Origin of the sequence: Peribacillus sp. B-H-3, from assembly GCF_048572925.1 — a bacterium.
Classification (GTDB): domain Bacteria; phylum Bacillota; class Bacilli; order Bacillales; family DSM-1321; genus Peribacillus.
Genome location: NZ_CP183879.1, coordinates 4,044,419 through 4,392,500 on the forward strand (window position 1 = coordinate 4,044,419; position 348,082 = coordinate 4,392,500).

The following is a 348,082-nucleotide window of genomic DNA, read 5'->3' on the forward strand; positions in this document are numbered from 1 at the left end:
GCCCATTCGAGGTCATCAGTGTCCCGTTTCGTGCAATCCTTGTAGGAAGCACACAGTCGAACATATCAATCCCTCTGATCGCACCATCAATCAGCGAATCCGGAGAGCCTACTCCCATCAGGTAGCGCGGCTTGTTCTCAGGAAGAAGCGGTGTCGTGAATTCAAGCACACGGTTCATCACATCTTTCGGTTCACCGACAGATAAACCGCCGACAGCATATCCAGGGAAATCAAGAGAAGTCAGATCCTTCGCACTTTGCCTTCTCAGGTTTTCGAATTCTCCACCCTGCACGATTCCAAACAGCCCCTGGTCAGAAGGACGCGCATGTGCCTCAAGGCAGCGCTCTGCCCAGCGTGATGTACGCTCAACTGATTTTTTCATATATTCCTCAGTTGCCGGGAACGGAGGGCACTCATCAAACGCCATCATAATATCCGAGCCAAGCGCATTCTGGATCTCCATTGCCTTCTCAGGTGACAAAAAGAGCTTGTCTCCATTCAGATGGTTTCTGAAATGTACGCCTTCTTCTTCAATTTTGCGGAATTCACTCAGGGAAAAGACCTGGAATCCTCCGGAATCAGTAAGGATGGCACGGTCCCAGTTCATGAACTTGTGCAGTCCGCCCGCTTCCTTAATGATTTCATGGCCGGGTCTTAGCCACAGGTGATACGTATTGCTGAGGATGATGCCTGCGCCCATCTGCTTTAAATCCTCAGGTGCCATCGTTTTAACAGTGGCCAGTGTTCCTACAGGCATAAAAGCCGGTGTATCAAAAGAGCCATGGGGAGTATGGACCCTCCCAAGCCTGGCACCTGTTTGTTTATCTTTTTTTATAAATTCATAACGTATTGCAGTCAACGCAATAACTCCTTTCGTGAAAAACAGCCAAACCGTAAAGGAAGGCATACTCGGATTTAAAGACAGGCAATTACTTAATCAGCATAGCATCGCCAAAGCTGAAAAAGCGGTATTCTTCGCGCACGGCCGTCTCATAAGCATTCAATACATGCTCACGTCCTGCCAGTGCGCTGACAAGCATGATCAGCGTTGATTTTGGCAAATGGAAATTCGTGATCATTCCGTCAATGCCCTTGAATTCATATCCAGGGAAAATAAAGATACTTGTCCAGCCGCTGTCTTCTTTAAAAACACCATCATTTTTCGAAGCAATGGTTTCAAGCGTTCTTGTTGATGTTGTTCCGACGGTAATGATCCGGCCGCCCTGTGCCTTCACTTCATTCAAAAGCCTTGATGTGCCTTCGGTCATTTGGTAAAATTCCGAATGCATTTCGTGTGCATCAATATCATCCACACTTACAGGCCTGAACGTGCCAAGGCCGACGTGAAGCGTTATAAACGCGATATGTACACCCATTTCCTTAATCTCTTCAAGCAAATGCTCTGTGAAATGCAGCCCCGCAGTCGGTGCCGCCGCTGAGCCGCGCTCTCTTGCATACACAGTCTGATAGCGGTCCTGGTCATCCAGCTGTTCCTTGATATAAGGAGGAAGCGGCATTTGGCCAAGGTCCTCAAGTATTTCATAAAAAATCCCGTCATATTGAAAATCAAGAATCCGTCCGCCATGATCGAGTACGCCTGTGCAGACAGCCGTCAGCTTTCCGTCTCCGAAAATGATCTTTGAGCCTTCTTTAATTCTTTTTGCCGGTTTAACAAGAGTTTCCCAGGAATCGCCGTTTTCCTGCTTCAGCAAGAGCACCTCGATTTTGGCCCCTGTATCATCCTTTGTGCCAAAAAGCCTGGCCGGAAGCACTTTTGTATCGTTCAAAACAAGGCAGTCACCCGGTTTAAGATAGCTTGTAATATTTTTAAATACTTCATGATTGATGCTGCCTGTTTGTTTATCGAGAACCATCAATCGGCTTTCTTCCCGATTTTCCAGGGGTACCTGTGCAATTAAGTTCTCAGGCAAATGAAAATCAAACATATCTACTTTCATGCTGTTCCTCTTCTTCCTGTTTGCAGTTTTTGAAATTCTGAGGCATTTGCTAAAATGCCTGTTTCCCTTTTACGGAGAAGGAAGCTCCATATTAAAATGGCGGCAGGCAAGGTCTGTAATCAGCCTTCCCCTTGGAGTGCGCTGGATGAATCCGATCTGCAGCAGATACGGCTCATACACATCCTCAATGGTATGCGACTCCTCGCCGATCGTTGCCGCAATGGTTTCAAGACCGACTGGGCCGCCGCGGAATTTTTCGATAATCCCTTTAAGTAATTTATGGTCAATATGATCAAGTCCTAAACGGTCAACCTGCATCAATTCCAGAGCATAATCCGCAAGCTCCTCTGTAATCGTACCATTTCCCCTGACCTGGGCAAAATCCCTAACCCGCCGGAGGAGACGGTTTGCAATCCTCGGCGTGCCCCTTGACCGCCTGGCAATTTCACCGGCAGCGCGGACGTCAATATCCGTACCCATGATTTCTGCTGTACGGACAACGATTTCCTTCAGCTGCGGCTCTGTATAATACTCAAGCCGGCTCATGACGCCGAAACGGTCCCTTAGCGGTGCGGAAAGAGAACCAGCCCTTGTTGTCGCCCCAACAAGCGTAAAGGGCGGCAGGTCAATGCGGACAGAACGCGCAGCCGGTCCTTTGCCAATGACGATATCCAGGCAGAAATCCTCCATCGCTGGATACAGCACCTCTTCTACAGCCCTTGGAAGCCTGTGGATTTCATCGATAAACAGCACATCCCCCGGTTCAAGTGCGCTTAGGATGGCGGCGAGATCTCCTGGCCTTTCAATAGCAGGCCCTGAGGTGGTGCGGACATTCACGCCCATTTCATTGGCAATGATGACGGCAAGAGTCGTTTTTCCAAGTCCCGGCGGTCCATATAAAAGCACATGGTCAAGCGTTTCTTCCCTCATTTTCGCGGCCTCGATAAAGACGCTGAGGTTAGCCTTCACTTTTTCCTGGCCAATATATTGTCTGAGTGTTTGCGGTCTAAGGCTTTGTTCAAAGGATTGTTCGCTTAGGTCGGCTTCCTGGCTGAAAACTCTCTCCTCCATATCTCCACCCCTTATTTTAACATCAATTGCAGCGCTTTTTTAATATATTGTTCAGTCGTTAATTCTTCCTTACCGAGTACCTTTGCCACCTTCTGGACTTCTTTTTCAGAATAGCCGAGCGCCTTCAGGGCGAGTACCGCCTCCTCCAGGTCTTCAAGATATCCGGCAGCCCGTGCCCCTTCTGCAAGCTTATCATTGAAAAGACTAGGGAAGTAATCCGGCACGATGTTTTCAAGCTTTCCTTTTAAATCAAGAATCATCTGGCGTGCTGTTTTCTTGCCTACGCCAGGGAACTTCACAAGGAAGGTTTCATCTTCATTTTCAATCGCCTGGACCACCTGATCAACCTGCCCTGATGCGAGGATCGCAAGTGCTCCCTTAGGCCCGATTCCCGTTACATTCAGAAGCTTTGTGAACAAAGCCTTTTCTTCTCTTGCTTCAAACCCATACAGCGCAAAAATATCCTCGCGCACATGGTGGTATATGAAAATCTGGACCTGATCATGCAGCTTCGACGAAAAAATAAAAGGATTCGGCGTCATCACCTGATATCCGATTCCCCCGTTTTCCACCACAATGTATTCAGGCCCGATATAATCTATTGTTCCTTTAATATAATCATACAAATCGCTTCGCTCCCTGATTTTGCTGTACCTCTCATTGTACCATACCACACCTTGAAAGTTGAGAAAAGATTGGGAAGCAAACACGAAAAAGCGGAACACCTTAATGTCCGCTTTGCTTTCTCTTCTTCTTATGAAGGATTTATACGACTTTGCGGCAATTCGCCCGAATCAGCGGGGATTCCGCTCGAATACTAGGTGATTTGGCTCGAATCACCTCTGAATTTGGATTTACTATCCAGTAAAATGGAAATTATCCGCACCTTCACTGCCCTAGTTTTTAGATTTCAGGACGGAATAAGGCTTATAAGCCTCAATCACTTCTTCATAATGATCTTTATTCAAAATAGGAATGCCCTTTAGCAGTTCTTTTTGTTTATAAGAATCAAGACGGCCTAAATCAATCTGGAAGAAAGAATGGATGATCATCGGGTGATTATCGGGCCTGCCATTGAATATGGAAAGTGTTCCATCCTCTGATATGCCAAAAAATCCATTAACCTTCATCAAGGGTGAAATGTCATTTTCCTGCTTTTTGAATACCATTTCAACTGAATTTTGATCCACGAGCTGCCAGTCTTCGTACTTGGCCCAAAAATCCTCCATGGACAAAATGGTTTCATTTACGGTTTCTTCGCTCACTTCTCCGTCTAAATAATGCCTCTTGAGAATAACCTTCCTTTCAAGCGGCTCCTTTATAACAGGAGTTGCTTCCTTTTCAGAATGAGATGGCTTTTCCGCGCCAGCTGCCAGCGCACCGGAGGCCGAAAGTCCAATAATCATCACTAACAGTAACAGTAAACGGCTCTTCATCTCCAATCACCTCTTCTTTAGAAAATGGAATACCTTTTAGCCCTAGTTTGGCCAAAACAAGAAATTTTATCCGGCTTAAAAAAGTATTTTATAACCAACAAAGCAAAAGCCCGGCATCTCATCAGGATGCCGGGCTCGGTCTTATTGAGCATGATTTTTATGAAGATCCAGGTTGTCGAACAAATCCTGCGCATCCAAAAGGACCATATCTCTCGGGCCGCCGTCGCGAAGGTCATTATCAAGTGAAATCACTCTGTAGTAAAGGCCCTGATCACTTACAACTGTCAGCTTCCTTTTTCCTGAAAGCTTATTTACCCTGTTTCTCACTTCTTTTTTTACATCAGAAGGAGACTGATTATTTTTAACGAGCAGGGTGACCAGTATCCGGTCACGTGTAATAATTGCCCGTGAATCTTTTACACCATGAACGGAGTTGGCTTTTTTTACGATGCTGTCAACAAGCGCACCTTCATAGGCTGTATAATACGAGCTCCTTGTTCTTTGCGGAATTCCTTCATGACTATGATAGTTTCTGTCTCTTGTGCTGAAATCATTTTCCTGGTCTAAGTTCCCGCTGTTATAGCCAAGCGGCACAGCAGGGTTTCCCAGATTCCCCAATCCGTTTCCCTTATTGCCTGAAGACCCAAACAAGGGTGCACGGTCACTGATGTTCCTCGCCAGGTTATCTTTTGCTGTCATGTTCTTTTGGGATCTGACGGCATCCGTATTTTTTTGGCCGTTCTCAGCTACATTTCCCGCTGAACAGCCGGCTAAACCCGCGGCAAGCATCATACAAAGCGGCATCGTCCATCGTTTCCTCAACGGCAAAACCCCCCTTCGCAAAGTGAGATAAAACACGTATCTCCCTAATAGGATTCATGACAGGGGCATGCTTTATACTGACACTTCACACCAGATTTAAGCTCTGCTGCTTTCCAGGATTTTTTGCGATATACCGGCATTCATTTTCATCCTTTTTGGATATTCCTCTACGGTCAGCTTCCAAATATGATGCAGCTGTGCCCCGTTTCCGAGCTGATTTTCACGAATCAGCCTGTTCCATTCTCTGAAAACATCTGCAGGAAAGGTAAGTGCATATAAAAAGGCCGTATTGTTTCTGTACCTGTTTATTTCAGGATACGTCCATAATTCTTCTGCCGGATTTTCCAGATAGCTTAAAATGCGATTGCAATACTGCAGATCATCCATCATGGCTGGAGCTGATGAAATTAAGTCAAAATCAATTAAAAACAGCTCTCCTTCCTTACTGCGCAAAAAATTATGGTGTGCACAGTCTCCGTGGATGATGACATTTTCATCAGCCTCAAGATCATATTGATGATCTCTCATCCCCTGAAGGGCCCATTCACCCCAGCTTAGCCAGCTCTTCAAGATACTGTCAGATACATACCGCGAAACGTTCTGGAAGTTTTGCCTGAAAGCCTGCAAACGTTCCTGCCATTTATCGATTTGCCGAAAACGGTGGATGCGCGCTGAAAATTCCCTTGGAAGCTGCGAGGAAATAGCATGGAATTCGTCCAGCAGCCTGAGTCCCTCACTTCGGTCTCTGCTGTCAGAAAAGTGAAACGGCCTGCTTGCGGGCTCTAAGTACTGAATACACCCAAATACCCCGTATTCATAGTAAAACGGGGGAATGTCGTATATATCATATGTTTTGTAAAAACCTCTTTCTTTCAGTAATGAGGTGAGCAGCTTTTGGTTTTCCCAATTCCCCGCAGAATCAAAACGTTTTAAAATTATCGGCTCTGTATTATCGCATTTCAGGATGAACACGTGGCTTCTTATATGCTTCAGTGATTTAAGGAGAATGCCATTTTCTTTTAAATAAGACAGGAGACGAGTGTAAAATACACTGTCTCCCCCAAAATTAAAACTCATCGCTTTCATCTGCATAAACCGGCATGCCATATGCTGGCATTGGGCTGTTTCCATCAAAGAAAGGCCCAGCGTATGGATGATCCTGACCTAAAGGCTGAAAAGGGATTCCTTCTCCTCCAAATTGCGGCTGGCTGAATGGAGCCTGCATCCCGTCAAATGCAGGATTGCCAAACGGCCTTCCGTCACCCATTTGGGAACCTCCGTACATTCCCGGCTGACCTCCCATTTGCGGGCCTCTATACATGCCTGGCTGACCTCCCATTTGCGGGCCTCCTTGCATTCCCGGCTGACCTCCCATTTGCGGGCCTCCATACATGCCCGGCTGACCTCCCATTTGCGGGCCTCCGTACATTCCCGGCTGACCTCCCATTTGCGGGCCTCCATACATGCCAGGCTGGCCACCCATTTGCGGGCCTCCATACATGCCCGGCTGACCTCCCATTTGCGGGCCTCCTTGCATTCCCGGCTGACCTCCCATTTGCGGGCCTCCATGCATTCCCGGCTGACCTCCTATTTGCGGGCCTCCTTGCATTCCCGGCTGACCTCCCATTTGCGGGCCTCCTTGCATTCCCGGCTGACCTCCCATTTGCGGGCCTCCATGCATTCCCGGCTGACCTCCCATTTGCGGACCTCCATGCATTCCCGGCTGACCTCCCATTTGCGGACCTCCATGCATGCCTTGCTGCCCATATGGTTCCATCCCGTGTCCTGGCATGCCGGAATGTTCCTGTCCGCCTCCATGCTGCATATATTCTCCCATTTGCGGATATCCCCCAGGACCCGGGTTTCCGTCATGTCCCGGATTAGCATATTGCGGATAATGCCCCATAGACATGCCGTATCCATCAGAAGATTCTCCCGGTCCGCAGCCGCAGCCGCTCTGAGGCTTATATTTCGGCTCTTGATAATATTGCGGGATCGGCGGTACGAAGTGCTGATTGCTGCCGTGATGGTGGTGCATCATATCACTTGAAGACTCGGATGAAGACTCAAAATGATGATGCATGCCATGTGGAGCAAATTGGGCGTTCACTCCCTGGACCATCGGACTGCCGTAGCCAGGCTGTGTTCCTCCGTAAAAAGGCTGCTGGTAGTTAGGCATGATGTCAGAGGAGGACTCGTATCCATGATGATGATGGTGATGCCCATGCTCCTGCTGATAGTGCTGATATGGCTGGTACAGACCTCCTTGAGGATATGGCGGCATATTCATTGCATGATGATGTTCGTGCATATGTGAGGACGAGCTTTCTTCATAATATGGATTCATTGTCGCTCCCTGTACCTGAGGCATGGGCTGTATCGGCAGACCATATGACCATGGCTGAAAACCCATTGGCGGGCAAAAGCCGCTTCCAGGCATGATCGGCGTCACAGGTACACATTCCGGCTGCTCCATCACTGGCATTTCCACAGGCTTTGGCGGCACTATTTCCGGACTTTCTATTTTAACCGGCTTGATTTTTTTGGGTGCAGGCGGCTTTTGCACACTCATGTTGGCCATATTGACCATATAATAATTATTGATGTCGATTTCCGGCATGACCGGCTGCGGAACAGGAACCTCTTTTATAATCGGTTTTTCCTTAATGATAGGTTTTTCTTTCACGATCGGCATTTCTTTTGGTGCTGGCGCCATCGGCTTCGGGGGAACCGGCATTTCCTTAGGCTTTGCTATCGGCGCTTCCTTTACCGGCGGTTTATACTGCTGAACCGGCTGCTGATGGGGCTTTGGAACCTCCTTCACCGTACCGTGCCCTGAATGTGCCGGTGCTTCTTTTTTCACTCCGGCAGATCCCGGTATTTTAATTTTCATGCCTGGCATCATCATATCCGGGTTGCTGAGCTGGGAATTTACTTGCTTGAGCTCTTCAAAACTGACTCCGTACTTCTTTGAGAGCTTCCAAAGTGTATCTCCCTTTTGGACTATATGAATTTTCACGCTGACAATCCCTCCTGTGCATATGTCCATATATACTATGAAGCATTAGGTAAATTGCTATCATTTTCCTCAAAACTTATGCGAAAGGAACCCTTTTTATGATGCTGTCAGGGAGTTTCGCCGGCAAAAAATATTTCTGCCTGACTCCGCTTTTATAGGCATCACAGCACAATCCATAAAAAAAAGCCCGCAGCATCCATTTCAGAGTGCTCCAGGCCCTTATGTTAAAAATCCGATTTGCTTTGATAAAAATAATTCGGTGTTTTGATTTCATTTTTATATGACTGATGAAAAATGTGGGTGGCTGCTGGAGAAATGGGCGGAATGAGCCAAGTCCAGTCTCCCGTCACTTCCCTTTCTTTTGCCTTTTCTTTTTCTTCAAAAAGCTTGAACTGATTGGCCGCTGTATGGTGGTTGACAATTGAGACTCCTGCCTTTTTATAGGAATGCAAAACTGCTTCATTCAGTTCAATCAGTGCACGGTCCTTCCAAAGGGAGCTATTCCGGTTTGTATCAAGCCCCATTAAAGCCGCCACTCGAGGCAGCATATTATACCGGTCCTCATCAGCCAGATTCCTTGCCCCTATTTCCGTACCCATGTACCAGCCATTAAAAGGCGCGGCAGAGTACGAAATGCCTCCTATTTCCAGGCGCATATCGGAAATAATCGGAACTCCATACCATTTTAGCCCCAGATCTTCAAACCAGGGATATTCCGGATGAGTTACATCCACCTCTTTTACAAGGCTTCGGGGTATTTCAAATAACTCAGGAGAACTGCCCCCAGCACTAATGACGATTGGAAGCACATCAAAGTGCGTATTTGCACCCTTCCATCCAAGCTCAAGGCACTGTTTTGTAAACGGTATGGAAGCAGGATCTCCAAGAATGCCCTGCTCTGTTTCATACCCGGCATACCGGATCAGCTGGTGATTGTGTATCCGGATCCCGTTTTCCCCGTCTTTTGCAGGCTTAAAGATAGAAATTGAAGGCCGGATTGCACCGCCGTTCGTCGCAAATTCTATATGCTTTTGCAGGGCTCCGTTTATGTCACTGGCTGCAGAAAGCTCCCTTTGATCAAATACGTTCAGGCTTTCCCAAAACAGCCTTCCAATACAGCGGTTGCTGTTTCTCCACGCAAGCCGCGCTCCGTATTCAAGCTCCTCATAGGTATGTCCATAAAAACCGTCTTTTTCAATGGCCGCTCTAACTTCTGTAATGCGGCCTTGTATTTCTTCTTCTGATTTATTCAGCTCTTCATAACTGGTTTTAATGAAGGTCTCTGCTTCTTGTAATAGTGCTGTATCCAAATTATGCTGCCTCCTAATTGCTGTTATGTTGAGAGTAACATAACAGAATGAAAAAGGTAAGCAAGGTCCATGGATCCTCGAACATTGATATTTTATATGAAAATTTCTATACCCGGGAGATTTTATGCTCTTTCAAGCATTCTATTTAGTGCAAGTACTGCATCATCTGCAATCTGCCTATCCACGCTTATCACATTGACCGGATTTTTATCCAAAATCGACTCGAGTGACCACAGCAAGTGTGGCAGATCAATTCTGTTCATGGTAAGGCATGGGCACATATTAGGGTTCAGCGAAATAATCTCTTTATCAGGATGATGATTCATCAGCCTTTTGACCAGATTCATTTCTGTGCCGATTGCCCATTTACTGCCGGACGGCGCATTTTCAATCATCTTGATGATATAGGAGGTAGATCCATTATAATCAGCGGCTTCGACCACTTCCCTCCTGCATTCAGGATGCACGATGATATTCATACCAGGCTGTGAAGCACGCAGCGATTCAATATTTTGGACGGTGAAATTTTCATGGACAGAGCAATGTCCTTTCCAGAGCAGCACCTTGATATCGGACTTTCCTTCATCCTCAAGCACATCTTTTATCGGATCCCAAACGGCCATGGCATCAAGCGGAATACCCAGATCAAACGCTGTATTCCTGCCAAGATGCTGATCAGGCAAAAATAATATCCGCTCTTTCTTAGTTAACGCCCAGGACACCATTTCTTTTGCATTGGAGGAAGTGACGGTCGCTCCTCCATGTCTGCCGACAAACGCCTTAATGCTCGCTGTTGAGTTGACATATGTCAGCGGAATGATGGTATCTCCGTATATAGCCTGAAGTTTTGCCCAGGCACGTTCTGTCTGGCTGATATCTGCCATATCCGCCATAGAACAGCCTGCCCTCATATCAGGTAGCAGCACCACCTGATTTTCATTTGTCAGGATATCTGCCGTCTCAGCCATGAAATGGACGCCGCAGAACACGATATAATCCGCTTCTCTGTTCAGTGCCGAAAGCTGGGCCAGCTGAAGGGAATCACCCGTATCATCCGAGAACATGATCACTTCTTCCCTCTGGTAATGGTGGCCGGGGATATAAAGTGAGGTCCCGAGCAGCTCTTTAATCTCCCTGACCCGAGCTTCCATGGCTTCTGTGTTCATTGTCTTATACTTATCAGGCATCATTGTGCTTTGTTTTTGGGCAAGTTCTAATATGTTCATAGTAGCCTCCTATTGTACCTGCAATGAGGAAATCTTCACTTTGGCACTAATATCAAGCGCCCGTACACTATGTGTCAGGCATCCGAGGGAAATATAGCCGACTCCCGTATCTCTGTAATGTACTAGTGTGTCAAGCGTGATGCCGCCTGAAGCTTCCGTGATGATATGGTCTGGCACAAGCTGGACCAGTTCCCGGATTTCTTCAGGTGAGCGGTTGTCGAACATGATGATGTCTGCTCCCGCCTGTACTGCTTCTTGCACCTGCTCCGCTGATTCAGTTTCAACCTCAATTTTAACCGTGTGGCCGATTTCTGCCCTTGCCAGCTCCACTGCTCTTGCAATCGATCCAGCAAACGAGATGTGATTATCCTTGATCATGACCGTATCGTATAGGCCATATCTATGATTTGAAGCGCCTCCGCAGCGCACTGCATATTTTTCAAGCATCCTGAGTCCCGGGGTGGTTTTTCTTGTATCACAGACTTTGGTGGCGGTTCCTGCCACAATATCCACCGCTTTTCTTGATTCTGAAGCAATGCTGCACATCCTTTGGACAAGGTTCAGCACCACGCGCTCCGCCTTCAGCAGGGCCGCAGCATTTCCTTTAATATGCACAAGCTCTGTGCCCTTTTCAAAACGATCCCCGTCTTTTATAAACAGCTCAGCCTCTGCTGAATCATCAAGCAGGGAAAATCCAGTCCTGATCACTTCTTCGCCTGCAAAAACGCCCGCTTCTTTGGCAATGAAGGTCAATGTGCCAATCTCGCTTTTAAATAACGAATCACTCGTCACATCCCGGTCGCCAATGTCTTCAATGAAAAACTGTTCCAGAATTTTTTTAAGCTTTAATTTGTTCATACGAACACGTCCCTTTCAAAGAATCTAGCAGTTCATTTTTCGTAAATGAAATAAAGTTCGTAAGCCAGACGCCGTCATTTTCAAGAGGATAGTCACTCCTGAAATGTCCTCCCCTGCTTTCTGTTCTCAAAAGTGCCGACTCACAAATGAGCCATGACACAATCAGCCCATTCACACTGGCAAGCTCCTCTTGATTCAGCATTTCCCTGCTGCAATCAAGCACCCCGGCTACATCATAGGATTCAATCCAATTTTTCAGTTCCAAAAGCCCGTGTTCATTGCGGACAATCCCGGCATGCTGCATCAGTTTTTTCTTCAGAAGAGAAAGCTTCGGCAGGTTTCCTGCTTTATAGAACTTCTCAGATTTTTCCCTGCTGTCATATCTTTCTGCTGTGATATCACCAAGATGCCTTCCAAGCTCCGTGCCAAAAATAATCCCTTCAAGCAGGGAATTGCTGGCAAGCCTGTTTGCACCGTGAACGCCATTACAGGCCGCTTCTCCTGCCGCATATAAATTTTTAACAGATGTCCTGCCAAGATGGTCTGTTTCAATGCCGCCCATTAAAAAATGATTTCCCGGAGCAACTGGAATTTTGCCTTTTTCAATGGAAATTCCATACTTCATGCAAAGTGCAGCCACCGTTGGAAACCGATCGCGGAACTGGCTGATCATGGATATATCCAGATACACCTTTTTTCCGTGGGTAAGATAGGAATAAATCGTCTGCGCAACAATATGGCGCGGTGCGAGATCCTTTAGAGGGTGGATATCCTCCATGATCCTTTTTCCCGTCTCATCCACAAGAACGGCACCTTCGCCCCTCACCGCTTCTGATACAAGCCCTTTTGTGACTCCATCAATAGAGAGGAGCGTCGGATGAAATTGGATGAACTCCATATCCCGTATCCGGGCTCCTGCCAAAAAAGCAAGCGCCAGCCCGTCACCCGCCACTCCAGGTGAATTGGAGGTAAACCGGAACAGTGAACCGCAGCCGCCTGATGCGATGACAATATGCGAACCATAATGCTTTATCATGTTCCCCTCATGATCCCTCGTTTTGACGCCCATGCATGCTCCGTCTTCCCCAAGAATCAATTGAATAGCACATGTATCCTCCAATATTTTAATGGAGGTTTCTTTTACTTTTTTCAGATAATGCTCAATCAAATGTTTGCCTGTTTCATCTCCATGGCTATGGAGAATTCTTCGTTCGCTGTGGGCACCTTCCATGCCAAGAATCAATTGACCTCCAGAGTTCCTATCAAATTCCATTCCGGCAGTAATTAACGCCTGCATGGCTTCAGGCGCATGTTCCGCCAGTTTTTTTACCGCTTTAAGGGAATTTGTATTTCTCCCGGCCATTATTGTATCTTCTATATGTTTTGAAGTTGAATCGTCCTCAGACATGACAGCAGCAATCCCGCCCTGTGCCAGATAGCTGTTGCTGTCGCGAAGCTTTGACTTTGTGATAATTCTCACATTCTTTGACCTGCTTGCTTCTAATGCAACAGCGAGCGCTGCAATGCCGCTCCCGATTACAATTACATCACTGAATTCCATATTTGCGCCTCCTGTTTTAACAGGTGTCTTGACAACTATATTTACACATTATTAAACTATTATCAAGAGTTTTTTAGCTGAAGCTCTCCCAAACCAACAATTAGGATGTGAAGGGCTTTGATTTATTTCGATTATGCCGCAGCTGCGCCAATCGCTGAAGAAGCGCTGGAGGTTTTTATAGAAGCTTCACGAAGGTTTTACGCAAATTCAAGCAGTCTTCATGATGAAGGCTCTTCTGCTAAAGAGCTGCTTGAGCTGTCACGGAAACAGCTTGCAGAAACAGCAGGGATTACAAAAGAAGGCGTCATTTTTACAAGCGGTGGCACTGAAAGCAATATGCTCGCATTGCAAATCTATACATCCCTGACAAAAAAGAATCATATTATCGCAAGCAGCACCGAGCATTCCTCCCTATCGAACTACTTAAAAAAGCTTAAGGGAGAAGGCTATGAAATAACCTATTTAAAGCACAGCCCTGACGGAAGGATCTCTCTTGCACATCTTCAGGAAAGCATAAAGGATACGACCTTCCTCGTCATTTGCGGTCACGTGAATTCTGAAATAGGATGTGTACAGGACTTAGCGGCCATTAAAGAAGCCATCGGCACCCGGGACATCTTCCTGCACGGTGATTGTGTCCAGTCCTTCGGCAAGCTGAATTTGGAGGAAGCCGTCCTCGCCTGTGACAGCCTGTCCATTTCCGCACATAAAATATATGGCCCAAAGGGAACCGGAGCCCTTCTCTTTCCTGCCGTTCATAAACTTAAGCCGCCTATCCCGGATGTAAGCCATGAAATGGGCTTCAGAACAGGAACGGTCAATGTGCCGGCTATCGCTTCATTCGCAACTGCCGCTGCATTGATCGAAACAACGCGGGAGGATGAATTCGTCCGGATCTCTGCGCTCAGGAAACAATTCAAGCAGGAACTTTTGCAAATGGGAGTTCCCCATGATGTCATTGAATCGCCGAATCACCAGCTTCCGCACATCATTGGAGTGACATTCCCCGGGCATCAGGGACAATATGTCATGCTTGAGCTCAACAGCAGGGGCTATGCCGTTTCAACCGGCAGCGCCTGCCAGATCGGCAAGCAGGAGCCTTCAAAGACAATGATGGCAATCGGAAAAAGCAATGAAGAAGCAAAAAGTTTAATTCGTATCTCAATGGGAAAAAATACAACAGAAAACCATATTTCAGGAATCTGCCGGCACCTCTGCGCTATTATCAATAACCGATAAGCTTATAGGAAGGCTTCTTAATCCATGTATGGTAAAATAACACCATATATAAGGAGAGGTTACATATTGGAAAAAAAGAAATTACTGGGTGAAGAGAGGCGCAGCCATCTTCTCGAAATCTTGAGATCAAGCAAAAAGCCCATCACCGGAACAGAGCTTTCCCGAATCAGCAATGTGAGCAGGCAAGTCATCGTTGGAGACATTACATTGCTTAAAGCTAAAAACGAACCTATCATTGCAACAAGCCAGGGCTATCTGTATTTTCAGGCAGGCGAAACACAGCAATGTGAAAGAACTATCGCATGCCAGCATGGCCCCGAGCGTACAGAGGAAGAACTCAACATGCTTGTGGACCTTGGCATTATCGTAAAAGACGTCAAAATTGAGCACCCGGTATACGGCGACCTCACAGCTTCCATCATGGTCAGCACCCGTAAGGAAGTCCGGCAATTCATGCAGCAGATCACAGATACCGGCGCCGCCTTTTTATCACAGCTCACAGAAGGAATCCACCTTCACACCCTCGCCGCATCCTCAGAAGAACTGCTGGACGAAGCCGAGGAAACACTAAGAAAAGAAGGCATATTGATAACCTAAAAAGCGCAAGCGCCTTGAAAGCCCCGACAAGCATAAGGCGCATAAGAATAGAAGGCGCCCTTTGCCTTCAATTCTTATGTGACTTATGACCTCGAGGGGCTAGGCGCTGAAGCTGGATTGACTATAAAGCGCAAGCGCCTTGTTCAGCTCGCGAAGCAAATAGGGTTTTGGACTTAGAAGGTGCTCTTTGCCTTCTGAGACCAAAACATCTTTTGCACAGCGAGCTAGGCGCTGGAGCTGGATTGCCTGACTCCCTTAGCAATCTAAAGGGGGTCAGGCACTAGTTTTTAAAAGATTCTTAAAAAATTGCCTCCTATTATTTTTTGCAGCTCTTCTTCCTTATAGCCCCTATTTATCAAGCCCTCTATTAATTTCGGCAAGCTTTGATGGCCGTCTATTACATCAAAGGGTTTTCGCGGCATTCTGGCTAAATCGTCTGCGTCCATATATTTGAAGAAATCATCGCACAAATCGAGCCCGATCCCAACATGATCAATCCCAATTAACTGCACTATATGGTCAATGTGCTTAATAAATTGTTCCAACGTACTATTTTCGTCTTCCACAGCAACAATGATGCTTACCGCATTGACTCCAATCACCCCGCCTTTTGATGCAATAGCTTTCATCTGCTCATCGGTTAAATTACGCATCGTATTCGAAAGAACCCGTGAGTTCGAGTGTGATGCAATGATCGGCTTTTTTGACATTTCGATCACATCCCAAAATCCTTCATCATTCAAATGGGAAACATCAATCATCATTCCAAGCTTTTCGGCCTCTTCAATTACCTTCACTCCAAAGTGGGTTATTCCACCCTTTGTCCCTTCGTCTATCGGACTGAAATGGCTGCCATCTCCCACCGCGTTTCTTCTGCTCCAAACCAAGCCAAGGTTTCGGACACCCAATTCATAGAACACTCTTAATAAGCTTAAATCAGTTCCAATTGGTTCCGCTCCTTCAAGGGATAATAAGAAACCAATTTTCCCTGATTGCTGTGCCAGAATCATATCGTCTCTATTTTTGCAAATCATCAATTTATCCGGGGACTCCTGTACTTCTTCGTACAATGCACTAACCTGATTGAGCGCTTTTCGCAGACCCATCTCGGGTAAAAATCCGCTGTCGATAAAAATGGCCGTGATAATGATATTGACCCCGCCTTCATTAAAACGCGGCCAGTAATCTGTTTCAATCACCTTCCTTCTGCCTTTTTCCCTTTGGATAGCCACATCCATTAAAAGATCAAAGTGGGCATCAATGATCAATGTTTTATTTTTGATTTCCTCTATGTATGTTTCTATACTCATATTCTTTTCCTCCAATATTTGATAATAATCAGTATTAGAAAAAGCTCTAGATTGGACTAGAGCTTATTTATATTATCGATAACTGTCTAGCTCCAGCGCCCAGCCCCTCGAGATCAAATAACCTCCTCCCTAAAAAGTCAAAGAGCGACTTTCCGGGTAGAGATGATTTGTCGGGGCTTAACAGGGCGCTTGCGCTTTTCTTATCCAGTTTGTACTACACCAGTTCATTCATTTCAACTTGTGCTAAATCACCTGCTGCTTTAACACGGATACGGGTCGCGTTTCCTGGCATGTAGGCAAGCGGAACATCCTCTATATCGACAATAACCAGGCTATCGGGATCTGCACCAGCATTAATCGCTTCTGACATCGCTTTTTCCTTGGCATGCTCCAGCGCCTTTTCCCGGCTGATTTCTGCTAGGGCATACACCTTTTCAATTTGTCCGCTAACCTGGGCAATCGCCGCCCCGATGGCATTTGCCACTCCTGAATGTTGAGGGCGAATGACCTCTGAAGCTCCTTTTAATTCTTCTGGCAGCAAAATGCTGCCGCCGCCAACGAGAATGACCGGTACAGGTGTTGAGCTGGTTTTCATTTTATCAATCGCTTCTTCGACGAGTTCTACCATTTTATCATAGACTCGATTTAATAATTCCTTATCAAGATGGGCCACTTTTAAAGGATCACCAAGATCGACTTTTCCAAGGGCTACTGCAACATCCGTTGTAGTTAAAGTGTCTCCTCCAAAAATCAGGCTTTTTTCCGGCAGGCGGTACCCGACACTGTCTGGTCCAACCGTGAATTCGCCATTGTCCTGGATGCGAATGATTGTTCCTCCCCCAAGGCCGATGGAAATAAGGTCGGGCATCCGGAAGTTGGTCCGCGCTCCGCCTATCTCTACTGCCAATGAGGATTCCCTTGGGAACGATTGAACGAGTACGCCAATATCAGAAGTTGTTCCACCAACGTCCACCACAATCGCATCGGAGAAATCAGTTAAATAAGATGCTCCTCGCAAAGAATTCGTTGGTCCGCAGGCAATCGTAAAAATGGGGTATTTAACCGCATATTCTACCGACATTAATGTTCCATCGTTTTGTCCGAAGAAGACTCTCGCCTCAATCCCTTCGTTCTTCAGTGCATTTATGAATCCGTCCGCTGCAGTTTTAGCGACCTTGACAACAGCAGCATTGAGGATGGTCGCATTTTCTCTTTCCAGCAATCCTACCGAGCCGATCTCTGATGATAAAGAAACAGATACGTCGTCCCCAAGTACTTCTTTCAGTATTTCACTTGCTCTCTGTTCATGTTTTTGTGATACAGGAGAAAAGACTGAAGTGATGGCGATAGAATCCACTTCCCCTTTGATTTCTTCGGCGATTTGATATAAATGCTCTTCATCTAAAGAGACAATTTCCCGCCCATCGAATTCATGCCCTCCCCGAATAAGATATACATACTTTCCAAGTGCCACGCGGAGGTCATCCGGTACACCAATCAGTGGTTTGACGGCCAATGTAGCCGGGGCACCAATGCGAATCGCTGCAATTTTATTCAATCTTTTCCTCTCAACGATGGCGTTTGTGCAATGTGTGGTCCCTAGCATTGCATATTTGATTTGTTCACGAGGAACATTCGCATCGTTGATTATTTTTTTCATGGCTGTATAAATGCCTGTTGCTACATCCTCAGTGGTCGGTGATTTTGTTTCCGATATCACCTTATTGTTCTGATCCAATAGGACCGCGTCTGTATGGGTTCCACCTACGTCAATTCCAATACGATATACGCCCATTATTTTGTCACTCCTTTTTTCGCAAGTTCTTCTACAGGAATATAATCAACATCGTAGCCAAAATATTTAGGACCAACTACTTCAATGCCCTTTTCCGTTCTCCACTTTGGATGGCAAGGCATTCCAATTACGACGCATCTAGCGCCATATCTGATGCCTTCTGTCGTGATTGGAAGGCCAGTTTCCGCGTCAAGCACAGCAATTAAATCCGGTGTGACGCAAAGGAGCCGCTGCTCGGTCTGAGCAAGCAAATGCTCATTCTGGAAACGGACCTCGAGTGTTTCACCCTTATATTCATTGATTCCCTCGAATGTCGCGACTCCTCTTGCAAAACCGGTTTCAGTTTTCCGGTTAATATCACTGACTTTGCCCCGGAACAATTCAAACCCTTCTCCCTTTTTGAGAACTTCTTTGACCGGGTCTGCATTGTTTTGCTTTGCAAGCCTGATGGCTTTGCCGATTTCTTCTTCCAGCTTTAAGATATTGCTAATTCCGCTTTCCTTTACAATCTTGCCTGTCATTGGATAGATGGCAATCATGGCTGAACCGCCCATTTCAATTGTAGCTGCGCGGGCAATCCTCTCTGTCCAAACATTATTGATTGTTGACAGCAACGAAGTGTTCCCTTTTTCATCAGCAAGGACCATAGGTGAAGCCGCGACACCATCCAAATAGAAAGTGACCATTTGCAATTCAGGGAACGCTCGGCCCATTCCATCTACATCGACAACAGGTAAACCTAATTTTGCGGCAAGGGCCAACGGAAGCATTGAATTGAGTCCACCTGCCTCAATTGGCATCGTTGCGAAGATCTTTTTTCCTAAATAGGCTTCAAGGTTTTTGAAAGCAGCAGCTGCTTCCTCACCGCTTGGGGCTTTTTCAAGCATGACAGTCGGTGCTCCCATCATAGCAGAAGGCACAACTAAAGCGTCATCTGGCACTTCATCCACATCCAGCAAGGTGATTTCCCCGTATTCTTCAATCGCCTGCAATGCCATTAACTTGCCAATGTATGGGTCTCCACCGCCGCCAGTACCAAGTAAGGCCGCGCCAACCGCGATATCTTCGATTTCCTGTTTGCCTAATTTTCTCATTATTTAAAGACCTCCAATAATACGTAAGTTTATTATGCAACTTTTCCCTTTAGCTCTTTTTTACCCTGAAATGCTTTCACCGCTAACACACCAACGTAATAGACGATACCGCTTATTAAAAGTGAATTGATGGACGGGATGCCAACTGAAATAAAATAACCGCCTCCAAAACCTGCCGCCCAAGCCACTAATGTAATTGGATTTATTTTTTCAGGCTCTGCTGGCAAGGTTCCTTTCTCCCTGCTTTCATCAAGTGCTTTCCGATACGTTTTTAACACGAAGTAATCAACCACCATGATCCCTGCAATTGGTGGAATCATAATTCCCAGTAAAACAAGGAAGCCGACAAACCGATCAAGAATCCCCATGATGGATAGAACTGTTCCGATTACCCCGATCACAAGTGTCACAATTGCACGATTCACTTTGACCTTGAATAACGAATCTATGATATTCGTAAAACCTAAAGAAGAAGAGTATAAATTCAAGTTATTGATTTTAATTGTTGAAAAAACAACTACAGCGGCTCCAAGCCAACCGGATGTTTTCAGCATGATATTGACAACATCACTCGTTTTTGCAGCATGGGCCATCAACACAGCAACCATGCCGACACCCATCTCACCGACTATGGTACCAATCGTGGTCATCCAAAAAACATCTTTCCCGTTTCTTGCAAATCGACTGAAATCAGGAGTGATGACTGCACCAATCATAAACCCTCCGGCCACCATTGTTGCACCTACTCCAAGTGAAAGCGCCTCTCCTGGAGGTGGAGTTCCTATTAAATTCATAACCGAATAATCACTTAGAACTTGATAGATTCCGAATCCTACTACCAATAGAAAGGCAGGAACGGCAATTTTCGCTGTCATGCTTAACAGCTTGAATCCAAAGATAACCAATACCGTTACGCCCATGCCAGTTATCGCAGCGGCAACGGGAAGAATCAATTTACCATCGGTTGCCTGGACTAATCCATTGGCAAAGACTGAATTTTGCACCCCAAACCAGCCTATCGTACAAATGGCAATAACTATGCCGATAATAGTGGAGCCATATCGGCCGAATCCAGTCCACCGCGATAATAAACTCGTAGAAAGACCTTCACGTGCTCCCGCATAACCGATAAGAAAACTGATACCCTGTAAAATAACACTTCCAAAGAACATGGCCCAAAACGCCTGCCAGAAAGTCATACCGTATCCTAATGCAGCACCCAGCATAAATTGAGACAAGGTGGCAAGAGCTCCTACCCGGACAAGCATGATGTCCCACATTGGCAATCGCGCTGATTTCGGAACCCTGGACAGCGAGTAATCGTCTCCTATTTTCTTTGTATCTTCCATAAATCCAACCCCTTTAATTTATTATTTACTCCCCTGACTGTGGTTTTAATAAAAAAGGATTTTGCCCTATTCATGGAAAGCCATAATCCCCGATCAGTATTCGGAACGTTCTGTTAATTATTTTTACAGGAGTGTACTTGTTGTGTATTTTCAATCCCAATTATGCTTTTATTCTCTGTTTTGAGGGTGGCGTCATGTATGTCAGACGGCTTTGTTTTACTCCCATTGTGATCAAGCTTTCCAACAGTCGAGTTGCCGCGAATACTGGGTCAATGACCGGAACATCAAACCCGTTTTGTTTTAGGCGTTTCTGAAGTTCTGCTGCAACACCCATGAATCCTGTACAGCCTAATACTAAGGCGTGGGCGCCATCTTGCTCGATTGCTTTGATCATTTCCTCGTACAATTCTCTTTTTAACCGATCCTTATCGTGAACTTCCAATACAGGAATATTTACATATCGGACGGAAGCTAAATTACCGTTGACCCCTAATGTTTTGCTAATGTTTTCTATCATAGGGACTACATTCGGCAGCACTGTCACGACAGAAAATGACTTAGCCAATGAGCTTGCGAACAGCATCGAGGATTCACAAGCACCAACAACCGGAATGTCCAGAATTTCTCTTGCCGGCTTTACTCCAGGGTCACCGAAGCAGTCACTGATGATACCGTCGTATCCGTCTTCCTCAGCCTCCTTAGCTTTTTCCAGAAAATTAGGTACACACAGTGCTTCATCATATTCGCTTTCAACAGATGCAGGCCCATAATCAAGGCTGGTCACTCCAACTTCAGTTGTTTTAGATGCATAATATTTAACTTCTTCCAGAATTTCCTCATTAAAAATATCTGATGTGATTGGCATGATTACTTTGATTTTCATTTACTTTCACTCCTTTTAATTTGTGTAATTTTCCGAATGTTTATCTCGTGAAAAAATTAAACGACCCCATCACCTCCATCAGAAATAAACTCCAATTCTCCTAAAGCCTTCAAACGGATTCTCAAAACCTCTCCTTTCATATAATCAAAGGGGAACTCTTCTATAGATACCATCTCAATGCTCTCTCTTTTTGCTCCTTTCAGAAAAAGTTGTTGAACCAGTTGTTCCCTTTCCTCATCGATTATTTCCTGTTTCGTCTTGTCTCCCAGCCAGAACACTTTATCCACCTGGGCACTAAGAGGTGCGAAACAGGCGCCAACTGCATTGCAAATATGAAAGCCAGCGGGATGGAAAACTTTTTGGTATTTTCCAAATAACCTATTCACAAGTAATGAACTTCCTCCGCCAACTAAAACAACCGGAAGGGCTTCATTACTCAGCTGGAGTCTGGATATCTTTTTCTTGATTTCACCCGTTACTGTTTTAATCACTTTTTGACAGTCATCCTCTGACACTTTATCTAATCCCTTTAGTGTTATTTTTTCATCTGAAAAGGAATCTGGATAAACTTTAAGGAAAGAATCGGTTAATGTCCAAGTGTCACCGCCCCATGATATCCCCTGCTGTTCAATATCGCTGGCAATCGTTTCTTTTATTTGGACTGATTCTTCTTCGATAGAAATGAGACTGCCTCCTCCATAAGGAAGGGAATATATTTTCGGTACCCGCATATTTACATCTATATCCAAAATTGATGTCGAACCTATAGAAACTTCCGGCCGGCCGTTCTGAATCTTTCCAATATCAATCGTACTTCCACCGACATCGACGACGATACAGCGGTCCAATCCGCTCAAGATACTGGCTCCTCTGATACTGTTGGTGACCCCGGACCCAATTGTTAAAATGGGGTAATCAATCGCTTCCTGGATTTCCATAAGTGAGCCATCATTTTGAGTTAACCAACATGGACATTCTAATGATAGTTTCTTAAATAATGTCGATAAATCAATCATTGCTTGGCGGATCACCTTGGATATTATTGCATTTAAAAGTGTGGCATTTTCTCTTTCTATGAATCCGGTACTTCCGATTTCATGAGACATTGTGATAGGTATCTCAGGAAAAGTATCTTTAATGCGGTCGCGAATTTCCCGTTCTTCACTTTCATATAACGGGGAATAAGCTCCCACAAGACAGATTGACTCAATACCGTATTTTTTTATATCATGGTATAACTGCTCGATTTCATTTGGATTTGGTGTTAATTGTCCTTTTATTTTGCCTGTGTAATCATAAGAACTTTTAAAGTGATAAACCTTTGAAATATATTTCTTTAAATTTTCGGGCCATTGTAAAGCTGGTTCAATTAACGAAGGCTTTTTCGTGATACGGATAAGCGCCGTTTTAGAAAGATTTACAGGGTGATATAGTGCGTTAAGCACATGAGTTGTACCTAAGAAAATACCTTTTATTTGGTCTGGCGGGATGTTTGCTTCTTTTAACACTTCTTTCGCAGCCAACTCAATTCCCGAAATAATATCATTCGTTGTTAAGTGCTTCGACCAGGAAAGAAGCTTGCCATCATTCCTGACAATCACTGCATCTGTATTTGTTCCTCCCACATCAATTCCCAGTTTCATGATCTAATTCTCCTGGCAGAGGTTTATAGGATATGGTTAAATCAAAGTTTTCTGGACCCACGAGCGCAAGCATTTCTTTTGTTCGTAGAATGGTTGGAGCTGGTAGCGCGAAAATAATGACGGAATGACCCGCCTGGATCTCGGAAACATTGTATGGGAATAAATTTTCCTCATTCAAAACAAGGATGAGATCAGGCGTTGTACAAATATACTGATCCTCTTTTATAGAAATAAACTCATTCTTGAATTCTATTTCAATTCTTTTATTTGAAAAAACGGACCGCCCATCTATTACGAGCTTTCCAATTAATGATCCTTTTTCAAACCACCGATTAACCTCAGAAACCACACCACTGATGATTTCTAGAGGTTTACCATAAATTGAGTTTTCGAACACCCTGTGCATCTCTTCAATTTTTCGGCTTATTTGTGTATCTTTTTTGACGGCAGTTCCTAACCGATGAATTAAATTTAATGATCCTGGAACCATAGATGTTTTCATTTTTCTTCCATTAGCAGCGTAACAAAGGAAATGGGCATACCCTCCATTTCTCACAATAAAATCTTTTGCCAATTCTGCTATGTTATCAATATCCTCCAAACCATCAATTATAGTGTTTTCATCATGTGTTTGCAGGACGAATGGTGATAAAGGAATATCCGAGAGATGAAAGGTTGTCATAGATATCTCCGGAAAAGCCCTTCCCATTCCATCTCCGTCTACAACAGGCAACTTTTTCATGACCGCAGTTACTAAAGGAGTCAGGGCATTCACGCCGCCAATTTCTACAGGGATAAGTGCATCGACTTTTGTTTGACTGGCCGATTCATAAACATCAAGGACTCTGACTCCCTCTTGGCCGCTGGGGATGTTTTCATCATATAAAATGGTAGAACCCATAATGCCGACTCCAACAATCCAATCGTCCTCAATATCAGTAATGGACTTTACGGTTATTGAGTCCTCATTCGTCATGATTGACATTAATAAACTCTGTATCGTCTTAGTATCACCGCCTCCGCCACAAGATAAGATTTTTGCTCCCATTGCCAATAGTGGTATATCCTGCTTTTTAATTTGCCAAGACATAGGTTGTTGCTCCTTTCTTTTTATAATGCAAGAAGTGTGCCAAAAAAAAAATTCCCTCAAGTCTGTGGTAGATGGATTGTCAAAATTTAATTTACATGAATTTTGAGAATTTTTAATTAATGATAAAGCCAAAAATGACCGGTAAGCACTGGAAAACATACCTTTTCTCATATTTTCTCAATTTTCCTCATATTTTCTCAGTTTTTATCAACTACTGTTTATTATTTAATATTGTATTTGCTAATTCTTCTATATAAGGTAGGCAAGCTGATATTCATGTGTTTCGCAACCTTCTTTTTACTGGGAGTATCCCTGCCATACTGATTCAATAATTCAATGATCAAATCTTTTTCTTCCACATGGGTATTCCTTTTCCCTGAAACAGCTAGGCTATCAACCTGGTTAATTTTTGTGCCATTAACATATAAATCCCTTAAATATTTGGGCAGGCTTTCCATGGTTACCAGGTCACCAATCTCTAATTGGACAAAATGATGGACTACATTCTGCAGTTCTCTGATATTCCCTGGCCATTGATAACTAAGGAGGATTTCATATACATCGTTAGAAAGTCTCTTCAGTGAGCGAAATAGCTCCCTGGAGAATTTTTTCAAAAAGTGTTCAACGAGGAGCGGAATATCCTCTCTCCTTTCTCTTAATGGTGGAATCGTAATGGGAATGACATTTAGCCGGTAGTATAAATCCTCTCTGAATTCGCCCTTTGCTACAAGCTCTTCAAGATTGCGATGAGTGGCAGTTATAATTCGGACATCAACGGGGGTGCTTTTCGTATCTCCAACCCGCTCAATCTTCCTCTCCTGGACAACCCTCAGCAGTTTTGCCTGTAAATGGAGGGACAGGTCTCCAATTTCATCAAGAAAGATCGTCCCGCCATTGGCCATTTCGAATCTGCCTGGTTTGTCTCCACTTGAACCAGTAAAAGCTCCTTTAACATGTCCAAAAAGCTCGCTTTCCAACAAAGATTCAGGAATGGCAGCACAATTCAATGCAATGAACGAACCATCTCTTCGATTGCTTGCCTGATGGATCGCTTGTGCGAAAACTTCCTTCCCAGTCCCGCTCTCGCCTCTTAGTAAAATGGAGGTATCGCTGGGTGCCACACGTCTAGCCATGTCAACAACCGTTTGAATGGAGTCGCTCGTTCCTTTCACATCTTTAAACGTGTAGAGGACTCTTTGTTCAGTCATTTTCTTTTTTGAATCCTGGATAGAGGCAAACTTGATAAGAAATGAAATGATTTCTCCATTTGCTAGAAGAGGTTTAACTTTCGCTATATATTCTGCTTGTTTGCTTTTTAAAGAAGGAATAGATATTTTAAAATCCTGTTGGTTTTTGACATTCTTTATTTTCAGCCAATCGGAAGCAGACATTATTTCGTTGATGTTTTCGCCCAGTAAGACCGTCTTGCTTTTGTTAAACTCCTTGCTGACATTATTGCTCAAGCTATGAATCGTTCCATCAAGGCCAACGATTAAAATGGGTTCTTGAATAAAAGAAAACAGTCCAATCATTTCTTCCAAAACCAAGGCGTTTTCCTTTTTCAAATCATCATTTTCAATTTTATTGCTGATCCATTCACAGCAAAAGTCAAGCTGGATTTCAATATTATCGAAGTTCTTATTCAGCCTGCCTGCCTGTCCATCGAGGGGAGTAACCAGCAAAACCCCTATTACTTTTTTGTTCTTGGTTATGGGCTTAATAATGGTGGTTTCAGCCACGCAGTCATTTTTCAGAGAACATAATTCACACGTACTGTGCTCTGCTTTATTACGAATGAATACATCTATACCGGTTTTTTTGATTTTACTAATGATCGGACACTTTAGCGGCAGTGACTTTTGGTCATCATCCTGCAACACTACTTCAACCCTAACCGGAAAGGATTGAAACAACTTGGTGACAGTCGAACTTATTTCTTGAATATTTACTTCAGCAAACATTAGCACCGCCACCTAATTTTAAAAAATTTATTTTTTATTATATCAGACTTTTTTAGCAGGCTATATTATTACTGAATAATCTTCCACTTCTTCTGATGCATATAAAAAGCAGCTTGCTAGAAAGAGGGATTAGTGGAACCACCGCACATGTCCTATTAAGACATACGGCTGACCAATATGTTTTGATTAATCAAGTCCTGGCTAATCTTTGGGCTCAAACCTCCTACGGATTAGCTATCAATTGCTAATAATTCTTTCTTGAATACATTAAAGCAACATCTACTTTTCAAGACATACTCATCATAAAATTTCTCACTAAAAATACTCATCATAAAAAAGCCTTCAAAAAAAAACGAACTCCTTTTAAAAAGAAGTTCGTCTTAGTTTAAGAAATTTTCCGGATCTTTTTCTCTATGTTTATTTAGTTTTCACATTCTCAAGCTCAGCCTGCGCTTCCGCTTTAAAGCTTGGATAGCTGCCTAGCAGTTCGACATGGCACCCTAGGGCTGACAATTCTGACATCGCTCCGGGAATAAGGACATCATCCATCTTCTCTTCAATATCGATGATAAAAAAGTAATTGCCCAATCCTGTTTTCATCGGGCGCGATTCGATTTTGGACAGGTTCAGCTTCCTCCAGGCAAAAGCAGACAAAACCTGATGCAGCGCTCCGGAGTGGTCCTCAGGCAGTGTAATGATTAAGGTCGTTTTATCGCCAGTAAAGGCTGCCAAACGGCCTTTATAATCAATATCCTTTTTTGAAACCACGACAAACTTTGTATGGTTATGTTTATAATCATGAATGTTTTTCTCTGCAATCGCCAGTCCATATTCTTGTGCAGCCATTTCATTGGCAATCGCCGCTATTTTCATTTCGGGATTTTCTTTGACCATCTGTGCTGCCTGTGCGGTTGAAGTTGTGGCACCCTGCTGGACGCCCTTTAATTCTTGATGAAGAAACTTATGGCACTGGGCGAGGGCATGCGGATGAGAGTAAACGGCATCTGGAACAAACCCCTCGTAATCATGAACGGGATGCACCATATAGTGCTGTTCAATCGGGATAATCATCTCGCCCTTCACCGGCAAGTTCACCTCATGCACTAAGTAATCAATGGTAATGTTAACCGAGCCCTCGAGGGCATTTTCAATCGGAACTACCGCTAAATCGGCTGTTCCGTCCTGCACAGCATCCAGGCAATCCGGGATCGTGCTCATCGGCATTTTTGTATCTTCAGGAAATAAGCTTGATACGGCAATATCCGTGAACGTAGCTTTAGGTCCCAGAAAAGCAATCTTGTACAACATGGCTGACTCCTCACTTCACGGAAAAATTTACTGTTTATACTATGCTATTTTCATGCTGAATTCAAGAGTTTTAAAGAAAGCTCCGTGAAATTCAGTCAATAACAAGATAAAAAGCCCCGCAGACCATAAAGATCTGCGGGGCCAGTATTCATGCACCAGTTCCCAATATATCCACTTTTTCAACAAAGTCCAGCTTGCGGAGCTTTGACAGGAGCTCCTCAATTTCAATCTTAATGCCGTTTGTATTAAGGGAAAGCGTAACATTAGCCCGCCCCTGCAGAGGAATGGTCTGGTGAATGGTCATAATGTTGCAGCCTGACTGTGCGACTGCGCCGAGCAGCTGGGAAAGCGTGCCAGAACGGTCTTCGAGGTAAAAGAAAAGCGTAATCAGCTTTTCCTTTACAACTGTGTGGAAGGGAAATACAGTATCGCGGTATTTGTAATACGCGCTTCTGCTCAAATCCACCCGCTGTACGGCTTCCCAGACGGATTCTGCCTTGCCGCGTTCAATCATTTCTTTGGCATCCAGTGTTTTTTTCATTGCTTCCGGAAGTACATCCTCACGAACCAGGAAAAATTTCTTATCCGTACCTTTCAATCCGCGCACCCCGCTTATCCTCATATCCGGGCAAGACCCCGGACACAAAAATCATTAATCCACGAATTCAAATTCGTATTCAAGGATTCTGACGATATCGCCGTCTTTTGCACCTTTTTTGCGCAATGCCTCATCTACGCCAAATGAACGGATTTGGCGGGCAAAACGCCTAATCGACTCATCTCTTGTGAAATCTGTCATCTTGAATAAACGCTCGATTTTGAAGCCTGAGACAACAAAGCTGCCATCAGGATCACGGGTGATATCGAATTCATCCTGTGAATTTACATGTTTATAAATAACACGGTGAATGCCTGTTTCTTCTTCTTCATGATCCAAAGGAAACTCTGGCGTTTCTTCGATTTTATCTGCCACGGCAAATACTAATTCACGGATGCCGGACCGGGTCACTGAAGAAATTTCGAATATAGGGAAATCCTCCTGCAGCTTTTCCTTGAAGATTTTCAGGTTTTCTTTGGAATCAGGCATATCCATCTTGCTTGCAGCGATTATCTGCGGACGCTCTGTCAAGCGAAGGTTATATTCACTGAGCTCTTTATTAATGGTTAAATAATCTTCATAAGGATCTCGTCCTTCAAGTCCGCTCATATCAATGACATGAATGATGACACGCGTTCTTTCAATATGGCGGAGGAACTGATGGCCAAGGCCCACTCCCTCTGATGCCCCTTCGATAAGTCCGGGAAGATCAGCCATTACATAACTGCGTCCGTCTTCTGTTTCCACCATTCCAAGGTTAGGAACGATCGTTGTAAAGTGGTACTCGGCAATTTTCGGCCTTGCAGCAGAAACAACAGAAAGCAATGTGGATTTTCCTACGCTAGGAAATCCGACAAGCCCGGCATCTGCCAGAAGCTTCAATTCCAGGACAATATTTTTTTCCTGTCCCGGCTCACCGTTTTCCGCAATTTCAGGTGCAGGATTGTTCGCAGTGGCAAAGCGCGAGTTGCCTCGTCCTCCGCGGCCTCCTTTAGCTATGACAGCCTGCTGTCCGTGCTCAACTAAGTCTGCGATGACTTCCTTCGTTTCTTCATCGATGACAACTGTGCCCGGAGGAACTTTTACTATCATGTCAGAGGCATTTTTTCCGTGCTGGTTCTTGGACATCCCGTGCTCGCCTCTTGGTGCCTTAAAGTGGCGCTGATAGCGGAAATCCATGAGCGTTCTCAAGCCTTCCTCCACTTCAAAAATAACATCGGCGCCGTTACCACCGTCTCCGCCTGCAGGACCGCCCAGCGGAACATATTTTTCGCGGCGGTAAGAAACGATTCCGTTTCCGCCGTCTCCACCTTTTACAAATATCTTGACCTGATCGACAAACATGTAATCACTTCCTTGTTTTCTTTATGTACATCAATGCTGTACGTTCATCTATTTTTCACATTTAAGTTCAACAGAAAAAACCCATTCGCTGTCTGTGATTTCTCCAATCTCCACACTAGTATGGTCATCTATTGGCTTGTTTAAAAATTCCTGTAGCTGCGATTCATTTTTTAGCATACCCTGCAGTTCAAAGGAAAATCGGATATGTCCTGCCATATTTTCAAAAATGGAAACAGACAAAACATTTTCTCCAAACATATCCATTGCAGCATCCAGGACAGAAAATAATTGGCTTGTCCAGTGGTATATCGTGCCATCGAGCGGCGCGCAGCCTTTTACCAGCTCAATGACTTCGAATTCCAGGCGAAACGGCCTGCTGCCCCAGTTGGCAGTCATTAGAAGTTCGCCAAACCTGGACATTTTCAAATTGGAAAGCCTCGCCTCATGCTGTGCATCTATAATGATTTCGTCTATAATTGCTTTCACGCGTTCGGTTTTATTTAATTCGAGATTTCCTTTTATCAGCTGGATCTTATTTAGCCAATCATGCCTTGAATGGCCCAAAATCTCCACTGTCGTCCAATTTTTTTCCATTCTATAGCTCCTGTAATTATAATAAAAAACAAATCCTCACTGCTCTGACTTGTGGTGAATAGTAACGGGATCCTGGATCACTTCGATTTCCTTAAGTATACCAAAAAAGCCAGCTGCAGGAATAGGAGAAAATCCCTGCTCTATTGTCCATAAGCTCCACCGTCCAAAAAACAGATCCCGAGGATTCATTCTTTGGACGATGGCAGAGCATTGTGCTGTTTTATCATAACAGAAATATATAAAGGGCCTGACTCCTTCCCCATAATACTGCAGCCATTACGAATGGTGCCGTACCATGTCCAATAGAAGGAGTCAGACCCTTATGAGCCAGCCTCTATTAAAAGATGCCGAATTATGCTTCTTGTGCTGCCGGGTATACACTTACTTTTTTGCGGTCACGGCCGTAACGTTCGAAACGTACAACACCGTCAACTTTTGCAAAAAGAGTGTCATCTCCACCGCGTCCAACGTTCTCGCCTGCGTAGATTTTAGTACCGCGCTGACGATAAAGGATAGAACCGCCAGTTACGAACTGACCGTCTGCACGCTTAGCGCCAAGACGCTTAGAGATTGAATCACGGCCGTTCTTTGTAGAACCTACTCCCTTTTTGGAAGCGAAGAACTGAAGATCTAATCTTAACATATGTTCCACCTCCTACTTGTTAAGGATGATTTTAATGTATTTGCCATAATCACGTTCGATCGTCTGGAGCGATATCAGCATGGCGTTCAGGAGAAGCTGAACTTTTTCCTGCGAGTCTTCTGAGATATTCTCAGGAATCCCGCATCGAAGGTAGCCCCCTTTTCCGCCCTGCTCAATCTCAGGCTTTACATCCGTAAGGGACATAATGGCATTCACGGCTCCAAAGGAAACCGCAGATGCGCCTGCACAAACAATATCAGAACCTTTTTTCGCGTAATCAGCATGTCCGCTTAAAGTGAACGAAACAATCCGTTCTTGCGGAGCATCGATTGTAACTTTAATCATATCAGTCTAGCCTTATGCATTGATTGCATCAATAACAACCTTTGTGTATGGCTGACGATGACCTTGTTTTTTACGGTTGTTTTTCTTCGCTTTGTATTTGAAAACGATGATTTTCTTTTGGCGACCGTGTTTTTCAACTTTGCCAGTTACAGTAGCTCCTGCCACTAATGGAGAACCTACCTTCACGTCTTCACCGCCTACGAATAAAACCTTGTCAAATGTAACAGTTTCGCCTGCTTCAACGTCTAATTTTTCAATGTAAACTGTTTCGCCAGCTGCTACTTTAATTTGTTTACCGCCAGTTTCGATAATTGCGTACATACCTGCACCTCCTTATATAACTCAGACTCGCCAATCACAGGCGTTCTGCATTGCTGCAAAAACTTATCAACCTGATCTGCGCGGTTGTAGCACGGGTGCTACAAACATAACATTAAAATTCTATCATATATTCAAGGTTTATGTCAATAGCTTTTGTGCATTGCTTCTTGTAATTCTTTCATGCTCCCGAATCGCTTTATATGATAATGATTTTGTCCGCCTTCAGCAATGGAAAACAGCAGCTTTTTGCCGATGGCCCCTTCCAAAACGTCCCTGTGCGCTTCCCGTTCCCCAAGCAACGCCTCTGAAACTGCGCTGTTCGCTTCAATCCAGACTGCTTCTTCATCCCGCTTACGATGCTCAAACAGCTCCCGCTCAAGGCGGAAAGCTGCCGTTTCAGCACTGTCGATCCTGCCAGTGCCGGCGCACACGGGGCATGGTGACTGCGTTTTCTCTATCAATGAAGGAGATGTCCTCTTTCGGGTAAGCTGAAGAATGCCAAGCTCAGTAAAGCCGATGACCTGAACACGCCTTTCATCTCTTGATGCTGCTTCTTTTACAGCACCAGCAACCAGCGCCCGATTTTTATGCTCCTTCATATTAATGAAGTCAATGAGAATAATCCCGCCTATATTCCGGAGCCTCAGCTGGCGGGCAATTTCCTTAGCCGCACTCATATTTGTTTCGAAAATCGTCTGTTCCTTTTCGCCTTTTCCGGTGTTTTTCCCGCTATTCACATCAATGACAGTAAACGCCTCTGTTTCTTCAAAGATAAGTGAGCCTCCGTTATCGAGCCATACCATTTTTTTCAGTGCCTTTTCTGCCTGCGCTTCAATGCCATGCTGTGAAAAGATATTCTTTGTCCCTGTTTCATAGAATAGTTTCCACTGGCTTCCCTGCGTCTTCACCCAGCTTTCAATCGCTTTATATCCTTCAAAATCATCGATAGCCATTTCACCGGGTACAACGGAGGAAAGCTCACCGGCAACATTTTCAAGAAATGTATCATGACGGTGTATCAGCCCAGGGGATTTCGCCGAGTCTGCACGCTTTGTGAGCTCCTGGAATTTTCCGCGGAGAGAGCCCAGCAAATTCCTGAACGCTTCCTCGCTTTGATTTTCCATCGAGGTCCTGATGATCAGGCCTTCATGTTCTTCCTTCCATGCTGATGCCGTTTCCCGCCAATGAAGCTGCTTTTGATGATCGGTGAATTTTTTTGAAACTCCCACATAATCAATGCCATGCATATAAACAAGAGAGTCTGCTGAAAGCTCAATCAATGCTGTTAATTTCGCGCCCTTTAACCCGGTTTCATCACGGGTCACCTGCACCATAAGCCTTTCTCCCTGTGTGATGTAGCGGCTGATTGACCCATCCGCTTCTCCCGCTCTTTTAGCAGCCTGGTAGGAGGGAAGGTCATCACGATGGAGAAAACCATTTCTCTCTCCGCCAAAATCAATGAAAGCCGCTTCCATTCCGGGAAGGATTTTCACAGCTTTTCCTGCATACACATTGCCGACGAGGCTTGCCTGGTGCGGCGGGAATATTTCAAGCTTAACCAGCTTTCCATCCTCCACAACACCATATCTTTTTTCCCTTGATAACATATTCACAATTACTTTTTTCATAAAAAAAATCCCTTCTCCAAAACCGCTGCATCCAGCTCATTTGAAGAAAGAATATCATAATTAATAGGAATATAACAGTTCACCAATTTTTACATTTGTCATTTTATCGGTAAAATACGCATGCAGGATTTCATTTTCATCAAGAGAACCGCTTTCCCTGCCATTTTTAGTGATGATGATCGGGTGCTTGCAGCCTCTTCGGAATTTTTCCAGCACCTTATAAATGGCCTCATTTTCGTCCACAATAATCGGCTTCAGCATATCAGGCTTGCCTCCTCTTCCGTAATACCGCTCAAGGAGAAACCTGATGAATGCATAATAGCGCTGCTTCCACTCCATCACAAGCGAAAAAACGAGAAACGCAGCAATGATCCATACATTTAAGCTGAATGGCTGAATCAGGGTAACCAGCAGCACGGAAATAGCTGAAAAAGCCGCTGAAAAAATCAAGGTAAAGCGATGGGCCTCAAGAAAGGATCTGTAGAGAGATACACCCATGAACAGCAACTTCCCGCCATCGAGCGGCCAGACTGGCAGCAGATTAAACACCATAAGCGATAGATTCATATAAAAAAACTGCTGATACGTTTCGTATGATAAAAAAGATGCCTGATACAGCAAAAACGAAGCGCCCGCAAGCCACAGATGCTGAACAGGCCCTGAAAGCGTCACAATCAGGTCCTCCTTCAGTGTCTTGTTTCCGTGCTCCTCCGTTTCCAGTGCCCCGCCAAAAGGAAGGAGCTTGATGGACTTGATCCGCCAATTAAAATGAGCAGCAGCGATCCCATGTCCCAGTTCATGAATGAAAACAATCATAAACAGCATGATGACTGACGTAAAATGAGCAGTCAGGACACTAATGCCCATGACAATCCATAGGGTAGGATGGACGTTGATTTTAAAAAGCAGCTTCAAGTATTCATTCAAAGGTTATCACCTTTTTAGGATCGATGAAGGCATCGTTTTTTCGTATAGCTAAATAATAGGTTCCCTTTGAACCATCTTCTGTAGGGGAAACCTGTCCAATTTCTTTTCCTTTTTTAACCGCATCATAGACTTTCACCTGTATACTCTCAAGCCCGCCATACCAGGATTCACTTTTATCGCTATGCTGGATGATCACGGTTTTGCCCAAATTCGCTTTCTCCCCGGCAAATGTGACAGTCCCTTCTTTTATTGCATCAACTGCTGAATCCTTTCCGGTTTCAAGCATGATGCCTTCACCATTCGTCTGGAAGCTTTCTGTGATTCTCCCCGTAACTGGAAGCGCCTCTTCCCTGCTTACAATCGTCTTTTTATCACCGGCAGCATCCTCCTTAGGCAAAAAGGCGATCGGTTTTCCGAATTTATCTTCATACCAGGAGGAAATCGCCGCAAACTGCAAATCGTGGTTCATTGTTTCCTTCACATAGCTGCGGGCCGTATCAAGCTTGGAAGATGGATGCTTGTACATTACAGCAATCAGCAGAAACAGCACGGCAGCCCCAAGTATTTTAAAAAAGAAAATCTCTTTCTTAAATAATGGATGATCTTTTTCCGGACCTGCGCCATCATAGGCAGCCACTCGTTCAAATCCATGCATTTCCTCTTGGTGATCAAAAGACTGCCAAACCCCATCCGCTTTTGCTTCACTCATTTTCCTTCGTTTCGCAATCCGTTCCTGAATTTCCCTTCTTCGGTCCTTCATCCCGCAGCTCCCCCCTGCTTAGTTCAAGCTCTTTATCTCCATGTTATGAGTTCCTTGTCCAAACTATGACGGAGGTTTTCGTAAACTTTGCTGCTTTCGAACAAGGTGGTGGTCTCCGCTCCAGGATGCTCGCTTTAACAATGGGATCACCACACCGAACTCATTTAAAGACAATTATTTTAAAGAAAAGAACCCAATGGTTATAGTGCATTTCGCTCTAATGGCCCTGCATTTCGCTCTAATCGGGGTGGATTTGGCTCGAATGGAGGGTGATTAGGCTATAATCAGCGGCTAATTAAAACCGATTTTCCATTTATGTGGAAAAATACATTTCACTACACCTTTGCATGTACACAAATTCAGCAAAAAAAGAGCGCGGAATGTAATTCCCGCACTCTTTACTATCTTCCGACAAATATTTTCTTGATTTTTGCCATGAATCCTTTTGGTTCGGATTCAAGCGGGTTCAATGGTACAGATTCACCCAGGATTCTTCTTGCAATATTGCGGTAGGCGATTGATGCACGGTTATTCGGGTCAAGTGCAATCGGCTCTCCCTCATTTGATGCTTTGATCACCTGGTCATCATCCACCACGATTCCGATTAAGTCGATGGATAGGTGTGTCGTGATTTCATCTATATCAAGCATTTCACCGTTTTTCAGCATATGGCTGCGGATCCGGTTAATCACAAGCTTTGGCGCCTCGATGGTTTCTTCCTTTTCCAAAAGGCCGATGATTCTGTCTGCATCGCGCACTGCAGAGGTTTCCGGCGTTGTAACCACAATGGCCCGGTCAGCACCGGCAATGGCATTCTTAAAGCCCTGTTCAATTCCAGCAGGGCAGTCGATGATAATGTAATCATAATCCTGCTTTAGCTCTGTTACGAGCGTTTTCATTTGCTCAGGGTTGACGGCGGACTTATCGCTCGTTTGGGCAGCCGGCAAAAGATACAGCAAATCGTCAAAGCGTTTATCCTTTACAAGCGCCTGATGAATTTTGCAGCGGCCTTCTACTACATCAACCAAATCATAAATGATCCGGTTTTCAAGGCCCATCACGACATCCAAATTGCGCAGGCCGATATCAGTGTCAATCAGGCACACCTTTTTGCCAAGCAGAGCCAGCGAGGTTCCTAAATTGGCGGATGTTGTCGTTTTTCCTACTCCGCCCTTGCCGGATGTAATAACTATAGCCTCTCCCACAATTAGAGTCCCCCTTCAAAACTATCTAAATTAGGTCTATGTTTCTTTAAAACTTGCAGTTTATCTACAATAATGTGTCCGTCATCATCTATGTATGCACATTCCATGGCATGCCCGTCCTCTGTATACTGATCAGGGCCGCGGTTCACGGAGCTGCCGATTCTCAGCTGTGCCGGCTTCATGACAGAGGCAGTCACCACTGCCTCATTGTTGCCATTGCACCCGGCATGTGCAATGCCTTTTAATGTGCCCAATACATAGATGTTTCCCCCGGCCGCAACCGTTCCGCCCGGATTTACATCACCGACCAGCAATAAATCTCCAGTGACTTTAAGAACCTGTCCAGACCGGACCATCCTGACGATTGTCTCGATCTGGTTTTCTTCTTTCCACTGTGATGCCTCGGCCTTGGTCATGACATTGGAGACAATTTCGTCCACTACAAGCTTCTTTTTCTTGCGGATCAATTCTTTTATTTCTTCTTGCTGGATTTCAGTTAAATAGCGATTGCCTGTGTGTACCTTCACAGCAATTAACGGGTCATTTTCCTGGAACTGGTAATTAGCGGAAATCTTTGTTTCAAGCTCTTTCAATAACTCAGAAAAGGAGCATGAATCATCGAGATGCAGCGTGAGCCCGTCCTTTGTGCCTTTTATCATAACATTTTGCGGTATTCTTTTATTCATGACGCCTGTTTCACCTCAATGAAGTATAATTCGACATGCCCGGATTAATTTCCTTTTTCTAAGTATATTGAAAATTACAAGGCCCAAGCCCCGCTTAAGCAGCAGGGAGGAAATGGGGCCTACTCTATTTCCTCGTCCAGCTTCAGCTTTTCAACCATCGCTTTAAGCGGCAGTGAGAAGAGGATCAGGAAAATCAGATTGAGCAGCAAAGTCGGCCATAATCTGACAGAAACAAATTCGCTGAAGCCCATTTTTGTAAAATGAATCAAAAAGTTAATTTCATAATCGACAAATTCCAGTACAGCCACTGAAAAAATTGTCACAAAAATAGTAATGAACAAATTCGCCTGAAGCACCTTCATCGCCTTGCTGATCAGGTAGGCGAGAGCAGGGAGCGCATACATGTAGACTCCCAATATCTCAGTATACACCACATCATAGGCAAGTCCCATGAAAAATGCGTAAATCATGCCAGTTCTTCTTGAACCGTAAATTGTCAGGAAAGCGATGAAAATCAAGATAAAACGGGGAACGAAAATTTTTTCGCTCCCAAAAACATGCCCGGCAAACAAATTGGCCAGCAAACTCTCAAATATAAAAAAAACCAGGGCTGCAAGGGGAAGGATAAAACGTTTCACTTATTCAGCCCCCCGCACATCTCTTTTTAAAACCATGACATTATTAATATCATAAAAGTCCGTTGAAGGCTCGATATATGCAGTCTGGTTCAATCCATATTGGTCGATCTTTACATCGACGACTTTCCCGATCAGCTGGCCGCTCGGGAACACACCGCCAAATCCGGATGTGATAACATTCGAATTCTTTTTGATTTTCTTGTCATATGGTATCCGCTTCATGAGAAGCAGATCGCGTTTATTATCATAGCCTTCTATTACGCCATACGCATCTTTGTCACCCTGAACAATGGCAGATATCCTGTTTTCGGGATCAATGGATGTTAAAAGCTGGACCGATGAAGTAAAGTTATTGGCACTTTTCACTTTACCGATGAGCCCTTCAGCTGTAACGACCGCCATATCCTTCTCGACACCCTGCAGCTTTCCTTGGTTGATCGTGATCATTTCATGCCAGCGCGACGGATTGCGGCCAATGACAGTCGCCTGGATAGGCGAAAATTTCCGAAGATCATCTTCTTTGCCGATAATCTTACGAAGGTCCTTATTTTCCTTTTCAAGCGCCTGGACCTCTGTTTTGATTTGCACATATTCGTCCAGACGTGATTTAAGCCTTTTGTTTTCGTCATATGTATGCTGAAGATCGCTGACATTTGAGAATAATCCGGAAACCGCTGATACAGGTTTATCGAAAATATTTTCAAAGAATCCTGATGTATCCTTTAAAAACTGTTCCGGCCAGGTTAATTTGCTTCTTTCTCTTAACGAAAAGCCAATCAATGCCACGAGAATGATGATGCTTACAAGTAATAAAATGAGCCTTTTATTAAAGAAAAATTGTGGCATGGAAAATTTGCACCTCTATCATTTTTCCGACTTTGCCCGTGAGCCAGCCTGCATTTTCAGATAGAAATAAAAAAAACAGACAGCAGGGCAGCGTTCGTTTTTTCACAGGAAAATAAGCAATGCCAGCACAAGTCTGACATCACTGATTCCTTATTTATCAAGATTCAGGCTCAGTATCTGCTTGAATCTTTTGATTTTGTTTTAAATAAATGAATATGATCAAGGGCTTTTCCTGTTCCAATTGCCACACAGTCAAGCGGATTTTCTGCGATAAGTACCGGCATTTTCGTTTCTTCACTAATGACTTTATCCAAATTGCGAAGAAGAGCTCCTCCGCCAGTCAGGACGATGCCGCGGTCCATAATATCAGCTGCAAGCTCAGGCGGTGTTTTCTCCAGTGTGTTTTTCACAGAATCCACGATAGCGTACACTGTATCGCGAAGTGCAGAAGAAATTTCCTTAGCCGTAATTTCAATCGTTTTCGGAAGTCCTGTCAAAAGATCGCGTCCGCGGATTTCCATGTTATCAATTCCGTCTATTTCACCTGCAGAACCGATTTCCATCTTAATGTTTTCTGCTGTGCGGTCTCCGATCATCAGATTATAATTTTTGCGGATATAACTGATAATCGCATCATCCATTTCGTTCCCTGCAATGCGGATGGACTGGCTTGTCACGATGCCGCCAAGTGAAATAATGGCAACCTCTGTCGTTCCGCCGCCGATATCGACTACCATGCTGCCTGTAGGCTCCCAGACGGGAAGGTTTGCACCGATTGCAGCTGCAAACGGCTCTTCAATCGGATAGGCGTCACGTGCGCCTGCCTGTCTTGTTGCATCAATGACTGCACGCTGCTCAACTGCTGTAATACCTGAAGGAACGCAGACCATGACATATGGCTTGCTGCCGAATACGCCTTTTTTCTGTGCTTCATTAATATAGTACTTCATCATAATTGCCGTTGTTTCATAATCAGCAATAACGCCGTCCTTCATCGGGCGAAGGGCAACTACATTTCCGGGAGTACGTCCGATCATATTTTTCGCATCATTTCCGACAGCGACGATTTGCTTTGTATCTGTCTGCAAAGCCACGACGGAAGGTTCTCTTACAACAATGCCTTTACCTTTTACATAAACCAGCGTATTAGCTGTTCCTAAGTCGATTCCAAGATCTCTTGCACCAATTCCAAACATTGAAGTATCTCCCTTTCGTAAAACAATATACTTTTTTATAGTAAGATTATAGTTAACATTATTAATGGAAATAGTCTCTCTAAAACAAGAATTTCCTGCAAAAATCACAAACCATATTATAGCCTATCCTGGAGAATTTTGATAGTGTCATAAATAACCTTTTTCCTTTAAACTCACAAATTTCTGTTCTCCGATAATAATATGGTCCAGGATGTCGATCCCGATGATTTTCCCGCATTCAGACAATCTTTTTGTTACCTCAATATCTTCCCTGCTGGGAGCGGGGTCACCTGAAGGATGGTTATGGAGACAAATGATAGAGGCCGCCGAACGGCGGAAGGCTTCCTTGAATACCTCGCGCGGATGTACGATAGAGGCATTGAGGCTGCCAATGAAAACGGTTTGCTTATGGAGGACCTGATTTTTCGTGTTCAGATACAGGCAAACGAAGTGTTCCTGAGAAAGGAAACGCATTTCATCCATGCAGTAATTCGCACAGTCTTCGGGTGTTCGGATGACATAGCGGTCATGGTAGTTCAGCGAGCTAATCCTTCTGCCAAGCTCTACCGATGCAAGAATCTGAATGGCCTTTGCCGCCCCGATTCCCTTAATAGCCGTGATTTCTTCGATGGATGCATCCTTTAAAAGCCTCAGCCCTTCAAAGGTGCTGATCAGCTTATTGGAAAGCTGCAGGACAGATTGATCCCTCGTCCCTGTTCTCAGCAAAAGAGCCAGCAGCTCCTGATTGGACAGGCTTCTTGGCCCTTCCTGCAAAAAGCGTTCACGTGGTCTTTCATCTTTCGGAAAATCTTTGATCAGCATTTTAGTCATAGCAATCCTGTCCTTCCTTTCTATTATGAGGGAAGATTGTCAGGAAATCGAAAAAAATGTTCTATGTTGTCGATTTTTTTTGAAAGGCTTTTAATTCCCTCGCCAGCCTTGAAACAGGCAATCCTACGACTGTGAAATAATCACCGTGTATTTCTTTGACCAGCAGAGAGCCAAATCCTTGAATCCCATAGCTGCCTGCCTTATCAAAAGGTTCTCCGCTGTCCAGATAATTTTCAATTTCATCATCTGACAGTTCCCAAAAAACGACTTCTGTGCTTTCTGAAAATACTGTGCTGCGTGTTCCATGCATGATGGCGACACCGGTATGCACTGTATGTGTGCAGCCGGACAAGCTTTGAAGCATACGCTTTGCGTCTTCACGCCCAGTTGGTTTCCCGAGGATCTCGCCATTAAGGGAAACAACCGTATCAGAACCGATGATGCAATGATCATGATAACCCCCTGATATCTCGGCAGCCTTGCGATACGCCAGATCTTTCACAGCTTCAGCAGCTGAAGTGCCTGGCTCGATGGTTTCATCAATGTTAGAAGGTACACTTTGAAATGGAATCTGAAGAAAATTAAGAAGTTCTTTTCGACGCGGTGATGAAGAAGCTAAAATTAAATCATTCATGGTGTTCACCTTACCTTACAAAAGCATATTTAGGGAGATACATTCCCTATCGTATCAAATTCTTCATCATCTAACAATCTCTGACAAAAAAAGAATTCTAAACGATAAGAAATCCTTTCCGGCACAGCCTGCTGCCAAACAAGTTTCCAACGTTTAGAATTCACCCGAATTTACTACTTTATGTCTATAATAGCAGAAGTTTTGAACACACATTGTTATATTTCCCGGAAAATAAGCATATCCCGACAATTAGCTTCCAGATATTTTTTGATACCCGGTTAAAAATGACAGCAATTTTCCCTGTGCCTGCAGAAGCTGGGAGGTTTGCCCTGAGGTTTCATATTGCTTCAGCAGCTCTGCAGCTGATAATACATCACTCTTCATTTCGTCTGTTGCCGGATTCTTTGCCAGATTTTTGACGGCTGTGGTTTTCTTTGCCCATGTTTCACTGTTTGCTGCCGACTTATCTCCAATCAGATTTTTGGAAGAAGAGCCAGACAGAAGATGATAGAGAGAAACCATCTCTTTCAGACTGGCTGCTGATGTGCTGTCCATTTTTTTAGACCCCTGCTTGATGTCTACTTCCTTCCAGAATACATCAGCTCCGTAGCTTTTTAAGAATAATGCCAGCTTCTTGCTTTCATCAAGGCTTTCTGCCGTTCCAAGAAAAAGATAATAGCCGTCCTTCCTTTTGAATATTTCTGATGGAATCTGTTTTTGGGCTACCCTTTGCTGAATGCCCTTTGCAGCTGCCTCACTTGAAAAAATCCCGCCCTGCACCAAATACGCCTTCAATTCAGGCAGAGCACCGCTTGCCTTCCCGCTCACAGGAACTACAGTACCTTGAATGGCCGGCTGTATGCTTTTGGCACCCTGATTTGCAGTAATCATTTTCAATACGATAAATCCAAGCAGCGAGCCGCAGAGTACTGCACAAATAATAGAAATCAGCGGGGCTTTAATCATAAAGCTTCTTTTAGTCTTCACCCCGGATTTATTATGATGGGAAAGGATCAGCGCTTTTCTTTCCTTCGTTTTTCCCGTAGTGATTTCATCATGATTTTCATAATCCTCAGGCAGGATCCATTCAAAGCTGTCCTCCGTTTTTTCCGCTGCCGCCGCAATTTCAGGACCGGGAAGATCGGACTCTCTATGGATGAATGATTTTTCTTTTCCGTTTATTTTTATCGTAATGCCTTTTCGCCTTTCATCAGTCTTGTCCATCTCTATCATCCTCCCTTCTCGTTCGTTTTTTCCATCCTATCATAGAGGCAAAAAAAAATAACAAGACTTTTGTCGTCTTGTTATCATTAGCGTTCGTCATATTTTTCATGGATTTTCTGTCACATCATCTGCCGAAAGTCCAAGAAAGGGCAGCGCCTCTTTTGTTGTGCTGCCTTTTTTGCCGCAAAGCTGCCGCTTTTCGCCAAGGAGGCAAACTGCTTTAGCTTTTGAATCTTCTACAGCAATAAAAGAGAGATTGGTGTCAGCATCCCAAAGGCCGCCGGTATCAGGATCACGGATTTCATCCAGATAATCATGCTCTACCAGCTCTTTATAGGTGATTTTCTCAGGAATTGTTTCTTCTTGCATAACTTTGTCCTTCAAATAGAAGGATGCAGCTTCTTTTGCGGAATGTGCGTTTGAAACAAAGGCATTCTTTTTTGAATGTTGTATGATCCCCGTAATGGAAGGAACAGCAATTGCCGCTATGATTCCAAGAATTACGACGACAGCCAGCAGTTCAATCAGTGTAAGCCCCTTTTCATCCAGCATGCTGCCTTTTGCCGGATGTATCATGGCTGATTACCGGCAGAACTGCTAGATGCTTCAGTACCCTCACCTGCAGAGTCAGGGAAATCATTGAAAGGATTGACCTTTTCGCTCGGCTCAGGAGATTCCATCTTCGGAGACTGATCTTGAAGATCCTTCAGGCCCGGAGAATAATAGGCTGAAACAGTCAGTTCATAGACGATCGGCGCAGCTGCCTGGGTAACAGAAGAAATTTCCTCTGAACCTGTAAACTTAAGATTTTCTATCCTTACAATTCTCTCCATGGATTCTAATGAAGCCAAAAATCGTTCCATACCAAAATAATCGGGAGACTGGGCCTTGATTACGACCGTTACTTTCTGAACGCCAGACGGAAGAATCTCGGTATCTGATCCCGTACTGCCCGCTGCTGCTGCACTTCCCTGCTGGACAGTGGCCGTGCCAGCAGAATTGCTGGCGGCTGCATTTTTATTTTCTGATGAACTGGCTGCATCGCTGACAGCCTTTTCCTGCTGCTGGGATTGTGACGGTGGTGCCTGTACTGCAGCTGTGCCCGATGGATCGGCTTCATCCTTAAATTCCATATCCGTAATGAAGCTTTTGGAAACAACCTCTGCTTTTTCAAAATCCAGCATCAGCTGCTGAACAGAGGCTTTTACTGGAAGCCTTTTTTGCAGCTCAGTGGTGGCTGCAAATGTTTCTTTTTTGGTTTGCACAGAATTCGTGCCCATCATTTCGAGTATTTTTTGCTGCGTGTTTAAATCATTTTGTGCAAGCTTTGTTTTTGAATCCAAAGGATAAATCCTCCAGAAGTATAAACCTACAAGCAGGAGAGTGCCGGCTAAAATGGCTGCAAACAGCATAAATCCCTGTTTTTTGTTTAAACGAAGATTCACTTTGCAGCCCCTCCTTCATCAGACACGCTTTCAGTTTCCTGGGATACTTCTTTTTTTGCATATTCTGTATCCAGTTTAACTTCATAAACAACCAAATAACGCGGAAGGAAAGGGACATTCTCCATTGTTTGATCCTTCGCCGTTCCATCAGAATTCGTTTCATTGCTGACAGTGGTTTTTTCATCCTCTGGATTTTCAACTTTTAATGAGTTCATTTTTGCTTCTGACAGCATCTTTAACTTTGTCAGGTCGTTCAGATAATACGCCGCATCACTCGATGTATCGAATTGAACCGTAACCAAAATGGTTCCGTCTTCTGTATAAGCAAACTCTTGGAAAAATCCCCGTTCTGGAAGCTGGGAAATCAGCTTCTTAATCACTGGCACTGTTTTAACAGGGTATGTTTCTGCCCAGTCCACCATGCTTTTCAATTGTGAAGTTGAATTTGCATCCTGGATCGTGATGGCCCTTTGCTGCTCTGCCGCAATCGTTTGTTTTGTTTGCTGCGTTTGGCTTTGGATGCTATTCAAATTCAGCTCCTTCGCCTGGTGCTGAAAGTAAAAAACAGTGCTGCCGATTGCGAGAAGAACAACAAAGACAATGATGATCAGTAAAAAGGCGAGACTTTTTGTTTCTCTTTTAGGAAGCAGGTTAATTTCTGCGAGCATCATCTCACCCCTTTAAGGGCGAGCCCTGCCGCCGCATAGTAGGAAGGAGCCAAAAGCCCGTTTTGTTCCGGATCATTTAACTCTCTTGAAAGCTTGATGACGGATGCTGTCACACGATTTTCAAGCCTTGAAATAATTTCATCAAGATACGGATGGTCACCGCAGATTACGATTTCTGAAATATCTTCCTGTGCTTCATTTAAGGAATATTTATAAAAATCCAGCACTCTTTCAATCTCTGTGAAGGAATCCTCAAAGGCTTGAAAGTACTGTTCTTTTTGCCCGCCATATACAAGCTCGGCATTTCCGAGACGCGACATGCCTTGTTCCCAGTCATCTATATCACCAGAGACCGGAATATGCCGCATGAAAATCGGCTTGTTATCAGCAAAAATGCTGGCATTCACCGTCAGCAAATCGAACTGAAGCAGCATGACTGCCCCTTTTTTCGTGCGGGCACGCTCATCCAGAAAGTAAAGCCGGTACAGTGCAAGTGCAGAGATGTCTGCCGCAATCGGTCTTAATTTACTTTCCTCAAGCAGCCCGCTGTATTCGGAAACAATTTCTTCGGGAGCTGCAAAAAGAAGAATCTCGCGTTTTTCTTCCGATTCTCCCAGCACAACCGCATCAAATACAGGGTCCTCAAACGGCAGGTGGATGCTTGTTCCCAGTTCAAGGTATAAATACCCTTCAATTTCATCATCTTTGATATCCTTTGGAATTGATAGCTTGCGGATTACAACAAAGGGGTCCGGAACTAAAAACCGGACCTCCCGCTTTGATAGCTTCCATTCATCCAGACATTGCTCCAGGATATTCTGCAATGTCCCATAATCCATGATTTTTCCATCTTTGATGATTCCTGAAGGCAAATAATGTTCTCCGCACGCTGAAACGACCGGAGGATTATTTTGTTTAAATTCAACAAAACGGATTGCATGGTCCTTCATAACAAGGTTTACGATCCGATTTTTACCGGTAAAAAAGGATAAAGGCATGCAGAATACTCCTTACTATCAAATTCATGATGAAGTTAAAAATTGCAGATACCAGTCTAAAATGGCATCTCCATAAAAATAAGCTGTAAGTGTTCCAAATACAATGAACGGGCCAAATGGGATCGGATTCTTTCGTTTAACCACGCCGGTCATCAAACCAGCGATGCCAATCACCGCTCCGTAAAAGGTGGAAAAAATAAAGGCGAGAAGTACAAGCTTCAGCCCAAGAATGAAGCCCAACAGGGCAAACAGCTTGATATCGCCGCCTCCCATTCCTCCCCTGCTGATAACCGCGATAAATAAAAGCAAGCCAAATCCACACACTGCACCAAGCAGCGGGTCCCACCACGGATGCAGCGGAATGAATATGCGTATAAACAAAAAAACAACTGCAAAAAACAGCAGTATTTTATCAGGTATCAGCATATAGCGGATGTCACTTACAAAAATAATCATCAATAAAGAAATCAATGTCCAGGCTACAAATACTTCATATGTCCAGCCAAGCAATAACGGAGAAGCCGCAAACAGCAGCCCTGTCAGGAACTCGACAATCGGATAAAGCGGAGAAATGCGCGACTTGCAGCCGCGGCATCTTCCCCCCTGAATCACATATGAAAGCACTGGCACCAATTCTATAGGTGTAAGCGTCCTGCCGCAGATCGGGCAGGCAGAACGCCGATTAGCAAACGGTCTCTTGACCGGCACGCTCAAGCCAACTACGTTGTAGAAGGAACCGAGGATTGCGCCGAGTATGAAACATGCTAGCAGTAATAGAGTCATAGGTTATCCTTTGCTCTCTTAATATTTGTAATGTTACTGTACGTCACTTCTTTTAATAGTGCCGGATTTACTCGTGATTCCTCTAGTACCATTTTTCAAAGTAACAGTATAGGTGTACGAATTGCCGCTTTTCGCAATAACTACTTTGGAAGCATTTTCATCATAGTCCGTTTTGTCTGGATCGTCGATTTTGTCCAATAAACCTTCTGAATACATTTGTGCTAAAGTAAGTGTTTTACCTGTAGCTAAAGCTGGATCATTTCCGTTTCCTGAAACCCATAATTTAGCAGAATTAACCATCTGCTGCGCATTAGCAACATGTGCATCCTTCTTAGAGTTATCAATCAGCCCGCCGATGCTCGGAATGGCGATAGCTGCGATGATTCCCAGGATTACAACAACGGCCAAAAGCTCAATCAGCGTTAATCCCTTTTCGTTTTTAAGATGCTTTTTAATAAAATTCATACATAATTCCTCCTAATTTCCTATTATCCTACTTATTTACTACTTATTTTACAATATACTATATTTTTCTAGAAAGAGATATTCATTTTTTGTCGGATAATGTGCTTTTATTTACCGACCTGATTATAGATTTCAAACATTGGAACCATGATGGAAATGACGATGGTTCCGACTATTCCGGCGAGCACGACAATCATGATTGGTTCAATCAATGACTTTAATTGGTCCGTGCTGTTTTCTACTTCTTTTTCATAAAAGTCGGCTACCTTTGATAGCATGGCATCAAGCGCACCGGTTTGTTCCCCGATGGCAATCATCTGCGTCACGAGAGGCGGAAAGGCCCAGTGATTCCTCATCGGATCTGTAAGGGATTGTCCCCTTTCAAGTGAATCACGTGATTTTCGGATTACTCCGCCAATCACTTCGTTTTCCACCACCTGATCCACGATTGTCATGGCCTGAAGAATCGGCACAGAGCTTGTGAACAGCGAGCTTAGTGTCCTTGTCATCCTGGCCAGCACGGCTTTTTGCATCATCTTGCCGAAGATTGGGACCCTTAAAAAGAAATAGTCATAATAATACTTGGTTGTTTTATTCTTCTTAATATAAATGATTAAAATTGCCATCAGCACGAAGAATAAAATAATCAGGTACCAGGCCTTCTGCATGAACGCACTGCTATTCAGCACAAACTGGGTAATCGCAGGCAGCTGCCCGCCAAAGTCCTTGAACATATCCGCAAATGTCGGTACAACCGATTTCAATAGAAAGATGACAACAAAAATCGCGATAAATGCGACAACGGTCGGATAAGCCATGGCTGACTGGATTTTCTGGCGCGTGCTATGCTGCTTTTCATAATGATCGGCCAGGCGCTCCAGTGTTTCATCCATGTTTCCGCCTGCTTCCCCTGCCCTCACCATATTGATGAACATGGCCGTGAAGATGTTTTTGTGCTTGGAAGCCGCCTGTGACAGCGGATTTCCATCCCTAAGCTCTTGTTCTATGCTTTGCAGGGCCTTTCTTAAATGCTTGCTTTCCGTTTGGGAAGATAAGATATTAGTAGATTCCACTACCGAAACCCCCGCACGCAGCAAAGTGGAGAACTGGCGCAGATATATGACGAAATGCTGCAGCTTCACAGGATTTCCAATCGTAATTTCCCTTGTGAGGAAGGTTTCTGGAACAAGTGTCATCTCAACCACCCTGACTCCGTCATCCTTCAGTTTCTGGATGGCTTCGCGCTTTGACTGGGCTGTGATGATCCCTGATTTCTTGCCGCTTTTGTCGCGGCCTGTATATTTAAAGCGTGCCATTTACTCCACCTTATCCTGCAAAAATGAAAATGCACTTTCCTTTGAAATAACTCCTGCTGTCAAAAGCTCTTTGATATCACTATCCAATGTATGCATGCCCTGGGCCCGTGATGTTTGCATGATATTCACAATCTGATGGATTTTTTCGTTTCGGATCAGGTTGGCTACCGCTGAGTTGTTGACAAGTATTTCCGTTGCCGCTCTCCGTCCCTTTTTATCCACTGTCGGGAACAGCCTCTGCGATACAATCGACACGAGCACTGAGGCAAGCTGAATCCTGACCTGCGCCTGCTGTGCAGGCTCGAAGACATCGATGATTCTGTCAATCGTTGATGGAGCGCTTGAGGTATGGAGTGTGCCGAAAACAAGGTGACCCGTTTCTGCTGCCGTAATGGCAGTATGGATCGTTTCAAGATCCCTCATTTCCCCGACTAAAATAACATCCGGATCCTGTCTCAGTGCCGCCCGCAGCCCATTGGCGAAGTTATTCGTATCAAAGCCGACCTCACGCTGGTCAATGATGCAGTTTTGATGCTTGTGCAAATATTCAATAGGATCTTCAAGGGTAATAATATGCTTCCTCATTGTATGATTCATATATTGAATCATGGAGGCAAGCGTTGTTGACTTCCCGCTTCCAGTAGGCCCAGTCACAAGCACAAGCCCTTGTGGCTTCTCGGTAATCTTTTTTAACGTATCCGGAAGCTTCAGCTCTTCAATGGTCGGAATCCTTGTCGGGACAATCCTGATAGCCATGGCAATGCAGGAGCGCTGAAAATAGGTGTTAATCCTGAACCTGGAGACACCGGGAATTCCATAGGAAAAATCTAGCTCCCCTTTTTCCTTTAACTGTTTCCACATATTCTCGGGAATGATGGACTTGGCCATTCCTTCCGTATCCTCTGGGCGCAGCTCTTCTTTGCCGTACTTCTTCAGCTCGCCATTCAAGCGCATGATGGGCGGCACACCGACGGTTATATGGATATCAGAAGCCTTCAATTCAAAGCCGGCTCTAAGCAAGTGATCAATTTTTGTATTCATCGGGCACCTCTATTCCAATGTGGCAACACGCAAAACTTCTTCTGTTGTCGTAAGGCCCTGTTTAACCTTCAGCAATCCATCATCAATCAGGAAAATCATTTTATTTTTTACGGCAAGCTCCCTGAGCTTTGTGAAGGATTCACCGTTCATGATTACCCTTCTCATTTCGTCATTGATGACCAGAACCTCATGAAGCGCAATCCTGCCTTTATATCCAGTCATGTTGCAGGAAGAACAGCCAGAACCTCTTGTGATATGCTCGATTTTCAGGCCCCGCTTAGCGAAGATTTCCACTTCGCGTTTAGAAGCAGGAACACTTTTCCCGCAATCTCTGCACACCCTTCGCACCAAACGCTGAGAAACGATGCCGCTTAGCGAGGAAGCGACCAGAAAAGGCTCCACTCCCATATCCGCAAGTCTCGTAATCGTGCTGAGTGAATCATTGGTATGGATCGTGCTCAGTACAAGGTGGCCTGTCAATGAAGCCCGTATCGCGACTTCCACCGTGTCTTTATCACGTATTTCCCCTACCATGATGATGTTGGGATCCTGACGGAGAATGGACCGGAGACCTGCAGAAAATGTCATGCCCACATTTGAATTTACCTGTATCTGGTTAATTCCTTCAAGCTGGTACTCTACAGGATCCTCGATGGTAATGATGTTCACTTCTTCGGTGTTCAGCTTGTTCAGAGCTGCATACAAGGTGGAGGACTTACCCGAACCTGTAGGGCCGGTAATTAACACGATCCCATTAGGCTGACTTATCATCCCCTCAAAACGCTGCATGTTCAGTCTATTGAACCCGAGCTTTCCGATATCGTTTAATGAGCTTCCAAGATCCAGGATTCGAAGAACCATTTTTTCGCCATAAACGGTCGGAAGGGATGAAACGCGCAAATCAATAGGATGAAACTCTAAATTGATCTTAATCCGCCCGTCCTGGGGAACACGGTGTTCCGTAATATCCAGATTGGCCATGATTTTAATCCTGGCAATCAGCACATTTTGCATATTCTTCGGCAGTACTCTTTCTGTTCGCAGCACTCCGTCCACACGGTAACGGACAATCATTTTCGTTTCCTGCGGATCGATATGGATATCACTTGCCTTTTGGGTGACAGCATTGGATAAAATCTGGTTAACAAGCCGGACAACAGGCGAATCCTGATCAGTTGTCTGCTCTTCCTCGCCGCTGTCTGAAGCAGTCAAGTCACCCATAAATTCTTCAAGGCCTTCATCGCGGTCATAATATTTGGCTATCGTGCGCTGTATTTCGTCTTTTGTCGCAATGGCCGTTTCGATTTGAAAGCCTGTGGACAGCCTGATGTCATCAATCGCATAAAAATCCATGGGATCTGCCATTGCCACAAACAGCTTATCCGCTTCACGCTTTAAGGGAATCAGCAAATTCCTTTTTGCGGTCTCCTTTGTAATCAGCGTGAACAGCTTGGTATCAAATGGATAGCGGTATAAACTGACATGCGGAATGCCAAGTTGGAATTCAAGGACCTCAATCAGCTGCTGCTCTGTTATAAACCCTTTTTGAAGAAGAACATCTCCAAGACGCTGGCCTTTTGCTTTATCTTTTAAAGCCGTTTGAAGCTGTTCATCTGTGATGAGTCCTGCTTCAGCCAATAGGTCTCCAAGGCGCTTTCGGGTTTGTGTCATTTTTCATCCCCGCTTTTTTCAGAATCACTATTCAATGTATCTTCTTTTTTTCTCTCAGAATCCAAACTGTTGTCTGCAGGCGTTTTAGAGCCCGCTCCAGATCCTTCCGGCAAACCGCTGTTCCAGTTGTTTTTGCTTATGCCCGCAGGGGGAATCCCGGGATTCCAGGGATTCTGATTAGAAGAATCTGCTGGCGGAACACCATCCGTCCCCGTTTGAGGCACTGTATTTGGATCAGATGGAACCGTATTCTGATCTGCTGATGGAACGGTATTTGGATCTGCCGCAGGGATTGTTCCATCCCCCGCTGCAGGTACTGTAGTCCCATCATCCCCAGGAATCACTGCCGGCTCTGCAAGGCTTGATACCTCCACCCTTTGTACAGGAGGATAAAAATCATCCGAGATTTGTTCGGTTTTTACAAGCTTTCCGGACTCATTGAATATTTTCCTGACAATTTTCACTTCCTGGCCGTCCTTACCCTGTTCTTTCACTGTTCTCTCACCTGTGGAGAGAAGGGCGCTGAATTGCTGTACTGTGCTTGGAGGGTATTTCTTTTTATCCATTTCCAGGATGGAGTACTTGTTCAAAAATGCCTGCCCTTTTAATGTAACTATTAATGTATGATTTCGAACCGAAAAATAGAGTGAGTAAGCTGTGTCATTCATGTTGGCCACTACTAAATCCATGTCATTTCCGGTATCTGCTCTTGCTTCATATCCGAGTCTTGCATATGAAGGCAGCTCTCTGCTGATATTGCGTTCAACAACCGCGAAATTCGTCGGAAGAATAGCACGGTAAATTCCAGAAGCCACTCTGCTAAGTGCATCGCTGCTGAACTTCTCAGCTTTAGCATTCTTCAATGTGTTCAAAAGGGAAAATTGCGTCTGGCCATGTATTTCTGTTTTGCCAAGCCTTTTGACGATTTCTTTCAGCTCTTTTTCATCTTTTCCAGCCTTAATCTCCGCTTTTGTGATAACATCATGCTCCTTTGAAGACCCTGAAACATAGTTTTCAAGATGAAAGGTATATTGCCCGCCCTCAACCATTGCAGCACTGACTAAAAGATCCTGTGAAAGCTTGTCAAAGTCCAGCTTCTGGGAAGACAAACTGATTGATGTGTCATATACGGCATCCTCAAGCTTGTTTTGATCCAGTTTCACAGCTGCAAGATTTTTCTGGCCGGACTTTAAACGGCCGATCGTTTCCTCATTTTGAAACTGAAACATCGAATTATCGATCTTCATATTTTTTTCTTTATAGGTAAAAGTAACGCGGTTTTCACTTGTCCATTTCTTTACTGCCTGCTCAAGCTGAAGTGCGACTTGCTGTGATGTTTTTCCAGAAACATTTATACTGCCGATCTTTGTCCCCTGCCCCCATACATCTCCCTGATGCACAAGACGGTCATACGCAAATGCGGCTAAATGGGAGAAACTGAAAATGTAGGCTGTTGATAAAATCAGCGTAAGAAATATTTTCATCATGGGCTGGTTTTTCACCTCAAGCCCCTCCTTTACCTCACGCTCCAACATTCATCGAGAGTCCCACAAGGACACCCGGCCCTTCCTGCTGTGCTCTTTTAATATCTTCTTCTGTCAGGACTGAACCCTCTGTGAATAACACATTTCCTGCTTTATCAAGGATATCCTTCTGCAATACCTTTCCCTGCAAAAGTTCGATTTGCTTTTCTCTAAGCTCCTGGCTAATGGCTCCGTTGTCGTCACTTTCCTCTTCCGGATGAATCAAGTGCAATGGATTTGTCAGAAAATGTGAAGCTGCATCTTCTGTCACTACCAAAATGTCCTTTCCGAACGTCAGGACTGTTTCTGATGGCAAAACAAATTCATTTTCTTTCTGTTTCATCAGCATTCCGATGACCATTCCATTTTCTTCGTCTGTAAAGAATTCATGAACCGCTCCCAATAGCTCGCCCTTTCGTGTCATCACCTTTGCATCAGTGATTTTAATCTTTTTATTCACAAGCTGATTCGCAATCGGTATTTCATTCAAATCAATAACAGAGCGCTCGCTTTCCACTGTTACTGCATATTCCCCAATGCCTATAACCTTCTTGAACGGAATTGCTTTAACGCTTACCTGCCATTCCTCATGTTCAATTGTCAGGAAATCCACGGAACCCTTCTCCGGATTAATAACCAGAGATTTAACTGTTCCAATTTCCTGTCCTTCTTTAATGCTGATGATAGGAAGTCCTAATATTTGTGCACTGGTTCTCATAGCCTTCACCTTACCTAATCTTCTAGTTTGATATTATGCCTTGCAGTATCTGTCCATTAAAAATTGCAGTTCTTCTTTGATGATGGAATGCTTTTCAAACTTACTCTGTAATTCTATAATTTCATGTCTCAGCCTAACCCAATCGCCTTTTTGGATATAGTGATTAACCAAAATGCTTGCGAACGTGTAATATTCAAGATCAGGAGATCCGGGTTCAGGTGGCTTTTCACTAACTCTTCAAACTGGCTGCTGCTGTATGTGCTTCTCGCCAGTTCAATCTGATCAATAAGCGTCTGGAACATTTGCTGCTGAAGCTGCGTTACATTGCTCTCTATCATATCTTTTTTTGTATCTTCTATTTCCTCATCAACATGCATGTAAAATAACTCATTATCATTATCCGGCTCTTCGGCCACTTCCGCCTTTTCCTGAATGTCAGCGATTTCTTCAGTATCTTGTTCATCTCTGTCTGTTTCTATTAAATCTCCCCAATGTGAAGATTCCATAACTTCTACAGACTCAGATATTGCTCCAGTTATATCCATTGTTTCAATAGAATCAGCTGAATCTTTATCCACATTCTTAACATAAGCGCTTTCGATTATGAGCTGAGAAGATTCCAATTCGTTTTCTTGCTCTTTAAGTTCCTCTGATTCTAGAAGAGGATTTTCTTCAAGTGAAGCCTCAGGGAGATGAACCTCTTCCATTTCCTCAATAGACGTTTCATCATTCGTCTCTTCAAGCGGCACTTCGATCTCTAACGTTTCAGAGTTCAATTCACTGCCGCTGTTAATATCGGCATCTTGTATCTCTTCATCCATAGGAACAATGACATATTCTTCACTTTCCAAAAGCTCAAGCCAATCATTTGCTGCTGTCTCGGCTTCTTCTTCTTTATCACGGTCATCCTTTGAAGTATCACTCCATCCGTCCATCTCTAACTCTTCTATACTTTCTCCCGGATTTTCGAGCAAGAATTCATATTCCTCTTGAGATAATCCTTTTGCATTTTCTGCTTTTTCCAGAGTAAGAGTTTCCATTGAATCTCCGTCTTGAAGCATCATTTCTATTTCGTTCAAATTCAAGGCTGTTTCGGGTTCCAGCACTTCTTCTGGTTCTGCTTTTTCCAGAGAAATAGTTCCCTCTGAGTCTCCGTGTTCGAGCATCATTTCTATTTCGCTCAAATTCACGTCTGTTTCATGTTCCTGCACTTCTTCTGATACCTCTAAGTCATCCCATAAAAGCTCTCTTTGCTCAAGAAACGAAGAATCCTCTTTGATCTCTGTTCCTTCTTTTTCTTCTATGCCTTCAGCCAAATCTATATCTTTGGCAGCTGCATATTGAAGTTCCGTAAGAAGCTCTTCTGGTAATTCTGCACGATCCTGCTCCTGGCCTTTTTCCTGAGTGTCCATATCAATTTCCGGGCCTTTATCCCTAAATGCAGGTTTTTCACTTTCAATCACAAAAACATCATTCACTTTGGTGATAGCACTTTTGGGCTCGACTTCAGTATGTGCGGCATAGTAATAATCGTCATCTGCATCGTCTGCTGCAGTCAAAAAACGGTCAGACCTCTTACCGATCATATAAATCACACACATGAACAAAAGCAAGGAAATCAGCAAGCTCTCCCATAGCGGGAAGACCGACGTTGCAGCAAGCCCGACAAGCGAAATAAAAAGTGCTGAAACTGTTACGGCTGCTTTTCCCTTCCAGTTAATTCCGATAGGCAGGAAAATGATTACTGGAATCAGCAGAATAAGAGACAAAAGAGCAAACACTATATTCTCCAATTCTTCACCCCTTTTCGATAGATTTCTCTATATTTTTCATTTTTAAGTAATTATATCTATTTTTTCTAAAAACAACTATAAAGTATTGTATAATAATTATAGGTAATTTGAAAGATTTCTCATGTCGAAAAAATGTCAATTTATCTAATACTTTTGAAATAGGTGTCGATATGAAAACGAAGCGAACTTTAGCGAATGATGGATTCACACTCATTGAACTCCTTGTTTCCCTAGTAATAATCAGCATTTTTTTATTTACCATGGGCTCTGTTTTATCCAACAGCTTCAATTTCTCCAGCTCATCCGACAAAAAATTCGATTCTATTTATATAGGTAAAAATACCCTTCAGTATTACCAGGACCAAAACTTCCCGGATATTAAAAACAAGGTTGGCACAAAGGAAACGGTTAATTTTACAAACATCATTCCTTCTTTAACGGAATCAGAGAAGGCTGATTTAAGAAACTATAATATATATGCAGAATTCTCAAAATACATAGACAATCCGGCAGACAGTACTGATAATGGCCTGCCAAATAAGCTCATTCTTATTAAAGTCACTGTCGTTTCTCTGGAAAAAACGCAAAAAACACAAACCTTCGAGGGGTATATTAAAGATGAAACAACACAATGAGGAAGGCCTTACTTTAATAGAAGTTTTGGTATCAACCGTCATTTTCCTGATCATCTCATCCATGCTGTACACCGTTTTTTTAACCACCATCTCTCAATCTAAAAAAGTTGCAGCCTCACATACATTGAGAAATGAGCTCTCGGTTGTAACACAGAAGGTTGATTTGGCTATGGAGAATATTGATTCAGTCACATTAGTCAGCCAAAACACAACCGGGGACTTTACACTTCAATTGAATGATAAAGATCTAGGCATTAATGATCCTAAAGTCCTTCTTGAAAAAAAGAGTGATGATTTATTTATTAATGGAATGAAAATTAATAGCGATGACACCACCTTAAAGGACACTTCATTTGAACTAACTAATAATCTGAGACTTCATTTCATTCTTTCTAACAAAGTCCTGTCACAAGGCGAAAAAAGCATCGATATTGAAACCATTTACCGACTGGCAGGTGATAAGTAATGAAGAACTATTTTCAAAACCAAAAAGGATATGCACTGGTTATCGTATTGCTTTTTATAGCAGTTGTTGCTATCGGTACAGTCACCATGTACAGCTATTCCGTCAATTCGCAGAAATTCATCAATACATCCACAGCCTCCGTTCAGGATAAATTGAGGGCTGAGAGAATTATGGACGAAGCCATCATGAAAGTCCAAACTGGTCTGGATGCTATCAATCCGAGTCTTACAAATACTTCTCCGATCATTGATAAAATAACTGCATTAATAAATAATGTAAATGCTTCTAGCGGCGGTAAATATAACATTATCCAGACTGTTACAGAAGATGGGCAAAGAGAAGGCGTTTATAACGTAAACGCGACATTTACCGTAGACGTTAATAAAAGTGGAAAAAAACTGGTGAAAACCGTTGCATTATCCACTGTGAAAGATATTTTTCAATATAGTGCCGTAAGTAATGGGGATTTCACATTAAATGGTTCTGCCTATTTACAAGGTGATGTATTTACAAATGGCAATTTGTATTCCCTGAATTACGGAAAATTCATGACTGATAACAAATATTATTATGCGCCAACCTCATTTCCAGCCATTGATGGAAAACTTACTGTTAAAGGATCTATATACGGCGGCAATATGAATGGTTCATCTTTTTCCTGGACTCAAGTGCCCAAGAACACCCCAAATTTACAAAACATATTTTCATTGGCACCGGTCATTAAAGATAGAAATACAAGCTTTACTCCAATCGCTGTCAGCAGCATAATCGCTCAAAAATCTGCCTATCCAGCTAAAGGAAATAGCTTTCCATATTACGGAAATGATGACTTCTGGAATTTCCTTCTGCCGGTGACCTATAACACAGCCGCAACGATAACAGGAAATGCCCGTTATAATTCATTAGTGATAGGTGATAAAGGAAACTTAACCATTAACGGCGACCTGATAGTTAATGGTTATCTACAAATAATAGGAAACGGCAAGCTTACAGTTAATGGAAATATTTACGTAGCAGATTACGCGACTTTAAGCGGCACTATAAATCTTGCTGCTCAAAATAAATATATTTATATAAATAAAAAAGCAACCATAGAGAGTTTCACGCTAAACGGACAAATGTATGTAGGTCAAAATGCAGATATACAAGAAGACTTCAATACAAATGGAACTCTTTATGCTAAAACTCGAATTGAAGTAACCAATCTATCTAATAATAGTGGAGGAACTTTAGTATTAATTTGTGATGGTATGATAAAAGTGTCTAATAATAACCAGTATAAGGATAATCCTAAGGAAATGAATGCCTATTTCTATTCTAATAGTACACTTGAAATTTATGGGGTAGGTTCCAATTTAAAAATAAATGGCGGTGTCTATGGAAACCCTGTTGAATTAAATGCAATGAAAGGGGTAACAAGTACCATTCCATTTAAAAATTCATTTAATACTGGTGGTTTATGGTTTGAAAATAACCAGCTTGGCTTAGAACCTTCTAAATCCAGATTATCTATTATTTTTAAAAATGAATTGATTTATAACCCTCCAAACGGAATTCCTACTGTAGAGAAAATCTCCATGAAGGAAATCGAAAAACATTATACGAAATAAACGAAAGGACCTAGGAATATATTCCTGAGGTCCTTTTTCTTTCCTTTTAACAAGCTCTTACCCAACATACTGTGCAACCTTATTCCGGCCAGCCTGCTTGGCGCCTGTGTACATGGCGCGGTCTGCGTGGCGGATAAGGGCCTGGGCATCTTCTGCATCTGTTGGGGCAGCTGCTACACCGATGCTTGCCGTGATGGGCACAAGCAGCTTGCTGCGGTGCTCGTCCAGGTCAGAATGGACGACGAATGGCTTGTTGGCAATCGAGAGGCGGATGAATTCAGCAAAATCATATGCCTCCGCCTTTTCCATATTAGGCAGCAGCATGACGAATTCTTCCCCGCCGTATCTGGCAAGCACACCACGTTTGCCGATGATGTGGTCCAGCCTTTCAGCCAGCTGTGTGAGAATTTCATTGCCGCTTTGATGGCCATATGTGTCATTCACCGATTTAAAGCGGTCAATATCCAGCAGAATGACCGATAGGCTTTTTAAGATATTCATGTCCAATTTATTGAATTCTTCCTGCAGCTTTGCATCGAAGTAACGGAAGTTGTATAAGTTTGTCAGCGCACATCGCTCGCTCTGCTGTCTGGCCTTTTCATGATGGCGGGCATTTTCGATGGCTACCCCAAGATAAGAGCATAAAATATCCATGATCATCATTTGGTATTGTTCGTATGCCCGTTTTTTTGCTGAAGTCATGACTACAACACCCACAACAAGGCTGTTGCGGACAATCGGGACAGCAAGTATGCTTTCAACATGCTCCGGAAACACTCCGGTGTCGAGATGGCTCCATTCTTTTCTTGAATGATAGAATTGTGCTTTTCTTGTTTTCCACACAGTTCCGCAGACTCCTGAATCCAGCCTCATAGCCTTCATTCGTTTATCCATTTCTTTTCCATTCTCCGCATATCTCAAAAGCTGTATTTCTATTTCTTTATTGAAAACATCAAAAATATAAGCTCCCTCTGCAGAAATGATGGCCGAGATGCGGTCTATGAATAAACTGAGCACCTCTTCCTTCTGAAGGCTTTGTGTGAGCTGCTGCCCGAATTCGCTTGCCTCTTTCAAATGGGCATTCATTTCTTTTGAATTATAATAGAGCCTCAAAATCAAAGACATGCTGATAATCGGGATTCCGATCAACAGGATGGATACCATGCCCATTTGCTGGTAAACCAAAAATAAAATAATCCCGATAGGAAGGATCATCAGGGTCGCCACACCATCCCAAAGCGTATCATTTGTAAACAGTGTGAACTTCTTTTTATGCAAAGCCACCTGCACGAAAGCGATCAAGAAGCTGTTTAATATAAAATAAGCAAGCTGATAAGCTATGACATACCATAAATGTGAAGCATCAAGCATTCCATTGAATTCAGCGCTGCCGCCAATGGCATAATAACTCATGCCGCTCAAAAGGCAGACAAAGAAAAAAATCAGCGAATTCAGCGGAAAGCGATATATTTCGTTTTTCCCAAGGCGCAGCGTCAATAGCAAAAATACGAACGCAAGCTGGGTAACAATAATTTCTGCAGATAGTCCAAACACGAGAAAAACAGCCAGAGAAACTCCCTGATATGCTGAAATTGGAATGTTATTAATGATGATTGGAATATATGAAAGGATTCCCATCAAAATTAAAAAGAAAGCCATATCCAATAGGCCTCTGTCCAGATTTAGAGGGTAGAAATGTAATGTCATCATTAGCCCCGCCGGAATAATCAGGAGCCATAAAATCCACACTGTGAGCTGTTTGCCTTTTGACACATCCATGTTCCACCGCTCCTTTCTCTTTATATCGGACATGTTAATTTCCATGTAATAGTTTGTCTGGTAAAATAGTCTCGATTTTAAGAATATTTTAACAAATATATACAATATTGTCACACTAATTTATTTTTGTTCATTTATTATTATTTCAGTCTCTCAGAAAGCCAGGCTCTGACTAGTGTTAAAAAATAAAGAGAACCCGTAAATATAACCAGCTCATCTTCACCGATTTCCTGCAAAGCCTGCTGGGATGCCCTTCGCCAATCTCTTATTTCAATGGTATTGTCTGAACGGCTGGCCCCAAGCAAGACTTCAGCACTTGCAGCACGCTCATGAGGAAATTCTGTCACAATAACTTCAAAAGCGGCGTTCTCAATGGCAGCAAGCATTTTTTTGTAGTTTTTGTCTTTTAATGCAGAAAAAACAAAACGATATTTAAAGTTCGGATAATTTTCACGCAATGTCTGCAGCAAAACATTCATTCCCGCCGGATTGTGGGCTCCGTCCAAGATAACCAGGGGATTTTTCGCTAAAAGTTCAAAACGCCCATTCCACTTGGACCTCCATATCCCCTCTTTCATGCTGCTTTCTTTTATGGAAAAACCGTATTTTTCCTTCAAAAGGAGCACAGCAGCAAGCGCAAGTGCTGCATTGTCACCCTGATGCCTGCCAAGCATGCGGGACTTTACATCGGTCAGCCTGAAAGAATTCAAGCTAAATGAAAAGTACTGCTGTCCGGCATGTGAAGAATAATCTGATAGAATAAAGTCCTCACAAAGCGTATATCGTTCAGAATGATTTTTTTCAGCTGTCTCAGCAATAACCCTGGCAGGCCCTGTTTCAATGGCACCGGTAACTACAGGAACCCCAGGCTTGATGATTCCCGCTTTTTCTCCGGCAATTTCTTCAAGCGTATTGCCAAGAATATTGGTATGCTCAAGAGAGATCGATGTGATGACAGATAACAGTGGAACCACAACATTTGTCGAGTCCAGCCGGCCGCCAAGCCCGGTTTCAAGCAAAACAATATCCGGCTTTTTTTTGCTGAAAAATAAGAGTGCCATGACTGTGAGTATTTCAAAAGCGGTCGGACCGCAATTTTCTTCATCCATTTCTTGTATCACAGGATATATTTCCTGATAAATCGAGATGAAATCCTCGTCGCTGATTGATTCCCGGTTCAGGCTGATCTGCTCATTCACCTTCACCAGATATGGAGACGTGAACGCTCCCACAGATATTCCTTCAGTTATCAGGATTTCTTTCATATAATTTAGAGTGGAACCTTTTCCATTGGATCCGGCAAAATGCACATATTTCAGCTGACGGTGCGGATTACCAATCCTTGCGAGCAGCATTTCCATTCGCGATAGACCAAAATCCATGCCAAGCTTGAGCTGTCTTTTTTCTATAGCACTGTTTATTTCATCCATTTTCGAGTATTTCATTAGATAAGCCCCCTATACACAAAGAACCATGCAATATCATTCTCATCCTATCATAATTCAGGGCAGATGAGATAATCTAATATCAAAAAGGAAGTGCACCACTATGAATACGAAAGCAATACGCTGCTGGATCATTGTAAATGGATATTTGCAGCAGAAAAAATTTTCTGATTTAGCTCTTTTTATAAAACATTCAGCAGAACGTTACTCTATCGCTGCAGAGATTGTGCGCAATACTGAACTCATCTCAATGATTGAGGATGGCAAGCCGATTCTTGCCGGCTTTAATGGAGATCTGCCCGATTTTGTTCTATTTATGGACAAGGATATCCATCTTGCCCGGCACCTGGAAACAATGGGACTGCATGTATATAACAGCAGTGAAGCAATCGATATTTGTGACAGCAAAGCAAAAACCCATCAAGCGCTCATAAACAGCGGAATTTCTATGCCTAAAACAATCTTCCCTCCTTTCACCTATGAAGGAATCCTGCGGAATGATTATGAAGCTTTTGCAAAAATGGGGGAAATGCTGGGCTATCCTCTTGTGATCAAAGAATCGTATGGGTCATTCGGCCAGCAGGTTTATTTAATACATAATGAAGCAGAGCTTTTGGAAAAAATCGCTGTGCTTAAGCATAAGCCGTTCATTCTTCAGGAATTCATTTCACACAGCAAAGGCCGGGATATCCGGCTGAATGTAGTAGGAGATACTGTGGCCGCTTCCATGTACCGGGAGTCCGAAACCGATTTCCGGGCTAATGTCACAGCCGGCGGCAAAACATATCCCTATACGCCGACAAAGGAAGAATGTGAGCTGGCCATAAAATGCGCGAAGATCCTGAAAACGGATTTCGCGGGAGTGGATCTGCTTTTTGGAAAAAACGGCCCGCTGCTTTGTGAAGTAAATTCCAACGCCCACTTATTGAACATTTATGATTGTACAGGGGTTAATGTTGCAGACAGCATGATTTCTTATATTTTAAAAAAACAGTTTGGAATCGGGGCTGACAATGAATAACGGTTGGCTTATCTACAGCAAAAGTGATGCAGAAAAAAATCATGCCTATATCAACTGGATGCTTGAGGAGGCGGGTTTGTTCGGAATTTCCCTTGACCTTCATTTCAGGGAAGATTTCCAAATCGGATATCAAAACCAGGAGCTGTTCTTATCTCTTCACGGCAATAGTATTGATCTTCCCGGCTTCGCTATTGTCCGGACAATTGATCCTTTTTTCACAAAACAGCTGGAGCTCATGGGAGTTAAGTGTTATAACTCCTCTTTTGTTTCGGAAATCTGCAATGATAAAGCAAAAACACATCAATATCTGAGCACTTATGGAATTCCAATGGCAGATACCCTTTTTTACGAAACTTCATTGGATCGAGTATTTTCTTTTCCTTACATTGTCAAAGAGGTACATGGACGCGGCGGAAATGCTGTCTTTTTAGCGGGAAATGAAAATGATAAGAAAAATATCAGGCTGGACCCTCACGGAAAATGGATTGTCCAAAAACCCGCACAGCTTGGAAAGGATGTCCGTGTTTTTGTTATCGGCAAAAAAGTAATCGCAGCTGTTTTGCGGCAATCTGACCGTGACTTTAAGGCCAATTTCACGCTTGGCGGCAGCGCCTCCCTATATGAGCTGTCAGAGGATGAACGCCTTCTTGCAGAAAAAATTGCCTCTTTATTTGATTTTGGACTTGCCGGCATTGACTTTATTTTCAATGAAGATGGCAGCCTGCTTCTGAATGAAATTGAAGATGTAGTCGGAAGCCGGACCTTGAGCATGCTTTCAGACATTAATCTTGTCCGCGAGTATTTAACTTTTATTTTAGATGATTTGAATGCGCGATCTGAATAACGGATCGCACTGTGAACAAGCTTATTATAGAAACCAAAAGCCGCCCGGAAGTGATCTTCCGGGCGGCTTTTTTAATTAAGGTGCTTGCGCTTTTTATTTAATCTAGCTCCAGCGCATAGCCCCTCGAGGTCATAAGCCCCCAGGATGGGGGTCACGAATACGTTGCCGCAGGACGCGGCGTACCTAGTCTTTGTTCCTGTGAACAGGGCGCTTGCGCTTTTTATAGTTGCTTCATTTCTTCGATGCGGCGGATTACGGCGTCGCGTTTTTCGCTGTAGTCTTTTTCTTTTGCGCGTTCTTCTTCAATTACGCTTTCAGGCGCTTTTTTAACAAAGCCTTCGTTGCCTAATTTCTTTTGAACCCGCTCTACCTCTTTATTCAGCTTATCCAGCTCTTTTTCTAGGCGTTTGATTTCTTCTTCAACATTAATCAGTCCCTGAAGAGGAAGAATCAGTTCGGCACCAGTTACCACGGCTGTCATGGCCTGGCCTGGTTCCTCAACGTCAATACCTATTGTCAATTCCTCAGGATTGCAGAAGCGCTCGATATAGGCGCTGTTTTTCTTAAGTGTACTTAGCGCCTTTTCGTCTTTGGCTTTCAGTATCAGCTTGATTTTTTTGCTGAGAGGAGTGTTAACCTCAGCACGGATGTTGCGGACAGAACGGATGATTTCAACAAGCAGCTTCATTTCCTCGGCAGCTTCTTCATCATGCAGCTCCCCGTTCACTTCCGGCCATGCTGCTGTTGTGATTGATTCCCCGTTATGAGGCAGGTTCTGCCAGATTTCTTCTGTGATGAATGGCATGAAAGGATGAAGCAATCTCATCGTATTGTCTAAAACATAGGCCAAGATGGATCTTGTCGTTTTCTTAGCAGCTTCGTCTTCCCCGTAAAGCGGGAGCTTCGCCATTTCGATATACCAGTCACAGAAATCATCCCAGATGAAGTTATAAAGCACGCGGCCCACTTCACCGAATTCATACTTGTCGGCAAGTCTTGTCACCGTTTCAATCGTTTCGTTCAAACGGGTCAGGATCCACTTATCAGCAACAGATTTGTCGCCGGTCAAATCAATGTCTTCATACTGCAGGCCTTCCATATTCATCAGTGCAAAACGGGAGGCGTTCCAGATTTTGTTGGCAAAGTTCCATACAGCTTCCACCTTTTCATTGCTGTAGCGAAGATCCTGTCCAGGAGAGCTTCCTGTTGATAAGAAATAGCGAAGAGAATCTGCCCCGTATTTCTCGATAACATCCATAGGGTCAACACCATTGCCAAGAGACTTGCTCATTTTCCGGCCCTGTTCATCGCGTACAAGCCCGTGAATCAGCACATCCTTGAATGGCCGCTGTCCTGTGAATTCAATTCCCTGGAAAATCATCCTTGATACCCAGAAGAAGATGATATCATAGCCTGTAACAAGCGCTGCTGTCGGATAGAAGCGTTTATATTCTTCACCTTCCGTATCAGGCCAGCCCATTGTTGAAAAAGGCCAAAGCGCTGAACTGAACCATGTATCAAGCACATCGTTGTCCTGGTTCCAGTTTTCAATGTCAGCAGGCTCTTCCTGGCCAACATAGATTTCGCCTGTTTCCTTATGGTACCAGGCAGGAATGCGGTGTCCCCACCAAAGCTGGCGCGAGATGCACCAGTCGCGGATATTTTCCATCCAGCGCAGGTAGGTATTCTCGAAGCGTCCAGGCACGAAGTTCACCTTATCATCTTCTGACTGCTGCAGGGCTATTGCTGCTTCAGCCAATGGCTGCATCTTAACGAACCATTGAGTGGACAAATAAGGCTCAACCACTGCGCCGCTGCGTTCTGAATGTCCAACTGAGTGAGGATGGTCTTCAATTTTGAAAAGAACGCCCTGCTCCTGAAGGTCTTTTGTGATTTGCTTGCGGCATTCAAAGCGGTCCATGCCTTCATATTTACCTGCTTTGTCATTCATTGTTCCGTCTTCGTTCATAACAAGAATACGCTGAAGGTTATGGCGGTTGCCGATTTCGAAGTCGTTCGGGTCATGTGCAGGCGTAATCTTAACTGCACCAGAGCCGAATTCCATATCAACATAATCATCTGCAACAATCGGAATTTCCCTTCCTGTTATCGGAAGCGTCACATTTTTGCCGATTAAATGCTTGTATCGGTCATCTTCAGGATGAACCGCAACTGCTGTATCTCCAAGCATGGTTTCCGGACGGGTTGTTGCAATTTCAATAAATCCTGTTCCATCTGACAATGGATATTTCATATGATAAAATGCACCCTGAATATCCTTGTAGATAACTTCAATGTCAGAAAGAGCAGTCTTTGTTGAAGGATCCCAGTTAATGATATATTCCCCGCGGTAGATCAGCCCCTTATTATAGAGGGAAACAAATACCTCGCGTACGGCCTTGGAAAGACCTTCATCAAGCGTAAAGCGTTCACGGGAGTAATCGAGACCAAGACCAAGCTTTGACCACTGCTCGCGGATATGGCCTGCATACTCGTCCTTCCACTTCCATGTTTCTTCAACAAACTTTTCGCGTCCAAGATCATAGCGGCTTACACCGTCAGCGCGGAGCTTTTGTTCAACCTTTGCCTGTGTAGCAATACCTGCATGGTCCATGCCAGGCAGCCATAATACATCATAGCCCTGCATTCTCTTCATGCGTGTAAGGATATCCTGAAGTGCAGTATCCCAGGCATGCCCTAAGTGAAGCTTTCCTGTTACATTTGGCGGCGGGATAACGATGGTGTAAGGCTGTTTTTTTGATTCTTTTTCCGCTTCAAAAAACTTCCCCTTCAGCCACCATTCATAGCGGCCTTTTTCAATCGACTGCGGATCATATTTCGTTGGCATGGATATCTGGTTTTCTTCCATTGTCCGTTTCCTCCTTGCGTGCTGATCATTTTTTTAAACACAAAAAAACTTCCTCATCACAAAAGGACGAAGGAAGTTGTTCGCGGTGCCACCTTTTTTCCGAAAAACGATACAGCAAATATGTACCCGTTCTACGGCTCTCAAATAAGATAACGGCTCTTGCCGGTTTCCGCTACTATCTGCTTACGTTCACGGAAACAGCTCCTGGGCGACTTCCGATGCTGCTGGCTTGGGACCTTTCACCAAATGGTTCCCTCTCTTTAAAGCAGCCTGTCATCGTACTATTCCCGATCAAAGCTTTCAATGTATTTTTTTATCAAAAGTAATATACCTAATATACTACAAAAAAAATAGCTATTCAGTCAATCATTCTTTCCGATTTTTTATATATTATACATTCACAAGGAATAACGTGATTGCTTATTCACCTTTTTGCGCAGATACCCATAATATAATATGACTCTATGAAGGAAGTGCTGAAGAATGAAGCGAAGATTTTCCCCTTACTCCATGCCGCCATGGCTGAGAACCTGCCGAAACGCCTGCCAGCAGTGCATCATTCCCATTTGCATTTTCCAGGGAATCCGGACCTTTTTCTTTCCAACCACATTCGACGTCCTGCTGCTGGCCCTGCTAATACTAATAGCCGTCGCATTCCATCTTGAATGGTTTTAACAAAAGCGGAAGCGCCTCGAAAGCCCCGACAAGCATAAGACGCATAAGAATTGTAGGCGCACTTTGCCTTCAACTCTTATGTGGCTTATGACCTCGAGGGGCTAGGCGCTGTAGCTAGACGAACCTATTGCGGAAGCGCCTCATTAAAAGGAACAAAGACTAAGAACGCCGCGTCCTGCGGCAACGTCTTCGTGACCCCCATCCTGGGGGCCCTCGACTAGCATAAGACGCGCAAGAATAGAAGGTGCTCTTTGCCTTCATTCTTACGTGGCTTATGACCTTGAGAGGCTAGGCGCTGCAGCTCGACGAACACAAATGCGGAAGCGCCTAATTAAAGGAACAAAGACTAAGAACGCCGCGTCCTGCGGCAACGTCTTTGTGACCCCCATCCTTGGGGACAATGCGAAAGCACCTGCTGATACGCGCTGGACGCAGGTAAATATGTTTTTAATCTAAAAAGACCGGTTAATTCCCTGCCGGCTGATTCCCTGAACTGATTTGTGGAATTTGCCATAAGGGGCGGCCGGTCTTAGCTTTGTTCCTGGGCCTGTTGTGCGGCAGTGGCCTTTTTCTGTGCCTCGATTTCTTCCATTTTCATGACAACATATTCGGTATTTTTCAGCTGCCAGTATTGCCGCTGCAGCTGCTTCAGGTAATCCATTTCTTTAAGGCTGCCTTTTTTCTCAAAATAATTTTTGACAATGTCCATACAGGAGCCAGGATAGGCAAGGTAACTTTGAAACAGGAGCAATTCATCTTCTTTTAGAGGGAAATACTTAAAGTAATTATAAACCCAATCCACGCAATCATCATTTTTAACAGGATATGTTTTGGACGATTTGACCACAAACGGAAGGAGATCAAAGTGGGCAGGCGCTTTCCTTGAGTTCTCAAGGTTGATAAAGTAGCCATATCCCCGGTCATCATAGATAAAATGCTTCAGTGATATCTTTCCGTGTGTCATCACAGTCCGCACCTTTTCCTTGTCCTTTGTCTTTTCATACCATTCTTCAAACTTCTTTGTGCTATAGCTAAGGGCCTGGGATATATCAGCATATGCTGAGGCAAAGATCATCTCAAACGGGGACATATACCATTTTCTTTCACAGCTTCCCACATACTCTTCCAGGAATTCCGCCTGCTTTTTCCACTCCTCGAGTGTTGTCTGATAATGCTCTTCCCTGTGTTCTTCATCCACTGACATTTCCCTCGAAGATAGGGTATGCATCCTGGCCAGCTCTCTGAACATCTGTTTATGCCGCTCATTTCTTTCCCCATTTTCATCATTTGAGAGCCATGGCATCAGATAATACAGGCTGCCATTATGGAGAACCGCATATCTTCCGTCATTGGTCGGATATATAGGGACAATCCTGTTATATCCCCGCTGATACAGAAATTGGACATTCCGGATAAAATCAATGCCATGTTTAGGAGGAATCAGCTTCAGGGCAAAAACGCCTTTGTCGGTGTATACCTTTCTGATTTTTCCATGCTGCTCAACAAAAAGAACAGAAAGCGCATAATTCTGGACAATCCTTTCTGTATCCTGTTTCAGATTCTCGTTTTCATTCACGAGATTTCCCCGCTTTCTTCTAAACGACCATTTTAAAAAGGCGCATGCGCCTGTTCTGCCGTGACAAGCATTTGGAACTTAAAAAGGCCCCTCTCGCTAAAAAAAGCAGAGCAGGGTTTCCGCTCTGCTTTACCTATAATTTCTCATATTCACCTTTTAAAGCTTGGCGTTTTGGGGATATATAAAACCTGCCCCTCAAAAATATCCTGGTTAGGTTCGAGTTCATTGCTGTTTAAAAGGGACTGCACCGAGACATCATAGCGGTCTGCCAGTGTATCCAATGTTTCTCCGTATTGAACAATGCAGACCTTAACCTTGGTCAGTTCCTCTTCCTGCTTCCTTCCGAGAAAATCTGTTAAAGAAACGCGCTTTTCCGTTTCCGCCTGTTCCTGCTTTTCCGCTTTGCCGGCATTTTTCTTAGGAGGCGCTTCTCTTCTTCTGGCCAATTCCAATAATGGTGTAGGCAGTTTTTCGGCTCGTGCCGGTTTTTCATCCTGCTTGTTTTCATTTATGCGCAAGATTTCTTCAGGAATGCTGTCAGGTGCATCACTTTCATATGGAAGAACAGGTATCTCAAAAACCGGTGCCTGCTGCTCTTCCTTTATAAAGATAGGCTGTGACTCTTCTTCAGCTTCAGCAGGCTTGGTAACCTCCACACTGAATGGCCTGTAAAGCTCTTCTTCTTCCTCGTATTCACTGTGAGAAAGGTTTTGCCCGGGTTCTTCCTCGTACTCACTGTAAGATAGATTTTGCACAGCTTCTTCCTCGTACTCACTGTAAGATAGATTTTGCACAGCTTCTTCCTCGTATTCACTGTGAGAAAGGTTTTGCCTGGGTTCTTCCTCGTACTCACTGTAAGATAGATTTTGCACAGCTTCTTCCTCGTATTCACTGTGAGAAAGGTTTTGCCTGGGTTCTTCCTCGTACTCACTGTAAGAAAGGTTTTGCCCGGGTTCTTCCTCGTACTCACTGTAAGAAAGGTTTTGCACGGGTTCTTCCTCGTACTCACTGTAAGAAAGGCTTTGCCCGGGTTCTGCATCCGCCCCGCTATCAGGATAGTGCCCGGGTTCTTCATCGGCACGGTATAGCGAGTTTTGGAACACATCATTTCCATAGGTCTCATTCGGAGGCTGTTCATAATCCGTTTCCGGGTCATTGATTTCAGGATCGCTTGATGGCTCTTCTTCATATTGAAAATAAATCTCGGTCTCTTCTTCAGCTTCGGTATAAGGATCATAAGCTGGATCATTTCTGTAACCGGCAAAAGCATCGGCTTCTTCTCCATCAACTGGTGCCGGCATAGTTTCTTCCTGAGTGTACCAGCTGTACTGTCCGCTTTCTTCCGTATCAACAGGGAGGGCAAAGTGTGGATCATCTTCTATTTCCTCATCGTTGCTATGATGTTCCGTTTCAGTATAGTACGGATAGTAATCGGTGTTTACATTATGTGCTGCATTTTCCTCCGCCCGGGGAGCGTCACTGTACATTTCTGTTTCTTCCATTTCTTCTGTTTCCTCTGCTCCGGCGTAGCTGTAGTAGTCTTCATCCTCTTCAGCTGTGCTGTCTTCCTCAAACCTGTCTGCGGTACTGACCTGTGCTTCATTATAAATGCCTGAAATCAGCAAATCCGCCTGAAGCTTAAGACAGTTTTTATCAGGCAGGGAATAGTCGAATGACAGGATACTCACATCAATTTCAGAAAGCGATGCAATCCGGTTTGCCGGTATGGTGATATCCACCGGAAACCTGTGGGAAAATTCACTGTTCCCATTTTCTCTTTTCTCCACATTGTGGATCGTTTTGGGATAATTTTTTTGTGTATAATCCCTGATTTCAGATTCTCCGCTGCGAACTTCATTTCTATATTCACCGCTTAAGTCAAGGGTCCCTTTAATGACCACATATTGATCGTTTTCCTGGATGGATACATTCGGGTCAAGGGAAATGGAATATAGCTCAGCTACTTCCTGTCCCTTCTGAAACCAAATGGATTCCTCTAATGAAAATCGTAAAGACGATTGATTTTCTCTGGTCAACACAACTCCTCCTTCCATATTTCAGAAAAAAAACAATTAACGATGCCATTAACAATCTATGAAGCAGGAAAATGGAATATTACTGGAGGACCAAAACAAAATGTGCATGCGCGGCTTCAGGAGTGCATGGAGGATTTCTTCACTTTGCTGATTGGATTGTATTCTGATTAGAGGCGGGAACCCGCAGGAGCCAGCTGAAGAAGCTCGGCAAATGCCCCGGGAGTCTTGTAATGGAATGGAATGGAAATCAGCAGGCAGGTTAACAGAGACACAAATAAAAAAAGCCAGATCTCTTAGAAGATAAGGGATCTGGCCTCCTGATGTTAGGTTACTATTATTTAGATAGCACTAAGCTGATTTAGCAGTTGACTTTATTTCTTCAACTTCGCAAATGCTTTTTCAGCAGCAGCAATGGTTTTCATGATATCTTCGTCCGTATGCGCGGTTGAAAGGAATAATCCTTCAAACTGGGACGGCGGCAGATAAATGCCCTGCTCAGCCATTTCACGGTAATAGGTACCGAAGAAGTTCAAATCAGAAGATCTTGCTGCTTCATAGTTGATGACATTTTCATTTGTGAAAAATAAGCCGATCATGGAGCCTGCACGGTTAAAGGTATGCGGAATGCCGTACTTTTCTGCAGCCTCGCTTATGCCCTTTTCCAGCATATCGCCTTTGCGTTTAAACTCCTCATACACATCAGGAGTCAGCTGGCTCAATGTTTCATAGCCTGCCGTCATCGCCAGCGGATTTCCTGAAAGAGTGCCGGCCTGGTAAATCGTTCCGCTAGGAGCCACTTTTTCAATAATTTCTCTTTTTCCGCCAAAGGCGCCGACTGGAAGGCCTCCGCCAATTACCTTGCCGAGACAGGTAATGTCAGGCATCACATCGTAATAGCCCTGTGCACAGTTATAGCCCACACGGAATCCTGTCATAACTTCATCAAAAATCAGCAGGGCGCCGTACTGGGAGGTTACATCTCTTAAGCCCTGCAAAAAGCCTGGCTGCGGCGGTACAAGGCCCATATTGCCGGCAACAGGCTCTACAATGATGCAGGCAATATCTTCGCCAAACTGTTCAAATGCATATGAAACAGCGGCTAAGTCGTTATAAGGGACAGTAATCGTATTTTTCGCTGTTCCCTCTGGCACACCCGGGCTGTCAGGAAGTCCAAGTGTCGCAACGCCTGAACCTGCTTTGATCAATAATGAATCTCCATGCCCATGGTAGCAGCCTTCAAATTTAAGGATTTTATTGCGGCCTGTATATCCTCTTGCCAGACGAAGGGCACTCATCGTCGCTTCTGTACCGGATGATACCATACGGACCATCTCAATGGACGGCACCCTTTCGATAACTAGCTCGGCGAGTTTATTTTCAATTAATGTGGATGCCCCGAAGCTTGTGCCTGTTTCGGCAACCTTCTTGATTGCCTCGACCACCCGGTTATTCGAGTGCCCAAGAATCAGAGGGCCCCAGGATAGCACATAATCAATGTACTCATTTCCATCAATATCATAAATTTTGGAGCCTTTGCCGCGTTCCATGAAAATCGGATCCATATCGACCGATTTAAAGGCGCGGACCGGGCTGTTTACCCCGCCTGGCATAACATTTTTCGCTTTTTCAAATGCTATTTTTGACTTTTCATATGACCGCATTCCCATATCCCCTTTTCTTATAAAGGTAACTTGCCCTTTTGCTTATTTTTCTTCATCCAGCCAGCGTGCAGCATCTTTTGAAAAATATGTGATGATTAAGTCTGCGCCTGCACGCTTCATGCCAGTCAGCATTTCCATGACAATGGCTTTTTCATCAATCCATCCGTTCAATGCCGCTCCTTTGATCATGGAATATTCACCGCTGACATTATAGGCTACAATTGGCAGGGTAAAGCTGTTTTTCATGTCCCGGACCATATCCAAATAAGAAAGAGCAGGTTTTACGATCAGGAAGTCAGCTCCCTCTTCCACATCAGATTCTGCCTCGCGGAAGGCTTCCAGGCGGTTAGCCGGGTCCATTTGATAGGTTTTTCGGTCGCCGAATTGTGGTGCACCATTTGCAGCATCACGGAAAGGACCGTAAAACGCGGATGAATATTTGACTGCATAAGACATGATTGGAATATCTTCGTATCCTGCTTCATCCAGCCCTGCGCGGATTGCTGTTACAAATCCGTCCATCATATTGGAAGGCGCAATAATATCAGCGCCTGCCTCCGCCTGGGAAATTGCTGTTCTTGCAAGGAGATCGAGTGATTCATCGTTCAGGATCTTGCCGCCTTCCACAACGCCGCAATGGCCATGGCTTGTGTATTCGCATAAACAAGTATCGGCAATTACGATGATTTCAGGAAATTCCTTTTTAATAAGCCTTGTGGCCACCTGCACTAAACCATTATGAGAAAATGCGCCTGTACCTGTTTCATCTTTATCATGCTCATGAGGAACACCGAACAAGATGACGGATTGAATGCCAAGTGCAGCCACTTCCTCCATTTCAGCATGAAGGTTGTCCATCGACAGCTGATAAACGCCAGGCATGGACGAAATTTCATTTTTAATATTTTCACCATCAATGATAAAGATCGGATAAATCAAATCTTCTTTCCTCAAAAACGTTTCACGCACCAATGCTCTCATGCCTGCACTTGAACGCAAGCGGCGGTGGCGGTTGAATTGTAGGTCTTTCATTTGAATTCCTCCTATGAGTTCCGTACTGATTGCAGATGGGCTGATAATTGGTCTATCATCGCATCTGCTGTATAAATATCCGGGCAGACATGGACGGTCAGTCCATACTGCTCGGCTGTATGTTTTGCTATCGGGCCTATACATACTATCATAATGTTTCTTACATCATTTTGCAGGGAATTCACCTTAACTATTTTCATAAAATGGTGTACGGTCGAAGAGCTTGTGAATGTAACCGCATCGATTTGTTGCTGCTTCAGAAGTCCGGCCAGCAATTCCCCGCTTTTGTCAGGCAGCTTCGTTTGGTACACCGTCAATTCCTCGCAAGCTGTTCCAGAAGCCCTGATTGCCTCTGCAATTACAGGGCGCGCCAGATTTCCTTTTGCAATCAAAACCTGATCGGAAGCTTTAAGGTGCGGGACAAATTGCCGGGCGAATTCTTCTGCAACGAATTTATCCGGCATAAAGTCAGGCTGCAGTCCCCGGCTAAGGAGAGCCTTTTTTGTCTGGTTCCCGATCACGGCAATCTTCGGCAGTTTGCTCTCTCTAGCTCCTGCTTCATACTGGCTGAAGAAAAAATCGACTCCGTTTTGGCTCGTGAATATAAGCCAATTAAATTCATCTAGCCTCATAAGCGTTTCTTGGATGACCTCAAGGGAGTCAGGCGGAACAAATTCAAGAAGAGGGACCGCAAGCGGAACCCCTCCATTTGCTTCGATTTTCCGTACTAAACCAGAAGCTTGCTTTTTTTCCCTTGTAACCAGGATCCTGTATCCTTTTGGAAGCTTATTTTCAGGCATTATTGCTCGAGCTCCGCTTTGACGCGGTCAATCAGTTCCTTGGCACCCTTTTCACTCAAGATACGGGCGGCCTCTTCTCCAACCGCAGCCGGATCGCGCCCTTCAACTACTTCTTTGTAAATCACTTTTCCGTCCGGAGAAGCGACAAGTGCTGTCAGTGAGATATTTCCATTTTCCTTGGCAACGGCATACCCGGCAATCGGCACCTGGCAGCCGCCTTCCATTTTATCCAAGTAGGCCCGCTCCGCTTCCACTGTAATCTTTGTTTCTTCAGAAGTAAGCTTTTGCAGCTCTGCCAGCAGATCCTGGTCATCACTGCGGCATTCAATGGACAGTGCGCCCTGGCCTACTGCAGGCAGGCAAAGCTCAGGCTCCAGATATTCTGTCACCGTTTCAGCCTTCCAGCCCATTCTGGCAAGTCCTGCGGCAGCAAGAATGATGGCATCATAGTCTTCATTTTTCAGCTTTTCAAGACGCGTATCAATATTTCCGCGGATCCATTTGATTTCAAGATCCGGCCGGCTGGCAAGAAGCTGTGAGCTTCGGCGAAGGCTGCTCGTTCCGATGATTGCCCCGCTCTTCAGTTCATCGAGCGGTATATTGCCTTTTGAAATCAAAGCATCCCTGTGGTCTTCTCTTGGAGGTATACAGCCGATTGTCAGACCATTTGGAAGCACAGCAGGCATATCCTTCATGCTATGAACAGCCATATCGATTTCTTTGTTAAGCATAGCTTGTTCAATTTCTTTCACAAACAAACCCTTGCCGCCTACTTTGGATAATGTTACATCCTGGATCTGGTCACCTTTAGTCACAATTTCTTTGACTTCAAATTCGTAAGGTACACCAAGTTCTTTTAGCTGGCGAATCACCCAGGTTGTTTGTGTGATGGCCAGTTTGCTTCTTCTGGAACCGACAATAATTTTTCTCATGTTATCCTCCTATGTAACCCAAAAGTGGAATGTAGAAAGGCTTCCGAAAAGAAAAAAGTTAATGAGCAGGATAATGAACGAAAAGATATTCAATAACGCTAACTTCTTTCCATAGAGCTGTTTCCGGACCTTCATATATAAATACACGCTGTAAACAGCAAGAACAATGAATGAGCCGACAATTTTCAAATCAAACCAATGGACTCCCGGAACCTTAATATACGCCCATTGCAGACCCAGTATCAGAGAAAAGATCAGGATGGGCACCCCAATCCCATTAAGAATGAAAGACATTCTTTCAAGCTGTGAAAGATCTCCAAGGCGCTGCAGGCGCTTTCCCCATTTTTTTCTTTTCAATAAGTCATATTGAATCATATATAGCAGGGAAAAGACAAATGACAGCGAAAAAGCTCCGTAGGATAAAATCGCCATCGTAATATGAATCAACAGCAATTCAGACACGAGGCGCTGGGCAAGCACGTCCGATTCGACCTGTACAGGGGCAAAGGTATGGATAGCCATCACCATGAAACCGAGCACATTTGTAAAGAAAACAATAAAATCGGCCCTGAGAAAACGATTGATCACCAGTGAAAGAGTAATCAGCACCCACGCATAAAAATATAAACCTTCAAATATCGTTAAAACCGGGAACCTGCCTGTCCTTGCCATATAAAGAAATAAAAAAATTGTTTGCAGCAGCCAAACAATAGCAAGCAACCAGAAGGCCACTTTGTTTGCCTTCTGGTTATTATTAAGAAAATCCATAAAATATAAGAGCACGCTTAAGGCATACAGCAGAACAGTAGCTTCGTGCAATCTTGTCATCGTGAGCTCCAGCATAGATGCTTATTACGCTTGAGCAGGAATCATCTGGACTCCTGCACCCTTTATAACAGTTTCTTTGTCTGCTGGAGATTTGCTACTTGATTCTTCTAAATGAAAGATTTTCACAAAACGGTCCAATGCTTCCCTGGCATTTGGCTCATTCGCCATTTCCTTCGCATACAGGATCGGATCCTTCAGCATCTGGTTAATGATGCTTTTAGTATGTTTATTTAAAAGCTTGATATCCCGTTCGCTAAGGTGCGGCAGCTTTCTCTCGATGCTTTCCATTGTTTCTGACTGAATGCCGAGGGCTTTCTCGCGCAGTGCCGAAATCACAGGCACGACACCCAGCATATTGATCCACTGATTGAATTCGACAATTTCCTGTTCAATCATCAAATGGATATTTTCTGCAGCTTTCTTCCGTTCAGCAAGATTGGACTGCACAATTCCTTCAAGATCATCAATGTCATAAAGAAAGACATTTTCAGATTGGGAAATCGCTGGATCCAGATCACGCGGAACAGCAATGTCGACCATGAAAATCGGGCGGCCCTTTCTCACTTTGTCCACATTGTCCATCATATCTTTCGTAATGACAAAATCCTTTGCACCTGTTGAACTGATCAGGATATCCGCTTCTGCCAAGGCAGGCTGCAATTCGGAAAGTTCTTTTGCCTGTCCGGAAAAACGTTCAGCAAGAGCAGCGGCTTTTTCATGTGTACGGTTGATAACGGTCAAATTGCCGGCACCGTTTCCGTGCAGGTTCTGTACCGCAAGCTCGCCCATTTTGCCGGCGCCAAGAATCAATACATTCTTGCCGTCAAGGCTTCCGAAAATTTTCTTGGCCAGTTCAACAGCTGCATAGCTGACTGATACGGCATTGGTGTTAATCTCTGTTTCAGAGTGTGCTTTTTTGGCTAATGTCAGCGCCTCTTTGAATAGATGATTGAACACAGAACCAATCGTCTTTTCCTGCTGGGCCAGCATGTAGCTTTGGCGGACCTGTCCGAGTATCTGTGTTTCGCCAAGAACCATAGAATTCAATCCGCAGGCAACCTGAAACAGGTGCTCTGCCGCTCCGTCTCCTTCGTACACAAATAGATAAGGAGAAAACTCCTCCTGCTCAATCTGGAACCATTCTGAAAGAAATTCTTTTATATAATATCGGCTAGTATGAACCTGGTCGCCTACCACATAAATTTCTGTGCGGTTACAGGTGGATACTATGACGTTTTCTAATATGCTTTTTTTATTTTTAAGAGCTTTCATTGCCTCAGCCAGTTCAGCTTCATCAAATGACAGCTTTTCGCGTATTTCGACAGGGGCAGTCTTATAATTTAATCCAACCGCTAGTATATGCATCCCTTGTTTGCACCCCCAAGATTTAATCAATTAAGAACCTTAATTATTATAACATGTACAATTTCGTGAAACGAAAAAAATTATGAACAGTTTATGAATCATGTGCTAACATGAAAAAGACTAAACAATCTCAGCCGTGCAGGATACAAGTTTTTTTCTTTGAATACGAAAGGAAAAAACTTTAGACTGTCCTTTTCGAAGCGTTTATTATTGAAAGGAAGAAACATTTTATTTACATAGATGCCACCTTTGGCATACGTACAAAAGTACCATATCAAAAATAAATAAGCACTTCAAGTAATTGGCATTTCCAGGAGGTAATCATGAAATCACAGCGTATTTTTCCCAGTTTGATCTTAATAGGATTCGGTCTTTACTTTTTTCTGAAACAGGCAAACATTGAATTGTTTCAGGGCTTTTTCAATTGGCCTACGATTCTGTGCATTGTCGGCATCGCCTTTTTGATACAGGCATACAGCGGAAAAGATAATGAAGCCATATTGCCGGGTGTCATCCTTTTCGGGTTCGGTCTGCATTTCCATGTTGTCCACCGTCTTGAGATATGGCCGGATAATATCGGAGTGTTCATATTAATCATAGCCCTGGGCTTCATTCTGCGGGCAAGGGCTGCCAATTCTGGAATGTTTCACGGTGTGGTATTATTAGTCATTTCCCTTCTTTCCTTATTTTATGACAAAATTACCGGCTGGATTGGATTAATTACAATAGGCACAGCAGACCCTGCTAAATTTTGGCCATTCATCGTGATGCTGATTGGAATCATTCTGCTTGTGAAAAAGAAATAGGATATGGGCAGCAGGCCTTTTATCCCTTTAAACGCAGCAAAAAGAGCCTTGCACATCATTACAGGATGTGCAAGGCTCTTTTTTTGGACGGGACTATAGTTATTGCAATCAAGCGAAAGCGCCTAGCCTCTCGAGGTCATAAGGCACCCAGGATGGGGGTCACAAAGACGTTGCCGCAGGACGCGGCGTTCTTAGTCTTTGTTCCGCTAATAGGCGCTTACGCTTTTTACATAATCCAGCTTCATCGCCTAGCTCGCTGTGCAAAAGATGTTTTGTCCACAGAAGGCAAAGTACGCCTTCCATGGCCAAAACCCTATTTGCTTCGCAAGCTGAACAAGGCGATTGCACTTTTTTACATATACTTGCTTAGGATGCCCCATGCTTTTTCTTTTCCTTCTCCTGTTTCACCTGAAAACAGAATCAGTTCGTCTTCTTTATCAAGGCCCAATGTTTCACGGGTGACTTTTAAGTGCTTTTGCCATTTGCCTTTTGGAATTTTATCCGCCTTTGTAGCCACGACGATGCGCGGCAGGTCATAGTGCTTCAAAAATTCGTACATTGCGATATCATCCTTTGTTGGAGGATGGCGAAGATCTACAATCAGCAGGGCTGCACGAAGCTGTTCACGATTAGTGAAATACGTTTCGATCATTTTACCCCAGGCTGCACGTTCGGACTTAGATACCTTAGCATAGCCATATCCCGGTACATCCACAAAGTGAAGGCTGTCATTAATAATATAAAAATTCAGCGTTTGTGTTTTTCCCGGCTTTGACGAGGTGCGCGCAAGATTCCTGCGGTTGATCATTTTGTTGATAAAGCTGGATTTGCCTACATTCGACCTTCCGGCTAAAGCAAATTCAGGAATCTGCTCGCTTGGGTACTGTTCGGGCTTTACAGCGCTGATCACAATATCAGAGCTTGTTACTTTCATTCAATTTCACCTGCCAATGCGTGTTCAAGTACTTCATCTATATGTGAAACGAGAACATATTCTAAATCTTTCCGGACACTTTCAGGAATATCATCAATGTCCTTTTCATTATCCTTTGGAACAATGAGCTTCGTTAATCCTGCACGATGGGCCCCGAGGGATTTCTCCTTCAAGCCGCCAATCGGCAGTACGCGCCCTCTAAGCGTAATTTCTCCGGTCATCCCGACTTCCTTCCGGACAGGCACACCCGTTAATGCGGAGATCAATGCGGTTGCCATTGTAATTCCAGCTGACGGGCCATCCTTTGGAACTGCCCCTTCAGGCACATGGATATGAATATCATACTTTTCATAAAAGTCCGGGTCAATATGAAGCTTTTCAGCTTTGGAGCGGACGAAGCTGAATGCAGCCTGTGCCGATTCCTTCATTACATCACCAAGCTTACCTGTCAGGACCAGTTTTCCTTTCCCTGGTGAAAGGGACACTTCGATTTGAAGCGTATCTCCGCCAACTGAAGTATAAGCAAGCCCAGTGGCAACGCCTACCTGGTCTTCCGCTTCGGCCTGGCCGTAATGGAACATGGTTTTCCCGAGGAAATCAGCCACATTAGCCTCACTCACCACCACACGCTTTTTCTCGCCAGACACGATGATTTTCGCTGTTTTGCGGCAGATGCTAGAAAGCTGGCGCTCAAGGCCCCGTACTCCAGCTTCGCGTGTATAATAACGGATGATCTGAAGCAGGCCGTCATCGCGGATTTGCAGCTGGGACTTTTGCAGCCCGTGACTTTTCAGCTGTCTTACCAAAAGATGCTCTCTCGCAATATGAAGCTTTTCAATTTCCGTATAACCGGAAATATTAATGATTTCCATCCTGTCGCGAAGCGGTCCCGGTATCGTTGAAAGATCATTGGCTGTTGCGATGAACATTACCTGTGAAAGATCATATGTTTCTTCTATATAATGGTCGCTAAAGTTATGATTTTGCTCCGGATCCAATACTTCAAGCATGGCTGAAGATGGGTCACCGCGGAAGTCGCTGGACATCTTATCAATTTCGTCGAGAAGGAAAACTGGATTGATGGTCTCCGCCTTTTTCATTCCCTGTATAATCCGGCCGGGCATGGCCCCTACATATGTGCGCCTGTGTCCGCGGATTTCAGATTCATCCCTTACCCCGCCTAAAGAAACACGCACAAAGTTCCGGTTCATGCTTGCAGCAATTGATTTGGCAAGACTTGTTTTACCGACCCCAGGAGGTCCTGCAAGACAAAGAATCGGGCCTTTCAGGGAGTTTGTCAGCTGCTGTACAGCCAAAAATTCGAGCACACGTTCTTTGACTTTTTCAAGGCCATGATGATCGCGGTTCAATATTTTTTCTGCCTTGATGATATTCAAGTCATCCTTTGTGGTTTTCGACCAGGGAAGAGAAACTAGCCAGTCAATGTAGTTCCGGATTACCGCACTTTCAGCAGAACTGGATGGAACCTTTTCATAGCGGTCCAGTTCTTTGTAGGCGGTTTTCTCTACATGCTCAGGCATGCCGGCAGCTTGTATTTTCCCGGTAAGATCGGCAATCTCGCCGGTCTTTCCTTCTTTGTCTCCAAGCTCCTTCTGGATGGCCTTCATCTGTTCGCGCAGATAGTACTCTTTTTGTGTGCGTTCCATTGAGCGTTTGACGCGCTGCCCGATTTTTTTCTCGAGATTCAGCACTTCTTTTTCATTATTGATGATCTCAATTACACGCACGAGCCGCTGCCTGACATCTAAGGTTTCCAGGATTTCCTGCTTTTCCTTTGGCTTCAGCGGCAGATGGGAAGAAACAATATCTGCAAGCCTTCCGGGCTCTTCGATATCAGCGGTTGATGAAAATGTCTCTGCGGTAATTTTCTTTGACATTTTTATGTATTGCTCGAAGTATTCAAGCAGGGTCCTCATTAATGCCTGATGTTCGGTTTCTTTGTCTTCACTGTCTTCGAATACTTCAAGCTTGGCGGAAAAATGCGTCTCATTATCGTAAAAAGAGACGATTTCTGCCCGGTTTAAACCTTCTACTAAAACACGGATTGTCCCATTGGGAAGCTTTAGCATTTGTTTAACTTTTGTAAGTGTCCCCATGGTATATATATCTTCTTCTCCGGGATCATCCAGAGATACATCTTTTTGCGTAGTTAAAAAGATGAGATGGTCTTCTACCATTGCTTTTTCAAGGGCTTGTACAGACTTATCTCGTCCTACATCCAAATGCAGAACCATTGTAGGATACACAAGCAGTCCTCGTAGCGGCAGGAGGGGGACGATGATTTCTTTATCAGCCATAGCCTGACACCTCCATAAATGATCTATCTATTTGCATCATGTGCATTCACATATAAATTACCCTGTTTGACAACCTTTTAACAATTCTATCTTATTTGTATGAAAGTGTCTATTTGTTTGGTCAGCCAACGAGCTATGATGAAGGTAATGCGGTTGAACCTGCTTTAATAATAGGCTGTCTTCGAAAACTTTGCTGCTATGGAACAAAATGGCTGATTTTACAACGGGATCGCCTCATAGAATTCGTTAAAAACAACGATCTTTAAGAAAATAGCCTAAAAAAATGATCTTCAGCCAAATAGAGACGCCCCGGTATGGGTAAACCGGGGCCACTTTTGTTATACACTTTCTTTTTTTGAAATGCTGATGGACGGGATAATATTCTCCGGGATGACATCCTTTAATAAGGCCTTGTCAAACACATCCTTCAGTTTTGTTACTGGTATGATTGTTATGCCTTCTATTTCCTGCAGGATGCTTTGCATATTTTCCTCTGGGATGATTACAGTATCAGCTCCTGCAAGCTTGGCTGCTTTGATCTTCGGAATGACTCCGCCAATCGGCTTCACCTGTCCATGGATGCTGATTTCACCTGTCATAGCCACCTTATGATTCACCGGAATTTTATAAATGGCGGAATATATCCCTGTCGCCATCGCGATACCAGCCGAAGGGCCATCAACAGGACTGCCGCCTGGGAAGTTAACATGAATGTCGAACTGATCAGCCGGCACACCCATGGAGCGGAGTACGGTTATGACATTTTCAATCGATCCTTTTGCCATACTTTTTCTGCGGATGGACTTCCCGTTTCCGCCTATGCTTTCTTCTTCAACGATTCCGGTAATATTGATGCTTCCTTTATCAAGCGCAGGAATGACGGTTACTTCTATCTCAAGAAGGGCTCCTGAATTCGGCCCGTAAACAGCAAGTCCGTTCACAAGGCCAACTTTTGGCTTTTCCTTGATTTTCTGGTCCATCCGGGGAGTAAGCTGGCTGCTGTGGGCAATCCATTCGATATCTTCGTCTTTAATAAAGTTACGGTCCTCAGTGATAGAAATCCCTGCTAATGTCTGGACCATATTTACAGCTTCCCTGCCGTTCCTGGCATACCCGGAGATGGTTTCGAGCCCTTTCTCGCTGATGGCAATCCTGACCTTTTCAGCTGCCCGTTTGCTGACTTTGATAACTTCCCCGCGCTCTAGATCTCTAAAAAACACCTCAAGGCACCGGGACCGGATAGCCGGCGGAATTTCACTCGGGGTCCTTGTCGTTGCTCCAATCAGCCTGAAATCAGCCGGAAGGCCATTTTTAAAAATATCGTGGATATGTGTAGGGATATTCACATTTTCTTCCTGATAATAAGCACTTTCCAGGAACACTTTCCGGTCTTCCAGTACCTTCAATAGCTTATTCATCTGTATCGGATGCAGCTCGCCTATTTCATCAATGAACAACACGCCTCCATGCGCATTCGTTACAGCTCCTTGCTTCGGCTGCGGAATGCCTGCCTGTCCCATCGCTCCTGCTCCCTGGTAAATCGGGTCATGGACAGAACCAATTAAAGGATCGGCAATTCCCCTTTCGTCAAAGCGGGCTGTGGTTGCATCCAGCTCTACAAATACGGCTCCCTGCCTGAATGGGGACTTATTATTTTTTTTGGCTTCCTCAAGAACCAGCCTGGCTGCCGCCGTTTTCCCTACTCCGGGAGGCCCGTAAATGATGACATGCTGAGGGTTGGGGCCGCATAACGCTGCCTTCAGAGACTTAATTCCGTCTTCCTGTCCCACAATATCTTCAAATGACGTTGGCCTTACTTTCTCGGATAACGGTTCTGTCAGCGAAATGGAACGCATCTTTCTCAGCTGATCCATTTCCTTTTTCGAGTCACGGTCTATGGAAACTTTTTGCGTTCTTTGTCCTTTCAGCAAATTCAAAAAATAAACGCCAATGATAATCCCAAAAAACAATTGGATAAACAAAGCAATACCTGTCCAGCTCATCGCATTCCCTCCTGCAACACCTTTAATCTTATTGATAGTATCTCCTTTGTTGAACTGAAATAATCCAAGTTTTTGAGAAGGTATATGATGAAAGGTGCAACAGATTTCAATTGGACCGAATGAAGCTCGATTTCGCTCGAATAGTTGATGAATTGGCTCTAACCAACACTGATTTGGCTCGAATCCTCTCTAATTCGGTCCAATTATCCATTTAACTGGAAATTCAAAAAAAACTAAAAGACAACCTTTTAATGAAGACTTTTCTCTTAAAAATTGTTGTTTTTTTAATGAGTTCTGTGAGGCAATCATATTGGTAAATCAGGTTGATTGGAGCGTAAGGTGCGAGACTCCTGCGGGATTAGCGGGAAGGCGAGACCCCGCAAGCGCAGCTGAGGAGGCTCAGCCCGCCCCGCGGAAAGCGAGCATCCTGGAGCGGAAATCAACCACTTGTTGAATACCAGCAAAGTTTAGAAAACAGCTTTAATGAAAGAAACAGCCACTTTATCGTCCTCACATGTTTGCAATTACAAAAGAAAGCCAAAAAAAGAGCTGCCGGCATGCCAGCAGCTCTTTCTTACTATTCATTAAGCAGAAGTTTTCTTTTCTTGGCCTTTAATCGTTGTGCCATCTTTGAGAACAAGCTTCGGAGGCTCATTATCTGTGATGGTGTCAGCCGTGATGATGCATTTATCGATATCATCGCGTGAAGGGAGGTCAAACATCATATCAAGCATGATTCCTTCAATAATTGAACGAAGTCCGCGCGCGCCGGTTTTCCGCTCAATGGCTTTTTTGGAGATTTCAACAAGAGCTTCTTTTTCGAACTCAAGTTCCACATTATCAAGTTCCAGCATTTTTTGGTATTGTTTAACAAGTGCATTTTTAGGCTTAGTAAGAATCTCCATTAATGCTGCTTCATCTAACTGCTCAAGTGTAGCGATTACTGGAATACGGCCGATGAATTCAGGAATCAGTCCAAAGCGAAGCAAGTCTTCAGGAAGCACTTTTGACAGCAATTCCTTCTCAAGTACATCGTCTTTCTTGACATCAGAGCCGAAGCCGATAACCTTTTGGCCTAAACGGCGTTTAATGATTGGTTCGATACCATCGAATGCGCCGCCGCAGATGAACAGGATATTCGTTGTGTCGATCTGGATGAATTCCTGATGAGGATGCTTTCGCCCGCCTTGTGGCGGAACACTTGCAACCGTGCCTTCAAGAATTTTCAGCAATGCCTGCTGTACACCTTCACCTGATACGTCACGTGTAATGGAAGGGTTCTCAGACTTACGGGCCACTTTATCGATTTCATCGATATAAATGATTCCCTTTTCTGCTTTTTCCACATCATAATCAGCAGCCTGGATTAACTTAAGCAGGATGTTTTCTACATCTTCGCCCACATATCCGGCTTCTGTCAGTGAAGTGGCATCCGCAATTGCAAATGGAACGTTAAGCAGACGTGCCAATGTTTGCGCAAGCAATGTTTTACCGCTTCCTGTCGGCCCGATAAGAGCAATGTTACTCTTTGCAAGCTCAACGTCATCTACCTTGCTGTTGGAATTGATGCGCTTATAATGATTATAAACGGCAACAGCCAGTGACTTTTTCGCCTGCTCCTGGCCGATGACATACTCGTCCAGAATTTCGCGGATTTCCTGCGGTTTAGGGACATCCTTAAATTCCACTTCTTCTTCTGTGCCAAGCTCTTCTTCCACGATCTCCGTGCAAAGCTCGATGCACTCGTCACAAATATATACACCTGGACCTGCTACCAGTTTACGGACCTGTTCTTGGGTTTTACCGCAAAAAGAACACTTAAGCTGTCCTTTTTCATCATTAAATTTGAACATGAACTCAACCCCTTTATATACTCTTCCAATCTATACTCAGTGAAGAATCCGATATTGAACCGTTCTCCATCAGCAATAAGCATTTCGATCTGGCATACAAGAAATAATAACAAAAGCATATGTAATTCCTGCGGCTTCAGAAACTTCATAAAAACTATGCGCACGCCTCGGGACTTTGCGGCTTGCCTGCAGAATGCTTTCCATTTCTTATATGAATTGCATTTTACCATGTTCCGTGAAGTTTTGTAATTAAAATGCTTAGCCATGCAAGTTGTCCAATAAACAACATTTAAAACTCATAATATGTATTTTGCCCGATACCAGCATTCCCAAACCTTTTGAATGCAAAAAGTCGGGGTCTGTATATATATGTATATGCGGTATTAGAATTAATCTACACTGAAATCAAAAAAAAATCAATCAGTTACAGCAGATATCACCCTAATTATTATTCCCCATTATTCGCGTTTAACAAGGGAAAATGTCCAATATGTATAAAACAAGGCACGATTGCTCGCGCCCTGTCGAATCATCAGCACTCTACAAGCAAAAATTGCTTCCGGAATGCCTCTGAAATTATGTTATTGAATTAAGCTTCAACTGTTTTGCTGTTTTCAACAAGTAAGTCGACTGCTTTTTTGATTTTAAGATCAGACTTAACACCGTCTAAGCTACCAAGAGCTTTTTTGATGTCTTCAGCGTTCATGTTATACATTTCAGCCATTTTGCTGATTTCTGCATCCACATCTTCGTCTGTAGCTTCAAGGTTTTCAGCTTCAGCAATCGCTTCAAGAGTAAGGCTTACACGCACTTGATTTGATGCTTCGTCTTTCATTTGAGCTTTAAGAGCTTCTTCGTCCTGTCCAGAGAACTGGAAGTAAAGCTCCATGTTCATTCCTTGAGATTGAAGGCGCTGTTCGAAGTCTCCAAGCATACGCTGAACTTCGTTTTCTACCATTACTTCAGGAATGTCGATTTCTGCAGCAGCTGCAGCTTTTTCGACAACTGTGTCACGGACAAAGTTTTCTTTTTCATGCATTTTGTCATGCTCAAGGTTTTTCTTTGTTTTTTCTTGAAGTTCAGTTAAAGTTTCAACTTCTTCGTCAACATCTTTAGCAAACTCGTCATCTAATTCAGGAAGCTGTTTTGTTTTGATTTCGTGAATTTTCACTTTGAATACTGCAGGCTTTCCAGCAAGCTCAGTTGCATGGTATTCTTCAGGGAAAGATACTTCGATATCTTTTTCAGCGCCTGTTTCAAGTCCGACAATCTGTTCTTCGAAGCCAGGGATGAAAGAGTTAAATCCAAGCTCTAGTGAATGGTTATCAGATGCTCCGCCTTCGAATGCTTCTCCATCAACGAAACCTTCGAAATCAAGAACGACAGTATCGCCGTTTTCAGCAGGCTGTCCTGCTTCTTTAACAACAAGCTCAGCTTGGCGCTCTTGAAGTGACTTGATTGCTTCCTCTACGTCAGCGTCTGTTACTTCAGAATTGAATGCATCTACTTCGATGCCTTTGTATTCTCCAAGCTTCACTTCTGGTCTTACAGTAACTGTAGCTTTGAAAATAAGGTCTTGTCCTTTTGCCATTTGTTCAACGTCAATTTGAGGACGGTCTACAGGGTAGATTCCTGCTTCTTCAACTGCACTTGCATAAGCATCAGGAAGAATGAAATCAAGTGCATCATCAAATAATGATTCCACACCGAATCTTCTTTCGAACATCTGGCGAGGCATTTTACCTTTACGGAAACCAGGAACGTTAATTTGCTTTACAACTTTTTTGAAAGCAGCGTCCAAACCTTCAGTAACTTTTGCTGCTTCTACTTCAACCGTTAAAACTCCTTGGTTGCCTTCTTGCTTTTCCCATTTTACAGACATGTGTTTCCCTCCAAAAAATCTATATAATTCATGAATAAGCAATGGATGAATCTGCTTTGTATTCCCACAAGTCATCCTGCGGCCATTCCCCAAGATATCGGGAATTTGCCGTGTTTGGTGAATGCATATTACAACCACTACATTATAACACAGGTTCCTTTTGTTTCAACAGCAATAGCTTAAATAATAGGATAAGAAATTTCTTCAAACTCCTTTAAATCCTGAACTGTTTTCATGACAGAATCAGCGTCAGCTCCGTATTTCCCGGCCGCCTCTTCTGCCGTACACTCACCGCTCTGGTACTCATCCCCGAGCACATGATAGGCCGCTGCCCATGCCGGATAGTCTTTTTTTTCAGGCTCAAAAGGGTAAATCAGGAAATGATGCCTTTCAAAAAGGCTCAGAATCATTTCAGCCTGTGTCGGATTTTCCTGCCCCAGCACATCTTCAATCATGCCGGAAACCGCTGTGAAAAACTCTCCCGTTTTCAATGGGGGCAGCTCTGCCGGCACAAGTTTTCTTTTTTTGGAAAACTTCTCAATCTCAATTTCCCTGTCGTACTCCTGGTCCTGAAGAATGTTTAGCAGCAGTGTTTTCAAGAAAGGGTGGCCTTCATCCGAGGCCAGATAATCCTTGATTTGCGTGATAAATGGCCTCGCATTCATATCAGCAAGCTTTGAGATGCCAAGAAGGATTTCGCTTTCCGTTTTATCCTTGAATAGCTCTGTCTCCTTCATTTCCTCTTCAAAACGCTCCTGCTTTAAATCAGCCTGTTCTAGCTTTTCTTCAAGCACTCTTTTTGAAAATCCAAGCATTTTCTCGAAATGATCGATTTTATCAAACGGCACCTGATCGTCATCGAGCAATGCTTCAATTGTTGTGATCATTTCACGATGCTCGTTCAGCTGCAGCAGAACCATTAGATAAATGTTAACCACTTGAAAGTAATCCCCGATGCCTTTGTGAAGCAATTCATTGCACAGGTCCCTTGCTTCACTGTAATATCCAAGCTCCACAAATGATACAACAAGGCCTACGGCTGATTCAGGATTTTCGGCATTCATTTCCCTCGCCTGACTAAATAGATTTGCCGCTTCCTTAAAATCCCTGGACGAAAGCAAATCAAGCCCCTTTTGGACAAGACGTTCCTCCAGATTAGGAAATGGGATGACCTTTTTTTCTGATGCTGTTTTTTTATCTCCGCTCATTTGTAACTCCGCCCTGTCATTTAGCTTAATGAAAATCAGTGTAGCATGAAATGTCTGGAAATACAAAGACAGACGCAAAACAAAAGCACTGGCCCGAATAGCAGGCCACTGAAAAAGTCTGTGTATTGTCTTTGTTAAATCAGCCAAATAGCCGTGTGCCATTAATAAAAAAGAATGTGAATACGAAAAAAGCCGTGCTTATTCCAAAAACACGGAATATGCACGGTTTTTTTCAGTTGAGTGTACCAGAGTTTTAAATAATCGATTGACAGCAGCCTCACCGAAACAGGGAGGATTTTGGTTCTGCATGTGCAGACACTATATTATATAGAAGAAACCGCACTTTTTTTGTTTTCAAAATCACTGATTTTACCTTCATATTGAAGAGTGATGGATATTTCATCCCAACCGTTTACCAGCATTTCCTTCCAGTATGGATGAATATCAAATGAAGCATGAAATCCCGAGCCGGCACTTACCTCTTGTTTAGGAAGATCGACAGTAATGTCAAACCCTCCCTGATTTCCTTTCCTCATTAATTCCTCCACATCCTGTTTACCAAGCTGAATGGGGAGCAAGCCATTTTTCAGGCAGTTTCCGTAAAAGATGTCAGCAAAGGACGGGGCAATCACGATATCGAATCCATAATCCTTAAGGGACCATGGAGCATGTTCCCTGGAGGAGCCGCAGCCAAAATTATCTCCTGCAAGCAGGATGCTGGCTCCTTTGAAGGCAGGATGATTTAACTCAAAGTCATCCTTCACTCTGCCTTTTTCATCAAAGCGCCAGTTATAAAAAAGGTACTCCCCGAAACCTGTCCGTTCAATTCTTTTTAAAAATTGCTTTGGAATGATTTGATCTGTATCCACGTTTTCCCTGTCCAGCACGGCAGCTTTTCCTTTATAAGTTGTAATCGGGTTCATCCTCTGCACCTCCAGCCTTGTTTTTAAAAAATATTTTCACTTTCCGCTAATGAACGGTCCTGATTCCGTATATCCACAAACCTTCCATGAAGAGCGGCATTGGCCGCCATTACAGGGCTGACAAGATGGGTTCTTGCGCCTGCTCCCTGCCTGCCTTCAAAGTTGCGGTTGGAGGTTGAAGCACAATGCTCTCCAGGCGGGACCACATCAGGATTCATGCTCAAGCACATGCTGCACCCGGATTCTCTCCATTCAAAGCCCGCCTCCTTAAAGATGAGATCCAGGCCTTCTTCTTCCGCTTGTTTTTTCACAGCTTGAGAACCGGGAACCACCATTGCCCGCACTCCTTCATGCACCTTTTTACCGACTGCTGCTTCAGCTGCGCTTCTTAGGTCCTCGATTCTCGAGTTTGTGCATGATCCGATAAAAACATGCTGCACAGGAATGTCGGTAATTTTCATACCTTCTTTAAGATCCATATATGCCAAGGCGCCCTGTAGGGCTTTGGCACTGATGCCCCGAGCTTCGCCTGCGGGAATCCTTCCGTCCACAGGGCTCGCCATTCCCGGGTTCGTTCCCCAGCTCACCATCGGCGCAATCTGTGAACCATCAATGATCAGCTCGCTATCATACTTTGCATCCTCATCACTGCCAAGCTTTCTCCATTCTTCTTCACATTTTTGAAAATCAGCGCCAGAAGGCACATATTTCCTTCCCCGCAAATAAGAAAAGGTGGTCTCATCCGGACTGACAAGCCCTGCCCTTGCTCCTCCTTCAATTGTCATATTGCATACCGTCATTCTTTCTTCCATAGACATACTCCGGATCACTTCTCCGCAATATTCGATAATATAGCCTGTTCCAAAATGGACTCCATTTGATGAGATAATGTGCAAAATAACATCCTTCGCCGTTACACCTTTTCCTAGTTTTCCATTTACCTCGATTTTCATTGTTTTAGGCTTTGTCTGCCATAGGGTCTGCGTGGCAAGGACATGCTCCACCTCACTTGTACCGATTCCAAAGGCAATGGCACCAAAAGCTCCATGTGTAGAGGTGTGGCTGTCGCCGCAAACGATGGTCATTCCTGGCTGTGTCAAGCCAAGCTCAGGCCCAATGACATGGACAATGCCCTGATCCGGGGAATCTAAATCCTCAAGCCTAATGGAAAACTCCCTGCAATTGCTGTCGAGCGCTGCCAGCTGCTTTCCGGCTATTTCATCTGTTATGGAGTGCCTGGCGACTGTCGGCACATTATGGTCCATCGTCGCAAAGGTTTTATCCGGCCTCCTCACGCTTCTGCCCTTCATCCTTAACCCTTCAAAAGCCTGGGGCGAGGTAACTTCATGTATATAATGCAAATCTATATACAATAGATCGGGTTTGCCCTCTTCTTCATGAACCACATGGCGCTCCCAGACTTTTTCAATGACCGACTTTCCCATCTTCATTCCTCCATTCTTTTATGCAGCCTGTAACATGCGGCTATGTAGAAAAACACGGCCTTCACATATTTGGCCGTGTTCCGTTTTTGGTGCTGCCGGGAACTTGCAATTGCTTAGCCCTGCAGTTAGGCGTACGCGCCCATAATATTCGCAATGGCCTCCTGGTCAAGCAGGGATGTTTTAATTTCAGCAATCATTTCCCGTGTTCCAAGGGTTTCCTTTCCGCTATGCGCGAGATCCGCTGTCCTGCTTCCATTTTCGAGCACATCGCTGACGGCCTTTTCAATCGCCTGTGCTTCTTCCTCAAGCCCAAATGACAAGCGGAGCATGGAGGCTGCAGACAGGATCATGCCAAGCGGATTTGCAGTGTTTTTCCCTGCTATATCCGGTGCAGATCCATGGATAGGTTCATATAGATGCGGACCGCTGGCGGAAATGGATGCAGATGGAAGCATGCCGAGCGAACCAGTCAAAACAGAGGCTTCATCGCTTAAAATATCCCCAAACATATTTTCCGTGACCACCACATCGAATTGCCTCGGATTCTTGATCAGCTGCATGGCTGCATTATCGACAAGCATATGTGTAAGCTCAATATCAGGATATTTTTTTGCAACCTCCTCTGCCGTCTCCCTCCATACTCTGCTCGACTCAAGCACATTGGCTTTATCCACTGAGGTGACCTTTTTATTTCTTTTTCCGGCAATCTCGAAGGAAAGCTCAATGATTCTCTCAATCTCTTCTTTTTGGTAAAATAATGTATCTACGACCGCTTCTTTACCTTCATATGTCGTCCGCTCACTCGGTTTGCCAAAATAAAGCCCGCCGGTCAGCTCCCTGACAATCAATAAATCTGTTCCTTCTATGACCTCTTTTTTTAATGGTGAAGATTCCGATAAACTGGAATGGAGACTGACTGGCCTTAAGTTTGCATAAAGCTGCAAATCATTGCGGATTTTCAAAAGGCCCCGTTCCGGGCGGAGATGCGGAGGCTGCTTATCCCACTTCGGCCCCCCGACCGCTCCCAAAAGAACAGCATCACTGTTCTTGCAAAGCTCTACTGTTTCCTCCGGGAGAGGATTTCCAGTATTGTCGATGGCAGTTCCGCCAATCTCGCCGTATTGAAAGTGAAAATGATGTCCAAACCTATGTGCCGCAGCCTGCAGGATTTCCACTGCACCTTGTGCTACTTCCGCTCCAATTCCATCTCCAGGCAAAACTGCAATCTTCCTTATCATCGAAATCTCCCCTTTCAGTCCTGCATCATTGCGCGATTTTTTCTTTCTCACCGAGGTAAATTACCCGGTTGACAGCATTCAGATATGCTTTTGCCGATGCTTCCAGAACATCCTGATGCAGGCCGCGCCCGCTCGTTTCATGGTCTTGATAGCGAATTTTCACATACACCTGTGCAAGGGCATCCCTTCCTGCGCCAACAGATTGAATCCGGTAGTCCAGTAAACTTATTTCGGTATCCATGCATCTTTCCAGTGTGTTATATAGCGCTTCAACGCTTCCTGCACCTGTAGCGGCTTCCTGGATCACTTCATGATTTCCATTTTTCAAAGCTACAGTGGCCGTCGGAACCTGATTGGTTCCATACGTGATTTGAAGGGAATTCAGCTGATAAAATGAATTCTCCTTTGATAGTTTTTCATCAAGCACAAGAGCTGCCAAATCTTCATCTGCAATCTCTTTTTTCTTATCAGCCAGCTCTTTAAATTGGACGAATAAACGATTCAGCTCTTCACCTTCCACGGACAGCCCCAGTTCATCCAGTCTGCTTTTGAAGGCATGCCTTCCTGAGTGCTTTCCAAGTACGAGGGAATTGTCAGAAATGCCGACAAGCTCCGGAGATATAATTTCATAGGTTGTTTTTTCTTTTAAAACGCCGTCCTGATGGATGCCTGATTCATGGGCAAACGCATTGCGGCCAACCACTGCTTTATTGGGAGGGATTGGCATCCCGGTTAATTTGCTTACCAAATCACTTGTTCTCTTAATCTCTCCAAGTGCAAGGCCTGTATATGCCTCATAATGATCAGCCCTCGTATGCAGCGCCACGCTAAGCTCTTCAAGCGCCGCATTTCCGGCTCTTTCCCCGATTCCATTAATCGTCCCCTCAATCTGAGATGCTCCTGCTTCAATAGCCGCAAGCGAATTGGCAATGGCCATGCCAAGGTCATCATGGCAATGAGCTGACAAATGGACTTTATCAATAGAAGGAACATGCTCTTTCAGATAGCGGAAAATTTCAGCATACTCTAATGGAGTGGTGTAGCCCACCGTGTCTGGAATATTAATTACCTTCGCCCCTGCCCGGATGACCTTTTCAACAATCTCAGCCAGATAATCAAGCTCGGTCCGGCTCGCATCCTCTGCAGACCACTGTACAACAGGGAACCGTTCTGCCCCGTACTTCACCGTTTTTACGGCATTTTCAATAATTTCTTCTTTTGTCATTTTTAATTTATATTGCCTGTGGATCGGCGATGTGGCGATAAAGACATGCAGCCTTGGCTCAGCTCCAGCCTTCAGCGCTTCCCATGCCGCATCGATGTCACCCTGGACTGAGCGCGCAAGTCCTGTCACAGAGCTGTCTTTAATGAGAGAGGCAATTTCTTTTACAGACCGGAAATCTCCTTGTGAGGCCGCCGGGAATCCTGCTTCGATAATATCTGCACCAAGCTTTTCAAGCTGGCGTGCGATTTCAATCTTTTCAGAAAAATTCAAGTTCACGCCTGCCGATTGCTCACCGTCTCTAAGGGTCGTGTCGAATATATTAATTTTTCGCAAAGGCAGCCACTTCTTTCTTTTGTTGCTGTTTGACAAAAGGCATCATTTTTCTTAATTCCCGCCCGACTGTTTCAATTTGATGCTCATTTTCCCTTCTGTTAACGGCATTGAAGACCGGCCTGTTTGCCTGGTTCTCAAGAATCCAGCCTTTGGCAAATTCCCCTTCCTGAATATCCTTTAGAACCTTTTTCATTTCCCCTTTGACCCTTTCATCCACAATTCTGGGACCGGAAACAAAATCACCCCACTGTGCAGTGTCGGAAATGGAATAGCGCATGTTTTCAAGGCCGCCTTCATACATTAAATCCACAATTAATTTCAGCTCATGCAAACATTCGAAATAGGCGACTTCCGGCTGATATCCAGCTTCTGTCAGGGTTTCAAAGCCTGCTTTTACAAGAGACGTCAATCCTCCGCACAATACTGCCTGCTCACCGAATAAATCGGTTTCTGTTTCCTCTTGAAAGGTTGTTTCAAGCACTCCTGCCCTTAGAGCACCGATTCCTTTGGCGTACGCAAGAGCCAGCTCCTTCGCTTCGCCGCTCACATCCTGGTGGATGGCAAATAATGCAGGTACGCCTGCTTCTTGTTCAAATGTGCGGCGGACGAGATGCCCCGGTCCCTTTGGCGCAACCAATAAGACATCCGCATCTGCAGGAGGCACGATTTGATTGAAATGAATGTTAAAGCCATGTGCGAACATCAGCGCCTGGCCAGCTCTTAATACAGGCTGGATTTCTTCACTGTACACTTTAGGCTGCTGCTCATCAGGCAGCAAAATCATGATTACATCTGCCCTGCTGCTGGCTTCACCAACTGAATAAACCGGAAAACCGTCACTTTCTGCCTTATCCCAGGACTTCCCTCTTCTTAGGCCGATTACAACCTCTGCCCCGCTGTCTCTGAGGTTCTGTGCATGTGCATGGCCCTGAGATCCATATCCGATTACTGCAACCCTTTTATTTGCTAAATATGACTCATTTCCATCTCCATTGTAATAAACCTTTGCCATTTCTAAGCATCTCCCTTTTTATATAATTATTTGCCCTGTTAACTTTGCACGCTGTTTTTTGTCTTCATGACGTCAAAATTAACAATGAGCATTGTTAAGACCATTTTTTAAAACAGCATGTTAAACAATATTCAGGCTCTTTCCTTCACTGCTTTTTTGCATGCCCCTTGGAAAGGCTGTGGTGCCTGTTCGGGCTAGCTCTTTTATTCCAAAAGGCTTGAGCAGCTCGATAAATGCCTCAACTTTGGAGGATTCACCTGTAATCTGGATCGTGAGGCTGTCCCTGCTCACATCAATCACTGAACCCCTGAAAGGATCAATGACTGAAAAAATTTCAGAACGCGTTGCAGGATTCACGCCTACTTTAATCAATGCCAGCTCCCTTGCGACAATGGCCTGTGAGCTGATGTCTATCACCTTCAAGATATCGATTTGCTTATTCAGCTGTTTGGTCATTTGCTCAATCACCGTTTCATCCTCTACATGCACGACTACGGTAATCCTTGAAACTCCTTCCTGCTCGGATGCACCGACTGTAATGCTTTCGATGTTATAATTTCGTTTGGAAAATAAATTCGTGATCCTATTCAGTACTCCAGGCCTATTATTGACAGTCAGTATTAGAATTCCCTTCATCCCTCTACACCCTCCATTTGATCAAGCCCTTTGCCTGGCGCAACCATTGGATATACATTTTCATCCTGCTCCACCTGCATGTCGATCAGCACCGGTCCATTTGCGGCAAGCGCCTTGCTGAGGCAATCGGCTGCTTCTTCCTCCGTACATGCCCTATATCCCTGAATGCCGTATGCATCTGCCAGCTTCACGAAATCAGGCTGTGTCGGGAATTTGCTGTGCGAATACCTTCCTTCATAAAAGATTTCCTGCCATTGGCGAACCATGCCTAGGGAACGGTTATTCAGCACAATGATTTTGACCGGCAAATTCAGCTCCGCAATCAGTGATAGTTCTTGAGATGTCATTTGAAAACCGCCATCACCTGAAATGGAAACGACAATGCTTTCCGGTTCAGCAATTTGGGCCCCAATCGCTGCCGGGAGTCCAAATCCCATCGTCCCAAGCCCTCCGGAAGTGACCCAGGCATGAGGCTTGTTGAAAGGATAATACTGAGCGGCCCACATCTGATGCTGACCTACATCCGTCACTACAATGGCTTCGCCTTCGGTTTTTTCATGAATGAGCTGGATCGCTTTTTGAGGCTTTAAATTGCCCGTATCATTTTTATATGTGAATGGAAATTCCTTTTTCCAGCTATGCAGCTGCTGCAGCCATTGGGCTGCTTCCGGTTTCCTGCCATTTTGCTGGATCAGTTCTGTCAGAGCGTTTTTTGCATCTGCCACTACAGGGATCTTAGTAGGGACATTTTTTCCGATTTCCGCTGGATCGATATCAATATGGGCCACCTCGGCATGCGGGGCAAAAGCTGCCAGGTTACCGGTCAGCCGGTCATCGAATCTTGCTCCTATATTAATAAGCAGATCGCATGAGGATAACGCCATATTCGCGGCATATATTCCGTGCATACCGCCCATCCCGATAAAGAGCTCATGATTGGCCGGAAATCCTCCCAGGCCAAGCAGTGTGTGGACCACCGGAATTCCCTGCTGCTCCGCATACTCCTTCAGCTCGCATGTTGCCTTACTGTGAAGAATGCCCGCCCCTGCTAGGATCAATGGCTTTTTCGCGCTGCTTACTGCTTCAACAAGCTTTCTAATCTGAAGGAAATTCGGTTTCACTGAGGGCTGATAGCCGGGCAAATCCATTTCCTGATTTTCGGGTGCTTCCACGGAAAAGGCCGCGACATCCTTAGGGATATCAATCAGAACCGGTCCAGGCCGTCCTGTTTGAGCAATGTAAAAAGCCTCTTTGATGATTCTTGGAAGGTCCGCAGGATTTCGCACCTGGTAGTTATGCTTGGTGATCGGTGTAGTAATGCCAAGCACATCCGCCTCCTGAAAAGCATCAGAGCCAATAACCGTCGTTGCAACCTGGCCCGTAAATGCAACAATCGGCAGCGAGTCAATCATGGCATCAGCAAGCCCTGTAACAATATTAGTGGCTCCAGGCCCAGAGGTTGCAATGACCACCCCGGGTTTCCCTGTGATCCGTGCATAACCCTCAGCTGCATGAATGGAGCCCTGCTCATGACGGGTTAAAATGTGGAAAAGCCCTGAATCATAGAGTTTGTCATAGATTGGCAGAACAGCTCCGCCCGGATAGCCGAAAATAACTTCCACATTCTCCTTCTTCAATGCGTCAATCAATAGTTCGGCCCCGCTTTTTTTCACCGGTACATCTTTCTTTTCAGCCACTACTGCTTTTTCCATCATCTTCTATGATTCCCTCCACTTCTTTAATCTCTAAAATTATATTACAGAAAATTCAGTAAATATTTCCGCGCACAGAAAAGCCTCATCACCACAATAGACTTGCTCTGCAAGAATAAAGGGGTGAAAAGGCTATATGTCCATTCCACGGTACCACCCTTTTTCGCACTACAATCATGCGCACTTTGAGCAGGTTTCACTGCTCTGTTTTGGTAACGGGTACTGGTATGCACCCGTCCAGCTCTACTGGTCGCCGTTCAAGCTGAAGCTCAAAGGTGAGTTCATGCATTGGAGCATTGCCGGCTTCCAGCTACCCGGCTCTCTGTAAAATGCTTTGCCAATGACTACTTTTCCTTTTCATCGCTATAGGTTATGAAATTTGTAGACAAAAACTTTAAAAACAGATTTTGCTTAACGGCAAAAAGCTTTAAACCATTAAAGCAATTAAAAAATACCATGCCGCCATTAAGAGAAATGCCAGGCATTTGCATCTTTTTGCTTTTATCTGCTGTGTTTTTGTCCTTGTTATTTGTGGATTATAATACGCCCATTTTTTTCGCCAGTCAATACATTTTCACGAATTTTTTGACTATTCAAATTCATCCGATAATTTGTATCCGCTTACAATGGCAGTCCATTAAGATTTCTTGCCATTAAAAAAATTTTATAAAATTTTTTTAATGAAAAGTGACTTCAAAACTCCCCTGCCGAGCAGACAGATTCTGCAATTAAGCTGGCATAATATGCACGAAGAGCAAAAACTTCCCGATTCATGTGTCTTCCGCTCTTAACCAGTCTTAATTTTATAAACAGCATAGCTGATTAACACTGTAAGAAAAGAAAATAGAATAGCCGCGCTTGAGAAGGAAAGCAGATAGGCATTATATTTTGCAATACTCATTACAGCCGGAAGGGTATTATAGTGAAAAATTGCGGCTGCAGCATTAAACATAACAAGAAGCCCGGACAATACCACAAGCCCCTTCCATGCTCCCTTCATATCTTCAGCGCTCAATGCGATATGTGAGGATATGCACATCGATAGATACAAAAACAGCCAGAATGACGGCCTCAGCAAATTGTTCCCGGTAAAAATCAGCTTGAGCAGCATCATCATTGACCCAAAAGCATGTTTAACCATGTCTCCAGCATCAGAATAGTCCCTCGCCCCTGTCTCGGCACCTGATATAAATGCATGATATGAATGCGGTAGCAGCACATGCATGCCGAGGATCAGGGATGTGATTCCCATAAGTACTGGAGCTATCCCAATAAAAAAATTGCCTGCACTTTGATACACGCTGCCACGATTATATTCATGGCTCACATACCCTAAAACTCCATCAGGACTGTTCCATTGAAAAAACTTAATCTCCCTGATTTTATGCATAAAAAGAACACACATCAAAGCATGACCAAGCTCGTGAATCGGTGTTCCGAGCCATGCTGTAAAAAGAATGCCCCTGGTGCCGAAAGCCCGATATAAAAACGTATTGGACAGTCTCTCGAGGAAAGCAAGCAAAAATCCGACAGCCAATAATCCCCCTAACAAATACAGCATTTCCCGCACACTAATCATCAAGATTTCCCATAAAAAATGAATCTCAGCCCTCCTCCTTTCCCCTGTTTTCCCAGGCTGTTTGCTTAGTCCTAATATTGACAAATACGCTCATTTTAAAGCGGAATAAAATAAATCCTTTCTGTGATTTCTGAAATGATATTCACACCAGCAGAACCACCTTCATCGTATACGAAAGTTAGATTCCCGGCCAAGGATTGATGCTTTCTAATTTTCTGTGTGAATGGCTGTATCAGCTAAATATTGACCGGGACTAATGAGCTTGTGAAATTTCGTTTAAACAACAACACGTTTGCCATTTTTTGTATAAACTAAATACTCTCCATGGTAAAATAGTCAAATAATATCGAAATATTAGAACTAGTCCAAGGAGGAATCTTTGATGAAAAATATAAATAGTAAAATAGCGTTCTTTTTTTCAATTTTACTGGTCTTTTCTTTAGTTTTAGTCGGAATCTTAACTTATCAAAAGATAGTGGTTACAGGCAGCTTAGAAAAAAGAGAAGAACTATTGACAGCTACTGTTTTTGAACTATCCAAAAAGGGTTACACCAAGGATGATATTGTTAAAGTTAATATTGTATATGACTATTTTACGGGTGGAGATACACCTTACGAAGCTGTCGTAAGATTTAAAAAAGATCCACAAAATACTTACTATTACGGATGGGAAGATGTTAAGAAAAAAGCTGTTGTTTTCGACGGCAAGAATTCTTTTTAAAGGGAAGGCTATGTTAAGCATTTCTGTTAATTCCCGCTGAACAAAAGAGTGATAGAATAAATCACAAGCAAGAGAAACTACGAGAGGCAGCTAATCTTATGCAGAGAAAAAATGCTCCGAAAAAAATACATATTATAGGCTCTGTCGGAAGCGGTAAAACAACGTTAGCAAAAGAGTTATCCTTGCTGTTAAACATTCCATATTATGAATTAGATAATGTTGTCTGGAAAAGGCATAAAACTGGCGATATTAGGAGGACAGAGGAAGAAAGAGATAAATATTTAACCTCTATTATCAATTCTGATTCATGGATTATTGAGGGGGTGCATAATGAAGATTGGGTGTCTCCTAGTTTTCATCATGCCCAATTGATTATTTTCCTGGATACAAAAAATTCAACAAGAATCTACAGGATTATCAAAAGATTTATGTTTCAAATACTAAGAATAGAGAAATCAAATTATACCCCCACAATTAAAATATTCTTTAAAATGTTTAAATGGAATAGATATTTTGAACAAGTGGGCAAACCTGATTTTTTCACTAAATATGGTAAGTACAGTGATAAGTTTGCAGTCATACATCATAAAAAATCCTTAAAAAACTATTTTACCTTAGAGCCTTAAAGGTTCCCTGCCATCTCCCAGATAATATATTTACTGCTTTCTCGGAGGCTAATGGTCATTCTTCATCCCTTTTGTTGAAATCAACTCAAATGTTAGTTGACGCAGATACTTAATATATCAACCTCTTTGATAGGTAATACTGCTGATTTTCTTTATTAGGAAATTCATCAATTACACCAACAATTTCATAACCATTTTTTTGATAGAAATTCGGGGCTTGGAAGCTGAAAGTATCCAGTTGGATTAGTTTGCAATTATTTTCTCTAGCGATTTTTTCTATACAAGTTAATAATTCTTTCCCATATCCTTTGCCCCTAAGTGATTCATCAACCCATAAAGACTCAATGTGTAAGTTATACCAAAAAATTGTTCCTGTAATTCCCCCTAAAATTTCCTCTTCCTCCCCCCTGAGAATAAAACTAATATTCTTGACTGGGTGTTTTACATCATCTGGAAGTTTAGATAGATTATGTTCTATTACTTTTTTACGAATATAATCACTATCTTCTTGAATCCATTGCTGAGTAATGATCATGTTTTTTCCCCCTTAAAAATCTCCAACTCCACTTTCATATTTTACCAGATTGTTTCACATAAGATTAGTAAAGTTACTGAAAGAAAATTCACATGTAAATGCTGAAGAAAGGCTTTTATAACCCGGACTTACAGCTGCGATATATAGTGAGAGTGACCCTAGAAGGGCTGTTAATACTTCACACACACTTTTTTTGTCACACTACTGTAATATTTGTAACATTACATAGAGCACCCGTTTTCACATACCTTATTAAACACATCTAAAGCAGGTTATTTTCGACTTTACATAACAAATGAAGGTTACCCTTAGACCATATAAAAGAAGGCATTTTGACAGCTTTCTACTCTCTTAGGTATCATCTAATGACAGACTTCAAGAACTGATAAAGGAGTTAAATAATCGTATTTTAATCTTCCTTTAACATTAAAGTTCACAAAATTCGATATAGTTAGATAGCAAACTAACAAACTGAAAGAGGCGATAGATTTGAAAGAAGTAATTAGCAGTTACGAGGATATATTAGTCATGTTAGATCAATTGCTAAAAGAGCAGTCAAAGTTCAACTGGGATACCTTTTATTCCGAAAGAGACAGAGGTGTCCCCTTTTTTGTTAACAGTCCTGATGAAAATTTAGTCAGTTATTTTGAGTCTAAACGTTTAAAATCAGGAAAAGTGCTTGAATTAGGCTGCGGGCCCGGCAGGAATGCCATATATTTGGCTGAAATGCACTGCCATGTTGATGCAGTAGATCTTTCTAAAGAATCACTTCAATGGGCCAAAGAAAGAGCAACCGAAAAAAATGTCAGTGTCAATTTTATCAATGAAAACATATTTGAATTAGAGATAGCAGAAGGTGAATATGATATTGTTTATGACTCCGGGTGCTTTCATCATATTGCTCCTCATCGAAGGATGAGTTACATAAATCTAGTAACTAAAGCATTGAAGCCAGGGGGGTTCTTTGCACTTACTTGCTTTATTACGGGCGGGGAACATGGCGGAGCAGAAATCTCGGATTGGGACGTGTACAGATCGATGAGTTTAAAAGGCGGTCTGGGATATACGGAGGAAAAGTTAAGGGCAATCTTTAGGGATTTTAAAGAAATTGATATAAGAAACATGCTTGAGTTAGAGCAGACAAATAATTTATTTGGAGTTAAAGGGTTATTAACTGCTTTATTTCAAAAACCATAACTTAAGTGCTGTACATCACTGAATAAAAAAATTTCTTAAATCAGTTCGCATTGTCCAAACTGCGCATCCTTTACTTTGATACCGTGTCTCCTTTTACTGCGGTATGATCAGCGGCAGCTAGACAAAAAGGGGGGTTCTTGTGTCTAAATATTATACGTTCAACGAGAATATAGAAGTATTAATTTTCTGGTATGTAGGAGTCATAACTTGGTTACTATTATTAAGTTCTATTATATTTTTCTTCATAGCCATAAAGAAAAAATCTTGGAGAATAATGCTGACAAGTGCATTCATAATGCTGCCAAACATACTATGGATTACCTTTGGTGAAGTCGAGAAAGTGATGTATTTGTACTTTCTATGGTTTGGTTTACAACTTTTCTTTTTAATTAAATTTAGAAGGGCTGCACATCGTTAAACCTGACTAAAAAGCTTTCTAGCTTTTTTTGTTAAGGAAAATTTTGATTTGTCCCTAAAAGTATATAAAAACTCTCTGCTTGTAACGGATACATCCATATATGTGAGAATTTGCTATAATTCAAGCAAATTTCTCCTTAGTTTAAACGAATACTCTGAGGCATTAAGCTACTGTAATAAAGGCATAGAACATTGCAAACAACATCATTCCACCTTTATTTGGAGAACTTTTGTATCAAAAGGGCAGCATACTTATCAAATTAAATGATAAAGAAAACGGTATTAACTTTCTCGAATATGCTTGTGTGCTCTTTCAAGTACTGAATAGAACCGATTATCTGAAAATAGTTCAAGAGGAACTAGAAGAAATAAAGTGTTTAAAGTAACTTATTGAAGAAGTTGTTCCTGATTAAGGGGAACAGGATTGAGCCATGCGATTTAAAGCTTAGATATTAAGCGGCAGCTGCTAAATCAGAATGTCTAAGAGCTTTTGATATTAATTCTGAAATCTGGAAATATTTCACGATGAGAAATTAGAAGAAAAAGAAAGCAGCGTTACTTTAAGAAGGAAGGAAATTCAAGATGAAGGGGTGGCATTATGTTTTTTAAACATAGCAGCAAAATAGATCTTAAAGCCGTTAATATCGCTTACGCCGTTACATTTGCATTCTGGGGTTTTACACTTCTTTTAAACTCTGTCTTTGAATGGTACTACAAAGGACTTGCGCTTAGTTCATTAACTATACTTGCAATGGGACTGGTCATCTTTTTTCTCACTGAATGGATGGCTGCGAAAATTAAGAAAATTAAAGGCTGAAAGTTCTGCTTAACTCTTTCCTTAAGATCACAACGCTCGTGCAGCAATAGATCATAATCTTTTCTATATACCTCATATGCCTTTTTGAGGGATTGGAGGTCCGTTGGCTTTTGATTAGCCGTTTTTTCGAGCCTGCTGTTTTCCTCTTTCTCTCCATAAATAGACGCTCCAGCCTCGAATAGCAAAGTACGGAAATGTTCCAGTTCTGCATATTATAAAATCTTCAAATCCAAAAAAAAACGCTGATTTTATGCAATAGAAACTGCATGAAATCAGCGTTTTTTTCGTTAGCGTCCCAGGAGAGATTCGAACTCCCGACCGACGCCTTAGAAGGGCGTTGCTCTATCCAGCTGAGCTACTGGGACATTATGATATAGTTACCGAAACACTTATGTAGTATTTCCTTAACGACACTTTTAATTATAGTATGATAATGATTTAAAGTCAACAGCTTTTTTAAAAAAGACAGGAGAAATATTTCCTCCTGTTTATTATACATGAATTTAGCCTAAATGATAAGTTTTAGATAAATCTTTTATGACGCTTCCTTTTGAGTTAAAGAAGGTTACCTTCACTTCTTGTTCTTCCGTTTCAAGGATAGCGTATGTTTTCTCTAATCGGGCTTTTGGAAGAGTGATGCTTCCCGGGTTGATGAATAGGGTTTTGCCGATCATTTCGGATCCTGCGATATGGGAATGCCCGAAGCAGACGATATCTGCTGCTTCTTCAGAGCTTTTATAGGAAAGGCTGAGCAGCGTCATTTTGACATTGTAGTGATGGCCGTGTGTGATGAGAAACCTGAATTTCCCTATCTCTTCAACCAGCAGGTCCTGATAGTTTGCATCACTGTCGCAGTTTCCCCTGACAGCAAGGAATCCCTGCATTAATGGATCACTCTTTTGGAGCTCTGAATCTCCGCAGTGAATCATTGCATCACATTCCTTCTGATGCTGCTCCTTAATTACTTTAAGGCCTTCTGTTGAACCATGGCTATCGCTTAGAATCAGGATTTTCATGCCTTGCCTTCTTCCCGCTGAAGGAATTTGTCCAGCTGCTCCTCCAGTGCCTGTAATGCCTTTGCACGGTGGCTGATGCTGTTTTTCTCATGCTGCTGGAGCTCGGCCATTGTTTTTCCTTTTTCTTTCACATAAAAGACAGGATCGTATCCAAATCCATTTTCACCTTTTGGCTCTTTCGCAATCATTCCTTCTGCAGTGCCGGAAACCGTGATCGTTTTCTGATTAGGCGAAGAAAGTGCAAGAGCACAGTAAAATCGTGCTGTTCTTTCTTCTTCAGGTATACCCTTAAGCTCAAGCAGGACTTTTTCTGTATTCGCTGCATCATTTTTGTCTTCACCGGCATAACGGGCAGAATACACACCAGGGCTGCCGTCTAATGCATCTACAATCAAGCCGGAGTCATCCGCAATTACAAACTTGCCAAACTCCCTGGAAATTGCTTCCGCTTTCAAAATGGCATTTTCTTCAAAGGTAGTTCCTGTTTCCTCCACATCAGGAGAGCCCTCAAAATCAAGCAGGGTTTTGACAGCATAGCCCTTTGAATGGAATAAACTTTCAAATTCCTTCGCTTTGCCTTTATTTTTCGTCGCGATAATTACTGTTTTCATGATCCTTCACTCCTTTATGTATCTGCTGAAGTGCTCAGTGCGTAATGCAAGTCTAGCATAATTTCCCTTCTCAGAGAATCCGCACAGCTTAAGCCCCCCCTGAATCTATCGGGGCCGACGGGATATTCAGTCAATAAGAATAAGGAGCAGCTGATAGCATGCCCCGGGTTTAGCTCATATATAGTATATCAAAAAATCTTGATTAATAACTGCCTGTGTTCACTTTTTCAGGCCTTGTAACGGGCTCTGAAAGTTTTTTGCCGTCTTCATTCAGAAGCTTGGCACTTCCATTGACCTTCACTTCTACACTTTTAATTCCCTGCTGCTCAGTAAGCGATAATACTAGAGCATCCAGCATATCCTTGGAGACTTTATTTTCCTTAAAGCTGCCAAGGATGTTTTTATTGAAATTCAGCGTCACTTTTCCGTCATTCATTTCAGGTGTTTCTGTTAATTTTACATCAGGTGCGAAGACTGTAAGCAGGGACGAGTTTGATGGCCCTTTGACCAATTCATCCACAACTGCCGCCACATCATCGTTTTTCGTTTCGCTGACCCGTTTTGTAACCGGCACATAATAATTATTTCCAGTCTCACCGCCTATATAATAAACTGTGAGCGCTTTCGTGTTGGAAATATCCGTCACATTATTCGTATCCAGATTAATCCCTGACATTCTTGAAACACCGTCTCCAATCGGCGTACCGTTTACAGGCATCGTTTTCAGTTCATGTCCATTCATCGATATTTTGACCTTTTTGACAGTATCAAACTGTGTTAGCGTCCAGGTAATCGACTGCAGGATTTTCAGTTCATCTTCTTTTTTATAGTTCTTAAATTCCTTTGAAAAATCCGCGGTTGCCACACCGTCCTTGATATCCACGCTTACTTCCGTATCAGCGGGAAGCACAGCCCGAAAGCCATTTGGAATGATATTGGAAACAGGACCATTGTCCACTAGATATTCAAGCGCCTGTTTGGCAAATCCTTCTGACTTTTTCGGCAATGTAAGGGTCTGAGGGACAACATACCCACTTTTATCTATTAAGTAAAGCTCTGTCTGCACAGAGTTTTTCCCTGCTGTTTCTTTTGCGATTTCCTTCTTTTTGCTATTTTCCTTTTCAATCTTGGTTGCGTCATCCTCCAATGAAACATTCTTCGGCGGATCGATGCTGGTTTTCTCGTCTCCACCAAATAATCCGCACCCGGACAGCAGCACAGAAGAAGCCAATATGGTGGAAACCACCGTTATTTTTGTTGCTTTAGACATCCTCATCCCTCCCAGGACTGTTTGTACTACTATTTATACGAGCCCTTGGGATATATAGAACAAAAATTTTCACTAAGTTGTTTCGCATAGATCATTTCTTTCTTGAACCTGCTGCATCAAGGCTGGCAAATCACCATTATCAGGCTCACGATGCCCTGATATTGATTTAATGGCAGTAGGCTAAACGTCTTAAAATCCTTATTTAGAATGTGGAGAATGGTCCTAAGCTGGATTGAGGTCTATTTAGACTTGTTTTTTTTATCTTTTCTTATTTTAATAGCTGCCATTATACAAACAAAGGCACCAATAAAACTTGTAAAAATAGCAACAAAGACTTCATTACTCACTTAGCCATACACCTCCATATTGTTTAACATCTCCGAGTTATAGGTTAATTTTACCAAGATGATTAATTTTAACTATTATTTATGTAAAAAAAACAAAGTTTATGAAAAAATCCTTTTATAAAAATCTGGCCAGGTTATGGCCGCGCGGCTGCTGAATTCAAAAAAACTGGCGCAAAGATATGCGCCAGCAAAAAATAGATCAATCAATCTTTATGGTTTTAACATTTTCGATTGGCTTCTCCAGCCATGATGAAGCAATAGCCTGGAAGATGTCCTTCGACCCGGTTGTGAAAAACTGGTGCACAGGAGGCGTTTTAGCGGTATTCATCCTATTGTCATGATGAAGGATGACGCTTGCTTCACGGGCTGTTTCTTCACCGGAAGAAATGACTTTTACACCGCTTCCCATGTACCTGCTGATGGCAGGCCCAAGCAATGGGTAATGGGTGCAGCCGAGAATCAGTGTATCAATAGAGGTGTTTTTTAAAGGCTTCAGCGTTTCTTCTATTACCTTTTCAACGAGAGCACCCCCAAATTCGCCGCTTTCAACAATCGGCACGAATTTCGGGCAGGCCAGGCTATCTACCTTTACCTCTTGGTTGATGGAGTGGAGCGCCTGGTCATATGCATGGCTTTCAACAGTGCCAATGGTTCCGATCACGCCGATATTCAGGTTTTCAGAAACCTTTAAAGCCGCCCTTGCACCAGGGTGGATAACCCCGATTACAGGGATCGGCAATTCTGCCCTGGTTTCCTCCAGCACGGCCGCTGTGGCTGTATTGCAGGCAATTATAAGCATTTTAATATGATGCTGCATTAGATAATTGGTCATCTGCCAGGTGAACTTCTTCACATCTTCCATAGACCTTGGTCCATATGGACACCTGGCAGTATCACCAACATATAAAATGTTTTCATTTGGCAGCTGGCGGATGACCTCTTTAGCAACCGTCAAACCGCCAACTCCTGAATCAATGATTCCAATTGGTTCCTTCAACAATCTCGCCTCATTCTTGTTTCATCTTAATATGTAATTTAGTTAAGTTCTGCTTTAGGGAGGCCACTTCCGAGTCTGAAAAATCGATAAGAAGGTCTCTTAAATAATCCTGGCGTTTTTCAATAACTTCATCAATGATTCTCTTACCTTCATCTAAAAGGTGAATCCTTACAACGCGGCGGTCTTTTTCATCCTTCACCCTTTGGACAAGCTCATTCTTCTCCATACGGTCGACAAGGTCCGTTGTCGTACTGAACGCAAGGAACATTTTATTCGACAGCTCGCCGATTGTCATATCTCCGTCTTCGGAAAGCCATTGAAGCGCCACAAATTGAGGCGGGGTGATTTTATAATTATTTAATATTTCTCTTCCCTTTTGCTTGATGAGGGATGAAACATATCGCAATTCCTTCTCTATTTCAGCAACATGCACGTTTTGCCTTGCATCGCCCATAAAAACAGCTCCCTATACTTTCATAAAAACTTATAATACTCTCATTGTGCTTGAAAGTGAAGGAAATTTCAAGATACATTCATTATTAAGCTGAATGGATCAGGATCATAGGGCCTATGTTTCTCCATAATAAAAGCAGCAATCAGGAGCTAATAACCATGATAAAATAAATCATCGTTAATCGTTTCCTGAATTGCTGCTCAAGATCAAGCACTTTTGCATGAGGGTTCCTGGTCTTCTAGGTATTAGAAAAACAAGCGGTCCGCGTTTCCGCATGGCCTGCACCGGGCGCCAAAGCAAGATTCTGATTCTGTAAAAAACCTTAAAGCTTCAATTCTCCCATGCGAAGGAGTTCTATTACAGCTTGTGAACGTCCTTTGACTCCAAGCTTCTGCATGGCATTCGATATATGGTTTCGAACTGTTTTTTCGCTGATAAATAATTCACCTGCGATTTCTTTCGTTGTTTTGTCTTGAACTAATAACTCAAATACTTCCTTTTCTCTCTTGGTGAGTAGTGGCTTATGAGTGAATTCGTTCTCCTTCAAATATTGTAACCCTCCTTGCCTTCACCAGCATAAAACCCGGAGCGGGTAACTTTTTAGTCTCGATATAGTATGTAGCTGAAGGAAGGTGAGTGACAGCAAACAGCAAAGGAACCGAATTTTTATTTTAGCCTTGTTGAACTTTGCGTTCTTCTCTATTCATAAGATCGATGCTCTCCTGCGGCCAAGGAATGGCTTTTCCTGTCGCTTTTGAGATTTGGACAATCGTTCCTCTTCCCGTTAAACAAATGGTTCCGTCCGCTTTCGTGCCCATATAGTGGATATCCGCAGAGGAGTTTCCGATTCTTTCAGCTTTCACATGCACCATCAGCTCATCATTGAAATAGATTTGAGCCAAAAAGTCACACTGCAGATCTGCCACAACCGGAATGGCCCCACTTCCGTCCTTCACCCACTCCTGCATAAAGCCTAAGCTTTTAAAGTACTCAATCCTCGCTTCTTCAAAATAAGTAAAAGGCACCGTGTTATTTAAATGGCCGAACATGTCTGTCTCAGAAAAACGTACCTTGATACTATGTTTAAAATGAAAAGATGCTGCCCACTCTTTCAAATCATCGATATATCCTATTCTACTCATTATGTCGCTCCTTTTTTTAAAAAAATGAATGGTTATTCATTCATTTTATATAAATTATCTTGAATTGGAAAGTGATTTCCCACATATTCCTTCTTTTTTATTTAGCTCTTTTCTTAAAGATTGCTGTTTTTTAATGAGTTCTGTGAGGCGATTTGATTGTTAAATCAGCCAAACGCAAAAAAAGAATCCGTATCGCAAAGGATACAGATTCTTTCATTCTTATACCTGATCGCTTCCGAAGAAATTACGGAACGATTGAAGGGTTGTGTCGCGGTTAAGCGCTGCGATCGATGTGGTCAATGGAATGCCTTTAGGGCATGATTGTACACAGTTTTGAGAGTTTCCGCAGTTGGCAAGGCCCCCATCTCCCATGATGGTATTCAGGCGTTCACCTTTATTCATGGCGCCAGTCGGATGGGCATTGAACAGGCGTACCTGTGAAAGCGGCTGCGGTCCAATGAAGCTTGAATTGCTGTTTACATTCGGACAGGCTTCAAGGCACACTCCGCATGTCATGCATTTGGATAATTCATATGCCCATTGGCGCTTTTTCTCCGGCATACGCGGGCCAGGCCCTAAATTGTATGTTCCATCGATTGGGATCCATGCTTTTACTTTCTTCAATGAATCGAACATGCGGCTGCGGTCTACCTGCAGATCCCGTACAACAGGGAATGTGCGCATTGGCTCAAGCCGGATTGGCTGCTCCAATTGATCAACCAAAGCTGTGCATGATTGGCGCGGTTTGCCATTGATCACCATAGAACAAGCTCCGCATACCTCTTCCAGGCAATTCATGTCCCATGCGATAGGCGTCGTTTTTTCGCCTTTCACAGTGACAGGATTACGCCGGATTTCCATTAATGCAGAAATAACGTTCATATTCGGGCGATAATCCAGATCAAATTCCTCTGTATAAGGGGCTGTGTCAGGTCTATCTTGTCGAGTGATTACAAAACGTACTGTTTTTGTCTCAGCCATCTTTTATTCCCCCTGTTAATGTTTTGTAGAATAATCGCGTTTACGCGGTTTGATTAGTGAAATATCCACTTCGTCATAATGGAAAGCCGGCGCCGATTTAGGACCCGTGAAGTTAGCCATAGTGGTCTTCAGGAATTCTTCATCATTACGCTCAGGGAAATCAGGCTTATAGTGGGCGCCGCGGCTTTCATTTCGGTTCAATGCGCCGATTGTGATAACCCGGGCCAATTGCATCATATTCTGAAGCTGTCTTGTGAATGATGCACCCTGATTGCTCCATTTGGCTGTATCGTTAATGTTGATTTTTTCAAAGCGTTCCATAAGCTCAAGGATCTTGTCGTCCGTAGCCTGCAATTTATCATTATAGCGCACAACCGTAACATTATTAGTCATCCATTCTCCAAGTTCCTTATGAAGAATGTACGCATTTTCTGTCCCGTTAAGCGACATGATGCCGTTCCATTTTTCTTCCTGTTCCTTAACAGCCCTGTCAAAAACAGAGGATGGAATGGAATCTGCACCTTTTTCAAGGCCTTCGATATATTTAATCGCATTAGGGCCGGCCACGCTTCCGCCGTAAATGGCAGATAGAAGGGAGTTGGCTCCTAAACGGTTTCCTCCGTGCTGTGAGTAATCGCACTCGCCTGCAGCGAAAAGACCCTGGATGTTCGTCATTTGATCATAATCTACCCAAAGCCCGCCCATTGAATAGTGAACGGCAGGGAATATTTTCATAGGCACTTTACGAGGATCCTCGCCCATGAATTTTTCATAAATTTCAATGATTCCCCCAAGTTTAATATCCAATTCCTTAGGGTCCTTATGGGAAAGATCAAGGTACACCATGTTTTCTCCATTGATGCCGAGCTTCATGTTTACGCACACATCAAAGATTTCGCGAGTGGCAATATCACGCGGCACAAGGTTGCCGTATGCAGGATATTTCTCTTCAAGGAAATACCATGGTTTGCCGTCTTTATATGTCCAGACACGTCCGCCTTCTCCGCGTGCTGATTCACTCATCAGGCGAAGCTTGTCATCGCCTGGTAGTGCTGTCGGGTGAATCTGGATGAATTCTCCGTTAGAGTAAGTGGCACCCTGCTGATACACGATGGATGCTGCTGATCCTGTATTGATCATGGAGTTCGTCGATTTACCAAATATGATTCCAGGGCCGCCGCTTGCCATGATGACTGCATCGCCAGGGAACGATTTAATTTCCATGCTTGTTAAGTTTTGAGCAACTATGCCACGGGCGATTCTTTCATCATCAATTACCGCTCCAAGGAATTCCCAGCCTTCGTACTTTGTAACAAGGCCTTCCACTTCATAGCGGCGCACCTGCTCATCAAGCGCATACAAAAGCTGCTGTCCTGTTGTGGCACCCGCAAAAGCAGTACGGTGATGCTGTGTTCCTCCGAATCTTCTGAAATCTAGCAAGCCTTCAGGAGTACGGTTAAACATAACACCCATGCGGTCAAACATATGAATGATGGAAGGCGCCGCTTCACACATTGCCTTTACCGGAGGCTGGTTTGCCAGGAAGTCCCCGCCGTATATTGTATCGTCGAAATGGACTAAAGGAGAATCTCCTTCACCCTTTGTATTTACTGCACCATTGATTCCGCCCTGGGCGCATACAGAGTGGGAACGCTTAACAGGAACCAATGAAAATATGTCAACCTGCTGTCCGTGCTCTGCCGCTTTGATTGTTGCCATTAAGCCGGCCAATCCGCCGCCAACGACTATGATTTTACCTTTACCCAAACTTGCTCACTCCTTCATTTCGAACTGTCAAGCTATATATCTGTCATTTTCTTTATACGAATGCTAGAATGGCTCTTACACCAATATATGAAATTAAAACGAAGATTACTAAAGTAACATAAGTAGAGATTCTCTGCGATTTCGGAGACACCGTAATGCCCCAGCTGACTGCGAAAGACCATAACCCATTAGAGAAATGAAAAGTAGTAGAAATGATGCCGACAATATAGAAAACTACCATAAATGGATTGGATAAAATATCACTCATCATGTTGAAATCTACTTCTGCACCCATTGCTGCCTGAATCCTGGTGGACCAGATATGCCAAACAATGAAAATCAGAGTGATGATTCCTGTTAAACGCTGAAGCATATACATCCAGTTGCGGAAAAAGCTGAATCTGCCAAGATTGTTTTTAGCTGTGAATGCAATATAAATTCCGTACACTGCGTGATAAATCAGCGGCAGGAAGATTAATACTGTTTCAAGAACAACCCTGAACGGCAGGTTTTCCAAAAAAGCCGCTGCTGAATTGAATGAATCCGGCCCCTTTGTTGCCATGTAATTCGTTATCAAGTGCTCCAATAAAAACAAACCAATTGGGATAACTCCAAGCAGTGAATGCAGCCTGCGATTCCCAAACTCCCGATTTTGTGCCACTAAGTGCCCCCCCCTTAATAATAAAGATCATGCAGATATTTTCTTCTACTTTTATCCAAAAATACAGTGAACAAAATTCTACACTATCCACAATGTTCTGACATGTACATTTTACTCCTACGATTTGGAAGCGTCAAGAAAACGGATACAATATTTCTTTTGTGAAATAGAGTTTTTTTTTTGAATATTCACCCATGAAACCTATTATATAACAACTGCCCTCTCTTGCTTTCTCCATGTATAACAATATTTCAAAATAATATAATTTATTTTTTCCATGAATCTATCTTTTTGATAAAATATACTGAATCATAATTAAAATTGTTTATAATGGAGATAGAGAAAAGAGGGGATATATACCATGAAAAAGAATAGTCCTGCTTTATTGGAAACCCTGCAAAACGATGAATTCCAGATCCCCGCATTTGGCTATGAGCTTATCAGGGAAATTTTGCTGCCTGATATCCTCGGCAAAGATTCCAAACAAATCATGTACTGGGCCGGCAAGCAATTAGCCAGAAAATTTCCGCTTAACGGAGTGGACGAAGTTATTGAATTCTTCGTTAGCGCAGGATGGGGCCAGCTTGAAATAGTAAAACAAACTAAAGACGAATTGGAAATGTCCCTCAGCGGCGAAATTATCGACAGGCGCCTTGATATCAGCCATGAATGCCATTTTGGACTTGAAACCGGATTTCTTGCAGAACAAATCAGCATGATCAAGAAATTTCACTCAGAAGCGTACGAAGAAACAAAACGGAGAAATAAAAAAGCGGCCTTTATCGTTAAATGGGATATCAAAGATCCCATTTAACGATAAGGTCATTCATGAAAAGGAGGTTCACCCATCTAAGCGATGCCTGCCGGGCATGGCCGGAAATTATTCCAGATGGGCGATCCTCTTATTTTTTTATCCTGACACATTCATGGAAGTTTTGCTTTATGCTTTTACCTGTGCAGGTTCATCAAGCCGGAATGCTTCATGAAGCGCCTCGACCGCTTTCACCATATCCTTTTGGTCCACAACCGTGGAAACCTTGATCTCCGATGTGCTCACCATTTTTATCACAATGCCATTCTGCGCCATGCACTCAAACATTTCTGCCGCAACGCCCGGGTTGGATACCATGCCAGAGCCCACAATAGAGACCTTTGAAAGGCCGCTTTCCGTTTCGACCCTGTCAAATGGCAGATTGTTTTTATTTTTCTCCAGTACATTCAGCGCCTCTTCCACATCATTGCTTTTAATGGAGAAAGTAAGGTTAATAGAATCCGTATCTGTCATGCTTTGAATAATAATATCCACATTAATGCGGTTTTTGGCCAGTGTTGTGAAAATGGTGGATAGTGTTCCTATATTGCCTGATAAACCAAAAATGGTTACGCGTGTAATACGATCTTCAAAAGCAATTCCTCTTACAATCAGATTTTGTTCCATCGATGCTTCCTCCTCAATGATCGTTCCTTTTTCCTGTTCCATGCTTGAACGTACTTCAAGCTGAATTTGATAATTTTTTGCAAATTCCACTGCTCTCGGATGCAGCACACCTGCACCGAGATTGGCTAGCTCGAGCATTTCATCATATGAAACGGACAGCAGCTTTCTGGCTCCTTTTATGTAACGGGGATCCGTTGTATACACGCCTGTTACATCTGTATAAATATCGCAGCGGTCAGCATGGAGGGCGGAAGCAAGGGCAACAGCCGTTGTATCAGACCCGCCCCTGCCAAGCGTCGTAATTTCCCCATCGGCATCCACACCCTGAAAGCCTGCAACAACAACGATTTTTCCTGCTTCAAGAGCCGCCTTCACCCTTGCTGTTTCTATATCCGAGATCCTTGCATTCGAATGGACGGCTTCTGTACTGATTCCCGCCTGCCATCCTGTATATGAAACAGCATCATAGCCTTTAGCCAATAATGCCATTGTTAAGTAGGAGATGGTAACCTGCTCTCCTGTGGATAAAAGCATATCCATTTCCCGTTTGGATGGAGCAGCTGAAATTTCTTTTGCCATGGAAACCAATTCATCCGTGGTTTTCCCCATAGCGGACACAACCACCACAACCTGATTTCCTCTTTCTGCTTCTTCAATGACCCTGTTTGCAGCATTTTGTATTTTTTCAATGCTTCCTACTGATGTGCCGCCAAATTTCTGAACGATTAATGCCATTATGCTGCACCCTCTCCGAATTTGTTTATCATCCTTAAGTACCTGTATAGCTTCCTGATTTTCAGACGCAAAAAAAGCAATGAGAAATATCTCATTGCTGTGAAAAACGTAGAAACAATACGCCTAGCACAGTGAGATAGCTCTCCAGAATTTTCATCCTGACAATCTGCCATTTATTCAATGTCAGACCAGCAAAACAAGTATTGAGCCTTGTTGTGCTTCGGCGATTTCCCCTTTCGCAGCCTTTCGCAGAAGCTCATCCTTCTCCCGGCTGTTACTCTTGAAACCCGCACCTCTATCAACACTTTAAAACAGTAACGTTTTAATCATGTAAAATTCACTATGATTATAGCACAGGAAATTCACTGCATCAACTTTATTCTTGCAATTTTCTAACGATTTCCTGAGCGATTTGGGCCGGAATTCCCGCTTCCCTGATTTCCTCTGCCGTTGCTTCCCTCATTTTCTTAACAGATCCGAAATGCTTCAGGAGCTGCTTCTTTCTCTTCTCCCCAATCCCGTCAATCTCATCAAGCAAGGACTGAAAGGCATTTTTTCCGCGGATCTGGCGGTGAAAGGTGATGGCAAAACGGTGGACCTCATCCTGTATCCGCTGAAGAAGGTAAAATTCCTGGCTTCTTCTGTCTAAAGGAACAAGCTCAAGGGGATTTCCAATCATCAGCTGTGAGGTTTTGTGCTTATCATCTTTAACAAGCCCGGCTAGAGGAACATCCAAGCCCAGTTCGTTTTCTAATATATCCCGCACACCGTCAACATGGCCTTTTCCTCCATCAATGATAATCAAATCAGGCAGAGGAAGCCCTTCCTTCAGTACCCGGGTATATCTCCGACGGACAACCTCCCTCATGGATTCGTAATCATCCGGTCCCTGGACGGTTTTAATTTTATATTTCCGGTATTCGCGTTTTTCCGGTTTTCCGTCAATAAAGACAACAAGAGCTGAAACAGGATTGGTTCCCTGGATGTTCGAATTATCAAATGCCTCAATCCTGTGCGGCGTATAAATGCCAAGATGCGACCCAAGGTTCTCCACAGCCTTGATGGTCCGGTCTTCATCCCGTTCGATCAAAGAAAATTTCTCCTGGAGGGCAATGCTCGCATTTTTGCTGGCAAGCTTTAAGAGATCCTTCTTTTGGCCCCTTTTCGGATGAAGAATCCTCACATCCAGCAAGCGGCCGGCAAGCTCAGCATCGACAGATTCCGGCAGCAGAATTTCCTTCGGCTTGAAATGGCTTGGCATTGCGTAGAATTGCCCAAGATATGTCAGCAGCTCCTGTTCCGGTTCATCATAAATCGGAAATAGGGAAACATCACGCTCAATCAACTTGCCCTGCCTGACAAAGAACACCTGTACACACATCCATCCTTTATCATAGGAGTAGCCAAACACATCGCGATCCGTGAAATCATGAGTCATCATTTTCTGTTTTTCCATCGTTACTTCAATATGGGCAATTTTATCGCGGTATTCCTTTGCTCTTTCAAAGTCTAGGTCTTCAGCAGCAGCATGCATTTTCTCTGAAAGCTCTTTTTTGATTTCCTGATAGCCCCCATTTAAAAAACGGGCGATATCATCGGTCATTTTTTTATATTCCGTATCCTCCACCTCATACACACATGGTGCCAGGCATTGGCCCAGATGATAGTATAAACAGACCCTGTCCGGGAGGGTATTACATTTCCTGAGCGGATATATCCGGTCCAGCAGTTTTTTTGTTTCATTTGCTGCAATCACATTGGGGTATGGCCCAAAATACTTTCCCTTGTCCTTCTTTACCTTCCTTGTAATAATCAGCCGGGGATGCTTTTCTGCTGTCAGCTTGATGAAAGGATAGGTTTTATCATCCTTCAGCATGACATTATACTTCGGATCATGCTTTTTGATTAAATTCAGCTCAAGGATCAGCGCTTCAATATCTGAAGAGGTTACAATGTATTCAAAATCCTCAATTTCATTAACAAGCCTAAGGGTTTTACCGTCATGGGAGCCTGTAAAATAAGACCTGACCCTGTTTTTTAATACCTTTGCCTTTCCCACATAGATGATGGTCCCTTGCCGGTCCTTCATCAGGTAGCAGCCAGGCTGGTCAGGAAGCAGTGCAAGCTTGTCTTTGATCCTCTGATTCACTTCTTCACCTTCTTTTCTGTTTCAAACTTTGATCTATATAGTGAAACACACGTCAGCGGATCTTCTCTTTCCATGCTGATGATTGGTTATAATCGGGACTTTACCTGCCAGCAGCTCCTATTAAAAAGGGAACTGCTTACCCAGGGAACATTCATTCTATTTTTTCATACTTACTTTCTTAAATATACTACAAATCAGCAAAAAAGGCAGGCTGTGATGCTTTCCATTTCCACCAGTCAATCATCACTTCAGAAACAACCTCTGATAAAGATATTTTAATAAGGAACCTGGCCATGGCTTCTATGGCCTGCACAGCATCTGGCGGAAGGATTAGAAAATGTTGCCGGTTGTTTCTCGCTTTAAAATGTATAACAATTGAAACAGCAAGACAGCATCCGACATACACAGGAGGGAATTATGAAAAATAATAGATTGTTACTTTCATTAGCAGCATGCTTGGCCATTATTTTTTCTGCGGCGACTATTCATCCTTCTGGTTCAAAGGCAAGTGCAAGCAGCCATGATCCAGTTATCTTCATTCACGGGGCCGGCGGCAATAGCTCAAACTTTAACAGCATTAAGAATTACCTGAAAACACAAGGCTGGTCTGATGATGAACTATATACCATTGAAATGGCTGATAAAACTGGGAACAGCTTAAATAATGCAAGACAGCTGGTGCCATTTGTAGATGAAGTGTTAAAGAAGACAGGAAAGAGCAAGGTCGATATTATCGGCCACAGCGCGGGAGGCATCAATACCCTTACCTATATCCTAAATGGAGGCGGAAGCAAGGTAAACGATGTGGTAACGCTTGGTTCCCCAAACAAGTTTATAACTTCGAAAGCTCCGGCAGGTACAGATCCTAAACATAAAATCCGCTATACTTCGATTTATAGTACCAGCGATATTGTTGTGCCTACATGGCTTTCAACACTTCAGGGAGCGAAAAACGTTCAGATTAGCGGTGTAGATCACGTGGGATTGATTTTTAACAGTAAAGTCAATGTGCTGATAAAAGATGGACTGAATGGCGGAGGAAGAAATTCAAATTAACAAAAGTATTTTCTAATGCTTAAACTGGGGCAGGATTATATTAAAAAGATGGCTTCTGTTATCAGGAGCCATTTTTTAAAAGGCTGTTTTCGTAAACCTTGCTGCTTAGGAAAAATTCGGCTGATTTCCGCTCCAGGATTCTCGCTTTCCTCTGGGCGGGCGGTGAGCCTTACAGAACAATCTATAATGAAAGAGCCTTTTAAAATTCCGCTTTTCCCCCATACAAAAAGCACCCTATAAAGCAGTCTTTTTTCAAAGTGTCTGCTCTATAGGGTACTTACATGAAGCACTTTTATCTTAAGAATGTTTGGAGATTAATTCAGATAAAGCTTCTTTTGGCTGGAAGCCGACAACTTTATCTACAACTTCTCCGTCTTTAAGCAAAATTAAAGTCGGGATGCTCATAACGCCGAACTTGCCAGCTGTTTCCTGGTTTTCGTCAACATCAAGCTTAACAATTTTAACTTTTTCTCCCATTTCTGAATCAAGTTCTTCAAGAACTGGAGCTATCATTTTACAAGGTCCGCACCATGGTGCCCAAAAATCAGCAAGAACTAGACCTTCGTTTGTTTCTGTAGAGAATGATTGATCTGTAACATGTGAAATAGCCATATTATTTAGCCTCCTAATTTTACGTTAATTACGCCCGCACCATAAGGATTACATAAAAAAATACATCAAAAAGCATGCTGGAAAGCGTCTGTTTCCCATTTCTTTGGGGACGCATTTATCCATTAACCAGCTTAATCGCACGAATGCATCTTGTTCATCTTTATGGAAGCGGCTCGGTTAAAACTTACAAACAGTATAACACCATAAATATATGAGATGCTATTAATTTGCTTCACTGCTCATTTTACCAAAATCAGCTGAAAATTATACGGAACCCCGCCTTAAAAAACTGCAGGCATTTGCGGTTTGCAAATGCCTTAAAGCAGTCTGTTTTTCTTATATATTATGCATTCACTTTAAGCTTCTTGAATTCTTCAGTCAGCAATGGAACAACTTCGAAAAGATCGCCTACTATGCCGTAATCCGCCACTTTAAAGATGTTTGCTTCAGGATCTTTATTGATCGCCACGATTACTTTAGAGTTGGACATACCAGCTAAATGCTGGATGGCACCGGATATTCCGCATGCGATATAAAGATCTGGAGTAACAACCTTTCCAGTCTGGCCGATTTGAAGAGAGTAATCGCAATAATCTGCATCACATGCTCCGCGGGAAGCCCCAACAGCACCGCCAAGCACATCTGCAAGCTCTTTAAGCGGCTCGAATCCGTCTTCACTTTTTACGCCGCGGCCTCCTGCAATAATTACTTTTGCTTCAGAAAGATCTACACCTTCACTGGCCTTTCTGACAACATCTTTAATGATGGTGCGCAGATCCTTGATTTCTGCCTGAAGGGCTGTAACCTCTCCTGAACGGGACTCATCTTTTTCAAGAGGGCTGATATTGTTCGGACGGATCGTTGCGAAAACTAGACCATCTGTAACGATTTTCTTTTCGAATGCTTTGCCTGAATAAATCGGGCGTGTGAATACCAGGTTTCCACCTGTTTCTTCCATGGATGTAACATCAGAAATCAGGCCTGAGTTCAGCTTTGAAGCAATCCTTGGAGCCAGGTCTTTCCCCAGTGCCGTGTGCCCGAAGAAAATACCTTCCGGGTTTTCAGCATCTATGACTGCAAGCAGGGCCTGAGAGTAGCCGTCAGATGTATATTGCTTCAGCTTTGCATCTTCTACTGCGACAACACGGTCAGCTCCATATTGAATCAATTCAGTTCCAAATGACTGTATTCCTTCACCAATCAAAACTCCTACCACTTCACCGCCGCCTGCAGCAAGCTTTGCTGCACCGACTGCTTCAAATGATACATTTCTTAAAGAACCATCACGTACTTCTCCCAACACGAGAACCTTTCTAGCCATTAATAAAACCTCCTGTGCATGATTATCGTTTTTATATAGGGTGGCGCCATTATTCTATTTAGGTCAGATAACTTTAGCTTCACTGCGGAGCAGCTTTACAAGCTCTGCAGCCTGTTCAGCAGCTTCTCCTTCAAGCACTCTGCCTGCTTCTTTTTTAGGAGGAAGGAAAATTTCAATTGTTTTCGTTTTTGCTTCAACATCATCTTCTTCAAGATCCAGATCATCCAGTTCCAATTCGTCCAAAGGCTTTTTCTTGGCCTTCATGATGCCCGGAAGAGAAGGATAGCGCGGCTCATTTAATCCCTGCTGTGCCGTAACCAAAAGAGGAAGCTTTGTTTCAATCACTTCAGAGTCGCCTTCCACGTCTCTTGTTACAGTGGCCGTTTCTCCGCTGATTTCAAGCTTAGTGATCGTTGTGATATAAGGAATATCCAGAATCTCAGCCACACGCGGACCTACCTGGCCTGTTGCCCCATCGATTGCAACATTTCCTGCAAGAATCAAGTCCGCTTCCTTGTCTTTCAGGAATTCGGCAAGAATTTTAGATGTTGTAAATTGATCGCCATTTTCTACGTCATCTTCTATGTTAATCAGTACAGCTTTATCGGCACCCATCGCCAAAGCTGTGCGAAGCTGCTTTTCTGCCTCTTCTCCGCCCACTGTTACAACAGTCACTTCGCCGCCCTGTGCGTCACGGACCTGAATCGCTTCTTCTACCGCATACTCATCATAAGGATTGATAATGAATTCTGCTCCATCTTCATTGATTTTGCCGCCTGAAAGAGTAATTTTTTCTTCTGTATCAAAAGTTCTTTTTAGTAATACATAAATATTCAAGTTGGTCCCTCCTAAATTTTTCTGTCAGTTTGGAAAATTGAGATATTTTTTTATAAGAATGGCTCCGCTTTCCCTGCTGGTTCTCACAAGCTTACTTCAGGAAGCGCCTGCTTAGTTCTGCAGCTGGCCATAATTCCAATGTTTATCTGCCTTTAAAAACGGCTTCTCTTTTTTCAATAAATGCGCTGATTCCTTCTTTGGCATCCTCTGAAACGAAAACCTCCCCGAAGGCTGCGGCTTCCTTTTCAACTCCCTTATGGAAGCTTTCAGACTTTGAATAATTTAGAAGTTCAATTGTTTTCTTAAGTGCAAGCGGGCTTTTTTTCGCAATTTTTTGAGCAAGCTCTTTTGCTTTCGGAAGCAGCTCTTCCTCCTGGTACGCATGGTTGGCCAGGCCAATCTGCACGGCTTCCCTGCCCGTAATCGGTTCACTTGTAAACAGCATCTCTGCCGCCCTTGCACTTCCTACATATCGGGGAAGCCTTTGCGTTCCGGCAAATCCCGGAATGAGTCCAAGCTGCAGCTCAGGAAGTCCAAGCTTCGCATTTTCCGTCACCAGCCGGATATGGCAGGACATCGCTAGTTCAAGCCCGCCGCCCAAAGCCGCGCCGTGAATGGCTGCAATGACAGGCTTTGAAAACTGCTCAATTCTTTCAAAAAGCTCTTGCCCTTTTGAGGATAGCGCGGAAAATTCCTCGCCGCTTGGAATGGAAGTGAATTCTTTAATATCTGCACCTGCAGAAAAGAATTTCCCTTCTCCGTGAATCAAAATGGCCCTGACTTCTCTAGTTTGTTCCAGTTCATCGAATAATCCGGACAGCTCAGTCAATACAGAAGAAGAAAGAGCATTGGCCGGCTTTTTCTGTATGGTGACATATGCAACAAAATTTTCTATCTGGTGTTTGATGAATTCCATTTTCTATTCCTCCCTAAAAGAATTGGTAAGCGCTTTCTAAAGCTTCCCTTATATGCAGACAGCGTACACTGTCTGCATATGCATATAAGGTTCAAACAATTGCTATGTAATGACACTTTGAGGCTATGGCTGCACTTTGCAGCCGCAGCCCCCGATCAATAGAGAGTGCACAGAATCGGCAAGCTCAGTCAGGGAATAATGCTGCTCATTCATGACCCAGGTTGTCGCTGTTTCATCAATAGTGCCGAAAATCATCTGCCTGGCAAGCTTCACACTCAGCTCCGGAAGGAACTCTCCATTTTCTTTACCTTCCCGGATAATCCTATCAATCACTGTCAAATATCCTCTTAAAACATCATTGATCCGCAAACGCAATTCTTTATTGGACTGTCTTAGCTCCAGCTGGGTTACAGTTGCTAAATGAACATCATCTGAAAGGATTTGAAAGTGTTTTTTTATTAAGACAAGCAGTTTTTCGGCAGAGCTTTTCTTTCCTCTTATCTCTTCTTCTATCTGTTCAACAAAGTATCCCATTTTTTCCTGAAATAAAGAAACGAGAATATCTTCCTTGTTCTTAAAGTAAAGATAAATGGTGCCGTCCGCCACACCTGCCTGCTTGGCAATTTTTGAAACCTGTGCCTGATGATAGCCGTTTTCTGCAATGATCACTACGGCAGCATCAATAATTTGTTTATATTTTGGTTTGTTGCGTTTCACTTGGCGTCCCCTTTCAGAGAGAAAATGAATGAATCATCATTCATATTTCCATCATAGAATGATGCCTCCAAACTGTCAAGAAAAAACATCTTAATAGTTTCATTTTATGGCCGGCATAGAGGTTTGTCCAGTTTTAATGCAAGAAAACGGGAAACTCCCGTATCACGGCAAGCATACTCAGGCATCTTTTTTTTCTTTAGCGATTTTTCTTTTTTCTTCGTCTACAAGCTCCCTGCGAAGGATCTTCCCTACAGCCGTTTTTGGCAGCTCTTTCCGGAATTCATAAATTCTCGGAATCTTGTAGGCCGCCAGATGCTTCCTTGTGAAGGCATCCAGTTCTTCTTCCGTTACCGATGCTCCTTCTTTTAAAACAATGTAAGCTTTCACTGTTTCTCCTCTATAGGGATGGGGCACACCTGCCACTGCAGCTTCCTGGATGCTTTCATGCTCATACAGCACTTCTTCAACTTCCCGCGGATAAATATTAAATCCTCCGGCGATGATCATGTCCTTTTTCCGGTCTGCCACATAAAAGAATCCCTGGTCGTCCATATAACCAAGATCGCCAGTCAAAAGCCAGCCATTCTTAAAAACTGCGGCTGTATCTTCCGGACGGTTCCAATACCCTTTCATTACCTGCGGCCCTTTTACGGCTATTTCCCCTATTTCCATGTTTTCAGCAGGCTCGCCTGTTTCAAGCGATAAAATCACGGCTTCAGTATCAGGCCATGGAACCCCTATGCTGCCTTTGACTCTTGGCTGATCCCACAAAAAGTTAGCGTGTGTAACAGGAGATGTTTCCGACAATCCGTAGCCTTCCACCAATTTCCCCCCGGTTACCTTCTCGAATTTCTCCTGGACTTCAACTGGCAGGGGAGCTGATCCGCTAATGCAAGAATCTATGGATGAAAGATCATACTTTTGAATGGATGGATGGTTCAGAAGGCCGATATAAATGGTCGGTGCCCCGGGAAACATTGTCGGGCGTTCCTTTTGAATCGTTTTCAGCGCCATTTCAGTATTGAATTTCGGAAGGAGAATCATTCTATATCCTTCCATTATGGATAAAATCATTACTGTCGTCATTCCATACACATGGAAAAACGGCAAAATCCCAAGCACGCTTTCTTCTCCGCGCCGGCATTTATACAGCCACGCTGAACACATTTTGGCATTGGCCAGCAGATTCCGGTGGGTCAGCATAACACCCTTTGGAAAACCGGTCGTCCCGCCTGTATACTGGATAAGTGCAAGATCTTCATCAATATCAATCGGAGCAGGCCTTTCACTTGGCACTTCCATCTTCATGATTTCTTTAAACAGATGGTGGCTGCCTGCATGTTCAACCTTAACTACAATTCCATGCTCTTTTTTCTGGATAAAAGGATAAGCGATATTTTTCGGGAAAGGCAAATAGTCCTTGATAGCGGTTACAATAATATGTTTCAAATCTGTCCTGCCAGCTATGGATGCGACTCTAGGAAATAAAAGATCCAGTGTAACGATGATTTTTGCTCCAGAATCCTTCATCTGATATTCCAGTTCTCTTTCCATATACTGAGGATTTGTCTGGACAACCGTGCCTCCCGCGAGCAGGATGCCAAAATAGCTGATTACAGCCTGCGGGGTATTTGGCAGCATAATCGCTACTCTATCCCCTTTTTGCAGTCCAATCTTTTTCAAATAAGATGCAAACTTTTGCGCTGACTGATGCACTTCTTTAAACGTCAGTTTTTTTCCCATAAATGAAATGGAGATCTTATCAGGAAATTCCTCCGCAGACTCATTTAATAAAGAATACAGCGGTTTTTCTTCGTACTCCAATGTATCAGGTATATGTTTCGGGTAGACCTTTGTCCATGGCTTATTGCTCATTTAAACCCTCCCCTTAATGACCGGGCTTATTTTTCTAATGGCCAGCTCGGCGGCAACCTCTTTCTATACGTGTTCCTGAATCATGCTAGCTATCTGCCTATCCCTTGCCGCATTATAAAACAGCCGGCAAACTAAATATTAAAAATTCTAACTTTTCCATTATATTATAATATACTCCGCAAAGAGTGACAATGAAATAAAAAGAGAAAGCGCCTTGTTCAGCTCGCGAAGCAAATAGGGTTATGGCCTTGGAAGGCGGGTTTTTCCTTCTGAGGTCATAACATCTTACAAGGAACGAAGGCTAAAACCTCTGCATCCTGCAGAAACGCCTTCATGACCTGCATCCTGCAGGCCTCAGCGAGCTAGGCGCTGAAGCTGGATTAAATAAAAAACGCAAGCTCCTGTTCAGCCTTGACTAGCATAAGACGCACGTTCGGGTATGGTGCAACTGTTTGCCTAAAACAGAGAAAAAGATTTTTATGGTTCTTCTTTTAGGTCAGAATTTTGATTTGGCTTGAATCAATGGGAATCTGGCTCGAATCGGGGTTGATTTGGCTCTAATGAAAGAGGATTTGGCTCTAATTAATGCGTAAATAGGTCCAATTATCCATTTAACTGGAAAATCAGATGCCCGATCCGTTCAGAAAAAAAAAATTAACAGTCTTTTTTCGAAATGATGATTCTGGAAATCCTTAATCGTGTTCTCTTTTGAAGCTGGATTGTTTGAAAACATGAAAAAAAGCCGTCTCCATTCAAGGAATAAGTTCGGCTTTTTTTACTTGCGCCTAACAAAAAATAGGCATGTTTTCAGCGTCTTCATCAACAGCTGTCTCTTCTTTGTCAGTATGCAATTTCGTGAAGCTATTTAGCAAAGTAAACCATATAAATGATGCCGAGTGCCAGGAACACTGCACAGCATCCGATCAGCACCTTTGCGAGTTTTTCCACCCAGCTTCTCCCCTTTGTCCATCTCTGCTTTTATTTCTATTTTGCTTATAGTTTTTTGCTTCAGGCAGACCCGCACAGCTTTTCGCTGAACTATTTAAACTCTACGACCGTGACGCCTGTCCCGCCTTCGCCTGCTTCTCCAAACCTTGATCTTTTGACAGAGCGGTGATTTTTCAAGTATTCCTGAACTCCCTGCCTTAAAGCGCCCGTTCCTTTTCCATGAATAATGGAAACGCGCGGATAGCCGGCAAGCAGTGCATCATCAATATACTTTTCAACCCTTGAAAGGGCGCTCTCGTATCTTTCGCCGCGCAAATCAAGTTCAAGGCTGACATGGTAATCTTTTCCTCTGACTGTCGCCAGCGGTTTTTTCTCTTTTTCTTTTGTGGCCTTAATGAATTGAAGATCAGATTCCTTTACCTTCATTTTCATGATTCCAATCTGGACCTGCCATTCATTGCCGGATGTTTTATCAATAAGATGGCCTTTTTGGTTAAAGCTGATTACTTTTACTTCATCACCTGGATGAAGCTCCCTCTTATCGCTTGCGGCGGCTGTTTTTGCTTTTGCTGTTTTCTTCACGGCAGGTGCTGCCTCATCAAGACGCTTTCTGGCTTCAATCAATTCATGTTCTTTAACATCCGCCTGCTTTTCAAGACGCATTTTTCTAAGATCGGAAATGATCGCTTCTGAATCTCTTTTTGCTTTTTCCACAAGCTCTGCTGCTTCGGCTGCTGCTTTTTGCATCATCTCATCTTTTTGTTCATAGTACTCCATGATTTCTTTTTGAAGATCTTTATGCAATTTTTCAGCCTGCTTAAGATAATCCGCTGCTTCAGCTTCTTCAGCCTCAGCCTGCCTTCTGCTGTCCTCGAGGGAAGCAATCATATTTTCCACCTGATTAGTGTCTTCCCCGACATGGCTTCTGGCATGGCTGATAACAGATTCATCAAGACCGAGGCGCTTAGAAATTTCAAAGGCATTGCTTCGTCCAGGTACGCCTATCAGCAATTTATATGTCGGACGAAGTGATTCTACATCGAATTCGACGCTTGCATTGATTACACCGTCACGGTCAAATCCATAAGCTTTCAGTTCTGGATAATGCGTAGTCGCAATCACTCTTGCACCCCGCTTGTACACTTCATCCAGAATGGAAATTGCTAGTGCGGCGCCCTCCTGGGGATCTGTACCGGCTCCAAGTTCATCAAACAGCACCAGGCTTTCGTGATCAACATGCTTAAGAATCTCCACGATATTCACCATATGGGATGAAAATGTGCTCAAGCTCTGTTCAATCGATTGCTCGTCCCCGATGTCTGCATAAACTGAGCGGAAAACAGCCGTTTCAGAGCCGTCAGCAGCCGGAATATGAAGGCCGGACTGTGCCATAAGCGTACAAAGCCCTAGCGTTTTAAGCGTGACTGTTTTACCGCCTGTATTGGGTCCGGTGATTACAATGGTGGTAAAATCCTCGCCCAGATAAATATCATTGGCCACTACCACATCCTCATCAATCAGCGGATGCTTGGCTCTGATCAGCTTAACACGTCCTTCATCATTCAGCTTCGGCTTGGAACCCTTTATGGCCTTGCCGAATCTTGCTTTTGCAATTATGAAATCAAGCTCAGCCAGAATCCTCACATTCACAAGCAGGTCATGTGTATGTTCACCTACAGCAAGGGATAATTCAACAAGAATTCGCTCAATTTCCTGCTGCTCCTTGACCCTGGTTTCCTGGATCACATTGTTTAGCTGAACAATAACTTGCGGTTCGATGAAAAGCGTCTGTCCTGATGAAGACTGGTCATGGATGATTCCTCCATATACGCTTCGGTACTCTTGCTTGACAGGAATAACAAACCTGTCGTTTCTGATTGTGACAATGGCATCTGAAAGCATTTTTGAAGCATTGGATGAACGTATCATGCTTTCAAGTTTATCGCGTACCCTGCTTTCGTTTGTGCGAAGCTGATTGCGGAGGGTGCGAAGCTTGTCGCTTGCTGAGTCGATGACTTCTCCGTGCTCACCGATGGCATAATTGATTTCCTGCTGCAGATTGCCTAGTGGCATTATATTTTTTATATATTCTCCCAGATGCGGAAGTTCGTGTTCATCTTCTTCCAGCTCTTCGAAAAAGCGTGTCAAAATGCGGCCGGCACGGATCGTGGATGATATTTCCATCAGCTCCATCGGGCTCAGCATGCCTCCAATTTGTGCGCGCTTTGCGTGTGGCCGGATATCAAAGATTCCGCCGAGAGGCACATTTCCTTTCAGACGGATTACATTGGCCGCTTCATCCGTTTCCTCCTGCCACTTCAAAACCTCTGTAAAATCAGCAGAAGGCATGAGCTGTTCAGCCTTTTCCTTGCCGATTGAGGATGAAGCAAATGTCAGGAGTTGGCTTTTTATTTTATCGAATTCCAGCGTTTTTAAAGCTTTAGCATGCATGAAGCAAGTATCCTCCTCTTGGAACATGTTAGTAGATCTTCGCTTTAATCGTTCCTTTTTAAAAATGAGAGCAAACCATCTGGATCCATAGCATTCAAGACGGATGTCTTTTTAATCCAGCCTTTTATTGCAGAAGAAACGCCAATCGGCATATCCTCCAGCATATCAATACTGTGGGCATCCGTATTGATGACAATCGTTACCCCTGCTTCCTGCGCCTTTTTTAAGTTTGGGGCAGCAAGGTCAAGACGATTTGGGTTGGCATTAAGCTCAAGTGCCGTATTTGTTTTAGCTGCAATCTCGATCAGCATGTCCATATCCACGTCATAGCCATCGCGTTTACCTATCAGTCTGCCCGTAGGATGAGCAATAATATCGACATGCGGATTTTCAAGAGCATTTTTCAGGCGATCCATTATTTTATCCTGGCTTTGTGAAAAGCTTGAATGTATCGACGCAATCACCAGGTCCATCTCAGCAAGCAGTTCATCATCATAATCCAGTGAACCGTCTGGAAGGATATCCATTTCAATTCCAGACAAGATCGTTATGTCATCATATTTTTCATTCAGCTCATGAATGATTTTCTTTTGTTCTCTGAGTCGCTCTGAAGTAAGGCCGTTTGCGACCTTCAGATATTGAGAATGATCCGTGATTGCCATATATTTATAGCCTTTGGCCCTGCACGCCTCAATCATTTCCTCGATTGTATATGCTCCATCACTCCATGTGGTGTGCATATGAAGATCTCCCAAGATGTCTGAGGAGCCAATTAATGGCTCATCCGCATTATTGTGATCCACTTCTGTCCCGTCTTCACGAAGTTCAGGAGGAATGAACGGCAAGCCAAAATGCTGATAGAATTCTTCTTCAGATTGAAAAGACAGCACTTCCCCTGTCTCATCGATTTCCACGCCATACTCGCTGATTTTTTCGCCGCGTTCCTTTGCCAGCTGCCTCATCCGGACGTTATGGTCCTTTGAACCTGTAAAATGGTGCAGAGTGGTAATGAATTCATTGTCTTTTACTATTCTGAAATCCACCGATACATCATATTCATAATCCAATACAACAGAAACCTTGGTATTCCCAGCAGCGATCACCTGCTTAATCCCAGAAAGGGAGAGGAGCTGCTCTTTTATTTCATCAGGTTTATCCGAGCTGATGATAAAATCAAGATCCTTGATGGTTTCCCGCATTCTCCTCAAGCTCCCTGCTTTCGAAAAGCGGATGATATGATCCATATTTTCAAGAGCAGCTTCAATATCCCCTGCAATTGGCATCATAAATGCCAGCGGAAGCCGGTCTGGCCTTTTTCCGGCATCTTCAATAGCAGCAAGGATTTTCTCCTCGGTCTTTTTTCCAAAACCGGCCAGATCACGCACTCTTCCTTCTTCACAGACCCGCTTCAGATCATGTACATCATTAACCTGGAGTTCTTTATGAAGCTTCGCGATTTTCTTTCCTCCGAGCCCCTGCAGCTGCAGAAGGGGAATTAATCCTTTTGGCACTTCCTCCTGAAGCTCCATCAGCACAGAAGATTTTCCTTCTTTAATAAATTCTTCGATAACAGCTGCCGTGCCTTTTCCAATTCCGTTCAGCTTAGTGAAGTCTTCTATATCTGACAAGCTTCTGTCATCCGTCTCCAGGGCTCCGGCCGCTTTTCTGAAGGCAGAAACCTTGAACGGATTTTCTCCTTTTAGCTCCATATATGTTGCAATTCGTTCGAGTAATTTTATGCAGTCTTTTTTATTGATTGTCATCTGAATTCACCTGCCAGATTTAGTATTAATATATATTCATATCCTTAGGCCGGACGTAATAATCTCCGTTCAGCCTAAGGCCCTTTTTGCCTTTAATAGTTATGATGGTTCCCATTCTTAAAGATACATGGCTTCACCCTAAAGCACAACTATTCTGAAATGGCCAGACAGCAAAACTGCAGCGCAGAATTAGCCTCTTACGGGATTTACAGACAGAAAAGGCCTGTTTTCCCGGGCTTCCAGCTCGCCTTATAAAGGATTGCTTTGGAGGCTGCGGGGCCACAGGACCTTACGCTTATACTTTTACATATTGAAACCACAAATCCTTCACTGTCTTTGAGAGGATTGGTGTGTCTTTTACTATAGCCTTTGCCATAAAGGAGTCATTCAGCGGTCCCTGAATGGTATCCACTGGCAGAAGCGCGGCTATATATAATAGGATAAACATGATAAAATATACTTCAGCTAAACCAAAGATTCCCCCGCCCCAGCTATTCAGCTGCCTTAAGATCGGCAAGTGGGAAATGAAGTCAAGCATCGACCCCAAAAGCTGCCATAAAATCTTGACAGCGAAGAAGATGATTGCAAAGGCGATGGCATTATAATAGGCTCCATCAAGTCCGGCGCCATCAAAAAACATTTTCAGACTAGATGTATTTCCTAGAGACGGATATGGAATCCATAGCTTCAGCTTCGGTGCCAGCTCGTCATAATAGGCATACGCAGCTATGAAGGCAACAACAAAGCCTGTAAGATGGATCAGCTGTAAAATAAGGCCTCTCCTTAATCCGATAAAAAATCCGATTACAAGAATGGCTATAATGGCCAAGTCTACCATGCACTCAGTCCTTTTCTTTCTGTAATTCCAGTTTAAGCTGGTCTATTTGATCTTTTAATTTCAGATAATCATGTATCGCGTTCACCGCTGTAAGCACGGCAAGCTTGCTTGTATCCAGTGATGGATTCTTCATGCTTATTTCTCTCATGCTATCATCAACCATGGATGCGACCAGGCGGATATGGCCGGTGCTCTCCGCACCCATGATGGTATATTGCTGTCCGTATATATCAACCGTTGTTCTGTTTTTTCTATCGTCCGGCACAATAATGCCCCCATTCTAAAGAATCCTACCTCATACTATAACATGAAGTTTTTCGTCGTGAAAGAGAGAGGACAGCCAATTCAGCCGTTAAAACGTTTTTTTTGTAAATTTACGGAAAAGAATTTAAAAAAAGGAGTCAATTTAACATGGCAAATGTCGTTTTATTAGTAAATCCTTCTGTGATGAACGAAATGGAAAAACATTATTCCGCGTCGATCATTGAAAAGAAACCTCCAGGCAGCATCTTTTCTGCCAAGCCGTCGCAGTGCACCATTACTGCCTACAAGTCTGGAAAAGTATTATTCCAAGGTTCGAATGCCGAGTTTGAATCAGGAAAATGGAGTGCTAACATCCCATCAGCTGCGGGCAAACCAGCTCCGTCCAGTTCCAATCCTGCCAAGCACAAATATTCCCCGCCGCCCGGCATCGGGCAAATGTCGATAGTAGGATCTGATGAAGTCGGGACTGGCGATTATTTTGGCCCCATCACTGTTGTAGCTGTTTATGCAAAAAAAGAGCAGCTTGGGCTTTTGAAAGAAATGGGTGTGCAGGACTCTAAAAACCTGAAAGATAAGCAGATCATGGAAATCGCATCACAAATCAGGCACGTTGTTCCATTCTCGCTTGTCACATGCGAGAATCCTAAATACAATGCAATGCAGGCACAAGGCATGTCACAGGGTAAAATAAAAGCCCTTCTGCATAACGCTGCAATCAAGCATGTGTTAAATAAAATTCCGGAAAAGCCCGAAGGAATTCTAATCGACCAGTTTGCCCAGCCTGGTGTATTTTTCAATTACTTAAAAGGACAGCAGCTTTTTGAATCGGATTCCATTTATTTAAGCACAAAAGCAGAAGGCATCCATCTCAGTGTGGCAGCAGCCTCTATTCTGGCGCGATTCGCCTTTATCAGGCATATTGAAAAGCTCAGCGAAAAAGCAGGCTTCACAATCCCTAAAGGTGCAGGCCCTGCAGTGGACGAAGCTGCAGCAAGGCTAATCCGCGAAAAAGGCATAGACGCACTCAATGAATTCACCAAAACCCACTTCGCCAACACAGAAAAAGCCAAACGCCTATATCAGAAAAAATATAAATAAAAATGCGCAAAGTGGAACAAAGACTAATAACGCCGCGTCCTGCGGCAACGTCTTTGTGACCCCCATCTGGGGGCCTTCGATTTGCATAAGACGCGCAAGAATAGAAGGCTCTCTTTGCCTTCAATTCTTGCGTGGCTTATGACTCGAGAGGCTAGGCGCTGAAGCTGGATTACATAAAAAGCGCAAGCGCCTTGATCAGCCCCCGAAGCAAATAGGGTTTCGGATATGGAAGGCGCTCTTTGCCTTCTGTGGCCGAAACATCTTTCAATGATCGAAGGCTAAGTGCTCTGCATCCTGCAGAAACGCCTTCATGACCTGCATCCTGCAGGCCTCAGGGGGCTAGGCGCTGGAGCTGGATTACATAAAAAGCGCAAGCGCCTTTATGACCCCTATCCTGGGGGCCTAAGCAGAAGAAAGCAGTCTGGCATTTGGCCAGACTGCTTTTTCTGAAGTTTTTGTTATCCTCTTAATTCTGCTCCGAATTGCTCTTTAACTGCTGAAAGCACTTTTTCATGCGCTTTTGTTACATCTTCGTCAGTCAGTGTGCGTTCAGGATCAAAATATTTCAGAGAATATGCGAGCGATTTTTTCCCTGGCTCCATACGCTCTCCTTCGTATAAGTCAAACACATTTACTTCTTTGAGCAATTTTCCGCCTGCCTTGGCAATGGCTTGCTGAATATCCCCGGCTGCTGTTTCGCTGTCACAGACAAGAGCGATGTCGCGTGTAATGGAAGGGAAACGCGGAATCATGCTGTATGAAACAGGAGTTCCCGAAGCTTCTGCCAGAGCTTTGAAGGAAAGTTCAAATACATAGGTTTCTTTCAAATCGAGCTCTTTTTGAAGAGTCGGATGGACCTGGCCCACAAAGCCGATGACTTCTTCATTTAACAGTACCTGAGCAGTCCTGCCCGGATGCATGTCGGCAATTTCAGCTTGCTTGAAGGAAATTTGCCCTTCCAATCCAAGTGCAGCAAACGCTGTTTCCAGAATACCTTTTGCAACATAGAAATCAGCTGGCTTCTTTTCGCCCTGCCATGGATTTGATTCCCAAAGCCCTGTAATGGCACCGGCTAAATGTTCTCTTTCCTCAGGAAGATCTTCTCCCTCTTTCTTCAGGAAGACAGAGCCAATTTCATATAAAGCCAATGAGTCGTTTTGTCTGGCACTATTATATTTCAATACTTCAAGTAGCTGCGGAACGATGCTTAAGCGAAGCTGGCTGCGCTCCTCGCTCATCGGCATGGCGAGCCTGATGGACTCTCTTTTGGAAAGGGCAAACTGCGCTGATTTCTCTTCGCTGGTCAAGGAATACGTTACAGCCTGGTATAGTCCTGCACCTTCAAGGACACGGCGCATCATGCGGCGTTTAAGCTGATAATCTGTCAGGCCTCCAGGAGCAGAAGCTGAAACCGGCAAGGTAGTCGGAAGATAATCATAGCCATAAAGACGGGCAACTTCCTCTATTAAATCTGCTTCAATTGTGATATCACCGCGGCGGGTCGGGACAGTCACGGTAAAGGTGCCATTGTCTTCAGACACTTGGAATTGTAGTCTTTCAAAAATGGATACTACCTCTGATGCCTGAAGCTCAGTTCCAAGCAGGCTGTTGATTTTTTGCAGGGTAATGCTAACAACAGCCGGTTCAGCTGTTAATGTATCATGCTCTACTGAGCCTGCCAGAACTGTTCCATTTGCATATTGGGCTATTAATCCGGCCGCTCTTTCAGCAGCCTGCCGCACTCTTTCGGGATCGACCCCTTTTTCAAAACGTGCACTTGCTTCACTGCGCAATGAATGGTCCTTGGACGTTTTCCTTACCACTGCACCTGAAAAATAAGCAGATTCAAGAATGACAGTAACCGTATCATTTTTAACCTCTGAATTAGCTCCGCCCATCACACCTGCAATGGCAACTGGTTCTTTTCCGTTGGTAATAACAAGGTGATCAGGTGTCAGCGTTCTTTCAGCATCATCCAATGTCACGATTTTTTCTCCATCATGTGCGCGCCTTACGATAATTTCCTTTGATCCAAGACGGTCATAATCAAATGCGTGCAAAGGCTGGCCGTATTCAAGCAAAATGTAATTCGTGATATCTACCACATTGTTGTGGGGACGGATTCCGCTGGCCATCAAACGGCCTTGAAGCCATAAAGGCGACGGCCCTACTTTTACATTTTTAATAATTTTTGCCACATATAGAGGGTTATCTTCAGGTGCTTCTACCTGAACAGTAAGCAAGCCGCTTGCTTTTTCATCGGTTTCTTCAGCAGAAATCTCCGGCCATTTTACTTCACGGCCAAGAATGGCAGCCACTTCATAGGCGACTCCAATCATACTTAGGCAATCAGACCTGTTCGGTGTAAGTCCAAGTTCTAGTACCGCATCATCCAGTCCAAGGTATTCCAATGCATTTTCGCCGACTTTTACATCATTCGGAAATACATAGATGCCTGTAGCATAATCCTTGCTGATTAACTTGGATTCAATGCCCAGCTCCTGAAGCGAGCAAATCATGCCATTTGATTCTTCTCCGCGCAGCTTGGCTTTTTTTATTTTGAAATTCCCAGGCAAAACCGCTCCGACAGTAGCAACTGCCACCTTTTGCCCTTTATCAACATTGGGGGCGCCGCAGATAATCTGAATCGGATTTTCTCCGCCGACATCCACCTGGCATTTATTTAATTTATCTGCATTGGGATGCTGTTCTTTTTCAAGGACATGGCCGATGACAACACCTGAAATACCTTCACTCTTTTTTTCTACACCTTCAACTTCAATGCCGCTTTTTGTGATTTTTTCAGCAAGCTCATCAGGAGTGATTCCGGATAAATCCACATAATCCTGCAGCCATTTATATGATACAAACATGATTTTCCTCCTCAGAAATGTTTTAGCTCAAATATTAGTATCCATAGCAGCGCTTAGGATTCGAATTGTTCAAATTGCTTTAGGAAACGGATATCATTTGTATAGAAGTGGCGGATATCATCAATACCATATTTCAGCATGGCGATTCGCTCTGGTCCCATACCGAATGCAAAACCAGAATATTTTTCAGGATCAAAGCCGGCCATCTCCAGCACATTCGGATGCACGATACCTGCTCCAAGGATTTCAATCCAGCCTGTTCCCTTGCAGACACTGCAGCCTTTTCCGCCGCAGATTTTGCAGGAAATGTCCATTTCCACTGATGGCTCAGTGAACGGGAAGAAGCTTGGGCGCAGGCGGATTTCCCGGTCCTGGCCGAACATTTTCTTGGCAAAAACTTCAAGTGTTCCCTTAAGGTCGCTCATGCGGATATTTTCATCAATCACAAGGCCTTCAATCTGCATGAACTGGTGAGAGTGTGTGGCATCGTCATTGTCCCTGCGGTATACCTTTCCTGGACAGATGATTTTAACCGGGCCTTTTCCTTTGTGCTTCTCCATCGTTCTTGCCTGTACAGGGGATGTATGGGTACGCATTAAAATTTCTTCTGTAATATAGAAGGAATCCTGCATATCGCGAGCGGGATGGCCTTTAGGCAAATTAAGCGCCTCAAAGTTGTAGTAATCTGTTTCTACTTCAGGTCCTTCCGCAACGGTATAGCCCATTCCGATGAAAAGATCTTCTATTTCTTCAATGACTTTTGTGAGCGGGTGATGGCTTCCTTTTTTGACAGGGCGTCCTGGCAATGTGACATCAATTTTTTCAGCTGCCAGCTTTTCGTTCACAGCTGCTGTTTCAAGTGCCTGCTGCTTTTCCTCGATCTTCTGTGCAATAGCTTCACGTACTACATTGGCAAGTGCGCCAACTTTCGGGCGTTCTTCCGCAGAGAGCTTGCCCATTCCGCGCAATACCTCTGTAATGGGTCCTTTTTTACCTAAATAAGCAACTCGGATATCATTTAATTCCTTTAATTCAGAAGCATTCACAACCTTTTGAAGTGCTTCCTCCTGAAGTTCCTGGAGACGTTCTTGCATGGTTTTTCCTCCTTTTATTTCTTAAATATGGGTATGTAGCACTTGCTTGCAATTTTTATGAAGGATGACAAACTTTTGGAATGCAAAAAAACCCCATCCCAGAAAGGGACGAGGTTTATGTATTCGCGGTACCACCCTTATTAGCGCCAATACTAACGGCGCTCACTTGACAAAGATAACGGCTTTTCACCGATGCATCATTCAACCCTTGGATTATCCCGATGCCGACTCGAGAGCTGAAATTTCACACTGGCAGTCCCATAAAATGCTTTCAGTCAAGGCATTTATCCCTGTAATGGCTTTCCGGTGCTACTTGTCTCCGTCATAGTCTTTCAATTTTTCAATTTGTTATATATTATATTATAATTCCGCTTTGTATTCAAATCGAATTATATTATTGCTTACGAAGGGCATACATTAAAATCGCTGATGCTACGCCCACATTCAGGGATTCGCTTTTTCCGTAAATAGGAATATATAAATTTTGCGTGGTTTTTTTCAGCAGATCCTTATTGACACCCTGCCCCTCGTTGCCGACCAGAATGGCAAAAGAATCCGATTTATCTGCCGTTTCATAAGAAACTGCCCCTTCTAATGCGGTGCCGTAAACCGGGATGCCGCGCTCCTGAAGCCCGGCTATTGCTTCAGAAAGATCTCCCTTCATGATTGGCATATGAAATAAACTTCCCTGTGTCGACCGTATCACTTTAGGATGATAAAGATCTGCACAGCCTTCGCCGAGTATGACCATATCCATTCCTGCAGCATCTGCTGTCCGGATCATAGTTCCAATGTTGCCCGGATCCTGCACGGCATCAATGAGGAGGATTTTTTCAGGATTCATTTCCTCGAGATTCCATGGCTTCTGCTCGCAAACGGCAATGATTCCCTGCGGAGTTTCCATATCAGAAATAGCCTTCATTACGTCTTCGCTTACATATGTAACATCAGTGCCTTCCAATTTAAAGGAAACAGGAAGCTCTTTTTCCTTTGAAAGAATGACTTCCGTTACAACGTCAGTTTCTTTTAATGCCTCTTCCACTAAGTGAAAACCTTCAATTATATACTTTCCCGTCTTATCCCGCTCTTTTTTGCCTAAAAGCTTTTTCCATTGCTTTACCTTCGGATTTTTTGCTGATTCTATAAAATTCAAGGCAAATTGCCTCCTCTTTTTTCAATGATTGTCCTATTATAACGCAATTAGCATACATAATGCATGCACCATTGTGAAAAACTATGTCCGTGAGTAATCATGATTTAAGGGAGGATTGACAATGAATTTAAACCTTCGAAATGCGATTATCCACAACGTAAGCGGCAACTCGCAGGATCAGCTGCAGGATACAATCGTCGATGCCATCCAAAATGGTGAAGAAAAGATGCTTCCTGGTCTTGGCGTACTGTTCGAAGTCATTTGGCAAAATGCCTCAAATGAGGAAAAAAGCGAAATGCTTCAAACGCTGGAAAGCGGATTAAAAAAGCAATAGCCGGGTATCCGGCTATTGCTTTTTTTCCTTTTGTCCCGCGCAATTGGCGGCAGATTAGTCCGCCTTCTTAGGGCTTCCTGCCAGTTCATTTAAACCTCATAAATGATCGGTATTGATCCTATTTTTAAAAAGGTCATCATGAACGATTGGATTATCATCAGAATCCATCTGAACATCTTCTTCTGGATCCAGTTTCTCCTTATAATGCGCTTCCTCAGACTTTTTCTTTTCTATTTCCAATTCTTTATCACGTATGCTTTTTGTTTTTGAACGGCTGCCGCTGTCATCATCGCCATCCTTGCCAATCGCAGTGAAAGCATTTGTATTGAGGCGGCCGCTTCCAGCCACAAGATTCTGCTCCGTTCCAGTTGTGCTATGCACTTCAGGGGAACCAGGCTCTTTGCGGGAACCAGAATGTGCATTGTCCAGTTCTGCCGTAGCTGCCGGGTTAGGGAAAATATTTGGATCCGGATTTTCCGTAACTCCTGTTTCAATGGAACCTTCAGGACTCCGTCCATTCTCTCTTGAAGAATGGACGGAGTTTACGAGAAGGTCATCTTGATTATCCTCCTTATCCACCAGCACGAGCAGTTTGCCTTCATCAACATCACTCACATACGCTGAAATTTCACGATCCGACAGATCACTGTTTCCCAATTGGTCTTTGAGGTCAAATGTGCCTTCATTTGTCAGGAATCTCATGACTTTATCCATAAATGTATCATCATAGGTATCTTCATCAGTTGTAATGGTTTTTACATCTGTCTTTTCGGTTGAGCCGAAAAAATCCAGCCTATCTTCCTTATCGGCTACAATTGTAATATCCCCGCTGTCATAGCCCTTTGCCTTTAAAATATTAATTGCTCCCTGCACCTCTGAACTGCTGTCAAAAATCCCGAAAACACTTTTCACCATAGTAACTCCTCCTCTGCTTCCATTTTTCCGTATAGTATTAACTATCTATACCCGCACTATAATTCTGTAAACAAAAAAAGCGAAAGCGCCTTGGTAGCGGAACAAAGACTAAGGACGCCGCGTCCTGCGGCAGCGTCTTCGTGACCCCCGACCTGGGGGCCCCCGACCTGCAAAAGGCGCATATGAAAAGAAGGTCCTCTTTGCTTTCAGTTCTTATGTGGCTTACGACCTTGAGAGGCTAGGCGGTGAATTCCGAAGATGGGCAGCGCAGCTATAAAAAAACAGGCCCCTTTTAAAAAAGGAACCTGCTGTAACACGGATGTTTCACTTTATTCGTAAATGATTTTGTCTACTGTTTCACGGTCAAGGCGCTTGATTACTTCAACAATCAGCTTGACGGCATTTTCGTAATCATCGCGGTGAAGCATCGCTGCATGGGAATGGATGTAACGTGTTGCGATGGTAATAGCCAGAGCCGGCACACCGTTGGCAGTCAAGTGAATGGAGCCGGCATCTGTTCCCCCGCCTGGAATGGATTCATACTGATATGGGATGTTCAGCTCATCCGCTGTATCTGTCACAAGCTCACGCAAGCCTTTATGAGAGACCATGGATGCATCATAAATTACAATTTGCGGGCCTTTTCCCATTTTGCTTAATGCTTCGCGCTCAGAAATCCCCGGCGTATCGCCCGCAATGCCTACATCAACTGCAAAACCGATATCAGGCTGAATTTTAAATGTGGAGGTTTTCGCGCCCCGAAGACCTATTTCCTCCTGGACGGCTCCCACGCCGTATACTACGTTAGGATGATCGCTTCCGTCGAGCTGCTTAAGCACATCAATGGCAATCGCACAGCCAATGCGATTATCCCAAGCTTTAGCAAGAAGGAGCTTTTCATTATTCATGACTGTGAACTCGAAGTATGGAACAACCATATCTCCAGGTCTTACTCCCCAAGACTGTGCTTCTTCTTTGCTGGATGCTCCGATATCAATGAACATATCTTTAATTTCAACCGGCTTTTTTCTTGCTTCAGCACTTAAAATGTGAGGAGGCTTAGAACCGATAATTCCTGTTACCTCTCCATTGCGGGTAACGATTGTGACCCGCTGTGCAAGCATCACCTGTGACCACCAGCCACCAACAGGCTGAAAGCGAAGAAAGCCCTTATCATCAATCTGGGTAATCATAAAGCCTACTTCATCAAGATGGCCGGTCACCACGATTTTCGGTCCATCTTCTTTACCTGTTTTTCTGGCAATTAAACTGCCTAATCCGTCAGAGGTAACTTCATCTGCAAACGGAGCTATGTATTCTTTCATGACTTTCCTTACTTCACTTTCATTTCCTGGAATGCCTTTAGCGTCAGTAAGATCTTTCAGCATGGTTAGAGTTTCATCTAATTTCACCATCAAAAAGTCCCCCCCTTTTTCTTATGTTCAAGCTATATTATACAAAAATAATCAGGAATTCACAAAATTTTTTCATAATTGGCGCCTATTCGTCAATTCTTGCAGTTTATCCTGCAATAATTGGCCACAACTCCCGCGGATGTATGCGTCACTTTTATTAAAAATCTTCAATACCCCTGTTTTTGCCGATCGTAATTGACTTCATTTTTGCTTAAATACGCTTCTTCGATATCTTGTCCGGAAAAACCAAGCATCACACCTAAAGAAATGAATGACTGAAACATTTCCCGATACGCTTCATTCGAAAGCTGCTTCCTGAAGTCCTGAATTTTAGCATATACCTCCAAAAACTGTGACGTCAGGCTGCTCTCACTCTGTTTTGGTTCCAAATCAAGAACCGTATCCTCCAGATTCAGGGATATCCCAAGCGACAGCAGAAAGTGGATGCCGTCTACATATTCCTCCAGAATTGTTTCACGGTCTGAAGGCCCTTTTACGCTCCAAAATTTAAAGGTTCTTGTTTCATTAGCAAGCTCTCCTGTTTCCACCAGCAGTGCCAGCACTTTTTTCTCCATCACATCTTCTTTTTTGATTCCATGCTGCTCTTCTATATGGGCATCCAATGCAGCCTGCATGCTAAACAGCTTATGTAAATTCATCGTTCTTATCCCTGCCTTTTGATATTTCATTGTATTCACAGCCACAGTTAACGGATTTATAGCAAAATGTTGAAACTTATTAAAAATCATATCGTACATATAGTAAAAGCATTGAATTCTTCAATTATACAGGAGGCAACTATGATCATGGCCATTCGGATGATGCTGCTTGCATTCATCATTTTTATCATTTACTCTTTCTTTCATTATATAGCAAGTCCGCGCCGTAAATTGCATCACGCCCATAAACAGAAAAAGTTCTATTTCCTTGATGACCAGTGTGATATCAGGAGGAATTTTTTCGTTACCTTTAACGGCTTCCTTTATGAAGGGGAAAAATATCTCCATCATGAGGGAAAATCCCACCAGGTGCGTTCCATCTCTATCTGGGAAATAAAAAAAGAATCACTCCCGGAGCCGACAGCAGAGGACATTTTAAAAATTGAAGGTATCATTAAAACACGTTACCCTGATGCCATCATCGATTGGAAAAATTCTCTATATCATCATAAAAATACTTGAAGTGAGGGGAGGCAAAAGCCTTGCAGATTTCTTTCTCCATGGCCGGTCTGCAGCGCCTCCGGCTTATTGTATGTTATTAGCTCGTTTTTCTGACAGCAGCATATCGATATGCGGTATGTAATCATCGATGTAAGGCTCAGAAATCGCCTTAAAACCAAAGGATCCATAAAAATCTTCCAAGTATGCCTGCGCTTGGATTTTTATCACCGTTTCCCTGAGCTCATGCTGAACAAATTCAATGCCTCTCTTTATTAATTCATGAGCCAGCCCATTTCCTCTAAATTCCTTTTTCACCAAAACCCGGCCCAAGGAGGCTTGTTTATATGAAACCCCTGGAGGTACAACCCTTAAATAGGCCTGCATGACTCCCTCCTCCTCCAGAAAGAGGTGATAGCAGGCTGTATCTTTTCCGTCAGCCTCAAGATAAGGGCAATTTTGCTCCACAACAAATACCCGTGTTCTTTCTTCTAAAATCCTATAAATTTCATGATTCGTCAACTCGCTAAATTTCTTCAGTACCCAGCTCATATGAATCCTCCGCTTCTGATTTGACTCATTTGTAATATCATCAAATGCCCGATTCTTCCATTGTAAGCCCGTAAAAGAAATCATACAAACAGAAAAGGGAGAATAGCTTCCTATTCTCCGCTTTTAAAAGCAAGTTATTTTTCATCAGGGACAGCACAGCTGCCATCTGCACAAAAAGCATCTGCTGGATTATTACCTGAAAGATCCTTAAGCTGCGGTAAGGGATTTTCCTCTTGCCATACCTGCTGAAGTGCTCCGGTAAAAGTTTCGGCTGGCTGTGCTCCTGAAATCGCGTATTTTTGATTGATTACAAAATAAGGAACTCCTGTAATCCCGTATTGCTGTGCTTTGCTTTCATCCTGGCGAACATCAGCGGCATACGCATTTTTGTCGCTTAATACCTCTTCCGCTTTCACCCTGTCCAAGCCGGAAGCCTCAGCTATATCTGCCAGAACCTCAGGATCACTGACAATCTTAGACTCTGTAAAATACGCGTAAAGAAGCTTTTCAGTCAGCACTGCTTCTTTTCCATGAAGCTTGGCAAACTTAGCCAGGCGATGTGCATCAAATGTATTCGTGGGTTTCATGTTCTCGAAATTAAACTCCAAGCCTTCACTTAGCGCCTGCTGACCAACTCCCGCGTTAGCCTGCTTAGCTTGTTCAATGCTCATGCCATACTTCTTAGCCAGCATTTCATGAATATTTTCACCCGTATTCAGTGCTGAATTAGGATCCAGCTCGAAGCTCTTAAACTCCACTTCTACTTCATCTTTATGAGGAAATTGAGAAAGCGCTGCTTCTAAACGGCGTTTTCCTATATAACAAAACGGACAAACAAAATCAGACCATACTTCAATTTTCATACTGGCACCTCTTTTATACAAGATAGTTTCTATAGTAGCATATTACTCAGAAAAACGTACACAAGATGCACACCCTCTTATCTCCAGCATGCACAAAGCCCCGAATAATCATGATCCGAGGCTTTGTGCATGTTATTCAGCAGTCTCTTTCCATTTATCTTCCATCAGCATTTTGCCTGGCCAAGTATAGGCCATGATGCCGTAGCTGATCCTGTAATGACCGCCACTTTGTTATCTAATCTGCCCAATTAAATGACCTCCCACTGATTTATGTTTTAAGCTATGTTAAAGGATAATGTGAATTTTATAATAAAAAGAGAACTCAGTAGTAATTGAGTTCTCTTTTAAATATACCGCATTTAAATAGCCTATTGGGAAATTAAGTATTTTTCTTTAAATATTGGACTCAATTCGCTCCAAACATCAAATTTATTTCCATTTAAATCATAGAAAACAAAGTTTCTTCCAGAGTGTCCTCTGTTTTCAATTTCTCCAACTCTAATTTGTTTTTCACTAAAATCTTTATGTATAGTTTCTAAAGCACTTAACCCGTTAACTTCAAAAGTTAATGAAAAACGTTCTTCGCCGTGTATATCATAAAAATTTGAGCTTTGATTTTCATTAGACTTTACAAGAAATATGCTTTGATTAGCAAAGTTAAGTATCGCTTTATCTTCATCTTTATAACTTAATTCAGCCCCCAATTTGTTCACATACCATTCTGAAGAAAGTTCTACATTTGAGACTGGAATATAAGTTGTACCAACTCTTAATAATTTTTCTCTCAATCATTTCTCCTCCTTATAAGTTTCTATTTGGAAAATTATGACAACCTAAGTTTATCATAGGTAACACACGTTGAGAACAGGGAACTTTCAACAATCATCTTGTTAACTGTTATGTCATCATTTCGATGCCTGATTTGGTCGAAGAATTGAAACCAACTCAAATAATGGCCGAGGTATTTTGTTGCCACACCATAAAATCGATTTATCCAGCCCTTCAAACGACTATGATAACTATTCACATTTTGAATATGATATACGCCTCGAACACGTTCCTTACCATCTGATTTTAATCTGTAATGCTCAAGCCCTTTTTCTTTGGCATAAGTCATAAATGCCCGCCAAGCATCTGCCTCTTTAAATACCGGTTCGCTTGCAGAATAAGAAGCTAAAGAGTTCACGAAAAACTCTTTTAGACGGTATTGGTCTGCTGTACTTAGCTTTCTGATTTCTTGGATAATGTCCTTCAATGTCATTCTTAACAGCTCGCCCTCGTACTTTTTTGATACATTATAGAACAATCGTTCGATTTTTTCAAATATCAACAGAGTTATTTAACATAGCTATGTTTTAAAAAACCCCGTATCCCGGGAGGTTTTGATGCAAATAAATAAACGGCTTCTCCTAAGAAGCCGCTGCTTTCGTAAAAAAGGCACTCGTCCATTCAGCTTTAGTTACTGGATCGTTAAATAAACCATAGCCAGAAGCTGCAAGATCATCAGGAGGGGAAAGCCGAATGCAAAGGAAGCATGCTTTGTTTTATGGCGAAAATTCCTCATTCCCGCAAATCCGCCGGTTCCTCCCCCCACCCAGGCAAGGAGCCATAGGGTTGCTTCGCTGATCCGGTACTCATGTTTTCTTGCCTTTCTTTTATCGATGCCCATTATGGTAAAAGAAATGATATTAATGATAACAAAATAAATCCATAGCACTTCCATGCCTGACATGTCCTTCACTCCAATTCTTCCACATATGAAAAAAGCCACTCTCCCGAAAGAGAATGGCTTCTTTAACAGATCAAATTTGATCTTATTTTTCGTATTGCTGTTTTGCAGCTGTTGCTAATTGAGCAAATGCTTGTTCATCAGAGATAGCAAGCTCAGCTAGCATTTTACGGTTAACTTCGATACCTGCAAGCTTCAAGCCATGCATTAAACGGCTATAAGAAAGACCGTTCATGCGTGCTGCTGCATTGATACGAGTGATCCAAAGTTTGCGGAAGTCGCGCTTTTTCTGGCGACGGTCGCGGAAAGCATACAATAATGATTTCATTACTTGCTGATTAGCAACTTTATATAATGTATGTTTGGAACCGTAGTAACCTTTGGCTAATTTAAGAACTTTTTTACGACGTTTGCGAGTAACAGTACCGCCTTTTACACGTGGCATGTTATTTCCCTCCTATTTCAATCGATAACTCGATCTTACTTAATATTGTCTAGCATATGACGAATACGTTTGAAGTCACCTTTGCTTACAAGGCTAGCTTTGCGCAGCTTACGCTTTTGCTTAGTAGATTTGTTAGCAAATAAATGGCTTGTATAAGCGTTTGAACGCTTAAGTTTGCCGGATCCAGTTTTTTTGAAACGTTTTGCAGATCCGCGGTGTGTTTTCATTTTAGGCATAAGGTATTCCTCCTCATTACATTACTTTTCGTTTTTCGGTGCTAAAACCAGGAACATGCTGCGGCCATCCATTTTTGGGTGTGATTCAATGGTCGCCACTTCTTTACATGCAGCTGAGAAACGGTCTAGTACACGCTGGCCGATTTCCTTATGCGTGATTGCACGCCCTTTGAAACGGATAGAAGCTTTCACTTTATCGCCTTTTTCAAGGAACTTGATTGCATTCCGAAGTTTTGTATTGAAGTCATGCTCATCAATAGTTGGGCTCAAGCGAACCTCTTTTAAGCTAATTACTTTTTGATTCTTGCGTGCTTCTTTGTCTTTCTTTTGCTGCTCGAAGCGGAATTTTCCGTAGTCCATTATACGGGCTACCGGAGGCTTTGCATTCGCAGCAACTAATACTAGATCAAGATTTGCACGAGCGGCAATGTCCAATGCCTCGAATTTCGTTTTGATTCCAAGCTGTTCTCCGTTTTGGTCAATAAGACGAAGTTCACGGGCCCGGATGCCCTCGTTTACCATCATGTCTTTACTAATAGTTAGCCACCTCCAAGGATATTTAGCGAATACAAGCGTTCGGGCTGAAGAAACCAACTCACTGCCAACGCTTTCGCTTGCCATTGCCATGATCTGTTTAGTTTGCATCTACTTTTAATCAATAAAAAAGTGTGGATGCATAGAAACACCCACACAGATAGACTAGATAGAATCATTCCAAATAATCAAATCATGAAACCTGTTAACAACACGATTTGCGTCAACCAGGTGAGAAGCGGGTGCTTCTTCTTTTCCTCAAACTCGTATTCAATTTACCTTAGAAAATATATCATAAACACAGATGTTTTGTCAAATACATTACTTTGTTTTTCACAACAAAAATTATCTTATCAAATATCTGGTGTTTTGGCAATAAGTTTTGTGAAAATATATAAAATATCCTTAACCAAGGAGCTTCGACATGCAGAATTCATCTGCAAACTTTCCTCCGAAATACAGCGAGTCCCGTTTAGTGCCTTCGATCTCAAACCCCATTTTTTTATATAATGCGATGGCAGCTTCATTATGAGTGATCACAGTAAGCTCAAGTCTATGCAGGTTCAGCCTTCTTGCGTGTTCTTCACACTCAGCGAATAAACGGGTGCCGGCGCCTTTTCCTCTTGCCTGCTCTGCCACGCCGATTACAATATATGCTTTATGGCGTGCCCTTTCATTCCTGTTTCCAAGGAGCATTAAATAGCCGATTAGTTCTCCATTATTTCCTTCCGCAATAAAAATATTTGTAACACCTTCGTTCCCTGCCCTCAAAAATCTTTCCTCGAGCATTTCGGGCCTTACCTTTCTTTCACCTGGATTAAAAAGCATAAAGCCTGATTCATCTGCATGCTCCATCAATTCTGCCAAAGCTTTCGCATCTTTTTGCACTGCTGTACGGATTTTCATAATTTTCTCCTCCCCTATAAAGCGCAAGCGCCTGTTCAGCCCTGACAAGCATAAGACGCATCCGAATAGAAGGCGCTCTTTGCCTTCAATTCGGATGTGGCTTATGACCTCGAGGGGCTAGGCGCTGAAGCTGGATTGCATATAAAGCGCAAGCGCCTGTTCAGCCCTGACAAGCATAAGACGCATCCGAATAGAAGGCGCTCTTTGCCTTCAATTCGGATGTGGCTTATGACCTCGAGGGGCTAGGTGCTGGAGCTGGATTTACATATAAAGCGCAAGCGCCTGTTCAGCCCTGACAAGCATAAGACGCATCAGAATAGAAGGTGCTCTTTACCTTCAATTCTGATGTGGCTTATGACCTCGAGGGGCTAGGCGCTGAAGCTGGATTGCATATAAAGCGCAAGCGCCTGTTCAGCCTCGACATGCATAAGGCGCGTAAGAATAGAAGGCGCTCTTTGCCTTCAATTCTTACGTGACTTATGACCCCGAGAGGCTAGGCGCTGAAGCTGGATTGCATATAAAGCGCAAGCGCCTGTTCAGCCTCGACATGCATAAGGCGCGTAAGAATAGAAGGCGCTCTTTGCCTTCAATTCTTACGTGACTTATGACCCCGAGAGGCTAGGCGCTGGAGCTGGATTACATAAAAGTGAAAGCGCCTTGTTGCACGGATTAAAAAAAGGCCATGCCCCTTTCAGTGCAAATATTAACTGCACAGCTTATGGAGTCATGGCCCTTTGATGGAATATCGATTCATTCTGCCGCGTACGGCGGCATGCCCAATACTTCTTAGGCTTATAGTTTCGCTTCTTGCTTTATGGCTTTTACAAACTCATCAAAAGCTACTGTTTCAGACTTTTGTTCTCCGTATTTACGGACATTGACGCTGCCTTCATTGCTTTCATTATCCCCTACTACAAGCATATAAGGGATTTTCTGCATTTGGGCTTCACGGATTTTATAGCCGATTTTTTCATCCCGCTGATCCAGGGATACACGAAGTCCTTGGGCCTGCAGCTTTTCCTGTACTTCCTTGGCATAGCTGAGGTGAATTTCAGGTGATACAGGAATAACCTGAACCTGGACAGGTGCCAGCCATGTCGGGAATGCACCTTTATATTCTTCAATCAGGAATGCGACAAAACGCTCCATTGTCGATACGACTCCACGGTGGATAACGACCGGACGATGCGGCTTGCCGTCTTCACCCACATAGCTTAGATCGAAGCGTTCCGGCAATAAGAAATCAAGCTGGACAGTTGACAATGTTTCGTCCTTGCCAAGCGCCGTACGGACCTGGACATCAAGCTTAGGGCCATAGAATGCCGCTTCGCCTTCTGCTTCGAAATACTCAAGCCCAAGCTCATCCATGGCTTCCTTCAGCATGCTTTGCGCTTTTTCCCACATAGCATCATCATTGAAATATTTTTCAGTATCCTCTGGGTCACGGTAAGATAACCGGAAAGAGTAATCATTAATATCGAAGTCCTTGTATACCTCTAATACCAGATTGACTACACGTTTGAATTCTTCTTTAATCTGGTCCGGGCGTACGAATAGATGAGCATCATTCAATGTCATTCCGCGGACACGCTGCAATCCTGAAAGCGCACCTGACATTTCATAACGGTGCATAAGCCCAAGCTCGGCGATACGGATTGGAAGCTCGCGGTAGCTATGGATGTCATTTTTATAAATCATCATATGATGCGGGCAGTTCATCGGACGAAGAACAAGCTGCTCATTCTCCATTTCCATGACAGGAAACATGCCGTCCTGATAATGATCCCAGTGTCCTGAAGTTTTATATAAATCTACGCTTCCCATAACAGGAGTATATACATGGTCATAGCCTAAACGCTCTTCTTTATCCACAATATACCGCTCGATGACACGGCGGATAGTCGCGCCCTTTGGCAGCCACATCGGAAGCCCCTGGCCAACCTTCTGGGAGCTTGTAAACAGGCTCAGTTCTTTTCCAAGCTTGCGGTGGTCGCGCTCTTTTGCTTCTTCTAGCATCTGTATATGCTTATCAAGATCTTCTTTCTTGAAGAAAGCTGTTCCATATATACGCTGAAGCATTTTATTGTCGCTGTTTCCTCTCCAATAAGCACCAGCAATGCTCAAAAGCTTGAATTCCTTGATTTTGCCTGTTGAAGGAACATGGATTCCGCGGCATAGGTCAAAAAATTCTCCCTGCTCATAAAGCGTTACCTGCTGCTCTTCAGGAATGGCTTCGATAAGCTCCAGCTTATATTCGTCCCCAATTTCCTTGAATTTGCTGATTGCTTCATCGCGGCTTACCTCTTTGCGGACGATTTCAAGATTTTCATTCACGATTTTTTTCATTTCTTTTTCAATCTTCGGCAAATCTTCTGGAGTTAACGACTCTTCAAGATCCATATCATAGTAGAATCCGCCTTCAATAACCGGGCCAACGCCAAATTTAGCATTTTTAAACAAACGTTTAACAGCCTGCGCCATTAAATGCGCTGTACTGTGGCGAAGAACCTCAAGAGCTTCCGCGCTATCTTGTGTAACGATTTCTATTGAACCATCTTCAGTAATCGGACGCTTTAAATCATACAGCGCGCTGTTGAATTTTCCGGCTATTGATTTTTTCTTTAGTCCCGGGCTGATTGAAAACGCAATGTCTTCAGTTGTAGTTCCGGCCGGAAACTCTTTTACAGCACCGTCTGGAAATGAAATCTTGATTGATTCTGACATTCAAATCTCTCCTTTTTACTTCTATTTTTTATTCCCGGGCACTGGCCCGAAAGCCAGACAGGGGTTTAAAAAAACACAAAAAAAGCCCGCCCCTGTATAAAATACAGGGACGAGCTTTATCATCTAAGATTAACCCGCGGTTCCACCCTTGTTTCATTCCCAATCTAAGGAAATGACACTCGTGACTTTTAACGGCAGCTTCCCGTCAGCCAATACTTGCATAAGCGTTCCTGGCTGAAGTTTAGAGGCGGTAAGCGTACTAATCGTGCTGGGAAGCTTTCAGCCGTGTCCTCCCTCTCTGACAGCCCGTACTTAGAATGCCCTTGTCCTCATCATAACTTTTTCGAATGTTTTTTTCATAGTATGTAGGAAATTATAAAGTGTTATGTAAAGAAAAGCAAGACCATTTTCACAGACTTTTTTAAAAGTTATTCCGCTTTCAGCCTGCTATGCAAAGCCATTTTGCTCACTGAACGTATGGAGGGGCTTGATGACCGTTCTTTCCTCAAAAATCCTGCTGATGGTCCGGATCAATCCGTCCTCGCTTTCATTCGTATACAAATGCAAAGAAGAAGGTGCAATAGAAATCAAGGGAGCCAAAACAGAAGAATCAATGTAAAAAGGATTTTTTTCGCTCATAAGCTTCCGGTCAATCAGCCGGTATACTTCCTGTTTATCCATCTTCATACACTTATCATTATAAAAGTGAAAGCCATTGTCATGGAGCAAATGTATGATGCCTGCTTTCGGCTGCCGTTCGTTCAGCATATCACGAAGCGAAGCAATGAAGTTCTGATAATCCTGTTCCAGCTTATATTCATCAATGGCGAGACCCGCGTAGTGCAGCAGGGTGCCGTAAAAAGATTTGAGCCGGAAGGTGGCAAATGAATCAAAAGAGAATGTGTCCTTTTCCAGCAGGATGTTCCTCAATCCTTCTTCAAGGATGGCCCTTTCCCCACCAAACAGGCTCTTTTTATTTTTATTTTTTTCTCCTTCTATGATGGAATGCGCAATATCAGTAATCGCCTCCACTTCTTCTCTTTCCTGAAAAAAAAACTTCTTGGTCACGATATCCTCAAGAACATTTGACAGTTTTTCCTTCAGCAAATAGGAATAAAAGACATCACTTAACATCGACAGCATCTTTTCGGCATTATTTTCTTTTATCCTGACGATCAATTTGAGGTCAGAGCTGAAATGAATATGTGAATGGAGTTCTGCCCCGTACGGATGGCCAGAAACCAATTTCTTTAAAATGATTGCTTCTGATTCGCTTTGAAAATGGATATGCACCAAATCTATTCCCCCCTAAGCCTGCCTTTCTGCTTATGTATATGGGATAAGCCTTCTATTTAGAAGCAGGAGGGGAACAGAATATGGAAAAATGAGATTTTGTGCAAAAGTTCTTTAAAGAAAGCTCTTTTCATAAAGATGGTTGTTTTTTTAATTTGTTATGAGAGGCAATCCCATTGTTAAGTCAGGTTGATTGTAGCGTAAGGTGCGAGACTCCTGCTTAGATTAGCGGAACAGGTGAGACCCCGCAGGCGCAGCCGAGGAAAGCCAGCATCCTGGAGCGGAAATCAACCACCTTGTTTCATAGCAACAAAGTTCAGGAAAACAGCCTTAAAGAAATAAAAACAGGCAGCTATCCGCAGCCGCCTGTTTTATGTATATGTTTAAAGTCTTCTATTTTTCCCGTTTAAATGGATGGGCTCTGCCAAATAGCGGATCCTCTCCATGACCCGCGCTGCTTTTACTTCTTCTTTTTCCCCTCGCTGTGAAAAGGTTAAATGATTTTTCAAGCCCTCCATGTCGAAATTGGACGTGAAAAAGGTAGGTAGATTTTCAAGCATTCTAAACTGCAGAATGGGCCCGATGACTTCATCTCTTCCCCAGCTTGTCATCGTTTCCGCACCAAAATCATCAAGCATAAGAATAGGAGCATGCTTGGTCATTTCTATTTTTTCATTAATCGTATTGTCCCCAATGGACCCTTTTAGTTCTCTGAGAAAGTCAGGTACATATACAATCAGGGAAGAAATTTGTTTTTTTGCCAGCTCATTCGCAATCGCCCCAAGCAGATATGTCTTCCCGACACCAAATTTCCCATACAAGAATAAGCCCTTCTGTTTTTTCCCAGGCTCATAATCCATCACAAAGGCCATTGCCTTTTCTCCGGCATCCATTCTGCCTGCAGACGAATCACTCAAATAAAAATCTTCTATGCCGGCAGACAGTATATCCCTCGGAACATACAGGCTCTGAATCAGCTTTTCCCGTTTGGCTTTTTCATCATGAACTATTTTCCGGGGACATGGCTCATAATGAAGATCAATTCCATTGCCTTGAAGGACCAGATGCGGCTGATAGCCTTCCATTACATTTATGCAGCCTTCAAGGCTTGGGCATTTTTCGCAGCCGTTTTTACTTTGTGTACTATATTCATAAAGCTTCATCAGGTTTTTATCCACTGTTTCCTTCGAAATGGCAGAACTGTTTTCATTTAAAAAATAACGGACATTTTCATCATTCAGGATTTCATTTTTAGTCCGTTCATACCTTTTCTGAAAATCCCCGGTATTCGCAAGCTTATTCAGCGATTTATCAATCCGTTCCATGGGCTGCTTCACCTCCAGTTTTTAACTTTCTTAATTTTTCCTCAAACTGCCTCTTCCGTTCTTCAAGACTCTCATTTTCGGTGACCTGCGCAACCGCTGCTGGAGAGCTTTCATCGTCTTCCACTTCATTCAGCCACTCTGGAACGGATTCCGTTCTTATGGCTTTTTTCGACCGGGTGTTTCCTGTTTTCTTATTATCTGCCCATTCCTGATATTGCCTGTGCTCGTTTTTGGCAAGCTCCATAGCCTCTGCAACCGTAACGACACGCTTTCTTGCCCAATGGCTCGCGATTTTTTCCACATAAGCTTTCGTCAGCTTCATATCTGTTTTAATCATCACATATTCAACAAGCACATTCGTTACTCCTGGTGTCAGGTTTTGCTTGAGCATAATATCCTCGAGAATCTGCAAATCAGATTTGGACGGCTCAGCACCGCCTGAAAGCTGGATCAGACGGCTGCGCGGCGATACGGTTTCCAAATGGCGGATATAGAGCTGTTCCTTCGTTTTAGGCTCTTCGGACTGTGAAATATATTTTAGGGGCTGAACCCTTTCAATCAGGCTTGGCATGTCAGCATGATATTCCATCTGGTACCAGTCGCGGGCTGATTTCCTCAGTTCTTCCAGATCAATTTCATTTTCTATATCAAGAGAGCCGAGAACAAGCTTTTGCATCTGTATGGGATCAATTCCATATAAAAAGGAGAGCTTTGCAATCGTGTCCCTGACCTTCAAATTAAAGGCCCTGCGCGGCACGAGGGAGGTTTTGATGCCAGCAAACAGCAAATCAAAATCAAATGTATGCTCGAATCCCTGCAGCTCTTCGCCTTCTTCCCGATTCATTAATCTCTTGGACTGGTCTACGCTTAAATCCTTCAAAGACTCATCTGTAACATACAAAGAATCAAGGTGATCCGAAGCGAAGATTTCCGCAAAAGATTTGGTTACCTGTTCATATTCCCCAACAGGCACACGATCATCACAGAAGAATTTCTTCAGGCGCATAAATTGGGCTTTTCCTACTTTTTTATACAAATAAATGTTCAGCATGCCGTCCGTGAAAAACTGTTCCGGACTTAGCGGCGGATTCACTTCATAAATAAACTGCTTGTTTTCATCAGCCTTCTTTTTATAAACCGCCAAAAGGCCGATTCCTTCAAGCTTGGTTCTCGCATCATATATCTCTCTCAAATTCATGCTCATTGTGTTCATCAAATTATAATGCAGGGAAGACTCTGACCAAAGGCGATTTTCTTCAAGCTCACTCCATAAAGTCATATAAAGGCTGATGCATACCGGCCCGATCAGCGGCTGATACAAAAGTGTCAATACTTTGCGGTCATAATCATGAAGCAGCCCTGCTGATGATACCGAATATCGGTCTACGGGAAGCAATTCCTGCCAGTGGTTGGACATCCATATTCAAACCTTTCCAAAGTGAATCATAGCGGGTGCAGGGAGCCGCAGCTGCCCGGCCGCCTGCATTCACAGTCAACAGTAGTTTGCGCAATCTTTTATGATTTCACGGCTTTTCAGTGAAAAAAAGAGCCAAAGTGGTTGCCTCAGCTCTTTTTCTCTTTATTAATTAAATCCTTCAATTCATCTATAAATACATTAATATCTTTAAACTGCCTGTACACGGATGCAAATCTGACATAAGCAATTTCATCTACCCCTGCCAGCTTGTCCATGACCATTTCGCCAATGCTGTCGCTCTTGACTTCCGATATCCCCTGGCTTCTCAGTTCCTTTTCAACGAAATTTGTAATTTCCTCTAATTCCTTCAAAGGCACAGGACGCTTTTCGCATGCCCTTATCAGGCCGCGGAGAATCTTATCCCTGCTGAATTCCTCTCGGGTTCCCCCTTTTTTCACAACGATTAAAGGTATTTCCTCAACCTTTTCGAATGTTGTGAAGCGGTACCCGCACACCTCGCATTCCCTTCGGCGGCGGATGGAGCGGCTTTCGTCTACAGGCCGGGAGTCCAATACTCGTGTGCCGTTATATTGGCAGGACGGGCATTTCATCATTTATCAGCTCCGTTTATGCAGTTCTCCCTATCCATGGAGAACGAACCATTTTCATACCATTATACTATAAAAAAGAACCTGTCAGTACAAGAAGAAATAAAGAACTGTTTAGAAGCTTCCAGAGCTTTTGGATGCCAGCAATTATGCTTTTTTTCCGGCTGCAGCCGGAAGCTTCTTGTCAAGCTGTTCGTAGGAACCAGCAGCCACCCTGCACAGAAGCGGATACACCCCGGTCAGGGAACGCTTTTCCGTGGAGACTGTAAAATCGACTGCAGTTTCAAACGGTTTTATGGTTACAACGGTTGCAATGATGGATATGCGCGGGGCCTTCCGGGTCACGGCAAAAACTTCACCGTGCTCCTTTGAAACAGATTTAATTTCAAATTGCTGTTTATTTGCAAAAATCTCTTCTGCTGCACGAAGCGCTGTTTCTGCATTCGCTTTATAATAATGCGTCCTTAGCAATTCATCTCTATGATGATCGCTCGTTTCACATTGCTGATGGTACCGTTTAAAAATAGACTGAAACAAAGCCATTACACATCATCCTTGAAATTGTTTTGATGTAACCATTATACATGTCGAACTGTGTAAAAAAAAGCATAAGCATCATATTCCGAGGAACAAAGAGCCGTAATGGCGAGGCAAGTGTGCCTGGAATTTCCTATTTCCCCGCAAATAAAAAGAGACGCCGCGCGGGCATCTCCTGAATCGTCATTAAATTATAGTGCATTAACTTTTGTATTTTTCACTTGTACAGGGCCCATTCCACGCGGAAGTTCGATATTTTCGCGTGTTTGTGCATTCAATGCCTCTGCAATGTAGTCTGCAGCAATGTGCGGATTCAAATCTCCGCATGTATACACATCTATGCTTGCATATCCGTGTTCAGGAAAGCTGTGGATAGTCAGATGCGACTCAGAAATAATTACTACTCCGCTAACTCCCTGTGGTGCAAATTTATGGAAGGCCACTTCACGGACCTCTGCTCCAGATTTTAATGCTGCATCAACAAAAACCTGCTCAATATAATTCATATCGTTTAATTTTTCGAAGTCACAGCCCCAAAGTTCTGATATTACATGTCTGCCCATTGTTTCCATGTTTATGTTTCCCCCTTAACATGATAAAAATATTTTTGTAAGTTTCACGCAAATAACTACCACGGGGGAAAGTTAGTCCAAAGAGGTCCTAACCCTTTAAGTAGCCATTATGAAGGTCTAACCCAAGAAGTTCACGAATCATAGTATACTTTGTTTATTATTACTTTGCAACATATCTTTTTCATATCCCGCTATCGGAAAATCCTGAGATTTTAAACGAAACGGGGAGTAGCCCGCACTATGCATATCATTTCCAAAATAAAAAACCATATTAAAAATGTTTTTTTGGATTCTTTATTGCTGCCCGTCTTTTACAAAGGCTGTTTTCGTAAACGTTGCTGCTATGAAACAAGGTGGTTGATTTCCGCTTCAGGATGGTCGCTCTAGCCAACCTGGTTTAACGATGGTTTCGCCTCGCAGAACTCATTAATAAACAACAACCTTTAAGAAATGAGCCAAAAAAAGAAGCTTCCCTCTTCAGGGGAGCTCCTTCCGTTTATCCTACCTTCATTTCTTTCATACTAAGCATTTCGTCCGCCACCAGGTTCACAAGGTCCACAACACGGCAGGAGTAGCCCCATTCATTATCATACCAGGCTAAAACCTTCACCTTCCTTGTTCCCATTACCATTGTGGACAGTCCATCAATGATGGCTGAATGAGGATTCGTGTTAAAATCTATTGATACAAGCGGCTCATCCGTGAAATCAAGGATTCCTTTTAACGGCCCTTTTGATGCAGCAATAAAGGCTTCATTAATCTCATCAAGAGTAACATCCCTTTTTACATCGACCACAAGATCCACAAGCGAGACATTTGGGGTCGGGACTCTTAAGGCCATTCCATGAAGCTTGCCCTTTAACTGCGGAAGCACTAGCGAAAGTGCCTTTGCTGCACCCGTAGTAGTTGGAATGATGCTTTGCCCGCAAGCCCTGGCACGCCTTAAGTCTTTATGGGGATTATCTATGTTCCTCTGATCATTTGTATAAGAATGAATCGTCGTCATTAAGCCATTTTCAATTCCGAAGCTATCCTCAAGCACCTTTGCGACAGGTGCCAGGCAATTCGTGGTACAGGAGGCATTGCTGATGATGTAGTGCACATCAGCCTGAAGCGCTTCTTCATTGACACCCATCACGATTGTAACATCTTCTTCTTTACCAGGAGCTGTTAATACAACTTTCTTAGCCCCAGCTTCAAGATGCTGTGCAGCTTTATCCCTGCTATTGAACTTTCCTGTTGCTTCAATAACAATATCTATATTCATTTCGCCCCACGGAAGCAGTCTCGGGTCGCGGTTATTAATGAGCAGCACACGGTGCCCATTCACAATAATAGAGTTTTCTTCCGCCCTTACATCCCCGTCGAACCTGCCATGGTTTGTATCATATTTAATTAAATGCACTAAGGTTTCAGCAGGATAGCTGGCATTGATTGCCGCAATGTCCAGGTTATCATTTAGAATTGCTTTACGGAAAACCATTCTTCCGATTCTTCCAAATCCATTAATCGCTACTCTTGCTTTCATGTTTCGGAACCTCCCGAATTAGTGTTATACTCATTATGTTATTTCCACAATTAGTATAGCATAATTCGTAATGAAAGCGGTAAACATTTCTCAAAAAATCATCATATTAATTAATAATGATGCCTCTGATTCACTTCCCTGATTATTTCCGCCCCAGACGCTTCCTTTCCAGGTACCGTTCGCCGAGCCTTTTCACACAGCAGACACCTTTAAATATGAAGAGATAAAAACAAAATCAATAAAGCATCATATTTAAACAAGCCATTTTTAATCTTGGCAGGTTAAAGAAAAAGGGCGATTTAGCAACCGACCATACAATGGAATTCAAATGGATATTTATGTTAAAGTCAGTGTGGGATAGCAAAGATTAATAAAATTGGACAGAGTTAGGATTAAGAAGGAAGGTATTATGAAGGATAAAAAACGAATTAAAAAGACTGCCGGTAAAGTAATACACGGTTTAACACCTGAAGAACGATTTAAAGAAATACACGGAATGTCTATTGAGGAATGGAATGCAAAACTAGAAGAAAAATTTATAGCCAAGACAGGAATGACTTTCGATGAATGGTATGTTAATCAGGTAAAATCATCACCACCTATTGAATTTCTTAAAAAACGCAATGATACTGTTACGGAGGATGATGTTAAGCTTGTTGAGGATTTGCAGATGTTAGGACTAAAAGATGACGTGATAAATGTTTTACTGGATTACGCTGCACTTGTTAGTAGAATTGGACTGGTTCACCCGCTAGTTAGAGAAATGGGGGAACATTGGCACGAAAAAAAAATATTAACTGTTGAAAAGGCTATTGTCTTTGTTAGGGAAGAACAGAAGAAATACAAAAAACCAGAGATAGAATAAGGTTTCTACTGGCGCCATCTTTAACAATGATAGCCTCACAACATTCATTTAATAAAAGGCTCTTTTTCTTAAAGATTGTTGTTTTTTAATGAGTTCTGTGAGGAGATCATATTGTTAAATCTGGTTGATTGGAGTGTAGGGTGCGAGACTCCTGCGGGATTAGCGGGAAGATGAGACCCCGCAGGCGAAGCTGAGGAGGCTCACCACCCGCCCCGCGGAAAGCGAGCATCCTGGAGCGGAAATCAGCCACTTGTTCAATAGCCGCAAAAACAATAATCTTTAGAACTCAAAAAAAGAAAAGCCCGCGGCTTTTCTAAAGTACATTCCATTCTTTAAGTATCTGTTTCACGTTTTCGAGTGTTTCTTGGAGATCTCCGTTATTATCCACAACTGCGTCTGCCAGATTTTTTTTCTCGGCGAGCGGCATTTGTGAAGAAATCCTCGCTATGGCGTCTTGTTCGGATAAAGCATTCCGCTTTATCAGGCGTTCTTTTTGAACGTCTTCGTCTACATAAACAAGCAGTGTTTTATCTGTCATGTAGGTGAGCTTGCTTTCAAACAGCAAAGGGATATCCATGAAAACAGCCTTTTTCCCTTCATGGAATGCCTCTTCTTTTTGTTCAGTCATCCTCTTTCTGACAGCAGGGTGGACGATGCTGTTCAGCAGGAGCCTTTTTTCCTCATTATGAAAAATTATGGCCCCTAGCTTAGCCCGGTCAATGGTCAAATCCTCAAGCAAGAGGTCCTCACCAAATGCCTGAACAATTTTTTCATAGGCTTCCCTTCCAGGCTCAACAACCTCCCGGGAAGCAATATCTGCATCAATGACAGGGAATCCTAATTCTTCTTTTATATACTGGCTTACACTGCTTTTTCCGCTTGCAATGCCTCCGGTGATTCCAATTACCTGCCCCATAAAAAAAGACTCCTTTTTGCCTCAATAAAATTTTAATATGCCAATAATAATCAGCAGCACACCCGGCAAAAATGTCAATTTCTGAACAAGCCTGTTAGCGGACAAAACCTTTCCGCTCTGGAGGCCCATCCAAATAAATAAAGAACTCATGGCAGCAATGGCAATAGCGAGTATGAAAGGGGGAATCCCAATCATCGCAGCCCCGATTCCTGCACCAAATGCATCGAGTGAAAGGGCAAATCCCAATACCAGTGCTTCCACCCCGTTAATGGTTCCTGATTTATCAAAATCTGCCGTTTGAGGTTTTTGCAGAATATTAATAGCAACACCAAGTGATTTGATTTCAAAATTAAATATAATTTTTTCTGTCAGCATTTCTTCGTGATTTTGTTTTACTGGCCTAAAAAACTGAAAAAGAATCCACAAGCCAAGGATAATTAAGATAACGCCGCCTGTTTTGGCAGCGGCCTCGGGAGAAACCAGCGTGCTGATAAAGTCTCCGATCATCATAGCGATTCCAAGGCTCAAAGCTGAGCAGCATGCAATGACCGCTATGGATCTAAAAGGAATCTTCATTTTTCTGATTCCAAATGTCATACCGACCCCAAATCCGTCGATACTTACCGCAAAAGCAAGAAATAGTATTTGTAGCCACATCGGAAAAAGTGCCCCTTCCTATCAGATTGCTACGATAGTATATGGAAATGGCAAATCCGATGTGTTTTTAAATATTCAGGGGTTCAGTCATGAAGTTTTTGGCAGGAAGGGCAGATATGTGTTCCCCTGCCGCCTACCGTAAGCTTTACAACCTCTGTTCCGCAGCGTTTGCATGCTTCCCCTTTTTTGCCGTAAACATACAGCTCCAGCTGAAACATCCCCATTTCCCCCTGAGAGTTCAAATAGGTTCGAATGGTACTCCCGCCTTTTTCTACAGCCTGTGATAGCGTATCGACAATTTCCTGGCGGAGCACTTTTATTTCAGCTTCATTCAATGAAGATGCGATCCGCTCAGGATGGATTCCTGCCCGGAATAATGCTTCATCCACATAAATATTGCCAATGCCGACTACAACTGATTGATCCAGAAGCACCGGCTTGATTTTCCTGCTGGTTTTAAGCAGGCGGCTGCTCAGATACTCTGCTGTAAATTCTTTTGAAAAAGGCTCAGGTCCAAGGTGCATAAGCGGCTGCTGTGATTCTTCCTCGCCTTTGCTGAATAAGTGCATGGTCCCAAATTTGCGGACATCGCGATAGCGAAGCTCGGTTCCGTCGCGAAATGAGAAAATGACATGTGTATGCTTGTCATAAGGAGTATCCTTTTCCTGCAGAGCATACTTTCCCTCCATCCGGAGATGTGAAACCATTGCATAATCATCCAGATAAAAAATCAAAAATTTGCCGCGCCGCCCAATTCCATGAATGGTTTGCCCAATTAGTGCATCACGGAATTGTTCAGGCTGGGCAGGAGACTTAATGATGTTCGGCCAAAAAATTGACACGTCTTTAATTTCTTTGCCAATGACCAGGCTTTCCAAGGTCCGCCTCACTGTTTCTACTTCCGGCAGTTCTGGCATCTTTCCGCCTCCTTTTCAGTAAACCCCAATGGAGGTTTTGCTTTATTTAGCATCAAACCACGTCCGCCCGTACGCGTAATCTACTTTCAGCGGCACATCCAGCTCGATTGCCCGCTCCATCTCTTCAGGAACAATTTTAAGCAGTATGTCCAATTCTTCCCGGGGAGCTTCGAATATCAATTCATCGTGCACCTGGAGCAGCATTCTTGTTTGTAGCTTCTCCTGTTTAAGGCGGCCGCTCATGTTGATCATGGCAAGCTTAATAATATCGGCTGCACTGCCCTGTATCGGTGTATTCATGGCCGTCCGCTCAGCAAAGCTTCTTAAGTTAAAGTTCCGGCTTGTTATTTCTGGGATATAGCGCCGGCGCTGAAGCAGGGTGGTGACGTATCCAGCCTGCTTGGCATCTGCCACGCTTTCCTTCATATATTCTTCCACGCCCGGAAAGCTTCTCAGATATTGCTCGATGAACTGAGCGGCTTCTTTTCTCGTGATGTTCAGGCTTTGCGATAACCCATAATCGCTGATTCCATATACGATGCCAAAGTTGACTGCCTTTGCCTGCCTTCTCATATTGGAAGTCACTTCATCCTTCCCGACATGGAACACATCCATCGCAGTTTTTGTATGGATATCCATATCACTCCGGAAGGCCTCAATAAGACCGGGATCCTTCGCGATATGTGCCAGGACCCTCAGCTCAATCTGCGAATAATCCGCAGCGAAAATGATCCAGTCCTTTTCTGAAGGAATAAAGGCCTGTCTGATTTTCCTGCCTTCTTCAAGGCGGATTGGAATGTTCTGCAGATTCGGATCTGTCGAACTGAGCCGCCCTGTTTGTGTCAGTGCCTGATTAAAGCGTGTGTGCACTTTATCCGTTTTCTCATCCGCCACTTTAAGGAGCCCCTCAATATACGTAGACTGAAGTTTGCCGAGCTGGCGGTAATGAAGAATTTCCCGGACTACTTCATGCTTTGATTCCAGCTTTTCCAGCACATCAGCAGAAGTGGAATACCCTGTTTTCGTTTTTTTGATCGCAGGCAGGCCCAGTTTTTCGAATAAAATGACACCAAGCTGTTTCGGGGAATTAATATTAAACGCCACACCTGCGGCCAGGAAGATTTTTTCTTCAATGGCTTTTAAGCGGCCTGTCAATTCTTTGCCCGTCTCTCTCAGCCTGCCCACATCCACCTTGATTCCCTGAAACTCCATATCAGCTAAAATAAGGGACAATGGCAATTCGAGCTCCGTCAGCAATTCATATTGGCTGTTTTGCTGCAGCGCATGGATCATTTTATCTTTTAGCTCACTTATTGCCTTTGCTTTCCGGGCAATATGGACATGCAGTTCTTTTTCTCCAGGAATGGCCCTTTTTGCACCTTTTCCGTAAAATACTTCATCGGATTGCAGAGGGCTTCCATTTTGCACCTTCACTATGTCTGAGACACCATTTGCAGATTCAGATGGGTTCAGGATATAGGAAGCAAGAAATAAATCAAAATCAATACCTTTTAACTCAATGCCCTTCAGTTTGAGGGAAACAACAGAACGTTTGGCATCATACACGGATTTTTTCTTCGTATCATCTTCAGCCCATTTTTTAAACACATCAGAAGCAGCTGCAGTATCTGCAGAAAAACTGAAATGGCCGGCTTCATTTGACAGGGCCATACCGATAATTTCTCCGTGGAAATAGTTATCTTCAAGTATTTCGATATAAAGGGCACTCTCTTCAGTCAGCATATCTTCTGTTATTTCCGTTACAGTATCTGCATTGATTTCTTCCTGTTCCACTTCTTCACCCGGGACTGCAGCGTCCATCTTATCAAGAAGGGTCTGAAACCCAAGGTCTTTATAAAGGGCTACGACTTTGCCCGTATCCATTCCTTCATAAGCGGTATCCTCTAGTGTAATTTCTATCGGAGCTTCCCTTGTAATTGTAGCAAGTTCCTTGCTCAAGACGGCAAGATCTTTATGCTCCTCGATTTTTTCCTTCAGCTTGGCCCCGCTCACTTCATCAATGGACTGTATCAGGTTTTCCACCGTTTCAAACTGATGAAGCAGTTTAAGCGCTGTTTTTTCGCCTACACCCGGAATGCCCGGGATATTATCTGAAGAGTCTCCCATAAGCCCTTTCATATCAACAATCTGGCTTGGAGTCAGCCCATATTTTTCTTTAATATGCGAGGGAGTATATTCTTCAATTTCAGTGATTCCTTTTTTCGTGATATTTACTGTAGTCGTCTCTGAAGAAAGCTGTGTTAAATCCTTGTCCCCGGATATTACCTTCACCTCATAACCTTCTTGTTCGGCCTGAAGAGAAAGTGTCCCGATGATATCATCCGCCTCGTAGTTCTCCAGCTCATAGCGGGCTATCTTATAAGAATCAAGCAGCTCGCGGATCAGAGGGAACTGTTCGGACAGCTCCGGAGGCGTTTTCTGCCTGCCTCCCTTATACTCCTTATATGATGCATGCCTGAACGTGGTTTTTCCTGCATCAAACGCAACAAGCAAATGTGTCGGCTTTTCTTCTTGCAGTATCCGGTTGAGCATCATCGTAAAACCGTATATTGAATTTGTATGTATGCCTTTATCATTATTTAAAAGCGGCAATGCAAAAAAAGCACGGTATGCTATGCTGTTTCCATCGATTAACACCAGTTTTTTATCCAAATCCGCATCCTCCTAGTTAACAGCCATAACGCGTTTTTAAAAAAAGTCCCAAACAGTAAAAGCCGTTATATTCTTTCCTATATTCTAACACGAGAATAATAGGAAAGAAAAATAACGGCACAGCAGAAGCACTAGGCTTCCCCTTATTTTATTTTCAAAGATGTCCGGCTAGATACCATGACTCACTGTGTTAAAGATTGAATGTTTTATACGTAAACGGTTCGTTAATAGGATTGATAATTGATTGGAAAAAAGCAAGGACGGGGTCTTGTCCCTGCTTTTTCCGGCTCCTTGGATGAAGGGGTTTTCAATAGTAATTGTAGTACTTTTTTATTAAGAAAGATTAGCTGTATTGTAAAGTACTTGTAAATTCCCCTTCATCCGCCAAAGGCCTTTCATATCAATTGTTTTTTTAATGTCACAGTGAAAGCTGTGCCTTTACCCGGTTCGCTTTGCACACTGATTTTTCCTTTATGGACTTCCACGATATGCTTTACAATCGCAAGCCCCAGACCGGTGCCTCCGGAATTTCGGCTCCTTGCCCGGTCGACCCGGTAAAACCGTTCGAAAATTCTTGGAAGCTCATCCTTTTCGATTCCGATTCCATTATCCCTGACTGTCACATGAACCGAATCAGCTGATTCACCGAGATCGACGCTTACCTTTCCTCCGGCCGCTGTATAGTTTAAGCCATTTGTAATCAGATTGATGAAAATTTGCTTCACTCTATGGGAATCCCCTTCAATGGCCGCCGGTTTATCTGGCATGTTCAGTTCAAGGGAGATATTTTTCTCCGCAGCCTTGAAGTGAAGAATATCACATGTCTCTTTTAACATAACAGACAGATCAAAGGATCGAATATCCAGGACAAATTCCTGCTGCTCCATTTTCGATAAATCCAGCAGCTCCTGGATAAGAGCCTGCAGCCGGTCGCTTTCCTTAAGGATAATCATCAGGAAATTCTGCAGCGCTTCTTTATCCTCCAGGGCCCCGTCCAGCAATGTTTCTGAAAACCCCTTTATCGAGGTGATCGGTGTTTTCAGTTCATGAGAAACATTGGCAACAAAGTCCTTGCGCATCTGTTCAAGCTTCTTAAGCTCTGTAATGTCATGAAAAACAACCAAAATTCCTTTCCATTCATCGTTATTGCCAATGATGGGTGCCCCGTACACTTCAAAGTGCTTTCTTTCAAGCATCAATGGAATATGGAGCTGCCGCTTGATGCTCTTCTCCGTAATGAAAATTTCTTCAATGAGCGCAATGATTTCTTTATGCTGGACCACTTCATAGTAAACACGGAAAAGAAAAGACGATGATTCAACCTGGAACAATTCTTTATATTCCCTGTTTATCAGGGTGATGTACCCTTTATTGTCAATCAGAAGGACGCCGCTGCCGATGTTTTCAATCAATGTTTCCAGCCGGTCCTGGTGCATTTCCCTCGCTATCTCCATTTCCTGGAGATTTCGCGCAAGGATATTCAACGATGTGCTCAGCATTCCTGTTTCATCTGAATGCTCCTCATATGTACGCGCCCGGTAATTGCCCTTCGCCAGTTCAATCGCCGTACTTGTGGCCGCTTCTATTGGTTTAGTATACCGGGAAGCGATTTTGGCTCCAAGCATAATAATAATGATAAGGGAAGCACCGAGGCTTGCTGAGAGAATCTGCCACATCGATCGGTTGACCTTCTTAATAGCTTCGATTTCATTGCTTAAAACTGCATAGCCTTCTATCTTATTGTCTCTTTTAATGGCTTTCCAATAGTAATGCAGATCCTTTTCGCCTTCCACCGTTTCAAACCCTTCACCCCTATCACTGCCTTCCTTTTGGGCAATGCTTTTCAGGAGGGCCTCATGCCTTCCTGGATTTGTTTTCCGGTTTGCATTGCTGTCAAAAAGGATGCTTCCAGTTTCAGAAATGATCGTGAAATTAGAATCAAGCAATGATTTAAGGTCATTTGTTTTATGAAAGGCCAGAAACGATGTAATTCCGCCGTTTTGTTCAATATAATTGGAAATGAAAACTGTTTCCTTCTGAATGCGTTCATTAAAGGTATTCACATAATAGCTTTTAAACAGCTGGCCCAAGAGCAGGCCCGCTGCAATCAGGACAATCATGATTAAAGTAATTAATGCAAACAAAAGCCTTGTCCTGAATTTATTCATTCGTCTTTAGGCTCCTCCAGTTTATAGCCCAGTCCGCGAATGGTTTTAATATATAAAGGTTTCTTGGAATTACTTTCAATTTTCTCCCGCAGATGGCTGATATGCACATCAACAATCCGAGTGTCCCCTGCAAAATCATAATTCCAGACCGCGCTAAGCAGCTGATCCCGGGTGAGCACTCTTCCTTTATGCTTAGCCAGGTACATCAGCAATTCAAACTCCTTAGGAGTCAGCTCCAGCAGGTTTTCCTCAAAAAATGCTTCATAGCGTTCAGGATATATTTTCAAACCGCCGAGTTTAATGAGCTCATCATCACTGTTATCTTCTTCGGCTTTTTCAGGCTGAAACTGCGACCGCCTCAAAATGGCTTTTATCCTTGCTACGACTTCCCGCGGGCTGAAAGGCTTTGTCATATAATCATCAGCGCCAAGCTCAAGGCCAAGCACTTTATCAAATTCATCATCTTTTGCTGTAAGCATCAAAATTGGAGTCATGACTTTTTGCTGCCGCAGCTGCTTGCAAACTTCTATTCCATCAAGCTTCGGCAGCATCAAATCAAGTACAATCAGCTCCGGCTTCTCCTCAATGGCAAGCTTCAGGCCTTCTTCTCCGTCAATCGCTGTGACCACTGAATATCCTGCCTGCTCCAGATTGTATTGCAGCAGAGTCAATATTGATTTTTCATCATCTACTACGAGAATTTTCTTTATCATGTCATCCTCCTGAGTATGTATTACCCCTGCCCAAGTTTTGAGCCTATCATCCACCTTCATTATAAAGAAAAACATCGAGAAGGAAAACGCTAATTTAGCATATCCATAATTTCTTTTCCCTATTAATGAAAAACAGTGCCTTCCCGACAATTAAACATGAAAAGTAAAACACGAGTTCAACCAAAGAGAAGATAGGGAGAACTGGAGCTTCCGAGCATATTTGTAATAGATTGCTGTTTTGTAACCGCCCGCTTCGAAAGGATGAAAACAAAAGGCTGTTTTCGTAAATTTCGCTGCTATGGAACAAGGTGGCTGATTTCCGCTCCAGGATGCTGCTTTCCGCGGGGCGGGCGGTGAGCATCCCCGGCTGTGCCTGCGGGGTCTCACCTGTTCCGCTCATCTAAGCAGGAGTCTCGCACCTTGCACTCCAATCAACCTGACTTAACAATGTGATCGCCTTACAGTACACATTAAATGAAAAAACAACAATCTTTAAGAAAAGAGCTAAACAAAAAAACCGGCTTCCTTAAAAATAAGGGAGCCGGCCTCGAGATAGATGCTTTTTCAGAAGCAGCTTTACACTAACAATGTCTCTTTATCCATTAGATGCTATTCATTTAATACTTTCATAACACTTTTAACGGAATCCGCTGATTTAGAAAGAGCTGTTCTTTCTTCTTCTGTTAATTCAAGTTCAATGATTTTTTCAATTCCGCCGGCACCGATGATTGTCGGTACACCAAGATAGATTCCATCAAAGCCATATTCACCTTCAAGGAACGCAATGGTCGGAAGAATGCGGCGCTGATCTTTCAAAATGGCTTCAGCCATTTCCACAAGAGCCGCAGCAGGAGCATAATAAGCGCTGCCGTTTCCTAGAAGGTTAACAATCTCTCCCCCGCCTGTTCGCGTTCTCGCAACAATGGCATCAAGACGCTCTTTAGAAATTAATGTTTCAAGCGGAATTCCCCCGGCATATGAATAGCGCACTAATGGAACCATATCATCGCCATGGCCTCCAAGCACGAATCCCGTAACATCCTTGACTGAAAGATTTAATTCCTGTGAAATGAATGTGCGGAAACGGGCAGTATCCAAAACTCCTGATTGGCCGATAACACGGTTTTTCGGGAAGCCGGATTCTTTGTAAACGGTGTATGACATGGCATCTACCGGGTTAGTTAAGACGATGATTGTTGTGTTTGGAGAATGCTTAACAATATCCCGGGTAACCGATTTCATGATTTTTTGGTTCGTCTGGACCAAATCATCACGGCTCATGCCTGGTTTGCGGGCAATGCCCGCTGTAATGATGACGATATCTGAATCAGCTGTATCTTCATAGCTTGAAGTACCTGTAATATTTGCATCAAAGCCTTGGACTGGACTGGCTTCAAGCATGTCGAGCGCTTTCCCTTTTGTCGGGTTTTCCATCTGCGGAACGTCTACAAGAACTACATTTCCGAGTTCTTTTTGAGCGAGTAAAAATGCAGTTGTCGCACCAGTGAATCCGCCGCCGATAACAGATATTTTTTTTCGGGCATTAGTCATGGCATTTCCTCCTTAAAATATGTAAAAATCCGATACATGCATTTTCAGGGGCTAACGAAAATATAAGCTTCTAGGGGACAGAACCATTGTGACGCATCCTGTCCCCTAGAAGCTAATTGATTATATTATTAAAGATTTTTGATAAGCTCGTCTGCAAACTCAGAGCATTTAACTTCAGTCGCACCGTCCATAAGACGTGCAAAGTCATAGGTTACAACTTTTGATTCAATCGTTTTTTCTACAGAAGCTGTAATTAGATTAGCAGCCTCATTCCATCCAAGGTGCTCAAGAAGCAATACGCCTGAAAGAAGGACAGATGAAGGATTTACCTTGTCTTGTCCGGCATATTTAGGAGCTGTGCCATGAGTAGCTTCGAAAATGGCATGCCCTGTTTCATAGTTGATGTTCGCTCCCGGTGCAATACCGATGCCGCCAACCTGTGCTGCAAGTGCATCTGAAATGTAGTCGCCGTTTAAGTTCATTGTTGCAACAACATCGAATTCTTTAGGGCGTGTAAGGATTTGCTGAAGGAAGATATCTGCAATGGAATCCTTGATGATGATTTGCCTTCCGCTTCAGCAGCAGACTGAGCTTTGTTGGCTGCATCTGTGCCTTCAGCTTCTTTGATCTTGTCATACTGGTTCCAAGTAAATACTTTATCGCCAAATTCCTTTTCCGCTAATTCATAACCCCAGTTTTTAAAGGCACCCTCTGTAAATTTCATGATATTGCCTTTATGTACAAGCGTTACAGATTTGCGGTTTTCTTTAATTGCATAATTGATGGCAGCGCGCACCAGGCGGGAAGTGCCTTCTTCAGAAACCGGCTTAATTCCGATGCCTGATGTTTCAGGGAAGCGGATTTTATTTACGCCAAGTTCGTTTTGAAGGAAAGAGATCAGTTTCTTCACTTCATCAGAGCCTTTCGCATATTCAATTCCAGCATAGATATCTTCAGTGTTTTCGCGGAAGATGACCATATCAGTATCTTCAGGACGCTTAACAGGTGAAGGGACACCCTGGAAGTAGCGGACTGGTCGCAAGCAGACAAATAGGTCAAGCTCTTGGCGCAAAGCTACGTTCAATGAGCGGATACCGCCGCCGATTGGTGTAGTAAGAGGCCCTTTGATTGCGATGAAATACTCGCGGATCACTTCAAGAGTTTCTTCAGGAAGCCATTCCCCTGTCTTGTCGAAGGCTTTTTGTCCAGCAAGCACTTCTTTCCAGACAATGCTTTTTTCACCGTTATATGCTTTATTAACTGCCGCTTCTAAAACCCGGGAAGCCGCCGCCCAGATATCAGGACCGATTCCGTCGCCCTCAATAAAGGGAATTACCGGATTATTAGGGACATTTAACGTACCATTTTCAACTGTGATTTTTTCACCTTGTGTCATGTCAATTCCTCCGTTTCAGATATCAAGGGCTGCAGGCTGTCCGTACAGGAAAGCCTTTGGCCCTTTTTCTTACACCTTTAAATTTACTACATAAGTGGTTAATTAAAAAAGAAAAAGTTTGTGATTTATCTTTTTTCTACAGTCACGTATTTTTGCATGCCAGGCCCTGTATACTCAGCACGCGGGCGGATCAGGCGGTTGTTTGAATATTGCTCAAGGATATGTGCAATCCAGCCGGATGTGCGGCTTACAGCAAAAATCGGCGTGAACAGGTCATGATCGATTCCCAGGCTATGGTAAACAGATGCTGAATAGAAATCGACATTCGGCGGGAGATTTTTCTGAGATGTCACCATATCCTCAATCTTGACGCTCATTTCATAATACTCCGGCTGTCCTGTGATTTCAGTCAGCTTTTGGGACATTTCTTTAAGGTGCTTGGCACGCGGATCTCCTTTGCGGTATACCCTGTGTCCAAAGCCCATGATTTTTTCTTTGTTAGCCAGTTTTTCGTTTATAACGGATTCTACACGGCCGACAGAACCGATTTCTGTAAGCATCTTCATAACTGCTTCATTCGCTCCGCCGTGCAATGGGCCTTTAAGGGCGCCGATAGCAGCAGTGACTCCGGAATAAATATCAGATAAAGTCGCTACACAAACGCGTGCAGTGAATGTAGAGGCATTTAATTCATGATCGGCATGAAGGACCAATGCCTTATTGAAGGCTGTTTCCTCAATATCGGAAGGCTCTTTTCCGCTTAGCATATATAGGAAGTTGGCAGCAAAGCTAAGGTCGGTACGCGGCGCGACAGGCTCCTGGCCCTTGCGGATACGTGCGAAAGCTGTAACCAGTGAAGGAAGTTTAGCCTGTATGCGAATGGCTTTGCGGTAGTTTGCTTCATCACTCATGGTGTCCGCTTCATCGTCATAGAGTGCTAAACTTGAGATTGCCGTGCGAAGTGCTGCCATTGGGTGAACTTTATCGATTGGAAATGTTTTGAATTGGTTTAGAACTTCTTCAGGAAGGCTGGCATTTTCTGCAAGCTGCTTTGTCAGTTCTTCCAATTGGCTCTTAGTAGGCAGGCTGCCATGCCAAAGTAAATAAATGACTTCCTCAAAAGTCGCATTATCTGCCAGATCGTCAATATCATACCCCGAGTATGTTAACGTATCATCAATGATGGAACTGATTGCGGAAGTTGTAGCCACAATCCCTTCTAGACCCTTTGTTGCTGTCATACAAAACCTCTCCTTTTCATGAGTATTCCCCTATGCTCATAACGTTTACATATAAATACAGCGCTTCCAAGAAGGTTTAAAAACTATCGCTATGTACTGTTCTGGGGAATTAAGACCTTCTGGCATGAAAGCGCACAAAGTGAAGGCGCATTCATTTTTTTGTAAAAAGCCAGAATGCAAAACACTTAAACTCTCATTTATTTATTACCCTAGATACATAGCATTAAAACTTTCCATCGAGCGCTTGCTCAATAACTATACATTCCTGAAAAACCAGGTTTTCAGCGCAGTTCGGATACCTGCTTCCATGTAATCGTTATGGGACTGTTACATGAACATTATAAACAATATTAAGAACTTTGGAAATGAAAAGAATATAAAATGTGAAAAAATTATTATTTTATTAGAAAAATACAAACAAAGAATTTCTGCTGATTTTTGAATAAGGATAAAAAATCGTAATAATACAGATAAAACACGCTTGAAACAGAGAAAAAAGGATTTGCCGCTTTCCTTTTTTCTCCGTTTTATTTATTTTCCTTGCATGTTATTTAATAACGCTGAAGATTTGCATGAAAATATAAGCAATGCCGGCACCGATTAGCGGCCCGACAGCCACTCCCCTGAACAGGGCAACCGCGAGAATCGTCCCAAAAGCAAGTGCTACTGTAATCTGCGGATCAGTCGATAAAAGCGTAAGGCCATTTTTAGCGATTAATGCCACCGCTATCCCGGACGCAAGAGCAATCCAGGCATATGGCGACTTGACTGCTTCTGACAATTCCTTAAATCCGATTGCGCCGCTCGCTATCGGGACTAGCACAGCTATCGTGATAATAGTAACACCTAAATTGATTCCCTTCGACGCCAGGTATGGAAAGACTTTCACTGAAAGTCCCGTGAACTTGAGCAGCAGGAGAAAACCAGCAGCAAACATCAGCGACGTGTTCTTGGCAATCAGCCCTATAATCCCAAGCAAAAGCAAGAACAGGATGGGTCCATTCATATTTCATCCTCCTTTAATATTATTTTGAAATAATTAATTGAAACATTTTTAGATCACCAAGGTACCTATATGTAAATGAGCGGCCATTCTTGGCTAAAATCTAATCTTTCTTTTGTCCCCTGCACTGCGTTACAATGATAACTATAGCAAAACTTGGGGGGAAGTGCCTTGAATCCAGTTTTTTTGAACCGGTTTCTCCGCTTCTTGATTGTGGCGGGAATCATCGCATTAGGCGGAATTGTCTTGTTTTACATTTCCAGATATACATACCCATTTATTATTGCCATGATCATCGCTTTTTTTATGAATCCTTTGGTAGACTTCCTGGAAATGAAAGGGCGAATGCCAAGAGGATTGGCCGTCATTATCTCCATTGTATTCATTTTGTCTGTGTTTGCAGGTCTGATTACCATACTAATTGCAGAAATTGTATCAGGAGCAGACTATTTAGGCGGTGTAGTCCCTGCCCATCTTGATACCCTCATCAATTATTTGGAGGACTTTGCAGCAGGCCAGCTCATCCCCTTTTATAACAGAATTGCTGTACTGTTCAACAATCTGGATGTCAAGCAGCAAACGACCATACTTGATAACATTCAAAACGTTGGCCAAAAAATAGGCAGCACTGCCGGGAACTTCATCCAAGGCTTCTTCCAAAACATCCCTGCCATCATCGGCTGGTTTCCTAACGCAGCCTCCGTATTGATCTTTTCGCTCCTTGCAACTTTTTTTATCAGCAAAGACTGGTACCGCATGTCAAATTTCAGCGGCAGGATCTTGCCTCCAAAAATATTTTCCAGCGGAAAACGTATTGTCGAAGACTTAAAAAAGGCCCTATTTGGTTTTATTCGGGCTCAATTCACACTGATTTCCTTAACAACCATCATTGTATTAATAGGCTTGCTCATCCTCCGTGTAAAATATGCCATCACGATTGCATTGATATGCGGCATTGTGGATCTTCTCCCGTACCTTGGAACAGGCACCGTTTTTGTGCCTTGGATCATTTATGAAGTGATATCCGGAAATACAAGTCTGGCAATTGGCCTTTCAGTATTATATGTCATTGTGCTAGTACAGCGTCAGCTCATGGAGCCGAAGGTGCTTTCATCAAGCATCGGACTGGACCCCCTGGCTACATTAGTTTCCCTTTTTGCCGGCTTCAAGTTAATTGGCTTCCTTGGCCTGGCTGCCGGACCTGTTGTTTTGGTTATCATTAATACATTGATAAAAGCACATGTTTTTTCTGATATATGGGAATTCATCATGGGCAGAGACCCTAAAGAAAGATGAAACCCTATTATATAATGAAGGCTGTTTTCGGAAACATTTTTGCTATGGAACAAGATGGTTGATTACCGCTCCAGGACGCTCGCTCCAATCAACCCGATTTTACTATGTGACCGCCTCACAGAACTTATTAAAAAACAACAATCTTTAAGAAAAATGACAAACGCCGCCTGCCTCTGAAAAAGGGAGGCGACGTTTCATGTCTGCCTCACTTACTCCCCGGGCGTACATATTTTTTCTGAGAGAGCTGTCCCTCAAAATACTTCAAGCTCACAGAACTTTAACGGATAAAAAAAGGCTTCTGCCGCCCTCTGCACCTAAAGGCACAAGAACTGCAAAAGCAAATGGTTTATCTGATTATGGTGAGCTTCCCTTTATTCATCCTATTCAAGATCCACTTGACTATCAGCGGTTTGATGATGGCACGTGTGGGCGGAAGCAGCAATAGCAGGCCAAGAATATCTGAAACAAAACCGGGAGTCAGCAGGAATGTGCCGCCAATAAGTATGCAAATTCCATCAATAACTTGATTTCCCGGCATTTGTCCGCGGCTCATTTGTTCCCGGGCCTTCCTGATTGTTTCCAGACCCTGCTGCTTTGCAAGATAAGCCCCGATCAATCCTGTGGCAATGATCAGCAGGAGTGTAAATCCGACTCCAATTGTTTTTCCTGACAATAAAAGAAGGGTGATTTCTAAAGCTGGCATAGCAATTAAAAACAAGATAAAAAGTTTCATCTGTTATACCCCCGAATATTTCCTTTTAATAACCTTGTACTGTTTTCAGTATACAATATGAACCTTCATAGTGCTAAATTCAGTATTTGGAATAATACGGAACTAACCCAAAGTTCATCGCTGATTTCGGTAATAGCGGGACACTGGACGGAAACTCAGGCCACGCGTGCAGCGAAAATCATCAGATTAACAGCGCCATAAAAAAAACGAAGCGAAAGCTTTAGCCTTCGTTTCGTTTTTTTTAAGTTATTTATTACAATACATTTGCATGTCCGTTATACACAATGCCTCTGCTTGCATCTACAGTGATTCTTTGTCCATTTTGAAGCTGGGTCAAGGCGTTTTCAGCACCGACGATTACAGGTATGCCAAGGTTTACGCCGACAACTGCCGCATGGCTTGTCAGGCCGCCTTCTTCAGTAATTAGCGCTGAACATTTTTCAATGGCAGGCATCATTTCTTTATCAGTTGCTATTGTAACCAGTACAGAACCCTCTTTTACTTTTTCATTAGCTTCTTTCGCAGAGCGGGCCAGCACTACATTGCCTTTTGCAGATTTTCTGCCAATTCCCTGTGCTTTAATCAAAACGTCGCCAAGGACATGAATTTTCATCAAGTTGGTTGTTCCGGCTTCGCCTACTGGTACACCGGCAGTAATGACTACAAGATCACCATGTGAAACAAGTTCTGAATTCAAGCTTTCATCAATGGCTGATTGAAGCATTTCATCCGTACTTGCAGCCTGTGATCCGTTCTGAGGGTATACTCCCCATACAAGAGATAAACTTCTGACAACATAATCATTTGCCGTTACAGCAATGATTGGAGATTTTGGACGATATTTAGAAATCATGCGTGCTGTATGGCCGCTTTCAGTTGGTGTAATGATAGCTCCTGCATTCAGGTTAAGAGCTGTATGCGCAACCGATTGCCCGATCGCATCTGTCACATTATGTCCGTTATCCCTGCTTCTTGCTGATAAGATTTCTTTATAATTCAAAGCACTTTCGGCACGAGAAGCGATATTGTGCATAGTTTGAACAGCTTCAACAGGGTATGTGCCGGCAGCCGTTTCGCCAGAAAGCATGATGGCATCCGTTCCGTCAAATATGGCATTGGCTACATCACTTGCTTCAGCACGTGTAGGACGGGGATTTCTTTGCATTGAATCCAGCATTTGTGTCGCAGTGATGACAGGTTTTCCTAAGCTGTTGCATTTTTTGATCAATTGCTTTTGTACAAGAGGAACTTCCTCTGCAGGGATTTCTACACCAAGGTCACCGCGTGCAACCATCAAGCCATCTGAAACTTCAAGAATTTCATCAATCCGGTCCACACCCTCCTGGTTTTCGATCTTAGGGATGATTTGGATATGCGGAGCGTTGTGCTGCTGAAGCAGTTCACGAATCTCAAGCACGTCAGAAGCTCTGCGGACGAAGGAAGCAGCAATGAAGTCAACTCCCTGTTCAACTCCAAAAATGATATCCTGTGCATCTTTTTCCGTGATCCCCGGAAGTTTGACAGAAACACCTGGAACGTTAACGCCTTTTTTATTCTTAAGCACACCGCTGTTTAAAATCTTAGTATGAATTTCTTTTTGGCCATAATTAATTTCCGTAACCTCAAGGCCGATCAATCCGTCATCCAGAAGAATCTTTGAACCAACGTGAACGTCATCGATCAATCCTTCATAAGTAATAGAAAACTTATCAGCAGTTCCCAAAACTTCTGTCATAGACACAATGATGTTTGATCCTGCCGTTAATTCAATTGCTCCGTTTTCCATGTTGTTGGTGCGGATTTCTGGTCCTTTTGTATCCAAAAGAATCGCAACCTGCTTGCCGGTCTGCTTGACAGCTTCACGGATGTTTATGATTCTTTGTCCATGCTCCTCATGATCACCATGGGAAAAATTAAGGCGGGATACATTCATGCCTGCTTCAATAAGCTGACTTAACTTTTCTACACTTTCACTTGCCGGGCCAATCGTACAAACTATTTTAGTTTTGCGCATTTAAAACTACCTCCTGTTTTCTTAAAAAAATATGTAATTGCATTAGATGGACAGTTCGGAAGAAAGATCGTACATTTTCCTGTCGATGGCATGTTTATGGGACAAAACTTCAATGATATCATAGTCAACAAGCTGGTTTTTTTCAAGGCCCACCGCCCGGCCGCCTTTGCCTTCTATGAGAAGCTCTACGGCATGTGCCCCAAGCCTGCTTGCAAGCACACGGTCATTTGCTGATGGCGACCCTCCGCGCTGCACGTGCCCCAGAACGGTCACACGTGTATCAAAGTGCGTCTCTGCTTCAATTTCCCTTGCAATATCCACGGCACTGCCTACGCCCTCTGCCACTATAATGATGCTGTGTTTTTTGCCGCGTTCTTTTCCCCTTATGAGCTTCGCGATGAGCTCCTCCATGTTGTAGTCGCACTCGGGACATAGAATGGTCTCTGCTCCGCCAGCAAGCCCTGCCCACAAAGCCAGGTCGCCTGCGTCCCGTCCCATAACTTCCACGACATATGTCCTTTCGTGGGAAGTTGCTGTGTCCCTGATTCTATCAATAGCATCAATCACCGTATTCAAAGCTGTATCAAACCCTATGGTGAAATCTGTTCCGGGAATATCGTTATCAATAGTTCCGGGTACTCCAATGCATGGGTATCCTCTTTTGGTCAGCGCGCCAGCTCCCCGGTAGGAGCCATCTCCGCCAATCACAACCAATCCTTCTATGCCGTGCTTTTTCAGCTGCTCAATGCCCTTCAGCTGGCCTTCCTCGGTTTTGAAATCAAGGCAGCGCGCTGAATGCAGCATGGTTCCGCCCCTGTGTATAATATCCCCTACAGAGCCGATTTCAAGCTTCCTGATATCTCCTGAAATCAAACCTTGATAGCCATAATAAATTCCATATACTTCAACATTATGGAATATCGCCTTCCGGACTACAGCACGGATTGCTGCATTCATACCCGGAGAATCTCCCCCGCTTGTCAGTACACCTATTTTTCTCAAGCAAAATCACCTCTTCTTAACATGTGTGCAAATATTAAGATCATTATGATTTAGACTGCCGTAACAGTTATTCCCGGAGTTCATACTACAAAGTATTGTTACAATCATTTCTGCAATAGACTCTTTAAGACTACATTATTTCAGGAATAATGAGAAGTAAAAGCAGATATATTTTTTCTGCATTCCCTGTCCAGCACGGGGTGATGATATGCAGACTGCCTTTATTTTTTACTTTTCCTCAATAACTGTTTCTTTACCCATGTTTATAAGAGGAAAAAACGTGCCGCCTCAGGCAACACGTTTTAAAGCATCATGTAAAGTCGGATGATCCCTTTATTTTTCTGCTTTTGTCAGTGATTCCTCAAAGGAATACTTTCCGATTTTCTTATACTTGGCATACCGCTGATTCACAAGCTCCGAACCGCTTAAGGATGATAATTCAGCAAGCGATGAAGCCAGTACTTCCCGAATTGATTCTGCCTGCTCATCCATGTTGCGGTGCGCTCCTCCCTTGACCTCAGGGATGATTTCATCTATGACACCAAGCTCGTGCAAATCAGGGGCAGTAATCTTCATGGTTTCAGCGGCTCTTTTTGCCTGTGCAGCATCTTTCCACAGCAATGCAGCTGCACCCTCCGGTGAAATGACGGAGTACGTGGAGTTTTCAAGCATATGAATGCGGTCTCCAACACCCAGCGCAAGGGCTCCTCCGCTGCCGCCTTCCCCGATTACGATGCAAATGATAGGAACCTCAAGTCCCGCCATCTCGAATAAATTCTTGGCAATGGCTTCACTTTGGCCCCGCTCCTCTGCTGCCTTTCCGGGGAATGCACCTTTTGTATCAATGAAGCAGATAATCGGGCGATTGAACTTTTCTGCCTGCTTCATAAGGCGCAGGGCTTTACGGTAGCCTTCCGGATGGGGCATACCAAAGTTCCTGCGGATGTTTTCCTTTGTATCTTTTCCTCTTTGATGGCCGATGATTGTAATCGGCTTGCCTTCAAATTCGGCAATGCCAGCAACAATTGCTTCATCATCCCCATAATACCGGTCTCCATGGAACTCCAGGAAATTGGTGCACAATCTTTCAATATAATCAAGAGAGGTCGGACGTGCAGGATGCCTCGCCACCTGGACGCGGTCCCACGGCTTCATATTTTCATAAATCTCTGTTTCAAGGCTTTCCAGACGCTTTTCAAGCTTTTCTATCTCAGATGAAAGATCCACCTCGGCATCGTTCGTAATATCTTTGAGCTCGTCGATTTTTTTGCGGAGCTCAGTTACCGGACGTTCAAACTCTAGTTCGCCAATCATCGTTCTTCACCACCTGGTACATGTAACTTAAGTATGGTTGTTAATTTGTCCTTCATTTCCAGACGTGATATAACCGCGTCCAGCTGGCCATGCTTCATCAGAAACTCGGAGGTCTGGAAATCCTCAGGAAGCTCTTCCCGAATGGTCTGTTCAATAATCCGCCTGCCTGCAAATCCAATAAGTGCGCCTGGCTCTGCCAGGTTAATATCACCAAGTGAAGCAAAGCTTGCAGATACACCGCCCGTAGTCGGGTGAGTCATAATTGAAATGAAAAGCCCGCCCTCATCACTGAACATCTTAAGTGCGGCACTTGTTTTGGCCATTTGCATCAGGCTTAAAACGCCTTCTTGCATCCTTGCACCGCCGGAAGCGGTAAAGATGATGAATGGAATCTTCAGTTCACCCGCTTTTTCTATGGCTCTTGTGATTTTTTCGCCCACAACAGAACCCATGCTGCCCATACGGAAGCTTGCATCCATGATTGCCACTGCCGTCTGGTATCCGTTTATCTTCCCGATTCCTGTTACAACGGCTTCATTGATGTTTGTCTTCTTTCGGTCTTTCTCAACTTTCTCCATATAATCGGGAAAATCGAGCGGATTTACTGAAACCATGTCTGCATTAAATTCTGTAAAGCTGTCCTGCTCGAACAGGCTTCCGATTCTTTCGTATGCTGTCATGGTATGATGGTGACCGCAGTGCAGGCACACCTTTTCATTCTTCATTAATTCCTTTGTATACATGATTTTTTTGCACTTCGGGCATTTTGTCATTATGCCTTCCGGAACATCATGCTTATCACGTTCTGAAGGAATGGTTGCATACTTCTTTTTTTTGCTTTTTGTAAATAACTCTTTAAGCAAGCTGAATCCTCCCTTTGCCGCTAATTATCTTCAGTGCAAGGCCTGTCCCTTACTTTAACAGAAACAAAGCAAGAAACTTGTAAAACACTGTCAAACACTCTTCGACATATTCCTGATTTTGTGAAGATAAATATGAATCGCTTCTTCTTCATTTCTTTCTAGAAGGGCTTTCGCCAGGGAACAATATTCATCCCCTTTTGCTCTTGCAGATATTGTCCGGGCTGCCTTAGAATAGGTATTTACTATGCTCCAGATTCTCTCGATCAATCGGTTATGGTTAATTTCTGCAATATGTTTAAAAAACATTTCATCATCAAATTCATTTTGTTCGGTCCAAGCCGCCAAATTTCTAAGTGTTTCATCGGATGAAGTGCTTATGATGATCCTCAAACAATCAATTTCAATCAGCTCTTTGGTTTCTTCCAGATCTTCTTTCACCTTTGAATTCTGCAGGAAGAAGGTCCCGAGAAGCTCTACCAGCTTGTGCTCCTGAAAATCCTTGATAAATGTGCCTTCCCCTCTGCGGGTTTCGATGAGCCCCAGGAGCTCCAGTGACCGCAGGGCTTCCCGGACTGAAGAACGCCCCACGTTCAGGCGCTCCGACAGCTCCCTCTCGGAAGGCAGTTTGTCACCGGGAATTAAATGATCTTCTTCCATCATGCACCGGATCTTTTCAACTACATCCAAGTAAATCTTTGTTGATTGATTTGAAGTGCCCAAATCATTCATTCCCCGCTTTTTCCGATACTTGCCAGCTTCCTGGTTCTTTCTTTCACTTCTTCCGGGTCCACTTTGATTCTTGCAACGCCGGTTTCCATGGCTGCTTGTGCTACTGCTGCAGCCACAGCAGGCGCCACTCTTTCGTCAAAAGGAGCTGGAATGACATAGTCGGAGTGAAGTTCTTCTTTCCGGATGAGCCCGGCAATCGCTTCGACCGCAGCCACTTTCATTTTTTCATTTATATGGGTCGCGCGCACGTCCAGCGCCCCGCGGAAAATTCCTGGGAATGCAAGAACATTATTAACTTGATTCGGGAAATCCGAACGGCCGGTTCCCACTACCTTCGCGCCTGCAGCCTTTGCCTCTTCCGGCATGATTTCAGGATCAGGGTTAGCCATCGCAAATATAATCGGATCTTCATTCATGGAAGCAACCATTTCTTTGGATAATGCCCCTGCTACTGAAACCCCGATGAACACGTCGGCTCCCTTGATCACTTCTTCAAGGCTTCCCTGGAGTTTGCTGCGGTTGGTAACTTTCGCTATCTGATCCTTAATATCATTCATGCCGAATGTGCGCCCTTCAAAAATGGCGCCCTTTGAATCGCACATAATGATATCACGTACCCCGTAATGATACAGAAGCTTTATTATGGCGATTCCTGCGGCACCTGCACCGCTTGCGACAACCTTGATTTCAGACATGGTTTTCCCTGTGATGCGCAAGGCATTCACAAGTCCAGCAACTGTAACGATGGCTGTGCCATGCTGATCATCATGAAAAATCGGGATATTTGTTTCCTTCTTCAGTCTTTCTTCAATTTCAAAACAGTTAGGAGCTGCTATATCCTCTAGGTTGACGCCGCCAAATGTTGGTTCAAGGAGTTTGACAGTTTCTATTATTTTATCCACATCTGTTGTTTTCAGACACAAAGGAAAAGCATCAACACCTGCAAAGCTTTTAAACAGCACGGCTTTGCCTTCCATAACCGGCAAGGCAGCCTCTGGCCCGATATTGCCCAGCCCAAGCACTGCTGTTCCGTCAGAAATAACTGCCACTGTATTGCCTTTCATTGTGTAGTCATATACCGTTTCTGGTTTATCGTAAATCTCCTTGCACGGCTCCGCAACTCCCGGAGAATACGCCAGACTCAAGTCTTCTGCGTTCCTTACGGGCACTTTAGAAACCGTCTCAAGCTTCCCTTTATGGACGCGATGCATATGCAGTGCTTCTTCTCTTAGTGTCAATGTCTTCACTCCTTGAACTAGATAGATATAATCATAAATATGATGAATGAGTTCCATTTAAAAGTGGTCTGACCACATAAATACATAATACATATTAACATAACTATCTTGCTTGTAACAGCTATTCTTGCTGAAGTATGACGTTTCCCTCTCCGGCAATTGTCTCAAGCCTTGCCAGCAATTCCCTCGACGGCGTGACCCAATCCCTCAGGGAAAGCTGCACATATCTTTCTTCGCTTTCATAATAAAGCATCACTTGTGTTGTTCCGGAATGCTGAAGCAGCGCCTGCTTTATTTTCTGCAGAATCGGGTTTGTCTGTTTGTCCTGCTCAATTTTTATAAACAGCCTTGTTTTATCTTCTTCCATCATGCGGTAAAGTTTTTCAAGCATATAAGCATCATGGATGATCAGCTGCTTTTTGCCGTCCCGTTCCTCCATGGTTCCCTGGATCATCAGGATTTCGCCATTGCTTAAGACAGAGGAATGCTTTGAATAAACATTAGGGAATGCAACAGCCTCTAAATCGCCATTTTCATCACTGACAGACAGAAATGCCATCACTTCACCTTTTTTTGTACGAATGGTCTTTACTGAGGTGATATAAACCCCAAGGAAAATTTTCGGTTCTTTTGAAATGATGGCCTCATCTATGGATACGGCTCCAAAGTGGCTGAATACATTTCTGTACCCTGAAACAGGATGGTTCGACAAATAAAAACCAAGTGCGTTTTTTTCATAATAAAGTTTATCTTCAAGTCTGATAGGATCCACTTCAATATACTTTGGCTTCAGTGAAAATTCACTGCTTTCAAAGAAATCAAATTGGCTGTCGTCAGGATTAACCAGCTCCGAATGGCTTAGGGCAACATCCAGGCTGGCCAGCAGTGTGGCCCTGTCTTTTCCGAATTCATCAAACGCTCCCGAATGGACAAGTGCTTCAAGAATCTTTCTGTTCACAGCCTTTCCTGATACCCGGAGACAAAAATCGAAAAGGTCTTCAAATTTCTTTTGCCTTCTGGCAGAAAATATTTCTTTAAGCACCGCTCCGCCTATTCCTTTGATTGGACCAAGGCTGAAGAGAATAGATTCCTTATCAGCCTGGAAAGGGAAGCCGCTGCTATTTATAGAAGGAGGAAGCACCTGGATTCCCATCTTTTTTGATTCCCGGACGTACTGGCTTATTTTATCTTCATTGCCGATCACAGATGTCATAAGCGCCGCCATGAAATAGGATGGATAATGTGCCTTCAGGTATGCCAGCTGGTAAGCAATCATACTGTATGCAACAGCATGGCTCCGGTTAAATCCATAATTAGAGAACTTGACAATCAGGTCATAAATTTCGGATGCTGCATGTTCCTCATATCCCTGCATAAGTGCCCCTTTTATAAAATGCTGCCTTTCCTGGTCAAGAATGTCTTTCTTTTTCTTGGAAACGGCCCTTCTCAGCAAGTCTGCCTGGCCAAGTGTAAAACCTGCCATTGCAGAAGCAATTTGCATAATCTGTTCCTGATAGACAATGACTCCGTATGTGTCTTTCAATATTTCCTTCAATTCAGGAATAGGATAAGCCTCTTCAGCCATCCCGTGCTTGCGCTGGATAAAGAGAGGGATGTTTTCCATCGGTCCCGGCCGGTACAGTGCATTAACGGCCACGATATCTTCAAAGTCCGTAGGGTTCAGCCTTTTCAGCACATTTCGTATTCCATCCGATTCAAACTGAAAAACCCCTGTTGTCTCTCCTTTGCTTAAAAGCCTGAATGTTTTTTCATCCTTAAGCGGGAGACTGGCAATATCAATTTTCTGGCCGGTATTCTTTTGAACGGCGGATATAATCAGATCTATCAGGGTTAAATTGCGCAAGCCCAGGAAATCCATTTTCAAAAGCCCCAGTTCTTCAAGAAGGTCCATTGGGAATTGAGTAAGATGTATGCCTGCATGTCCTTCCTGTATAGCAATCAAGTCAGTAAGAGGCTGTCCGCTGATTACAACCCCTGCTGCATGTGTCGAGGTATGCCTCGGAAGCCCTTCAAGCTTTGAAGCTGTATCAAAAAGCTTTTTGTTCAGCTCGCTCTGATTCACAAATTCCCGGAGAGCCTTTGATTCCCCTAAGGCATCTTTGAGGGAAATGCCGGTCCTGCCAGGAATCATTTTCGAGATGGCTTCCTGTTCTTTAGGGTTAAGCCCAAATGCCCTTCCTGTATCACGCAAAGCTGCTTTTGCAGCAAGTGTCCCGAAGGTTATAATTTGGGCAACATGGAACTCACCGTACCTTGAGGCGACATAGGAGATTACTTCTTCCCTGCGGTTATCAGGAAAATCGATGTCGATATCCGGCATGGAAACACGTTCAGGATTCAGAAACCGCTCAAATAATAAATGGTGCTCAATCGGATCAACTTCTGTGATCGATAATACGTAGGCAACCATCGATCCTGCAGCCGACCCCCGTCCAGGACCAGTCAGGATGCCCTTTTGTCGGGCAAATTTCATAAAATCCCATACAATCAGAAAATAGTCGCTGAAATTCATTTTTTTAATAATATCCAGCTCATAATGAAGTCTTTCAATATATGAATGCGGTGCTTGAGGCCTTCTTTTTTCCAGCCCCTTTTCACAAATTGTCTTCAGCAATTCATCAGAAGATACACCAGGCTCTGCAGGATATTGAGGAAGAAGGGGGCGATTAAAAGCAATATCAACCTGGCATCTTGCAGCAATCTTCAGAGTATTTTCAAGCACTTCAGGACAATCCTGAAACAGCTCGGCCATTTTCCTGGAATCCTTCAGATAAAATTCATGGGAAGGAAGTCTTTCACGGTCATCCTCTGATAGTTTTGCGCCGTTTTTGATGGCAAGCAGAACCTCCTGGGACATGGCATCTTCTTTCATAAGGTAAAAGGTTGGGTTTGTTGCAATAACATCCAGTCCCTGATCTGCGGCCAGCTGGCCGATCTTCGCCTCCATTTCACTCTTTTCGGCAGGTGATTGGCGCTGAATGGACAGAAAGAAGCGCCGGGGGCCAAATATATCAGCAAACAAATCAGCAGCTTCATAGGCTTTTTCCTTCTGATTTTCTGCTAACAGGTTTTCTATTTTCCCTTCAGCACCCGGTGAAATAGCAATCAGGCCCCTGGAGTATGCTTTTAGCCATTTATGCGGGAGGCCTTTTGGGGACTTGGTTTTAATGGCACTGCTTATTTTTAATAGGTTTTGATAACCATCATTATTTTCTGCAAGTAAAATCATCGGGAACGATTCCTCGGCTTCATCCAATATATCAGCCAGCAGGCCAATAATCGGCTTGATCCCGAGCTTTTTGCATTCTTTATAAAAGTACAGAGACCCGTACATCACATTCCGGTCTGTTAATGCTAGCGCTTTGTATCCCTGTTCCTTCGCAAGCGCTGCAAGTTCCTTGATTCTTACAGTGCTTGTCAGCAAGCTGTATGCACTTTGTATATGAAGAGGTACGAACATGTTTACACCTACCTTCTGCGGCTTCCTTTTAGTTTTATTATAGAGGCATTACATAAAAAAAGAAAATACGTTCTCATTTGGGATTATGCCTGCAAGGGCAATCATATTGTTTGTCCTCTATCCATATACATAATTTATATAGAAATTCTTAATGAGGGATGATGAAAATGAAAGAAGCATTTTTTCCTGCTTTTCTGAACAGTTACTTTATATCCTTCGGTGTTCTTCTTGGAGGCTCTTTAATCGGGGGACTTGCGGCATTTTTCACAGGACAAGCTCCTTTGTCATCCATACACCGCCTGTCGGACTCTTTAAGAATCTGGGCGATCATTGCTGCAATCGGCGGAACCTTTGATACGGTTTATGCTTTTGAAAGGGGCATTTTTAACGGCGCCACAAAAGACATTCTAAAGCAATTCCTGCTTATTTTATCTGCGCTTGGAGGTGCACAGACAGGCGCATTGATCATCAACTGGCTTACTCAGGAACATATTTCATCATGAGAATCCCTCCCTTATACAGGCGTCCGGCATGGCAGCGTTTTTTTGCAGGAGCTGTCATTGGAGGGGTAACCAGCTGGCTGATTTTTTTGTATATGTTTGGTGTACAGCAGGAAAAGCAAATCACTACCCTCAAGGCACAGCAGAAAACGATACACGAATTGAAAATAAAAAATGCCGTCTGGGAGCATGACTTAAACAAATTAAATGATGAAACCGAACAGGGGCTCTCCATCCAGGATGTGAAAGTCACAATAACAAACGGCGAAACATACAGACTTGATAAACTTAGCGTAGCGGAAGCAGAAGATGCACTCATTGAAGATCTAAAATCATTAATAGCAAAAAACGTGGACACCGTCTTCAAAGGAAAAATGCTGCTGAAAAAATCAATAGAAAACAAAATACTGGAAATCAACAAAAAAAGATACGCTCTGGAAGTAAGCGAAATACTTTTCTACAGCAACATGTATATAGAAATCAAACTTAAAAGGCTTTAACAAAAAGTGGAAGCACCTTGGTCATAGGATCAAAGACTAAGAACGCCGCGTCCTGCGGCAACGTCTTTGTGACCCCCGTCCTAGGGGCCTCCGACAAGCATAAGACGCATCAGAATAGAAGGTGCTCTTTGCCTTCAATTCTGATGTGGATTATGACCTCGAGGGGCTAGGCGCTGAAGCCGGATTATAGAAAAAACGGAAGCGCCTTGGTCTCCTGCGGCACCACCGTTGGCTCCCCTCCCCGGAGGCCAACGCTTTTTTATGGAAAATTCAGCCCTGAAGGCTCGCAAGCTCCATATCCTTTAAAACCTCTTCTGCCTCTTCCCAGGAGTAAATGGAAGCTCCAGCCGCAAGGGGATGTCCTCCGCCTCTGTATTTTTTGGCTATGGTATTGATGACTGGCCCTTTAGAGCGCAGGCGGACGCGGATCTCTTTTTCCTCTTCGATAAAGAAGACCCATGTTTTGACTCCTTTTACTGCACCAAGCGAGCTGACAAGCAAGGATGCTTCTGAAGGAACAACATTGAATTGATCCATAATTTCTTTTGTAATCACCATTTTGCCTGTACCGTTTTTAAGGATTTCAAAATTCTGCAGCACATACCCATTCAAGCGAACAATATTTTCACTGACATCATACATCTCATTAAATAATTGAGGGCGCGAAAACTGATAATGAATCAATTCGCCTGCGTATGTAAAGGTTTTTTCCGTTGTGCTTGGATACAAAAATCTTCCGGTGTCACCCACGATTCCCGCAAAAAGCAGGCGTGCTGCCGAATCATTGAGCTTCAGGCCCTGATCCTTGCCGGACAAATAGAATTCATAGATCATTTCACTTGCTGAGCTTGCATTTGTATCAACCCATACCAAATCTCCGTAAGGATCTTCATTTGGATGATGATCTATTTTTATTATTTTGTCTCCAAGCGTGCAGCGTTTGTCACAAATCCGGTCAAAGTTGGCTGTATCGCAAATGATAACAAGCGCATCCTTATAGACTTCATCCGGGATATCATCCAGCCTCATCAAATAATTCAGCGATTCCTCTTCTTTTCCCGCAGTATAAATATTCTTCTCAGGAAATGAAGCCTTAAGAATCTCGGCAAGTCCTCCCTGTGAACCGTATGCATCAGGATCCGGCCGGACATGGCGGTGTAGAATGATGGTTTGATAGCGTTTTATTTCACTCAGTATTTTGTCCTTCATTTCAATTCCCCTTTCAAATGTTCTTCATAATAATCAGGTATGGCAGCCCTTGCTGCTGAAGCGGTATGTCTTACATTCTATTTAAGCAAAAAAAGAATACCATGAAAAGAATGATTGTCATTTATTCCTCATCAGCTATCAGTGAAGCCCCCGCTGTCTGAGTTTTCACTTTATTGTAGCTTTCCCTTTTGCTAGCCGTTACAATGGAAACGTATATTATGGTTTGGGGGATTTAAAATATGCCGATTCTCGTAGTCTCTATAGTCATTTCACTTACTTTCTATTTCTTTTACAAATTTAAATCCGCGAGGACCAGGAAGCCTATGGAGAAAAAATGGATTTCCGGAAAATCTTCTATTGCCCTTGGATTATTTGTTGCCCTTTTTGGAGTGTATCTGAGTGTCGTATATCAGGCACCCCTTGCTTATGTCATAGCCGCCATTTTTGTAATCATTGGCGGAATCAGCATATGGGGCGGATATAAAATGTACGCGTTTTATCTGCCGCATGCAATTAGAGAAGCCGAAAGCTCCCAGAAAGCCTAGAAGAAAAGGATGGCCGCAGGGTTTTCCCTTTGACCATCCCTTCTGCTATGACCGATCCAGCAGCTGGCAGGTAAGCATCGCTTTCCCCACTAGCCTGCCCTCGTTAAACACTTCTACGTCCACCTTACCGAACTTGCGCCCCACTTCAAGAACTCTTGGATGAATTTCAAGCATACTTTCAATCTGGACTGGCTTAATAAAGTAAATTGTCATATTTTCTACAACAAGGTCACCCCGCTTATAGCCCCGGAGGACACGATTCGCTGATTCTGTCACAAGGGTGGCAAACACCCCGTTTGATATCGTCCCCAGATAATTTGTCATCTGCGGAGTAACTTCGCAGCGATACGACTCGTCTCCTTTTGCCCGGCTTCCTGCCATAATCAGCTGGCTTGTTATTGTATCATCGATCGTTTCTCCAGCCTGGGGCTGCCTCTGGCTCATCTGCAGGGCTTTCAGTACATCCTGCCTGCTGATAATCCCTTGAAGGAGATGGCTGTCATTCACAACCGGCAGCAATTCAATGCCTTCCCACACCATCATGTGCGCAGATGATGCCACGCTTGTTTTCGGCCCTACCGTCATCGGGCTTTTTGTCATGACCCTGTCCATTTGAAGATGTGTATCCTGGCCAAGTACATCCTTTGAAGTCACCATTCCCTGCACTTTCATAGAATTATCCACAACAGGAAAACGGCTGTGTGTCGTGCTTTTATTCAAGCTCATCCATGTATCGATCGTATCGTTTGTTTTTAAAAACACCGTTTCGGAAATTGGCGTAAGGATATCCTCGACCAGCAGAATTTCCTTTTTGATCAGCTGATCATATATGGCTCGATTAATCATTGTTGCTACTGTAAAAGTATCATAGCTGCTTGATATGACTGGCATTTCAAGCTCGTCCGCAAGCTTTTTTACACTTTCATCTGTATCGAAGCCGCCTGTAATCAGAACAGCTGCCCCTGCTTTTAGGGCATGTTCATGTGCCTGTGTGCGGTTTCCGACAATAAGGAGGTTTCCCGCATCTGTATATCTCATCATGGCCTCGAGCTTCATGGCGCCAATGACAAATTTATTGAGCGTTTTATGGAGGCCAGCCCTTCCGCCCAATACTTGTCCATCCACAATGTTGACAACCTCGGCAAAGGTGAGCTTTTCAATATTTTCTTTCTTTTTCCGTTCGATCCGGATGGTCCCGACCCGTTCGATAGAACTTACATATCCCTGGTTTTCCGCTTCTTTAATTGCTCTGTAAGCCGTCCCTTCACTTACGCTCAGTGCTTTAGCAATCTGGCGGACTGATATTTTTTCGCCGACAGGGAGCCCGTCGATATGTTTCAAGATTTGTTCATGCTTTGTGGCCAAGCTTTTCACCCTTTTTTAGTAATCCTTTTACTATATTATAAGGTGAAATAACTGCCTATACAACGGACCTACTGATAATAATGGACTCTTTTCTTTCCTGGGCGCTTTTCCTTGCTTATCCGTTTTCGTTTTTTAGGTGTATAGAGCATGCCTGTAAGATTCCCTGCAGCCGCACAAAAGGCAAAAGCCAGCCATGTTCCTGCAAATGCACTTTGTGCCCCTCCCTGTTCAAACGAGAGCCTTGGTGCAGCATAATATAAGAGAACCCCGCAAAGCAGCAGGCATAGCAAAAGCCGCTGTTTCATCCTTCATCCCCCTCTTGTTTAAAAATGCTCCCTAATATTCTATGCGGCTCCATCCTGAAAAAGACACCATCTGAAACGCGAAGGAGATATAGAGTTCTATATAAAGGCATGGATTTGCAAGCGCTCCTTCTCCCAGGAACAAAATAAACCAGGCCCTGTTTCAAGGCCTGGCACTTCGTTTTTATAATTCGATGCTTTCTCCCGGCTCAAGCACCTTTGCGATGCCCGGCTTAAGCATGTCAGCATATTTATGGGGATCCTGCTTAATTGGAGGAAACGTATTGTAATGCATCGGAACAACCTGCTTAGCCTGCAGGAACTCTGCTGCGGCGGCTGCATCTTCAGGACCCATGGTGTAATTGTCCCCGATGGGCAGGAATGCAAGGTCGATTGGGTGCCGCTCTCCAATCAGTTTCATATCAGAGTATAAAGCGGTGTCACCGGCATGATAAACAGTTTTCCCTTCTGCAGTAAACAATACTCCCGCCGGCATGCCCAGATAAATGATTTGCTGATCCTCTGTCATTAAGCCTGTGCCATGGAAAGCAGGAGTCAATTTAACCTTGCCGAAATCAAATTGATAAGCGCCGCCGATGCTCATGCCATGAGTTTTTTCAACTCCCTGCCATCCGATATACGCCGCCAGTTCCGCGACAGCGATGACCAGTGAGTTATTCTTTTTGGCCAATTCAACCGTATCCCCAATATGATCTCCATGTCCATGGGTTAAAATAATAACATCGGGTTTGACGTCTTCGAGTTTAAGGTAAGTCAATTCATTGCCCGTGATAAATGGATCAAATAAAATGGTTTTACCGTTTGTTTCAATTTGGACAATAGAGTGTCCATGAAATGATACCTTCATTTAAAATCCTCCCTTTCATGAGTTAAAATAGTCTATAGTAATCATTAAACAAGTTTTCCGGCAACTATTCAAACAGTAGGCTTCAACATTTTAGATATCTGACAGTTTACAATCATTTTTCTTATTGGTATGGTCAATGTAAAAGAATTACGGAGGTATAAACATGAATAATAGAATTAGTGAAATTCAAAACTGGCTAAACAGCACAGGAACCGATGCTGCACTTATTACCTCACCTGAAAATGTTTTTTACTGCAGCGGTTTTTTAAGCGATCCCCATGAAAGATTGCTTGCACTTGCCGTTTTCCCTAATGCAGAACCTTTCCTGGTTTGCCCGAAAATGGAGGTTGAAGAAGCAAAAAAAGCTGGATGGCAGGGTGAAATTATCGGCTATACAGATATTGAAGATCCATGGGATGAAATTCAGCGTTCACTGAAACGCCGCTCTATTACCGTTAAAAGGGCTGCAATTGAAAAAGAGCATATGAATGTGGAACGCTATGAAAAAATACAAAACGTTTTTTCTGCCCCTGAACTCGTATCGGCTGAGGAAAAGCTTCGCCATCTGCGCATGGTCAAAACAGCTGACGAATTGGATATAATAAGAGAAGCATGCAGGTTAGCTGATTTGGCTGTTGAAACAGGCGTAAATGAAATCAGCGAAGGAAAAACAGAAATGGAAATCCTTGCCGCGATTGAATATGAGCTAAAAAAATCCGGCATCAACAAAATGTCCTTCTCAACGCTTGTACTGACCGGTGCAAATGCAGCAGCACCGCACGGAACACCAGGCTTGAATAAGATCAAGCGGGGAGACCTCGTCTTATTTGATTTAGGTGTGGTTTATAAAGGATATTGTTCTGATATCACAAGAACGGTTGCTTATGGAGATATCAGCGACAAGCAGAGAGATATTTATGAAACGGTCCTGAAGGCACAGGAAGCAGCGGTTGCAGCAAGCAAACCAGGCGTATCCTGCTCTGAAGTCGACCTTACAGCAAGGAATATCATAAGCGAAAGCGGGTACGGAGAATATTTCCCTCACCGGCTTGGACACGGTCTCGGCATCAGCGTCCATGAATACCCTTCGCTGACTGAAACGAACCCGCTCATCCTTCAGCCCGGTATGGTTTATACCATTGAACCAGGAATTTACGTACCTGATGTAGCAGGCGTAAGGATTGAGGATGATGTTCTTGTAACAGAGAATGGCTATGAACTTCTTACAAGATATCCCAAAGCACTGCAGGTCATTAAATAAATCGTACAATAAAAAGGTACATTCCAGCCTGCTGGGATGTACCTTTTTCACATGGTTTTATAAAGTGAATCTTACTCAAGCTGTTACTGCTGTCCATTCATGCTTGATAAATCTGATTCTTCTCTTGGCATTTCATGCTTTTTGCGGGAATTGCCCTGAAATGAGATTTTAAATGAAGTCCCTTTATTTAATTCACTGTGAACCGATATCATTCCTTTATGATTCTGAATGATTTTATAGCTCACCATTAGGCCAAGGCCGTTTCCTCCCGTTTTAGTCGTAAAAAACGGTTCACCCAGCTTTTTCACCTCTTGTTCACTGATTCCAACACCATGATCTTTAATGATAATATGCTTTTCAAATTCATTTTCCGTAATGGCGATTCTCACTTTTCCTCCGCCGGGCATAGATTCTATCGCATTTTTAATAATATTTAAAAATACCTGCTTCAGCTGGTTCTTCTCTCCTGATATCATCATGTCATGTTCAGGGAAATCATGGCACAGCACAACATTTTTAAGGTGGGCCTCTGCCTGGAGAAATTTGATGACACTTCTCAGGATTTCTGTGACATTGCACTCCTGAAAATATATTGTGTGAGGCTTGGCAAACACCATAAATTCACTGACAATAAAATTGATCCGGTCAATTTCATCCAGTATGGTATCTTCAAATACAGGGTCTTTGGCAGATTCAGTAAGCAGCTGGACAAACCCTTTTATAGTAGTGAGGGGGTTGCGGATTTCATGTGCAATTCCTGCTGCCAATTCTCCGACCATCGATAATTTTTCTGTTTTCTGAAGAGTTTCTTCGGTTTTCTTTTTCTCAGTAATATCATATTGAAGGGATATATGCTGATAGGTTTCTCCATTATGGTCCACAAAGGGAACAATCGTAGTATCAAGCCAATAAGTAGTCCCATCCTTGGCTTTGTTCAGGATTTCACCCTTCCAGACCTCCCCGCGCTGAATGGTATCCCATATTTCTGTAAAAAAACCGCACGGATGAAATTGGGAGTTCAGCAGATAGTGGTTTTGGCCGATCAGTTCTTCCTTTGTATAGCCTGAGGCCTCGCAAAATTTGTCATTTACATAAGTAATCAGGTCATTCCGGTCCGTTATGGCAAATATCGTGGCTTCATTCAAGGCATTTTTCAGGTCTGCAAGCTCTCTGAGCGTTATTTTTAAATCTTTATTCGATTCATCCAGGGCAAACCTTGTTGAAGAAAGATTCTCATTATAATGATTAATAATAGTATTCGAAATCAGTTCACATATGGGATCGATGATTTTAATGATCTTAAATAATGTATGAATGGAAATATTGCCTTGATTCAATTCGCCTTCAAGGAAATCCATGATGGCAGTTCGGGACAGATGGACAATACTGATGGATTGGTCAAGCGATGCCATCGACCGGACAGACCTCTGGCCAAGTAAATTAGCACAAGTCACCAGATTATTCTTACCCACTTCATCTCTTGTGCATAGATAGCTGCCAAGAAGGCTGAATAAATTGGTCCGCAGGTTATATTGATAATCAGATTTACTGTAATAAAGGCTATAAGCATTTTCGCCCTTAGGCATATTAAGTGTTTTGGCGGCCAGGACATTGCTTTCCTCTTGAATCTTCCTGCCAAGATACTCTATTTGATCGCACACATTAATCCCTCGCCTTGTCAAAACTTCATTCCTAAGGTCCTTCCTATATCGCTCTTCCAGAACTCAGGATGCTTGTATCATGTTAAGTTTGACAAATACAGCAAAAATCCTTCTTTTTTCCTAAATTGTAATATATATATCTCCTGATTTTTGTACCGCAAGCAATAAAAATCCTGCAAAAAAAAAAACCAATCAAAGATGATTGGGCCCGCTGAATTCATGCACAAGTTTTTTTCCTTTTTCAATAGCCAGCTTAACCTGTTCAAATCCTGTTCCGCCTGCGCTGTTTCGGCGTTTCACTGCTGCGTATGGATTTAAAACATCGTAGATATCTTGTTCAAAAAGGACAGAAGCTTCTTTGTACTGCACAAGAGGCAAATCTGCAAGGAAGCAGCCATTTGATACACAGTACAGCACAAGCTTGCCTACAATTTCGTGGGCTTCCCTGAATGGAAGGCCTTTTGAAGCAAGATAGTCTGCAAGCTCTGTTGCATTTGAAAAGTCGCGCTTTACTTCTTTTTCCATCGTTTCGCTGTTAACCTTCATTGAAGATATCATGCCTTCAAAAATCTGCAAAGAACCCTTAACCGTTTTAACAGTATCAAAAATGCCCTCCTTGTCTTCTTGCATATCTTTGTTATAAGCAAGAGGAAGGCCCTTTAATACAGTGAGAAGACCCATCAGATTCCCGTATACACGTCCGGTCTTTCCTCGGATAAGTTCAGCCATATCAGGGTTTTTCTTTTGCGGCATAATGCTGCTGCCTGTTGAAAAAACATCATCCAGTTCAATGAACTGAAATTCCTGGCTGGACCATAGTATGATTTCTTCACTGAACCTTGATAAATGCATCATCAATGTTGAGCTGCCGCTTAAAATTTCCAGTACAAAGTCCCGGTCACTGACAGCATCGAGACTATTTTCGTATATACGTTCAAATCCCAGAAGTCCCGCACTATATTCCCTGTCAATTGGAAAGGTGGTGCCTGCCAGTGCCCCTGCTCCAAGCGGTGACGTATTGATGCGCTTCATGCTTTCAGAAAACCTTTCTTTATCACGCTCCAGCATCCAAAAATAGGCCATTAAATGATGGGCGAAGGAAATAGGCTGGGCGCGCTGCAGGTGAGTATATCCAGGGATCAGTGTTTCAACATGCTGTTCGGCTTGATTGATAATCGCCTTTTGAAGCAGATTAATTAAATGAAGTATGTCAGCTGTCTGCTTTCTTAAATATAAATGCAAATCAGTCGCTACCTGGTCGTTCCGGCTTCTTGCTGTATGAAGCTTGCCTCCCGCAGGGCCGATTTCTTTAATGAGCATGCTTTCCAGGTTAAGATGGATATCCTCCATTTCGACCTTATAAGAAAGCTGCCCATTTTCCGCTTTGCTTTTTAAAGTCTTCAGGCCAGAAATAATTTCATCTGCCTCGTTTTCTGATAAAATGGCGCATTTTTTCAGCATAGAAACATGTGCCAGGCTGCCCTCAATATCTTCGAGCACGAGCTCCTGGTCAAAGGAGATGGAAGCCCCGAATTCATCTACCCATTCTTCAGCTGACTTTGTGAATCTTCCTCCCCAAAGCTTGTTCACACTGTCACCTTCTTATTATTCACCATGCTGTTCACCTTCGTCGGAAGTCCCCATAATGAAGTGAAACCGACAGCTGCTTCGTGGTCAAAAGCATCATCTGATGTATATGTGGCAAGCTTTTCATTATACAGGGAGTTATCCGATTTCCTGCCTTCTGCAATGGCATGGCCCTTAAACAGCTTCATGCGGACTGTGCCTGTCACAGTTTCCTGGGTTTGTGCAAGAAAAGCACTGAGTGCATTTTGAAGCGGAGAAAACCATAGTCCTTCATAAATCAGCTCTGTTAATTTCTTTTCAATCACTGGCTTAAAATGTGCTACTTCTTTAACAAGCGTCAAATCTTCCAGTTCCTTGTGTGCCGTCATTAATGTCATAGCGCCCGGGCATTCATAAATCTCGCGTGATTTTATTCCTACTAATCTATTTTCCACATGGTCGATCCTTCCGATTCCATGCTTGCCGGCGACCCCGTTTAACTCTAGAATCAGTTCATCAATTTTATACTCTTTATTATTCAACGTAACAGGAACGCCCTTTACAAATCCAATTTCAATGATATCCGGCACATTTGGTGCGTCTTCAAGGCTTGAAGTCAGATCATAGGCTTCTTCAGGAGGAGCTGCCCACGGATCTTCCAATACACCGCACTCACAGCTTCGTCCCCATAAGTTCTGATCAATAGAATACGGGCTTCCAAGGTTAATAGGAATAGGAATTTCATTCTCCTGGGCGTACTTAATTTCTTCTTCTCTTGACCATTTCCATTCGCGTACAGGCGCTATCACCTGTAAATCGGGATTCAGAGCAGCAATGGACACCTCAAAACGCACCTGGTCATTCCCTTTTCCTGTACAGCCATGTGCTACCGCTTGAGCATTTTCCATTTCCGCCACTTCAACAAGCTTCTTTGCAATCAGCGGTCTTGATAAAGCCGAGACCAAAGGATATTTGCCTTCATATAAAGTATGAGCCTGAAGAGCTGCAAGTGCATATTCTTTGGCAAACTCCTCTTTAGCATCAATCACATACGATTTTACAGCACCAACCGCAAGTGCTTTTTCTTTTATAAAATTGAGATCCTTGCCTTCCCCTACATCAAGGCAGCAGGCAATCACATCATATCCTTTTTCCTGAAGCCACTTTATTGCTACAGAGGTGTCTAATCCTCCGGAATATGCAAGAACTGCTTTTTGGTTTTCCATGTAAAATCCGCCCTCTCATTTGAATAAAAATTCAAGTTGTTTTATTTTTATTCATTTTATGTATAGTACTTTATCAGCTTTATTATGAGAATGCAAGAGTTTTTTTCATGTGTTTAAAGGCTTGCCAGATTAATACGCTAAATTTAACAAGGAGAACTAAAATTTCAGTTTCTGCATATATAGGACAATTGACGGTATAATTATAGAAATAAGAAACAGGAACCCCGGTAAGCATATGGCATCCCATTGGATTTTCCCCACCGCCTTCGTGCAGGAACACAATCATCTCAAATAATTCTGCACAAAAAAAAGGAGACAGTTCCGCAGAACCTCTCCTTTTGCTCACTAATTAATCTATAAGTCTTTGTTCATTTCCTTCACAACATGTCCTAATTCAGGAAGGATAAGCTTCTTCATTGCCAGGCTTACTGCACCGCTGGATCCTGGAACGGAGAAGATTGCTTTATCCCTTGCAACGGCTGATATGGCTCTGGAGAGGATAGCGGCCGGGCCAATGTCCTCCTGATAGCTGAGCATCCGGAAAAGTTCTCCAAACCCCGGAATTTCTTTATCCATAATTTCCTGAACGGTTTCAATGGTAACATCGCGTTTCGCAATCCCGGTTCCGCCGTTGGTCAGGATGACATCTGTACCAGGATCATCGCACCCCTTTAAGATGGATGCTTTGATTTCTTCCTGCACATCCTTCACAATTTCATAGCCTGAAATGCTATGTCCATCTGCTGCCAGCAAATCCATCATCAGCTTTCCGCTTTTATCGGTGGTTTCATCTCTTGTATCACTGACTGTTATCACCCTGCAGCGGACAGTTTTCCTGGCATCCTGTTTATGCTCTGCGAGACCCATCTACTCCACTCTCTTTCTCTGGAGATAGCGGTATTGATAATATTTTTGGGCAAATTCGCTTACTCTTCTTGTAAGCTGATAATTTGAGCCTGCTCCAATGGACATTGAAATCAGAGGAATGCCCTGAAATAGCTTTTTGCGGAACAAAGTGATCGCCGTTCCTTTTAGCAGCTGATTCAGCGGCAGCTTCATCCATGCAGGATCGGTTAAATCTTCACTGCCCTGATAAAAATACTCTCCATCTTCTTCAGGCGTTTCCTGCAAAAGCTCCGCCCATGCAGCACCCTGAAGCCGCTTTGGCAAAGTTCCGATACGGAATACCTTTAATGCGGTCATCATTTCAAATGGTGTATTCACTTCATATCCGTATGTCATCGCTACCAGCTGCACAATGCGCAAATTAATGGCAAGCATGGCAGGAAAATCTCCGCCAAGCAGCAAAATGCCGCCGGAACCGCTTGCTCCTCCTTGTGCAAAGGAATACAGCCTGTATTTGGCTATCTGCTGATCAGCTATATAATTCAGCTGGTCAATCGTCAGTTTCTGCAAATCAGGGATGGATGATATGTCCTCGCTGAATACACGGGCTGACCCTAAAATCCTGTCCCTTGCATCCATTTGAATCTGCGAGCTCTGAATCATGGCATGCAGATGGAACAGCCATGTATCAAGCTTTGAAAAAAATTGAGTCTGCTTATCCTGGGGCAAAAGTGAAAATCCCTGTTCCACCCATTTATCATATAAAGACGAAAAATCAGTAGATTCATATAAATTCAGTTTCTCTTCCCATTCGCTGATTTCATTCCATATCTCAATTTCACGATTCGTTAATGGCATAGATTAGCCTCCCGTACAGACAAGTGTTATATATATATCTGTAGTATAACATAAGCTGATATCAACCCTAAAAAAACAGACCAGGAAATTTTGCGCTCAATTAAAAGAATCCGAGTATTTTACAATCCGGTCAGCCTTACTGTGTCTCTTGCGATCATGACTTCTTCATCCGTAGGAATGACCATTACCTTGACAGGGGAATGCGGGTAATTGACAAACGTCTCTTTTCCGCGGGTCCTATTCAAAGAAGGGTCCCAGTATACACCCATAAATTCAAGTCCTTTCAAAACCCTTGCCCTGATGGTTTCACTGTTTTCGCCAATACCTGCCGTAAAAATAATGGCATCCACTCCGCTCATTCTTGCAGCATATGATCCCAGATATTTATGAATGCGGCTCGCAAAAACCTCAAGTGCTAACTCGGCACGCTCATTTCCCTTATCCGCTTCTAATTCAATATCCCTCAAATCACTTGAAAATCCTGAAACAGCGAGCATTCCGCTTTTCTTATTCAAAACTTCCAATACTTCATCAGCTGTTTTTCCTGTCTTCTCCATGATATATGGAATCAGTGCCGGATCAATATTGCCTGAGCGTGTTCCCATGGTGACACCCGCCAGAGGAGTAAATCCCATCGACGTATCAATGGATTTTCCTCCTTCAATGGCTGCAATGCTTGCCCCGTTTCCCAGATGGCAGGATATCAGGCGCAGCTGCTCAAGCGGCCTCCCGAGCATAGCTGATGCACGTTCAGAAACATATTTATGGGAGGTTCCATGAAAACCGTATTTCCTGATGCCATAGTCTTTGTAATATTCATACGGCAAGCTATATAAAAATGAATTTTCCGGCATAGTCTGATGAAAGGCTGTATCAAAAACCGCTACAGCAGGCACATCAGGCAAAACCTGTTTAAATGCTCTGATTCCGGTAAGGTTTGCCGGATTATGAAGCGGAGCCAAATCGGATAACGCTTCTATCTGGGAAATAACCTTATCTGTTATGATGGCGGAATCTGTGAATACTTCTCCGCCGTGCACCACCCTGTGGCCAATTCCATCTATTTCGTCATAAGATTTTATGATGTTGTGTTTTATCAATTTTTCTAGCAATATAGCTACGGCTGTTTCATGGTTAGGAATTTCCATGGTTTCCGTCAATTTCTCGCCTTGTGCCGTTATCGTGAAGATCGGTTCCATCAACCCAATTCTCTCTACAATTCCCTTAGTAATTACACCTTCTTTGGGCATATCAAACAACTGAAATTTCAAAGAGGAACTGCCTGCATTTATTGCAATGATTTTAGACATGATTCCCGCTCCTTTTCTATATCCATGTGCATATATAAATCCATGAATACCTTTACAAAAATGGCTTCTTTTGTTTCATTTAAACATTGAATAGACTGCCTATCAATTCAAAATGCATTTTGGCTGCGCTTTCATTCAGAAGTAAATCAATTCAGAATTTTCCCTGCACTGCAGCCATTTATTTCTGGATCAATCCGTTTTATTCTGCTTTACCCCGATATATCCTGCTTGATGCAATTCCCCAGGCATGAAGACAGACAAAAAAGCTGATGCCTTTTTTAATAACGGGTTCTGTTTTCGAATACAAAACATTAAATAACACACTAATCAGCATTCCGATTCGCATACGAATTAGACTGCCTTTCTTTGTTGATATTACGAGGTTTCTAGTCAAATTGAGAGTAAAGGAGCACCGTAATTCGTACCCCTTTTAGTAAGGTGACAGAAGTTTGTGTCACTCTGCGAATTCATATGTTAAAGCGGTTGTCCATTGTTTTACTGGTTTTTATATTTATAATGATGGTTTAGTAGATGTTTTTGTTAAAATTAAGAGGGGTGTTATTCGGCTAAGCAAATGTCAGTTCAACAAAGCTGCAAGAGAGATTAAATCAAAAATAAAATAAAAATATAGAAATGATAATGAAAGGCGGAATACTCGTGTTAGAAATATTTCCTGTATATATAACTCCGTTTGAACAAGAAAGACTGATTAGAGTATATCTACCTAAAAATTACAACAAGGAAAATAAGAGGTACCCCGTATTGTATATGCACGATGGGCAAAATGTTTTTCGTGATAATGATGCAATTGGTGGCAAATCTTTAGAACTCGAAAACTACTTAGATGAGATTGGATTGGAAGTTATTGTTGTCGGTATAGACCATAGTAAAGACCGAAAAAATGAATATTGTCCTTGGGTGAGCGGAGAATACAGCAAGAAAATATTAGGTTATACTAGTTCAGAAGGTGGAAAAGGGACCGAGTACATAGACTTTATCGTAAATGAACTAAAGCCATTCATAGATAATAAATACCTTACATTAAAAGACCATACTGCGATGGCGGGAATTTCACTAGGAGGACTAATTTCCACTTTTGCTGCGTGCCGTTATCCTCACATTTTCACCAAAGTAGCTGCTATTTCTTCTGCCTTTTATCGTAACCAGGAGGAACTAGAGAAGTTATTAAGAAGTTCCAGTTTATCATCGATTGAAGATTTTTACTTGGACTGCGGAACTAAAGAAGCATCAGGTGAAGATTTAATTAGCAAGGAATTTGTAGCTTCAAATAATTCCATTTATGAACATTTAAGAGAGAAAATATCAAATGTAAAGTTTGAAATTATTAACGATGCGGAACATAATTATTTTTTCTTCAGAGAAAGAGTCCCTCAAATATTGTCTTTTTTAGTGTCAGCAAATAGATAATATTCCCTTTAAATCTGTTGAATAGGATAATATACAATGATATTAATTATTGGAATTACCATCTTCCTTAACTAACCTTTAGTTCAATAAGCCCTTATTTTAAAAATGCTCAGAGTTTTTATACTCTGAGCATTTTTTATGCCGATTTATTATGTTAATTCGTTTGTTGATTTATATGCTAATTTTACTGAGAATTTAGCAGCTAATCCGAATTTTGTACTTCAGAACCGAACCCGTTACTTTTTTATGCATCAGCTTTTTGTCTGTTATTTTTCTTCCTTGAACCATTCGTTCATTTTATTCATCATCGCTTGGGTTGCTTCCATATCAGAAAGCTTTGGAAGCTGTACAAGCATGGTATTTTTCGGAGCCTTGATTCCCTCTTTTTTCTTTTGGAGAATAAGGATGCTTTTTGCTGCTGCCTCGTTTTTGAACATGGATAATGGAAGCTGTACAAGGCCTTGGATATATGTATGCTCTTTTAGGTACTGGTTAAGCCTCGGGGCCTCGTCTGAAAGAAACAGGTTGTTTGGCACAATATAAAATAAATATCCCCCGTCCTTAACATGATTGACTCCTTGTTCTATGAACAAGTGATGTGCGTAGGAATGCCCAGTTTCCCTGGCAAGCTCATATTCTGCTGCACGTACATCATTCGGATAATATCCCACAGGCAGATCGCTCACTACAGCATCAGCTGGATCAATGAATAACGGTTCAAGACTGTCCTGGTTGAATAATTCAACTGGATGCTCCTGCAAATTTGCCCCGCAGTATGCAAGCCTGATAAGTGTTTCATCCACATCTGATCCAAAAGAGGATATTTCATGCTGTGTCAGCTGGTTTAAAATCGTAAAAAGAAGATTCCCTGTACCTGCAGCAGGATCCAGAAGGGTAAACTGTTTGCTGTTATTCATAAATTTGCCTATAAGGTAGCTTACAAACATTCCAACAGCGTCTGGAGTCATTTGGTGGTTAGGCTGGACGTTTTCTTTCATGCCCTTCAATATAGCCAGCTGAAAGGCTTTCCTGATTTCTTCTTTTCCGTATTTATCCAAAGAGAACTCTGCATATTGTTTGTTCAGCCTTTTCTCTGATATCTCGCTGATATCTTCCTGCAGAACCTTGCCCTGAAACAGATTTTCTCCAGTTTCACCTAATGCATCAAGGTATGTACAGGAAAGCTCTTCTTGTAAAATTTTAGCTGTTTCATCAAGCTGATGGAACAGTTCTTCAATTGGGGTGAAGTTCAACGTTCATTCCTCCTGTTAATGTTTATCATTTCCTTTTTATATGGCAGGGCATAGCCCGATTTTAAAGGCTTTTTTCGTAAACTCTGCTGTTATGGAACAAGGCGGCTGATTTCCGCTCCAGGATGCCCGCTTTCCGCGGGGCGGGCGGTGAGCATCCTCAGCTGCGTGCCTGGGTTCTCACCTGTCCCGCTAATCCCCCGCAGGAGTCTCGCACCTTACGCTCCAATCAGCCCGTTTTCTAATCGAATCCTAACAGAACTCATTATTAAAAAACAATCTAAAAAAAAGAGCCATTTTAAAAGTAGAAACGGTTTATCCAAACGATTATTATACCACGCCTATGCTGCCATTCGCGCTCAATAAGCCTGCAGGGTCATACCAATAGCAAAACAAAAGCGCAAGCGCCATGTACAGCCCCAGGAAAAATCATAAGAAGGCGTTTTTGCCTTCAGGACTTCAGGGGCCAGGCTGCTTGCGCTGGACGCGAATAAGAACATGCCGACAAGCAAACTGGCAGTCATCCGCAGAACGCTTTGTTATGGAAACGGCTGAAAGGCAATCCTTTACTCAGCTGCTTTTGCAGCTGCCACGGCACTTTCATAGTCAGGGTGATTGGTGCCTTCGCTGACATACTCCGCATAAGTAACTGTATCATTGCTGTCTACAACAAATACGGCACGAGCCAATAAACGGAGCTCTTTCATGACTACGCCATATGCTTCACCAAACGATAAATCGCGGTGGTCGGATAAAACCTGTACATTTTCAAGGCCGCTTGCAGCACACCAGCGTTTTTGGGCAAAAGGAAGATCGGCGCTGATAGTTAACACCTTAACTCCATCTACTTTTGAAGCTTCTTCATTAAAACGTCTTGTCTGTGCATCGCACACACCAGTATCAACAGAAGGAACTACACTGATAATCCGTACTGAACCTTTTGAATCGCTTAGCTTCACTTCTGATAAATCATTGGCAAGAACAGTAAAATCGGGTGCTTTGTCACCAGCTTTCACTTCATTGCCGATAAGTGTGACCGGGTTATTTATAAACGTAACAGATGCCATTCAGAAATCCTCCCTTAATTGCTTAATATGTATTCTTATTCTTCATGATAGGATGTCCAGTGAATTTTTGCAATCATTTGGATCAGCTTTACATGGATTTTTCCCGCCTTATATTTTATAAACAGGAAAAAGGCAGAAATAGCTTCGGCACATTCTTGCTGAAGATTTCTTGCCCTGATGCACATTCAAATTCCGCTTTTTTATTAAGGCTGTTTTCGTAAACTTTGCTGCTATGGAACAAGGGGTTGATCTCCGCTCCAGGATGCTCGCTTTCCGTGGGGCGGGCGGTGAGCCTCCTCAGCTCGCTTGCGGGGTCTCACCTTCCCGCTAATCCCACAGGAGTCTCGCACCTTACACTCCAATCAACCTGGTTTAACAACGGGATCGCTTCACAGAACATATTAAAAACCTACAATCTTTAAGAAAAGAGCCTTTATTAAAAATCAAAATCCTGTCTCTGCGGGCGCCGGTCCGGTTTTTCATCATGGTCCCTGCTTCCTTTTTCCCGCCTGTCATGGTCTCTTCTGTCAGGCTCGCCTGATACGCTTTGGCTGCCATTTATCTGATCTTTATTCATGCCGCTTTTAGAAAGCAAGGACTGAATTTTATCGATGACAGCTGGTGCTGCATCAAGAAGCTTTTCCATTAAATGCGTCCCATCATTCAGGTGAAGCATCTTAATACCCTGTGACCCTACGATTAAAAAGGCAATCGGAGTAATGGAAACGCCCCCGCCGCTGCCGCCGCCAAATGGCTGTGAAGCAGAGCTGTCATGGCTTTGATTGTTCCCTGAGAATTCGCTTCCCCCGGCAGCAAATCCGAAGCCAACCTTGGAAACCGTCAAAATGACACTGCCATCAGGCGTTTCCACCGGATCTCCAATAATAGTATTCACATCAACCATTTCTTTAAGATTTTCCATTGCCGCTGTCATTAAGCCTTGAATTGGATGGTCTGACATTTCATGTTCCTCCTTCTAAAATGTTTGTCCGTTTGAATCAGCCGCAAAATTTTGCATACTATCTTTTTCAGATTCAGCATGTATGCTTTTCCAATAACGAAACAGTTTAATACCTGCCAAAATAGCTTTTCCTAACCTAAATTGAAATATACAAGAAAGAACAATCCCTGCAGCAGGTTTTTGGAAAACAGGAGTCACAGAATAAGAAGGAACTATTTTACATGTTACATACATACAGAGAAGGGCAATTATCCATGATTGAAGCGCCAGAATCCCCCCTGACAGGACAGCCGTTAATGCAGCATCTCCTGCCCCAATAGATGTATGGCATTCAAACTTTGAGAGCCGTACTTTTCTTAAGAAATTCTTCATTATACGATGGACCGCGCCTATATGTCCCAAAATTCCCTTTATATCCTCAGCACTGCTGAAAAAATCGCCTGCCGAATTTATTGCGTCTTCAGCAGCCATTTTCCTTTTATGCATTTTTTCAGAATCATCTTCGTCCCTTTCTGGAACATGAATGGTATAGCGAAGCAGGCCAAACCAGGAACGGAGCTTAATAGTCAATTGATTTTGTCCTTGCTGGCAGTTATAGAAAATAATTACCTTCACCTTTGTAAAAAAAAGCAGGAAAAGTACACCTATAAGAAAAAGAAAAAGATACAAAATCCAGATGATAAGCTCACATCCCTTCAGCTTTCCAGTATTCGCATGAAGGCAAAAAAATAAACCTGAAAGCAGGGCTATACAGGTTTGTAATGGGTGTTATTATTTGAAGCAAGGCAGCTTAATAGAGGGAGTTCAATTCCATCACTTTCTAGTTTTAATATGGATCCTGCATTTTGAAATCTCTTACATGTAAAATGCCATTCTTCATGATAAACTGATTTCACAGTGAAGACTCTGATTTGCTCCAGGATGAATTCTTTTGAGGAGCATCAAAAGCTTGAAAAAATGAACGGGAGGAAAAATGATGTCCAATCGCCGAAATATTTATTTTTTCCATACAAATTCATCTGATATGCTTGAAAAAATCCGCCCGCTGCATGATTTAGCAGAGCGGTATTCCTTTAATATTGTTAAGGATGCCAGACAGGCCAACATAATCTTAAGTGTCGGCGGTGACGGGACCTTCCTTCAGGCTGTCCGGAAAACCGGATTCAGGGAGGATTGTCTATATGCGGGAATTTCAACCGGAGGAAACTTAAATATGTACTGTGACTTCTTATTGGATGATACGAGCAAGATGATTGATTCCATGACACAGGAACAAATAGAGGTGCGGAGGTATCCGACCATTGAAATCACTCTTGATGATCAGCCTTCCTTTTACGCCCTTAACGAATTGAGCATCCGTTCATCTGTTATTAAAACCGTGGTCATGGATTTGTTCATTGATAACATCCATTTTGAAACCTTTCGGGGTGATGGCATAGTGATTGCCACTCCTACAGGAAGTACAGCATATAATAAATCGGTGAACGGCGCTGTTGTCGATCCTTCCCTGCCCTGTTTTCAGGTCAGCGAACTGGCTTCTTTGAATAATAATACATATCGCACGCTCGGCTCTTCATTCATCCTTGGGGAAAATAGATCTTTGACAGTCCACGTTTCTCAAAATGGCAATGAATACCCGACAATCGGCATGGATAACGAAGCCATGAGCATCCGGCATGTGAATCAAATAAAAGTAAATTTAAGCAGCAGGCAAATTAAAACGGTCAAATTAAAAGATAACTCATTTTGGGAAAAAGTCAGAAGGACATTTTTATAGAGATGGCATATTTGCCATCTCTATTTTTTTCATGCGCCGATTTTTCTTTTTCCTTTCATTCTTCCTGCACCGGCTGTCCCCCACTTGGTCTTGGAGAGGGAGTATATGGCCAACGCGCTCCAAATGAAAATGAAGGCCACTAGATGTGTTTTAGTGAATGTTTCATGATAAACAAACACTCCCAGAATCAATGTCAAGGTCGGGGCAATATATTGAAGAAAGCCGAGCATCGATAAAGGAACCAATTGAGCTCCCTTAGCAAAGTACAAAAGCGGAAGGGCTGTTGCAATCCCTCCTCCTATCAGAAAAAGACTGACAGATCCTGATCCGAAAAATGAAGAATTTGATGATAAAGCAAGATACACGCAATAGCCCAGTGCAAGCGGAGTCACCATCATCGTCTCCAATGTCAGGCCTATAGCTGAATCTGCACTGATCATCTTTTTGGCAAGGCCATATAAGCCAAAGGTAATGGCCAGAATGAGTGATACCCATGGTATGGAGCCAAAGTGAATTCCAAGAATAAGCACCCCTGCTGCGGCTAAGCAAAAAGACAGGACCTGTGCTTTGGATAAGCGTTCCTTCAAAACAATGACGCCCAATAAGACACTGACAAGAGGATTAATATAATAGCCAAGGCTCGTCTCAAGTATATGATTTGAATTTACGGCCCAAATAAAAACTCCCCAGTTTGCGCTTACCAGCAGGGACGCAGCGAAAAGAGCAAATAATTTCCTTGGCTCCTTTGATATTTGTTTAAGATAAGCGGTGAACAGCTTCCATTTCTTTGTGAATACTAAAAGGGCAGCCATAAAGACAAATGACCAGATGATTCTGTGAGCCAGGATTTCGTACGGCTGAACCTGCTGTACAAATTTCCAGTAGATAGGGATGATTCCCCAAATCACATATGAAAGGGCGGCATAAAATATGCCTTCTTTTTCGTTTTCGTGTTTCATCTTCTTCCTTCTTTCCTTCGTTTCTTAAAACAAATAATATATCATAAATCGCAATCCCTGGATTTATATACGATCCTGCCATCCACAACCGTCATGACCGCACGAACTGTCAGCAGATCTGACTTTTCCGCAGAAAAAATATTAGTGTCCAGCACGGTAAAATCAGCCGCATACCCTGGCGCAATTTTGCCCCGCTTCTGCTCCTGGCCAATTGCGTAGGCACTTCCTTTTGTATATAAAGACACTGCCTCATATACAGAAAGGCACTGATCTTCTCCAAATACTTCCCCATTCTGGCTGTCCGGCTTTGTTCTGGTTACGGCTGCGTGGATGCCCAAAAACGGGTTAAGTTTTTCAATCGGCGCATCTGAGCCGCCTGCACAATGTATCCCTTCATCCAGATAGGTTTTCCATGCATAACTTTGCTCTATTAAATCACTGCTGACCTTCTCTATAACCCATGGAAAATCGGAAGGTACAAATCCAGGCTGAATATCAAAGATAAGCGGCAATGATTTGGCGCGGTGAATCAGGTCCTTTCTCATGATCTGGGCGTGAATCAGCCGGTCTCTTAAACCTTGTTTGGGCGGAAAGGCTTCAATGGCATCGAGGGCGTACTCAAAGGCCAAATCCCCAATTGCATGAATGGCAACAGGCATGTTCAAGGACCTTGCTTTTTTTACTAATTCCTTCAGTTCCCCCGGCGTAAAAATGGCAACGCCCTGTGTTTCCGGCTGATCTGAATACGGCTTGCTTAAAAGAGCCGTATTTCCGCCTAATGATCCATCCGCGAAAATCTTCATGCTATCAAATTCAATGTACTTTGTTCCGTCTCTGTACGAGTAGCCGAGGTCATGCATATCAGCGGCCGCTTCATGATGGACAAGCAAATTTGCCCTAAAGCTCATTCCTTCTTCTTCAATTACTGTAACAAAAGCTTCATAGGTCGGCAAAAAACCATTGTAATAATGCAGATCTTCCGTATGGCAGCCAGTCAGCCCAAGCCGGTAACAATCAGAGATTGCCATACGGAGAGCTGTTTCTATGTATTCCCTTGTAATGCCCGGGATGCTGTTTTGCACAAGCTCCTGGGCCGGGTCTTCCTTAAACATCCCATTCAGCCGGCCGTCAGGATATCTGCCGATCACCCCTCCCGCCGGCTCTTTCACATCCTGCGCCACAGCTGCTTCCTTCATGGCTCTTGAATTTGCGACTAAGGCATGACGGCAAATCCTCTTTAAGATCACAGGATGAGTCCCAGATATCGCATCCAAATCATCAGATAATATAAGAGTGGAATCCATCCATTCATTTTCGTTCCAGCCTTCTGCTACAACCCAGCGGCCCTCTGGTGTGACCCTGCATTTTTCACTGACGGCATGCAAAACTTCTTCACGGCTTTTCATCTCTGAAAGATCCAGCCTCATCAGCCTCTCTCCATGCCCGACTATATGCATATGGCTGTCAACAAGCCCCGGGATCATTGTGGCATGATTCAGATTGATTCTTTCTGTAATCCTTGAATGATATTTTTTCTCGAGCTCTGAAGCCTCTCCTGCTTCAATAATTGTTCCTTGTTCAGTAAATAAAGCTTCAACCTTGCTGCCTTCTTCAATCATTGTGTATATATTTCCATTGCCCCATAAAATCCCCACAAAGCTGCACTTCCTTTTAGCTGTGTTTTATATTTTCTTAAAGTGTAACATTATGTAAATATTCTAACAATATTTCTGCAAGCTTCTCTTAATCAATGGAAATTCATAGTATAATAGCAGTTATCAAATTTTGCTTGCAGAGCCCTGGCAATTACCATTGCTTTAGAAACAGTGAAGCAATTACAGCAGTCAAAATGATTACTGAAAGCCAAATAAAATTTAAAAATATATGTACGGAAATGCTGCTGGCTGTTTTTGCATCAAAAGGTTTGATGAACTGAAAATGTGCTGTGTCGTTGAAAGCTTCCGAAGTATTTGCCGATTACTGATGCAAAAGACACACTTTTCGGGGCTTAACGGTGATAAAGAATGACAGGGGGATTTTTAATGCAAACTCTTATATCTATTATTTTGTATATTATTGGTTTATTCATCCTATATTTAGTTATTAAAACAGCAGTCAAAGAAGGCATTAATCATTCTATCGTCGGCAAACATCTTGAGAAGAAGTATGAAAATACAGAAGCTAAAAAATATTTTCTTTGATAGTGACTTAGATAATGATAGATAAGTAAAAAAATAGCGGGCTAAATACTTCTGCAAAAACTAATTCTATTTATAAAGTTCTTCTTTGTATAATCAAGGACTAGATAATTTTCAATGAAAAAACGGGGTGTATATAAACAATATGGAATCAGTGAATTTTCTTGAACAAAGTAAAATAAAAGAGTTGGCAAATAAATTATTTTCAAACCAAAAGTCAAGAATCCTGACACTGCTTCCACATGTGGATATTCAACATATCGGGAGTACCGCTATTCCAGATTCAATAACAAAAGGTGATTTAGATATTCAAGTGCGCATACCCAAAGAAGATTTTACAAAGGCTGCTGAATTACTTTCAACTCTATATGATACAAATGAAGGAAGCACAAAAACAGATTTTTTTAGAGCATTCAAAGATGACTCTTTACTATTACCGTTAGGTGTTCAATTAACGGTGATTAATTCGGACTTAGATATTTTTTGGAAAATTCGAGATGTCTTGCTAACGAATGATGAACTTAGAGAAGAGTACGATGAATTGAAAAGAAACTTCGAAGGGAAATCAATGGATGAATATAGATTAGAAAAAAATGATTTTTTTGAAAGAATGATGAACAGCTCGGAATATTGTGCGTACTAAAAGGAAAAGGAGCTCCAATTTGGGCTCCTTGTGCTAATATTATATGCTTTAATATAATTATTCCCAGAAGAGTACCGTTTTGTTACTGCGGTGCTTCCATTTTCATTCTTTTATTTTAAAATCGTCTCTTCTCTTTGCCTCAATTCAATTCTGCGTATTTTTCCTGAAGCCGTTTTAGGGAGCTCCTTAATAAAATCAATCTTTCTTGGATACTTATAAGGGGCAGTCAGGCTTTTCACATGCTCCTGGAGGACGGAAATTAATTCCGGATTACCTGCTTCCGCTTCGTCACGCAGTACAACATAGGCCTTTACAATATGGCCCCGGATTTCATCGGGACTGGCCACTACTGCACATTCCTTTACGAAAGGGTGTTTGACCAGGGCGTCTTCCACTTCAAACGGTCCAATCGTATACCCTGAACTGATAATGATGTCATCTGACCGTCCCTCGAACCAGAAGTATCCATCTTCATCTCTTGAAGCCCTGTCACCGGTCACATAATAATCACCCCGGAATTGCATGGCTGTTCTTTCCGCATCTTTAAAGTATTTTTTAAATAAAGCAGGCGTTTCGGTATGGACAGCAATATCCCCTACTTCTCCCGTCTTGCATGGCTGGCCATCTTCATCAATGATTTCAACCCTATTTCCGGGTGTGGGTTTTCCCATGGATCCCGGTTTCATTTCCATTCCTTTTATGACACCGACCAAAAGGGTGTTTTCCGTTTGGCCATACCCATCCCTCACATCAATATTAAAATGCTTCCGGAAAGTTTCGATAACCTCCCTGTTCAGCGGCTCGCCCGCTGACACGGCACTGTGCAGCCCTTCAAGCTTATAATTCTGCAAGCCATCCACTTTTGCAATCAGGCGGTACTCTGTCGGTGTGCAGCAAAGAACATTCACTTTATAATCCTGCATGAGCTGCAAATACTTTTCCGGTTCGAATTTTCCGTGATAAACAAGCCCGGTTGCCCCGGAGCCAAGCACGGATAAAAACGGGCTCCAAATCCACTTCTGCCAGCCAGGTCCTGCTGTTGCCCAGACAACATCATTTTCCGTTACTGCAAGCCATTTAGGGGCTGCTGTCTTTAAATGAGCAAATGCCCACCCATGGGTATGGACCACTCCTTTAGGATTTCCTGTCGTGCCTGATGTATAAGATAAGAATGCCATATCCGATGCATTGGTTTCTGCCATATCCAGCTGATCTGGCTCATTATTGGCCGTTTCACTAAGAAGCTTCCAGGAATCCGCTTCTTTTCCTACAGAAAACTTAACAAGCGATGCAGCTTCTTCCACTTCATTAATTTGATCGATAAACGGATAATAGCTTACGATTCCCTTTACCTCACCGTGGTGAATTCTATACTGGATATCTTTTGCCCTCAGCATTTCCGAACTCGGGATAACAACCATCCCAAGCTTTAAGGCTGCAATATAAACCTCGTAGGCTTCAATAAGCCTCGGAATAATAATTAATAGGGTGTCCCCCTTTTTAAGGCCAGCGCTCAGGAAAGCGTTCCCAATCTTATTTGCGTTCTTAAGCAAACGTTCATATGTAATTTCTTTTTTTGAACCAGCTTCATCTTCCCATTGCAGGGCAAGCTTTTCAGGATTGCCGGCATACTTCTCTATTTCGCTGACCAGGTTATATTTCGCGGGTGCCAGCAGTTCACTTCGATTCATTGTGTTTCCCCTCTCTGAGTACATTTTAGCTTCTACCTTCATTATACTAAATAATTCAGATACTTTAAAATTTTCATTAAATTCTCCTTTATCACGAAATAATGTATATGACTTACTGGTCAAATGTATAAAACCCAAAAAAAGAAACGGGCCAGAGACCCGCTTCTTTGCAGCCAGTATATAAATTACCTTTGGTAACCGCCTAATTGCTGTTCCGCCATTTGTACTAAACGCTTAGTTATTTCTCCGCCAACGGATCCGTTAGCGCGAGAAGTTGTGTCAGCGCCTAGCTGGACGCCGAATTCATTTGCAATTTCGTATTTCATTTGTTCAAGAGCTTGTGATACACCAGGAACTAACAATTGATTTCTGTTATTTGCCATGTGTTCTTCACCTCCTTGTGGTAATAGATTGTGCAGAAACACATGGCATCATTCATATATTATATCTGGGAATATTATGAAATATTTTTAGAATAAGTCCTCAGAATCTTTCAGGAGACCGATTTCCTGTTCCGGAGTCAAACTCATTATTTCTGTCTTGGCAACAGCTTCTTCAATTAACGATTCAAAATCTACAAAGCTTTCGTAAAAATTAACCTTTTCGCGCTTTGGCTTTGTTTTGGGGCTTGCTGGAGTAAAGACCGTACAGCAGTCCTCATAAGGAAGATTGGAAATTTCAAGTGTATCATGTTCCTTGGCCAGTTCAATGATTTCCGTTTTATCCATCATGATCAGCGGACGGAGAATAGGTGTATTAGAAACCTCATTTATCGCAAACATGCTGTTAAGCGTCTGGCTGGCAACCTGTCCTAGGCTCTCTCCAGTAATAATCGCCAGGCCTTCCTGCTTTTCGCGGATTTTGTCGGCAATCTTCAGCATCGCCCTGCGGGTGGCTGTCATTGTATAATTTTCTGGTATCTGCTTTTGTATCAGCATCTGGACATCTGTAAACGGAACAATATGAAGCTTCATACTTCCATAAACTTGGGCGAGTTTTTTGGAAAGATCGATTACTTTTTGTTTAGATCGCTCGCTTGTAAATGGCGGGCTGTAAAAATGAATGCATTCTATGTCCAGGCCGCGTTTCATTGATAAAAAACCGGCTACCGGGCTGTCTATTCCCCCAGAAAGCATAAGCATCGCTTTCCCGCTTGATCCAAATGGCAGGCCGCCAGCACCCGGGATAATTTCACCCGTCAAATAAATGGCATCTTGCCTGATTTCAACCCTTAAGTTAAGATCAGGGTTTCTTACATCCACCTTTAGCCCGTCCCTATTTCTTAAAAGGTGTCCTCCAAGGGCATGATTCATTTCATCTGTATTGTACGGATAGGTTTTATCCGCTCTTCTTGTTGAAATTTTGAATGTCTCAATGCTTCCTGACAGCTGGCTGAGATAAAATAAAGCAGCATTTTTCACTTCTTCAATATCCAGGCCGGTTTTTAATGCAGGACTCAGCGACTGGATGCCAAATACTTCCTTGAGCAGAGCAATGATCCTCACATGATCGGCACCGTTTAAGATAATAAACATCCTATCCCTGCTGGAGGAAATCTTAATCTCCGCAAAATCCCTGAGTGTCCATTTAATATGGGCGCGGAGTTTATCCACAAACGCTTTCCTATTTCTTTTTTTTGTGGATATTTCTCCGTATCGTATGATGATATGGTCAAATTTCAATTTTATTACCCCATTACCATTTGTAATTTTTCTATCGTTGCCCTGATAGCGTCCAGGACCTCTTTTGCTTCCTTTATATCGTTTTGGTAAGAAAGGCTGATTCTTACCACACTTTCTGCCCTCGCCTTATTGCGGAACATGTTCATAACCGTTTCACTGGCAGACTTATTTTTGGAAGAACAGGCGCTTGTTGTAGAAACAAAGATATCTTTTGCTTCGAGTGCATGAATGAATACCTCTGACTTGATTCCGGGTATAGAGAAATTGATGATATGCGGTGCCCCATTCAACGTGCTGTTCATTAGGACAGCGTCCATTTCTTTAAGACCTGAGTACAGACAGTCCCTGATTTCAAGAAGTTTATCTCCATCTTTTTCCCGATGCTGAAGCGTAAGGCGCAGTGCCTTTGCCAGCGCAACGATTCCCGCTACATTTTCTGTGCCGCTCCTTACCTTCGATTCCTGGCTCCCGCCTGAAAATAGCGGAGAGATATTGACACCATTTCTTTTATATAATACGCCTGTCCCCTTTAAAGCATGAAACTTATGGCCAGAAATGGTGCATAAATCAATATGGCTGGATGTAAGATTCAGCATGGTTTTTCCAATTCCCTGGACATGGTCGACATGAAAAAGGGTCTGTGGATAACCGGATACGATCCTGCCGATTTCTTCAATAGGCTGTATGGATCCAACTTCATTATTCACATGCATAATAGACACAAGAATAGTGTCACTTCTTAAAGCCTCTTTAAGATCCAAGAGTGATATCAGCCCATCTTCGTTAACAGGAAGATATGTCACTTCAAACCCCTTGCCTTCCAAATAACGGCAGGCATCTTTCACAGAAGCATGCTCAATTTCCGTTGTTATAATATGCTTCCCTCTCTTGGCATTCGCCTCAGCTGCTCCCTTGACCGCAAGATTATTTCCTTCCGTTCCTCCTGAGGTGAAATATACTTCTGAAGGAGCAGCACCAAGCAAATCAGCAACCTGCTTACGGGCCTGAGACAGGAGCTTCTCTGATCTGGCACCCATTCCATGAAGCGATGAAGGATTCCCAAAGTATTCAGAGGAAACCTTTGCGAAGGCTTCAATGACTTCTGGATAGGGCTTGGTCGTCGCACTGTTATCAAAATAAATCATGATTTCCGCCTCCATGGTCCGTCTATATCTATAGAATACAGCAAAATAAGCCGCACTATTTTATAAAATCGCTGCTGGCAAGTCCACCATCAAAGCACAATACATAACTGCAAAGCCTGAAAAAGGATGGACAAGACTCAACTATTTATAATAGCATATCTGCCCGCATTTGAAAAAAGAAAGCGCAAGCGCCTTGCAAAGAATCAAAGACTAAGAACACCGCGTCCTGCGGCAACGTCTTTGTGACCCCCATCCTGGGGGCACTCGACCAGCAAAAAGAAGAAGCCGGCTAGCGCAGGCTTCTTCTTTACCTCGTCAATATTTCATCAAGGTTCGCTTCTATTTTTTTCAGGCTGCCCGGCTCCACTTTTTCAATGGAACTCGCAGCTATCTCTAATGCTGCTTCATATTCATAGGTCCTGAATTTTTCTTCAGCTTCCTTCAGGGCATCAGCAACAGAGGAATAGCGGCTGCGGTAGCGGTTGCCGTATTGGATGACCTTTTCCGATAAAAACATTTGCTCGATCAGCTCTTCAGTGTTTTCGTAGAGGCTATCGACAACAGCGACTGCCTTTTCGAGATAAATATGTACCGAAGCCATATCCAGCGGTTTTTCTTCCAGCTTGTTATGAACATCCTCAAAGCTTTCCTTTGCGGCATACATAGCAGCCTTGTATGATTCCGGAAGGCCAGGCATGTTGCTTTTTGTAATCAGGCGGCTTGTGTCGGACATTTTCCCCCTGAGAGTTTTAAGTGCCTCCCTGGCTTCCATTTCGTCCTTACGGAGCGCCTGCAGCTTGCCCGAAAATACATTTTGCTCTTCTTGAATCTCTTTTATCTGCTTTTCGATCTCGATGATCTCTTCGCTAAGTTCAGAACTTGCAACAGTATTTTCTTCAATCTTCATCCTTATGGCCGGATATTTTTTGGCAATCTGCGCAATCTGTTTTTCTAAGATCCTGTAGGCTTCCAATTCACTTTCAGTTAAATGGTAGCTGTGCTGGACAATGGCTGCCTCAGCCTTCAACTTATCATTTTCATACTCCAGTTTATAAATCTCTTCCTGAAGGAGTTCTTCATTAGCCTGGATAAATTGTCTTGCATACACTTCTTTTTCAAGCAGATCATATAATACATTCACATTATCATGCATTTCGGCAATTCCCTGTTCCACTTCTTCTGTTTCTGCATTGTCCAGGTATTCCGCATATAACCCAAGTTCCCGTTCAATGCGGGAGACTTCCTTTTCAAACTGGATGTGATCCAGGGAGTAGCCCTGCTGCATCATTTCTGCATATCCATCCTTCAGTTCAGCAATGGTATTCGGCAATGCAGTTTTGCTTTCAGCTACAAGCTGCGGAAGCAAATCCATTTTGGAGGCGGCATTTGCCAGCTTTCCCTTGATTGTCAGGACAAGCTCCCTCGCATTTAAGTAGTTGCCGTTTTCTGTGGCACTTTCATACTGCTGAAGGATTTCCAGAACTTCATCAAGCATAAACTCAAGCTTGTCTGCAGCTGCTCCATATGTGTGATGATGGGCGAGCAGTTTCTTTTTCAGTGTGCGGTAATTTTCTTTGACGTCCTCAATTTCTTCCCGGTTTTTTTCTTCGCTACCGACAAGATCATTTAGTTCTTCAAGGATATTCTGAATGGTCTCTTCAATTTCCTTCAGCTTCAACTTCAGTTTATGCTGTACTTCCCTTGAACGTTTAAAACGGTACTTATCAATATATTCTTCTGCGTCAAACAGAAGCTCCTCGACATCAGGCATATGGATGGTAATGATAGCGTCCCATTCCTTTCGCCATCTTTCAAACATCTCTTCTGTTTCCCCCGTCATATTCAACTGTTTAACCTTAGATAGCTCATCGAGCACAGGGCGGTTCATGATATCGATTTTCCATGATTCCAGACGGTCAATTTCTTTAAAATATTTCTTTTTAAAAAAATACCCCCAAATAATAAAAGCCAGTATTACTGCAATCGCTCCAAGTATGTATTCCATCATAAGCCCCCTGTTCTTGCCTCACCGTACTTCTACATTATATATAAATGCAATAAATGTTCATTTCAATGCTTTTATGATACCATGTTAGCAATAATTTTTGACTAGAAAATTGAATTTTTTTGTAGAAATATGCTTGAATGGAATGTTTATTGGAGGGGTTTTGTTGAAAAGTGATCAACATGTGCACAGTCCCTACTGTCCGCACGGTTCAAATGACGGATTCGAGGAATATATCGGGAGGGCCATCGAACTTGGAATGGAAGCTATCACCTTTACAGAGCATGCTCCATTGCCTGAAGGATTTGCTGATCCAGCTCCCGAAAAAGACAGCGGAATGGATCCTGTGCTCCTTATGGATTATTTTCGGGAAATCGAATCCTTAAAAAAGGTCTACAAGGACAAAATAACGATTAAGGCCGGATTAGAAGTAGATTATATAGAGGGTTTTGAAAAAGAGACCAGGGAGCTTCTTGACAGGATCGGAAAGTTTCTCGATGACAGCATTTTATCTGTCCATTTCCTCCATGCAAAGGAAAAATGGTACTGCATGGATTTCAGTGCCGATGTATTCGGGGAGCTTTCCCGCATTGCCGGTTCTGTGGACAATGTTTATTTTATGTATTATATTGCCGTTAAAAAATCCATTGAGGCTGATCTGGGGATATATAAGCCCACTCGCATCGGCCATATCACCCTTGCTCATAAATTCCAGCTGAATTACCCATCTGGCCGTAACTTCGGCGATACTTTGCATACTATCCTTCATCAAGTCTACCGAAAAGGCTATCAGCTGGATTATAATGCAGCTGGACTATTCAAACCGTTATGCATGGAGCCCTATCCGCCTGATGATATAGCCATTTATGCAAAGAAGCTCGGCATTCCCCTTATTTATGGATCTGATGCGCATCAGGCTAAAGATGTGGGGCAAGGGTATAAAACACTGCTCCCTATTCTCCAATCTTCCTGACTTACATAGTGGATAATTGAGGCTCGCGATAAACAATTATCTCTGAGTCTGGAGTAAAAAGCACCGATTGCAGGAATTTAATTATTTCATTTCCATATTTGGAGTTATAGTAGTTCTCCTGCGGAAAGACATACAAAACCTCCATCGCATAATGGGAATGCATTACAGGGGCAGAAAGCAGGCCTTTAAGCTGGAGAATGAATACTGGAATGGAGACGTTTTGAAAAGCATGCTCTTTCATTCCTTTTTCCAATATCAATTGAAAGTAAAATCTTTCTTTTGTAAAATAGGTTGAAAGGATTTCACGGTTCAAGCTGGAATCCCAGGAGGATTCTCCATAGATGAAGCTGGATGCGAGGAAATTCTTTTTTTGAAACTCAAGAATATCCAGGACCAGCCCGCTAAGGCAAAGTTTTGGACCTTTTCTCTCCAGTTCAAGAATATTGATATCAAGAATTTTTACATACTCTTCTAAATATGAAGTGAAGCAATATTCAAGCAAGCCCTGTTTATTTTTAAAGTAATAGGCTATATTTGCCGGATTGACTTTCGCCTTCCCGGCAATATCCCGAATGGAAGTGGCATGGTATCCTTTTAAGTGGAATAAATATAGAGCGGCATCGAGAATCAATTGTTTTGTCCGGGTTTGGCGGTTCATTTTTGAGTCCCTCCCTTTTCTGTTGCAGCACATCTCTTTAACAAGTATTCTTGCTGGAAGCAATTTCTCCTTTGACTTCTTCTCGACAACTTTTATGGCATGCAGGGGTTAACAGGAAACTGTCGAATTGTGCAGATGCCTTTTTAATCATGTTCTTTTCTTCCAGGCGGAAAAATGCTGCGGATAAATATGCGAAATCACAGGATTATTGCTTAAAATTAGGGAAACAGATAAGCGGAAAGTTTTTAACTGCCAGTTATAAAGAAATAGTTAATGATCAATAGAATATTAAAAATTACCGGAAGCAAGGTGAATGTTTGTGTTTAATGTTGAATCCTATAAAGGAAATAAAGAAGAAAATTATAAGATGGTTATAAAACAGCTGGTTTCTCTTATTGAAGACGAAAAGAACATGTCGGCTAATCTTAGCAATGCATCAAGCCTTTTAAACCAGTTCCTCGATGAAGTAAACTGGGTAGGCTTTTACCTTACGGAAGGAACAGAGCTTGTTCTTGGACCATTCCAAGGGCTGCCGGCATGTGTCCGCATCCCGTTTGGAAAGGGTGTTTGCGGAACCTCTGCAGCTGAACGCAAAACCATGCGAATTGAAGACGTGCACCAGTTCCCCGGACATATTGCCTGTGATGCTGCATCACGTTCTGAAATCGTGGTTCCACTCCTTAAGGATGGAGAACTGCTTGGAGTTCTTGATATCGACAGCCCAATCATCAAAAGGTTTGATGAAATTGACGAAAAGATGCTTCAGGAATTCGCCAGCACCCTCGCTAAATATCTGTAGGATAATGGAATATTCAGGAGCAAAATCCTGGCTCTGAACTTGAAGACCATGAAAAAATGTCTAAGGTCAGCACTTATTCATTGGGCCGGGCCGGCTGATTTCCCCTGCATAGCTTTGTTTTCCGCAGGGCGTGCGGAGGCTCCTCGGTCCTGAGACAGCCAGCGTACAAAGTAAATTAAATAAACATGAAAGAAGCCGTACCAATTCTATATTTATAGAAAGGTACCGACCCCCGAAAGTTAGAGTGAAAAAATCGAACTTTCGGGGGTGTTTTTATGGCTAAATATAGTGAAGAATTTAAAATAAAGCTTGTCACCGAGTATTTAGATGGAAATCTTGGCTATAAATCATTGGCAAAAAAATATAATATGGGCAGCCAGACACCAATCGTGGAATGGGTAAAAGTCTATAAATCTCAGGGGATGGAAGGATTAAAACGAAGAAAGACGAAGAAGGAGTATTCTGTTCAATTTAAATTAGATACGATACAATTTATGTTACGTACAGGTACTTCTTATTTAGAAACTGCTGTTTAATTCAATTTGAACCACCCTTCCTTGACTAGACGCTGGATGAAAACATTTCAAGAACAGGGAGTAGAAGGCCTGAAACTAAAATCAAAGGGGCGGCCTTCTATGTCTAAGAAACCCAATAATCAGAAGAAAAAAGAAGAAAAAAAGGGAACACGAGAAGAAGAGTTAGAACGTGAGAATGAACTACTAAGACTGGAGAATGCGTATCTAAAAAAGCTAAAAGCTTTTCGCGAGAATCCGAACGCCTTTCACGAAAAGCACAAACTAAGATGGCATTCGAACTTAAAGAAGAAGGATTTCGATTAAAAGATATTCTCTTTGTTGTAGGAATTCCAGAAGCAACTTATCACTATCATGTGAAAAGTTTTGGTAAAGAAGACCCGGATATAAAATTAAAAGAACTCATTGCACACCTATTTAAAAAGTTTTATGAACGCTACGGTTATAAACGTATTTCTACGGAATTAAAGAAACTAGGACACCTTGTCAATCATAAAAAAGTCTATCGTATTATGCGGGAGCTAGGATTAAAATGTGTGAAATTCATGCGAAAATCTCGTACTTATAATTCCTATAAGGGGACGATTGGAAAGGTAGCGAAAAATCGATTATCTCGCCGTTTTAGCACACCTGTCCCTCTTCAAAAATTAGTAACCGATATTACAGAATTCAAATGTCTAGGCGGAGAGAAATTATATGTAAATCCGATTCTTGACCTTTATAACGGAGAAATTGTTGCGTTTGAAATAGGGAAACGTCCAACGTTAGATCTTGTCATGAAACCTTTGAAAGAAACATTAGAGGTACTAAAGAATCATGCGACCTATCGCACCACGATCCATTCCGATCAAGGCTGGCACTATCAACACAACAAATGGGTGAGGACGTTAAAAGAGAATAAAATATTTCAAAGTATGTCACGTAAAGCAACCTGCGCAGACAACGCTTCGATGGAGAATTTCTTTGGCATTTTAAAGCAAGAAATGTATTATGGGGAAAAACTAGTAAGTTATGAAGAATTAAAAAGTGGAATAGAAGAATATATCCACTGGTATAACAATGAACGATCAAAAACAAAATTAGCTGGATTGAGTCCAGTCGAATACCGAACTCAATCTAGCCAATCAGCTGCATAATAAAACTCTAACTTTTGGGGGTAACCACCAAATGGTACGGCTTCTTTCCATTTTGGCCAGGCGACATCCTGGTTTTGCTGTTCATTTCAAGATTAACCCCTTCAAAGTTCCCGGCTTAAAAATGCCCGTCCTCCTGGACCAGCACCTTGTTTTTGCCGGAGCTCTTTGCCATATATAAGGCCTCGTCAGCCCGCTTAAACAAAGCATTGGCATTATCAGACGCGGAGTTGGTCCAATAAGATACCCCGCAAGAGATCGTGATGCGGGGACTGGACAATTCGCCGACTCTTTTCAGGAGCCGCTCGGCAATCCTTACACCGGCCTCCAGGGAAACCTTTGGCAAATAGATTGCAAGCTCTTCCCCGCCCCACCTCGCTCCGATATCAGTTTCGCGGATATTGCAGTTAATCAGTTTTGCGACCTGAATTAAAATATCATCGCCCACCTGATGCCCATACGTATCGTTCACTACCTTAAAATCATCAATATCGATAAGGATAAACGTTCCCTCTTCATCATTTTCCATGGAGTGATAAATTTTTTCATCCAAATAACTTCTGGAGTACAGCTTTGTCAGATGGTCAGTAATGACCATTTTTTCCAGTTCTTCGCGAAGCATGGAATTCACCACAGCAAGACTTGAATGATGGATGAGGGACTGAAGCAATTTAAACATTTCGAAGGAAAAATTATAGGGCTTTTTATGAAGAACAACCGCAAATCCTTTCAAACTATCACTTGCCATCATCGGAACTGCCATCAATGATGGATACATGATATCCCCATCTGTCAGCTGAAGGCTGAGATCACCAATGAACAGGGCTTCTTTATCCGCATTTATTTTTTCCTTCAGGTACGATATGTATAAATCAGATTCTTTTGTATGGAAGAAATCGGTACTGGCATCGAGATAAGTAACCTCGCCATTTGCCTGCAGGAGGATAAATCCTGTTTCATCTGCCTTAAAGGACTTCATGATCTGCTGCTTCATATAGCTCATCGTTTCACTCAGCCTCAAACTGGAGTTTAACCGGTGAGAGGTTTCGTTTATAAGCTGCAAATCCGCTATCACACGCTTTGACTGTTCATAAAGCTGGGCGTTTTCCATAGCTCCCCCTGCTGCATCTGCAAGCATTGTAATAAACTCGATTTCAGCTTTCGGGAAAACCAGGGCATGAGGCGCTATTATCTGCAGGACTCCGTAAACACCCTGCTTTCCATTTAGAGGAGCATAAAGAATAGACTTCTTTTCTGCTAGATAATCCTCCATTTGAATGGTCCCTGTCACATAGCATTGAAGAGCAGCGGCATTCTCACTGTCATACTCCAAATCCTTAATAGGAAGATTTTTGCGGTTTACAATATCATGGGATATCAGCAAATAATACGTTAAGGAAGGATAGACTTCTTGCAATGTATTGATCACTTCACTAAGAACAGCATCCATGCTCATAGAGGAGTGAATTCTTTGAGTGACACTCAATAATTGTTTATTGCGTCTTTCCTTTTTAGCCAATTTGAAAAAGCTTAAAGATGTTTTGATCAGTTTATTGAATTCACGTGCAATTTCTTTAGCCTCTTCACAGCCAATTTCCTTTAAAGATCCCTTTTGTTTTTCCTTTATCGCCAGGACCCCAATGATCCCGCCCCCATCTGAGATCGGCAGGATCGCTTCAAATTCAGCAAGCTCTTTCACAGATTCATTATTATAAGAATAAACAAGGGCCGTCCCCATTTCAGATAACGCCTGTTCATCGCAGGGAAACCCGGCGCTTGCATCCGCAATGGCGCTTGTAGACGCTTCTATGAATAAAAGCTGTTTCCATTCATCATATTTAAAGTAGGAAACCTCTGCTGCATCCAATGCATCATGGATACAGGAAAGCAGTTTTTCAAAGAATTCACCATAAAAAAGAATATGGCCTTCTGTATACTCCATATAGTCAAAAAATAAAGATTTTAAATTATAAAGCAGTTGGTTTGTGTCATATTTCATCACTATCATCCCTATATTGGCGCTTCCTGTACTTCTGCAGCTTAGCGCCTGCACTTTTAAAGAAATCCAAAAGACCTAATTCATAAGACCTATTTACAACACCATAAATGATTGATCCGCAGGAAATTACTATGCGAAATATTCTTACATCCATTATAAACCCTGCTTGCTGAAATTACTTCTATAAATTTGAATACAACTCTTATTTTTGTAAATTTTTTCTTATAATCAAGGTAAAATGGCCTACTTTATTCTCTGCTTCTTTTCTTCAATCCGCTTTATAGCTTTTCCCATTCAGAATTCCCCTTGACTCTCTCAATAATAAATTATATAATACTCTTTGTGTAAAATATTGCAGCCTATGTGAAAGCATTTATGCTCTCATTTTGTTCCTCTTAAGAGGTGCATCTCGTAACCCTCTGCTGCTAGGGCGAAGGTGCATGAAAACAAAATGGTCTTACTTGTGATGTCACAACGGTTTTTATTTTACCAAAATAAAAACATAAGAGGAGGAGTCATTCATGGCTCGTTATACTGGCCCAAGCTGGAAATTATCCCGTCGTTTAGGAATTTCCCTAACAGGTACTGGTAAAGAATTAGAAAAACGCCCTTACGCTCCAGGACAACACGGTCCTAACCAACGTAAGAAAATTTCCGAATACGGAATGCAACTACAAGAAAAGCAAAAGCTTCGTCACATGTACGGTGTTAACGAACGTCAATTCCGTTCATTATTTGATAAAGCTGGAAAATTACAAGGTAAACACGGTGAAAACTTCATGGTTCTTCTTGAATCACGTCTTGATAACGTTGTTTACCGCCTTGGTCTTGCTCGCACTCGCCGTCAGGCTCGCCAGCTTGTAAACCACGGTCACGTAACTGTTAACGGAAGCCGCGTTGATATTCCATCTTTCAAAGTATTAGCTGGACATACAATCGGTGTTCGTGAAAAATCACGTAACCTTGATATCGTTAAAGAAGCTGTTGAGTCTACAAACTTCGTACCAGACTTCTTATCTTTTGACGCTGAGAAATTAGAAGGTACTTTCACTCGTTTACCAGAACGTTCTGAATTGCCTGCTGAAATCAACGAAGCTCTTATCGTTGAATTCTATTCTCGTTAATTAATACGCTTTGTAAATAGCGTAGGGAAAAACCCTAGAAACCTTGATTTATCAATGGTTCTAGGGTTTTTGTTTGTTTTCAGCTTTGTAGATATATGTATTCTTCTCCGATTTTTTGGAGGAACATTAAATAATCATGGACAGACGCTAATCTTATTCGAAAAAATAGAACAGCAATCGTAAATGTTTCTGTTACACTTGCATAAAAAAGAGGGCTTTCAATGTATAAAATTGATGCCCTTTTTTTATGACTTTAGCGGATGGATTATTTCAATGCATACATGGTTTATTAATTTCATCACCATTCTCTCCACTCTTCAGTTATATCATCTTCTGATTCCAAACCCGATATGCGTGCTGCTTCAGTAATAAGCTCAAATAGATCTTCTCTCTCCATTGTTTCAATAAAGTCATCATATTTCTCATTTAGTTCATTTAAACCTATTACAACACTTTTTACACATTCCAATATTTCTTCTTCAGTTGGATTATCTTGCAATGTTTTTGTCCTCCATCTTGACATATTGTATGTATTCTACAGCAATTAATAGGATACCTTCTTAAACAAAAGCACCCGTTTGTTTAAGTGCAATGTTTCACAAACTTAAAATTTAATTTCTATTTAGAGTTCTTGAATGGTTGGACGAACAATCATCTCATTAATCGCTACATCAGATGGTTGTTCAATTGCAAATGCAATGGCACGAGCAATGCTAGCAGGCTCGATTCCAATTTTGCTATCTTCAACGATTGCAGATTTTAATTCTAAATCTGAAATGGATTCTAGTAATTCTGTAGTAATAGTTCCTGGCGAGATAATGGTTGTACGAATATTGTTGCTAGCCTCTTCTATACGGAGACCTTCTGTAATGGCACGTACAGCAAACTTTGTGCCACTATAAACTGCACCAGCAGGAAATACTAAATGACCAGCGATTGAGGAAACATTAATGATATGCCCTTCTTTTCTTTCTCTCATGGACGGAAGAACAGCAGCAATACCATAAAGTACACCCTTGATGTTTACATCAATCATCTTATCCCATTCATTGATTTTTTTCTGATGAACAGGTGATAGTGGCATTACTCCAGCATTATTGACCATTACATCAATTTTCCCAAACTCTTTAAGAGTATAATTAGCTAACTCTTCCACTTGTTCATGTGAGACCACATCCGTCACTTTATAAATAGCTTGTCCGCCCTTGTTTTGAATTTCTTCTTGTAATTTCTTTAATTGTTCTTTTCGACGAGCCGCAAGTACCACCTTTGCACCTTTGGATGCAAGTTTTTTTGCAGTAGCTTCTCCAATTCCACTAGAGGCACCCGTAATAATGACAACCTTATCATGAATATTTGACATATAAATTCCATCCTTTCTTCAAAAATACGATAAAAAAAGTAAACTTCTCTATTGGGATGTTATTCTTCGATATTAAACCAAGGACCTGAAGCACGAATTACATTCCAAAGTTTTTCTGGAAGCTTAAGCTCGCTTACTTTTGAAGTCTTAATTGCGGTCTCAATTTCAGCTTCTTTTCCATTCTGGACCTTTTCTACCCAGTCTGGATTCATGATTAAGGTATGACCAATCGCTGCTAGGGATAGACCCTTATCTAATGCTGTTGCAACATTATCAGCAGTTACCATTGAACCAGCAGCCATTACAGGAACTCTACCGTTTACATGTTCAACAATTAATTCAAGATATGTTTTTTCATCTTGACTATCGACTGGCTTTGAAGAAAGAGCATTAGCCAATGAAGCATGTACATAATCAACATCTGCTTCGATAAGACGATTAATTAATTCGTAGGTATCCTTTATTCTCAAACCGCCTTCTTCATGTTCGTCAGGAGAAATTCTGTAGCCGAAAATAAACGGTTTTGTTGCATGCTTCTTAATCACATTTTTCAATTCCTGTACGACTGCCAAAGGGAAACGCAAGCGATTTTCTAGAGAGCCACCCCATTCATCCCCACGTCTATTGAAGAATGGAGAGAAGAAGTTTTGAAGTAAAAATCCGTGTGCACCATGAACTTCAACACCATCAAACCCAGCTTCAATGGCTCGTCTTGTTGTTTCTCCAAACGCATGAATCACTTCCATTATTTGATCATGTGAAAGTTCACTAGGTAATACTGAAGGAGCAAATGCAGTAGCTTCCGTCTCTACAGCACTGGAACTAACCACCTCACTATCTGGAGTTAAAGATGGTAGTGCTTTGTTACCTGCATGGAAAATCTGAAGTAATGCAGGAGCTCTACCGCTTTTCGCAGCATCAGCTAATTTACGTAGACTTGGAATAAATTTATCGTCATAAGCTGCGAATTCATTCGTAAAACCTATACCGTTTGGTTGCACATGCGTACAGCCAGTTATAACCAGTCCTACTCCGTTGACTCTTCTTTTATAATATTTCACTTCTTCATCTGAAATGGTGTAATCATCATTACTGGACCAAGTTGTCATCGGAGCCATAACGACTCTATTTTTAATGGTGATACCATTTTTAAATGTAAGTGATTCAAATAAGTTGCTATATTTTGTGTTCAATTTTTCAACCTCTTTCTAAATGTTTATTTGAATGGTGCAAGAATAGGTTAATCCCTAGAGTGCACTCTAAAGCAAGTGCTTTTTTTAAATTTTTATTTTTTTCGATAAAACCGAATTCGAAAGCTGTCTGTACGAGGTTTATCAAAAAAGTTGTAAATGGAAAAACAACTTTCTGCTTAATTTCAAGAAAAACAGTCGCCTATTTCATTTTCATAAAAATTAATTTTATTATCCAGATGCTCTAAACTTTGACGAAGCTTCTCCAAATCTTCCACTACTTTTTTTCGATGATTTTTTAGTAGAGCTAACCTTTCTTCCATTGTTCCATCCCCGATATGCCCCCACATGGCAAATTGCTTCATGTCTTTTAGAGGCATCCCCGTATTTTTTAGATGGAGCAGTGATTCAATCCATAATTTATTTTCATCCGAGTAGATTCTGACATTGTTATCGTCTCTGTTTACTTTTATTAACCCTTCCTTTTCATAAAACCTCAATGTATGTTCGCTTAACCCAACGATTTTAGAAAATTCTCCAATAGAATATGTCAATATAACCGCCTCCATTTAAATCTGATATGTCTATTTCTTCTTTCTTTTTTAATGTGACACAAAGTAAGAGTAATACTTAGAGTTTACTCTAAGTCAAGAAATTTTAATTCCTCTGTCCGTTTTGAGGTACTTTTCAGAAGTTATAAACCTATGGCATATAAAAAAGCAAAACTCGCCGCATATTGGCGAGTTTTCTTTACTATAGTTATCCGATTCTTTATTCAAATAAACTGCCCCATTAGTGCAATAACAAAAAATGGCTACCGCAACTGCACTCCTTGAATAATTAACGCACCCCTTTGGTTTAATAAGGTGCAAATACAACGCAGTATCTAAGTTAACTATTTAGACAACATACACGTTACAGTGAGTTTACAAATAGCCGGTTAAAATTTTTCAACCAAAACCTTAAAGAGTTTATTCAGTAAGCGAGAGAGAACATAGAAGAAAAAGAAATTAAAAACAAATCCTAGTACTTGAAAGTTAAAACAAAGGGTTCGAAATGATGGTAAACTTCAGCAGGAAAACCAAATATACGGGGGTACCTACCATTGTTAACACCGATCGCAGGGATAAATGCTGAAATGAGAGTTACAGCAAGACTAATTAGTTGTATTTTCCTTTTATTCAAAACAGATCCTACAAGTGATTGAGTATTACAATATGATTCTATATTGGCTTTTCGAATTCCTTTTAGAACAAATACTGATAAGTAATACAAAAAGGCTGCTAAAGCAGCCGTTCATATTAAACTAACGCACCCGTTAGTTGAAGAATAGTAGTGTATTTTAAAAGTAACTGGGGATATCAAATGTTATGGAGTCGAGACCATTTTCTTTTGAGTAGTACATACAAACACTATTTTCATATTTTTGACTTTCATTTGGTAGGACAATAAAGCCTAATTTTTTGTAAAAATCTGTCCCAATATCACTATACAGGAAAAAGTTATTACAGTTTTCTTCCTTTTCTAATTTATTTATTGTTTCTTTGACTAATACAGAGGCATATCCATTTTTTCTTAAATGTATTGGAGTAGCGATTGAACCAATCCCCTTTACAATTAACTCTTTTGAAGGATTAAGTTCATATACGATGAGAGAGCTTAATAATTCCTCTGTATCTGTTGCTTCAAGAACGTACCACTTCCCCTTTTTGTATTTACTGGAATCCTTACACATTGTTATATATTCTTCGGATGACATATTATCACCCCAAAAATCAAAACCCATCATATAAATCTTTATCATATCTTCTTTTGTCGCTTCCCTAATTCTTTTCAAAGTATCTCTCCTTATGTTGGTATTTGGCTATACAATCTCGTTCATCTTTTAGGTTATTAAGACCTCTATTCTTATCGCACAAACCTGCCCTTTAGTTACACAAGAAAAGCTGCCTAATAACAGCTTTAATCGTCAACTATGCACCTAAATCGATGTGAAATTGTCAAACATTAAAGGATTGTATTTTCAAACAACTCATTAGAGTATCTCCGAAAGACCTAACATCAGATAGATAATCATATCCTTCAGGTGAACCAAAGCTATTAAACATACGGACTGCCACCAAGTTTTCTTGTGGGATTACCAACAAAGTAACACCTGTATTACCTAGTATCTGGTATGAACCTTTTGGAACTCCTGAACCTATCTCTGATTTCTTAGCAGGTAAATCTTTTACAAACCATAAGAAACCATTTTGCGGTAAGTCTTGATCTATAGCTGTTGGGCTGTGTACCGATGTAGCCAATTGTATAATCTCTTTTGGAACAATTTGTTTTCCGCCTATGTATCCTTGGTTGAGATGTAAATAGCCCCAAAAGGCTAATTCACGTGCAGACACATACATATTCTTCTTGTCGCCTGCTGTGCTTTCACTTGTTTTCCACTGTGTATCTCCATATCGAAGGATTACATCCACAAGTTTTTCGTTCCTGTGTGCATACCAATCGGATTCAGAAAAACCTAAAGGCGTAAATACCAGCTCGTGAATAATATCTGATACTGTTTTTTTCGTTGCCCTCTTTATAATTTGAGTCAAAGCATCTATGCCAACCTGCCGGTATGTCCAGTTCTGCCCTGCGGGATATTCGCGAAAGACAGTTTGCTCCTTTTGATGTAAACCGTGCGTATGAGTTAATAAATGCCTGATTGTTGTGTCCTGCCATATGCTAACTTCTAATTCCGGAAGGTATTTCAACACTGGGTCATCTATACTGTCAATGTAACCGTAAAATACAGCATAGGCGACAGCAAAACCAATATAACTCTTTCTTACGGAAGCTACGTGAAATTGAGTATCCTCCTTCACTATTCTTGCTTCGCTTTTGTTAGATTGTTTTCCGATATATTCTTCTAAAACAATGGAGTCATTATGAATAACAAAAACAGAAGCTCCTGAACAAATTACTTGGTTAAAGGTGGCATTAACGTGCTCTAATATAGGAGAAAAATTATGATTTCGGTTATATGTAAGAAACAAATTTACAGTACCTCCAGTCGCTTATTCATACAGCTATATTAATTCTGTTTTTTTGTTAATTATCCTCTATTTAAGGAGTTACAACGAAAACCTTCTTCCACTAACCTCCCTCAATAAACAAACACTTATCTCTTAATTACGCAGTTTTTCACCATATTGCTATCTAACTTGTTTTACTTTACAGATTTGATTAGAGAGAAAAGAACACAATCAAGCAGTTTAGGAAGAAAATGAGCGCAAGAAACTAGCCAACCTTCAGTTAATTTCAAAAAGTTGGATAAATAGTTATGTACGCACCAATGGATATCCACATCTCTTACGGGGGTCTACCCTCCCAAGTCTCACAGAGTCTAAGCTCCTACATTCCTTCGTTCAACCTTTCCATAAGGTGGATGTCGGTCATGCTGCCCCACAGGATCTAAGTCCTTACGTTAGTTTCGTTGCCGACTAATCCCATGCTGATTTTGTCCGTTCATCTTTTCAAACTTATTTGTTAATAGTTAGTTTTATAGTGATTAAGCTGCTATTGGTTCTTGGATAAATGCATGCATATGGGGGATGTCCTTCAACATCTTCTCCTCTTTAAACACAAACTGCTTCTTCCCAATAGAGAAGAGTATACGGATGAGCTTATTACACAAAGCAATTAAAGACTGCATCTTTTTCAACGGATTATCAGGTCTTGTTGTGTAATAATGATGCAGGGCTTTAAAGGCTTTATTCTTAGCTACTAGAATCATAGATGCCCGAAACAGTAGTGCCCTTAATTTCTTTCGACCACGTTTCGTAATCCTGGTTCTCCCTTTATGCTTTCCAGATGTATTTTCTTTTAAGCTGAGTCCTGCCAGTTTGGTTATCTGACGAGGATGATTGTATTCACTCAAATCGCCTACTTCAGCGAAGAAACCCGCCACTGTATCGCGTCCAATTCCTGTTATCTCTAACATTTGATCAACGCCTGGAATATCTTGAAGCAGTGTATCCAGAGTTTGGTCAAGCTCTTCGAACTTGGCTTGAATGAGTTCATACTTTTGAATTAACGTTCTTAATTCCATTTTAGCCATCATGGCGCCCTGACGAATGCCAATCGAGCGATTGGCGGCTTCTTTTAAAGCTTGAATCTTCTTAATCCCTATACTACGTTTCACTGCTTGCCTTAGATAATCCAGTAATTCTTCATCTGTATATTCACCTATTTCGTAAGGTAAAGCATCGAGTTTTAATAAATGAAGAGCTGCCTTCCCTTCCCAACTTTTAAAAACGGTAAAGAACTCTGGAAAATATCGATCAAGCCAGTTGTGTACCTGTCCCTGCACAATTTGTAAGTCCACATTTAATAGATCGCGTAATTTCTTAGCCACACGCAGTTCCGCGAAAACCCCTTGTGGTATGGTTGGTTCAGCGTATCTACCATCTTTGACTAGTTGTGCAATGACTTTTGAGTCTTTTACATCGTTTTTAGTTGGAGAGTTATCGTCTAGCTCCTTACTGTGCTTGACGTGTAAAGGATTGACCGTTACGAACTTAATCTGTTCCTCCTTTAGAATATGAGCTAAATTAAGCCAATAATGGCCTGTAGGCTCCATCCCAGTAATGACAGACTCCATTTCGCATGACTCTTTTATTTGATTAATCCAATCAATAAATGTCTTAAATCCTTCTTGGGTATTATCAAAAAAGCAAGTAGTACCTAGCTCTATTCCACGATAATCCTGCGCTCTAGCTACATGATGATGTTTGGCAATATCAATACCTATTACTAAGGTTTTAGGTGTGATTTGAGCTATTTTATGATTTTGGTTATAATTCATAGTGAGACCTCCGAGTAGATATTTTGTCCCTTTTAGCTGGCCAGCTCAGGACACATTTATCTTATCAAGAGGTCTTTTTTCTTTCAAATCGTATTTTCACTTATTACAGGAATGCTGCCCTTTAGTTGAACAAGCACCTTTCACCTTATCTTTTATTGCGCAAAATCTTCTAAATGTGCAACTAAATCCTGCCAATCATTTCATTTCATGTTTCTCATTAAATATTTTAATAAGGGCATCATAAATCAAGTCGTTAAATGAGGAGTGTGTCCAATGAAAAAAATATTGTTTTTTATCTTTCTTTTATTGATTCCTTTCTTCTCCTTTCAAATAAATGTGTCCGCATCCACAAAAAGTCGTGAGGAATATGAAAAAACTGGACATGTTATTTGGGAAGTTAACACAAAGGAAAAATTAGTTGCCATTACTTTTGATGATGGACCTCATCCGTTTTTTACCCCACAAATACTTGATATATTAGCTAAATATGATGCTAAAGCCACCTTTTTTGTAGCTGGTAATAAAGTAATAAGATTTCCTGAACTATTAAAACGGGAAGTAAAAGAAGGACACGAAATTGCCAATCATACTTATCATCATATTTACGGAAATATTACATCAGCAAAACTATCATCAGAATTAGAAGAAACAGATAAAATTATACAGAAGTCAGTTGGTTTAAAACCGACTCTTTACCGCCCAGTAGGTGGTTTTTATAATGATTTAATTATTAATACTGCTTTAAAAAACGGAAAAGATGTCGTTTTATGGTCATGGGGTCAGGACTCTCGTGATTGGGCAAATCCACCCGCAAGTCAAATTTATAACAATATAACAAAAGGAGTAAAACCAGGTAATATCATTCTATTTCATGATTGGCATGGTAGTGAATATACTCAGACTTCTCAAACCGTTATTGTATTAGATAACATTTTGGGGTTTTTATACGATAGAGGGTATAAATGTGTAACTGTATCTGAATTGCTCTACCAGTCGACACAAATAATTCCAGACTCTTTTGAAATTTATCCTACAAAAAGAGAAAATTTTCGCATAAGGAGTCAAATGCACATAAAAGAGAGATAGATTATCATCTCTCTTTTTCCACTAACCTGCCGCGTTAGCTGAAGAACAAAAAGCTGATGTATCAGCCCTCCTTCTTTAACTAAACCAGCTAATAGGAGTCAAGAACTTCTTAATAAAATATTTGTTCTTCCGTGTTATACTTTTGAAGGCACGCCAAATAACCCTCCAAATACCGTTTGGAAAGTTTTTCATTAGCTGTTTTTTCCTGTTGATTAAGCCCTATCTAGGGAATGCACATTTCTTTTTAGGATTGCATAAATCCAGTTGTAACAGCTTGTTTACACAGGCTATCATTGCTACTTTTGAAGGCTTTCCTTCATTTCGTTTCCGATCATAATACTCTTTTAGCTTCTTGTTCCTGGAGCTTCTTATACCGCATAAAATGGCCATATACAAAGCGTGCCGTAATCGGCTTGAACCTCGTTTAGTAATATGATTTATAGTAGCTGTGAACTTACCTGATGAATGGACACTTGGATCTATTCCTGCGTAAGCCACAAGTTTCTTAGGGTGATTAAACCGGTCAATTTCTCCGATTTCGGAAATGATCGTTGCAGCGATCTTTCCTCCTATACCGGGAATGGATTGGATTATCTTACATTCTTTAATTTCTACTGCCAAGACATCTATCTCTGCCTCTATACTGGATAGGTGTTCTTGGTACTGAAGAAGCATATAGATATACATATCCAAACTGAACAACTGACTTTGTTACACACCTTGTTGGAAAGGATTTCTCTCAGCCGAAGCTATTAATTTAGCTGCCCTCTCCCTGGCCCAACCCTCCGACCGTTTTATACGCATTCCAACAATTCTCTCCAGTATCTTTGCTTCACCAGTCCTCAGAACATCTTCAGATGTAGGAAATTCCTTTAAAACCTGAAGAGAGACTTTTGAAAATAGATCTCCAAAGACTCCCCTATATTCCTGAAATACCTGGTCAAGAATTGTGTGGAATTGAAGTTTTACCTGAATGTAAAGGTTCGTAACGGTTTCGTATTGCCTTGATAAGGTTCTCAGATTTAGAAGTCTTAGACCTCTTTTCTTATAAGGCTCAAATTCTTCCTTGTAATAAAGAACACAAAGATTATATGCATCCACGGCATCGGTCTTTACCTTCCTAAGGCTTGTTTTCTTGGCTTGATATATAGCTACAAGAATGGCTGAGCAAATTTTATCCGAAATTGGGACTGATATAAAAAAACAGTTTCCAAGTGCAGCTCATATGTGTTCTTGGGCAGGCTTGGTTCCTGGACATAACGAAAGTGCTGGAAAAAGAAAATCAGCTAAAACCAAAAAAGGAAACAAATATTTGGAATCAGCATTAACAGAAGCAGCTCATTCTGTAAGAGGATCAAAAAATTACCTTGGAGCACTGTATCGGCGTACAGCATCACGAAAAGGTAAGAAGCGAGCAGGAATTGTCGTCGCTCATGCCATGATGAGAATAGCTTATTATCTCTTAACACGAAAAGAAATGTATGTAGACCTAGGCGAAGACTACTTTGATAAATGAGCTGCGTCTTATTAAGTATTGCCTCGTTTACTAAATTACAGAAGTTTATTTTCATGGTAGTTCATTAAGTAACTAAAGCGTAGGAGTTGTTCTTGTACCTTGGTGAAAGAACATTTTCCATCTTCCATCTCTAAATTTCCAAATTGAACTTCGCAATGAATGTTGATTTTTTACTTCGTTAAAAATTCGGTAGGTAGTTAACACTATTTCTTCAGACAATGGATGTATTTCAAAATCACTCAACTTCATCTTTACCTCACCTATTCCTTTTTCACTAATACCCTCATCTTTGTACAAGACTTTACCAGAACTTCCAAATTCAAAAAAATTGTCTGCAAGTAAATTATTAAGCTCTTTTTGAGATGTACGAATTTCTGGTTTTAACAACATCTCTTCCAGTTGACGTAAATTTTCTTTTAATGAAGATTCACTTTCCATTTTCCACACCTCTCTTTTACTGTTCATTATAAAAATAATACCAGATACTCTCTTTTCCCTCTTCAATCTAACCTGTCCCTTTAGCTCTATAAGAAAAAAGCGACACTTCGTTATTGAAATATCGCACCTATTAGTTCAAGAAGATTTAATATTAGATTGTGTTAAATTTTCAATGATTAAAGGTAATTCCGCCAAATCATCTACTATAAAATCTGCTTTGACATTGTTCCATTGAAAATCTTTTTTCCAAATTCCCTTCATCCCTACATTTTGAGCAGCGTTCACATCATTTTTTGGATGATCGCCAACAAATATACTTTCATTAGGTGAAACATTCAGTTGCTCTAAGGCTCTCTTAAATATTTGAGGATCAGGTTTTTTAATTCCTTCCCATTCAGATACTAATATCTTTTCAAAATATTTTTTAATACCTAAAGCCCTTATATTATCTATCTGAAATTGTCCTTTTCCATTTGTAATCATTCCTAGAACAAGATTGTTACTTCGTAATTTTTCTAACATGCTAATAAGATTTGGAAATGGGACGCAACTATTCTTAAATTGGCTTATATAATCTTGAAGTAAATCTTCCCAAGTTATCCCTGTAATATCAAATTCACCAGCCAATTGTTGATATACTTTATCTTTCCAAACATAACCTCGACAATCTAACTCTATGAACCTTGATGTGTATTTCTCTTTCGGTATATGTCCTATCCATTTATTTAATCTTTCATATTGTCCGTCAATAAATTTTTGTAGTGAAGCATCTCTATTTAATAAAGTTCCATCTAAATCAAAAATCACTGCATTAATCACTTTTCCCCCACTCCCTAACAATTACATAATTATCTATTTCGTTATACTTACTCCATTTTCCTTGTTGAACTATCCTGCCCCTTTAGTGGAATAAAAAAAGGTGCCTAGCAGCCAATCGGTCTTCAAATAACGCACCAGTTATTGAAGATGGTTTTTTAATTTTTAAATAGTGCCTAAAATACATTTAAATAATGTAACATTAACCCGAAATCAAAATGTAAACATTCTGTCACCGTAATACAGTTGATGTTAGGAATTTGAAAGTATAAACTTTACTTACTATATAGGGAGTGATTAGGCTGAAAACAGTAACCGCTGATAAGATAATATTCAAGAAAAAATTTTCGATGATTGAGCAATTTGCAATCAAAGATTTCCTGTTTAAATGGGTTGGAAGACCAACAGAAGGATTAGATGACTTTCTACCACTCGAGTACACAGAAAGTGTCTTTGCGAAGATGGAGGCAAAACAGGTAACAGCTTTACTCATTAATGGGGATGAACATTTCAGATATGCGACAATATCAGAAGATAATCAAATTGTTATAGGTGTTGTAGATTCGAATAAAGAGTTAATGCATAGAATTATTTCTCTGGATGAGATTTTAATAGGTAAGCACTTGTAAAATGCTTACCTCTCTTTTTCGTCCAATTTGTATAATCTCCACAAAATTTTCACTTAATTCTTCAGTTTAATTATAAAAGATTCTCCAATCATCCTCCGCCCATTAAATCAATAAGAAAAAGCCGCCAAGAACAGCAGCTGGATCTTCAACTATTGCAAGCTTTAGTTTAAAAACAATTCTTCACAAACTAAAATTTCAGCAGTTTATAGCATTCTCAACAGGTAATGGCCACAAGCCTGTCTAAATTGCTATATCCCGTTACATGTGTATCCTGCCCCTTTCATTTAAATAGATGTATGTTCAGCAATTTCAAAAACATTTCCGAAGGGATCTTCAAAAGCAGCTTAACGAGCTTCTGTAGGTATTTCGTGTAAAAATTTTACACCCTTCGATTTCATTTCATAAAATGTCTGCTCAACAGAATCCACCTCGAATACTAAAACTGTTCTAGCTTCGTTTGAATAATCCCCCGCGCCTCCATTCTTTTCGCACTTAAACGCAACAAGCTGCGTACCTTCTAACTGGAAAATTAATTTATTTTCCTTCTCAAGTATTATAGGCATCTCTAGCAGATTAGCATAAAACCTTTTTGCTTCATTGAGGTCTGAAACAAATCCATCACATTTCCTAATTTCATCTAGTATTCTCCCCTTTTTTGTTTGAATTTCTGCGGTCAGTTTTTTCACTTTCAATGCTGATTTAAATTGATCGCTAGTTTCTGCTACTTTGGATTCGTGTGAACTTACTATGGACTTCAATCCTGAACCTTATGCAGAGAGATAGTTATCTAAAGGAGCTGTTCTCGTTACATTGCTTGTAACTGTTTGTATAGCAAGCGAGCAAATAAATGGATAATAGCATGGCGCCAGATTACAATAGTATGTCTTTTTTAGTTTTCTTCATTCAATCATTCCTTTTCTTTAATCACGCTTACTGACTCCTCATTCTTCCCCCAGCCTGCAGTACGGTTCATTTTTGGAGAAATAAGAGTTAATAGAAGGCTGTTTTCGTACGTTTTATTGCTATGGAACAAGGGGTTGATTTCCGCTTCAGGATGCTCGCTTTCCGCGGGGCGGGCGGTGAGCCTCCTCTGCTTCGCCTGCGGGGTCTCACCTTCCCGCTAATCCCGCAGGAGCGCTTTCGCTCCAATCAACCACATTTAATAATGAGATCCCCTCACAGAACTCAGAAAAAACAACAATCTTTAAGAAAGAGCCTAATAGAAAGACACCACAACATTTTATAGAAAGAAAATTTAGCCCGACCCCCATTTCATAATCCTTGCTCTTTCCTTTGGCCGAAATAATTTAGACAACCAAATTCGTCAGCAGCTTTGTCTATTACAGGGAGCTTTAAGAAAAGCCGGCCCTTTACAACAAGGCCGGCTTTTTCTATGAATTATTTAAAGTGTTTGCATTCCTAAGCGTACAGACAAGGATAGCTGGTTTCTGCAGCAAGTGCCAGCCGCCGCGGGAGTACTCACCATCTGTACTCTTTAACAATTGGTCAAATCAAATATCAGTATTGAGCATCTACAGTCCTTATTTAATAAGTGTATATTTCTTTTTCCCGCGGCGGATCAATGTAAATTGCCCTTCTATTGCATCACTTTCCGATACCATATATTGAAGGTCTGTTACTTTTTCGCCATTTATGGAAATGGCCCCGTTTTGGATATCTTCGCGTGACTGGCGCTTAGATGGAGAGATTTTCGCGTCAACCAGCAAGTCCACTAGGCTGATTTCGTCTTTACTGTTTCTTTCATAGCTTGGGACATCCTTGAAGCCCAGTTTGATTTCGTCTGCAGTTAAATTCTTAACCTCACCGCTGAATAGGGCAGCAGAGATTTTAATAGCCTGCTGGAGTGCTTCTTCTCCGTGTATCATGCGGGTCATTTCCTCTGCAAGTGTCTTTTGGGCCTTTCTTAAATGCGGTTCAGTTTCAACAGCCTGTTCAAGGGCTTCAATCTCTTCGTGAGAAAGGAAGGTAAAGAATTTCAGGTATTTAACAACATCTGCATCTGCTGTATTAATCCAAAATTGATAGAATTCATATGGAGTCGTTTTTTCAGGATCCAGCCAGATAGATCCGCCCTCACTTTTCCCGAATTTCGTTCCATCCGCTTTTGTTACTAAAGGAATCGTCATTCCGAAAGCTTTTGCGCCTTCATCATGCATTTTCCTTATCAGCTCAAGGCCTGTTGTGATATTGCCCCACTGATCGCTTCCGCCAATTTGCAGCCTGCAGCCATTATGGTCATATAAATGGTTGAAATCCATTCCCTGAATAATGGTATAAGTGAATTCTGTAAAAGAGATCCCGGTTTCAAGGCGTGAAGATATCGTGTCTTTTGCAAGCATGTAGTTAATGCCGATATACTTCCCAAAATCCCGCAAAAATGTCACCATATCTATTTTGCCGATCCAGTCATAGTTATTCACCATAACGGCTCCATTTTCACCTTCGAATTCAAAAATCTTTTCTAATTGCCCTTTAATGCTATCGGCATTATAAAGGACCGTTTCAAGCGTCTGCAGCTTACGTTCCTCGCTTTTCCCGCTCGGGTCGCCAATCAGGCCTGTCGCTCCGCCTACAAGGACAATCGGGCGATGTCCGTGCTGCTGAAACCTGCGCAGTGTCAAGAAAGGAAGCAAGTGGCCAATATGCATGCTGTCTGCGGTTGGATCCACCCCGCAATATAAGCCTATTTTCTCATTATCTAATAAAGTTTTCAGGCCTTCTTCATCCGTCTGCTGGTAAATAATGCCTCTCCATTCCAAATCTTTAAGCAATTCCATGTTATATCCTCCTTTGATTTCAAAAAAGTCCAAATAAAAACGCCCCTTCAAATAAATGAAGGGACGAATAAGTTCGCGGTACCACCCAACTTGAGGACACTCCTGTCCTCCGCTTAATACGGATAACGGCCGCAATCCGCCTGCCGCTAGCCTGTATGGTTCACAGCAGATGCTCAAGGAGGTAATTCATCAAACAATATGTACCGGTTTCCACCACCCACCGGCTCTCTGAATACAGGGATTGTTTCACTACTCATTCCTATCATAGCGTTTCAAAAATAAATATTTAGATAATGAATTTTTATCACATTCACAGGCAGCTTGTCAATTACGAGCGGGTAGTTTTCTGAAAAATATCTAAAGAAAGCCTTTTCCATACCTGTTCTATGCTATAATGTATGTGATTTCAGGGGGTATGATAATGAAAAATAATCAAGATGCATCACCTGCGTTTTGGAGCAAGCTGACAGGTTTCCTTCAAAGCAAAAATACAAAGAGATATTCAAGAATTACCTATCAAGTCATTTGGAATTTAATGCTTTTACTGATTATAATCGGTGTTCTTGGGTTTTGTTTTGCCGGGGGAGCCGGTGCAGGATATTTCGCTGCCCTCGTTAAGGATGAGCCTGTCCGCCCAAAAGCAGAGCTTAAAAAGGACATTTACAACTATGAAGAGACCTCTGAATTATACTTCGCGAACAATACATATTTAGGAAAGCTGAATTCAGACCTCGAACGCGAACAAGTGACCCTCGACCATGTTTCCAAATACTTATCAGATGCTGTGGTAGCCACAGAGGATGAGTATTTTTATGAACATCATGGAGTCGTTCCAAAAGCGCTGATGAGGGCCATTTTCCAGGAAATGACCAACTCCTCTGTACAGTCAGGCGGAAGCACTCTGACACAGCAGCTTGTCAAGAATCAGATTTTAACGAATGAGGTTTCTTTTGACCGTAAAGCAAAGGAAATCCTGCTTGCACTGCGCCTGGAAAAATTCTTCAGCAAAAAAGAAATCCTTCAAACGTATCTTAATGTTTCTACCTTTGGAAGGAATTCCTCAGGACATAATATTGCCGGTGTTCAATCAGCTGCAAAAGGACTATTCGGCAAGAATGCCAGCGATTTGAACATCCCTCAGGCTGCGTTTATTGCTGGTCTACCTAAAAATCCATTCGGCTATACGCCATATACACAGCAAGGCAAGCTGAAGGAGAATCTGGATCCGGGGATTCTTAGGATGAAAACGGTTCTGAAAAGGATGCGCGACGGAAATTATATCACCCAGAAGCAATATGAAGATGCCCTTACATATAATCTCGTAAAAGATTTCATCGGACCGGTGCCGTCCCCGTCCAAAAAGTATCCATGGGTAACCTATGAAATTGAAAAGAGATCCATTGATATCCTTTCAGTGATACTGGCAAAAAAAGATGGCTACACAGAAAGTGATCTAAAGAAAGATAAAGACCTTAATCAGCAATATACCACTTTGGCAAGCCGGAATCTCCGGCAAAACGGGTATAAAATTTACTCGACGATAAACAAAAAAATGTACGACACGATGCAAAAGGTGAAAAACAATTATCCATATTACGGATATGACAAGCAAGAGGAAGTCAAAGATCCTGAAACAAAAAAACTCAAAACAGTTACAGAGCCTGTAGAAACAGGAGCTATGCTGATCGAAAATAAAACAGGTAAAATTCTCAGCTTTGTCGGCGGAAGAAATTATAAAAGAGAACAAACCAATCATGCCACTGCTGCCCTCCGCCCTAATGGATCGACGATGAAGCCGCTGCTTGTATATGGACCTAGCATTGAACTGGGAAAAATTTCTCCTGCATCACCTGTTGCCAATGTGCCGATGTCCTTTGGCGGCTGGTCCCCTGGCAACTATGGGGGAAGCTTCAGCGGTCTGACAACCGCACGGCATGCACTGGCACAGTCCTATAATGTGCCGGCAGCGAAGTTTTATATGGACATCATCAACACCCGCCCAGTCACCTATCTGGAGAAAATGGGCTTCACCTCTTTAACAAAAGATGATTACACATATTCATCCATGGCATTAGGCGCCATGCAAAGAGGTGTGACTGTTGAGGAAAACGTGAATGCTTATTCCACTTTTGCCAATTCAGGTAATTTTGTTGATGCCTATATGATCGACAAGATTGAGACCAAGGACGGAAAAGTCATTTATCAGCATAAAGTAAAACCTGTTAAGGTGTTCACACCGCAGACTGCTTATCTCACACTTGATATGATGCGTGATGTCGTCAATAAAGGCACGGCTGCCTCTGTGAATAACCGTCTTGCCTTTTCATCAGACTGGGCAGGAAAGACAGGAACCGGACAGGATTATCATGATGCCTGGTTCGTAGCTACGAATCCCAATGTTACATTCGGCACATGGATTGGCTATGATACTCCAAAGTCACTGAAAGGGTATTATAAGGGACTCGAATATAATAAGCGAAATCTCTATTTATGGGCTGAGTTAATGAATGCCGCTTATAAAGTCAAGCCAAGCCTGATCGACCCTGAAAAAAGGTTTGAAATGCCAGGCGGTATTGTAAGACGGCCTGTCTGCGGAAAAGGCGGCACGCTTCCTGCAAGTGTCTGTGAAAGCTCGAAGGAAGGTGCAACCGATTTATTTAATGCCAATTTCCTGCCAGACAAATCGGACAGCAACCTTATTGAAACCCGATATGTCCAAATTGGAAATAAACGGTATGCAGCCCTTTCTTCTACGCCAGATGAATTTGTCAGTACAGGTACAATCATTAATCCCGATTATTATGAAAAATTGGGAGGCAAATATGTAAAAGATCCTGGCTCGCTCATGCCAAAAGGAGATGGAGGTACTGCGGCGGATTCATTGCAGGACAACGGATCAACTCCATCTGCCCCTTCTATCGGCACAAGCGGCAGCTCCATTGTTTGGAGCAGCCATCCGGAATCCGATGTGATTGGCTACAGAATTTATAAATACGGCCAAAAAGCCAGCAGCATCAAAGCTGGAAGCTCGCTTTCCTACAGCGGCGGAAGCGGTTCGTACTATATAACCGCGGTGGATATTGCCGGAAATGAATCCGCACCGTCCAACACCGTCAGTATTGGGGATGCGAGCCCGCAAAAAGATACAAAACCTAAAGATGAACCAAAGAAACAAGAAGACAAAGTAAAAGATACATCCCCTAAAGATGATTCGAAGAAAGAAGAAAATAAAGTAAAAGAAACAAAAAAAGATCCTAAACCGGGTGAAACAAAACCTGTGGAACCAAAGAAACCAAAAAGCAGCGATAATAAAGAATAGAAAAAGCATCCCGGCAAATCAGCCGGGATGCTTTTCTGTGTTCAATCTTCCATTGTGGACAGGTCTCCTGCAGGGAGATCAAGCTCCCAGGCTTTAAGAACACGTCTCATGATTTTGCCGCTCCTTGTTTTAGGAAGCTTATCCCGGAATTCTATTTCGCGGGGTGCAGCATGTGCGGCGAGTCCATTTTTAACGAACTGGCGGATTTCCTCTATTAGCTCATCACTTGCCACATATCCGTCTCTCAGTGCAATGAAGGCTTTAATGATCTCTCCGCGTACAGGATCAGGCTTTCCAATTACGCCAGCCTCTGCAATGGCAGGATGCTCCACCAGCTTGCTTTCCACTTCAAATGGACCGACACGTTCACCCGAAGTCATAATCACATCATCCACACGGCCCTGGAACCAGAAATAGCCTTCTTCATCCATATACGCTGAATCCCCCGACACATACCAGTCACCAGGCATAAAATATGATTCATACTTAGCCGGATTGTTCCAGATGGCATGCATCATCGATGGCCAGCCCTTCTTGATGGCCAAATTGCCCATGCGGTGCGGCGGCAGTTCATTGCCCTGGTCATCAACGATGGCAGCCTTGACTCCCGGAATCGGTTTCCCCATGGAACCCGGCTTGATTTTAATGCTTGGGTAATTGCAGATGACCTGTGCGCCTGTTTCAGTCATCCACCATGTATCATGAATCCTTAGATTAAATACCTTCATCCCCCAGCGGACCACTTCCGGATTGAGCGGCTCGCCTACGCTCAGGATATGCCGCAGTGAGCTGAGATCGAACCGCTTGACGATTTCATCGCCTGCGCCCATCAGCATGCGGAAGGCAGTCGGTGCACTATACCAGACTGTAACACCGAAATCCTCGATTGTTTTATACCATGATTCAGGTTTAAACCGGCCTCCGACAATCACGTTGGATGCTCCAGCAAGCCAAGGGCCAAATATTCCATATGATGTTCCTGTTACCCACCCTGGATCTGCTGTGCACCAGTATACATCCCCATCCTGCAGATCAAGCACCCATTTGGCAGTCTGGAAATGCTGGATCATTGCGTTATGAACATGCAAAACTCCTTTTGGCTTTCCAGTGGAGCCGGAGGTGTAATGCAGAATCAGTCCGTCTGTACGATCCACCCACTTTATTTCAAAACGTTTGTCAGCTTCCTTCATCTTTTTATTAAAGTCATACACATTTTCTTCTTCTGCAATATTTTCCCCCACAAGGAAAATATGCTTTAGATCCGGCAACTCACCCACCGGTACACGAGGAAGCAGCTCAGGCGTCGTAATCAGGACCTTTGCTTCGCTGTCCTGCAGCCGGTCCTTGACTGCTCCTTCCATGAAAGCCTCAAACAGCGGGCCGACAATCGCTCCCGCTTTAATGGTCCCTAACAGCGCAAAATACAGCTCAGGAGAACGCGGCATAAAAATGAAGACGCGGTCGCCCTTACTTACACCAGCATATTCTGTCAAAATATTTGCCGCTTTATTTGTGTAATCTTTCAGTTCTTTAAATGTATACTTCTCGTCTCTTTTTTCGTCTTTGTAGTAAAGGGCAATGTTATTTTTCTTAGATGATTCTGCGTGGCGGTCGACGGCTTCATAAGCCAAGTTCACTTTTCCTGTTTCAGACCATGTAAATTCCTTTTCTGTTTCAGCCCAATCAAACTGCTTATACGTTTCATCATAATTTTGCAGATTAAAATGGCCTTCCATTACTGGCAGCGCTTCCACTTTCATACAACATACTCCCCCTCTATTCGACTTTACTTCTTTATTATAGTATAGAAAACTTTTATTCTCAATTTTTTAAATATTCATCTTTTCCTTTTTCAGGAAATGTATTAGCCAATCTATCGACAAGGTTTGATATAATCATAGGATGAAAAGGCTGTCCTCTGAAATGCGGATTCGTTATAGCAGAAGAATGTATGCACGAAACCCAAACAGCGGCCGGCAGGCACTAAGCTTCAAGAATTGAGGAGCCCTAAAAAGGGTATAAAAGCCCGTAAGGCCAGAATCCAGTTTATCATCAGCGTGGATGAGAGAAAAAATCCCCTGACGGAAGTTTCACTTGCCTGTCTGATTTTTTAGTATAATGGAAGAGACTATTTTCAAGAGGCGGTGAAGAAATGGAGCATATTAAAAGATATAATGCCGTGGAGCTCGGGACCAGCCAGGGGACATTGATTATTGAAGGCCCTATTTCATCCGAGAAGCTTGCCAAGTATGAATTTCATGAACATTTGGTTGCGTTTCGGCCTCCCTCGCAGCAGCACAAAGCATTAATTGAGATTGCAGATTTGCCAGAGGGCAGGATTATTATTGCCCGCCATCAAAACACGATTGTGGGATATGTCACATATTTATATCCTGACCCGCTGGAAAGATGGTCGGAAATAGAAATGGAAGATTTGATTGAGCTTGGCGCAGTCGAAGTCATACCGGAATTCCGGGGTGTTTCCGCCGGAAAAAATATGCTGAAGGTTTCTATGATGGATGATGCTATGGAAGACTTTATCATCATTACCACGGAGTATTACTGGCATTGGGATTTAAAAGGGACAGGACTGAATGTCTGGGACTACCGAAAAATCATGGAAAAAATGATGAGTGCAGGCGGCCTGGTCTATTACGCGACAGATGATCCTGAAATCAGTTCGCACCCTGCAAATTGTCTGATGGCCCGGATTGGAAAAAGAGTGGACAGAGAGTCCATTCAGAAGTTTGACCGTTTGAGATTTATGAATCGTTTTATGTATTGACGGGAATCAGAGGAGGAGGAATAAAATATGATTGTTGAAAAAATCATGAAAACAAATCTCACCGTGCTTACCGAAAATGATACGATTCACCGTGCCATAACCTTAATCAAGGAAAAACAAATCCGCCACATACTGATTGTAGATGATGATTTTCATTTAATCGGTCTTGTAAGCGACCGGGATATACGTGATGCTGCCCCTTCCATATTCCGGACAGAGGAGTTTAAAGAAGACCTTCAAAAGCCGCTGAGCCTGATTATGAAGAAAGAATTGATTACAGGGCATCCGCTTGATTTCGTCGAAGAAATTGGAGCCATTTTTTGTGAAAACAGCATAGGCTGCCTCCCTATTGTAAAAGGGAAAAAGCTAGTGGGCATCGTCACTGGCACCGATTTGCTTCACTCTTATGTCGAGCTTACGGGCGCCAATAAGCCTGGCTCGCAAATCGAAGTTCAGATTCCCGACAAGCCAGTGGTGCTTCATTCTATTTCAGGCATTTTCAAGAAAAGAAAAGTCAATATACACAGTTTGCTCGTTTATCCCGCTGATGATGAAACACATAAAATCCTTGTTATCCGTGTACAAACCATGAACCCTTTTGCTATTGCAGAAGAATTGCAAAAAGAAGGCTATTTAGTTCTTTGGCCCATGCGGCAGGAGCTTCCATTATGAAAAAAGAAGCCGTATTCGTTTACTCTGATGAACTTCTTGCATATAAATTCAAAGAAGGCCATCCTTTCGACCAGAAAAGACTGGGGATTACCCTGGATTTATTAAAAAAACAGCATGCGATCAATGAAGAAGATATCGTGAAGCCCAGAATGGCGACAGATGAAGAATTAATGCTCATACATGATCCATCATTTGTAAACGCTGTCAGAATGGCCGGCCAGGGCAAGCTTTCCGGGGACCGTGCAGATAGCTATGGTCTTGGAACCGAGGATACACCCATCTTTTCAGGCATGCACGAAGCATCGGCTCTGCTGGTTGGCGGCACACTGACCGCTGCAGATTATGTGATGTCAGGCAAGTCCCTTCACGCCTTAAATCTTGGCGGAGGACTGCACCATGGCTTCCGCGGCAAGGCCTCAGGATTTTGCGTGTACAATGATAGCTCTGTTGCCATTAAATACATCCAAAAGAAATACAATGCAAGGGTGCTTTACGTAGATACCGATGCCCATCACGGAGATGGTGTGCAATGGTCGTTCTATGATGATCCTTCCGTCTGTACCTTTTCCATTCATGAAACCGGGCGCTATCTGTTCCCTGGGACAGGCAATATCAATGAGCGGGGCCAAGGACAGGGCTATGGCTATACCTTTAATTTGCCTGTAGACGCATTTACTGAAGATGAGTCGTGGCTTGCTTCCTACAAAACTGCTTTCAGGGAAATCATTGAATTCTTTAAACCAGACGTGATCCTTACCCAAAATGGAGCAGATGCTCATTATTATGATCCTTTGACACATCTTTCCGCCACTATGAACATATTCAAGGAAATTCCGCGGCTGGCACATGAGCTGGCACATGAATACTGCGGGGGCCGCTGGATTGCTGTTGGAGGCGGCGGCTATGATATTTGGAGGGTTGTTCCGAGAGCCTGGTCCATGATATGGATGGAAATGGCCGGATACAGGCAGACATCCGGAGCCTTGCCAGCTGACTGGATATCAAAGTGGCAGCCGGAGTCTCCAGTACGGCTGCCTGAGCACTGGGATGACCCAGATGGCATTTACACGCCGATTCCAAGAAAGCCGGAAATCACCGAGAAAAATGCTCAAACTATGGAAAAATGCCTATATCCAATCAGGTCCTACAAACCGGCTCCTGACAACAAAAGTCCCTAGCTTCATGAATATCTAATCCAAAAACAGTGTCTGCCGCTCCAATTCAAAGCAATAAAATAAAAAACGTCCCGCGGGACGTTTTTTATTTTGTAGATTGGCGTTTTTCAATACGATGAGGAAGAGTAACGGAAGCATCGCCTTCTACTTCTTCTTTATTCATCAATTTTGTCAGAAGCCTCATAGCTACTGCGCCAATATCATATAAAGGCTGCACGACCGTTGAAATCTGCGGGCGGACCATTAATGTCAGGCGGGTATTGTCAAAGCTGATTACCTCAAAATCATCCGGAACATTAAAGCCTTTATCCTGTGCTGCATGGACGATGCCAAGGGCCATTTCGTCAGCGCCTGCAATAATTGCCGTAGGCTTCTCCCCTGCTTCAGCAAGCTTTTCAAATGCTTCAATTCCTGAATCGTAGGTGTAATCTCCTTCCACAATAAAATTTTCACTTGCTTCTATATTAGCTTCCTGTAATGCACGCTTATAGCCAGCAAGCTTTTTTTGGTTAACAGGCTGTGAAAGGTTACCTGAAACCAGTGCAATCCTTTTATGGCCATTGCGGATAAATTCCGAGACGGCATCATAAGAAGCTGCTTCATAATCGATGTTGACTGACGGAACCTGCCCGCTGTCCTCCACCGAACCTGCCAGTACAATCGGCACCGGAGATTTCTTGAATTCCTCTATATGTTCTTCAGTAATATTGGAGCCCATAAATACAATGCCGTCCACCTGTTTGCCGAGCATGGTATTCAGCAGGTGAAATTCTTTGTCCCGGTTTTCATCCGAATTGCTCAGGATAATATTGTATTTGTACATGGTTGCAATATCTTCAATTCCTCTGGCAAGCTCTGCAAAGAAAATACTGGAGATATCCGGAATGATCACTCCCACTGTTGTCGTTTTCTTGCTCGCTAGACCTCTTGCTACTGCATTAGGGCGATAGCCCAATCTATCGATGACTTCAGATACTTTCTTTCTTGTTGCAGGCTTTACATTTGGATTGCCGTTAACCACACGGGAAACGGTGGCCATGGAAACATTTGCTTCGCGGGCCACATCATAAATCGTTATATTATTCATCTTCCCACTCCTCCATTTCTTTTACTTTCTCCTTAAAATAGCGGATTATTTCCGATATTCCATAACTTTTTCATATTTTTCCCGCATTAACAGGCAGTAATCTCCTCTGCTTCACAAGATTGGAAACCAAAGCATGGGATAACTGCCCGTAAATGCCAGTTCAACGAACCATCAATGAAAAATAAGAAGACCTCCATTGATGGAAGTGTCACTTTATACATCATCCTTATTTCAGCGCGAGCGACTCATTTCTATCTTTGTTCATTTGTGAGCAATAAAAAGAGCAATCCTGGTGGATATTTGGAGCACTCTTAGGCATATCAATAATCAACGGACTTGTACTTTATTTTATTATCATACGATAGTAGAACCCTTACTGCAATGTATGAGCCCTTATTTAATCAATTTTTTAAAGCAAAACGCCCATTCATCTTGTGAAAGGGCGTTTGCGGGATCAATTATTGGATTCTTGCTTGCAGGTACTTATTATACAGTGACCCAGTTCAGCTTTTGTATTTCAGCAAAGAAATCATCAAACTGATCTAAGTCCATTTGCTGTGCTGAATCAGATAAGGCAACTGCCGGATCCGGATGGACCTCCGCCATGACACCGTCTGCACCAATGGCAAGGGCAGCCTTGGCTGTCGGCAGAAGCAGGTCGCGCCGGCCTGTAGAATGTGTCACATCTACCATGACAGGCAAATGAGTTTCTTGTTTCAGGATCGGAACAGCGGATATGTCCAATGTGTTTCTGGTTGCACGTTCGTAGGTACGGATTCCGCGCTCACATAAAATGATGTTTCCATTGCCTTGAGACATGATGTATTCTGCTGCATGAATAAATTCATCTATCGTAGCAGCAAGCCCCCTCTTGAGCAACACAGGTTTGTTTACAGAACCTGCTGCTTTCAGCAATTCAAAGTTTTGCATGTTGCGTGCGCCAATTTGGATAACATCCAGGTATTCACATGCAAGTTCTATATCATTTGGATTTACGATTTCACTGATGACCGCAAGTCCATATTCATCTCCGACTTTTTTAAGGATTTCAAGGCCTTCTACTCCAAGTCCCTGGAAATCGTAAGGTGAAGTCCGCGGCTTGAAAGCCCCTCCGCGCAAAAGCTTAAGCCCTTTTGCTTTTACTGCTGCTGCAACCGTTGCTACCTGTTCGTAAGATTCAACAGAGCATGGGCCAAAAACAAAGCTTGGAACGCCATTGCCGATTAATTCGCCTTTTAAATTCACAATTGTATCTTCAGGTTTTTTCTTCCTTGAAACCAATAAAGTCTTTTTCTGATCTTCTTCTTGAAGACCAAGCCCAAGCTTGAATATTTCTTTGAAAATGTGTTTAAGAGAGGCAGCCTCAAGAGGGCCTTCATTATTCGCTTCAATTAAATCGAGCATCTTTCTTTCACGGACGGGATCATAACGATTCACACCCTGTTTTTCTTTTACCCGGCCAATTTCCTGCACAAGCTCTGCTCTTTTGTTAATTAGCTGCAGTAAGTCAAGGTTTACTCCATCAAGCTTTTCGCGTAAAGCATCAAGATCTTTATTGCTCATTATAATCCATCCTTCCATAATAAAATGAGTGCTGATTCAGCCGCCAGGCTTCAAACCTGCTTGCCAGCCGGAAAATTCATATAAAATCATGCCACTTATCATTCCATTTCCGGTAACTTTTATGAAATAAAAAAGTATGTTACATTTCTTATATAATTTTTAATTATTATAAATGAAAAGTAATAGAATGTCACTTATTTTTTCTTTATTAAACAAACGCTTTTAAGCGTTAAAGTATAAAAACCAAATTAAAGAAGGTGTTTTCGCAGTGCAAGAAAAACTTTTTGCTCTTGATATAGGTACAAGAACAGTAGTTGGAATTATCCTTGAAAGAAACTCAAACGGTTACAGCGTCCTGGATATTTTATCTAAGGAACATTCTGAGCGTGCTATGCTGGACGGCCAAATCCATGATGTTGTAGCCGTATCCAGGGTGATTGAAGGCATTAAAGCAGAACTGAAAAAAAAACATGGCCCATTAAACCAGGTGAGTGTCGCTGCCGCAGGAAGGGCATTGAAGACAGAACGCGCAAAAGTCGAAATTGATATAAAAGGCAAGCCGATCATGCAGCGGGAAGATATCCTCCACCTGGAGCTTACTGCCGTCCAGAAGGCACAGGGGGCAGCAGCCGGACAAGATGACACTCAATCAGGCTATCATTACTATTGTGTAGGATATTCCGTTTTATACTATCATCTCGATGATCAGGAAATCGGGAACCTTATTGATCAGAGCGGTGAAAAAGCTTCTGTGGAAATCATTGCTACCTTTCTTCCTAAAGTAGTCGTGGAGTCCCTGCTTGCTGCCTTGAAGAGGGCAGACCTGACCATGCAGGCATTAACACTTGAGCCCATTGCAGCCATTAACGTGCTCATTCCTGCTTCCATGCGCAGGCTGAACATAGCGCTTGTGGACATTGGTGCCGGAACCTCTGATATAGCCCTTACAGACGCAGGGACTGTGATTGCTTATGGAATGGTTCCTGTCGCAGGAGACGAGATTACAGAAGCTATCAGCGATGCCCTGCTGCTGGATTTTCCAATGGCTGAAACGGTTAAAAGACAGCTGAACAGCAAAGAAGACTTCATTTCCGTAACAGATATCCTCGGATTTAGTCATGACATGCAAAAAAGTGATGTGATTACAGAAATATCGGGAGCACTTGAGCGGCTTGCAGGCTCCATTTCTGATGAAATTCTTTCTTTAAACAATGGAAATCCCCCAAAGGCAGTCATGCTTGTGGGGGGCGGCAGCTTAACTCCCGATCTCCCAGGTCTGCTTGCCAATAAATTAAGCCTTCCTGCCAACAGGGTGGCAATCAGGGACATAGAGGCCATACAAAATTTGGTTTTCCCGGATACAATGCTTAGTGGTCCAGAATTTGTTACACCAGTCGGCATCGCTATAGCTGCTGATAAAAATCCTGTTAAATATTTGAGTGTGACTGTTAATAATCAAACCATCCGATTATTCGACATGAAAAAGATGACGGTGGGAGATTGCCTGCTCACTGCGGGAATCAAATTGAATAAATTATACGGAAAACCTGGAATGGCCATGATTGTCCAATATAACGGCAAGTCAGTGACCATACCTGGAACTCATGGCTCTAAACCGGAATTATCACTTAATTCCATGGGGGCTTCACTTGCAGATGAGGTATCAGAGGGAGATGTGATAACTGTTATAAAGGGACAGGACGGGATGCAGGCTAACTATTCTATCGCAGAGCTTGCCGACCATATACCTCATAAATCTGTCTCCATTAACGGTGAAAGATATATAGCTTCAGCAGAATTAATCAGAAATGGCCAGCCAGTTACAGGTGCAGAGCCGCTAGGTGATCATGATGTGATTGAATGTAAAATGCCTGAATCCATCTCATCATTGCTTTCCCGATTAAAGCTAAAAGATTTATTGACCAATATTCACCCTTTTACTGTACAGCTTGATGATAAAACAATCAGACTGCCGGCATACTCCCATAAGCTGAAGAAAAATGGAATGGAGGCTGATATGAATGATTCCTTTGAAGACGGAGATGAGCTGATATTTATTGCACCACAGCCTCCAGAAGCACAGGATTTACTTAATGAAATAAACTGCCAGTCCGTTTATTCAATACCCATTTCTTTTAACGGCAAAAAAATGTCCCTATCAAAACAACTCTCTGAACTCCATCGTGACGGAGAACCTTTAGGCGATCATGACGTAATAAAGAACGGAGATATATTAACGCTGATCCAGCATAAGATGGAGCCATTTATCTTCCAGGATTTATTCCGCCATGTTGAAATTGAAATGCCCCAGGATTCAAATGGACGTTTTATTCTAATAAAAAATAATAAAGAAACCAGCTTTCATGAAACCGTCTCACCTGGTGATGAACTTAAAATCCTGTGGCCGACCGCCATGAAAAATTTCTAAGAGCCCATAATAAAAGGATGCATCCTGCCGAAAAGCACGGATGCATCCTTTTACCTCTGAAGTTATTGAACTGCTTTTGTTAAGGATTCATTTGTTATTCTGCTGTGAGAGGCATTCCATACCGGTTCTCCATTTTTAAATAGGATAGCCTGGGGAGATTCATGCCTGATATTGAACTTGTCTGCAATGTAGGCGGAAAGAGGTCTCGCTTCCTGTACAGCCAAATAAGCAGTATTAATGGCTTCATTTTCTTTAACAAACCGTTCATACTCACTAAAAGCCGCGCCGCTTATCGGGCATGTCAGGCTATGCTTAACAAGCAAAAAACTGTCCTGTTTCAGCAATTCTTCAAATTGCTCCTGAGAATCAATTTTACGTGCATTCATTTTTGAACTTCTCCCTTCAGTCATGCAAGATTTACCGCATGCGAAAAAACAAATGGCGGTGAAGCCATATTATCACTTCACCGCCACTATATTCAAACTCACTGCTTACTTGTTAAATTTATTCTCTGTTTCTTCAAATGCCTTCTTCGTTTCATCAAGTTTTAGCTGAGCTGCATTTTTATTGCCGCTTGAAAGATCAGCACTGCTGTCTGATGACGCATTGTCAGTTGAATTGTAGGAAGTCTCTACAGAAGTAATGGGAGAGCTTGATTCACCTTGTGTGCCCGTTGATGTTTTCCTCGTAGCATTCGATTCGCCTGAACCTGTTTCTTTATCACCGGTTTTTAAGCTTTTCACTTTGTTCATAAGGTCAGCAGACTTGTTTGTTACAAGTTCTGAGACAGTGCTCGTTTTGTCTTTTGCTGTGCCTGCAATGGTTGTGCCTTTTTCCATAGCTGCCTGGCTGAGCTTTATCGTTTTGTCTGAAATATTTTTTGCCTGGACATTGAAATCGCTTCGCAGCTCTTTCCCGGCCTTTGGAGCCATGAATAGTGCTGTAGCAGCACCAACCATCCCTCCGACAAGCGCTCCAATGATGAAATCCTTCGAGCTGCTTGATTCGCGGTCTGCCTCATATGTTTTTTGGTAATCCCTCGTATATTCCTTTGGCTGATATTCTTTCTGAGTCATTTTCATTCTCCTTCCAGTTTTCGTATTTTTTTAATATCTGGATCTTAAGAATCTTTTCTTTGGCAATTCATCTGAAAGGCCTTCAACAGGCACTGAAGATGATGGCTTGGATTTTCTTGCTTTCCATTTGTCCTTGATTTCCAAGGCTACATTGCTCCATTGTACGATTTGCGATATTTTTTCCTGGTTGTTGTCAATTTCAAATTGAACCTTTTCAGAAACCTTCTGCATGGAAGTGTTAAAGCTGGAAATGGAGTTTCCAACACCTTTAACCGCATTTACCACTGTATTCAGATTTTCTGATTTATGCTGCAAATCTTCAGCAAGGGCATTTGTTTTATGAAGGAGCTGAGTAGTTTCCAGCGATACTCCCTGCATTTGCCCTTCCAGCCCTGTCAGGGTCTGTGCAACACTGTCAAGCGTTACCTGCAGGGATTTCAATGTTCTGGACAGGAAAATCACAAGGACTAAAAATGCGACTGCTGCCACTGCTGCACTCAAATATAGTATAATCTCCATGGGGCACCTCCAATTTCAAAATTCAGTACATTATGTACTAGTAACTTGTATGTTTAATACCCTTTCCCTTTTATTATAAACGTATTTATTTTTTCAATATACCCTAGAAAAAATCCTTCTTTTTGTATTTATTTTTCTTAGGTTTGTTAAAACAACAGTTTGCTGAATTATGCACGCTGGTTACAGCGGATTGGCCTGGTAGGGTTATCCTCCTTACATTCGAAACCCTGCAGGCTTAAAGACTGCGTGGAAACCCGACCAGCTCTCCCAGGGATCTGCATTCTAAGCGAAAATCAGCAAGCCAGTTTGGCCATGAAATTTTCTTCATTATCCAATAATCAAGACAGCCTGCCTATTTTATTTCTATTTCCGAAATATTTATTGTAGCAGAATCCAAAGAATCGGTTACAATAGAAAGGAATCGTTAATATTGGAGGCTGTGTAATGAAAGATCCCAGAATTGAAAAACTAGCGAAAAACCTTATCAACTATTCTGTTAAGCTGCAAAAAGGAGAAAAGGTTCTTATAGAGAACTTCGGTCTGCAGCGCGAGCTTGTCAATGCTCTTGTAAAGGAAGCCTATGCTGCGGGCGGATATCCATTCGTGCTGCTGAAGGACCATAAAGTAGACCGGTCATTATTAATGGGAGCAAAGGAAGAGCAGTTCAATTTAATGGCCCAGTTCGAAGCGGATGTAATGAGCAAAATGGATGCTTACATCGGCCTTCGCGCAGGGGATAACATTAGCGAGCATGCTGATGTGCCTGCAGAAAAAATGGCCATTCACGGAAACACCATCGGCAAAAAAGTACATAGAGAAATCCGTGTTCCAAAAACAAAATGGGTGGTCCTGCGCTATCCAACCAATTCAATGGCTCAATTGGCCAAAATGAGCACAGACGCTTTTGAGGACTTTTATTTTGAAGTCTGCAACCTTGATTATGGAAAGATGAGCGAAGCAATGGATGCTCTTGCCGGCTTGATGGACAAGACCGACAAAGTGCGTATTGTCGGGCCAGGAACAGACCTTTCATTTTCCATTAAAGACATTAAAGCCATAAAATGCGCAGGCGAATTAAATATTCCGGATGGAGAAGTGTATACGGCTCCGGTCAAGGATTCAGTCAACGGCGTTATCACCTACAATACTCCTTCTCCTTATCAGGGCTTTACTTTTGAAAATGTAAAGCTTACGTTTAAAGACGGAAAAATTGTGGATGCAAAAGCTAATGACACACAAAGGATTAATGAAATTTTCAATACAGACGAGGGTGCCCGTTACGTGGGTGAGTTTGCCATCGGTGTTAATCCATTTATCCAAACGCCGATGCAGGATATCCTGTTTGATGAAAAAATTGACGGAAGCTTCCACTTCACTCCAGGCCAATGCTATGATGATGCTTATAATGGCAATCACTCAAACATACATTGGGATCTTGTGAATATCCAAAGACCTGAATACGGCGGCGGGGAAATCTATTTTGACGATGTCCTGATCCGTAAAGACGGCAGATTTGTCATCCCGGAGCTTGAGAAACTAAACCCGGAAAACTTAAAATAATTTTATCAGCAAAAAAAAGGAAATCCCGCGGGATCTCCTTTTTTTATTGATGTTTCGGCCAAAGAAGGCAAAGAGCGCCTTCTTTGGCCAAAACCCTATTTTGCTTGGGCCCCCAGGACGGGGGTCACAAAGACGTTGCCGCAGGACGCGGCGTTTTTAGTCTTTGATCCGCACCAAGGCGCTTTCGCTTTTTATTAGTCCAGCTCCAGCGCCTAGCTCGCTGTGCAAAAGATGTTTTGACCACAGAAGGCAAAGAGCGCCTTCCATGGCCAAAACCCTATTTTGCTTCACGAGCTTAACAGGCGCTTGCGCTTTTTATACTTCAAGCAGTTTTTCGTATGCGCTTTGGAATTTTTGGATGTCTCCAGCGCCCATGAATAAAATGACGCTGTGTTCGTGTTTCTTCAAGAGGTCTGTATTTTCTTCGGAAAGTAATTCAGCACCAGGAATTTTTCCCTGCAGGTCTTCAATAGACAATTTTCCCTGGTGTTCTCTTGCAGAGCCAAATATTTCACAAAGATACACTTTGTCTGCCAAGTTCAAGCTCTCGGCGAATTCAGCAAGAAATGCTTGTGTTCTAGAGTAAGTATGCGGCTGGAATACGGCAATGATTTCACGGTCCGGATATTTTTGCCGTGCCGAATCAACCGTAGCCTCTATTTCAGTTGGGTGATGTGCATAATCATCAATAATGATCTGTCCGCCTGCTTCTTTTTCTGAAAAACGGCGTTTCACTCCGCCAAAGGTCAATAATTCTGCTTTGACAGTTTCCGTATCCAGATTTTCATACTGGCAAAGGGCGATCACTGCCAGGGCATTTAAAACATTATGTTTTCCGAATGTAGGAATCGTGAATGTGTCATAAAGTGTATTTCTGACATGCACTTCAAAAGTTGTTCCTTTTTCAGAAACCGTGACATTACGTGCCTGAAAATCATTTTCTTCTGCAAAACCGTAAAAAATGACCGGAACTTTTGCCTGTATGCTTTGCAGATGCTCATCATCTCCGCATGCAATGATTCCTTTATTAACCTGAAGGGCCATTTCCTGGAATGCCTGGCATACGTCTTCAACATTTGCAAAGTAATCAGGATGGTCAAAATCAATATTGGTCATAATCGCATAATCCGGATAGTATGAAAGAAAATGACGGCGGTACTCACACGCTTCAAAAACAAAATACTCAGCGTCTTTTATGCCTTTTCCTGTTCCATCCCCAATTAGATATGAGGTCGGCTTTGCGCCGCCCATGACGTGGGCCAGCAGTCCAGTAGTCGATGTTTTGCCATGAGCCCCTGTTACCGCAACACTGACAAAATTCTTCAGAAAATCGCCAAGGAAACGATGATATCGGATTACTGGCAGTCCAAGCTCCATCGCCCGGACAATTTCCGGATGTGTGTCAGGAAAAGCGTTGCCTGCCACAATCGTCATATCCGGCTGTATATTTTCCTCATTAAAAGGAAGAATTTTTATTCCTGCTTTTTCTAAAGCAACTTGTGTAAAAAACTTTTTTTCATAGTCGGAACCTTGAACCTGTAAGTTCATATCATGAAGCACCTGTGCCAGCGCACTCATTCCTGAACCTTTAATACCAACAAAATGGTAAACAGTCATATATAGAACCTCCACCAATCGTCTATCTGTATGACAGTATATGACGTCATCTTTTTATTTGCGTTTTTCTCTGAATACTGTCCAATCCTTCAGAAACACCGCTTTTTTTTGAAAATCTTTACTTAATTAAATGGCTAATGAGTTTGGCTGCAATCAACAAGGATTAATTATACCACCTTTTGATTAAATCAGCCATGTCAGGATGATTCCAGTTACAACCAAAAAGTCAGCACCCTGTACACATTCCCTGCTTATTATTATATACACTAAAACTAAAGTTGTTCAGAGACGGCTTTTTGCTTATGGCTCTGTTAATCTCGGCTATTCATTTCCCCTGCAGGCACCAGCACCCGCATGGGTTTTGAAGCCCATACTGCTTTCGGTCCGCGGGGCCTCCCGTTATCTGCACTTGCGGCAGGAATCTCGCTCCTTCATTGTACAACTGTTTTTTCAGGAATTAGTTTCCAGAAGAAACTCGAGCTCGTCCTCTGAAATCAAGACATCCCTTGGCCTGCTTCCTCTCGATTCGGAAATAACACCTTGCTTTTCCATCATTTCCATCAGCCTTGCCGCACGGTTATAACCTACCCGGAATCTCCTCTGCAGACTCGATGTAGAAGCATTATTCTGATGAACTACAAATTCGCAGGCTTCAAAAAATAATTCATCCGTTTCCTCGGAAATCTGTGCTTTATTCAGCAGCTCATCTTGTTCAAATAAATAATTCGGCTTTTGTTCCCGTTTGACATGGTTAACCACTTGGTCAATTTCTTCATCACTGACAAATGTCCCCTGCAGTCTTACTGACTTGGAAGATCCATTCTCAGCAAAGAGCATGTCTCCCCTCCCCAGCAGCTTTTCAGCTCCGCCGCTGTCAAGAATGGTCCGTGAATCAACCTGTGAAGAAACGGAGAAAGCGATCCGTGTCGGAATATTTGCTTTGATTAGCCCTGTAATGACATCAACGGAAGGACGCTGTGTTGCAACAATCAGATGAATGCCGCATGCCCTGGCCTTTTGTGCAATCCTTGAAATTGCTTCTTCAACATCGGCCGGCGACATCATCATCAAATCGGCAAGCTCATCAATGATTACTACTATATATGGCAGTTTGATGGAATATTGCCCAGCTTTATCTGCATTATCGTTAAAACGGCCTATATCCCGCACCCCTGCATGCACAAACAATTCATATCGCCGCTCCATTTCCTCAACCGCCCATTTTAATGCGGCCGTGGCAGCTTTTACATCCGTGATTACCGGGCTGACAAGATGTGGAATGGAATTATACGGAGCCAGTTCAACCATCTTTGGATCAATTAAAAGCAGTTTAAGCTCCTGCGGGGTGGCTTTATATAATAAGCTGACAAGCATCGTATTAATGCATACGCTCTTTCCTGAGCCTGTTGCTCCGGCAATCAGTCCGTGAGGCATTTTCCTCAAATCCGTAATGATTGGCTGCCCCGATATATCAAGGCCAAGCGCAACGCTTAAAGGAGAATCATCTTGCTGAAAGGCTTGGCTTTCAAGTACTTCCCTTAAAAATACCGGCTTGCTCTTTCTGTTCGGAATTTCAATTCCAATGGTATGTTTTCCAGGTATTGGTGCTTCCATCCGGATATCCTGAGCAGCAAGGCTGAGCTTGATATCATCCATCAGATTAGTGACTTTATTGACTTTAACACCTGGCTCAGGCTGAACCTCAAAACGGGTTACAGCAGGCCCCTGGGTAACATTTACAACAGCTGCCCGGACATTGAAATTCTTAAGGGTCTCATTCAGCAGCAATGCCTGCTCATCGAGCCAATACTCATCACTTTCTGCTTCTGCTGCAGGAGTAAGCAAATCAATATCAGGGAAAACATAATAAGGATTTTCTTCTAAATGACTCTCAAGCTCCTGATCTGAATCTCCCATTATGCTTTTCTCCTGCAATACGCCTGCAGATTCTACTTCATGTTCTTCAGATATTTGCTCAGTATGGGTATCTTCAGATTCAAAGACAATATTTTCAGGCTTCACATCCTGATTAATGGCTTCCGCTGCTGATGGGAGAGCAGAAGGAACGGCTTCAAAAACCTCCGCAAGTTCTTCCCTTTCTGCGACAGCTGCTGCGGCTTCCTCTATGCTTTCCAGCGCTTGCGCATTTGCTGCGATTTTCTGTTCTGACTCCCGTTCTGCAGCTTGTTTTGCTGCGATTGGGCTAGGGCTTTTTTTTTCAGTAAAGCTGCTAAAGAAATCCAGCTTTTTTTTATCCTGCTTCAGCATGACTACATTAAAAGGAAGATGTTTTTTTGGACCCTGAATCACATCTGCTTCCAAACGCCTTGCTTGATCATCCTCTTCTATAGACTGCACCGCTGCCGGTTCTTCTGTTTTTTCCGGTAAACTTTCCGTTTCTGCAGGGATGATTGCAGCCGATATGCTTTCCTGCACAAAATCCGATTCATATGCCATTGTATCTTCAACTGCGGATGGCAATTCCTCTGAAGGCATCATCATTTCTTGATCGTTCACCGGCGCTTCTGGGGCTCGATTTTGTTCTGCATGATTCATAGAAAAGGAAGTCGGCGGAATTTGGGAAACTTCAGCTGCGGTGTTTTCCTGAACAGAAGTTTCATTAACAGGCTGAATAATTAATTCCTCCCCGGCCGATTTTTCAGGATTCTCCTCCATTGCTTCTGATGCATCCTTTTTCTTCTTATCTTCCAGGCTGCGAAGATAAGCGGGTACTTCCATGTCTGTATTGGAAGCAAATTTGCTTTTCAGCTCATGCTCAATGGTTTCCTCTTTTTTGACAGGTGGTTTTTCAGGCCGCTGTTTGTACCCGTAAATAGGAGAAGGAATTTCGGTTGGCCTGAAGGGAACATTAGATGGAATAATTTTGTTTGATAATTTGTTTTCTGCTGCTGCTTTTGCAAAGCCAGGATTTTTGCTTTCTTCCTTTGGGCTTCTTTCAATGTTAAATGGAGTCTTTCTTTGTTCTTTATTAAGTTTTACTTCCTGTTTATTATTCTCTAGGCCCCGTTCAGGCTTACGTCTCCTGGCCGGTTCGCTTTTTCTTCGCACCTGTTTTTTGACAGGATTACTCTGGTCTGGAATTATAGGGAATTTAAACTCCCCTTTGGGATATTGAAACAGGATTTTTGTATTTGGCTCCCTCTGATTTCTTGAAGCTTGATCAAAAAGTTTCTTTTCCTTTTGCTTTTGCTTTTCTTTTTCGAGGTTCTGTTCCTCCTGATAAGCTGAAAAATCCATTGTCTTAAGCTTTTCTTCATCAATAGGCTCGTCTATGATTATTTCTTCTATTTCTATAATTTCTTCTTCATCCTGAAACCAATTTTTAATTTTATTTAGCCATTTCAAATCTATCACTCTTTCCACTAGCTTGTCGTTCAATTATTAATTCTAACAGTATTTTTAAAAATATCGAGTAAAAATAAAATAATAGGAAAATATGTGGAATGCCCCCTGTACAAAGGAGGGGACTTTTATAACTAAGCTCTTTGAGCCCTCCCCTATTAAACCCCTCTTCTATAGTTTATAAACCTCTATTTTATATTCCAATATAATTTTTTAAAAAGAAATAGGCTGCATTTTCATTTGTTTTACATATAAATGCCCCTGCTAAAAGTTATAATTTTAATAGTAATGATCCAATAAAGCATTTTTTTAATTTGAAAATGAATCGTATGGTGCACATTACGCGGGATATCCTGAAAAGTATGGGTCCATCTTTAACAATTTGAACTAGTGGAAGGTCCACTTAGATTGTCGATAAGGCTCGATAAAACAAGACAGCATCCAGCATCCTTATTGGGCCCATACTGAAGCCCATGGTCTCTCAATTAAAAAGGATGATAAAGATTACGATGTCGTGTCATTTTCGATTGACTCTCTTAAAGGTCAAATCACTTACCACGTTGCTTGAATCCGCAGTAAAAGAGCAACCAATAAAAACTGGTTACCCCCATAATCCGAACGCGGGTGCGCAGCGATCTTCATCCGAAAAGTTTTTTGCCCCTTGACCGATGATCCCGCCGCCTTGGCTTCCGGCATGGGAGGTTCGGGTGTCCTTCATGCTGGAAGGTTAGCCGGCTTTTGCTGTTTTACGATTCGGAAGGCAAAAGGGAAAAAATCCAAAATAAAAGCAGCCCTTAGGCTGCATTCCTTTGATTTCATCCATTGAACTTGGTCTTCACCGCTCATTTGTTGAACGGTGCTCAAATTACTTTATTGAAAGATCTTTTGTAAGCGATAGACTTCACGTGTATCAAGTAAAGGAGCTATGTTTTGTCGATATTCCTGATAATGATTCGATTCCATATGGACCTTAAGTGATTCTTCGTCTTTCCATGTTTCATAAAATACGAATACTCCCTTATCTTCCAGCGATTCATGTAACGTATATTCAATACACCCTTTTTCGGCACGCGAAGGTTGGATCACTTTTTCTAATTCTTCCCGAAGAACCTGTTCTTTTCCTGGTTTTGCTTTTAAAATCGCATTAATCGTAATTGAAGCCATGATGACCCTCCATTTATCCAGAATTTTTAACTATCCATGCTTCCAGTTAATAGCCTTTCCATATCATCTATTGTTGTTTCATCTAGATGCGGCCGGGCAGTCTTATTATAATCCTGCGACAGAACATTCTCTTTCGTCTTAAGAATTTCTTACCGCGTTCCGCTTGCTGGCCTCGATAAAAAAGGTTAGAAAGTAGACTTTAACCTTTTTTATCAAGGTAGTTTTATAGTTATACCCTGCTTGATATAATCTGCATTCTAAACTGTCAACTGCTTATTCAGTTCTTCCCCCAACGATAGCATTGCTTAGAATATTTTTCAAATGCTCATAATTTGTTTGCCAAGTACTTCATCTTCAAAGACTGAAGCAACCAGTCCTTTCCTCATGTATACGGCATACTTGAGCAAATAGGCTTTACTCAAGAGCAAATCCCGATATTTTACAAATTCACTTATAAAGGTAATCGTCGTTATTGTATTTCCTTCCCTGAAAGTATGAGCTCTCCATATTTCTGACATGACATGCGCTAGATGATGTGCTCCTTCATTCGCAGAAAAGGAAGCCCAGGAAGTTCATACATCCTAGTTAAGATCCCGATCAAGTGGGATTCTACTATATCATAATCCATGAACTCAAGCCTATTTAGCAGTTCGCACAAACATTCTCTCAATTTCTGCCAGGATCTTATTACGAGTCTCAGGAATCCTCTCGCAAACAATCGTTTTCATGTTTTATCCCCTTTACTTTATAAGTGCCTGTCCGTGATAATCACTTTTCGTTAGTAACTCGGTCCTGTAATCGAAAAGAACCTGTAGAGTTAAAAGTGATGTTTGAGAAAAAGTTCTCTTAAGGTAAAGACCTTAAGAGAACTGGGATCAGCTTAACTAGTCTAGGTTTTTGAGGTACCTCAAGAAGATAGATGTTCTTACTTCTTATTTACCAACCACTACTTCTCTTGTTTTTGAATGTGCCTGAACGATGATCGGTTGCACAAAGCGGATGACCGCAAGGGAAGCAACAACCGCTAATCCGCCTGCCAATAGGAATGCAGCAGTATATGTCCCTGATTTATCTACGATGAAACCTGTTACAGTTGGTCCGATAATGCCTGCTGTGTTTGCCAGGAAGTGCATGAATCCGCCAACAGATCCCACGTTATTCTGATCAACGACATCTTGGATAATAGCCCAATAAATCGCACCTGTTAAATATAGGAAGAACACAGACAATGCGACCAAAACTACTGCACTGGTTGTTGTTGTTACAAGACCAGCTAGACCTATACATACGGCAGATGTAAACAAACAGGAAACCAATACAACCTTACGAGAGAATAGTACGCCTTTTCTTGCAAATTTCTTAAACACATAATCCGAGACAAATCCTCCTGCAGCAAGGCCGATAAACCCAAAGATCCATGGAATGACGGTTATAATACTCATGTTTTTAACACTCATTCCACGTGCATCGACTAAATAACTCGGAAACCAAGTGAGAAAAAAGAATAAGATATAGTTATAGGCAAAGAAGGCAAAAGCTGTAAATAGAACGGTTTTTTGCTTTAAATAGAATGTTAACGGCCGTTTTTCATGGTCAGCCACTTGTTTCTTGACCCTTGTTGAGAATTGAGCATTTGACGGTTTATCTTTGACAAATTTCCACCAAGCTATAGTCCAGATCAGACCAATGATCATAATTAGAATGAAAGAGATCTTCCAGCTGTAAGAAATGGCAATAAACCCAACAATCGGTCCTGAAATGGCACCGCCAAGTGGTGATCCGCTATTTGTTAAGCCGATTGCTGAGGCGCGCTGGTCCGAAGGAAACCAGTTATTGACCATTTTATTTATGGTAGTTGACAAAGGGCCTTCTCCCATTCCGAATAAAACACGGATGATGATTAAACTAGTGAACCCAACAGCAAGTGCTACCGCACCACTGAATAAGGACCAAACGATCATCGCGACAAAGAGCGTGAGTTTTGCCCCATATTTATCCGAAGCCACTCCTCCGATAAAATTAAAAATCGCATACCCTACTGAAAAACTACTGAAGATGATCCCGAGCTGAGTCGCTGAAAGTTTTAAATCATCGGTAATGAAGGGTGCTGCTATGGAAAGAGCAGATCGATCCAGGTAGTTGATGATACCAGCAGCGAATAAGAGAATAATTACGGCAAGTTTACCTTTTGAGAACATTTGATTACCTCCCTCAATATAGTTATGGTTATTCCATAAACGTTTACATTTTTAATTTTCTTACTTTTTAAGTTCTAGGTAGACTCACCATACTTAAACCATGATGTAATGGCTGTCTCCATAGATTAACAAGAATTCCTCTCGATGAGACTAGGACTCATCCTGATAACGCTAGTTGCCTTGCTTCCCTGACCTTTATGTTTCATCTGATCCAGCAATAAGTCTACTGCCTGTTTAGCCATCTCGTTCACGGGCTGAGAGACCGATGTGATTGGTGGTGTAAAGAAACTGGAATACGAAACCTCATCTATCCCGATAACAGCCACGTCTTCTGGAATTCTCAATCCTCGATCGCTGATATATTTAAGAGTTTCATCTAGTACGATATCATTTCCGGCGAGAAGAGCCGCTGGAGGTAAATCAAGACTGAACAATTCCTCAAGGGCAGTGGAAATCATGGCTTGATCTGCAGTCTTGATATACTCATTTCTGAACTTAACTCCATGTGACTCCAGTGCAGCTTTATATCCTTCAATCCTTTCCAGACGAGGAGTGATATTTCGGATGATGGACGATGTCAGGATAGCGATCCTGTCATACCCTTTCTCCATGAAATGATCAACCGCCAATTTGGCAGCCAGATGGTTATCGAGCAGCACCGTTGCGATATCAAGATCCTCAATGGTTCGGTCCATGAAGACAATCGGAAACTCATCCTGAATCATAAGTTGATATAAGTCGAGATTGTCTCCGGTCGGAAAGATGATGATTCCGTCCACCTGCTTTGCCCTCAGCATTTGGATATACTGTTTTTCTTTCTTAGGTTCATCGTCCGCATTACAAACAATGATGTGAAATCCCTGTTCGTTAAAGCAGTTTTCAATAGCACGAATGATATGTGTGGAAAAGGAATGAAGGATATTGGCAACAATTACTCCTACGGTAAAGGTCGCTTTCTGTTTTAAACTGCGGGCGACAATGTTCGGGTGGTAATTTAATTCCTCAATCGTTTCTTCAATTATTTTCCGGGTCTTTTCACTCATGTAATCAAAGCGTTTGTTTAAATATTGCGAAACTGTGCTCTTTGAGACATTCGCGCGTTTTGCAACATCTGTTATCGTCATTTTTTTCATGTTTTTACCCCGACTTTTTTTGTCGTATCACTATATAAAACCCAGATGGACTTATACACCGGAGTAAGCCATAAATCCACCATCAACTGGGACCGTTACCCCCGTTACAAATCCTGAATAACTTTCGTCTGCCAGCCAAAGCATGGTTCCCAGCAGATCTTCAGGTTTCCCAAAACGCTTCATCGGCGTTCCGTTCATGATTTTAGCTGATCTGGCGGTGTAACTTCCGTCTTCCTTCAGCAGCAGGGCCCTGTTCTGAGTGGTCAAAAAGAAACCCGGTGCAATGGCATTCACTCTCAGTCCGGCTTCCGCAAAATGTACGGCCATCCACATAGTAAAGTTATTTATGGATGCCTTTGCCGCACTATATGCGGGAACCTTCGTCATGGGAGCAAAGGAGCTCATGGAAGAAATGTTTAAAATAACCGGAGCCGGAGCTTGCAGTAACGATGGTCCAAACACCTGGCTCGCCAGGAAAGACCCTGTGAAATTCGTGGTAAAAACTTGGGAGAATCCAATTTCATCTAGCTTAAAAAAAGAGGTGCCCGTAGTATTCTCTTCGTATGTTTCCGAATCGGTAATCGCATCCGGATGGTTGCCGCCAGCTCCATTTATCAGGATATCCACTCGGCCAAAATTGTCCAGGATTACCTTTTTGGCGTTTTCCAGCGTGCTCCTATCCAGGACGTCCGCAGCGATAGAAAGGGCCGTACCGCCGAATTTCGATATGGTATCCACTACCTCCTGTCCCTTTTCAGCCGTCCTGTTTAAAACCGCTACCTTTGCCCCGTGGCGAGCAAGCTCACGGGCCATTTGCGAGCATAAAACTCCGCTTCCACCTGTGATGACTACAACTCTTCCGTTTAGGTTCTCATGAATCGGTATCATTTGGCACCAACACCTTTTTCGGCTTCATAGGCATCCCATAATCCAAGCAGATACATAATGCCAAGCGCGCGGTCATAGAGTCCGTATCCTGGCCTGCACTTTTCTCCCCAAATATGACGCCCGTGATCCGGCCGGACGTAGCCTTCATAGTTTTGTTTATTCAATTCCTCTACCACACCCTGGATGTTAATCGATCCTTCCTGAGTATAATGGGAGGTTTCTATGAAATCTCCATTCTCATAGATTTTAACATTTCGTATATGCGAGAAAGGAGAACGAGTGGCGTACTTTTTTGCGATTTCTACCATATTGTTTTCAGGATTTGCCCCCATGGATCCGGTACACAGAGTAAACCCGTTTGAAGGTGAATCAGATATAGAAATAAGCTTTTCATAGCTGTCCGGTCCCGTGATGATCCTTGGCAATCCAAAGATGGACCAAGGTGGATCATCCGGATGAATGGCCATTTTTATTCCAGCAGCTTCGGCTACTGGCAAGATCTCACGAAGGAAAATCTCCAGGTTTTCCCACAGCCGTTTTTCGTCTACTTGTTTATAAGCCTCAAAAAGGGTTGAAATGTTAGCCATTTTTTCTGGTTCCCACCCAGGAAGCGTTAAATCCGAAGCTTCCGTTACCGTACGAATCAATTCTTCTGGTTCTAGGTCGGCTACTTTTCCTTTTTCATAGAACAAAGCGGTAGATCCATCTTCTAATGGGTGAAACATATCGGTCCGTGTCCAGTCGAAAATTGGCATGAAATTATAACAAATAACCTTCACTCCAAACTCTGATAAATTTCGAATGGTCTGATTATAATTCTCGATATATGTCATGCGGTCCTCATCGCCTAGTTTGATAGACTCGTGAACATTGACGCTTTCCACCACATCAGCATGAAAGCCATGAGATGTTATATAATCAATTTCTGCCTTTATCTCTTCTTTTTCCCACACTTCCCCGACTGGCTTATGATGAAGGCCCCATACAATTCCTTTGACTCCGGGAATTTGTTTGATGTTTTCCAAAGTGACCGTGTCATTATCGCGGCCATACCACCTAAATGTAACATTCATCGTATACCTCCGCTGACTTGCATAACTATGTCGGTATATTGTCTGCAAAGTTCGATTACTGCCTGATAACCGCCATTACGATAGGCTTTGTTTAAGTCGCTCCCAATCCCTACTGCTACTGCTCCTGCTTTCAGCCACTCATTTATATTTTCTAAATTAATGCCACCGGTTGGCATGATCCGTGCATTCGGCACCGGCCCGTTGACCGAGCGGATAAATGACGGAGGGAATTCACTGGCTGGAAATAGTTTTAATACCTCACATCCGTGTTCAAGGGCCGTTACCATTTCCCGGACCGTCATGCAGCCTGGGAGATAAGGTATTCCATACCGGTTGCATAATACGGCAACATCCGGATTGAAATACGGGCTCACAATGAATTTCGCTCCTGCTAACATGGCATGTCGAGCAGTTTCCGCATCTAAGACAGAGCCTGCACCCAATAGGGCATCCGTCGTTCTTAATTTCTGAAACACTTCTCCGATATTCGGAGTTGTATAGGTAAGCTCGATTGCGGAGATCCCGCCTTCAACAGCTGCCTTCGAGAGCTGAACCGCTTCCTCCGGATCTTCGCCGCGTATAACAGCCACCACTTTCCTTTCTGTTAGTTGTGAAATAATGGAATGCTTTGGAATCATGCTTGTACCTCCCTTTAGTCAAATACGATAATCGCTTTTCTAACCAGGTCTGGACGTTCTTCAACGTATGTAAATGCTTCTTTTATTTGTTCAAAAGAGAACGAGTGTGTAACGAGGCCATCATGGCGCAGCTTTCCTTCATTCAACAAATCGATTACTTTGGGAAATTGAAACGTTTGCAATCTTGACCCCATTATGGTCACTTCTTTTTTCGTTATGGGAAGCTGCGGGATGGACGATGCTCGTTCATCGAACCCAAGAACCACCACTCTGCCTGCCACAGAAACGACTTCTATCGATAATTCAAAGGTCTGCGGGTGACAAACTGCATCTATGACCACATTGGCCCCTTCGCCCTCTGTCCAATCCCGAACCCTTTTCTGCACATCTTCCTCTGCCGCATGAACGGTCACATCCGCCCCATTTAACCTGGCAAATTCTAGTCGTTCTTCATTCAGATCTGTGATCATGACAAAAGCACCCTGGAGTTTCGCCAATTTTAAGATGCATATGCCAATAGGTCCAGCTCCTTGAATGAGGACGGTGTCTCCTGCTTCTACTTCGCCTCTCGATACCGCCTGGGCACCGATCGTGTAAGGCTCCGCCATCACAATTTCATCCCACTGAATCTCAGGATTCACAGGATGCAGCTGCTTTTCAGGAAGTACAAACCATTCCCTCATTCCGCCTTCTTCATGTACACCGAACACGGAAAGTGAAGCGCATACATTCGGTCTGCCTTTTCGGCAGGCATAACAAGTGCCGCAATAACGGATGGGCTCCACCACCACGTGATCCCCGACTCTTAAGCGGCTCACATCCGTTCCAACGGCCACTACTTCTCCGGCTACTTCATGACCCACGACACGAGGCAGTGTAGCAAGGGGATTCGTCCCATGGTAAATATGCATATCAGAGCCACAAATCCCCACTCGCTTTACTTTCACGAGCACGTCCGATGGATTTTTCAGTTCAGGCTTGTCTACTTCAATGATTTTGATTTGATGCGGTTTTTGTACCTGAATGGCTTTCATCATTCCACCTACTTTGTTAGAAATTCATAGACACTTTCTGCAATCTCTATGCCGCGTTCTTTGTTTCTTTCCTCATGCAGCTGTTCGATCTCTCCTGGTACATAAACCCTGTCGAAACCTGGAGCTGGTGGAACCTCGTGCAGCTCATCCAACATCCTATCCATTTGTTCCAGAAATTCGTCAATGTCAGTGAAAAACGAAGGATTGATCACACAGAAGTAGTGTCCCAGCTTACGCTTTTTATCAAGATCTCCATACATTTTGGAGATGTGGGGACCAAAAGCCGCTCCAGCTAATAGACCGGAAAAGATATCGACTATTACGGAAAGACCGTAACCTTTCGGCCCGCCGAATGTGGATAGGGAGACTACCTTATTTGGGTCCGTTACAGTTGCCCCGTTTTCATCGACACCCCAGCCTGCTGGGATTTCTTTCCCTTCTTCACGCGCCTGCAGGATTTTCCCTAGTGCTACGTTTGAAGTGGCCATATCCAGGATAAAGGGTCTTTTCGTTTTTGCTGGGACGCCGTAAGCAATGGGATTTGTCCCTAGAAAAGAGGTTTTCCCCCCAAAAGGTACGACGATTTTATCGGTATGGGTCATGGCCATGCCGATCAGGTTGGCTTCTGCCGCTTTTTGTACAAAATAACTTAATGCTCCGCAATGGCTGCTGTTAACGGCTGTTACCATTCCAACGCCGTTTTCTCTTGCCATTTCTATTGCGTGGCTGATGGCAACGTCCCCGATTACATGTCCAAATCCGTCATCTCCGTCGACGATCCCGGTTACCGGCCCTGTTGCTTTAAAGGTTATGTGGGCATTGGGATTGATTCCACCCGCATTGAGGCGGCTTACATAATGTTCTGTACGGAGCACACCGTGAGAATTTACATTTCTTAGGTCTGCATGGACAAGTACCTCAGCTACTTTCTCCGCGTGCTCGGAAATGAGGCCCGCCTCCTGTAGTTTCTTGCTTGCTAAATGTTTTGCTTCGTCTGCTTGTATCACTTTCGTTGACATTTTGTTTTCCTCCTGTTCTAAATATGTATGGTTACTTCGCATTTCTTCATTGTATTACCCATCCAAACTATCAATTATGGCTGCATCCAGCAAAAGGGGATGATGCCTGCTCTCTCTGAAACGACTTGGTTTACAGTTCTCCATCCTCCCTTATCTTTCAATGACCTTTTCATTGTTGGTAATATTCAGGACTTCATCCAGATACGGCAGTCCCTCATTATCACCCAATACGGTCGTCACAATGGCACCCACTGCATTGGCAAACCGAAGTCTTTCCCGATAAGCTTCCCCCTTCAGGAAACTATAGATATATCCCGCATCAAAGCCATCCCCTGCCCCTACTGTATCAACAGGATCGACCGGGAAAGCCTTCTCCTGGTACCACGTTCCGCCAGTAAACAGCTTAGAACCATTTGCTCCATCTTTAATTACAAGCTGGTCAATATGGTATTTATCGGCAAATACTGTTAAGGATGATTCAGTATCACTGCCAAGAATTAATTCAATCTCCTCAAGCCCTGTCAACAAGATATCAACCGAAGGCAAAATGTCGAAATACGCTTCCCTCGCTTCTTCAATGGTCCAAAGCTTCAAACGGATATTCGGATCAAAGGAGACAGGAATTTCCTTTTCTTTGGCAATGTCAATGAGTCGTTTTGCAATGCCGAGATTCTTGGGATTGATAGCTAAGAAAACCCCAGTGATATGCAGAATCTGAATGCCATCGAATAGTCTATCGGTGATGTCCTCCGGCTGCAAGGCTAGTATTGGAGACTGGTGGCGGTAATAGAAGGTTTTGCCGGAACCGTCTTCACGAATTTCTTTAAAATTCACTGAAGTTGGATATCCGTCCACAAAGGTTACATCTTCCATATCCACTCCTTCACCCCGGGCGAAATTGTAGATAACACGCCCGAATTCATCATTTCCTAAGCGGCTGATCCACTTAGAGCGTAAACCGAGACGGGCACAGCCAATCGCAAAGTTCAGTTCAGCACCCCCGACTTTTCTATCAAAGTTCGTGACAAAGCGCAAGGGCCCTGTTTCTGAGGGATTAAGCGTTATCATTGCATCCCCAAGAGTCAATACTCCTACATTTGACGCCACATTTGTTCCTCCTTTTTCAGATTTTACAAAACTAGTACTATATGAATATGTTAAATTAATGACTAAACCGGTTTTCTAAAACGGTTTAGTATGAGTATAATTGAAAGCCTTTTCAATTTGCAAGGAAAAATTTTCTCATTTTTAAAAATGTAATAACTTTCAAAAAACTATACACAAAAAATTTTCAACATTAACTAATGCACGCGTTATTCAAACAACCAGCTTTCTTGTTACCTCGTTAGCCGAGCAACAATCTTTTATTAGGACTCCAGATTTTTTATAGCAGTACTCCCAAAATATAGAACAATCCCCTAAAAGATAGTCTTTGTGCTAGGAGATACTTAAACGTCTAAAAAAAGTGTCGTGGTTATAAATAAAAAAACACGCTCTTAGCGTGTTCAGGAATTCTTGTCATTATTTTTGAAGTCCAGAATAGCGAATACAAACAACCCAAAGCTCAGCATCAGAGATATAACCAACTCTCACAATATTCTTAGTTGCTAAGTGACAAAGTAATAGGTAGTTTAGTTTAGCCGACAAAGATGATCGCAAGGGGTGAAGGAAAAAGTTACATTTACGCTAACTTTAACCCAAAGTATGCTCAATATGCTTTGACCATTTTGAGAACTCACTTTAACTTTTGCTTACCTTTTAAAACTGCCGGTGGTAAGAAACTAACGCCTGATCAAAGGCTGAACATTACCGAGAAGGTTTTTGATTTGAATGTATAATTTATTTTAGGTGGTTTGCCTATCAATTTTTTTAGGGAGAGAAAAAATATGAATGAAGCATCGCAAATATATTGGGATGAATTTTGGAAGTCTCAAGGTCAAGAAAAACCAAAAAGAGTAAGTGCTTGGCAATTCGGAGCTAATCCAGACCATTTGGCTCAATTAGTAATAGATGGTGTAAAATCAGCCACTTGTTCAGGACTAATTTTTTATGAAATTGAAAACGAGCCACTACCTTCCGTTGAAGATTACAGCATTATCTTAAATAGTAAAGATGAACCTTTAGCGATTATTAAAACAGTAGATGTGAACATAATACCAATGAATGAGGTTCCAGAGGAATTTGCTATTGCAGAAGGTGAAGGAGATAGAACTTATCAATATTGGAAAGAAGCCCACGAAAAATTCTTCTCTAAAGAATTAAGTGATTTAGGGCTTGGATATTCGGAAGACATGATGTTGGTCTGTGAGCGTTTCGAATTAGTAAATGTAAAAAATAAGTGAAAAAAAGCTAGTGTGCTTAAGTTGTTGCTATTTTGACATCAAGTTAACTGTTACTTAGTATGTGAATTTGGTGTCCATTTATAAATTTCTACTCCGAAACTGAACTACTTAGGTAAGTAATTCCATTACTTTTCTATTGCCAATTTAGTTTCTAGACTCTTGTAGTAACATAAAAAAAGCCTCCAAAACGGAGGACATCAAAATGATCTATATAGATAAATAGCGGTACTCATTATTTTAAACACGATTCTTTACTCACATCAAGAAAATAGTATCAAGTTCTGATTGTTCAGATGTGTTGTCTTCACGAAATTGTGCTGTCTAAAATTTATGCTGCAATGGAGAAAATCGTTATAAATCACTTGATTCATAACGAAGCCCGTAGTTCCCTCTTAATCCGTTGTGGCATTCGAAACCCACAATTCCTTATCCGGACTCTTTCGAAATCAGACACTTTGACCTAAAAAGTCTCTTTTCTCATAAACCGGTTGTCATCACCCTTCTATCTCAAGGAGGCAGTGACATTATTTCCCCTGGACGTCATTGACGGTCATAAACAAGCCATAGTTCTCCATTTTCGTCTGCCCATTCATTCCAAATTCGAATTCTATTTTCTGAAGATATTTATTTGTATCTCCTTTTAAAAGTCAAAGGAGCCCATGTTTTTTTGTAGAAAATAGGAAGTGAATAAAAAAGTAATAATGGCTGCTCCTATTAATTATCTTTTTCTATTACATGACGACAGTATGAACAATATGGATCCTCTAAAGCTGAATACATTTCACACCAAGGAATATCTTCAGCACATCGTTCACATTTTTCCACGTAATTAGAAGGGTATAGACCATGTCTCATAAAGATTTCAAATTGTTCAAGTGATAGACTTTCAACACTAGAAGCAACGATTTTTATAGCTATTCCTAATACTGCATCCCCATCAAGACGCTTCCCTTGGAACAATTCTCTAACATAATCCCGAAAATCAGGTTCTTTAACTCTAACTCTCACTCTATCCAGTTGCATAAATCTCCCCCTTGGAATTAGCATTAATGGGCCCAATTATAGGCCATAGTATCTCTAATGAACAAGAACTATAGGGTTCAAAACAGAGCAAATGGGAGAAAACAGAGTTTGACCTTTACGAAAAAAGTCAAAAAAAAGATTATTTCAGTTGGTCCGGACAGTCCCTCTCATTCTATGTACCATATATCTCATTCCCATTTTTTCAGCTTTTTGACGATGGTAGAGTGATCAACTCCGAGGTATTCCGCTGCTTTTCGTATGGATCCGTGTTTTTGCAAGGCATCAAGGATGATTCTTTTTTCGTATTGTTCCACTCGCAGCTTTAGGTTTGGAGATGTTTCAGGTAATGCAATTTTATGAAAATGCGGTGGCAGGTCTTCAGGTTCTATTTTAAAAGAAGGAACCGACACCACCATACTTTCTGCCAAATTCCTTAATTCTCTTACATTCCCTGGCCAATGATAGCTTTGCAGAATGGATTTCGTCTCATTGGATAATAATTTATGAATATTATAGAGCCGGCAAAAATAAGAAAAGAAGTGGTCTATCAGGATTTCGATATCCTCTGGGCGTTCTTTCAAGGGCGGTATGTTTAACTCAACTACTTGGAGACGATAAAACAAATCTTCACGGAATCGCCCCTGCTCCACCATTTCTTTTAAATTCCGGTTGGTTGCAGAAATAATCCTGATATTTAATTGTTTTACTTTGCTGCTTCCGACCCGCTGGATTTGTTTTTCCTGGAGAATTCTTAGCATCTTTACCTGGAGGGATAACGGCAATTCACCAACCTCATCCAGCAGGACGGTACCTTGGTCGGCCAACTCCAGCAATCCGATTTTCCCTTCATGTCTTGCCCCAGTAAAGGCACCTTTTTCATACCCAAATAACTCTGATTCTAAAAGCTGTTCAGGAATGGCACCGCAGTTTACCTTTATGAATGGCTTGTCCCTCCGGTTGCTTTCATGATGGATTAAATTTGCAATTACCTCTTTCCCGGTACCGGAAGGACCAGTCAGGAGAATACTGGTGGGAAATGATGCCACCTGTCTGACCTTGTTAATTATTTCTTTCATTTGCCCACTTTTAAAAATCACTTTTTCATCCGTTCCATCCATTGAATACGAATAGCGATTATTGCTAATTTCCGAAAAGGTTTTTGCTTTCATTAATTCTTTGTTCATTTCATTCAGCTGGGTAATATCACGAACACTTGTTACTACCATTTGAATATCTCCGACTTCATCAAACACCGGGCTCCCGGTTACAATGACTTCTTTTCTGCCTCCAATATTCTGAAGGATTGAAACCTGCTTTTTTTTCTCTAAAACGAGCAGTGAGACTGATTGGTCAAAATAGCCCTGTTCCATCAAATTGGCCATATGATTCCCAATCAGTTCCTCTCTCTTAAACCCTGTAATGTGTTCATAAGCTGAATTCACTAATAATGTTTCTCCCTCTTTATTCACAACATAGATTCCATCCATGGAGAACTCTATTATTCTCTCCATATTTTTTAGAATTGAATGATAATGTTCCATCTGGGAAATATCCTGTATCACACTCACAACACCAATTAATTGACCATCCTGGTACATAGGTGTTCGATTTACCATGCAAAGCAAACCGTTGATATTCATTTTGACGCCAATCGTGCTCTCTCCACTTTCAAGTACGCTTTGTACCTCTGTATTGGGTACAAATTGGTGAATTTCTTTCCCGGCATATTCTTCTTCCTCGATTTTAAGCAACTTTTGGGCAGCTGAATTCATCAGTAAAACCTTCGTATTCCTGTCGACAACAATGATTCCATTCCTCATAGATGAAAAAATAATATCTGGATCAATCGTCATTTGCTGGCTCATCCGTTTACCACCTTCCACTTAAGTGAAATACATCACCACCCGGTGAATATCATCACCATCATTTCTAAACATCTTGGTCTTTTATTGGTGAAATCTATCACCATTAGCATACTACGGTTACCTGAATCTTGCGAATATAAAGGCATTTACCGACTTGGCACGAATCTTGCAATAAATAGTCATAAAGGAGGTTTAGTATGAAAAAGACAGGTCTTCTCATTAATGGAAAGTCTGAAACCAAAGATCGTACCTACGAACTGCTGTCACCTTACAGCGGAGAAACTCTTGCACAAATCAGCATGGCTGATGAAGAAGATGTAAGACGGGCGATAGATGGCGCCGAAGCTGCCTATAAGGTAATGAAGGATATGCCAGCACATAAACGCTCCGAAATCCTTTTTAATGTTGCAAAGATTCTTGAGGAACGCAAAGAGGAGATGGCTAAAGTCATCGCAATGGAGGCCGGAAAGCCCATTCGGACCGCACGAGGGGAAATAGCCAGAACCATTGTTACGTATCAATTTGCTGCAGAAGAAGCAAAAAGGATTTATGGCGAAACAATACCAATGGATGCAGCCCCAGGCGGTGAAAATCGGATAGGTTTTACATGGAGAGAGCCTTTAGGTGTCGTCGTGGCAATCAGTCCATTTAACTTTCCGTTTAACCTTGTTGCCCATAAGCTTGGACCTGCATTTGCCGCGGGAAACACTGTAGTACTCAAGCCAGCCGAGCAGACTCCGTTGAGCTCCCTTTTAATTGCAGAAGTTTTTCAACAGGCTGGTCTTCCTGCTGGAGCACTTCAAGTCGTAACAGGAAGCGGCCGTGAACTTAGCGACCCCCTGATCAAAGATAGCAGAGTCCAAAAAGTGACCTTTACGGGCAGCGCCAAGGTAGGAAAGCTGATTAAGGAAAAAGCCGGATTGCGTAAAGTGACACTTGAACTCGGATCAAACTCTGGGTTGATTATTGAACCGGACATTCCACTTGAAAAAATCATAAAGAGATGTGTAGAGGGAGCCTTTTCCTTCGCTGGCCAGGTTTGCATATCCTTGCAACGTGTTTACGTACATAAAGATATTTACGATGAATTTTGTAAGCGTTTTATTGAAGAATCAAAGAATCTGAAGATTGGAGATCCACTTGAAGATACGACTGATATCAGTGCCATGATCAGCAGAGGTGAAGTCGACAGGATTGAAGCCTGGGTTAAAGAAGCAGTTGAACAAGGCGCCGAGGTGGGACTGGGAGGAACAAGAGAAGGAGCTATTTTTCCTCCAACTGTCCTTACAAAAGTGACAAATGATATGGCAGTATCCTGCCAGGAAACATTTGCCCCCGTGGTATCGATTGTCCCGTACAATAACCTCGACGAAGCAATTGATATGGTGAATGATTCAGTTTACGGCCTGAATGTCGGCATTTACACACAAAACATTTCCCATGCCTTTCATGCTGCAAGAAACCTGCATTCAGGCGGAGTGATAATTAATGATACCCCGACATTCCGGCTTGATCACATGCCATATGGCGGTGTTAAAGAGAGCGGATATGGACGTGAAGGGATAAAATACGCAGTTGAAGAGATGACCGAACTAAAATTCGTAATGGTTAAAACCGTGCTATAGGAGGATACACATGACAAATATTATTAAACCTAATCCCAAGCTGTTTGTAATGGATAATGGCAGAATGAGAATGGACAAGAATTGGATGATTGCCATGCATAATCCAGCGACAAGTGATGTCCCGAATGTACCGGCCGAATTTGTTGAATTCCCAGTATACACTGTATTAATCGATCATCCCGAAGGGAAAATCCTCTTCGATACAGCATGCAATCCAAACTCTATGGGGCCAGATGGCCGCTGGGGGGATGCTACCCAGAAAATGTTCCCGATTGCCATGAGCGAAGAATGCTACCTTCACCACCGTCTCGAACAATTACATGTTCGGCCTGAAGAAATAAAATATGTAGTCGCGTCACATCTTCATCTTGATCATGCTGGATGCCTGGAAATGTTCACAAATGCAACGATTATCGTACATGAGGACGAGTTGAACGGAACCCTTCAGAGTTACGCCCGAAACCAAAAGGAAGGAGCATATATCTGGGCTGACATTGATGCATGGATTAAAAACAACCTTCAGTGGCGCACGGTCAAGCGCCAGGAGGACAATCTGGAACTTGCATCTGGAATCAAAATCCTGAACTTCGGCAGCGGCCATGCCTGGGGAATGCTCGGACTTCATGTGGATATGCCTGAAACAGGTGGAATCATTTTGGCTTCAGATGCCATCTATACAGCCGAAAGCTTTGGCCCACCCGTCAAGCCGCCTGGAATCATCTATGATTCACTTGGTTATAACAATGCCGTGGAAAAAATCCGTAGAATTGCAAATGAAACAAATTCACAGGTCTGGTTCGGGCATGATGCTAACCAATTTAAAACATTCCGCAAATCCAACGAAGGCTACTATGAGTAAGGAGGATGGCAAATGAGTATTTCTAAATTAGTTTTCCCACCATTAAGTTATACAGGCTGGGGCTCACTGGAGAACCTTGTTCCTGAAGTAGAAAAATACCAAGCCAAGAAGATTCTTGTTGTGACTGATCCGATGCTTGCGAAAATCGGACTGGTGGATAGAGTAACAATTCCTTTAAAGGAAAGCGGCTATGAAGTGACACTCTATACGGAAGTAGTTCCAGAACCTCCACTTGAAGTAGGAGAAAAACTGGTATCTTTTACAAGAGAAGGCGGTTTTGATATTGTCGTGGGCGTTGGCGGCGGAAGCGCACTTGACCTAGCTAAACTGGCTGCAGTGTTGGCCGAGCATGAAGGATTAGCTGCCGACTATTTAAATCTGAGCGGGAGCAAGAAAGTGCAGAAAAAAGGCTTACCTAAGATTCTCATTCCTACAACAGCGGGAACAGGTTCGGAAGTGACCAATATCTCTGTTCTTTCACTGGAAACTACCAAAGATGTTGTCACTCATGACTATTTGCTAGCCGATGTCGCGATTGTCGATCCCGAATTGACCTTGTCTGTCCCTCCACGGGTAACAGCCGCTACTGGCATAGACGCCCTGACACATGCCGTGGAAGCATACGTATCAGTGAATGCTAGCCCTATTTCTGATGGGCTGGCTCTTCAGGCAATTCGATTGATTGCACGGTCTCTTCGCAAAGCATTCGAAGATGGAAGCGACAAACAGGCACGCATTGACATGAGCAACGGAAGCTATATTGCCGGTCTTGCCTTTTTTAATGCAGGCGTTGCCGGTGTGCATGCACTTGCATACCCTCTTGGCGGCCAATTCCATATAGCGCACGGCGAATCAAACGCGGTCCTTTTGCCTTACGTAATGGGCTACATCCGGAACAGCTGCCAAACAAGGATGGCTGACATCCTAAATGCATTAGGAGGCAACTCAAGCTTCCTATCAGATGAAGAAGCCTCCTATAAGTGTGTGGAAGAGCTGGAACGTCTGGTAAAAGACGTAGGCATTCCAGCAGCACTATCAGAGTTTAATATACCTGAATCAGCTCTCGAAAACCTGACACAGGATGGAGTTAAACAAAAAAGATTGCTTGCTAGAAGTCCGCTCCCATTAGAGGAAAAGGATATTAGGGAGATTTATAGAGCGGCTTTTAAAGGCAAGGTGACTGAACCTAAGACAGGAACAGTGCATACAATAAATTAATACTAAAAAGGGATCATTTCATTTTATAAAGTTCTTAGGGTCTATCAAACTAAAAGGTAATTTGAAAAAATCACTCAAAAATATGTTTAGTGGTTAAATGGAGATTTAGTCAAAGGAAAGCAGGGTCTGGATACACAGACTCTGTTTTTTTATATAATGGGTGAGCTAGTTGTTTAAAGAGAGCTTTTTGCTATTCTCATGGTTATTGGCAAACTCTATAAATTAGTTTGAAAAATCCCTTTTCCAAGCGTATGGATGGTTTAACGGGGCAGTTTAATAAGAGTTCTATTTAAAAAGGAACCGCGATTGGCGATTCCTAAGATTATTATTTATTTGCTGCGTTTATGGTACTAATTGAGTTGTTAAGTGCTTTTTTACACTTGGTTACATCATGATTTGATGAACGGACTGCTGCTAATACAACATCAATTGTGCCATCAATTTTGGTCCATGCAGCGCCATCGATTTTTCGAAGCTTAGGTTCTTGTGTATCCCACTGATTTTCCAAATGATCAGCGCCTTTTTTTGCTGAAGAAAAGTCGTTTTTGTTTACAGCGTTTAGTAGATCATTTTCGATTTTCGCAAAATTGTTTAACTGTCCAGATAAAGTAGTTTGTGAAGCACCGGATTTTGATGTGGCTTTATTTGCAGCCTTCAAGGCACTAAGTGAATGAGTAAGTGCTGTTTTGCTTTGATTAACATCAGGTTTTGAAGAACGAACCGCTGCTAGCACAGAGTCAATTGTGCCGTCAATTTTTGTCCATGCAGTGCTATCAATTTTTCGAAGCTTAGGTTCTTGTGTATCCCACTGATTTTCCAAATGATCAGCGCCTTTTTTTGCTGAAGAAAAATCGTTTTTATTTACAGCATTTAGCATATCATTTTCAATTTTAACAAAATCGTTTAATTGACCTGCTAATGTAGTTTGCTCTTTTGCACCCTGTGATGCAATATTATTACTGCGCCAGTTATAACCACCTATACCAACAACTAAGAAAATCACGAGTACAACAATCGTTTGTGTTTGCACATGTTTCTTATTACCATTTTTTTGGTCTGTTTCCGCGATATCACTTTTAGCATTTGTATCAATTTTTGAAACCGCAAGGAAAACGATGATCGCTAAAATAGCGATAAGAAAAATCACACTCGTAACGGTTGTCCCGAGCCCTAATCCGCCATTTACTTTTGATTGAGAAAGGTAATCTCCAATTGACGCTCCAAGCGGACGAGTTAAAATATACGCAATCCAGAAAGCTAATACTCCGTCAAGTTTCAAAAGTTTATAAGCTAAGAACACAAGAGCAATAATAATAACAACGCCTATTCCTGTGTAAAGATAACCAAAACCAAGTTGTTCGGAATATAAATCTCCGACCGCTGTTCCAAGTGCAAAGGTGAAAAGGATCGTAAGCCAGTAGAAAACCTCTCTTTTTCTAGTGAAAATCGAGTGGATCGATAATGTTTTTTCACTAAGATACCATAATAGAAAAGTCAGTCCTAGCAGCACAGAGAAAACGGCTGTGCTAACCTCAAGTGGTACGCCCATATTATCTGTCAAGTTATCCGTTACCAATGTTCCAAACACGCTTATTAAAACAACTGTTATCCAGTAAATCGCTGGAACATATTTGCTTACCTTAAATTGAAAAAACAATGCAATGAAAAATGCAGCTCCCATAATAATTGTAGTAAGAGTTAAACCAAGTCCAATGTTGAAATTGATGAAATCAGCAAATGTTTCACCAACAGTTGTACACAATATTTTGATGATCCAAAAGAAAATCGTCACTTGTGGCACTTTGTTAAGTAAGATTTCCATTTTATTTTGATTTTCTTGCATAATTAAATTCCTTTCTTTAAAGTGGTTTCCCACAACTTAATTTTGGCACTGCTGGTATCCAATGTAATGTTGAAATGATTTATAGTAACCCCCTAATAAACCCGATTACATATTTTCAGGGTAACTGAAATCACACTATCTTTTTTGGACTAATTCAGTACTAACTAATTTTCTATTTTTGTTGTTCGTTTGTTTTGTTTATCCCTAGACATCAAGGCAGTCCATAATAAAAAAATGGACGATTTTTCTTGAAATGGGATTTAATATAGGAATAATGCGGTGCATGTATATGCTAACCACTGCTGCCGCAATAAAGTATATTCAATAGGTAAAGGACCCCCTACATATACACGTGATATACCTGTTAAAACTGCAAATAAGACCATGAAAATTCCCCATTTTTGGATATAAATTAACGATTTCATCTTTTTACTTTTTTATTTCTCCAAATATAGATTAAATAAATTAGAGTTAATAAAATGGCGATAATAATCATTGGTGTAACAAAGGGTTTTGCAGTACTATTAATCCTCTCCCAATTCGAACCTAAGTTCATTCCAAGATAAAGAAATAAAATCGACCAAGGAACAATTGCAAGTAGTGTATAAATGCTGAATTTCAGGAAAGACATTTTAGCTATACCTGCTGGAATGGAGATTGCATGCCTGACTACAGGAATAAATCTTGCGGTGAAAATAACTCCTGGACCATACTTACTAAACCACTTCTGTGCCACTTCTATATGAGAAGGTTGAATGAGAAGGTATTTTCCGTATTTGTTAAGTATTGTTCGTCCACCATATCTTCCAATCCAATATAGAAACCATTGAGCAATAATACCACCAATGGTACCTGCTACAATTGCACCGAAAAATGATATCTTCCCTGTTGAAATCAAATATCCGCCATAGGCTAATACTGCCTCACTTGGTATGATTTCAACCATTAAACCTAACGCAATTCCTAAATATCCTAGGTTAGATAGAATATCAAAAATCAATTGAATGAAATGGGACATAATTGTTAAACCTGCCTTTTCTCTATTAAATCAGCACATATCCTATACCAGCAAAAAGGCCGGATATAAATTATTTTAATTCGGAGTTCTACCTACAATTCATCTATTCTTACACATGACACGCTTCGGTTGGATAGCTCTTTTAAAACGTTTTTTAATGCAATAATCGTATTCAGTGGTGCGTCTTCATCAGCACCCAAGGTTTTACCACAATCATGCAGAAGGACAACATCCCCCTTTTTAATATCCCTTAACAATCTTTTTTCTACTTTTTGACTTCCGCCATTAGTCTTCCAATCCTTCGCCATCACCGACCAATGGATGATCTTGTACTGTTTCCTTAACGTAAAGTCCAATAAATTTAATAATCCCCATGGAGGGCGGTAATAGACAGGACATTCACCAATGGTTTTTTCGATAATAGAGGCACTTTTTCTTAATTGGCTACGAATCGTCCAAGGGCTCATTATCCAGTTGGATTTATGCTTGTAATTGTGTATTCCTATTAAGTGACCCTCGGCATGCATTCTTGCGATAATTTCCGGGTATTTCTCCGCTTTAGAACCAACTACGAAAAATGTTGCTTTAACATCATGTTTTTTTAACAAATCTAATAGCTGTGGAGTATAAATCGCATTTGGACCATCATCAAAAGTAAACGCCACTTTTTCAGAATCTCTTTTTCTCTTTAATACACCAATACCAGCACCAGCAGTAAGCATGAAAGGAATTACCCAATAACATGCTAGGAAGACCAACAGAAGTATCTTAATCATCTCCTGACTCCCCCCCTTTTAATAATTGTGGTTTGTTCATGTGGGACTTCATCCATTTTTCTTTTTAATACCATAGTTAAAATGGAAAGGAATATAAATAGGCCAATACCAATTAGAAAAGGAATCCATTTTCCATGACGCACCCCTGCAAATAGGGTGCTAACCGATATGGTATAAGGCAAAATCCCTAATGCTGTTGTCCAAATAAATGCCTTTTTATCTGCTCTCAATATACCTGCACTATAATTGATAAAATGATAAGGAACCAATGGGATAAAACGGATAATCAACAGTCCAAAATCACCCCGTTTTTGTAACCACTGATCAGTTTTTGCCAAATATGAATTTGCCATGGGCTCAAGCAATGGACGAGCAATCCAGGAGGATAGGTGGTACGCAAGAATGGCTCCTAATATTCCGCCAAGCCACGAGAAGAACCCACCTGCCAAGGGACCATATATTTCAATAAGAAAAAGGGAGACAAATTCGCCCGGAACAGGTATCACATTTACGATTGTTTGTATAATAATACCTAGAATAATTCCAAAAACACCTAAATGATGGATTGATTGAAGCCAAACTTTTGCTGTACCAGTATGAAGAGAGTATAAATATAATCCTGTAAAAACTAAGAAGAAAACCAAACCTCCAGTAGATAAAGACCTTATAGCTAGTGGCTTTTTTTGTATGGAGTAAGTGTATTTTCCATATTTCACCTTCTCTTCGATTTATTAACCGAACGTATACTTTAAATCAACCCAGTTGTTTTTTGCCTCTTTTGTATTCATAATTACTTCAACTGATGCAAACGCCGATTCTTTAGGATGAAACTGTTTTGAATTCTCTCTCATCTGGTGAAGCAGCTTTCCATCTCTCATTAAATTCGGTAATAATTCCATTAAATCTCGACGGGTTTCGGCTTGAACTGCCACTCCTGAACGCACTAAAAATTTCGCATTATCTTGTTCTTGTCCAGGAATCGGCTTATAAAGAAGCATCGGCAATTCCATGGCAATCGCTTCAAAGGTTGTCACTCCTCCTGCCTTTGTAATCATGAGGTCGGAAATGGCCATTAATTCATGAACATAAGTAATATAACCAGTAAGATGGATGCGATGTTTTGAATCCTTAAGGCTATCCTTCAATTCCATACGAAGCTTTTCATTATTTCCGCAGACTATAATCAATTGTATTGGATCCTTTAATGAATCAATTCCCTGAATTGTGGCATTCCCCTCCCCTATCATGCCACAACCGCCTCCCATCATTAATAAGGTGGGTATATGTGGATCTAATCCATATTTTCTAAAAATCCCTTCCCTATTAAGAGAGTGAGAAAATTGCTGCCGAATCGGAATACCAGTTTCGGCAATTCGAGTTTCATCAACGCCTAAACTATTTAATGAATCCCGAACGTTACTCGAACCTACCAGATATTGATCTGTAAAAGGATATATCCAGCAGCTATGGTCGGTATGATCGGTTATGGTTGTTACAGTAGGAATATCGATTAAGCCATATGTCTTTAATTTTGACATTACGGCAGCCGCCAGCGGGAACGTACTCACTACAACCGTCGGCTGTACTTGTTCAATTAATTTAAGCGTCCGGCCGACTCCTGTGGACAAAATAGCTTTCATTGCATTGGATAATTTGCTCGCTCTGCGTGTTTTTTGATATATATATCCATACAGCTGCGGGAATTTTTTCACTCCCTGGAGGTAAATGAAACGGCTAAACTGATTGGAATAGGGATGAATACATTTCATAAAATCAAAAATAACAGGTTCAAGTGATGGATATCTAATTTGAATCGCATCATGCAGGGCTTGGGCTACTTGAATATGCCCATCTCCATAATTCCCGGTTAGAATTAGAACTTTTTCCTTATTCACTACATTCATTTCTATCTCCACTTCCTTATTTATCTATTGGTTCAAATCCTCACATTAGGATGGCAGCTAAAACATCCATAATCACATGTTGTTTTATAAACAACGTGGCAAGAATAATAGAAGTTGAGCAACTTCGGATGATTCATTTAATCCACACTTTCCCCTGCGAACCATTTCTAATTGCTCTTACCAATAAACAGCTGCTCATAATATGTTACTTAGAAAACAGTTAGAGGGTTGATCAATCTTTTATACATACTGCTATATTCTAAAAAGCAAATCATCACCCGTTATCTCAGGGCGGATTGGACCAACTGTTTGATAAAAATAATAAATAACAAAGCAAACCAGTAATCCCAAGTCAAAACAAGGACCGTTTTGAACGCGAATGTAGTATCTTTGAAACAAAATTCAATTAAGGTTATGGTTAAATAAACAATCCATGCAACGTATTGTACAACCAGCTATTTCACAACAGGAATTGCTTTATCTAGATTACTCGTATACCCCCCCACGAGAGGGTGTATTTAAATAGGGATAAACTAACATCATCAATGGCATGCTCAGCAAAAAAATTAGCACACTCGTAATTTTCTAATTAATACGCATCTATAAATCCCTCCACATCCTTCTGTATTTATGGTACAAAAAAATTCTTAAGGAAAAATACCATTCCTTCTGAAGATTTTCTGAATTTAATAGGTAAATCTTAAGAGAAACTTCAGAATTTATAGTGTCATTTCTTAAGGGGAATAGAGTAAACTTTAGACATTAGAAAGGAGAGGTTCCCTATGTCACAGGAAACCATTCTAATAATTGATGATGAAAAAGAAATACGTGATTTAATTGGAATCTATCTTACGAATGAGGGTTATAACGTGCTGAAAGCAGCAGATGGAATAGATGGGTTAGAATATCTTGAGGAACATACGGTCCATTTGGTGGTTTTAGATATCATGATGCCTCGATTAGATGGAATCCGAGCTTGTATGAAAATCAGAGAAAGCAGAAATCTTCCTATAATTATGCTTTCGGCAAAATCACAGGATATGGATAAGATCATGGGCTTAACAACCGGAGCGGATGACTATGTAACCAAACCATTCCAACCTTTGGAATTGGTGGCCAGAGTTAAGTCACAGCTTCGTCGTTATCTCCGGTTAAATCAACTGGATGGAAACCCGCAGATAAATACAGCACAACAGATGGATATCGTTTCTATAGATGATCTTTTAATCAACGTTTCTACACACGAGGTCATTGTAGAAGGAAGAGAAATAAAGCTGACACCAAGGGAATTTGCAATTTTAGAGCTGTTGGCCCGTAACCCCGGTCACGTTTTCAGTACTGAAAAAATTTACGAACGGGTATGGAATGAACCGTTTTATGAATCAGAAAATACCGTTATGGTTCATATCCGAAACTTGCGTGAGAAACTGGAGAATAACCCTCGCCAGCCTCGTTATATTAAAACGGTTTGGGGGGTTGGATATAAAATTGAACCCTAACCAAAAATCTAAATCCGCAAATAGGAGCAGCTATTTGGCTAAACTTGTGTACCTAATAAAAACAAATATTCGGATTCAGGTAATATGTGCCTTTGGACTCTGTATTCTATGTTCCTTACTCGTTTTTTTCTTTTCCAGCCCCTTCTTTGTGAGTCAGGATCGTGGACTTGATTTTACGGAGGGCATTGTAAATATTGATGAACGTGCCCGTGATTTGGTTACACAGCTAAATCGCGTAGACCTAGATGTAAACGGGTTTGTAAAGGAATTAGGTAATAAAGATCCGGATTTCAAGAAAAAGTATCTTAATCGTTCTATCCCCTCCTCTAAAAACAAAGAGGAGTGGTTAGCAGTTTCATACAAGAACCATTTCGTATACAAACTAACAAAAAAAGAGTTAATTCAGTACTTAATTAACCAATCAAGTAATCAAAATAATCTTCTTGTCTATATTACAGATTTGGGTGGAAAGATTCTTTACAAGACTCCAGCAATGAGCGAGTCTCAAGTAAATATCAAACATATTAAGACTGATGCTGAAAAGTCCATAATCCAAAAAAACCACGAAAACCTTACCATTACACGTTTGTATCCCATAACCCTTGCTAATAGACAGAGCTATTTAGTTATACGTGGTGTTCCTAAGTCTACTCCTGTTTACATGAAGGAAACAGGAGTTACCCCTTATATTCTGGGACTTGTTACGTTTATACTGTGTTTTTATCTTATAACCAAACGCAAAATGACCGAAATTGAGGATATTGCTTTTGGTTTAGGGGAAATAGCAAAAGGAAATTTAAACTATAGGATTCGAGAGAAAAGTTATGATGAGGTGGGTTCTCTTGCAACTAATATCAATTACATGGCATCAGAATTAAATAATATGATAGAACGTCAAAGAAAAAATGAAAAATTAAAGGATGAGCTAATAACCAATGTATCGCATGATTTACGAACGCCGCTAACCTCAATTATGGGGTATTTGAGACTTGTAAAGGACCGTCAATACAAGAACCAGTCACAATTAGATGAATATGTGGATATCGCTTACGGAAAATCAGAACAATTAAAAAAGTTAATTGAGGATTTATTTGATTTTACACGTCTGACCAATGAAGGTATACAGCTTAAAAAAGAAAAAGTAAGTCTAAATCAAATGATTAGACAATTGATTGACGAACTCGATCCGATTGCTCATGATACCAATGTAGTGTTTAGCTGTGATCTTCCAAAAGAACCAATTATAATTGAAGTCGATCCGAATCAGTTGGTTCGAGCAATGGAAAACATATTAACCAATGCAATTAAATATAGTACTCCTCCTGGTAACGTACAAGTTAAAATGTTCAAAACAGTTCGATCTGTTCATATTTGTGTATCAAACCCATGTGAATCTCTTTCAATGGATAAGATCAATAGATTATTTGATCGGTTTTATCGAGTGGATACTTCACGATCGTCTCAAAAAGCAGGTGCGGGATTGGGATTAGCTATAACCAAATCTATAATTGAATTACATCATGGTACTGTTCATATCGAGTATGAAAATCAAAGGATTACACTGTCTATTATTCTGCCTTATGAAGAAAGTGAGGATGTAGCCTTTTTTTATTAAACCACTAAGCAAAAACTAGCTTCATGTATAAAGACACTTTAAACTGTGACGATATTTATAGGAACTTTATAAAATACACATTGATCGAAACAACCACACAGGATTTCTAAAGCAGGAAAAAATGTTAAAGGCTGTCTAAATGACAGCCTTTAATAATCCTTCAACATATACTAAGCCAACTAATAGGATGTCAATATCTTTCTCTGAAATTTTCATTTCCCTTCTGATATACTATTTTTACACATGCCAAATAACCCTCCAAGACCCTTTTGGAAGGAATTTTCTCTGATTCATACAGGCAACGATCGCCACTTTAGCTGGCTTTCCTTCTGATTTTTTCTGAAAGCTTTAAGCTTTTTGTTTCTTGAACTCCTTATGCCGCATAACACGGCAAGATACAGGGAATGACGTAGTCTGCTTGAACCTAATACGATTAAAGGTTATCCTAAACTTTCCCGATAGTGAACACTTGGATCTACTTCAGCGAAGGCAACCAGTTTTTTCGGATGATTAAACCGATCGATTTCACCAATTTCAGAGATAATCGTGGCTGCGATTTTTTCTCCTATACCGGGAATTGATTGGATAATCTTATATTCCTCCTTTTCATTCCTCTACCTGTTCTGTATGCTCCTTAAAAGTTGCAAGTGTGAAAAAATTGGAATATTGAAATTTTTTTATTATATAATGTAATTACTAACATTTTTTTGAAATTGTCAATCAAAAAGGAAAGTTAGATTATGGGTCCTAGTATGCCAGCTTGGTTTTGGATTATATTTTATGCTTTTTTGATCATTAGCTGGGGAACAAGTATCTATTTCTTATTTAGAGGAGAAGTACAAAGGCTATTAAGCTTACTAAATGTCCTAGTAGTACCTTTATTTTTAGTTCTGGTATTTGTTACGAGTCTTAACCGGGCTGATGTAACAGAGGCCCAATATTTTATGGAAAGTATTGAGTCTGGAAAACTATGGTCTATCTTTAGTTTGCTCTTGTTAATCTATATCGTTTACTACTGGATTCACTTATTATACAAAGGGCGAAGGAAAAAAGTTTCAAACAGAAATCATCAAAAATATTCCTGAAAAAGGTATAGTATTTGTTCTTCATATATGTGACTTCACCAATGATTAAAACTGGGCGTGTTACATCAAACTGATGAAAGAAAATAGGATAATGCAACAATCAATACAGCTATAGCAAACCAGATATAACGTTCTAAAAACATTCCTATCAAAGGTTACTAAATCCCCTTTTAAAGGACTGATTCCTGAAACGTGCCCTGCGCTTGAAAGATTGGGATCTTTCGTTCTCCTCACTTGATATTTCTATTCTTATTTCCATATTCCCTTTACATTGTACATTTGTGTTTTGCTGACGAATTCTCAACTGAGGTTCCCTTTCTTTAATAAATCCAGTCTTCTCCATGTTCACGAATGAATTGAAGTTCCTTTTGATAATGTTCAAGATGCCCTTCATCCACCATCTTTTGAAAAGCAGCATCACCTGCACTTGCTTTTTTTATCATGTATTTACATAAACCTTCTACTCGGAGCAATACCATTTCTAAAAACCCTTTTTCCATTCCCTCAACACCATAGGATTCAAAAAACAATTTAACCCTCTGCTTAATACGGTCCGCATCCTTTAATAGATCATAATAAACTGCCTCACCTGTTTCAGTATGATAAAGTCTACTTAAAGGAACGCAAGTGTAAAGAGTATAGGCTATATCCCAAAGTCTTGGGCCAGGAGCAGCTACATCAAAATCAATAATACCTACTGGCTTTTCGTGATTAAAAATAATGTTATATATAGCAAAATCATTGTGACAGACAGCTTCTATTTTATTAGGAGTATTATCCATTGGTTTCCACTCATTTAATAACGGAAAATCACTCACGGCATCATGATATAGGCGAAGCATTTTCGCTATTTCTTTTAATACATCATTAGACCACATATATTTTTTTAAAGGATAATTACCGGCTTCTCCTTCAATAAATGATAATATCTCTCTATCTTTTTCATCAATGCCGAAAAACTTCGGTGCATAATCAAAACCTTTACTTTCCAAATGCTGAAGTAACTTATGAATTTTAACACTATCAGGCTTTAATTCTCGTCGAACAGTATCTCCTAAACGATATACGCTTGAGACATTCCCTCCTGTTAGCTTTTCTTCGTTTTCATTCTGACTTTTCATTAAAATTCCCCCAATTTTAGGGATTCTATGATTGTCTCAATAATGATGTATTTCTCCCCACAGGTAATATATAAAAAGGTTTCTCTTTGGAAATGGATGGAAAATTTAATTATCCACATCATGTATCCCTTGAATGATTTTAGGAACAACAAATAAAATATCTTTAGAATAAAGGACTGCAGCACCTCTATCTAAGTAAATAATCATATCAAGGTATTCCACATATGTAGTATTGATTCCCATTTCTTTACATCTCTAACTTAAATATTACCAAATATTAAGTAATTTTCATACAGATTTAATTATTATTACAATGCCGATTGCTCTCACTGAAAAAGGTTGCCATTGGGTAACCTACTTAGTTTTAAATGGTTCCAGCCATTCTAACAACTTTCCCATTCATCTCAATTTTAACCTGCTTCAATCCTTTTTTTCGTATAAAACGAAATAGCTCGTTTATTAGTTGAGAAACACGAAGATGGTATTCGCAAACGTTATTGTTTTCAAAGAATTTAACTGTATAATCGTGTAACAGGGAACCGAAATCCTTCCCTCGGCTTTTCGGGAATAAGGTAATAAAGATTGACATAATCCATTTCCTTCCCTTCATATTCCTTTACAGTTAGTTCAAGTTGACCGATTGGTATCTGGTTTTCTACAACTAAAACTAAACCTTTAGGATTATTTACTGACTGTTGATGTAACCAACATGGCAAATTAAAAAGGCTGCTGTCATGCATCAGATTCTCCGATGCATGACAGCAGCTAATAAAACTTCAATATACTAGAGTTTTCCTGTACTCCCGCGTTACGCTTCAATTTTTTATCACCAAGAGAGGAAATATCCCATATACCTCAAAATAACAAAAAGGAGGCTCACTTAAGATTATTCCTCGCGCTTTTTGTTTCTCCCTAGTATGAATACCGGTTCAAGCCCCTCATCTTCATATAAAAAGGAGAGGGCAGTAATTGGAACATGTCCGCTTGCAAAGAAGCTCATGGCCATTTGGGCAAGAACATCATAACCTGTATCATTTTCAATATCACCGATAATGATTACATCTTGATGGGGAATGGCAACTGTCATTGTCCCCTTCACTTTGCCCTTCATTTCCTTCAGCCACGTTTCATTTAATACCCTGCTTGCATCATACCCATCATTGGTGTTCAAAAAGTAAAAGGTATTGCCTGCCACAGTATCTGATTTTAGGCGAATCGGGAGGGAACGGACATTAAACCTTGCAATCTGGCGAATTTGTTCTTTTTCCCACTTTTCCCGGCTGATCATTTGTTCATCAATCAGCCTGTATGTATTCCCAAGGTCCAAGGCGTAATACACTCTTGTTTCAGCTGTATGCTCATCAAATAAAAAAGGATTTCCCTCTGATGCTTCATCCGGAAACGAAGTGGAGCGTATGACCGGAAAAATGCTTTTTTCTTTTCCTTTCAGAGAATGCATTTCTCCCATAACGTTCAAGGCTTCATTGACGTAATAAACTACTTCATCCGCAGCCTTCTCACCCTCATTCTCCCAATTCGCAATCACCCTTGGAAGATCAATAGTGATACCTTTTTCTGTCAAAGCATTTTCAATCCGAAGAGTATCCTTTTCGCTGTTGTAATCAAAAGTGCGTTCCGGACTATCAAGGCGTTCCTGCAAAAGTTCTGTCATTAATTTGCTGTTCATTTTCATACTTTAACCCCCATGCCAAAGAAAACTTCATGAACCATAAAAACAGGCTGGTCCTTAAATGTGCCAGCCGCCAATGATCCCGAACAGGCAAGTAAGCCCCACAGCCTTCCAGAGGGATCACTCCCTGCCTGCCAGTATGTCAGCTCACAGCAATTTTCGCTGCTGAAAGCTCTGCTTTAAAGCGATTCAATAAAGTCTTCGATTTGCTCCTGTGTTTTTCGGTCTTTGCTTACAAAGCGGCCCAGTTCCTTGCCGTTATCATAAGCTATGAAACTCGGGATGCCAAACACATCATTGGCTGCGCAAACATCAATAAATTTATCACGATCAACATGGACAAAGGTATACTCGGGATATTTAGCCTCTATTTCCGGAAGAATCGGGTCAATAAAACGGCAATCACCGCACCATTCTGCAGAAAAAAGGAAAATATGCTTTCCATCATTTTTTAAAACATCGTACTGTTCAATTGTTTCAAGATTTTTCATTTGTCTTTCCTCCAGCTATTAAGTAGTATGCAGCATTTAATATAGTTTACAGCAATTTGTATAAAATAATCATATCAAATAAACATGAATTCAACCAATCATACGCATATGAACAGAAGCTGCCTCTGCCTTATTTTCGCTTTATTGAACCGCCAGGCTGGTGAAGGGTTACATTATCTCCATGCCAGGAGGCAAGTTAAAGGGCCTGAAATATGTTAAAAATTAAAATATAGTTAATATTTCATAAATTCTATTAGTTTTCTGGAATTCTGTCCGATAAAAAGGGTATATAGTCCCGCCGATCCATTATCCGTGCATCAGGCTTATCAAAAAACGAAAACAGGGAGGACCCGATGAAAACGATTAGAGCCAAGATAATACTTATAATCTGTATGTCAGTTGCTGGCGCAGTATTATTATCCGCATTCAATATGATTGCCTCCAACACACAAAACGATGTACGCAGCCAGGAAAAAATCCTCAACAAAGCAGTTGGACAAAGCAAGGACGTAAAATATGAAATGGCTACCACCCGAAAATTCGAAAGGCAATATTTAAAGAATCCCCAAATTGCAAGCAGTAAAATAGTGTCACAAAGCATTAACAAAGTGCAATATGAAGCTGCTTCACTTAAGGAGGACTACAAAGCAAATCCTCATATCTCTAAGCAATTCAAAGTCATTGAGGATAGCGCCAAAGCCTACTCAAAAAGCTATGCAAAACTGATCTCTACATATGAAATGATCGGGTACAACGACAGTGAAGGCATTTCCGGACAGATCACCCAATTTGGAGATGGAATGGAAAAGGCCCTTTCAAAAACAAAAAATAAAAATCTGGAAGATCAATTCCTTTTTATACGCATGTATGAAAAACAATATCGTAAAACAAATGACCAAGAGGCCTTTAGTGAATACAACACCAGAATTTCAGACTTGCAAAACAGCCTGAAAAGCTCAAGTCTTTCTGCAGCAGTAAAGAAATCCCTTACACAAAGTCTGCAGAACTATACAAATGCTATGAGCTCTCTCGTTGCGGGATATTTAAAATCCAAAGAATCATCTGTTTCCTTTGATTCGACAGGACAGGAAATCGAAAATGCAGCTGCTGAATTAGAAACGATTGTCAGCCAGGAGCAGGCAACACTTGACCAGAAGATGCAGGACAAAACAAAAAGTTTCGCCTTTGCTTCACTTGTTATCAGTATCCTGGTTATTGTCACTCTCATTACAGTAGGAATTGTACTATTAAGAACGATTCAATCATCTATTGCTGCACTCAAGACAGGTGCTGAAAAAATCGGCAGCGGCAATCTTAACCACAGGGTCATTATGAAAAGAAAAGATGAAATGGTCGCACTGGCAGCTACATTTAATAGGATGGCTGAAATGGTAAGGAATTCCCTGACAGGTGTCAGGAGCTCTGCTGATAAGCTGAATGCCTCCTCACAGCACCTTGCCGCTATATCAGAAGAAACATCTGCACAATCCAATCAAGTAAACGTGTCGATTAAACAAGTGGCTGCAGGTGCAACACATCAATCTGCCGAGCTTGAAGAAAGCAATGCAATCATGAAAAGCGTTTCCAGCTCCATTCAGCAAACCGAGCAGGTCAGCCGCGAAATTGCTGCAGAAGCTGAAGAAACGGAAAAAGAAGGCCAGGAAGGACTCAGCACAGTTGAAAGCCTACAGGAAACATCCGAGCAATTTTTAGGGCTCGCCAATCATTTAACCGTTCAAATCCAGAGCGCTTCAGAAAAATCACGCAGCATATCAGGCATTGTCGGGACGATCCAGGAAATTGCAGAAAATACGGACCTGCTTGCCCTGAACGCAGCCATCGAATCAGCCCGAGCAGGTGATGCAGGCCGAGGTTTTGGTGTAGTGGCCAAGGAAGTAAGAAAGCTTGCTGAACGTTCAAAGAAAGAAGCGCAATCCATTCAGGATCTTATTCAGACGATGAATAAGCAAATGGACAAGCTGATGTCAGAGGCTCAAAAATTCAATGAATATAAAACAGTCCAAAGCAATTCTGTCGCTTATACAAAACAGGCATTCGAAAAAATCGTAGAACATGTAACCAGAATAAGTTCAAAGATCTCCAATGTGCAGCAATCCATCAATTTAGTTCAATCTTCCAACCATACGCTTGCTGAGAAGATGGCTGAAATTTATCTTATTTCCGAACAATCCGCTGGAGCCTCACAAGAGGTCAGCGCTTCAAGCGAAAGCCAGCTATTGGCGATCCATCAAGTCAATGAAGCCGCTACTGAGCTGAGCTTCATTGCTTCTGACCTTCAATCCGTTGTATCTCAATTCGATTTGGATGGTACAGGAGAAGCACTTGATAACAAAAAATCCAAAAAACCAAAGAAATTTAAAAATAAGAAGCCGCTTTTTAACAAACCTGCATTTTTCAAAAGAAAAGAAAAGGGAAAAGCTCCAGCAGGCAAAAAAATATCTTAAACAGAAAGAGCCCGGGACATTAAGTACCGGGCTCTTTCTGTTTATGTATACTTACATTCATATTGGCCGATGAGCATGCGGGCAATTTGCTCGAACATTTCGCTTCGTGACAGCCGTTCATTAGTGAAAACTCCAATAGCCCCCTCTTTCTTTCTAATATCAGGCCGTTTTGTATATTCATCCATCAAAGGGCCAAGCTCAGCTCCTTCCTTCAGTCTTTCCGCAATTTTTCCAGGAAGCAAAATCCGTGCGCCACCTGCTAAAAATACCTCCTGCCCCACAGCCATGGCACCCCAATTGCAGACAAACAACCCATATTTCGTCTGAACGACGCCTCCTTCAAGGCCAATTCCAATTCTTGCCCCAGAATGATCCCTGCTCGCCTTAGCCCTGTTTATTGCTCCCTCTATCGTTTCTTCATCTGAAAATGGCTGGGCTGCCACTCCTGATGCTGCATCAAGGGATACAATTTCTATATCGATATTCTCATAAGCTTTCTCGACTGCCTTCACCTTTGCAGGATTTTTGCTGCCGACTGCAACCTTCAACATTATTCATCACTCCAGAAACTTAAAAATCAAAGAAAAAGCGCTAAAGGACAGTAATAAAGGGGACCATCCTCTCAGATGGAATCCTGAACTGCTTCCATTTAACGCCCTAAATCACTGCCCGCTCATTTTAAAGACGTGCTTTTTATCCATTTTGCCTGATGGATTCCACTGTAGACCAGTCACATGCTCTTACAAGCTTGCCAAGCAGCTCTCTTGCTGCTGCATAATCATCAATATGGATCATTGAGGCATGTGTATGGATGTACCTTGAACAAATGCCAATCACGCTGCTTGGAACGCCCTCCTTAGAAAGGTGGACTTTTCCTGCATCCGTTCCGCCCGGAGAAACAAAGTACTGGTAAGGGATTCCATTTGATTCTGCAGTGTCGAGAATAAATTCCCTCATTCCTTTATGTGTAACCATAGATCTGTCTAGTATTCGAAGGAGCGGGCCTTTGCCAAGCTGGCCAAACTCAGTTTTGCTTCCTGACATATCATTTGCAGGACTTGCATCAAGCGCAAAGAAAATATCAGGGCTTATCATATAAGAAGCAGTCTGGGCCCCTCTCAGACCGACTTCTTCCTGTACGGTCGCACCGGAGAATAAAAGATTAGGGAGAGTTTCATCTTTCAGATCCTTTAGCAATTCAATCGCTAAGCCGCAGCCATACCGGTTATCCCAGGCTTTTGCCATGATCTTCTTTTCATTTGCCATAGGTGTAAACGGACAAATCGGTACAATTGCCTGCCCGGGCTTAATGCCAAGCCGTTTGACATCCTCCTGGTCATCTGCACCAATATCAATCATCATATTCTTGATTTCCATAGGCTTTGAGCGCTGATGTTCTTCAAGCAGATGCGGAGGAATCGATCCAATCACCCCGATTACGGGACCGTTGTCTGTGATGATTTCCACTCTCTGAGCAAGCAAGACCTGGCTCCACCATCCGCCGATTGGCTGAAAACGGATCATGCCGTTTTCCGTGAACGAAGTAACCATAAAGCCCACTTCATCCATATGGCCTGCTACCATTACTTTAGGGCCGCTGGCATCTCCTTTTTTCACGCCAAAAATACTGCCCAATTTATCCTGTATGATTTCATCACTGTATTTTTCCAGTTCAGAACGCATAAACTTCCTGACTTGATGCTCATTGCCGGCAATTCCCGGAAGCTCAGTCAAGGTTTTAAACATTGATAAGGTTTCATGATCCATTTCCTCTACCCCTTACTATCAACTTTATTATGTACGTATCTATTTTACAGAAAATTAATGCTACTTTCCATTTAAAATCTTCTGCTTTCCCTTCTATGATGTTTCAATAAGTAGGAATTCATAACATATTTCTGTATACTTAAGAGAGATTCATCTAAAATCGGAGGGGAACAATATGAATTGGAAATCTTTATTTGCAGGTGCAGCCGCAGGGTTTGCAGCAGGATTCGCTGTTAAACAGATATTGAATGAATCAGGACATCCTTCTCCTGAAAAGGTTTTGTCGAATGTGAAGAATTTTGTCAAAAAAGATGGAAAGATTTATGGAGCCTGGATTTTGATGAAGCCGGAAGCTTATGAAAAATTCAATCTTGACTATACGGTTTATAAAGGCGGCATTACAAGGCATAAAGACGGCAGCCAGGAACAGTTTGAATTTGTTGCTGATGCCGAAACCGGAACCGTGCTTGACCTTATCCCAAAAAGCTGAAAGTTATGGCTCTTATGCCCCGGCGGTAATAGCCAGGCATTAAGAGCCTCTTTTGCCAAGCCTTATTATTCCTTGCGGTCCCTCTTTACAGCGTCCTGAATTTCCTTCCCGCTTTTGTCCCACTTAACAGCACGGTAAATAGCATCATGGTAAAAACTGTACCAAACCTCATTCTCAAGTCCATGCCCCATCCACTTTTGCTTTTGGAAGACCGAATCCATTGGATAGTCATCAAAGGCAAGCACCCATAAGACGTTAGCATGGGCGTGGGTCGGCATTAAATCTGCCATATGAATCAGCTGCTCTCCCCCGCTTTCCATCAAAATGACACTGTGTCCGTCACTATGCCCGCCTGTATGAACCATTTTTATTCCTTCTGTAATGACTTTTTCATCCTGAAAAGGCATGACGGAATCGCTGATTGCCATCCAGTTTTCCTGCCAATATGTATTCCGTGAACGGATATTAGGATTTCTCATTTCATCCCATTCGACCTGCGAAGTGATAATTTTCGCCTTCTTAAAAACAGGAACCCATTCATCTCCCTCTCGCTTGGTAAGACCGCATGCATGATCAAAATGCAGATGAGTCATCAGCACATAATCAATATCATCTTCGCTTAAACCCAGACTTCCCAGACTTTCCGCCAAACGGGATTCCTCCGTGACCCCATAATTCCTGCGCTGTTTTTCAGAAATCTTTCCGCTGCCGATTCCCGAATCGATCAGCAAGTTAAGGCCATTCGCCTGCACCAAAATAGGATCAGTCCTTAATTCAATCTGATTATTTTCATTATGAGGATACTTTTTGGACCAGAGCGGTTTTGGGACTACGCCAAACATTGCCCCTCCGTCAAGATTCGTTACCCCGCCATCCAGCCATGTTAAAGTAATATCACCAATCTGAAGCGTTTCCATAACCATCCCCCTTTTACCCCAGTCTACCATTAATAATTAATAATTAAAAATATTAAAAAAGCGTAAGTGCCTGTATAGCGGAACAAAGACTAAGAACGCCGCGTCCTGCGGCAACGTCTTCGAGGCCCCCATCCCTGGGGCCCTCGACTTGCATAAGGAAACCCAATAAAAAGACTATGTTAAAGGTAAAGGCTGGTTTTTCGAAAAAGCCTCACCGATATGGGTATTTATGTTAAAATATGAATAATTTAGTTAAATGTTTGTTAATTCATTGGGGTGGGTATATGAGTGAACGATTCGAACTAAATTTTAAAAACAATGAAGTTAGAATGTGGTTTTATATTACAGTGCCAGCTTTTATTATAGGAATCTTATTTCTGTTTATTGGGGGTCTTACCTACAATTATGTTCGATGCGTATTGTTAGTAATTGCATTGATTACCTTTTATACATGGCGCTTTCTTTACAGGAGGAAACAGAAGAAAAAAAATTAACCCTTTTTAAGCACAAAGGTTGCGTTATTAAAATAGTTAGACGCTTTTTCACTAAACCAGCTAATAGTTTGTCAACATTTTTCAATAAAAAGTTTAATAACCTCATGATATACTAAAAATGTTCATGCCAAATAACCTTCCTTTATGCTCTTATTGGAAGGTTTTGACGTATTTAGTTAGAGATAGGTTTTAAAACATATCTTGGAAAGTGGATCTACTTTTTAATAATGCGTAAATCCAATGTAAGAGCTTATTTGCACAGGCAATGATTGCTACTCTGAAGGGTTTTCCTTCTTCTCGTTTCTTGTCGTAAAACTCTCGTAGTCTTCTATTCCGTGGAATGATTTCATCAGTCGTTTTCTTTTTACGGGCATCCCGAATACCACTTTGAACAGCCATATACAGGGCATGGCGAAGTCTACATGAGCCACGTTTGGTAATTCGATTTACGGATGCAGTAAACTTTCCAGAAGAGTACACACTAGGATCTATTCCAGCGAATGCAACTAACTTCTTGGCATCATTAAACCGATCTATCTCTCCGATTTCAGAAATAATCGTTCCAGCGATTTTTTCTCCAATACCAGGGATAGATTGTAGGATCTCATATTCTTCAATTCCCTTAGCGAGAGCATCTATTTCATCCGCAATCTTGGATAGATGCTCTTGGTATTGAAGAACAATCTTAACTAAGATCTCAAGGTTAAAGATATGACTTTGGTAGAGATTGTCTTGAAAAGGATTACGAAGGGCTGCTTCTCGCAACTTCTGTGCCTTTTCCTTTGCCCAAGACTCCGAACGACTTGTACATAATGAAGCTATTTTATCCGTTAACTCTTTATCACTCACACTTAATACTGCCTTTGAAGTAGGGAATGCTAGTAAAGTAAGCAACGATACCTTTGAATAGAGGCTTCCAAACACCCCTCGATACTCAGGAAATACCTGATCGATCAGAGAATGCAGCTGTAACTTTGTTTTCGCTGATATTTCTGCAATACTCTCTTGTTGTCTTGTTAGATTACGAAGGTTTAAGAGTTGAATTCCACGCTTCTTGTAAGGCTCTAACTCCTCTTTGTAATACAGTTCACAAAGGTGATAAGCATCAATTGCATCTGTTTTCACCTTTCGTAGGCTTGAGCTCTTAGCTCTGTGTGAGATAAGAGGATTAACAATAATAAAAACATATTTTTGTTCCTCTAAAAACTGAATAACGGGAGTATGGTAGTGCCCAGTTGATTCTAAAACAACCGAAGGTTGATAACCGCCAGCTGCTCTCTCCACCTCATGAAGGAATTCTAATAAACTCCCTAAACCTTCAAGATCGTGTTTAATACTAAAGCTCTTACGATATGGTTTACCCTTATCTAAAAATGCCTGTACCTGACTTTCTCCTTTTGATACGTCCAGACCAATGACTGGATTCATACTTTATCTCCTCCTAGAAATACAATATTAGTCGGTATCCCCTAAGGCTTCTTGTAATGTCATAGGTTCGCTTGTTAAACGGGATCGTTGTCCCAACCAGCCTGAAACATGCTTATACAAGTAGGGGGTGAACAGTTTAGCTGACGGGATTAAATCCCACGGGTGCGACGTTCTACCCCGACTACCGTTATATTAAGACCATATGAAAAAAGGTCAACCAGAAAAATCTGGCTAACCTTATATTACGAACGGGTGCATTAGTAAAAAACGGAATAAAATACCATGAGCTGGGAAAAATGAATAATCTTAAACATGCGCTTTTCTTAAAAATTGTTGTTTTTCAATGAATCTTGTGAGGCGATCCCATTCCTTGTTAAGCCAGGTTGATTGGAGCGTAAGTTGGGAGACTCCTGTTTAGATGAGCGGAAAGCGAGCATCCTGGAGCGGAAATCAGCCACCTTGTTCCATAGCAGCAAAATTTACGAAAAAAGCCTTTAAATAACATAGCCAATAAAAAAGCTCCCATACGGGAGCTTTTCTTCACGATCAATTGTTAAATGCTGCTTCAAGCCTGTAGATCCGGCTGCCTTTACTTGAGAACTTTTCTTCATATTCAGTCATGATATTTCCATCATAATAGCTGTTATGGAGATCCAGACTGATGAATGACAGAAGCATTCCATACTGTGAAATACTTAACAGCGAGGATTCGAATAATCCCTGATTATCTGTTTTAAAGTGTATCTCTCCTTTTTCCAGAAGAATATCTTCGTATACGGAAAGAAAGGATGAGTGGGTCAGGCGCCTTTTAGCATGCCGCGTTTTTGGCCAAGGATCCGAAAAGTTGAGATATACCCGCGAAACTTCGCCCTTCTCAAAACATTTCTGCAATTCGGCTGCATTTTCTACCATCAGCTTCAGGTTAGGCAGTTCCTCTTCAATCAGAAGATCCAGAGCTGTCACCAGCACATTCCGGTTTAACTCTATCCCGATAAAATTCACATCAGGATGCGCCTTTGCCATTCCCGTAATAAAGCGTCCTTTACCCGTTCCTACCTCTATATAAAGCGGATTATTATTTCCAAATACTTCGTGCCACTTTCCTTTATGGCTTTCTGCCTGCTGAATCATGTATTGAGGAAAATCGTTCATTCTGCTTTCAGCCCAGGGCTTATTTCTTACACGCATGATGACACCCCTATATATTTATTTCGTTCAAACCATACCATGCCAGCAGGACTTTTCGCAAGCATGTTTTTATAATCGGCAAGAAAAGAACAGCTGCTTGATAATAAAACCTGCATCATTAAAAAAGACCGCCCGGGAATGGACGGCACACAAAATAATTTCCAGTATAATCTTTTAGAGAGATAAGCACCCTACAGATAAACTCATAAAAGGGGGTATCATGCATGCCGCTTTCCCATGAACATCAAGTTTCTCTTTTAAAGGATATATTGAACAATCACCAAAGCGATTGCTGCGGTTCAGTTTCGGAGTGCGAACAGGTCGAACGTCTTGTTAAATCATTGATGGTCAATATGGATGTCCACCAAAATGTTAAAAATGTATTGGAAGAAATATACCGGTACAGCCAGGGCGGTATCAACTCCGGCGATTTAGATGAGCATATCACTTCCCATAAAGGACAATTGACTCAATGGGTCGATGATATAGGGGAATATTCGTGACAGCAGGCTTTACAGAATAGTTTTCAGCTTGCTGATAACACGCTCCATTTCTTCCAGGCGATCTTTCGACTTATGCCATTGTATGGAAGCTATTGCCTGTGAAATCACATGCCATTTCATCCGGATTTCAAGCCCTGCATCAAGAGTCATGCCATAGCGTTCCAGCCAGGATTCCCAGTCATTTCTAGGAACATAAGAATAAAGCAGTGTGCCTAAGTCAATTGCTGGATCAGCTATCATAGCCCCATCCCAGTCAATCAGGTACAGTTCATCTGTTTCCGTATACAGCCAGTTGTTATGGTTAACGTCGCAATGGCAGACGACATTTTCATCGCATTCTATCAGCAGCAGATGACTGCGCAAAAAATCCATTCCCTGAACAACTTCAGGGATTTTTTTTATTTCATTATCCAAGCTGCATTCAATTTGCGAAAAAATGCTTTCAGGTCTTAAAGGAGATTTGCCCAGCCTTTTCAGCATGCTCAATAAAGGCTTGGACTTATGGATTTTCCGAAGCAGCTTTGCAACCTGCTCTTCATTCATTTCCTGATGGGAAAGCTCTCTTCCGTCTAACCAGTGCTGTGCTGTTATGACGTCCCCATTTTCCAGCCGCCGGGTCCATATCAGCTTAGGCACAATTCCTTCAGCGGACAGAACGGCTAAAAACGGTGAGGAATTGCGTTTAAGAAAAAGCTTTTGTTCATTATTAATAGCAATGAAGGCTTCTCCTGTAGCTCCTCCAGCAGGAAATATATCCCACTCCTGACCTAATAAATGTTCCAAATGGTTCACCTTCAATTTCCTCACTTTATAACCCCTGGTCTTAAAGAAACGGCGGAAGCGCCCCGGTTAACCAAAAGGCTGGACGCCTTGCCAAATACAAATATTTATTATAACAAATCAGCTTCTAAAATCGAAACCACACGATCAATCCGAATTATGCTCTGCCAAAACAGCAGTGAGCAAAAACAACTTTGGAAACTATGTATGGCTAAAATGGAATATAAAGTTTTTTAAAATAATGATAAAAATGAAAAAAGACAGCTATTTGGCAATAGGACAATAGCTATCATATAAAGTTTAGTTGAAAAGATGATTATACGTCAAGTAGTATAATTTGAAAATAACGTTTAAAATCAATAGTAAAATATACCTAAACGAGATAATAGCTGGTATTTCACGTTTATAAAAATTAAATTTCTTTATTGCTTCTTAATTCTTTTTCTGCACTTTTTTTACCAATACAGAAATTTGGTCAGAAGCAAGCGACACTGAAAGCTCTTTTGTGCCAATGATTTCTCCGTCTGCCTGAATAAGCGAGTCCTGCCCGGAGCGGATAGTAATCGTTTCCCCGGTAAATGATTCCACGTTTTTCAGCTTTACATGGCCGCCCCAAAATACGGTTATAAAAATAAAAAGCAGCTTTATATGGGAAAGATTATGAACAGCAAGAATGTTCAGCTTCCCGTCATAGGGAGAGGCATGGGGCGAAATTTTAATCCCTCCCCCAAAGTAAGGCTGATTGGCTGCCACTACAAACCACACCCGCCTGAAGGAATGATGTTTTCCATCTATAATTACTTCCATATCCGCTCTTTTATATGTAAATAACTTTTTTATAAAAGTGATAAGATAAATTAATTTCCCGGCATTCAGAGCATTGAACCGCTTCTTCCAGAGAGAATGCTCGGCTACATAAGTGATTTCAGCATCAAACCCAATACCAATGCTATTAACAAAAAAACCATGCTTGCTGCCAGATTCAAATACTCCTGCATCTATTCTGCAGGCCGGAAGCGCTGCACTCTCCAAAAGAAGCTTCATCACTTCTTTTGCACCTGCTGTCCGCTGTATCCCTCTAGAAAAGTCATTCCCGGATCCTGCAGGCACACAGCCAACCATTGCATGATCAAGGCCTGCTGCTGCATGGATAACTTCATGCAGAGTCCCGTCTCCGCCTACTGCAATTACCCATGTCTTTTCTTTGTTTTCCATCCATATCTTACGGGCAAGCTCAAGCGCATGGCCTTTTCTCTCTGTAAAGTAATAATGATAAGGAACTCCTTTTGCCTGCAGGATGCCCTCAACTTCCTCCCACACCTTCCGGCTTCCCTTATTCCGGGCCTCCGGGTTAATAATAAAGAAAACCGGCTTTAATAGATCTGTCCTAAGCTTAAGAGGTTGATTCATCATGTCCGGTCTCCTGCGGTTCCTGATTCCATTCTTGTCTTCTGCTGGAAGTTGTCTGGCAGTATTCAAGCAGGGCCTGGGCCGCCTTCAGCTGCTGATGCTTTAATGGTGTCTGCGAGCTTCTCATGCGCTTGAACCAATCAGGAAAGTGCCGTTTATCCAGCAGCTGTACATCAAAGGGAGACAGAGGATAATCAATGTACCCATTTCTTGAAAGAATAGCTTTTTTAACAGGAAGAGTAACCTCATAAAGTGATAGTATCCCAGATACAATCTGTTCCATCCGCTTTAAAGAAAGCATGGGATTCAGCACCTTTTTATCCGGATGAATATGATGCCTCTTCATCCAGAAGCGTTCATTGGACCCTTCAAAAGCGGCATCCTCTTCACCCTCAAGGAAAGAGAGGCACCAAACTTCAGTAGGGGTAATCAAAATGCATTCAGCCTCTACTGGCGCATTTTTCAATAGAAAGATAGGCTTATATAAAACAAGGCATGTATCCGGAAAACGCTGCAGAAAAAAACGAAGCTTTTCATCAAGGATGAAGCCTTGGTCGATGAAAGACTTTTCATAAAGGGTAGAACTCCCCCACTTCATCTGAAAACGGAGAAGCTGATTGAGAAATGTCTGCTTAAGCTCATCCAGGCTTTCTGGCCGTGCAGGAAGGTGAAGGGAAAACACATTGACGTTTTCTGGGGCAGTCCTTGCCTGTTCCACCACTTGTTCATCCTTCCTATCGTTTCTGGCGAACATGTTTTTCATTTTTGAGAGTATTCCTGACTTCTCAGAAAGGTACAGCTCGTCATCTTCATCAGAGTAGCCGGTTCCTCCATAATGCTTCTCAAGCTCGCCTGCAAGATAGGCAGCCTTCACCTTCTCCCATTGCTGCTGTTTCAGGCGTACGAATTGTATTGGGTATCGGTAAATATCTTGTTCATATCTCGAAATATAATCCTGTAATTTAATGAGCTGGCCCATAAGGTCACCACCCGTTCTTGTTATTCGCTAAATCAATTCTATTCTTACAATCGGCTCATAGGAAGGCATTTGTCCTATATGCGATTGGTAAAGTGTAATACCCGTTGCCCGAAAGCGGTGCTGTCTTTCTAAATTTGCCGTTTTATCAATCTTCTCCAAAGAAAAGGGTGAATCGCCAGCATATTTCCGTGCAATGGTAATGTGCGGCTTAAAGGGCTTTTTATCAAGCTGAAATCCTGCTTTCAGGCATGCCTGGAACACTTTCTGTTGAATAATAAGAAGGCGTTCCTTCCGTTCGACACCAGCCCAAAGAATCCTGGGTGCATGGCTTTGCCCAAATAGGCCGATTTCACTGATTTCCAGCTCAAATCCCTCTTCATTTTCGAGTTCCTCCCCAGCCAGCTGCAGGGCAAGATTTCTCCTTTCTTGCGGAGCATCGCCAAGAAAGGCCAGGGTAATATGATAATCATCTCTATGCAGCCACTTTTTAAATGCAAACTCCTCTTTGATACGGCTTGCCTGCTGGCTGATAAATGCTTTGGTTTCGTCCGGCAAAGATAACGCAAAGAAGAAATGATTTTGATAAGCCATGGTCTTTTCCCTTCCTTTTCCTTTTTTATTTTATCATAAACCAATCATGAACTCTTTATCCTCCCGGACAATACAGCCTTTTTCCTCAGCAAAGAAAAAAGTCCCCCTTCTCCCAGGTATCGAGGTGACAGGACAAAAAAATACCGTTCTTTTTCCATGCTGCAAAAACCCCCCTTAAAGCCGAAGCCCGTCTTCCTGAATCGGGCCTTAACATGCTAAAAGGAGGGTCTTTTTTGGGCTGTTTTCGTAAACGTTGCTGCTATGGAATAAGATGGCTAATTACTGCACCCAGAATTCAAGCCTGTGTAATCAGCGTGCAAGCGAGCCGCACTGCCTTTCAATTTCTTCTTCAAAAAGCTGCTGCAGTTTTGCGGTTATCTTGCCTATTTTTCCGCTGCCGATTGCTTTGCCGTCAATTTCCGCGACAGGGGCAACCTCAATTGTTGTTCCAGTAAGGAATACTTCATCAGCATTCAGCAGTTCGTCTAGTGTAAATGGCTTCTCTTCAAAAGGAATTCCATTTTCCTTGCATAGCTTCAGCATAACCTGGCGTGAAATTCCATTTAATATGAAATTATCGGAAGGGTGCGTCAAGACCGTACCATTGCTTACAATGGAGACATTCGAGGAGCTTCCTTCTGTCACTCTTCCGCTGCGATGCAGGATCGCTTCAAAACAGCCGGATTCGGATGCCTTTTGTTTAGCAAGGATGTTGCCGAGCAGATTTAAGCTTTTAATATCACATCGCAGCCAGCGGATATCATCTTCTGTTAAGGCCTTTACGCCAGCAGCTGCCTTGCCTTTATATTCAACGTTTTTTGTATTAGCGATATAAACCGGGTTTGTTTCAGGACCAGGAAAGGCATGGTTTCTTGGCGAAACTCCTCTGGTGAATTGCATATACAATGTACCAAACTCTATACCATCTTCTTTGATAAGCCGGTTTAGCTGTTCCTCCATCTCAGAAACTGTATAAGGAACAGAAATTCTGATTTTTTTGGCGCTATCAAGAAGGCGTGTTAGATGCTCTTCTGCAGCAAACATAGTTCCATTATAAATCCTGATTACTTCGTAGATTCCATCCCCAAACTGATATCCGCGGTCATCCACATCAAGCCTGATTTCTTTCCGTTCCTTGATTTCCCCGTTTAAAATCATTTTCCCCATCGCAATGCTTCCCCCTTTTACATTACTTTGCTAGTTCATAAATGGCATGAGCATAAATTGCCGCTGCTTTTAACATGTCTTCAATATCAATGTATTCGTCCTTTTGGTGGGCAATATCCTCGCTTCCCGGAAATAAAGGGCCAAATGCCACTCCTTCTTTTAAAGAGCGTGCATAGGTGCCTCCGCCAATGGAAAATAAGTCTGCTTTTTCTCCCGTTTCCTGTTCATACACCTTTTGCAGCGTTTGAACCAGGAAGCTGTCACTCTCCACATGATGCGGAACGGAGTTTGAAAGTGTTTCAGTATACAGATTAAGCCCTTTTAGCAATTCATCCAGCTTTTGCTTTCCTTCTTCCCATTTATAGGTAACAGGATAGCGCATAGTAAAGCCGATTTGGCCGCCTTCAAGTATATTGTAGGACAATTTTCCGGCATTCATTGTCAGGTCCCCGGTAATATCATCAGAAAATGCAATGCCAAGTTTGTTTCCGCGTGAGTCTCCGAAAAGGTATTCCTTCACGAAAGTAAAATATTCCTTCGCATGCTGCGGGATTTCCAAATCTGCTAAAAAGGACGCCAGATGCAGTCCTGCATTTACGCCATTATTGGGCTCCATGCCATGTGCGGAAACTCCTTCAAGCTCCAATACCGCAATATCCTCTTCAAAGGCTGCTTTTCCTTTTAGAGAGTTTTTGCTTAAGTATTGATTAAACTTTTTAGTGATTTCAACGGCATGTTCTCCCCTTAGTCTTGCGAATGCATGGTCAGGCACCATATTCATTCTGCGTCCTGACGAAAATTCAATCAATTCTGCCCCAGCGTGTTTTTCCTCAGCAAGTGCTGGCTTTTGCTTAATATAAAAATCCCAGATTCCTTTTTCGGCATTTATAATCGGAAAATCCGCATCAGGCGCAAAACCGAGAGTCGGCATTTCTTCTGTCTGGAAATACCGGTCCACACATCTCCATTGTGATTCCTCATCCGTCCCGATAATCATCCTGACACGCTTATTTAAAGGAAGGCCCAGTTCTTTAACCACTTTCATGGCATAATAAGCGGCCATTGTCGGCCCTTTGTCATCGATGGCCCCCCGGGCAAATAGTTTGCCGTCCCTTACTTCTCCTCCAAAGGGATCGGAGCTCCATCCGTCACCCTCTGGTACAACATCAACATGGCAAAGAATGCCTACAAGCTCTTCTCCCTGTCCCATTTCGATGTGGCCTGCCACGTTATCCGTGTTTTTTACCGCAAAACCGTCTTTCTCTCCCAATTGAAGCATATAATCGAGGGCTTCTCTAACGCCCTGCCCGAATGGAGCCTCTGGCAAGGGATTTTCCTCATCCAGTACACTTTTGATTTTCAGCAGGTTTTGCGCATCTGCCAATAATTCGATTTTTCTTCTTTCAATTTCACTTCTCCAGTTAATTTCAGCCATATATTAACACTCCCTATTTTTTATTCTTTCATTATTAAATAGAATCTTTTAATCTTTTCTGTTCATTGCTGCAGATGACCGGACATAACGCACCAGGCAGCAATTGGCCAAATACATCCTTCAGCAGAGGAGGGCATTTAAAAAATCAATTTAAATCCGGCTAAAAGAAGGCCTATGATAAATCCGCAGATGGCTCCATTTACACGAATCCATTGCAAATCTTTCCCGACATTGTTTTCTATCATATCAATCAAGGTTTTATCATCAAGCTTATCAAGGTTTTCCTTAACGAGCTTCCCTATCTTATTATGATTGGCTTCTATCGCCGCGACAATTTGTTTTTGAACCCAAAGCTCAATTTTATTCATTGTTTCAGGATTATTCTTCAATGAGTTGATTCCGTTTTGAATAACAGGAAGCACATACGTTTCAATTGTTTCTGTTTTTTCGGCGAATGCAAGGAGTTTATCCTGGATGCCTGCAAGCAAATCTGTAATGGGCCCTTCAGCAGAAATGCCGCTGACTGCCGATTTCTTCCAAATTTCCAGCTTGTCGAGCACGTCTTCATTGGAACTGATTTTAATTAAGTTTGCTCGGATGGCGGCAAGGATTTTCACCCTGTTTGGATGTTCTTTTTGAAGAATATTGTAGATCTCATTAAGAGCAAACTCCTGGACCACCCGTCCAATTTTCTCTTCATCGAGCATGCTAAGAACGGACTTGACAGCTATTTTCATAAATCCTTCCCACTCTTTATTTTGAAGGGCAGTCATAATCACATGACCCATCTGATACTTGGAGGATTCCTTTTCAGTCCATTTCGCGACAGAATGCAGGGTATAATCAAGCACTTTTTCATCTGCCTTATTGCCAATGATTGTGTTCGCCAAAAATTCAACGGCAGGCTTTAAATCGAAATCAGCTGCATAACTCTTCAATTCCTTTTCTATCAGCGGTGCTATTTTCTCAGGGCTTATTTTTTTAACCACAGTAATCAGGAATGATTGAAGAGCCTTTTTCACTGTGCTTGTATAAAGCTGCTTTTCTGTAATGCCGATTGCTTTTTCAGTCAAGCTGATGCCTGAAAGCTTATTGATGATGCTTTCCTTTGTAAGCCAATCATTTTCAATCAGACTGATCAGCTTACTGATAATCGTTTTTCTGTTTTTTGGCAGTAATGCTGTATGAGGGATTGGCAGTCCAAATGGCCTCCTGAATAAAGCTGTTACTGCAAACCAGTCGGCAAGTCCCCCGACGAGGCCAGCTTCAAAACCGCTTTGGGCAATTCGCCCGATCAGCGAGCCTTCTGCGGGGATTGTCCCAATAAAGCCCGCACCCATTACTGCGAGCGAAATTCCTGCTAAATACTTGGATTGTAATGACATGATCTTCTCCATTTCCAGTTATACGCCCTTCTATCAAAAAAGGCGTTTTTTATCCATTTTTCATTATTTATAACATGTGCTCTATATCTTCGCAAATATCCGTTGCAGAGCTGATCGCATCCGCTAGGACCAATCATGCATACAGGCAGTACCCAATCCTTCTGCCCGTTCATACAGGATAATTGTCTTTACCCTGATTTTATCAAAGAAAGCCAGCAATAGCGAAAGAGATGGGAATTTTAACTTGAAGTTTTGAGGAAAAAAGAGGAGATCTGGAAAAAACGGGGATAGAAACCCGGCCGTCACGCACTTAATATGACAAGCTAACGCCAGCCGGGAATTTCCATGATTATAAATTGTGAAACGCTTTCCATGTCAAGGCAAATGGGTGTTAAAATATTTTGCCGCATCAGTCCTTCTGAACAGCCGGGAGATTTCACTGCCAATAAAAGGGGATAAATCAGGCGAAAATTCATATATTTTATAAAAAAGATTGAAAGAGAGGCACTTTACAATGAAAAATATAAGTAAAGATGACTTTGTATCAGGTTTTGTCCCGCACCATAATCACGGTTCGGTGGATTATACTTCAATGAGTGACGGACATGTTCACCAGTGCCTTGATATTACGTCCCCTCCTATACAATCAGAGGAAGGCGGCCACTATCATTTCACTGAAGGATATGTCTTATTTGAAGACGGCCACAATCATTATTATAAAGCATACTCCGGGCCTGCCATTCCTGTTGGAAATGGAATGCACGTTCATTATTACGATTTTTATACAACTGAGGCAAATCATCACCGTCATCATGTCAAGGGAGTGGACCAGCCAGCACCGGGCACTAAATAAATACAAAAATCAAAACAAAAGGCTGTTTTCGTAAACTATGCAGCTATGGAACAAGGGGCTGATTTCCGCTCCAGGAAGCTCGCTCCAATCAACCTCATTTAATAATGAGATCGCCTCACAAACTCACTTTTAAGATAAGAGCCAAACAGAAAGACGCCGGGTTCTCCCCGGCGTCTTCTTAGTTTAGTTTACAGTTTTAATTTCTTTAATTGGCCAATACACAAGGCCCGCCTTGCCGACTATTTTATCCACGGATATCGTGCCGATTTCACGGCTGTCCATGCTGTTTTGGCGGTTATCCCCCATCACAAAAAGCTGGCCTTTCGGAACTGTGGTGCTGCCTGTAACATCTTCAAGGCTAAAATCTGCCGTTAACGGCTCGCCTGACATCTGTTTCTTATATTTATCAAGATATGGCTCTTTGTATTTCTTCCCGTTCACATAAAGGGTGTCATTTCGGTATTCGATATGATCACCAGGCAGTCCGATTACCCTCTTGATAAAGTCCTTTTCCTTGGTTGCATGAAAAACGACTATATCAAACCGGCTGATATCATTGATCTTAGTTCCGAACTTATTAAGTACGATACGCTCATGGTCCTGCAATGTAGGCATCATGGATTCTCCATCCACTACAATAGGAGCAAAAATATAGGTTCTGATGACAAAAGCCAAAATTACTGCAATAGCAAGTGCTTTAACCCATGAAAAAATCTCTTTACTCTTCATTCAAGCCCCTCTTTTTCCTGTTTTTTTTCAAAATTTATTATATCACAGATTATGCCTTGGGCCAGAATATAATATACCGGCGTATTCAAGAGAAACATGTCTGGCTGCAAAAAAAGATAGCCTGCTCCTAAATATCGCTTTGTTTTTTTATATGGCTATTTTTCCTTGATAACAAGCTCTGCAGCTGTTCATTTTCATTATCAACAGCGTAGTCATATGCGGTGAGTCCTTCTGTGTCTTCATAGGAAGGATCCGCACCTGCCTGAATCAGCAAGGCTGCCATTACAGATGAATCATTGAAAACAGCATTAATAAGCGGGGTGTCTTTCCATGAGTCTCTTGTATTCACATTTGCGCCATGTTTTAAAAGAAACTTAGCTGCCTCCGCACTATCATTACTTACAGCCCACTGAAGAGCAGTAGAGCCTTCATTGTCTTTTGCCTCCAAATTTGCACCGCCTGCAAGAAGCACTCCCAATTTTTCTATATCATTAGAAGAGGCAGCCTCCATAAGGGGGGTGCTTCCTTGAACTTGGCCTGCCTCATCTAAAAAGGTATCCAGCACACCCGATTTAACAGTCCATGTTCCAATGCCAACAGCGGCCGCTATAATCAAAATGCCTATAATTGATGCAGCAGCCAGGCCCAGAGCTAATGATTTTTTCTTTTCTTTCACTAACGGCTTTTGTTCCGGATCGAGCCAGTTATCAAGAGAATTTATCCGTTTTGGCAAATCTGGATGAGTGGAAAGCTTTTCACTCATCCAGGCGAAAAATCCGGACTCTTCCCGAATTTGTTCAATATATGCTTCTTTATTAACTTGCGGAGCCAGTTTCTTCCCTATTGCAAGCATGGCCAAAGCTTCCTTAGACGCTTCGGAATTATTCACATAAAAAGCTGCATAGCGGTCACAGGTATATTCACAAGCCCTTAAATAAGCTTCACCTAGCAGCGGCACAAACATAGATGGAAGTAATATCGTATGCACTAAAACATGGCGCCGCTTTAAATGGGCAAATTCATGTGCGAGAACAAAAAGCAGCTGATCCTCCCTCTCATCTGACAAATCAAATATCTCCGAGTAAATGACCACCATATTCTTCCCGAAGAAACGCGATGCGAAGGCATTTAAAATACCTGATGATTCCATCACATAAATAGATGGAATCACGGCCAGCTCCATTTCAGCAGCCAGTATTTCCGCCTTTTCATAGATATGCGGAAATTGATTTTTGCTGACCCTTACACCATTCCGGCGGATGGATGCCATGGACAGCGAGTGGGCAAGAAAAGAAAAAATCATTATTATCAAGCTGATGGCAATGCCAATCACAGAGAAGAATAACAAAATGTAACTAATAATGCCGATGAATGCAGTAATTGCAAAATAGAGGTTTTCTTTATTGTGCACAAGACGGTTCCTGAGCGCTTCTCTTCCTATCAATCTATAAGTCCTCCTGATTTCTTTTGAAAAATAATTCCATAAATTTAACAGAACAAGTAAATTATACACAATTTCACATTTTAAACCTATATGTATATTTTTCCTTTTTGAGGTATTAAAAACCATATATACCTACATATAGTTATAGTCCCAATTAAAAAATTTAATATTTCGTTAATTTAATGCAAACTTGTAGAATTTCCATTTATAAAGAGGTAAAATATAGGCAAATGACATCTTGTCTTTTTATAAAATGTTTCATAGGAGGTCCAAAGTGGTATAGCAAGTACATAGCGGCTGCTGAAATGCTGCCCTGAATATCGGTTGTGTTTTCATTCGTCCCACGAACAATGAAAAAGAATAGGGAGTGATTTTTTGAAACCTTCAACAAATCGCATGTTAACCCGTATTAAATCCGTTTATATGTTTATCAGTAATAACGGTACGGTTTCTACTCAAGAACTTGTAGAAGAATTTGGCATCACTCCTCGAACGGTACAGCGCGATTTAAATGTGTTAGCCTATAACGACTTAGTCAAAAGCCCAAGCCGAGGCTTATGGACCATCACTAACAAGAGGGTAAAGGTGTCATCTTAGCGTTACACAGCCTGCAGCATGCAGGTTCACAGATATAAAAAAAGACAAAACATATAAATAGAACGAGGCCGGCTAAGGAGTCCGCCTCGTTTTTTTGCGATGATCAGAAATTTTTTTTTTAATCTTCAGGATTGTAGCCGGATTTAAGTTCTTCGATTTCTTCGTTGGTCAATTCCCTGTATTCCCCGAGTTCCAGCTCCTCATCAAGCTGCAGGCTGCCCATGGAAATTCTCTTTAGATAAACGACCTTTTTGCCGACTGCCTCAAACATTCTTTTTACCTGATGAAATTTCCCTTCGGTAATTGTTAATTCGATATCAGAAGTCAGTCCTGATTTCAAAATGTTCAATTCACCGGGCTTTGTCACGTATCCCTCATCAAATTCAACACCATCGCGAAAAGCTTTTGTATCTTGTTCAGTAACCTTTCCTTCAATGACTGCAAAATAGGTTTTCGGCACATGCTTCTTTGGAGAAAGCAGCTGATGTGCAAGCGATCCATCATTTGTAAGAAGCAAAAGCCCTTCCGTATCCTTATCCAGCCTTCCAACTGGAAATGGTTCAAATATCTGATCTTCAGGCTGGAGAATATCAATTACTGTCTCCTGGTATTTATCTTCTGTAGCCGATAAAACCCCCTGAGGTTTATTCATCATCAGGTAGATAAATTCCCTGTATTGCACTTCTTCTCCATGAACAGTTACTACATCCGCATCGGGTTCCACCTGCTCCTTTGAACTTTTGATGACTGTTTCATTCACTTTGACTGCACCGGATTTCAGCAGCTTTTTCACATCTTTCCTGCTGCCTAATCCTGCATTGGACAGTAGCTTATCGATTCTCATAGTATCCCCCTTAATAAATGCGGTTCCTCTTTTAAAAGGCCCTGCCACTTAAAAACGGCAAGGCCTTGTCAAACAAAAATATCTTTTCCCGATATTTTCCTATAGTAAACACAAGATGCATTAAAATTTAAGCCGGAGCTTCTGCTGGAGCCTTTCGATTCTCCTGCCAAAAAGCTGAATGGCAAGGCCGCTCTTTACTGAAAGAATAAAGTACACAATGGCACCTAATCCTGCACAAATGACCGTAAAGAGAACAGACTGCATTCTATCTTCAGGATTAAGGACAGGCGCCAGGAGCCATTCCGCCCCCCCGACAACTAAAGCCATTCCTGCAGTGAATGCTGCCATAAGCAAAGTCCTTTGAATGACCATTCTATATTTGTAGCCTGTAAAATAAGTAATGATATACATATTAATCAGACAAGCTGCCAGATATCCGATTGTTGTCGCATAAATGGAGCCTTCTGTATGAAACATTTCTATCATTGGAATGTTTAGGGCTAATTTAATCAGTATTCCTGTCAGCAGGCTGAGCACAGTAAACTTTTGCTGATTGATTCCCTGCAAAACAGCTGCAGTAACTGAGAAAAGGGCGAATAGTATCGCTGCTGGCGCATAAGTCTCGAGCACACTGACTCCTAGCGCATCATAACCGTAAAAAGCCGTATAAACAGGTTTGGCCAAAATGGACATCCCGATGACTGCAGGCAATGTCAAAAACATTAAAATCTGAAAGGCCTGATTCAACTGGTTGCTGAAGGTGTCCATCCTATTTTCAATAAACGCTTTTGTAACGGTCGGAACAATGCTCATCGCAAAGGCCGTTGCAAGGGTCATAGGAATAATGACCAGTTTCTGTGCTGAAAAATTCAGGATTCCTAGTGCATTTCCTGACATTTTCGCCTGGCCGATATTGGCCATAGCCCTATTAAAGGTTAATGTATCCACCCATTGAAACAGCGGCATTGCAATACCGACAAAAACAAAAGGAATAGACGATATAAGTATTTCTTTATAAATCTGCGGCAAGGATATTTGCACAGCACCCTTATCCTTCACCAGAAGATCAGCAATGTCGCCTTTTCTTTTTTTCCAGTACCAGAGAAGAACAGCCAGGCTTCCTACAGCTCCTGCAGTTGCTGCAAAGGTGGCAATGCTGATGGCGGTGACAAGACTTCCATGCATCACCTTAATCACAATAAATACTCCACCGAGAAGCACAATGATCCTGACTGCCTGCTCCACTACTTGTGAGACGGCTGTGGGGCCCATGGACTGATGGCCCTGAAAATATCCCCTGATCAGGCTCATGAACGGTACGAGAATCAAGGCAAAGCTCACCGCCCTCATGACCGTCGTTATATCTTCTACAGTAAAGTTCTGGCTTTTACTGACAGTCACAAAACTGGCGATTGATGGAGAAGATATGTACATAAGAACAAATGCAGCAAATCCAGTGACCATCATGATTTTCAGACCCGATTTAAATAGCCTTTGGCCAACTGCATATTCCTCAAGTGCATTATATTTGGAAACAAATTTTGAAACAGCCAGAGGCAGCCCTCCAGTTGCCAGGCTGATGAATAAAGTGTACGGAATGTATGCATATTGATAAAGTTCAGAACCTTTTGCGCCTACAAGCGCTTCAAAAGGAATTACATAAAACAATCCAATTAATTTGGAGAGCACCATCCCAAAAGTCAAAATAAAAGTTCCTCTTAAAAGCTTTGATGACATTTAATCCCTTCCTGCCTATGTTCAGTTAACGTTTTCACACGCTCTTAATACTACCACACATACTTTTGACGCTTTTTGAATACCACTATGCAGCGGCCATTAAAACTAAAAACAGTTTACTCTTTCCGCTTCCCATTTACAATGAGGAAACCATTTCCTTTTCCTAGATGCAAGGCACCATCAAGAAGTTTAGCAAAAGAAATACACCGCAACAAGAAATAACCATCTGCCATAACATTCCAGACACACCGAGAAACTTTTACTTCCATATAAAGAATGCTTTATAATAAAAAAAGCGCAAGCGCTTGGTCAGAGGATCAAAGACTAAAAACGCCGCGTCCTGCGGCAACGTCTTTGTGACCCCCGTCCAGGGGGCCCAAGCAAATAGGGATATGGCCTTGGAAGGCGCTCTTTGCCTTCAATTCTGATGTGACTTATGGTCTCGAGAGGCTAAGCGCTGGAGCTGGATTCATAAAAAGCGCAAGCGCTTGGTCAGCTTGCGAAGCTGGATTCAGAAAGTAAACCATTACACGAAAAAGACAAGAAGCGGTGATAGAGATGAAATATGATGTAATAGTTATTGGCGGCGGGCCGTCAGGATTAATGGCTGCCATTGCTGCCGGTGAAAAGGGATTAAAAGTCCTTTTGGCAGACAAAGGAGAAAAATTGGGCAGAAAGCTTGCCATATCCGGCGGCGGGCGATGCAATGTTACAAATCGCCTTTCCATTGATGAAATTATAAAGCACATACCAGGAAATGGACGCTTTTTATATAGTGCGTTTTCTGTATTTAATAATGAAGATATTATTGTTTTTTTTGAAAAGCTAGGAATTCAGCTGAAGGAAGAAGATCATGGCCGGATGTTTCCTGTAAACAATAAGGCACAAAGCGTTGTAGATGCCCTGATTTCAAAGCTGAAAGAATTGCATGTCAATATTTTCACTAATTCCCCTGTTGCAGATGTAGAGTATGAAAACGGCAGGACTGCAGGAGTAAGATTCAAGGATGGCCAGTATTTTACTGCAGATGCAATCGTGATAGCAGTCGGCGGCAAATCTGTGCCGCATACCGGCTCGACAGGCGACGGGTATGCCTGGGCGAAAAAGGCGGGCCACAGTATAACTGATTTATTTCCAACAGAAGTCCCCATAACAAGTGATGAGGAATTCATCAAGAATAAAACTCTCCAGGGGCTCTCTTTAAGGGATGCAGACTTAAGTGTCCTAAACCCTAAGGGAAAAAGCCTTATTACACATAAAATGGATATGATATTCACCCATTTTGGCATCTCAGGGCCCGCCGTACTGCGCTGCAGCCAATTTGTTGTAAAAGCCATGAAGAAGTGGAACCTTTCCCGTGTCACCATGATGCTTGATGCTTTGCCTGACAAAAACAAAGAGGAATTATTTCAGGACATCATGAAAGAAGTAAAGGCCGAGCCCAAAAAAGCCATTAAAAACGCACTCAAGGGTTTGCTGCCTGAGCGTTATCTGCATTTCCTACTTGAAAAAAGCGAGATCGGCCTTCAGGAACAGGGAGGAACGATTTCACACGAAAAACTAAGGGCCTTTGCTTCTCTATGCAAGGATTTCCGTTTTACCGTCAACGGGACACAGCCGCTTGAAAAGGCATTTGTAACAGGCGGCGGTGTTTCAGTAAAAGAAATCCACCCAAAGGAAATGGCATCAAAATTCATGGACGGGCTGTATTTTTGCGGTGAAATTCTCGATATTCACGGATACACCGGCGGCTATAATATTACCTCAGCACTTGTGACCGGAAGGCTTGCCGGACAGAATGCCGCATTATACAGCAAGGCCCAAAAAAAGAATTCACACTGATTGCTGCACAGCATAGAAAAAGAGGCATCCAATAATGGTAACGGGTTCTCTTGATGGGGACAAAACAATCAAATAGCACTTAAAATCGCAGACCTATTCGCAAAATCGGATAGGTCATTTTTTATTGATATGAAGCCATTTACACAATTTTAGCAGCAAAAATAACACAAATTTCAGCACAAAAAAATACTTGTACAATAGCTATTGTACAGTGGTATTTCGTGTGATTTTGTTTACGATTTTATAGTCCAAAAGGTATGCTGTTTTTACTTAGTTAGAGAAAGTTTATTTTGCAATAAATACAGCCAAAGGAAGTTGAGGAAAGAAACATTTTCCGAAAATATGGAAGTGTTATGATAAAATTTATGTGTAGGTTGGATAAAAAAGGGGGATGCAAAATGAAACGATTTATAATGCTCTCAGGCTTAATATTGCTTTTTACTCTTTTAACAGCTTGCTCGTCTAAATCATCTTTAGAACTTGTAAAATCAAAAGTTGATATTGCTAATGATAAAAGCAAAGTTGGTGCAATAGGTATAACAGAAGGTGATAAGAAAGGGCAGGAACTTGTACCAACGGCGTTATATTATGAGTTTGAAATCAAAAATAATGGTAATAAAAAAATAGGAGGAATTGGTGATAAGGGGTTACAAGTAAAAATTGAACCAAATGATAAATTAGTAGCTATCTCCAAAGAAACAGTTGGTTTTAATTTTTTTGAACCCTCTTCATATAATGAAACGGGTGTAGGATACGGAGCTTCTTTTGATGGGGAAATCCTTCCTAATAAAAACGGGAAATATATTTTAACTTTCGATTTGGGTGTAAGCGAAGAAAACCCACAAGTTCCTTTAAGAGTTCCATCAAAAGAAAAGCTAAATAAACTTAAGGATAATGCTTTAGATGCTTCTCTAATAGTAACTTTAGATGGTAAAGAAATAACTCGTTTTAACTTAAAAAAGGAATAGTTAAAATTGTGCTATTTAATTTGATGAAAAACAAATAAAAACAGTAAAGCATCGGTGCTAAAACCGATGCTTTTTTAGGTGTTAAATTATTGTTATTTTGTATGTTTTTATAACTTTTGTCCCCCAGAAGAGAACCCGTTACAATAATGGATAGCCTCTTTTCTTACTTACTTTATTTTTTGTAAATAACCATGGCGCTGAAGCAGTAGATCTGTTCCTCTTCTTCCTCGCCAGTGGCAGCGACATTGTATTTGATATCCACAATTTGATCATCACGGATATTCTTTAGAAACACATTCATTTCTGATTCCAGATCTTTTTCATGCTCATAATCAAATAGCTTTACTTGGATCAATGCCTCTCCCCTGCCTTTTTTTAAACAGGGTTCCCATCATTCAGTAAAAATATACCTGAAAAAGGCAATTATTTAACAATGACTTCTCCGTCCCAATTCATCATTCCGCCAGTCATGTTCCGGACTTTAAATCCTTGGTCATGCATATAGTGGCAGACATTTATGCTGCGGCGTCCAGAGCGGCAAATAAAAATATATTCTTTATTTTTATCAAAATAATCCAGATTATCAGGAATAGTATTCATTCTGATATGCTTGGCACCTTCAATCATGCCGAATTGAACTTCATCATCTTCCCGAACATCTACAAGTTCAAGATTTTCCCCGGCTTCTATCTTCTTTTGCAGTTCTTCTGTGGTAATTTCTTTGATTTCTTCCATTTGTGCACCTCTTTAACAATTATTTTATTTGCATCCGGCTGTCAGGCAGTAAAACCCATCTCAAGCCGGGGATTACTGCACGAAAAAGCCCGGCTGACTCTGCTGCTGCCACCAGTGGAGGATTATTTTCCAAACTGATGCGATTTCCTTCATTATAACAGTTTTTTTAGAATCTTTCTAAGTGCTGCGTACCGTACCTTACGGCTGTTGTAGTTACAAGCCGTGATTTTGCAACAAGCAAACACCCCCAAATTATGGAGGTGTCTGATGTTATACTATTAGTTCGCTACTATGTTTACAAGCTTGCCAGGAACGGCAATTACTTTGCGGACCGTTTTCCCATCGATTTGTTCTTTGATTGCATCGTCGCCCATTGCGATTTCTTCCAATTTTTCTTTCGATGTATCAACAGGTACCATTAATTTCGTTTTCACTTTTCCGTTTACCTGAAGAACGATCTCAATTTCATCGTCGGCAAGCTTTGCTTCATCATAAGCAGGCCATGCTTCATATGTGATGGTGCCTGTATGTCCAAGCATTTCCCATAGCTCTTCAGCAATATGAGGAGCGACAGGTGATAGCATCTTCACAAATCCTTCAACATATGCTTTTGGCAGAACATCTGCTTTATAAGCGTCATTAATGAATACCATTAATTGTGAAATAGCTGTATTGAATTTCAATTCCTCATAATTCTCGGTTACTTTTTTAACAGTCTGATGATACACTTTTTCAAGCTTTCCATCATCTTTTCCTGAAATTTTTGTTGATAATGTTCCGTTTTCCTCTACCAATAAACGCCAAACACGGTCAAGGAAGCGGCGTGAACCATCTAACCCATTTGTCGACCATGCAATCGAAGCATCAAGAGGACCCATGAACATTTCGTACATCCGAAGCGTATCTGCACCATGGCTGTTTACGATGTCATCCGGATTCACGACATTCCCTTTTGACTTACTCATTTTTTCGTTGTTGGAGCCTAAAATCATTCCCTGGTTGAATAGCTTCTGGAATGGTTCTTTTGTAGGCACAACACCGATGTCGTATAAGAATTTATGCCAAAAACGTGCATACAGCAAATGAAGAACGGCATGCTCGGCACCGCCGATATACATATCCACGGGAAGCCATTCTTTTAATTTTTCAGGATCAGCGATCGCTTCCGTATTATGAGGATCGATATAACGAAGGAAGTACCAGCTGCTTCCTGCCCATTGAGGCATTGTGTTCGTTTCACGGCGTCCTTTTCTTCCGTTTTCATCCGTAACATTTACCCAGCCCGTAATATTAGCAAGCGGAGATTCCCCCGTGCCGGATGGTTTGATTTCCGCTGTTTCTGGAAGGATGACAGGAAGATCCTTTTCAGCAACCGCCTCAACGGCTCCGTCTTCCCAATGAATAATCGGGATAGGCTCTCCCCAATAACGCTGGCGGCTGAAAAGCCAATCGCGCAGGCGGTAGGTTACCTTCTTTTCACCGATTCCTTTTTCTTGAAGCCAGCTGATCATTTTTTGGATTGCACTTTCTTTATCCATGCCATCCAAAAATCCGGAGTTAACATGCTTTCCGTCTCCGGTATAAGCTTCCTCTTCAACATTTCCTCCAAACACAACCTCTTTGACCGGCAAATCAAACTTCTTCGCGAATTCGTAATCACGCTCATCATGGGCTGGTACAGCCATGATGGCTCCGGTTCCATAGCTCATTAACACATAATCCGCAATCCAGATTGGCATTTTTTCTCCATTGACCGGGTTGATGGCATAAGCGCCTGTAAATGCGCCGGTTTTTTCTTTGGATAGCTCAGTCCGTTCAAGATCGCTTTTATTTTTCACTTCCTGAATGTAAGCCTCAACTGCTGCCTTTTGGCCATCTGCCGTTATTTTTTCAACAAAAGGATGCTCTGGTGAAAGCACTGCATATGTCGCTCCAAACAATGTATCTGGTCGAGTAGTGAAGACTGTAAATGTTTCTGCATGACCTTCAATCGCAAATGTCACTTCTGCTCCCTCTGAACGGCCGATCCAGTTTCTTTGCATATCCTTTATATTTTCAGGCCAAGCCACTTCATCAAGATCATCAATTAAGCGATCGGCATATGCTGTAATGCGAAGCACCCATTGCTTCATTGGGCGGCGTTCTACCGGATGCCCGCCGCGTTCGCTTTTTCCGTCGATAACTTCTTCATTCGCCAGTACTGTCCCTAGTGCAGGACACCAGTTAACAGCTACTTCGTCAATATAGGCAAGGCCCTTTTCATAAAGCTTTGTAAAAATCCATTGGGTCCATTTATAGTAATCAGGTGAAGTTGTGTTAATTTCCCTGTCCCAATCATACGAAAATCCAAGTGACTGGATCTGGCGGCGGAATGTATTGACATTATGCTCCGTAAACCCTGCTGGATGGTTTCCTGTATCAAGTGCATATTGCTCTGCAGGAAGGCCGAATGCATCCCAGCCCATAGGATGCAGCACTTTATATCCCTGCATTCTTTTTAGGCGGGCAAGAATATCGCTTGCCGTATAGCTGACAGGATGCCCTACATGGAGACCTGCTCCGGACGGGTAGGGAAACATATCAAGAGAATAGAATTTCCGTTTTCCCTTTTCTTCATTTGTCAAAAAGGTCTTATGGTCCTGCCAATAATTTTGCCATTTTTTTTCGATTTTGCGATGGTTAAAACTCATAGATTTTTCCTCCTAAAATAAGCATACAGTTCATAAAACATAAAAAATCCCCTCATCCCTCAAAAAGGGACGAGAGGATTATGTATGATCTTCCCGCGGTACCACCCACATTGGCGAAATAAAACTCGCCCAGCTTAAATTCCTTAACGCGGATAAACGCCAAACACTAATAAATGCTTCATGCCTGGAACTCCAAGGCGAGTTCACGATCTCTCCTGATTGGCTTGCACCATCCGCCAACTCTCTATAACAGGTTCTAACCGCTACTGCTCCTTATCATAGTTCTTCATTTTTATTTAATTATATAGGTATTCTAGTAAATTTCTGCAAGAAAAGCAAGAGCAGGTATTTAAGATTATAAACAGTTTTTCTTTATATATTCAGAAATTAAGGAAATGTTTGCCCTTTTTCTTCAAAAATAACTGTCAAAGATCTGAAACTACCTGATTATTTTCTTCTGCCTTCTTTAAGACACGTTCATACATAAATATAGTAATGATGGCAATGACGAATGAAATTGTAAAAATGCTGAACATCATATTCATGCCATGTGTATCGACCAGAAAACCGCCAAGAAGCGGGCCGACCATTCTACCGGCAGTTGCCGTTGAATTGACGATGCCCTGATAAAATCCTTCCCTTCCCTTTACGGCCAAGTCATTGGCCACAGCAGGAACTGCAGGCCAGACAAACATTTCACCAATCGTCAAAATCACCATCGCAGTTAAAAAACCGGAAAAATCATGCGCATTTGCCGCGACTGTAAACGAAATGATAAAAATGAGCATTCCAGCAACAAGCTGTATTTTAAGCGTTTTGGCAAACCATTTAATCAGGACTTTGATGACCGGCTGCGCAAGAACGATAATCGATCCGTTTATTGCCCAGAATAAACTGTATTGCTTTAGTGATAAGCCAATTTGCTGAGTATAGTCAGCAATGGTGGATTGCCACTGCACATATCCGATCCAGCACAAGAAGTACCCGACGCAAAGAACGGATAAAGCAAGAATTTTTTTGCTATGCTTAACAGGTACGCTTTCATTCAAAACAGAAGTCTGTACGGCAGCATCACCTTCAATCCCCCGAAACCCGAACACAGCCAGCAGGAGAAATGCCAGATACATAATCGCATTCGCAGCAAATATGTACTGAAACGAGTACGATGCAATAATTCCGCCCAATGCTGATCCAAGTGCCACACCAAGATTTTGGGCAACATATATGGCATTGAAAGATTTCCTTCCGCCCTCTTTCCAGACAGAGCCAGCCATCGCGAAAATGGCCGGAAAAATAATTCCTGTCCCGAATCCTGACAGTGTTAGAAAGATTGTATATGATACTAATTCGTGATTGGCTACCATGCCGATTGAGGAGGCAAAGGTAATGAACACTCCAGCCAGCACACTTTTATAGCCGCCTGCCTTATCAAAAAGATAACCGCCGCAAAGGTTGCCGAAAACGCTGGCAAGGGAATTTGCCATTAATACAAGCCCTGCTGCAGATAATGATTCCCCTAGATATTTATGAAGATAAATTGTATTTAAAGGCCACAGAAATGATGAAGCAGTTACATTCAAGGCCATTCCGATAATTAAAAGCCATAATGATCGAGGCATCATTAACCTCCTTCTATGTGTAAGTTTCTTTTTGAGCCCACATTATTCTATTGCTTTTTTAGAACGGCTGCAATACTTTTTTATGTCTTTTCCGTGAAGTTAGAGTTTCTGCCTTTTTTTGAAAATATAAAATTTAACGCACAAAAAAGACACTGGAAATGAAAAATTCCTCAGTGCCTTTTTGCAATGCTTTTTTAATGGCTAAGCAGAATCATGTTATTTTGCATCTGCTGAAGCTGAAGCCTCATTCTGTGCAGCTGCTCTCTCTGCTGATGATTGCAGCTTTCCCACATCCGGTCCACATCATTTAATGCTTCCTGTAGCAGGCCTTGTGAATCTGTATATACTAAATCTCCGTAATGCTCCTGTTTAGCGCCTTCCCTGTACTGTTCAAGGCCGCTTCTGAGAGCAGCTTCACATTGCTGCAGGCAATCCTCGATCGATTGTCTTGTCGCCATCCATATCCTCTCCCCAGGTAGCTTGTATGATGAAATCATCATCCCTCCTAGTTTCTGCTAACACCGCCCGTAATATCTCATACAAGAAAAACCAATTTCAAACTGCATCCCCCGTCCGCACAAGCCAGTGGAAAAAAAAACGAAAATTTGAGATGATACATATAGTGCGCAAGCGCCTGTTCAGCCCCGACCTGCATAAGACGCATCAGAATAGAAGGCGCTCTTTGCCTTCAATTCTGATGTGGCTTATGACCTCGAGGGGCTAGGCGCTGGAGCTGGATTAACAAAAAGCGCAAGCGCCTGAATAGCAGATCAAAGACTAAGAACGCCGCGTCCTGCGGCAACGTCTTTGTGACCCCCGTCCAGGGGGCCTCCGACCTGCATAAGACGGCATCAGAATAGAAGGCGTGCAGTAAAAAGAAACAATATAACCAAGGCAAAGCCAAGGTTTGGGAGGTTTTTGATATGTCCGGGAGTAACCCGTTTATATATGCTTCAGATGATAAGAGGTATCATACGTGGAATTACCACCTCAGACAGGAGTTCGGCCACAAGGTTTTCAAGGTGGCGCTTGATGGCGGGTTTGACTGTCCAAACCGTGATGGTACAGTGGCACATGGCGGCTGCACCTTCTGCAGTGCGGCTGGATCTGGTGATTTTGCCGGAAACAGGGCAGAAGATCTTGAAGTCCAATTCAAAAAAATCAGCGAGAAGATGCACGATAAGTGGAAGGATGGCAAGTATATGGCCTACTTCCAGGCATTTACGAACACTCATGCTCCTCTTGAAGAATTAAAGGAAAAATATGAGCTTGTTCTTAAACAGGAAGGTGTGGTTGGCCTATCCATTGCCACAAGGCCGGACTGCCTTCCTGATGATGTTGTTGAGTATCTTGCCGAACTGAATCAGCGCACATATCTATGGGTGGAGCTCGGGCTTCAGACCGTGCATGAAAAAACAGCAGAGCTGATTAACCGCGCCCATGATTTTGAATGCTATAAAACAGGGGTAAGCAAGCTGAGAAAGCATGGAATCCGGGTGTGCACCCATATCATCAACGGCCTTCCGCAAGAGTCGGCAGAAATGATGATGGAAACAGCACGTGAAGCAGCAAAACTAGATGTTCAGGGCATTAAAATTCATCTTCTGCATCTTCTAAAGGGTACGCCAATGATAAAGCAATATGAAAAAGGACTGCTCGAATTTTTATCTTTTGATGATTATATAAGCCTTGTTGCAGATCAGCTTGAAATCATCCCGCCCGAAATGATCATCCACAGAATTACAGGCGACGGTCCCATCGAACTGATGGTTGGCCCAATGTGGAGCCTTAACAAGTGGAAGGTGTTAAACGCAATAGACGCAGAGCTTAAAAGACGGGACAGCTGGCAGGGTAAATTTCACAAACAGGTTCTTGAGGCGCAGCCATGAAACTGAAAAAAAACCTGCCGTTTGCACAATCATTGCTCCAAACGGCCATTGCGCCTGGTGACATCGCAATCGACGGTACTGCCGGCAATGGCCATGACACCGTCTACCTTGCAGGGCTCACAGGAAAAGATGGACATGTTTACGGATTTGATATTCAAAAAGAAGCAATTGAACATACCTCAAAGAAACTTGCCGATGCCAATCTGGATCATCAATGCACACTTTTCCAGACAGGGCATCAGCATATCACCGCCAATATTCCCAAAAAGCACTTCGGCAAAATCACTGGAGCAATTTTTAATTTAGGCTATCTGCCAGGCGGCGATAAAACGATTGTAACCATGGCATCGACAACCATTCCGGCCATTAAACAGCTGCTTGATATCATGGCCCCTGAAGGAATCATTGTTTTGGTCATTTATCACGGCCATCCCGGGGGAGCACGGGAGAAAGAGGAAATCCTGGAGTTTGCAGCCGGCCTGGATCAGCAAAAAGCCCATGTCCTGCAATACAGTTTTATCAACCAGGTGAACAGCCCGCCATTTGTTATAGCCATCGAAAAAAGATAAAAAGGTTTGCCAGCCCGGATCAGGGCAGGCAAACCTTTTTAATTGGATGTACATTACTGCATAATATAACCTAGTGCCCTTAGTCTGTTCTCCACAAACCCAAGGGCATATCGGAACACATCTTCTCTTTCAGGCTCATTAAATATTTCATGATACAGGCCCGGCCATTCTTTAAACTGCTTTTCGCTGCAAAGATTGTAATTGAACCACTCACGCACAAGGCGCTTGTCCACAATTTTATCATCTCCGCCCTGCATGACAAGAAGGGGAAGATCCTCAAATTCAGGAATTTCTTCAAACGCTTCTTTCATTGCGTTAAGCAGTTCCCTATACCAGCGGACAGAAACCTTCGTTACAAAAAGAGAATCATTAAGATCAGATTCTTTGATATCATCATTTCTAGTTGCTAACTCGGGTGTAAGCCCTGCATCTATTCTTAATTTAGGAAATGTAATATTAAGCCCTCGGGAGAGAGCATTCATAAGCTTTGAAGGATGCAATGCCAGACCGAGACATGGAGATGACAGGATTACACCGGCAAGATCCAGCTCTTCCTCCTGCAGCAGGCGGATTGCAACAAGGCCGCCCATACTATGTCCAAGCAAAAATACCGGCAGGGAATAACTATATGCTTCCTCAATCCAGCCTCTTACTTCATATAAATATTGGTCAAAGGATTCAATATGCCCCCGAAAGGCTCTGGTCGTCATGCCCTGGCCCGGAAGATCTCCCATGATTACATGGTATCCTGATGACCTCCACATCTGAGACAGCCATTTATAGCGCCCATGATGCTCCATTGCACCATGGATCATGACAATTACACCTTTGGCGCTGCCTTCAGCCTCCCATTTCCACATACAGAAAATCCTCCTTAAAATATCTATTCTAGTTGTATTATTGCTTCAATTGCAGAATGTAATGATAACATTTGATATTATATAATCATACATAAAAAACACTCGCTTCGGAAAGGATTTGATTCTTCATGACTATTTACCCATACAAAGGAAAGATACCCGAGATTCATGAAAGCGTTTATCTTGCGGATTACTCAATCATAACCGGAGATGTGAAAATCGGAGAGGAAACGTCCATCTGGTTCAACACGGTCATCCGCGGGGATGTGGCTCCGACAGTCATAGGCAAAAAGGTCAGTATCCAGGACAACAGCGTTCTGCATCAAAGTCCAGGAAATCCACTTATCATTGAAGATGAAGTGACAGTCGGACATCAGGTTACTTTGCACAGCTGTATACTCCGCAGAGGCTCGCTCATCGGGATGGGCTCCATCGTGCTGGACGGAGCGGAAGTCGGCGAAGGTGCATTCATTGGGGCAGGCAGCCTGGTGCCTCAAGGAAAAACCATTCCTCCTAACATGCTCGCTTTTGGCAGGCCCGCTAAAGTGATCCGGGAATTAACAGAAGAAGATAAAAAAGATATGGAGCGGATTGTCCGGGAATATGCAGAAAAAGGACAGTATTATAAGCATGCTGAAGCCATCGAATAAACATTTTATTATTATTCTTAATACTGGCATAAAATAATCTGACTTTTAAAAGTTAATCTCCCATGAGTTCTGTGAGGCAATCCCAAGTTTACGGAAACAGCCAAAACAAAAAGCTGCCCTCAAAGGCCAGATTCCGGTCTTTAAGGACAGCTTTTTCCTATTTTACGCTTGAGAAGCTTGTTCTTTTAAAGAATCAGCTTTATCAGTACGTTCCCAAGGAAGATCTACGTCAGTACGGCCAAAGTGTCCGTATGCTGCAGTCTGCTTGTAAATCGGGCGGCGAAGATCCAGCATTTTGATGATTCCTGCTGGGCGCAAATCAAAGTTGCTGCGCACAAGATCAACCAAAACATCTTCGCTGATGGTTCCTGTTCCAAATGTATCTACTGAAATGGAAACTGGCTGAGCTACACCGATAGCGTATGCAAGCTGCACTTCAACCTTATCTGCAAGACCTGCAGCAACCAGGTTCTTTGCAACATAACGGGCTGCATATGCTGCTGAACGGTCAACTTTTGTAGCGTCTTTTCCAGAGAAAGCACCGCCGCCGTGGCGTGCATAACCGCCGTAAGTATCTACGATGATTTTGCGTCCTGTTAGACCTGCATCCCCTTGAGGCCCGCCAATTACAAAACGGCCAGTCGGGTTAATGAAATATTTTGTATCCTCATCAATCAATTCACTAGGAACCACGGGATTAATGACATGTTCTTTTAAGTCGCTTTGGATTTGCTCTAAGCTGACTTCAGGAGCATGCTGGGTAGAGATAACGATTGTGTCGATGCGGACTGGTTTATTGTTCTCATCATACTCAACAGTTACCTGTGTTTTGCCGTCCGGGCGAAGGTAATCAAGAACTTCGTCTTTTCGGACTTGAGTCAATCTGTGTGAAAGCTTGTGTGCCAGTGAAATCGGAAGAGGCATAAGCTCTTTGGTTTCATTGCAGGCAAAACCGAACATTAAGCCTTGGTCTCCTGCTCCGATTGCTTCGATTTCTTCATCAGACATTTGTCCTTCACGTGCTTCCAATGCCTGGTCAACACCTTGTGCAATATCTGCAGACTGTTCATCGATTGAACTTAAAACTGCACAAGTTTGGGCATCAAAGCCGAATTTGGCGCGTGTATAGCCAATTCCTGCAATGGTGTCACGCACAATTTTAGGGATGTCTACATATGTAGACGTAGTAATTTCGCCTGCAACCAGTACTAAACCTGTTGTAACTGAGGTTTCACAAGCAACACGGGCATTTGCATCTTTTTCAAGAATTGCATCTAGTATAGAATCTGAAATTTGGTCACAAATCTTATCCGGATGGCCTTCTGTAACAGATTCAGAAGTAAATAGACGACGTTTCTTTGACATCTTATTTCCTCCTTAGAGTATGGTATGTTTTAGTTTTGAGCCGGCAGGATTTCACTGCCTTTTCATCACTTGTTTTGACGGAGCTCATTCCCTTATTAGTTCCAATAATAAATGCAGAAAAATAACAATATGACACTCACATGCACTCTTTCATTAGAACAAAGGCATGAAAAATGCATAAAAACCTTTCCAGGTTGGTGAGGAAAGGTTTGTTGTCTGACATCTATCCTTTCACTCTTATCGTTCAAGGGTTTCTTAGCCTTGCATCAGGTTAGCACCATCGCTAAAATTCCACTTGTTATAATCATCCAAATCATTCAGATGAGTCAAGTTTAATAATAGCAGGTTGCTGGGTTTCATCGGGCCTGTCCCTCCGCCAACTCGGGATAAGAGAATCCGTACAAGGTAAAATAATAACGTAAGAAGTCGAATCATGTCAACTCTTTTTTCTTGTCATTTCCGCCCTGATTGTTCGATCATCGTACGGTGTGATCGATCCCCTCTTTTTTTATTTCCAGCAAGTCCTGTTTCATTCTGCCCGGCCGCTTATTCTATAATTCAATCTTTGTTTAGGCCTATGTTTATTTTCTCCTCACTTTTTTAGCAAAGTCTGGTGGTATAAGACGCCGCCGGCAGTGGAAAAATCAGGCAAGTTTCACAGTCATAATTTACTCAATTCACCCTTCAAACAACGCAGAATTCCCGGGTCAAACAGGCAAAATCCCCTGTCTTTAAACTTTCCAAAACCATCAAATTTAGTCATTAAAAAAAGGCCATAAAAAGTTAGTGATTAGTATAGATTAATAGTCTTAATGTGTTATACTATTTTATATTGAACATTAAATATGATAAAGGAAGGTACCTCTTACATGAATTCCGTAGACATTTCAAATGAACTGCATCAACTATTATCCGGAAGCAACGTACATGTACAGCTTTCTGTTCCGCAGCTTGTGGAAAAAGTATTAAACCGCAAAGAAGGAGTCCTTACTTCAACCGGTGCCGTGAAAGCGCAAACAGGAAAATATACGGGACGCTCACCAAGAGATAAATATATAGTAAAGGAAGATTCAGTCACTGATAAAGTGGACTGGGGCACTGTCAATCAGCCGATTGCCAAAGAAGTCTTCCTTAAGCTTTATGATAAAGTAATCAGCCATTTAAAAGAAAAAGAAGAAGTTTTTGTTTTCAAAGGCTTTGCAGGTGCTGATGAAAAGACCCGCCTGCCTATTCAAATCATAAACGAATATGCCTGGCACAATTTGTTTGCCCATCAATTATTCATCCGGCCAAATGAAGAAGAGCTGCGCGGACATAATTCTGAATTCACTGTTATCTCAGCCCCGGATTTCAAAGCAGATCCGGAACTTGACGGTACACTTACGGAAACCTTTATTATTATTTCCTTTGAAATGAAAACGGTTTTAATCGGCGGCACCGAATATGCAGGCGAAATGAAGAAATCCATCTTTTCCGTGATGAATTATCTGCTGCCTGAAAATGAGATCCTGCCTATGCATTGCTCCGCAAATGTTGGCCGCGAAGGAGATGTTGCATTGTTTTTTGGGCTATCAGGCACTGGCAAAACGACACTTTCAGCAGATCCTAACCGCCGTTTAATCGGGGATGATGAACATGGATGGTCTTCAGGCGGGGTCTTTAACATCGAAGGCGGCTGCTATGCCAAATGCATCAATTTATCAAGAGAAAAGGAACCGCAGATCTTTGATGCCATCCGTTTTGGAGCCGTGCTGGAAAATGTCGTCCTCAACCCTCTTACACGGGAAGCTGATTATGATGACAGCTCTCTTACGGAAAACACAAGAGCGGCTTATCAGATTCAGTCCATTGATAATATTATTGACCCAAGCATTGCAGGACATCCATCAGCCATCATATTTTTAACGGCAGACGCATCAGGCGTTCTCCCGCCAATCAGCAAATTGACCAAAGAGCAAGCCATGTTCCATTTTCTAAGCGGCTATACCAGTAAATTAGCAGGTACCGAGCGCGGTGTCACTTCACCTGAAGCCACATTCTCTACCTGTTTTGGTTCTCCATTCCTGCCGCTTCCTGCAAGCCGTTATGCTGAAATGCTCGGTGAACGAATCGATCAGCATGGAGCAAAGGTATTCCTTGTAAATACAGGATGGACCGGGGGAGGATACGGATCTGGAAGCAGGATGAAGCTTGCCTATACAAGAGCTATGGTTCAGGCTGCCCTTGAAGGTGAACTATCCAATGTGGAAACAGTTAAGGATGAAATATTCGGATTCGATATCCCGCTGCATGTGCCTGGGGTCCCAGATCAAGTGCTCCAGCCTGGCAAAACATGGCCAGATCAAGCAGCATATGAAAAAACCGCCAAAGAACTGGCTGCAAAATTCCTGACAAATTTCCAAAAGTTCAACAATGTGCCAAGTGATATCAAAGAATTAGGCGGACCACTTATTTAAATCGCCAAAGCCATAATCCTTGCCGGATTATGGCTTTTTTTGGGTGGCATTCAGTTGGTTGAATTCAAGGAAACAAGACGATAGGTAATGGCGGTCTGTTCATTTTCCCATGTTACTTTTTTAATAATCCCTATGCCGCTGGAGTCACTTTGAATTGTCTTCTTTACCTCAATTGGAATATCAATTGGATAAAGTCTGTACCCCTCCTTCACAAGGCTGAACATATTTTCTTCCTTGCGGATTTCGCGTCCCTTCGTTACAATCATGGTGTTCAATTCCATTGGCATCCCCATATATTAATCCTCCTACTAAAACCTTTTTCTATTTACATTTTAACTTAATGCTACTGCACTTTCATCCATTGTGTTAAATCTCCAACTATTTTCCGGTTGACTGCAGGAGGGAAATAATGTGTGTATTCACTGAATATCCAGCTTTCCACCAGCTTTTCTTTTTCTTTTAAGATTTTCTCCAATCGGTGCGCATGTTCCACCGATACATTCCGGTCCCTTTCACCATGAATAATCAGGACTGGAACATTTAGCTCTTCAGCTTGGTACAATGGTGTTCTGTATTCATAGCGCTCTGGATACTTTAACGGAGTGCCGCCTATCACACGCTTCATCATCCTGCGGAGCTCCACTCTCTCTACATAGGTTAGAGCCATATCCGAAACGCCACCCCATGTCACAACTGATGCTGTATTTTTACAGGAGATGCCTGTCCATAAAGCCATCACTCCCCCTCGGGAAAAGCCAAATACATGGATGCGGTCCTTCTGGACACGATGATGATTTTCAAGCAGCTTAAATCCGGCGAATGCATCATTTCTGTCTTCACCAGCGAAATCTTCATCACCTTCGCCGCCTTGATTTCCTCTGTAATAGGGTGCAAAAACAATAAACCCCTTTGATGCAAATTGTATAATCCTGCTTGGCCTTACTTTTCCGACATTCTTAATTCCGCCCCGCAAATATAAGAAACCCTCATACATTTCCCCGCCATCCGGCTCAGCCAGAAGGCCTTTCACATGAAGGCCCTGAGACAGATATGTAACGGTATATAGCTTAATATGCGGATGCGGAGAAGGAAAGCGCACTTTGGATATGATGGTTCCATCCATCATGAAAATCCCCCTCTGCTATTTTATTTTAGCTCTTTTCTTAAGGCTCTTTTCTTAAAGATTGTTGTTTTTTAATAAGTTCTGCAAGGCGATCCCATTGTTAAGTCAGGTTGATTGGAGCGTAAAGTGCGAGACTCCTGCGGGATTAGTGGAACAGGTGAGACCCCGCAGGCGCAGCCCAGGAGGCTCACCGCCCGCCGCGGAAAGCGAACATCCTGGAGCGGAAATCAGCCACCTTGTTCAATAGCAGCAACGTTTACGAAAACAGCCTTTATTTTTCATCTTTGCAATCCACTTAACTATACCCCATTTCCATGGAATCTATTTAGCATAAAACTCAGGAAAAAGGCAATCACACATTTCCCTCTCCATCATACGATAATTCAAAACAGCCCAAAGGCATATGTTTCATTTAATGAAGGAGGCAACATTGTGAAGAAATGGATCAAAGCTGGATGGATTATATTGATTGCATGTATATTAATTGTTCCTCTTGCTGCATGCGGAAAAGAGGATTTAACAAAAGTCCGGATTGCAGAGGTGACACGCTCCCTTTTTTACGCGCCTCAATATGTGGCCATTGAAAAAGGATTTTTTAAGAAAGAAGGTTTGGATATTGATCTGAAAACGACAGCCGGAGGAGATAAAACGATGACTGCCCTGCTATCCAACGGAGCAGACGTGGCATTGGTGGGGTCTGAAACATCTATATATGTTGCTGCCCAGGGATCTAAGGACCCTGTCATCAATTTCGCCCAATTGACCCAGACAGACGGAACCTTTCTTTTTTCGAGAAAAAAAATCGACAATTTTAATTGGAATATGCTGAAAGGATCAACCTTCCTCGGCCAGAGAAAAGGCGGCATGCCGCAGATGGCTGGTGAGTTTGTGCTGAAAAAGCATGGCATCAACCCCCAAAAGGATCTCAAACTCATCCAAAATATTGACTATGCCAATATCTCGACTGCATTTGCATCCGGAACGGGAGATTTTGTTCAACTGTTTGAGCCGACAGCAAGCATTTTTGAGAAGGAAGGAAAAGGGCATATCGTCGCTTCCTTCGGTACAGAGTCCGGACATTTGCCATACACCACTTATATGTCCAAAAAAAGCTTTATAAAAAAGAATAAAAGCACAGTTGAAAAATTCACCAGAGCCATAAAAGAAGCCCAGGATTGGGTGCAAAAGCATAATGCGGGTGAAGTGGCAAAAGTCATCCAGCCATATTTCGAAGATACAGATCTGCAAACCATTGAAACGGTCATAAACCGGTATAAATCACAGGGCTCATATGCAACAGATCCCATCCTTGATAAAAAAGAGTGGAATAATCTGCAGGATATCATGAATGAAGCTGGCGAGCTGCCGTCCAGGGTGGAGCATTCTAAATTGGTGAACACAGAGATTGCAGAAAAGGCTTCAAAGAAATAGCTTATCTGCCGCAGAAAGGAGAATCCTTCATGGGTTTTTTATCGATCCAGAACATTCACCATACGTATTTTTCTAAAACTGCCGCATTTACAGCTCTCGATGGAATCAGCTTAGAAATTGAGGAAGGGGAATTCATTTCCTTCCTCGGCCCCAGCGGCTGCGGCAAGACAACATTGCTGTCTATTATCGCCGGCCTATTTTCTCCTACAGCAGGAAAGGTAATGCTCGGGGAAGGCCAGCTGCATGAAGGAACGGAAAATTCAATCGGGTATATGCTTCAATCAGATTATCTGTTCCCGTGGAAAACCATTGAGGAAAATGTAGTGCTCGGCTTAAAGCTTCGCAATGAAAATGGAGAAGCCGCAAGGAATAAGGGACTTAAGCTTTTGCAGGATGTTGGGCTTGAAGATGTACAGGGGCAATTCCCAAAACAGCTTTCAGGGGGGATGAGGCAGCGGGCAGCACTTGCAAGGACCCTTGCTGTTGATCCTAAAATTTTATTGCTGGATGAACCCTTTTCCGCACTGGATTATCAGACAAAATTAAAGCTGGAGGATTTAGTATTCGAAACACTGAAATCCTTCCAAAAGACAGCCATTCTCGTAACACACGATATCGGAGAATCTATCGCTATGAGCGATCGGATTTTTATGTTTTCGGCAAATCCAGGCAGGCTGCATGCCACATTTGCAGTCCCAGAAGAGATCAGGGGCCTGACCCCTTTTCAGACAAGAAGCCATCCGATATACCAGGAACTATTCCAGACGATTTGGAAGGAGCTTGAGGGTCTTGAAAACATCTCTAAACGTTAAGGATCTGCATGACCGCTATAAATCTTCGTTAACAAGGGAAAAACGTAAGGTGCGCATCTATCAGTTAGTTATATTCCTCGTGTTTTTTTCTGGCTGGGAACTATTTTCGAGAATGGAGTGGGTCGATCCGCTCATTTTCAGTTCACCCGCAAAGATATGGGAACTATTCCTCACAAAGCTTTCTAACGGATCTTTAATCACCCATATCAGCGTTACTGTTTTTGAAACCATTCTTGGCTTCATTCTGGGGACACTGCTTGGAACTATGCTTGCTGCTGCACTATGGTGGTCCCCTTTTCTATCTAAAGTGCTTGACCCTTATCTGGTTATATTAAATGCCATGCCAAAGGTTGCACTCGGGCCGATTCTGATTGTTGTCCTCGGGCCGGGTTTTACATCCATAATTTCCATGGGTGCCATTATTTCAGTCATTATTACGACCATTGTGGTGTATACCTCATTCAGAGAAGTAGATCCCAACTATTTAAAGGTCCTTCAGACTTTCGGGGCCACAAGACTGCAAACATTCAGGGAGGCTGTATTGCCGGCATGCTTTCCTACAATCATATCCACCTTAAAAGTAAATGTGGGGCTGTCCTGGGTGGGGGTCATCGTGGGTGAATTTCTTGTTTCAGCCAAAGGACTCGGCTATTTAATCATCTATGGCTTTCAGGTCTTTAATTTTTCTCTTGTGCTGCTTTCACTCCTGATTATTGCAGTTTTCGCGACAATTATGTATCAGCTCGTAGAATTGCTGGAGAAAAAGCTGATTAAAAACGGGTAAAAAAATGGAGGATCCTGCACTCCATTTTTTTATTTGCGCAAAATTTCCAGGCTGAAACCCTATCTAGTTTTTCCCTGCAGCTTCCTTAGCCTTTCAAGACTAAAGGGCAAGATATCGTCCTTCATGATAAAACTGAAACCCGGCTCCTCTTTTATGTTATCAGGCAGCCTCGATAACAGCACTGGCCCCTCTGTTTCTAAATAGGAGTTCTTGACAGCCATATCGGCAAGCTCAGTAAAATAAATGGATTTTACAAAAGACTTTTGATCATCATGCACTTTGTATTGCCCCAAAAAAAGCAGATTTTCAGCTCTTCCGCCCGTCTCCTCAAATACTTCCCTTACAGCAGCTTCTTCAGCAGTTTCTCCCCGCTCCTTTTTTCCGCCCGGAAATTCCATTCCCCTTATTTTATGGCGCGTCAAGACCCAATCACCCCTAAAGCTGCAAAGAACGAGGACATGATCGGCACTTCCGAAAACTGCCTTCTCAGACAATTCCACTACGTTTCCATGATAATCAGTAAATTTCTTCATATTTTTTATCCCCCGGTTTACAAACAGTAAAAAAGACCCATTTCTTCCTTTTTCAAACATCCGGCTCGTCATTTGTTATATCCTGTATATATATTCCATTTACGAAAGGAGCTCTATTATGAAACTAAAATGGCTGGCTGCCCCTCTTTGCATTTCGATATTAATGCTTGGTGCATGCAGCGAAAAGGCAGAGCCTGTATCGTCTGAAAAAGGTGCTGACAGCACTAAGGAAAGCCAAAAATCCCTTACCCTCGAGCAAGTGTACAAAAAGACAACTGAGGTTGCGGGCAGCATCAAAAGCCTCTCGATCGATATGAACATGAATCAGGTTACGGATGATGGTACAGGTAAATCCGTTTCTGTTAAATCCGTAATGAAAACGGATGTCATCCAAGAGCCGATTTCTTTTTACCAAAAGGCACGTATTACACCACAAGGTGAACAGCCGGAGGAAACAGAAAGCTATTTCACGAAGGATGGCTTTTTCACTTATGATCCAACATCAAAACAGTGGATGAAGCTGCCTGATTCTGTGACTGCCGTACTTAAGAATCTGCCTAAAACCCAAGGCAATCCTGCCGATCAGCTAAGAAAGCTGCAGCAATTTGTTGACGACTTTACCTTTCAAACCGACAACTCTCAATATATTTTAACCCTTGATGCATCGGGCGACAAATTCAATGATTTTATAAAAGAAGAAGCTAAAAAAAACTTAGGCCCGGAGTCACAGAATCTTCCGATTGATGACGCCCTGGACATCAAGAATATGCAATATAAATACTATATCGACAAAAAAACCTTTTATCCAAAAAGACTGATTATCGCAATGGAGATGAACGTAAAGACAGCTGGCGAAGAAATCCATAGCAAACAAACCTCAGACAGCACCTTCTCGAACTTCAACAAAGTCAAAGCGATTACAATACCGCAAAAAATCATACAAACAGCCGAAGACATGCCCGAATAAAAAGCGAAAGCGTCAGTTCAGCCCCGACTTGCATAAGGCGCAGAAGAATAGAAGGCGCTCTTTGCCTTCAATTCTTTGGTGACTTATGACCTCGAGGTGCTTGGCGCTGCAGCTGGATTCAATAAAAAGCGAAAGCGCCAATCCAGACTCCGCTAATCAAATATACAAAAAATGCAGGATGAAATCTCTTATGAGAAGCCATCCTGCGTTTTTGTCTGAAGAATTCCTATTGCCTCTATATGTTTTTTGGCGTCCTGATCGCCAAGCTCGTGTATCATTTCGTAAATTTTTTGAAGTACCGTATCATTCGTATCATTGCCGCGGTCGTAGTGGTATTGCACATATGGCACATGGGCACGATAGAAATTTTCAAGATCTGCGGAATAACTCTGGTCAAAGTAAGATCTAAGCCTGATAATTTCATTATCGGTTGCTTCAATCTTATAATTCCATGTAGAGCATTCCCGATCCTGGAATATTTGTCCGCTGCCCAGTTCAATATAATAGGTCTTTTTGCTTTCAGCCAAAGCATCTGCCCCCTTATTTATTTGTTAGTTATATTTTCCTTCACGAAGCACCTTTTCATACCCAAAACCTGAAGGGGATTTGCACATTGCACTGTGGAAGTTTTCTATCAAAATGTAAAAAAATAGATTAAAGAATCATTCTAAGGGTAAAACATATAGTATATTCAAAAGTTGTTTTTTCGGTTAAAAATAGCTGCACAGACATCAAGATTGTGAGGTGATAGGAATGAAACTGATTGAAGACTTGTATAATCTTTATCGGAACAAGCTTACCGGTGACGAAGAAGATATCGATATGCTGGCATTTGCTGTATTAGAGCAGCTTGACCGCGGGGAAATCCTCGGGTTGCTTCAGGATATGGATGACCAGGAATTGAACAATTTAATGGGGTTATATATCATCGAGTCATTAAAAGGGAAATTCGCTCAAGAAAGCCTTGATGACGTGAAGCCGCTTCCCTTTCACCAGCGCAATATCCATTAAGGTTACTGTCTGCTGATATCACTTTTCATACATATCTGCCCTCACTGCGGAACATACAAAATGACCTGCAGTGATTGAATTCCAAAGAGCTGAGCCGGCATTCTATAGCCGGCTCATTTTTATGCACAGCCAACAAAAAAAGACCCGCTTTAACAGCGGATCTTTCCTTATATTTATTAACGTCCAAGATACGCTCTTAGCATCCATGCATGTTTATTAAGGCTCTTCTTCATGCCAATCAGCATATCACCCGTAACCTGATCATCATCCTTCTCGGCAGATTCAATACCTTCTTCTAGTTCCTTAGACAATTTTTCAAAGTCGGTAATAACACTTTGAACCATATCTTCTGTATTTTCTTTGCCTGTAGCTTCCTCGATGGAAGTCAATTCCATATATTCCTTAATAGTTGCAACCGGCTTTTCCCCAAGTGCCAAAAGCCTTTCTGCAAGTTCATCCATGTTAGCTGTCACTTCATTATATAGTTCTTCAAGCTTTACATGGAGCTCAAAAAAATGCGGTCCATTAACGAACCAATGATAATTGTGCAGCTTTGTATAAAGCACGCTGAAATTGGCGATTTCCTTATTTACCACTTCTACAGTCTTTTTCGACATTACTATCAACCTCCTGTATATATTTTATATATTTCCCTTTTCCTAAAAGTTAAAACATTTATTTAGCAAGCTGCTATGGGCTCTTAAACAGATTTCTAATAGATCATTTACAGTAATTTTCCTAGAAGATAAAATAGGATTAAAAGTAAAAAGGGAGGGGTTCGCTTGGTTACAATCATGATTATTGCAGGAATTTTAATTGTCCTTGCTGTCTTGCTGCTTTCGGTTACTACAGTCAATAAGGGCTATGGCTATAAGCACACCATTGATCCAATTGATAACAAGGAAAACAAGGATGAAAGCCAAGGAACTGATTCCTTTGCAGACAAAGCGGAAACTTTGGAAGGGCAAAGCGAAGATCAGCCGAAGTAATATGACATATTCATCATGGAAATTCATTACAGCCGGGGATGTTTGAAGATATCCCGCTCACTATGCCAGCTCCACATTATTTCGCTGTGAACTAAAAAAGCAGCCTCAGGGCCGAACCCCGGGCTGCTTTGCAATAATTTATGCGAATACTTGATGAAGATCTTCTTTGCTTTGTTTAAGCCAGAAATTCATTAATTTTTTTGCTCCTTCAAGGTCATGAAGTTTAGCCTGGCCGCATTGTGTTTCATTAGCAGCAGGAATTTCAGTGACTTGCACGCCATCCTTCATGGTTTCTTCCAGAACATCGATAATCTCTGAAACCGTAGGTTCTCCGCTTACGACCAGGTAAAAACCTGTCTGGCAGCCCATTGGGGAAATATCAATGATATCAAAATGATCATACTGCTCGGAATGCTTGCGGATATTATAAGCAAGCAAATGTTCAAGTGTATGGATGGAATCCGGCTGCATCGACTGTTTATTCGGCTGGCAAAAACGTATATCAAATTTATTAACAACACCGTCTGTTCCTACTTTGTGAACACCGCAATGTCTGACAAAAGGGGCTTTAACAGCGTTATGATCTAATTCAAAGCTTTCTACTGAAGGCATTTTATCACTCCTTATTGTTATCTGTATCCTATTCTACAGCTAATTCCGACATTTTTCATCTATTTTGTTTGATTTATAATTAATTTCTGGAATAGGCATCCCTGCTGATTCTCAATTGAGATATATGATATAGTTGCACAAGAAGCATTAACACATTCTATGAAAAGGATGACACTCATGATCAACAAACTCCTTATAGGATTAATCCGTTTTTATCAGATTGCCATTTCCCCTCTTAAGCCCCCTTCCTGCCGTTTTTACCCTACATGCTCTCATTATGGAATTGAAGCGATTAAGCGTTTTGGGCCTTTAAAAGGAAGCTGGCTTACTTTCATCAGGATTTTAAAATGCCAGCCGTTTCATCCGGGAGGCCTTGATCCTGTTCCTGAGAAAAAGAGAAAAAAATAAGAAGCAATTTCCATGTCTTTCTTAATAAATTATGTGCCTGGATGAAAATCATTCAGGCTTTTCATTCTTTTTTGATGGCTGTTTTCTTAAAGGTTGTTGTTTTTTGATGAGTTCTGTGAGGCAAACTCATTATTAAAGCGGGTTGATTGGAGCGTAATGTGCGAGACTCCTGTTGGATGAGCGGGACAGGAGAGACGCCGCAGGCGCAGGTGGGGAGACTCACAGCCCGCCCCGCGGAAATCAGCCACCTTGTTCCATGTTTGCAAAGTTTACGAAAACAGCCTTATTGAAACAGTTGAAGGCCAAATATTTTCCCATTTGCCTGTTGATTTCTCCTCGCTGCCTGGCGTCATCCACTCCCGCAAAGTGCAGAAATCAACAATGTACTTAACTAAAATTCCATTTAAAAATAAGAATCTTGAACTTTAATTGGCAAATCCTATATATGTTCGTTACTTTTACTATAGGAGTGGATATCATGGCAAAGGATGTCAAATGTACAGTAAGCAATTGCCGGTTCTGGAAGCATGGAAACCGTTGTTCAGCTGAAAGCATCATGGTAGTAAACTACTCAGAAGAACGTGCACATACAAGCAATGATGCCGGCTGCAGAACCTTTCAGCCTGCATAATGTTAAAAAACAGGAAGGGCAGCCTTCCTGTTTTTTATTTTCATATATACAAATAAGCTCAGCTAAAACAAGAAACCTTATAAAATCCTTTGTATAAACAGGAAACGTCCTGAACGCTTTTTAAGCCGGTATTTCTGCCTGATCCTCTTTATTTCATGTGCATCAAGGGCGGTAATTTCCTTTATCACACTAATCGGCAAACCTCTTAATAGCAGTATTTCAGCAATAAGATATGGTTTATTCTCAGAACTCATATGATCTCCCTGCCTTTTTACGTGATGGGCTCTTTAATCTTGTCTGTTAATTTCCGCTGCAGGTGCCCGCTTTCTGTAAAAACGTCCACCTGATGAGGCCGTAGTGTTTATTATAAAAAGATAAGCAGGAAAAGACTATCGGCAAATGCCTATTTTGCAGCCTATTTATACAAAAGAAAAAGGACCCTGCATATGGTCCCTAGTTTGAGTATATCTCTTTGTGAAGCGTTTTGTCAGCGAGCTTTTTCACATTGACCGAAAAACCGATTCCGGCAGATTTTGGCACTTCAATACATCCATTTTTCACCACAACCTCAGGATCTATAATATCTTCCTCCCAATACTTTGAAGAAGAAGAGATATCACCAGGAATGGTGAAGCCTTTCAAAGAAGCAAGCGCTATATTATGGGCTCTGGAAATGCCAAATTCAATCATCCCTCCGCACCATAGGGGAATATCCTCCCTGATGCACAAGTCATGAATGCGTGCAGCTTCTGTCCATCCTCCGACACGTGACATTTTAACAGAAATGATTTTACAGCTTCCAAGAGCAACAGCACTTTTGGCATCCTCAAAAGAGCTTATGCTTTCATCCAGGCAAATAGGGGTATTCAGTTCTTTTTGGATAATGCTGTGCTCGACAATATCTTCTGCACCTAAAGGCTGCTCAATCATCTGCAAACCAAATTGATCCAGCTGCTTAAGACGATCTAAATCGCTGAGACTATAAGCCGAATTTGCATCTGCCATTATTGTTAGATCCGGATACCTCTTTCTGATTTCAGATAAATAGTGCAGATCATTTTCAGGACTTATCTTAATTTTATATCGCTTATAGCCGGTCTCCAGAAAATCTTCAATCTGTGACAGTGCTCTTTCCAATTCTTTGGCAGCAATCACTGCACCGGCAGCCACCTCTGTTCTTGTCCCTCCAAACAGGCTGCCGATATACACACCCTGCTGTTTGGCATATAAATCCCAAATCGCCTGGCCTAGTCCAGACTTTGCCATCCTGTTTCTCCTGATTCCTTTCCATAATTCAGACAGCTGTGAAGGATGTTTAAGTGCTGATGACAGCACCATTGGGACTAAAAAATCCTTCAGAATGTGCCCGCAGGTGACAATCGTCTCTTCTGTATACCAGGGACTTGAAAAAGGAACGGCTTCCCCGTACCCTGTTCTTCCCTCATGGTCACGGACTTCAATTACGAGTGCCTCACGTTCGGTCACCGTTTCCAGATGCGTTTGAAAGGGTGCCTTTAACGGAGCCGAAATATGGTATATAGAGATAGAATGGATATTCAATCGCTTTCCTCCAGACGTTTTTTCAGCTCTCTTCTTAAAAGCTTATTAGCACCGCTGCGCGGAAGCTCTTCACAAAAGATAATCCTTTTGGGGACCTTATAAGAAGCAAGATATTGCCGGCAGTATGCAAGCAATTCTTCGGCAGATGTCTTTTTCCCTGAATGCCTTACAACAAATGCGGCAGGCACGCTGCCCCATTGAGGATGATTCATGGAGGTTACTCCAGCTTCGAAGACATCATGATGCTTCATCAGTACCGACTCGATTTCGGCAGGATAGATATTTTCCCCGCCTGAAATAATTAAATCAGAACGGCGGTCCAGGACATACAGAAAACCTTCCACATCAAGATACCCAATGTCACCTGTATAAAGCCAGCCATTTTGGATGCTTTTCTCTGTTTCCTTTTCACGATTGTAATATCCCTTTGTTACATTAGGACCCGAAACTACAATTTCACCAGCTTCATTCGGCGCTGCCACCCTTCCTTCAGCTTCTATCCGGAGCTGAGACGGAAAAAGCGATTTACCGGCAGAACCGATTTTTTTCAGGCTGTATTCAGGAGACAGGGTGACAATTTGGGAAGATGTTTCAGTCATTCCATATGTTTGATAAACAGGTATTCCCTTATCCCTGCATTCCTCAAGTATTGAAAGGGGTGCAGGACCTCCGCCAAGCAGCATACACCTAAAGGAAGAAGGATATCCACCGTCCCCAACCTTCTGCAGCATTCTGTTCAGCATGGCCGTTACAACAGAAATTATGGATACTCCCTTATCCTCTATCATTCGATTAGCTTCATCAGGGTCAAATTTATCTGTTATCACGATTTTCATTCCATAAATAACATTTTTCATCAAAATGGAAAGTCCGCTTATATGAAAAAGAGGAACTGCACAGAACCAGCAATCATCTTCCTTTAAACCTAAATTCAATACTGACCCGACAGCGCTCCACCAATGATTGCCGAATGTCTGGATGACTCCCTTCGGATTCCCTGTAGTGCCAGACGTATACATGAGGGTAGCCATGTCATGCAGATTGAATTCTTCAATGATCTTCACATCTTCAGCTTTTTGCAATTGTATGTTTTCTTTTACAGAAAAAACAATATCTTGTACCTTACTTAAAACTTCGCTGTTTTTTTCTGAAAATGCTTCTTCCGATATAAACCATCCTGCCTGGCTGTCTTTAATCTGAAAGCTTATTTCACTGCCTGACAGGCGATTATTGACTATCACGATTTTTACCCCCAGGTAAAACAAGGCATGAATCATGACGGCACTGTCAATGTGGTTTTTAAGCATCAGTGCACATGTATCTGCAGGTTTAAGTCCTATAGCAGAAAGCTTTCCTGCTGTTTTTGCTGCTAGTGTATCAAGATCTTTAAAGGTATATGAAGCTCCTTGAAATTCAATTGCTATTCTGTCTGGAGTCAGTTCAGCTCTTTTTTTCAGCCAATTTGGCAGCTTTTCCTGTGGAAACATATGTATTTCTCTCCTTTAGAGAAAAACAGCCCGGCGAAGAACTCGCGGAGCTGTTTTGCATTTCAATTTATTAAGGTTTTCGTCATTAAGGAAAACGAGGGAACTGGCCAAAGTCAGGGCTGCGTTTTTCCTTGAATGCATCGCGTCCTTCTTTTGCTTCATCTGTAGTGTAATAAAGCAATGTTGCATCACCGGCAAATTGCTGGATTCCAGCGAGGCCGTCTGTGTCGGCATTGAAGCCAGCTTTCAGGAAACGAAGTGCAGTAGGGCTCTTTTCAAGCATTTCCTTACACCATTGAACCGTTTCTTCCTCTAATTGCTCTAAAGGAACAACTGTATTCACCAAGCCCATGTCCAAGGCTTCCTGCGCGCTGTATTGACGGCATAAATACCAAATTTCGCGTGCTTTCTTGTGGCCTACGATGCGTGCCAGATAACCGGAGCCATATCCAGCATCAAAGCTTCCGACTTTAGGACCGGTTTGTCCAAATACAGCATTATCAGCTGCAATCGTTAAATCACATACAATATGAAGAACATGTCCTCCGCCGATTGCATAACCTGCTACCATTGCGACAACAGGCTTTGGAATAACGCGGATCAGGCGCTGAAGATCAAGGACATTCAACCGCGGAATTTCGTCCTCTCCCACATATCCGCCATGGCCGCGGACTTTTTGGTCTCCTCCAGAACAGAATGCCTTTCCTCCCGTTCCTGTCAGGATAATAACGCCAACTTCTGAATTGTCGCGTGCTCTTGAAAAAGCATCAATCAATTCCATTACCGTTTTGGGGCGGAAGGCATTATGTACCTCTGGACGATTAATTGAAATCTTAGCAATGCCATTATACACTTCATAAAAAATATCTTCATACTCACGCTGTGAAACCCAATTGATTGCCAAACTTTTCTCCTCCTTTATAAGTACTCACTTATTATTTTACCAAACTTTTTCTCTTGTTCCACATGAATTGCATGCCCTGCACCGTTTATTATTTTCACTTCGCAATGTTTCATGTGTTTTTTCATGGAATATGCTATTCTGCAGAATTTTTCGTCAAGCTCGCCAGCCAGCAGCAATACCGGAAAATCAAACGTGCCAAGCTTTTCCCACCAAGAGGGCTGTGCACCTGTTCCCATCCCAGTCAAGCTGTTTGCAAGTCCAATGGCTCTATTAGAAAGCCTTTGATTCCTGATTTCCTGCTGTACAGCTTTCGGCAGGCTTTTTTGAGTAGTAAACAAGGGGATGTTTTCCCAATAATCCACAAAATGCTCCAATCCTTCATTCAAAATCATTTGAGACAATTTCTTGTCCGCCATGATTCTTTTTGTTCTTTCCATTTCCTCTTTGAGGCCTGGAGACGCACTTTCAAGTATCAGCTTATCAATTCGTTCCGGATACAGTGCAGCAAAACTTAATGCAAGCCGCCCACCCATAGAATAGCCCAGTACACTTACTTTTTCTGCATTCAGCTGGTCAAGAATCTCCTTTAGGTCATCGGCCGCCTTTTTTGCTTCATAGCGAGCGGAATCTTCAGGCGAATCTGTTTCTCCATGGCCAATAATGTCGACAAGTATCAGCTTGCATTTTGAACTGAGAACGGGAATAAGAAATTTCCAGCTGTCAAGATTGCCTGTAAATCCATGCAGAAGCAAAAGTGGCTCTCCCTCTCCCGCTACCTCAACATGGTATTCGACATCCTGACAGGAAATCCTCAAGAATTCTCCCCTGAATTGGCATTTTTTATTTCCTGGGAAACAAAATTCCACAAATCCCGATGCTTTAAGACATTGGTTTCCCTTAATGTAGGAACTTCGATAATTTTCAAACCCGGTATATCAAAAGATTCTGTAAGAGTTTTTGAGAAATGCTCCCAACTCTCAACCTTTGCATAATTGGCTCCATATAATTGGGCAGCATGCGAGAAATCCAATCCATGCGGAGTGCCGAATAAAACTTCAAAATTTTCTTTTTCACTGGACTGGGGAAGAAACGAAAAGATTCCTCCTCCATCATTATTAATAAGCAGCACTGTTAAATTTTGTTTTTGAAGCTTAGCTGCAAGGAACCCGTTCATATCATGGAAAAAGCTTAAATCACCAATAGCCAGAACTGTGTTTTGCGATACTGTACTAACGCCGATAGCAGTTGATACGACACCGTCAATTCCGTTGGCACCCCGATTTGCAAGCGTCCTTATTCCTTTTGAATTGTTAAAAAAGAATGTGTCCAAGTCCCGGATAGGCATGCTGTTACCGACAAACAAAGTGGAATGCTCTGGAAGGAGATCACTTAAAAGCAAAAACAGCTTTCCTTCATTAAGCTCATGGTCATCTCCTATTGCCAAAAGGGCATTTCTGACCTTTTCATTCAGTGATACCATGGATTCAAGAAAATTCCGGTCTTCTTTTTCATCAATCCTCCGCAGCATATCATGGCAAAAGGAAACTTCATCGCAGTAAATCATATCTGTAGCCATGCCTGCAGGCTCTCTCCAGCCTGCTCCGCCGTCCACAACCATATGCCTTGCGCTTGTTTGTTTTTTTATAAATTGCAAAAGCGGTTTTGAAACAGGCATGGCTCCAAACCGCAAAATCAGATCAGGCTTGCAGGTTTCTGAAATTTCACCAAAACGCAAGAAGGTATCATATGTATCCACAATCAGCTCTTTGCTATGGTCCCCGCTTCTAAGCTGTGACAACGGATCTGCAAATACGGGAAAACCAAGCTTGCCTGCAAGTGAAAGGATAGCATCCTTAGTTGTTTCATACTTTAATTCACCGCAAATGATGATGCCTGATTCTGATTCGTTAAATACCTGTGCAATCCTATCCACCTGTCCTGGCGAGAGTGCAAGCGCCCCGCTGTCTATCATAACGGCTGCCTCGCGTTCTTCCTCGCTCTCCCATTGCTCCTTTGCCATCGAAAGATCAGGAACAAGCGGTTCACGCAGCGGAAAGTTTAAATGAACGGGTCCAGACGGTTCGTTTGCTGCCGCGGCTATGGCACGGGCAGAAACATTCCTAGCGTACTTAACCATTTGATCTGTATTCTCTGGCAAAGCCATTTCTACGAACCATTTCACATGCTTGCCATATAAATTGATTTGGTCGATGGCCTGAGGGGCTCCCACGCTTCGCAGCTCATGGGGACGGTCCGCTGTTAAAACAATCAGCGGAACTCTTGAATAATAGGCTTCTATAATCGCCGGATAATAATTGGCTGTCGCCGTACCTGATGTGCACAGCATTGCAACTGGCTCATTAAGGGCTTTTGCGAGGCCCAGAGCAAAAAAGCCTGCTGATCTTTCATCGACATTAATATGCACGGTAATATCCGGATGTTCTACAAGCAGCATTGCAAGCGGTGTTGATCTGGATCCAGGGCTCACTACAGCGTGTTTCACATGATTTTGTGCTAATTCATCAACAAAAGCAGCAGCATATGCTGTCAGTGCTTCACGGTCATTCATGAAGGTTTCCTCCTAATGCGCTTAACATCGGGTTAAATTTAATGGATGTTTCCTGGTACTCGCTTTCCGGTGAAGAATCCTCTACTACTCCGCATCCTGCAAAAAGAGATGCTTCATTTCCCTGTATTAACCCGGATCGTATTCCCACAGCAAATTCGCCATTCCCATAAGAATCTGCCCATCCAATCGGCCCAGCATACAATCCGCGCTCGAGCAGCTCGATTTCCCTGATTCTGGTGACTGCTTTTTCTTTTGGCAGTCCGCCTAAGGCTGGTGTCGGATGAAGCTTATCAATCACAGAAAAAACCGATACGCCCGGGTCACATTCACCTGTTACTGGTGTATACAAATGCTGGATATGCCTTATTTTCATAAGCTCAGGTTTTTCAGGTATATATACCCTGTCGCATACCGAATTTATTGCTTTAGAAATCATGGATACAACATATTGATGCTCAATTAAATTTTTTTGGTCACAAAGAAGCTCAGCCCCCAGGCGCTCGTCCTCTTCTTCTGTTTTACCTCTAGCAATTGTCCCTGCAAGGCATGCAGAATAAAGCTGGCCCTTTCTTTTCTTGATCAGCCTCTCAGGAGTAGCACCTATGAAGCAGTCACTGCCCGACTCCAAGCTGAATATAAAGCTTGCAGTCTGCTCAGCCATCAGCTTTTCAAGTATGGCTTCAGAAAAAATCGCATCCTGAAAAACCAGGCGCATCTCTCTGGCCAGCACAATTTTATCAAGATCTGTTTTTTTAAGTTCCTCTACGGCTTCGGCCACTGTTTTCTTCCATTCTTCCGGCTGGATCTCTGTTTGTGAAAGAAGCTCATTGCCAGAAAAGCTGCGGCGGCCCAGGCTTTCATAAATATATTTTTCCCGTTCATTTATCAAATCAATAAAATGATCTGCACTATCTTCTGGCGAACAAATAAGATTGGCGGTTAAGTAGGCTTCCCCTTCACAAATGCTTAGCATAAAGGCAGGAATATACAGTAAATGATCCCCGAATTGATCCCAAAGCATAGAGCTGCTTTTTTGGTAATCAAACGAAAAACCTCCAAACAGCAAAGGGCCAGTCGCAGCAGCATCTGCTGTTCCGATCTTAACAGCATTGCCCAGCAGGTCTGACCATCCGGACTCAATTTCCTTAAAGCGTGCAGCATTAGCCGCACCCTGAAGTTTTTCAACTTTACCTAAACCAATAATGGTAGTTTCTTTGGTAGGATCCTGCCAAAAGAAGCGTTCACCTGCATATCGTTCTCTTCCAGCTTGATAAAATGAAAGGGGGTTGATAACATCTATTTTTTTTACTTCGCTGAACAGCACATTTTGATTAGTTTCCTGTGCCTTTTTTAAGGCCTCATTTAATCCAAAAAGAAGTTCAGACTGCTGTGAGATAGCCAAAAAAATCACCCCGAATGTACATTTTAAAAGCTTTTCAAACCTATTTAAAGATACACCTCAATTTATCTCCCTGTCAATTATTCCACCTTGTTCATAGCCTCTTCTGACTGCTTTATTCCTTATTATTATATTCTTCCTCAAATACAGAACTAAAATTCTTTATCAGCAGGAAATTTGTTCGTTTGCATTGACACCTGCATGATGTTTTCCTACACTTAAGCTGTATGCCATTTTTTATAGCGCCTTATATCGGGGGTTATTCATAAATCAAAACTAGGAGAGAAATTATGCAAAATAAAGATCATCAAAATCCCGGGGCTATCCGGCCTGAAAAGCGCAGCTGGAAGATCTGGTGGGAATTAATTCGTCCACATACATTGACGGCTGGATTTGTGCCCGTCTTAATAGGCACAGCACTTGCCTTGCAGACAGAACGTGTTAATGTAGTGCTGTTCGCTGCAATGCTGATTGCCTCATTACTTATCCAAAGTGCGACTAATTTGTTTAATGAGTACTATGATTTTAAAAGAGGACTGGATAATGAGAAATCAGTCGGCATCGGCGGAGGAATAGTCCGCCACGGCATGAGCCCTCAATTCATCCTGAACCTCGCCCTTGCCTTATACGGACTTGCCCTGCTTCTTGGCATCTATATTTGTGCTGTGTCATCCTGGTGGATTGCTGCAGTCGGGCTTGTCTGCATGGCAGTCGGCTATTTATACACCGGCGGGCCGCTTCCAATATCCTCCACTCCTTTCGGGGAGCTGATGTCAGGATTATTCATGGGTTTCTTGATCATATTAATATCCTTTTACATCCAAACTGGAACCGTTTCAAAAATGACTGTACTGGTCGCTATCCCAAGCGGCATATTGGTGGGACTGATTAATTTCGCCAATAACATACGCGATCATGATGGTGATAAAGCAAACGGACGAAAAACACTTGCTATATTAATGGGGCAAAAAAAATCCATCACATTTATGGGCATTATGTTCACATTCGCTTATCTTTGGGTCATCGGACTATGTGCAGCCGGAATCGTTTCACCGTGGCTTTTGCTTGTCATCCTAAGTGTGCCTAAAGCCGTCAAAGCCATTAAAGGGTTCATGGGCAAAACCATTGCCAAAGAAATGGTGCCTGCCATGATAGCAACTGCTCAAACAAACACGATATTCGGCTTATTATTATCTGCCGGTTTATTTATAAGCTATTTTCTATAAAATAAATCCCCGTCCCCATGCACATGCATGGGGATTTTTTCCTTTTAAAATTCGAGGGCCATAGACAGGCTGCCTGGGAATGCCCATTCATCTAAAAAATAGGAAGCACCCAAGAGTTTGCATTTTGATGATAATGATTGATATTAATTGCATAAAACTTTCCTTGTTTTCAATACTCAATATTCGGGTATTTAATCCTTACACTCAAAAAAATATGTTCGACCAACTATTAAGGAGCGGATAATCTATGGCTACAAATGAGCAAATTAATTCATTAAAAAATGAACTGCTTACACTAAAAGAGCAGCTTGAACAAAGAGTTGAAAATGATCATGAAACAGTTTTGGATAAAAGCGAAAAAGAATCTGTAGGTGAACTGTCTTCATATGACAACCACCCTGGTGATCTGGGCACAGAGCTATTTGAAATTGAGCGGGAAAAAGCACTGGACAGCCATGCTGAGACTGAGATTGAAAAGGTTAATGCTGCACTCTCCGCAATCAGTAAAGGAACATACGGCACCTGTAAAACCTGCGGCACAGAAATACCTTATGAGCGCTTAGAGGCAGTGCCTTCCACATTATATTGTGTAGAGCATACACCTGAACAGCATACCGCTTCAGATCGGCCTGTAGAGGAAAATCTGCTGATTCCATCTAAAGGAGACAGCTTTGAAAACAGGCACAGAGGCGATACAAATGAAAAGGAAGACAGCTTTGGCGAAGTAGCACGCTTCGGAACATCTGAAACACCTTCGGATTTTACAGGCGATAACGAAAACTTTGATTCTTTATATAAAGAGGAAGACGAAACAAATGGCTTTACCGAGGAATACGAAGGGTTTCTAGGAAATGATATAGAAGGCAAAAATAAAAAAGTGTATCCCACAAAAAGAGAAGAAAAATATGAACAAAGACTGGACGATGAAAATATGGAATCTCAGCTGGGAGACATTCCATATAAACGGAAGGACAGCTATGTAGATAAAAAATAGACATATATACAGGGGGTGATAACTTACGTTGTCACCCCCTGTATTATGAAATTCAATTCGCGTATATTGATGGGAAACCGATCCATTTTTTGATTCATGCCCGCATTTTATCTTGTTTCTCGTACAGCTTTAAATCTCTAAAAAGCCGCTGGAAAACCCATAGAGAACGATTTTGAATACCTTGATCCCGATTGCTGCAGTGCCTTGGCGGCTTCTCAATTTTTTGTATCCTGAAGTTTCTTATTGTCTGATGGCTTTAATACAAAACTTCTTGGAAGCAAATTGTGCGGGACCCAGCATTTATTATAGAAGCAAAAAATAGGCCAGATTCCATTTATCTTAAATGGAATCTGGCCTCACTATATCCATGGACGTAAGCATTCAGTAAATGAAAAAAAGATGTATACAGTGAATGTATACATCTTTTAATATGACCCATACGGGATTCGAACCCGTGTTACCGCCGTGAAAGGGCGGTGTCTTAACCGCTTGACCAATGGGCCAGTGGCGGAGAAGGAGGGATTTGAACCCTCGCGCCGCTTACGCGACCTACACCCTTAGCAGGGGCGCCTCTTCAGCCTCTTGAGTACTTCCCCATGGCTCCGCAGGTAGGACTCGAACCTACGACCGTTCGGTTAACAGCCGAATGCTCTACCACTGAGCTACTGCGGAATGGTGGGCCTAAATGGACTCGAACCATCGACCTCACGCTTATCAGGCGTGCGCTCTAACCAGCTGAGCTATAGGCCCATATTTGGAGCGGGTAGAGGGAATCGAACCCTCGACATCAGCTTGGAAGGCTGAGGTTTTACCACTAAACTACACCCGCGATATATGGGGCGGATGATGGGAATCGAACCCACGAATGTCGGAACCACAATCCGATGCGTTAACCACTTCGCCACAACCGCCACAGTTATTTAATATATAATGGTGGCTCGGGACGGAATCGAACCGCCGACACAAGGATTTTCAGTCCTTTGCTCTACCGACTGAGCTACCGAGCCAATGGGTAATATGTATAACATATCATTTGAATCTAGTAAAAATGGCGGTCCCGACGGGAATCGAACCCGCGATCTCCTGCGTGACAGGCAGGCATGTTAACCGCTACACCACGGGACCTAATGATTGCGGGGACAGGATTTGAACCTGCGACCTTCGGGTTATGAGCCCGACGAGCTACCAGACTGCTCCACCCCGCGACAATAAGAATGCTTCATATTCTGTCAATAAATAATGGAGGAGGAAGAGGGATTCGAACCCCCGCGGGCTTTGACACCCCTGTCGGTTTTCAAGACCGATCCCTTCAGCCAGACTTGGGTATTCCTCCGTGTTGAAGATGGTGGACCTTGTAGGACTCGAACCTACGACCGGACGGTTATGAGCCGTCTGCTCTAACCAGCTGAGCTAAAGGTCCTTATATTTTGGTAGCGGCAGAGGGGATCGAACCCCCGACCTCACGGGTATGAACCGTACGCTCTAGCCAGCTGAGCTACGCCGCCAAATAAAATATAGGATAATGATATGGTGGAGCCTAGCGGGATCGAACCGCTGACCTCCTGCGTGCAAGGCAGGCGCTCTCCCAGCTGAGCTAAGGCCCCATTTTAAAAAAATCACATGGTCGGGAAGACAGGATTCGAACCTGCGACCCCTTGGTCCCAAACCAAGTGCTCTACCAAGCTGAGCTACTTCCCGTAATATGGCGCGCCCGAAAGGAGTCGAACCCATAACCTTCTGATCCGTAGTCAGACGCTCTATCCAATTGAGCTACGGGCGCATATAAATGGTGCCGAGGACCGGAATCGAACCGGTACGGTAGTCACCTACCGCAGGATTTTAAGTCCTGTGCGTCTGCCAGTTCCGCCACCCCGGCATTACGAAAAGTGGAGCGGAAGACGGGATTCGAACCCGCGACCCCAACCTTGGCAAGGTTGTATTCTACCACTGAACTACTTCCGCATTGTGATGCGGGTGAAGGGACTTGAACCCCCACGCCTTGCGGCGCCAGATCCTAAGTCTGGTGCGTCTGCCAATTCCGCCACACCCGCATATGAATGGTGAGCCATGAAGGATTCGAACCTTCGACCCTCTGATTAAAAGTCAGATGCTCTACCAACTGAGCTAATGGCTCAAACAAATAAGATGGAAATAATGTTCGAACGATAGCTCGTACAAAATTTTATGAAGATGGTGCCGGCAAGAGGACTTGAACCCCCAACCTACTGATTACAAGTCAGTTGCTCTACCAATTGAGCTACACCGGCAGGTGAAATAATATGGTGGAGGATGACGGGATCGAACCGCCGACCCTCTGCTTGTAAGGCAGATGCTCTCCCAGCTGAGCTAATCCTCCATAATTATAAGCTTGGCGGCGTCCTACTCTCACAGGGGGAGAACCCCCAACTACCATCGGCGCTGAAGAGCTTAACTGCCGTGTTCGGAATGGGAACGGGTGTGACCTCTTCGCTATCGCCACCAAACATTTTCTCGAAAGACATATATTATTATATATCTTTTTTTGAGATTTTGCAAGAACTTTTTTTGTTCTTTCAAAACTAGATAATAGAGAAGGTTGAACGCGTCATTTTGGTTAAGTCCTCGATCGATTAGTATCTGTCAGCTGCACGTGTCACCACGCTTCCACCTCAGACCTATCAACCTGATCATCTTTCAGGGATCTTACTAGCTTGCGCTATGGGAAATCTCATCTTGAGGGGGGCTTCATGCTTAGATGCTTTCAGCACTTATCCCGTCCGCACGTAGCTACCCAGCTATGCCTTTGGCAAGACAACTGGTACACCAGCGGTGCGTCCATCCCGGTCCTCTCGTACTAAGGACAGCTCCTCTCAAATTTCCTGCGCCCACGACGGATAGGGACCGAACTGTCTCACGACGTTCTGAACCCAGCTCGCGTACCGCTTTAATGGGCGAACAGCCCAACCCTTGGGACCGACTACAGCCCCAGGATGCGATGAGCCGACATCGAGGTGCCAAACCTCCCCGTCGATGTGGACTCTTGGGGGAGATAAGCCTGTTATCCCCGGGGTAGCTTTTATCCGTTGAGCGATGGCCCTTCCATGCGGAACCACCGGATCACTAAGCCCGACTTTCGTCCCTGCTCGACTTGTAGGTCTCGCAGTCAAGCTCCCTTGTGCCTTTACACTCTGCGAATGATTTCCAACCATTCTGAGGGAACCTTTGGGCGCCTCCGTTACTCTTTAGGAGGCGACCGCCCCAGTCAAACTGCCCACCTGACACTGTCTCCCGCCCCGATCAGGGGCGCGGGTTAGAATTTCAATACAGCCAGGGTAGTATCCCACCGACGCCTCCACCGAAGCTGGCGCTCCGGCTTCTCAGGCTCCTACCTATCCTGTACAAGCTGTACCAAAATTCAATATCAGGCTGCAGTAAAGCTCCACGGGGTCTTTCCGTCCTGTCGCGGGTAACCTGCATCTTCACAGGTACTATAATTTCACCGAGTCTCTCGTTGAGACAGTGCCCAGATCGTTACACCTTTCGTGCGGGTCGGAACTTACCCGACAAGGAATTTCGCTACCTTAGGACCGTTATAGTTACGGCCGCCGTTTACTGGGGCTTCGGTTCAAAGCTTCGCTTGCGCTAACCTCTCCCCTTAACCTTCCAGCACCGGGCAGGTGTCAGCCCCTATACTTCGCCTTGCGGCTTCGCAGAGACCTGTGTTTTTGCTAAACAGTCGCCTGGGCCTATTCACTGCGGCTTTTCCGGGCTATTCACCCTAAAAAGCACCCCTTCTCCCGAAGTTACGGGGTCATTTTGCCGAGTTCCTTAACGAGAGTTCTCTCGAACACCTTAGGATTCTCTCCTCGCCTACCTGTGTCGGTTTGCGGTACAGGCACCTTTCATCTCACTAGAGGCTTTTCTTGGCAGTGTGGAATCAGGAACTTCGGTACTATATTTCCCTCGCCATCACAGCTCCGCCTTCATGGAAACGGGATTTGCCTCGTTTCCGGCCTAACTGCTTGGACGCGCATATCCAACAGCGCGCTTACCCTATCCTCCTGCGTCCCCCCATCGTTCAAACGATGAATAGGTGGTACAGGAATATCAACCTGTTGTCCATCGCCTACGCCTTTCGGCCTCAGCTTAGGTCCTGACTAACCCTGAGCGGACGAGCCTTCCTCAGGAAACCTTAGGCA

306 protein-coding genes, 22 tRNA genes, 2 rRNA genes, 8 pseudogenes, 2 riboswitches and 7 other annotated features (2 of these 347 cut by a window edge) are annotated in these 348,082 nt (G+C 42.5%); of the genes and pseudogenes, 72 read left to right on the top strand and 266 right to left on the bottom strand.

The window, feature by feature from the left end; genetic code table 11:
- The 12 genes from tgt to nadB all read right to left on the bottom strand — a co-directional run.
- A protein-coding gene (gene tgt, locus ACN6MY_RS20245; protein ID WP_090989575.1) for a tRNA guanosine(34) transglycosylase Tgt crosses the window boundary here: on the bottom strand, positions 1-859 show its 5' portion. 281 nt of this gene lie to the left of the window's left edge; the window shows 859 of its 1,140 coding nt (coding positions 1-859); the start codon lies at positions 857-859; its stop codon lies off the left edge, out of view.
- A 70-nt stretch (positions 860-929) separates the two neighbouring features.
- Positions 930-1,958, bottom strand: coding sequence for a tRNA preQ1(34) S-adenosylmethionine ribosyltransferase-isomerase QueA (gene queA, locus ACN6MY_RS20250; RefSeq protein WP_419881777.1), 1,029 nt, complete (start codon positions 1,956-1,958; stop codon positions 930-932).
- A gap of 69 nt (positions 1,959-2,027) precedes the next feature.
- Positions 2,028-3,029 carry a Holliday junction branch migration DNA helicase RuvB gene (gene ruvB, locus ACN6MY_RS20255; RefSeq protein ID WP_419881778.1) on the bottom strand — a complete coding sequence of 334 codons (1,002 nt, stop codon included), beginning with the start codon at positions 3,027-3,029 and terminating at the stop codon, positions 2,028-2,030.
- Between the two features lie 11 nt (positions 3,030-3,040).
- Positions 3,041-3,655 (bottom strand): Holliday junction branch migration protein RuvA, encoded by a 615-nt coding sequence (gene ruvA, locus ACN6MY_RS20260; RefSeq protein ID WP_090989577.1) that lies wholly within the window; start codon positions 3,653-3,655, stop codon positions 3,041-3,043.
- A gap of 270 nt (positions 3,656-3,925) precedes the next feature.
- The gene (locus ACN6MY_RS20265) at positions 3,926-4,465 is read right to left on the bottom strand and encodes a BofC C-terminal domain-containing protein (protein ID WP_419881779.1); all 540 of its coding nucleotides are present in this window, start codon (positions 4,463-4,465) and stop codon (positions 3,926-3,928) included.
- A gap of 141 nt (positions 4,466-4,606) precedes the next feature.
- Positions 4,607-5,287 (bottom strand): YhcN/YlaJ family sporulation lipoprotein, encoded by a 681-nt coding sequence (locus ACN6MY_RS20270; RefSeq protein ID WP_419881780.1) that lies wholly within the window; start codon positions 5,285-5,287, stop codon positions 4,607-4,609.
- A 96-nt stretch (positions 5,288-5,383) separates the two neighbouring features.
- Positions 5,384-6,364: a phosphotransferase gene (locus ACN6MY_RS20275; RefSeq protein WP_419881781.1), complete on the bottom strand. Its 981-nt coding sequence runs from the start codon at positions 6,362-6,364 to the stop codon at positions 5,384-5,386.
- Positions 6,354-8,306 (bottom strand): SafA/ExsA family spore coat assembly protein, encoded by a 1,953-nt coding sequence (safA, locus tag ACN6MY_RS20280; protein WP_419881782.1) that lies wholly within the window; start codon positions 8,304-8,306, stop codon positions 6,354-6,356. The genes ACN6MY_RS20275 and safA overlap by 11 nt, the downstream gene beginning before the upstream one ends.
- 224 nt (positions 8,307-8,530) lie before the next feature.
- Entirely contained in the window at positions 8,531-9,616 is a 1,086-nt protein-coding gene (locus ACN6MY_RS20285) for a nitric oxide synthase oxygenase (RefSeq protein ID WP_419881783.1), read from the bottom strand.
- A gap of 122 nt (positions 9,617-9,738) precedes the next feature.
- Positions 9,739-10,842, bottom strand: coding sequence for a quinolinate synthase NadA (nadA, locus tag ACN6MY_RS20290; protein WP_419881784.1), 1,104 nt, complete (start codon positions 10,840-10,842; stop codon positions 9,739-9,741).
- Between the two features lie 9 nt (positions 10,843-10,851).
- A complete protein-coding gene (nadC, locus tag ACN6MY_RS20295; protein WP_419881785.1) occupies positions 10,852-11,700 on the bottom strand; it encodes a carboxylating nicotinate-nucleotide diphosphorylase in 849 nt (282 codons plus the stop codon).
- Positions 11,681-13,261 (bottom strand): L-aspartate oxidase, encoded by a 1,581-nt coding sequence (gene nadB / locus ACN6MY_RS20300; protein WP_419881786.1) that lies wholly within the window; start codon positions 13,259-13,261, stop codon positions 11,681-11,683. The genes nadC and nadB overlap by 20 nt, the downstream gene beginning before the upstream one ends.
- A gap of 117 nt (positions 13,262-13,378) precedes the next feature.
- Between nadB and ACN6MY_RS20305 the strand changes: the two genes are divergently transcribed.
- On the top strand, positions 13,379-14,500 hold the full coding sequence (locus tag ACN6MY_RS20305; protein WP_419881787.1) for an IscS subfamily cysteine desulfurase: 1,122 nt from the start codon (positions 13,379-13,381) through the stop codon (positions 14,498-14,500).
- A 63-nt stretch (positions 14,501-14,563) separates the two neighbouring features.
- A complete protein-coding gene (locus ACN6MY_RS20310) occupies positions 14,564-15,097 on the top strand; it encodes a transcription repressor NadR (RefSeq protein WP_419884236.1) in 534 nt (177 codons plus the stop codon).
- A gap of 287 nt (positions 15,098-15,384) precedes the next feature.
- On the opposite strand, the gene ACN6MY_RS20315 is transcribed toward ACN6MY_RS20310, so the two are convergent.
- The 38 genes from ACN6MY_RS20315 to ACN6MY_RS20500 form a co-directional block, all read right to left on the bottom strand.
- Complete coding sequence (locus ACN6MY_RS20315) at positions 15,385-16,407, bottom strand: dipeptidase (RefSeq protein WP_419881788.1); 1,023 nt, start codon at positions 16,405-16,407, stop codon at positions 15,385-15,387.
- 214 nt (positions 16,408-16,621) lie between these two features.
- A complete protein-coding gene (locus ACN6MY_RS20320; RefSeq protein ID WP_419881789.1) occupies positions 16,622-18,202 on the bottom strand; it encodes a hydantoinase/oxoprolinase N-terminal domain-containing protein in 1,581 nt (526 codons plus the stop codon).
- Positions 18,202-19,296 carry a DUF917 domain-containing protein gene (locus tag ACN6MY_RS20325; RefSeq protein ID WP_419881790.1) on the bottom strand — a complete coding sequence of 365 codons (1,095 nt, stop codon included), beginning with the start codon at positions 19,294-19,296 and terminating at the stop codon, positions 18,202-18,204. Before ACN6MY_RS20325 ends, ACN6MY_RS20320 begins: the two co-directional genes overlap by 1 nt.
- A 32-nt stretch (positions 19,297-19,328) precedes the next feature.
- On the bottom strand, positions 19,329-20,645 hold the full coding sequence (locus tag ACN6MY_RS20330) for a purine-cytosine permease family protein (RefSeq protein WP_419881791.1): 1,317 nt from the start codon (positions 20,643-20,645) through the stop codon (positions 19,329-19,331).
- Between the two features lie 160 nt (positions 20,646-20,805).
- Complete coding sequence (locus tag ACN6MY_RS20335) at positions 20,806-21,528, bottom strand: aspartate/glutamate racemase family protein (protein WP_419881792.1); 723 nt, start codon at positions 21,526-21,528, stop codon at positions 20,806-20,808.
- Between the two features lie 56 nt (positions 21,529-21,584).
- On the bottom strand, positions 21,585-23,171 hold the full coding sequence (locus ACN6MY_RS20340; RefSeq protein ID WP_419881793.1) for a hydantoinase/oxoprolinase N-terminal domain-containing protein: 1,587 nt from the start codon (positions 23,169-23,171) through the stop codon (positions 21,585-21,587).
- Positions 23,155-24,261 (bottom strand): DUF917 domain-containing protein, encoded by a 1,107-nt coding sequence (locus ACN6MY_RS20345; RefSeq protein ID WP_419881794.1) that lies wholly within the window; start codon positions 24,259-24,261, stop codon positions 23,155-23,157. Before ACN6MY_RS20345 ends, ACN6MY_RS20340 begins: the two co-directional genes overlap by 17 nt.
- Before the next feature lie 221 nt (positions 24,262-24,482).
- On the bottom strand, positions 24,483-26,222 hold the full coding sequence (locus tag ACN6MY_RS20350; RefSeq protein ID WP_419881795.1) for a sigma-54 interaction domain-containing protein: 1,740 nt from the start codon (positions 26,220-26,222) through the stop codon (positions 24,483-24,485).
- 417 nt (positions 26,223-26,639) lie between these two features.
- On the bottom strand, positions 26,640-27,530 hold the full coding sequence (gene pheA / locus ACN6MY_RS20355; protein ID WP_419881796.1) for a prephenate dehydratase: 891 nt from the start codon (positions 27,528-27,530) through the stop codon (positions 26,640-26,642).
- 148 nt (positions 27,531-27,678) lie between these two features.
- Positions 27,679-28,071: an ACT domain-containing protein gene (locus tag ACN6MY_RS20360; protein ID WP_419884237.1), complete on the bottom strand. Its 393-nt coding sequence runs from the start codon at positions 28,069-28,071 to the stop codon at positions 27,679-27,681.
- Positions 28,072-28,182: 111 nt separating this feature from the next.
- Positions 28,183-29,472 carry a GTPase ObgE gene (obgE, locus tag ACN6MY_RS20365; RefSeq protein ID WP_090989597.1) on the bottom strand — a complete coding sequence of 430 codons (1,290 nt, stop codon included), beginning with the start codon at positions 29,470-29,472 and terminating at the stop codon, positions 28,183-28,185.
- Between the two features lie 48 nt (positions 29,473-29,520).
- The gene (locus ACN6MY_RS20370) at positions 29,521-30,066 is read right to left on the bottom strand and encodes a Spo0B C-terminal domain-containing protein (RefSeq protein WP_419881797.1); all 546 of its coding nucleotides are present in this window, start codon (positions 30,064-30,066) and stop codon (positions 29,521-29,523) included.
- 352 nt (positions 30,067-30,418) lie between these two features.
- The gene (gene rpmA, locus ACN6MY_RS20375; RefSeq protein ID WP_071350054.1) at positions 30,419-30,709 is read right to left on the bottom strand and encodes a 50S ribosomal protein L27; all 291 of its coding nucleotides are present in this window, start codon (positions 30,707-30,709) and stop codon (positions 30,419-30,421) included.
- A gap of 12 nt (positions 30,710-30,721) precedes the next feature.
- Positions 30,722-31,054 (bottom strand): ribosomal-processing cysteine protease Prp, encoded by a 333-nt coding sequence (locus tag ACN6MY_RS20380; RefSeq protein ID WP_419881798.1) that lies wholly within the window; start codon positions 31,052-31,054, stop codon positions 30,722-30,724.
- A gap of 12 nt (positions 31,055-31,066) precedes the next feature.
- Entirely contained in the window at positions 31,067-31,375 is a 309-nt protein-coding gene (gene rplU / locus ACN6MY_RS20385; RefSeq protein WP_071350056.1) for a 50S ribosomal protein L21, read from the bottom strand.
- 13 nt (positions 31,376-31,388) lie between these two features.
- Positions 31,389-31,471, bottom strand: a sequence feature (ribosomal protein L21 leader region).
- Positions 31,472-31,518: 47 nt separating this feature from the next.
- On the bottom strand, positions 31,519-33,003 hold the full coding sequence (locus tag ACN6MY_RS20390) for an Rne/Rng family ribonuclease (RefSeq protein ID WP_419881799.1): 1,485 nt from the start codon (positions 33,001-33,003) through the stop codon (positions 31,519-31,521).
- Between the two features lie 60 nt (positions 33,004-33,063).
- Positions 33,064-33,930, bottom strand: coding sequence for a M50 family metallopeptidase (locus tag ACN6MY_RS20395; protein ID WP_419881800.1), 867 nt, complete (start codon positions 33,928-33,930; stop codon positions 33,064-33,066).
- On the bottom strand, positions 33,923-34,690 hold the full coding sequence (locus ACN6MY_RS20400) for a peptidoglycan DD-metalloendopeptidase family protein (protein WP_419881801.1): 768 nt from the start codon (positions 34,688-34,690) through the stop codon (positions 33,923-33,925). The genes ACN6MY_RS20395 and ACN6MY_RS20400 overlap by 8 nt, the downstream gene beginning before the upstream one ends.
- A gap of 401 nt (positions 34,691-35,091) precedes the next feature.
- A complete protein-coding gene (gene minD, locus ACN6MY_RS20405) occupies positions 35,092-35,895 on the bottom strand; it encodes a septum site-determining protein MinD (RefSeq protein WP_419881802.1) in 804 nt (267 codons plus the stop codon).
- Positions 35,896-35,897: 2 nt separating this feature from the next.
- Positions 35,898-36,581 carry a septum site-determining protein MinC gene (gene minC / locus ACN6MY_RS20410; protein WP_419881803.1) on the bottom strand — a complete coding sequence of 228 codons (684 nt, stop codon included), beginning with the start codon at positions 36,579-36,581 and terminating at the stop codon, positions 35,898-35,900.
- A gap of 119 nt (positions 36,582-36,700) precedes the next feature.
- Positions 36,701-37,219 carry a rod shape-determining protein MreD gene (gene mreD, locus ACN6MY_RS20415; protein WP_419881804.1) on the bottom strand — a complete coding sequence of 173 codons (519 nt, stop codon included), beginning with the start codon at positions 37,217-37,219 and terminating at the stop codon, positions 36,701-36,703.
- Positions 37,220-38,065 carry a rod shape-determining protein MreC gene (gene mreC, locus ACN6MY_RS20420; protein ID WP_071350067.1) on the bottom strand — a complete coding sequence of 282 codons (846 nt, stop codon included), beginning with the start codon at positions 38,063-38,065 and terminating at the stop codon, positions 37,220-37,222.
- Between the two features lie 170 nt (positions 38,066-38,235).
- Entirely contained in the window at positions 38,236-39,261 is a 1,026-nt protein-coding gene (locus tag ACN6MY_RS20425; RefSeq protein WP_419881805.1) for a rod shape-determining protein, read from the bottom strand.
- Positions 39,262-39,408: 147 nt separating this feature from the next.
- Positions 39,409-40,092, bottom strand: a complete 684-nt coding sequence (gene radC / locus ACN6MY_RS20430; RefSeq protein ID WP_090989605.1) for a RadC family protein — start codon at positions 40,090-40,092, stop codon at positions 39,409-39,411.
- A 61-nt stretch (positions 40,093-40,153) separates the two neighbouring features.
- Complete coding sequence (locus ACN6MY_RS20435) at positions 40,154-40,726, bottom strand: Maf family protein (RefSeq protein WP_419881806.1); 573 nt, start codon at positions 40,724-40,726, stop codon at positions 40,154-40,156.
- Between the two features lie 249 nt (positions 40,727-40,975).
- Positions 40,976-41,950 carry an SPOR domain-containing protein gene (locus ACN6MY_RS20440; RefSeq protein WP_419881807.1) on the bottom strand — a complete coding sequence of 325 codons (975 nt, stop codon included), beginning with the start codon at positions 41,948-41,950 and terminating at the stop codon, positions 40,976-40,978.
- A gap of 105 nt (positions 41,951-42,055) precedes the next feature.
- A complete protein-coding gene (locus ACN6MY_RS20445; RefSeq protein ID WP_419881808.1) occupies positions 42,056-42,526 on the bottom strand; it encodes a prepilin-type N-terminal cleavage/methylation domain-containing protein in 471 nt (156 codons plus the stop codon).
- Entirely contained in the window at positions 42,523-43,395 is an 873-nt protein-coding gene (locus ACN6MY_RS20450) for a hypothetical protein (RefSeq protein WP_419881809.1), read from the bottom strand. Before ACN6MY_RS20450 ends, ACN6MY_RS20445 begins: the two co-directional genes overlap by 4 nt.
- Positions 43,392-44,066: a hypothetical protein gene (locus ACN6MY_RS20455; protein WP_419881810.1), complete on the bottom strand. Its 675-nt coding sequence runs from the start codon at positions 44,064-44,066 to the stop codon at positions 43,392-43,394. Before ACN6MY_RS20455 ends, ACN6MY_RS20450 begins: the two co-directional genes overlap by 4 nt.
- Positions 44,063-45,061, bottom strand: a complete 999-nt coding sequence (pilM, locus tag ACN6MY_RS20460) for a type IV pilus biogenesis protein PilM (RefSeq protein ID WP_419881811.1) — start codon at positions 45,059-45,061, stop codon at positions 44,063-44,065. Before pilM ends, ACN6MY_RS20455 begins: the two co-directional genes overlap by 4 nt.
- Positions 45,062-45,085: 24 nt before the next feature.
- Complete coding sequence (locus ACN6MY_RS20465) at positions 45,086-45,844, bottom strand: prepilin peptidase (RefSeq protein WP_419881812.1); 759 nt, start codon at positions 45,842-45,844, stop codon at positions 45,086-45,088.
- A 33-nt stretch (positions 45,845-45,877) separates the two neighbouring features.
- Positions 45,878-46,309, bottom strand: coding sequence for a type II secretion system protein (locus tag ACN6MY_RS20470; protein WP_419881813.1), 432 nt, complete (start codon positions 46,307-46,309; stop codon positions 45,878-45,880).
- A 107-nt stretch (positions 46,310-46,416) separates the two neighbouring features.
- The gene (locus ACN6MY_RS20475; RefSeq protein ID WP_419881814.1) at positions 46,417-47,625 is read right to left on the bottom strand and encodes a type II secretion system F family protein; all 1,209 of its coding nucleotides are present in this window, start codon (positions 47,623-47,625) and stop codon (positions 46,417-46,419) included.
- The gene (locus ACN6MY_RS20480; protein WP_090989615.1) at positions 47,626-48,666 is read right to left on the bottom strand and encodes a type IV pilus twitching motility protein PilT; all 1,041 of its coding nucleotides are present in this window, start codon (positions 48,664-48,666) and stop codon (positions 47,626-47,628) included.
- Positions 48,667-48,675: 9 nt separating this feature from the next.
- Positions 48,676-50,337 (bottom strand): GspE/PulE family protein, encoded by a 1,662-nt coding sequence (locus tag ACN6MY_RS20485; RefSeq protein WP_419881815.1) that lies wholly within the window; start codon positions 50,335-50,337, stop codon positions 48,676-48,678.
- Positions 50,334-51,839, bottom strand: coding sequence for a G5 domain-containing protein (locus tag ACN6MY_RS20490; RefSeq protein ID WP_419881816.1), 1,506 nt, complete (start codon positions 51,837-51,839; stop codon positions 50,334-50,336). Before ACN6MY_RS20490 ends, ACN6MY_RS20485 begins: the two co-directional genes overlap by 4 nt.
- Before the next feature lie 19 nt (positions 51,840-51,858).
- A complete protein-coding gene (locus ACN6MY_RS20495; RefSeq protein ID WP_419881817.1) occupies positions 51,859-52,578 on the bottom strand; it encodes a PRC-barrel domain-containing protein in 720 nt (239 codons plus the stop codon).
- Between the two features lie 128 nt (positions 52,579-52,706).
- Positions 52,707-54,371 carry a hypothetical protein gene (locus tag ACN6MY_RS20500; protein WP_419881818.1) on the bottom strand — a complete coding sequence of 555 codons (1,665 nt, stop codon included), beginning with the start codon at positions 54,369-54,371 and terminating at the stop codon, positions 52,707-52,709.
- 170 nt (positions 54,372-54,541) lie between these two features.
- Between ACN6MY_RS20500 and ACN6MY_RS20505 the strand changes: the two genes are divergently transcribed.
- Genes ACN6MY_RS20505 through ACN6MY_RS20515 form a run of 3 tightly spaced genes read left to right on the top strand, consistent with a single transcriptional unit; the run spans position 54,542 to position 57,082 of the window.
- Complete coding sequence (locus ACN6MY_RS20505; protein ID WP_419881819.1) at positions 54,542-55,006, top strand: type II secretion system protein; 465 nt, start codon at positions 54,542-54,544, stop codon at positions 55,004-55,006.
- A complete protein-coding gene (locus ACN6MY_RS20510; RefSeq protein ID WP_419881820.1) occupies positions 54,990-55,472 on the top strand; it encodes a PulJ/GspJ family protein in 483 nt (160 codons plus the stop codon). Before ACN6MY_RS20505 ends, ACN6MY_RS20510 begins: the two co-directional genes overlap by 17 nt.
- On the top strand, positions 55,472-57,082 hold the full coding sequence (locus ACN6MY_RS20515) for a hypothetical protein (protein ID WP_419881821.1): 1,611 nt from the start codon (positions 55,472-55,474) through the stop codon (positions 57,080-57,082). Before ACN6MY_RS20510 ends, ACN6MY_RS20515 begins: the two co-directional genes overlap by 1 nt.
- A 57-nt stretch (positions 57,083-57,139) precedes the next feature.
- Here the strand turns inward: ACN6MY_RS20515 and ACN6MY_RS20520 are convergent, their stop codons facing one another.
- The gene (locus ACN6MY_RS20520) at positions 57,140-58,861 is read right to left on the bottom strand and encodes a diguanylate cyclase (protein ID WP_419881822.1); all 1,722 of its coding nucleotides are present in this window, start codon (positions 58,859-58,861) and stop codon (positions 57,140-57,142) included.
- A 140-nt stretch (positions 58,862-59,001) separates the two neighbouring features.
- Positions 59,002-60,306 carry a bifunctional folylpolyglutamate synthase/dihydrofolate synthase gene (locus ACN6MY_RS20525; RefSeq protein ID WP_419881823.1) on the bottom strand — a complete coding sequence of 435 codons (1,305 nt, stop codon included), beginning with the start codon at positions 60,304-60,306 and terminating at the stop codon, positions 59,002-59,004.
- 103 nt (positions 60,307-60,409) lie between these two features.
- Between ACN6MY_RS20525 and ACN6MY_RS20530 the strand changes: the two genes are divergently transcribed.
- Both ACN6MY_RS20530 and ACN6MY_RS20535 read left to right on the top strand, forming a co-directional pair.
- Positions 60,410-61,327 (top strand): RimK family alpha-L-glutamate ligase, encoded by a 918-nt coding sequence (locus ACN6MY_RS20530; RefSeq protein ID WP_419881824.1) that lies wholly within the window; start codon positions 60,410-60,412, stop codon positions 61,325-61,327.
- On the top strand, positions 61,320-62,171 hold the full coding sequence (locus ACN6MY_RS20535) for an ATP-grasp domain-containing protein (RefSeq protein WP_419881825.1): 852 nt from the start codon (positions 61,320-61,322) through the stop codon (positions 62,169-62,171). Before ACN6MY_RS20530 ends, ACN6MY_RS20535 begins: the two co-directional genes overlap by 8 nt.
- 220 nt (positions 62,172-62,391) lie before the next feature.
- Here ACN6MY_RS20535 and ACN6MY_RS20540 read toward each other — a convergent pair whose 3' ends face one another.
- Positions 62,392-65,040: a valine--tRNA ligase gene (locus tag ACN6MY_RS20540; RefSeq protein WP_419881826.1), complete on the bottom strand. Its 2,649-nt coding sequence runs from the start codon at positions 65,038-65,040 to the stop codon at positions 62,392-62,394.
- Between the two features lie 59 nt (positions 65,041-65,099).
- Positions 65,100-65,344 (bottom strand) — a binding site (T-box leader).
- Positions 65,345-65,523: 179 nt separating this feature from the next.
- Here ACN6MY_RS20540 and ACN6MY_RS20545 point away from each other — a divergent pair.
- Entirely contained in the window at positions 65,524-65,715 is a 192-nt protein-coding gene (locus ACN6MY_RS20545; protein ID WP_419881827.1) for a hypothetical protein, read from the top strand.
- A 529-nt stretch (positions 65,716-66,244) separates the two neighbouring features.
- Here ACN6MY_RS20545 and ysxE read toward each other — a convergent pair.
- The 8 genes from ysxE to hemA all read right to left on the bottom strand — a co-directional run bounded on the left by ysxE (position 66,245) and on the right by hemA (position 75,945).
- Positions 66,245-67,291 (bottom strand): spore coat protein YsxE, encoded by a 1,047-nt coding sequence (gene ysxE, locus ACN6MY_RS20550; protein ID WP_419881828.1) that lies wholly within the window; start codon positions 67,289-67,291, stop codon positions 66,245-66,247.
- 149 nt (positions 67,292-67,440) lie between these two features.
- On the bottom strand, positions 67,441-69,327 hold the full coding sequence (gene spoVID, locus ACN6MY_RS20555; protein ID WP_419881829.1) for a stage VI sporulation protein D: 1,887 nt from the start codon (positions 69,325-69,327) through the stop codon (positions 67,441-67,443).
- Positions 69,328-69,698: 371 nt separating this feature from the next.
- Complete coding sequence (gene hemL / locus ACN6MY_RS20560) at positions 69,699-70,988, bottom strand: glutamate-1-semialdehyde 2,1-aminomutase (RefSeq protein ID WP_419881830.1); 1,290 nt, start codon at positions 70,986-70,988, stop codon at positions 69,699-69,701.
- A 42-nt stretch (positions 70,989-71,030) separates the two neighbouring features.
- Positions 71,031-72,020 (bottom strand): porphobilinogen synthase, encoded by a 990-nt coding sequence (hemB, locus tag ACN6MY_RS20565; RefSeq protein WP_419881831.1) that lies wholly within the window; start codon positions 72,018-72,020, stop codon positions 71,031-71,033.
- Positions 72,021-72,031: 11 nt separating this feature from the next.
- Positions 72,032-72,820: a uroporphyrinogen-III synthase gene (locus tag ACN6MY_RS20570; protein ID WP_419881832.1), complete on the bottom strand. Its 789-nt coding sequence runs from the start codon at positions 72,818-72,820 to the stop codon at positions 72,032-72,034.
- Positions 72,820-73,752, bottom strand: a complete 933-nt coding sequence (gene hemC, locus ACN6MY_RS20575; RefSeq protein WP_419881833.1) for a hydroxymethylbilane synthase — start codon at positions 73,750-73,752, stop codon at positions 72,820-72,822. Before hemC ends, ACN6MY_RS20570 begins: the two co-directional genes overlap by 1 nt.
- 9 nt (positions 73,753-73,761) lie before the next feature.
- Entirely contained in the window at positions 73,762-74,595 is an 834-nt protein-coding gene (locus ACN6MY_RS20580) for a cytochrome C assembly family protein (protein ID WP_419881834.1), read from the bottom strand.
- A 9-nt stretch (positions 74,596-74,604) separates the two neighbouring features.
- A complete protein-coding gene (hemA, locus tag ACN6MY_RS20585) occupies positions 74,605-75,945 on the bottom strand; it encodes a glutamyl-tRNA reductase (RefSeq protein ID WP_419881835.1) in 1,341 nt (446 codons plus the stop codon).
- 323 nt (positions 75,946-76,268) lie between these two features.
- Here hemA and ACN6MY_RS20590 point away from each other — a divergent pair, with 323 nt between their 5' ends.
- Positions 76,269-76,751: a LiaI-LiaF-like domain-containing protein gene (locus ACN6MY_RS20590; protein WP_419881836.1), complete on the top strand. Its 483-nt coding sequence runs from the start codon at positions 76,269-76,271 to the stop codon at positions 76,749-76,751.
- Positions 76,752-77,103: 352 nt separating this feature from the next.
- Here ACN6MY_RS20590 and yihA read toward each other — a convergent pair whose 3' ends face one another.
- The 14 genes from yihA to ACN6MY_RS20660 all read right to left on the bottom strand — a co-directional run bounded on the left by yihA (position 77,104) and on the right by ACN6MY_RS20660 (position 97,010).
- Positions 77,104-77,685 (bottom strand): ribosome biogenesis GTP-binding protein YihA/YsxC, encoded by a 582-nt coding sequence (gene yihA, locus ACN6MY_RS20595; protein WP_419881837.1) that lies wholly within the window; start codon positions 77,683-77,685, stop codon positions 77,104-77,106.
- Positions 77,682-80,003: an endopeptidase La gene (lon, locus tag ACN6MY_RS20600; protein ID WP_419881838.1), complete on the bottom strand. Its 2,322-nt coding sequence runs from the start codon at positions 80,001-80,003 to the stop codon at positions 77,682-77,684. Before lon ends, yihA begins: the two co-directional genes overlap by 4 nt.
- Before the next feature lie 338 nt (positions 80,004-80,341).
- Positions 80,342-82,006 (bottom strand): ATP-dependent protease LonB, encoded by a 1,665-nt coding sequence (gene lonB / locus ACN6MY_RS20605; RefSeq protein ID WP_419881839.1) that lies wholly within the window; start codon positions 82,004-82,006, stop codon positions 80,342-80,344.
- Between the two features lie 584 nt (positions 82,007-82,590).
- Complete coding sequence (gene clpX / locus ACN6MY_RS20610; RefSeq protein ID WP_419881840.1) at positions 82,591-83,859, bottom strand: ATP-dependent protease ATP-binding subunit ClpX; 1,269 nt, start codon at positions 83,857-83,859, stop codon at positions 82,591-82,593.
- Positions 83,860-84,448: 589 nt separating this feature from the next.
- Complete coding sequence (tig, locus tag ACN6MY_RS20615; protein ID WP_419881841.1) at positions 84,449-85,741, bottom strand: trigger factor; 1,293 nt, start codon at positions 85,739-85,741, stop codon at positions 84,449-84,451.
- Positions 85,742-85,920: 179 nt separating this feature from the next.
- On the bottom strand, positions 85,921-86,949 hold the full coding sequence (locus ACN6MY_RS20620) for a tetratricopeptide repeat protein (RefSeq protein WP_419881842.1): 1,029 nt from the start codon (positions 86,947-86,949) through the stop codon (positions 85,921-85,923).
- A gap of 323 nt (positions 86,950-87,272) precedes the next feature.
- Positions 87,273-87,872 carry a 3-isopropylmalate dehydratase small subunit gene (leuD, locus tag ACN6MY_RS20625; protein WP_419881843.1) on the bottom strand — a complete coding sequence of 200 codons (600 nt, stop codon included), beginning with the start codon at positions 87,870-87,872 and terminating at the stop codon, positions 87,273-87,275.
- A gap of 23 nt (positions 87,873-87,895) precedes the next feature.
- Positions 87,896-89,317 carry a 3-isopropylmalate dehydratase large subunit gene (leuC, locus tag ACN6MY_RS20630; RefSeq protein ID WP_419881844.1) on the bottom strand — a complete coding sequence of 474 codons (1,422 nt, stop codon included), beginning with the start codon at positions 89,315-89,317 and terminating at the stop codon, positions 87,896-87,898.
- A 125-nt stretch (positions 89,318-89,442) separates the two neighbouring features.
- Positions 89,443-90,555 carry a 3-isopropylmalate dehydrogenase gene (leuB, locus tag ACN6MY_RS20635; RefSeq protein WP_419881845.1) on the bottom strand — a complete coding sequence of 371 codons (1,113 nt, stop codon included), beginning with the start codon at positions 90,553-90,555 and terminating at the stop codon, positions 89,443-89,445.
- Positions 90,556-90,580: 25 nt separating this feature from the next.
- Positions 90,581-92,113, bottom strand: coding sequence for a 2-isopropylmalate synthase (locus tag ACN6MY_RS20640; protein ID WP_419881846.1), 1,533 nt, complete (start codon positions 92,111-92,113; stop codon positions 90,581-90,583).
- On the bottom strand, positions 92,100-93,125 hold the full coding sequence (gene ilvC / locus ACN6MY_RS20645) for a ketol-acid reductoisomerase (protein WP_419881847.1): 1,026 nt from the start codon (positions 93,123-93,125) through the stop codon (positions 92,100-92,102). The genes ACN6MY_RS20640 and ilvC overlap by 14 nt, the downstream gene beginning before the upstream one ends.
- A 120-nt stretch (positions 93,126-93,245) precedes the next feature.
- Positions 93,246-93,761: an acetolactate synthase small subunit gene (gene ilvN / locus ACN6MY_RS20650; protein ID WP_419881848.1), complete on the bottom strand. Its 516-nt coding sequence runs from the start codon at positions 93,759-93,761 to the stop codon at positions 93,246-93,248.
- Positions 93,758-95,473 carry an acetolactate synthase large subunit gene (gene ilvB, locus ACN6MY_RS20655; protein WP_419884238.1) on the bottom strand — a complete coding sequence of 572 codons (1,716 nt, stop codon included), beginning with the start codon at positions 95,471-95,473 and terminating at the stop codon, positions 93,758-93,760. The genes ilvN and ilvB overlap by 4 nt, the downstream gene beginning before the upstream one ends.
- Positions 95,474-95,589: 116 nt before the next feature.
- Positions 95,590-95,843 (bottom strand) — a binding site (T-box leader).
- Between the two features lie 417 nt (positions 95,844-96,260).
- Complete coding sequence (locus tag ACN6MY_RS20660; RefSeq protein WP_419881849.1) at positions 96,261-97,010, bottom strand: hypothetical protein; 750 nt, start codon at positions 97,008-97,010, stop codon at positions 96,261-96,263.
- Between the two features lie 424 nt (positions 97,011-97,434).
- Here ACN6MY_RS20660 and ACN6MY_RS20665 point away from each other — a divergent pair, with 424 nt between their 5' ends.
- Both ACN6MY_RS20665 and ACN6MY_RS20670 read left to right on the top strand, forming a co-directional pair.
- Positions 97,435-97,773 carry a hypothetical protein gene (locus ACN6MY_RS20665; RefSeq protein ID WP_419881850.1) on the top strand — a complete coding sequence of 113 codons (339 nt, stop codon included), beginning with the start codon at positions 97,435-97,437 and terminating at the stop codon, positions 97,771-97,773.
- Between the two features lie 98 nt (positions 97,774-97,871).
- Positions 97,872-98,399 carry an AAA family ATPase gene (locus ACN6MY_RS20670; protein ID WP_419881851.1) on the top strand — a complete coding sequence of 176 codons (528 nt, stop codon included), beginning with the start codon at positions 97,872-97,874 and terminating at the stop codon, positions 98,397-98,399.
- A gap of 109 nt (positions 98,400-98,508) precedes the next feature.
- On the opposite strand, the gene ACN6MY_RS20675 is transcribed toward ACN6MY_RS20670, so the two are convergent.
- Positions 98,509-98,934 (bottom strand): GNAT family N-acetyltransferase, encoded by a 426-nt coding sequence (locus ACN6MY_RS20675; RefSeq protein WP_419881852.1) that lies wholly within the window; start codon positions 98,932-98,934, stop codon positions 98,509-98,511.
- Between the two features lie 489 nt (positions 98,935-99,423).
- Here ACN6MY_RS20675 and ACN6MY_RS20680 point away from each other — a divergent pair, with 489 nt between their 5' ends.
- From ACN6MY_RS20680 to ACN6MY_RS20690, 3 genes are all read left to right on the top strand, one after another.
- Entirely contained in the window at positions 99,424-100,131 is a 708-nt protein-coding gene (locus tag ACN6MY_RS20680) for a class I SAM-dependent methyltransferase (RefSeq protein WP_419881853.1), read from the top strand.
- 466 nt (positions 100,132-100,597) lie between these two features.
- On the top strand, positions 100,598-100,816 hold the full coding sequence (locus ACN6MY_RS20685; RefSeq protein WP_419881854.1) for a hypothetical protein: 219 nt from the start codon (positions 100,598-100,600) through the stop codon (positions 100,814-100,816).
- Positions 100,817-101,146: 330 nt separating this feature from the next.
- Positions 101,147-101,365, top strand: coding sequence for a hypothetical protein (locus ACN6MY_RS20690; RefSeq protein WP_419881855.1), 219 nt, complete (start codon positions 101,147-101,149; stop codon positions 101,363-101,365).
- Between the two features lie 291 nt (positions 101,366-101,656).
- Here ACN6MY_RS20690 and ACN6MY_RS20695 read toward each other — a convergent pair.
- The 11 genes from ACN6MY_RS20695 to ACN6MY_RS20745 all read right to left on the bottom strand — a co-directional run bounded on the left by ACN6MY_RS20695 (position 101,657) and on the right by ACN6MY_RS20745 (position 110,611).
- Positions 101,657-101,730, bottom strand: a tRNA-Arg gene (locus ACN6MY_RS20695).
- Positions 101,731-101,868: 138 nt separating this feature from the next.
- Complete coding sequence (locus ACN6MY_RS20700; protein WP_419881856.1) at positions 101,869-102,381, bottom strand: metallophosphoesterase; 513 nt, start codon at positions 102,379-102,381, stop codon at positions 101,869-101,871.
- Positions 102,378-102,992: an XTP/dITP diphosphatase gene (locus ACN6MY_RS20705; RefSeq protein ID WP_419881857.1), complete on the bottom strand. Its 615-nt coding sequence runs from the start codon at positions 102,990-102,992 to the stop codon at positions 102,378-102,380. The genes ACN6MY_RS20700 and ACN6MY_RS20705 overlap by 4 nt, the downstream gene beginning before the upstream one ends.
- Before the next feature lie 202 nt (positions 102,993-103,194).
- Positions 103,195-104,262 (bottom strand): GerMN domain-containing protein, encoded by a 1,068-nt coding sequence (locus ACN6MY_RS20710; protein WP_419881858.1) that lies wholly within the window; start codon positions 104,260-104,262, stop codon positions 103,195-103,197.
- A gap of 546 nt (positions 104,263-104,808) precedes the next feature.
- Positions 104,809-105,606 (bottom strand): glutamate racemase, encoded by a 798-nt coding sequence (racE, locus tag ACN6MY_RS20715; protein ID WP_419881859.1) that lies wholly within the window; start codon positions 105,604-105,606, stop codon positions 104,809-104,811.
- Positions 105,607-105,616: 10 nt separating this feature from the next.
- Positions 105,617-106,060, bottom strand: a complete 444-nt coding sequence (locus ACN6MY_RS20720; RefSeq protein WP_419881860.1) for a MarR family winged helix-turn-helix transcriptional regulator — start codon at positions 106,058-106,060, stop codon at positions 105,617-105,619.
- Between the two features lie 322 nt (positions 106,061-106,382).
- Positions 106,383-106,607, bottom strand: coding sequence for a helix-turn-helix domain-containing protein (locus tag ACN6MY_RS20725; RefSeq protein WP_028392149.1), 225 nt, complete (start codon positions 106,605-106,607; stop codon positions 106,383-106,385).
- Between the two features lie 124 nt (positions 106,608-106,731).
- Positions 106,732-107,202: an acyl-CoA thioesterase gene (locus ACN6MY_RS20730; RefSeq protein ID WP_419881861.1), complete on the bottom strand. Its 471-nt coding sequence runs from the start codon at positions 107,200-107,202 to the stop codon at positions 106,732-106,734.
- 219 nt (positions 107,203-107,421) lie between these two features.
- Positions 107,422-108,183, bottom strand: a complete 762-nt coding sequence (sdhB, locus tag ACN6MY_RS20735) for a succinate dehydrogenase iron-sulfur subunit (protein ID WP_071350760.1) — start codon at positions 108,181-108,183, stop codon at positions 107,422-107,424.
- A 15-nt stretch (positions 108,184-108,198) separates the two neighbouring features.
- The gene (sdhA, locus tag ACN6MY_RS20740) at positions 108,199-109,950 is read right to left on the bottom strand and encodes a succinate dehydrogenase flavoprotein subunit (RefSeq protein ID WP_419881862.1); all 1,752 of its coding nucleotides are present in this window, start codon (positions 109,948-109,950) and stop codon (positions 108,199-108,201) included.
- Between the two features lie 52 nt (positions 109,951-110,002).
- A complete protein-coding gene (locus ACN6MY_RS20745; RefSeq protein ID WP_090989691.1) occupies positions 110,003-110,611 on the bottom strand; it encodes a succinate dehydrogenase cytochrome b558 subunit in 609 nt (202 codons plus the stop codon).
- 361 nt (positions 110,612-110,972) lie between these two features.
- Here ACN6MY_RS20745 and ACN6MY_RS20750 point away from each other — a divergent pair, with 361 nt between their 5' ends.
- A complete protein-coding gene (locus ACN6MY_RS20750) occupies positions 110,973-111,425 on the top strand; it encodes a YslB family protein (protein WP_419881863.1) in 453 nt (150 codons plus the stop codon).
- Positions 111,426-111,551: 126 nt separating this feature from the next.
- On the opposite strand, the gene ACN6MY_RS20755 is transcribed toward ACN6MY_RS20750, so the two are convergent.
- Positions 111,552-112,784 carry an aspartate kinase gene (locus tag ACN6MY_RS20755; RefSeq protein WP_419881864.1) on the bottom strand — a complete coding sequence of 411 codons (1,233 nt, stop codon included), beginning with the start codon at positions 112,782-112,784 and terminating at the stop codon, positions 111,552-111,554.
- Between the two features lie 129 nt (positions 112,785-112,913).
- A riboswitch (Lysine riboswitch) is annotated at positions 112,914-113,090 on the bottom strand.
- Positions 113,091-113,160: 70 nt separating this feature from the next.
- Entirely contained in the window at positions 113,161-114,933 is a 1,773-nt protein-coding gene (gene uvrC / locus ACN6MY_RS20760) for an excinuclease ABC subunit UvrC (RefSeq protein ID WP_419881865.1), read from the bottom strand.
- A 417-nt stretch (positions 114,934-115,350) separates the two neighbouring features.
- Between uvrC and ACN6MY_RS20765 the strand changes: the two genes are divergently transcribed.
- On the top strand, positions 115,351-115,989 hold the full coding sequence (locus ACN6MY_RS20765; protein ID WP_419881866.1) for an esterase/lipase family protein: 639 nt from the start codon (positions 115,351-115,353) through the stop codon (positions 115,987-115,989).
- Positions 115,990-116,286: 297 nt separating this feature from the next.
- Here ACN6MY_RS20765 and trxA read toward each other — a convergent pair whose 3' ends face one another.
- The 10 genes from trxA to zapA form a co-directional block, all read right to left on the bottom strand.
- Positions 116,287-116,601, bottom strand: coding sequence for a thioredoxin (gene trxA / locus ACN6MY_RS20770; protein WP_419881867.1), 315 nt, complete (start codon positions 116,599-116,601; stop codon positions 116,287-116,289).
- Positions 116,602-116,944: 343 nt separating this feature from the next.
- Complete coding sequence (locus ACN6MY_RS20775; protein ID WP_419881868.1) at positions 116,945-117,922, bottom strand: electron transfer flavoprotein subunit alpha/FixB family protein; 978 nt, start codon at positions 117,920-117,922, stop codon at positions 116,945-116,947.
- Positions 117,923-117,985: 63 nt separating this feature from the next.
- Entirely contained in the window at positions 117,986-118,759 is a 774-nt protein-coding gene (locus ACN6MY_RS20780; protein WP_419881869.1) for an electron transfer flavoprotein subunit beta/FixA family protein, read from the bottom strand.
- A gap of 142 nt (positions 118,760-118,901) precedes the next feature.
- A complete protein-coding gene (locus tag ACN6MY_RS20785; protein ID WP_419881870.1) occupies positions 118,902-119,675 on the bottom strand; it encodes an enoyl-CoA hydratase in 774 nt (257 codons plus the stop codon).
- A 123-nt stretch (positions 119,676-119,798) separates the two neighbouring features.
- On the bottom strand, positions 119,799-120,392 hold the full coding sequence (locus tag ACN6MY_RS20790) for a TetR/AcrR family transcriptional regulator (protein WP_419881871.1): 594 nt from the start codon (positions 120,390-120,392) through the stop codon (positions 119,799-119,801).
- Between the two features lie 177 nt (positions 120,393-120,569).
- Positions 120,570-122,267: an AMP-binding protein gene (locus ACN6MY_RS20795; protein ID WP_419881872.1), complete on the bottom strand. Its 1,698-nt coding sequence runs from the start codon at positions 122,265-122,267 to the stop codon at positions 120,570-120,572.
- Positions 122,268-123,305: 1,038 nt separating this feature from the next.
- On the bottom strand, positions 123,306-125,666 hold the full coding sequence (locus tag ACN6MY_RS20800; RefSeq protein ID WP_419881873.1) for an endonuclease MutS2: 2,361 nt from the start codon (positions 125,664-125,666) through the stop codon (positions 123,306-123,308).
- 44 nt (positions 125,667-125,710) lie between these two features.
- Complete coding sequence (polX, locus tag ACN6MY_RS20805) at positions 125,711-127,429, bottom strand: DNA polymerase/3'-5' exonuclease PolX (RefSeq protein WP_419881874.1); 1,719 nt, start codon at positions 127,427-127,429, stop codon at positions 125,711-125,713.
- A 295-nt stretch (positions 127,430-127,724) separates the two neighbouring features.
- Entirely contained in the window at positions 127,725-128,267 is a 543-nt protein-coding gene (locus tag ACN6MY_RS20810; protein WP_419881875.1) for a CvpA family protein, read from the bottom strand.
- Positions 128,268-128,271: 4 nt separating this feature from the next.
- A complete protein-coding gene (zapA, locus tag ACN6MY_RS20815; RefSeq protein WP_090989702.1) occupies positions 128,272-128,532 on the bottom strand; it encodes a cell division protein ZapA in 261 nt (86 codons plus the stop codon).
- 146 nt (positions 128,533-128,678) lie between these two features.
- Between zapA and rnhC the strand changes: the two genes are divergently transcribed.
- Positions 128,679-129,629 carry a ribonuclease HIII gene (rnhC, locus tag ACN6MY_RS20820; protein ID WP_419881876.1) on the top strand — a complete coding sequence of 317 codons (951 nt, stop codon included), beginning with the start codon at positions 128,679-128,681 and terminating at the stop codon, positions 129,627-129,629.
- 458 nt (positions 129,630-130,087) lie between these two features.
- On the opposite strand, the gene pheT is transcribed toward rnhC, so the two are convergent.
- The 3 genes from pheT to ACN6MY_RS20835 all read right to left on the bottom strand — a co-directional run bounded on the left by pheT (position 130,088) and on the right by ACN6MY_RS20835 (position 134,749).
- On the bottom strand, positions 130,088-132,502 hold the full coding sequence (gene pheT / locus ACN6MY_RS20825) for a phenylalanine--tRNA ligase subunit beta (protein ID WP_419881877.1): 2,415 nt from the start codon (positions 132,500-132,502) through the stop codon (positions 130,088-130,090).
- A gap of 53 nt (positions 132,503-132,555) precedes the next feature.
- Positions 132,556-133,596: a phenylalanine--tRNA ligase subunit alpha gene (pheS, locus tag ACN6MY_RS20830; RefSeq protein WP_419881878.1), complete on the bottom strand. Its 1,041-nt coding sequence runs from the start codon at positions 133,594-133,596 to the stop codon at positions 132,556-132,558.
- A 101-nt stretch (positions 133,597-133,697) separates the two neighbouring features.
- Positions 133,698-133,931: a binding site (T-box leader), on the bottom strand.
- Between the two features lie 59 nt (positions 133,932-133,990).
- Entirely contained in the window at positions 133,991-134,749 is a 759-nt protein-coding gene (locus tag ACN6MY_RS20835) for a TrmH family RNA methyltransferase (protein ID WP_419881879.1), read from the bottom strand.
- 121 nt (positions 134,750-134,870) lie between these two features.
- Here ACN6MY_RS20835 and sspI point away from each other — a divergent pair, with 121 nt between their 5' ends.
- Positions 134,871-135,083 carry a small acid-soluble spore protein SspI gene (sspI, locus tag ACN6MY_RS20840; protein ID WP_090989707.1) on the top strand — a complete coding sequence of 71 codons (213 nt, stop codon included), beginning with the start codon at positions 134,871-134,873 and terminating at the stop codon, positions 135,081-135,083.
- A gap of 96 nt (positions 135,084-135,179) precedes the next feature.
- On the opposite strand, the gene ACN6MY_RS20845 is transcribed toward sspI, so the two are convergent.
- The 3 genes from ACN6MY_RS20845 to ACN6MY_RS20855 form a co-directional block, all read right to left on the bottom strand.
- Positions 135,180-135,998 (bottom strand): general stress protein, encoded by an 819-nt coding sequence (locus ACN6MY_RS20845; protein WP_419881880.1) that lies wholly within the window; start codon positions 135,996-135,998, stop codon positions 135,180-135,182.
- Positions 135,999-136,327: 329 nt separating this feature from the next.
- Positions 136,328-137,413, bottom strand: a complete 1,086-nt coding sequence (locus ACN6MY_RS20850; RefSeq protein ID WP_419884239.1) for a M42 family metallopeptidase — start codon at positions 137,411-137,413, stop codon at positions 136,328-136,330.
- 167 nt (positions 137,414-137,580) lie between these two features.
- On the bottom strand, positions 137,581-138,102 hold the full coding sequence (locus ACN6MY_RS20855; protein ID WP_419881881.1) for a dUTP diphosphatase: 522 nt from the start codon (positions 138,100-138,102) through the stop codon (positions 137,581-137,583).
- Positions 138,103-138,213: 111 nt separating this feature from the next.
- Between ACN6MY_RS20855 and ACN6MY_RS20860 the strand changes: the two genes are divergently transcribed.
- Entirely contained in the window at positions 138,214-138,594 is a 381-nt protein-coding gene (locus ACN6MY_RS20860) for a sigma-w pathway protein ysdB (protein WP_419881882.1), read from the top strand.
- 63 nt (positions 138,595-138,657) lie between these two features.
- Here ACN6MY_RS20860 and ACN6MY_RS20865 read toward each other — a convergent pair whose 3' ends face one another.
- From ACN6MY_RS20865 to ACN6MY_RS20945, 17 genes and pseudogenes are all read right to left on the bottom strand, one after another.
- The gene (locus tag ACN6MY_RS20865) at positions 138,658-139,122 is read right to left on the bottom strand and encodes a GNAT family N-acetyltransferase (RefSeq protein WP_419881883.1); all 465 of its coding nucleotides are present in this window, start codon (positions 139,120-139,122) and stop codon (positions 138,658-138,660) included.
- A 134-nt stretch (positions 139,123-139,256) separates the two neighbouring features.
- The gene (locus ACN6MY_RS20870) at positions 139,257-139,985 is read right to left on the bottom strand and encodes a DsbA family oxidoreductase (RefSeq protein WP_419881884.1); all 729 of its coding nucleotides are present in this window, start codon (positions 139,983-139,985) and stop codon (positions 139,257-139,259) included.
- A gap of 368 nt (positions 139,986-140,353) precedes the next feature.
- A complete protein-coding gene (locus ACN6MY_RS20875) occupies positions 140,354-140,773 on the bottom strand; it encodes a VOC family protein (RefSeq protein ID WP_419881885.1) in 420 nt (139 codons plus the stop codon).
- Between the two features lie 35 nt (positions 140,774-140,808).
- Positions 140,809-141,120: pseudogene (locus ACN6MY_RS20880) on the bottom strand (IS1595 family transposase); the annotation flags it as partial.
- Positions 141,121-141,444: 324 nt separating this feature from the next.
- Complete coding sequence (locus tag ACN6MY_RS20885) at positions 141,445-141,717, bottom strand: DUF1294 domain-containing protein (protein ID WP_419884240.1); 273 nt, start codon at positions 141,715-141,717, stop codon at positions 141,445-141,447.
- Positions 141,718-141,799: 82 nt separating this feature from the next.
- Positions 141,800-142,159 (bottom strand): 50S ribosomal protein L20, encoded by a 360-nt coding sequence (rplT, locus tag ACN6MY_RS20890; RefSeq protein ID WP_071350790.1) that lies wholly within the window; start codon positions 142,157-142,159, stop codon positions 141,800-141,802.
- Between the two features lie 35 nt (positions 142,160-142,194).
- Positions 142,195-142,395 carry a 50S ribosomal protein L35 gene (rpmI, locus tag ACN6MY_RS20895; protein ID WP_034309070.1) on the bottom strand — a complete coding sequence of 67 codons (201 nt, stop codon included), beginning with the start codon at positions 142,393-142,395 and terminating at the stop codon, positions 142,195-142,197.
- 21 nt (positions 142,396-142,416) lie between these two features.
- Entirely contained in the window at positions 142,417-142,920 is a 504-nt protein-coding gene (gene infC, locus ACN6MY_RS20900) for a translation initiation factor IF-3 (RefSeq protein ID WP_071350791.1), read from the bottom strand.
- A gap of 129 nt (positions 142,921-143,049) precedes the next feature.
- Positions 143,050-143,189, bottom strand: a sequence feature (ribosomal protein L20 leader region).
- Between the two features lie 145 nt (positions 143,190-143,334).
- Positions 143,335-143,835, bottom strand: coding sequence for an N-acetyltransferase family protein (locus tag ACN6MY_RS20905; RefSeq protein WP_419881886.1), 501 nt, complete (start codon positions 143,833-143,835; stop codon positions 143,335-143,337).
- A 792-nt stretch (positions 143,836-144,627) separates the two neighbouring features.
- Entirely contained in the window at positions 144,628-146,559 is a 1,932-nt protein-coding gene (gene thrS / locus ACN6MY_RS20910; protein WP_419881887.1) for a threonine--tRNA ligase, read from the bottom strand.
- 447 nt (positions 146,560-147,006) lie between these two features.
- Complete coding sequence (ytxC, locus tag ACN6MY_RS20915) at positions 147,007-147,852, bottom strand: sporulation protein YtxC (protein WP_419884241.1); 846 nt, start codon at positions 147,850-147,852, stop codon at positions 147,007-147,009.
- A 383-nt stretch (positions 147,853-148,235) separates the two neighbouring features.
- Positions 148,236-149,177: a primosomal protein DnaI gene (gene dnaI, locus ACN6MY_RS20920; RefSeq protein WP_419881888.1), complete on the bottom strand. Its 942-nt coding sequence runs from the start codon at positions 149,175-149,177 to the stop codon at positions 148,236-148,238.
- Positions 149,164-150,594 (bottom strand): replication initiation and membrane attachment family protein, encoded by a 1,431-nt coding sequence (locus ACN6MY_RS20925; protein ID WP_419881889.1) that lies wholly within the window; start codon positions 150,592-150,594, stop codon positions 149,164-149,166. The genes dnaI and ACN6MY_RS20925 overlap by 14 nt, the downstream gene beginning before the upstream one ends.
- A 146-nt stretch (positions 150,595-150,740) precedes the next feature.
- Entirely contained in the window at positions 150,741-151,205 is a 465-nt protein-coding gene (nrdR, locus tag ACN6MY_RS20930) for a transcriptional regulator NrdR (RefSeq protein ID WP_071350801.1), read from the bottom strand.
- 144 nt (positions 151,206-151,349) lie between these two features.
- Positions 151,350-151,745, bottom strand: coding sequence for a cytosolic protein (locus tag ACN6MY_RS20935; RefSeq protein WP_419881890.1), 396 nt, complete (start codon positions 151,743-151,745; stop codon positions 151,350-151,352).
- Positions 151,746-151,930: 185 nt separating this feature from the next.
- Positions 151,931-152,311, bottom strand: coding sequence for an adenosylmethionine decarboxylase (gene speD / locus ACN6MY_RS20940; protein WP_071350798.1), 381 nt, complete (start codon positions 152,309-152,311; stop codon positions 151,931-151,933).
- Between the two features lie 496 nt (positions 152,312-152,807).
- Positions 152,808-153,839: a glyceraldehyde-3-phosphate dehydrogenase gene (locus ACN6MY_RS20945; protein WP_419881891.1), complete on the bottom strand. Its 1,032-nt coding sequence runs from the start codon at positions 153,837-153,839 to the stop codon at positions 152,808-152,810.
- Positions 153,840-154,248: 409 nt separating this feature from the next.
- Here ACN6MY_RS20945 and ACN6MY_RS20950 point away from each other — a divergent pair, with 409 nt between their 5' ends.
- Complete coding sequence (locus tag ACN6MY_RS20950) at positions 154,249-154,704, top strand: hypothetical protein (protein WP_419881892.1); 456 nt, start codon at positions 154,249-154,251, stop codon at positions 154,702-154,704.
- Between the two features lie 313 nt (positions 154,705-155,017).
- Here the strand turns inward: ACN6MY_RS20950 and coaE are convergent, their stop codons facing one another.
- From coaE to ACN6MY_RS21000, 10 genes and pseudogenes are all read right to left on the bottom strand, one after another.
- The gene (coaE, locus tag ACN6MY_RS20955; protein WP_419881893.1) at positions 155,018-155,620 is read right to left on the bottom strand and encodes a dephospho-CoA kinase; all 603 of its coding nucleotides are present in this window, start codon (positions 155,618-155,620) and stop codon (positions 155,018-155,020) included.
- 21 nt (positions 155,621-155,641) lie between these two features.
- Positions 155,642-156,277: a sporulation membrane protein YtaF gene (ytaF, locus tag ACN6MY_RS20960; RefSeq protein ID WP_419881894.1), complete on the bottom strand. Its 636-nt coding sequence runs from the start codon at positions 156,275-156,277 to the stop codon at positions 155,642-155,644.
- Between the two features lie 83 nt (positions 156,278-156,360).
- Positions 156,361-157,194, bottom strand: a complete 834-nt coding sequence (gene mutM / locus ACN6MY_RS20965; RefSeq protein ID WP_419881895.1) for a DNA-formamidopyrimidine glycosylase — start codon at positions 157,192-157,194, stop codon at positions 156,361-156,363.
- A gap of 42 nt (positions 157,195-157,236) precedes the next feature.
- Positions 157,237-159,867 carry a DNA polymerase I gene (polA, locus tag ACN6MY_RS20970; protein ID WP_419881896.1) on the bottom strand — a complete coding sequence of 877 codons (2,631 nt, stop codon included), beginning with the start codon at positions 159,865-159,867 and terminating at the stop codon, positions 157,237-157,239.
- Between the two features lie 395 nt (positions 159,868-160,262).
- A complete protein-coding gene (gene pnpS, locus ACN6MY_RS20975) occupies positions 160,263-162,035 on the bottom strand; it encodes a two-component system histidine kinase PnpS (RefSeq protein ID WP_419881897.1) in 1,773 nt (590 codons plus the stop codon).
- Complete coding sequence (locus tag ACN6MY_RS20980; RefSeq protein WP_419881898.1) at positions 162,032-162,748, bottom strand: response regulator; 717 nt, start codon at positions 162,746-162,748, stop codon at positions 162,032-162,034. Before ACN6MY_RS20980 ends, pnpS begins: the two co-directional genes overlap by 4 nt.
- Before the next feature lie 609 nt (positions 162,749-163,357).
- Complete coding sequence (mdh, locus tag ACN6MY_RS20985; RefSeq protein ID WP_419881899.1) at positions 163,358-164,299, bottom strand: malate dehydrogenase; 942 nt, start codon at positions 164,297-164,299, stop codon at positions 163,358-163,360.
- A 128-nt stretch (positions 164,300-164,427) separates the two neighbouring features.
- A pseudogene (icd, locus tag ACN6MY_RS20990) lies at positions 164,428-165,695 on the bottom strand (NADP-dependent isocitrate dehydrogenase).
- Between the two features lie 125 nt (positions 165,696-165,820).
- Positions 165,821-166,936 (bottom strand): citrate synthase, encoded by a 1,116-nt coding sequence (citZ, locus tag ACN6MY_RS20995; RefSeq protein ID WP_419881900.1) that lies wholly within the window; start codon positions 166,934-166,936, stop codon positions 165,821-165,823.
- 547 nt (positions 166,937-167,483) lie between these two features.
- A complete protein-coding gene (locus tag ACN6MY_RS21000; protein ID WP_419881901.1) occupies positions 167,484-167,942 on the bottom strand; it encodes a DUF441 domain-containing protein in 459 nt (152 codons plus the stop codon).
- A gap of 168 nt (positions 167,943-168,110) precedes the next feature.
- Here ACN6MY_RS21000 and ytvI point away from each other — a divergent pair, with 168 nt between their 5' ends.
- A complete protein-coding gene (gene ytvI / locus ACN6MY_RS21005) occupies positions 168,111-169,235 on the top strand; it encodes a sporulation integral membrane protein YtvI (RefSeq protein WP_419881902.1) in 1,125 nt (374 codons plus the stop codon).
- 346 nt (positions 169,236-169,581) lie between these two features.
- Here ytvI and ACN6MY_RS21010 read toward each other — a convergent pair whose 3' ends face one another.
- From ACN6MY_RS21010 to dnaE, 8 genes are all read right to left on the bottom strand, one after another.
- Positions 169,582-169,968, bottom strand: coding sequence for an FxsA family protein (locus ACN6MY_RS21010; RefSeq protein ID WP_419881903.1), 387 nt, complete (start codon positions 169,966-169,968; stop codon positions 169,582-169,584).
- 253 nt (positions 169,969-170,221) lie between these two features.
- The gene (pyk, locus tag ACN6MY_RS21015) at positions 170,222-171,982 is read right to left on the bottom strand and encodes a pyruvate kinase (RefSeq protein WP_419881904.1); all 1,761 of its coding nucleotides are present in this window, start codon (positions 171,980-171,982) and stop codon (positions 170,222-170,224) included.
- Positions 171,983-172,024: 42 nt separating this feature from the next.
- Positions 172,025-172,984 (bottom strand): 6-phosphofructokinase, encoded by a 960-nt coding sequence (gene pfkA / locus ACN6MY_RS21020; protein WP_419881905.1) that lies wholly within the window; start codon positions 172,982-172,984, stop codon positions 172,025-172,027.
- Between the two features lie 333 nt (positions 172,985-173,317).
- Positions 173,318-174,298: an acetyl-CoA carboxylase carboxyl transferase subunit alpha gene (accA, locus tag ACN6MY_RS21025; protein WP_419881906.1), complete on the bottom strand. Its 981-nt coding sequence runs from the start codon at positions 174,296-174,298 to the stop codon at positions 173,318-173,320.
- A complete protein-coding gene (gene accD, locus ACN6MY_RS21030; protein WP_419881907.1) occupies positions 174,295-175,161 on the bottom strand; it encodes an acetyl-CoA carboxylase, carboxyltransferase subunit beta in 867 nt (288 codons plus the stop codon). Before accD ends, accA begins: the two co-directional genes overlap by 4 nt.
- A gap of 90 nt (positions 175,162-175,251) precedes the next feature.
- Positions 175,252-175,890 carry a FadR/GntR family transcriptional regulator gene (locus tag ACN6MY_RS21035; RefSeq protein WP_419881908.1) on the bottom strand — a complete coding sequence of 213 codons (639 nt, stop codon included), beginning with the start codon at positions 175,888-175,890 and terminating at the stop codon, positions 175,252-175,254.
- Positions 175,887-177,128, bottom strand: a complete 1,242-nt coding sequence (locus tag ACN6MY_RS21040) for an NAD(P)-dependent malic enzyme (RefSeq protein ID WP_419881909.1) — start codon at positions 177,126-177,128, stop codon at positions 175,887-175,889. The genes ACN6MY_RS21035 and ACN6MY_RS21040 overlap by 4 nt, the downstream gene beginning before the upstream one ends.
- Before the next feature lie 121 nt (positions 177,129-177,249).
- Positions 177,250-180,609, bottom strand: a complete 3,360-nt coding sequence (gene dnaE / locus ACN6MY_RS21045) for a DNA polymerase III subunit alpha (RefSeq protein WP_419881910.1) — start codon at positions 180,607-180,609, stop codon at positions 177,250-177,252.
- A 167-nt stretch (positions 180,610-180,776) separates the two neighbouring features.
- Here dnaE and ACN6MY_RS21050 point away from each other — a divergent pair, with 167 nt between their 5' ends.
- A complete protein-coding gene (locus tag ACN6MY_RS21050; RefSeq protein WP_371261438.1) occupies positions 180,777-181,112 on the top strand; it encodes a YtrH family sporulation protein in 336 nt (111 codons plus the stop codon).
- Positions 181,109-181,609, top strand: coding sequence for a sporulation membrane protein YtrI (gene ytrI / locus ACN6MY_RS21055; RefSeq protein WP_419881911.1), 501 nt, complete (start codon positions 181,109-181,111; stop codon positions 181,607-181,609). Before ACN6MY_RS21050 ends, ytrI begins: the two co-directional genes overlap by 4 nt.
- A 270-nt stretch (positions 181,610-181,879) precedes the next feature.
- On the opposite strand, the gene ACN6MY_RS21060 is transcribed toward ytrI, so the two are convergent.
- On the bottom strand, positions 181,880-182,818 hold the full coding sequence (locus ACN6MY_RS21060; RefSeq protein WP_419881912.1) for a DHH family phosphoesterase: 939 nt from the start codon (positions 182,816-182,818) through the stop codon (positions 181,880-181,882).
- Between the two features lie 239 nt (positions 182,819-183,057).
- On the opposite strand from ACN6MY_RS21060, the gene ACN6MY_RS21065 reads away from it, so the two are divergent.
- Positions 183,058-183,363, top strand: coding sequence for a YtpI family protein (locus ACN6MY_RS21065; protein WP_419881913.1), 306 nt, complete (start codon positions 183,058-183,060; stop codon positions 183,361-183,363).
- Between the two features lie 45 nt (positions 183,364-183,408).
- Here ACN6MY_RS21065 and ACN6MY_RS21070 read toward each other — a convergent pair whose 3' ends face one another.
- From ACN6MY_RS21070 to ACN6MY_RS21080, 3 genes are all read right to left on the bottom strand, one after another.
- A complete protein-coding gene (locus ACN6MY_RS21070; protein ID WP_419881914.1) occupies positions 183,409-184,728 on the bottom strand; it encodes a DRTGG domain-containing protein in 1,320 nt (439 codons plus the stop codon).
- 68 nt (positions 184,729-184,796) lie between these two features.
- Entirely contained in the window at positions 184,797-185,033 is a 237-nt protein-coding gene (locus tag ACN6MY_RS21075; RefSeq protein ID WP_419881915.1) for a hypothetical protein, read from the bottom strand.
- Positions 185,034-185,214: 181 nt separating this feature from the next.
- Positions 185,215-185,898, bottom strand: a complete 684-nt coding sequence (locus ACN6MY_RS21080) for a metal-dependent hydrolase (RefSeq protein WP_419881916.1) — start codon at positions 185,896-185,898, stop codon at positions 185,215-185,217.
- Positions 185,899-186,061: 163 nt separating this feature from the next.
- Between ACN6MY_RS21080 and ACN6MY_RS21085 the strand changes: the two genes are divergently transcribed.
- Positions 186,062-187,159, top strand: coding sequence for a M24 family metallopeptidase (locus ACN6MY_RS21085; RefSeq protein WP_419881917.1), 1,098 nt, complete (start codon positions 186,062-186,064; stop codon positions 187,157-187,159).
- An 83-nt stretch (positions 187,160-187,242) separates the two neighbouring features.
- Here the strand turns inward: ACN6MY_RS21085 and ACN6MY_RS21090 are convergent, their stop codons facing one another.
- From ACN6MY_RS21090 to ACN6MY_RS21115, 6 genes are all read right to left on the bottom strand, one after another.
- Entirely contained in the window at positions 187,243-188,820 is a 1,578-nt protein-coding gene (locus ACN6MY_RS21090; protein ID WP_419881918.1) for an ATP-binding protein, read from the bottom strand.
- 192 nt (positions 188,821-189,012) lie between these two features.
- Positions 189,013-190,410: an argininosuccinate lyase gene (gene argH / locus ACN6MY_RS21095; RefSeq protein WP_419881919.1), complete on the bottom strand. Its 1,398-nt coding sequence runs from the start codon at positions 190,408-190,410 to the stop codon at positions 189,013-189,015.
- A complete protein-coding gene (locus ACN6MY_RS21100) occupies positions 190,407-191,612 on the bottom strand; it encodes an argininosuccinate synthase (protein WP_419881920.1) in 1,206 nt (401 codons plus the stop codon). Before ACN6MY_RS21100 ends, argH begins: the two co-directional genes overlap by 4 nt.
- 354 nt (positions 191,613-191,966) lie before the next feature.
- On the bottom strand, positions 191,967-192,479 hold the full coding sequence (locus ACN6MY_RS21105) for a MogA/MoaB family molybdenum cofactor biosynthesis protein (protein WP_419881921.1): 513 nt from the start codon (positions 192,477-192,479) through the stop codon (positions 191,967-191,969).
- Positions 192,480-193,316, bottom strand: a complete 837-nt coding sequence (locus ACN6MY_RS21110; protein ID WP_419881922.1) for an EcsC family protein — start codon at positions 193,314-193,316, stop codon at positions 192,480-192,482.
- A 119-nt stretch (positions 193,317-193,435) separates the two neighbouring features.
- Positions 193,436-194,626 carry an acetate kinase gene (locus ACN6MY_RS21115; protein WP_419881923.1) on the bottom strand — a complete coding sequence of 397 codons (1,191 nt, stop codon included), beginning with the start codon at positions 194,624-194,626 and terminating at the stop codon, positions 193,436-193,438.
- Positions 194,627-195,283: 657 nt separating this feature from the next.
- Between ACN6MY_RS21115 and ACN6MY_RS21120 the strand changes: the two genes are divergently transcribed.
- Positions 195,284-196,054, top strand: a complete 771-nt coding sequence (locus tag ACN6MY_RS21120) for an alpha/beta hydrolase (RefSeq protein WP_419881924.1) — start codon at positions 195,284-195,286, stop codon at positions 196,052-196,054.
- A 266-nt stretch (positions 196,055-196,320) separates the two neighbouring features.
- On the opposite strand, the gene ACN6MY_RS21125 is transcribed toward ACN6MY_RS21120, so the two are convergent.
- From ACN6MY_RS21125 to ACN6MY_RS21140, 4 genes are all read right to left on the bottom strand, one after another.
- On the bottom strand, positions 196,321-197,307 hold the full coding sequence (locus ACN6MY_RS21125; RefSeq protein ID WP_419881925.1) for a class I SAM-dependent methyltransferase: 987 nt from the start codon (positions 197,305-197,307) through the stop codon (positions 196,321-196,323).
- Positions 197,308-197,870: 563 nt separating this feature from the next.
- Positions 197,871-198,371 (bottom strand): thiol peroxidase, encoded by a 501-nt coding sequence (gene tpx / locus ACN6MY_RS21130; protein ID WP_419881926.1) that lies wholly within the window; start codon positions 198,369-198,371, stop codon positions 197,871-197,873.
- Between the two features lie 436 nt (positions 198,372-198,807).
- Positions 198,808-199,332: a GerW family sporulation protein gene (gene ytfJ / locus ACN6MY_RS21135; RefSeq protein WP_419881927.1), complete on the bottom strand. Its 525-nt coding sequence runs from the start codon at positions 199,330-199,332 to the stop codon at positions 198,808-198,810.
- A gap of 15 nt (positions 199,333-199,347) precedes the next feature.
- Positions 199,348-199,902 carry a DUF2953 domain-containing protein gene (locus tag ACN6MY_RS21140; protein ID WP_419881928.1) on the bottom strand — a complete coding sequence of 185 codons (555 nt, stop codon included), beginning with the start codon at positions 199,900-199,902 and terminating at the stop codon, positions 199,348-199,350.
- Between the two features lie 406 nt (positions 199,903-200,308).
- Here ACN6MY_RS21140 and ACN6MY_RS21145 point away from each other — a divergent pair, with 406 nt between their 5' ends.
- The gene (locus ACN6MY_RS21145) at positions 200,309-201,109 is read left to right on the top strand and encodes an NAD kinase (RefSeq protein ID WP_419884242.1); all 801 of its coding nucleotides are present in this window, start codon (positions 200,309-200,311) and stop codon (positions 201,107-201,109) included.
- A gap of 29 nt (positions 201,110-201,138) precedes the next feature.
- Here the strand turns inward: ACN6MY_RS21145 and rarD are convergent, their stop codons facing one another.
- Together rarD and ACN6MY_RS21155 are read right to left on the bottom strand one after the other, a co-directional pair.
- Positions 201,139-202,068 (bottom strand): EamA family transporter RarD, encoded by a 930-nt coding sequence (rarD, locus tag ACN6MY_RS21150; protein ID WP_419881929.1) that lies wholly within the window; start codon positions 202,066-202,068, stop codon positions 201,139-201,141.
- Positions 202,069-202,109: 41 nt separating this feature from the next.
- On the bottom strand, positions 202,110-203,723 hold the full coding sequence (locus ACN6MY_RS21155; RefSeq protein ID WP_419881930.1) for an amidohydrolase: 1,614 nt from the start codon (positions 203,721-203,723) through the stop codon (positions 202,110-202,112).
- Between the two features lie 387 nt (positions 203,724-204,110).
- On the opposite strand from ACN6MY_RS21155, the gene ACN6MY_RS21160 reads away from it, so the two are divergent.
- Positions 204,111-204,269 (top strand): hypothetical protein, encoded by a 159-nt coding sequence (locus ACN6MY_RS21160; RefSeq protein WP_419881931.1) that lies wholly within the window; start codon positions 204,111-204,113, stop codon positions 204,267-204,269.
- A gap of 142 nt (positions 204,270-204,411) precedes the next feature.
- The gene (locus tag ACN6MY_RS21165; RefSeq protein ID WP_419881932.1) at positions 204,412-204,909 is read left to right on the top strand and encodes a GrpB family protein; all 498 of its coding nucleotides are present in this window, start codon (positions 204,412-204,414) and stop codon (positions 204,907-204,909) included.
- A 110-nt stretch (positions 204,910-205,019) separates the two neighbouring features.
- Here ACN6MY_RS21165 and mbcS read toward each other — a convergent pair whose 3' ends face one another.
- The 5 genes from mbcS to ezrA form a co-directional block, all read right to left on the bottom strand.
- The gene (gene mbcS, locus ACN6MY_RS21170; RefSeq protein WP_419881933.1) at positions 205,020-206,600 is read right to left on the bottom strand and encodes an acyl-CoA synthetase MbcS; all 1,581 of its coding nucleotides are present in this window, start codon (positions 206,598-206,600) and stop codon (positions 205,020-205,022) included.
- 185 nt (positions 206,601-206,785) lie between these two features.
- Positions 206,786-206,983, bottom strand: coding sequence for a small, acid-soluble spore protein, alpha/beta type (locus ACN6MY_RS21175; protein ID WP_419881934.1), 198 nt, complete (start codon positions 206,981-206,983; stop codon positions 206,786-206,788).
- An 87-nt stretch (positions 206,984-207,070) separates the two neighbouring features.
- Positions 207,071-208,282 (bottom strand): tRNA uracil 4-sulfurtransferase ThiI, encoded by a 1,212-nt coding sequence (gene thiI, locus ACN6MY_RS21180; RefSeq protein ID WP_419881935.1) that lies wholly within the window; start codon positions 208,280-208,282, stop codon positions 207,071-207,073.
- A 5-nt stretch (positions 208,283-208,287) separates the two neighbouring features.
- Positions 208,288-209,427: a cysteine desulfurase family protein gene (locus ACN6MY_RS21185; protein ID WP_419881936.1), complete on the bottom strand. Its 1,140-nt coding sequence runs from the start codon at positions 209,425-209,427 to the stop codon at positions 208,288-208,290.
- Positions 209,428-209,734: 307 nt separating this feature from the next.
- Positions 209,735-211,435, bottom strand: a complete 1,701-nt coding sequence (gene ezrA / locus ACN6MY_RS21190) for a septation ring formation regulator EzrA (protein ID WP_419881937.1) — start codon at positions 211,433-211,435, stop codon at positions 209,735-209,737.
- 163 nt (positions 211,436-211,598) lie between these two features.
- Between ezrA and hisJ the strand changes: the two genes are divergently transcribed.
- The gene (gene hisJ / locus ACN6MY_RS21195; protein ID WP_419881938.1) at positions 211,599-212,405 is read left to right on the top strand and encodes a histidinol-phosphatase HisJ; all 807 of its coding nucleotides are present in this window, start codon (positions 211,599-211,601) and stop codon (positions 212,403-212,405) included.
- A 1-nt stretch (position 212,406) separates the two neighbouring features.
- Here the strand turns inward: hisJ and refZ are convergent, their stop codons facing one another.
- Entirely contained in the window at positions 212,407-213,063 is a 657-nt protein-coding gene (gene refZ, locus ACN6MY_RS21200; protein ID WP_419881939.1) for a forespore capture DNA-binding protein RefZ, read from the bottom strand.
- Positions 213,064-213,382: 319 nt separating this feature from the next.
- Between refZ and ACN6MY_RS21205 the strand changes: the two genes are divergently transcribed.
- The 4 genes from ACN6MY_RS21205 to ACN6MY_RS21220 all read left to right on the top strand — a co-directional run bounded on the left by ACN6MY_RS21205 (position 213,383) and on the right by ACN6MY_RS21220 (position 215,531).
- A complete protein-coding gene (locus tag ACN6MY_RS21205; RefSeq protein WP_419881940.1) occupies positions 213,383-213,862 on the top strand; it encodes a GAF domain-containing protein in 480 nt (159 codons plus the stop codon).
- A 275-nt stretch (positions 213,863-214,137) separates the two neighbouring features.
- Positions 214,138-214,398, top strand: a complete 261-nt coding sequence (locus tag ACN6MY_RS21210; protein ID WP_419881941.1) for a transposase — start codon at positions 214,138-214,140, stop codon at positions 214,396-214,398.
- Positions 214,399-214,497: 99 nt separating this feature from the next.
- A complete protein-coding gene (locus ACN6MY_RS21215; protein ID WP_419881942.1) occupies positions 214,498-214,701 on the top strand; it encodes a hypothetical protein in 204 nt (67 codons plus the stop codon).
- Positions 214,665-215,531, top strand: a complete 867-nt coding sequence (locus ACN6MY_RS21220; protein ID WP_419881046.1) for an IS3 family transposase — start codon at positions 214,665-214,667, stop codon at positions 215,529-215,531. Before ACN6MY_RS21215 ends, ACN6MY_RS21220 begins: the two co-directional genes overlap by 37 nt.
- Before the next feature lie 115 nt (positions 215,532-215,646).
- Here the strand turns inward: ACN6MY_RS21220 and ACN6MY_RS21225 are convergent, their stop codons facing one another.
- Positions 215,647-217,527 (bottom strand): diguanylate cyclase domain-containing protein, encoded by a 1,881-nt coding sequence (locus ACN6MY_RS21225; RefSeq protein ID WP_419881943.1) that lies wholly within the window; start codon positions 217,525-217,527, stop codon positions 215,647-215,649.
- A complete protein-coding gene (locus ACN6MY_RS21230; RefSeq protein WP_419881944.1) occupies positions 217,517-217,681 on the bottom strand; it encodes a hypothetical protein in 165 nt (54 codons plus the stop codon). Before ACN6MY_RS21230 ends, ACN6MY_RS21225 begins: the two co-directional genes overlap by 11 nt.
- A gap of 367 nt (positions 217,682-218,048) precedes the next feature.
- Here ACN6MY_RS21230 and rpsD point away from each other — a divergent pair, with 367 nt between their 5' ends.
- Positions 218,049-218,651 carry a 30S ribosomal protein S4 gene (gene rpsD, locus ACN6MY_RS21235; protein ID WP_071351454.1) on the top strand — a complete coding sequence of 201 codons (603 nt, stop codon included), beginning with the start codon at positions 218,049-218,051 and terminating at the stop codon, positions 218,649-218,651.
- 298 nt (positions 218,652-218,949) lie between these two features.
- Here the strand turns inward: rpsD and ACN6MY_RS21240 are convergent.
- The 7 genes and pseudogenes from ACN6MY_RS21240 to ACN6MY_RS21270 form a co-directional block, all read right to left on the bottom strand.
- Positions 218,950-219,150 (bottom strand): annotated as a pseudogene (locus ACN6MY_RS21240) (hypothetical protein); the annotation flags it as partial.
- Positions 219,151-219,273: 123 nt separating this feature from the next.
- A complete protein-coding gene (locus ACN6MY_RS21245) occupies positions 219,274-220,014 on the bottom strand; it encodes an SDR family oxidoreductase (protein ID WP_419881945.1) in 741 nt (246 codons plus the stop codon).
- A gap of 59 nt (positions 220,015-220,073) precedes the next feature.
- The gene (locus tag ACN6MY_RS21250) at positions 220,074-221,207 is read right to left on the bottom strand and encodes an NADH-dependent flavin oxidoreductase (RefSeq protein WP_419881946.1); all 1,134 of its coding nucleotides are present in this window, start codon (positions 221,205-221,207) and stop codon (positions 220,074-220,076) included.
- Between the two features lie 182 nt (positions 221,208-221,389).
- Positions 221,390-221,758 carry a MerR family transcriptional regulator gene (locus tag ACN6MY_RS21255; protein WP_419881947.1) on the bottom strand — a complete coding sequence of 123 codons (369 nt, stop codon included), beginning with the start codon at positions 221,756-221,758 and terminating at the stop codon, positions 221,390-221,392.
- Positions 221,759-222,546: 788 nt separating this feature from the next.
- Entirely contained in the window at positions 222,547-223,041 is a 495-nt protein-coding gene (locus tag ACN6MY_RS21260) for a GNAT family N-acetyltransferase (RefSeq protein ID WP_419881948.1), read from the bottom strand.
- A gap of 163 nt (positions 223,042-223,204) precedes the next feature.
- Positions 223,205-224,239, bottom strand: coding sequence for a serine hydrolase domain-containing protein (locus ACN6MY_RS21265; RefSeq protein WP_419881949.1), 1,035 nt, complete (start codon positions 224,237-224,239; stop codon positions 223,205-223,207).
- 515 nt (positions 224,240-224,754) lie between these two features.
- Positions 224,755-226,050 (bottom strand): IS110 family transposase, encoded by a 1,296-nt coding sequence (locus tag ACN6MY_RS21270; RefSeq protein ID WP_419881950.1) that lies wholly within the window; start codon positions 226,048-226,050, stop codon positions 224,755-224,757.
- Positions 226,051-226,323: 273 nt separating this feature from the next.
- On the opposite strand from ACN6MY_RS21270, the gene ACN6MY_RS21275 reads away from it, so the two are divergent.
- Positions 226,324-227,136 (top strand): polysaccharide deacetylase family protein, encoded by an 813-nt coding sequence (locus ACN6MY_RS21275; RefSeq protein WP_419881951.1) that lies wholly within the window; start codon positions 226,324-226,326, stop codon positions 227,134-227,136.
- A 212-nt stretch (positions 227,137-227,348) separates the two neighbouring features.
- Here the strand turns inward: ACN6MY_RS21275 and ACN6MY_RS21280 are convergent.
- Positions 227,349-228,282, bottom strand: a pseudogene (locus ACN6MY_RS21280) (IS110 family transposase); the annotation flags it as partial.
- Positions 228,283-228,295: 13 nt separating this feature from the next.
- On the opposite strand from ACN6MY_RS21280, the gene ACN6MY_RS21285 reads away from it, so the two are divergent.
- On the top strand, positions 228,296-228,652 hold the full coding sequence (locus tag ACN6MY_RS21285) for a transposase (RefSeq protein ID WP_419881952.1): 357 nt from the start codon (positions 228,296-228,298) through the stop codon (positions 228,650-228,652).
- Between the two features lie 72 nt (positions 228,653-228,724).
- Here ACN6MY_RS21285 and ACN6MY_RS21290 read toward each other — a convergent pair whose 3' ends face one another.
- Positions 228,725-229,090, bottom strand: a complete 366-nt coding sequence (locus tag ACN6MY_RS21290) for a DUF4440 domain-containing protein (protein WP_419881953.1) — start codon at positions 229,088-229,090, stop codon at positions 228,725-228,727.
- 135 nt (positions 229,091-229,225) lie between these two features.
- Positions 229,226-229,909 carry an HAD family hydrolase gene (locus ACN6MY_RS21295; RefSeq protein WP_419881954.1) on the bottom strand — a complete coding sequence of 228 codons (684 nt, stop codon included), beginning with the start codon at positions 229,907-229,909 and terminating at the stop codon, positions 229,226-229,228.
- Positions 229,910-230,256: 347 nt separating this feature from the next.
- Between ACN6MY_RS21295 and ACN6MY_RS21300 the strand changes: the two genes are divergently transcribed.
- Positions 230,257-230,535 (top strand): hypothetical protein, encoded by a 279-nt coding sequence (locus ACN6MY_RS21300; protein WP_419881955.1) that lies wholly within the window; start codon positions 230,257-230,259, stop codon positions 230,533-230,535.
- A gap of 344 nt (positions 230,536-230,879) precedes the next feature.
- Here the strand turns inward: ACN6MY_RS21300 and ACN6MY_RS21305 are convergent, their stop codons facing one another.
- A complete protein-coding gene (locus ACN6MY_RS21305; protein ID WP_419881956.1) occupies positions 230,880-231,293 on the bottom strand; it encodes a VOC family protein in 414 nt (137 codons plus the stop codon).
- Between the two features lie 783 nt (positions 231,294-232,076).
- A complete protein-coding gene (gene tyrS, locus ACN6MY_RS21310; RefSeq protein WP_419881957.1) occupies positions 232,077-233,333 on the bottom strand; it encodes a tyrosine--tRNA ligase in 1,257 nt (418 codons plus the stop codon).
- 56 nt (positions 233,334-233,389) lie between these two features.
- Positions 233,390-233,608, bottom strand: a binding site (T-box leader).
- A 146-nt stretch (positions 233,609-233,754) separates the two neighbouring features.
- Between tyrS and ACN6MY_RS21315 the strand changes: the two genes are divergently transcribed.
- Positions 233,755-236,652: a transglycosylase domain-containing protein gene (locus ACN6MY_RS21315; protein WP_419881958.1), complete on the top strand. Its 2,898-nt coding sequence runs from the start codon at positions 233,755-233,757 to the stop codon at positions 236,650-236,652.
- A 41-nt stretch (positions 236,653-236,693) separates the two neighbouring features.
- Here ACN6MY_RS21315 and acsA read toward each other — a convergent pair whose 3' ends face one another.
- Positions 236,694-238,412, bottom strand: a complete 1,719-nt coding sequence (gene acsA / locus ACN6MY_RS21320) for an acetate--CoA ligase (protein ID WP_419881959.1) — start codon at positions 238,410-238,412, stop codon at positions 236,694-236,696.
- 392 nt (positions 238,413-238,804) lie between these two features.
- Between acsA and ACN6MY_RS21325 the strand changes: the two genes are divergently transcribed.
- The 3 genes from ACN6MY_RS21325 to ACN6MY_RS21335 are packed head-to-tail and all read left to right on the top strand — an operon-like array spanning position 238,805 to position 241,287.
- Positions 238,805-239,437: a GNAT family N-acetyltransferase gene (locus ACN6MY_RS21325; RefSeq protein WP_419881960.1), complete on the top strand. Its 633-nt coding sequence runs from the start codon at positions 238,805-238,807 to the stop codon at positions 239,435-239,437.
- A 27-nt stretch (positions 239,438-239,464) separates the two neighbouring features.
- Entirely contained in the window at positions 239,465-240,109 is a 645-nt protein-coding gene (locus ACN6MY_RS21330; protein WP_419881961.1) for an acetoin utilization AcuB family protein, read from the top strand.
- Positions 240,106-241,287: an acetoin utilization protein AcuC gene (locus ACN6MY_RS21335; RefSeq protein ID WP_419881962.1), complete on the top strand. Its 1,182-nt coding sequence runs from the start codon at positions 240,106-240,108 to the stop codon at positions 241,285-241,287. Before ACN6MY_RS21330 ends, ACN6MY_RS21335 begins: the two co-directional genes overlap by 4 nt.
- An 82-nt stretch (positions 241,288-241,369) precedes the next feature.
- On the opposite strand, the gene ccpA is transcribed toward ACN6MY_RS21335, so the two are convergent.
- A complete protein-coding gene (gene ccpA / locus ACN6MY_RS21340) occupies positions 241,370-242,371 on the bottom strand; it encodes a catabolite control protein A (protein WP_419881963.1) in 1,002 nt (333 codons plus the stop codon).
- 486 nt (positions 242,372-242,857) lie between these two features.
- Positions 242,858-243,934: a bifunctional 3-deoxy-7-phosphoheptulonate synthase/chorismate mutase gene (locus tag ACN6MY_RS21345; RefSeq protein ID WP_419881964.1), complete on the bottom strand. Its 1,077-nt coding sequence runs from the start codon at positions 243,932-243,934 to the stop codon at positions 242,858-242,860.
- 268 nt (positions 243,935-244,202) lie between these two features.
- Here ACN6MY_RS21345 and ACN6MY_RS21350 point away from each other — a divergent pair, with 268 nt between their 5' ends.
- Positions 244,203-246,362: a cell division protein FtsA gene (locus ACN6MY_RS21350; protein ID WP_419881965.1), complete on the top strand. Its 2,160-nt coding sequence runs from the start codon at positions 244,203-244,205 to the stop codon at positions 246,360-246,362.
- A gap of 62 nt (positions 246,363-246,424) precedes the next feature.
- Here ACN6MY_RS21350 and ytxJ read toward each other — a convergent pair whose 3' ends face one another.
- From ytxJ to ACN6MY_RS21365, 3 genes are all read right to left on the bottom strand, one after another.
- The gene (gene ytxJ, locus ACN6MY_RS21355; protein WP_419881966.1) at positions 246,425-246,748 is read right to left on the bottom strand and encodes a bacillithiol system redox-active protein YtxJ; all 324 of its coding nucleotides are present in this window, start codon (positions 246,746-246,748) and stop codon (positions 246,425-246,427) included.
- Between the two features lie 105 nt (positions 246,749-246,853).
- Positions 246,854-247,438 carry a YtxH domain-containing protein gene (locus tag ACN6MY_RS21360; RefSeq protein ID WP_419881967.1) on the bottom strand — a complete coding sequence of 195 codons (585 nt, stop codon included), beginning with the start codon at positions 247,436-247,438 and terminating at the stop codon, positions 246,854-246,856.
- 30 nt (positions 247,439-247,468) lie between these two features.
- Positions 247,469-247,957 carry a DUF948 domain-containing protein gene (locus ACN6MY_RS21365; protein WP_419881968.1) on the bottom strand — a complete coding sequence of 163 codons (489 nt, stop codon included), beginning with the start codon at positions 247,955-247,957 and terminating at the stop codon, positions 247,469-247,471.
- 444 nt (positions 247,958-248,401) lie between these two features.
- Between ACN6MY_RS21365 and ACN6MY_RS21370 the strand changes: the two genes are divergently transcribed.
- Positions 248,402-249,517 (top strand): aminopeptidase, encoded by a 1,116-nt coding sequence (locus tag ACN6MY_RS21370; RefSeq protein ID WP_419881969.1) that lies wholly within the window; start codon positions 248,402-248,404, stop codon positions 249,515-249,517.
- A gap of 315 nt (positions 249,518-249,832) precedes the next feature.
- Here ACN6MY_RS21370 and murC read toward each other — a convergent pair whose 3' ends face one another.
- The 12 genes from murC to ACN6MY_RS21430 all read right to left on the bottom strand — a co-directional run bounded on the left by murC (position 249,833) and on the right by ACN6MY_RS21430 (position 265,215).
- Entirely contained in the window at positions 249,833-251,134 is a 1,302-nt protein-coding gene (gene murC, locus ACN6MY_RS21375) for a UDP-N-acetylmuramate--L-alanine ligase (protein WP_419881970.1), read from the bottom strand.
- Positions 251,135-251,584: 450 nt separating this feature from the next.
- Positions 251,585-254,500 (bottom strand): DNA translocase FtsK, encoded by a 2,916-nt coding sequence (locus tag ACN6MY_RS21380; RefSeq protein ID WP_419881971.1) that lies wholly within the window; start codon positions 254,498-254,500, stop codon positions 251,585-251,587.
- Between the two features lie 867 nt (positions 254,501-255,367).
- Entirely contained in the window at positions 255,368-255,661 is a 294-nt protein-coding gene (locus tag ACN6MY_RS21385) for a putative quinol monooxygenase (protein ID WP_419881972.1), read from the bottom strand.
- Positions 255,662-256,593: 932 nt separating this feature from the next.
- Complete coding sequence (locus tag ACN6MY_RS21390; protein ID WP_419881973.1) at positions 256,594-257,859, bottom strand: MFS transporter; 1,266 nt, start codon at positions 257,857-257,859, stop codon at positions 256,594-256,596.
- A 125-nt stretch (positions 257,860-257,984) separates the two neighbouring features.
- Positions 257,985-258,992 (bottom strand): LacI family DNA-binding transcriptional regulator, encoded by a 1,008-nt coding sequence (locus tag ACN6MY_RS21395; protein ID WP_419881974.1) that lies wholly within the window; start codon positions 258,990-258,992, stop codon positions 257,985-257,987.
- Positions 258,993-259,043: 51 nt separating this feature from the next.
- A complete protein-coding gene (locus ACN6MY_RS21400) occupies positions 259,044-259,880 on the bottom strand; it encodes an SDR family oxidoreductase (protein ID WP_419881975.1) in 837 nt (278 codons plus the stop codon).
- On the bottom strand, positions 259,877-260,953 hold the full coding sequence (gene uxuA, locus ACN6MY_RS21405; RefSeq protein WP_419881976.1) for a mannonate dehydratase: 1,077 nt from the start codon (positions 260,951-260,953) through the stop codon (positions 259,877-259,879). The genes ACN6MY_RS21400 and uxuA overlap by 4 nt, the downstream gene beginning before the upstream one ends.
- Complete coding sequence (locus ACN6MY_RS21410) at positions 260,950-261,591, bottom strand: bifunctional 2-keto-4-hydroxyglutarate aldolase/2-keto-3-deoxy-6-phosphogluconate aldolase (protein WP_419881977.1); 642 nt, start codon at positions 261,589-261,591, stop codon at positions 260,950-260,952. Before ACN6MY_RS21410 ends, uxuA begins: the two co-directional genes overlap by 4 nt.
- Positions 261,592-261,605: 14 nt before the next feature.
- Entirely contained in the window at positions 261,606-262,625 is a 1,020-nt protein-coding gene (locus ACN6MY_RS21415) for a zinc-binding alcohol dehydrogenase family protein (protein WP_419884243.1), read from the bottom strand.
- Between the two features lie 8 nt (positions 262,626-262,633).
- Positions 262,634-263,644, bottom strand: a complete 1,011-nt coding sequence (allD, locus tag ACN6MY_RS21420; protein WP_419881978.1) for an ureidoglycolate dehydrogenase — start codon at positions 263,642-263,644, stop codon at positions 262,634-262,636.
- A 150-nt stretch (positions 263,645-263,794) separates the two neighbouring features.
- Complete coding sequence (locus tag ACN6MY_RS21425; RefSeq protein WP_419881979.1) at positions 263,795-264,751, bottom strand: sugar kinase; 957 nt, start codon at positions 264,749-264,751, stop codon at positions 263,795-263,797.
- A 398-nt stretch (positions 264,752-265,149) separates the two neighbouring features.
- Positions 265,150-265,215, bottom strand: a complete 66-nt coding sequence (locus ACN6MY_RS21430) for a hypothetical protein (RefSeq protein ID WP_419884244.1) — start codon at positions 265,213-265,215, stop codon at positions 265,150-265,152.
- An 84-nt stretch (positions 265,216-265,299) separates the two neighbouring features.
- On the opposite strand from ACN6MY_RS21430, the pseudogene ACN6MY_RS21435 reads away from it, so the two are divergent.
- Together ACN6MY_RS21435 and ACN6MY_RS21440 are read left to right on the top strand one after the other, a co-directional pair.
- Positions 265,300-265,517 (top strand): annotated as a pseudogene (locus ACN6MY_RS21435) (insertion element protein); the annotation flags it as partial.
- 13 nt (positions 265,518-265,530) lie between these two features.
- Positions 265,531-265,986 carry an ASCH domain-containing protein gene (locus ACN6MY_RS21440; RefSeq protein WP_419881980.1) on the top strand — a complete coding sequence of 152 codons (456 nt, stop codon included), beginning with the start codon at positions 265,531-265,533 and terminating at the stop codon, positions 265,984-265,986.
- Between the two features lie 543 nt (positions 265,987-266,529).
- Here the strand turns inward: ACN6MY_RS21440 and ACN6MY_RS21445 are convergent.
- The 3 genes and pseudogenes from ACN6MY_RS21445 to ACN6MY_RS21455 all read right to left on the bottom strand — a co-directional run.
- A pseudogene (locus ACN6MY_RS21445) lies at positions 266,530-266,630 on the bottom strand (thymidylate synthase); the annotation flags it as partial.
- Between the two features lie 70 nt (positions 266,631-266,700).
- The gene (locus ACN6MY_RS21450; RefSeq protein ID WP_419881981.1) at positions 266,701-267,009 is read right to left on the bottom strand and encodes a hypothetical protein; all 309 of its coding nucleotides are present in this window, start codon (positions 267,007-267,009) and stop codon (positions 266,701-266,703) included.
- Between the two features lie 188 nt (positions 267,010-267,197).
- Positions 267,198-268,874 carry a sigma 54-interacting transcriptional regulator gene (locus tag ACN6MY_RS21455; protein ID WP_419881982.1) on the bottom strand — a complete coding sequence of 559 codons (1,677 nt, stop codon included), beginning with the start codon at positions 268,872-268,874 and terminating at the stop codon, positions 267,198-267,200.
- Positions 268,875-269,071: 197 nt separating this feature from the next.
- Here ACN6MY_RS21455 and ACN6MY_RS21460 point away from each other — a divergent pair, with 197 nt between their 5' ends.
- The 3 genes from ACN6MY_RS21460 to ACN6MY_RS21470 are packed head-to-tail and all read left to right on the top strand — an operon-like array spanning position 269,072 to position 272,576.
- Positions 269,072-270,499, top strand: coding sequence for an aldehyde dehydrogenase family protein (locus tag ACN6MY_RS21460; protein WP_419881983.1), 1,428 nt, complete (start codon positions 269,072-269,074; stop codon positions 270,497-270,499).
- 10 nt (positions 270,500-270,509) lie between these two features.
- Complete coding sequence (gene ahlS / locus ACN6MY_RS21465) at positions 270,510-271,358, top strand: AhlS family quorum-quenching N-acyl homoserine lactonase (protein ID WP_419881984.1); 849 nt, start codon at positions 270,510-270,512, stop codon at positions 271,356-271,358.
- 12 nt (positions 271,359-271,370) lie between these two features.
- The gene (locus ACN6MY_RS21470; protein ID WP_419881985.1) at positions 271,371-272,576 is read left to right on the top strand and encodes an iron-containing alcohol dehydrogenase; all 1,206 of its coding nucleotides are present in this window, start codon (positions 271,371-271,373) and stop codon (positions 272,574-272,576) included.
- 325 nt (positions 272,577-272,901) lie between these two features.
- Here the strand turns inward: ACN6MY_RS21470 and ACN6MY_RS21475 are convergent, their stop codons facing one another.
- The 5 genes from ACN6MY_RS21475 to ACN6MY_RS21495 form a co-directional block, all read right to left on the bottom strand.
- On the bottom strand, positions 272,902-274,419 hold the full coding sequence (locus ACN6MY_RS21475) for a hypothetical protein (RefSeq protein ID WP_419881986.1): 1,518 nt from the start codon (positions 274,417-274,419) through the stop codon (positions 272,902-272,904).
- Positions 274,420-274,840: 421 nt separating this feature from the next.
- The gene (locus tag ACN6MY_RS21480; RefSeq protein ID WP_419881987.1) at positions 274,841-275,437 is read right to left on the bottom strand and encodes a DedA family protein; all 597 of its coding nucleotides are present in this window, start codon (positions 275,435-275,437) and stop codon (positions 274,841-274,843) included.
- 92 nt (positions 275,438-275,529) lie between these two features.
- Positions 275,530-276,213: a polysaccharide deacetylase family protein gene (locus ACN6MY_RS21485; RefSeq protein WP_419881988.1), complete on the bottom strand. Its 684-nt coding sequence runs from the start codon at positions 276,211-276,213 to the stop codon at positions 275,530-275,532.
- On the bottom strand, positions 276,210-276,929 hold the full coding sequence (locus ACN6MY_RS21490; RefSeq protein WP_419881989.1) for a TVP38/TMEM64 family protein: 720 nt from the start codon (positions 276,927-276,929) through the stop codon (positions 276,210-276,212). Before ACN6MY_RS21490 ends, ACN6MY_RS21485 begins: the two co-directional genes overlap by 4 nt.
- A gap of 15 nt (positions 276,930-276,944) precedes the next feature.
- Positions 276,945-278,117, bottom strand: a complete 1,173-nt coding sequence (locus ACN6MY_RS21495; RefSeq protein ID WP_419881990.1) for an MGDG synthase family glycosyltransferase — start codon at positions 278,115-278,117, stop codon at positions 276,945-276,947.
- A gap of 782 nt (positions 278,118-278,899) precedes the next feature.
- Between ACN6MY_RS21495 and ACN6MY_RS21500 the strand changes: the two genes are divergently transcribed.
- Positions 278,900-279,616, top strand: a complete 717-nt coding sequence (locus ACN6MY_RS21500; RefSeq protein ID WP_419881991.1) for a response regulator transcription factor — start codon at positions 278,900-278,902, stop codon at positions 279,614-279,616.
- A gap of 34 nt (positions 279,617-279,650) precedes the next feature.
- A complete protein-coding gene (locus tag ACN6MY_RS21505; protein WP_419881992.1) occupies positions 279,651-281,231 on the top strand; it encodes an ATP-binding protein in 1,581 nt (526 codons plus the stop codon).
- 237 nt (positions 281,232-281,468) lie between these two features.
- Here ACN6MY_RS21505 and ACN6MY_RS21510 read toward each other — a convergent pair.
- The 5 genes and pseudogenes from ACN6MY_RS21510 to ACN6MY_RS21530 form a co-directional block, all read right to left on the bottom strand.
- Positions 281,469-281,839: pseudogene (locus tag ACN6MY_RS21510) on the bottom strand (transposase); the annotation flags it as partial.
- Between the two features lie 797 nt (positions 281,840-282,636).
- The gene (locus tag ACN6MY_RS21515) at positions 282,637-283,437 is read right to left on the bottom strand and encodes a phosphotransferase (RefSeq protein ID WP_419881993.1); all 801 of its coding nucleotides are present in this window, start codon (positions 283,435-283,437) and stop codon (positions 282,637-282,639) included.
- Between the two features lie 105 nt (positions 283,438-283,542).
- Positions 283,543-283,680 carry a hypothetical protein gene (locus ACN6MY_RS21520; RefSeq protein ID WP_419881994.1) on the bottom strand — a complete coding sequence of 46 codons (138 nt, stop codon included), beginning with the start codon at positions 283,678-283,680 and terminating at the stop codon, positions 283,543-283,545.
- Positions 283,681-284,323: 643 nt separating this feature from the next.
- The gene (locus ACN6MY_RS21525) at positions 284,324-285,124 is read right to left on the bottom strand and encodes a DUF1444 domain-containing protein (protein ID WP_419884245.1); all 801 of its coding nucleotides are present in this window, start codon (positions 285,122-285,124) and stop codon (positions 284,324-284,326) included.
- Positions 285,125-285,306: 182 nt separating this feature from the next.
- Positions 285,307-285,618, bottom strand: a complete 312-nt coding sequence (locus tag ACN6MY_RS21530; RefSeq protein WP_419881995.1) for a thioredoxin family protein — start codon at positions 285,616-285,618, stop codon at positions 285,307-285,309.
- 353 nt (positions 285,619-285,971) lie between these two features.
- Between ACN6MY_RS21530 and ACN6MY_RS21535 the strand changes: the two genes are divergently transcribed.
- Entirely contained in the window at positions 285,972-288,083 is a 2,112-nt protein-coding gene (locus tag ACN6MY_RS21535) for a methyl-accepting chemotaxis protein (RefSeq protein ID WP_419881996.1), read from the top strand.
- A 41-nt stretch (positions 288,084-288,124) separates the two neighbouring features.
- Here the strand turns inward: ACN6MY_RS21535 and ACN6MY_RS21540 are convergent, their stop codons facing one another.
- Together ACN6MY_RS21540 and ACN6MY_RS21545 are read right to left on the bottom strand one after the other, a co-directional pair.
- On the bottom strand, positions 288,125-288,631 hold the full coding sequence (locus ACN6MY_RS21540) for a DUF84 family protein (RefSeq protein WP_419884246.1): 507 nt from the start codon (positions 288,629-288,631) through the stop codon (positions 288,125-288,127).
- 145 nt (positions 288,632-288,776) lie between these two features.
- Complete coding sequence (locus ACN6MY_RS21545; protein WP_419881997.1) at positions 288,777-289,850, bottom strand: M42 family metallopeptidase; 1,074 nt, start codon at positions 289,848-289,850, stop codon at positions 288,777-288,779.
- A 175-nt stretch (positions 289,851-290,025) separates the two neighbouring features.
- Between ACN6MY_RS21545 and ACN6MY_RS21550 the strand changes: the two genes are divergently transcribed.
- Positions 290,026-290,340 carry a PepSY domain-containing protein gene (locus ACN6MY_RS21550; RefSeq protein ID WP_419881998.1) on the top strand — a complete coding sequence of 105 codons (315 nt, stop codon included), beginning with the start codon at positions 290,026-290,028 and terminating at the stop codon, positions 290,338-290,340.
- A gap of 65 nt (positions 290,341-290,405) precedes the next feature.
- Here ACN6MY_RS21550 and ACN6MY_RS21555 read toward each other — a convergent pair whose 3' ends face one another.
- From ACN6MY_RS21555 to trmB, 3 genes are all read right to left on the bottom strand, one after another.
- A complete protein-coding gene (locus ACN6MY_RS21555; RefSeq protein WP_419881999.1) occupies positions 290,406-291,257 on the bottom strand; it encodes a YtnP family quorum-quenching lactonase in 852 nt (283 codons plus the stop codon).
- A gap of 683 nt (positions 291,258-291,940) precedes the next feature.
- Entirely contained in the window at positions 291,941-293,179 is a 1,239-nt protein-coding gene (locus tag ACN6MY_RS21560) for an IS110 family transposase (RefSeq protein ID WP_419880509.1), read from the bottom strand.
- 546 nt (positions 293,180-293,725) lie between these two features.
- The gene (gene trmB, locus ACN6MY_RS21565; RefSeq protein WP_419882000.1) at positions 293,726-294,367 is read right to left on the bottom strand and encodes a tRNA (guanosine(46)-N7)-methyltransferase TrmB; all 642 of its coding nucleotides are present in this window, start codon (positions 294,365-294,367) and stop codon (positions 293,726-293,728) included.
- Positions 294,368-294,591: 224 nt separating this feature from the next.
- Here trmB and ACN6MY_RS21570 point away from each other — a divergent pair, with 224 nt between their 5' ends.
- Positions 294,592-294,870, top strand: coding sequence for a YtzH-like family protein (locus ACN6MY_RS21570; protein ID WP_419882001.1), 279 nt, complete (start codon positions 294,592-294,594; stop codon positions 294,868-294,870).
- A 9-nt stretch (positions 294,871-294,879) separates the two neighbouring features.
- On the opposite strand, the gene ACN6MY_RS21575 is transcribed toward ACN6MY_RS21570, so the two are convergent.
- From ACN6MY_RS21575 to ACN6MY_RS21605, 7 genes are all read right to left on the bottom strand, one after another.
- Positions 294,880-295,653: a phosphotransferase gene (locus ACN6MY_RS21575; protein WP_419884247.1), complete on the bottom strand. Its 774-nt coding sequence runs from the start codon at positions 295,651-295,653 to the stop codon at positions 294,880-294,882.
- Between the two features lie 429 nt (positions 295,654-296,082).
- Entirely contained in the window at positions 296,083-297,063 is a 981-nt protein-coding gene (locus ACN6MY_RS21580) for a diacylglycerol/lipid kinase family protein (RefSeq protein WP_419882002.1), read from the bottom strand.
- A complete protein-coding gene (locus tag ACN6MY_RS21585; RefSeq protein WP_419882003.1) occupies positions 297,044-298,039 on the bottom strand; it encodes an NERD domain-containing protein in 996 nt (331 codons plus the stop codon). Before ACN6MY_RS21585 ends, ACN6MY_RS21580 begins: the two co-directional genes overlap by 20 nt.
- A 27-nt stretch (positions 298,040-298,066) precedes the next feature.
- A complete protein-coding gene (thpR, locus tag ACN6MY_RS21590) occupies positions 298,067-298,630 on the bottom strand; it encodes an RNA 2',3'-cyclic phosphodiesterase (protein WP_419882004.1) in 564 nt (187 codons plus the stop codon).
- Positions 298,631-298,939: 309 nt separating this feature from the next.
- Positions 298,940-299,797 carry a D-amino-acid transaminase gene (dat, locus tag ACN6MY_RS21595; protein WP_419882005.1) on the bottom strand — a complete coding sequence of 286 codons (858 nt, stop codon included), beginning with the start codon at positions 299,795-299,797 and terminating at the stop codon, positions 298,940-298,942.
- 22 nt (positions 299,798-299,819) lie between these two features.
- Entirely contained in the window at positions 299,820-301,232 is a 1,413-nt protein-coding gene (gene pepV, locus ACN6MY_RS21600) for a dipeptidase PepV (protein WP_419882006.1), read from the bottom strand.
- Between the two features lie 137 nt (positions 301,233-301,369).
- Positions 301,370-302,617, bottom strand: a complete 1,248-nt coding sequence (locus tag ACN6MY_RS21605) for a DUF445 domain-containing protein (RefSeq protein WP_419882007.1) — start codon at positions 302,615-302,617, stop codon at positions 301,370-301,372.
- 514 nt (positions 302,618-303,131) lie between these two features.
- Between ACN6MY_RS21605 and ACN6MY_RS21610 the strand changes: the two genes are divergently transcribed.
- Positions 303,132-303,470 carry a YmaF family protein gene (locus ACN6MY_RS21610; RefSeq protein ID WP_419882008.1) on the top strand — a complete coding sequence of 113 codons (339 nt, stop codon included), beginning with the start codon at positions 303,132-303,134 and terminating at the stop codon, positions 303,468-303,470.
- Positions 303,471-303,653: 183 nt separating this feature from the next.
- Here the strand turns inward: ACN6MY_RS21610 and lepB are convergent, their stop codons facing one another.
- The gene (gene lepB / locus ACN6MY_RS21615; RefSeq protein WP_071350165.1) at positions 303,654-304,199 is read right to left on the bottom strand and encodes a signal peptidase I; all 546 of its coding nucleotides are present in this window, start codon (positions 304,197-304,199) and stop codon (positions 303,654-303,656) included.
- Positions 304,200-304,326: 127 nt separating this feature from the next.
- On the bottom strand, positions 304,327-305,643 hold the full coding sequence (locus ACN6MY_RS21620; RefSeq protein WP_419882009.1) for a M48 family metallopeptidase: 1,317 nt from the start codon (positions 305,641-305,643) through the stop codon (positions 304,327-304,329).
- A 375-nt stretch (positions 305,644-306,018) separates the two neighbouring features.
- On the opposite strand from ACN6MY_RS21620, the gene ACN6MY_RS21625 reads away from it, so the two are divergent.
- Positions 306,019-306,240, top strand: a complete 222-nt coding sequence (locus tag ACN6MY_RS21625; RefSeq protein ID WP_083392038.1) for a DeoR family transcriptional regulator — start codon at positions 306,019-306,021, stop codon at positions 306,238-306,240.
- Between the two features lie 118 nt (positions 306,241-306,358).
- Here the strand turns inward: ACN6MY_RS21625 and ACN6MY_RS21630 are convergent, their stop codons facing one another.
- Together ACN6MY_RS21630 and ACN6MY_RS21635 are read right to left on the bottom strand one after the other, a co-directional pair.
- Positions 306,359-307,084, bottom strand: a complete 726-nt coding sequence (locus ACN6MY_RS21630) for a pseudouridine synthase (protein WP_419882010.1) — start codon at positions 307,082-307,084, stop codon at positions 306,359-306,361.
- Positions 307,085-307,204: 120 nt separating this feature from the next.
- On the bottom strand, positions 307,205-308,821 hold the full coding sequence (locus ACN6MY_RS21635; RefSeq protein WP_419882011.1) for a putative polysaccharide biosynthesis protein: 1,617 nt from the start codon (positions 308,819-308,821) through the stop codon (positions 307,205-307,207).
- Positions 308,822-309,379: 558 nt separating this feature from the next.
- On the opposite strand from ACN6MY_RS21635, the gene ACN6MY_RS21640 reads away from it, so the two are divergent.
- Together ACN6MY_RS21640 and ACN6MY_RS21645 are read left to right on the top strand one after the other, a co-directional pair.
- On the top strand, positions 309,380-310,663 hold the full coding sequence (locus tag ACN6MY_RS21640; RefSeq protein ID WP_419882012.1) for an NAD(P)/FAD-dependent oxidoreductase: 1,284 nt from the start codon (positions 309,380-309,382) through the stop codon (positions 310,661-310,663).
- 398 nt (positions 310,664-311,061) lie between these two features.
- On the top strand, positions 311,062-311,631 hold the full coding sequence (locus tag ACN6MY_RS21645; RefSeq protein WP_419882013.1) for a hypothetical protein: 570 nt from the start codon (positions 311,062-311,064) through the stop codon (positions 311,629-311,631).
- Between the two features lie 172 nt (positions 311,632-311,803).
- On the opposite strand, the gene ACN6MY_RS21650 is transcribed toward ACN6MY_RS21645, so the two are convergent.
- From ACN6MY_RS21650 to ACN6MY_RS21670, 5 genes are all read right to left on the bottom strand, one after another.
- On the bottom strand, positions 311,804-311,986 hold the full coding sequence (locus ACN6MY_RS21650) for a sporulation protein Cse60 (RefSeq protein WP_419882014.1): 183 nt from the start codon (positions 311,984-311,986) through the stop codon (positions 311,804-311,806).
- Positions 311,987-312,054: 68 nt separating this feature from the next.
- The gene (locus tag ACN6MY_RS21655) at positions 312,055-312,366 is read right to left on the bottom strand and encodes a rhodanese-like domain-containing protein (protein WP_071350169.1); all 312 of its coding nucleotides are present in this window, start codon (positions 312,364-312,366) and stop codon (positions 312,055-312,057) included.
- Positions 312,367-312,644: 278 nt separating this feature from the next.
- The gene (leuS, locus tag ACN6MY_RS21660) at positions 312,645-315,056 is read right to left on the bottom strand and encodes a leucine--tRNA ligase (protein ID WP_419882015.1); all 2,412 of its coding nucleotides are present in this window, start codon (positions 315,054-315,056) and stop codon (positions 312,645-312,647) included.
- Positions 315,057-315,118: 62 nt separating this feature from the next.
- Positions 315,119-315,345: a binding site (T-box leader), on the bottom strand.
- 136 nt (positions 315,346-315,481) lie between these two features.
- Positions 315,482-316,678 (bottom strand): MDR family MFS transporter, encoded by a 1,197-nt coding sequence (locus ACN6MY_RS21665; RefSeq protein WP_419882016.1) that lies wholly within the window; start codon positions 316,676-316,678, stop codon positions 315,482-315,484.
- Between the two features lie 191 nt (positions 316,679-316,869).
- Positions 316,870-317,133, bottom strand: coding sequence for a YtzC family protein (locus ACN6MY_RS21670; RefSeq protein WP_419882017.1), 264 nt, complete (start codon positions 317,131-317,133; stop codon positions 316,870-316,872).
- A 465-nt stretch (positions 317,134-317,598) separates the two neighbouring features.
- On the opposite strand from ACN6MY_RS21670, the gene ACN6MY_RS21675 reads away from it, so the two are divergent.
- Positions 317,599-318,564 carry a TIGR01212 family radical SAM protein gene (locus ACN6MY_RS21675; RefSeq protein ID WP_419882018.1) on the top strand — a complete coding sequence of 322 codons (966 nt, stop codon included), beginning with the start codon at positions 317,599-317,601 and terminating at the stop codon, positions 318,562-318,564.
- Positions 318,561-319,133, top strand: coding sequence for a class I SAM-dependent methyltransferase (locus ACN6MY_RS21680; RefSeq protein WP_419882019.1), 573 nt, complete (start codon positions 318,561-318,563; stop codon positions 319,131-319,133). Before ACN6MY_RS21675 ends, ACN6MY_RS21680 begins: the two co-directional genes overlap by 4 nt.
- A gap of 53 nt (positions 319,134-319,186) precedes the next feature.
- Here the strand turns inward: ACN6MY_RS21680 and ACN6MY_RS21685 are convergent, their stop codons facing one another.
- Positions 319,187-319,993: an alpha/beta hydrolase gene (locus ACN6MY_RS21685; protein ID WP_419882020.1), complete on the bottom strand. Its 807-nt coding sequence runs from the start codon at positions 319,991-319,993 to the stop codon at positions 319,187-319,189.
- 128 nt (positions 319,994-320,121) lie between these two features.
- On the opposite strand from ACN6MY_RS21685, the gene ACN6MY_RS21690 reads away from it, so the two are divergent.
- Positions 320,122-320,643 (top strand): gamma carbonic anhydrase family protein, encoded by a 522-nt coding sequence (locus tag ACN6MY_RS21690; protein WP_419882021.1) that lies wholly within the window; start codon positions 320,122-320,124, stop codon positions 320,641-320,643.
- 162 nt (positions 320,644-320,805) lie between these two features.
- Here ACN6MY_RS21690 and metK read toward each other — a convergent pair whose 3' ends face one another.
- On the bottom strand, positions 320,806-322,008 hold the full coding sequence (metK, locus tag ACN6MY_RS21695; RefSeq protein WP_419882022.1) for a methionine adenosyltransferase: 1,203 nt from the start codon (positions 322,006-322,008) through the stop codon (positions 320,806-320,808).
- Between the two features lie 234 nt (positions 322,009-322,242).
- A riboswitch (SAM riboswitch) is annotated at positions 322,243-322,401 on the bottom strand.
- A gap of 476 nt (positions 322,402-322,877) precedes the next feature.
- Between metK and pckA the strand changes: the two genes are divergently transcribed.
- Positions 322,878-324,464: a phosphoenolpyruvate carboxykinase (ATP) gene (gene pckA / locus ACN6MY_RS21700; RefSeq protein WP_419882023.1), complete on the top strand. Its 1,587-nt coding sequence runs from the start codon at positions 322,878-322,880 to the stop codon at positions 324,462-324,464.
- A 50-nt stretch (positions 324,465-324,514) separates the two neighbouring features.
- On the opposite strand, the gene ACN6MY_RS21705 is transcribed toward pckA, so the two are convergent.
- Both ACN6MY_RS21705 and ACN6MY_RS21710 read right to left on the bottom strand, forming a co-directional pair.
- Positions 324,515-324,757 carry a DUF2584 domain-containing protein gene (locus tag ACN6MY_RS21705; RefSeq protein WP_419882024.1) on the bottom strand — a complete coding sequence of 81 codons (243 nt, stop codon included), beginning with the start codon at positions 324,755-324,757 and terminating at the stop codon, positions 324,515-324,517.
- A 50-nt stretch (positions 324,758-324,807) separates the two neighbouring features.
- On the bottom strand, positions 324,808-325,590 hold the full coding sequence (locus ACN6MY_RS21710) for an alpha/beta hydrolase family protein (protein ID WP_419882025.1): 783 nt from the start codon (positions 325,588-325,590) through the stop codon (positions 324,808-324,810).
- A 429-nt stretch (positions 325,591-326,019) separates the two neighbouring features.
- Here ACN6MY_RS21710 and ACN6MY_RS21715 point away from each other — a divergent pair, with 429 nt between their 5' ends.
- The 3 genes from ACN6MY_RS21715 to ACN6MY_RS21725 are packed head-to-tail and all read left to right on the top strand — an operon-like array spanning position 326,020 to position 328,614.
- Positions 326,020-327,018 (top strand): ABC transporter substrate-binding protein, encoded by a 999-nt coding sequence (locus ACN6MY_RS21715; protein ID WP_419882026.1) that lies wholly within the window; start codon positions 326,020-326,022, stop codon positions 327,016-327,018.
- 29 nt (positions 327,019-327,047) lie between these two features.
- Positions 327,048-327,830: an ABC transporter ATP-binding protein gene (locus ACN6MY_RS21720; RefSeq protein WP_419882027.1), complete on the top strand. Its 783-nt coding sequence runs from the start codon at positions 327,048-327,050 to the stop codon at positions 327,828-327,830.
- The gene (locus ACN6MY_RS21725; protein ID WP_419882028.1) at positions 327,808-328,614 is read left to right on the top strand and encodes an ABC transporter permease; all 807 of its coding nucleotides are present in this window, start codon (positions 327,808-327,810) and stop codon (positions 328,612-328,614) included. The genes ACN6MY_RS21720 and ACN6MY_RS21725 overlap by 23 nt, the downstream gene beginning before the upstream one ends.
- A 59-nt stretch (positions 328,615-328,673) precedes the next feature.
- Here the strand turns inward: ACN6MY_RS21725 and ytkD are convergent, their stop codons facing one another.
- Positions 328,674-329,147, bottom strand: a complete 474-nt coding sequence (gene ytkD, locus ACN6MY_RS21730) for an RNA deprotection pyrophosphohydrolase (RefSeq protein ID WP_419882029.1) — start codon at positions 329,145-329,147, stop codon at positions 328,674-328,676.
- 118 nt (positions 329,148-329,265) lie between these two features.
- Between ytkD and ACN6MY_RS21735 the strand changes: the two genes are divergently transcribed.
- Positions 329,266-330,114 (top strand): DUF6612 family protein, encoded by an 849-nt coding sequence (locus ACN6MY_RS21735; RefSeq protein WP_419882030.1) that lies wholly within the window; start codon positions 329,266-329,268, stop codon positions 330,112-330,114.
- Between the two features lie 188 nt (positions 330,115-330,302).
- Here ACN6MY_RS21735 and ACN6MY_RS21740 read toward each other — a convergent pair whose 3' ends face one another.
- Positions 330,303-330,641 carry a hydrolase gene (locus tag ACN6MY_RS21740; protein ID WP_419882031.1) on the bottom strand — a complete coding sequence of 113 codons (339 nt, stop codon included), beginning with the start codon at positions 330,639-330,641 and terminating at the stop codon, positions 330,303-330,305.
- Between the two features lie 226 nt (positions 330,642-330,867).
- On the opposite strand from ACN6MY_RS21740, the gene ACN6MY_RS21745 reads away from it, so the two are divergent.
- Entirely contained in the window at positions 330,868-331,125 is a 258-nt protein-coding gene (locus ACN6MY_RS21745) for a DUF6154 family protein (protein WP_071352329.1), read from the top strand.
- Positions 331,126-331,301: 176 nt separating this feature from the next.
- Here ACN6MY_RS21745 and ACN6MY_RS21750 read toward each other — a convergent pair whose 3' ends face one another.
- Positions 331,302-331,742 (bottom strand): Dps family protein, encoded by a 441-nt coding sequence (locus ACN6MY_RS21750; protein ID WP_419882032.1) that lies wholly within the window; start codon positions 331,740-331,742, stop codon positions 331,302-331,304.
- 177 nt (positions 331,743-331,919) lie between these two features.
- On the opposite strand from ACN6MY_RS21750, the pseudogene ytzI reads away from it, so the two are divergent.
- Positions 331,920-332,045, top strand: a pseudogene (gene ytzI / locus ACN6MY_RS21755) (YtzI protein); the annotation flags it as partial.
- Positions 332,046-332,252: 207 nt separating this feature from the next.
- Here ytzI and ACN6MY_RS21760 read toward each other — a convergent pair.
- Entirely contained in the window at positions 332,253-332,726 is a 474-nt protein-coding gene (locus tag ACN6MY_RS21760) for an S-ribosylhomocysteine lyase (protein ID WP_071352333.1), read from the bottom strand.
- A 177-nt stretch (positions 332,727-332,903) separates the two neighbouring features.
- Between ACN6MY_RS21760 and yidD the strand changes: the two genes are divergently transcribed.
- Entirely contained in the window at positions 332,904-333,134 is a 231-nt protein-coding gene (gene yidD / locus ACN6MY_RS21765) for a membrane protein insertion efficiency factor YidD (protein WP_419882033.1), read from the top strand.
- Between the two features lie 478 nt (positions 333,135-333,612).
- Positions 333,613-333,765 carry a DUF1540 domain-containing protein gene (locus ACN6MY_RS21770; protein WP_419882034.1) on the top strand — a complete coding sequence of 51 codons (153 nt, stop codon included), beginning with the start codon at positions 333,613-333,615 and terminating at the stop codon, positions 333,763-333,765.
- Between the two features lie 77 nt (positions 333,766-333,842).
- Here ACN6MY_RS21770 and ACN6MY_RS21775 read toward each other — a convergent pair whose 3' ends face one another.
- The 7 genes from ACN6MY_RS21775 to ACN6MY_RS21805 all read right to left on the bottom strand — a co-directional run bounded on the left by ACN6MY_RS21775 (position 333,843) and on the right by ACN6MY_RS21805 (position 341,696).
- A complete protein-coding gene (locus ACN6MY_RS21775) occupies positions 333,843-334,019 on the bottom strand; it encodes a hypothetical protein (RefSeq protein WP_419882035.1) in 177 nt (58 codons plus the stop codon).
- A gap of 199 nt (positions 334,020-334,218) precedes the next feature.
- On the bottom strand, positions 334,219-335,325 hold the full coding sequence (menC, locus tag ACN6MY_RS21780) for an o-succinylbenzoate synthase (protein ID WP_419882036.1): 1,107 nt from the start codon (positions 335,323-335,325) through the stop codon (positions 334,219-334,221).
- On the bottom strand, positions 335,322-336,812 hold the full coding sequence (locus tag ACN6MY_RS21785) for an o-succinylbenzoate--CoA ligase (RefSeq protein ID WP_419882037.1): 1,491 nt from the start codon (positions 336,810-336,812) through the stop codon (positions 335,322-335,324). Before ACN6MY_RS21785 ends, menC begins: the two co-directional genes overlap by 4 nt.
- An 85-nt stretch (positions 336,813-336,897) precedes the next feature.
- Complete coding sequence (menB, locus tag ACN6MY_RS21790) at positions 336,898-337,710, bottom strand: 1,4-dihydroxy-2-naphthoyl-CoA synthase (RefSeq protein WP_419884248.1); 813 nt, start codon at positions 337,708-337,710, stop codon at positions 336,898-336,900.
- Positions 337,711-337,730: 20 nt separating this feature from the next.
- Positions 337,731-338,525: a 2-succinyl-6-hydroxy-2,4-cyclohexadiene-1-carboxylate synthase gene (menH, locus tag ACN6MY_RS21795; RefSeq protein ID WP_419884249.1), complete on the bottom strand. Its 795-nt coding sequence runs from the start codon at positions 338,523-338,525 to the stop codon at positions 337,731-337,733.
- A 2-nt stretch (positions 338,526-338,527) separates the two neighbouring features.
- Positions 338,528-340,285 carry a 2-succinyl-5-enolpyruvyl-6-hydroxy-3-cyclohexene-1-carboxylic-acid synthase gene (gene menD, locus ACN6MY_RS21800; RefSeq protein ID WP_419882038.1) on the bottom strand — a complete coding sequence of 586 codons (1,758 nt, stop codon included), beginning with the start codon at positions 340,283-340,285 and terminating at the stop codon, positions 338,528-338,530.
- On the bottom strand, positions 340,278-341,696 hold the full coding sequence (locus tag ACN6MY_RS21805; RefSeq protein ID WP_419882039.1) for an isochorismate synthase: 1,419 nt from the start codon (positions 341,694-341,696) through the stop codon (positions 340,278-340,280). The genes menD and ACN6MY_RS21805 overlap by 8 nt, the downstream gene beginning before the upstream one ends.
- A gap of 278 nt (positions 341,697-341,974) precedes the next feature.
- Here ACN6MY_RS21805 and ACN6MY_RS21810 point away from each other — a divergent pair, with 278 nt between their 5' ends.
- Positions 341,975-342,910, top strand: coding sequence for a 1,4-dihydroxy-2-naphthoate polyprenyltransferase (locus ACN6MY_RS21810; RefSeq protein ID WP_419882040.1), 936 nt, complete (start codon positions 341,975-341,977; stop codon positions 342,908-342,910).
- A 247-nt stretch (positions 342,911-343,157) separates the two neighbouring features.
- Positions 343,158-343,904 carry a TraR/DksA C4-type zinc finger protein gene (locus ACN6MY_RS21815; protein ID WP_419882041.1) on the top strand — a complete coding sequence of 249 codons (747 nt, stop codon included), beginning with the start codon at positions 343,158-343,160 and terminating at the stop codon, positions 343,902-343,904.
- A 431-nt stretch (positions 343,905-344,335) separates the two neighbouring features.
- On the opposite strand, the gene ACN6MY_RS21820 is transcribed toward ACN6MY_RS21815, so the two are convergent.
- The 23 genes from ACN6MY_RS21820 to ACN6MY_RS21930 all read right to left on the bottom strand — a co-directional run.
- Positions 344,336-344,407: transfer RNA gene (locus ACN6MY_RS21820), tRNA-Glu, on the bottom strand.
- Positions 344,408-344,409: 2 nt separating this feature from the next.
- A tRNA-Ser gene (locus ACN6MY_RS21825) sits at positions 344,410-344,500 on the bottom strand.
- Position 344,501: 1 nt separating this feature from the next.
- Positions 344,502-344,576, bottom strand: a tRNA-Asn gene (locus ACN6MY_RS21830).
- 1 nt (position 344,577) lies between these two features.
- Positions 344,578-344,654 (bottom strand) — tRNA-Ile (locus ACN6MY_RS21835).
- Positions 344,655-344,659: 5 nt separating this feature from the next.
- Positions 344,660-344,733, bottom strand: a tRNA-Gly gene (locus ACN6MY_RS21840).
- 6 nt (positions 344,734-344,739) lie between these two features.
- Positions 344,740-344,815: transfer RNA gene (locus tag ACN6MY_RS21845), tRNA-His, on the bottom strand.
- A 20-nt stretch (positions 344,816-344,835) separates the two neighbouring features.
- Positions 344,836-344,911 (bottom strand) — tRNA-Phe (locus ACN6MY_RS21850).
- Between the two features lie 42 nt (positions 344,912-344,953).
- Positions 344,954-345,029 (bottom strand) — tRNA-Asp (locus ACN6MY_RS21855).
- 6 nt (positions 345,030-345,035) lie between these two features.
- Positions 345,036-345,109 (bottom strand) — tRNA-Met (locus tag ACN6MY_RS21860).
- A gap of 35 nt (positions 345,110-345,144) precedes the next feature.
- Positions 345,145-345,237, bottom strand: a tRNA-Ser gene (locus ACN6MY_RS21865).
- Between the two features lie 10 nt (positions 345,238-345,247).
- Positions 345,248-345,324: transfer RNA gene (locus tag ACN6MY_RS21870), tRNA-Ile, on the bottom strand.
- Positions 345,325-345,332: 8 nt separating this feature from the next.
- Positions 345,333-345,409 (bottom strand) — tRNA-Met (locus tag ACN6MY_RS21875).
- A gap of 23 nt (positions 345,410-345,432) precedes the next feature.
- Positions 345,433-345,508 (bottom strand) — tRNA-Ala (locus ACN6MY_RS21880).
- A gap of 17 nt (positions 345,509-345,525) precedes the next feature.
- A tRNA-Pro gene (locus tag ACN6MY_RS21885) sits at positions 345,526-345,602 on the bottom strand.
- Positions 345,603-345,607: 5 nt separating this feature from the next.
- Positions 345,608-345,684: transfer RNA gene (locus ACN6MY_RS21890), tRNA-Arg, on the bottom strand.
- A 7-nt stretch (positions 345,685-345,691) separates the two neighbouring features.
- A tRNA-Leu gene (locus ACN6MY_RS21895) sits at positions 345,692-345,780 on the bottom strand.
- Positions 345,781-345,791: 11 nt separating this feature from the next.
- Positions 345,792-345,866: transfer RNA gene (locus tag ACN6MY_RS21900), tRNA-Gly, on the bottom strand.
- 7 nt (positions 345,867-345,873) lie between these two features.
- Positions 345,874-345,955: transfer RNA gene (locus ACN6MY_RS21905), tRNA-Leu, on the bottom strand.
- Between the two features lie 7 nt (positions 345,956-345,962).
- Positions 345,963-346,038 (bottom strand) — tRNA-Lys (locus ACN6MY_RS21910).
- A 57-nt stretch (positions 346,039-346,095) separates the two neighbouring features.
- Positions 346,096-346,171, bottom strand: a tRNA-Thr gene (locus tag ACN6MY_RS21915).
- A 13-nt stretch (positions 346,172-346,184) separates the two neighbouring features.
- Positions 346,185-346,260 (bottom strand) — tRNA-Val (locus ACN6MY_RS21920).
- 10 nt (positions 346,261-346,270) lie between these two features.
- Positions 346,271-346,387, bottom strand: a 5S ribosomal RNA gene (rrf, locus tag ACN6MY_RS21925).
- A gap of 106 nt (positions 346,388-346,493) precedes the next feature.
- A 23S ribosomal RNA gene (locus ACN6MY_RS21930) occupies positions 346,494-348,082 on the bottom strand (it continues 1,343 nt past the right edge of the window).

Excerpts from the sequence above, each read along its gene's own strand:
- queA (WP_419881777.1), bottom strand. The coding sequence starts at position 1,958 with ATGAAAGTAGATATGTTTGATTTTCATTTGCCTGAGAACTTAATTGCA.
- ruvB (WP_419881778.1), bottom strand. The coding sequence starts at position 3,029 with ATGGAGGAGAGAGTTTTCAGCCAGGAAGCCGACCTAAGCGAACAATCC.
- ACN6MY_RS20265 (WP_419881779.1), bottom strand. The coding sequence starts at position 4,465 with ATGAAGAGCCGTTTACTGTTACTGTTAGTGATGATTATTGGACTTTCG.
- ACN6MY_RS20275 (WP_419881781.1), bottom strand. The coding sequence starts at position 6,364 with ATGAGTTTTAATTTTGGGGGAGACAGTGTATTTTACACTCGTCTCCTG.
- nadA (WP_419881784.1), bottom strand. The coding sequence starts at position 10,842 with ATGAACATATTAGAACTTGCCCAAAAACAAAGCACAATGATGCCTGAT.
- nadC (WP_419881785.1), bottom strand. The coding sequence starts at position 11,700 with ATGAACAAATTAAAGCTTAAAAAAATTCTGGAACAGTTTTTCATTGAA.
- nadB (WP_419881786.1), bottom strand. The coding sequence starts at position 13,261 with ATGGAATTCAGTGATGTAATTGTAATCGGGAGCGGCATTGCAGCGCTC.
- ACN6MY_RS20315 (WP_419881788.1), bottom strand. The coding sequence starts at position 16,407 with ATGAGTATAGAAACATACATAGAGGAAATCAAAAATAAAACATTGATC.
- ACN6MY_RS20320 (WP_419881789.1), bottom strand. The coding sequence starts at position 18,202 with ATGGGCGTATATCGTATTGGAATTGACGTAGGTGGAACCCATACAGAC.
- ACN6MY_RS20325 (WP_419881790.1), bottom strand. The coding sequence starts at position 19,296 with ATGAGAAAATTAGGCAAACAGGAAATCGAAGATATCGCGGTTGGCGCG.
- ACN6MY_RS20330 (WP_419881791.1), bottom strand. The coding sequence starts at position 20,645 with ATGGAAGATACAAAGAAAATAGGAGACGATTACTCGCTGTCCAGGGTT.
- ACN6MY_RS20335 (WP_419881792.1), bottom strand. The coding sequence starts at position 21,528 with ATGAAAATCAAAGTAATCATGCCAATCACATCAGATATTTTTAATGAG.
- ACN6MY_RS20340 (WP_419881793.1), bottom strand. The coding sequence starts at position 23,171 with ATGAAACTGGGAATTGATGTGGGAGGAACAAATACAGATGCAGTGATT.
- ACN6MY_RS20345 (WP_419881794.1), bottom strand. The coding sequence starts at position 24,261 with ATGTCTTGGCAAATTAAAAAGCAGGATATACCACTATTGGCAATGGGA.
- ACN6MY_RS20350 (WP_419881795.1), bottom strand. The coding sequence starts at position 26,222 with ATGTTTGCTGAAGTAAATATTCAAGAAATAAGTTCGACTGTCACCAAG.
- pheA (WP_419881796.1), bottom strand. The coding sequence starts at position 27,530 with ATGTTGTACAAGATTGCTTTTCTGGGACCTAAAGCTACGTTCACGGAT.
- ACN6MY_RS20360 (WP_419884237.1), bottom strand. The coding sequence starts at position 28,071 with ATGAAAAAAACACTGGATGCCAAAGAAATGATTGAACGCGGCAAGGCA.
- obgE (WP_090989597.1), bottom strand. The coding sequence starts at position 29,472 with ATGTTTGTCGATCAGGTCAAGATATTTGTAAAAGGTGGAGACGGCGGA.
- ACN6MY_RS20370 (WP_419881797.1), bottom strand. The coding sequence starts at position 30,066 with ATGGAAAAAAATTGGACGACAGTGGAGATTTTGGGCCATTCAAGGCAT.
- rpmA (WP_071350054.1), bottom strand. The coding sequence starts at position 30,709 with ATGTTAAGATTAGATCTTCAGTTCTTCGCTTCCAAAAAGGGAGTAGGT.
- ACN6MY_RS20380 (WP_419881798.1), bottom strand. The coding sequence starts at position 31,054 with ATGATTAAAGTTACAATCGATGCTCCGCAAGAACGGATTGTTTCGTTC.
- rplU (WP_071350056.1), bottom strand. The coding sequence starts at position 31,375 with ATGTACGCAATTATCGAAACTGGCGGTAAACAAATTAAAGTAGCAGCT.
- ACN6MY_RS20390 (WP_419881799.1), bottom strand. The coding sequence starts at position 33,003 with ATGAAAAAAGTAATTGTGAATATGTTATCAAGGGAAAAAAGATATGGT.
- ACN6MY_RS20400 (WP_419881801.1), bottom strand. The coding sequence starts at position 34,690 with ATGAAGGACCGAAGAAGGGAAATTCAGGAACGGATTGCGAAACGAAGG.
- minC (WP_419881803.1), bottom strand. The coding sequence starts at position 36,581 with ATGAATAAAAGAATACCGCAAAATGTTATGATAAAAGGCACAAAGGAC.
- mreC (WP_071350067.1), bottom strand. The coding sequence starts at position 38,065 with ATGCCACAATTTTTCTTTAATAAAAGGCTCATTTTATTACTTGTAAGC.
- ACN6MY_RS20425 (WP_419881805.1), bottom strand. The coding sequence starts at position 39,261 with ATGTTTGGAATTGGTGCAAGAGATCTTGGAATCGACTTAGGAACAGCT.
- radC (WP_090989605.1), bottom strand. The coding sequence starts at position 40,092 with ATGACTAAAATGCTGATCAAAGATTTTCCGAAAGATGAAAGACCACGT.
- ACN6MY_RS20435 (WP_419881806.1), bottom strand. The coding sequence starts at position 40,726 with ATGAATGATTTAATTTTAGCTTCTTCATCACCGCGTCGAAAAGAACTT.
- ACN6MY_RS20440 (WP_419881807.1), bottom strand. The coding sequence starts at position 41,950 with ATGGACAAGACTGATGAAAGGCGAAAAGGCATTACGATAAAAATAAAC.
- ACN6MY_RS20445 (WP_419881808.1), bottom strand. The coding sequence starts at position 42,526 with ATGATACATCCGGCAAAAGGCAGCATGCTGGATGAAAAGGGGCTTACA.
- ACN6MY_RS20455 (WP_419881810.1), bottom strand. The coding sequence starts at position 44,066 with ATGATGCTCGCAGAAATTAACCTGCTTCCTAAAAGAGAAACAAAAAGT.
- pilM (WP_419881811.1), bottom strand. The coding sequence starts at position 45,061 with ATGCCTTTATCCTTTTTTACCGGTAAAAATCGGATCGTAAACCTTGTT.
- ACN6MY_RS20465 (WP_419881812.1), bottom strand. The coding sequence starts at position 45,844 with ATGACTCTATTACTGCTAGCATGTTTCATACTCGGCGCAATCCTCGGT.
- ACN6MY_RS20470 (WP_419881813.1), bottom strand. The coding sequence starts at position 46,309 with ATGAATTTTATTAAAAAGCATCTTAAAAACGAAAAGGGATTAACGCTG.
- ACN6MY_RS20475 (WP_419881814.1), bottom strand. The coding sequence starts at position 47,625 with ATGGCACGCTTTAAATATACAGGCCGCGACAAAAGCGGCAAGAAATCA.
- ACN6MY_RS20480 (WP_090989615.1), bottom strand. The coding sequence starts at position 48,666 with ATGAATACAAAAATTGATCACTTGCTTAGAGCCGGCTTTGAATTGAAG.
- ACN6MY_RS20485 (WP_419881815.1), bottom strand. The coding sequence starts at position 50,337 with ATGACACAAACCCGAAAGCGCCTTGGAGACCTATTGGCTGAAGCAGGA.
- ACN6MY_RS20495 (WP_419881817.1), bottom strand. The coding sequence starts at position 52,578 with ATGAGAACCAGTGCACAAATATTAGGACTTCCTATCATCAGCATTAAA.
- ACN6MY_RS20505 (WP_419881819.1), top strand. The coding sequence starts at position 54,542 with ATGAAAACGAAGCGAACTTTAGCGAATGATGGATTCACACTCATTGAA.
- ACN6MY_RS20510 (WP_419881820.1), top strand. The coding sequence starts at position 54,990 with ATGAAACAACACAATGAGGAAGGCCTTACTTTAATAGAAGTTTTGGTA.
- ACN6MY_RS20515 (WP_419881821.1), top strand. The coding sequence starts at position 55,472 with ATGAAGAACTATTTTCAAAACCAAAAAGGATATGCACTGGTTATCGTA.
- ACN6MY_RS20520 (WP_419881822.1), bottom strand. The coding sequence starts at position 58,861 with ATGGATGTGTCAAAAGGCAAACAGCTCACAGTGTGGATTTTATGGCTC.
- ACN6MY_RS20525 (WP_419881823.1), bottom strand. The coding sequence starts at position 60,306 with ATGAAATACTCGAAAATGGATGAAATAAACAGTGCTATAGAAAAAAGA.
- ACN6MY_RS20530 (WP_419881824.1), top strand. The coding sequence starts at position 60,410 with ATGAATACGAAAGCAATACGCTGCTGGATCATTGTAAATGGATATTTG.
- ACN6MY_RS20535 (WP_419881825.1), top strand. The coding sequence starts at position 61,320 with ATGAATAACGGTTGGCTTATCTACAGCAAAAGTGATGCAGAAAAAAAT.
- ACN6MY_RS20540 (WP_419881826.1), bottom strand. The coding sequence starts at position 65,040 with ATGGAAGAAAACCAGATATCCATGCCAACGAAATATGATCCGCAGTCG.
- ACN6MY_RS20545 (WP_419881827.1), top strand. The coding sequence starts at position 65,524 with ATGAAGCGAAGATTTTCCCCTTACTCCATGCCGCCATGGCTGAGAACC.
- hemL (WP_419881830.1), bottom strand. The coding sequence starts at position 70,988 with ATGCGGTCATATGAAAAGTCAAAAATAGCATTTGAAAAAGCGAAAAAT.
- hemB (WP_419881831.1), bottom strand. The coding sequence starts at position 72,020 with ATGAAAGACCTACAATTCAACCGCCACCGCCGCTTGCGTTCAAGTGCA.
- ACN6MY_RS20570 (WP_419881832.1), bottom strand. The coding sequence starts at position 72,820 with ATGCCTGAAAATAAGCTTCCAAAAGGATACAGGATCCTGGTTACAAGG.
- hemC (WP_419881833.1), bottom strand. The coding sequence starts at position 73,752 with ATGAGAAAAATTATTGTCGGTTCCAGAAGAAGCAAACTGGCCATCACA.
- ACN6MY_RS20580 (WP_419881834.1), bottom strand. The coding sequence starts at position 74,595 with ATGCTGGAGCTCACGATGACAAGATTGCACGAAGCTACTGTTCTGCTG.
- hemA (WP_419881835.1), bottom strand. The coding sequence starts at position 75,945 with ATGCATATACTAGCGGTTGGATTAAATTATAAGACTGCCCCTGTCGAA.
- ACN6MY_RS20590 (WP_419881836.1), top strand. The coding sequence starts at position 76,269 with ATGAAATCACAGCGTATTTTTCCCAGTTTGATCTTAATAGGATTCGGT.
- yihA (WP_419881837.1), bottom strand. The coding sequence starts at position 77,685 with ATGAAAGTAACAAGCTCTGATATTGTGATCAGCGCTGTAAAGCCCGAA.
- lon (WP_419881838.1), bottom strand. The coding sequence starts at position 80,003 with ATGGCTGATAAAGAAATCATCGTCCCCCTCCTGCCGCTACGAGGACTG.
- lonB (WP_419881839.1), bottom strand. The coding sequence starts at position 82,006 with ATGAGCTGGACAGGTATTGCTTTGTTTATCCAATTGTTTTTTGGGATT.
- clpX (WP_419881840.1), bottom strand. The coding sequence starts at position 83,859 with ATGTTCAAATTTAATGATGAAAAAGGACAGCTTAAGTGTTCTTTTTGC.
- tig (WP_419881841.1), bottom strand. The coding sequence starts at position 85,741 with ATGTCTGTAAAATGGGAAAAGCAAGAAGGCAACCAAGGAGTTTTAACG.
- ACN6MY_RS20620 (WP_419881842.1), bottom strand. The coding sequence starts at position 86,949 with ATGAGCGGAGATAAAAAAACAGCATCAGAAAAAAAGGTCATCCCATTT.
- leuD (WP_419881843.1), bottom strand. The coding sequence starts at position 87,872 with ATGAACCCGATTACAACTTATAAAGGAAAAGCTGCCGTGCTGGACAGG.
- leuC (WP_419881844.1), bottom strand. The coding sequence starts at position 89,317 with ATGGGAAAGTCGGTCATTGAAAAAGTCTGGGAGCGCCATGTGGTTCAT.
- leuB (WP_419881845.1), bottom strand. The coding sequence starts at position 90,555 with ATGATAAGGAAGATTGCAGTTTTGCCTGGAGATGGAATTGGAGCGGAA.
- ilvC (WP_419881847.1), bottom strand. The coding sequence starts at position 93,125 with ATGGCAAAGGTTTATTACAATGGAGATGGAAATGAGTCATATTTAGCA.
- ilvN (WP_419881848.1), bottom strand. The coding sequence starts at position 93,761 with ATGAAGGGAATTCTAATACTGACTGTCAATAATAGGCCTGGAGTACTG.
- ilvB (WP_419884238.1), bottom strand. The coding sequence starts at position 95,473 with ATGGAAAAAGCAGTAGTGGCTGAAAAGAAAGATGTACCGGTGAAAAAA.
- ACN6MY_RS20665 (WP_419881850.1), top strand. The coding sequence starts at position 97,435 with ATGAAAAATATAAATAGTAAAATAGCGTTCTTTTTTTCAATTTTACTG.
- ACN6MY_RS20670 (WP_419881851.1), top strand. The coding sequence starts at position 97,872 with ATGCAGAGAAAAAATGCTCCGAAAAAAATACATATTATAGGCTCTGTC.
- ACN6MY_RS20675 (WP_419881852.1), bottom strand. The coding sequence starts at position 98,934 with ATGATCATTACTCAGCAATGGATTCAAGAAGATAGTGATTATATTCGT.
- ACN6MY_RS20690 (WP_419881855.1), top strand. The coding sequence starts at position 101,147 with ATGTTTTTTAAACATAGCAGCAAAATAGATCTTAAAGCCGTTAATATC.
- ACN6MY_RS20700 (WP_419881856.1), bottom strand. The coding sequence starts at position 102,381 with ATGAAAATCCTGATTCTAAGCGATAGCCATGGTTCAACAGAAGGCCTT.
- ACN6MY_RS20705 (WP_419881857.1), bottom strand. The coding sequence starts at position 102,992 with ATGAAAACAGTAATTATCGCGACGAAAAATAAAGGCAAAGCGAAGGAA.
- ACN6MY_RS20710 (WP_419881858.1), bottom strand. The coding sequence starts at position 104,262 with ATGTCTAAAGCAACAAAAATAACGGTGGTTTCCACCATATTGGCTTCT.
- ACN6MY_RS20720 (WP_419881860.1), bottom strand. The coding sequence starts at position 106,060 with ATGGGCGATGCAAGGCAAAACGTGCATGTTGCTGAAATAGAGAAGGAA.
- ACN6MY_RS20730 (WP_419881861.1), bottom strand. The coding sequence starts at position 107,202 with ATGAGTAGAATAGGATATATCGATGATTTGAAAGAGTGGGCAGCATCT.
- sdhB (WP_071350760.1), bottom strand. The coding sequence starts at position 108,183 with ATGGCTGAGACAAAAACAGTACGTTTTGTAATCACTCGACAAGATAGA.
- ACN6MY_RS20750 (WP_419881863.1), top strand. The coding sequence starts at position 110,973 with ATGAAAAAGAATAGTCCTGCTTTATTGGAAACCCTGCAAAACGATGAA.
- ACN6MY_RS20755 (WP_419881864.1), bottom strand. The coding sequence starts at position 112,784 with ATGGCATTAATCGTTCAGAAATTTGGCGGCACATCAGTAGGAAGCATT.
- ACN6MY_RS20765 (WP_419881866.1), top strand. The coding sequence starts at position 115,351 with ATGAAAAATAATAGATTGTTACTTTCATTAGCAGCATGCTTGGCCATT.
- trxA (WP_419881867.1), bottom strand. The coding sequence starts at position 116,601 with ATGGCTATTTCACATGTTACAGATCAATCATTCTCTACAGAAACAAAC.
- ACN6MY_RS20775 (WP_419881868.1), bottom strand. The coding sequence starts at position 117,922 with ATGGCTAGAAAGGTTCTCGTGTTGGGAGAAGTACGTGATGGTTCTTTA.
- ACN6MY_RS20785 (WP_419881870.1), bottom strand. The coding sequence starts at position 119,675 with ATGGAATTCATCAAACACCAGATAGAAAATTTTGTTGCATATGTCACC.
- ACN6MY_RS20795 (WP_419881872.1), bottom strand. The coding sequence starts at position 122,267 with ATGAGCAATAAGCCATGGACAAAGGTCTACCCGAAACATATACCTGAT.
- ACN6MY_RS20800 (WP_419881873.1), bottom strand. The coding sequence starts at position 125,666 with ATGCATGCTAAAGCTTTAAAAACGCTGGAATTCGATAAAATAAAAAGC.
- polX (WP_419881874.1), bottom strand. The coding sequence starts at position 127,429 with ATGACAATCAATAAAAAAGACTGCATAAAATTACTCGAACGAATTGCA.
- ACN6MY_RS20810 (WP_419881875.1), bottom strand. The coding sequence starts at position 128,267 with ATGGTAGACTTGGCCATTATAGCCATTCTTGTAATCGGATTTTTTATC.
- rnhC (WP_419881876.1), top strand. The coding sequence starts at position 128,679 with ATGGCAAATGTCGTTTTATTAGTAAATCCTTCTGTGATGAACGAAATG.
- pheT (WP_419881877.1), bottom strand. The coding sequence starts at position 132,502 with ATGTTTGTATCATATAAATGGCTGCAGGATTATGTGGATTTATCCGGA.
- pheS (WP_419881878.1), bottom strand. The coding sequence starts at position 133,596 with ATGCAAGAACGTCTCCAGGAACTTCAGGAGGAAGCACTTCAAAAGGTT.
- sspI (WP_090989707.1), top strand. The coding sequence starts at position 134,871 with ATGAATTTAAACCTTCGAAATGCGATTATCCACAACGTAAGCGGCAAC.
- ACN6MY_RS20845 (WP_419881880.1), bottom strand. The coding sequence starts at position 135,998 with ATGGTGAAAAGTGTTTTCGGGATTTTTGACAGCAGTTCAGAGGTGCAG.
- ACN6MY_RS20850 (WP_419884239.1), bottom strand. The coding sequence starts at position 137,413 with ATGGTGAAATTAGATGAAACTCTAACCATGCTGAAAGATCTTACTGAC.
- ACN6MY_RS20855 (WP_419881881.1), bottom strand. The coding sequence starts at position 138,102 with ATGAAATATCAAAAGGCAGGGATAAGAACGATGAATTTACATAAGCTG.
- ACN6MY_RS20860 (WP_419881882.1), top strand. The coding sequence starts at position 138,214 with ATGATCATGGCCATTCGGATGATGCTGCTTGCATTCATCATTTTTATC.
- ACN6MY_RS20865 (WP_419881883.1), bottom strand. The coding sequence starts at position 139,122 with ATGAGCTGGGTACTGAAGAAATTTAGCGAGTTGACGAATCATGAAATT.
- ACN6MY_RS20870 (WP_419881884.1), bottom strand. The coding sequence starts at position 139,985 with ATGAAAATTGAAGTATGGTCTGATTTTGTTTGTCCGTTTTGTTATATA.
- ACN6MY_RS20885 (WP_419884240.1), bottom strand. The coding sequence starts at position 141,717 with ATGTCAGGCATGGAAGTGCTATGGATTTATTTTGTTATCATTAATATC.
- rplT (WP_071350790.1), bottom strand. The coding sequence starts at position 142,159 with ATGCCACGTGTAAAAGGCGGTACTGTTACTCGCAAACGTCGTAAAAAA.
- rpmI (WP_034309070.1), bottom strand. The coding sequence starts at position 142,395 with ATGCCTAAAATGAAAACACACCGCGGATCTGCAAAACGTTTCAAAAAA.
- infC (WP_071350791.1), bottom strand. The coding sequence starts at position 142,920 with ATGATGGTAAACGAGGGCATCCGGGCCCGTGAACTTCGTCTTATTGAC.
- ACN6MY_RS20905 (WP_419881886.1), bottom strand. The coding sequence starts at position 143,835 with ATGAAAATCCGTACAGCAGTGCAAAAAGATGCGAAAGCTTTGGCAGAA.
- thrS (WP_419881887.1), bottom strand. The coding sequence starts at position 146,559 with ATGTCAGAATCAATCAAGATTTCATTTCCAGACGGTGCTGTAAAAGAG.
- dnaI (WP_419881888.1), bottom strand. The coding sequence starts at position 149,177 with ATGGAACGGATTGATAAATCGCTGAATAAGCTTGCGAATACCGGGGAT.
- ACN6MY_RS20925 (WP_419881889.1), bottom strand. The coding sequence starts at position 150,594 with ATGTCCAACCACTGGCAGGAATTGCTTCCCGTAGACCGATATTCGGTA.
- nrdR (WP_071350801.1), bottom strand. The coding sequence starts at position 151,205 with ATGAAATGCCCGTCCTGCCAATATAACGGCACACGAGTATTGGACTCC.
- ACN6MY_RS20935 (WP_419881890.1), bottom strand. The coding sequence starts at position 151,745 with ATGGCTTTGTTTCAGTCTATTTTTAAACGGTACCATCAGCAATGTGAA.
- speD (WP_071350798.1), bottom strand. The coding sequence starts at position 152,311 with ATGGAAACAATGGGCAGACATGTAATATCAGAACTTTGGGGCTGTGAC.
- ACN6MY_RS20945 (WP_419881891.1), bottom strand. The coding sequence starts at position 153,839 with ATGAAAGCAAGAGTAGCGATTAATGGATTTGGAAGAATCGGAAGAATG.
- ACN6MY_RS20950 (WP_419881892.1), top strand. The coding sequence starts at position 154,249 with ATGAAGGATAAAAAACGAATTAAAAAGACTGCCGGTAAAGTAATACAC.
- coaE (WP_419881893.1), bottom strand. The coding sequence starts at position 155,620 with ATGGGGCAGGTAATTGGAATCACCGGAGGCATTGCAAGCGGAAAAAGC.
- ytaF (WP_419881894.1), bottom strand. The coding sequence starts at position 156,277 with ATGTGGCTACAAATACTATTTCTTGCTTTTGCGGTAAGTATCGACGGA.
- mutM (WP_419881895.1), bottom strand. The coding sequence starts at position 157,194 with ATGCCAGAACTGCCGGAAGTAGAAACAGTGAGGCGGACCTTGGAAAGC.
- pnpS (WP_419881897.1), bottom strand. The coding sequence starts at position 162,035 with ATGAATAAATTCAGGACAAGGCTTTTGTTTGCATTAATTACTTTAATC.
- ACN6MY_RS20980 (WP_419881898.1), bottom strand. The coding sequence starts at position 162,748 with ATGATAAAGAAAATTCTCGTAGTAGATGATGAAAAATCAATATTGACT.
- mdh (WP_419881899.1), bottom strand. The coding sequence starts at position 164,299 with ATGACTAATGCCCGAAAAAAAATATCTGTTATCGGCGGCGGATTCACT.
- citZ (WP_419881900.1), bottom strand. The coding sequence starts at position 166,936 with ATGACAGCAACAAAGGGTCTAGAAGGGATTGTGGCTACAACTTCCGCA.
- ACN6MY_RS21000 (WP_419881901.1), bottom strand. The coding sequence starts at position 167,942 with ATGAATGGACCCATCCTGTTCTTGCTTTTGCTTGGGATTATAGGGCTG.
- ACN6MY_RS21010 (WP_419881903.1), bottom strand. The coding sequence starts at position 169,968 with ATGAAACTTTTTATCTTGTTTTTAATTGCTATGCCAGCTTTAGAAATC.
- pyk (WP_419881904.1), bottom strand. The coding sequence starts at position 171,982 with ATGCGCAAAACTAAAATAGTTTGTACGATTGGCCCGGCAAGTGAAAGT.
- accA (WP_419881906.1), bottom strand. The coding sequence starts at position 174,298 with ATGATTGGCGAACTAGAGTTTGAACGTCCGGTAACTGAGCTCCGCAAA.
- ACN6MY_RS21035 (WP_419881908.1), bottom strand. The coding sequence starts at position 175,890 with ATGAATGATTTGGGCACTTCAAATCAATCAACAAAGATTTACTTGGAT.
- dnaE (WP_419881910.1), bottom strand. The coding sequence starts at position 180,609 with ATGTTCGTACCTCTTCATATACAAAGTGCATACAGCTTGCTGACAAGC.
- ACN6MY_RS21050 (WP_371261438.1), top strand. The coding sequence starts at position 180,777 with ATGAAAGAAGCATTTTTTCCTGCTTTTCTGAACAGTTACTTTATATCC.
- ytrI (WP_419881911.1), top strand. The coding sequence starts at position 181,109 with ATGAGAATCCCTCCCTTATACAGGCGTCCGGCATGGCAGCGTTTTTTT.
- ACN6MY_RS21060 (WP_419881912.1), bottom strand. The coding sequence starts at position 182,818 with ATGAAGGACAAAATACTGAGTGAAATAAAACGCTATCAAACCATCATT.
- ACN6MY_RS21065 (WP_419881913.1), top strand. The coding sequence starts at position 183,058 with ATGCCGATTCTCGTAGTCTCTATAGTCATTTCACTTACTTTCTATTTC.
- ACN6MY_RS21075 (WP_419881915.1), bottom strand. The coding sequence starts at position 185,033 with ATGAAACAGCGGCTTTTGCTATGCCTGCTGCTTTGCGGGGTTCTCTTA.
- ACN6MY_RS21080 (WP_419881916.1), bottom strand. The coding sequence starts at position 185,898 with ATGAAGGTATCATTTCATGGACACTCTATTGTCCAAATTGAAACAAAC.
- ACN6MY_RS21085 (WP_419881917.1), top strand. The coding sequence starts at position 186,062 with ATGAATAATAGAATTAGTGAAATTCAAAACTGGCTAAACAGCACAGGA.
- ACN6MY_RS21100 (WP_419881920.1), bottom strand. The coding sequence starts at position 191,612 with ATGGAAAACCAAAAAGCAGTTCTTGCATATTCCGGAGGATTAGACACC.
- ACN6MY_RS21105 (WP_419881921.1), bottom strand. The coding sequence starts at position 192,479 with ATGGGTCTCGCAGAGCATAAACAGGATGCCAGGAAAACTGTCCGCTGC.
- ACN6MY_RS21110 (WP_419881922.1), bottom strand. The coding sequence starts at position 193,316 with ATGCCATTAACGAATCGTGAAATTGAGATATGGAATGAAATCAGCGAA.
- ACN6MY_RS21115 (WP_419881923.1), bottom strand. The coding sequence starts at position 194,626 with ATGTCTAAAATCATTGCAATAAATGCAGGCAGTTCCTCTTTGAAATTT.
- tpx (WP_419881926.1), bottom strand. The coding sequence starts at position 198,371 with ATGGCATCTGTTACGTTTATAAATAACCCGGTCACACTTATCGGCAAT.
- ytfJ (WP_419881927.1), bottom strand. The coding sequence starts at position 199,332 with ATGTCAGACCATCCAATTCAAGGCTTAATGACAGCGGCAATGGAAAAT.
- ACN6MY_RS21145 (WP_419884242.1), top strand. The coding sequence starts at position 200,309 with ATGTCCAATCGCCGAAATATTTATTTTTTCCATACAAATTCATCTGAT.
- rarD (WP_419881929.1), bottom strand. The coding sequence starts at position 202,068 with ATGAAACACGAAAACGAAAAAGAAGGCATATTTTATGCCGCCCTTTCA.
- ACN6MY_RS21160 (WP_419881931.1), top strand. The coding sequence starts at position 204,111 with ATGCAAACTCTTATATCTATTATTTTGTATATTATTGGTTTATTCATC.
- ACN6MY_RS21165 (WP_419881932.1), top strand. The coding sequence starts at position 204,412 with ATGGAATCAGTGAATTTTCTTGAACAAAGTAAAATAAAAGAGTTGGCA.
- mbcS (WP_419881933.1), bottom strand. The coding sequence starts at position 206,600 with ATGAATCGAAGTGAACTGCTGGCACCCGCGAAATATAACCTGGTCAGC.
- ACN6MY_RS21175 (WP_419881934.1), bottom strand. The coding sequence starts at position 206,983 with ATGGCAAATAACAGAAATCAATTGTTAGTTCCTGGTGTATCACAAGCT.
- ACN6MY_RS21185 (WP_419881936.1), bottom strand. The coding sequence starts at position 209,427 with ATGATTTATTTTGATAACAGTGCGACGACCAAGCCCTATCCAGAAGTC.
- ezrA (WP_419881937.1), bottom strand. The coding sequence starts at position 211,435 with ATGATGGAATACATACTTGGAGCGATTGCAGTAATACTGGCTTTTATT.
- refZ (WP_419881939.1), bottom strand. The coding sequence starts at position 213,063 with ATGAACCGCCAAACCCGGACAAAACAATTGATTCTCGATGCCGCTCTA.
- ACN6MY_RS21210 (WP_419881941.1), top strand. The coding sequence starts at position 214,138 with ATGGCTAAATATAGTGAAGAATTTAAAATAAAGCTTGTCACCGAGTAT.
- ACN6MY_RS21215 (WP_419881942.1), top strand. The coding sequence starts at position 214,498 with ATGTCTAAGAAACCCAATAATCAGAAGAAAAAAGAAGAAAAAAAGGGA.
- ACN6MY_RS21220 (WP_419881046.1), top strand. The coding sequence starts at position 214,665 with ATGGCATTCGAACTTAAAGAAGAAGGATTTCGATTAAAAGATATTCTC.
- ACN6MY_RS21225 (WP_419881943.1), bottom strand. The coding sequence starts at position 217,527 with ATGAAATATGACACAAACCAACTGCTTTATAATTTAAAATCTTTATTT.
- ACN6MY_RS21230 (WP_419881944.1), bottom strand. The coding sequence starts at position 217,681 with ATGGATGTAAGAATATTTCGCATAGTAATTTCCTGCGGATCAATCATT.
- rpsD (WP_071351454.1), top strand. The coding sequence starts at position 218,049 with ATGGCTCGTTATACTGGCCCAAGCTGGAAATTATCCCGTCGTTTAGGA.
- ACN6MY_RS21245 (WP_419881945.1), bottom strand. The coding sequence starts at position 220,014 with ATGTCAAATATTCATGATAAGGTTGTCATTATTACGGGTGCCTCTAGT.
- ACN6MY_RS21270 (WP_419881950.1), bottom strand. The coding sequence starts at position 226,050 with ATGAATTATAACCAAAATCATAAAATAGCTCAAATCACACCTAAAACC.
- ACN6MY_RS21275 (WP_419881951.1), top strand. The coding sequence starts at position 226,324 with ATGAAAAAAATATTGTTTTTTATCTTTCTTTTATTGATTCCTTTCTTC.
- ACN6MY_RS21285 (WP_419881952.1), top strand. The coding sequence starts at position 228,296 with ATGGCTGAGCAAATTTTATCCGAAATTGGGACTGATATAAAAAAACAG.
- ACN6MY_RS21290 (WP_419881953.1), bottom strand. The coding sequence starts at position 229,090 with ATGGAAAGTGAATCTTCATTAAAAGAAAATTTACGTCAACTGGAAGAG.
- ACN6MY_RS21300 (WP_419881955.1), top strand. The coding sequence starts at position 230,257 with ATGATTGAGCAATTTGCAATCAAAGATTTCCTGTTTAAATGGGTTGGA.
- tyrS (WP_419881957.1), bottom strand. The coding sequence starts at position 233,333 with ATGGAATTGCTTAAAGATTTGGAATGGAGAGGCATTATTTACCAGCAG.
- ACN6MY_RS21315 (WP_419881958.1), top strand. The coding sequence starts at position 233,755 with ATGAAAAATAATCAAGATGCATCACCTGCGTTTTGGAGCAAGCTGACA.
- acsA (WP_419881959.1), bottom strand. The coding sequence starts at position 238,412 with ATGAAAGTGGAAGCGCTGCCAGTAATGGAAGGCCATTTTAATCTGCAA.
- ACN6MY_RS21325 (WP_419881960.1), top strand. The coding sequence starts at position 238,805 with ATGGAGCATATTAAAAGATATAATGCCGTGGAGCTCGGGACCAGCCAG.
- ACN6MY_RS21330 (WP_419881961.1), top strand. The coding sequence starts at position 239,465 with ATGATTGTTGAAAAAATCATGAAAACAAATCTCACCGTGCTTACCGAA.
- ACN6MY_RS21335 (WP_419881962.1), top strand. The coding sequence starts at position 240,106 with ATGAAAAAAGAAGCCGTATTCGTTTACTCTGATGAACTTCTTGCATAT.
- ccpA (WP_419881963.1), bottom strand. The coding sequence starts at position 242,371 with ATGAATAATATAACGATTTATGATGTGGCCCGCGAAGCAAATGTTTCC.
- ACN6MY_RS21345 (WP_419881964.1), bottom strand. The coding sequence starts at position 243,934 with ATGAGCAATAAAGATCTTGATGCTTTACGCGAAAAGCTTGATGGAGTA.
- ytxJ (WP_419881966.1), bottom strand. The coding sequence starts at position 246,748 with ATGAATGCACGTAAAATTGATTCTCAGGAGCAATTTGAAGAATTGCTG.
- ACN6MY_RS21360 (WP_419881967.1), bottom strand. The coding sequence starts at position 247,438 with ATGACTCAGAAAGAATATCAGCCAAAGGAATATACGAGGGATTACCAA.
- ACN6MY_RS21365 (WP_419881968.1), bottom strand. The coding sequence starts at position 247,957 with ATGGAGATTATACTATATTTGAGTGCAGCAGTGGCAGCAGTCGCATTT.
- ACN6MY_RS21370 (WP_419881969.1), top strand. The coding sequence starts at position 248,402 with ATGAAAGATCCCAGAATTGAAAAACTAGCGAAAAACCTTATCAACTAT.
- murC (WP_419881970.1), bottom strand. The coding sequence starts at position 251,134 with ATGACTGTTTACCATTTTGTTGGTATTAAAGGTTCAGGAATGAGTGCG.
- ACN6MY_RS21385 (WP_419881972.1), bottom strand. The coding sequence starts at position 255,661 with ATGGCTTCAATTACGATTAATGCGATTTTAAAAGCAAAACCAGGAAAA.
- ACN6MY_RS21390 (WP_419881973.1), bottom strand. The coding sequence starts at position 257,859 with ATGTTCTCAAAAGGTAAACTTGCCGTAATTATTCTCTTATTCGCTGCT.
- ACN6MY_RS21395 (WP_419881974.1), bottom strand. The coding sequence starts at position 258,992 with ATGAAAAAAATGACGATAACAGATGTTGCAAAACGCGCGAATGTCTCA.
- ACN6MY_RS21400 (WP_419881975.1), bottom strand. The coding sequence starts at position 259,880 with ATGATACCGATTCATGAGAACCTAAACGGAAGAGTTGTAGTCATCACA.
- uxuA (WP_419881976.1), bottom strand. The coding sequence starts at position 260,953 with ATGAATGTTACATTTAGGTGGTATGGCCGCGATAATGACACGGTCACT.
- ACN6MY_RS21410 (WP_419881977.1), bottom strand. The coding sequence starts at position 261,591 with ATGATTCCAAAGCATTCCATTATTTCACAACTAACAGAAAGGAAAGTG.
- ACN6MY_RS21415 (WP_419884243.1), bottom strand. The coding sequence starts at position 262,625 with ATGAAAGCCATTCAGGTACAAAAACCGCATCAAATCAAAATCATTGAA.
- allD (WP_419881978.1), bottom strand. The coding sequence starts at position 263,644 with ATGTCAACGAAAGTGATACAAGCAGACGAAGCAAAACATTTAGCAAGC.
- ACN6MY_RS21440 (WP_419881980.1), top strand. The coding sequence starts at position 265,531 with ATGAATGAAGCATCGCAAATATATTGGGATGAATTTTGGAAGTCTCAA.
- ACN6MY_RS21450 (WP_419881981.1), bottom strand. The coding sequence starts at position 267,009 with ATGCAACTGGATAGAGTGAGAGTTAGAGTTAAAGAACCTGATTTTCGG.
- ACN6MY_RS21455 (WP_419881982.1), bottom strand. The coding sequence starts at position 268,874 with ATGAGCCAGCAAATGACGATTGATCCAGATATTATTTTTTCATCTATG.
- ACN6MY_RS21460 (WP_419881983.1), top strand. The coding sequence starts at position 269,072 with ATGAAAAAGACAGGTCTTCTCATTAATGGAAAGTCTGAAACCAAAGAT.
- ahlS (WP_419881984.1), top strand. The coding sequence starts at position 270,510 with ATGACAAATATTATTAAACCTAATCCCAAGCTGTTTGTAATGGATAAT.
- ACN6MY_RS21470 (WP_419881985.1), top strand. The coding sequence starts at position 271,371 with ATGAGTATTTCTAAATTAGTTTTCCCACCATTAAGTTATACAGGCTGG.
- ACN6MY_RS21475 (WP_419881986.1), bottom strand. The coding sequence starts at position 274,419 with ATGCAAGAAAATCAAAATAAAATGGAAATCTTACTTAACAAAGTGCCA.
- ACN6MY_RS21480 (WP_419881987.1), bottom strand. The coding sequence starts at position 275,437 with ATGTCCCATTTCATTCAATTGATTTTTGATATTCTATCTAACCTAGGA.
- ACN6MY_RS21485 (WP_419881988.1), bottom strand. The coding sequence starts at position 276,213 with ATGATTAAGATACTTCTGTTGGTCTTCCTAGCATGTTATTGGGTAATT.
- ACN6MY_RS21495 (WP_419881990.1), bottom strand. The coding sequence starts at position 278,117 with ATGAATGTAGTGAATAAGGAAAAAGTTCTAATTCTAACCGGGAATTAT.
- ACN6MY_RS21500 (WP_419881991.1), top strand. The coding sequence starts at position 278,900 with ATGTCACAGGAAACCATTCTAATAATTGATGATGAAAAAGAAATACGT.
- ACN6MY_RS21515 (WP_419881993.1), bottom strand. The coding sequence starts at position 283,437 with ATGAAAAGTCAGAATGAAAACGAAGAAAAGCTAACAGGAGGGAATGTC.
- ACN6MY_RS21520 (WP_419881994.1), bottom strand. The coding sequence starts at position 283,680 with ATGGGAATCAATACTACATATGTGGAATACCTTGATATGATTATTTAC.
- ACN6MY_RS21525 (WP_419884245.1), bottom strand. The coding sequence starts at position 285,124 with ATGAACAGCAAATTAATGACAGAACTTTTGCAGGAACGCCTTGATAGT.
- ACN6MY_RS21530 (WP_419881995.1), bottom strand. The coding sequence starts at position 285,618 with ATGAAAAATCTTGAAACAATTGAACAGTACGATGTTTTAAAAAATGAT.
- ACN6MY_RS21535 (WP_419881996.1), top strand. The coding sequence starts at position 285,972 with ATGAAAACGATTAGAGCCAAGATAATACTTATAATCTGTATGTCAGTT.
- ACN6MY_RS21545 (WP_419881997.1), bottom strand. The coding sequence starts at position 289,850 with ATGGATCATGAAACCTTATCAATGTTTAAAACCTTGACTGAGCTTCCG.
- ACN6MY_RS21550 (WP_419881998.1), top strand. The coding sequence starts at position 290,026 with ATGAATTGGAAATCTTTATTTGCAGGTGCAGCCGCAGGGTTTGCAGCA.
- ACN6MY_RS21555 (WP_419881999.1), bottom strand. The coding sequence starts at position 291,257 with ATGGAAACGCTTCAGATTGGTGATATTACTTTAACATGGCTGGATGGC.
- ACN6MY_RS21560 (WP_419880509.1), bottom strand. The coding sequence starts at position 293,179 with ATGAATCCAGTCATTGGTCTGGACGTATCAAAAGGAGAAAGTCAGGTA.
- trmB (WP_419882000.1), bottom strand. The coding sequence starts at position 294,367 with ATGCGTGTAAGAAATAAGCCCTGGGCTGAAAGCAGAATGAACGATTTT.
- ACN6MY_RS21570 (WP_419882001.1), top strand. The coding sequence starts at position 294,592 with ATGCCGCTTTCCCATGAACATCAAGTTTCTCTTTTAAAGGATATATTG.
- ACN6MY_RS21580 (WP_419882002.1), bottom strand. The coding sequence starts at position 297,063 with ATGATGAATCAACCTCTTAAGCTTAGGACAGATCTATTAAAGCCGGTT.
- ACN6MY_RS21585 (WP_419882003.1), bottom strand. The coding sequence starts at position 298,039 with ATGGGCCAGCTCATTAAATTACAGGATTATATTTCGAGATATGAACAA.
- thpR (WP_419882004.1), bottom strand. The coding sequence starts at position 298,630 with ATGGCTTATCAAAATCATTTCTTCTTTGCGTTATCTTTGCCGGACGAA.
- dat (WP_419882005.1), bottom strand. The coding sequence starts at position 299,797 with ATGGGGAAAATGATTTTAAACGGGGAAATCAAGGAACGGAAAGAAATC.
- pepV (WP_419882006.1), bottom strand. The coding sequence starts at position 301,232 with ATGGCTGAAATTAACTGGAGAAGTGAAATTGAAAGAAGAAAAATCGAA.
- ACN6MY_RS21605 (WP_419882007.1), bottom strand. The coding sequence starts at position 302,617 with ATGTCATTACAATCCAAGTATTTAGCAGGAATTTCGCTCGCAGTAATG.
- ACN6MY_RS21610 (WP_419882008.1), top strand. The coding sequence starts at position 303,132 with ATGAAAAATATAAGTAAAGATGACTTTGTATCAGGTTTTGTCCCGCAC.
- lepB (WP_071350165.1), bottom strand. The coding sequence starts at position 304,199 with ATGAAGAGTAAAGAGATTTTTTCATGGGTTAAAGCACTTGCTATTGCA.
- ACN6MY_RS21630 (WP_419882010.1), bottom strand. The coding sequence starts at position 307,084 with ATGAGAATCGATAAGCTACTGTCCAATGCAGGATTAGGCAGCAGGAAA.
- ACN6MY_RS21635 (WP_419882011.1), bottom strand. The coding sequence starts at position 308,821 with ATGTCATCAAAGCTTTTAAGAGGAACTTTTATTTTGACTTTTGGGATG.
- ACN6MY_RS21640 (WP_419882012.1), top strand. The coding sequence starts at position 309,380 with ATGAAATATGATGTAATAGTTATTGGCGGCGGGCCGTCAGGATTAATG.
- ACN6MY_RS21645 (WP_419882013.1), top strand. The coding sequence starts at position 311,062 with ATGAAACGATTTATAATGCTCTCAGGCTTAATATTGCTTTTTACTCTT.
- ACN6MY_RS21655 (WP_071350169.1), bottom strand. The coding sequence starts at position 312,366 with ATGGAAGAAATCAAAGAAATTACCACAGAAGAACTGCAAAAGAAGATA.
- leuS (WP_419882015.1), bottom strand. The coding sequence starts at position 315,056 with ATGAGTTTTAACCATCGCAAAATCGAAAAAAAATGGCAAAATTATTGG.
- ACN6MY_RS21665 (WP_419882016.1), bottom strand. The coding sequence starts at position 316,678 with ATGATGCCTCGATCATTATGGCTTTTAATTATCGGAATGGCCTTGAAT.
- ACN6MY_RS21670 (WP_419882017.1), bottom strand. The coding sequence starts at position 317,133 with ATGGCGACAAGACAATCGATCGAGGATTGCCTGCAGCAATGTGAAGCT.
- ACN6MY_RS21675 (WP_419882018.1), top strand. The coding sequence starts at position 317,599 with ATGTCCGGGAGTAACCCGTTTATATATGCTTCAGATGATAAGAGGTAT.
- ACN6MY_RS21680 (WP_419882019.1), top strand. The coding sequence starts at position 318,561 with ATGAAACTGAAAAAAAACCTGCCGTTTGCACAATCATTGCTCCAAACG.
- ACN6MY_RS21685 (WP_419882020.1), bottom strand. The coding sequence starts at position 319,993 with ATGTGGAAATGGGAGGCTGAAGGCAGCGCCAAAGGTGTAATTGTCATG.
- ACN6MY_RS21690 (WP_419882021.1), top strand. The coding sequence starts at position 320,122 with ATGACTATTTACCCATACAAAGGAAAGATACCCGAGATTCATGAAAGC.
- metK (WP_419882022.1), bottom strand. The coding sequence starts at position 322,008 with ATGTCAAAGAAACGTCGTCTATTTACTTCTGAATCTGTTACAGAAGGC.
- pckA (WP_419882023.1), top strand. The coding sequence starts at position 322,878 with ATGAATTCCGTAGACATTTCAAATGAACTGCATCAACTATTATCCGGA.
- ACN6MY_RS21705 (WP_419882024.1), bottom strand. The coding sequence starts at position 324,757 with ATGGGGATGCCAATGGAATTGAACACCATGATTGTAACGAAGGGACGC.
- ACN6MY_RS21710 (WP_419882025.1), bottom strand. The coding sequence starts at position 325,590 with ATGATGGATGGAACCATCATATCCAAAGTGCGCTTTCCTTCTCCGCAT.
- ACN6MY_RS21720 (WP_419882027.1), top strand. The coding sequence starts at position 327,048 with ATGGGTTTTTTATCGATCCAGAACATTCACCATACGTATTTTTCTAAA.
- ytkD (WP_419882029.1), bottom strand. The coding sequence starts at position 329,147 with ATGAAGAAATTTACTGATTATCATGGAAACGTAGTGGAATTGTCTGAG.
- ACN6MY_RS21735 (WP_419882030.1), top strand. The coding sequence starts at position 329,266 with ATGAAACTAAAATGGCTGGCTGCCCCTCTTTGCATTTCGATATTAATG.
- ACN6MY_RS21745 (WP_071352329.1), top strand. The coding sequence starts at position 330,868 with ATGAAACTGATTGAAGACTTGTATAATCTTTATCGGAACAAGCTTACC.
- ACN6MY_RS21750 (WP_419882032.1), bottom strand. The coding sequence starts at position 331,742 with ATGTCGAAAAAGACTGTAGAAGTGGTAAATAAGGAAATCGCCAATTTC.
- ACN6MY_RS21760 (WP_071352333.1), bottom strand. The coding sequence starts at position 332,726 with ATGCCTTCAGTAGAAAGCTTTGAATTAGATCATAACGCTGTTAAAGCC.
- yidD (WP_419882033.1), top strand. The coding sequence starts at position 332,904 with ATGATCAACAAACTCCTTATAGGATTAATCCGTTTTTATCAGATTGCC.
- ACN6MY_RS21770 (WP_419882034.1), top strand. The coding sequence starts at position 333,613 with ATGGCAAAGGATGTCAAATGTACAGTAAGCAATTGCCGGTTCTGGAAG.
- ACN6MY_RS21775 (WP_419882035.1), bottom strand. The coding sequence starts at position 334,019 with ATGAGTTCTGAGAATAAACCATATCTTATTGCTGAAATACTGCTATTA.
- ACN6MY_RS21785 (WP_419882037.1), bottom strand. The coding sequence starts at position 336,812 with ATGTTTCCACAGGAAAAGCTGCCAAATTGGCTGAAAAAAAGAGCTGAA.
- menD (WP_419882038.1), bottom strand. The coding sequence starts at position 340,285 with ATGAATGACCGTGAAGCACTGACAGCATATGCTGCTGCTTTTGTTGAT.
- ACN6MY_RS21810 (WP_419882040.1), top strand. The coding sequence starts at position 341,975 with ATGCAAAATAAAGATCATCAAAATCCCGGGGCTATCCGGCCTGAAAAG.
- ACN6MY_RS21815 (WP_419882041.1), top strand. The coding sequence starts at position 343,158 with ATGGCTACAAATGAGCAAATTAATTCATTAAAAAATGAACTGCTTACA.